Source organism: Massilia sp. KIM, assembly GCF_002007115.1.
Lineage (GTDB): Bacteria > Pseudomonadota > Gammaproteobacteria > Burkholderiales > Burkholderiaceae_D > Telluria.
In genome coordinates this window covers 1-455,821 of sequence record NZ_MVAD01000002.1, presented here as the reverse complement: position 1 = coordinate 455,821, position 455,821 = coordinate 1, and the positions used below count along the sequence as shown (strand labels likewise).

At 66.7% G+C, this 455,821-nt stretch carries 401 protein-coding genes, 2 tRNA genes, 1 rRNA gene, 4 pseudogenes and 1 riboswitch (1 of these 409 cut by a window edge); of the genes and pseudogenes, 159 read left to right on the top strand and 249 right to left on the bottom strand.

Going from position 1 to position 455,821, the window contains the following annotated elements:
• On the top strand, positions 1-545 hold the 3' portion of the coding sequence (locus B0920_RS16765; RefSeq protein ID WP_078033801.1) for a carbohydrate kinase family protein. It extends 397 nt beyond the left edge of the window; only the last 545 of its 942 coding nucleotides appear in the window; the start codon falls outside the window, past its left edge; the stop codon is at positions 543-545.
• A 218-nt stretch (positions 546-763) separates the two neighbouring features.
• Here B0920_RS16765 and B0920_RS16760 read toward each other — a convergent pair whose 3' ends face one another.
• The 3 genes from B0920_RS16760 to B0920_RS16750 form a co-directional block, all read right to left on the bottom strand.
• On the bottom strand, positions 764-1,288 hold the full coding sequence (locus B0920_RS16760; RefSeq protein WP_078034448.1) for a YggT family protein: 525 nt from the start codon (positions 1,286-1,288) through the stop codon (positions 764-766).
• A gap of 115 nt (positions 1,289-1,403) precedes the next feature.
• Complete coding sequence (locus B0920_RS26460; RefSeq protein WP_078033800.1) at positions 1,404-2,651, bottom strand: hypothetical protein; 1,248 nt, start codon at positions 2,649-2,651, stop codon at positions 1,404-1,406.
• A gap of 489 nt (positions 2,652-3,140) precedes the next feature.
• The gene (locus B0920_RS16750) at positions 3,141-4,037 is read right to left on the bottom strand and encodes a LysR family transcriptional regulator (protein WP_078033799.1); all 897 of its coding nucleotides are present in this window, start codon (positions 4,035-4,037) and stop codon (positions 3,141-3,143) included.
• A gap of 120 nt (positions 4,038-4,157) precedes the next feature.
• Between B0920_RS16750 and B0920_RS16745 the strand changes: the two genes are divergently transcribed.
• Entirely contained in the window at positions 4,158-5,012 is an 855-nt protein-coding gene (locus B0920_RS16745; protein WP_078033798.1) for a pirin family protein, read from the top strand.
• 48 nt (positions 5,013-5,060) lie between these two features.
• Positions 5,061-5,477: a DoxX family protein gene (locus B0920_RS16740; RefSeq protein WP_078033797.1), complete on the top strand. Its 417-nt coding sequence runs from the start codon at positions 5,061-5,063 to the stop codon at positions 5,475-5,477.
• Positions 5,478-5,523: 46 nt separating this feature from the next.
• Here B0920_RS16740 and B0920_RS16735 read toward each other — a convergent pair whose 3' ends face one another.
• Entirely contained in the window at positions 5,524-7,173 is a 1,650-nt protein-coding gene (locus tag B0920_RS16735) for a glycosyltransferase family 4 protein (RefSeq protein WP_179119203.1), read from the bottom strand.
• Between the two features lie 321 nt (positions 7,174-7,494).
• On the opposite strand from B0920_RS16735, the gene B0920_RS16730 reads away from it, so the two are divergent.
• Both B0920_RS16730 and B0920_RS16725 read left to right on the top strand, forming a co-directional pair.
• Complete coding sequence (locus tag B0920_RS16730) at positions 7,495-12,258, top strand: Calx-beta domain-containing protein (protein WP_078033795.1); 4,764 nt, start codon at positions 7,495-7,497, stop codon at positions 12,256-12,258.
• A gap of 10 nt (positions 12,259-12,268) precedes the next feature.
• Complete coding sequence (locus B0920_RS16725) at positions 12,269-12,919, top strand: outer membrane protein (RefSeq protein ID WP_179119202.1); 651 nt, start codon at positions 12,269-12,271, stop codon at positions 12,917-12,919.
• A 200-nt stretch (positions 12,920-13,119) separates the two neighbouring features.
• Here the strand turns inward: B0920_RS16725 and B0920_RS16720 are convergent, their stop codons facing one another.
• The 15 genes from B0920_RS16720 to B0920_RS16650 form a co-directional block, all read right to left on the bottom strand.
• A complete protein-coding gene (locus tag B0920_RS16720; protein ID WP_078033793.1) occupies positions 13,120-14,808 on the bottom strand; it encodes a PQQ-dependent sugar dehydrogenase in 1,689 nt (562 codons plus the stop codon).
• 44 nt (positions 14,809-14,852) lie between these two features.
• A complete protein-coding gene (locus B0920_RS16715; RefSeq protein WP_143745813.1) occupies positions 14,853-16,268 on the bottom strand; it encodes a glycoside hydrolase family 5 protein in 1,416 nt (471 codons plus the stop codon).
• A gap of 84 nt (positions 16,269-16,352) precedes the next feature.
• Positions 16,353-17,378 (bottom strand): NADP-dependent oxidoreductase, encoded by a 1,026-nt coding sequence (locus tag B0920_RS16710; protein ID WP_078033792.1) that lies wholly within the window; start codon positions 17,376-17,378, stop codon positions 16,353-16,355.
• 135 nt (positions 17,379-17,513) lie between these two features.
• Positions 17,514-18,056, bottom strand: coding sequence for a DUF4256 domain-containing protein (locus B0920_RS16705; protein WP_078033791.1), 543 nt, complete (start codon positions 18,054-18,056; stop codon positions 17,514-17,516).
• A gap of 25 nt (positions 18,057-18,081) precedes the next feature.
• Positions 18,082-18,513 carry a VOC family protein gene (locus B0920_RS16700; protein ID WP_078033790.1) on the bottom strand — a complete coding sequence of 144 codons (432 nt, stop codon included), beginning with the start codon at positions 18,511-18,513 and terminating at the stop codon, positions 18,082-18,084.
• Entirely contained in the window at positions 18,510-18,986 is a 477-nt protein-coding gene (locus B0920_RS16695) for a helix-turn-helix domain-containing protein (protein WP_078033789.1), read from the bottom strand. Before B0920_RS16695 ends, B0920_RS16700 begins: the two co-directional genes overlap by 4 nt.
• Before the next feature lie 114 nt (positions 18,987-19,100).
• On the bottom strand, positions 19,101-20,207 hold the full coding sequence (locus B0920_RS16690; RefSeq protein ID WP_078033788.1) for a ribonucleotide-diphosphate reductase subunit beta: 1,107 nt from the start codon (positions 20,205-20,207) through the stop codon (positions 19,101-19,103).
• Between the two features lie 261 nt (positions 20,208-20,468).
• Positions 20,469-23,411, bottom strand: a complete 2,943-nt coding sequence (locus B0920_RS16685; protein WP_078033787.1) for a ribonucleoside-diphosphate reductase subunit alpha — start codon at positions 23,409-23,411, stop codon at positions 20,469-20,471.
• Positions 23,412-23,946: 535 nt separating this feature from the next.
• A complete protein-coding gene (locus tag B0920_RS16680) occupies positions 23,947-25,398 on the bottom strand; it encodes a sigma-54 dependent transcriptional regulator (RefSeq protein WP_078033786.1) in 1,452 nt (483 codons plus the stop codon).
• A 9-nt stretch (positions 25,399-25,407) separates the two neighbouring features.
• Positions 25,408-27,066 (bottom strand): PAS domain-containing sensor histidine kinase, encoded by a 1,659-nt coding sequence (locus B0920_RS16675; RefSeq protein ID WP_078033785.1) that lies wholly within the window; start codon positions 27,064-27,066, stop codon positions 25,408-25,410.
• 6 nt (positions 27,067-27,072) lie between these two features.
• The gene (locus tag B0920_RS16670) at positions 27,073-27,318 is read right to left on the bottom strand and encodes a PP0621 family protein (RefSeq protein ID WP_078033784.1); all 246 of its coding nucleotides are present in this window, start codon (positions 27,316-27,318) and stop codon (positions 27,073-27,075) included.
• Positions 27,315-28,118, bottom strand: a complete 804-nt coding sequence (locus tag B0920_RS16665) for an inner membrane protein YpjD (protein WP_078033783.1) — start codon at positions 28,116-28,118, stop codon at positions 27,315-27,317. The genes B0920_RS16670 and B0920_RS16665 overlap by 4 nt, the downstream gene beginning before the upstream one ends.
• A 292-nt stretch (positions 28,119-28,410) precedes the next feature.
• A complete protein-coding gene (locus B0920_RS16660; RefSeq protein WP_078033782.1) occupies positions 28,411-29,235 on the bottom strand; it encodes an ABC transporter ATP-binding protein in 825 nt (274 codons plus the stop codon).
• A 1-nt stretch (position 29,236) separates the two neighbouring features.
• Positions 29,237-30,085, bottom strand: coding sequence for an ABC transporter permease (locus B0920_RS16655; protein WP_078033781.1), 849 nt, complete (start codon positions 30,083-30,085; stop codon positions 29,237-29,239).
• Entirely contained in the window at positions 30,075-31,046 is a 972-nt protein-coding gene (locus B0920_RS16650) for an ABC transporter substrate-binding protein (RefSeq protein WP_078033780.1), read from the bottom strand. Before B0920_RS16650 ends, B0920_RS16655 begins: the two co-directional genes overlap by 11 nt.
• 218 nt (positions 31,047-31,264) lie before the next feature.
• Between B0920_RS16650 and ffh the strand changes: the two genes are divergently transcribed.
• Positions 31,265-32,632, top strand: a complete 1,368-nt coding sequence (gene ffh, locus B0920_RS16645; RefSeq protein ID WP_078033779.1) for a signal recognition particle protein — start codon at positions 31,265-31,267, stop codon at positions 32,630-32,632.
• A gap of 233 nt (positions 32,633-32,865) precedes the next feature.
• On the top strand, positions 32,866-33,255 hold the full coding sequence (locus B0920_RS16640; RefSeq protein WP_078033778.1) for an SWIB/MDM2 domain-containing protein: 390 nt from the start codon (positions 32,866-32,868) through the stop codon (positions 33,253-33,255).
• A gap of 304 nt (positions 33,256-33,559) precedes the next feature.
• On the opposite strand, the gene B0920_RS16635 is transcribed toward B0920_RS16640, so the two are convergent.
• The 4 genes from B0920_RS16635 to B0920_RS16620 form a co-directional block, all read right to left on the bottom strand.
• The gene (locus B0920_RS16635; protein WP_078033777.1) at positions 33,560-34,918 is read right to left on the bottom strand and encodes an alkaline phosphatase; all 1,359 of its coding nucleotides are present in this window, start codon (positions 34,916-34,918) and stop codon (positions 33,560-33,562) included.
• Between the two features lie 11 nt (positions 34,919-34,929).
• Positions 34,930-36,384 (bottom strand): alkaline phosphatase, encoded by a 1,455-nt coding sequence (locus B0920_RS16630; protein WP_078033776.1) that lies wholly within the window; start codon positions 36,382-36,384, stop codon positions 34,930-34,932.
• 242 nt (positions 36,385-36,626) lie between these two features.
• Positions 36,627-37,250, bottom strand: coding sequence for a lytic transglycosylase domain-containing protein (locus tag B0920_RS16625; RefSeq protein WP_078033775.1), 624 nt, complete (start codon positions 37,248-37,250; stop codon positions 36,627-36,629).
• Entirely contained in the window at positions 37,250-38,968 is a 1,719-nt protein-coding gene (locus B0920_RS16620; RefSeq protein ID WP_078033774.1) for a proline--tRNA ligase, read from the bottom strand. The genes B0920_RS16625 and B0920_RS16620 overlap by 1 nt, the downstream gene beginning before the upstream one ends.
• Before the next feature lie 205 nt (positions 38,969-39,173).
• Between B0920_RS16620 and B0920_RS16615 the strand changes: the two genes are divergently transcribed.
• Positions 39,174-39,809 (top strand): RNA pyrophosphohydrolase, encoded by a 636-nt coding sequence (locus tag B0920_RS16615; RefSeq protein WP_078033773.1) that lies wholly within the window; start codon positions 39,174-39,176, stop codon positions 39,807-39,809.
• Between the two features lie 422 nt (positions 39,810-40,231).
• On the opposite strand, the gene B0920_RS16610 is transcribed toward B0920_RS16615, so the two are convergent.
• Positions 40,232-43,765 (bottom strand): indolepyruvate ferredoxin oxidoreductase family protein, encoded by a 3,534-nt coding sequence (locus tag B0920_RS16610; RefSeq protein WP_078034446.1) that lies wholly within the window; start codon positions 43,763-43,765, stop codon positions 40,232-40,234.
• Positions 43,766-43,898: 133 nt separating this feature from the next.
• Here B0920_RS16610 and B0920_RS16605 point away from each other — a divergent pair, with 133 nt between their 5' ends.
• Positions 43,899-44,366: an Lrp/AsnC family transcriptional regulator gene (locus B0920_RS16605; RefSeq protein WP_078033772.1), complete on the top strand. Its 468-nt coding sequence runs from the start codon at positions 43,899-43,901 to the stop codon at positions 44,364-44,366.
• Positions 44,367-44,438: 72 nt separating this feature from the next.
• On the top strand, positions 44,439-44,867 hold the full coding sequence (locus tag B0920_RS16600) for a DUF1841 family protein (RefSeq protein ID WP_078033771.1): 429 nt from the start codon (positions 44,439-44,441) through the stop codon (positions 44,865-44,867).
• Positions 44,868-44,951: 84 nt separating this feature from the next.
• Here the strand turns inward: B0920_RS16600 and B0920_RS16595 are convergent, their stop codons facing one another.
• Positions 44,952-45,290, bottom strand: a complete 339-nt coding sequence (locus B0920_RS16595; RefSeq protein WP_078033770.1) for a cytochrome c — start codon at positions 45,288-45,290, stop codon at positions 44,952-44,954.
• 8 nt (positions 45,291-45,298) lie between these two features.
• Entirely contained in the window at positions 45,299-45,640 is a 342-nt protein-coding gene (locus B0920_RS16590; protein WP_078033769.1) for a cytochrome c, read from the bottom strand.
• A gap of 189 nt (positions 45,641-45,829) precedes the next feature.
• Here B0920_RS16590 and B0920_RS16585 point away from each other — a divergent pair, with 189 nt between their 5' ends.
• The 5 genes from B0920_RS16585 (at position 45,830) to B0920_RS16565 (ending at position 50,948) form a co-directional block, all read left to right on the top strand.
• Entirely contained in the window at positions 45,830-46,684 is an 855-nt protein-coding gene (locus tag B0920_RS16585; protein ID WP_078033768.1) for a MoxR family ATPase, read from the top strand.
• A complete protein-coding gene (locus B0920_RS16580) occupies positions 46,681-47,271 on the top strand; it encodes a GNAT family N-acetyltransferase (RefSeq protein ID WP_078033767.1) in 591 nt (196 codons plus the stop codon). Before B0920_RS16585 ends, B0920_RS16580 begins: the two co-directional genes overlap by 4 nt.
• A gap of 6 nt (positions 47,272-47,277) precedes the next feature.
• The gene (locus B0920_RS16575) at positions 47,278-48,447 is read left to right on the top strand and encodes a VWA domain-containing protein (protein ID WP_078033766.1); all 1,170 of its coding nucleotides are present in this window, start codon (positions 47,278-47,280) and stop codon (positions 48,445-48,447) included.
• 181 nt (positions 48,448-48,628) lie between these two features.
• Positions 48,629-49,819 carry a cation:proton antiporter gene (locus B0920_RS16570; RefSeq protein WP_078033765.1) on the top strand — a complete coding sequence of 397 codons (1,191 nt, stop codon included), beginning with the start codon at positions 48,629-48,631 and terminating at the stop codon, positions 49,817-49,819.
• Complete coding sequence (locus B0920_RS16565; protein WP_078033764.1) at positions 49,809-50,948, top strand: YbdK family carboxylate-amine ligase; 1,140 nt, start codon at positions 49,809-49,811, stop codon at positions 50,946-50,948. The genes B0920_RS16570 and B0920_RS16565 overlap by 11 nt, the downstream gene beginning before the upstream one ends.
• On the opposite strand, the gene B0920_RS16560 is transcribed toward B0920_RS16565, so the two are convergent.
• Both B0920_RS16560 and B0920_RS16555 read right to left on the bottom strand, forming a co-directional pair.
• Positions 50,932-52,599, bottom strand: a complete 1,668-nt coding sequence (locus B0920_RS16560) for a methyl-accepting chemotaxis protein (RefSeq protein WP_078033763.1) — start codon at positions 52,597-52,599, stop codon at positions 50,932-50,934. The two genes, B0920_RS16565 and B0920_RS16560, sit on opposite strands and share 17 nt — an antisense overlap.
• 257 nt (positions 52,600-52,856) lie before the next feature.
• Positions 52,857-53,237, bottom strand: coding sequence for a GFA family protein (locus B0920_RS16555; RefSeq protein ID WP_078033762.1), 381 nt, complete (start codon positions 53,235-53,237; stop codon positions 52,857-52,859).
• 169 nt (positions 53,238-53,406) lie between these two features.
• Between B0920_RS16555 and B0920_RS16550 the strand changes: the two genes are divergently transcribed.
• Positions 53,407-54,144, top strand: a complete 738-nt coding sequence (locus B0920_RS16550; RefSeq protein WP_078033761.1) for a hypothetical protein — start codon at positions 53,407-53,409, stop codon at positions 54,142-54,144.
• Here B0920_RS16550 and B0920_RS16545 read toward each other — a convergent pair.
• Complete coding sequence (locus tag B0920_RS16545; protein WP_078033760.1) at positions 54,081-54,431, bottom strand: antibiotic biosynthesis monooxygenase; 351 nt, start codon at positions 54,429-54,431, stop codon at positions 54,081-54,083. The two genes, B0920_RS16550 and B0920_RS16545, sit on opposite strands and share 64 nt — an antisense overlap.
• Complete coding sequence (locus B0920_RS16540) at positions 54,412-54,759, bottom strand: NIPSNAP family protein (protein ID WP_078033759.1); 348 nt, start codon at positions 54,757-54,759, stop codon at positions 54,412-54,414. The genes B0920_RS16545 and B0920_RS16540 overlap by 20 nt, the downstream gene beginning before the upstream one ends.
• A 72-nt stretch (positions 54,760-54,831) precedes the next feature.
• On the opposite strand from B0920_RS16540, the gene B0920_RS16535 reads away from it, so the two are divergent.
• A complete protein-coding gene (locus B0920_RS16535) occupies positions 54,832-55,506 on the top strand; it encodes a helix-turn-helix transcriptional regulator (protein WP_078033758.1) in 675 nt (224 codons plus the stop codon).
• A 28-nt stretch (positions 55,507-55,534) separates the two neighbouring features.
• Here B0920_RS16535 and B0920_RS16530 read toward each other — a convergent pair whose 3' ends face one another.
• The 3 genes from B0920_RS16530 to B0920_RS16520 form a co-directional block, all read right to left on the bottom strand.
• A complete protein-coding gene (locus B0920_RS16530; RefSeq protein ID WP_078033757.1) occupies positions 55,535-55,870 on the bottom strand; it encodes a hypothetical protein in 336 nt (111 codons plus the stop codon).
• Between the two features lie 109 nt (positions 55,871-55,979).
• Entirely contained in the window at positions 55,980-56,993 is a 1,014-nt protein-coding gene (locus B0920_RS16525) for a gamma-glutamyl-gamma-aminobutyrate hydrolase family protein (protein WP_078033756.1), read from the bottom strand.
• Between the two features lie 128 nt (positions 56,994-57,121).
• A complete protein-coding gene (locus B0920_RS16520; protein WP_229455680.1) occupies positions 57,122-57,856 on the bottom strand; it encodes a response regulator in 735 nt (244 codons plus the stop codon).
• A gap of 287 nt (positions 57,857-58,143) precedes the next feature.
• Here B0920_RS16520 and B0920_RS16515 point away from each other — a divergent pair, with 287 nt between their 5' ends.
• Positions 58,144-60,141 (top strand): DNA topoisomerase IV subunit B, encoded by a 1,998-nt coding sequence (locus tag B0920_RS16515; RefSeq protein ID WP_078033755.1) that lies wholly within the window; start codon positions 58,144-58,146, stop codon positions 60,139-60,141.
• 184 nt (positions 60,142-60,325) lie between these two features.
• Positions 60,326-62,668, top strand: a complete 2,343-nt coding sequence (gene parC / locus B0920_RS16510; RefSeq protein ID WP_078033754.1) for a DNA topoisomerase IV subunit A — start codon at positions 60,326-60,328, stop codon at positions 62,666-62,668.
• A 298-nt stretch (positions 62,669-62,966) separates the two neighbouring features.
• On the opposite strand, the gene B0920_RS16505 is transcribed toward parC, so the two are convergent.
• From B0920_RS16505 to B0920_RS16485, 6 genes are all read right to left on the bottom strand, one after another.
• Complete coding sequence (locus B0920_RS16505; protein ID WP_078033753.1) at positions 62,967-63,449, bottom strand: hypothetical protein; 483 nt, start codon at positions 63,447-63,449, stop codon at positions 62,967-62,969.
• A gap of 143 nt (positions 63,450-63,592) precedes the next feature.
• Positions 63,593-65,005 (bottom strand): IgA Peptidase M64, encoded by a 1,413-nt coding sequence (locus B0920_RS16500; RefSeq protein WP_078033752.1) that lies wholly within the window; start codon positions 65,003-65,005, stop codon positions 63,593-63,595.
• Between the two features lie 69 nt (positions 65,006-65,074).
• A complete protein-coding gene (locus tag B0920_RS26010; protein ID WP_179119201.1) occupies positions 65,075-65,245 on the bottom strand; it encodes a hypothetical protein in 171 nt (56 codons plus the stop codon).
• Between the two features lie 109 nt (positions 65,246-65,354).
• On the bottom strand, positions 65,355-66,569 hold the full coding sequence (locus B0920_RS16495) for a cyanophycinase (protein ID WP_078033751.1): 1,215 nt from the start codon (positions 66,567-66,569) through the stop codon (positions 65,355-65,357).
• Between the two features lie 67 nt (positions 66,570-66,636).
• Positions 66,637-67,074 (bottom strand): GNAT family N-acetyltransferase, encoded by a 438-nt coding sequence (locus B0920_RS16490; RefSeq protein WP_078033750.1) that lies wholly within the window; start codon positions 67,072-67,074, stop codon positions 66,637-66,639.
• A gap of 17 nt (positions 67,075-67,091) precedes the next feature.
• The gene (locus B0920_RS16485) at positions 67,092-67,793 is read right to left on the bottom strand and encodes a hypothetical protein (protein WP_229455676.1); all 702 of its coding nucleotides are present in this window, start codon (positions 67,791-67,793) and stop codon (positions 67,092-67,094) included.
• A gap of 135 nt (positions 67,794-67,928) precedes the next feature.
• On the opposite strand from B0920_RS16485, the gene argH reads away from it, so the two are divergent.
• The 3 genes from argH to B0920_RS16470 all read left to right on the top strand — a co-directional run bounded on the left by argH (position 67,929) and on the right by B0920_RS16470 (position 70,494).
• Positions 67,929-69,326, top strand: coding sequence for an argininosuccinate lyase (gene argH / locus B0920_RS16480; RefSeq protein ID WP_078033749.1), 1,398 nt, complete (start codon positions 67,929-67,931; stop codon positions 69,324-69,326).
• Positions 69,327-69,503: 177 nt separating this feature from the next.
• On the top strand, positions 69,504-70,187 hold the full coding sequence (locus tag B0920_RS16475; protein WP_229455675.1) for an HAD-IA family hydrolase: 684 nt from the start codon (positions 69,504-69,506) through the stop codon (positions 70,185-70,187).
• Positions 70,188-70,266: 79 nt separating this feature from the next.
• Complete coding sequence (locus B0920_RS16470; RefSeq protein ID WP_078033747.1) at positions 70,267-70,494, top strand: hypothetical protein; 228 nt, start codon at positions 70,267-70,269, stop codon at positions 70,492-70,494.
• A 22-nt stretch (positions 70,495-70,516) separates the two neighbouring features.
• Here the strand turns inward: B0920_RS16470 and B0920_RS16465 are convergent, their stop codons facing one another.
• The 13 genes from B0920_RS16465 to paaA form a co-directional block, all read right to left on the bottom strand.
• Entirely contained in the window at positions 70,517-70,981 is a 465-nt protein-coding gene (locus B0920_RS16465) for a cupin domain-containing protein (protein WP_078033746.1), read from the bottom strand.
• 54 nt (positions 70,982-71,035) lie between these two features.
• Positions 71,036-73,087, bottom strand: coding sequence for a phenylacetic acid degradation bifunctional protein PaaZ (paaZ, locus tag B0920_RS16460; RefSeq protein ID WP_078034443.1), 2,052 nt, complete (start codon positions 73,085-73,087; stop codon positions 71,036-71,038).
• Positions 73,088-73,350: 263 nt separating this feature from the next.
• Positions 73,351-73,950: a phenylacetic acid degradation protein PaaY gene (gene paaY, locus B0920_RS16455; RefSeq protein ID WP_078033745.1), complete on the bottom strand. Its 600-nt coding sequence runs from the start codon at positions 73,948-73,950 to the stop codon at positions 73,351-73,353.
• Position 73,951: 1 nt separating this feature from the next.
• Positions 73,952-75,157, bottom strand: coding sequence for a 3-oxoadipyl-CoA thiolase (gene pcaF, locus B0920_RS16450; protein ID WP_078033744.1), 1,206 nt, complete (start codon positions 75,155-75,157; stop codon positions 73,952-73,954).
• A 12-nt stretch (positions 75,158-75,169) separates the two neighbouring features.
• Complete coding sequence (gene paaK / locus B0920_RS16445; RefSeq protein WP_078033743.1) at positions 75,170-76,483, bottom strand: phenylacetate--CoA ligase PaaK; 1,314 nt, start codon at positions 76,481-76,483, stop codon at positions 75,170-75,172.
• Between the two features lie 23 nt (positions 76,484-76,506).
• Positions 76,507-76,956 (bottom strand): hydroxyphenylacetyl-CoA thioesterase PaaI, encoded by a 450-nt coding sequence (gene paaI, locus B0920_RS16440; RefSeq protein ID WP_078033742.1) that lies wholly within the window; start codon positions 76,954-76,956, stop codon positions 76,507-76,509.
• Positions 76,949-78,487, bottom strand: coding sequence for a 3-hydroxyacyl-CoA dehydrogenase PaaH (paaH, locus tag B0920_RS16435; RefSeq protein WP_078033741.1), 1,539 nt, complete (start codon positions 78,485-78,487; stop codon positions 76,949-76,951). Before paaH ends, paaI begins: the two co-directional genes overlap by 8 nt.
• A 2-nt stretch (positions 78,488-78,489) precedes the next feature.
• Positions 78,490-79,281, bottom strand: coding sequence for a 2-(1,2-epoxy-1,2-dihydrophenyl)acetyl-CoA isomerase PaaG (gene paaG, locus B0920_RS16430; protein WP_078033740.1), 792 nt, complete (start codon positions 79,279-79,281; stop codon positions 78,490-78,492).
• 494 nt (positions 79,282-79,775) lie between these two features.
• A complete protein-coding gene (gene paaE / locus B0920_RS16425; RefSeq protein WP_078033739.1) occupies positions 79,776-80,852 on the bottom strand; it encodes a 1,2-phenylacetyl-CoA epoxidase subunit PaaE in 1,077 nt (358 codons plus the stop codon).
• A 34-nt stretch (positions 80,853-80,886) separates the two neighbouring features.
• Positions 80,887-81,399 (bottom strand): 1,2-phenylacetyl-CoA epoxidase subunit PaaD, encoded by a 513-nt coding sequence (gene paaD / locus B0920_RS16420; RefSeq protein WP_078033738.1) that lies wholly within the window; start codon positions 81,397-81,399, stop codon positions 80,887-80,889.
• Entirely contained in the window at positions 81,399-82,151 is a 753-nt protein-coding gene (paaC, locus tag B0920_RS16415; protein WP_078033737.1) for a 1,2-phenylacetyl-CoA epoxidase subunit PaaC, read from the bottom strand. Before paaC ends, paaD begins: the two co-directional genes overlap by 1 nt.
• Before the next feature lie 8 nt (positions 82,152-82,159).
• Positions 82,160-82,444: a 1,2-phenylacetyl-CoA epoxidase subunit PaaB gene (gene paaB / locus B0920_RS16410; protein ID WP_078033736.1), complete on the bottom strand. Its 285-nt coding sequence runs from the start codon at positions 82,442-82,444 to the stop codon at positions 82,160-82,162.
• Positions 82,445-82,466: 22 nt separating this feature from the next.
• A complete protein-coding gene (paaA, locus tag B0920_RS16405; RefSeq protein ID WP_078033735.1) occupies positions 82,467-83,456 on the bottom strand; it encodes a 1,2-phenylacetyl-CoA epoxidase subunit PaaA in 990 nt (329 codons plus the stop codon).
• Positions 83,457-83,551: 95 nt separating this feature from the next.
• On the opposite strand from paaA, the gene paaX reads away from it, so the two are divergent.
• Genes paaX through B0920_RS16390 form a run of 3 tightly spaced genes read left to right on the top strand, consistent with a single transcriptional unit; the run spans position 83,552 to position 85,962 of the window.
• Positions 83,552-84,481 (top strand): phenylacetic acid degradation operon negative regulatory protein PaaX, encoded by a 930-nt coding sequence (paaX, locus tag B0920_RS16400; RefSeq protein ID WP_078033734.1) that lies wholly within the window; start codon positions 83,552-83,554, stop codon positions 84,479-84,481.
• Between the two features lie 55 nt (positions 84,482-84,536).
• Positions 84,537-85,670: a M14-type cytosolic carboxypeptidase gene (locus B0920_RS16395; RefSeq protein WP_078033733.1), complete on the top strand. Its 1,134-nt coding sequence runs from the start codon at positions 84,537-84,539 to the stop codon at positions 85,668-85,670.
• Between the two features lie 58 nt (positions 85,671-85,728).
• Positions 85,729-85,962 carry a hypothetical protein gene (locus B0920_RS16390; RefSeq protein WP_078033732.1) on the top strand — a complete coding sequence of 78 codons (234 nt, stop codon included), beginning with the start codon at positions 85,729-85,731 and terminating at the stop codon, positions 85,960-85,962.
• Position 85,963: 1 nt separating this feature from the next.
• Here B0920_RS16390 and B0920_RS16385 read toward each other — a convergent pair whose 3' ends face one another.
• Genes B0920_RS16385 through pmbA form a run of 3 tightly spaced genes read right to left on the bottom strand, consistent with a single transcriptional unit; the run spans position 85,964 to position 88,005 of the window.
• Positions 85,964-86,395 (bottom strand): DUF1801 domain-containing protein, encoded by a 432-nt coding sequence (locus B0920_RS16385; protein ID WP_078033731.1) that lies wholly within the window; start codon positions 86,393-86,395, stop codon positions 85,964-85,966.
• An 8-nt stretch (positions 86,396-86,403) separates the two neighbouring features.
• Positions 86,404-86,643, bottom strand: coding sequence for a hypothetical protein (locus B0920_RS16380; protein ID WP_078033730.1), 240 nt, complete (start codon positions 86,641-86,643; stop codon positions 86,404-86,406).
• Positions 86,644-86,652: 9 nt separating this feature from the next.
• Positions 86,653-88,005: a metalloprotease PmbA gene (gene pmbA / locus B0920_RS16375; protein WP_078033729.1), complete on the bottom strand. Its 1,353-nt coding sequence runs from the start codon at positions 88,003-88,005 to the stop codon at positions 86,653-86,655.
• Between the two features lie 94 nt (positions 88,006-88,099).
• Between pmbA and yjgA the strand changes: the two genes are divergently transcribed.
• The 3 genes from yjgA to B0920_RS16360 are packed head-to-tail and all read left to right on the top strand — an operon-like array spanning position 88,100 to position 90,018.
• Positions 88,100-88,696 carry a ribosome biogenesis factor YjgA gene (gene yjgA, locus B0920_RS16370; protein ID WP_078033728.1) on the top strand — a complete coding sequence of 199 codons (597 nt, stop codon included), beginning with the start codon at positions 88,100-88,102 and terminating at the stop codon, positions 88,694-88,696.
• Positions 88,677-89,291, top strand: a complete 615-nt coding sequence (gene mog / locus B0920_RS16365; protein ID WP_078033727.1) for a molybdopterin adenylyltransferase — start codon at positions 88,677-88,679, stop codon at positions 89,289-89,291. The genes yjgA and mog overlap by 20 nt, the downstream gene beginning before the upstream one ends.
• A 58-nt stretch (positions 89,292-89,349) precedes the next feature.
• Positions 89,350-90,018 carry an alpha/beta hydrolase gene (locus B0920_RS16360; RefSeq protein WP_078033726.1) on the top strand — a complete coding sequence of 223 codons (669 nt, stop codon included), beginning with the start codon at positions 89,350-89,352 and terminating at the stop codon, positions 90,016-90,018.
• 185 nt (positions 90,019-90,203) lie between these two features.
• Here the strand turns inward: B0920_RS16360 and B0920_RS16355 are convergent, their stop codons facing one another.
• Positions 90,204-91,529: an aspartate aminotransferase family protein gene (locus B0920_RS16355; protein ID WP_078033725.1), complete on the bottom strand. Its 1,326-nt coding sequence runs from the start codon at positions 91,527-91,529 to the stop codon at positions 90,204-90,206.
• A gap of 113 nt (positions 91,530-91,642) precedes the next feature.
• Here B0920_RS16355 and B0920_RS16350 point away from each other — a divergent pair, with 113 nt between their 5' ends.
• Positions 91,643-92,197, top strand: a complete 555-nt coding sequence (locus tag B0920_RS16350) for a carboxymuconolactone decarboxylase family protein (RefSeq protein WP_078033724.1) — start codon at positions 91,643-91,645, stop codon at positions 92,195-92,197.
• Positions 92,198-92,377: 180 nt separating this feature from the next.
• Here B0920_RS16350 and B0920_RS16345 read toward each other — a convergent pair whose 3' ends face one another.
• The 3 genes from B0920_RS16345 to B0920_RS16335 form a co-directional block, all read right to left on the bottom strand.
• A complete protein-coding gene (locus B0920_RS16345) occupies positions 92,378-93,232 on the bottom strand; it encodes a fumarylacetoacetate hydrolase family protein (protein WP_078033723.1) in 855 nt (284 codons plus the stop codon).
• A 90-nt stretch (positions 93,233-93,322) separates the two neighbouring features.
• Positions 93,323-93,679: a cytochrome c family protein gene (locus B0920_RS16340; protein WP_078033722.1), complete on the bottom strand. Its 357-nt coding sequence runs from the start codon at positions 93,677-93,679 to the stop codon at positions 93,323-93,325.
• Entirely contained in the window at positions 93,676-94,323 is a 648-nt protein-coding gene (locus B0920_RS16335) for a cytochrome c (RefSeq protein ID WP_078033721.1), read from the bottom strand. The genes B0920_RS16340 and B0920_RS16335 overlap by 4 nt, the downstream gene beginning before the upstream one ends.
• A gap of 80 nt (positions 94,324-94,403) precedes the next feature.
• Between B0920_RS16335 and B0920_RS16330 the strand changes: the two genes are divergently transcribed.
• Genes B0920_RS16330 through B0920_RS16315 form a run of 4 tightly spaced genes read left to right on the top strand, consistent with a single transcriptional unit; the run spans position 94,404 to position 98,570 of the window.
• Positions 94,404-94,814, top strand: coding sequence for a cytochrome c family protein (locus B0920_RS16330; RefSeq protein WP_229455674.1), 411 nt, complete (start codon positions 94,404-94,406; stop codon positions 94,812-94,814).
• Positions 94,811-95,740, top strand: a complete 930-nt coding sequence (locus B0920_RS16325; RefSeq protein ID WP_078033720.1) for a c-type cytochrome — start codon at positions 94,811-94,813, stop codon at positions 95,738-95,740. The genes B0920_RS16330 and B0920_RS16325 overlap by 4 nt, the downstream gene beginning before the upstream one ends.
• Positions 95,737-98,241, top strand: coding sequence for a cytochrome c oxidase subunit I (ctaD, locus tag B0920_RS16320; protein WP_078033719.1), 2,505 nt, complete (start codon positions 95,737-95,739; stop codon positions 98,239-98,241). Before B0920_RS16325 ends, ctaD begins: the two co-directional genes overlap by 4 nt.
• A 2-nt stretch (positions 98,242-98,243) precedes the next feature.
• Entirely contained in the window at positions 98,244-98,570 is a 327-nt protein-coding gene (locus B0920_RS16315; RefSeq protein WP_078033718.1) for a hypothetical protein, read from the top strand.
• A gap of 153 nt (positions 98,571-98,723) precedes the next feature.
• On the opposite strand, the gene B0920_RS16310 is transcribed toward B0920_RS16315, so the two are convergent.
• The 3 genes and pseudogenes from B0920_RS16310 to B0920_RS16300 form a co-directional block, all read right to left on the bottom strand.
• Entirely contained in the window at positions 98,724-100,040 is a 1,317-nt protein-coding gene (locus B0920_RS16310; protein ID WP_078033717.1) for a sorbosone dehydrogenase family protein, read from the bottom strand.
• Between the two features lie 93 nt (positions 100,041-100,133).
• Positions 100,134-101,381 carry an MFS transporter gene (locus tag B0920_RS16305; protein ID WP_078033716.1) on the bottom strand — a complete coding sequence of 416 codons (1,248 nt, stop codon included), beginning with the start codon at positions 101,379-101,381 and terminating at the stop codon, positions 100,134-100,136.
• Position 101,382: 1 nt separating this feature from the next.
• Positions 101,383-102,384: pseudogene (locus B0920_RS16300) on the bottom strand (KamA family radical SAM protein); the annotation flags it as partial.
• A 16-nt stretch (positions 102,385-102,400) separates the two neighbouring features.
• On the opposite strand from B0920_RS16300, the gene B0920_RS16295 reads away from it, so the two are divergent.
• Positions 102,401-104,080, top strand: coding sequence for a recombinase family protein (locus B0920_RS16295; protein ID WP_078033715.1), 1,680 nt, complete (start codon positions 102,401-102,403; stop codon positions 104,078-104,080).
• A gap of 208 nt (positions 104,081-104,288) precedes the next feature.
• Here B0920_RS16295 and B0920_RS16290 read toward each other — a convergent pair whose 3' ends face one another.
• On the bottom strand, positions 104,289-104,906 hold the full coding sequence (locus tag B0920_RS16290) for a recombinase family protein (protein ID WP_078033714.1): 618 nt from the start codon (positions 104,904-104,906) through the stop codon (positions 104,289-104,291).
• Between the two features lie 275 nt (positions 104,907-105,181).
• Between B0920_RS16290 and B0920_RS25680 the strand changes: the two genes are divergently transcribed.
• Positions 105,182-106,075, top strand: a complete 894-nt coding sequence (locus B0920_RS25680) for a nucleoside 2-deoxyribosyltransferase (RefSeq protein ID WP_179119200.1) — start codon at positions 105,182-105,184, stop codon at positions 106,073-106,075.
• A 103-nt stretch (positions 106,076-106,178) separates the two neighbouring features.
• Here B0920_RS25680 and B0920_RS25675 read toward each other — a convergent pair whose 3' ends face one another.
• Complete coding sequence (locus B0920_RS25675; RefSeq protein ID WP_143745809.1) at positions 106,179-106,952, bottom strand: hypothetical protein; 774 nt, start codon at positions 106,950-106,952, stop codon at positions 106,179-106,181.
• Positions 106,953-107,071: 119 nt separating this feature from the next.
• Positions 107,072-107,449, bottom strand: coding sequence for a helix-turn-helix domain-containing protein (locus tag B0920_RS16285; protein WP_078033713.1), 378 nt, complete (start codon positions 107,447-107,449; stop codon positions 107,072-107,074).
• Here B0920_RS16285 and B0920_RS26005 point away from each other — a divergent pair.
• Positions 107,405-107,899 (top strand): hypothetical protein, encoded by a 495-nt coding sequence (locus tag B0920_RS26005; protein ID WP_179119190.1) that lies wholly within the window; start codon positions 107,405-107,407, stop codon positions 107,897-107,899. The genes B0920_RS16285 and B0920_RS26005 overlap by 45 nt on opposite strands.
• A gap of 670 nt (positions 107,900-108,569) precedes the next feature.
• On the opposite strand, the gene B0920_RS25670 is transcribed toward B0920_RS26005, so the two are convergent.
• From B0920_RS25670 to B0920_RS16265, 6 genes and pseudogenes are all read right to left on the bottom strand, one after another.
• Complete coding sequence (locus tag B0920_RS25670) at positions 108,570-109,496, bottom strand: hypothetical protein (protein WP_143745807.1); 927 nt, start codon at positions 109,494-109,496, stop codon at positions 108,570-108,572.
• Positions 109,497-109,666: 170 nt separating this feature from the next.
• The gene (locus B0920_RS25665; protein ID WP_143745806.1) at positions 109,667-109,870 is read right to left on the bottom strand and encodes a hypothetical protein; all 204 of its coding nucleotides are present in this window, start codon (positions 109,868-109,870) and stop codon (positions 109,667-109,669) included.
• The gene (locus B0920_RS26000; RefSeq protein WP_179119199.1) at positions 109,867-110,019 is read right to left on the bottom strand and encodes a hypothetical protein; all 153 of its coding nucleotides are present in this window, start codon (positions 110,017-110,019) and stop codon (positions 109,867-109,869) included. Before B0920_RS26000 ends, B0920_RS25665 begins: the two co-directional genes overlap by 4 nt.
• Before the next feature lie 150 nt (positions 110,020-110,169).
• On the bottom strand, positions 110,170-110,574 hold the full coding sequence (locus B0920_RS25660; RefSeq protein ID WP_143745805.1) for a hypothetical protein: 405 nt from the start codon (positions 110,572-110,574) through the stop codon (positions 110,170-110,172).
• 8 nt (positions 110,575-110,582) lie between these two features.
• Positions 110,583-110,801, bottom strand: coding sequence for a recombinase family protein (locus B0920_RS26545; protein ID WP_143745804.1), 219 nt, complete (start codon positions 110,799-110,801; stop codon positions 110,583-110,585).
• A gap of 621 nt (positions 110,802-111,422) precedes the next feature.
• A pseudogene (locus tag B0920_RS16265) lies at positions 111,423-111,830 on the bottom strand (lysine 2,3-aminomutase); the annotation flags it as partial.
• Between the two features lie 368 nt (positions 111,831-112,198).
• On the opposite strand from B0920_RS16265, the pseudogene B0920_RS16260 reads away from it, so the two are divergent.
• Both B0920_RS16260 and B0920_RS16255 read left to right on the top strand, forming a co-directional pair.
• A pseudogene (locus B0920_RS16260) lies at positions 112,199-112,653 on the top strand (cache domain-containing protein).
• A 71-nt stretch (positions 112,654-112,724) separates the two neighbouring features.
• Positions 112,725-114,425, top strand: a complete 1,701-nt coding sequence (locus B0920_RS16255; RefSeq protein ID WP_078033708.1) for a methyl-accepting chemotaxis protein — start codon at positions 112,725-112,727, stop codon at positions 114,423-114,425.
• 52 nt (positions 114,426-114,477) lie between these two features.
• On the opposite strand, the gene B0920_RS16250 is transcribed toward B0920_RS16255, so the two are convergent.
• Positions 114,478-115,047 carry a DNA-3-methyladenine glycosylase gene (locus tag B0920_RS16250; protein WP_078033707.1) on the bottom strand — a complete coding sequence of 190 codons (570 nt, stop codon included), beginning with the start codon at positions 115,045-115,047 and terminating at the stop codon, positions 114,478-114,480.
• A gap of 145 nt (positions 115,048-115,192) precedes the next feature.
• Between B0920_RS16250 and B0920_RS16245 the strand changes: the two genes are divergently transcribed.
• From B0920_RS16245 to B0920_RS16235, 3 genes are all read left to right on the top strand, one after another.
• Entirely contained in the window at positions 115,193-116,050 is an 858-nt protein-coding gene (locus tag B0920_RS16245; protein ID WP_078033706.1) for an HDOD domain-containing protein, read from the top strand.
• A 68-nt stretch (positions 116,051-116,118) separates the two neighbouring features.
• Entirely contained in the window at positions 116,119-117,291 is a 1,173-nt protein-coding gene (locus B0920_RS16240; protein WP_078033705.1) for a tetratricopeptide repeat protein, read from the top strand.
• Between the two features lie 32 nt (positions 117,292-117,323).
• Positions 117,324-118,094: a ribonuclease gene (locus tag B0920_RS16235; RefSeq protein ID WP_078033704.1), complete on the top strand. Its 771-nt coding sequence runs from the start codon at positions 117,324-117,326 to the stop codon at positions 118,092-118,094.
• Between the two features lie 3 nt (positions 118,095-118,097).
• Here B0920_RS16235 and B0920_RS16230 read toward each other — a convergent pair whose 3' ends face one another.
• A complete protein-coding gene (locus tag B0920_RS16230; RefSeq protein WP_078033703.1) occupies positions 118,098-118,634 on the bottom strand; it encodes a DNA-deoxyinosine glycosylase in 537 nt (178 codons plus the stop codon).
• A 66-nt stretch (positions 118,635-118,700) separates the two neighbouring features.
• Complete coding sequence (locus tag B0920_RS16225; RefSeq protein WP_078033702.1) at positions 118,701-119,981, bottom strand: glucan 1,4-alpha-maltotetraohydrolase domain-containing protein; 1,281 nt, start codon at positions 119,979-119,981, stop codon at positions 118,701-118,703.
• A gap of 279 nt (positions 119,982-120,260) precedes the next feature.
• On the opposite strand from B0920_RS16225, the gene B0920_RS16220 reads away from it, so the two are divergent.
• Complete coding sequence (locus B0920_RS16220) at positions 120,261-120,947, top strand: hypothetical protein (RefSeq protein ID WP_078033701.1); 687 nt, start codon at positions 120,261-120,263, stop codon at positions 120,945-120,947.
• A 606-nt stretch (positions 120,948-121,553) separates the two neighbouring features.
• Here the strand turns inward: B0920_RS16220 and B0920_RS16215 are convergent.
• The 7 genes from B0920_RS16215 to B0920_RS16185 form a co-directional block, all read right to left on the bottom strand.
• Positions 121,554-123,842 (bottom strand): DEAD/DEAH box helicase, encoded by a 2,289-nt coding sequence (locus B0920_RS16215; protein WP_078033700.1) that lies wholly within the window; start codon positions 123,840-123,842, stop codon positions 121,554-121,556.
• Positions 123,836-124,570 carry a hypothetical protein gene (locus B0920_RS16210; protein WP_078033699.1) on the bottom strand — a complete coding sequence of 245 codons (735 nt, stop codon included), beginning with the start codon at positions 124,568-124,570 and terminating at the stop codon, positions 123,836-123,838. The genes B0920_RS16215 and B0920_RS16210 overlap by 7 nt, the downstream gene beginning before the upstream one ends.
• A gap of 372 nt (positions 124,571-124,942) precedes the next feature.
• Positions 124,943-126,436 carry an efflux transporter outer membrane subunit gene (locus B0920_RS16205; protein WP_078033698.1) on the bottom strand — a complete coding sequence of 498 codons (1,494 nt, stop codon included), beginning with the start codon at positions 126,434-126,436 and terminating at the stop codon, positions 124,943-124,945.
• 1 nt (position 126,437) lies between these two features.
• Positions 126,438-129,617, bottom strand: a complete 3,180-nt coding sequence (locus tag B0920_RS16200; protein ID WP_078033697.1) for an efflux RND transporter permease subunit — start codon at positions 129,615-129,617, stop codon at positions 126,438-126,440.
• Positions 129,618-129,620: 3 nt separating this feature from the next.
• Complete coding sequence (locus B0920_RS16195; RefSeq protein WP_078033696.1) at positions 129,621-130,823, bottom strand: efflux RND transporter periplasmic adaptor subunit; 1,203 nt, start codon at positions 130,821-130,823, stop codon at positions 129,621-129,623.
• A 403-nt stretch (positions 130,824-131,226) separates the two neighbouring features.
• Complete coding sequence (locus tag B0920_RS16190; RefSeq protein ID WP_078033695.1) at positions 131,227-132,063, bottom strand: alpha/beta hydrolase; 837 nt, start codon at positions 132,061-132,063, stop codon at positions 131,227-131,229.
• The gene (locus B0920_RS16185) at positions 132,060-132,275 is read right to left on the bottom strand and encodes a hypothetical protein (RefSeq protein WP_078033694.1); all 216 of its coding nucleotides are present in this window, start codon (positions 132,273-132,275) and stop codon (positions 132,060-132,062) included. Before B0920_RS16185 ends, B0920_RS16190 begins: the two co-directional genes overlap by 4 nt.
• A gap of 164 nt (positions 132,276-132,439) precedes the next feature.
• Between B0920_RS16185 and B0920_RS16180 the strand changes: the two genes are divergently transcribed.
• The 4 genes from B0920_RS16180 (at position 132,440) to B0920_RS16165 (ending at position 135,462) form a co-directional block, all read left to right on the top strand.
• Positions 132,440-133,417 (top strand): LysR family transcriptional regulator, encoded by a 978-nt coding sequence (locus B0920_RS16180; RefSeq protein ID WP_078033693.1) that lies wholly within the window; start codon positions 132,440-132,442, stop codon positions 133,415-133,417.
• 78 nt (positions 133,418-133,495) lie between these two features.
• Positions 133,496-133,942, top strand: a complete 447-nt coding sequence (locus tag B0920_RS16175; RefSeq protein WP_078033692.1) for a DUF962 domain-containing protein — start codon at positions 133,496-133,498, stop codon at positions 133,940-133,942.
• A 93-nt stretch (positions 133,943-134,035) separates the two neighbouring features.
• Positions 134,036-134,974: a DMT family transporter gene (locus B0920_RS16170; protein ID WP_078033691.1), complete on the top strand. Its 939-nt coding sequence runs from the start codon at positions 134,036-134,038 to the stop codon at positions 134,972-134,974.
• On the top strand, positions 134,971-135,462 hold the full coding sequence (locus B0920_RS16165) for a GNAT family N-acetyltransferase (protein ID WP_078033690.1): 492 nt from the start codon (positions 134,971-134,973) through the stop codon (positions 135,460-135,462). The genes B0920_RS16170 and B0920_RS16165 overlap by 4 nt, the downstream gene beginning before the upstream one ends.
• A 280-nt stretch (positions 135,463-135,742) precedes the next feature.
• Here the strand turns inward: B0920_RS16165 and hutI are convergent, their stop codons facing one another.
• The 9 genes from hutI to ada form a co-directional block, all read right to left on the bottom strand.
• Positions 135,743-136,945, bottom strand: coding sequence for an imidazolonepropionase (gene hutI, locus B0920_RS16160; RefSeq protein ID WP_078033689.1), 1,203 nt, complete (start codon positions 136,943-136,945; stop codon positions 135,743-135,745).
• A complete protein-coding gene (locus tag B0920_RS16155; protein ID WP_078033688.1) occupies positions 136,938-137,540 on the bottom strand; it encodes a HutD family protein in 603 nt (200 codons plus the stop codon). The genes hutI and B0920_RS16155 overlap by 8 nt, the downstream gene beginning before the upstream one ends.
• Positions 137,537-138,904: a formimidoylglutamate deiminase gene (locus B0920_RS16150; protein WP_078033687.1), complete on the bottom strand. Its 1,368-nt coding sequence runs from the start codon at positions 138,902-138,904 to the stop codon at positions 137,537-137,539. The genes B0920_RS16155 and B0920_RS16150 overlap by 4 nt, the downstream gene beginning before the upstream one ends.
• Positions 138,901-139,689 carry an N-formylglutamate deformylase gene (gene hutG / locus B0920_RS16145; RefSeq protein ID WP_078033686.1) on the bottom strand — a complete coding sequence of 263 codons (789 nt, stop codon included), beginning with the start codon at positions 139,687-139,689 and terminating at the stop codon, positions 138,901-138,903. The genes B0920_RS16150 and hutG overlap by 4 nt, the downstream gene beginning before the upstream one ends.
• A 24-nt stretch (positions 139,690-139,713) precedes the next feature.
• Positions 139,714-141,258, bottom strand: coding sequence for a histidine ammonia-lyase (gene hutH / locus B0920_RS16140; RefSeq protein ID WP_078033685.1), 1,545 nt, complete (start codon positions 141,256-141,258; stop codon positions 139,714-139,716).
• A 10-nt stretch (positions 141,259-141,268) separates the two neighbouring features.
• Entirely contained in the window at positions 141,269-142,978 is a 1,710-nt protein-coding gene (gene hutU, locus B0920_RS16135; RefSeq protein WP_078033684.1) for a urocanate hydratase, read from the bottom strand.
• 309 nt (positions 142,979-143,287) lie between these two features.
• Entirely contained in the window at positions 143,288-144,955 is a 1,668-nt protein-coding gene (locus B0920_RS16130; RefSeq protein ID WP_078033683.1) for an amidohydrolase, read from the bottom strand.
• A gap of 90 nt (positions 144,956-145,045) precedes the next feature.
• Positions 145,046-145,735 (bottom strand): 2OG-Fe(II) oxygenase, encoded by a 690-nt coding sequence (locus tag B0920_RS16125; protein ID WP_078033682.1) that lies wholly within the window; start codon positions 145,733-145,735, stop codon positions 145,046-145,048.
• Positions 145,732-146,808, bottom strand: a complete 1,077-nt coding sequence (gene ada / locus B0920_RS16120) for a bifunctional DNA-binding transcriptional regulator/O6-methylguanine-DNA methyltransferase Ada (RefSeq protein ID WP_078033681.1) — start codon at positions 146,806-146,808, stop codon at positions 145,732-145,734. Before ada ends, B0920_RS16125 begins: the two co-directional genes overlap by 4 nt.
• Before the next feature lie 142 nt (positions 146,809-146,950).
• On the opposite strand from ada, the gene hutC reads away from it, so the two are divergent.
• From hutC to B0920_RS16080, 8 genes are all read left to right on the top strand, one after another.
• On the top strand, positions 146,951-147,667 hold the full coding sequence (hutC, locus tag B0920_RS16115) for a histidine utilization repressor (protein ID WP_078033680.1): 717 nt from the start codon (positions 146,951-146,953) through the stop codon (positions 147,665-147,667).
• Between the two features lie 97 nt (positions 147,668-147,764).
• Positions 147,765-148,166 (top strand): response regulator, encoded by a 402-nt coding sequence (locus tag B0920_RS16110; protein WP_229455672.1) that lies wholly within the window; start codon positions 147,765-147,767, stop codon positions 148,164-148,166.
• Between the two features lie 220 nt (positions 148,167-148,386).
• Complete coding sequence (gene trxA, locus B0920_RS16105) at positions 148,387-148,713, top strand: thioredoxin TrxA (RefSeq protein ID WP_078033679.1); 327 nt, start codon at positions 148,387-148,389, stop codon at positions 148,711-148,713.
• Positions 148,714-148,847: 134 nt separating this feature from the next.
• Positions 148,848-150,110 (top strand): transcription termination factor Rho, encoded by a 1,263-nt coding sequence (gene rho / locus B0920_RS16100; protein WP_078033678.1) that lies wholly within the window; start codon positions 148,848-148,850, stop codon positions 150,108-150,110.
• A gap of 700 nt (positions 150,111-150,810) precedes the next feature.
• Complete coding sequence (locus B0920_RS16095) at positions 150,811-151,080, top strand: type B 50S ribosomal protein L31 (protein WP_078033677.1); 270 nt, start codon at positions 150,811-150,813, stop codon at positions 151,078-151,080.
• 113 nt (positions 151,081-151,193) lie between these two features.
• Complete coding sequence (locus B0920_RS16090; RefSeq protein ID WP_078033676.1) at positions 151,194-152,927, top strand: glycosyltransferase family 39 protein; 1,734 nt, start codon at positions 151,194-151,196, stop codon at positions 152,925-152,927.
• A 243-nt stretch (positions 152,928-153,170) separates the two neighbouring features.
• Positions 153,171-153,638 carry a hypothetical protein gene (locus B0920_RS16085; RefSeq protein WP_078033675.1) on the top strand — a complete coding sequence of 156 codons (468 nt, stop codon included), beginning with the start codon at positions 153,171-153,173 and terminating at the stop codon, positions 153,636-153,638.
• A gap of 98 nt (positions 153,639-153,736) precedes the next feature.
• Positions 153,737-153,821 (top strand) — tRNA-Leu (locus B0920_RS16080).
• A 304-nt stretch (positions 153,822-154,125) separates the two neighbouring features.
• Here B0920_RS16080 and B0920_RS16075 read toward each other — a convergent pair.
• Positions 154,126-155,118, bottom strand: a complete 993-nt coding sequence (locus B0920_RS16075) for an NAD-dependent epimerase/dehydratase family protein (protein ID WP_143745803.1) — start codon at positions 155,116-155,118, stop codon at positions 154,126-154,128.
• Entirely contained in the window at positions 155,115-156,482 is a 1,368-nt protein-coding gene (locus tag B0920_RS16070; RefSeq protein WP_078033674.1) for a UDP-glucose/GDP-mannose dehydrogenase family protein, read from the bottom strand. The genes B0920_RS16075 and B0920_RS16070 overlap by 4 nt, the downstream gene beginning before the upstream one ends.
• A gap of 450 nt (positions 156,483-156,932) precedes the next feature.
• Between B0920_RS16070 and B0920_RS16065 the strand changes: the two genes are divergently transcribed.
• From B0920_RS16065 to B0920_RS16055, 3 genes are read left to right on the top strand one after another with little or no spacing between them, the layout of a single operon-like run.
• On the top strand, positions 156,933-157,697 hold the full coding sequence (locus tag B0920_RS16065) for a glycosyltransferase family 2 protein (protein ID WP_078033673.1): 765 nt from the start codon (positions 156,933-156,935) through the stop codon (positions 157,695-157,697).
• Complete coding sequence (locus B0920_RS16060; protein WP_078033672.1) at positions 157,694-158,398, top strand: TVP38/TMEM64 family protein; 705 nt, start codon at positions 157,694-157,696, stop codon at positions 158,396-158,398. The genes B0920_RS16065 and B0920_RS16060 overlap by 4 nt, the downstream gene beginning before the upstream one ends.
• A gap of 34 nt (positions 158,399-158,432) precedes the next feature.
• Positions 158,433-160,097: a glycosyltransferase family 39 protein gene (locus tag B0920_RS16055; protein WP_179119198.1), complete on the top strand. Its 1,665-nt coding sequence runs from the start codon at positions 158,433-158,435 to the stop codon at positions 160,095-160,097.
• A 158-nt stretch (positions 160,098-160,255) separates the two neighbouring features.
• Here the strand turns inward: B0920_RS16055 and B0920_RS25995 are convergent, their stop codons facing one another.
• From B0920_RS25995 to B0920_RS16045, 3 genes are all read right to left on the bottom strand, one after another.
• Positions 160,256-160,405 (bottom strand): hypothetical protein, encoded by a 150-nt coding sequence (locus B0920_RS25995; RefSeq protein ID WP_179119197.1) that lies wholly within the window; start codon positions 160,403-160,405, stop codon positions 160,256-160,258.
• A gap of 52 nt (positions 160,406-160,457) precedes the next feature.
• On the bottom strand, positions 160,458-160,721 hold the full coding sequence (locus B0920_RS16050; RefSeq protein ID WP_143745802.1) for a hypothetical protein: 264 nt from the start codon (positions 160,719-160,721) through the stop codon (positions 160,458-160,460).
• A gap of 74 nt (positions 160,722-160,795) precedes the next feature.
• Positions 160,796-161,620: an ABC transporter substrate-binding protein gene (locus B0920_RS16045; protein ID WP_229455671.1), complete on the bottom strand. Its 825-nt coding sequence runs from the start codon at positions 161,618-161,620 to the stop codon at positions 160,796-160,798.
• A gap of 208 nt (positions 161,621-161,828) precedes the next feature.
• Here B0920_RS16045 and B0920_RS16040 point away from each other — a divergent pair, with 208 nt between their 5' ends.
• Both B0920_RS16040 and B0920_RS16035 read left to right on the top strand, forming a co-directional pair.
• Positions 161,829-165,146 (top strand): MHYT domain-containing protein, encoded by a 3,318-nt coding sequence (locus B0920_RS16040; RefSeq protein ID WP_078033668.1) that lies wholly within the window; start codon positions 161,829-161,831, stop codon positions 165,144-165,146.
• An 18-nt stretch (positions 165,147-165,164) separates the two neighbouring features.
• The gene (locus tag B0920_RS16035; protein ID WP_078033667.1) at positions 165,165-166,160 is read left to right on the top strand and encodes a two-component system response regulator; all 996 of its coding nucleotides are present in this window, start codon (positions 165,165-165,167) and stop codon (positions 166,158-166,160) included.
• Positions 166,161-166,556: 396 nt separating this feature from the next.
• Here B0920_RS16035 and B0920_RS16030 read toward each other — a convergent pair whose 3' ends face one another.
• The 5 genes from B0920_RS16030 to B0920_RS16010 all read right to left on the bottom strand — a co-directional run bounded on the left by B0920_RS16030 (position 166,557) and on the right by B0920_RS16010 (position 173,410).
• Positions 166,557-167,702 (bottom strand): glycosyltransferase family 4 protein, encoded by a 1,146-nt coding sequence (locus B0920_RS16030; RefSeq protein ID WP_078033666.1) that lies wholly within the window; start codon positions 167,700-167,702, stop codon positions 166,557-166,559.
• A 10-nt stretch (positions 167,703-167,712) separates the two neighbouring features.
• Complete coding sequence (locus B0920_RS16025) at positions 167,713-168,813, bottom strand: glycosyltransferase family 1 protein (RefSeq protein ID WP_078033665.1); 1,101 nt, start codon at positions 168,811-168,813, stop codon at positions 167,713-167,715.
• Positions 168,814-168,848: 35 nt separating this feature from the next.
• Complete coding sequence (locus B0920_RS16020) at positions 168,849-169,781, bottom strand: GDP-mannose 4,6-dehydratase (RefSeq protein WP_078034439.1); 933 nt, start codon at positions 169,779-169,781, stop codon at positions 168,849-168,851.
• A 10-nt stretch (positions 169,782-169,791) separates the two neighbouring features.
• Positions 169,792-170,835: a GDP-mannose 4,6-dehydratase gene (gene gmd / locus B0920_RS16015; RefSeq protein WP_078033664.1), complete on the bottom strand. Its 1,044-nt coding sequence runs from the start codon at positions 170,833-170,835 to the stop codon at positions 169,792-169,794.
• 262 nt (positions 170,836-171,097) lie between these two features.
• Positions 171,098-173,410 carry an NADP-dependent malic enzyme gene (locus tag B0920_RS16010; protein WP_078033663.1) on the bottom strand — a complete coding sequence of 771 codons (2,313 nt, stop codon included), beginning with the start codon at positions 173,408-173,410 and terminating at the stop codon, positions 171,098-171,100.
• Positions 173,411-173,641: 231 nt separating this feature from the next.
• Between B0920_RS16010 and thiL the strand changes: the two genes are divergently transcribed.
• Positions 173,642-174,610, top strand: coding sequence for a thiamine-phosphate kinase (gene thiL / locus B0920_RS16005; RefSeq protein WP_078033662.1), 969 nt, complete (start codon positions 173,642-173,644; stop codon positions 174,608-174,610).
• 6 nt (positions 174,611-174,616) lie between these two features.
• Here thiL and B0920_RS16000 read toward each other — a convergent pair whose 3' ends face one another.
• Positions 174,617-177,211 (bottom strand): EAL domain-containing protein, encoded by a 2,595-nt coding sequence (locus tag B0920_RS16000; protein ID WP_078033661.1) that lies wholly within the window; start codon positions 177,209-177,211, stop codon positions 174,617-174,619.
• On the bottom strand, positions 177,208-179,241 hold the full coding sequence (locus tag B0920_RS15995; RefSeq protein ID WP_078033660.1) for an ATP-binding protein: 2,034 nt from the start codon (positions 179,239-179,241) through the stop codon (positions 177,208-177,210). The genes B0920_RS16000 and B0920_RS15995 overlap by 4 nt, the downstream gene beginning before the upstream one ends.
• A gap of 357 nt (positions 179,242-179,598) precedes the next feature.
• On the opposite strand from B0920_RS15995, the gene B0920_RS15990 reads away from it, so the two are divergent.
• The 3 genes from B0920_RS15990 (at position 179,599) to B0920_RS15980 (ending at position 183,939) form a co-directional block, all read left to right on the top strand.
• On the top strand, positions 179,599-180,081 hold the full coding sequence (locus B0920_RS15990) for a CinA family protein (RefSeq protein WP_229455669.1): 483 nt from the start codon (positions 179,599-179,601) through the stop codon (positions 180,079-180,081).
• Between the two features lie 85 nt (positions 180,082-180,166).
• Entirely contained in the window at positions 180,167-181,072 is a 906-nt protein-coding gene (locus tag B0920_RS15985; RefSeq protein ID WP_078033658.1) for a metallophosphoesterase, read from the top strand.
• Positions 181,073-181,098: 26 nt separating this feature from the next.
• Positions 181,099-183,939, top strand: a complete 2,841-nt coding sequence (locus tag B0920_RS15980; RefSeq protein WP_078033657.1) for a pitrilysin family protein — start codon at positions 181,099-181,101, stop codon at positions 183,937-183,939.
• A 44-nt stretch (positions 183,940-183,983) separates the two neighbouring features.
• On the opposite strand, the gene senA is transcribed toward B0920_RS15980, so the two are convergent.
• On the bottom strand, positions 183,984-185,123 hold the full coding sequence (gene senA / locus B0920_RS15975) for a selenoneine synthase SenA (protein WP_179119196.1): 1,140 nt from the start codon (positions 185,121-185,123) through the stop codon (positions 183,984-183,986).
• A gap of 124 nt (positions 185,124-185,247) precedes the next feature.
• Between senA and B0920_RS15970 the strand changes: the two genes are divergently transcribed.
• Positions 185,248-185,589 (top strand): helix-turn-helix transcriptional regulator, encoded by a 342-nt coding sequence (locus B0920_RS15970; RefSeq protein WP_078033656.1) that lies wholly within the window; start codon positions 185,248-185,250, stop codon positions 185,587-185,589.
• Positions 185,586-186,608, top strand: a complete 1,023-nt coding sequence (locus B0920_RS15965) for a cation diffusion facilitator family transporter (protein ID WP_078033655.1) — start codon at positions 185,586-185,588, stop codon at positions 186,606-186,608. Before B0920_RS15970 ends, B0920_RS15965 begins: the two co-directional genes overlap by 4 nt.
• Before the next feature lie 206 nt (positions 186,609-186,814).
• On the opposite strand, the gene cysK is transcribed toward B0920_RS15965, so the two are convergent.
• From cysK to tcdA, 3 genes are read right to left on the bottom strand one after another with little or no spacing between them, the layout of a single operon-like run.
• Positions 186,815-187,747, bottom strand: coding sequence for a cysteine synthase A (cysK, locus tag B0920_RS15960; RefSeq protein ID WP_078033654.1), 933 nt, complete (start codon positions 187,745-187,747; stop codon positions 186,815-186,817).
• A gap of 31 nt (positions 187,748-187,778) precedes the next feature.
• Positions 187,779-188,330 (bottom strand): FKBP-type peptidyl-prolyl cis-trans isomerase, encoded by a 552-nt coding sequence (locus B0920_RS26150; protein WP_078033653.1) that lies wholly within the window; start codon positions 188,328-188,330, stop codon positions 187,779-187,781.
• A 30-nt stretch (positions 188,331-188,360) separates the two neighbouring features.
• Positions 188,361-189,248, bottom strand: coding sequence for a tRNA cyclic N6-threonylcarbamoyladenosine(37) synthase TcdA (gene tcdA, locus B0920_RS15950; RefSeq protein WP_078033652.1), 888 nt, complete (start codon positions 189,246-189,248; stop codon positions 188,361-188,363).
• Positions 189,249-189,335: 87 nt separating this feature from the next.
• Here tcdA and pdxH point away from each other — a divergent pair, with 87 nt between their 5' ends.
• Complete coding sequence (pdxH, locus tag B0920_RS15945) at positions 189,336-190,544, top strand: pyridoxamine 5'-phosphate oxidase (RefSeq protein WP_078033651.1); 1,209 nt, start codon at positions 189,336-189,338, stop codon at positions 190,542-190,544.
• Positions 190,545-190,780: 236 nt separating this feature from the next.
• A complete protein-coding gene (locus B0920_RS15940; protein ID WP_078033650.1) occupies positions 190,781-191,992 on the top strand; it encodes a cyclopropane-fatty-acyl-phospholipid synthase family protein in 1,212 nt (403 codons plus the stop codon).
• Positions 191,993-192,224: 232 nt separating this feature from the next.
• On the opposite strand, the gene msrA is transcribed toward B0920_RS15940, so the two are convergent.
• On the bottom strand, positions 192,225-192,767 hold the full coding sequence (msrA, locus tag B0920_RS15935) for a peptide-methionine (S)-S-oxide reductase MsrA (protein WP_078033649.1): 543 nt from the start codon (positions 192,765-192,767) through the stop codon (positions 192,225-192,227).
• A 192-nt stretch (positions 192,768-192,959) separates the two neighbouring features.
• On the opposite strand from msrA, the gene B0920_RS15930 reads away from it, so the two are divergent.
• Both B0920_RS15930 and B0920_RS15925 read left to right on the top strand, forming a co-directional pair.
• Positions 192,960-193,469, top strand: a complete 510-nt coding sequence (locus B0920_RS15930) for a flavin reductase family protein (protein ID WP_078033648.1) — start codon at positions 192,960-192,962, stop codon at positions 193,467-193,469.
• 147 nt (positions 193,470-193,616) lie between these two features.
• Entirely contained in the window at positions 193,617-194,819 is a 1,203-nt protein-coding gene (locus B0920_RS15925) for an acyl-CoA dehydrogenase (RefSeq protein ID WP_078033647.1), read from the top strand.
• Between the two features lie 40 nt (positions 194,820-194,859).
• On the opposite strand, the gene B0920_RS15920 is transcribed toward B0920_RS15925, so the two are convergent.
• Together B0920_RS15920 and B0920_RS15915 are read right to left on the bottom strand one after the other, a co-directional pair.
• On the bottom strand, positions 194,860-195,177 hold the full coding sequence (locus tag B0920_RS15920) for a multidrug efflux SMR transporter (RefSeq protein WP_078033646.1): 318 nt from the start codon (positions 195,175-195,177) through the stop codon (positions 194,860-194,862).
• Between the two features lie 150 nt (positions 195,178-195,327).
• Positions 195,328-197,634 carry a hypothetical protein gene (locus tag B0920_RS15915; protein ID WP_143745801.1) on the bottom strand — a complete coding sequence of 769 codons (2,307 nt, stop codon included), beginning with the start codon at positions 197,632-197,634 and terminating at the stop codon, positions 195,328-195,330.
• A 260-nt stretch (positions 197,635-197,894) separates the two neighbouring features.
• Here B0920_RS15915 and B0920_RS15910 point away from each other — a divergent pair, with 260 nt between their 5' ends.
• The gene (locus B0920_RS15910; protein ID WP_078033644.1) at positions 197,895-200,015 is read left to right on the top strand and encodes a bifunctional diguanylate cyclase/phosphodiesterase; all 2,121 of its coding nucleotides are present in this window, start codon (positions 197,895-197,897) and stop codon (positions 200,013-200,015) included.
• A 262-nt stretch (positions 200,016-200,277) separates the two neighbouring features.
• Here B0920_RS15910 and B0920_RS15905 read toward each other — a convergent pair whose 3' ends face one another.
• From B0920_RS15905 to B0920_RS15855, 11 genes are all read right to left on the bottom strand, one after another.
• The gene (locus B0920_RS15905; RefSeq protein WP_078033643.1) at positions 200,278-200,961 is read right to left on the bottom strand and encodes an OmpW family protein; all 684 of its coding nucleotides are present in this window, start codon (positions 200,959-200,961) and stop codon (positions 200,278-200,280) included.
• Positions 200,962-201,021: 60 nt separating this feature from the next.
• Positions 201,022-202,383, bottom strand: coding sequence for an SGNH/GDSL hydrolase family protein (locus tag B0920_RS15900; protein ID WP_078033642.1), 1,362 nt, complete (start codon positions 202,381-202,383; stop codon positions 201,022-201,024).
• Positions 202,384-202,644: 261 nt separating this feature from the next.
• On the bottom strand, positions 202,645-203,682 hold the full coding sequence (locus B0920_RS15895; protein ID WP_078033641.1) for an L-threonylcarbamoyladenylate synthase: 1,038 nt from the start codon (positions 203,680-203,682) through the stop codon (positions 202,645-202,647).
• The gene (locus tag B0920_RS15890; RefSeq protein WP_078033640.1) at positions 203,679-204,875 is read right to left on the bottom strand and encodes a 5-(carboxyamino)imidazole ribonucleotide synthase; all 1,197 of its coding nucleotides are present in this window, start codon (positions 204,873-204,875) and stop codon (positions 203,679-203,681) included. The genes B0920_RS15895 and B0920_RS15890 overlap by 4 nt, the downstream gene beginning before the upstream one ends.
• A gap of 4 nt (positions 204,876-204,879) precedes the next feature.
• Positions 204,880-205,377, bottom strand: coding sequence for a 5-(carboxyamino)imidazole ribonucleotide mutase (purE, locus tag B0920_RS15885; RefSeq protein WP_078033639.1), 498 nt, complete (start codon positions 205,375-205,377; stop codon positions 204,880-204,882).
• Between the two features lie 3 nt (positions 205,378-205,380).
• A complete protein-coding gene (locus B0920_RS15880) occupies positions 205,381-206,277 on the bottom strand; it encodes a phosphoribosylaminoimidazolesuccinocarboxamide synthase (RefSeq protein ID WP_078033638.1) in 897 nt (298 codons plus the stop codon).
• A 348-nt stretch (positions 206,278-206,625) separates the two neighbouring features.
• A complete protein-coding gene (fba, locus tag B0920_RS15875; RefSeq protein ID WP_078033637.1) occupies positions 206,626-207,690 on the bottom strand; it encodes a class II fructose-bisphosphate aldolase in 1,065 nt (354 codons plus the stop codon).
• An 18-nt stretch (positions 207,691-207,708) separates the two neighbouring features.
• Positions 207,709-209,169, bottom strand: a complete 1,461-nt coding sequence (gene pyk / locus B0920_RS15870; RefSeq protein WP_143745848.1) for a pyruvate kinase — start codon at positions 209,167-209,169, stop codon at positions 207,709-207,711.
• A gap of 76 nt (positions 209,170-209,245) precedes the next feature.
• Positions 209,246-210,451, bottom strand: a complete 1,206-nt coding sequence (locus B0920_RS15865; protein ID WP_078033635.1) for a phosphoglycerate kinase — start codon at positions 210,449-210,451, stop codon at positions 209,246-209,248.
• A gap of 38 nt (positions 210,452-210,489) precedes the next feature.
• Positions 210,490-210,834: an AzlD domain-containing protein gene (locus B0920_RS15860; protein ID WP_078033634.1), complete on the bottom strand. Its 345-nt coding sequence runs from the start codon at positions 210,832-210,834 to the stop codon at positions 210,490-210,492.
• Entirely contained in the window at positions 210,827-211,576 is a 750-nt protein-coding gene (locus B0920_RS15855; protein WP_229455812.1) for an AzlC family ABC transporter permease, read from the bottom strand. Before B0920_RS15855 ends, B0920_RS15860 begins: the two co-directional genes overlap by 8 nt.
• A 226-nt stretch (positions 211,577-211,802) precedes the next feature.
• Here B0920_RS15855 and B0920_RS15850 point away from each other — a divergent pair, with 226 nt between their 5' ends.
• The 3 genes from B0920_RS15850 to B0920_RS15840 are packed head-to-tail and all read left to right on the top strand — an operon-like array spanning position 211,803 to position 213,634.
• Positions 211,803-211,997, top strand: a complete 195-nt coding sequence (locus tag B0920_RS15850; RefSeq protein WP_078033632.1) for a zinc-finger domain-containing protein — start codon at positions 211,803-211,805, stop codon at positions 211,995-211,997.
• Between the two features lie 56 nt (positions 211,998-212,053).
• A complete protein-coding gene (locus tag B0920_RS15845) occupies positions 212,054-213,037 on the top strand; it encodes a YheT family hydrolase (protein ID WP_078033631.1) in 984 nt (327 codons plus the stop codon).
• Between the two features lie 3 nt (positions 213,038-213,040).
• Positions 213,041-213,634 (top strand): DUF2946 family protein, encoded by a 594-nt coding sequence (locus B0920_RS15840; RefSeq protein ID WP_078033630.1) that lies wholly within the window; start codon positions 213,041-213,043, stop codon positions 213,632-213,634.
• Position 213,635: 1 nt separating this feature from the next.
• On the opposite strand, the gene B0920_RS15835 is transcribed toward B0920_RS15840, so the two are convergent.
• Positions 213,636-215,189, bottom strand: a complete 1,554-nt coding sequence (locus tag B0920_RS15835) for a M48 family metalloprotease (RefSeq protein WP_078033629.1) — start codon at positions 215,187-215,189, stop codon at positions 213,636-213,638.
• 125 nt (positions 215,190-215,314) lie between these two features.
• On the opposite strand from B0920_RS15835, the gene moaC reads away from it, so the two are divergent.
• Positions 215,315-215,815, top strand: coding sequence for a cyclic pyranopterin monophosphate synthase MoaC (gene moaC / locus B0920_RS15830; protein WP_078033628.1), 501 nt, complete (start codon positions 215,315-215,317; stop codon positions 215,813-215,815).
• A gap of 89 nt (positions 215,816-215,904) precedes the next feature.
• Positions 215,905-216,348, top strand: a complete 444-nt coding sequence (locus B0920_RS15825) for a hypothetical protein (RefSeq protein WP_143745800.1) — start codon at positions 215,905-215,907, stop codon at positions 216,346-216,348.
• Positions 216,349-216,391: 43 nt separating this feature from the next.
• Here the strand turns inward: B0920_RS15825 and B0920_RS15820 are convergent, their stop codons facing one another.
• Both B0920_RS15820 and B0920_RS15815 read right to left on the bottom strand, forming a co-directional pair.
• On the bottom strand, positions 216,392-217,888 hold the full coding sequence (locus B0920_RS15820) for a DUF4214 domain-containing protein (RefSeq protein ID WP_078033626.1): 1,497 nt from the start codon (positions 217,886-217,888) through the stop codon (positions 216,392-216,394).
• Between the two features lie 101 nt (positions 217,889-217,989).
• Positions 217,990-218,895: a LysR family transcriptional regulator gene (locus tag B0920_RS15815; RefSeq protein ID WP_078033625.1), complete on the bottom strand. Its 906-nt coding sequence runs from the start codon at positions 218,893-218,895 to the stop codon at positions 217,990-217,992.
• A 129-nt stretch (positions 218,896-219,024) separates the two neighbouring features.
• Here B0920_RS15815 and B0920_RS15810 point away from each other — a divergent pair, with 129 nt between their 5' ends.
• A complete protein-coding gene (locus B0920_RS15810; protein ID WP_078033624.1) occupies positions 219,025-220,002 on the top strand; it encodes a cyclase family protein in 978 nt (325 codons plus the stop codon).
• A gap of 18 nt (positions 220,003-220,020) precedes the next feature.
• On the opposite strand, the gene B0920_RS15805 is transcribed toward B0920_RS15810, so the two are convergent.
• A complete protein-coding gene (locus tag B0920_RS15805; protein ID WP_078033623.1) occupies positions 220,021-220,947 on the bottom strand; it encodes a MerR family transcriptional regulator in 927 nt (308 codons plus the stop codon).
• Positions 220,948-221,117: 170 nt separating this feature from the next.
• On the opposite strand from B0920_RS15805, the gene B0920_RS15800 reads away from it, so the two are divergent.
• Both B0920_RS15800 and B0920_RS15795 read left to right on the top strand, forming a co-directional pair.
• Positions 221,118-221,573, top strand: coding sequence for a fasciclin domain-containing protein (locus B0920_RS15800; RefSeq protein ID WP_078033622.1), 456 nt, complete (start codon positions 221,118-221,120; stop codon positions 221,571-221,573).
• Positions 221,574-221,739: 166 nt separating this feature from the next.
• On the top strand, positions 221,740-223,794 hold the full coding sequence (locus tag B0920_RS15795) for a S9 family peptidase (protein WP_078033621.1): 2,055 nt from the start codon (positions 221,740-221,742) through the stop codon (positions 223,792-223,794).
• A gap of 60 nt (positions 223,795-223,854) precedes the next feature.
• Here the strand turns inward: B0920_RS15795 and B0920_RS15790 are convergent, their stop codons facing one another.
• The 6 genes from B0920_RS15790 to recA form a co-directional block, all read right to left on the bottom strand.
• Positions 223,855-224,325, bottom strand: a complete 471-nt coding sequence (locus B0920_RS15790; protein WP_078033620.1) for a pilin — start codon at positions 224,323-224,325, stop codon at positions 223,855-223,857.
• Positions 224,326-224,608: 283 nt separating this feature from the next.
• Entirely contained in the window at positions 224,609-225,490 is an 882-nt protein-coding gene (sucD, locus tag B0920_RS15785) for a succinate--CoA ligase subunit alpha (RefSeq protein ID WP_078033619.1), read from the bottom strand.
• Between the two features lie 18 nt (positions 225,491-225,508).
• Positions 225,509-226,678 (bottom strand): ADP-forming succinate--CoA ligase subunit beta, encoded by a 1,170-nt coding sequence (gene sucC, locus B0920_RS15780; protein ID WP_078033618.1) that lies wholly within the window; start codon positions 226,676-226,678, stop codon positions 225,509-225,511.
• A gap of 70 nt (positions 226,679-226,748) precedes the next feature.
• Entirely contained in the window at positions 226,749-227,312 is a 564-nt protein-coding gene (locus tag B0920_RS15775) for a DUF2889 domain-containing protein (RefSeq protein ID WP_078033617.1), read from the bottom strand.
• 970 nt (positions 227,313-228,282) lie between these two features.
• Entirely contained in the window at positions 228,283-228,741 is a 459-nt protein-coding gene (gene recX / locus B0920_RS15770; protein ID WP_078033616.1) for a recombination regulator RecX, read from the bottom strand.
• Between the two features lie 54 nt (positions 228,742-228,795).
• Positions 228,796-229,872, bottom strand: a complete 1,077-nt coding sequence (recA, locus tag B0920_RS15765; protein ID WP_078033615.1) for a recombinase RecA — start codon at positions 229,870-229,872, stop codon at positions 228,796-228,798.
• A 190-nt stretch (positions 229,873-230,062) separates the two neighbouring features.
• Between recA and B0920_RS15760 the strand changes: the two genes are divergently transcribed.
• Genes B0920_RS15760 through B0920_RS15745 form a run of 4 tightly spaced genes read left to right on the top strand, consistent with a single transcriptional unit; the run spans position 230,063 to position 234,741 of the window.
• Complete coding sequence (locus B0920_RS15760) at positions 230,063-230,785, top strand: response regulator transcription factor (protein ID WP_078033614.1); 723 nt, start codon at positions 230,063-230,065, stop codon at positions 230,783-230,785.
• Positions 230,782-232,347, top strand: a complete 1,566-nt coding sequence (locus B0920_RS15755; RefSeq protein WP_078033613.1) for a sensor histidine kinase — start codon at positions 230,782-230,784, stop codon at positions 232,345-232,347. Before B0920_RS15760 ends, B0920_RS15755 begins: the two co-directional genes overlap by 4 nt.
• Positions 232,337-232,663: a DUF4212 domain-containing protein gene (locus tag B0920_RS15750; protein WP_078033612.1), complete on the top strand. Its 327-nt coding sequence runs from the start codon at positions 232,337-232,339 to the stop codon at positions 232,661-232,663. Before B0920_RS15755 ends, B0920_RS15750 begins: the two co-directional genes overlap by 11 nt.
• Positions 232,660-234,741: a sodium:solute symporter family protein gene (locus B0920_RS15745; RefSeq protein WP_078033611.1), complete on the top strand. Its 2,082-nt coding sequence runs from the start codon at positions 232,660-232,662 to the stop codon at positions 234,739-234,741. The genes B0920_RS15750 and B0920_RS15745 overlap by 4 nt, the downstream gene beginning before the upstream one ends.
• Positions 234,742-234,762: 21 nt before the next feature.
• Here the strand turns inward: B0920_RS15745 and B0920_RS15740 are convergent, their stop codons facing one another.
• Positions 234,763-239,454, bottom strand: coding sequence for an Ig-like domain-containing protein (locus B0920_RS15740; RefSeq protein ID WP_078033610.1), 4,692 nt, complete (start codon positions 239,452-239,454; stop codon positions 234,763-234,765).
• A 252-nt stretch (positions 239,455-239,706) separates the two neighbouring features.
• Here B0920_RS15740 and B0920_RS15735 point away from each other — a divergent pair, with 252 nt between their 5' ends.
• Positions 239,707-240,381, top strand: a complete 675-nt coding sequence (locus B0920_RS15735) for a phage tail protein (protein ID WP_078033609.1) — start codon at positions 239,707-239,709, stop codon at positions 240,379-240,381.
• Positions 240,382-240,485: 104 nt separating this feature from the next.
• On the opposite strand, the gene purM is transcribed toward B0920_RS15735, so the two are convergent.
• The gene (gene purM, locus B0920_RS15730; RefSeq protein ID WP_078033608.1) at positions 240,486-241,529 is read right to left on the bottom strand and encodes a phosphoribosylformylglycinamidine cyclo-ligase; all 1,044 of its coding nucleotides are present in this window, start codon (positions 241,527-241,529) and stop codon (positions 240,486-240,488) included.
• A gap of 116 nt (positions 241,530-241,645) precedes the next feature.
• On the opposite strand from purM, the gene B0920_RS15725 reads away from it, so the two are divergent.
• The 8 genes from B0920_RS15725 (at position 241,646) to thpR (ending at position 247,750) form a co-directional block, all read left to right on the top strand.
• Positions 241,646-242,710 (top strand): AI-2E family transporter, encoded by a 1,065-nt coding sequence (locus B0920_RS15725; protein WP_078033607.1) that lies wholly within the window; start codon positions 241,646-241,648, stop codon positions 242,708-242,710.
• A 45-nt stretch (positions 242,711-242,755) separates the two neighbouring features.
• A complete protein-coding gene (hda, locus tag B0920_RS15720) occupies positions 242,756-243,439 on the top strand; it encodes a DnaA regulatory inactivator Hda (protein ID WP_078033606.1) in 684 nt (227 codons plus the stop codon).
• Between the two features lie 7 nt (positions 243,440-243,446).
• Entirely contained in the window at positions 243,447-244,121 is a 675-nt protein-coding gene (locus tag B0920_RS15715) for an HAD family phosphatase (protein ID WP_078033605.1), read from the top strand.
• Positions 244,114-245,490 carry a polynucleotide adenylyltransferase PcnB gene (pcnB, locus tag B0920_RS15710; RefSeq protein ID WP_078033604.1) on the top strand — a complete coding sequence of 459 codons (1,377 nt, stop codon included), beginning with the start codon at positions 244,114-244,116 and terminating at the stop codon, positions 245,488-245,490. The genes B0920_RS15715 and pcnB overlap by 8 nt, the downstream gene beginning before the upstream one ends.
• Positions 245,487-245,960, top strand: coding sequence for a 2-amino-4-hydroxy-6-hydroxymethyldihydropteridine diphosphokinase (gene folK / locus B0920_RS15705; protein ID WP_078033603.1), 474 nt, complete (start codon positions 245,487-245,489; stop codon positions 245,958-245,960). Before pcnB ends, folK begins: the two co-directional genes overlap by 4 nt.
• A gap of 1 nt (position 245,961) precedes the next feature.
• Positions 245,962-246,309 (top strand): DMT family protein, encoded by a 348-nt coding sequence (locus B0920_RS15700; protein ID WP_078033602.1) that lies wholly within the window; start codon positions 245,962-245,964, stop codon positions 246,307-246,309.
• 73 nt (positions 246,310-246,382) lie between these two features.
• Positions 246,383-247,231, top strand: a complete 849-nt coding sequence (gene panB / locus B0920_RS15695; RefSeq protein WP_078033601.1) for a 3-methyl-2-oxobutanoate hydroxymethyltransferase — start codon at positions 246,383-246,385, stop codon at positions 247,229-247,231.
• 9 nt (positions 247,232-247,240) lie between these two features.
• Positions 247,241-247,750, top strand: coding sequence for an RNA 2',3'-cyclic phosphodiesterase (thpR, locus tag B0920_RS15690; protein ID WP_078033600.1), 510 nt, complete (start codon positions 247,241-247,243; stop codon positions 247,748-247,750).
• Positions 247,751-247,892: 142 nt separating this feature from the next.
• Here the strand turns inward: thpR and B0920_RS15685 are convergent, their stop codons facing one another.
• Positions 247,893-249,050, bottom strand: coding sequence for an MFS transporter (locus tag B0920_RS15685; protein ID WP_078033599.1), 1,158 nt, complete (start codon positions 249,048-249,050; stop codon positions 247,893-247,895).
• On the bottom strand, positions 249,047-249,823 hold the full coding sequence (locus B0920_RS15680) for a DeoR/GlpR family DNA-binding transcription regulator (RefSeq protein ID WP_078033598.1): 777 nt from the start codon (positions 249,821-249,823) through the stop codon (positions 249,047-249,049). The genes B0920_RS15685 and B0920_RS15680 overlap by 4 nt, the downstream gene beginning before the upstream one ends.
• 182 nt (positions 249,824-250,005) lie before the next feature.
• Here B0920_RS15680 and B0920_RS15675 point away from each other — a divergent pair, with 182 nt between their 5' ends.
• A complete protein-coding gene (locus B0920_RS15675; protein WP_078033597.1) occupies positions 250,006-251,610 on the top strand; it encodes a response regulator in 1,605 nt (534 codons plus the stop codon).
• Between the two features lie 15 nt (positions 251,611-251,625).
• Here B0920_RS15675 and B0920_RS15670 read toward each other — a convergent pair whose 3' ends face one another.
• A complete protein-coding gene (locus tag B0920_RS15670) occupies positions 251,626-252,963 on the bottom strand; it encodes a glutamine synthetase family protein (protein WP_078033596.1) in 1,338 nt (445 codons plus the stop codon).
• Positions 252,964-253,095: 132 nt separating this feature from the next.
• Positions 253,096-254,580 (bottom strand): aldehyde dehydrogenase, encoded by a 1,485-nt coding sequence (locus tag B0920_RS15665; protein WP_078033595.1) that lies wholly within the window; start codon positions 254,578-254,580, stop codon positions 253,096-253,098.
• A 474-nt stretch (positions 254,581-255,054) separates the two neighbouring features.
• Between B0920_RS15665 and B0920_RS15660 the strand changes: the two genes are divergently transcribed.
• Positions 255,055-256,506, top strand: a complete 1,452-nt coding sequence (locus B0920_RS15660) for a sodium:solute symporter family protein (protein ID WP_078033594.1) — start codon at positions 255,055-255,057, stop codon at positions 256,504-256,506.
• A gap of 87 nt (positions 256,507-256,593) precedes the next feature.
• Here B0920_RS15660 and B0920_RS15655 read toward each other — a convergent pair whose 3' ends face one another.
• From B0920_RS15655 to B0920_RS15645, 3 genes are all read right to left on the bottom strand, one after another.
• Positions 256,594-258,027, bottom strand: a complete 1,434-nt coding sequence (locus B0920_RS15655) for an aspartate aminotransferase family protein (protein ID WP_078033593.1) — start codon at positions 258,025-258,027, stop codon at positions 256,594-256,596.
• Positions 258,028-258,059: 32 nt separating this feature from the next.
• Positions 258,060-259,430, bottom strand: coding sequence for a glutamine synthetase family protein (locus tag B0920_RS15650; RefSeq protein ID WP_078033592.1), 1,371 nt, complete (start codon positions 259,428-259,430; stop codon positions 258,060-258,062).
• Positions 259,431-259,545: 115 nt separating this feature from the next.
• Entirely contained in the window at positions 259,546-260,304 is a 759-nt protein-coding gene (locus B0920_RS15645) for a gamma-glutamyl-gamma-aminobutyrate hydrolase family protein (protein ID WP_078033591.1), read from the bottom strand.
• Positions 260,305-260,638: 334 nt separating this feature from the next.
• Between B0920_RS15645 and B0920_RS15640 the strand changes: the two genes are divergently transcribed.
• Both B0920_RS15640 and B0920_RS15635 read left to right on the top strand, forming a co-directional pair.
• Positions 260,639-261,961 carry an amidohydrolase gene (locus tag B0920_RS15640; RefSeq protein ID WP_078033590.1) on the top strand — a complete coding sequence of 441 codons (1,323 nt, stop codon included), beginning with the start codon at positions 260,639-260,641 and terminating at the stop codon, positions 261,959-261,961.
• A gap of 80 nt (positions 261,962-262,041) precedes the next feature.
• The gene (locus B0920_RS15635) at positions 262,042-263,496 is read left to right on the top strand and encodes an NAD-dependent succinate-semialdehyde dehydrogenase (RefSeq protein ID WP_078033589.1); all 1,455 of its coding nucleotides are present in this window, start codon (positions 262,042-262,044) and stop codon (positions 263,494-263,496) included.
• A gap of 541 nt (positions 263,497-264,037) precedes the next feature.
• On the opposite strand, the gene B0920_RS15630 is transcribed toward B0920_RS15635, so the two are convergent.
• From B0920_RS15630 to B0920_RS15580, 11 genes are all read right to left on the bottom strand, one after another.
• The gene (locus B0920_RS15630; RefSeq protein WP_078034437.1) at positions 264,038-264,421 is read right to left on the bottom strand and encodes a nucleotide pyrophosphohydrolase; all 384 of its coding nucleotides are present in this window, start codon (positions 264,419-264,421) and stop codon (positions 264,038-264,040) included.
• A gap of 26 nt (positions 264,422-264,447) precedes the next feature.
• Positions 264,448-265,137: a carbonate dehydratase gene (gene can, locus B0920_RS15625; RefSeq protein WP_078033588.1), complete on the bottom strand. Its 690-nt coding sequence runs from the start codon at positions 265,135-265,137 to the stop codon at positions 264,448-264,450.
• 130 nt (positions 265,138-265,267) lie between these two features.
• Complete coding sequence (locus B0920_RS15620) at positions 265,268-265,936, bottom strand: DNA alkylation repair protein (RefSeq protein ID WP_078033587.1); 669 nt, start codon at positions 265,934-265,936, stop codon at positions 265,268-265,270.
• 64 nt (positions 265,937-266,000) lie between these two features.
• Positions 266,001-267,122, bottom strand: coding sequence for a molecular chaperone DnaJ (gene dnaJ, locus B0920_RS15615; protein WP_078033586.1), 1,122 nt, complete (start codon positions 267,120-267,122; stop codon positions 266,001-266,003).
• A 123-nt stretch (positions 267,123-267,245) separates the two neighbouring features.
• The gene (gene dnaK, locus B0920_RS15610) at positions 267,246-269,189 is read right to left on the bottom strand and encodes a molecular chaperone DnaK (RefSeq protein ID WP_078033585.1); all 1,944 of its coding nucleotides are present in this window, start codon (positions 269,187-269,189) and stop codon (positions 267,246-267,248) included.
• Positions 269,190-269,286: 97 nt separating this feature from the next.
• Entirely contained in the window at positions 269,287-269,850 is a 564-nt protein-coding gene (gene grpE / locus B0920_RS15605) for a nucleotide exchange factor GrpE (protein ID WP_078033584.1), read from the bottom strand.
• A 390-nt stretch (positions 269,851-270,240) separates the two neighbouring features.
• Complete coding sequence (gene hemH, locus B0920_RS15600; protein WP_078033583.1) at positions 270,241-271,344, bottom strand: ferrochelatase; 1,104 nt, start codon at positions 271,342-271,344, stop codon at positions 270,241-270,243.
• Between the two features lie 66 nt (positions 271,345-271,410).
• A complete protein-coding gene (locus B0920_RS15595; RefSeq protein ID WP_078033582.1) occupies positions 271,411-271,839 on the bottom strand; it encodes an organic hydroperoxide resistance protein in 429 nt (142 codons plus the stop codon).
• Positions 271,840-272,359: 520 nt separating this feature from the next.
• Complete coding sequence (recN, locus tag B0920_RS15590; RefSeq protein ID WP_078033581.1) at positions 272,360-274,024, bottom strand: DNA repair protein RecN; 1,665 nt, start codon at positions 274,022-274,024, stop codon at positions 272,360-272,362.
• Positions 274,025-274,069: 45 nt separating this feature from the next.
• Positions 274,070-274,975, bottom strand: coding sequence for an NAD kinase (locus tag B0920_RS15585; protein ID WP_373887901.1), 906 nt, complete (start codon positions 274,973-274,975; stop codon positions 274,070-274,072).
• A gap of 163 nt (positions 274,976-275,138) precedes the next feature.
• Positions 275,139-276,056, bottom strand: coding sequence for a DUF3667 domain-containing protein (locus tag B0920_RS15580; protein WP_078033579.1), 918 nt, complete (start codon positions 276,054-276,056; stop codon positions 275,139-275,141).
• A 131-nt stretch (positions 276,057-276,187) separates the two neighbouring features.
• Here B0920_RS15580 and B0920_RS15575 point away from each other — a divergent pair, with 131 nt between their 5' ends.
• The 3 genes from B0920_RS15575 (at position 276,188) to ribB (ending at position 278,150) form a co-directional block, all read left to right on the top strand.
• Positions 276,188-276,505 carry a hypothetical protein gene (locus B0920_RS15575; RefSeq protein WP_078033578.1) on the top strand — a complete coding sequence of 106 codons (318 nt, stop codon included), beginning with the start codon at positions 276,188-276,190 and terminating at the stop codon, positions 276,503-276,505.
• A gap of 103 nt (positions 276,506-276,608) precedes the next feature.
• Complete coding sequence (gene gloA / locus B0920_RS15570) at positions 276,609-277,022, top strand: lactoylglutathione lyase (protein WP_078033577.1); 414 nt, start codon at positions 276,609-276,611, stop codon at positions 277,020-277,022.
• Positions 277,023-277,247: 225 nt separating this feature from the next.
• Positions 277,248-277,389, top strand: a riboswitch (FMN riboswitch).
• 104 nt (positions 277,390-277,493) lie between these two features.
• The gene (ribB, locus tag B0920_RS15565) at positions 277,494-278,150 is read left to right on the top strand and encodes a 3,4-dihydroxy-2-butanone-4-phosphate synthase (RefSeq protein ID WP_078033576.1); all 657 of its coding nucleotides are present in this window, start codon (positions 277,494-277,496) and stop codon (positions 278,148-278,150) included.
• Positions 278,151-278,450: 300 nt separating this feature from the next.
• Here the strand turns inward: ribB and B0920_RS15560 are convergent, their stop codons facing one another.
• The 5 genes from B0920_RS15560 to B0920_RS15540 all read right to left on the bottom strand — a co-directional run bounded on the left by B0920_RS15560 (position 278,451) and on the right by B0920_RS15540 (position 282,636).
• Positions 278,451-279,809 (bottom strand): TolC family outer membrane protein, encoded by a 1,359-nt coding sequence (locus B0920_RS15560; protein ID WP_078033575.1) that lies wholly within the window; start codon positions 279,807-279,809, stop codon positions 278,451-278,453.
• Positions 279,810-279,847: 38 nt separating this feature from the next.
• Positions 279,848-280,171 (bottom strand): rhodanese-like domain-containing protein, encoded by a 324-nt coding sequence (locus tag B0920_RS15555; protein ID WP_078033574.1) that lies wholly within the window; start codon positions 280,169-280,171, stop codon positions 279,848-279,850.
• A gap of 7 nt (positions 280,172-280,178) precedes the next feature.
• A complete protein-coding gene (locus B0920_RS15550) occupies positions 280,179-280,832 on the bottom strand; it encodes a protein-L-isoaspartate O-methyltransferase (RefSeq protein WP_078033573.1) in 654 nt (217 codons plus the stop codon).
• Positions 280,833-280,995: 163 nt separating this feature from the next.
• Positions 280,996-281,637: a TetR/AcrR family transcriptional regulator gene (locus B0920_RS15545; RefSeq protein ID WP_078033572.1), complete on the bottom strand. Its 642-nt coding sequence runs from the start codon at positions 281,635-281,637 to the stop codon at positions 280,996-280,998.
• 108 nt (positions 281,638-281,745) lie between these two features.
• Positions 281,746-282,636, bottom strand: a complete 891-nt coding sequence (locus tag B0920_RS15540) for an SDR family oxidoreductase (protein ID WP_078033571.1) — start codon at positions 282,634-282,636, stop codon at positions 281,746-281,748.
• A gap of 126 nt (positions 282,637-282,762) precedes the next feature.
• Here B0920_RS15540 and B0920_RS15535 point away from each other — a divergent pair, with 126 nt between their 5' ends.
• Complete coding sequence (locus B0920_RS15535; RefSeq protein ID WP_078033570.1) at positions 282,763-283,035, top strand: YkgJ family cysteine cluster protein; 273 nt, start codon at positions 282,763-282,765, stop codon at positions 283,033-283,035.
• Between the two features lie 387 nt (positions 283,036-283,422).
• Here B0920_RS15535 and B0920_RS15530 read toward each other — a convergent pair whose 3' ends face one another.
• Positions 283,423-283,635 carry a hypothetical protein gene (locus B0920_RS15530; protein WP_078033569.1) on the bottom strand — a complete coding sequence of 71 codons (213 nt, stop codon included), beginning with the start codon at positions 283,633-283,635 and terminating at the stop codon, positions 283,423-283,425.
• An 84-nt stretch (positions 283,636-283,719) separates the two neighbouring features.
• Positions 283,720-284,118: a hypothetical protein gene (locus B0920_RS15525; protein WP_179119195.1), complete on the bottom strand. Its 399-nt coding sequence runs from the start codon at positions 284,116-284,118 to the stop codon at positions 283,720-283,722.
• 211 nt (positions 284,119-284,329) lie between these two features.
• Here B0920_RS15525 and B0920_RS15520 point away from each other — a divergent pair, with 211 nt between their 5' ends.
• Genes B0920_RS15520 through B0920_RS15510 form a run of 3 tightly spaced genes read left to right on the top strand, consistent with a single transcriptional unit; the run spans position 284,330 to position 288,347 of the window.
• Positions 284,330-285,163 (top strand): undecaprenyl-diphosphate phosphatase, encoded by an 834-nt coding sequence (locus tag B0920_RS15520; RefSeq protein WP_078033567.1) that lies wholly within the window; start codon positions 284,330-284,332, stop codon positions 285,161-285,163.
• A 14-nt stretch (positions 285,164-285,177) separates the two neighbouring features.
• Positions 285,178-287,010 (top strand): DNA helicase RecQ, encoded by a 1,833-nt coding sequence (recQ, locus tag B0920_RS15515; RefSeq protein WP_078033566.1) that lies wholly within the window; start codon positions 285,178-285,180, stop codon positions 287,008-287,010.
• Positions 287,011-287,048: 38 nt separating this feature from the next.
• Entirely contained in the window at positions 287,049-288,347 is a 1,299-nt protein-coding gene (locus B0920_RS15510; RefSeq protein ID WP_078033565.1) for a sugar MFS transporter, read from the top strand.
• Between the two features lie 231 nt (positions 288,348-288,578).
• Here the strand turns inward: B0920_RS15510 and B0920_RS15505 are convergent, their stop codons facing one another.
• The 3 genes from B0920_RS15505 to trmB form a co-directional block, all read right to left on the bottom strand.
• Positions 288,579-289,328, bottom strand: a complete 750-nt coding sequence (locus B0920_RS15505) for a LytTR family DNA-binding domain-containing protein (RefSeq protein WP_078033564.1) — start codon at positions 289,326-289,328, stop codon at positions 288,579-288,581.
• Positions 289,325-290,569 carry a sensor histidine kinase gene (locus tag B0920_RS15500; protein WP_078033563.1) on the bottom strand — a complete coding sequence of 415 codons (1,245 nt, stop codon included), beginning with the start codon at positions 290,567-290,569 and terminating at the stop codon, positions 289,325-289,327. Before B0920_RS15500 ends, B0920_RS15505 begins: the two co-directional genes overlap by 4 nt.
• A 130-nt stretch (positions 290,570-290,699) precedes the next feature.
• Positions 290,700-291,380, bottom strand: a complete 681-nt coding sequence (trmB, locus tag B0920_RS15495) for a tRNA (guanosine(46)-N7)-methyltransferase TrmB (RefSeq protein ID WP_078033562.1) — start codon at positions 291,378-291,380, stop codon at positions 290,700-290,702.
• A gap of 179 nt (positions 291,381-291,559) precedes the next feature.
• On the opposite strand from trmB, the gene B0920_RS15490 reads away from it, so the two are divergent.
• The gene (locus B0920_RS15490) at positions 291,560-292,675 is read left to right on the top strand and encodes a succinylglutamate desuccinylase/aspartoacylase family protein (protein ID WP_078033561.1); all 1,116 of its coding nucleotides are present in this window, start codon (positions 291,560-291,562) and stop codon (positions 292,673-292,675) included.
• Positions 292,676-292,830: 155 nt separating this feature from the next.
• A complete protein-coding gene (locus B0920_RS15485; protein WP_229455650.1) occupies positions 292,831-293,337 on the top strand; it encodes a DUF3828 domain-containing protein in 507 nt (168 codons plus the stop codon).
• Positions 293,338-293,340: 3 nt separating this feature from the next.
• On the opposite strand, the gene B0920_RS15480 is transcribed toward B0920_RS15485, so the two are convergent.
• Together B0920_RS15480 and B0920_RS15475 are read right to left on the bottom strand one after the other, a co-directional pair.
• Positions 293,341-294,012, bottom strand: coding sequence for a DUF6064 family protein (locus B0920_RS15480; protein WP_078033559.1), 672 nt, complete (start codon positions 294,010-294,012; stop codon positions 293,341-293,343).
• On the bottom strand, positions 294,009-294,932 hold the full coding sequence (locus B0920_RS15475; protein ID WP_078033558.1) for an aldo/keto reductase: 924 nt from the start codon (positions 294,930-294,932) through the stop codon (positions 294,009-294,011). Before B0920_RS15475 ends, B0920_RS15480 begins: the two co-directional genes overlap by 4 nt.
• Positions 294,933-295,044: 112 nt before the next feature.
• Between B0920_RS15475 and B0920_RS15470 the strand changes: the two genes are divergently transcribed.
• Complete coding sequence (locus tag B0920_RS15470; protein ID WP_078033557.1) at positions 295,045-296,331, top strand: sialidase family protein; 1,287 nt, start codon at positions 295,045-295,047, stop codon at positions 296,329-296,331.
• A gap of 99 nt (positions 296,332-296,430) precedes the next feature.
• On the opposite strand, the gene B0920_RS15465 is transcribed toward B0920_RS15470, so the two are convergent.
• A tRNA-Gly gene (locus tag B0920_RS15465) sits at positions 296,431-296,504 on the bottom strand.
• A gap of 102 nt (positions 296,505-296,606) precedes the next feature.
• Here B0920_RS15465 and B0920_RS15460 point away from each other — a divergent pair.
• Positions 296,607-297,569, top strand: coding sequence for a DUF4268 domain-containing protein (locus tag B0920_RS15460; protein ID WP_078034436.1), 963 nt, complete (start codon positions 296,607-296,609; stop codon positions 297,567-297,569).
• A 122-nt stretch (positions 297,570-297,691) separates the two neighbouring features.
• Here the strand turns inward: B0920_RS15460 and B0920_RS15455 are convergent, their stop codons facing one another.
• The 7 genes from B0920_RS15455 to prsT all read right to left on the bottom strand — a co-directional run bounded on the left by B0920_RS15455 (position 297,692) and on the right by prsT (position 310,900).
• On the bottom strand, positions 297,692-298,744 hold the full coding sequence (locus B0920_RS15455; RefSeq protein WP_078034435.1) for a TraB/GumN family protein: 1,053 nt from the start codon (positions 298,742-298,744) through the stop codon (positions 297,692-297,694).
• 131 nt (positions 298,745-298,875) lie between these two features.
• The gene (locus B0920_RS15450; RefSeq protein WP_078033556.1) at positions 298,876-300,390 is read right to left on the bottom strand and encodes a UdgX family uracil-DNA binding protein; all 1,515 of its coding nucleotides are present in this window, start codon (positions 300,388-300,390) and stop codon (positions 298,876-298,878) included.
• The gene (locus tag B0920_RS15445; protein ID WP_078033555.1) at positions 300,387-301,616 is read right to left on the bottom strand and encodes a putative DNA modification/repair radical SAM protein; all 1,230 of its coding nucleotides are present in this window, start codon (positions 301,614-301,616) and stop codon (positions 300,387-300,389) included. Before B0920_RS15445 ends, B0920_RS15450 begins: the two co-directional genes overlap by 4 nt.
• 130 nt (positions 301,617-301,746) lie before the next feature.
• A complete protein-coding gene (locus B0920_RS15440) occupies positions 301,747-303,315 on the bottom strand; it encodes a tetratricopeptide repeat protein (protein WP_078033554.1) in 1,569 nt (522 codons plus the stop codon).
• A 3-nt stretch (positions 303,316-303,318) separates the two neighbouring features.
• Complete coding sequence (locus B0920_RS15435; RefSeq protein WP_078033553.1) at positions 303,319-305,532, bottom strand: bifunctional diguanylate cyclase/phosphodiesterase; 2,214 nt, start codon at positions 305,530-305,532, stop codon at positions 303,319-303,321.
• Between the two features lie 21 nt (positions 305,533-305,553).
• Positions 305,554-307,704: an HDOD domain-containing protein gene (locus B0920_RS15430; RefSeq protein WP_078034434.1), complete on the bottom strand. Its 2,151-nt coding sequence runs from the start codon at positions 307,702-307,704 to the stop codon at positions 305,554-305,556.
• A 394-nt stretch (positions 307,705-308,098) separates the two neighbouring features.
• On the bottom strand, positions 308,099-310,900 hold the full coding sequence (gene prsT, locus B0920_RS15425) for an XrtA/PEP-CTERM system TPR-repeat protein PrsT (protein ID WP_179119194.1): 2,802 nt from the start codon (positions 310,898-310,900) through the stop codon (positions 308,099-308,101).
• A gap of 190 nt (positions 310,901-311,090) precedes the next feature.
• On the opposite strand from prsT, the gene B0920_RS15420 reads away from it, so the two are divergent.
• Entirely contained in the window at positions 311,091-311,894 is an 804-nt protein-coding gene (locus B0920_RS15420) for a VPLPA-CTERM sorting domain-containing protein (protein ID WP_143745798.1), read from the top strand.
• A 7-nt stretch (positions 311,895-311,901) separates the two neighbouring features.
• On the opposite strand, the gene B0920_RS15415 is transcribed toward B0920_RS15420, so the two are convergent.
• The 10 genes from B0920_RS15415 to B0920_RS15370 form a co-directional block, all read right to left on the bottom strand.
• On the bottom strand, positions 311,902-313,194 hold the full coding sequence (locus tag B0920_RS15415) for a multidrug effflux MFS transporter (RefSeq protein ID WP_078033550.1): 1,293 nt from the start codon (positions 313,192-313,194) through the stop codon (positions 311,902-311,904).
• 1 nt (position 313,195) lies between these two features.
• Positions 313,196-314,395, bottom strand: coding sequence for a class I SAM-dependent RNA methyltransferase (locus tag B0920_RS15410; RefSeq protein WP_373887900.1), 1,200 nt, complete (start codon positions 314,393-314,395; stop codon positions 313,196-313,198).
• A gap of 443 nt (positions 314,396-314,838) precedes the next feature.
• Positions 314,839-315,252 carry a CopD family protein gene (locus tag B0920_RS15405; RefSeq protein ID WP_078033548.1) on the bottom strand — a complete coding sequence of 138 codons (414 nt, stop codon included), beginning with the start codon at positions 315,250-315,252 and terminating at the stop codon, positions 314,839-314,841.
• A 17-nt stretch (positions 315,253-315,269) separates the two neighbouring features.
• Entirely contained in the window at positions 315,270-316,535 is a 1,266-nt protein-coding gene (locus B0920_RS15400; RefSeq protein ID WP_078034433.1) for a glutamate-5-semialdehyde dehydrogenase, read from the bottom strand.
• Between the two features lie 61 nt (positions 316,536-316,596).
• Positions 316,597-317,610 (bottom strand): DNA polymerase III subunit delta, encoded by a 1,014-nt coding sequence (holA, locus tag B0920_RS15395; protein ID WP_078033547.1) that lies wholly within the window; start codon positions 317,608-317,610, stop codon positions 316,597-316,599.
• Between the two features lie 13 nt (positions 317,611-317,623).
• Entirely contained in the window at positions 317,624-318,130 is a 507-nt protein-coding gene (lptE, locus tag B0920_RS15390; protein WP_078033546.1) for an LPS assembly lipoprotein LptE, read from the bottom strand.
• A gap of 3 nt (positions 318,131-318,133) precedes the next feature.
• Complete coding sequence (leuS, locus tag B0920_RS15385; protein ID WP_078033545.1) at positions 318,134-320,776, bottom strand: leucine--tRNA ligase; 2,643 nt, start codon at positions 320,774-320,776, stop codon at positions 318,134-318,136.
• A 513-nt stretch (positions 320,777-321,289) separates the two neighbouring features.
• Positions 321,290-321,616, bottom strand: coding sequence for a barstar family protein (locus B0920_RS15380; RefSeq protein WP_078033544.1), 327 nt, complete (start codon positions 321,614-321,616; stop codon positions 321,290-321,292).
• Between the two features lies 1 nt (position 321,617).
• Positions 321,618-322,427 (bottom strand): 4-hydroxy-tetrahydrodipicolinate reductase, encoded by an 810-nt coding sequence (gene dapB / locus B0920_RS15375; RefSeq protein ID WP_078033543.1) that lies wholly within the window; start codon positions 322,425-322,427, stop codon positions 321,618-321,620.
• Between the two features lie 10 nt (positions 322,428-322,437).
• Positions 322,438-323,046 (bottom strand): outer membrane protein assembly factor BamE, encoded by a 609-nt coding sequence (locus B0920_RS15370; protein WP_179119193.1) that lies wholly within the window; start codon positions 323,044-323,046, stop codon positions 322,438-322,440.
• Between the two features lie 79 nt (positions 323,047-323,125).
• Between B0920_RS15370 and fur the strand changes: the two genes are divergently transcribed.
• Positions 323,126-323,554: a ferric iron uptake transcriptional regulator gene (gene fur / locus B0920_RS15365; protein WP_078033541.1), complete on the top strand. Its 429-nt coding sequence runs from the start codon at positions 323,126-323,128 to the stop codon at positions 323,552-323,554.
• A gap of 64 nt (positions 323,555-323,618) precedes the next feature.
• Here the strand turns inward: fur and hrcA are convergent, their stop codons facing one another.
• Together hrcA and B0920_RS15355 are read right to left on the bottom strand one after the other, a co-directional pair.
• Positions 323,619-324,635, bottom strand: a complete 1,017-nt coding sequence (gene hrcA / locus B0920_RS15360) for a heat-inducible transcriptional repressor HrcA (protein ID WP_078033540.1) — start codon at positions 324,633-324,635, stop codon at positions 323,619-323,621.
• A gap of 113 nt (positions 324,636-324,748) precedes the next feature.
• Positions 324,749-325,453, bottom strand: coding sequence for an HAD family hydrolase (locus B0920_RS15355; RefSeq protein ID WP_078033539.1), 705 nt, complete (start codon positions 325,451-325,453; stop codon positions 324,749-324,751).
• Positions 325,454-325,643: 190 nt separating this feature from the next.
• Here B0920_RS15355 and B0920_RS15350 point away from each other — a divergent pair, with 190 nt between their 5' ends.
• Positions 325,644-326,231, top strand: a complete 588-nt coding sequence (locus B0920_RS15350; protein WP_078033538.1) for a hypothetical protein — start codon at positions 325,644-325,646, stop codon at positions 326,229-326,231.
• Between the two features lie 20 nt (positions 326,232-326,251).
• On the top strand, positions 326,252-326,875 hold the full coding sequence (locus B0920_RS15345; protein WP_078033537.1) for a hypothetical protein: 624 nt from the start codon (positions 326,252-326,254) through the stop codon (positions 326,873-326,875).
• A gap of 175 nt (positions 326,876-327,050) precedes the next feature.
• Here B0920_RS15345 and B0920_RS25985 read toward each other — a convergent pair whose 3' ends face one another.
• The 5 genes from B0920_RS25985 to B0920_RS15325 all read right to left on the bottom strand — a co-directional run bounded on the left by B0920_RS25985 (position 327,051) and on the right by B0920_RS15325 (position 333,148).
• The gene (locus tag B0920_RS25985; RefSeq protein ID WP_179119192.1) at positions 327,051-327,218 is read right to left on the bottom strand and encodes a hypothetical protein; all 168 of its coding nucleotides are present in this window, start codon (positions 327,216-327,218) and stop codon (positions 327,051-327,053) included.
• Positions 327,219-327,564: 346 nt separating this feature from the next.
• Positions 327,565-328,332, bottom strand: a complete 768-nt coding sequence (gene rsmA, locus B0920_RS15340; protein ID WP_078033536.1) for a 16S rRNA (adenine(1518)-N(6)/adenine(1519)-N(6))-dimethyltransferase RsmA — start codon at positions 328,330-328,332, stop codon at positions 327,565-327,567.
• A 34-nt stretch (positions 328,333-328,366) separates the two neighbouring features.
• Positions 328,367-329,419 carry a 4-hydroxythreonine-4-phosphate dehydrogenase PdxA gene (gene pdxA / locus B0920_RS15335; protein WP_078033535.1) on the bottom strand — a complete coding sequence of 351 codons (1,053 nt, stop codon included), beginning with the start codon at positions 329,417-329,419 and terminating at the stop codon, positions 328,367-328,369.
• Positions 329,420-329,423: 4 nt separating this feature from the next.
• Positions 329,424-330,866 (bottom strand): peptidylprolyl isomerase, encoded by a 1,443-nt coding sequence (locus B0920_RS15330; protein ID WP_078033534.1) that lies wholly within the window; start codon positions 330,864-330,866, stop codon positions 329,424-329,426.
• Between the two features lie 29 nt (positions 330,867-330,895).
• Complete coding sequence (locus B0920_RS15325) at positions 330,896-333,148, bottom strand: LPS-assembly protein LptD (RefSeq protein ID WP_078033533.1); 2,253 nt, start codon at positions 333,146-333,148, stop codon at positions 330,896-330,898.
• A 96-nt stretch (positions 333,149-333,244) separates the two neighbouring features.
• Between B0920_RS15325 and B0920_RS15320 the strand changes: the two genes are divergently transcribed.
• From B0920_RS15320 to B0920_RS15305, 4 genes and pseudogenes are all read left to right on the top strand, one after another.
• Entirely contained in the window at positions 333,245-334,303 is a 1,059-nt protein-coding gene (locus B0920_RS15320; RefSeq protein ID WP_078033532.1) for an aminoglycoside phosphotransferase family protein, read from the top strand.
• 9 nt (positions 334,304-334,312) lie between these two features.
• Positions 334,313-335,035 (top strand): N-acetylmuramate alpha-1-phosphate uridylyltransferase MurU, encoded by a 723-nt coding sequence (gene murU / locus B0920_RS15315; protein WP_078033531.1) that lies wholly within the window; start codon positions 334,313-334,315, stop codon positions 335,033-335,035.
• Positions 335,032-336,309 (top strand): annotated as a pseudogene (locus B0920_RS15310) (aminopeptidase P N-terminal domain-containing protein); the annotation flags it as partial. The gene murU and the pseudogene B0920_RS15310, both read left to right, overlap by 4 nt.
• Before the next feature lie 65 nt (positions 336,310-336,374).
• Positions 336,375-337,523 (top strand): UbiH/UbiF/VisC/COQ6 family ubiquinone biosynthesis hydroxylase, encoded by a 1,149-nt coding sequence (locus B0920_RS15305; RefSeq protein ID WP_078033529.1) that lies wholly within the window; start codon positions 336,375-336,377, stop codon positions 337,521-337,523.
• Between the two features lie 279 nt (positions 337,524-337,802).
• On the opposite strand, the gene B0920_RS15300 is transcribed toward B0920_RS15305, so the two are convergent.
• From B0920_RS15300 to B0920_RS15285, 4 genes are read right to left on the bottom strand one after another with little or no spacing between them, the layout of a single operon-like run.
• A complete protein-coding gene (locus B0920_RS15300) occupies positions 337,803-338,027 on the bottom strand; it encodes a hypothetical protein (RefSeq protein ID WP_078033528.1) in 225 nt (74 codons plus the stop codon).
• Positions 338,024-339,481 carry an NAD(P)(+) transhydrogenase (Re/Si-specific) subunit beta gene (locus B0920_RS15295; protein WP_078033527.1) on the bottom strand — a complete coding sequence of 486 codons (1,458 nt, stop codon included), beginning with the start codon at positions 339,479-339,481 and terminating at the stop codon, positions 338,024-338,026. The genes B0920_RS15300 and B0920_RS15295 overlap by 4 nt, the downstream gene beginning before the upstream one ends.
• Positions 339,478-339,792, bottom strand: coding sequence for an NAD(P) transhydrogenase subunit alpha (locus B0920_RS15290; protein WP_078033526.1), 315 nt, complete (start codon positions 339,790-339,792; stop codon positions 339,478-339,480). The genes B0920_RS15295 and B0920_RS15290 overlap by 4 nt, the downstream gene beginning before the upstream one ends.
• A 21-nt stretch (positions 339,793-339,813) precedes the next feature.
• Positions 339,814-340,926, bottom strand: a complete 1,113-nt coding sequence (locus B0920_RS15285) for a Re/Si-specific NAD(P)(+) transhydrogenase subunit alpha (protein ID WP_078033525.1) — start codon at positions 340,924-340,926, stop codon at positions 339,814-339,816.
• Between the two features lie 247 nt (positions 340,927-341,173).
• Here B0920_RS15285 and B0920_RS15280 point away from each other — a divergent pair, with 247 nt between their 5' ends.
• Both B0920_RS15280 and mnmA read left to right on the top strand, forming a co-directional pair.
• On the top strand, positions 341,174-341,656 hold the full coding sequence (locus B0920_RS15280; protein WP_078033524.1) for an NUDIX hydrolase: 483 nt from the start codon (positions 341,174-341,176) through the stop codon (positions 341,654-341,656).
• A gap of 17 nt (positions 341,657-341,673) precedes the next feature.
• Positions 341,674-342,777 (top strand): tRNA 2-thiouridine(34) synthase MnmA, encoded by a 1,104-nt coding sequence (gene mnmA / locus B0920_RS15275; protein WP_078033523.1) that lies wholly within the window; start codon positions 341,674-341,676, stop codon positions 342,775-342,777.
• A gap of 77 nt (positions 342,778-342,854) precedes the next feature.
• Here mnmA and B0920_RS26280 read toward each other — a convergent pair whose 3' ends face one another.
• Together B0920_RS26280 and B0920_RS15265 are read right to left on the bottom strand one after the other, a co-directional pair.
• Positions 342,855-343,559 carry a PEP-CTERM sorting domain-containing protein gene (locus B0920_RS26280; protein WP_078033522.1) on the bottom strand — a complete coding sequence of 235 codons (705 nt, stop codon included), beginning with the start codon at positions 343,557-343,559 and terminating at the stop codon, positions 342,855-342,857.
• Between the two features lie 333 nt (positions 343,560-343,892).
• Positions 343,893-345,677 carry an EAL domain-containing protein gene (locus tag B0920_RS15265; RefSeq protein WP_078033521.1) on the bottom strand — a complete coding sequence of 595 codons (1,785 nt, stop codon included), beginning with the start codon at positions 345,675-345,677 and terminating at the stop codon, positions 343,893-343,895.
• 172 nt (positions 345,678-345,849) lie between these two features.
• On the opposite strand from B0920_RS15265, the gene B0920_RS15260 reads away from it, so the two are divergent.
• Positions 345,850-346,599, top strand: coding sequence for a GAF domain-containing protein (locus B0920_RS15260; protein WP_078033520.1), 750 nt, complete (start codon positions 345,850-345,852; stop codon positions 346,597-346,599).
• A 7-nt stretch (positions 346,600-346,606) separates the two neighbouring features.
• Here the strand turns inward: B0920_RS15260 and B0920_RS15255 are convergent, their stop codons facing one another.
• Genes B0920_RS15255 through B0920_RS15245 form a run of 3 tightly spaced genes read right to left on the bottom strand, consistent with a single transcriptional unit; the run spans position 346,607 to position 348,505 of the window.
• The gene (locus B0920_RS15255; RefSeq protein WP_078033519.1) at positions 346,607-347,008 is read right to left on the bottom strand and encodes an ANTAR domain-containing response regulator; all 402 of its coding nucleotides are present in this window, start codon (positions 347,006-347,008) and stop codon (positions 346,607-346,609) included.
• A gap of 14 nt (positions 347,009-347,022) precedes the next feature.
• The gene (locus B0920_RS15250) at positions 347,023-347,808 is read right to left on the bottom strand and encodes a 5'-3' exonuclease H3TH domain-containing protein (RefSeq protein ID WP_078033518.1); all 786 of its coding nucleotides are present in this window, start codon (positions 347,806-347,808) and stop codon (positions 347,023-347,025) included.
• A 25-nt stretch (positions 347,809-347,833) separates the two neighbouring features.
• Complete coding sequence (locus B0920_RS15245) at positions 347,834-348,505, bottom strand: glutathione S-transferase (RefSeq protein ID WP_078033517.1); 672 nt, start codon at positions 348,503-348,505, stop codon at positions 347,834-347,836.
• Between the two features lie 121 nt (positions 348,506-348,626).
• On the opposite strand from B0920_RS15245, the gene B0920_RS15240 reads away from it, so the two are divergent.
• Positions 348,627-349,502, top strand: coding sequence for a DUF72 domain-containing protein (locus B0920_RS15240; RefSeq protein WP_078033516.1), 876 nt, complete (start codon positions 348,627-348,629; stop codon positions 349,500-349,502).
• 72 nt (positions 349,503-349,574) lie between these two features.
• The gene (locus B0920_RS15235) at positions 349,575-349,961 is read left to right on the top strand and encodes a hypothetical protein (RefSeq protein WP_229455645.1); all 387 of its coding nucleotides are present in this window, start codon (positions 349,575-349,577) and stop codon (positions 349,959-349,961) included.
• A gap of 27 nt (positions 349,962-349,988) precedes the next feature.
• On the opposite strand, the gene B0920_RS15230 is transcribed toward B0920_RS15235, so the two are convergent.
• From B0920_RS15230 to B0920_RS15220, 3 genes are read right to left on the bottom strand one after another with little or no spacing between them, the layout of a single operon-like run.
• Entirely contained in the window at positions 349,989-350,246 is a 258-nt protein-coding gene (locus B0920_RS15230) for a DUF6587 family protein (protein WP_078033515.1), read from the bottom strand.
• 1 nt (position 350,247) lies between these two features.
• Positions 350,248-352,125, bottom strand: a complete 1,878-nt coding sequence (locus B0920_RS15225; RefSeq protein ID WP_078033514.1) for a ferrous iron transporter B — start codon at positions 352,123-352,125, stop codon at positions 350,248-350,250.
• A 3-nt stretch (positions 352,126-352,128) separates the two neighbouring features.
• Positions 352,129-352,389, bottom strand: coding sequence for a FeoA family protein (locus B0920_RS15220; RefSeq protein ID WP_078033513.1), 261 nt, complete (start codon positions 352,387-352,389; stop codon positions 352,129-352,131).
• Between the two features lie 302 nt (positions 352,390-352,691).
• Here B0920_RS15220 and B0920_RS15215 point away from each other — a divergent pair, with 302 nt between their 5' ends.
• Together B0920_RS15215 and bfr are read left to right on the top strand one after the other, a co-directional pair.
• Positions 352,692-352,901: a (2Fe-2S)-binding protein gene (locus B0920_RS15215; RefSeq protein ID WP_078033512.1), complete on the top strand. Its 210-nt coding sequence runs from the start codon at positions 352,692-352,694 to the stop codon at positions 352,899-352,901.
• Between the two features lie 303 nt (positions 352,902-353,204).
• Positions 353,205-353,675 (top strand): bacterioferritin, encoded by a 471-nt coding sequence (gene bfr, locus B0920_RS15210; protein ID WP_078033511.1) that lies wholly within the window; start codon positions 353,205-353,207, stop codon positions 353,673-353,675.
• 45 nt (positions 353,676-353,720) lie between these two features.
• On the opposite strand, the gene B0920_RS15205 is transcribed toward bfr, so the two are convergent.
• Both B0920_RS15205 and B0920_RS15200 read right to left on the bottom strand, forming a co-directional pair.
• Positions 353,721-354,662 carry a PfkB family carbohydrate kinase gene (locus B0920_RS15205; RefSeq protein WP_078033510.1) on the bottom strand — a complete coding sequence of 314 codons (942 nt, stop codon included), beginning with the start codon at positions 354,660-354,662 and terminating at the stop codon, positions 353,721-353,723.
• 8 nt (positions 354,663-354,670) lie between these two features.
• Entirely contained in the window at positions 354,671-355,285 is a 615-nt protein-coding gene (locus B0920_RS15200; protein WP_078033509.1) for a glutathione S-transferase N-terminal domain-containing protein, read from the bottom strand.
• Positions 355,286-355,445: 160 nt separating this feature from the next.
• On the opposite strand from B0920_RS15200, the gene purB reads away from it, so the two are divergent.
• Complete coding sequence (gene purB, locus B0920_RS15195) at positions 355,446-356,825, top strand: adenylosuccinate lyase (protein ID WP_078033508.1); 1,380 nt, start codon at positions 355,446-355,448, stop codon at positions 356,823-356,825.
• Between the two features lie 34 nt (positions 356,826-356,859).
• On the opposite strand, the gene B0920_RS15190 is transcribed toward purB, so the two are convergent.
• The gene (locus B0920_RS15190) at positions 356,860-358,809 is read right to left on the bottom strand and encodes a TonB-dependent siderophore receptor (protein WP_078033507.1); all 1,950 of its coding nucleotides are present in this window, start codon (positions 358,807-358,809) and stop codon (positions 356,860-356,862) included.
• 189 nt (positions 358,810-358,998) lie between these two features.
• On the opposite strand from B0920_RS15190, the gene B0920_RS15185 reads away from it, so the two are divergent.
• From B0920_RS15185 to B0920_RS15175, 3 genes are read left to right on the top strand one after another with little or no spacing between them, the layout of a single operon-like run.
• Positions 358,999-359,550 (top strand): cytochrome b, encoded by a 552-nt coding sequence (locus tag B0920_RS15185; protein ID WP_078033506.1) that lies wholly within the window; start codon positions 358,999-359,001, stop codon positions 359,548-359,550.
• Complete coding sequence (locus B0920_RS15180; RefSeq protein WP_078033505.1) at positions 359,547-360,098, top strand: YceI family protein; 552 nt, start codon at positions 359,547-359,549, stop codon at positions 360,096-360,098. The genes B0920_RS15185 and B0920_RS15180 overlap by 4 nt, the downstream gene beginning before the upstream one ends.
• Before the next feature lie 24 nt (positions 360,099-360,122).
• A complete protein-coding gene (locus tag B0920_RS15175; RefSeq protein WP_078033504.1) occupies positions 360,123-360,689 on the top strand; it encodes a YceI family protein in 567 nt (188 codons plus the stop codon).
• 91 nt (positions 360,690-360,780) lie between these two features.
• On the opposite strand, the gene B0920_RS26140 is transcribed toward B0920_RS15175, so the two are convergent.
• On the bottom strand, positions 360,781-362,286 hold the full coding sequence (locus B0920_RS26140) for a hypothetical protein (RefSeq protein ID WP_229455640.1): 1,506 nt from the start codon (positions 362,284-362,286) through the stop codon (positions 360,781-360,783).
• A 286-nt stretch (positions 362,287-362,572) separates the two neighbouring features.
• Here B0920_RS26140 and B0920_RS15165 point away from each other — a divergent pair, with 286 nt between their 5' ends.
• The 3 genes from B0920_RS15165 (at position 362,573) to B0920_RS15155 (ending at position 366,478) form a co-directional block, all read left to right on the top strand.
• Positions 362,573-362,842, top strand: a complete 270-nt coding sequence (locus B0920_RS15165) for a GlsB/YeaQ/YmgE family stress response membrane protein (protein ID WP_078033503.1) — start codon at positions 362,573-362,575, stop codon at positions 362,840-362,842.
• Positions 362,843-362,914: 72 nt separating this feature from the next.
• Entirely contained in the window at positions 362,915-364,192 is a 1,278-nt protein-coding gene (gene cls / locus B0920_RS15160) for a cardiolipin synthase (RefSeq protein ID WP_078033502.1), read from the top strand.
• 126 nt (positions 364,193-364,318) lie between these two features.
• Positions 364,319-366,478, top strand: coding sequence for a S46 family peptidase (locus tag B0920_RS15155; RefSeq protein WP_078033501.1), 2,160 nt, complete (start codon positions 364,319-364,321; stop codon positions 366,476-366,478).
• A 399-nt stretch (positions 366,479-366,877) separates the two neighbouring features.
• On the opposite strand, the gene B0920_RS15150 is transcribed toward B0920_RS15155, so the two are convergent.
• The 4 genes from B0920_RS15150 to B0920_RS15135 all read right to left on the bottom strand — a co-directional run bounded on the left by B0920_RS15150 (position 366,878) and on the right by B0920_RS15135 (position 371,100).
• Entirely contained in the window at positions 366,878-368,494 is a 1,617-nt protein-coding gene (locus B0920_RS15150; protein ID WP_078033500.1) for a hypothetical protein, read from the bottom strand.
• A 102-nt stretch (positions 368,495-368,596) separates the two neighbouring features.
• On the bottom strand, positions 368,597-368,887 hold the full coding sequence (locus tag B0920_RS15145) for a hypothetical protein (protein WP_143745796.1): 291 nt from the start codon (positions 368,885-368,887) through the stop codon (positions 368,597-368,599).
• Between the two features lie 79 nt (positions 368,888-368,966).
• Positions 368,967-369,605, bottom strand: a complete 639-nt coding sequence (locus B0920_RS15140; protein WP_078033498.1) for a CatA-like O-acetyltransferase — start codon at positions 369,603-369,605, stop codon at positions 368,967-368,969.
• 16 nt (positions 369,606-369,621) lie between these two features.
• Positions 369,622-371,100, bottom strand: coding sequence for an APC family permease (locus tag B0920_RS15135; RefSeq protein WP_078033497.1), 1,479 nt, complete (start codon positions 371,098-371,100; stop codon positions 369,622-369,624).
• 229 nt (positions 371,101-371,329) lie between these two features.
• Here B0920_RS15135 and B0920_RS15130 point away from each other — a divergent pair, with 229 nt between their 5' ends.
• Positions 371,330-372,520, top strand: a complete 1,191-nt coding sequence (locus tag B0920_RS15130) for a globin domain-containing protein (protein ID WP_078033496.1) — start codon at positions 371,330-371,332, stop codon at positions 372,518-372,520.
• Positions 372,521-372,593: 73 nt separating this feature from the next.
• Here the strand turns inward: B0920_RS15130 and B0920_RS15125 are convergent, their stop codons facing one another.
• From B0920_RS15125 to B0920_RS15080, 10 genes are all read right to left on the bottom strand, one after another.
• Positions 372,594-373,460, bottom strand: a complete 867-nt coding sequence (locus tag B0920_RS15125) for a head GIN domain-containing protein (protein ID WP_078033495.1) — start codon at positions 373,458-373,460, stop codon at positions 372,594-372,596.
• Positions 373,461-373,600: 140 nt separating this feature from the next.
• On the bottom strand, positions 373,601-374,716 hold the full coding sequence (locus B0920_RS15120; RefSeq protein WP_078033494.1) for an NADH:flavin oxidoreductase/NADH oxidase: 1,116 nt from the start codon (positions 374,714-374,716) through the stop codon (positions 373,601-373,603).
• Positions 374,717-374,999: 283 nt separating this feature from the next.
• Positions 375,000-376,001 (bottom strand): succinylglutamate desuccinylase, encoded by a 1,002-nt coding sequence (locus B0920_RS15115; protein ID WP_078033493.1) that lies wholly within the window; start codon positions 375,999-376,001, stop codon positions 375,000-375,002.
• Between the two features lie 4 nt (positions 376,002-376,005).
• Entirely contained in the window at positions 376,006-380,712 is a 4,707-nt protein-coding gene (locus B0920_RS15110; protein ID WP_078033492.1) for an NAD-glutamate dehydrogenase domain-containing protein, read from the bottom strand.
• A gap of 179 nt (positions 380,713-380,891) precedes the next feature.
• Positions 380,892-382,232, bottom strand: coding sequence for an N-succinylarginine dihydrolase (gene astB / locus B0920_RS15105; protein ID WP_218669394.1), 1,341 nt, complete (start codon positions 382,230-382,232; stop codon positions 380,892-380,894).
• Positions 382,233-382,239: 7 nt separating this feature from the next.
• The gene (gene astD, locus B0920_RS15100) at positions 382,240-383,721 is read right to left on the bottom strand and encodes a succinylglutamate-semialdehyde dehydrogenase (RefSeq protein WP_078033490.1); all 1,482 of its coding nucleotides are present in this window, start codon (positions 383,719-383,721) and stop codon (positions 382,240-382,242) included.
• Positions 383,714-384,748 (bottom strand): arginine N-succinyltransferase, encoded by a 1,035-nt coding sequence (gene astA, locus B0920_RS15095; protein WP_078033489.1) that lies wholly within the window; start codon positions 384,746-384,748, stop codon positions 383,714-383,716. The genes astD and astA overlap by 8 nt, the downstream gene beginning before the upstream one ends.
• Positions 384,749-384,759: 11 nt before the next feature.
• The gene (locus B0920_RS15090) at positions 384,760-385,788 is read right to left on the bottom strand and encodes an arginine N-succinyltransferase (RefSeq protein WP_078033488.1); all 1,029 of its coding nucleotides are present in this window, start codon (positions 385,786-385,788) and stop codon (positions 384,760-384,762) included.
• Between the two features lie 80 nt (positions 385,789-385,868).
• Entirely contained in the window at positions 385,869-387,110 is a 1,242-nt protein-coding gene (locus tag B0920_RS15085; protein WP_078033487.1) for an acetylornithine/succinyldiaminopimelate transaminase, read from the bottom strand.
• A 590-nt stretch (positions 387,111-387,700) separates the two neighbouring features.
• On the bottom strand, positions 387,701-388,642 hold the full coding sequence (locus B0920_RS15080; protein WP_078033486.1) for a GlxA family transcriptional regulator: 942 nt from the start codon (positions 388,640-388,642) through the stop codon (positions 387,701-387,703).
• Between the two features lie 159 nt (positions 388,643-388,801).
• On the opposite strand from B0920_RS15080, the gene B0920_RS15075 reads away from it, so the two are divergent.
• The 4 genes from B0920_RS15075 (at position 388,802) to B0920_RS15060 (ending at position 392,422) form a co-directional block, all read left to right on the top strand.
• Positions 388,802-389,281 carry a MarR family winged helix-turn-helix transcriptional regulator gene (locus B0920_RS15075; RefSeq protein WP_078033485.1) on the top strand — a complete coding sequence of 160 codons (480 nt, stop codon included), beginning with the start codon at positions 388,802-388,804 and terminating at the stop codon, positions 389,279-389,281.
• Positions 389,278-389,559, top strand: a complete 282-nt coding sequence (locus B0920_RS15070; RefSeq protein ID WP_078033484.1) for a hypothetical protein — start codon at positions 389,278-389,280, stop codon at positions 389,557-389,559. The genes B0920_RS15075 and B0920_RS15070 overlap by 4 nt, the downstream gene beginning before the upstream one ends.
• 105 nt (positions 389,560-389,664) lie before the next feature.
• The gene (locus B0920_RS15065; protein WP_078033483.1) at positions 389,665-390,498 is read left to right on the top strand and encodes an HDOD domain-containing protein; all 834 of its coding nucleotides are present in this window, start codon (positions 389,665-389,667) and stop codon (positions 390,496-390,498) included.
• A 136-nt stretch (positions 390,499-390,634) separates the two neighbouring features.
• Positions 390,635-392,422, top strand: a complete 1,788-nt coding sequence (locus tag B0920_RS15060; RefSeq protein WP_078033482.1) for a DUF4214 domain-containing protein — start codon at positions 390,635-390,637, stop codon at positions 392,420-392,422.
• Between the two features lie 585 nt (positions 392,423-393,007).
• Here B0920_RS15060 and secF read toward each other — a convergent pair.
• The 5 genes from secF to queA all read right to left on the bottom strand — a co-directional run bounded on the left by secF (position 393,008) and on the right by queA (position 398,854).
• Positions 393,008-394,030 carry a protein translocase subunit SecF gene (gene secF, locus B0920_RS15055; protein ID WP_078033481.1) on the bottom strand — a complete coding sequence of 341 codons (1,023 nt, stop codon included), beginning with the start codon at positions 394,028-394,030 and terminating at the stop codon, positions 393,008-393,010.
• Between the two features lie 2 nt (positions 394,031-394,032).
• Positions 394,033-395,925, bottom strand: coding sequence for a protein translocase subunit SecD (gene secD, locus B0920_RS15050; RefSeq protein WP_078033480.1), 1,893 nt, complete (start codon positions 395,923-395,925; stop codon positions 394,033-394,035).
• 53 nt (positions 395,926-395,978) lie between these two features.
• Positions 395,979-396,311, bottom strand: coding sequence for a preprotein translocase subunit YajC (yajC, locus tag B0920_RS15045; protein ID WP_078033479.1), 333 nt, complete (start codon positions 396,309-396,311; stop codon positions 395,979-395,981).
• A 372-nt stretch (positions 396,312-396,683) separates the two neighbouring features.
• Entirely contained in the window at positions 396,684-397,823 is a 1,140-nt protein-coding gene (gene tgt / locus B0920_RS15040; protein ID WP_078033478.1) for a tRNA guanosine(34) transglycosylase Tgt, read from the bottom strand.
• Positions 397,824-397,831: 8 nt separating this feature from the next.
• Positions 397,832-398,854, bottom strand: coding sequence for a tRNA preQ1(34) S-adenosylmethionine ribosyltransferase-isomerase QueA (queA, locus tag B0920_RS15035; protein ID WP_078033477.1), 1,023 nt, complete (start codon positions 398,852-398,854; stop codon positions 397,832-397,834).
• Positions 398,855-398,959: 105 nt separating this feature from the next.
• Here queA and recG point away from each other — a divergent pair, with 105 nt between their 5' ends.
• A complete protein-coding gene (gene recG / locus B0920_RS15030) occupies positions 398,960-401,020 on the top strand; it encodes an ATP-dependent DNA helicase RecG (RefSeq protein ID WP_078033476.1) in 2,061 nt (686 codons plus the stop codon).
• Between the two features lie 131 nt (positions 401,021-401,151).
• Positions 401,152-401,898 (top strand): tetratricopeptide repeat protein, encoded by a 747-nt coding sequence (locus tag B0920_RS15025; protein ID WP_078033475.1) that lies wholly within the window; start codon positions 401,152-401,154, stop codon positions 401,896-401,898.
• 44 nt (positions 401,899-401,942) lie between these two features.
• Here B0920_RS15025 and B0920_RS15020 read toward each other — a convergent pair whose 3' ends face one another.
• On the bottom strand, positions 401,943-402,944 hold the full coding sequence (locus B0920_RS15020; RefSeq protein ID WP_078033474.1) for a sodium-dependent bicarbonate transport family permease: 1,002 nt from the start codon (positions 402,942-402,944) through the stop codon (positions 401,943-401,945).
• A 93-nt stretch (positions 402,945-403,037) separates the two neighbouring features.
• On the opposite strand from B0920_RS15020, the gene B0920_RS15015 reads away from it, so the two are divergent.
• Positions 403,038-403,940 carry a LysR family transcriptional regulator gene (locus tag B0920_RS15015; protein WP_078033473.1) on the top strand — a complete coding sequence of 301 codons (903 nt, stop codon included), beginning with the start codon at positions 403,038-403,040 and terminating at the stop codon, positions 403,938-403,940.
• A gap of 10 nt (positions 403,941-403,950) precedes the next feature.
• Here B0920_RS15015 and B0920_RS15010 read toward each other — a convergent pair whose 3' ends face one another.
• The 4 genes from B0920_RS15010 to B0920_RS14995 all read right to left on the bottom strand — a co-directional run bounded on the left by B0920_RS15010 (position 403,951) and on the right by B0920_RS14995 (position 410,284).
• Entirely contained in the window at positions 403,951-405,441 is a 1,491-nt protein-coding gene (locus tag B0920_RS15010) for an efflux transporter outer membrane subunit (protein ID WP_078033472.1), read from the bottom strand.
• Complete coding sequence (locus B0920_RS15005; RefSeq protein WP_078033471.1) at positions 405,438-408,617, bottom strand: efflux RND transporter permease subunit; 3,180 nt, start codon at positions 408,615-408,617, stop codon at positions 405,438-405,440. The genes B0920_RS15010 and B0920_RS15005 overlap by 4 nt, the downstream gene beginning before the upstream one ends.
• A gap of 4 nt (positions 408,618-408,621) precedes the next feature.
• Positions 408,622-409,761, bottom strand: coding sequence for an efflux RND transporter periplasmic adaptor subunit (locus B0920_RS15000; RefSeq protein WP_078033470.1), 1,140 nt, complete (start codon positions 409,759-409,761; stop codon positions 408,622-408,624).
• A gap of 103 nt (positions 409,762-409,864) precedes the next feature.
• Positions 409,865-410,284 carry an Ohr family peroxiredoxin gene (locus tag B0920_RS14995; RefSeq protein ID WP_078033469.1) on the bottom strand — a complete coding sequence of 140 codons (420 nt, stop codon included), beginning with the start codon at positions 410,282-410,284 and terminating at the stop codon, positions 409,865-409,867.
• 317 nt (positions 410,285-410,601) lie between these two features.
• Here B0920_RS14995 and B0920_RS14990 point away from each other — a divergent pair, with 317 nt between their 5' ends.
• From B0920_RS14990 to B0920_RS14935, 12 genes are all read left to right on the top strand, one after another.
• The gene (locus B0920_RS14990) at positions 410,602-411,780 is read left to right on the top strand and encodes an MFS transporter (protein WP_078033468.1); all 1,179 of its coding nucleotides are present in this window, start codon (positions 410,602-410,604) and stop codon (positions 411,778-411,780) included.
• A gap of 91 nt (positions 411,781-411,871) precedes the next feature.
• Positions 411,872-412,351, top strand: coding sequence for a MarR family winged helix-turn-helix transcriptional regulator (locus B0920_RS14985; protein ID WP_078033467.1), 480 nt, complete (start codon positions 411,872-411,874; stop codon positions 412,349-412,351).
• Between the two features lie 147 nt (positions 412,352-412,498).
• Entirely contained in the window at positions 412,499-412,795 is a 297-nt protein-coding gene (locus B0920_RS14980) for a CzcE family metal-binding protein (RefSeq protein ID WP_078033466.1), read from the top strand.
• Positions 412,796-412,988: 193 nt separating this feature from the next.
• On the top strand, positions 412,989-413,753 hold the full coding sequence (locus B0920_RS14975; RefSeq protein WP_078033465.1) for an alpha/beta fold hydrolase: 765 nt from the start codon (positions 412,989-412,991) through the stop codon (positions 413,751-413,753).
• 183 nt (positions 413,754-413,936) lie between these two features.
• Positions 413,937-414,212, top strand: coding sequence for a DUF2282 domain-containing protein (locus B0920_RS14970; protein WP_078033464.1), 276 nt, complete (start codon positions 413,937-413,939; stop codon positions 414,210-414,212).
• A gap of 77 nt (positions 414,213-414,289) precedes the next feature.
• A complete protein-coding gene (locus B0920_RS14965; RefSeq protein WP_078033463.1) occupies positions 414,290-414,559 on the top strand; it encodes a hypothetical protein in 270 nt (89 codons plus the stop codon).
• 60 nt (positions 414,560-414,619) lie between these two features.
• Positions 414,620-415,456 (top strand): DUF692 domain-containing protein, encoded by an 837-nt coding sequence (locus B0920_RS14960; protein ID WP_078033462.1) that lies wholly within the window; start codon positions 414,620-414,622, stop codon positions 415,454-415,456.
• Positions 415,453-416,214: a DNA-binding domain-containing protein gene (locus B0920_RS14955; protein ID WP_078033461.1), complete on the top strand. Its 762-nt coding sequence runs from the start codon at positions 415,453-415,455 to the stop codon at positions 416,212-416,214. The genes B0920_RS14960 and B0920_RS14955 overlap by 4 nt, the downstream gene beginning before the upstream one ends.
• A 9-nt stretch (positions 416,215-416,223) precedes the next feature.
• Complete coding sequence (locus tag B0920_RS14950; protein WP_078033460.1) at positions 416,224-417,210, top strand: alpha/beta fold hydrolase; 987 nt, start codon at positions 416,224-416,226, stop codon at positions 417,208-417,210.
• Between the two features lie 29 nt (positions 417,211-417,239).
• The gene (locus B0920_RS14945; protein WP_078034431.1) at positions 417,240-418,559 is read left to right on the top strand and encodes an acetamidase/formamidase family protein; all 1,320 of its coding nucleotides are present in this window, start codon (positions 417,240-417,242) and stop codon (positions 418,557-418,559) included.
• 10 nt (positions 418,560-418,569) lie between these two features.
• A complete protein-coding gene (locus B0920_RS14940) occupies positions 418,570-419,031 on the top strand; it encodes a DoxX family protein (protein ID WP_078033459.1) in 462 nt (153 codons plus the stop codon).
• Positions 419,032-419,059: 28 nt separating this feature from the next.
• On the top strand, positions 419,060-419,452 hold the full coding sequence (locus tag B0920_RS14935) for a hypothetical protein (RefSeq protein WP_078033458.1): 393 nt from the start codon (positions 419,060-419,062) through the stop codon (positions 419,450-419,452).
• 12 nt (positions 419,453-419,464) lie between these two features.
• On the opposite strand, the gene B0920_RS14930 is transcribed toward B0920_RS14935, so the two are convergent.
• The 5 genes from B0920_RS14930 to B0920_RS14910 form a co-directional block, all read right to left on the bottom strand.
• Positions 419,465-419,833 (bottom strand): glyoxalase superfamily protein, encoded by a 369-nt coding sequence (locus B0920_RS14930; protein WP_078033457.1) that lies wholly within the window; start codon positions 419,831-419,833, stop codon positions 419,465-419,467.
• An 11-nt stretch (positions 419,834-419,844) separates the two neighbouring features.
• On the bottom strand, positions 419,845-420,837 hold the full coding sequence (locus tag B0920_RS14925; RefSeq protein WP_078033456.1) for a Gfo/Idh/MocA family protein: 993 nt from the start codon (positions 420,835-420,837) through the stop codon (positions 419,845-419,847).
• Complete coding sequence (locus B0920_RS14920) at positions 420,830-421,642, bottom strand: DUF3025 domain-containing protein (protein WP_078033455.1); 813 nt, start codon at positions 421,640-421,642, stop codon at positions 420,830-420,832. Before B0920_RS14920 ends, B0920_RS14925 begins: the two co-directional genes overlap by 8 nt.
• Before the next feature lie 7 nt (positions 421,643-421,649).
• Positions 421,650-422,699, bottom strand: coding sequence for a dihydroorotase (gene pyrC, locus B0920_RS14915; protein ID WP_078033454.1), 1,050 nt, complete (start codon positions 422,697-422,699; stop codon positions 421,650-421,652).
• A gap of 85 nt (positions 422,700-422,784) precedes the next feature.
• Positions 422,785-423,510 (bottom strand): amino acid ABC transporter ATP-binding protein, encoded by a 726-nt coding sequence (locus tag B0920_RS14910; RefSeq protein WP_078033453.1) that lies wholly within the window; start codon positions 423,508-423,510, stop codon positions 422,785-422,787.
• 199 nt (positions 423,511-423,709) lie between these two features.
• Here B0920_RS14910 and B0920_RS14905 point away from each other — a divergent pair, with 199 nt between their 5' ends.
• The 3 genes from B0920_RS14905 to B0920_RS14895 all read left to right on the top strand — a co-directional run bounded on the left by B0920_RS14905 (position 423,710) and on the right by B0920_RS14895 (position 427,604).
• Positions 423,710-424,978, top strand: coding sequence for a dicarboxylate/amino acid:cation symporter (locus B0920_RS14905; protein WP_078033452.1), 1,269 nt, complete (start codon positions 423,710-423,712; stop codon positions 424,976-424,978).
• An 80-nt stretch (positions 424,979-425,058) separates the two neighbouring features.
• Positions 425,059-426,345: an amidohydrolase family protein gene (locus tag B0920_RS14900; protein WP_078033451.1), complete on the top strand. Its 1,287-nt coding sequence runs from the start codon at positions 425,059-425,061 to the stop codon at positions 426,343-426,345.
• 179 nt (positions 426,346-426,524) lie between these two features.
• Positions 426,525-427,604, top strand: a complete 1,080-nt coding sequence (locus B0920_RS14895) for a type II asparaginase (protein ID WP_078033450.1) — start codon at positions 426,525-426,527, stop codon at positions 427,602-427,604.
• Between the two features lie 13 nt (positions 427,605-427,617).
• Here the strand turns inward: B0920_RS14895 and B0920_RS14890 are convergent, their stop codons facing one another.
• Positions 427,618-429,480: an ABC transporter ATP-binding protein/permease gene (locus B0920_RS14890; protein WP_078033449.1), complete on the bottom strand. Its 1,863-nt coding sequence runs from the start codon at positions 429,478-429,480 to the stop codon at positions 427,618-427,620.
• Between the two features lie 62 nt (positions 429,481-429,542).
• Between B0920_RS14890 and B0920_RS14885 the strand changes: the two genes are divergently transcribed.
• Together B0920_RS14885 and B0920_RS14880 are read left to right on the top strand one after the other, a co-directional pair.
• A complete protein-coding gene (locus B0920_RS14885) occupies positions 429,543-429,983 on the top strand; it encodes an acyl-CoA thioesterase (protein ID WP_078033448.1) in 441 nt (146 codons plus the stop codon).
• Between the two features lie 4 nt (positions 429,984-429,987).
• Positions 429,988-431,565, top strand: a complete 1,578-nt coding sequence (locus B0920_RS14880) for an alkaline phosphatase (RefSeq protein WP_078033447.1) — start codon at positions 429,988-429,990, stop codon at positions 431,563-431,565.
• Positions 431,566-431,738: 173 nt separating this feature from the next.
• On the opposite strand, the gene B0920_RS14875 is transcribed toward B0920_RS14880, so the two are convergent.
• The 4 genes from B0920_RS14875 to B0920_RS14860 form a co-directional block, all read right to left on the bottom strand.
• Positions 431,739-433,424 (bottom strand): long-chain-fatty-acid--CoA ligase, encoded by a 1,686-nt coding sequence (locus tag B0920_RS14875; protein WP_078033446.1) that lies wholly within the window; start codon positions 433,422-433,424, stop codon positions 431,739-431,741.
• 79 nt (positions 433,425-433,503) lie between these two features.
• A complete protein-coding gene (locus B0920_RS14870) occupies positions 433,504-435,186 on the bottom strand; it encodes a long-chain fatty acid--CoA ligase (RefSeq protein ID WP_078033445.1) in 1,683 nt (560 codons plus the stop codon).
• Between the two features lie 164 nt (positions 435,187-435,350).
• Positions 435,351-436,427, bottom strand: a complete 1,077-nt coding sequence (locus B0920_RS14865; RefSeq protein WP_078033444.1) for an aminopeptidase — start codon at positions 436,425-436,427, stop codon at positions 435,351-435,353.
• 25 nt (positions 436,428-436,452) lie between these two features.
• Positions 436,453-438,555: a molybdopterin-dependent oxidoreductase gene (locus B0920_RS14860; RefSeq protein WP_078033443.1), complete on the bottom strand. Its 2,103-nt coding sequence runs from the start codon at positions 438,553-438,555 to the stop codon at positions 436,453-436,455.
• A 146-nt stretch (positions 438,556-438,701) separates the two neighbouring features.
• On the opposite strand from B0920_RS14860, the gene B0920_RS14855 reads away from it, so the two are divergent.
• The gene (locus B0920_RS14855) at positions 438,702-439,895 is read left to right on the top strand and encodes a M20 aminoacylase family protein (RefSeq protein ID WP_078033442.1); all 1,194 of its coding nucleotides are present in this window, start codon (positions 438,702-438,704) and stop codon (positions 439,893-439,895) included.
• Between the two features lie 794 nt (positions 439,896-440,689).
• On the opposite strand, the gene B0920_RS14850 is transcribed toward B0920_RS14855, so the two are convergent.
• Together B0920_RS14850 and B0920_RS14845 are read right to left on the bottom strand one after the other, a co-directional pair.
• The gene (locus tag B0920_RS14850; RefSeq protein ID WP_078033441.1) at positions 440,690-441,586 is read right to left on the bottom strand and encodes an NAD(P)-dependent oxidoreductase; all 897 of its coding nucleotides are present in this window, start codon (positions 441,584-441,586) and stop codon (positions 440,690-440,692) included.
• Positions 441,586-442,287 carry a suppressor of fused domain protein gene (locus B0920_RS14845; protein WP_078033440.1) on the bottom strand — a complete coding sequence of 234 codons (702 nt, stop codon included), beginning with the start codon at positions 442,285-442,287 and terminating at the stop codon, positions 441,586-441,588. The genes B0920_RS14850 and B0920_RS14845 overlap by 1 nt, the downstream gene beginning before the upstream one ends.
• A 137-nt stretch (positions 442,288-442,424) precedes the next feature.
• Here B0920_RS14845 and B0920_RS14840 point away from each other — a divergent pair, with 137 nt between their 5' ends.
• Entirely contained in the window at positions 442,425-442,979 is a 555-nt protein-coding gene (locus B0920_RS14840; RefSeq protein WP_078033439.1) for an acyloxyacyl hydrolase, read from the top strand.
• 109 nt (positions 442,980-443,088) lie between these two features.
• Positions 443,089-444,531: a DHA2 family efflux MFS transporter permease subunit gene (locus B0920_RS14835; protein ID WP_078033438.1), complete on the top strand. Its 1,443-nt coding sequence runs from the start codon at positions 443,089-443,091 to the stop codon at positions 444,529-444,531.
• A 7-nt stretch (positions 444,532-444,538) separates the two neighbouring features.
• Here B0920_RS14835 and B0920_RS14830 read toward each other — a convergent pair whose 3' ends face one another.
• The 7 genes from B0920_RS14830 to B0920_RS14800 all read right to left on the bottom strand — a co-directional run bounded on the left by B0920_RS14830 (position 444,539) and on the right by B0920_RS14800 (position 450,827).
• Positions 444,539-444,820 (bottom strand): hypothetical protein, encoded by a 282-nt coding sequence (locus B0920_RS14830; protein WP_078033437.1) that lies wholly within the window; start codon positions 444,818-444,820, stop codon positions 444,539-444,541.
• An 88-nt stretch (positions 444,821-444,908) separates the two neighbouring features.
• Positions 444,909-445,412 (bottom strand): hypothetical protein, encoded by a 504-nt coding sequence (locus B0920_RS14825; protein WP_078033436.1) that lies wholly within the window; start codon positions 445,410-445,412, stop codon positions 444,909-444,911.
• A gap of 9 nt (positions 445,413-445,421) precedes the next feature.
• Positions 445,422-446,180: a phosphatase PAP2 family protein gene (locus B0920_RS14820; RefSeq protein WP_078033435.1), complete on the bottom strand. Its 759-nt coding sequence runs from the start codon at positions 446,178-446,180 to the stop codon at positions 445,422-445,424.
• Position 446,181: 1 nt separating this feature from the next.
• Positions 446,182-447,822 carry a phosphoethanolamine transferase gene (locus tag B0920_RS14815; RefSeq protein WP_267873376.1) on the bottom strand — a complete coding sequence of 547 codons (1,641 nt, stop codon included), beginning with the start codon at positions 447,820-447,822 and terminating at the stop codon, positions 446,182-446,184.
• 115 nt (positions 447,823-447,937) lie between these two features.
• Entirely contained in the window at positions 447,938-449,200 is a 1,263-nt protein-coding gene (locus B0920_RS14810) for a HAMP domain-containing sensor histidine kinase (protein ID WP_078033433.1), read from the bottom strand.
• Entirely contained in the window at positions 449,187-449,876 is a 690-nt protein-coding gene (locus B0920_RS14805) for a response regulator transcription factor (RefSeq protein ID WP_078033432.1), read from the bottom strand. The genes B0920_RS14810 and B0920_RS14805 overlap by 14 nt, the downstream gene beginning before the upstream one ends.
• A gap of 21 nt (positions 449,877-449,897) precedes the next feature.
• Positions 449,898-450,827 carry a LysR family transcriptional regulator gene (locus B0920_RS14800; RefSeq protein WP_078033431.1) on the bottom strand — a complete coding sequence of 310 codons (930 nt, stop codon included), beginning with the start codon at positions 450,825-450,827 and terminating at the stop codon, positions 449,898-449,900.
• Positions 450,828-450,945: 118 nt separating this feature from the next.
• Here B0920_RS14800 and B0920_RS14795 point away from each other — a divergent pair, with 118 nt between their 5' ends.
• Positions 450,946-451,818 carry an aldo/keto reductase family oxidoreductase gene (locus tag B0920_RS14795; RefSeq protein WP_078033430.1) on the top strand — a complete coding sequence of 291 codons (873 nt, stop codon included), beginning with the start codon at positions 450,946-450,948 and terminating at the stop codon, positions 451,816-451,818.
• Between the two features lie 6 nt (positions 451,819-451,824).
• Here B0920_RS14795 and B0920_RS14790 read toward each other — a convergent pair whose 3' ends face one another.
• Positions 451,825-452,571, bottom strand: a complete 747-nt coding sequence (locus B0920_RS14790; protein WP_078033429.1) for a LytTR family DNA-binding domain-containing protein — start codon at positions 452,569-452,571, stop codon at positions 451,825-451,827.
• 3 nt (positions 452,572-452,574) lie between these two features.
• Positions 452,575-453,690 (bottom strand): sensor histidine kinase, encoded by a 1,116-nt coding sequence (locus B0920_RS14785; protein WP_078033428.1) that lies wholly within the window; start codon positions 453,688-453,690, stop codon positions 452,575-452,577.
• A gap of 148 nt (positions 453,691-453,838) precedes the next feature.
• Between B0920_RS14785 and bla the strand changes: the two genes are divergently transcribed.
• Positions 453,839-454,702, top strand: coding sequence for a subclass B3 metallo-beta-lactamase (bla, locus tag B0920_RS14780; protein ID WP_078033427.1), 864 nt, complete (start codon positions 453,839-453,841; stop codon positions 454,700-454,702).
• Positions 454,699-455,583 carry an alpha/beta hydrolase gene (locus B0920_RS14775; protein ID WP_078033426.1) on the top strand — a complete coding sequence of 295 codons (885 nt, stop codon included), beginning with the start codon at positions 454,699-454,701 and terminating at the stop codon, positions 455,581-455,583. The genes bla and B0920_RS14775 overlap by 4 nt, the downstream gene beginning before the upstream one ends.
• An 84-nt stretch (positions 455,584-455,667) precedes the next feature.
• On the opposite strand, the gene rrf is transcribed toward B0920_RS14775, so the two are convergent.
• Positions 455,668-455,780, bottom strand: a 5S ribosomal RNA gene (gene rrf, locus B0920_RS14770).
• Positions 455,781-455,821 lie beyond the last annotated feature (41 nt).

The following is a 455,821-nucleotide window of genomic DNA, read 5'->3' as shown; positions in this document are numbered from 1 at the left end:
AGCAGGGGCAGCTGCGGGTGGCGATCATCTCGCCGGACGGCCGCGACGGCATGATCCAGCACGCCAGGGACTGCGCCGAGCTGGGCCTGCCCTTCATGTTCGACCCGGGCCAGCAGCTGCCGATGTTCTCGGGCGAGGAACTGATCCGCTTCATCGACCAGGCCACCTACCTGGCTTGCAACGACTACGAATTCGAGATGGTGATGGACCGCACGGGCTTGAGCCTGGCCGACATCGCCGGACGCCTGGAGGCGCTGATCGTGACCCGCGGCGGCGAGGGCTCGGACATCTACGCAGGCGGCGAGCACCACCGCATCCCGGCCGTGCCGGCCACCGAGGTGCTGGACCCGACCGGCTGCGGCGACGCCTACCGCGCGGGTCTGCTGTACGGCATCGTGAACGGCCTGGACTGGCCGACCAGCGGACGCATCGCCAGCCTGCTGGGGGCGATCAAGATCGCGCGCCAGGGGGCGCAGAACCATGCGTTCACGAAGGAAGAGTTCGACGCGAAGTTTGAAGCGGCGTTTGGCTTCAAGTTCCGCTGAGTTGGAGGGCGCGCGCTGCGTTTGCGGTGGGCGCTAACGCTGAGCAGATAAAACTTGGGTTACCGCGGGGCCGCCGAGGCCTTCGCGGGAACGACGCTCTTGGGCTGCAGGCCGATGATTCACCGGTAGCACGCGCCCTCAGCACGTCGTTCCCGCGCAGGCGGGAACCCAAGTTTATTTAAGGCACCCGGGAAGCCGCAGCGCAGCTCCCCCACCCATCACATGAATATCTGCCGCAGCACGAACTGGATGATCTGGATGAGCACCAGCGCCACCAGCACCGACAGATCGATCCCCCCGATCGGCGGCACCACCCGGCGGATCGGCCGCAGGATCGGCGTGTTCAGCGCATGCACGAAGGGCGCCAGTGGCGCGTTCGGATTCACCCAGCTGAAGATCGCATCGATGATCAGGAGCGCCATGAAGCCGTACAGGATCCAGTTCAGGAACCGGTACAAGGCCCCCAGCAGCACCATCTCCCCGCTCGCCCCGGCCAGCAGCGTCACCGAACTGGCCAGCAGCACCACCAGGAAGGCGCCGATCAGGCTCGCCCAATCGTAGCCGCCCATTCCCGGCACCAAGCGCCGCAGGGGCAGCACCAGCCAGTCGGTCAGGGTGAAGGTGAACTGGCCGATCTGCACCGGCGGACGCACGCGGATCGCCTGCATCCAGAAGCGCAGCAGCAGCAGTCCGCCAAGCAGACTGGCGGCGGTATCGACGAGAAACTGAAGAATAGGCAGCACGAACACTCCTCAAAAAAAAACCGCTGTGCGAACAGATCACACAGCGGCATTTTGCCTTAACCAGGCAAGACTGGCTATGACGCGCGCTTGAGACGCGCGTCAGCCGGCGCCTCGGTTACGGACGGCTGCTGGTCGGGAACGGCCATGCGGCCGGAGCCAGCACGGTCTTGGCGGCCGGAGCGGCAGGCGCCGGCTTGTTCTCGGCCTTGCCGTCAGCCTTGTTGTCGGCCTTGGCTTCCGGCTTGGCTTCCGCTTTCGCTTCCTGCTTGGCTTCGGCCTTGGTTTCCGGCTTGGCTTCAGCCTTCACTTCCGGCTTGGCTGCAGGCTTGGCTGCAGGCTTGGCTGCCGACTTGGTCGCTGCGGTCTTGGCCGGAGCAGCGGCCTTGGTGGCGGCGGTCTTGGCCGGAGCGGCTTTCTTGGCCGGAGCAGCTGCCTTGGTGGCGGCGGCCTTGGCCGGAGCAGCGGCTTTTTTCGCTGCCGGCTTGGCGGCGGCTTTGGTGGCGGTCGCTTTTTTAGCTGCCGGTTTGGCGGCGGCCTTGGTGGCGGTCGCTTTCTTGGCTGCCGGCTTGGCGGCGGCTTTGGTGGCGGTCGCTTTTTTGGCGGCCGGTTTGGCGGCGGCTTTGGTGGCGGTCGCTTTCTTGGCGGCCGGTTTGGCGGCGGCTTTGGTGGCGGTCGCTTTTTTAGCTGCCGGTTTTGCGGCGGCTTTGGAAGCGGTCGCTTTCTTGGCGGCCGGCTTAGCAGCGGCTTTCTTGGCAGCCGGCTTAGCAGCGGCTTTCTTGGCAGCCGGTTTAGCTACCGCCTTGGAAGCGGTTTTCTTGGCAGCCGGTTTAGCGGCGGCTTTCTTGGCGGCTGGTTTTGCGGCGGCTTTCTTGGCTGCTGGTTTGGCGGCTGCCTTGGTAGCGGTCGCTTTCTTCGCTACCGGCTTGGCTGCTGCCTTGCTGGCGGTTTTCTTGGCTGCCGGTTTTGCTGCCGACTTGGTAGCGGTTTTTGCTGCCGACTTGGCTGCCGGTTTAGCGGCTGCTTTCTTTGCTGCAGGTTTTGCTGCGGCTTTGGTTGCGGTCGCTTTTTTCGCCGCCGGCTTTGCTGCCGGTTTTGCAGCTGCTTTCTTCACTGCCGGTTTAGCAGCCGGTTTTGCTGCCGACTTGGTGGCGGTGGTCTTGGTTGCTGCGGCCTTCTTGGCTGCCGGCTTGGCTGCCGATTTAGCTGCGGGTTTGGCTGCCGGCTTGGTGGCGGCCTTGGCAGCCGGCTTGGCGGCTGCCTTCTTCGCGACTGGTTTCTCGGCGGCGGTTTTCGCACTTGCCTTCGTCGACGACGAAGGCGCTTTTGCTGCTGCCTTTGCTGCTGGTTTCTTAGCGGTTGCCATTTTCTTTCTCCTTCATCTGCGATGAGATATAACGCTCAAGGTTGAAACCCGCCTGGTCATTTGCATGTCCCGGCGAATTATTCATCGGCCCAAACCAAACACGTTAAGGCCAATGAATCCGGCACCGGCTGAACTGCTGCAACTCCTCACCATTGCAGCACTTCAGCCAACGTCGTAGGCCACCGATTCGATCGCGTTTCACATCGCTACCCTTGCGGGCGCGAAAAGAAAAAGCCGCCTTGCCTGAGCAGTGGGTCAGGCAGTGCGGCTTGTTCTTTTCGCTTCGCTTCCGTGCATACTGTTTGAATCAGCGTCCTATTATTCGATCGATTATTTGTCCGGATGCCCGCGACAATAACACATGTTCTCGTTTTGACAAATTCAATCACGTAAAGTACACGAAAACTTTGTGAGTTCGCAACCGAGTGAGCGCAAAAAAGGACATCGCAGGCCCACTTCGTGAGACCACGCGACGCAAAAAAATCTCCGTCACACCGATTCGCTTTTCAAACGATCGACGAACCAGCGTCCCGCGGGTCCCGGCGGCTGGTCCTTCAGGAAGATCGCGTGCATCGAGAAGCCGCCGCCATGCAGCGGATGCGCTTCGAGCTGGATGCGCACCAGCGCGCCGCGCGCCAGATCGTCCTCCACCATGTGCAGCGGCATGTGGCCCCAACCGAGGCCCGCGCGCAGGAAGGCGTGCTTGGCGCCCAGGTCGGCGAGGCGCCACACCTGCGGCGAGTAGACGCCATAATCGCGTCCCGACGTCAGGGTCGAGCGGTCGGTGAGCACGAGCTGCACTTCCTTCGCGGCCGCGGCGCGCTTGACCATGCCCTTCACCCTGGCCAGCGGATGGCCGGGAGCGACCACGGTCACCGCCGGCACGCCGAGCAGGTACTCGGACGCGCAGTTCTTCGGCACCTCGGGCAGCGAACCGATCACCGCGATGCGGCACTGGCCGTCGAGCAGCGGCTGCACCACCGCACCCAGCGCCTCGACATACAGGCGCAGCGGCGTCGACGGAAAGCGGCGGTGGAAGTCCTGCACCGCTTCGGTCAGGGTCGCGATCGGGAACATCACGTCGACCGCCACCGCGAGCTCGGGCTCGAGACCCTCGGCCAGGGTGCGTGCGCGCGCCTTGAACGCGTCCATGCAACTGGCCGCGGCGCGCGCTTCTTCGAGCAGCGCGCGGCCGGCCTCGGTGAGCTGCGGGTAGCGGCCGCTGCGATCGAACAGCGCGAAACCCACCTGCATCTCGAGGTTGGCGAGCGTATGGCTGACCACCGATTGCGCGCGCCGCAGCTTGCGGCCCGCGGCCGAGAAACTGCCTTCGTCGGCTGCGGCAATAAAGGTGCGCAGCTGGTCCATGGACATCCCGTCGAGCATCTATCGTCTCCATCGATACTTATCATCGAATTATATGGGCTTCACCGATCGGCTTCCTCTACCTAAGATGGCACCCATGCACCAGACACGCCGCTGCCGCGGCATCACAGGAGACCCGACATGAGCACCGTCCTCGACACCACCACCGTCCCCACGACCGTCCCCACTACGCGCGCCATCGCCTTACGCACCGCCGGCCACACGCGCGGCGGCATCACCCGCCTGGTGAGTCCCGGCGACCTGGGCGAGATGATCAAGCCCTTCGTCTTCCTCGACCGCTTCCAGCTGCGCGCCGGCGGCGCCCCGATGGGCATGCATCCGCACTCCGGCATCGCCACCGTGACCGTGGTGATGGACGGCGCGGTGAGCTACCGCGAGACCACCGGCAGCGCCGGCGTGCTCGGCGCCGGCGGCGTGGAATGGATGAACGCGGGCGGCGGGGTCTGGCATGGCGGCGGCGTGGCCGGCGACGGGACCGCGCTCGGCTTCCAGCTCTGGCTCGCCCTGCCGCCGGAAGACGAGAACGGCCCGGCCCACAGCCACTACCTGGCCCCGCACCAGGTGCCGGTCAGCGGCCCCGTGCGCGTCGTGATCGGCGCCTACGGCGGCGTCGCCAGCCCGATCGTGACCCGCGCCCCGATCACCTACCTGCACGTCAAGCTGAAGGATGGCGAGCGCTGGACCTTCACCCCGCCCGCCGGGCACGAGGTGGCCTGGATCGCGGTCGGGCGCGGCGCCCTGCAGGCGGGCGAGGCGCGCATCGCCGGCGACGTCACGGTGTTCGCCGACGGCGACGCCCCGATCACGGTCGAGGCCAAGGCCGACACCGAATTCGTGCTCGGCTCGGCAGCCCGTCACCCGCACGAGCTGGTGACCGGCTACTACTCGGTGCACACCAGCCTGGAGGCCCTGGAGCGCGGCGAACGCGAGATCGACCGCATCGGCGCCCACCTGCGCACCACCGGACAGCTGTAATCGCGGCCGCGACCCGACCGCCACCTACCCAGGAAGAAAGGAAGCAGCATGAACACCAGCACCAAGGACTCCCTGATCCCGGCCATCGGCCGCATCCTGATGGCCACCATCTTCGTGGTGAGCGGGGTCGGCAAGCTGATGGCGCCGGCGGCGACCATCGGCTACATCGCCTCCTCGGGCCTGCCCTTCGCCACCCTCGGGCTGGCGGTGGCGGTGGCGATCGAGGTGGGCGGCGGCGCGATGCTGGCGCTCGGGCTCAAGACGCGCCTGGTGGCCGGCGTGCTGGCGGCCTTCTCGGTGGTCACGGCCTTCGCCTTCCACCACGCGATCGCCGACCAGAACCAGCTCATCCATCTGCTGAAGAACATCACCATGGCCGGCGGCCTGCTGCAGGTGGTGGCCTTCGGGGCCGGGGCCTGGAGCCTGGACAACGCCCGACGCGGCGACCTGGCGCGCGCCGCCTGAACCACGGCGTCAGCGCATCCCGCGGCCGGCGCGCGCCGGCCGTTTCTCATCCTTCGGTAATCCTCAGCATGTCCATCTTGCACAGCCAGGCCAGACCGCGCAGCAGCGTCGGCCGGTCCCAGGGCCCGAGGGTATCGATCAGCTCCTCGACCTGCATCGGGCGCGGCCCGATCGCCCCGAAGATCAGCCCGAACTCCTCCAGGGTCGGCAGCGAGGCCTGCGCGTAGCGGTTGACCGCCAGCTCGCGGTAACTGCGCACCAGGGCCAGCGAGGCGTCGGGCTTGAGCTCGACCAGTGCGCCCGTGCCCAGCAGCCGGGTCGGATAGCTGGCGAACAGCCGGAACGGATCCGGCCGGTCCGGCGCCTGCCCCGGCAGCGGGGGCCCGAGGGCCGGATCGGCGCGGCGGCGCTCGGCCAGCTCGGCGAACAGCTCGCGGTAGCGCCCCAGCACCGCGCTCCAGTCGAATTCGCGGCGCGCCCGGGCGCGCCCGCTCTCCCCCATGCGCCGGCGCAGCTCGGGATCGCGGATCAGGGCCCCATAGGCCTGGCACAGGCTGGCGCCGTCCAGCGCCACCGCCTGGCTCACGTGGCCGCAGTACATGTCGAGGCTGTCCACCCCGTCGTCGTAGCGCGTGGCGAGGTCCTGCCCGGCGCCGGGGCCCGGCATGATGCTCGGGATGCGGTATCCGTCGACGCCGTCGCGCACCGTGTCGCGGTAGCCGTTCCAGTCCGAGACCACGCAAGGCAGCCCTGCCGCCATCGCCTCGGCCGGGGTCAGGCCGAAGGTTTCCTGCACGTTGTCCGAGAGCGAAGTGAAGATGTCGGCGGCGGCCCAGGCGTCGCGCTTGCGCTCGGGCTCCCGTCCGTCCAGCTCGACCAGGCGCACCGAAGGGCAGAGCAGCGCCGCCGCCTCGCGGAAGGCGGCGGCCATCCCCTCGCCCGCGAACCAGCCGCACAGCACCAGGTGCACCTGCCTGCCGCCCTTGTCGGCGCGCTCGAGCGCGGCGAACATCTGCTGCGGGTGCGACTTGGCGTGCAGCGACATGCGTCCCAGGCACAGCACCGCTACGTCCCCCTCCCCGATGCCCAGGCGCGCGCGCGCCTCGTGGCGCCGGTCCTGGTCCGGCTCCAGCTCGTCGCAGTGCACGCCGAGCGGGATCAGCGGCAGCTGGGGCAGCTCGAAGCGGGTCGCGCCCAGGCGCGCGCGCAGGTAGGCCGCCTGCTCCTCGACCAGCACGCGCACGCTGTCGCGCACCACGCGCGAGGTGCACACGATGGCGTCCCAGCCGCGCACCGGCGCCACCAGCAGCCCGGCGACGGTGCCCATCATCTCGTGGCCGGCGGTGCTGTGCACGATGCCGCACAGGCTGTACTGGCGGTCGCCCGCGCGCAGCCGGCGCCAGGCCAGGGGCGCGATCTCCGGCCCAGGGTGATACAGGCTGCCGAACCAGGCCAGCTCCTCGGGCGCGGAGGGCGCGAGCGCGCGCAGGCCGCCGCGGTAGCCTTCGGCGCGCAAAACGGCCTCGAAGGCTTCGGCGTGGCTGCGCTCGGCCGCGAAGCAGCCCAGCTCCGACAGCGCCGGGTCGCGCGCCATGGCGCGCAGCAGGCCGACCCCGGCCGACTGGCGGCCCATCAGCTTTTGCCCGGCCACGGAAAAGGCTTCGGGCAGGTAGTGCACGGCAAAACGGTCGGTCATGCGGTCTCCTGGTCGGCTGCGGAACAGCTTGTCCCGATGATAACGGCGGCGTGAAGCGGGCGGCGCGAGCATCGGCGCGGCCCGCTTGCCGCATCGGCATGTACAGGGACCTCGTGTAGCCAGTGGACAACGAATTGCCGTCCTGGCAGCGCAAAACATCATGAACAAGTGCCTCGCTCTTGCCTGCACGAAATCCTAACCACTACACTCTTGGTTACGGCCCCATCCCTGCCGCCACGCCGCATCACGTAGTACGAGTCCCCTCCCCGCCTCGCCCTTTTCCGCCGTACCCCATTCATCCACTTTTACGCTGGGCTATCCATGGCCGTACCTACCGTTTCCGTTTCCTTTGCCAATGGCTTCATTGGCGACGCCAACAAGAGCAACCAGGCTTCGGCCGCGTCCTACCTGAAGGATATGGGTTGGTCCAACTTCCAGTTCCGCCAGGCCAGCACCACGGGCCAGTTCGGCGGCTCCCAGGGCAACGACAAGTCGGGCACCATCCTGATCACCGACGCGGCCGGCGTGCAGCACGAGATCACCGGCGTGATCAACTGGCGCGCGCCCAGCAGCCCGGTGACGACCATGGTGTTCTATGCCACCGGCGCCCCGACGACCCTGAAGACCACCACCGGCTTCTACACGGTCGACCCGAACACGGAGCAGAATGGCGACCCGCACACCTTCATCGGCCTGACCTTCAACGGCAAGACGCTGGCCATCGACAGCGACCGCACCGTCAGCGGCAGCGCGGCCACCGTCGGCCTGCTGCAGGAACTGAACACCTACCTGGCGAGCCAGCCGCAACTGCGCGTGGGCGACCTCACGGTCAACGAGGGCGACGGCACCGCGACCGTCACGGTCACGCTCAGCAAGGCCACTTCGGACACCGTCAAGGTCAACTTCGCCACCCAGAACGGCAGCGCCAGCGCCGGCGCCGACTATGGCAGCACCAGCGGAGAACTGGTGTTCACGCCAGGCCAATCCAGCAAGACCATCACCATCGCGCTGGTCGACAATGCGAGCGTGGACGGCGCCCGCGCCCTGAACGTGGTGCTGAGCGACAGCTCGTTCGCGGCGATCGTCGACAACAGTGGCGTCGTCACCATCAACGACAACGACGCCCAGCCCGCGGCGAGCGTCGCCGGCGTGGTCGCCGAGGACGCTGCCAACCCTGGCGCCAATCCGCTCGACGGCAGCGTGGTCGAAGGCGGAAGCCTGGTCTACAGCGTCACCCTGAACGGCACCGGCGGCGAGCACACCCTGGCGATCGGCGGCAGCGCGCTTGCGGGAGATCGTGGCGCCATCGGTTTCAGCAACGGCGTCACTTGGAAAAACGGCAACGCGGCGAGCGGCGTGGTGGTGGTTCCGTCCGGGGTCGGCAGTTTCAAGATCACGGTCGCCACGGTCGACGACAGCGCCATCGAAAGCAGCGAGACGGTGGTGCTCACCGTGGGCGGCAAGGCCGCCACCGGCACCATCACCGACAACGACACCCAGAGCGTGAGTGCGGTGAAAGCCGAGGACGCGGGCAATACCGGCGCCAATCCGGCCGACAGCACGGTCACGGAAGGCGCGAGCCTGCGCTATACCGTCGCGCTGAGCGCGGCCAGCCCGGCCAGCACCGAATACGCGCTCGTCCTGGGCGGCAGCGCCAGCGGCGCCGACCTTGGCCAGCTGGCCTTCAGCGCCGGCGTCGCCTGGAAGAACGGCACCCCATCCAGCGGCGTGGTGGTGGTTCCGGCCAACGTCACCAGCTTCAGCGTCACCCTGCCGACCCTGGACGACACCCTGATCGAGAACCCGGAAACGGCGATCCTGTCGGTCGGCGGCGTGAGCGCCACCGGCAACATCGAGGACAACGACACCCAGAGCGTGAGCGGCGTGCTGGCCGAAGACGCGGCCAACAGCGGCGCCAATCCGGTCGACGCCACGGTGACCGAGGGCGGCGACCTGTTATATACAGTCACGCTGAGCGGCGCCGGCCTGGCTCCGGCCGAGTACAGCCTGGCGATCGGCGGCAGCGCCGACGCCCAGGACCGCGGCAGCTTCGTGTTCAGCGGCGGCGTCGCCTGGAAGAACAACGACCCGGCCAGCGGCGCCGTGGTGGTGCCGGCCGGCATCGCCTCCTTCACCATCACCGTGCCGACCGTGGACGACAGCGCCGTCGAAGGCGCCGAACAGCTCGTGCTGACCGTGGGCGGCAAGGCCGCCACCGGCGTCATCGCCGACAACGACGGCGTAAGCGTGTCCGCCGTGATCGCCGAGGACGCGGCCAACACCGGCCTGACGCCGGCCGACGCCAGCGTCGCCGAAGGTTCGATCCTGCACTATACCGTGCAGCTTAACGCCGCCCCGCTGGCCACCAGCGAGTTCGCCCTCATCCTGGGCGGCAGCGCTTCCCTGGCCGACCGCGCCGGCATCGTCTTCAGCGACAACGTCACCTGGAAGAACGGCGACCCGGCCAGCGGCGCGATCCTGGTGCCGGCCGGCGTGGCCAGTTTCAAGGTCACCGTCGGCACCGTGGACGACGGCGAGATCGAAAGCACCGAAACCCTGGTCCTGACCGTGGGCGGCGTGGACGCCACCGGCAGCATCACCGACAACGACAGCCAGAGCGTCAGCACGGTGGTCGCCGAGGACGCCGCGAATACCGGCGCCACCCCGGTCGACAGCAGCGTGGTCGAAGGCGTCTCGCTGCGCTACGCCGTCACCCTGAACGGCGCCAGCCCGGCCGCGACCGAGTATGCCCTCACGCTGGGCGGCAGCGCCGACGTGACCGACCTGGGCGCGCTGTCCTTCAGCGACGGCGTGCACTGGAAGAACGGCAATGCGGCAGGCGGCGTGATCGTCGTCCCGGCCGGCGTGAGCGCCTTCACGGCCAGCTTGCCGACCGTGGATGACAGCCTGGTCGAGCTGACCGAGAACGCCATCCTCACCGTCGGCGGCGTCTGGGCCAGCGGCAGCATCGCTGACAACGACAGCCTGAACGTGGTGTCGGTGGTGGCCGAGGACGCGGCCAACCTCGGCCAGACGCCCTTCGACGCGACGGTGACCGAAGGGGCCGGCCTGGTGTACACGGTCGGCCTCAACGCCGCCACCGTGGCGCCGGCCGAGTTCTCGCTGGTGCTCGGCGGCACCGCCACCAGCGCCGACCTCGGGACGCTGGCCTTCAGCCATGGCGTGAGCTGGAAGAACGGCGATCCGGCCAGCGGCAAGATCGTGATTCCGGCCGGCGTGAGCAGCTTCAGCCTGAGCATCGCCACGGTCGACGACAGCCTCGTGGAATCCTCGGAGAGCGTGGTGGTGTCGGTCAATGGCGTGCATGGCACCGGCACCGTGGTCGACAACGACGTTCCGCCGCAACCGCAACCGCAACCACAGCCACAACCACTACCACAGCCTGAGCCTCAGCCTCAGCCGCAGCCGCAGCCGCAGCCGCAGCCTCAACCTCAGCCGCAGCCGGGCCCGAATCCGCAACCCGAGCCGGTGCTCGAAACCGGCCTCGATCCCGCCACCGACGACGGCGCCAGCGACCACGACACCGTGACCAGCGTGCGGACACCGGCGTTCACGGTCCAGGGCAGCGGCCTGCTGAGCGCGGGCGGCAGCGTGCGCCTGCTGGACCCGAACGGCCAGGTGGTCGGCACCCAGGCCGTCAGCGCCGAGGACGCCGCCGCCGGCCGTATCAAGGTGGCGCCGGGCGCCCTGGATGACGGCGTGTATACATATACCGTCGAAATCCGGGACGCCAGCGGCAAGGTGGTCGGTTCGGCGCCGGTGAGCGTCACCATCGTCACCGACCGCGACGGCGTCACGCCCTCGATCGAGCTGGCCGCCTATGGCGGCGACTACAACCAGGACGGCGTCCTCGACTGGCAGCAGAACGCTGTCGCCCTGCTTCCCCTGGGCTCCCTGGCCGACTTCGCCAAGGGCGTGAATGCTCCGGTGTCCTCGTTCGGCGCGGTGATCGCGGGTTCGCTCGGCGACGGCCTGGCGCCGGTCCAGCTGACCAGCGGCGCCCAGCTGCGCGACCTGAGCCTGACCGACCTGCCGGCCGCGCTGCCGCAGGAGCAGCGCGCGGCCTCGCCGGTGTTCAACTTCACCGTCACCTCGGCCGAGGGCGTGGCCGCCCTGCCCGACCTGGACCCGGGCCGCGCGGGCCTGCAGACGCGCGTCGTGATCGAGCTGGGCCAGACCGGCGTGGCCGCCAACGACTTCGTCAAGTTCGACAGCGCCAGCGGCACCTGGTACAGCTTCCTGGACGACCAGAACCTCGCCACCATCGACGACGGCGCCACCCTGGTCGACCTCGACCAGGATGGCCGCGTCGACCGCATCGTCATCACCCTGACCGACGGCGCGCGCGGCGACGAAGACGGCCTGGTCAACGGCGTGATCGTCGACCCCGGCCTGCTGTCCTTCGACCGCAGCCTGCCGGACCAGGTCTACGGCGTGCGCCTGGCCAATGGGGATCTGTACTACACCGACGACGTCAAGGACGCCGCCATCCAGGCCGCCGGCGTGGGCAACCTGTTCCAGGGCGTGGTGTGGGACTCGATGACCGGCCTGCCGGGCACCCTGGAGGTCTCCACCTGGTACCAGCCCTTCACCCAGGACGGCACCTACGCCGTCGACGGCCAGCCGCTGCCCTACGCCTGCTACGAGAAAGTGGCCGGCGGGCCGGGCTTCAAGGCGCTGGCTGCCGGCAGCGCGGGCACGGTGGGCGTGCACCTGTTCCAGGACGCCCAGGGCCGCACCGAGCTGGCCACCCTGGCCCAGGCTCAGCAGCTGGGCCTGACGAGCCAGGGCTACAGCGACCGTGGCGCCAAGTTCGGCGTCACTATGGATAATGCCTTCAAGTTCGACGCCGAAGGCTATCTGCTCGCCAACCACGACAGCGCCTCGGTGCAGGCGCTGGTCCAGCAACTGGCCGCCAGCTACCAGTCGACCAGCGCGGCCGGCTTCGTCGAAGCCGTCGAGCAGCACTATTTCGAGCAGGTCCAGCTGGTGGGTGTGGCCCACGGCGCCCAGGCGACGGCGGCGGACCTGAATGCGGTGTTCGGCACCGGATTCGGCAACTGAGGAGGATGCGATGAAGAGATGGAAACCGCTCGGCATGGCGGGCGCACTGCTGGCGCTGGGCGCGCTGCAGGCGCAGGCCGCCGAGCCTGTGAAATTCTGGGGCGTGCACGCGGGCGCCAACACCCTCGACGAGATGCGCGCGCGGGTCGATTTCGGCGCGGGGACGCCCCTCACCGGGACCGCCGACCTCGAACGCGGCCTGCACGGCGGCCTGATGATGGGGCGCCAGGGCGAGCACTGGCGCTACGAGCTGGAATACGAGACCGGGCGCTTCAAGGTCGAGCACCTGCGCCTGGGCCAGGTGAGCCAGACGGCCGACGCGCGCGGGCGCTACCACGCGCTGTTCGCCAACGGCTACCGGACCGACCGGCTGACCCAGTCGCTGGACAGCTTCGTCGGCGGCGGCATCGGCTGGGGCAGGATCAAGCTGCCGCGCCTGGGCCTGGGCGCGAACTGCGACTGCTTCGGACCGGCCTCCAAGAGCGGCTTCGTCTGGCAACTGCGGGCGGGTCTCGGCTACCGGGTGTCGCCCCAGGCCAGCCTGACCCTCCAGTACACCTGGCTCAGCCTGCCGCGACCGGAAGCCGGCGGGCCGCCGGCGATCCGCTATGAGCGCGAGCGTTTCGGGGCGCTGTCGCTGGGGTATGCGCGGCAGTTTTAACCGCCGCCCATAGCGTAAGCGTCAACCTTTGCCTTAGCGTTAGCCTCAGCACGTCGTTCCCGCGAAGGCGGGAACCCAAGTTTGCTCGCATGGCCACGAAAAGAGCGGCAGCTGTGCGAAGGAACTCGGGTTCCCCGCCGAGGTCACGCTGCGGCGGGGAACACCGGAGATACGTCCGCCGTAAGCTGAGCTTCAGCGCTTCAGCGCTTCGGCGCCACGCGCCACACCACGCCGCCGGCGTCGTCCACCACCAGCAGCGCACCGTCCTGCGCCACCTCCACCCCCGACGGCCGTCCCCACACGTCGCGGTCGCTCAGCACCATCCCGGTCATGAAGTCCTGGTACTGCCCGGTCGGCACGCCGTTCTTCATGAACACCCGCACCACCTTGTAGCCGGTGCGCACGCCACGGTTCCAGGAACCGTGCAGGGCCACGAACACGTCTCCCTCGTACTCCTTCGGGAAGGCGTTCTTCGCGCCCTTCGGCGCGTGGTACACCGCCATGCCCAGCGGCGCCGAGTGCGACTGGATCAGCACGTCCGGCACGATGCTCTTGCCCTTCAGGTCGGGCCGCTGGCCCTTCAGGCGCGGGTCTTCGTTGTCGCCGATGTAGTACCACGGCCAGCCGTAGAAGCCACCCTGCTTCACCCGCGTCAGGTAGTCCGGCGGCAGGTTGTCGCCCAGCGCGTCGCGCTCGTTCACGGTGCACATCAGATCGCCGGTAGACGGGTAGACCAGCATGCCGACGCAGTTGCGCAGGCCGGTGGCGTAGGTGCGGCGGTTACGCCCATCCACGTCGAAGGCCATGACGGTGGCGCGGTCGGTCTCCACGCCCCAGGCCGCGCCGACGCCATGGCGCGCTTCCCACTTGGCCAGCGGCTCAGGCGGGGCGGCGCCGATCTCGGTGGCGACGTTGGTCGCCGAGCCGATCGACAGCAGCATGGTCTTGCCGTCCTTCGAGAACGCCAGGGTGCGGGTGGTGTGGCCGCCGCTGGTGTCCGACAAATGCGGCACCACCACCTGGGCCGCGCCGCGCGCCTTCAGGTCGCCGTTGCGGTAAGGGATGCGCACGATAGAGTTGATGTTGGCGACATACAGGTATTGCGGATTCGCGCCCGAGGGCCAGAAGGCCATGCCGTAAGGGCGCTCCAGGCCGCTGGCGAACACCCCGGCGGTGTCGGCCGCCTGGCCGTTCTTCGAGCGCAGCACCTTGATCTCGCCCTTGCTGGTGGCGGCCAGGAACAGGTCGCCGTTCGGCGCGCGCAGCGCCAGACGTGGCTTGTCCTCGTCCTGGGCGTAGACCGAGACGGCGAAACCCTCGGGCACCGCCGGGATGCTGCCGTTCGGACGCGCTTCGACGCGCGGGCCGTTGCCGGCGCTGTCGGTGGCGAAGGGCGGCGGCAAGTCGCTGGCCTTGATGTGGTGGATCTTGCCGGGCTGGTTCTCGTCCCAGCCGCCGCTGCGCTCGGCGGCGGCGGCCGCGGGCGCCTGGGCGGCGGCCGCCGGGCCTTGCAGGCTGGCCAGGTAATCGATCAGCGCGGCGCGCGCGGCCTTGTCGGGCACGCCCACGGGCATCGTGGTGCCCGGCACGTTCCGGGCCGGATCGGCCAGGAAGAGATCCAGCTCCTCGCGGGTCCAGGTCTTGCCGGTGGCGCCGGCCTTGGCCAGCGCGTTCGAGTAGTTGTAGCCGGGGACCGCCGCGGCCTTGCGGCCCAGGAGCCCGAACAGGCCCGGGCCGGCGCGCGAGGACAGTTGGGCATCCACGCTGTGGCAGCTCGCGCAGTTGTTCTCGTAGACGGTGCGGCCGGCCTGCGGCGCGGCGTGGGCGCTGGACAGCGCGGTGAAGCTGGCGAGCATGAGGGCATGCAGCGTCAGGGTCTTGGCTTGCAAGGGCGTCTCCTGGTCAGTCTGGAAAAAACCACATCATAGGCCAATCATGGACCGGCGCGGTCTTTACGGCGCGCTGTGGCGAAGGGGTCCGGCGCCTGGGGGCTGGTCATCCAGCGCAGCAAGGGACCGTGCGGCTCGTAGCGCAGGCTGCCGAACTGCCGGAACAGGGCTTCGATCTGCTCCAGCGACGCGGTGTTGAAGTCCAGCGCCGGCACCTGCTCGCCTGCGGCATTGGTCACCATGCCCCAGGTGCCCTTGCCGTGGCCGCCCTTGTTACTCACGTATTTATATGACCATGCGGTGGCGGCCCAGCCCAGTTTCGCATACGTGTCGAAGCTCGCGCGGGCGATCTGGCCGCCCAGTTCCTGGCCCAGGCCGGCCCAGGGCTGGATCTCGCCCAGGTAGAAAGGCGTGTCGAGGGCGCGGATGCGGCGGTCCCAGGCGCACACGGTGCTGGCGCCGTTGCCGGACCCTTTGCCAGTGCAGCGCAGCCAGTCGCGGTGCACTGCGCGCGTCGGCTTGCCCCAGCCGAAATGGCCCGGGTAGGGATGCATCTCGAATGCCACGTTGCGCATGCCCCGTTCGCGCGGGTTCCCATAGGCCTGGATGTCGTCCTTGACGTGGCCGGGCAGGATGAGCACGTGATTCGGATCGACCTTGCGCACCGCCGCGTAGAGGGTCTCGATGGCGGCCGCCATCGTTTTCGAATCGGCGCCCCAGGGTTCGTTGAGCAGGCTGTAGCCGGCCACGGACGGACGGTCGCGGTAGCGGCCGGCGACCTGCTGCCACAGCCACGCGGTGCGCTCCTGGTAGGCCGGCACGCTCCAGAACTGGTTGCGGCCGGCGCAGCCGCTATGGTGCTCCCAGCCCTGGCTGCCGGCCGCGCCGTGCAGGTCGAGGATCACGTAGATGCCGCGCTTCTCGGCCTGGGCGATGGCCCAGTCCAGGTAATGCCAGGCGTCGGGGCGCAACTGGCCGGGATTCTTTTCGTCCTCGACCACGGTATGGATGAAGGGGACCCGCACCAGGTTGACGCCGAAGGCGGCCAGCCGGTCCCAGTCCTGTTCCCTCATCCAGTTGTCGCGGAACAGCTTCATCAGGCGTTCGCGTTCGGGGTAGCCGAAGCGGCGGTCCAGCACCGCCTCCAGCTTGCACTGGTCGTCGACGCCCTTGCTGCCCTGCCCCATCATCCAGAATTCGTTGATCAGCCAGCTGCCAAGGTTGGCGCCGCGCAGCGTGAGCGGCTTGCCGTCGGCGCTGACCCAGCGCGCGCCTTCTGCGCGCACCATCTGGCTGGCGTCGGTGATCGGTACAGGCGCTGGCGCCGCTGCCGCATTCGGGGCGGCGGTCGCGTGCGACACGGCCGCCGCCATTATCGCCGCCGACATCGCCGCCGACATCGCCGTCCACAAGGCGCGTGACACGCGCCGGCTCATCTCCGCACCGGTCTCGGTTTGCATCGCCGTCTCCTGTCGTGTTCTGGTCGCGCCCGGGATTGGAAACGTTCCCAGACACCTCGGGAGACTATAGCATTTCCGGCCTACTCAGTCCGCGAGCTTGACCACCAGCTTGCCGAAATTGCGGCCCTGGAGCAGGTCGATGAAGGCGGCCGGCGCATTCTCCAGGCCTTCGACGATGTCTTCACGGTAGCGCAGCCGGCCCTCGCGCACCCACTGGCCCGCTTCTTCAAGGAAGGCCGGGCGCAGCGCCAGGAATTCGCGCTGGATGAAGCCGCGCACGGTCAGGCTTTTCTTGAGCACGTCGCGCATCACCAGGGCCAGCCGGTCCGGGCCCGGTTCGGCCTGCGGGAGCGCGTTGTACTGCGAGATCAGGCCGCACACGGGCACGCGGGCGAAGTCGTTCAACAGCGGGAACACGGCGTCCCACACCTTGCCGCCCACGTTCTCGAAGTAGACGTCGACGCCGTCCGGGCAGGCTTCGGCCAGCCGGGCGGCGAAGTCCGGGGCGCGGTGGTCGATCACGGCGTCGAAGCCCAGTTCCTCGCGCACATAAGCGCACTTGTCGGCCCCGCCGGCGATGCCGACCGCGCGTGCGCCCTTGATGCGGGCGATCTGTCCGACCGCCGAGCCGACTGCGCCGCTGGCGGCGGCCACCACCACCGTCTGTCCCGGCGCCGGGCGGCCGATCTGCAGCAGTCCGGCCCAGGCGGTGAAGCCCGGCATGCCCAGCACGCCGAGCGCGGTGCTCAGCGGGGCGGCCTGCGGATCGAGCTTGCGCAGGTTGTCGCCGTCCGAGAGCGCGTGGCTTTGCCAGCCCGAGTGCGACAGCACCAGGTCGCCGACGGCGTAGTCGGGATGCCTGGAGGCGATCACGCGCGCCACCGTGCCGCCTTCCATCACGCCGCCGATGTCGACCGGCTTGGCATAGGATTTGGCGTCGTCCATCCTGCCGCGCATGTAGGGGTCGAGCGAGAGGTAGAGGATTTGCAGCAGCAGCTGGCCTTCGCCGGGAACCGGCAGCGGCTCATGGGCGATACGGAAATTCTCCGGCGTCGGCAGACCGCTGGGGCGGGAAGCGAGCAGGACCCGCTGGTTGAGGGTGTCGGTCATCTGGTCGTCCTTATGGTGAAACGGGACCGCCCATACTACGACGGATTGCACTTTCGTTCAGGGCATCCCTTATTCCGGGGCCTGGCGACATGCCCTCGCCTTGACCGGCGAGGGCCTTCGTCGATCTCGGATCCGCTAGACGGTCAGCACCGCGCGGAAGCCCCGCACCGCATAGTACGACTGCACGCCGTTGTGGTAGGTGAACACCTTGCCGTAGCGGCGATCGCAGAACAGCGCCCCGCCCAGCTTGCGCACCTCGGGCGGCGTCGCGATCCAGCTCGAGGTCTTCAGGTCGAATTCGCCCAGCTGCTGCAAGGCGCGGTACTGCTCTTCGGTGAGCAGCTCGACGCCCATTGCGGCGGCCATGCCGAGCGCGCTGCCCTGCGGCTTATTCTCCTTGCGCGCCGCCAGCGCGGCCTCGTCGTAGCACAGGCTGCGCCGGCCCAGCGGAGTCTCGGGGGAGCAGTCGCAGAAGGCGATGCGCCCGTTCTCATCCTTGCCGATCACGTCGGGTTCGCCGCCACTCTCTTCCATCGCATGAAGCGCCCGCAGGGCCTCGGGCTTGCTCTTCAGGCGCTCCCGAACCTCGGTCCAGGAAAGGCTTTCGTGGCGATGCATGTGCGTTTCGAAGCGGGCGCGTAAGGTGTCGAGCAGGATGTCGTGTTCTTTCGAGTTCATCGTCCTGGTGTTCCTTTCCTGAGCTTCAGTGGGCGGCCTGCGCCTGCGCTCGTGCGGCGCTCTCGATCATCTTCCAGCCGTTGCCGGAAGGGTCGCGAAAGCCCGCATCGACGTTGCCGTAACGTTCCACCGGCTCCTGGGTGAACTCGACGCCGCGCTCCTTCAGGCTTGCATAAGTGGCGCGGCAGTCGTCGACCGACAGCACCAGGGGCGGCATGGCGCCCTTGGCGACCATCGCGTGCAGGGTCTGGGCGGTGGCGGCGTCGTGCACGGGCGGGCCGGGACGGAACAGGCCGAGCTGGAAGCCCGGCTGGTCCGGATGCTGCACCGTCAGCCAGCGGTAATCGCCGTTGCGCACGTCCGTGTGGACCTTGAAACCGAGTTTGGCGACGTAGAAGTCGAGCGCTTCGTCCTGGTCGCGCACGTACAGGCCGACGACATTGATACCTGAAATCATGATGTCTCCTTTGAATGGAGCTCCAGTGTGCCAGCGGCCTCCCGGCGCCGCTTCTCCAAAACTGCGATGTTGAGGTCGGGACGGTGGGCGCCGCGCGCCACGCATTCGGGCACCTGCCGGCCGAGGTCGGGAACCGAGCGCGCCCGCAGGCGCAGGTCGCCCGGGCTCTCGCCGGTAATGTCGCGGAAGATGCGCCCGAAGGTGCCGATGCTGTTCCAGCCGGTGCGCAGGGCGACTTCGGTGACCGGCAGGTCGGTGTCGCGCAACAGCGCGCTGGCGCGCTCGATGCGGCGGGTGAGCAGGTAGCGGTGCGGCGGCAGGCCAAAGGCCTTCTTGAATTCGCGCGCGAAGTGGGCGCTCGAGACGGCGCTGACCTCGGCCAGTCGCACTATCGGCCACTCCTCGTGCGGGGCGCCGTCCATGCGGTCCTTGGCGCGCAGCAGGCGGCGCAGCAAATGTGGGTTCTGGCTCATCCTGTCCTGAAACGCTGGCGTCGGTCCTTACCGGATTAGCAACGCCGTTCAGTATAGCCAAAAAAAACCGGCGGAGCGAAGCCGCCGGTTTGCAGGAAGTCTGCGATCGCTCTATCAGTCCCAGCTCAGGGTGCCGCCGGTCTGGTACTCGGTCACGCGGGTCTCGAAGAAGTTGCGCTCCTTCTTCAGGTCGATCATCTCGCTCATCCACGGGAAGGGGTTTTCTTCGTTCGGGAACAGCGGGTCCAGGCCGATCTGCACGGCGCGGCGGTTGGCGATGAAGCGCAGGTAGCTCTTGAACATCGGCGCGTTCAGGCCCAGCACGCCGCGCGGCATGGTGTCCTCGGCGTAGCGGTATTCCAGCTCGACCGCCTTCAGGAACAGTTCCTTGATCTCGTCACGGAAAGCCGGGGTCCACAGCATCGGGTTTTCCATCTTGATCGTGTTGATCAGGTCGATGCCGAAGTTCACGTGCATCGACTCGTCACGCAGGATGTACTGGTACTGCTCGGCGGCGCCGGTCATCTTGTTCTGGCGGCCGAGCGCCAGGATCTGGGTGAAGCCGACGTAGAAGAACAGGCCTTCCATCATGCAGGCGAAGACGATGATCGACTTCAGCAGCTTCTGGTCGTTCTCGACGGTGCCGGTCTTGAAGTCCGGGTCGGTCAGGACCTCGATGAAGGGAATCAGGAACTGGTCCTTGTCGTGGATCGATTCGATCTCGTTGTAGGCATTGAAGATCTCGCGCTCGTCCAGGCCCAGCGACTCGACGATGTACTGGTAGGCGTGGGTGTGGATCGCCTCTTCGAAGGCCTGGCGCAGCAGGTACTGGCGGCATTCCGGCGCGGTGATGTGGCGGTAGGTGCCCAGCACGATGTTGTTGGCGGCCAGCGAGTCGGCGGTGACGAAGAAGCCCAGGTTGCGCTTGACCAGGCGGCGCTCGTCTTCCGACAGGCCGTTCGGGTTCTTCCACAGCTCGATGTCGCGCTGCATGTTCACTTCCTGCGGCATCCAGTGGTTGGCGCAGCCGGCCAGGTACTTGTCCCACGCCCACTTGTACTTGAACGGGACCAGCTGGTTCACGTCGGTCTGGCCGTTGATGATGCGCTTGTCGTCGGCGTTGACGCGCTTCGCCACTTCGGAGGCGGGGGCGCCTTCCGGGTTGGCTGCGGTTTGCGGGGCGCGCGGGGCGCTGGTCGGTTCGTCGTCCCAAGAGAGCATGTTTGTTGATCCTTCTGTCGTGGCCGGATCGCGGGGAAGCGCGGTTCCGGCCTCGGTTGTGTTGAAAAATGGTCGTTCCGGTGGGGATCAAGCGCTGGCGGTTGGCTGGCGAACTTGGGTTCCGGCCTTCGCCGGAACGACGGTCTTTAGGCTAAGGGCATTGTTCAGGTCGCGGTATTCCGGGTCACGCTGGTGTTCAAACCCACGGCGACTTGACGGCGTGTTGGTGCAAGCCATCGCTGGCTTGCACCATTCACGCGCTTACTGGCAAGCCTCGCACTCGTCGAAGCCGGCATCGCCCGGACGCAGGTAGCAGGCGGCGCCTTCCACCACTTCCGCGCTGGCGGCCGGAGCCGACGCCTGCGGCGCATTCGCCGCCGCGGGAGCGCCCGCCGGAGCCGCGTGGCCGGCCGACAGGCCGCCCGAGACCGGCACCGCGTTCAGGGCGCCGGTGCGGGTGGTCGACTTCTCCATGTGGGTCGCGGCGATCGTGCGCAGGTAGTAGGTGGTCTTCAGGCCGCGCAGCCATGCCAGCTTGTAGGTCTCGTCCAGCTTCTTGCCCGAGGCGCCGGCCATGTAGATGTTCAGCGACTGGGCCTGGTCGATCCACTTCTGGCGGCGCGAGGCGGCTTCCACCAGCCACTTCGGCTCGACTTCGAACGCGGTGGCGTAGATGTCGCGCAGGTCCTGCGGCACGCGGTCGATCTTGCTCAGCGAACCGTCGAAGTACTTCAGGTCGGCGATCATCACCTCGTCCCACAGGTCGCGCGCCTTCAGGTCGCGCACCAGGTAGGCGTTGATCTCGGTGAATTCGCCCGACAGGTTCGACTTCACGTACAGGTTCTGGAAGGTCGGCTCGATGCAGGCCGACACGCCGATGATGTTCGAGATGGTCGCGGTCGGGGCGATCGCCACGCAGTTCGAGTTACGCATGCCGAACTGCTTGATGCGGTTGCGCACCACGCTCCAGTCCATGCTCTCGCTGGCGTCCTGCTCCAGGTAACCGCCGCGCTCTTCCGCCAGCAGCTTGATCGAGTCCTGCGGCAGGATGCCGCGGTCCCACAGCGAGCCGGTGTAGGACTCGTAGCGGCCGCGCTCCTCGGCCAGCTCGGTCGAGGCCAGGTAGGCGTAGTAGCAGACGGCTTCCATCGACTTGTCCGCGAACTCGACGGCCTTGTCCGAGGCAAACGGCACGCGCATCATGTGCAGGCAGTCCTGGTGACCCATGATGCCCAGGCCGACCGGGCGGTGGCGCAGGTTCGAGTTGCGCGCCTTGTCGACGGCGTAGTAGTTGATGTCGATGACGTTGTCCAGCATGCGCATCGCGGTGCGGATGGTCTTCTGCAGCTTGACGTGGTCCAGGCCATCGCCCTTCATGTGCTGCGGCAGGTTCACCGAGCCCAGGTTGCAGACGGCGATCTCGTCCTCGCTGGTGTTCAGGGTGATCTCGGTGCACAGGTTCGACGAGTGCACCACGCCCACGTGCTGCTGCGGCGAACGGATGTTGCACGGATCCTTGAAGGTGATCCACGGGTGGCCGGTCTCGAACAGCATCGACAGCATCTTGCGCCACAGATCGAGCGCCTCGATCTTCTTGAAGACGCCCATCTCGCCGCGCTCGGCCTTGGCTTCGTAGGCGACGTAGGCTTTCTCGAAGGCCTTGCCGGTCAGGTCGTGCAGGTCCGGGGTCTCGGACGGCGAGAACAGGGTCCAGGTGCCCTTCTCCATCACGCGCTTCATGAACAGGTCCGGGATCCAGTTCGCGGTGTTCATGTCGTGGGTGCGGCGGCGGTCGTCGCCGGTGTTCTTGCGCAGGTCGAGGAATTCCTCGATGTCCAGGTGCCAGGTTTCCAGGTAGGCGCAGACCGCGCCCTTGCGCTTGCCGCCCTGGTTGACCGCCACGGCGGTGTCGTTGACCACCTTCAGGAAGGGCACGACGCCCTGCGAGCGGCCGTTGGTGCCCTTGATGCGCGAGCCGAGCGCGCGCACCGGGGTCCAGTCGTTGCCCAGGCCGCCGGCGAACTTCGACAGCAACGCGTTTTCCTTGATCGCGTCGTAGATGCCTTCCAGGTCGTCGCTGACGGTGGTCAGGTAGCACGAGGACAGCTGCGAACGGCGGGTGCCCGAGTTGAACAGGGTCGGGGTCGAGCTCATGAAGTCGAAGGACGACAGCAGGTTGTAGAACTCGATGGCGCGCGCTTCGCGGTCGGCTTCGCGCAGGGCCAGGCCCATCGCGACGCGCATGTAGAAGGCCTGCGGCATCTCGATGCGCACGTCGCGCACGTGCAGGAAGTAGCGGTCGTACAGGGTCTGCAGGCCGATGTAGCCGAACTGCAGGTCGCGGTCGGCGACGATGGCCTTGGCCAGGCGCTCGAGGTCGAACTTGCCCAACTCTTCATCCAGCAGCTCGTGCTGGATGCCCTTGGCGATGTACTGCGGGAAGTAGGTGATGTACTCGGCGGCGGCGCCGGCTTGCGGCACTTCCTTGCCGAAGACTTCCTTGCGGATGGTGTGCAGCAGGATGCGGGCGGTCACCTGGCTGTAGGCCGGGTCCTTTTCCATCAGCGCGCGGGCGGCCAGGATGGCGGACTTGTGCAGCTCTTCCAGCGGCACGCCGTCGTACAGGTTCTTCAGGGTCTCGGAGACGATGGCGTCGGCGTCGACATGCTTTTCCAGGCCGGCGCAGGCGGCGTTGATCAGGCCGGCGACCACGTTCATGTCCAGCGGACGGCGCTCGCCGCCGTCGACCACGTGGATCTGCGGCGCCTGGACGGCGTTGCCGCCGGCGGCTTCCTTGGCCGCGCGGCGCTCTTCCATGCGCTTGGCGCGGTACAGCACGTATTCGCGGGCGACGTCATGCTCGCCCGAACGCATCAGCGACAACTCGACCTGGTCCTGCACGTCTTCGATGTGGAAGGTGCCGCCGTTCGGCTGGCGGCGCACCAGCGCGGCCACCACGTTGTTGGTCAGCTGTTCCACCAGTTCGCGGATGCGCGCCGACACCGCGCCCTGCCCGCCGGCGACGGCGAGGAAGGCCTTGGTCATCGCGACCGAGATCTTGTTCGGCTCGAACGCGACCACCGCGCCGTTACGGCGGATGACGCGGTAATCACCACGCGCAACGATCTCGGCAGGGGTGGCGCCGGTCGCCGTCGTTCCTGGGGTGACGTGCGGGTTGATCGAGATGTCTTGTGCTGTTTGCATTGAGCCTCCAGGATGGCAGCCGCAGCCGCCGTTTTGTTATCACTGAGACCGTTACCGGCCGTTGACAAATTTAAAAGCAAAGCGATACCCCGCCAGCCGGTGGCCTAAGCTGGCAAACCAGATATGCAGGGTAAGAATCTTTCGTTGAATCGTGTCGGAAGCTGAGCTTGCCGACTACCGGTGGATCTAGCAGGTGAGCTAGCAGATGAGCTAGCGGATGAGCTAGTTGCTTCTTGTTCACTACCACTAGATCTAGTGTCCGGCGTTGAGATGAGACTAATTGTAGTACCTCGTTTGCGATAGAGGCAAGAAAATAAATTCGCAATTTTTGAGGCGATTCGTGGTGCCGAGGCTTGACTTTTGTAGTCTCCCGAACGATGCGGAGCTCGCGGTGAGCGAGCACTAACATCGGAATTTTCGGCTGCCTATTGGGTAATCAAGAAGAGGCATTGTTGCACTGAGGAAGTGCATTTTGCACCATATTAATTTCCGCAAAATTACACCGACGACGAACCCGCAACACTAGATCTAGGGTTCAGTCGTCCGGGGCGCTGATCTCGAGCTTCTGCATCTGGTAGCGCAGCTGGCGCACGCTGATGCCGAGCAGGCTCGCCGCCTGGGTGCGGTTGAACTGGGTCTGCTGGAGGGCGCGCTGGATGATGTCGCGCTCGACCTGGGCCAGGTATTCGGGCAGGTTGCTGGGCAGCTCGGCCGGCCCCAGTGCCACCGGGGCCGGCGTCGGCAGCGGCGCCGCGGCCGGCAGCGGGGGCGGCGGCTCGGGGCTGAGCGGCATGGCCGGGGCGACCGGCGGCGGCAAGGGTTCTCGCACGCCGGCGTCCACCGGCCGCGCCGCCTTGAGCGACAGGTCGCCAACCTCGATCACGCCCTCGTTGGCGAAGGCCAGCGCGCGCTCCAGCACGTTCTCCAGCTCGCGCACGTTGCCCGGGAAGGAGTAGGCGCGCAGGGCCTCGAGCACGCCGGGGCCGAGCGCGGCCTTGCCCGGCCCGGCCAGGCGCGCCAGGATCGCGTCGCACAGGAGCGGCAGGTCGTCCAGGCGCTCGCGCAGGGGCGGCAGGGCCAGCTCGATCACGTTCAGGCGGTAGAACAGGTCTTGCCTGAACTTGCCGTTCTCGACGCAGCGCGCCAGGTCCTGGTGGGTGGCGCTGACGATGCGCACGTCGACCGGCTCCTCCACCGTGGCGCCGATCTTGCGCACGCGCCGCTCCTGGATCGCGCGCAGCAGCTTCACCTGCATCGCCAGCGGCAGGTCGGCCACTTCGTCCAGCATCAGGGTGCCGCCGTCGGCGGCCTGGAAGAAGCCTTCGCGCTCGTCGGCGGCGCCGGTGAAGGCGCCCTTGCGGTAGCCGAAGAACTCGGCCTCCATCAGGGTCTCGGGGATGGCGCCGCAGTTCACGGCGACGAAGGGCTTGGCGGCGCGCGAACTCTGGGCGTGGATCTCGCGCGCGGCCAGCTCCTTGCCGGCGCCGGATTCGCCGGTGATCGAGACCGGGGCGTTGGAGCGCGCCAGGCGCGCGATCTGGGCGCGCAGCGACTGCATGGCGGTCGAATTGCCGATCAGGCGCGAGCCGGCGGCGTCCTCCCCGGCCTGGCCGTCCTTCTCCGTCACCTTCAGCGCCGAGCGCACCATCACGCGCAGCGCATCCAGCGCCACCGGCTTGGCGATGTAGTCGAAGGCGCCGGCCTTGAGGGCCACCACCGCGTTCTCGGCGCTGCCGAAGGCGGTGATCACGGCCACCGGCGTGCCCTTGCCGGACGCGCTGATCTCCCGCACCAGCTCGATCCCCAGCCCGTCCGGCAGGCGCATGTCGGTGAGCACCAGGGCGTAGTCGTGTTCGTCGAACAGGCTGCGCGCCTGGCGCAGGGTGGCGGCGCTGTCGACGTCCAGGCCCATCTTGAGCAGGGTGATCTCGAGCAGTTCGCGCAGGTCGGCTTCGTCGTCGACCACCAGGATGCGGGGGGCGCTCATGGCCGCTCCTTATTTGGCGTTAAGGAAGCTGATGACGAAGCGGCCCGTGGCTTTGCGCGGGCCCAGCGCGGTCTGGTCGAACCGGTATTCATAGTCGAGTTTCGCATCGTTGTTCAGGCACAGCTCGCGCGCCAGGTAGAGTCCAAGGCCGGTGCCCTTGCTCGAGGTGGTGTAAAAGGGTTCGAACAGGTGGGCGCGCACTTCGGGCGTGATGCCGGGTCCGTCGTCCTGCACGTGCAGTTCCGCGCGTCCGGTGGCGTCGCTGGACGGGAAGATGCGGATGCTGCCCGGCTTGCGGCTGGCGTAGCGCACCGCGTTGTTCAGCAGGTTGAGCAGCACTTCGTGCAGGTGCAGCGGATCGAAGCGCACGGTGGCGTCGCCGGCCTCGCCCAGCCAGACTATATCACCCTCGAGACCATGGATTTCGCAGAATTCGGCCTTGAGCTCGGCCAGGAAGTGGGCCAACGGCACCGGCTCGCCGTTGGGCTGGGCCTTGCGCGAGAGCTGCAGGATGTCCTCGACCATGCGGTTCACGCGCGCCACGTTGTCGCCCACGATCTTCAGCAGGCGCACCTCGGCCGGACCATGCAGGTCCTCGGCCAGCAGGGCCGTCGCGTGGCCGATCGCGGACAGCGGGTTGCGCACCTCGTGCGCGATGCTGGCGGTCAGGCGTCCCATCGAGGCCAGCTTGAGCTGCTGCGCCTGGTTTTCGATGGCGCTCACGTCCTGCATGAAGATCACGCTGCGCCCGCCCGCCTGGCCTTCGGTGTCGACCCGCGCGAAACGCAGCTTGAGGTGGACCGGCTGGTCGCGCCGGCCGCGCACGCCGCCGGCGCCCTCCCCCTCCTGCCAGGGCTTGATGGTCTCGAACCAGGCGCCCTCGCCCGGCGCCGACAGCCAGGCCATGTAGGCCGCGGCCACCGGCTCGAAGGCCGGCACGTCCTGCAGGCGGAAGCCCTCGGCCTTGCCCTCCAGGCCAAGCATGCGCCGCGCCGCCGGGTTGCCGGTATGGATACGGCCCTCGTCGTCGGCGACCAGGATGCCGTCGCCGACGTCGGCGATCACGATCTGGTTGATCGACTGCTGGACGCGCAGGTCGGTGCCGCGCCGGCTCGCCAGTTCTTCCTGGCCGAGCAGGCGCGCGGCCAGCCGGTTCACCAGCAGCACGCAGGCGAAGAAGGCGGCGCCGTACATGCCGGCCTGCACCAGCGGCGGCTCGCGCTCGTGCAGCACCAGCTGCCAGACGCTTTCGAGCAGCAGGAATAGGGTCGCGACCGAGGCCGAGAACAAGGCCAGCACCAGCGGCGCCAGGATGGCGGCGCCCGCCAGCGGGAACAGGTAGAGGATGCCCAGGCCGCTGCGCATGCCACCCGAGGCCAGGTACAGCAGCGAGATCGCGGCCAGGTCGGTGGCGATTTGCACGCCCAGCTGCACCAGGTAGCGGCGCTGCCAGCGCGCCGCCACCAGGGCGAACAGGATGGCGGCGGCCGCGTAGGCGATGCAGGTTTCGGCGTTGACCGGGTCGATGCGGAGACGGCCGCTGTCGAGATCGAGGCCGAGGTAGAGCAGCAGCACCAGCGCGATGACGACGCGGGTGACGGTGAAGGTTTGCAGCGAGCGCCACAGGGTGACGCGCGCCTCGGCGGACAGCGGCCGGGATCCCGCCACGTGCGCTTACCGGGGCGGCAGGCGCACGTGGCCTGGCGAGCAGTAGTCCAGCCCATCGGCGCGCACCGCCTCCGAGGCCGGGAAGTAGACGCCGCAATGGGCGCATTGCGCCATGGCCTCGATCTCGCCGCCCTGGGCGGGCGGGCGCGGCGGCGGGGGCGGCGTATTGCGGCGCTGGATGGCGCGCAGCTTGCTGCGCACCGCGAACACGACCAGGGCGATCAGGGCGATCCAGAACAGGATGCGGCTCATGCGACGCTCCTGTGCAGCACCACTTCGAGCACGAAGCGGCTGCCGACATAGGCCAGCGCCAGGGTGGCGAAGCCGGCCAGGGTGAAGCGCAGCGCGGTCTTGCCGCGCCAGCCCTGCCACCTGCGCCCGGCCAGCAGCGCGGCGAACAGGGCCCAGGACAGGAGCGCGAACACGGTCTTGTGGTCGAACACCAGCGGACGGCCGAACAGCTCTTCCGAGAACACCAGGCCGGACAGCACGGTGAGGCTGAGCAGGACGAAGCCGATCCAGATCACGCGGAACAGCAGCCTTTCCATGGTCAGCAGGGCCGGCAGCTGGTCGAGGGCCGCGCCGAACCAGCCGGCGTTGGCGCTGCGGGTGTGCAGCCGCGCTTCCTGCAGCGCCATCAGGACGGCGTGGAAGGCGGCGATGGTCAGGGTGCTGTAGGCCAGCACGGCCACGGCGATGTGCCAGCCGAAGGCGGCCGACTTGCCGGCCAGCGGCAGCAGGCTGCCGGGGAACAGCACCGGCAGCAGGGCCGCGCCGAAGGCGAAGGGCATCACCAGGCGGCGCAGTCCGTCGAGGGCGAAATTACGGTTTTCAAACCAGTAGGCGGCGACCGAGACCCACAGTGCGGACGATAGCATGATGGCAAACCCCACCCGCAGGCGGCCCGGCATCACCACATCGAGGCCGAGCGCCACGCCGTGGGCGGCCCAGGCCAGCGCGGTGACGGCGGAAATGGCAGCGCCCTGGCGCGACGGCAGCAGGGCGCAGACCGCGTACAGGAGTGCCGCGGCGAAAAATAGGGTGTTCTGCATACTGGAAGTCTACACCATCGGGAAAGGCCGGGGGCAAGGCCGAGCGGTTTGCCGGGGGGAGGATAGACCTGCGTATGGACGGGTACAACCATGCATACGTCAACGTAAACGTCGTTCCGGCGAAGGCCTCGGCGGCCCCGCCGGAACCCAAGTTTGCATGCGTTACCACAACGCTACGAACTTGGATTCCGGCCTTCGCCGGAATGACGGTTTTGCGGCTAACGGTGTAAGGAGGTCTGTGGGCTGGACAGTCGGGCCGGTAATAACACGGCCGATCCGAATACGCCGCCCGCTAATCCACCGCCGCCATCCTCAACTCATCATGATGATGCCGCTGCTGCTCTTCCATCACCAATTCCCCCAGCTCGCGCATGAGCGCGTTGAATTCCGGCGCCGCCGGATCGCGCACCCGCGGCAATCCGACCAGCAGGTCGCGCTTGACCGTCCCCGGCCGGTAGGTCATCACCACAATCCGGTCGGCCAGGTAGATCGCCTCCTCGATGCTGTGGGTGACGAACAGGATGGTCTTGCCCAGCTCCGCCCAGATGCGCAGCAGCTCGTCCTGCAGATTGCGCCGGGTGAGCGCGTCGAGCGCCCCGAAGGGCTCGTCCATCAGCATGATCGGCGAGTCCAGCGCCAGCACCCGCGCGATCGCCACCCGCTGGCGCATGCCGCCCGACAGGTCCTTCGGATAGCGCTGGCGGAAGTCGGTCAGCGACAGCATCCGCAGCAGGCGCGCCACCGTCTCCTCGCGCTCAAGCTTGGGCACGCCCTTGATCTCGAGCCCGAAGCCGATGTTCTGCGCCACCGTCATCCAGGGGAATAGCGCGTACTCCTGGAACACCATGCCGCGCTCGGGCCCGGGCGCCCTCACCTCGCGGCCGTCGACCACGATGCTGCCGCTGCTCGGCAGGGCGAAGCCGGCGACGGCGTTCAGCAGCGTCGACTTGCCGCAGCCCGAAGGACCCAGCAGGCAGGTGAACTGGCCCTGCGGGATGGCGAGGTCGATGTCGCGCAGCGCCACCACCTCGCGGCCGCCGCTCTGGAACACCTTGCCCACGCGCTCGACGCGAATCTGCGCCAGGTCGGGAATGACGGGGGTATGCGGTGCGTCCATGTCAGTGCTCCAGGCCGCGGTGCCAGCGCAGCAGATGGCGGTTCAGGCGGTCCATGCCGAGGTCGATGGCCAGGCCCAGCATGCCGATGGTGATCATCCCGGCGATGATCTTGTCGGACCAGAAGTACTCGCGCGCTTCCAGGATGCGGTAGCCCAGCCCGTTGTTCACGGCGATCATCTCGGACACGATCACCACGATGAAGGCCGTGCCCACGCCGATGCGCATGCCCGACAGGATGTAGGGCACGGCCGCCGGCAGGATCACGCGCAGGAACAGGGTGCCGCCGCCGGCGCCCAGGTTGCGCGCCGCGCGCAGGTAGATGCCGTCCACCTGGCGCACGCCGGCAATGGTGTTCATCAGCACCGGGAAGAAGGCGCCGATCGCGATCAGGAACACGGCCGGCGGGTTGCCCAGCCCGAACCACAGGATCGCCAGCGGGATGTAGGCGATCGGCGGGATCGGCCGCAGGATCTGCAACAGGGGATTCAGCCAGGCGTAGACGGCGCTGCTGGCGCCCATCGCCAGCCCGAGCGGCAGGGCCAGGCCGGCGCCGATGCCGAAACCCACCACCACCCGGTACAGGCTGCTGGCGGTGTCGACCGCCAGTTCGCCCGACAGCGCCCAGGCCAGCCAGCTCCCCTGGCCGCCGTAGGGTTCCAGCGGCAGCAGGTAGGCCAGCCATTTGCGCGCCACGTCCAGCGGCGCCGGCAGGATCTGCGGGTTCACCAGCCCCGCCTGGGCCACCGCGTGCCAGAGCGCGACGGCCAGCACCGGCGCCACCGCCCCGACCACGATGGCGCCCCAGTTGCGCGCGGCCGCGCGCGCGCCGATGCGGCGTTCACTGGACATGCAGGCTCCTCTTGGCGGCGGCCAGCAGGTCGAGCTTCACCCAGTCGGCGGCCCGGGGCGGACGCGCCATGCGGCCGACGCCGGTCTTGACCATGATGTCGGTGGTGACCTGGATGTGCTCGGGCGTGATGTCGAACGAAAAGGGCGAGTTGGCGATGGCGTCGCGGAAGTCATCGGCCGAGATCTGGTTCTTGAACATCGCTTCGCGCACGTACTGCTCGGCCTTCTGGGGCTGGTCGATGAAGGTCTTGGTGGCGGTGACGAAGCAGCGCATGAACTTCTCGGCCAGGGCGCGCCGCTCGCGGTAGAACTTCTCGGTCATGACCATGGTGCGCACCGGTTCGCCGATCGGCGTGCCGTAGGGCTTGAGCACCTCGCGCCCGAAGCCCTTGTTGATGGCCTGCGAGGACTGGGGCTCGGACTGCATCATGGCGTCGATCTGCTTGCCCATCAGGGCCTGGTTGAGGTCGGGATAGGAGAGGTAGACCAGCTGCACGTCCTTGCCGGGAGCGACGTCGGCCTTCAGGTTATGGCGGCTGAGTTCCGCCATCAGCAGCACCTCCTGGATCGCGCCGCGCGTCACCCCCACCCGCTTGCCCTTGAGCTGGGCCACGCTGCGGATGTCGAGCTCGGGCCGGGCGACCAGGCGCGCGCCGCCACGGGCGAACCCGGCCACCACATAGACCGGAGCGCCGCCCGCCCTGCCCTGGATCGCGGCCTCGGAGGCGGCGGCGCCGACATCGAGTTCGCCGGCGATGATGGCCTGCATGACGTCCAGGCCCTTGGGGAAAACCCGCTCCTCGACCTGGATGCCGCAGCTCGGCGCGATTTCCTTGATATAGGAGACGGCGCCGAAGTGCGCCAGCTTGAGGTTCCCGAGCCTGACCACGTCCTGGGCCTGGGCGCTGGCGGCGGCCAGCAGGGAAAGTGTCGCAAGAATCTTGCACAGTGCGTTTGCCATACCTGTTTCTCCGTTCCGCTGACTTCTGGTAATGCATAAAGGAAAAGACTAGGCTGCAATACCACCACGCGGCCGCACCGCCTAGTTTGCGTTATGACAAGAAAATGTGGGTTTGCCGAAAATCCGGCCGAATGCCGTGGTCAGCACGAACGGTGGAGGCTTGCGCGGGGTAAAATGGAGGTTTGTCGAATTCCCGCCTTATATATATTAGATAAACCATGCTAGATAACCTGACACAACGCCTTGCCAAGGTCGTCAAGACCATGCGCGGCGAGGCTCGCCTGACCGAGACCAATACCGCCGAGATGCTGCGCGAAGTGCGCATGGCCCTGCTCGAGGCGGACGTGGCGCTGCCGGCGGTGCGCGAATTCATCGCCAAGGTGAAGGAAAAGGCGCTGGGCGAAGAAGTGATCGGCTCGCTGAGCCCCGGCCAGGCCCTGGTCGGCGTGGTGCAGCGCGAGCTGGCCGCCCTGATGGGCGCCGACCTCGGTCCGGACGCGGCCCAGCTCTCCTTCGCCCAGCAGCCGCCGGCGATCATCCTGATGGCCGGCCTGCAGGGCGTGGGTAAGACCACCACCGTCGGCAAGCTGGCCAAGTACCTGAAAGAGCAGAAAAAGAAGAAGGTGCTGACCGTCTCGGCCGACGTTTACCGTCCGGCCGCGATCGCGCAGCTGGAGTCGGTGACCAAGCAGGTCGGCGCCGACTTCTTCCCGACCACCGCCAGCGACAAGCCGGTCGACATCGCCCGCAATGCGCTGGACTGGGCCAAGAAGCACTACCACGACGTCCTGATCATCGACACCGCCGGCCGCCTGGGCATCGACGAGGCGATGATGCAGGAGATCGCCGCGGTGCACGCCGCCGTCAAGCCGGTGGAGACCCTGTTCGTGGTCGACGCCATGCTGGGCCAGGATGCGATCAACACCGCCAAGGCCTTCAACGACGCCCTGCCCCTGACCGGCATCGTGCTGACCAAGCTCGATGGCGACTCGCGCGGCGGCGCGGCGCTGTCGGTGCGCCACGTGACCGGCAAGCCGATCAAGTTCGCCGGCGTGTCCGAGAAGCTGGACGGCCTGGAAGCCTTCGATCCGGCGCGCATGGCCAACCGCGTGCTGGGCATGGGCGACATCCTGGCCCTGGTCGAGGAAGCGCGCAAGGGCGTGGACGAGAAGGCCGCGGCCGACCTGGCCAACAAGATCAAGGTCGGCGGCCGCTTCGACATGAACGACTTCAAGGCGCAGCTGACCCAGATGAAGAAAATGGGCGGCATGGCCGGCCTGCTCGACAAGCTGCCGGCCCAGTTCCAGCAGGCCGCGTCGGGCGCCAACATGGACCAGGCCGAGAAGCAGGTGCGGCGCATGGTCGGCATCATCGACTCGATGACCCCTGCCGAACGCGCCAAGCCGGAGCTGATCAAGGCCAACCGCAAGCGCCGCATCGCGGCCGGCGCGGGGGTGCAGGTGCAGGAAGTGAACCGCATGCTGACGCAGTACGACCAGATGCAGACCATGATGAAGAAGCTCAAAGGCGGCGGCCTGATGAAGATGATGCGCGGGATGAAGGGCATGATGCCCGGTATGCGCTAAGCCTTTCTAGGCCTGATGGAACCGCGTGCGGCCTCGCGCCCACGCGGTTTTTTTGCGCCTTTTGTCGGCGTATTTCACCTTTGGGGCGTTGAAGGACCCAATGGCAGGCGTTTTGAGGCTTCTCAGAGTGAAAAAATGTCGAAAAAGACTTGCACGAACAGTAAAACGCCACCAATATAAGCCGTGCGATAAATTGCGCAATTTTCCATGTGTTCGTTTTAGGAGGCTCGAAGATGGCAACAGCCAAAAAATCCACCGCAGCGCCAGCTAAGAAAGCCGCTGCCAAGCCGGCTGCGGCGGCCAAGCCCGCAGCAAAGAAGGCAGCTCCAGCAAAAGCAGCACCGAAAGCAGCCGCCAAGCCGGCAGCAGCACGCAAGCCGAACGCCGCTTTCATGAAAGCGATGACCCCGTCGTCTTCGCTGGCCGCCGTCGTGGGCGACAAGCCACTGCCACGCACCGAAGTGACCAAGAAAGTCTGGGACTACATCAAGGGCAAGAACCTGCAGGACGCCGAGAACCGCCGCATGATCAACGCGGACGACAAGCTGAAAGCTGTCTTCGGTGGCAAGAGCCAGGTCTCGATGTTCGAGATGACCAAGCTGATTTCGGATCACCTGAAGTAATCGCCGGCTGGCTGTCCGGCGAAGTACGAGCAGAAAGGCCCTGGGTAATACCGGGGCCTTTTGCTTTTGATGGTGGGTTTTGTGGTTGCGGCTGCGCGCAGGAACTTGGATCCCGGCCTTCGCCGGGATGACGTTCATAGTTACGTGGCCGAGGTTATGCGTGGCCGAAGTTATGCGTGACCGAAGCCATACGTAAGCTGCGTTATAGGTACCGAAGTCGGAGCTTTTGAATCACTGTCATACCCAACCAACGTCATCCCGGCGAAGGCCGGGATCCAAGTTTGCATAACGCCCCGCGGCCTGTTTAAAGCCCCGCCGCCGCCCTCATCAAGTGAAACACCTGCGTATTCTCGATGGTCCCCTTGAACGGCGCCGACCCCGCCCCCACCGCATACAGCTTCACATCCCCTCCCCCGTGCGTCTCCCAGTCCGAACGCACGCCCGCCTCATACAGGTAGCCCGGCCCCATCACGGTCTTGCTGTCCACGTCCGCCCGCACGTCCGGCCGGTTCGGCCCATTCCCGAACAGCAGCGTGGTGAAGGTCTTGCCGTCCGCATCCTTGCGCGGCTCGCCGCTCGCATAGTCGCGCAAGACGTCCAGCACCGGATTGCCGCGCTTCGGATAGCCGCCCAGGATCATGGTGTGGTCGTGGTCCGCCGTCACCACGATCAGGGTGTTCTCCAGCCCTGGATCGATGGCGCGCATGCGCTCCAGCGCCGTCTGGATCGCCTCGTCGAAGGCCACCGTCTCCGCCAGCGCATCCTTGGCGCGGGTGTCGTGCAGCGCGTGGTCGATCTTGCCGCCTTCGACCATCAGGAAGAAGCCGTCCGGATCCTTGGACAGCAGATCGATCGACTTGGCCGTCATCTCGGCCAGGCTCGGCTGCTCCGGACGGCGCGCCAGCGAATAATCGAGGTGGCTGGTGGCGCTGTAGATGCCGACGAACTTGCGGCCCGGCCGCGCGGACAGCATGTCGGCCTTGGTGTTGGCCACGAAATAGCCTTGGGCAGCGAACTCCTTCATCAGGTCGCGCCCGTCCGGCCGCCCCTGGGGATTGCCGGCGCCGCGCGGCGTGAAGTGGTTGCGCCCGCCGCCCATCAGCACATCCACGCCGTCGCCCAGGGCCGGGTTGTAGCCGGCGCCGCCCGGCACGATCTGCTGGGCGATGGTGTACACGGCGTCGCGGTGGCAGACGTGCGAGAAGGTCGACGCCGGCGTCGCGTGGGTCAGTTCGGTGGTGGTCACCGCGCCCACCGCCTTGCCGCGCGCCTTGGCCAATTCCAGGATGGTCGGCGCGACGGCGCCGTTGGCGCTGCCGCAGCGGTCGACGCCATCCGGGCTCGGGTCGATCGCGCGCGCGTCCTTCATCGAGATCACGTCGTTGTTGATCTTGATGCCGGTCATGTAGGCGCCCATCGATGGCGCGCTGTCGGTGGTCTGGAAGTCGTTCGAATAGGTCTTGATGCGCGCGGTGCGCTCGAGCCGCTCGAAGTTGAGCAGGCTGTCCTCGCCGCCCTTGTAGATGCGGGCGGCGGTGATCGTGGTCGGGCCCATGCCGTCGCCGAGGAAGAAGATGATGTTCTTGGCCTGCGGGGCGGCGGAGGCGTTGGCGGCCAGCAGTGCGCAGGCGGCCAGCAGCGGAGAAATGCGTCGGAAGTTCATGGTGGCTCCTCTTACAGGCCGGCGGCGGTCTTGATCAGGCTGAACACGCGGGTGTTGTCGATGGTCCCGCGGAACAGCTCGGACCCGGCGCCGATGGCGCCCAGGTAGACGTCGGCCCCGCCATGGGTCTCGGCGCCGGGCCGGGTGCGCACCGCGGCTTCCTGGTGGTAGTCGTCGGCGCTCACGATCTCGTCGGTGAGCATACGCTGTTTGGAGCGGTTGCCGGCGTAGCGATTCTCTCCGGTGCCGAAGCCGATGATGGTGTAGGGCATGCCGTCCTTGTCCAGCTTGGGCTTGCCGTCCAGTCCTCGCACCAGGCCCAGCACGCCCGGGTTGCCCGGGGTGGTCTTGCCGGTGCGCGCGGTGTAGCCGTTCAGGAGCAGCGTGTGGTCATGGTCGGCGGTGGCGACGATCAGGGTGTGCTTCAGGCCCGGGTCGATCGCCTGCATGCGGTCGATGGCGGCCTGCAGCGCGGCGTTGTAGGCCACGGTCTCCTGCAGCGCGCGCTTGCCCAGGGTGGCATGCAGCGCGTGGTCGATCAAGCCGCCCTCGACGATCAGCACGAAGCCGTTCGGGTTGGGGGCCAGCATGTCGATGGCCTTGCGCGCCATCGCGGCCAGCTCCGGCTGCTGGGCCGGGTTGCGCACGGCGTCGTAGGCCATGTGGTTCGGTGCGAACAGGCCGATGGCCGGCCGGCCCGGCTTCAAGGCCTCGAACTGCGCGGTGTCGCGCGCCACCGTGAAGCCCTGTGCCTCCAGCTCCGCAAGCAGGTCGCGGTTGTCGGCGCGCTTGCCGCCCTTGGCAAATGGGGTGAAGAACTGGGCGCCGCCGCCGAACACCACGTCCAGGCCGCGCGCGCCCAGCTCCTTGTTGTAGCCGGCGCCGTTCGGCACCAGCGAAGCGGCGATGTCGTTCTCCAGCTTGCGGTGGCAGAAGTGGGAATAGGTGGTGGCCGGGGTGGCGTCGGTGACGCTGGTGTTGGTGACCACGCCGAGCGCCATGCCGCGGCGCCGGGCCAGCTCCAGCAGGGTCGGCACCGGCTGGCCGTTGGCGCAGCGGCTGACCAGGTTGTTGCCATTGGCGTCGGGGCCGGGGGAGACCGAGCGCGTGTCGGAGGACATCGAGACCACGCCGTTGTTCTGCTTCACGCCGGTCATGTAGGCGGCCATCGAGGCCGCGCTGTCGGTGACCTGGGCGTCGTTGGAGAAGGTCTTGACGAAGGCCGATTCGGGGAGCTTGTCGATGGCCAGTTCGCCGTCTTCGCCGACCGCGTAGATGCGCGCGGCGGTGAGCGTGTTCATGCCCATGCCGTCACCGAGGAAGAAGATGATGTTCTTGGCGCGGGGTTCGAGGGCCTGGCTGGCGGTGGCGCCAGCAGTCTGGCGTTCGGGCGCGGCGGGCGGGGTGGCCGCGCAGCCGGCGAGAGCCGCCAGCAGCGTGGCGGCGGCGAAGGGGGTCGGTCGCATGCATACCTCACGGGGGAAAGCGGTGAGTCTACACTGTGCGAGACAAGAATGGCGGCTCATGAACGTCATTCCCGCGAAGGCGGGAATCCAAGTTTGCGCGCGTGCCACTAGCATCAAACGTCAGCGGCGGCACGACGAACTTGGATTCCGGCCTTCGCCGGAATGACGGTCTTGAGGCCGATGGGGAAAGGGTACGGTAGTGGATTACGCGCCGAGAAGGCGCCAATCAATCGATCAATCCCTCAAGCGCTCGGCTTGAATTCCCACTTTTTCCACGCCGCGAACACGGCGTTCGGATATTGCGGCTTGCCCCGGCTGCCGTTGTAGCGGCCGAGCGCCAGGTAGAGGTCGCCCTTTTCCATGTCGATGTACATGCGCAGGATCGAGCACCCGTAGCGCAGGTTGGTCTGCATGTGGAACAGCCTGCGCCTGTCGCCATCCCCGATCACCTTGGTCCAGAACGGCATCACCTGCATGTAGCCGCGCGCCCCGGCGATCGAGATCGCGTACTTGCGGTAGGCCGACTCCACCTGGATCAAGCCCAGCACCATGGCCGGATCGAGCCCGGCGCGGGTCGACTCGTACCACACGGTCTCGAGGAGTTCGGTGCGCGAGAATTCATCCGGGATGCGCTTGGCCAGCCGGCGCGACATCTCGTCGAACCATTGCTGGTAGCGCTGGCGCGCCTGCTCGGTGCGCAGGATCGGCTTGGGCGGGCGGGCGTCGGCGATCGCGTTGGCCAGCGCCAGCCGCACCGAGTCGGCCATCGCTTCTTCCTTCTGGTTGCCGGCGTAGGCCGCCCCGCCGAGCAGCAACCCGGCGGTCAGCAGCATGCCCCCGATCAGGGGGGCAAGTTGGAGAGGCATCACTTGGCCAGCTTGTCCTTGACGAAGCCGACCATCTCGGCGACCGGAACGCTGGTCGCCTCGGCATCGCGGCGGCCCTGGTATTCCAGGTTGCCTTCCTTAAGGCCACGCTCGCCGATCACGATGCGGTGCGGGACGCCGATCAGTTCCCAGTCGGCGAACATCGCGCCCGGACGCAGGCCGCGGTCGTCCACGACCACGTCCACGCCGGCCGCCTGCAGTTCCGCGTACAGCTTCTCGGTCTGCTCCTTGACCATCTCGCTGCGGTCCAGGCCCATCGGGCACAGCACCAGCTCGAAGGGCGCGATGGCGTCCGGCCAGACGATGCCCTTGTCGTCGAAGTTTTGCTCGATCGCCGCGCCCAGGATGCGGGTCACGCCGATGCCGTAGCAGCCCATCTGCAGCGCCACCGGCTTGCCGCCTTCGTCCAGGTAGGTCGCGCCCATCGCTTCCGAGTAGGCGGTGCCGAGCTGGAACACGTGGCCCACTTCGATGCCGCGCTCGATCGCCAGCACGCCCTTGCCGTCCGGCGAGGCGTCGCCCTCGACCACGTTGCGCAGGTCGGCCACGATCGGCTCGGCCACGTCGCGGCCCCAGTTGGCGCCGGTGTAGTGGAAGTCGGCCTCGTTGGCGCCGCACACGAAATCGGCCATGTTGGCGACGGTGCGGTCGGCCACCACCTTGACCGGCAGTTTGGTGTTGATCGGACCCAGGTAGCCCGGCACGGTGCCGTAGGCTTCCTCGATCTCGGCTTCGGTCGAGAAGCGGAAGTCCTTCAGGCCTTCCACTTTCGAGACCTTGATCTCGTTGAGTTCATGGTCGGCGCGCAGCAGCAGCAGCCAGTATTCCTTCTTGCCCTCTTTTTCGACGGTCAGGGCGATGCTCTTGACGTGCTGGGTCAGCGGGATGCCGAGCAGCTCGGACACCGCTTCGCACTTGGTCTTGCCCGGGGTCGAGGTCTTGGCCAGGGCCTGGGTGGCGGCGCCGCGGCTGCCGATGGCCAGCGCTTCCGCCGCTTCGATGTTGGCCGCGTAATCCGAGGTCGGGCAGTACACCAGCGCGTCCTCGCCGGTGCTGGCGATGACGTGGAATTCGTGCGAGCCGGTGCCGCCGATGGCGCCGTTGTCGGCCGCCACCGCGCGGAACTTCAGGCCGAAGCGGTTGAAGATGCGCGTGTACGCATCGAACATCGTCTGGTAGGACACGCGCATGCCTTCGACGTCGCGGTCGAAGGAATAGGCGTCCTTCATGGTGAACTCGCGGCCGCGCATCAGGCCGAAGCGTGGACGGCGCTCGTCGCGGAACTTGGTCTGGATGTGGTAGAAGTTGATCGGCAGCTGGCGGTAGGATTTCAGCTCGCTGCGCACCACGTCGGTGACCACTTCCTCGGAAGTCGGCTGGATGGCGAACTCACGGCCATGACGGTCTTTGACACGCATCAATTCCGGGCCCATCTTGTCCCAGCGGCCCGTTTCCTGCCACAACTCGGCCGGTTGCACGACTGGCATCAGGAGCTCGATGGCGCCCGCGCGGTTCATTTCCTCGCGAATGATGTTCTCGACCTTGCGGATGATACGCAGGCCCATGGGCATATAGGTGTAGATGCCCGAGCCCAGGCGCTTGATCATCCCGGCGCGCATCATCAGCTGGTGGCTGACGATCTCCGCGTCGGAAGGCGCTTCTTTAAGAGTTGAAATAAAAAATCGTGAGGCGCGCATATCCGTGAATTCTTTTTAAAAAGAGAGAGTTATAATCGACCTTAATTTTAAAGGATTAGCCGGCTGATGCGTCCAAACTTTCTACAAACGGGTCCGGAACAAGGCAGCGCTTGCCGTGGGAGCGGCACGGGTCCTCGAAGGGCGCAGTATTTGTAAGTAAAAATATAAGGAACATTCGGCCGGCAGAAAGTTTCGAGGTGCACTTATGCTCGATCGTGAAGGGTTCCGCCCCAACGTCGGCATCATCCTGCTGAACGCCAACAACGAGGTGTGGTGGGGCAAGCGGGTGCGCGAGCACTCGTGGCAATTCCCGCAAGGGGGTATCAAGTACGGCGAAACGCCGGAACAGGCGATGTACCGCGAGCTGGAGGAGGAAATCGGCCTGCGCCAGGAACACGTGAAGATCATCGGTCGCACGCGGGACTGGCTGCGCTACGAAGTGCCCGATCACTTCATCAAGCGCGAAATTCGCGGGCATTACCGCGGCCAGAAGCAGATCTGGTTCCTGTTGCGCATGATTGCGCGCGACAACGACGTGAACCTGCGCCTGACCGACCATCCGGAGTTCGACGCCTGGCGTTGGCATGACTACTGGGTGCCGCTGGACGTGGTGATCGAATTCAAGCGCGATGTCTACCAGCGCGCGCTGCAGGAATTGTCGCGTTTCATCACCTGGCCGAAGAATGGCCACGGCGAGCGCCGCCACACGGCGCGCTACCTGCGCCAGCCGCGCTCCCAGCAGGGCGGCAAGCCGGCGCAGCAGGCCGCCGCGGCGCCGCTGGCGACGGCAACGGCAGTGCCGGGGGCGCCGGACACCCTGGTGCTGGCGCCGAACAAGTAGTCGGTCACGGGAGGAGCGCCGCGCGCTTCTCCCTTTTTTCCTTCCGCGCACGTGAGGCGCAGGTGCAATACTGCGCCAAGCATTGTCGATTTAACAATCGTCGGCGCTCCGATGCGCCACTTCCCCTCCCGGCATTCCTTTGTCATCCTGACATTGATTTTCCTCCCCGCTGCCTCGGCCGACGAGCACAAGCGAAAACATTGTCAATATGTCCATGCCGTAGATATCGCCGAGCGGCCGGGGCGTGCAAATCCGCATTCGTCTGCTTCATTCGCTGACCATAAAACCGTCGCACCGGCGAAGGCCGGTGCCCAAGTTTGCATGCGCTGCCACTGCGCTTCCAACTTGGGCACCGGCCTTCGCCGGTGCGACGTTCATGCGTGACGGGAGGGGCATGACGCCCTGACCGGATAGGCCCAGCCTCAGGCCTGGCGCTTGATCTCGATGGTCTTCTTCGGCGCCTCGAACTCCGCCATGCCTTCCTCCCAGGCCGCATCGAAGGCATCCATCGCCTTCAGCTTGATGTGCCCATAGCCGCGCACGCCGTCCGGCAACTGGGCCAGCTTCAGCGCCACCGGCTTGTTGGCCGCCGTCAGGCGCTGCGGCAGGCTGCGCACGAAGTCCAGGTAGCGGTCGCGCAGCGCGCGTTCGCGGCGGCGCTCGGCCGTGTAGCCGAACACGTCGAAGGCTGTGCCCCGCAGGCCCTTCAGCCGCGCCAGCACGCCGAAGGCGCTCAGCATCCAGCCGCCGAAAGCGATTTTTGCCGGCGCCTCCGACCCCGGCTTCCGGCGCGCCAACAAGGGCGGCGCCAGATGGAAAGCCAGCTTGTAGTCACCGTCGAACTGCCCCGCGATCTGCTCGCGGAAGGCGGGATCGGCGTGCAGGCGCGCCACCTCGTACTCGTCCTTGTAGGCCATCAGCTTGAACAGGTTGCGCGCCACCGCCTTGCTCAGCGAGCGCTTGCTGCCCTCGCCTTCCAGCGCCACTTCGGCGTGCTCCAGCGCCGCCACCGCGTCCTCGTACAGGCGCGCATAGCCGGCGTCCTGGTAAGCCCTCAGCCAGTCCTTGCGGAAGGCGACGATCTCGGGCAGCGTCTTCGGCATCGCGAACTGCACCACGGCCGGACGCGGACCATTGAGGCGCTCGAGCGCCTCGCGGTCGGCCGCCGCCAGGCGGCCCAGCGTGAAGGCGCGCTTGTTCATGTCCACCGCCACGCCGTTCAGTTCGATCGCGCGATGCAAGGCCGTCAAGCCCACCGGCACCAGGCCGAGCTGCCAGGCATAGCCCATCAGCAGGATGTTGCCGCCGATCGGGTCGCCCAGGAAGCGCGCCGCGATGCCTTGCGGGTCGAGCATCAGGAGCTGGTCCTTGCCGGCCGCCGCCGCGATTTTCTCCAGCAGGCCTTCCTTGTTGATCGAGGCGTCGCGCTCGCGGGTGAAGTCCGCGGTCGGGATCTCGCGTTCGTTCGCCACTACGCGGGTGTGACCGCGCCGCATCACCGCCAGGCTGTCCGGCATCGCCGCCACCACCAGGTCGCAGGCGAACACCGCGTCGGCCTGCTGCACGTCGATGCGCACCTGGTTCAGGTGGGCGGGCGAGGCCGCCACGCGCACGTGCGACAGCACCGCCCCGCCCTTCTGGGCGAAGCCCATGAAGTCCAGGGTCGAGGCGCCCTTGCCTTCGAGGTGGGCCGCCATCGTGATCAGGGCGCCGACGGTGACCACGCCGGTGCCGCCCACGCCCGCCACAAGGATCTCGAAGGGTTCGGCCAGCGCATGCGGCCGTGGCGAGGGATAGCGCGACAGCGCGCCTTCCAGCTCGGCCAGCGACAGGCTGACCGCCGCCGGCTTGCGCAGCGCGCCGCCCAGCACCGAGACGAAGCTCGGGCAGAAGCCTTCGACGCAGGAATAGTCCTTGTTGCAGGAAGCCTGCTCGATCTGGCGCTTGCGGCCCAGCTCCGTTTCGAGCGGCAGGATCGACAGGCAGTTGGACTGCACGCCGCAGTCGCCGCAGCCTTCGCACACCGCCGGGTTGATCACCATGCGCCGCGCCGGATCGGGGAAGACCACCTTCTCCGGCTTGTTCTTCCTACGGCGGCGGCGCTTCTCGGCGGCGCAGGTCTGGTCGTACACCAGCACCGTCACGCCGGGGATCTCGCGCAGCTCGCGCTGCACAACATCGAGTTCGGAGCGGTGGTGCACGCTGACGCCGGCCGGCAGCGCCACGCCCCGGTAGTTCTCCGGCTGGTCGGTGACCACCACCGTCTTGCGCGCGCCCTCGCTCACCACCTGCTGCACGATCTGCGGCACCGACAGCTTGCCGTCCACCGGCTGGCCGCCGGTCATCGCCACCGCGTCGTTGTACAGGATCTTGTAGGTGATGTTGGCGCGCGCCGCGATCGCCTGGCGGATCGCCAGCGAGCCGGAATGGTAGAAGGTGCCGTCGCCCAGGTTCTGGAACACGTGCTTCTCGCCCACGAAGCGCGAGGACGCCACCCAGTTGACGCCTTCGCCGCCCATCTGCGCGAGGTAGTTGGTGTCGCGCTTCATCCAGGTGGCCATGAAGTGGCAGCCGATGCCGGCCAGGGCGCGGCTGCCCTCGGGCACGCGGGTCGAGGTGTTGTGCGGGCAGCCGGAGCAGAAATACGGGGTGCGCTTGACACCGTCCGCGCCGTTGGACAGCAGCTCGGCCGCGCAGAAGTCCGGCAGCCTGGCATGCAGCTCGAGGGCCGGGAAGCGCGGCGCCAGCCACTGCACCAGGCTGGGCGCGATGCGCGAGGGGCGCAGCTCGCCCAGCGCCGACAGCATCGGGCGGCCCTCGCGGTCGGTCTTGCCGATCACGACCGGGCGGCGCTCGTGCGGCAGGTTGTAGAACAGGTTCTTGACCTGCTGCTCGACCACGGCGCCCTTCTCTTCCACCACCAGGATCTCGTCCAGGCCCTCGGCGAAGGCGTCCAGGCGGGTGCGCTCGAGCGGGAAGCTCAGGCCCGGCTTGTACAGGCGGATGCCCAGCTGCGCCAGGCGCTCCAGGCCCAGGCCGAGGCGCTGCAGCGCTTCCAGCAGGTCGAGGTAGGCCTTGCCGACGGCGATGATGCCGATGCGCGCGCCGGGCGCCGGCACCACCAGGCGGTCGATCGAATTGGCGCGGGCGAAGGCCTGCACCGCTTCCAGCTTGGCGTGCACGCGCTCTTCCAGCGCCAGGCTGGGGAAGTCGGGCCAGCGGTTGTGCAGGCCGCCTTCCGGCGGCGTGTAGTCGGTGGGCGTGGCGTAGCGCGGCATGGGCGGCAGCTCGACCACCGCGCCGCCCTCGACTGTTTCCGAGATCGCCTTGAAGCCGGTCCAGGCGCCGGAATAGCGCGACAGCGCCCAGCCGTACAGCCCGAACTCGAGGTATTCCTGGATGTTGGCCGGGTTCAGCACCGGCATGCCCCAGGCCATCAGGGCCTGTTCGCTCTGGTGCGGCATGGAGGACGACACGCAGCCGTGGTCGTCGCCCAGGATCACCAGCACGCCGCCGTGGGGCGAGGAACCGTAGGCGTTGCCATGCCTGAGCGCGTCGCCGGCGCGGTCCACGCCCGGGCCTTTGCCGTACCACATGCCGAACACGCCCTCGACCTTGCGCGTGGGGTCGGCCTCGACCTGCTGGGAGCCGAGGACGGCGGTGGCGCCCAGTTCCTCGTTGATCGCGGGGAGGAAGTCGATCTTGTGCCGGGCCAGCAGCGTGGACGCGCGCCACAGTTCCTGGTCCACCGCGCCCAGCGGCGAGCCGCGGTAGCCGCTGACGAAGCCGGCCGTATCCAGCCCGGCCGCCTCGTCGCACAGCTTCTGCATGCACAGCAGGCGGACCAGGGCCTGGGTCCCAGTCAGGAAGACCCGGCCCTGGGTGCGGGTGAGGTTGTCGTCCAGCGCATAGTCCGGGTCGGCCAGGGTATCGGCCAGCTTGCCCGGCAGGGTCATCGTGTTCATGTCTCCAATTGCTCCAGCTTGTTCTTATGGCGAAATGATATGATCGGCGGGCGGGCAAATTATTTCGATTTACCCTCCAGTGCCGCCTTGTGCAGGCAAAATATTTCTCAAAACGGCTCAGAACATGAAAAACACGTCGCTCGACCCGGCATCAATGAAGATTCTGGCGGAACTGCAGAAGAACGCCCGGATTTCGGCCAATGAACTGGCGGAGAAAATCGGCATGTCGGCCAGCCCCTGCTGGCGCCGGCAAAAGGAGCTGGAGGACAACGGCTACATCATCCGCTACACCGCGCTGGTGGACCGCAAGAAGCTGGGCCTGGCGGTGTGCTGCCTGGCCCACATCACCCTGGCGCGGCACGAGGAAGGGGCGGTGAAGAACTTCGAGGAGGCGATGCGGCTGCGGCCCGAGGTGGTGGAGTGCTACGAGACGACCGGCAATGCCGACTACCTGGTCAAGATCGTGGTGGCGGACATGGAGGCGTACCACAACTTCCTGCACAACGTGCTGGTGAAGCTGAACGGCGTCTCCCAGGTGAACACCAGCGTGGCGCTGCGCGAGGTGAAGTACGAGACGGCGCTGCCGCTCTAGGCGCCGGCGAGCGGCGCCGGCGGCATCGCGCTACAATGCCGCCTTCCCTCCCTTTTCTGCCCATCCCCAGCCATGTTTACACCGTCTTCGCACGACGTGCGCCGCTTTTTCTGCGAAGCCTACCGCAAGCACCGCCACGGCGAGATCCTGACCCCGATGGACGCCATCGCGGCCGACTGGATCGCCCAGCATCCCGAATACCACGGCGAGCTGGAAGACATCGAGGAAGCCATCGCGCGCGACTATTCGGTCGAAGGCGGCAAGCCGAATCCCTTCCTGCACCTGTCGATGCACCTGTCGATCGTCGAGCAAGTGTCGATCGACCAGCCGCGCGGCATCAAGGCGGCCCACGACGCGCTGGTGGCCAGGCGCGGCGAGCACGAGGCCCATCACGAGATCATGGAATGCCTGGGCGAGATGATCTGGGCCTCGCAGCGCAACGGCGTGCCGCCCGACACCGAGGCCTATATCGAGTGCGTGCGGCGCCGGGCCTACGCCTGAGCGCGCGCCGCAAAACAAAATCCCCTCGCCGCGTCGCGGTCGAGGGGATTTTTTTCGGGCCTGCCGGTCGGGCTTATTTGCCCGTCACTTGCTCGTCACCAGCTGGGTCGGCAGGCTGGCCAGGTAGGCGCCGATGTCGGCCATGTCCTGGTTCGACAGCGGCTGCACCTGGCCCGCCATGATCGGGTTCACGCGGCCGTTGGCGCCCGGGCCGCGCTTGTAGGCGCGCAGCGCATGGGTCAGGTAGTCGGCGTGCTGGCCGGCCAGCTTGGGATAGGTCGGGTCGATCGGCTTGTTGTAGTCGGCGCCATGGCAGGCGGCGCAGTTGTATTTCTTGGCCAGGGCCTCGCCCTTGGCGACGTCGGCCGCCGAGGCGTTCAGCGAGAACAGGCCCAGGGCGAGCAGGGAAATCAGTTTTTTCATGGCGCTCCTCATCGCTTGACGGTGGCTGGGGTCTGCTGGGCGTAGTAGGCCGCCACGTCGGCGATGTCCTGGTCGCTCATGGACTTGGCGATGCCGGTCATCGAGGGATGCTTGCGGTCGCCCTTGCGGTAGGCCTTGAGGGCGGATTCGATGTACTTGGCGGACTGGCCGCCGATCTTCGGAACCTGGTAGACCTCGGGGAAGGCGGTCTTGTAGCCGCCGGGGATGCCATGGCAGCCGATGCACATTTCGATCTTGCTGCGTGCGGACTTCGGGTCTCCTACGACGTCCTGTGCTGCCGCGGCGCTGGCGCACGCGGCCAGTACCAATACTGCTAAAGTGTTTTTCATGGGTGTGGCTCGTTAGTTGTAATTCGAATACCGCAAACGCACAAAAAGTTAGCAAATGGTCCACCAACCAGTCGATTCTATATGAAGTGTTGGCACCAGTCTACAAAGCGCGTGCCAGCCGGCGCGCCCGATCGGCACCCGCGTTCTGGCATATACTCGTCGGCATTCCATCCCGATTCCTGACCGCGTATGCAAGCTCCCCACCGCTTCGAAGGCAGCGACAACTATGTCGCCACCCCCGACCTGAAACTGGCCGTCAACGCCGCCCTCACCCTGGGCCGACCGCTGCTCATCAAGGGCGAGCCGGGCACCGGCAAGACCATGCTGGCCGAGGAAGTGGCCGCCGCCCTCAACATGCCGCTGCTGCAGTGGCACGTGAAATCGACCACCAAGGCCCAGCAGGGCCTGTACGAGTACGACGCCGTCTCGCGCCTGCGTGACTCCCAGCTGGGCGACGAGCGCGTGCGCGACATCCACAACTACATCGTCAAGGGCGTGCTGTGGCAGGCCTTCACCTCGCCCGAACCGGTGGTCCTGCTCATCGACGAGATCGACAAGGCCGACATCGAATTCCCGAACGACCTGCTGCGTGAGCTGGACCGCATGGAGTTCTACGTCTACGAGACGCGCGAGATGGTCGTCGCCCGTCATCGCCCACTGGTCATCATCACCTCCAACAACGAGAAGGAACTGCCGGACGCCTTCCTGCGCCGCTGCTTCTTCCACTACATTAAGTTCCCGGACCGCGACACGATGGCTGAGATCGTGAAGGTGCACTTCCCGACCCTCAAGCAGGACCTGCTGGCCGCCGCCCTGCAGAGCTTCTACGAGCTGCGCGACGTGGCCGGCATCAAGAAGAAGCCCTCGACCTCGGAATTCCTCGACTGGCTCAAGCTGCTGCTGGCCGAGGACATCCCGGCCGCGGCCCTGCGCAGCCAGGACGCCAAGGCCGTGGTGCCGCCGCTGGCCGGCGCCCTGCTCAAGAACGAGCAGGACGTGCACCTGTTCGAGCGCCTGGTGTTCATGTCGAGGACCAACCGATGATCAAGGTGGCGCCCGTCACGCTGGAGTTCAACGGCATCCGCCTGGAGCCGCTGGCGATGCACCACGCCGACGCGCTGCGCGCGGCCGCCAGCGACGGCGAGTTGTGGAAGCTGCGCGTGACCAGCGTGCCCGAGCCGCACGACGCGGAAAGCTACATCGGCACGGCGCTCGACATGCGCGACCGCCTTCCCTTCGCCGTGATCGACGCCACCTCCGGCGCCCTGGTCGGGACCACCAGCTACCACGACATCCTGCCGGCCGTGGGCCGGGTCGAGATCGGCTACACCTGGTATGCGAAGCGGGTACAGCGCAGCCACGTGAACACCAGCTGCAAGCTGCTGCTGCTCTCGCACGCCTTCGACACCCTGGGCTGCGGCGTGGTCGGGCTGCGCACCGATTGCGAGAACTTCGCCTCCCAGGCCGCGATCGAGCGCCTGGGCGCGCACAAGGACGGCGTGATCCGCCACCACGCGCTGCGGCGCGACGGCACGGTGCGCGACACCGTCATGTACAGCATCCTGCGCGCCGAATGGCCGGCCATCAAGTCGGCCCTGCACGAACGGCTGGCGCGCCACGCGCGGCACTGAGCCATCATGCTGATCGATTTCTTCTACGCGCTGCGCGACGCCAAGGTTCCGGTCACGATCAAGGAATTCCTGACCCTGCTGGAGGCCATGCAGGAAAAGGTGATCGCGCCTTCGCTGGACGAGTTCTACTACCTGTCGCGCCTGACCCTGGTGAAGGACGAGGCCCACTTCGACAAGTTCGACCGCGCCTTCGGCGCCTACTTCAAGGGCATCGAGGCGGTCTTCGACGAGAAGGCCGAGATTCCGCTCGAGTGGCTGCTCAAGCGCTTCGAGCGCGAGCTCACGCCGGAACAGAAGGCCCAGCTGGAAAAGCTCGGCTACGACAAGCTCCAGCAGCGCCTGCAGGAACTGCTCAAGGAACAGAAGGGCCGCCACGAAGGCGGCAACAAGTGGATCGGCACCGGTGGCACCTCCCCCTTCGGCAATGGCGGCACCAATCCGGAGGGCATCCGTATCGGCGGCCAGGGCCGCAACCGCACGGCGGTGAAGGTGTGGGACCAGCGCAGCTACCGCGACTACGACGACGAGCGCGAGCTCGGCACCCGCAACATCAAGGTGGCGCTGCGCCGCCTGCGCCGCTTCGCGCGCACCGGCGCGGCCGACGAGCTGGCCCTGGACGACACCATCCGCGCCACCGCCAGCAATGCCGGCTGGCTCGACATCCGCATGCAGCCGGAGCGCCGCAACCGCATCAAGGTGGTGATGCTGCTCGACGTCGGCGGCACCATGGACGACCACATCGAACGCACCGAGGAGCTGTTCTCGGCGGCCAGGTCCGAGTTCAAGAACATGGAGTTCTATTACTTCCACAATTGTGTCTACGACTACCTGTGGAAGAACAACCGGCGCCGCCACAGCGAACGCTTCCCGACCTGGGACGTGCTGCGCAAGTACCCGCCCGACACCCGGGTCATCTTCGTCGGCGACGCCACCATGAGCCCCTATGAAGTGCTGGCGCCCGGCGGCTCGGTCGAGTACAACAACGAAGAAGCGGGCGCGGCCTGGCTGGCGCGCTTCACCTCGGCCTTCCCCAAGTTCGCCTGGCTCAACCCCGAGCCCGAGCACCTGTGGCAGTACCGGCAATCGATCGCGGTGATACGCCAGATCATGAACAACCGCATGTTCCCGATTACCCTCGAGGGATTGGAACGGGCAATGCGCCTACTCAGCAAATAGGACCAATCCTACGCGGCGTGCGCGACCCTCGCCGCCGCGCGCTTCCTTGTAAAATCGGCAAATAAATACGGGCGCGCCAAGACGCCTCAAGCGTCCCGGTTCGCATTCGCGTTCGCGTTCACCATGGCGCTCGCGTGCGCTTTCGCGCCCAGCTGTCCCGTCCCCTTTGCAAGGAGCATCCATGCCCGACCTGTTGTCCGTGTTGACCAGTCTTGCCTGGCCCTTCGCCATCGCGATCGCCTGGCTGGCCGGCGAGTTCGGCCAGCGCTGGACCGGCCTGCCGCGCATCAGCTTCTACGGCGTGGCCGGCTTTGTGCTGGGCAGCTCGCAGATCGGCGTGCTGCCGGCGCCCGGCGCCGGCCCCATCGCGCTGCTGGCCGACATCGCCTTCGGCCTGATCCTGTTCGAGCTCGGCTACCGCATCAACCTGCGCTGGCTGCGCACCAATCCCTGGATCGGCGTCGCCGGCCTGGTCGAGGCAGGCCTGACCTTCGTCGCCGTCTACCTGATCGCGATCGCCTTCGGCACCAGCCGCATGACGGCCCTGATGATGGCCGCGCTGGCGATGGGCACCTCGCCCGCCACCGTGGTCCGGGTGATCAACGAGCAGCGCAGCTCGGGCCAGGTGACCGAGCGCGTGCTGCACCTCTCGGCCCAGAACTGCGTGCTGGCGGTGTTCGCCTTCAACGCCACCATCGGCCTGTGGATCTTCCGCACCTTCGAGGACGTGGGCGACGCGATCTGGCACAGCCTGGTCATGCTGTCCGGTTCCTTCCTGGCCGGCGCCGTGTTCGGCGTGGCCGTGCCCTTGCTGCTGCGCGCCATCGGCAACCCGCGCCAGGACGCCACGGTGGCCTATGCGCTGGCGGTGGTGCTGCTGGTGGCGGTGTGCGACACCAGCGGCCTGTCGCCGGTGGTGTCCACCCTCGCCTTCGGCCTTACCGCGCGCCACCGCCGGGTCGCCTTCAGCCAGGCGCAGCGCAACTTCGGCACGCTCGGCGAAGTGCTCACCGTGCTCCTGTTCCTGTATGCCGCCTCGACCCTGAACTGGCGCATCGTGCTGGCCGGCGGCGCGCTCGCGATTTCCGTGGTCTTGGTACGCATGCTCACCAAGACCGCCGGGGTGGCGGCGTTCTCGCACCTGTCGGGTATCTCCTGGCGCAAGGGCACGCTGACCGGGCTGGGCCTGGCCCCGCTGTCGGTGTTCGTGATCCTGCTGCTGGAGCATGCGCGCCGCGCCGGCGTGCCGGTAGTCGAGGAACTGCGCTCGATGGCGGCGGTGACCATGCTGCTCGAAGTCTTCGGCCCCATCATCATCCAGCGCGCGCTGATCTGGGCGCGCGAAGCACCGGAGCCCCGCCATGCCGCTTGAAGCCTTTGCCGCCTCCCAGCCGCTCACCTTCGGCGTCGAACTCGAGCTGCAACTGGTCAGCCTGTCCGACTTCGACCTGACCGCGGCCAGTCCCGACCTGCTGCACCTGCTGAACCGCAAGCCCTTCCCTGGCAACGTGACGCCCGAGATCACCGAGAGCATGATCGAGATTAACTCGAGCGTGCAGACCGCCTACGGCCCGCTGCTGGCCGAGCTGATCGAGATCCGCGACACCCTGGTGGCGGGCGGCGACACCCTCAACATCGGCATCGCCGGCGGCGGCACCCACCCCTTCCAGCACTGGTCGGAACAGAAGATCTCGGCCAAGCCGCGCTACGAATACCTGTCCCAGCTCTACGGCTACCTGGCCAAGCAGTTCACGGTGTTCGGCCAGCACGTGCACATCGGCTGCGCCAACGGCGACGACGCCCTGTTCCTGCTGCACGCGCTGAGCCGCTACATCCCGCACTTCATCGCGCTGTCGGCCTCCTCGCCCTTCGTGCAGGGCCACGACAGCGGCTTCGACTCGGCGCGCCTGAATTCGGTGTTCGCCTTCCCGATGAGCGGGCGCGCCCCCTTCATGCTGTCCTGGCAGGAGTTCAACGAGGTGTTCTTCGCCAAGATGGAGCGCACCAAGATCATCAAGAGCATGAAGGACTTCTACTGGGACCTGCGGCCCAAGCCGGAATTCGGCACCATCGAGCTGCGCGTGTGCGACACGCCGCTGACGGTGGAGCGCGCGGCCGCGCTGGCGGCCTATCTGCAAGCCCTGTGCCGCCACCTGCTGGAGCGGCGCGAGGCGGCGCCGGAGGAGGATGACTACCTGGTCTACAACTACAACCGCTTCCAGGCCTGCCGCTTCGGGCTGGACGGGGTGATCACCCTGCCCAAGACCTACGACAACGTGCCGCTGCGCGAGGACATCGCGGACACGCTGGAGAAGATGGCGCCGCATGCCGAGGCGCTGGGCAGCACGGACGCCCTGCGGCATCTGGCCACGGCGCTCAAGGAGGGCAGCGACGCCAGCCTGCTGCGGCGTTACTTCGAGCGCGACGGCAGCGTCGAGGCCATGGTCGACGCGGCGATCGCGCGGTTCCGCGGCGAGCGGCGCTTCAGCTGGCGGGGCTGAGCGCCCCGTGTCCGATCAGGGCCGCCGGCCGAGGACCTGGCGTGCGTCCTTCGCGCTGGGCTGGCGGGACGGCCGCGAGCTTGAACACGCTGACCAGTTCGTCCAGCTTGAGCGCCTGGTGCTGCAGCGCGTCCGAGGCAGCTGCGGCCTCTTCGACCAGGCTGGCGTTCTCCTGGGTCGCCTGATCGATCTGCGCCATTGCGGTATTGACCTGCTGCAGGCCGGCTGACTGCTCTTCGCTCGCCACGGTCATGTCGGCGACGATGTCGGCGACGCGCTGGACGCTGGCGACCACCTCCTGCATCGTCGCGCCGGCCTGGTCGGCAAGCTGGGCGCCGTTGGCGACCCGCTCGACCGAATCGCCGATCAGCGCCTTGATTTCCTTGGCGGCCCCTGCGGAGCGATGCGCCAGGTTGCGCACCTCGCTGGCGACGACGGCGAATCCGCGTCCCTGTTCCCCGGCGCGCGCCGCCTCGACCGCCGCGTTCAATGCCAGGATATTGGTCTGGAAGGCGATGCCGTCGATGACGCCGATGATGTCGACGATCTTCTTCGCCGACTCCTCGATCGATCCCATGGTCCGGACCACGTCCGACACGGCCTCCCCGCCACGGCTCGCGATGGACGACGCGGACAGCGCGACACCGCTGACCTGGCGCGCATTGGAAGCGTTCTGCCTGACGGTCGTCGCCAGCTCTTCCATCGAGGATGCCGCTTCCTCGAGGGTGCCGGCCTGCTCCTCGGTGCGCGAGGACAGTTCGGCGTTGCCGACCGCGATCTGGCTGGCGGCGGAGGCGATCGCCCCCGTCCCCTGGCGCACCTCGGCCACGATGCGCGCCAGGCTTTCCTGCATCGCGCGCATCGCGGACATCATGCTCGAGCGGTCGCCCGGACGCAGCACCACTTCCACCGACAGGTCGCCTGCGGCGATCTGGTCCGCAAGGCGGGCCGCCTCGGCCGGTTCCCCGCCCACCTGGACCAGCACGCTGCGGGCCACCGCCACGCCCGCGCCCACCATGCACAGGAGCGCGACGGCGACCATGCCCGCCATCAGCATATACGCTTGCCTGGCTTCGTCACGCTTGTCCTGGACCGCCGCGTTGGCAACCCCGACGTTCAGTTCGATCAGCTCGCGCAGCGTCTTCTCCGACATGGCGAACAAGGGCAGGTCGGCAGCCATCGCCTGGTGGTAGTCGCGGTAGGCGCCGGCGCGCGCTTCCTCGGAGGCCGCCGCGCCGATCGCGCCGATCATCTCACCGATCCTGCGGTCGTTTTCCTTCCAGCTGTTCCACTCGCCCAGGAAGCGCTCCCACAAGACCTTCTCGTCCGCCGTCTGCGGCAGCGGCTCGTAGATCTTCCAGCCGCGCTCGATCCTGTCCCACACCTTGCCGCGCTCGCTGCCCAGCTCCTTGAAGGCGGATGGCGCGACGTCCTTGCCTTCATAGGTCAGCGTCGTCAGGTTCGCCGCCTTGATGGCGGTCTGCCCCTCGTTCATCATTTCGAGGCCGACAACCGAGGGAAGCCGTACGACGCCGATTTCATCGATGGCTTCCGCCTGGTCCACCAGTCCCTTGACGGCGACCATTCCGATGGCCAGCAAGAAAAACAGGGCAATGCCGATCAGCAGCGAGATTTTGTATTGGAGTTTCATGGCGGGCCTCGGAAAGGAGGAAACAGGTGCGGAACGACTGGGGACGAGAGTGCGAACGCGGGGTCGGGGCGGCGCCGATGGCCCGCTCGCTTTGGTGAACACGAGAGGCCGGTAGGAATATTCCTACACCTGTTCAACATTATCCAGAGAATTCTCGACCTCGTTGCCGAGTGACAACAACCTTTCCGTGCGGCCCGGCGGCGACCGAGGCCGCTCTGGCGAGGGTCGGCCCGTTCCGCGCGCCGCGCCTGGCCGTGCTACACGCCGGCCGGATCGCGCGCCGGCAGCCACCCGGGCTTGGTCTCTGCGAACAGCTCGATCTCGACCGGCTCGGTGAAGGGCGTGTCCAGGGTGCCGAGCGTGACCGCGATGCGTTCCGGCGTGTCCTCGCTGCGCCAGAACAGCGAGGAGCCGCAAACGCGGCAGAAGGCGCGCCGGCCGTGATCGGACGAGACGTATTCGGCGATGCTGTCCTCGCCGCGCTCGATGCGCAGGTCGGCGCGGGCGACATTGGCATAGGTGCCCGATCCGGCGCCGTGCTGCTTCTGGCACATCGTGCAGAAGCAGTGGCTGGCGCTTTCGACAGGACCATCGACGCGGTAGGCGACGGCCCCGCACAGGCAGCTTCCTTTCAACATGCTCGGCTCCTTTTGAACTCGTGACTGCCCATTGTAGGCCAGAGCGGCGGCGCGCCGCCTGTGGCAGCCTGCAGACAAATGTTGGCCCCGCTATCGTGCGCGCCGGACGCCTGGGTTACTGTCGGTTCACGCGCCCCCACAACGGCGCGCCCACTATCAGGAGAGCGGCATGATGAGAGCGCGTACGGGTGGTCTGTGTCTGCTGCTTGCTGGTTCCGCCTGGCTGGCCACGCCGGCTGGGGCCCAGGTCAGCATCGAGGCGAGCGCCTCCAACCTGCGCTTCGTGCTGACCGACCTGGCGCCCGATGACGGCGAGGCGCCGTGGTTCCGGTTCATGGAAGCCGGCATGGACCCGCTCACGCAATCGCTCTTCCTGATGCCAAAGCCGGGCGAAGAACTACGGGTGGCGGACTTCGCCGAGCGGCGCGGCCTGTTCGAGTTCTCTTCGAATACCCGGGTTTCCCTCGGCCTGGACGTCGACCTCGCCATGCAAACCCAGCCTTTTCCCGGCGCGCAGCAGTCTGGAACCACCTCGATCGCCTTCGTCGCCATCGCGGAATGGGGTCATCCCAAGAACCGCCAGTGGATGCGCGACAGCGACGATGTCTACGGCGATGTGGGACAGTATGTCGGCGAGCTCCGCCCCAGCTACGAACGCAGCGGCACGCTGTGGCTGGAGTTCGTGAACGGATCCGGCTACACGGCCAGCGGCGAATATTTCTACCAGATCGAGTCGATCGCGCAGGCGGTGACCTCGCCCGTTCCGGAGGCGCCTGCCCCCTTGATGCTGATCCTCGGCGCCACCCTGCTTGGACTGTGGCGCCGCCCCTTCCCGGGGAAGCATCAAGCTGCGGGATGCGCCGCGCGCGAATCCGGCGGCGCTTCATCCCGCTGGTGCAGGCCGTAGTCGCGCACCACCGTCGCCACCCGCAGGCGATAGTCGCGGAAGATGCCGGCCCTGCCGGCGGTCTGCGCCGCGCGGTGCGACTCGAGGGTGCGCCAGCGCTGCACCGCCTCCTCGTCGCGCCAGAACGAAAGCGACAGGATGCGCCCTGGACGCGACAGCGACTCGAAGCGCTCGATCGACAGGAAGCCGTCGATGGCTTCGAGCTCGGTGCGCAGGCGCGCGGCGATGTCGAGATAGGTCTGCCGCTGGGCGGGCTCGGGTTCGACTTCAAAGATCACGGCGATCATGCCAGCCTCCTGGACGCATGGTGGTGGCGACATTCTCGAGGAAGGTCCGCTCTTCGCGCAAGATGAAGCGCTGCTGCTGGGCCAGCGCGAAGTTGGCGCGCGCCTCCTCGTCCTGCCTGAGGCGCTGGCGGTAGGCCTCGTAGGCGGCCAGGCTGTCGAAGGCGATCAGGCCCCAGGCCACGTCGTTGCTGCCCTCGTGCGGCAGGAAATAGCCGAGCAGGTCGCCGCCGCAGCGGGGAATGATGCGGCCCCAGTTGTCGGCGTAGCGGCGGAATTCCTCGCGCTGGAAGGGATCGATCTGGTAGCGGATGAAGCAGGTGATGGTCATGGAAGCTCCTCATAATTGGAGCCGCCACTGTAGTCCTTGGACCCTGCCGGATGCTTCGGCTAAGATCGAAGCATGAAGGACGGACCCAACATCACCGCCATCGCCGCGCTGATCGGCGATCATGCACGCGCCCAGGTGCTGAACCTGCTGATGGCCGGGCGCGCGCTCACGGCCACCGAGCTGGCCGACGCGGCCGGCGTCACGCGCCAGACCATCAGCGCCCACCTGGCCAAGCTGCAGGCCGCCGGCCTGCTGAGCGTCGAGTCTCAGGGACGGCACCGCTACTTCCGCATCGCCGACCCTGAGGTCGCGCACATGCTGGAGTCGCTGATGGGCGTGGCCTTCGGCCTGAACGCCCTGCCACTGCTGCCCGGTCCGCGCGAACCGGCGCTGCGCAAGGCGCGGGTCTGCTACGACCACCTGGCGGGGGAACTCGGGGTGCTGGTCTACGAACTTATGCTGGCGCAAGGCGCCTTCGCGCTCGGCGCAGAAGGGATGGGCTTGACCGCGGCGGGACGGGCGCTGGTGGCGCGCCTGGACATCGACGCGGATGCGCCGGCGGGCCGGCGCCCGCTGTGCCGCAGTTGCCTGGACTGGAGTGAGCGGCGCCACCATCTGGCCGGCCGGCTCGGCGCCGCGCTCCTGGCGCGCTGCGAACAACTGGGCTGGGCGCAGCGCGAGCCGGATTCGCGGGTAATGCGCTTCAGCGCCGCGGGCGAAGCGGCGCTGCGCGACTGGCTGGGCTGAGCTGGCGCGCGCTATCGGTGCGCGACGATCAGCCGGCGACGGCGGCAGCCTTGCCCGACCAGGCCCCGCGCATGAAACGCGCCAGCAAGGGCGGCCGCGCGGGCGCGGGCAGCTTGGCGTCGACCAGCGTCGCCCACTGTTCGGTCAGTTGCTCGCAGGTGGCGCGCAGCACCGGGTCGACTTCCGGCATGCGCGACAGCGCCGCCAGGTGGCGCTCGATCACCGAGGCCAGCTTGACGCAGGGCGGTTCGTCCGCGCCGCGCGCCGTGTAGTGCGACATCAGGTGCAACAGGGATGCGACCAGCAGCGCGTCCTGGCTGCGTCCGGCCGGGGCTGCTGCGTCGCCTTCAAAAGAAATAGTCATGCCGCCTCTCTCCTGGAAACCTTGCTCGATTCACGAATGAGAATGATTCTCATTCCAATTATTGTCCGGGTGTCGGACGAAAGCAAGCGTTTTCAGCGACAGGTCGGGGTCAGAGCCGGGTCTCGCGGGCGGCGCGCAGGAATTCGTCCAGCACCGGGGTGCAGTCGAGCAGGTCGACCCCGCCGGCGCGGTGGAATTCCGGATGCCATTGCAGGCCCATCACGAAATCGGCGCGGCGGTAGCGGATCGCCTCGACGATGCCGTCCGGCTCGGAATAGGCCTCGACCACGATGTCGCGCCCGAGCTCCTTCACCGCCTGGTGGTGGATCGAATTGACCACCGCCTTGCGCGTGTTGGGGAACATGCGGCTCAGGGTTGAACCCTGGGGGAAGACGATCTCGTGGCGGTGGGCGTCGTACAGGTCGTGCACGTGAGCCAGCGCCTCGGGGACATTGGTGGCCACATCCTGGTAGAGCGTGCCGCCGAAAGCCACGTTGATGAGCTGGCAGCCGCGGCAAACGCCCAGCACCGGCTTGCCGGCGTCGACGAATTCGTGCAGCAGTTCCAGCTCGTAGACGTCGCGCGCACGGTCGCCCGCCCATTCCGGCCTGGTCGGGGTTTCGGAATAGGTCTGGGGCGCCACATCCGCCCCGCCCTGCAGCACTAGGCCGTCGAGATGGCGGGCATAGTGGCGCAAGGTGATGTTACTGGGGTGAAGCAGGCCGTTGGTATTGACCGTCGGGATCATGAACACCAGCACGTCGCGCGACATCACCCACTGGGCGATCGATTCCTCGAGATACTGGAGATTCTTGCTGAGCAGCCCGCGCGCGCCGGGTTCGGGGTGGAAGATCCGCGCCGAGACCCCGATGTGCAGGGTGCGCTGCATGAAATCGCGGTTGAAGCGCTCGCGCATCGCGCGAAAACGCGAGGTCAGCACCCGCCCGGCCAGGGCCAGCGGGGTGTCGCCGTCGCGCTGGTAGCGGGCGCGCCCGCCGCGTCCCGGCGGCTCGGTGGCGCGCCGGTCGGGGACGCGCACCGGCGTGTCCGGATCTTTTTCGATCGGCGGCCCGGGTTCCTCGCCGGGGCCTTCCTCGGGCAGCTTGTGATTGTGTTCAACCATAATGCAAATATAACGTCGCCACGGCCGCGCACAATATGGACTTGTTACAAAAATCTCATCGTTTGTGGGTGTGGCGTTGCAAAACGGCAGCTTGCACGAAACCCAATTTGGGACGATACTGTATGCAATTACAGTAGTTTTGGCGCCGGCAAGGCCAGCAATTTCTGGAAAGTCGCCACCAGATGGCGGTCCGCCACCGGTTTGTCGAGCAAGCCGCGCACGCCGGCATCGCGGGCGCGCAGGCTGTCGTACTTGAAGGATTGCCCGACCAGGAACAGCACGGCGGTGCGCCCCGCGCCCTCCTGCGACTTGATGGCGCTGCTCAGGCTGTAGGGCTCGATGCCCGGTGTGCAGGTGTTGATCATCACCAGCGAGACGGGGGTTTCGTCGCACAGGCGCACGGCGGCGCGCGAACTGTCGGTCCACTCGACCGGTCTGCCGCAACGGGCTTCCCTGCCCTCCGCGGCCAGCTTGCTGCCGACCACCTGCGCCACGTGGTCGCGGAAGGCCCCGCCCTTGTCGATGATCAGGACGGCGCCGTCCGGCGGACCGTGGCGCAGCCGCACGTAATGTTCGGGCGGCTCGCGATCGGGCGTCAGGCGCGGCTTGCGGCGGCGCTCGGGCAGGCTGCACTCGCCGCGCGCGGTGAGCGCGGCCAGGGCCTGCACCCGGGCGTCAAGCAGCTCGGCCAGGGTGTCGCACAGGCGCCCGGGGTCGAGCGGACGCTGCAGGGTGCGCCAGGCGCGGCTGCCGTCGCCGCCGATCAGGAGGATGGGTTGCAGGGCGCCGGGCGGCAGGCAGGACAGGCGCGCGAGCGCCTCCGGGTTGCTGCCGTCGGCGATATAGATGTCGGGTTCTTGCAAACTGTCGTCGTGCAGGCAAAAATACGACGCCCCCGGTGGTGGGCATTGCGCGAGCAAAAGGTCGAGCTGCGCGCACTCCCTTGGCGCGAACCCGACCAGGCGGATGGTGAATGGATATCTGGGTGCGTGCATCGCTTTTCCAGCCTTTCCTCGGCATCTCGCGAGTGACATCGTTTTAATCTAGCACAATGGTGCGGACTAACAAGCACGTTTGGCGTGGCGGTAAAAGCTAACTATTCCCCCGCGACAAGATAGAATGCGCAAGCATTGATTTTAAGAACATCAGCATGGCCACTAAGAAACCCGCATCCGATTACAGCGAATCATCCATCCGCGTCCTCAAGGGACTCGAACCTGTGAAGCAGCGTCCGGGCATGTACACCCGGACCGAGAATCCGCTCCACATCATCCAGGAAGTGATCGACAACGCCTCGGACGAGGCGCTCGGCGGGCACTGCAAGAACATCGACGTGACCCTGAACGCGGACGGTTCGGTCACGGTCGAGGACGACGGCCGCGGCATTCCGGTCGGCCTGCACCCCGACGAAGGCGTGTCCACGGTCGAGATCGTGTTCACCCGCCTGCACGCGGGCGGCAAGTTCGACAAGGGCTCGGGCGGCGCCTATGCCTTCTCGGGCGGCCTGCACGGCGTCGGCGTGTCGGTGACCAATGCGCTTTCCAAGCGCCTGGAAATCACGGTCTGGCGCAAGGACGACCAGGGCAATGGCGTGCACCGCTTGGCCTTCGAGGCCGGCGACGTGGTCGAGCCCTTGAGCTCCGCCCCGCTGGAACGCGGCGGCAAGAAGAACGGCACCCGCGTCACTGCCTGGCCGGACGGCAAGTATTTCGATTCGCCGAACATCCCCATGGCCGAGCTGCAGCGCCTGCTGCGCTCCAAGGCCGTGCTGCTGCCGGGCGTTACCGTCACCCTCAAGATCGAGAAGACCGGCGACGTCCAGACCTGGCGCTACGACGAGGGCCTGCGCGGCTACCTGACCGAGGCCCTGAACCAGACCTCCAGCGGCCAGACCCTGATCCCGCTGTTCGAGGGCGCCCAGTTCGCGGCCGCCGGCGACGAGGGCTTCGCCGAGGGTGAAGGCGCGGCCTGGGTGGTGGCCTGGACCGAGGAAGGCGGCGTGGTGCGCGAATCCTACGTCAACCTGATCCCGACCCCGAGCGGCGGCACCCACGAAGCCGGCCTGCGCGACGGCCTGTTCGGCGCGGTGAAGAACTTCGTCGAGCTGCACTCGCTGCTGCCCAAGGGCGTCAAGCTGCTGCCGGAAGACGTGTTCGCCCGCGTCTCCTTCGTGCTCTCGGCCAAGGTGCTGGACCCGCAGTTCCAGGGCCAGACCAAGGAGCGCCTGAACTCGCGCGACGCCGTGAAGCTGGTGTCGACCTTCACCAAGCCGCCGCTCGAGCTGTGGCTGAACCAGCACGTCGAATACGGCAAGAAGCTGGCCGAGCTGGTGATCAAGCAGGCCCAGTCGCGCCTGCGTTCGCTGCAGAAGGTCGAGAAGAAGAAATCCTCGGGCGTGGCCGTGCTGCCGGGCAAGCTCACCGATTGCGAGTCGAGCGACATCACCCGCAACGAGCTGTTCCTGGTCGAGGGCGACTCGGCGGGCGGTTCGGCCAAGATGGGCCGCGACAAGGAATTCCAGGCCATCCTGCCGCTGCGCGGCAAGGTGCTGAACTCCTGGGAAACCGACCGCGACCGCCTGTTCGCCAACAACGAGATCCACGACATCGCGGTGGCGATCGGGGTCGACCCGCACGGTCCGGACGACCAGCCCGACCTGTCGGGCCTGCGCTACGGCAAGATCTGCATCCTCTCGGATGCGGACGTGGACGGCTCGCACATCCAGGTCCTGCTGCTGACCCTGTTCTTCAAGCACTTCCCTGCCCTGTTCAGGAATGGCCACATCTGCATCGCCCGTCCGCCGCTCTACCGCGTGGACGTGCCGGCGCGCGGCAAGAAGCCGATCCAGAAGCTGTATGCGCTGGACGACGGCGAACTGCTGGCCATCGAGGACAAGCTCAAGAAGGAAGGCCTGAAGGAAGGCTCGTGGAGCATTTCCCGCTTCAAGGGCCTGGGCGAGATGAACGCCGAGCAGTTGTGGGAAACCACCATGAATCCGGACACCCGGCGCCTGCTGCCGGTGGCCTTCGGCGAATACAACCTGGCCGAGTCCTCGGCGCGCTTCAATATGCTGATGGGCAAAGGCGAAGCGGCGGCGCGCAGGGCGTGGATCGAGGAACATGGGAATGAGACCGAGGCGGATATTTGATGGGCTAACGGTTTGCTAGCCAAACTTGGATCCCGACCTGCGCCTGGATGACGTTGTTTCAAAGCGGCGAAAGGGACGCTTCCATAGATCCTGTCGTTTGCCTTGAAAACCGTCGTTCCCGCGGAGGCGGGAACCCAAGTTTCCCAACATACCCGCAGCTCCCGCCACAAACCGAACAAACAACATGACGCAAGCAAGCCTCTTCGAACAACAACACGAGCCCGCCGACGACGTCGAAACGCTCACCCTTTCCACCTTCGCCGAGCGCGCCTACCTGGACTACGCGGTCTCGGTCGTGAAAGGCCGCGCCCTGCCGGACGTCACCGACGGCCAGAAGCCGGTCCAGCGCCGCATCCTGTACGCGATGAACGAGCTGGGCCTGGGCCCGACCGCCAAGCCGCGCAAGTCCGCCGCCGTGGTCGGCGACGTGCTGGGTAAGCTCCACCCGCACGGCGACCAGTCGGTGTACGACGCCCTGGTGCGCATGGCCCAGGACTTCTCGCTGCGCTACCCGCTCATCGACGGCCAGGGCAACTTCGGCTCGCGCGACGGCGACGGCGCCGCGGCGATGCGTTACACCGAAGCGCGCCTGACCCCGATCTCGCGCCTGCTGCTGGACGAGATCGACATGGGCACGGTGGACTTCCAGCCCAACTACGACGGCTCGACCACCGAACCGCGTTCGCTGCCGGCCCGCCTGCCGATGGTGCTGCTCAACGGCGCCTCGGGCATCGCGGTCGGCCTGGCCACCGAGATCCCCTCGCACAACTTGCGCGAGGTGGCGCAGGCGGCGGTGGCCATGATCCGCAATCCGAAGATTACCCACGCCGAGCTGATGGCCACCATCCCCGGCCCGGACTTCCCGGGCGGCGGCCAGATCATCACTCCGGCCTCGCAGATCGCCGACATGTACGCCGGCGGGCGCGGCTCGCTCAAGGTGCGCGCACGCTGGAAGATCGAAGAGCTGGCGCGCGGCCAGTGGCAGGCCGTGGTCTATGAGCTGCCGCCGGGCTGCTCGGCCCAGCGCGTGCTGGAAGAGATCGAAGAACTGACCAATCCGAAGGTCAAGCTGGGCAAGAAGGCCCTGCTGCCCGAGCAGCTGGCGCTCAAGCAGACCATCCTCGGCGCGCTCGACACCGTGCGCGACGAATCGGGCCGCGAGGCGCCGGTGCGCCTGGTGTTCGAGCCGAAGTCGAAGAACCAGGACCAGAACGAGTTCATGCTGATGCTGCTCGCGCACACCTCGCTCGAGACTTCCAGCCCGATCAACCTGGTGATGATCGGCGGCGACGGCCGCCCGCGCCAGAAGGGCCTGACGGCGATCCTGCAGGAGTGGATCGACTACCGCTTCGTCACGGTGCGCCGCCGCACCGAGTTCAGGCTGGGCAAGGTCAACGACCGCATCCACATCCTGGAAGGCCGCGAGACCGTCCTGCTGAACATCGACAAGGTGATCGCCATCATCCGCAACTCGGACGAGCCAAAGCAGGCCCTGATCGACGAGTTCCGCCTGACCGACCGCCAGGCCGAGGACATCCTCGAGATCCGCCTGCGCCAGCTGGCGCGCCTGGAAGCGATCAAGATCCAGCAGGAGCTGGCCGAGCTGCGTTCGGAAAAGGAAAAGCTGCAGGACATCCTGGACAACCCGTCCTCGATGAAGCGCCTGGTGATCCGCGAGATCGAAGCGGACGCCAAGCAGTTCGGCGACGAGCGCCGCACCCTGATCGAAGAAGCGCAGAAGGCGGTGGCCGAGCAGAAGGTCATCGACGAGCCGGTGACGGTGATCGTGTCCGAGAAGGGCTGGGTGCGCGCGCGCACCGGCATCGGCCACGATCCGGCGCAGTTCACCTTCAAGGCCGGCGACTCGCTGTACAAGGCCTTCGAATGCCGCACCGTCGACCACCTGCTGGGCGTGGGCGACAACGGCAAGGTGTATTCGGTGCCGGTGGGTGCCCTGCCGGGCGCGCGCGGCGACGGCGTGCCGATCACGACCCTGGTCGACCTGTCGGGCGGCGTGCGCATTCTGCACTACTTCGCCGGCAATCCGGACACCCGCCTGCTGCTGTCGAGCTCGAACGGTTTCGGCTTCATCGCCAAGGCGGGCGACATGGTCAGCCGCCTGAAGGGCGGCAAGTCCTTCATCACCCTGGACGAGGGCGCCGTCCCGCTGCCGCCGCGCGTGGTGGCCGATACCGCCGGGGCGATCGCCTGCCTGTCCGAAAAGGGCCGGGTGCTGGTGTTCGGCATCGACGAGATGAAGGTGCTGACCAATGGCGGCCGGGGCGTCACGCTGATGGAGCTGGAGCCCAAGGAGACGCTGCTGGCGGCTCAGCCGATCAGCCCGAAGGGCGTGAACGTGATCGGCACCTGGGCCGGCGCCAAGGCGCGGGTGGTCGAGCTGTTCGCATCCGGTCTGGAGCCGCACTTCGGCAAGCGGGCGCGCAAGGGCAAGCCGCTGTCGGCGAGGCTCAAGGCCCAGGATCTCGCGATGCGGGTGACGGAAGGTGAGGCGGCGAAGTCTGCCTGAGTGTGAGCGCCGGCTTAATGCCGGCGTTTTTTTTGCTCATCAAGCTTGGGTTAGTGGCTGCGCGACGAACTGGGGTTAGTGGCTGCGCGGCGAACTTGAGTAAGTGGCTGCGCGGCGAACTTGGGTTCCCGCCTTCGCGGGAACGACGGTTTTAGTGTGCCGACCCAATCTGATGTCGAAGGCCCGCAGCCCATTGAACGTCGTTCCCGCGAAGGCGGGAACCCAAGTTCAGCGCACACCACCACCGCAAAAACAAACGCCGGCATCAAGCCGGCGTTTCTCCATCAGCAGAACACGATTACTGCTTCGCCGCAGCCTTGTGCACATCAGCCGCCGCTTCCGCGCGCACCTGCTCGGTCTTCGCCGCAGCCTGGGCCTTGTCGGCCGCCGCATCGACCTGGGTTTTGAGCAGCTTCTCGTCCGCCTTGATCATCTTCTTCTCGGCCTTGTGGTTGGCGTCGGCGATTTTCTCCTCCGCCTTGGCCACGGCCTTCGCGCGGTCTTCCGGATCGGCCTTGGCCACCTTCTCGGCCGCGTTGGCGTGGTCCTTCACGAGCTCCGAGTGCGCCTTGGCCTTCTTCTCGTTGGCGTTGGCGGCTGCCTTGCTCACCTTCTCGTCCGCCTTGGCGGCGGCCTTGATTTCCTTCGACTCCGCCTTGGCGATGTCTTTCTCGGCCTTGGCTTCGGCCTTGACGACCGTGCTGTCGGCCGCAGTGGTGGTCTGGGCGTGGGCGGCGGTGGCCAGCAGGCCGGCGATGAGGGTAGCGATCAGTTTGTTCATGATGTTTCCTTTCTGGTGGTCGATGAGCGGGGGCTTCGGCCCGCGCCCTGTTTCTTGTTTAAGCTGGACTCCAGAATAGGCACTACGCTCGAGCAGGTCTGTTAGTCAGCCCACGTAGACCTGGTGACATTTGTAAGCAAAGATTACCGCTTGGCAGCGCCCGCATACAGGTCGATGATCTCGGCGATGCCGTCCTGGCACACCGGACAGAACTTCTCGCTGCGGTCGAACATCAGGCACTGCATCGCCGGCCGGTAGTAGCCGCTGGCCTCGTAGTTCGCGCCCTCGAAGGCGCCGATCACATGGCGGTGCGGGTGCTTGTCGAACAGCGCCCGGGTGCGCGCGAGGTCGTCGTGGAACAGGGCGTCCATCTCGGATTCCGGACGGTTCGCCGCGCGCAGCGCCGCGCGCTGTTTCTGGTAGGCGCGCGAGGCTTCCTCGTACTCCGCCTTGGGCCAGGCGGTGGGCAGCGGCGTGCCGGCCTTCACGTGGCGCTTCCACTTCAGCTGCGCCGGATCGCGCAGCGCGGTCACGTTCGGCTCCCAGGGTTCCGGACGCCCGCTCGCGGACTGGTAGGCCACCGGCGAGGTGTAGTACTCGTCGGCGAGCCCGGCGAAGTGGTGGCCGAATTCGTGCACGAACAGGTAGTTGGCCCAGGCGTTGCCAGCTGCCGCGGTGCTGAACTGGCCGAAAATGCCGCCGCCGCCATAAGTCTCGTTGTTGACCAGGATCTCGATGAATTCGTAAGGCGCATGCTGGGCGATGTCGCGCAGCGCGCGGTTATCCAGCGTGAGCACGTAGCGCTCGCTGCCGAAGATGTCGTAGCGCGTGCCCAGCGTGGACGGGTTGTGCAGGCCGGTCGAGGGACGCGAGACGCCCGATTTCGGCGTCGGCACCGCCATTGCCCACACGTTGAAATCCTTCGCCCGCTCGCGGAAGGGCGAGACCGAGAACAGGTATTGCGACAAGCGCCGCGCGTCGCTCTCGAATTTCTTCATCTCGGCCTGGGTGTAGCCGTCGCCCAGGATCAGGAGGTCGACCTTGTCGGGCGAAGGGCCGCTGACCTGGATCGCCACCGGTTTCGCCGGCGCGGGCGGCTGCTGCTTGAGCACGTCCTGGGCGTCGGTGTCCACGTCGACGCTCCAGGCCACCGAGAACTGGTTGCGCTCGTCGCGCTTGAGAATGCGCACCCGCACCGGGCGGTCCGGCTTGGGAAAGCGCACCGACTCCTGGAAGGCGCGGCTGATCTTCGTGGCTTCCTCGGTGCTGCGCCATTCGCCGAAGATGGTCGAGAAGCCGCGCGAGTACAGCAGGTCGCCGGTCCTGGCGTCGACCACCTCGACCCGGTTCTGGCCGCGGTTGGTGTCGTCGAGGTTCTTCGCCAGGTTGCCCGGCCAGGGCAAGGGCTCGACTACCACGCGCTCGAGCGCATAGCCATCCTGCAGCGCATTGCCGCTGTGGGTGTAGTCGACGCGGATGGTGGCCGGCTGGGCGGCGTGGACGGAGGCGGCGCCGAGCAGCAGCGCGGCGGACAAGGCAAGCAGGAGATGGCGCATCGCGATTCCCATGGTGACGAGATCGCGCCATTGTAATCCTGCCGGCCCGGCAGGCGGCTCAAGGAGGACTCAGAGGGCGACGCCGGAGAGCGTCCCGCGGCGCAGGCGCAGGCGCGTCCTGGGCGTGCGGATGCCCGCCGCCATGCCCCAGGCGGCGGCCCAGCGCAGGCCGCGGTCGGTCTCCGGACCGAAGGGCCGGGCCGCCGAGGCGCGCCGCAGCGCGATCGACATGCGCTGCATGGCATACAGTTTTCGCGATGAGAGCCCTTTCGTCATGGCTCAACCTTAACGGGCGCGCGCCGGCGCCACCGTGCACCAGCTAACCGATGCGCGCGATGCCGCCAGCTGCCTACTTGTACTGGTAGAGCGGCCGCTGCACCACGATCGGGCGGATGTCGAGCCGCACGTTGTAGACCGAATAGCCTTCGCTCAGGGGCGAGAGATAACCGACACTGTCGTTGGTGCGGGTGAGCTTGAACTCGAAGCCGACCTCCGGCTGCACGCCGTTGGGGCTGTCGAGGGAGAGGCCGATGGCTTCCATCTGGTCGCTGTCGATCAGCCTGGACATCAGGTCGACCACGGTGGTGTTGCCGAGGATGTCGGCGGTGAACAGGGGTTCGCGGTAATAAGGCTTGCCCGGGTCGATCTTGCCGTCCATTTTGTCCGGCGCCGGAATGAAGGCGCGTGTCGCGAGGTTGAACCGGTCGCCATTGTCCAGGTAGCTCAGGCGCGCGTTGCTGACGTTGAACAGGCCGTCCTTCGACTGCGCCTGGTTCAGGTCGACCAGCAGCGCCCCGCGGTAGCCCACCACCTCCACTTCGCGCGTCGGACCGACCACCATGGCGGTGTTCTCGTCGATGCCCAGGCCGATCTTGTAGCCCTTCTTGAGCATGGCCGGCAGCATGCGCGCGAAGCGCCCGCGCACCAACAGGTGCTGGTCGACGAAGACGTCGTCGCCGATGAAGCCCAGGCCGGGCGCGATCTCATCCTCGTCCTGCAGGCCGAGCTTGAGGGTGGTCAGGATGGGCTTGGGGTAGCCGAACATGGTGCTGCTCATGATGGCGGCGCCGGCGCTGGAGCCGGCGATCACCCCGCCACGCCGGTACATGTCCCACAGGGCGTCGAGGATCAGGGTATTGCTGCCGTCCGGGCGACGCAGCGCGCGCGTGATGCGGCCCTGGTCGCCGCCGGCGAAATAGGCGCCGCCGGCCGAGCGCACGGCGGCCGCCAGCGCCGGGTCTTCGGCGGCGAGGGCGTAGTCGACCCCGCCCAGGCGCACCGCGACCGGCACGAAGAAGGCCTTGGCGCCGTATTGGTTGAATCGTTCGACCAGGTATTTACCGGCGCGCTCAGGGCTGGCCGAGGCCGAGGCGAACACCGCGATGCGCGCCCCCTTGCCGCCCGCCAGCTGGACGATGCGCTCCCAGACCGCGGCGTTGTCGGCCCTCAGCGCGCCGCCGATGATGACGAGCGAGCCCTTGGGCTGCGGCGTCTCGGCAGCGGCACTGAAATTACTCGCCAGCAATGCCCAGGCGAGTAAGGCACGGACAACGAAGTGGAGCATACGGCTTCCTCTGGGTTACCACCATCGTAAGCCTGATTCGAGAAGCTTGTCGCCGTGTTGAGTATGCTCAGGACAAATAAATGTTGGGAAAGTAGCGTTCCATGAGGGTCTCCGGACGCTGGGGCGCGGTGAAGCCGAAGCGTTCGTAGAGGCCATGCGCATCGCTGGTCGCGAGCGTGAAACGGCGCAGCTTTTGCAGGCTCGGGTGGCGCAGCACCACACCGATCAGCTGCTTGCCGTAGCCATGCCCGCGGTATTCGGGCACGACGAACACGTCCACCAGGTTGGCGAACGTGGCGAAGTCGGTGATCACGCGTGCGAACGCGATCTGGCGGCCGTCCAGGTAGCCGCCGAAGCACAGCGAGTTTTCGATGGCGCGCTCGACCACCGGCCGCGAGATGCCGACCGCCCAGGTACTCTGCTCGCTCAGGAAGCGGTAGATCATCGGGATGTCGAGCTTGCTCTGGTCGGTGCTGACCTGGAAGCTGGAGTCGTTGGTAATCATGGAACCCATGGTTCTGGCTAAAAAGTCATTCTAGCGTTGTTTGGAAGCGCTTCAAGTTCGATTGCCACGGCGCCTGGGCGGCTCTGCAGGTAGCGATCCGGCAGGGGCAGCTTCGGATCCTCGGCGCGCCAGGCCAGGCTGAGGACATGCCAGCGATTGCCGTCGTTGACCAGCTGGATGCTGTTGATCCCCCGCATGAAGGGCTTGGCGTCCCCGGGAGCGTGACGCGCCTCGTAGGTGCTGAAGACGTGGACCAGCTGGCCGAAGGCGTCCGTGGTGCGCGCCAGTTCGGTTTCAAAGAAACCCGTGGTGGCGAAGACCTTGCTGTTGGCGGCGATGTAGTCGTCCGGGGTCATGGCGCGCATGCCGATGCTGCCGTCCTTGCGCACGCCGATCGCCATCATGCGCGCGCCGGGCGCGAACAGCGAGCGCATGCGGTCCCAGTCGCGCGGCGCGCCGGCCGGGCCGGAGATCACCTCGTACAAGGCCTTGACGATGGCGTCGACCGAGGCGACGTCGGCGGGGCGGGCTGCCGGCGCCGCTGCAGGGATGGATGCCGACGCGGCGGCTGCGGGTGCCGGTCCCGGTCCCGGTCCCGGGGCCGCTGCCGGTGCCGGTCCCGAAGCGGCGGCTGGCGCCGACTGCGCCATCCCGGTGGCCGGCGTCCATGCCCATGCCAATGCCGCCCCCGCCAGGGCCGCCTTTGCCCACTGCCGCATATGTCCCCCTTGTTGTCATTTGATGAAGTTTATAGCGCCATCTTCACCCATTTCGGGTGACTTGTCACCGGGCCTGCCGAAAACCGCCTGCGCCCGGAGAGTTATAATCGTCGGATACCTAACAGGGATCCCACCATGACTGCACAACTCTCCAAAAAAGCCGAAGCCTGGTCGGCGCGCTTCTCCGAACCGGTTTCCGATCTCGTCAAACGCTATACCGCCTCGGTCTTCTTCGACAAGCGCCTGGCCATGTTCGACATCCAGGGTTCGCTGGCCCACGCCGAGATGCTGGCGGCCCAGGGCATCATCAGCGCCCAGGACCGCGCCGAGATCGAGCGCGGGATGGCCCAGATCCGTTCCGAGATCGAGGCCGGGAGCTTCGAGTGGCTGCTGGACCTGGAAGACGTGCACCTGAATATCGAGAAGCGCCTGACCGAGCTGGTGGGCGACGCTGGCAAGCGCCTGCACACCGGCCGTTCGCGCAACGACCAGGTGGCGACCGACATCCGCCTGTATGTCCGCGCCGCGATCGACGACATCCTGGGCCTGCTGAACGGCCTGCGCGGTGCCCTGACCGACCTCGCCGAGCGCCACGCCGACACCATCCTGCCGGGCTTCACCCACCTGCAGGTGGCGCAGCCGATCACCTTCGGCCACCACATGCTGGCTTATGTGGAGATGTTCGGCCGCGACGCCGAGCGCATGCAGGACGCGCGCCGCCGCGTGAACCGCCTGCCGCTGGGCGCGGCCGCCCTGGCCGGCACCACCTTCCCGATCGACCGCCTGCGCGTGGCCAAGACCTTGGGCTTCGAGGACGTCTGCCACAACTCGCTGGACGCCGTCTCGGACCGCGACTTTGCGATCGAATTCACGGCCGCCGCCTCGCTGATCATGATGCACGTGTCGCGCTTCTCGGAAGAGCTGGTGATGTGGATGAGCCCCCGCATCGGCTTCATCGACATCGCCGACCGTTTCTGCACCGGCTCGTCGATCATGCCGCAGAAGAAAAACCCGGACGTGCCGGAACTCGCGCGCGGCAAGACCGGCCGCGTCTACGGCCACCTGAACGGCCTGCTGACCCTTATGAAGGGCCAGCCGCTGGCCTACAACAAGGACAACCAGGAAGACAAGGAACCGCTGTTCGACACCATCGACACGCTGACCGACACCCTGCGCATCTTCACCGACATGGCGGCCGGCATCACGGTCAAGGCCGAGAACATGCGCGCCGCGGCGCTGCAGGGCTACGCCACCGCGACCGACCTGGCGGACTACCTGGTCAAGAAGGGCCTGCCCTTCCGCGACGCGCACGAGGCGGTGGCGCACGCGGTGCGCGCATGCGACGACCTGAAATGCGACCTGTCCGAGATGCCGCTCGAGAAGCTGCGCGAGTTCTCGCCGCTGATCGAACAGGACGTGTTTGCCGTGCTGACCCTGGAAGGTTCGGTGGCGGCGCGCGACCACGTGGGCGGCACCGCGCCGAAGCAGGTGCGCGCGGCCATCGCACGCGTGCGCAAGCAGCTGGCCGAGTAAGGCGCTGCTGTGTGGACGGTCCGGCCGTCCACGCCTCGCCCGTCCGGACTTGCCGCCTGCCTTCCCGGCCAGGCGCCTGCGCCATGGCCGGATGAGCGGCGAGGCGGATCGGGCGTTTTTGTCTTTTGCGCTATGCTGGACCTCCTCCCAGCGCCAGACCACTACGAGAGTTCGCCCGTGACACCGACCAACCCATCGATTCTGCCCTCCCGCGATTACGCCGCCTTCCTGTTCGACATGGACGGCACCATTCTCACCTCGATCAAGTCCGCCGAGCGCGTCTGGAGCGCCTGGGCGCGCCGCCATGGGCTCGACCCGGACAGCTTCGTGCCCACCGTGCACGGCCAGCGCACCGAGGACACCATCCGCAAACTCGGCCTGCCGGGCGTGGATCCGGTCGCCGAGGCGCTGGGCATTGCACTGGCGGAGATCGAGGACGTGGCCGACATCGAGGAAATCGCCGGCGTGGGGAGGTTCCTGGCCAGCCTGCCGACCGACCGCTGGGCCATCGTCACCTCGGCTTCGCGCCCGCTTGCGACGGCCCGCATCGCCGCCGCCGGCCTGCCCATGCCGCCGCTGCTGGTGACGGCCGAGGATGTGAAGCACGGCAAGCCCGCGCCCGATCCCTTCCTGCTGGGCGCGAAGAAACTGGGCGTGGCGCCGGCGGATTGCCTGGTGTTCGAGGACACGCCGATCGGCCTGCAGGCGGCGGAATCGGCCGGCATGGACAGTATCGTGGTCACCGCCACCCACACCCACCATGTCCCCTTCACCTCGCCCGGGGTGCCGGATTACGCCGACCTCGTTGCCGTGCAGACAGCCGACGGCCGCCTGCGCGTGCAGCGCAAGGCCACGCGCTGAGGAAAGCCTGACGCCAAGCCTTGCAAGAACGCCGCGCGCGCCCACATAAGCGACATCGAGGCATTCCAAGGAGGCCTGTATGCATCGCTACAGGAACCGCAGCGGCGAGTCGGGCGTCGTCGCTTACGACATCGGCAAGGATTCAATCACCATCCAGTTCAGCGGCGGCGACCGCTACCTCTACACCGAGCGCAGCGCGGGGGCGGACAACATCGCCCGCATGCGCGCGCTGGCCGAGGACGGCCGCGGCCTGTCGACCTTCATCAGCCAGCACATCCGCCAGCGCTATGCGCGCAAGCTGAACTAGGAGTCCGCGCTGCGCGGGACGCCTAGGCCTTGGGCGGGTAAGGCGTGCCGTCCTTGCGGGTGTAGGTCTTGCTGGCGCCGTCGTAGCGCAGGTCGATGTCGGGATAGGTCGCGACGTCGGCCGGGTTGCGCGAGCCGACCACCAGGAAGACTCCGGGTCCCCAGCTGCGGTTGACCAGGTGGTGGCCATTCGGCTTGCCCGCCGGAAACGCCGCGCAGTCGCCGGCCCGCATCAGGGTTTCCCCTTCGTCCGTGACGAGTACCAGCTCCCCGGACACCATCATGACGAATTCATCCTCGTGCGAGTGCCAATGGCGCTGCGAGGAGGCCGCGCCCGGCTGCAGCTCGACCAGGTTGACGCCGAACTGGGTCAGGCCGCCGGCGTCGCCCAGGGTTTGCCTGGTGCGTCCGTCCACGACCTCGGCGAATTGTTCGGGGTAGCCGGTGCCACCCTTCACGGGAATGCTGCTCAGGTCCAGTCTCGACATCTAGATCCCTCCGGTTGGTTGGACGGGCGGTGTAGCCGCCCGCCTGCATGGCACTCAGCCGCGCTTTTGTACCAGCGTCAGGATATCGTAACTCGCGACCAGTTCGTCGTTTTGATTGGTGACTTGTACGTCCCACGCCACCACGCCCTGGCCGCGCCCCTGCTCGTCCGTGCGGTTGCGGTCCACCTTGCGCTTGCAGGTCAGGCGCGCGCGGATGGTGTCGCCGATGGCTACCGGGGCCACGAAACGCAGGTTGTCCAGGCCATAGTTGGCCAGCACCGGCCCCGGGGCCGGCGACACGAACAGGCCGGCCGCCGCCGACAGCACGAAGTAGCCGTGGGCGATGCGCTTGCCGAACTGGGTGTCCTTGGCCGCGATCTCGTCGAAGTGCATGTAGAAGTAGTCGCCCGAGACGCCGCCGAAATTGACGATGTCGGCCTCGCTCACGGTGCGGCGATGGGTCAGCAGCGAGTGGCCGATCTCCAGGTCCTCGAAGTAGCGGCGGAAGGGGTGGATGTCGCTTTCCTTGACCGCGCCGCCGCGCACGTATTCGCCGGTGACGGCGCCGAGCATGGTCGGCGAGCCCTGCACCGCGGCGCGCTGCAGGAAGTGCTTGACGGCGCGGATGCCGCCCAGTTCCTCACCGCCGCCGGCGCGGCCCGGCCCCCCGTGCTTGAGCTGCGGCAGGGGCGAGCCGTGGCCGGTGTTGTCGACCGAGGCTTCGCGGTCCAGGATCAGCACGCGGCCGTGCGAGGCGGCGGCCACCGGAACCGCGTGGGCGGCGATGGCCGGGTCCTTGGTGGCCAGCGTGGTGACCAGGCTGCCCTTGCCGCGTGCGGCCAGGTGCAGGGCTTCGTCGATGTCGCCATAGGTCATGATGGTGCTGACCGGGCCGAAGGCTTCGATGTCGTGGACGGCGTCGTTGACCAGGGCGTTACGGCACAGCAGCAGGGTGGGCGCGAAGAAGGCGCCGTTGGCGCAGCCCTCGCCCACCGGGGCGAAGCCGTCGCGCGCCGAGAACAGCACTTCGTTGCCGCGCGCGAGCATCTCGACCCGCTCCGAAACATCGCGGTGCTGGTCCATCGAGGCCAATGCGCCCATGCGCACGCCCTCGATCTTCGGATTGCCAATGGTGATCTTGGCCAGGCGCTCGCGCAGGCGCTCACCCACGGCCTGGGCCTGGGATTCCGGCACGATGATGCGGCGGATCGCGGTGCACTTCTGGCCGGCCTTGCCGGTCATCTCGCGCGCGACTTCCTTCACGAACAGGTCGAACTCGGGGTCGTCCGGGGTGACGTCCGGCGCCAGGATGGCGGCGTTGAGCGAGTCGGCTTCGGCCGTGAAGGGGACCGATTCGCGGGTCAGGTTGGGGTTGCCGCGCAGCTTGGCGGCGGTGTCGGCCGAGCCGGTGAAGGTGACGGCGTCGAAGCCGCCCAGGCGGTCGAGCAGGTCGCCGGTGGAACCGATGACGAGCTGCAGGGCGCCCTCGGGCACCAGGTTTGACTCCATCATCATCCTGACCGTGGCGTGGGTCAGGTAGCTGGTGGCGGTGGCCGGCTTGACGATGCAGGGCATCGCGGCCAGGAAGCTCGGCGCGAATTTCTCGAGCATGCCCCAGATGGGGAAGTTGAAGGCATTGATGTGCACCGCCACGCCGCCGCGCGGGACCAGGATGTGGGTGCCCGAGAAGCCGCCGCGCTTGCCCAGCGGGATGGCGGGGCCTTCATGCAGCACGTTGGAGGACGGCAGCTCGCGCGAGCCCATGCTGGCGTAGGCGAACAGGGTGCCGATGCCGCCTTCGACGTCGACCCAGCTGTCGGCGCGGGTGGCGCCGGTCAGGTGGGAGATCTCGTACAGCTCTTCCTTGCGCTCCATGAGGTAGAGGGCCAGGGCCTTCAGGCGCTGGGCGCGCTTCTGGAAGTCGAGCTGCATCAGCTGGGGGATGCCGGTCTTGCGCGCATAGCCAAGCGCTTCGTCGAAGTCGATCTTTTCGGCGTGGGTGTGGAAGATCAGTTGGTTGTCCAGCGCGCTGTGCAGCGGCATGTGCGCTTCCTGGCCCAGCCAGCGGCCGGCGATCAGGCTTTGCAGGGTGGCGATGTTGCTCATGTTGCCCATGTTCTTGTCTCCGTTCGTTATCTCTTCAGAAGTCGTGCTGTGCTTCGAAATCGTGCTGCGTTTCAGGGATCGCGCTGCTCTATATGCGCCACCTTGTACCAACGTCATCCCGGCGAAGGCCGGGATCCAAGTTTGCGCGCGCAGCGCCAAGCTCGTCGCGTCAGCGCTGAAAACTTGGATTCCGGCCTTCGCCGGAATGACGCTGCTTTGGACCGCGTACATTGCATGCTGCGCAGGTGCAGCGGACGTCCTGATTATCCTTTCGGCTTGTGCATCCCGGCCGGATCGAATTCGATCCGCTGGCGCCCCGGCTCCACCTCGGTATAGGCCTCCACCTCGCGCATGGTCTGCATCGAGCGCACAGCCAGCTCGTGATACTGCCGCGTGCCAAAGCTCTTCCACCGCACGTCTTCATCGGTGAGCTCGCGCATCACCCTGGCCGGCGTGCCCATCACCATGGAACGCGGAGGAATGATCATGCCCGCCTTCACGAAGCTCATGGCCGCGACGATCGATTCCTCGCCCACCACCGCGCGGTCCATCACGACCGCGTTCATGCCCACCATGGCGTTGCGCTTGATGCGGCAGCCGTGCAGCACCGCGCCGTGGCCGATGTGGCCGTCGACCTCGACCACGGTGTCCTCGCCCGGAAAGCCATGCATCACGCAGGTGTCCTGCAGGTTGGCGCCCTCTTCCAGGATCAGTCGTCCGAAGTCGCCGCGCATCGAAGCCGCCGGCCCCACGTAGCAGCGCGGCCCGACGATCACGTCACCGATCAGCACCGCGCTCGGATGCACGTAGGCGCTGGGATGCACCACCGGCCGCACGCCGTTGATCTCGTACACCTTGACCATCTCAGACCCGCTCGACGATCAGCGCGATCCCCTGCCCCACGCCGATGCACATGGTGCACAGGGCATAGCGGCCGCCCGTGCGGTGCAGCTGGTTGACCGCGGTGGTCACCAGGCGCGCGCCCGAGGCGCCGAGGGGGTGGCCGAGGGCGATCGCGCCGCCGTTCGGGTTCACGTGGGCGGCGTCGTCCGGCAGGCCCAGGTCGCGGGTCACCGCCAGGCCTTGCGCGGCGAAGGCTTCGTTCAGTTCGATCACGTCCATCTGGCCGAGCGTGAGGCCGGTCTGGGCCAGCAGCTTCCTGACCGCCGGCGCGGGGCCGTAGCCCATGATGCGCGGCGCCAGCCCGACGGTCGCCATGCCGACCACGCGCGCGCGCGGTGTCAAGCCGTGGCGCCTGGCGGCGTCGCTAGATGCCAGCAGGAGCGCGCAGGCGCCGTCGTTCAGGCTCGAGGCATTGCCGGCGCTGACCGTGCCGTCCGGCGTCACCACGCCCTTGAGCTTCGCGAGCGCTTCCAGGCTGGTGTCGGGACGCGGCTGCTCGTCGGTGTCGATCACGCGCGACTCGCCTTTCTTTCCATGGATCGTGACCGGCACGATCTCGTCCTTGAAGAAGCCCTCGGCATGGGCGCGCGCCCAGCGCTGCTGGCTGCGCAGGGCGAAGGCATCCTGGTCGGCGCGATTGATGTTGAACTCCATCGCCACGTTTTCGGCGGTCTCCGGCATCGAGTCGATGCCGTATTTCGCCTTCATCAAGGGATTCACGAAACGCCAGCCGAGGGTGGTGTCCTCGATCTTGGCGGCGCGCGAGAAGGCGCTGTCGGCCTTGCCCATCACGAAGGGCGCGCGGGTCATGCTCTCGACGCCACCGGCGATCAGCAGCTGGGCTTCGCCGGCCTTGATGGCGCGCGCGGCGGTGCCGACGGCGTCCATGCCGGAACCGCACAGGCGGTTGATGGTATTGGCGGGCACGTCCTGCGGCAAGCCGGCCAGCAGCGCGGCCATGCGGCCCACGTTGCGGTTGTCCTCGCCCGCCTGGTTGGCACAGCCGTAGAACAGGTCGTCCACGGCGGCCCAGTCCACGTCCTTGTTGCGGCTGATGAGGGCGGCGATCGGCAGCGCCGCCAGGTCGTCGGCGCGCACGCCGGCCAGGGCGCCGCCATAGCGGCCGAAGGGGGTGCGGATGGCGTCGCAGATGTATGCGTCGTTCATGGATTCTCCTCGTTAGTGTTTGGGGCGGCGGTCGACCACGCGCCTGGCCTTGCCGGTCAGGGTGCGCTCGATGCCTTGCGGCGGCAGCAGGCTCACCCGCGTCGTCACGCCCACATAGGTCTTGATACTGTGCTGGAGCTCGCGGCACAGGGCGTCGACGCTGTCCTGAGGCAGGCCGGGGTGGCGCAGCTCGCCCAGCACTTCCAGCGTGTCCAGGTGGCCTTCGCGCGCCAGCACCAGCTGGTACTGGGGCGCCAGCAGCGGCATCTTCAGGATCAGTTCTTCGATCTGGCTCGGGAACACGTTCACGCCGCGGATGATCAGCATGTCGTCCGAGCGGCCGGTGATGCGGCCCATGCGGCGCATCGAGCGCGAGGTCGGCGGCAGCAGGCGGGTCAGGTCGCGCGTGCGGTAGCGGATGATGGGCAGCGCCTCCTTGGTCAGGGAGGTGAACACCAGTTCGCCCTCGGCGCCGTCGGGCAGCACCTCGCCGGTGTCCGGGTCGATGATCTCGGGATAGAAATGGTCTTCCCAGATCACCGGGCCGTCCTTGCTCTCGATGCATTCGCTGGCCACGCCCGGCCCCATCACTTCCGACAGGCCGTAGATGTCGACCGCGTCGATGCCGGCGCGCTGTTCGATCTCGCGGCGCATGGCGTCGGTCCAGGGCTCGGCGCCGAAGATGCCGACCTTGAGCGAGGACGCGGCCGGGTCCAGGCCCTGGCGCTGGAATTCCTCGATGATGTTCAGCATGTAGGACGGGGTGACCATGATGATCGAGGGCTGGAAGTCGCAGATCAACTGCACCTGCTTCTCGGTCTGGCCGCCCGACATCGGCACCACGGTGCAGCCCAGGCGCTCGGCGCCATAGTGGGCGCCCAGGCCGCCGGTGAACAGGCCGTAGCCATAGGCCACGTGCACCATATCGCCCGGGCGGCCGCCGGCGGCGCGGATGGAGCGCGCCACCACGCCGGCCCAGGTGTCGATGTCCTTCTGGGTGTAGCCGACCACGGTCGGCTTGCCGGTCGTGCCCGAGGACGCATGCACCCGCACCACCTGTTCGCGCGGCACGGCGAACAGGCCGAAGGGGTAGTTGTCGCGCAGGGTCTTCTTCTCGGTGAAGGGGAACCTGGCCAGGTCGGCCAGCGACTCCAGGTCTTCCGGGTGGACGCCGGCCGCGTCGAAGGCGGCGCGGTAGTGCGGCACGTTCTCGTAGGCGTGCCGCAGCGTCCAGCGCAGGCGTTCCAGCTGGAGCGCCTGCACCTCGTCGCGGCTGGCGCGTTCGATCGGCTCCAGATCGGCTGGGGATGGATGACGTTGGACCATCTCGACCTCCTTTGCTGACGGGTTCAGGCGGCGGTGCTGGTGGGGACTTCGGCCACCATGCCGCTCACGCGGTGCGACTTGCCGCGAAACAGGGCGACGGTGCGCCCTTCTTCATTGGTCACGGTGACGTCGTAGACGCCGGTCTTGCCCTGCAGCGCCTGCTCCACGGCCTGCGCAATCAACAGGTCGCCTTCGCGGCCGGGCGACAGGTAGTCGATCGTGCAGCCGGCGCCGACGGTGTTGAAGTTGTGCGAATTGCAGGCGAAGGCGAAGGCGCTGTCCGCCAGCATGAAGATATAGCCGCCGTGGCAGGTGGAGTGGCCGTTGAGCATGTCGGCGCGCACCCGCATCGACATGCGCGCGTAGCCCGGGCGGATCTCGTCCAGGCGCATGCCCAGGGCCTGGCTGGCGGGATCGCGCTCGTACATGGTCTTGCCGGCCAGTTCGGCCAGCGCCTGTGGGTCGCTATGCATGGACGCGCGCTCCGTTCGGGTCGAGTGCCAGCTTGCGGCGCAGCAGGGGCGAGACGCGGTAGCGGTCTTCGCCATACACGGCGGCCAGGTTGCCGAGCACGGTGGCGACGTGGCGCAGGCCGACGGCGTCCGCCCAGGCCAGCGGGCCGCGCGGGTAGTTGACGCCCTTCTGCATCGCGACGTCGACGGCGCGCGCGCTGCACACGCCCTGGTTGACGGCGTCCAGCGCCTCGTTGGCGAGCATGGCGACGGTGCGCATCACGGCCAGGCCGGGCACGTCGTCCAGGCGGGTGACCTCGAAGCCTGCGGCCTGGAACAGGCCGACCACGGCGTGGTAGGAGGCTTCGCTGCAGCCGTCCGCGCGCGCCAGGGCGATGCGGGTGGCGCCGGCGGCGTCCAGCAGCAGGTCGTAGACCACGGTATCCTGGTGGCCTTCGTCCAGCGCGCGCTGGGTGGCGCTGCGGCCGTCGGTCAGGTAGACGGCGGCGCCGCCGCACAGGAAGCCGGGCGAGGGGTTGAAGGAGATGTGATGGGTCAGGTCGAAGCCGGCGCCCTTCAGGCGCGTGGTCAGCGGTTCCAGCGCGCTGATGTCGCCGCCGATGGTGGAGACCGTGCCGGGGCGCTCCTGCGGCCCCTCGGTGTGGGGCGCGGGCTTCTCAAGGCCTGCGCCGTAGTGATAGAAGCCGCGGCCGGTCTTGCGGCCCAGGAAGCCGGCGTTGACCAGCTCCTGCTGCAGGATCGAGGGCGTGAAGCGCGGGTCGCCGAAATAGGCCTTGAACACCGAGTTCGTGACCGAGAAATTGACGTCGTGGCCGATCAGGTCCATCAGCTCGAAAGGACCCATGCGGAAACCGCCGCAGTCGCGCATCACCGCGTCGAGCGTGGCCGGGTCGGCGGCCTGTTCGAGCAGCAGGCGTAGGGCTTCGGCATAGTAGGGACGGGCCACGCGGTTGACGATGAAGCCGGGCGTGGACTTGGCGTGCACCGGGTTCTTGCCCCAGCTTTCGGCGGTGGCATAAACGGTGTCGGCGACAGCGCGCTCGGTCGCCAGGCCGCTGATCACCTCGACCAGGGCCATCAGCGGCACCGGGTTGAAGAAGTGCATGCCGACCAGGCGCTGCGGACGGCGCAGCGGCGCGCCGATCGCGGTGACCGAGATCGAGGAGGTGTTGGTGGCCAGGATGCAGTCCTCGCCGACGATGCCTTCGAGCTCGAGGAAGAGCGCGCGCTTGGCCTCGAGGTCTTCGACGATGGCTTCGACCACCAGGGCGGCGCCCGCGGCTTCCGGCAGGCCGGCGATGCAGCGGATGCGCGCGCAGGCCTGATCGGCGGCCTCGCCTTCGAGCTTGCCCTTCTCGACCAGCTTGGAATAGGCGATGCGGATGCTGTCGACCGCCTTGCCGGCCGCGTCAGGGCGATTATCGTAGAGCAGCACCTGGTGGCCGGCCATCGCCGCGACCTGGGCGATGCCCGAGCCCATGGCGCCGCTGCCGATGACCGCGACCGTCGAACCCTGGGGCAGTGGCTGCATACTCATTCTCCTTTGAAGTGGGCCGGGCGTTTGGCGATGAAGGCGGCGACGCCTTCGCGGTAGTCGTGGCTGTAGCCGAGTTCGCGCATCATGTCGGCTTCGAGCTGGAGCTGGTCTTCGAGCGTGTTGGCGTAGCTGGCCTGGAAGGCCTTCTTGGTGAAGGCCAGGCCCTTGGTCGGGGCGGCGGCGAAGTGCTCGGCCATGGCCATGGCTTCGTCCATCAGCGCTTCGTCGGGGACGCAGCGCCAGATCAGGCCCCATTGCTCGGCCTTCTCGGCGCTCAGCTTTTCGCCCAGCATGGCCAGGCCGGTGGCGCGCGCCGGGCCGATCAGGCGCGGCAGGTGCCAGGTGCCGCCGGTGTCGGGAATCAGGCCCAGCTTGCAGAAGGCTTCGATGAAGCTGGCCGATTTGGCCGCCAGCACGATGTCGCAGGCCAGGGCCAGGTTGGCGCCGGCGCCGGCGGCCACGCCGTTGACGGCGCAGATCACGGGCATGGGCAGGTTCTTCAGGGTGAGCACCAGCGGGGCGTAGAACTTTTCCACCGACTCGCCGAGGTCGACGCCGGGCGCGCCCGGTTCGACCGCGCGGTCGTTCAGGTCCTGACCTGCGCAAAAACCCCGGCCGGCGCCGGTGAGGACCAGCACGCGCACGCTCTTGTCGGCCTGCAGGGTGGCGAGGGCGTCGCGCACTTCGAGGTGCATGGCCTGGGTGAAGCTGTTCAGGCGATCGGGGCGGTTCAGGGTGAGGACGGCGATGCCGTTCTCGATCTTGAACTGGATGGATTCGTAGCTCATGGTGTCTCCTAAATTGTTATTGCCCTTTGCCTTCCCATCGGAGCGCAGCCCCGCCATCCCCGCGAAGGCGGGGTCCAAGTCCTTGCGTCGCCACGAAGGACAACTTGGGTCCCCGCCTACGCGGGAACGACGGGCCGCGGACTAATCCCAACACCGTCATCCCGCCTGTCCGGTAACGACTGGCTGCGGATTGAGCTCAACCCCGTCATCCCCGCGAAGGCCGGGATCCAAGTTCCTTGCATCGCCACGAAGCCCAACTTGGGTCCCCGCCTGCGCGGGGACGACGGGCCGCGGACTGATCCCAACACAGTCATCCCGCCTGCGCGGGGACGACGGGCTGAGAAGTAAGCCCAACACCGTCATCCCCGCGAAGGCGGGGATCCAAGTTCCTTGCATCGCCACGACGCCCAACTTGGGTCCCCGATTGCGCGGGGACGACGGGCTGCGGATGCGAAGTAAGCAACATACGATGGCTCCGATGGAAGGGCTTGCGTTTATTCAGCGATATCGAAGTCGATGACGAGTTTATCGGTGACCGGGAAGCTCTGGCAGCTCAGCACGAAGCCGCGCCTCACCTCGTAATCCTCGAGCGCGTAATTCACGTCCATCTCGACTTCGCCCTCCAGCACCTTGCAGCGGCAGGTCGAGCACACCCCGCCTTTGCATGAATAGCGCATCTCGATTCCGGCCTTCAGCCCCGCGTCGAGTACCGACTCCTTGTCCTTGTCCATGCTAAAGCTCGCGGCGACACCGTCCATGATCACGGTCACTTCCGTGTGATGCCGCGCGCCCGCCTCGATCTTGCGCGGCTTGTGCTCGTGCTTCGGAATGCTGGCCGCGAACAGCTCGATGCGGATCTTTTCCTTCTCCAGCCCCGCCTCCTGCAGCGCGCGCGAGACGCCGTGCATCATGTCCTCGGGGCCGCAGATGAAGGCGACGTCGATGTCGCGCACGTCGATCCAGTGCTTGAGGAACTGGCCGCACTTCTCTTCCGTGATGCGGCCGTTGAACAGCTCGATGTCCTGCTGCTCGCGGCTCATCACGTAGACCAGGCGCAGGCGGTCCATGTACTGGTCCTTCAGGTCGGTCAGCTCGTCGCGGAAGATCACGGTCGAGGAAGCGCGGTTGCCGTACACCAGGGTGAAGCGGCTGTGCGGCTCGGCCTGCAGGGTGGTCTTGATGATCGACAGGATGGGCGTGATGCCGCTGCCGGCCGCGAAGGCCAGGTAGTGGCGGCTGCTGGCCGGGTCGAGCGGCACGTTGAAGTGGCCCATCGGCGGCATCACTTCGAGGGTCGCGCCGGGCTGCAGGCGCTCGTTGGCCCAGTTGGAGAACAGGCCGCCGGCGCAGCGCTTGATCGCCACCCGCAGCTGGCGGTCCTGCACCGCCGAACAGATCGAATAGGAACGGCGCACGTCCTCGCCGTCGATCATGGCGCGCAGGGTCAGGTGCTGGCCCGGCTGGTAGGCGAAGGCGTCCTTCAGCTCAGCCGGCACCTCGAAGGTCACGGCGATGGCGTCACGCGTCTCGTGCTTCACCTGCGAAACGGTCAATGGATAGAATTTGCTCATGGTCCCTCAGGCCTTAGTGCAGCTCAATGGCGCCTCAGTGGCATTTGAAGTAGTCGAAGGGCTCGCGGCAGTCCAGGCACTTGTACAGGGCCTTGCACGGCGTCGAGCCGAATTCACTGGTCAATTGGGTGTGCGGGGAACCGCAGTGCGGGCAGCTGACCTCGGGCGCGGCGCGGCGGCGGATGCCGGCATGCAGGCCGCTGATGTCGATCGCCTGCTGAACCGGAGGGGCGATGCCGTAGCCCTTCAGGGCGGCCTTGCCGGCCTCGCTCATCCAGTCGGTGGTCCAGGCTGGCGACAGGCGGCTCACGATGCGCACGCGCTCCAGGCCGTGGGCCTGCAGCGCCTCCTTCACCGCGTCCGCGATCACCTGCATCGCCGGGCAGCCGGAATAGGTCGGCGTGATCGTGACCACGCACTCGCCGTCCTGCAGCGCCACGTCGCGCACGATGCCCAGGTCGACCACCGAGATGACCGGGATTTCCGGATCGGCGACCTCGCCGAGCCAGGCCCAGATCTGGTCGGTGTCGAGCGCCAGCGCCGTCATTACCACTCCGCTCCCGGGTAGGCGCGCTGCAGGAACTGCATCTCGGCCAGGATGTAGCCGAGGCGTTCCGTGTGCCTGCCCTGCTTGCCGCCGCGTTGCATGTAGGCCTCCACCGGCGGCAGCGCCAGGGTGGCGTCGGCGAACACTTCGGCCACGTGGTCGAGGAACTGCTTGCGCAGGCCTTCGGCCGCGGGCGCGACGCCCTGCTCGACCATGGCCTGGTCGACCTCGTCGTAGATGAAGGCCTCGCCGGTGTACATCCACAGCTCCTCGGCGGCGGCCTGCATCCTGGCGTGGCTCTCCGCGGTGCCGTCGCCCAGGCGCACCACCAGGTCGCCGGAACGGCGCAGGTGGTAGGTCACTTCCTTGATCGACTTCTCGGCGATCTCGCGGATGCGCTGGTCGCTCGAGCGGGTCAGGCCGTCCATCAGGAAGTAGTGCCAGCTATCGAAGAAGAACTGGCGCATCATGGTCTCGGCATAGCTGCCGTTGGGCTGCTCCACCAACAGGCAGTTGCGGAACTCGCCAGCGTCGCGGTGGAAAGCCAGGCGGTCTTCGTCGCGGCCCTTGCCTTCCAGCTCGCCGGCGTAGGTGAGCCACATGCGGGTCTGGCCCAGCAGGTCGAGCGCCACGTTCGACAGCGCCATGTCTTCTTCCAGCGCCGGGCCCTTGCCGCACAGCTGGCACAGCTGCTGGGCCAGGATCAGCGCGTTGTCGCCCTGGCGCAGCAGGTATTGGATCTTCGCGTCCACGGCAGCGCTCACAGGTTCTTGACTTCTTCCGGCATCGGGAAGAAGGTCGGGTGGCGGTAGACCTTGCTGTTGGCCGGCTCGAACAGGGCTTCCTTGTCCGCCGGGCTGCTGGCCACGATGTCGGCGGCGCGCACCACCCAGATCGAGACGCCTTCGTTGCGGCGGGTGTAGACGTCGCGCGCGTTATTGATCGCCATCTCGGCGTCGGGCGCGTGCAGGCTGCCCACGTGCTTGTGGGCCAGGCCGTGCTGGCTGCGGATGAAGACTTCCCACAGCGGCCATTCTTTGCTCATTCTTGTCTCCGTGTTCTGGTTGTCAGGCCGCTGCCTTGCGGGCTGCCTGCTTGTCGGCGTGGGCCACCAGGGCGTCGCGGAACCACTGGCCGTCCTCGTAGGCCTTGACGCGGGTGCGCAGGCGCTCGCGGTTGCAGGGGCCGTTGCCCTTCAGGACGTTGTGGAACTCGTCCCAGTCGATCTTGCCGAAGTCGTAGTGGCCGCGCTCCTCGTTCCACTTGAGGTCCGGATCGGGGATGGTCAGGCCCAGGTATTCGGCCTGGGGCACGGTCTGGTCGACCATGCGCTGACGCAGCTCGTCGTTGGAGAACAGCTTGATGCGCCAGCGGGTGGATTGCGCGCTGTTGACCGACTCGGCGTCCGACGGGCCGAACATCATCAAGGACGGCCACCACCAGCGGTTGAGCGCGTCCTGGGCCATCGCCTTCTGCTCGGGCGTGCCGCGCGCGAGGCTCATCATGATGTCGTAGCCCTGGCGCGCATGGAAGGACTCTTCCTTGCAGACCCGGATCATGGCGCGCGCATACGGGCCGTAGGAGCAGCGGCAGAGCGGGATCTGGTTGATGATGGCCGAGCCGTCCACCAGCCAGCCGATGGCGCCCATGTCGGCCCAGCTCAGGGTCGGGTAGTTGAAGATGCTCGAATACTTGGCCTTGCCCGAGTGCAGGGCTTCGAGCAGCTCGTCGCGCGAGACGCCCAGGGTCTCGGCGGCGCTGTACAGGTAGAGGCCGTGGCCGGCTTCGTCCTGGATCTTGGCCAGCAGCACGGACTTGCGCTTGAGCGTGGGCGCGCGCGTCACCCAGTTTCCTTCCGGCAGCTGACCGACGATTTCCGAGTGGGCGTGCTGCGAGATCTGGCGTACCAGGGTTTTGCGGTAGGCTTCGGGCATCCAGTCCTTGGGCTCGATCTTGATGCCGGCGTCGATACGCGCCTGGAAAGCCTGTTCTTCGGCGCTCATGTCTTCGGCCGTCTGCACCTTCTTGAGGCCGGTCTCCACCATTTGTGCGTACATGCTTGTCTCCGTTGCAAACCTCTTCAATCCATAATACGATACAAAAAATTGGATGTACACAAAAATTTTGAATCATATTGCGGCCGATTAGCTTGATGAAACGACTCTCCAGCAGCGAGTGGATCGCCGCTTTCCTGGCCCTCGAGCCGCCCCGCCACAAGTCGCTGGTGATGACCCTATGCGGGGACGCGATGGCGCCCCATGGCGGGGGTTTCTGGCTGGGCAGCATGATCGAACTGCTGGCCCCTCTGGGCGTGAACGACCGGCTGGTGCGCACCAGCGTGTTCCGCCTGGTGCAGGAAGGATGGCTGGTAGCCAGCCGCGAGGGAAGGCGCAGCCGCTACACGCTGGAGCCACGCGCCCTGCCACGTTTCGAGCGCGCCAACCGGCGCATCTACGCGCCGCCGGGCCTGGACTGGAACGGCCGCTGGACCCTGGTGCTGGCGCCCAACGGCAGCATCGACGCCGAGCTGCGCGGCCTGCTGCGCAAGGAGCTGCAATGGGAAGGCTATGCGATGCTGGCCCCGGGCATGATGGCCCACCCCGCGCCCGACCGCGACAGCCTGCGTGAAATCCTGCAGCGCTGCGAAGCCCGGGACAAGGTCTTCGTATGCGAAGCCGACGAGCTGCCGGGCGTCGGCTCCCGTCCCCTGCCCCAGCTGGTGGGCGACGGCTGGGACCTGTCTGGCGTGGTGGCGGACTACCGCCATTTCATCGAGGGCTTCGCGCCCCTGGCGGCGCTGCTGGAGCACAAGGGCGAACTCACGCCCCAGGATGCGTTCGCGATCCGCAGCCTGCTGATCCACGCCTACCGCCGCGTGCAGTTGCACGACCCGATGCTGCCGGTGGCCCTGCTGCCCCAGCCCTGGCCCGGATCTGAAGCCTATGCGCTGGCGAAAACCATCTACCTCCAGACCTGGGCGCTGGCCGAAGAACACGTGCTGGCCATGCTGCGCCGCGAGGACGAGGCCACGCCGGACGCCGACGCCGCCTTCTACGAGCGCTTCGGCGGGCTGCGGCGCTAAGGCCAAACGCGGTATCATCTCGCCTTCTACCGCTCTTCCCAACACAGGACTTACCATGTCTATCAAGATCAGCAGCCAGTTCGACGCTGGCGCCATCGATGTCGTGAACGCCACGAGCGCCAGCGCCATCGACCTGAACATCCGCAAGGATTCGCACGCCGACATCATCCAGTGGTTCTACTTCCGCCTCCAGGGCGCGCAGGGCGAGCCCTGCACCATCCGCTTCCTGAACGCGGCCCAGGCGGCCTATCCGGCGGGCTGGGAAGGCTACCAGGCGATGGCGAGCTATGACCGGGTGAACTGGTTCCGCGTGCCGACCTCCTACGACGGCAAGGTCTTGACCATCGAGCACACCCCGGCCATGGACAGCGTCTACTACGCCTACTTCGAGCCGTATTCGTGGGAGCGCCACCTGGAGCTGCTGGACCGCGCCCAGATGTCGGAGCAGGTGCGCATGGTGGACCTGGGCTCGACCGTCGACGGCCGCGACCTCAACATGCTGATCATCGGCGAGCCCGCCGAGGGCAAGAAGAAGGTCTGGGTGATCGCCCGCCAGCACCCGGGCGAGACGATGGCCGAGTGGTTCGTCGAGGGCATGCTGGACGCCCTGCTCGACCCGGCCCATCCCTTTGGCCGCCAGCTGCTGAAGGAGAGCGTGTTCTACGTGGTCCCGAACATGAACCCGGACGGCTCGGTGCGCGGCAACCTGCGCACCAACGCGGCCGGCGCCAACCTGAACCGCGAGTGGCTGAACCCGAGCATGGAGCGCAGCCCGGAAGTCTTCCTGGTCAAGCAGAAGATGCACGAAACCGGCGTCGACCTGTGCCTGGACGTGCACGGCGACGAGGGCCTGCCCTACGTGTTCGTGGCCGGCAGCGAGTCGCTGCCGAACTTCACGGCCGAGCAGGCGGCGCGCCAGAAGGCCTTCATCGAAGACTTCAAGATCGCCAGCCCGGACTTCCAGGACGTGCACGGCTATGGCGAGACGCCCTACACCGAAGAGACCCTGACCATGGGTTCGCCGCACATCACCCATGCCTTCGGCTGCCTGTCGCTGACCCTGGAGATGCCCTTCAAGGACAACGCCAACGACCCCGACCCGCAGGTGGGCTGGGACGGCGCGCGCAGCGCGCGCCTGGGCGCGGCGGTGCTGCAGCCGGTGCTGAAGGCGATCCGCGCGGACAAGTAATCGGGCAACCCGTCATGCGGCGCCGGCCTCCCGGCGCCGTTTTTCATTGGAGGATCAGATGAGCGTATTTGCTGCACCCGTGTTCGACGCCACCGTCGTCTACGAAGGCCAGGAGCTGTTCAAGGGCCGTGGCGCCGCCCAGGGATGGGCGGACAAGGTGGCGAAGGAACTGGAGACCGAGGTGACCGTCGAGAAGATCGGCACCGGCTGGGCGCTGCGCGCCACGGTCGACGGCGAAGCCCGCAGCTGGGGCATCTTCGGCCAGCGGCTGAGCCGCATCGATCAGGCCTGAGTTACTTCTTCGCGGAAACGTCAAATTGCCGGCGCGTCGCCGCGATGGATTCGACGATTAATTTCTCCAGCACTGAGCGGTCCACCTCGGCGAGCGCACGCAGCTGCAGGCAGGCCTTGCCCATCTTGTGCCGGCCCAGCTGCGCCAGCAGCTCTTCTTGTCGCTCAGCATTTGAGCTCAAGTAGATGCTGATGTCACTCTTGCGCGCCGAAAAGCTGACCAGGGCGGCGTCACCCTCGCGCCCGCTCTCATAGCGGTAATGGTAGCTGCCGAAGCCGACGATGGACGCGCCCCACATCCTGGGCGGCTCGCCGGTCAGTTGGCGCATCAGGCCCACCAATGTCTCGCAATCGGTCCGGCGCGTGGGGTCGGGGATGGCATCCAGGTAGGCCTGGACGTCGGCGTCGGTGGCAACCGTCTTGTTGCTTGCCACCGCCAGCCTCAGAGTTCGACGCCCAGGTGGGTCTTGACCCAGGCATTGGCATCCTGGGCACTGTCGAAGTGCAGGGTCGCGATGCTGGTCTTGTCCGGCGCCAGGAAGGTGGCGTAGACCTTGCGGCTGTCGTTGCCCGAGCTGAGCAGGTCGGACTGCTGGGACAGCTCGACGGTGGCGATCAGGTCGAGGTTGAGCAGCACGGTCTTCGGACTGCTCTCCTTGTCGATACGGATGAATCGGCTCATGCTGCCTCCTCAGTTGCCGGCGACGACCATCTTCTCGATCAGGATCGAGCCGACGGACTTGTTTCCGCGCGCCAGCACGTCGGCGCCGACGGCGACGATTTGCTGGAACATCTCGCGCATGTTGCCGGCGATGGTGATTTCTTCGACCGGGTACTGGATCACGCCGTTCTCGACCCAATAGCCGGAAGCGCCGCGCGAGTAGTCGCCGGTCACGTAGTTGACGCCCTGGCCCATCAGTTCGGTCACCAGCAGGCCGGTGCCCATCTTGCGCAGCATGCCTTCGAAGTCGTCGCCGCGCTTCGTTTTGGTGGACACGAACTGGAGGTTGTGCGAACCGCCGGCATTGCCGGTGGTCTGCATGCCCAGCTTGCGTGCCGAATACGAAGACAGGAAGTAGCCCTGCAGCACGCCATCCTTGACCACCTTGCGGCGCACGGTCTTGACGCCCTCCTCGTCGAAGGGGGCCGAACCGACGGCGCCGATCAGGTGCGGGTCTTCGATGACCTGGATGTGGTCCGGGAACACCTGCTTGCCCAGGGTGTCGAGCAGGAAGCTCGACTTGCGGTAGAGCGAGCCGCCCGACACGGCCTGGACGAAGGCGCCGATCAGGCCGGCGGCCAGCGGGGCCTCGAACAGCACCGGGCAGGTGCGGGTGTCGAGCTTGCGCGCGTTCAGGCGCGCCAGCGCGCGCTCGGCGGCGTAGCGGCCGATGGCTTCCGGCTGGGCCAGCTGGGACGGGTCGCGCGAGGACGAGTACCAGTCGTCGCGCTGCATCTGGTTGCCCTTGCCGGCGATCGGCGCCACCGAGATGGTGTGGCGCGAGAACGGATAGCCGCCGATGAAGCCGCGGCTGTTGGCACCCACGAAGTGCGACTGCTGCACGTAGACGCTCGCCCCTTCGCTGTTGCTGATGCGCGGGTCGACTTCGAAGGCGGCGTTCTCGCAGCGCTTCGCGAGCTCGACCGCTTCCTCGGTGGAGATCTGCCAGGGGTAGAACAGGCGCAGGTCGCGCGGCTTGGTCTCGAGCAGCTCGGCGTCGGGCAGGCCGGCGCAGTCGTCCTCGGCGGTGAAGCGGGCGATGTTCCAGGCCGCTTCGACGGTGGCGCGCAGCGAGCTGGGCGAGAAGTCCGAGGTGTTGGCGTTGCCGCGGCGCTGGCCGTAGTAGACGGTGACGCCCAGGCCCTTGTCCTTGTTCTGCTCGATGGTCTCGATATTGCCTTTACGAACAGAAACCGACAGCCCACTGCCCTCGCTGATTTCGACCGAGGCGTCGGTCGCGCCCTGTTTGCGGGCGATCGCCAGTACATCGCGGGCGAGCTGCTTCAGCTGATCCTGGGAGTGGGTAAAAAAGGAATCGTTCATGTGGTGTTTTTCGTAGCGAGCCCTAAAACAGTTATCATAGCAGCCGTTTACAGTTTTCACCGTTGGCCGTCTTGCCAATCGGATCATCCATATCATGCCTAATGCAAACCGCGGCTCCGTGGGCTTCCAGTCCAACGAGTTCGAGCAGGAATACGAACGTCCATCCAAGTCTGAGCTCAAGCGCCAGTCCAACGAGCTGCAGAAGCTCGGCGAACTCCTGATCGCCGAGCCGCGCGACCGCGTCAAGCGCGTCCCGATGCCGGACGAGGTCAAGGACGCGATCCTGATGTGCCAGACCATCACCAATCACGAAGGCCGCCGCCGCCAGCTGCAGTACGTGGGCAAGATGATGCGCACCCTGAACGAGGAAGAAGTCGACATCATCAAGCGCACCATCGACAGCTGGAAGGGCGCCTCGAAGGCCGAGACCGCGGCCCTGCACGCGCTGGAGCGCCGCCGCGAGAAGCTGCTGGCCGACGACAAGGCCCTGACCCAGCTACTGTCCGAGCACCCGCAACTGGACGCCCAGCACATGCGCACCCTGATCCGCAACGCGCGCAAGGAGCAGGCCGAGAACAAGCCGCCCAAGGCCTACCGCGAGATCTTCCAGATCCTGAAGGACCTGGCCAAGCAGCCCAAGACGCAGGACGCCGACGACGAGGAAGTTGCGGATGAATCCGACGACGAATGACGAACTCGTGATTGGCCTGGTGTCGGTCTCCGACCGCGCCAGCGGCGGCGTCTACGAGGACAAGGGCATCCCCGCCCTGCGCGACTGGCTGGCCCAGGCCATCACCACGCCCTACCGCATCGAGACCCGCCTGATCCCCGACGAGCGCGCCGGGATCGAGCGCACCCTGGTCGAGCTGGTGGACGAGGCGCGCTGCCACCTGGTGCTGACCACCGGCGGCACCGGCCCGGCGCGCCGCGACGTGACGCCCGAGGCCACCCTGGCCGTCGGCACGAAGGAGATGCCGGGCTTCGGCGAGCAGATGCGCCAGATCAGCCTGAAGTTCGTGCCGACCGCGATCCTGTCGCGCCAGACCGCGGTCATCCGCGAGACGGCGGACCACGCCGCCCTGATCATGAACCTTCCGGGCCAGCCGAAGTCGATCAAGGAAACCCTCGAGGGCCTGAAGGACAACGATGGCAAGGTGGTGGTGGGCGGCATCTTCGCCGCCGTCCCCTACTGCATCGACCTGATCGGCGGCCCCTACATGGAAACCGACCCGGCCGTGAGCAAGACCTTCCGTCCCAAGTCGGCGCTGCGTCCGCCGGCGGCTTGAACACCCTCCTCCTGAACAACGCGCAGGATCACGCGCAGGCTTACCCATAGGATTACGCATGAGCGAACTGTTGGAAAACATCGAGATCGAGACCGCGCCCAACCCGCGAGCCGCGATCATCTGGCTGCACGGCCTGGGCGCCGACGGCAACGACTTCGTGCCCATCGTGCGCGAACTGGACCTGGCCGGGCTGCCGGGCATCCGCTTCGTGTTCCCGCATGCGAAGACCATGCCGGTGACCATCAACGGCGGCTACGTGATGCGCGCCTGGTACGACATCATCGGCACCGACCTGACCCGCCGCGAGGACGAAGCCGGCCTGCGCGCCTCGCAGCGCGAAGTCGAGGCCCTGATCGCGCGCGAGAAGGCGCGCGGCATCCCGGCCTCGCGCATCATCCTGGCCGGCTTCTCGCAGGGCTGCGCCATGACCCTGCAGACCGGCATGCGCCATCCCGAGAAGCTGGCCGGCATGCTGTGCCTGTCCGGCTACCTGCCGCTGGCGGCGGTGGCCGGAACGGAACGCAGCGAAGCCAGCCTGCAGACGCCGGTGTTCATGGCGCATGGCCGCCAGGACCCGGTGGTGCCCTTCCAGCGCGCCGAGCAGTCGCGCGAGGTGCTGGAGGCGCTGGGCTATCAGGTGGAGTGGCATGCTTATCAGATGCAGCATTCGCTGTGCCTGGAAGAGGTGCAGGATATCGGGAAGTGGATCAGGAAGGTGTTGGCCTGATTCTGCGTTAGCGGTTTGCTTGCAAACTTGGGTTCCCGCCTACGCGGGAACGACGTGCTTACGTAGGTGGCCTGGAGTCGGCTCGGTCGACCTTTTCGCCGCCCCCTCCAACGTCGTTCCCGCGAAGGCGGGAACCCAAGTTTCTCACCCCACCACGACCGCCGCCCTGTCGCCACAGGAAGCGCTCACTGCCTCAACGCCTCCTCCACCGCATCCTCCAGCCGCGACACGATTTCCGACAAATCCGCCGCCGTCGCAATGAAAGGCGGCGCCAGCAGCACGTGGTCGCCGCGCTGCCCATCGATGGTCCCGCCCATCGGATACACCATCAAACCCTTCTCCATCGCCTTCTGCTTGAGCACCGCATGCAGCCTGCGCTCCGGCGCGAACGGCTCCTTGGTCTCGCGGTCCTGCACGAACTCCAGCGCCAGGAACATGCCGCGTCCGCGAATATCCCCCACGTGCTCGTGCACCCCGAACACGTCGCCCAGCATGCGCCGCAAGGTGGCCCCACGGCTGCGCACCCGCCCCAGCAGGTCGTCGCGCTCGATCACCTTCTGCACCGCCAGCGCGGCCGCCGCCGCGACCGGATGCCCGATGTAGGTGTGCCCGTGCTGGAAGGCCCCGCTGCCGTGGCGGATGCAGTCCACGATCGCCTTGTGCGCCAGCACCGCGCCGATCGGCTGGTAGCCGCCCGCCAGGCCCTTGGCCACCGCCACGATGTCCGGCGCCACACCCTCCTGCTCGATCGCGTACATGGTGCCGGTGCGCCCCATCCCGCACATCACCTCGTCGGCGATGAAGAGGATGCGGTGGCGGTCGCAGATCTCGCGCACGCCCTTGAAGTAGCCGGGCGTGGGCGGGATGGCGCCGCCGGTGGCGCCCACCACCGGCTCGGCGCAGAAGGCGAGGATGTTCTCGGGACCGGTTTTCAGGATGGTGGTTTCCAGCTCGTCGAGCAGGCTGGCGGTGTATTCGTCCACGCTCTGGTGCCCGGGGCGGTTACGGTATTCGTAGCAGGCGGACACGCGCACCGTGTCCATCAGCAGCGGCGCGAAGGCCTTGCGCCGCCATTCGTTGCCGCCCACCGCCAGCGCACCCAGGGTGTTGCCGTGGTAGCTCTGGCGGCGCGCCAGGAACAGGTGGCGCTGCGGTTCGTTCATCTCCACCCAGTACTGGCGCGCGAGCTTGAGCGCCGTCTCCATCGCTTCCGAGCCGCCCGAGACCAGGTAGACCCCGCTCAGGTCCTGGGGCGCGCCGGCTACCAGGCGGTCGGCCAGCTCCTCGGCCACCTCGGTGGTGAAGAAGCTGGTGTGGGCGTAGGCGCAGCGCTCGATCTGGCGGTGCATGGCGGCGATGACGTCCGGGTGGCCGTGCCCCAGCGAGGACACGGCTGCCCCGCCGCTGGCGTCGAGATAGGTCTTGCCGTCGGCGGCGCGGATGGTGATGCCGTCGGCGCCGACAGCGACCGGCGGGACCTGGCGCAGGTTGCGGTGGATGATGTGACTCATGGCGGATCTCCGGGAGAAGTCAAGGATTGACAATAATCGTGGTCGAGCCCTCTTCTTTTGATTTTTACCGCACGGCATGCAAATATTTTGCCGGACCCACCTGGACACCACACATGAGCGACCGACTCGGCCCGATTCCCGACGCAGACCTGACCCCGGCCCAGCGCGCCGCCGCCCAGGAGATCATCAACGGCCCGCGCGGCGCGGTGTACGGGCCCTTCGTGCCGCTGTTGCGCAGTCCCGAGCTGATGGGGCTGGCGCAGCGCATGGGGGAATACCTGCGCTACCGCAGCGCGGTCGGGATCCGCCTGTCGGAGCTGGCCATCCTCGTCACCGCGCGCCAGTGGGACCAGCAGGTGGAGTGGACGATCCACGCGCCGATCGCGGAGAAGGTCGGGATTCCGACGAACGTGATTTTGGCGATCTCGGAGCGCCGGCGGCCGGAGGGCATGCTGGTGGACGAGGCGGTGGTGCACGACTTCTGCGTCGAGCTGCACGAGCACAAGGCGGTGTCGGACCGGACCTATGCGGATGCGCTGGCCTTGTTCGGGGAGCAGGGGGTGGTCGATCTCATGGGGATCAACGGGTATTACACGTTTCTGGCGATGGTGATGAACACGGCCAGGACGGCGGTGCCGGAGGGGGATGGGTGGGTGTTGCCGGAGTGAGGGGGGGGTGAAAGCGAGCGTGTCCGGGGTGCATGCAAACTTGGGTCCCGGCCTTCGCCGGGACGACGTTGATAGGGTCAGCTGCGAAACTTACGGCCCTCGACTTCGGACACGCACGCTTTTACGTCGTTCCCGCGTAGGCGGGAACCCAAGTTCGTAGCGCAGATACTACGCTCAAACTCACTTCACCTTGGCAAACCCCACCACCTCCTGCTGCTGCTCCCCCAGCCCCGCGATCCCGAGCCTGAGCTTGTCGCCCTTCTTCAGGAAGCGCTGGGGCGATCTGCCCATCCCCACGCCCGGCGGCGTGCCGGTGGTGATGATGTCGCCCGGCTCCAGGGTCATGAAGCGGGACACGTAGCTCACGATCTGCGCCACCGTGAAGATCATGTTCGAGGTATTCCCGGTCTGCATGCGCTTGCCGTTCAGCTCCAGGTAGAGATCCAGGTCCTGCACGTCGAACACCTCGTCGCGCGTCACCAGGAAGGGCCCCACCGGGCCGAAGGTGTCGCAGCCCTTGCCCTTGTCCCACTGAGATCCCAGCTCGAACTGAAAGGCGCGCTCCGACACGTCGTTGACCACGCAGTAGCCCGCCACGTACTTGAGCGCCTCGTCTTCCTCGACGTATTGCGCGCGCGTGCCGATCACCACGCCCAGCTCGACCTCCCAGTCGGTCTTCTTCGAGCCCTTGGGCAGCTGGATCGGATCGTCCGGGCCGTTCAGGCAGCTGATCGCCTTGGTGAAGAAGATCGGCTCAGTCGGCACCGCCGAGCCGGTTTCGGCCGCGTGGTCCGCATAGTTCATGCCAATGCCGATGAACTTGCCCACGCCCTTGACCGGCACCCCGAGGCGCGGATTGCCGCGCACCAGCGGCAGGGTCTTCCAGTCGATCTTCGCCAGCTTGCGCAAGGCCTTGTCCGACAGGACCGACGCATCGATGTCGTCGATGATCCCGGACAGGTCGCGCAGGCGGCCCTCTTCGTCGAACAGGCCCGGCTTCTCTTTGCCCGGGCGGCCATAGCGCACCAATCTCATGTTGTTTTCCTTGTGAATGCGAGGGTCCGCGCGCCATGCGCGGACGAGCTGGCGATGATAGCAAGGATCGGCACGCAGCGTGCCGGCGGCCTACTGGGTCAGAAGATAGGCGCTGATGTCGAGCGCGTCGCGCTCGCTCACGCCCATCGCCGGCATGGCGGTCTCGGGATCGATGGATTGCGGATCGCGGATCCAGCGCACCAGGTTGGCCTGGCTGTTGGGCAGCTGCCCGGCGATGTACTTGCGCTTGGACAGGTCTTCGAGCGGCCGCCCGACGTAGACCTCGGAACCGGTCACGCCCGGCACCACGTGGCAGGCGTGGCAGGCATACTGGGTCAGGGCGATGCGCCCGCGTTCCGGGTCGCCCTGCACGCCGGCGGGCGGCGGCTTGTCCTTGCAGCCGGCCAGCAGCAGGACCGTGACCGTGACGAACAACAGGCTCCTCATGGCCGCCCCTCCTCTTGGGTTGCCGCCTGCGCTTGGAATTGAGACTGCGGGGACTGCGGGGACTGCAGGGACTGCGGGGACTGCAGGGACTGCGGAGACTGCGGAGACTGCGGCGACTGCGCGGTGACGCGCCGGTATTCGGCCGCCGACATCGTGGGCATGCTGGACACGAAAGCCACCACCGCCCACAGGTCGCTCTCGCTCATGTGATATTCCCAGGCCGGCATGCCGCTCATCTTGATGCCGTTACGGGTGATCCAGTACAGCTCCCGCGTTTCCCAGCGCTGGTGGGCGTCCGACAGCGGCCCCGGCGCTGGCTGCATGCTCATGCCGATGGTGGACTGGGCCACGCCCGGCCCGCCGTGGCACTGCGCGCAGTTGTCGCGGTAGACGGCGGCGCCGCGCAGCACCTGCTGCGGCGCGCCCAGCCTGGGCGCCACGATGTCCTGCGCGTGATGCTGGACCGAGTAACGCATGCCCTGCTCCAGCACCGCGTACACATAGGGGAAGTGCTGCTTGGTCGCGCCGATGTTGTACCAGCCGCCAAACAGCACCATCAGCCCCGCGGCCCCACCCACGAGCGCACCCAGCAGCAGCGTGCCGATCACGGTCTTGATGACGAGTCGCGTACGATTCGATAGCATGCAGATGAGCGTTCTGTTAAAAAAATTGCATCGTTTTTTGGGTATTATAAGAGCCAACTGTAAACCGCGAAAAACGATAGGTGCGCTACCTCAGCTACCCCACCCGCAGCATCGGATCGGCGTCCCCTGGCGGTCGCGCGGTCCTGTTCGCCGCGCTCGCGCTGCTCGCTGCCGGCTGCGCCAAGGAGGAACCCGGCGTGCGCGTCGCGGGTGGCGATCCGGAACAGGGCCTGCGCCTGGTGCGGCAGTACCAGTGCGGCGCCTGCCACGCGATTCCCGGCGTGCCGGGCGCGGGCGGCGACGCCGGCCCGCCGCTCGACCACACCGGACGCCTCGGCTACATCGCCGGCGGCATCCCCAACCAGCCCGCCAACATGGTGCGCTGGCTGCAGAACCCGCCCGCGCTCAAGCCCGACACCGCCATGCCCTCGCAAGGCGTGTCGGAGGAAGAAGCGCGCCACATGGCCGCCTACCTCTACACCCTGCGATGAACGGCACGCTGCAATCGGTCCTGCACCCGGCCGGCCTGGACGCGGCCATCATCAGCCAGTTCGCCTGGGTGCTGTTCGGCACCGGCACCCTGATCTTCATCGCCGTGATGGCCCTGCTGCTCCTGAGCATGCGGCGCCAGGCGCGTCCGGTGCGTCCAGCCCTGTGGATCGCGGGCGCGGGCGTGGCCTTTCCGGTCACCGTCCTCACCGCCCTGCTGGTCTGGAGCACCTGGCGCAGCGCCCAGCTGGCGCCCCAGACCTCGCGCAACGCCTTCACGATCTCGGTCACCGCCAAGATGTGGTGGTGGGAAGTGCGCTACCGCGACCCGGCCAGCGGGCGCGAGATCGTCACCGCCAACGAGATCCACATCCCGGTCGGCAAATCGGTCTACCTCGGCCTGAACGCGGCCGACGTGATCCACTCGCTGTGGGTGCCCAACCTGGCCGGCAAGCGCGACATGATTCCCGGCCGCGTCACCGGCCTGAACCTGCGCGCCGACAAGCCGGGGATCTACCGTGGCCAGTGCGCCGAATACTGCGGCGAACAGCATGCGCGCATGGCCCTGCACGTGGTGGCGGTGCCGCAGGCGCAGTTCGACGCCTGGCTCGCGGCCCAAGCGCGGCCGGCCCGTCCCGCCGACACCCGCGAGCTGCAACTGGGCCGCGCGGCCTTCCTCGAGCAGCGCTGCCAGTCCTGCCACACCATCCGCGGCGTGGCCGAAGGCTCGCGCCTGGGGCCGGACCTGACCCACGTCGGCAGCCGTATGCAGATCGGGGCCGGCACCCTGCGCACCCATCGCGGCGCCCTGGCCGGCTGGATCGCCGATCCCCAGGCCATCAAGCCGGGCGTCTTCATGCCCGCCTCGCAAGACCTCGACGGCGCCTCGCTGCGCGCCCTGGCCGCCTACCTCGAACACCTGAAATGACGCGCGACGACACCCTGCCCAACTCCCTGCCCCGCCCGCCCGGCGAGCTCGAACAGCTCGAGGAGGTCTGGCGCACGCCCAAGGGGTGGCGCTTCTTCAAGTCGGTCAACAACACCAACATCGGCCTGCTCTACATCGGCACCGCGCTGCTGTTCTTCGTCCTGGCCGGCATCCTGGCCCTCCTGATGCGGATCCAGCTGGCGGTGCCGGACAACACCTTCCTGAGCGCGTCCACCTACAACCAGGTGTTCACCATGCACGGCACGGTGATGATGTTCCTGTTCGCGATCCCGGTGGTGGAAGCGATCGCGGTCTACCTGCTGCCCAACATGCTGGGCGCGCGCGACCTGCCCTTCCCGCGCCTGTCGGCCTATGCCTTCTGGGCCTACGCCTTCGGCGGGCTGGCCTTCTTCTGCACCCTGTTCGTGGGCCTGGCCCCGGACGGCGGCTGGTTCATGTACCCGCCCCTCACCGGCAGCAAGTATTCGCCCGGCCTGAATGCCGATTTCTGGCTGCTGGGGATTGGCTTCATCGAGATCTCGGCCATCGCCGGCGCGATCGAACTGATCGTCGGCATCCTGTTCACGCGCGCGCCCGGCATGACCTTGTTGCGCATGCCGGTCTATGCCTGGTCGATGCTGGTGGTGGGCGTGATGATCGTGTTCGCCTTCCCCGCCGTGATCGCCGGCACCGCCCTGCTGGAGCTGGAGCGCGCCTTCGACTGGCCGCTGTTCGACGCCGAGCGCGGCGGCGACCCGCTGCTGTGGCAGCACCTGTTCTGGTTCTTCGGCCATCCCGAGGTCTACATCATCTTCCTGCCGGCGGCCGGCATGGTCTCGACCATGATCCCGACCATCGCCGGGCGCCCGCTGGTGGGCCGGCGCGCCATCATCGTAGCCCTGGTGGGCGTGGGCTTCTTCAGCTTCGGCCTGTGGGCCCACCACATGTTCACCAGCGGCCTGGGCGTGATGGAGATGAGCTTCGTCTCGGCCGCCAGCATGGCGGTGGCGGTGCCGACCGCGATCCAGGTGTTCGCCTGGATCGCCACGCTGTGGAGCGGCAAGGTGAAGATGAGCGCGCCAGCCCTGTTCCTGCTCGGCTTCATGTTCATCTTCGTGCTGGGCGGCCTGACCGGCGTCATGGTGGCCGTGATCCCCTTCGACTGGCAGGTGCACGACACCTATTTCATCGTCGCCCACCTGCACTACGTGCTGATCGGCGGCATGGTGTTCCCGGTGTTCGCGGGCATCTACTACTGGCTGCCGCTAATCAACGGCAACCAGCTGTCCGAGCGCCTCTCGCGCTGGATCTTCGGCCTGCTGTTCGGCGGCTTCAACCTCGCCTTCTTCCCGATGCACATCACCGGCCTGTACGGCATGCCGCGCCGGGTCTACACCTATCTGCCGGAAATGGGCTGGGACTTCCTGAACATGCTCTCGACCGTGGGCGCCTTCGTGTTCGCGCTCGGCGTGCTGGTGTTCATCGTCGACGTCGTGCGCACCCTGCGCAAACCCGAGCGCGAGGTCGGCAACCCGTGGAACGCGGCCACCCTCGAATGGCTGCCGTCCGAGGACTACGGCAACCGCAGCATCGCGCGCGTCCATTCGACCAACCCGCTGTGGGACCAGCCGACCCTGTCCGCGGAAGTGGCGGCGGGCGCGCATTACCTGCCCAACACCGTCACCGGCCGGCGCGAGACCATCGCCACCAGCCCGGTGGCGGGCGAGCCGCGCTATGTGATGGTGCTGCCGGGCGACAGCTGGCTGACCGTGCTGGCGGCGCTCGGCACGGCCGGCTTCTTCCTGCTGTTGACGGTCAAGCTGATGTGGCTGGCCTGGGCCTTCGGCATCGTGGCCGTGGGCGCGACCATCGCCTGGCTGTGGCAGTCCGACCGCGCGCCCGGCCTGAAGGAGGCGCGGATCGGGCGCGACCTGGTGCTGCCGGTGAACGCGCGCGGCACGGCCTCGCAATCGTGGTGGGGCACCTTCATCATGCTGGTGGTGGACGCCTTCATCTTCGGCTCCTTCGGCTTCGCCTACATCCACATCTCGATGCGGCTGGAGATCTGCCCGCCGCCGGGGGCCTCGCTGCCGGACGCGGTCTGGCCGATGGCCTCGGTGGCCCTGCTGCTGGCCGGCTCCGCGCTGATCTGGCTGGGCAGCCGCCTGGACCGCAAGTTCCTGCCCTGGCTGGCGCTGGCGGCGCTCGGCTGCGCAATCGCTTCCTTCTGCGCCGAGTGGCAGGGATGGCAGCTGGTGCGGCTGGACGGCAGCGCCAACGCATGGAGCGCCACCATCGCCACCCTGCTCGGCTACCAGGGCATGCACATCGTGCTGCTCATGCTCCTCGCCCCCTACCTGGCGCTGCGCGTGTGGCGAGGACACCTGACGGAGCACAGCCTGGCGACCTTCGACAACATCGCCCTGATGTGGCACTACACGACCCTGCAGGGCATCGCCGCGATCGCCCTGATCCGCGGGCTGCCCTTGCTGATGGAGTGAACATGCAGGACCAATTCTTCGTGCGGCTGTTGCGTGGGACCGGGTCCCTGCTGGTGTGGGCGCTGCACTTCACGCTGTGCTACGGGGTGGCGGCGGCGCAGTGCACGCCGGGCGGCTTGCGGACTGGCGGGCCGGACCGGGTGCTGCTGGGCGTGGCGACGGTCATCGCGCTGGGGCTGTGCGTGTGGCTGGGGTGGCGGGCGCAGATGCGCGTGCGCTCGGCGGATGCGACCCTGACCGACTGGTCCGCGCTGGTGGGGGCGGTGCTGGCGGTGGTAGCGATCGCGTGGAACGGGATCCCATTGCTGCTGGTCGCGGGCTGCGCTTGAGCCACCTCTGTCCTTTCAATTTCCCACAGCCTCAGCACGTCGTTCCCGCGCAGGCGGGAACCTAAGTTTTACGCGCAGTCGCGACGCATGCAAACTTGGGTTCCCGCCTTCGCGGGAACGACGTTCGAGGGCCAACGATCCATGAAGAGTGGCCTACTGCGCATTCGGCGTCACCCGCCAGATCGCATTACCCACATCGTCCACCACCAGCAGCGCCCCTTTCCCGTCCACCGCCACGCCCACCGGCCGGCCCATCGCATTGCCCTCCTTGTCGACGAAGCCATTCAGGATCTCCACCGGCTTCCCGTTCGGCATCCCATCCTTGAAGGGAACGAACACCACGTTATACCCCGACAGCGGCTTGCGGTTCCACGACCCGTGCTGCCCCACCACCGCGCCCCCCTCGAACTGCGGCATGAGCTGACCTTCGTAGAAGACCAGCCCCAGCGGCGCCACGTGGGCGCCGAGCGCGTAATCCGGCACGATGGCCTTCGCCACCAGGTCCGGCCGCGGCGGCTTGACGCGCTCGTCGACGTGCTTGCCGTACCAGCTATACGGCCAGCCGTAGAAGCCGCCGTCCTTCACCGAGGTCAGGTAATCCGGCACCAGGTCGCTGCCGATCTCGTCGCGCTCGTTCACCACCGTCCACAGCGCCCCGCTGTGCGGGTTCCAGGCCAGCCCGTTGGGATTGCGCAGCCCGGAGGCGAACAGGCGCGTCTTGCCGGTGGCGATGTCCACCTCGAGGATGGCGGCGCGGTCGACTTCCTTGTCCATGCCGTTCTCGGCGACGTTGCTGTTCGAGCCCGAGGTGGCGTACAGCTTGCTGCCGTCCTTGCTGGCGATGATGTTCTTGGTCCAGTGGTGGTTCAGCGGGCCGCCCGGCAGCGGGGCCAGGGTCTGCGGCTGCTCGGTGATCTCGGTCATGCCCTCGACGTACTTGAAGCGCACGATGCCATCGGTGTTCGCCACGTACAGGTTGTCGCCCACCAGCGCCATGCCGAAGGGCGAATTCAGGTTCTTCAGGAACACGCGCTTGAACTCGGCCACGCCGTCGCCATCGGCGTCGCGCAGCAGCGAGATCCGGTTGGCGCTCGGCACCGCCGCGCCGGCCCTGGTCATCACCTTCTTCATCACGTAGCCGCGCAGGCCCTTGCCGCTCTCCGGGCGCTCGGGCGCGTTGGTCTCGGCTACCAGGACGTCCCCGTTGGGCAGCACGTAGATCCAGCGCGGATGGTCGAGCGCGGTGGCGAAGGCGTTCACGGCCAGGCCGGGCGCTGCTGCCGGCGTGGCGCCCGAGGGCCAGCCCTTGGCCGGGGCGATGTCGACGGTCGGGAGAATCGACCTGACCGGCTCGGCGAGGACTGGTCGGGGACCGACATCGGCCCCCGCCGGCAAGGTCGACCTGTCGCCGCAGGCGGCGAGCAGCAACAGCAATGCGCCTGCACCCAGGCGCGGCAGAACAAAAGGCATGGTCGTTTCCTCAAGCGCTAACGAAATAGTGCAATTTTATATATACAAATAATTACACATCGTACGTTACCGCTGAGAAAACGCAAGCATTCCTCAGGCCACCGCCGGCGATTCCTGCGGCCGGCGCCGCGCGAAGGCCCACAGGCCGGGCAACTGGATCAGCACCAGCAGTCCGAAGGCGGCCTGGTAGGCGGCTGCCGGCGCGCGGCCCAGGGCGTCCGGCTTCCACAGGCCGACCACCAGCCCGAACCCGGCCTGCACCAGGAAGGCCCCGATGAAGATCAGGAGGTTGAGGAAGGTTGCCGCCCGCCCGGTGAGTTCGCGCGGCATGGCCTGCGCCACGATCGCGTACTCGATGCCGGTGACGGTGCCCACCAGGGTGAACATCACCGACAGCATGGGGAAGCTGGGCGGATGGTTGAACACGAAGGCCGCCTGCACCAGGACGAACATCGTCACCCCCGCCGCCGCCACGTCCAGGGGCGGCATGCCGCGCCGTCCCGCCCATTCGGTGATCATGCCCACCGCGATGGCCCCGAAGATCACCGCCGCCATGCCCAGGTAGAGCAGATAGGCCACGCCGTCCTCGGAGTAGCGCCCCACGTCCGACAGCCAGCGTCCGATCCACAGGCCCTGCACGCCGAAGAACACCGCGTGCGGGATGAGCACCAGCGAGCTCACCTTGCGAAAGGCCGGCGTGCGCCACACCTCGCGCAGCGCGCCCAGGAGCGGCGCGCGGCTCGCCCCCTGCCCTTCCATGCGCGGCGTGAGCAGGGCCACCAGCAGGCCGGTGCAGGCCACCAGAGCGGCCAGGATGACGAACAGGCCGCGCCAGTCGGTGTACTCGAGCGCCGCGCGCACCGGCATGGTGGCGGTGGCCGCCCCCAGGCCGCCCGCGGCGATCAGGTAGCCGTGCACCGAGGGCAGCCGGGAAGGCGCGATCCAGGTCGACAGCGCCTTGACCGCCGCCATGAAGCAGCCGCCCAGCCCGCAGCCCATCACCGCGCGCGCGAACAGCAGCTGGCCGAAGCCCGTGCCGTTGGCGAACAGCAGCGCCCCGCTCGACGCGGCCAGCATCATCGCCAGCTGCACCCGGCGCGGCCCGTAGCGGTCGAGCGCGATCCCCACCGGCAGCTGCGCCAGCGCGAAGGCGAAGAAAAAGGCGCTGGTGAGCAGCCCCAGTTGCCCGGGGCTGAGCGCCAGCTCGCCCACCAGGTGCGAGGCCAGCACCGCGTTCACGTTGCGCAGCAGCGAGGACAGGTAGTGCCCGAGCGCGAACGGCAGGAACACGGTGAAGAACACCGCCACGCCGGACAGGCGCGGCGTGCGGGGGGCCGTCATGTCAGGCCGCGTCTGCGTGGGGTTCGGCGCCGCGCTGGCCGGCCGGCACCAGCGGGATCACGCGCCCGCCGGGGCCGCGCAGCGGGCCGCCGCTTTCCATCTCGAAGAAGAAGCGGTCGCGCCCGAAGGCCGGCTTGAGGTGGTCGAGCCAGGTCGCCTCGGCGTCGTACTTGGCGAAGAAGGGCCGGCGCACCCATTCGGGGTTGCGGGCCTGGAGGAACTGCAGCGCGAACAGCTTTTCGCCGTTGATGGTCACCACGCCGTCGATCACGACCTTGCCCGGGAAGGCGCTCATCGACGGCCCGCGCACCGTGCGCGACAGGCCCGAGACCATCGAATAGGCTTCCTGGAAGATCTCGTGGGCGCGCGCCAGCGGCAGCGCGAAGTAGTCGCGCGGGCCGGTGTCGCGCTCGACGAACATGTAGTAAGGAATCGCGCCCAGGCGCACGCCGGTGGTCCACAGCTCGGCCCAGCTCTTCGGGTCTTCGTTGATGTGGCGGATCAGCGGCCCTTGCATGCGCAGGGTCGCGCCGGTGCCGACGATACGCTTGACCGCCTGCTGGGCGATGGGGTGGCGCAGCTCGACCGCGTGGCTGTAGTGGCCCATGATGGCCAGGTTCTTCCCCGAGCGGACCACCTTTTCGAACAGGCGCAGCAGGTCGTCGCTGTCCTTGTCGGAGACGAAGCGCTGCGGCCAGTAGGCCACCGACTTGGTGCCGATGCGGATGTTCTGGATGTGCTCGAGCTCCGGCGCCAGCAGCGGCTCGAGGAACTCGGCCAGCGAGCGCGTGTTCATGATCATCGGATCGCCGCCGGTGATCAACACGTCGGTGACGTCGGGATGGGTCTTCAGGTAGGACACCAGCTCGCTGCACTCGCGGGCGTCGAACTTCATGTCGTCCATGCCCACGAACTGCGGCCAGCGGAAGCAGAAGGTGCAGTAGGCGTGGCAGGTCTGGCCCGAGCTCGGGAAGAACAGCACGGTCTCCTTGTACATGTACTGATACAATACGCTCATTATGAAAGCTTACTCATACGCACGATTTTCAAGTGACGCTCAGCGGCACAACTCATCCATTGATCGCCAGCAGACCTTGGCTCGTAAGTGGTGCGAGAAGAATAAGGTTGAGTTATCGGAACGCGTGTTCGCGGACGAGGCGGTATCGGGCTTTGACGGGTCAAATGTCAATACAGGCGCGTTAGGTGAGTTCATTGCTGCTCGTGAGTCGGGTGAAATCGCGCCTGGGAGCATTCTGATCCTAGAACACTTTGACCGGCTTACTCGTATGGAGCCATGGGACGCCGTAGGGCTTCTCCAACGGCTGCTCAAGCTTGAAGTTACCGTTGTCACTGTTCAGCCGGAAATGAAGCTCGAGCCGGAGAAACGGGACTCGATGCAACTGCTTCAAGCTGTTCTCTATTTGGACAACGCGCACAAGGAGAGCGCTCGTAAGAGCGTCCTAGGTATTCGTGAGTGGGCAGATAGGTTTGCTGCCGCAAGAGCCACAGGCCATCACATAGGCCGACGCGTTAGCAACTGGCTCACACTCGGAGAGGACAAGCAGTACCACCTGAACGATCATGCTGATACCGTCCGTGCAATCTTCCGGCTCTGTCTTGAAGGATTGGGGAGCACAGCAATCGCTCAAGCCCTGAATGCAGAGCCGGAACGGTTTAAGACGTTCAACAAAGGCAGGCGATGGGGTACAACCGCAGTTCTTTCGATCCTTCAAAACCGTGCTGCAATCGGTGAGCTAAGGCCCAAGGACGGGGGAGAGGCTATCGCAGATTACTTCCCGGCTGCTGTAGACGTTGACACGTTTAATGAGGCTCAGAGGCACATCGAAAGGCGGCGGACAGGGAAGATCACGAAGCAGTCCGCAGACTTCAACGTCTTTCAAAAGCTGGTGTTCTGTGGGGCGTGCGGGAGTCCAATGAACATCATCCATCGTACTAAGTTCCGCTACCTGATGTGCGCGAATCGTCGTTACGGTGCATGCGAAGGCTCAAGAAATGTTCGTCTTGACGAGAGTGAAGACGTGCTGATGGCAATGCTCATGCACCTTGACGCCGTGAGCTTGGTCATGCCAGACCCGGAGAAGCTCGATAGGGAGCTAGGCGCAGCAGAGGGGCGGTTGTTAGCTGAGCAGCAGAAGTTGGCAATCTGGAAGGAGAAGTTGGAGGCTCACCCGGAGGTTGACGCTTACCATGACTATTTAATTAAGAGTGATGGCCGGGTAAAGGGACTAAAGGCGGAGATAGAGAGGTTGAAAGCTCAGTTGACAGGTGGCAATAAACTTACTCTGCAAGAGATACGTGCAAAGCTCGACTTTACAGACAAGCCTACACGCAGGCGGGTTAATGCTTTTCTGCACCGACTTGGCGTAAAGGTTCGCATCGCAGAGGGCTACTTGTTGACTCAGCATGACGTAGCTTTAGCGATGTTCGCTGTAGCTAAGAATAGGATTGGTTTCATAGCTCTCGATAACGATATGAGCGAACTTCCAGAGTCGGACGATGTTGTGCTGACAGGCGGGAAAGGCGAGTTGCCGAATCTTGAGCAGGCCAACACTATCGCCCAAGGCGTTAAGGAGCGTCTGCTTAAAGGTGGGATAGGTGGTGGAATTGTGGGATGGGTAACGAATCCGAATGGTAGAGGAACCCGGAGACGGAACAACACTACAGCTAAAATTTCCTAGAAGAAATTTTCAAGAATGACCCTTCCGTTTAGAAGGGTCAACAGGGCTGGAAATATATCGGGTAGCGAACAGGTTGCTTAACTGCTCCAGGCATCGATGAACATGGCCTCGTCAAACACCTAAAATATCGACAAGAGGCCCGGAGTAAGCTAGGAAGAACAATCGACGGGTCAGATGATGGGACCGCCTAAACGGCCGTAGACAGGTTTTACCCGACTATTTCAGTTCTTGCTTTTTTCAGGATCAGCTTCACTTGAGATTCGCTGACATTCAAAGTATCAGCGATCTTAGCAATGGTGTAGCCGATGGCGCGGAGCTCAACAATCTTGGCATTAGCAACTATGTCGGGCTTACGACCTTTATAGACCCCCTTGGACTTCGCCACTTCAATTCCTTGACGCTGTCGTTCGCGGCGAGTCTCGTAATCGGCACGGCACTGGTATAGGGCCATCTTCAGTAGCATCGCCTGCATAGCGTCAATCACAATCCCTGTCATGCCTTCCTCTGCCTTAGGAAGATCGATCAGACCAGGGACGGACACCTTCGCACCCTTCGCCTCGATCTGGGCCATCAGCGCCTCTGCCTTGTCCATTGGAAGACGAGTGATTCGGTCCAAGTGCTCTGCGATGATAATGTCCCCCTTGTTCAGGTCGGCCAGCATACGCTGAAGCTCTGGGCGCTGCTCAGATGTGCCAGACGCTTTCTCTGAGTAAGTTGCAACCACCTGATACCCTTTCGCCTCCGCTTCGGCACGGAGGGAGTGCTGACGGGTTAGGTCTTGCGACTCTGTACTTACACGTTGGTAGATTCGGGCGATGGGTTTCATGTAGATCCTTTCCGGTATAGCGTAGTATATTTTGAGTATACTCTATTTGACTTCTGGGTGCTATTCCGGCCCTGGGGTATAAAGCGTAAAAAATGCTGAGTTTTTGACCGCTTCTGCGATGACCACCCTATCTGACCGTTACAAGATGATTGCCAACCTGTATGGGAGGTTGCATACTGCTCAACAATTGTTCATTTTAGTTGCTTAGCATGGAGGTCTGCTTGTCTCATCGACTCACACCACTCTACGGAACGTTTTCCTTCCCAGAGAAAAATATGGCGGTGTTCCACGGCAAAATGGTCCCATTCAATGATCCAAATGACCCTTCGACGATGCATAACGACGGCGCTGACTCGGGCGTCCTTCTAGCTGATACAGCTATTTCTAGCGGCCTACTCTCGGCAAATATCACTTTCGACGAGGTAACTGATAAAACCCAAGCTGGATTGATTCTATGGTCCGATCCGTCGACTAGCGAAATTATTGTTGCTGTTCTCAGTCGCCAACCTTGGACGGGACCGATGTTTGTAATTCGACGTTTCGACGGGAAGACGTGGCATGATTTGCCGGGTTCCTCGGGTGATGGATCGATTTTGCGTGCAAAACATTCTTATGAGGTGCAGGTGCGGGTTGAGGGCTCTACCGCAACTATGACCGTGGACGGTGTTCAGGTGACGAAAAGTTTTATCCCAGCTGGCTTACGCCAGTCGTCGGCTGGGATTTATTGCTTTTCACGCACTAAAGTAACAATTGCTGACTTCAAGGTTGAGCCAGAACGCCCGAAAGCATTTGTGGTTATGCAGTTCACCCAACCATTCAACGAGCTTTGGACAGGCGTGGTGGAGCCAATTTGTAGAAACAAGGGGGTGGATGCGAAGAGGGCTGATGATGACTATGGCCCAGGGATGATAATTTCTGACGTAGTAGCAAGTATCCGTGAATCAGCGGTCGTAATCGCAGAAATCACGCCAACAAATGCTAATGTGTACTACGAGGTCGGCTACGCCCACGCCCTAGGAAAGCCTACTATACTAATCGCAGAAAAAGGGACTAAGCTACCATTCGATATCTCAGGATTTAGAGTGCTTATGTATGAGAATTCAATAGATGGGAAAGCCAAGTTTGAACAGGGCTTAATAAAACATTTGGATGCTGTGCTCTCACAATAGTCGCTGCAACTTCTGGCTTAGACAATAGGATAAGGCGCGCGTCAGCAATCTTGGGATGCATCTTGCACGAATTACAACAGGGCACTCACTTGATTTGTTAGCCTTATCCTGCGCCAAATGTCAAGCCAATCAATTTAGCACCATTACTGAGTAGGGTGTATCCTCCGTCGATCTTGGTCGCTTTGTCACATACCTCCGCAACAGCCGTGATAACGCCAGTTGCTCTATTCCATAGGCCGCGCTTTTCTTCGGGGAGGTCCTCTACAGCTTGCCGTAACTCTTCAATCTGCTGCTCACTTGTCCCGCGAACAGTTTGAATGCTCGACCGTAATGGCTCAAGTCCGGTTACCTTGTAACGCCATATTCCTTCCTTAATTGACCTAAAGCTGCGTAGAAGAAAGGAGCGTAAAACCTGCGGTAAGGCTCCATTTTCAATCTCTTTGATGAGATTGTCCACCTCAGTAGTTAATCTCTCGATCTCTGAATCTATTTCAGCAGAATCTACATTGCCGAAACCTAAATAAAAAGAGGCCCAGTCGAGCGCTACGAAATGTTCCGGCTTAACAGACTTTGATATGTTCGCCCAAGCGTCGTGCAGATGTCGGGCCGAGGCAATCACGCGCAAACTTTGCAGATGCGGATTATAAAGCTCTGCCGGGACATCCCTTTCTTTCAACAAGCTTGCCAAGTGCTGAAGTTCCTGCCGTACAGCGTAAGCGCACTCTTCTCCAATCTGCTCGACATCTCCGCTTCCGTCATGACGATTGAATAAGTTTGCCCAAGCATCGTATGCGTAGGGAGGGTGGCCACTCATGGCGGGCGGAGTGATAGCCTGGAAGTCAGTATAGATTTTTCTTATTCTTTGTGCCGAATTCATCTTAGGAGACTTTCTTAATCAGGGCTGACCTAACTCAGCGCGAGCACTTACCAGTGCATCGAGCAATTCAACCGCGTAAAAATCCTTAAATCCGCTAATCATTAAGTATAGCTGAAGCGTTAGACAAGCGGATCATCGGGTCTGAGCATCTGCCATAACTCCTTTCCCACCGCCCGAGCTAGACGCTCCATGTTATCAACCGCAACGTTGCGCTTCCCAGCCTCAACTTGACTAACATAGGTTCGATGAATTCCAGCTTGTTCCGCCAATGCTTCTTGGGAAAGGTTCAGGGCTTCCCTCGCGGCGCGTAAGCGCTGACCAAATAGGACGCGGGCTGGCGGGAGTAAGGTAGGAGGTGTCACCCACCAAGGGTGCTGCGATGAAGAAAGAGAGTCTACAGAATCCGAGTAACATCTGATAGACTTGTGGTCATCATAATAACGAGGGATGCCATGAAGAAGCTCGATACCACTTGTCCAAAATGTGGAGCGCCCCATGCTCGCAAGCTGTCGGTAATTCATGCTGAAGGACTGTCAACCGTAGAGACTGAAATCAACACAGTCGGCACGTTCAATACGATTGGGGGCCAACAGATCACAACCGAGGGCAACTCATCCAGTGTCCAGCAGACACGCGCTTCTCGGGAGGCTGCTCCGCCTGAAATGCCGAGGATCGTGACGAAGGGTATGCACAACCGGAAGATGCTGATTCTTGCTGGGATTGCAACCTGTCTGGTGGGACTGTGGCTCTTCTCCATGCTCGTGGTCTTGTGCGGCGTTGCAATGATCGTCGGTGCATTCATGCTCGACACCGACCCTTCAATTGCGGAGCAGAGCGATTATGACGAGCAGACGAGAGACATTCGGGAGGCTATCGAAGCTTGGGAGCAAACCTTTCAGTGTGTCTCTTGCGGGAATCGCTTCGTGCCGCTTGAGATAGCAGCATGAACATGGTGCCAGTGCGATCCGATGTCGCTGATCGCTACTACATGTATCGGTAGGCCGATCTATCCCACTCCCGTACACTGACTACGGGCTTTGGTTGGTGAGCTTTGACATACCCGTAGAAGCAGAACACATTATCTAGCTCATGCTCTACTTGCTTTCTGGTGCGCTTGATACCACGATTGAAAAGGAATTGCCTGATTTCTTCAGTTTCAAGCTGAGCGTCTACGCATTCCTCGTATTGCCGAGCTAGGTAATTCTGTGCTGAGGTTAGTTTCAAATTTGTTCCTCTCTAAGTGGAGTGCTCCAAAACACGTTTAAAGGGCTTCTGAGGGCTTTTCTGTTTGGGATGAGGGTTGGCTCATCCAGCTTGTCAGAATGGTCTCCTGGGCCCCTCATATCGCTTCCTAATTGATTTACAGGCGCTTGCGCTTCTGCATTGCTGTAATCCTGAGCATTTCCTTTACCACTGCGTCACCGTTTGTCTTTGGTTTCGCTGGAGTTGGCTTATTGGCTACTGTCGTTTGCCTGGGTGGTACATCTGGTGCTGACCAGCTACGAGATGGCTGGGAGGCTGTAGGAGCCGGTTTAGCGGCTTCCTGAGCCTTCTGAGCTTTCCTAGCTGCTGCTTTCTCTTGCTTCTCTACCGCTTTAACGTAGTGCTGAAGAATCGTCATATAGTTCCTTGTATATTTATTGTTCCCCTTCCAGTCGTCAGCCGACCAGAAGGAAGGGGAAGTCTCCTAGGTCGTTTGCTTTCGGTTCTCGCATGGATGACCTGGGCTTGAGTTCGCTGTACGCTCTGGTTCCAGACCGGAACAGCCGTAACGTCTAGCTGCTGGTCTATTGCTTGCTCACACTTCGATGCAACGTGCTCGCCTGCTGATTCCACCACTTCCTCTTCGATCCTTTCCTCTTGGTGTGCTGGAGAGCCAGCAAGGGACGGAGATTGCTTAGACTTTCGATTAGGACGAGAGGCTGGGAAGATTTGTCCGCTCTTGTCGTCCTCAGGCTTGCTACGTGCTTTTCCAAGGTAGGAGCACCAGCCCAGGGCATCAGCCAGACGCTTGCGGCCTCGCTCTGTCTCCCTGTTACCTGGGCCTTGGTATGGAAGCGCCATGTAGGTGTTCCGTCCGTGGAGGCCCTTGTAGTCCTTCGGGTTGAAGATGGCGAACTTCACGCCATGAGCCTTACAATGCTGTTGGACTCGTCCGTCTTCAAACTGATTGAACAGCTTGGCTACCTTGATGCCGTAGGCGTCGATGACCATGAAGGTGTGAAGGTGATCCTTCTTCGTGCTGTCTGCTACCTCACGAGCTGCCCACCACTCGCATCGAATGCCGTCACGCTCAGCCATCTGTCGGAGAGCATGGAGCATTGCCATATTTGCTTTGTACATCTCAGCACTTGTCTTGCTGCTGGTGTCGTCATCCAGGGGCTCAAAGCACAGGTGGTAGAGTCGGGCTTCTTTAGCAGTCTGGAGGAACCGAAGGATTCCCTGTACAGCCTTCCGGTAGGCTCTCTTTCCGTTACGGTGCCAACCACCGTTGTTATTTCCATCAACGATGGTCGATGGATAGTCGATTGATGCTTTAGGCATTCTTTCATTCCTTGTTTATGTACGTTCTTTATTTAATCAATAGTCTATGTTCTCTTTACGGATATACACTATTGTAACGGTGAGCGATTAATCCTTTAGAATCAAGTCCTTGGCGAGATTTCTCTATTGGTCGCGATAGAGCTTTGATTGTAAAGTGTTCAGGCTGATATTTATTTCTGACGAAGCTTAAAAGCCAGCTCGATCAGGTGAGCGACGATATGTGAGCCGGAGGTACGCCTGTCATTTGCAAGCCGCTTGAGCGCTTCCCATTGATGCGGCTCCATATAGATGAATTGACGTTCCAGGGTGCTGCCATCATCGCTAATCACACGCTGGCGACTTGTACCTGGGACTGGTTCAGTACGCAGGATCATGCGAATTCCTTGTTATCTGCGTGCCATGCGATGACTAGTGCTTTTTCGATGAGTTCTGCCACGGTGAAATCCGGGAATTCTTCCAGAATGTCGTCGATTCGGTTCCACCCGTCCTCAGACAGTTGGATGTTGAGAGTTGTCGTTTTCATTGTCTTTCCTTCAATAGTTTGCGAACGCACATGACGTAGCGATGGCTCCAGGTGGAGGCCGGATTACGGTCTGCGGGTTCAGGTTGTCGTGCTACTGGTGCCGTAGGTCGGCTGACGCGCACCCCATGCCGGGTGGCGTAGGGAGGGGTGTTACTTGCTGCTGTCGAGCTTGGCGAGAGCGGCTGCTGCTTGCTTTTGAATCTCAGCGATTTTTTTCTGGTGCTCAGCAACCTCGGCGGCTACTTTCTTCGCCAGCTCCTCACGCTGCTGGTGCTCAACTAGGCGCTTTGCTTCCTCCTTAATGCGGCGTTCGTAATCAGCAAGTTCTCGGGCTGCGCTTTCTTCGCTGGATGTCTTGGCTTGAGCCAGGGCTGTATCATCAGGAGAGCCAAGGATGAGCATGAGCGAGAGGTTCCCATTCGGGAAGAACTCAATCGGATGGTCAGTATTTACGATGTATCCTGCCCTTACGTGAGCGCAAAGCTCGTTGAAGATGGAGACGGCTGGGCCGATCAGCGAGATTGAGAATGGTTTGCTTGCAACTGGTGCTGTCATATATGTCCTTATTTAGCTGGTGGTTGGTAGCTCGGGGAGCGTAGAAAATTAGCAAGTCGGTACTTCGTCCACGGTTTGCCAGATGGCGACAGATAGCCTTGCTGAGCTAGATGTCCAGCAATCGTGGAAAGCGAACTGTAATCGCGCAAAACAAAAATGATGCTCGATACAGCCGTGTAGTAGGCCGGTGACTGCTTACGGCCACCGAACTCAGGTCTTACAGGCATGGAATGCCCTCCTTCAAATCAGGATTGTTTAATTTGTATGGGGTGTGACCCTAAGCGGATCGGTGGAAGGATGGCGCGCTTACCACAACTTGGCACCATATGCAATATCTTAGCATACCCACCCCCAATCTGTCAACTTTTTGCAACACTTGTTGACGTAAGTGATTGATTTCAATAAGAAAAATCAATTTTACCGAGTGAGGGTAATAACGGTAGCAACCATCTAGTGACAGATGGTTACTTCGCTATCTCTGGAGCGTCATTCCTGCGGACGAAATGAAGAGATGAAGGGGGATTGGCTAAGCACTGAGAGGGTCGAAAGACCAAGCCACCCTGCATCTTACACTACAGTTAACATGTTGTCAACAGTAGTGGTGTGAGCATCTTCCTCTTCGAGCAACTCCGAAATCACTTCGGGAGCAATCCCAGCCTCTTCCAGCAGCGCAATAGCGTAGCCTCTACCGTGTGTTCGGCACAGGCTAACGGCCGATAGTAGCAAGGTTGGTCTGTATGTGTGGGGCGTCTTATTCGGCATTTTTCTATTGTGCTACCTCCGCAGAGCTTGATGATTGATCGCGGTCAATGATTGTCGGATTGCTAGGGCGTTTTACAGCAATACAAGTACTTGTGCTGCAGGCCCTTGGGCGGGGCGTCGTTCACGCGCGGGACGTTGTGGGTCATCTGGCCGGCCGGGTGCGGGTTCATGCGCATGCGGATGCCGTGCACCAGGCGCGCGGTGGCCTCCTCGTCCTTCTTGAACAGCACGAGCTCGCGCAACTGCTCGTACTCGTGGGCGGGGAGCATGTCGCGGTGCGGGAAGGTCAGGCGGTAGATCGGATCGTCGGGCACCTTGTTCCAGTCGATCAGCTCCTCCAGCACGTAGGCGTTGACGCGGAAAGGGAGCACATGGGACACCACCTGCACCGCTTCCTGCAAATCCGGCGTCAGCCATTGCCACTGGCGCGCCAGGTGGATCGTCTGCCGGGTATAAGGCTTGAACTTGGAGGGCGTCGATTCGGTCGTGATCACGGGAATTCTCCAGGAAACGAAGGTGAAGGAACCGGCTGAGGGAAACACAAATTGCCGGGAAGAATTCATATTACGTTCCGGAAATCCCTGCGGAATTGCCCTCCATCAATCGGATTGGTCCTACAGGTGGGGCTAGCACAAACATGCGGAGCGCATGGCCGCGGCGCCCATGGGGCCGCAGGCTCGCCGGCTCCCTCTCGCATTTCCCTGAGCGATCGCTCGGCATCGGCTGACACCAATGTGCAACGTTCCTAAGGCGCTGCGCAGTGCCGTTGCGCTACCACAACCCTCCCCGCGCTCACCCCGGTACATTTGCCAATGCACTTCAAAAATATTGGCCCCAGAACATTCACCAAAGGAGTTAGACCATGAAGCTGCTCGCCACCACCGCCGTCCTGAGCCTGGCCATCGCCTGCGCCCCTGCCCTGGCCAATGGCCCGACGGAGAAAGACGCCATCGCCATGGTCGAGCGCGGCGTTGCGCTCGTGAAGTCGAAGGGCAAGGACGAGATGATGAAGCGCATCAACGCCAAGGACGGAGAGTTCGTCCAGGGCGAGCTGTACATCGACATGCGCGACCTCAAGACCGGCATCGTGCTGGCCCACCCCTACAATCCCTCGATCGTCGGCAAGGACTTGACCGACGTGCCGGACGCGAACGGCAAGAAGTACCGGCGCGAGATCATCGAGCTGGCGGCGGCCAAGGGCAAGGGCTGGGTCGATTACCAGTACAAGAACCCTACCAGCGGCAAGATCGAGCCGAAGACCACGTACATCCAGCGGATCGAGACGTGGTGCTGGAGGCGGGGATCTACAAGAAGTGATCCGGGGCGCGTAGACACTTGGGCTGTTGCGCGGCCACCGGGGACCGCGCAACGGCGACGGAGGCGACATCATGCTGAACAAATTGCGGATCGGGCCCAAGCTGCTGCTGGCGCCGGGGCTGGTGCTGGTGCTGCTGACCCTGTTGTCGGGGGCGGCCTATTACGGCATGGCGCGCCAGAACGCCTCGCTCGAGAACATGGTGCAGGTGCGTGCGGCGCGGCTGCAGGCGGTGGCCGACGTGGCCGGCCATGCGCGCTTCGCCCACGCCAACATCTACCAGCTGCTGGCCTGGGTGAACGGCAGCTTCGCCCAGAACCGCCTGGCGGCGCTGACCGGCGAGATCCACCGCCGCCACGCCGACATCAAGAAGGAGCTCGACAGGCTGGCCCAGCTCGCGGAAGCCGCCGAGCGCGCCCCGGTGGACGCTTCCATCGCCGCCCTCGCCGCCTACCGCAAGGCGGTGCTCGAAACCATCGAGCTGGCCCAGGTCGACCAGTCGATCGCCACCAATTCGATGCAGAAGGCCGAGAAGCAGTTCGTCGCCCTCGACACCGAGCTGGGGCGGCTGGCGGCCCTGGAAAAGAAGCTCAGCGAGGATGCGCACGCGGCCGCCAAGGCCGAGTTCCGCACTCTGGGGCTGAGCATGGCCGGCCTGGTGCTGCTGTCGATCGCGCTGTCGCTGCTGGTGACCATGCTGGTGCGGCGCTCGATGCTGGCCGGGATCCGCTCGATCGCACGCACCGTCGGAGAACTGGCCGAAGGCCGGCTCGACGCCCCACCGGGCGCGAGCACCGGGCGCGACGAGATCGCCGACACCGCGCGCGCCCTCGACCACACCATCGAGCGCCTCAACGCCGCCCTGCACAGCATCCTGAAGGCGGTGCACTCGATCGACACCGCCTCCAAGGAAATCGCCAGCGGCAACCTGGATCTGTCGACCCGCACCGAAATGCAGGCCGGCTCGCTGGAGCAGACCGCCAGCGCGATGGAAGCCCTGACCACGGCGGTGAAGGAAAACGCCAATAACGCCCGCCTGGCCTCGGAACTGTCGGCCGAAGCGGCGCAGCTGGCCTCCAGCGGCGGCCAGGCCGTGCAGCAGGCCGTGAGCACCATGGAATCGATCAAGGCCAGCTCGCGCAAGATCGTCGAGATCATCGGCGTCATCGACGGCATCTCCTTCCAGACCAATCTGCTGGCCCTGAACGCGGCGGTGGAAGCGGCGCGCGCCGGCGAGCAGGGACGCGGCTTCGCGGTGGTCGCCGCCGAGGTGCGCACCCTGGCCCAGCGCTCGGCGGCGGCGGCCAAGGAAATCAAGGCCCTGATCGCCGACTCGGTGAAGATCATCGAAGGCGGCAACGCCTCGGTGAGCGTAGCCGGCGCCAGCATGGGCGACATCGTCAGCTCGGTGCAGCAGGTGAACGACATCATCAAGCGCATCAGCGTGGCCAGCACCGAGCAGGCGGACGGCATCGCGGAGGTCAACCGCGCGGTCGGCCAGATGGACGGCATGACCCAGCAGAACGCAGCCCTGGTCGAGCAGGCCGCCGCGGCCGCCGAGAGCCTGCACGAGCAGACCGTCAACCTGGCCAAGGCGGTGGCGATCTTCCGGGTGGCGCAGGATGGCGAAGCGGGCGCGCCGCCCCTCATCGAGGAAGAACAGGACGAAGCCGGCTTCCAGGGCGTGGGCGAGCGGCGCGCGGCGGACAGCCCGATGCGGCGCAAAGCGGTGCAGGCGCTGCCGCCGGCGCCACGGCGGCGCACCGGCACCTAGGAGTCTGGGCGGCGGAAGGAAATCCTGCCATCCAGACTCCTGGCAATCGCTCCTACTTGAACGGCCGGCTGACGAAGCGCGAGCCGGCCAGCCCAAAGCGCCAGGGCACGTCCACCGCCTTGGAAATGCCGATGCGCGGCCCGGCGACGATCGGCATTTCGCCCGGCGCCGGCAGCAGCGCGAACGGGGGCAGCGACAGCGGCAGGCCGTTATGGGCGCGGGTGACGCCCAGCGCCTGGCACAGCTTGCCCGGCCCCGAACACAGCAGCCATTCGTCGTCGGCGTCGCGCCGCGCCCGCATCGCCTCCAGTCCCTCGACCGGCTCCAGCGCCCGGATCAGCACCCCCGCCCCGTGCCCGGCCTCGCGGCACACGAAATTCAGGCACCAGTGGATGCCGTAGGAACGGTAGACATAGGCGTGGCCCGGCGGCCCGAACATCGAGGCATTGCGCTCGGTCGGCCCGGAATAGGCATGCGAGGCCGGATCCTCGCGGTCATAGGCCTCGGTCTCGACGATGCGCCCGCCGACCCCGTCGACCAGCACGGTGACGCCGATCAACTGGCGCGCCACGATCTCGGATGGCGCCGAAAAGTCAATTCCAGCAATTATCGAAATAGCCATGGCCGGATTCTATCGCGGGTCAATTTGACCCGCCGTTTTGGTGAAATTGACACACAGATCGAATTGCTTAAGTGCAAGTTAGCGTTCCCTGGAGTATAGTTGCAGCTATCTCCCGCATATCCCCCTGAGCATTATTTCCCCGACAATGAACACCGTCGCCGATCCGCTGCCGCCGCTCGACCAGGTCGATGCCCTGATCAAGTCGATCCGGATTCCGCCGCGTCCGAGCCTGCTGGCCGACCTGCAGCGCGAACTGGCGTCCGAGGATCCGTCGCCCGAGGCGATCGGCAAGATCGTCGCCAGCGACGTCGGCATGTCGGGCGCCCTGCTCAAGCTCGCCAATTCCGCGATCTACGGCGGCCGGCGCAAGGCCAAGTCGATCGAGCAGGCCATTCTGTTCCTTGGCATCAACCAGGTTGCAGCCCTGATGACAGGGCTGCTGGCGCGCCAGGCGATTCCCGCCAACAGCGCCGCCCTGGCCAGCTTCTGGGACATCTCCTCGCGCCGCGCCCAGGCCATGGTGTTCCTGTCGCGCCGCCTGCGCATCGGCGAGCCGGACGTGGCCCACACCTTCGGCCTGTTCTGCGACACCGGGGTGCCGCTCCTGATGGACCGTTTCCCCGACTACGCCGCCACCTACGCCAGCGCCTCGCTGGAGGCGGAGCGCCCCTTCACCGCGCTCGAGGACGAACGCCACAGCACCAGCCACGCGGCGATCGGTTGCCTGCTGGCGCGCAACTGGGGCCTGTCGAGCGAGGTCGGCTGGGCCATCCTGCACCACCACGATTTCGCCGTCCTCGACGACGGCGCGACCGCGCCGGCGGTGCGCTCGCTGGTGGCGCTCTCGGTGCTGGCGGAAAGCGCGATCTGCAGCTACCAGGGCCACGGCGAATCGCTGGAATGGGGCAAGGGCGGCGCTTCCGCCTGCGCCTATCTCGGCCTGTCGGAAGAAGAAACCGCCGAGTTGCTCGACGAGCTGCTCGAAGCCTTCCACGAAGAGTAAATACATATCTTTGACAGCCGGCTCCTCCGGGCAGATACTGAGGTAAAACCCGCAGCGCAGGAGGAGACATGAAGCGCCTGATCATCGTGCTGCTGGCCGCCGCTTTGGGCGGGTGCGCCAGCCTCGAGCCTACCCCAACCACCCCACCCGCCGTCTTCGCCGACGCGCGCTTCGCGCCGCCGTCCGAGCCGGTCACCGCCGAGGGCCTGTTCGCCCTCAGCCCGGCAATGCGCGAGTATCTCAACAGCCCGCACTTCAACGCTGTCCTGCGCGCCCGTGGCGCGCGCCACGGCCTGGTCGAAGCGCTGTACAGCAAGACCGACCTCAAGCTCGAATACGAGTCCAGCAGGACGCGCACCGCCGCCGAGACCTATGCGGACCGCGCCGGCAACTGCCTGTCGCTGGTGATCATGACGGCGGCCTTCGCCAAGGAACTCGGCATGCCGGTGCATTACCAGAGCGTGGACGCGGAAAGCAGCTGGAGCCGCACCGCCGGCCTCTACCTGTCCAGCGCCCACATCAACATCACGCTGGGCCAGCGCGTCTCGGACATCCAGCGCGGCTTCGATCCGGACCGGCTGCTGGTGGTGGACTTCCTGCCGCGCGAGGACGCGGCCAAGCTGCGCACCCGCCAGCTCGAAGAAGAAGACATCATCGCGCTCTACATGAACAACCGCGCCGCCGAGGCCCTGGTGCAGGACCGGCTGAACGACGCCTACTGGTGGGCCAGGGGCGCGGTCAAGGCGCGCCCGGGCGCGGTCTCGCCGCTCAACACCCTGGGCGTGGTCTACCACCGCCACGGCGACCTGGCACAGGCCGAATCCGCCTTCCGCGCGGCCCTGGAGCGCGAGCCGGAAAACCTCGCGGTGATGCAGAACATGCGCCCGCTCCTGATCACCCAGGGCCGCCATGCCGAGGCCGAGGCCCTCGCCAAGCGCATCGCCAGCATCGAGCCCTTCCCGCCCTACCACTACTTCGACAAGGGCATGGAGGCGCTCAAGGCCGGCGACTACGACGAGGCCCGCGACCAGTTCGCGCGTGAAGTGGCGCGCGCGCCGTACAATGACGAATTCCGCTTCTGGCTCGGGGTCGCCTACCTGCGCCTGGGACAGGTGGGCAGCGCGAAGGAGAACATCGCGCTGGCCGTGAACCACAGCACCCGCCGCGACAACCGTGAACTCTACTCGGCCAAGCTGGCGCACCTGCGCCGCATGACGATGACGGGCACGCACATCCGCTGAGCACGAAGCGCCATTCTTTCGATGAGGAGTCCATGGGAGTAAGACTGTCGGTGTGCTGGAAACGGGTGGTAGTGGCATTGATGCTGGCGCAGGCCGCCGGCGTGGGCGTGGCGCAGGAAGTCTGCGCCCTGCCTTCACGGGTCGAGGCGCCGGAACCGCGAAGGCCCGACTACGTCAACGACGACCTGCCGACCGACTACATGGCCCTGGTGCTGTCCTGGTCGCCCCAGCATTGCGAAGGGCAGCGGAACCGCCGCAACGGCCGCGACAAGCACGCCTTCCAGTGCTTCTCGGACAACCGCTTCGAGTGGGTGGTGCACGGCCTGTGGCCGCAGAACGGGCAGGCGTCCTCCAACAAGGACCATCCGCGCCACTGCCAGCGCTCCGGCGCGCTGCCGGTGGCGCTGGTCAGGCAGCACCTGTGCATGATGCCGGGCGCGGACCTGATGCAAAACGAGTGGCAGGCCCACGGCACCTGCGGCTGGAAGACGCCTGAGCGCTACTTCGGCGACATCGCCAAGGTGTATGCAAGCCTGCGCCGGCCGACCACCGCCGATATGCTTGGCTCCGGCGCCGACGCGGGGCCGAACCGCCTGGTCGAGACTACGCCGGCCCAGGTCAAGCAGGCCTTCTACCGGCTCAACCCCAAGCTACCCAAGGACAGCCTGCGCGTGAACGTCGCCGGCGGCAACCGGCTCAAGGAAATCTGGGTGTGCCTCGACAAGGGGCTCAAGCCGACCGCCTGCCCGAAGGGCGGAACTACGGATAATCAGCGCATCAGGGTCAGGACGCCGCACCGCTGAAGCTCAGAACAGGCGCTGCTGGGGAAGAACATCCTCGCCGCCATCCGCTTCGGCGAGCTGCCGCCAGACCGCCAGCTTCTGCTCGAAGCTCAGCGCCATATGCGCCGGCGAACTCGATGGCAACACCACCGTGCGGTAGCCGTGCGCGGCGAACTGCGGGGCGAACTTGCCCGAGGCCTGGCCGTTGAAACCGACCGTCTCCAGCCGGGGGCACAGCGCGCGCAGGCGCTCGAAGTCATTGGCGGCCGGCTTGCGGATCGCCGAATCGAGGCTGCCTTCGCGCTCGCAGGCGGCCAGCACGTCCCACAGGCCGACGTGGTGGGCCAGCAGGCGCGGCAGCCGTTCTGGATACGAAAGCGACGTCAGGTCTTCGCCAAGCACGGCGGAGATCAGGCGCCAGAACTGGTTGCGCGGATGGGCGTAGTACTGCTGCGCGGCGAGCGAGGCCGCTCCGGGAAAGCTGCCCAGCACGAGGATGCGCACTTCGGCATCGATGATGGGCGCCAGCCCGGTCAGGGTGGGAGACGTAGCGGTCGGCATGGCCGCATTGTAGCGGCGTCCGGCGCGGCCCGCGTTTCCGCCCGCGCCTCCCTCCCCTGTCCTGCCTTACTTGATCCAGACCGCGTAATTGCTGCCCGAGGTCTGCAAGGTCCAGCCGGCTCCCGGGCTCCAGCTGTTCGGCCCGATCTTCATGGCGAGCTGGCGCGTGTTGCCGCTGATGATGGCCGCGTACAGGCCCTGGGTCGCCTGCTGGATCGCCACCGGGGAGGTCGAATGCACGCCCGCCGCCCGGCGCGCAGCCATCAGCGCGCTGATCGATGCCTTCAGGTTCCAGTTGTAGATGTGCGGGTAATACACGGTCGGCACGCCGGGGTGGCTGAGGATGTAGGCATAGCCCTGCATCACCGCGCCGCAGGGCACTGGCCAGTGGTTCTGGCCCGAGCCGCAGCTTTCCGAGGGGCCGGTGTCGTGGTTGTCGACGAAGGTCACCGACATCGCCGGCCACCAGCCGACCGCGCCCTGGGGCTTGCCGTCGGAGCCGCGCAGGCGCCAGTAATTGCCGTTGGCGAGGGCGTCGTTGAGCAGGCCCTTGGTGGTGAAGTCGAACGCGCCGCAGCTGTTCCCGGTGCCGTTAATCCAGTTCATGATGGCCTGGCGGTGCGGGTTGACGTCGTTCAGGTTCAGGTCCGTCCACAGCTCGCCCACGCAAAACTCGGCGCCGAAGGCGTTCGCGTACTGGCCCGCATAGCCGGCGCCGAAACCCTTCACGTAATCGAAGCGCAGGCCGCTGAAGCCGACCGGTTTCAGGGTGGAGTTGAGCCAGGTGGTGATGCCGTTCTGGACCTCGCCCACGTTGCGGTGGTCGATGTCGCGCGCTGCGCTGAAGCCGTCGCCGGTGTCCGGATTGCCCAGTCCGCAGTTGCACTCGTCGTTGTTGACGATGGCCCAGGTGGTCCAGTTCGGATTGGTCAGGTCGGACCAGCCGGTGGTGCCCACGCGGTGGTTGACGACGATGTCGGCCACCGCCTTGATGCCGTTGTTGGTGAAGGCGCGCACCACGTTGGTCAGCTCGGCCGAGCTGCCGTAGCGCGAGTTCAGGTTGTTCAGCTGGCGCGGCAGATAGCCTTCCGCCGCCGCCGAGTCGGAAGGCGGCGGGAACCAGACGTGGGTGAAGCCCATGCTCTTCAGGTCGGCGACGTTGCCGAGCAGGGTGTTGTACCAGTTGGGATTGCTGTAGTTCGCAGAATTCCAGTGGAAGCCCTGCAGCAGGACCGCCTGGCTGTTGCCCGCCTGGGCGGCGGGGGTGGCGGCGCTGGCCGGGGTGGCCTGGGCCAGGGCCAGGGTAGTTGCGGCAAGCATGGCGACGATGCCTGTTTTTTTCTTCATGTCTCCTCCGATTGTTGCGCGTTGATTGAAAAATCGACCGACAAATCAGCAGAACAGCATGGCGTTGCCTTCAGTCCACTTGGATAGGAAAGGTAATTTGACTACCAATCACACCAGAGACCGCGACTGCAACGGATGGATTCTGTTCAGTTAACAATTTTGTGTCAACAGAATTCAACAAACAATATGTAGTTTTGCTACCAAGGCGAAAAGCTGGCGGCGAAGTACGGATGAGCGCGGCGCACTATAATTTCTGCACCGATATCTGCGAGGAGACCCATGAAGATTCTTGCCGCCGCCCTGTCCCTGCTGTGCTGCGCCCCCGCCTTGGCCCAGCCGGCGCCGTCCTACGCCCGCATGGTCGTGATCCAGCCCAAGCCCGGCCAGGTCGAGAACTTTGAAAAAGGTTATGAGCGCCACCTGCGCTGGCATCAGGAAGCCAAGGACCCGTGGACCTGGTACGGCTGGACCTTCGTGCTGGGCAACCGCCTCAACCAGTTCATGGACGGCACCTTCGGCCACCCGGCCGCGGCCTTCGACAAGGCCGTCCAGCCGGCGGCGGACGCGGCGGACAACAACCATAACGTGGCGCCCTACGCCGACTTCCTCAGCCACGGGATGTTTCAACGGATGGACGGCATGAGCAGCGGCGCGCCCCTGCCCGACGCCTCGCCCTTCCTCGCCCTGAGCACCTACCACATCCGCCCGGGCAAGGAGCAGGCCTTCGAGCAGGCCGTGACGCGCCAGCGCGACCGCTCCGCGCGCCACACCTGGTACCGCCTGCAGGCCGGCGGCCAGGCGCCGCAATACCTGCTGATGCGCGCCCTCCCCAGCTTCGGCGCCGCCGCCACCCTGGGCACGCCCTTCACCCTGCACGGCGTGGTCGACAAGGTCGATAACGAAGTGCTACGTCTGCGCCCCAATTTGAGCTACCGCCTACCCGAGGCCAAGTCCGCTGCGCAATAAAAAACGGGGTGGAATAGCATTGATGCCGGTACAGGTTGCCGGCACTGGCATGGGGGCTCTGCTGCACGTCGTCAGGATTGGCGGCGTCACGACCGGGCCGGCTCAACCGTCAACGACATGACCGTTGACAGTGCGGTACCCATGCATCTCGACTCAGCCGTCAACTTGTCGAATGCCTAGCCATTTAAGCGATCGTTTTCAGTGACCGGAGCAGCTTGCGCATTCGCTTGAAGAAGTCGAATGCTAGCTCGCGCTCGTCGGGTTGAGGCGGCCTTACGATCGAAGACCAAGGGTTCCCACAATGCAATATGTTGAAGCAGTAGACAACAAGCGTTCAATTTGGGACACGACTCAAATCCTGCTTAATATAACGGCGGGGGCAAGCCAGGATTGGTCTGCTAAGTGGACGAAGTACCCCTACGCAACATATGACGCAGTGTCGAGAAAATGCAGTATGAATGCGCACCGTGGAGCCATGCGGCCCGACCCGTATCAACATAAACAGGCGAGAACCAGCACAATCAGTTTCTGAAGCGGATTCGTGTATTGCCGCGTGATCACGCAAATCAGAAGAGGAGTTCTAAAGCGTTTCCGCGGCTCTACCGTTCAAGGCAAATACCAAGCCACCATCTTTCGAATATGTTCAGGCGCTGACTCTATTGAGTCTTTGAAGACTATATCCTTCTCGTTCACAAACTGAATGTACTCGGTAATTTGCGAAATTACCTCAGGAGAGAAGCCGTATCTCATCAATAACATATGCATTACGTTATTTGTGCCGAATCTGAGGAGCTCAATCATTTTTTCGAACCTGTGGTCTGCGGACACCAGACCATACAATTTAAAGGATGCCGCAAATACATCGGACAATGAAAAAGAGATAACCTGATCAATATAATCATATGTATCAAACACTACAGCATCATAACTTACGTCTTTCGCTAACACATCTCTAAAAAGCGGGTAAGGTTTAGTTAACGTACTATCGGGCAACTTGCTTGCCGGCTGAGAGAAGGCAGCTTGCCCTCTCCTCCCGCCATCACGCCTGGAAATATAACTATATCTAATGCCTGCAATCTCGCGAAACGCTCGCCCGCCGATCGCCAACAGGAAGATCATTATGGCATTATTAAAAACCGCATCCTCCCCCAACAGGAGAGGTCGATTTATTGAAGCCTCAAATATCCGCTTAAACAAAATGTGCAGTTCATCCCGCACAACTTTGTTTTCTTCGCCGGACAAATTCTCACGAAGACTACCGTCTCGATACATGAGATCGAGGATTCTCTTGCATGCACTCAATATTTCCGGACTTGATAGTCTTTTCACCTTGCTGGTTGGCAGATTTAAATCCTCGTTAAAATCATCATTCTTTATAGCGTCGATCAACTCCTCCGTGTCCGGCGAGGTCCCATCTGTATGCGGCGAGTCGATAATAGAAGAGTTGCTAAGGGCATATGGATCATTTACGCGTTTGCTGTACAGGTCAGGATTTCGCGTATAGACGTAACCGTAATCGAACTTCAGGTCACCTGACAATCGTCCAGCACGGCCAATGAGATTTTTAAAAGACAGAGAACGATCCTTTTCCGTCTCACCAACAATTCGCATACTTTGTAACCACACAACATCAAAAGGCATGTTGATTCCCTGAGCGAGGGTACTTGTCGCAAAGCAAATTCGAGCGAATTTTTTGCGTATAAAATCTTCAAGCAGGAATCTAACTTCTAAGGGCACCGAGCCGTGGTGAACCACAACTCCCTTTCGCAAAAGCCCAACTAATCTCGATCTGTGCTCAGCCTCGTCCGCGCCCAGTATCCCTCCAACGGCATCGATAATTTCTATCGCTTCTGGACTCTCCAAATTAGGAAATTGCGAGATATGACTATCGAAACTCGCTATAAAACTATCATCGTAAATAGAGGCCTTAGAGACGAAAACCAAAACCGAATTCTGCCCGCTGAAAGCAAAGGTCTCGAAGTTCCCGGGGAATTCTAGACATTTCTTTAACAAATGGCCCTTTTCGATATGTGGAGTGAAATAGTAATCACGTCCATTGTTATGACGAAAGACACTAATTTTCCCGACAGCACCATGTGTGTACGAGCGCGCGTAACTTCCCTTGTCCGGGATTCCATGTTTTTTAAACTGCGCGTCGGGGTTATCCACAAATGGATGAGCAAAAATCAGCTTCGCATGTGGAAAGTTTTTCTTAATCCTCCTTACTAACACGTCAAATATCAGTCCCCTGGCCTTCTCCTCGGATACTTGAGCTTCGTCGAAGAAAAATACCTGTATATCCAGCTGCGAATTTAAATGAAAAAGTTCTCTCGCCCTTTCAGGGGTCAAAATAAATATACGGCGTAAGCTTCGACTTGTGAAAATCCTATCAACAAATGGCGAAATCATAACATTTTTTTCGCCAGCAAAACGGAGCTTGATTGAGTTTATATACTCGGCAATTAAAGCTCGAGACGGAACAATAATAACAGCGTCGCCGGTTTGCTCGGCGATAAAGTCGCGAATCGAATATGATTTTCCCGCACTAGTAGGTGCAGAAATAGAAATAAACTGATTCTCGTCAACTGCTCTTCTCACACTCGCTTGCACTGGCGTTAGGTATTGTCCATAAACCCGCTTGTTTTGCTCCCCAATTGCAGACATGAATAGCGAATACAGTGTAGCTGGATGCTTAATTTTGTAAAACAGTCCGACGGCAGAAACGATTTCCTCTTCGAGCTCACTAAACTCTGCAGGATGAAATTCCTTATACAACGCCAGATTCTCAAGAATACTGGGATGCGCAGGACCGTCACGGTGTAGAACCTGAAGTATGCGCGAAAGATCTTCGTAGGGCGTTTCCGAAATTGCAATGGAAGGGATGTCACTCAACATTCGTCAGCGACTCCAACAAGATAAAGACCACTCAGCTTTTTATTTTTCATAAGATTTTCAGCCGATTGAGCCGCATTCTTCAGAATTTGGATCGGATTACTTGAATTCACCGAAAAGGCCGCGACAACACCAAAGCGATCCTGATCGAGATTATCAATCGAAACAGGATTTACTAAGTTGACCAAATGAGCTCGGTCGCGCAAGTGCTTTTCCGCTGCGAGAAACTCTCCCACCTGTGTTATAGCTAAACCATGCGGATTGCTTTTTGCCGAGTACTTTGCCTCACCAAAATTGATCAGATCCCCTGTACACGTCGTATGAAAATCAAATCCTTCATTCTGTTTTGCTTGTGGCTTCCAGAGCTCTGCGAGTGGCACCTTAATGTGGCCTAGCACCTTCTCCAGTGCACGTGCCGAACCAACCGATACCATAAGCTCGCCAAAGTCAGCCGCAATTTTTCCGACCCCCACCGTATGTCGAAAAATATCGATCAAAATAGCTGCAGTTTCTTTGACCGTGAAGTCGTACTGTCTCTGTACACCCTTATCTAACTTCGCCATCCACGAGTTGTCATGGACAAGATGAATCAGCTCATTTGCAAAGGCAACTAGATCACTCACCCTCACAAAGCAAATTTTTATCTGCGGGTGAGTCGTGGCTACATCTAGTTCGGAAAACGAACATCCCCAATTTGTATCAGCTATTTCGGCAGAGAACAAAAAACTCATTTGATGTGCATGAGGGTCGCGAAAGTTAGTTTAATTAACATCTAGATTCGGGCGGTTTGCGCAGGGCACTGAAATAATCGACGCTTATCTAAGCTAGCACAATTCTTGCGCGATGGAAAGGAGGGGCGCTGACAAGATTGGAATATTTACTTCCATCTCACGGTTTCGGCGATGCAAGAGGCTTTCGCATTCATGCTTCGAGGAGATAATGCGTAGGTGATACAAGGTAGGGCGGACCGATTAGATTAACCAAACGCCCTATGCCCTAACTGACGACACAACGATGTTGGCTGCACTCAAAAAAAGGCGGCGGGCGCTTGCGCGCTCCGCCGCCAAGGGCAAACTAATGCCACGGGGAGATAATCGTTCCGATCAGTTCTGGGCCACGGTCCTGCCTTCCGGCGCGGCGGCATCCCAGCCGCCGCCGAGGGCGCGGATCAGCGCCACGGTGGTGACGGCGCGGTTGCCGCGCAGTTGCACCGCGGTGCGCTCGACCGCCGCCAGATTGCGCTGGGCGTCCAGCAGCTCCAGGTAGCTGGAACGGCCGGCGTCGTAGAGCTTCTGCGCAAGGTCGGCCGAGCGGCGCGCCGACACCAGGGCGGCGTCGATCTGCTCGCCCTGCCCCGCCAGGATGCGCAGGCCGGCCAGGTTGTCTTCCACTTCGGCGAAGGCGTTCAGCACGCTCTGGCGATAAATGCCCACCGATTCCTCGAGCGCGGCTTCGCTGCGGATCACGTTGTTGCGGTTGCGGCCACCGTCGATCAGGGGCATCGACAGCAGCGCGCCGGCCACCCACGAACGGCTGCTCCACTTGAACACGTCGGCGAAGCTGCCGGCCACGCCGCCGCCGGCGGCGTTCAGGGTCAGGGCCGGGAACATGGCGCCGCGCGCCACGCCGATGCGGGCGTTCGAGGCTTCCATCGTGCGCTGGGCCGCCACGATGTCGGGACGACGCTCCAGCAGCGAGGACGGCATGCCGGCCGGGATGGTCGGCATCAGGGCGCCGTCCAGCAGCGGGCTGGGGCCGGCCACGTAATTGGCCGCCGGTTTACCCAGCAGCACCGCGAGCTGGTGCTCGGTGGTGGCGCGCTGGCGCTGCAGGCCGATGGCTTCGGCGCGCGCGGTCGACAGTTCGGTGCGGGCACGGGACAGGTCGAACTCGCCGATGTCGCCCAGGTCGAAGCGGCGCTGTGTGACCTTCACGCTTTCCTCGCGCAGGCGCACGGTCTGGCCTACGGTATCCAGCTCGGCATCGAGGGCGCGCAGGCGGAAGTAGGTCTGCGCGACGTCGGCCTGGAGCGAGAGCAGCACCGAGCGGTAGTTGGCCTCGGTGGCCGCCGCGTCGCCGCGGGCGGCCGACACGCCGGCCGACAGGCGGCCGAACAGGTCGATCTCCCAGCTCGCCGTGAGGCTGGCGTTGTAGCTGGTCTGGCCCTGGGTCGGCGTGCCCGGCGGCAGGTTCGCTTCGAGCGCCGAAGGCCGTGCGCGCTGGGCGCCGACGCCCACGCCCACCTGGGGCAGGCGGTCGGCGTTGGCGATACCCGCGATGGCGCGGGCCTGCTTGACGCGGGCCGCGGCCACCGACAGGTTGGCGTTATTGGCGGTCGCTTCCTCGATCAGGGCGGTCAGCGCCGGATCGTTAAAGGCCAACCACCACTGGCCGCGCGGCTGCTGCTCGGCCGGCTGGGCCGGCTTCCAGCGCGAGCCTTCCGGCCCCGCGACTTCCGAGGTCGCGCTCGGGGCCTGCGACTCGCGAAAGGCGGTCGGGGTCTCGATCTTGGGCTGCTTGAATTCCGGGGTGGCGCAGGCCGTCAGCAGCAGGGCCGCCAGCAGCGGGGCCACGCCCCTTGCAATCATGGTCTTCATCTCAATGCACTCCTTCCGTGCCATGCGCCGCCACGTGGGTGGTGGCCGGTTTTTCGAAACGCTTCGCCAGCAGGCGCAGCAGCACGTAGAACAGCGGGGTCAGGAACAGGCCGAAGAAGGTCACCCCCAGCATGCCCGAGAACACGGCGATACCGATGGCGTGGCGCATCTCCGAACCCGCGCCGCTCGAGAACACCAGCGGGATCACGCCGGCGATGAAGGCGATCGAGGTCATCAGGATCGGACGCAGACGCAGGCGGGAAGCTTCCAGCGCGGCGTCGATCACGCCACGTCCGTGGTCTTCCAGCTCGCGGGCGAATTCCACGATCAGGATCGCATTCTTCGAGGCCAAACCGACCAGCACGAACAGGGCGATCTGGGTGAAGATGTTGTTGTCGCCACCCGAGAGCTTCACGCCGATCAGGGCGCACAGGATCGACATCGGCACGATCAGGATCACCGACAGCGGCAGGGTCCAGCTTTCGTACTGGGCGGCCAGCACCAGGAACACCAGCAGCACGCACAGCGGGAACACGTAGAGCATGGTGTTGCCGGCGATGATGTCCTGGTAGGTCAGCTCGGTCCACTCATAGCTCACGCCCTTCGGCAGGATTTCCTTGGCCAGCTTCTCCATCGCGGCCTGGGCCTGGCCCGAGGACACGCCCGGGGCCGGACCGCCGTTGATCTCGGCGGCGACGTAGCCGTTGTAGCGCTGCACGCGGTCAGGACCATAGGTGTCCTTGATGCGCATGAGCGAGGACAGCGGGATCATCTCGCCCTTGTCGTTGCGGACCTTGAGCTGCTCGATCTGCTCGCGGTGCGAGCGGAACGGCGCGTCGGCCTGCACGCGCACCTGGTAGGTGCGGCCGAACTGGTTGAAGTCGTTCACGTACAGCGAACCCAGGTTGATCTGCAGGGTCTGGTTGATCGCGGCCAGCGGCACGCCCAGCTGCTTGGCTTTCACGCGGTCGATGTCGGCGAACAGCTGCGGCACGTTGATCTGGTAGCTCGAGAACACGCCCGCCAGTTCCGGGGTCTGCCAGGCCTTCTGCTGGAGCGCCTGCACCGCCTTGTACAGCTCGTCGTAGCCGACGTTGCCGCGGTCTTCGATCATCATCTTGAAGCCGCCGGTGGTGCCCAGGCCGTTGACCGGCGGGGGCGACAGCACCAGCACGAAGGCGTCTTCGATGGCGCCCATGCGCTTGTTGATCTCGGCCGCGATGGCCTCGGCGCTGGTTTCCTTGCCGGTGCGCTCGTCGAAGGGCTTCAGGCTGGTGAACACGATGCCGGCGTTCGGCGCGTTGGTGAAGCCGTTGATCGACAGGCCAGGGAAGGCGATCGAGGATTCCACGCCCGGGATTTCCTTGGCGATGTCCGACATCTTGCGGATCACGGCCTCGGTGCGGTCGAGCGAGGCGGCGTCGGGCAGCTGGGCGAAGCCGATCAGGTAGGCCTTGTCCTGCTGCGGCACGAAGCCCGGCGGCACGGCCTTGAACATGAAGATGCCGGCCACGGCGAGCACCAGGTAGACGCCGACCGAGGCGGTCTTGCGGCGCAGGACGCTCTTCACGCCGCCTTCGTATTTTTCCGACGAGCGGCCGAAGAAGCGGTTGAAGGCGGCGAAGAAGCGGCCGAACACGGCGTCGATCATGCGGGTCAGGCGATCCTTGGGCGCGCCGTGCGGCTGCAGGATCGAGGCCGACAGGGCCGGAGCCAGGGTCAGCGAGGCGAAGGCCGAGATCACGGTCGAGATCGCGATGGTCAGGGCGAACTGGCGGTAGAACTGGCCGGTCAGGCCCGAGACGAAGGCGATCGGCACGAACACGGCGCACAGCACCAAGGCGATCGCGATGATCGGGCCCGAGACTTCCTTCATCGCCTGGATGGTCGCTTCACGCGGGGCCAGGCCGTTGCTGATGTTGCGCTCGACGTTCTCCACCACCACGATGGCGTCGTCGACCACGATGCCGATCGCCAGCACCAGTCCGAACAGCGACAGGGTGTTGATCGAGAAGCCGAAGGCCAGCATCACGGCGAAGGTGCCCACCACCGAGACCGGGACGGCCAGCAGCGGGATGATCGAGGCGCGCCAGGTCTGGAGGAAGACGATCACCACAAGAGCCACCAGCACCACCGCTTCGAGCAGGGTGTGGATCACGGAGTCGATCGACTCACGCACGAATTGGGTCGGGTCGTACACAATGCTGTATTCGACGCCTTCCGGGAAATCTTTCGCCAGCTCGACCATCTTGGCGCGCACGTCCGAGGACAGTTGCAGCTCGTTGGCGCCGGGCGAGGCGAACACAGGGATGGCCACCGCCGACTTGTTGTTCAGCAGCGAGCGCAGGGCGTAGGAGCTCGAGCCCAGCTCGAGGCGCGCCACGTCCTTCAGCAGGGTGACGCCGCCATCCTCGTTGGTCTTGAGGACGATGTCGCCGAACTGCTCGACGCTCTGCAGGCGGCCCTGGGTGTTCAGGGTCAGCTGGAAGTCGGCGTCCTTGGCCGGGCCCTGCCCGACCACGCCGGCCGCCACCTGGACGTTCTGCTCGCGGATCGCGGCCACCACGTCGCCGGCGGTCAGGTTGCGCGCAGCCACCTTCTGCGGGTCGAGCCAGACGCGCATCGCGTAGTCGCCCGAGCCGAACAGCTGGACTTCGCCCATGCCCTTCAGGCGGGCCAGCTGGTCCTTCACGTTCAGCACCGCGTAGTTGCGCAGGTACAGGTCGTCATAGCGGCCGTCCGGCGAATTCAGGTGCACCACCATGGTCAGGTTGGGCGAAGCCTTCACCGTGGTCACGCCGATCTGACGCACCTCTTCCGGCAGGCGCGGCAGGGCGCGCTGGACGCGGTTCTGCACCGCGGTCTCGGCCTGCTCGACGTCGGTGCCGATCTTGAAGGTCACGGTCAGGGCCAGCGCGCCGTCCGAGGTGTTTTGCGAGGACATGTAGAGCATGTTCTCGACGCCGTTGATCTGCTCTTCGAGCGGCGTGGCCACGGTCTCGGCGATCACTTTCGGGTTCGCGCCCGGATACTGGGCGCGCACGACCACCGACGGCGGCACCACTTCCGGATACTCCGACACCGGCAGCAGGAAGATCGAGATCAGGCCGCCGACGAAGATGAGCACCGATAGCACCGCCGCGAAGATCGGCTTGTCGACAAAGAATTTAGGGAAGTTCATGGATTACTCCTTGGCGCCCGCGTCGGCCATGGCCAGCTTGGTGTCCTTGGCGGCGCTTGCGGTCGAGGTCATCGGGACCACCTGCGGGGCGATCGGGGCGCCCGGGCGCACGCGCTGCAGGCCGTTGACGACGATCTTCTCGCCCGGTTTCAGGCCTTCGCGCACGATGCGCAGGCCGTCGATGGTCGGGCCGAGCTTGACCGGACGGTATTCGGCCTTGTTGTCCTTGCCGACCACGAACACGAACTTGCGGTCCTGGTCGGTGCCGACGGCGCGGTCGTTCACCAGGATCTGCGGACGCGGCTCGCCGCCGGCGATCTGCACGCGGGCGAACAGGCCGGGGGCCAGGGAACGGTCGCTGTTGGCGAAGGTGGCGCGCATGCGCACGCTGCCGCTGCGGCTGTCGAGCTGGTTGTCGACGAATTCGAGCTTGCCGGCGTGCGGGAAGCCTTCTTCGTTGGCCAGGCCGACCTTCACTTCGACCGGCTGGCCGGCGTGGGCGCGGCGGCTGACGCGCAGGTAGGTGTCTTCGTCGCCGTCGAAGCTGGCGTAGATGCGGTCCAGCGAGACGACCGAGGTCAGCACCGCCGAGGCGTCGACCAGGTTGCCGAGGGTGATCTCGGCCTTCGACACGCGGCCGTCGATCGGCGACAGCACGCGGGTGTAGGAGAGATTGAGTTTGGCGGCTTCGTACTGGGCCTGGGCGGCGCGGGCGCTGGCGTCCAGTTCCTTCTGGCTGGCCGCGCGCTCGTCGAATTCGCGCTGGGCGATGGCCTTGTCGGCCAGCAGGCGCTCGGCGCGCTGCAGTTCCAGGCGCGCCAGGTCGGCGCGGGCGCGCGCCGCGTTGGCGGCGGCGCCGGCGCGGTCGGCTTCGGCCTGGTAAGGACGCGGGTCGATCACGAACAGCACGTCGCCCTTCTTCACTTCGGCGCCCGGCTTGAAGTTGACGGCGGTGATGTACCCCGACACGCGCGGGCGGATCTCGACCACCTCGATCGCCTCCAGGCGGCCCGAGAATTCCTGGGTTTCCAGCACCGGCTTTTCCAGCACCACCGCGGCCGACACCGGAGGCGCCGGGGGCGCCGCCGGCGCGTCATTGCTGTTGGCGTCGGCGCAGCCGGTGAGTGCGGCGCCCGCCAGACCGGCGACCGCCAGCGCGGCCACCATCATTCGAACCTTGCCCGTCCATCGTTGTTGGCTATTCATGATTAACCTTTCTTATTGAAGACAAAAAGCCTGCCGCGTTTCTGCGCGCGAGCTGCGTTCGCAAAAACGCAGGCAAAAAGAAGCCCCTCCGTGCCCACGGCACGGTCGAAACATTCATTGGTTGGAGTCAGGAGGGATCGGCGGCCAGTCTAGGGCCCTGGACCAGGGCTGCCTATCATACGAGGGTATATTTCCCTCATACCGGCGCCGTTCCCGGTGGTCCCGTCAGGACCCGCGCCGGCGGCGTGCTGCGTGCTTGTTCATGGCGTCTCTCCCTTCAGTGATACTTCCGCTTCCGCGCTACTGCGGGTAAAGCGGTCCCCCTGCCCGACTCTCGGTAAGGCAGCCCGATACAACAATCTGGATTGCGGGCCCCTGGCCCGCCGGATGTGCGCCCCTGGCGCTACTCCCCCTGGCCTTCCAGGCCGGACAGGAACACGTCGATTTCGGACATCGCGTGCAGCCGGCACGCGCACTCGTTGCGCGCGTTGGGGTCGGTCAGTTGAGCCGGAGGCAGGCGGCGCACCGTGGTGCGCACACCTGCGTTGATCAGTTTTGCGCCGTATTGCTCGGCTTCGTCACGCAGCGGGTCGTCCTCGGCCGAGAGGATCAGCGCCGGCGGCAGGTTCTTCAGGCGGCTCGACTGCAGCGGCGACGCGTACGGGTGGGCACGGTCGGCGGCGTTCGGCAGGTAGCCGCGGTAGGCCTGGGCGCAGACGGCCGTGACCTTCTCGCGCTCCAGGCAGTGGGTCATCTGGCGCATCGAGCCGGTGCTGAGCCCCGGGTCGAGCATGGGCATGATCAAGAGCTGCCCTGCCAGCGTCGGGCCGCCGCGATCGCGCGACATCAGCCCGCACACCGCGGCCAGGTTGGCGCCGGCTTCGATGCCGGACACCACGAGCAGCTTGCCGGTCCAGCCAAGCTTGGTCTTGTTCTTCTTGGACCACTTCAGCACCGCATGGGCGTCCTCGACCGCCGCCGGGAAGGGCTTCACGGTCGCCAGCGTGTAGCGCGAGGCCAGCACCAGCGGCTGGTGGTCGCTCTCGGCCAGGCCGCGCAGGAAGTCGTCCGCTTCCTCCAGGTCGCCGCCGGTGAAGCCGCCGCCGTGGAAGAACACCACCAGCATGTCGCGCTTGGCGGCCGGGCCGGCGGCGTACAGGCGGGCGCTGAGCGGTCCGCCGGCGCCGCCGACTTCCAGCTCGCGCACCTTCACATCCGGGGAGGCCGGCGCTGCGTTCATTGGCCGGCCTCTTGAGCGTCAAGCCGGGCGAGGCCATCCTTGGCCTCCTCGCATTCGCCGCAGACCATCTTCACCTGCGCAGCCAGCGCATGGAAGCCGCGCGCCTCGGCGCCCGCGGCGCTCGAATAGGCGTCGGTGCCCAGCAGGCCCGCCAGCGCGACGCCGCTGATGGCGACTGCGACCGTGGTAAAGATTCCGTCCCGAATGCTCATGTCCAGCTCCGTTGTCCTGTGGTCTTGCAAGAATTTATTTGTTGCGATGCACACACTATAGACTTCATCTACAATCGGATAAAGATGGCAATGTCGAATTGATTGTTCGGATTGTTGAACAATGACGCGAAACCGTCATATCCGGGTCTTGGAAGGAGGGAAACATGAACAAGCTGCAGGCGATGGAAGTCTTCGTGCAGGTGGTCGATTGCGGCAGCTTCACCAAGGCCGCCGACGCCCTGCAACTGCCCAAGGCCACGGTGTCGACCCTGATCCAGTCGCTGGAAACCACGCTCTCGGCCAAGCTGCTGCACCGCACGACGCGCCAGGTCACCGTCACCTCCGACGGCGCCGCCTATTATGAGCGCTGCGTGCGTATCCTGTCGGACGTGCGCGACGCCGAGGAATCGCTGTCGCGCCACCGCCTGAGCCCGAGCGGCCGCCTGCGGGTCGATGCGCCCACCGGCCTGTCGTCGGAGATCTTGCTGCCGGCCCTGCCCCAGTTCTTCGAGCGCTACCCCGACATCACGATGGAACTGGGCAGCACCGACCGCCCGGTCGACCTGGTCGAGGAAGGCGTGGACTGCGCCGTGCGCGGGGGCGAGCTTTACGATCCCAACCTGATCGCGCGCCGGGTCGGCGTGGTGAACTTCGTCACCTGCGCCTCGCCCGCCTACGTCGAGCGCTACGGCCTGCCCCAGCATCCGCACGAGCTGGAACGCCACCGCTGCGTGAATTACTTCTCTTCTAAGACGGGCAAGGTCTACAACTGGGAATTCAACCGCAACGGCGAGCGCATCGAGCTGGCCCTGCCGGGCGTGATCGCGCTCAACGATTCCAACGCCTACGTGCAGGCCGGGCTGTCGGGCCTGGGCATCATCAACATGACCGACTACCTGCTGACCCAGTACCTGGCCACCGGGCGCCTGGTGCGCCTGCTGCCGGACTGGCGTTCCGACCCGCTGCCGATCCACGTGGTGTATCCGCAGAACCGCCACTTGTCGGCCAAGGTGCGGGTGTTCGTGGAATGGGTGTCCGAGCTGTTCGCGAACAATCCCCACCTGCGCCTGCAGCCGGCCGACAGCGCCCTGAACCCGCCGCCGCTGCCGCCGGACGCCTTCAGGCTGGGCGAACAGGCCTGAACGAAGCAGGCCGATCGAACAAGGCGCGCATGCGCGGGTGTAGAATCGGGCGCATAACAATACCTACCGGAGACGTCCATGGAACATGCCTCGCGCCCGCGCGACATCGACATCCTGCTGGCCAAGTATGCGGAGAGCCACCAGAACCAGACCAACGAGCTGATCCACTTCGTGTGCATCCCGGCGATCGTGTTCAGCCTGCTCGGCATCCTGTGGGCCATCCACCCGGTGGTGGCCCTGCTGGTGGTGCTGGGCTCGCTCTACTATTACCTCAAGCTGTCGCGCCCCTTCGCCCTCGGCATGGGGGCGATGAGCGTGCTCATGCTGGCAATATTGGCCGCGCTGCCGGAAATGACCGTGCTGCCGGTGTCGATCGCGGTCTTCGTGGTGGCCTGGATCGGCCAGTTCATCGGCCACAAGATCGAAGGCAAGAAGCCCTCCTTCTTCGACGACCTGCGCTTCCTGCTCATCGGGCCGCTGTTCGTGCTGAGCTTCCTGTACCGCCGCATGCGTCTCGCGTATTAACGCTTCAGAAATGTTGCGCGGTTGATACATCCGCGCAGCATATGCATCACATTGATGCGAGCGGGGCCGTCGCCCAGCACGTATACTCCCGCGATGCCTTCTTCCGTTCTCTTCACCGTCGCCTCGCTGATCTGGGGCTCGACCTTCTGGGCCATCACCTTGCAACTGGGCCATGCCGCCCCTTCGGTGTCGGTGGCCTACCGCTTCTTCCTCGCCGCCGCCGTGCTGTTCGCGATCTGCCTGGCGCGCCGCGAGCGCCTGCTGCTGCCCTGGCGCACCCAAAGCTGGATGGCCTTGCAAGGCTTCCTGACCTTCGGCATTTCCTATGTCTGCACCTACGAGGCCGAGCTGCACGTGGTCTCCGGCCTGGTGGCGGTGATGTTCGCCCTAATGGTGTTCTGGACCCCAATGTGGAGCCGCGTCTTCTTCGGCACCCCGATCAGCCGCCGCACCCTGGTGTGCGGCGTGGTCGCCACGGCCGGCGTGGCCCTGCTGTTCTGGCGCTCGATCGTGGACGCCTGGCAGGACCTGCAAACCGGCGGCGGCGGCGAATTCATCGCCGGCGTGGTGCTGGCCCTGGCCGCGACCCTCGCCAGCTCGGCCGGCAGCATCGTGGTCAACAAGGTCAAGGAACAAAGCGCCAACCTGCCGCTGACCATGGCCTGGTCGATGCTGTGGGGCGCCGCGATGGTGGCCCTGTGGTCGCTGCTCAACGGCGAAGCCTTCGTGCTGCCCACCGCGCCGAGCTACTGGATGGGACTCGTCTACCTGTCGGTGTTCGGTTCCGTGGTCGCCTTCTTCGCCTACTTCACCCTGATCAGCCGCATCGGCCCGTCCAAGGCCGTGTACATCGGCGTGATCACGCCGGTGCTGTCGGTGCTGCTCTCGATCCAGCTCGAAGGCTATCGTCCGGGCCCGATCGAATTTATCGGCATGGTCCTGTGCCTGGCCAGCGTGGCCTGGGCCCTGCGCGCACCCGCAGTCAAACCGGTGCAATCCGCAAACCTGAACAACGCACTCGAAACCCCATGAGCACTCCCGACTTCTCCATCCGTCCCGCCCAGCCCCAGGACGTCGCCCACATCCACGGCATGATCCTGGAACTGGCCGTGTTCGAGAAACTCGAACACTTGGTGGTCGCCACCGAAGCCCTGCTGCACGAGGGCCTGTTCGGCGCGCGTCCGGCCTGCGAAGCCATCGTCGGCGAGGAGAACGGCGAGGTGGTGGCCTTCGCCCTCTACTTCCATAACTTCTCGACCTTCCTGACGAAGAAAGGCCTCTACCTGGAAGACCTGTACGTGCGCCAGGTCCACCGCGGCAAGGGCTATGGCACCCGGATGCTCAAGCGCCTGGCCCAGATCGCCGTCGAGCGCGGGTGCGGCCGTTTCGAATGGTCGGTGCTGGACTGGAACGAGCCGGCGATCCAGTTCTACAAGGCGATGGGCGCGGACGTCATGCCCGACTGGCGCATCTGCCGCGTCACCGGCGACAGCTTGGCCGCGCTGGCCGAGCGCCGCTGAACGAGCATCGCGACAAGCACGCACAAAGAAAAACCCACGGGCCTTTGGCGCCGTGGGCGAACCCATTTTTGGCAAAATGGGGAGGGGAGATGGGAATCACATGAATGCACTATAGTCAGGCATTCTTAACGATCCATTAAACCTTACATTTGGTTACTGAAGTTACGACTACCGTTTAGGTAATCATTACCCACGCGGAAAACACCGCTTTGAGCATTGTCAATCAGTAAGCGCGGGTGTGGCAGGAGTGAAACGCGGCGCGCGTACGCCGCGCGTTTCCTTAAACGCCGGCCTTGAAGACCGCCTTGCAGGGATTGAAGCCGATGGCATAGGCCAGATCGGCCGGGCGCGCGATGTCCCACAGGGCCAGGTCGGCCTGCTTGCCTGCTTCCAGGGTGCCGATCTCGCCCTGCAGGCCGAGGGCGCGCGCCGCATGCTTGGTGGTTCCGAGCAGCGCCTCCTGTGGCGTCAGGCGCCACAGGGTGCAGGCCATGTTCATGGCCAGCAACAGGGAAGTCATGGGCGAGGTGCCCGGATTGCAATCGGTGGACACCGCCATCGGCACGCCCGCTTCGCGCAGCGCCGCCACCGGCGGCGGGGTGCTCTCGCGCAGGAAGTAGTAGGCTCCCGGCAGCAGCACCGCCACCGTGCCCGCCGCCGCCATCGCGGCCACGCCTTCCGGCGTCAGGTATTCGAGGTGGTCGGCCGACAGCCCGCCATGGCGCGCCACCAGGGCCGCGCCCTGCTGGTCCGAGAGCTGCTCGGCATGCAGCTTGACCGGCAGGCCGAGCGCGCGCGCCGCGGCGAACACGCGCCCGGTCTGGGCGTTGGTGAAGCCGATCCTTTCGCAGAAGGCGTCCACCGCGTCGACCAGGCCTTCGCGCGCCAGGGCCGGCAGCATGTGCTGGCACAGTTCGTCCACGTAGTCGTCGGCGCGGCCGGCGAATTCGGGCGGCAGCGCGTGCGCGCCCAGGAAGGTGGTCTTGACGCGCACGCCCAGCAGTTCGCCGATGCGGCGCGCGGCGCGCAGCATGCGCGCCTCGGCCTCCAGCTCCAGCCCGTAGCCGGACTTGATCTCGAGCGTGGACACGCCCTCGGCCAGCAACGCGCGCACGCGCGGCAGGCTGGCCTCGACCAGCTGCTCGACGCTGGCCGCGCGGGTCGCGCGCACGGTGGACATGATGCCCCCGCCCCGGCGCGCGATGTCCTCGTAGCTGGCGCCGTTCAGGCGCGCCTCCCATTCGTCGCTGCGGTTTCCCGCGTGGACGATGTGGGTGTGGCAGTCCACCAGGCCGGGCGTCATCCAGGCCCCGCCGCAATCGTGCTCGCGCGCCGCGCGCGGCGCCTGGGCGCGCGGACCGAGCCAGGCGATGCGCCCGTCCTTCACCGCCAGCGCGGCGTCCTGCAGCTCGCCGTAGCCTTCCGTCATGGTGGCCAGGCGCACGTTGGTGAACAGCAGGTCGGCCGGCGCCGCCTCACTCATAGTGTTCCTCGTCTTCGTCCGAGTGGTAGTAGATGTCGACGATGTAGATGGTGGCCTGCCCCGCCTCCAGCTCCCAGGTGGCGTCAGGGTCGAGCACCACGGCGTCGTAGCGCACCATGCCGATGCGCTCCTCGTCGTTGCTCAGCTCCAGGCTGTCGCCTTCGGCCAGGAACAGCACCGTCACGTCGGCGCGGGTGACGAAGCGCGACTGCCCGCTCAGGCGGCGGCGGCCGAACTGGTGGTAGCAGCGCTCGCTGCGCGTCATCACGTTGAAGTCGGTGGTCACGCCGCGGCTGAGTTTCGCGAAGACTTCCGAGCTGCCGTCGAACTGGGCGACCGGCTCGGCCTCGCTGATGAGGCTCGGTTCGCCGTCGATCTGCAGGGTCATGCCGTGGCCGTCGACCAGGGCCAGGGTGCGGTCTACGCCGGGGAACTGGGAAAAGGCGCCATCCTCGGCGATGGTAGCCAGGCTGACGCGCCAGTCGAAGTCCTCGAAGTCCGCGTCCGGCGGGCCGATCGCGATTTCGATGGTGCTGCCGCCGCCGTTCTTCCACGGCACCGGCGACAAACCTGCAAACGGAATCAAGACGGTCATTGGCTCCCCTCCCGCAACTGTTTGACTGCCTGGCGATAGCGCTGCGCGATCGCATCCTGGGCCATGTGGCGCCCGCCCTGGACCACCCAGCGCCCGCCGCACAGCACGTCGCGCACCAGATTGTCGTTACCGCAAAACAGGAAGCGCCCCAGCACTTCCGCATCCAGCACGCCGTCCAGGTTCGGATGGCTGCCGTCCAGCACCAGGAGATCGGCGCGGCGGCCGGCTTCGAGCGCGCCGACGCGCCGCCCGGCAGCCTGGGCGCCGCCGCGCAGCGCGGCCTGCCACAGGAAGTCACCGACCTCGCGCTGCGCGCCGCCGACCGCGATGTTGCGGCGCTGGTGCTGGAGGCGCTGGCCGTATTCCAGCCAGCGCAATTCCTCGACCGGGCTTTGCGAGACGTGGCTGTCGCTGCCCACGCCGAACACGCCGCCCGCCGCCAGGTAGGGCTCGAGCGGGAACAGCCCGTCGCCCAGGTTGGCCTCGGTGGTCGGGCACAGCCCGGCCACGGCGCCGCTGCCTGCCAGCGATTGTACTTCGCTCTCGACCAGGTGGGTTGCATGCACGAGACACCAGCGCGCACCGACGGCGATCTCGTCCATCAGGTATGCGACCGGACGCCGTCCGGTATGCGCCAGGCATTGCTCGACCTCGGCCTGCTGCTCGGCGATGTGGATGTGCAGCGGCCGCGCCTGCGGCAGGCCGGCGGCCAGCGCGCGGATCTGGTCGATGCCGGCCGCGCGCAGCGAATGCGGCGCGGCGCCGGCTTCAAACTGCCCGCCGCGCAGCGGCGCCAAGGCCTCGACGATGCCGAGGACCTCGTCGACGCCGGTGCGAAAGCGCTCCTGGCCGGGTTTCAGGGGCTGTGCGCCGAAGCCGGCGTGGCTGTAGAGCACCGGCAGCAGGCTCAAGCCCATGCCGGCTTCATGGGCGCCGGCGGCCACCCGCTCGGCCGTCTCGGCCACCCGGGCATAGGCCTGGCCGCCCGGGGCGCGCTGCAGGTAGTGGAATTCGCACACCGAGGTATAGCCGTGGCGCAGGCATTCCACGTAGAGCTGGGCGGCGATGGCCTCGATCTGTTCGGGCGTGATGCTGGCGGCGAAGCGGTACATCAGGTCGCGCCAGGTCCAGAAGCTGTCCGGGCCGTCGCCGGCGCGCTCGGTCAGCCCGCCCAGGGCGCGCTGGAAGGCGTGCGAATGCAGGTTGACCATCCCGGGCAGCACGTAGTCGGCGCGCGCCACGTTGAGCGGCGGGTGCGAATCGGGATGGACGCCGGTGAGGTCGCCGTGGATGTCCCACTCGATGACGACGTCGCGCCGCCAGCCTTCGGGCAGCAGCGCGTGGCGCGCGAACAGGGCCCTCATGCGCGCACCCAGTCGCTGGCGGCCCGGATCATGTCGCGCAGTAGGGGCTGGACCTCGGCCGCCACCTCGGGCCGGTAGTCGAAGGGCGGCTGCTCGTTCATGTACAGGCACTGGCACATCTCGAGCTGGATCGCATGCACGCCCTGCCCCGGCTGGCCGTAGTGGCGGGTGATGTGGCCGCCCTTGAAGCGGCCGTTGACGGCGATGCTGAAGCGGTCCTGGGCGCGCGCCACGCCCACCACCGCCTGCTCGAGGCCGGGGTCGCAGGACTTGCCGTCGGCGGTGCCGAAGTTCAGGTCGGGCAGCTTGCCCTCGAAGAAGCGCGGCACCACCGAGGCGATGGAATGCGCGTCCCACAGCACCACGCGGCCATGCTCGGCTTTCAGGCGCGCCAGTTCGGACTGGAGCTGTTCGTGGTAGGGGCGCCAGTAGCGCTCCAGGCGCTGCCGGACTTCCGCTTCGTCGGGCTCCATGCCCGGCTGGTAGAGCTTTTCGTCGCCGAAGGTGTCGACCGGGCACAGGCCGGTGGTGCTCATGCCCGGATACAGGTTGGTGTTCTCGGGCGGGCGGTTGAGGTCGATCAGGTAGCGCGACCAGCGCGCGCTCAGCACCGACACGCCCATCTCCTCGAGGAAGCCGTAGAGTTCGGGCAGGTGCCAGTCGGTGTCGGCGCGCGCCTGCGCGCAGGGCGCGAGCCGCGCCGCCACCTCGTCGGGAATGTCGGTGCCCACGTGGGGCATCGACACCAGCATGGGAAGCTTGCCTGCCTTGAAGCGGAACTCCATGAGCTCTCCTGGGTGCTAGGTGGATTACGGATGCAGCGCGGCGAACAGCTCCTTGCACGACGCCGACAGCGCGCCCTCGACGACCATCCTGCGCGCGGCCTCGATGTCGGGCGCGAAGAAGCGGTCGGCGTCGTAGGGCGCGACCTGGCGGCGCAGGGCGGCGTGCACCTGTTCCAGGGTCGCGGAGCTGGTCAGCGGGCGGTGGAACTCGATGCCCTGCCCGGCCGCCAGCAGCTCGATCGCCACGATCACAGCCGTATTGTGCGCCATCTGGTCGAGACGGCGCGCCGCGAAGGTGGCCATGCTCACGTGGTCTTCCTGGTTGGCCGAAGTCGGCAGGCTGTCAACGCTCGCCGGATGGGCCAGCGACTTGTTTTCCGACGCCAGGGCGGCGGCGGTGACGTGGGCGATCATGAAGCCCGAGTTCAGGCCCGGTTCCTTGACCAGGAAGGCCGGCAGGCCGGACAGGTTGGCGTCGATCAGCAGCGCGATGCGGCGCTCGGCCAGCGCGCCGATCTCGGCGATCGCCAGCGCCAGGGTGTCGGCCGCGAAGGCCACCGGCTCGGCGTGGAAGTTACCGCCCGAGATGATCTCGCCACCCTCGAACAGCAGCGGGTTGTCGGTGACGGCGTTGGCCTCAATCAGGAGGGTGCGGCCGGCGTTGGCGATCAGGTCCATCACCGCGCCCATCACCTGCGGCTGGCAGCGCAGGCTGTAGGGGTCCTGCACGCGCTCGTCGCCCACCAGGTGGGAAGCGCGGATGGCGCTGCCGGCAATCAGTTCGCGGTAGATCCTGGCGGCCTCGATCTGGCCCGGCTGGCCGCGCACCGCGTGGATGCGCGCATCAAACGGCGCGTCGCTGCCGCGCGCGGCGTCCACCGACAGCGCGCCGGTGACCATGCCCGCCTCCAGCAGGCGCTCGGCCATGAACAGGCCGTGCAGGGCCAGGGCGGTCGAGACCTGGGTGCCGTTGATCAGGGCCAGGCCCTCCTTCGCTTCCAGCTCGATCTTCTCGATGCCGGCGGCGCGCAGGGCTTCGCTCGCGTCCACCAGTTCGCCGTTCACGCGCACCTGGCCCACGCCCAGCATCGGCAGGGTCATGTGGGCCAGCGGCGCCAGGTCGCCCGAGGCGCCGACCGATCCCTGGGACGGGATGGCCGGCATGATGCCGGCGTTGTACAGCTTGATCAGGGTCTCGATGATCACCGGGCGCACGCCCGAGTAGCCGCGCGCCAGGCTGCCGATCTTGGTCAGCAGGATCAGGCGCACCACGGTGTCGGACAGCAGCTCGCCGGTGCCCACCGCGTGCGACAGGATCAGGTTGCGCTGCAGGGCGGCCAGCTGGTCGTGCGGGATGTGGGCCTTGGCCAGGATGCCGAAGCCGGTGTTGATGCCGTAGGCCGGGTCGCCCTTGGCGACGATGGCCTTGACCGTCTCGGCCGAGGCTTCGACGGCGGGCCAGGCGTCGGCGGAGAGGGTGAGCGGCAGGTGGCCGGCCCAGACGGCGCGCAGGTCGGCGAGGCTCAGCTGGCCGGGTTGCAGGGTGAGTGCGTGATGGTGGTGGTTCATGTCGTGCTCGTTATTTGATCATCGGGAGAATCAGGCCGTTGCGCTTGGCCGTGTCGATCGCGGTTTCATAGCCGGCGTCGGCGTGGCGCATCACGCCCGAGCCGCTGTCGTTGACCAGCACCCGCGCCAGGCGCTTGGCGGCGGCCTCGGTGCCGTCGGCGACGATCACCACGCCCGAATGCTGCGAGTAGCCCATGCCCACGCCGCCGCCGTGGTGCAGCGAGACCCAGGTCGCGCCGCCGGCGGTGTTGAGCATGGCGTTCAGCAGCGGCCAGTCGGAGACGGCGTCGGTGCCGTCGCGCATGGCTTCGGTCTCGCGGTTGGGGCTGGCCACCGAGCCGGTGTCGAGGTGGTCGCGGCCGATCACGATCGGGGCTTTCAGTTCGCCCGTGCGCACCATCTCGTTGAAGGCCAGTCCGGCCAGGTGGCGCTCGCCCAGTCCCAGCCAGCAGATGCGCGCCGGCAGGCCCTGGAAGGCGATGCGCTCGCGCGCCATGTCGAGCCAGCGGTGCACCCGCGCGTGCTGGGGGAACAGCTCCTTGATCTTGGCGTCAGTTTTGTAGATGTCCTCGGGATCGCCGGACAGGGCCACCCAGCGGAAGGGTCCACGGCCTTCGCAGAACTGCGGGCGGATATAGGCCGGCACGAAGCCGGGGAAGGAGAAGGCGTCCTCGACGCCCTCGTCCTTGGCCACCTGGCGGATGTTGTTGCCGTAGTCGACGGCGTAGGCCCCCATGGCCTTGAAGTCGAGGATGGCGCGCACGTGCACGGCGCAGGATTTGGCGGCAGCGTCCTTCAGGCGCGCGTGCTGGGACGGGTCCTGCTGGGCGGCCTTCCATTCCTCCACGGTCCAGCCGAGCGGCAGGTAGCCGTTGATCAGGTCGTGGGCCGAGGTCTGGTCGGTGACGAGATCCGGCACCAGGCCGCCGGCGCGGGCGCGTTTCACCAGCTCCGGCAGGATCTCGGCGGCGTTGCCGAGCAGGCCGATCGAGACGGCTTCGCGGCGCTCCTTGTGCTCGCGGATCATGGCCAGGGCCTCGTCGACGTCGCGCGCCTGCTTGTCGAGGTAGCGGGTGCGCAGGCGGAAGTCGATGCTGCTCTGCTGGCATTCGATGTTGAGCGAGACCGCGCCGGCGAAGGTGGCGGCCAGGGGCTGGGCGCCGCCCATGCCGCCCAGGCCCGCGGTCAGGATCCAGCGCCCGGCCATGTCGCCGCCGAAGTGCTGGCGGCCGGCTTCGGCGAAGGTCTCGTAGGTGCCCTGCACGATGCCCTGGGTGCCGATGTAGATCCAGCTGCCGGCGGTCATCTGGCCGTACATGAACAGGCCCTTGCGGTCGAGTTCATTGAAGTGTTCCCAGTTGGCCCATTTCGGCACCAGGTTGGAGTTCGCCAGCAGCACGCGCGGGGCGTCGGGGTGGGTCTGGAACACGCCGACCGGCTTGCCGGACTGGATCAGGAGGGTCTGGTCATCCTCGAGCGCGCGCAGGGAGGCCAGGATCTGGTCGTAGCACTCCCAGTTGCGGGCGGCGCGGCCGATGCCGCCGTAGACCACCAGGCTTTTCGGGTTCTCCGCGACCTCGGCGTCGAGGTTGTTCTGGATCATGCGGTAGGCGGCTTCGGTGAGCCAGCTCTTGCAGGAGAGTTCGGTACCGCGTGGGGCGCGGATCTCGCGCGAGGGGTCGAAGCGGGGGTCGTCGAGGCGGGACGATTCAGTGGTCATGGCGGCTCCTTCGGATGAGGTCGGGGCGTGCGCAAGGGGCACGCTGCGGTGCTGCACTGAAGTCTAGGTTGTCTATACAAGTAAGTCAAATCATTTTGGTGTGTGGTTTGTGGTGCAATCACGCCCTGTCAGCCTGCTGGCAAACTTGGATCCCGGCTTTCGCCGGGATGACGTTGATTAATGTCGCGATTAAGAAGAAGCTGCAGCGACTCCGTTCATCACCGGATTCGCACAGACTGCACTTACGAACTCTCAAACAACGTCGTCCCGGCGAAGGCCGGGACCCAAGTTCGTCAATCCGCCACCGACTTACTTCTTGAACACCTGCTTCCCGCCCACCCAGGTCTCTAACACCCCCGTCTTGTGGATGTCATAGGTCGGCATCTTGAACAAATCCTGATCGATCACGATGAAGTCCGCCTGCTTGCCCACCTCCAGCGAGCCGAGCGTATTCTCCTGATGCCCCGCATACGCCGCATCCAGGGTAAAGCACCTGAACGCCTCCTTGAGCGACATCGCCTGGTTCGGATACCACCCCGCCACCGGCTGACCCTGCGCATCCTGGCGCGTCACTGCCGCGTGGATGCCGTAGAAGGGATTCGGCGCCTCCACCGGGAAGTCAGAGCCGCAGGCGATGCGCGAGCCCTGGTGCAGGAAGCTGCGCCACGCATACGCGCCCTTGATGCGCTCCGGACCGACGCGGGTCTCGGCCATGTTCTTGTCCGAGGTGGCGTGGGTCGGCTGCATCGAGGGAATGATGCCCAGGGTCTTGAAGCGCGGGATGTCGTCCAGGGTCACCACCTGGGCGTGCTCGATGCGGTGGCGCTGCGCCCCGCTCTTCGTCACCGCGACCTCTTTCTGATAAATGTCCAACAGTTGGTGGTTGCCGGCGTCGCCGATCGCGTGCACGTTGACCTGGTAGCCCTTGCGCATGGCCTTGGACATCATCGCGTCCATCTGCTCCTTTTTGTAGAACAGCAGGCCGTGCGAATGCGGCTCGTCGCTGTAGGGCTTGATCAGGGCCGCGCCGCGGCTGCCCAGCGCGCCGTCCGAATACAGCTTGACGGAACGCAGCGCGTACATGCCCTTGCCGTAATCCTTGAGCGGACCGTTCTTGGCCAGCGCGTCGAAGTCCTTGTCGGTGCCGCCGATCATGGCGTACACGCGCGCAGTCAGCTTGCCCCCATCGGCATAGGCGCGGTATAGGCGGTCCTCGAACACGCCGATGCCCGCATCGTGCACGCTGGTGATGCCGACCCGTGCGATCTCCTGCAGCGCGCGGTCCAGCACCACGCGGCCTTCTGCCTCGGTCTGCTGCGGCAGCACCTTCACCACCAGGTCCTGGGCCGCGTCCACCAATACCCCGGTCGCCTCGCCATTGGCGTCGCGGATGATCTTGCCGCCCACCGGGTCCGGAGTCGACTTCGTGATGCCGGCCAGCTTCAGGGTCTGGCTGTTGGCCCAGCCGGCGTGGCCGTCGACCCGCTCCAGCCACACCGGGCGGTCGCTCACCACGGCGTCGAGTTCGGCGGCGGTCGGGAAGCGCCCCAGCTTCCAGTTCTCCTGGTTCCAGCCACGGCCGCGGATCCAGGCATGGCCGGGGTTGGCGCGCGCGTACTCGCCGATCGCCCGGGTGGCCTGTTCGAGCGAGGTGGTGCGGAACAGGTCGAGCTGGGTGAGCTGCTGGCCCAGGCCGAACACGTGGCCATGGGCGTCGATCAGGCCGGGCAGCACGGTGCGGCCCTGGGCGTCGATGCGGCGTGCGTTCTTCGCCTTCGCGGCCACGTCGGCGCTCGCGCCCACGGCGATGATCCGTCCGCTGTCGTCGAAGGCCAGCGCGCTGAACTGGACCAGTTCGCCCTTGGCGTTGAGGGTATAGCCGTTGGCGTTGTCGATCACCGTGTCGGCATGGGCCGACAGGCTGCCGAGGGCGGCGAGAACGAACAGGGAACACTGTGGAATCTGGCGCACGCGCATGCTTTCTCTTCTCCGTTGTGGTGGGGTCCCGCGCCTCGTGGGCACGGCACGGAGAAGTGTATAGAAGTTTGCGCGAGGGGCATAGCCAGGCTAGTCCGCGTCGTGGAAGATGATCCCCAGGGTATGGCGGCTGCCCGCCTTCAGGCGGCTCACGCCGTGGCGCATCGCCACCCGGTACACGCCGCGCGTGCCCTGCACCGGGCGCTGGTTGACCGCGAACACGACGGCGTCACCCTGCCCCAGCGCCACCACCTCGGCGCGCGACTGCATGCGCGGGCGCTGTTCCGTCAATACGAATTCGCCGCCCTCGAAGTCCTGGCCGGGACGCGAAAGCAGCACCGCCACCTGCAAGGGAAAGACCTGCTCGCCGTACAGGTCCTGGTGCAGGCAGTTGTAGTCGCCCTCGCGGTAGCGCAGCAGCAGCGGCGTGGGGCGCAGCTGGCCGGCGGCATGGCAGCGCGCCAGGAAGTCCTCGTGCGCTGCGGGAAAGCCCCCGTCCAGTCCGAGCGCGGCCTGCCAGCGGTTGGCGATGCGCGCCAGCGGCGGATACAGGTGGGCGCGCAGCCATGCCAGCGAGCCGGGGAGCGGATAGGCGAAGTACTGGTACTCGCCGCGCCCGAAGCCATGGCGCTCCATCACCACGCGGCTGCGGAATAGCCCGGGACTGTCGTACAGCCGCGCATACCACGCGCACTCGTCGGCCGACAGCAGGCCGGGGATCACGGCGCAGCCGAAACCGTCGAGCTGGTCGGCCACCGCATCCCAGTCCACTTCCTTCATTGCTGGGCCTCGCGCTCGAGCAGGGTGCGCTTGCGCTCGATGCCCCAGCGGTAGCCCGACAGCGCGCCGTCGGTGCGCACCACGCGGTGGCAGGGAATCGCCACCGCCACCGGATTGGCGGCGCAGGCCCCGGCCACCGCGCGCGCGCCGTCCTTCAGGCCGATGCGCTCGGCCAGCTCGGCATAGCTGACGGTCTGGCCGGCCGGGATCTCGCGCAGGGCCTGCCACACGCGCTGCTGGAAGGCGGTGCCGCGCACGTCGAGCGGCAGGTCCAGCCCCTGGCCGGGGGTTTCGATCAGGCCGATCACGCGCGCCACGGTGCGCTCGAAATCGGCCTCGGCGCCCTGCAGCTCGGCGCGCGGGAAGCGCTCCTGCAGGTCGCGCACCAGGGGCTCGGGCTGGTCGCCGATCAGCACGCAGCAGATGCCGCGTTCGGTGCTGGCGACCAGCACCGCGCCCAGCGAGCATTGGGCCACGGCGAAGCGGATGGTCTCGCCCTGCCCGCCGCTGCGGTAGCGGCGCGGACTCATTCCCAGCAGCCCGCCCGAGGCGGCGTAGAAGCGCCCGCTCGAATTGAAGCCGGCGTCGAAGATCGCCTCGGTGACCGTGGACGACTCCTGCAAGCTGCTGCGCACCCGCGCCGCGCGGCGCGCCGCCGCATAGGCCTTGGGCGTGATGCCGGTATGCGCCTTGAATACGCGGTGGAAGTGGAAGCGGCTCATGCCGGCCTCGCGGGCCAGGCTGTCGAGGTCGGGCTCGTCCTCGGACGCCTCGATCAGGCGGCAGGCGCGCGCCACCGCCTCGGCCTGGCGCTCGGCCAGGGCCGGCCCGTTCGGCTTGCAGCGCAGGCAGGCGCGAAAGCCCGCGCTTTCGGCCTCGGCGCAGCTGGCGTGGAAGGCGACGTTGGCGCGCAGCGCGCCGCGCGAGGGGCAGGACGGGCGGCAGTAGACCCCGGTGCTGCGCACCGAATAAACGAACTGGCCGTCGGCGGCGCGGTCGCGGCGCTGCACGGCGTCCCAGCGCGCGTCGTCGCTGTCGAAGGTGGTGGCGGTGCGTGGAATCGCGGCGTTCATGGTTACTTCTCGAATCGGTATGCCGTCAGCTTAAACCGCCGCCGGGACGGCCGCACTCCGGGTCTTGCTCTCGAATCCGAATGCTAGAATCCAGTTGAAGGATGGCCATCCGGCCAGCCCAACCGGCACCGTGGAGAGTAGTTTGGAAGAGCAGACCGCGCAAGACAGCACGCCCATTTTCCAGCGCATCAAGGATTACCTGGTGAGCGAGATCGCTTCCGGGCGCTGGAAGGAAGGCGACCTGGTGCCGTCCGAGCAGGCCCTGGTGCGCCAGTTCGGCGTCTCGCGCATGACCGTCAACCGCGCCGTGCGCGAGCTGACCGCCGAGCAGGTGCTGGTGCGCCGCCAGGGCTCGGGCACTTATGTGGCGCCGCAGAAGTACCAGGCCACCCTGGTCGAGATCCGCAACATCGCCGACGAGATCCGCGCACGCGGCAAGGCCCATCGCGCCGACGTGCGCCTGCTGCGCCAGGAGGAAGCAGGCGACGAGCTGGCCGCCGAGTTCGACCTCGATCCCGGCGCGCCGCTCTTCCATTCGCTGATCGTCCACTTCGAGAACGAGGTCCCGATCCAGCTGGAAGACCGCTGGGTCAATCCGGCCTGCGCCCCGGCCTACCTGGAGCAGGACTTCCGCCTGATCACGCCCAACGAGCACCTGATGCAGGCCGCGCCGCTGCAGGGCGCGGTGTATACCATCGAGGCCCAGCCGGCCCAGCCGGGCGTGGCCGCCATGCTGGGCGTGCCGCCGGACAGCTGCTGCCTGGTGCTGCACCGCCGCACCACCTCGGCAGGCCGCATCGCCTCGGTGGCCACCATGTGGCATCCGGGCCATCTGGCGCGCTTCACCGGCAGCGTGTGATACCGTTTGGCGCAAATAAACCTGTCGCCGCGCTGCACGCGGGCCCAAACTTCGCCATAATGACCGTCGTTCAACATCTCGCGCCCACGCCCAGCCCATGATGACCTACGCCACCGCCGCTTCGCCCACTGCCCCCCGGCGCGTGCTGGTGCTGGACGACGACGAGATCCTGCTAGAGGCCCTGGACGCGATGCTGACCAGGATGGGGGTCGGCCACGTGGCGCTGGAAGCCGACGCCCGCGGCGCCCTCGAGCGCCTGGACGAGCACCGGCCCGACCTCATGATCTGCGACCTGATGCTGCCCGAAATGGACGGCATCGAGTTCCTGCAGGCCGCCGCCGGCCAGGGCTACCGCGGCAAGGTGGTGCTGCTCTCGGCCCTGGACGACGGCCTGCGCGAAGCCGCCGGCGAGCTGGCGCGCGCCCTCGGGCTGGACGTGGCGGCCGGCCTGCGCAAGCCGATCAGCATGGAGCAATTGCGCAGCGCCGTGGAATGTTGAGATTTTGTACAAAGCAGCGAACACTTTTTAAAAAAATGGGGTATTATTCGCTGCATTCCCCGCCTGACACCCTCTAGCCGTTCTTCCATATTGAAATTTGCCCACAGTGCCTCCACCATTGTGAAGCAGCAATATATAAGCAATCTACGGCAGCCGGCTGAGACATCGTGCGCGATCGATCTCCAGGCGTTATTTGATCCTTACCTCATTTGAGGAAACCATGAGCGAAAACATCAAACATATCAGCGACGCATCCTTCGAAACCGACGTGCTCAAGTCCGAGCGCCCGGTCCTGGTCGACTTCTGGGCCGAGTGGTGCGGCCCGTGCAAGATGATTGCACCGATCCTGGAAGAAGTGGCCAAGGAATACGAAGGCAAGGTGACCATCGCCAAGCTGGACGTCGACTCGAACCAGGCCGTGCCGGCCAAGTTCGGCATCCGTGGCATCCCGACGCTGATCCTGTTCAAGAATGGTGTTCCTGCCGCTCAAAAGGTTGGCGCAATGGCCAAGGGCCAGCTGACTGCTTTCATCGACAGCAACATCTGATACGATAGCGATGGCAGCGCGCCCGCGCTGCCGTCATTCCCGGACGGTAGGGCCCCCTGGTCCTTCCGGCTTGTTTAAAAACCACGCAGTTCCCTCCCCTACCTTTACTTTCCCGTCACGGGACACCCACACACATGCATTTATCTGAACTGAAGGCGATGCACGTTTCCGCGCTGCTGGAGATGGCAATCGGCCTCGATATCGACAACGCAGCCCGCCTGCGCAAACAAGAACTGATGTTCGCGATCCTGAAGAAGCGCGCGAAACAAGGCGAACAGATTTTCGGCGATGGCGCGCTCGAGGTATTGCCCGACGGCTTCGGATTCCTGCGCTCGCCGGACGCGAGCTACATGGCGTCGACCGACGACATCTACATCTCGCCGTCGCAGATCCGCCGCTTCAATTTGCATACGGGTGACTCGATCGAAGGGGAAGTGCGTACGCCCAAGGATGGCGAGCGCTACTTCGCGCTGGTGAAGGTGGACAAGGTCAACGGCGAATCGCCGGAAGCCTCGAAGCACCGCATCCTGTTCGAGAACCTGACTCCGCTGCACCCCTCAGTGCCGCTGCGCCTGGAGCGCGACATGAACGGCGCCGAGAACATCACCGGCCGCATCGTCGACCTGATCGCGCCGATCGGCAAGGGCCAGCGCGGCCTGCTGGTGGCTTCGCCGAAGTCGGGCAAGTCGGTCATGCTGCAGCACATCGCCCACGCGATCACCGCCAACCATCCCGACGTGACCCTGATCGTGCTGCTGATCGACGAGCGTCCCGAGGAAGTGACCGAGATGCAGCGTTCGGTGCGCGGCGAAGTGGTCGCCTCGACCTTCGACGAACCGGCCACCCGCCACGTGCAGGTCGCCGAGATGGTGCTGGAGAAAGCCAAGCGCCTGGTCGAGATGAAGAAGGACGTCGTGATCCTGCTGGACTCGATCACCCGCCTGGCGCGCGCCTACAACACCGTGATCCCGGCTTCGGGCAAGGTGCTGACCGGTGGTGTGGACGCCAACGCGCTGCAGCGTCCGAAGCGCTTCTTCGGCGCCGCCCGTAACGTCGAGGAAGGCGGCTCGCTGACCATCGTCGCGACCGCGCTGATCGAGACCGGTTCGCGCATGGACGACGTGATCTATGAAGAATTCAAGGGCACCGGCAACATGGAAGTGCACCTGGAGCGCCGCCTGGCCGAGAAGCGCGTCTACCCGGCGATCAACCTGAACAAGTCGGGCACCCGCCGTGAAGAGCTGCTGATCAAGCCGGACCAACTGCAGAAGATCTGGATCCTGCGCAAGCTGCTGTACTCGATGGACGAGATCGAGGCGATGGAGTTCATCCTCGACAAGATGCGCGCGACCAAGAACAATGTCGAGTTCTTCGACATGATGCGCCGCGGGGGCTGATCGCTACCGTAGTGCGATCGCGTGAAGGGCGGCCTGGGGGTCGCCCTTTTTCATTGTTGGCGCTGCGTTCAAGGGAGGCGTGGGCGGCCTGCGGGCAAACTTGGATCCCGGCCTGCGCCGGGATGACGTTGTTATAAGGCGCAGGGAAGGGACTGGTGCGGATTCGGCAACGCTGCCGCGAGCGTCCACAAAACGCCCCATCAGCGTCCCCTTGGCCCGCTACTTCAGCACGTCATCCCGGCGAAGGCCGGGATCCAAGTCCCTCGCACAGCCGCAATCCCGAACCTTCACCCCCTTAGCCCGCTACTCCAGCACGTCATCCCGGCGAAGGCCGGCATCCAAGTCCCTCACACAGCCGCAATCCCGAACCTTCCCCCTTGGCCCGATGCTGGAGCACGTCATCCCGGCGAAGGCCGGGATCCAAGTTCCACGAACAGCCGCAATCCCCAACCTTCCCCCTTGGCCCGCTGCTCCAGCACGTCATCCCGGCGCAGGCCGGGATCCAAGTTCCACGAACAGCCGCGATCCCACGCCTTCCCCCACGCTGTTGCAAGCCCAAGCCCCCTCAGTTGCCACCCAGCCCAAACCACCTTATAATCTCCGGTTCAGTCAACCCCTGGCAAGTGATCGGCAATCGGGTCAAGAAGCAGCGCGACCGACGAAGTGCCTTTTGGCTACCAACCTAATCAGAGGCAATATTATGAAGACCGATATCCATCCGGATTACCGTGAAGTCGTGTTCCACGACCTGTCCTGCGATTTCAAATTCGTGACCCGTTCGACCATCGCCACCCGCGAAACGATCACCCACGAAGGCAAAGAATACCCGCTGGTCAAGATCGAGGTGTCGGCTGAGTCGCACCCGTTCTACACCGGTAAGCACAAGATCGTCGACACCGCTGGCCGCGTCGAGAAGTTCCGCCAGAAGTTCGGTTCGGTCGGCTCGAAGACCTCGGTCGCCAACGGCTAATCCCGTTCGCGTCCTGCCCGGCACTGTCCGGGTTGCCAGAAGAGAAGCCGGTTCGCCGGCTTCTTTTTTTTCGCGGCTATACTACGCGATTATTTCCTGCATCAGACTTATCGATGAAACCAGTCCGTCTTCCCGCCGCCGCCACCCTGGCGCTGCCCCGCTGGGCCCTGCTCGCGCTGGGCATGCTGTACATCCTGCCCGGGCTGATCGGCCGCGATCTGTGGAAGGAAGACGCCGGCAGCTTCGGCATCATGTGGACCATGGCGCACGGCGGCCTGGACGACTGGCTGTTCCCCAACATCTCCGGCCTGGCCGTCACCGAGGAAGGCCCGCTGGCCTTCTGGCTGGGCGCCCTGTGCATCAAGCTGTTCGGCTGGATCCTGGGCGACGTGCTGGCCGCGCGCGTCTCCACCATCTGCATCTTCGTGATGGGCGCCGTGTCCCTGTGGTACACCGCCTTCCACCTGGGCCGGCGCGCCGAGGCCCAGCCGCTGCGCCTGGCCTTCGGCGGCCAGCCCGAACCGGACGACTACGGCCGCACCCTGGGCGACACCGCGGTCCTGATCTACCTCGGCTGCCTCGGCCTGCTGCTGCAGAGCCACCTGACCCTCGCGCCCACCCTGCAGGGCGCCCTGCTCTCCTACTTCCTGTACCGCGCCGTGCGCTGGGTCGAGCACAGGAGCGACCGCAACGCGGTGCTGGTCGGCCTGGCCCTGGGTCTCCTGACCCTGACGCGCGGCTTCCTGGCCCCGCTGGCCCTGGTGCTGGCCCTGTTCGCCTGCACCCGCTTCCTGCTGCTGCCGGTTGGCCCCACCCTGCGCCAGCTGGCCATCGCCCTCGGCGTGGCCTTCGGCCTCACCCTGGTGTGGATCGTGCCCGCCCTCGTGGTCCAGCCCTATGGCGACTCGCCGGTGAGCGCCTGGCTGGCCTGGAACCTGCAGCAGTTCGGGCTGCCGAGCTGGACCTCGGTGAAGGCCTTCTTCCGCATCGGCATCTGGTTCTTCTGGCCGGCCTGGCCCTTCGCGCTGTGGGCCGTCTGGGCCTGGCGGCGCCAGGACAAGCTGCTGCACATCGTGCTGCCGGTGTTCTTCTTCGCCGCCCTCACCCTGCTGCTGCTGTGCGATCCGGTGCCGGAAAACGGCGACTTCCTCAAGATGCTGGCCCCGCTGGCCCTGATGGCGGCCTTCGGCCTGCCGACCATGAAGCGCGGCAGCATCAACGCCATCGACTGGTTCTCGGTGATGGTGCTGACCATCCTCGGCGCCGTGCTGTGGCTGTTCTGGATCGCCAAGCTGACCGGCTGGCCGGCCCAGCTGGCCAAGAACGCCCTCAAGCTGGTGCCGGGCTTCAAGCCCGAGCTCGGCATCGTCTCTTTCGTGGTGGCGGCCGCCGCCAGCATCGGTTGGATCATGCTGGTGCACTGGCGCCTGTCGCGCCAGCCCTCGGTGCTGTGGCGCGCGGTGGTGCTGTCCTCCGGCGGCCTGATCCTGCTGTGGGTGCTGCTGATGACCCTGTTCCTCCCGGAGCTCAACTACAGCAAGAGCTACGCCGGCGTCGCCCAGCAAATCGCCGCGCGCCTGCCAGCCGGCATGGGTGAAGGTACGGGCTGCATCGACACCAACGTCGGCCCGGCCCAGCGCGCCTCGCTGGCATTCTATGGCCGCCTGCCCTTCGTCACCCTGGCCGGCGGCAAGTGCGACTACGTGCTGCTGCAGGACAGCCTGAAGCGGCGCGACGACCGCGAGATGATGCGCAAGTATGGCGTGCGCAACCCGGTTCCCCTGTGGGAAGGCCGGCGCGCCTCGGACCGCGACGAGCGCTTCCGGCTGTTCCGGCGCGAGCGCTGAGCTCATCCGTATGAGAGAGCCGCACCTGGACAAGGTGCGGTTTTTTTTCGTCCGTTGTAAACGTATGCTTCTCTTGTGCGCGGCCCCTTGGCGCGATGTGAGAACCTATCTCCAAGAGTAGGCGCATTTGAGCGGAGTCAAACCCATCGCGGCCGTGATCGTCAGAATGATCCTGATCACATCCGTCGGGTGAACCAGACCGGACGTTGGGCGGTCCCTCAAGGGCGCAGCAAGGAGATGATCATGAAAAGTGTTACCTTTTCTGAAATTGTGCGCATCCACCAACGGCCGGGCTACCTGCGCCGCACCGCGACCTGGCGCCAGTCGCTGCCCTGGGCATTGACCATGCTGGCCGGCCTGCCCGTGCTGGTGATGGCGCTGCACCTCATCGACCCGGCCACGCCGCTGCCTTACGTGGTGCTGCCGGCCGTATTGGGTGCGCTGGTGCCTTTATGCATGCTGGGTCCGGGCCGCTTCGAGATGCGCACCCGCTTCGATGCGCATTACATGATCAGCACCCTGGACGAGGCATTGGCCGCGCTCGGCTACCGCAAGAGCGGCGATGCCGACGACAGCATCCGCTACACCCGCTCCCGCCCCTGGCTGCGCAGCCAGGACGGCGCGATCACGGTGGCGGTGCAGCCGCATGCGCTGGAGGTCATCGGGCCGGTCGGCAGCTTGCGACTGCTGCAGCATCGCATCGCGCGCTGAGGCCCGCGCCGCGGTCGCACCGTCGGCGCGCACCGGGTCGGCGCGCGGATACTGGTCAGCCGTGCAAGGCTTGTGCTAAGATGCGCGCCTGCTATTGGGCCTCTGTGGCGGAATTGGTAGACGCACTTGACTCAAAATCAAGCGCCGAAAGGCGTGCCGGTTCGATTCCGGCCGGAGGCACCACCCAACGCAGCACACCGCATCTCCCCTTCCTGAGCAAACAGGCGCGCAGGGAACTCGGGCCGACAGGCTCTCGACAGTTCCAACATTTCACTGCTTTATCCCGTCGCTCATCCGCGATTTATCGCCGATTGCCCACGTCTTGTGCGATCGTCGGGCACATAGTATCCAGCACGGATTGAACCCGGCGTCCTATATGGAACCGGCGACACTACCGGAACATCCTGAACCGGACCGGCGAGCGAGCAGCGCGGCGCCCCGCAACCAGGGTGTCAGGTGGGTCCGCACGAGGCAACCGGCGCGCCCATCAAGCGCGCCAGCCACGATACCAGTCACGAAACGACGCCAACCCGGTCTCCAGCGGCGTAGCCGGTTTGTAGCCCACCCATTCCTGCAGTCGGCTGGTATCGGCATGGGTAGCCGGCACGTCGCCCGGCTGCATGGGCTGGAAGTCCAGCACGGCCCGCACACCCAGCACGCGTTCGAGCGTGCGCACGAAGTCCAGCACCGTGACCGGCTGGCTGTTGCCGATGTTGAAGACCGCATGGCGCGCCTTGCTGGCCTTGTCATGCCCGGAAGGCGCCTGCGGCTTGAACAGCAGCCGCACCACGCCTTCGACGATGTCGTCGATGTAGGTGAAATCGCGCATCAGCTTGCCTTCGGCGAAGACGGGGATCTTCTCGCCGCGCATCATCTTCTCGGTGAAGCTGAAGTAAGCCATGTCCGGACGCCCCCAGGGACCATACACCGTGAAGAAGCGCAGGCCGGTTGCCGGAAAGCCGTACAGGTGGCTGTACGAGTACGCCATCAGTTCATTCGCCTTCTTGGTGGCGGCGTAGAGCGACACCGGTTCGTCGACCCGGTCGGCCTCGCTGAACGGCACCTTGGCATTGCTGCCATACACGCTGCTGCTGCTGGCGTAGAGAAGGTGCTCGATCTGGCGGTGGCGGCAGGCCTCCAGGATATTCCCGAAGCCCACCAGATTCGACTGGATATAGGCGGAGGGATTCTCGAGCGAATAGCGCACGCCGGCCTGGGCCGCGAGGTGCACCACGAGTTCAGGCTGCACCGCGTCGAAGAGCGCGCTCAAGGCGGCCTGGTCGGCGATGTCGACCCGCTCACAGGCGACTCCGGCGGGCGCCAGAAGCGCCTCGACACGGTCGTGCTTCAGTCGCGGAGCATAGTAGTCGTTGAAATTGTCGCAGCCGCTCACCTGGTGGCCCATCGCTGCCAGACGCGCGGCGACGAAACTGCCGACGAAGCCGGCGGCGCCGGTGACGAGAATGCGTTGGCCGCTCACGGGCTCACCGCCTGCATCCTGCGGCCGATGCCTTCATACGCCAGGCCGGCGGCGGCGACGGTGTGCGGATCGTAGATGTTGCGGCCGTCGAACACGGCGCGCTTGCGCAAGTGCTGCGCCAGGAACTTCCAGTCCGGCGAGCGGAATTCCGTCCACTCGGTCACCAGCATCAGCACGTCGGCGTCGCGCACGGCGTCCTTGGCCGATCTGGCGATGGTCAAGAGTTCCGCACACTTGTCGCTGCCATGCCGGGCGACGAGTATGCGCTGCGCTTGCCTGGATGCCACCGGGTCGTAGGCCGCCACGCGCGCGCCGGCCCCGAACAGGGCGTCGATCAGCACCAGGCTGGGCGCTTCGCGCATGTCGTCGGTATTCGGCTTGAAGGACAGGCCCCACAGGGCGATGGTCTTGCCGCGCAGCTCGGTTTCGCCGCCCAAGAAACGACACAGCTTGCGGTACAACACGTACTTCTGCTGTTCGTTGACCCGCTCCGTCGCCTTCATGATGAGCAGTTGCTGGTCATAATCCCTGGCGGTCTTGATCAGGGCCTTGACGTCCTTCGGGAAGCACGAGCCGCCGTAGCCCATGCCGGCGTACAGGAATTGCGAACCGATGCGCGGGTCCATGCCGATGCCCTGGCGCACCGCTTCGATGTCGGCGCCCAGTTGCTCGGCCAGATTGGCCAGCTCGTTCATGAAGCTGATGCGGGTAGCCAGCATGGCGTTCGCGGCATACTTGGTCAACTCGGCCGAGCGCACATCCATCACCACCATCTTTTCGTGGTTGCGGCTGAACGGCGCATAGAGCTGGCGCATGCGCGCGGTCGCCTGGGCATCGTCGCTGCCGATCACGATGCGGTCCGGCCGCGTGAAGTCCTTGATGGCGGCGCCTTCCCGCAGGAATTCGGGGTTGCTGACCACGGTGAAGGCGAGCTCCAGGCCGCGCTTGTCGACTTCCTCCTTGACTGCCTGGCGAACCAGTTCCGCAGTACCGACCGGCACGGTGGATTTATCGACAAGGATGATCGGCCTGCCGATCCGCTGGCCGATCTGGCGCGCGGCATTGAGGATGTGGGTCAAGTCCGCGCTGCCGTCCTCGCCTGGCGGGGTGCCGACGGCCAGGAAGACGACATCGGCATGCGCCACCGCCTCGTCGTAGCTGGTCGAAAACTGCAGGCGCCCCGCATCGACATTGGCCTTGACCATGGCGCCCAGTCCCGGCTCGTGAATCGGAAGCCGGCCTTCCCTGAGCATCTGTACCTTGCTTTCGTCGATGTCCAGGCAAAGGACATGATTGCCGACGTCTGCAAAGCAGGCGCCCGTCACAAGACCGACATAACCGCTACCAATCACTGAAATGTTCATCAGTATTCCTGTCCAGGGGAGAGGGCAACCGTAAGTGCATTCATGAAACGCAAGTTTGACGTAAATTATACGGACAGTCTCTCCGACTCCCTTTTCTCATGCATTGGTGCCCTTGGGAGAGGAAACATCAGCTTCTTTCCGGTATTACATGGACGGAACTAATTGAAATGGAGCAGGAAAAGTGGCCGCTGCAGCACCCGAAGTTGCATCGAATGCAACACCTGAGTACACTGGGCCGTCAGGGCGGTCCGCAATCGACAGACGGTAAATGCATCTCGAAAACGACGCATCGCCGCCCTACGCTGTGCTGACTCCAGGCAACTTTGTGGCCGATCAAGGCTTACCGCAAGCCCTGCCGACATTCACGGCGGGGGGAGTCGAAGTGAACATTGATGAACCAGCGCCGGGCATGCAGACGGTAGACCGGCGACCTCTATGCGATCGAACAACATGGCTGACGAACCTAGCGACAAGCAAGCATTCCTCGTCTCGGTGCTGATTCCGGCAAAGGACGAGGCCGAGAACATCGGGCATCTGGTTGACGAGATTCATCGCGCCCTGGGCGGCCATTTTTCCCACGAGGTGGTGCTGGTCGACGACGGCAGCAGCGACGACACCGCCGCTGTATTCCTGCGGCATTGCCAGCAAACGGGCACGGCGGCGCGGCTGATCCGCCACGAGCGCAGTGCCGGACAAAGCACTGCCCTGTGGACCGCCGCGCGCCACGCCGCCGGGCGTTTCCTGGTCACCATCGACGGCGACCGCCAGAACGACCCGGCCGACATCCCGGCCCTGGTGGAACAGGGACTGGCCATGGAAGCGCAGCACCGGCATTTCTGCATCGCCGGCTTCCGCAAGAACCGGCGCGACACGCGCTGGAAGAAAATCCAGTCGCGCATCGCCAATGCGGTACGCCGCCGCATCCTGGACGACGGCGTGCCGGATACCGGCTGCGGCCTCAAGCTGCTGCCGCGCGAGACCTGGCTGTGTCTGCCTTACTTCGACCACATGCACCGCTTCGTGCCCGCCCTGGTCAAGCGCCTCGGGGGCGTGATCGCGGTCGTGCCGGTGCACCATCGGCACCGTCCCGCCGGCGTCTCGAAATACACGGCCTGGAACCGGCTGTGGGTCGGGATCGTCGACATGTGGGGGGTCAGCTGGCTGATCCGGCGCACCAAACTGCCGCAGATCGAACGGATGGAAGTGCGGCATTGAAAACCGAACTGAAACTGCTCGTCAAGCCGCTGCTGCTGACTACCCTGCTGGCCTTGGGCTTCGCTTCCCTGCATTTCAAATGGTGGGGATCCTATACCGAACTGGATCTGCTGAATCGCCTGTTCGAACAGCATTGGGCGATTGCCTGGCCCGTCTTCTTCATCGTCGGCGTCGTCTATACCGCCCTCGGCGGCCCGCGCCAGCTGCTCGCCTTCGCTTGCGGCTACCTGATGGGCGGCTTGGCGGGTGCATTGCTGAGCACCCTCCTCACCGGAGTCGGCGCCCTGCTGGTGATCTACTGCGTGCGCAATATCGCGACAGACTGGATGCTCAGGCGTCACGCCGAGCGCGTCGACTTCATCCGCCAATTGCTGGCGGACGACACCTGGCTGTGGATCTGCACGGTGCGGCTGATGCCGGTCGGCAGCAACCTGGCGACCAATATCGCTGTGGCGCTGGGCAGGCTGAACATCCCGGCCGTGTTCTGGGGCAGCCTGCTGGGCTACCTGCCGCAAATGCTGCTGTTCAGCTTTGCCGGCGCAGGCCTGGCCCTGCAGGACGAGCAGCAGATCTGGATCAGCCTGCTGATGCTGGCGCTGTCCACAGCGCTGGTGCTCTATCTCTACCATCACGGCTTCAAGCAGCGCCTGCAGAAAATCCGAGGACACATGCATGCAAACCCTGCACACCACGAGTCTTAGGCAGAACACGAACTGGTGGCCGTGGATCGCCGGCTTGATCGTCCTTACCCTGTTTTCCGGCATCGGACTGCGCGACCCCTGGCCCGCCGACGAACCACGCTTCGCCCAGGTCGCACGCGAAATGGTGGAATCCGGCCAATGGCTGTTCCCCACGCGGGGCGGCGAGTTCTATCCGGACAAGCCGCCGGTCTTCATGTGGCTGATCGCCCTCTTCTACCAGATCACCGGACACCTGCGGATCGCCTTCCTGCTGCCCAGTGCCCTGGCCGGGCTGGGCACGCTATGGCTGGTGTTCGACCTGGGCCGCCGCCTGTGGGGAGAGCAGACCGCGCGCGCGGCCGTGCTTGCCCTCGCGTTCACGCCGCAGTTCCTGCTGCAGGCCAAGGCCGCGCAAATCGATGCGGTAGTCTGCTTCTGGATCACGCTCGGCTGCTACGGATTCATCCGTCACTTCCTGCTCGGTCCGGCCTGGGGCTGGTATGCCGCGAGCTGGGTGGCGATGGCCGTGGGGGTGGTGACCAAGGGCGTCGGTTTTCTTCCCGTGCTGATGCTGATACCGCTGGCGATCTGGCGTCGCCAGACCGGCGCATCGGGGCAGCCGGTCTGGGGCAAGCGCGCATGGTGGGGACCGGCGCTGATGCTGGGCGCCCTGGCGCTCTGGCTGGTGCCGATGTGGGTGACGGTCGAACGGATCCACAGTCCGGAACTGCTGGCCTACCGCGACAACATCCTGCTCAGGCAAACCGCGGAACGCTATGCGAATGCCTGGCATCACATCAAGCCCTGGCACTACTACCTGACGACGGCGCTGCCCACCATGTGGTTTCCGCTGGTCCTGCTGTTCCTGCTCCAGCTGCGCAACATCAGGACGCTGTGGCGGTCCAGCCTGGCCTTGCGCGTACTGCTGAGCTGGGTTGTGCTGGTGCTGGTCTTCTTTTCGATCAGCCCCGGCAAGCGCGAGGTGTACATCTTCCCGGCGCTGCCGATGTTCGCGCTGGCGCTGGCCTATGTGTGGGAACAGGCGCCGGCGGAGGCGCGCCGCACCGCGTCGCGCCTGCTGCGCGCAGTGCTCGTGCTGATCGGCCTGGTGCTGGTCGCGCTGGCGGCGCTCACAATGCTGGCGCCGGATCGGCTGCCGTCCCGGGCCGACGACTACGCCGACGCCATCATGACACTGGCTCCGGGCGTGCTGGTGCTCGGGTTGACGCTGTGCGGCATCGTCCTGCTGCTGCGCAAACGCGCCTTGTTCGAGCAGCTCGCCCTGGCCGGCGTGCTGGCCTGGCTGTTCGTCTCGATCTGGATGTGGCCCATCCTCAACCTCCATCGGACGCCGCGTGCAATCATGCAGGAGCTCGAACACAGCATCGCCCCGGACGCGCAAGTCGGCATGCTCGAGTTCAAGGAACAGTTCCTGCTGTTCTCGGACCGTCCCCTGGTCCATTTCAGCTACCTGGCGCCGCTGGCCCAGCAGGAATGGAATGCCTGGCGCTGGATGCGCGCGGACCGGTCGCGCGTGCTGCTGTTGCCCGATGGCCTGGCGCTGCGCTGCTTCGATCTGTCGCGCAAACGGCTGCTTGGCAACGCTCACCGCCGCGACTGGATCCTGCTCGATGCCTCGGCCGTGCGTGACAGCTGCGAAGGATCTGCCGACCGTGCCCCCTACCGCTACCTGCCCGTCAAGAAGGATATCCTGTCGTGATCGGCACGTGGCGACCGGGGCGACATGCCGGTCGCGACCCCGGTCCCGGTTACGGTCACGGTCCCGGCTACGGTTCCGGTCACGGTCCTGGCGCCGGCGGTCCTGGATCGCGCGCATGAAAAAAGGGCGGCTCGCGCCGCCCTTTTCGCTAGCTGCGCTTAGCAGCAGTCGGCCAGCATCCTGAGGCAGCAGTCGATGCCGGTGCAGCAGTCGATGCCGGTGCAGCAGTCGCTGCTTGCGGCAAATGCGGCGAAGGAAGTGACCGCCAGTGCGGCGGCGATGGCGGTTTTGACGAGTTTGGATTTCATTGGATGCTCCGTATTAAGTTCAAAGAAAGTGGGATGTAGAAAGCGGCATCCCTCAATCGGGCGGAGTCCAGATGTCGTCGACGATCTCGGGCAAGAGAAACGCCGGCGCAGCGGCGAAGGCGTCCGCCGCAGGCAGGGCCCCGACGAGCACCTGCGCCGCTGGCGGCGCGAGCGGCGGCACCGCGCTGGCGCAGCCCATGTCCACGCACTGCACGATGCAGTCCTGTCCCGGGCAGCAGGCGTGCGCGCTGCGCTGGGCAGCGGCGGCCTGCGCCATCAGCGCAATGCTCAGTAACAGGACAAGAATGATTCGCATGCGACGATCATAGTGCATGTCAAAAGATGAAGGCTTAGGCCGGGCTGAATCTCCGTCCGGCATCGGCTTCGACCTTAGCGGCTCGCCGCCACCTTGCCCGCCCCCGCGCTGCGGTTCACGTAGGCGCGCTCGATGCGCCGCCCGGTGCCGTCGCGCGCGATCTCGGCGAAGGCTGCATTCAGGCGGTTCACCACCTCGTCCGGCACGCCCCGGTTGCAGGCGAGGTAGACCTCGATCCTGTTGAAGACGTAGACCGGCACGATCTGCTTGTCCCAGCCATGCTGTTCCAGCACCTTGCTGCCGCTGCGCAGGCTGGCGGCCCACAGGTCGATGCGGCCCAGCAGCAGCTTGCGCGGGTTGATCAGGTCGTTGGGAGCGGCGTCCACCTGGAGCCCGCGCTCGCGCAGGAAGTGGTCGCGCGCGTCGCCGTTGTAGGTGCCGATGCGCAGGCCGCGCGCCTCGTCCAGGCTGCCGATGCGCCACTGGCGGTCGGCGCGGCCCATCAGCACCCACTGGGCGCCGTCGGTCGGGCCCACCCACTTGAACAGCGGCTCGCGCTCGGGAGTGCGGGTGGTGGAGTAGACGCAGGTGTCGGAGCGCTGCAGCGCCGCCGTATAGGCGCGCTTCCAGGGCAGCAGCTCGATGCTGTAGGTGACGCCGGCGCGCAGCATGGCTTCGCGCACCTTGTCGGTGGCGATGCCGACCACGCGCCCCTTGTCGAGCATGCTGGACGGGGCCGAGGTTTCGGTGGTGATGTACAGGCGCGTTCCGGCATGGGCCGGTGCCGCAGCCGCAGCCTGCCGCGCGGTCTCTGGCGCAGCCTGCGGCGCCGCCTGGGCGATCGCCGCCATGACGCCAAAACTTGCCAGACAGACAGCAATGAAGTTCTTGTTCAGCATGCAATCCTGTCCGCTCGCCGCCCCTGCGGCGCTGAAACTAGCATAACAGCAAGGTGAAATTTCCCGCAACGCAGGCAGAAACGGTGGCGCGCCTGCGACAGTCCCGCCTTTGTAACGCACAGATTCCCAGTTTCAACAACAATTTCTGAAACGAAAATGCGATACTGCCGAGACCTCCCCCTGGACGGCGCAGCCGTCATTGCGCCCCATGTTGCAACTATTCTCAGTTCCCGCAGATCCTTCGCTGCTGACCTACGGCATGTACGAACCCAGTTTGGTCGTGCTGTCCGTGCTGGTCGCCATCTTTTCGTCCTGGATGGGCCTGCAGATCGCCGGCCAGGCTTCCAGCAGCCGGACCCACCGCACCATCGTGCTGGGCACCGGCAGCCTGGCGCTCGGCGCCGGGGTCTGGGCCATGCACTTCATCGGCATGCTGGCATTTAACCTGTGCACGCCGGTCGATTACGACGAACTGACCACCATCCTGTCCGCCCTGCCCAGTGTGGCGGCCTCCTTCGTCGCCCTGTCGCTGATCTCGCGCAAGCGCATCGGCCGCGGCACCCTGCTGGCCGGCGGCGTGCTGGTGGGCGCCGGCATCGGCGCCATGCATTATTCCGGCATGGCCGGCATGCGCATGAGCCTGAGCCTGCACTACGACCCGCTGATGTTCGGCCTGTCGATCGTGGTGGCGGTGGTGCTGGCCACGCTCGCCCTCGGGGTGCGCTTCGGCCTGTCGCGCTTCCAGTCGATGACGCAGGCGCGCCGCCTCCTGATCGCGGCCGTGGTGATGGGCTGCGCCATCGCCGGCATGCACTACACCGGCATGGCGGCGGCGCGCTTCGTCGGCAACGTCGATCCGAACGGCCAAGGCGGCAGCAACAGCACCTTCCTGGCACTGGCGATCTCGGTGATCACCGTCGCCTTCACCCTGTTCGTGCTGGCCGCCAACGGCCTGCTGCGCTACCGCCAGATGTTCCTCGACCTGTCGCGCAGCGAAGCCTGGATGCGCGCCCTGCTCACCACCACCGTCGACGGCGTGGTCACCATCGAGCGCGACGGCACCATCACCGAATTCAACGCCTCGGCCGAGCGCATCTTCGGCTGGCGCCGCGAAGAGATCGTGGGCCGCAACATCACCGCCCTGATCGCCGACACCGAGGCATCGGCCAGCGACGGCCTGCTCGGCATCCTGCGCCAGGGCAGCCTCGACAACTTCGAGCGCAGCAGCGAGGTGCTCGGGGTGCGCAAGGACGGCTCCCAGGTGCCGCTGCGGCGCGCGCTCGGCCACGCGCGCCTGGGCCATCAGGAGCTGTTCGTCTGCTTCATCACCGACATCAGCGAGCGCCGCGCGATGGAGCAGGCGCTGCGCGCCAGCGAGCAGCAGTTCCGCTCCCTGATCGGCAACATCCCGGGCATCTCCTTCCGCTGCACCGTCGAGGAAGGCTGGCCCATGGTCTTCATCAGCGACGCGGTCGAGCGCATCGTCGGCTATCCGGCGCGCGACTTCACGGGCGAGTCCCCGCGCCGCACCTTCGGACAGCTGATCCATGCGGCCGACCGCCTGCGCGTGAGCCAGGAGATCGACAGCGCGCTGGCCAGCAACCTGCACTACCTGATCGAATACCGCGTGCTGCACGCCGACGGCAGCGTGCGCTGGCTGTGGGAAAACGGCACCGCGGTGCGCGACGACGACGGCGTGATCCGCTGGCTGGACGGCGTGATCCTGGACATCACCGAGCGCCGCCAGATGGAAGAGGCGCTGCGCGAAGCCAAGGAGAAGGCCGAGCAGGCCGCCGCCGCGCGCGCCACCTTCGTGGCCAACATGAGCCACGAGATCCGCACCCCGATGAACTCGATCCTGGGCTTCACCGACGTGCTGCTGGACGGCCAGCTGAACGTCGAGCAGCGGCGTCACCTCGACACCATCCGCAGCGCCGGCAAGGCCCTGCTGCGCCTGCTGAACGAGATCCTCGACACCGCCAAGCTGGAGAAAGGCGCGGTCGAGCTGGAACAGAACGACTACAACCTGCTGTCGCTGATCGACGAGCTGTCCTCGACCCTGGCGGCGAACGCGCGCGCCAAGGGCCTGCACCTGGACATCCAGTACGACCCAGCCCTGCCGACCGGCCTGCGCGGCGACGAGCTGCGCATGCGCCAGGTGCTCACCAACCTGCTCGACAACGCGATCAAGTTCACCACCGAAGGCACGGTGGGCCTGAGCGTGCGCGCCGAGGGCGACCAGTTGTGCATCGCCGTGAGCGACACCGGCATCGGCATCGCCCCCGAGCGCCTGGACGCGATCTTCGATCCCTTCACCCAGGCCGACGCTTCGATGACGCGGCGCTTTGGCGGCACCGGCCTGGGCACCACCATCTGCAAGCAGCTGGTCGAGCTGATGGGCGGGCGCATCTGGGCGGAGAGCGAAGTCGGCAAGGGCACCACCTTCCACGTGCGGGTGCCGCTGGTGCTGGCGCGCTTTGCCCAGCAGGCGCCGCGCGTGCGCAGCGCCGCCGTGCTGCCGCCGCTGCGCGTGCTGGTGGCCGACGACGTGCCCCAGAACCTGGAGCTGATGCAGCTCCTGATGGCGCGCCGCGGCCACACCATGACGGCGGTCGGCGACGGCGCCGCCGTGGTCGAGCTGGCCAAGACCCACGACTTCGACCTGATCCTGATGGACTTCCAGATGCCCCAGATGGACGGCCTCTCGGCCACGCGCGCGATCCGCGCCCACGAGGCCGAGACCGGCCGGGCGCGGGTGCCGGTGATCGCGATGACGGCCAGCGTGCTGGCCGAGCACCGCAAGGCCAGCGTCGAGGCCGGGATGGATGGTTTCGCCAGCAAGCCGGTGGACTGGTTCGCGCTGTCGCACGAGATAGCGCGCGTGCTGGGCCTGGCCGCCCAGGCGCCCGACTCGCCCGCCGCCGGCATCCCGGTGCCGGCGCGCGAGGTGCTGAACCGGCGCTCCGGCCTGCATCGCTGGGGCGGCCAGGAAGACGCCTATCTCGAGGCGCTCGAACACTTCGCACGCCAGTACGCCCAGCTCGACCAGGCGCTGCGCCTGCACGCGGCTGGCGGCGAACACCCGGAGCTGCGCATGCTGGCGCACAAGGCGCGCGGCGTGGCCGCCAACGTCGGCCTGGAGCAGCTGGCCGACGCCCTCGGCCTGCTGGAGGGAGCGGCGAACGCGGTGCCGACCGACGAACGCAAGGCCGCCGAGGCACTCGAGGCCTCGGGCCAGGCCTTGCTGGCGGCGCTCGACGCGATCCGCGCCAGCGGCGTCCAGCCGGCCGCGCCGGCGCAGGCGCCGGCGGTGGACCTGGCGCGCGCGCGCCGCGCCGGCGGCGTGCTGCTGGCGGCCCTGCGCCGCGGCGCCCTCGACGACGGCGCCCTGGCCAGCCTGGCGTCGGCCCTGGCCGGCCACCCCCTCGCACCGCGCGTGGCCCAGGTGCGCACCGCCATCGGCGACTTCGATTTCGACCTCGCCCTCGAGCAGCTGGAAGCCGTGCTGGCCGCGCTCGGGGAATAGCCCTTCAGGACTACAGGCATGACCCAACCCAACACCCGGCCACTGATCCTGGCCGTCGACGACGAAGCCAGCAACCTGGCGCTGCTGCGCCAGATCCTGCAGGACCACTACCGCCTGCTGTTCGCCAAGGATGGCGCGCGCGCGCTCGAGCTGGCGCGCCAGGAGCAGCCCGACCTGATCCTGCTGGACGTGATGATGCCCGGGATGTCGGGCTACGAGACCTGCGCCGCGCTCAAGGCGCATCCGGCCACGGCCATGATTCCGGTGATCTTCGTGACCGCGCTGACCGAGACCGAGGACGAGCTGGAGGGCTTCGAAGCTGGCGCCGTGGACTACATCACCAAGCCGGTCAGCCCGCCGATCGTGCGCGCGCGGGTGCGCACCCATTTGTCGCTGGTGCGCACCGAGGAGCTGCGCGCCAGCCGCCTGGAGATCGTGCAGCGCCTCGGCCTGGCGGCAGAGTACAAGGACAACGAGACCGGCCTGCACGTGATCCGCATGAGCCACTTCTCTCGCGTGCTGGGCATCGCGGCAGGCATGACGGAAGATGAGGCGGACGACCTGCTGCACGCCGCGCCCATGCACGACGTGGGCAAGATCGGCATCCCCGACCGCGTGCTGCAGAAGCCGGGGCCGCTCGATCCGGACGAGTGGAAGATCATGCAGAGCCACGTGACGATCGGCGCCGAGATCATCGGCGAGCACGTCGGCGGCATGCTCGGGCTGGCGCGCAACATCGCCCTGACCCACCACGAGAAGTTCGACGGCAGCGGCTATCCGAACGGCCTGAAAGGGGAAGCGATCCCGCTCGAAGGCCGGATCTGCGCGATCGCCGACGTGTTCGACGCCCTGACCTCGGTGCGTCCCTACAAGAAGGCCTGGACCGAGAGCGACGCCATCGGTTTCCTGCGCGAGCAGCGCGGCAAGCACTTCGATCCGGTGCTGGTGGACCTGTTCATCGAGCAGATGCCGGCAATCCGGGAGATCCGTACGCGCTGGGCGGAGCAGGAATAAGCCCTCATGCCATTGCGTTAGCCGAAAGACCGTCGTTCCGGCGAAGGCCGGAACCTAAGTTCCTTTGCGCTGCCACGCACGCAAACTTGGGTTCCGGCCTTCGCCGGAACGACGTTGTTTGATGTCGCCGAGCGTTTCAGCATCTACGTTCCTGCTTCGCCGCCGCACACCAAACGTACTTCCCGAACGTTCTTCCTCAAACGTTCTTCTTAAACGTTCTTCCTCAAACGTTTTATTCCCAAACGTTCTTCTCAACGTTCGTCTCAAACGTCCGTCTCAAACGTTTGTCGCAAACGTTCTTCCCAAACGTTCTTCCCAATCGTTCTTCCCAAACGTTCTTCCCGAACGTTGTTCCCAAACGTAGTTCGCAACCCGGCACCCCTCGGCGCCGAGGCCTCAAGCCTGGGCGCGCGCCAGCTTCGGCGCGGCCGCCTGCGGCGCGAGTTCCTCGTACAGCGACAGATAGCTCGCCGCCATGGTCTCGGAGGTGAACAGCTCCTGATAGCGCATCTCGGCGCGCCGTCCCATCTGGCGCGCCAGCTCGGGGTTCTCCCACAGCGTGCGCATCGCGCCGCGCAGGGCCACCGGGTCGGACGGCGGCACCACCAGCCCGGTCTCGCCGTCGACGTTGATGTAGGTGGTGCCGGTGCCGATCTCGCAGGAGATCATGGGCTTGCCGTACATCGCCCCTTCCAGCAGCGAAATGCCGAAGGCTTCCGAGCGCAGGTGCGAGGGGAAGGCCAGCGCATAGCTGAGGGTGAGCAGGGCCACCTTGTCGGCGTCGTCCAGCGCGCCCAGGAACACCACGTTGTTCAGGCCCAGGCGCTGGGCCTGCTGCTTGAGCTCGGTCTCGATCGGGCCGGCGCCCACCACCACCACCGGATAGTCGGTGCCGGCCGCGGCTTCGAGCAGCACGTGCAGGCCCTTGTAGTAGCGCAGCACGCCCACGAACAGGAAGAAGCGCGGCCCGAGACGCGCGCGCCAGTGCGCGAGCCGTGCGGGCTCGGGCTGGGGATAGGTGCTCTTGTCCAGGCCGTAGGTGATGACGCGGGTCTTGTCCGGGTAGCGCGCCAGCACCGGCGACGAGGCCAGGTAGTTGGGCGAGGCGGCGACGATGGCGTCCACGCTGCGCAGGAAGCGGTGCTTGAGCGGCTGGTACAGGCGCAGCAGGTGGCGCTGGCGCACGATGTCGGAGTGGTAGCTGACCACGGTCGGCTTGTCCACGCGCGCCACGAAATGCGCCAGGTCCATGAAGGGCCAGGGGAAGTGGTAGTGCACCACGTCGGCCTCGCGCGCCATGCGCGTGAGCGCCCCCAGCGATTGCAGCGAGATGGCGTTGGAGGCGATCTCGGCGTTGAGCGGCACGCGGTGCACCATGTGGCCTTCGAACTCGAACGGCACCAGCTTGTCATGACGCGACAGCGACAGCACGGTGTTGGACACGCCCAGGCGGCCCGTGCCGACGCACAGCTGGCGGATCACCTGTTCGATGCCCCCCATCGAGTCGGGGTAGTACGTTTTGTAGAAGTGAAGGACACGCATGTTCAAAAGCTTACTGCGAAAGGACCGCACGGTACACCTGAGCGGTCAAGCGTGCGGTGGCTTGCCAGGTCAGTTGCCTGGCGCGCGCGCGGCCGAGGGCGATGCGGCGCGCACGTTCCTGGCCATCCTGGGCCAGGGTGCGCATCGCTTCCATGATCTGCCCGGCGTCGAGCGGGTCGGTTTCCAGCGCCGCCCCGCCCGCCACTTCGGGCAGGGAGCTGGCGTTCGAGGCCACCACCGGCACGCCGGCTGCGAAGGCTTCCACCACCGGGATTCCGAAGCCCTCGTACAGGGACGGAAAGACGAACACGCCGGCCCCGGCGTACACGTGGCGCAGGTCTTCCGGGTCGGCCAGGCCGTGCAGCCAGACGAGGTTCTCGCCGGCCGCCCGGGCCGCCTCGATGCGCGCCACCAGTTCCTCGCAGCGCCAGCCGGGGGCGCCCACGATCACCAGGGCGCGCTCGGCGCGCAGGTCGGCGGGCAGCATCAGCCAGGCGTCCAGCAGGCGCGCGATGTTCTTACGCGGCTGCAAGGTGCCGACGGTCAGGAAGTAGCCGGGCGCGAGGCCGTGGCGCGCCAGCGTCGCCGCCACCGCCTGGGCGTCGGGCGCCTCCAGCCACTCCTCGTCGACGCCGTTGGGCACCACCGAGATGCGGCGCGGGTCGACCCCGAAATGCTGCACCAGTTCGTCGATCGCGAAGTGCGAGACCGCGATCACGTGGTCGGCCTTGGCGATGGCCTTGCGCTGCAGCCAGTTCTTGGTGCGGCGCAGGCGCGGGCTGCACCACTCGGGATACTTGACCGGCAGCGCGTCGTGCAGGGTCGCCACCACCGGGCAGTCCATGCGCACGATGCGGTAGTCGGTCACGTGGAACAGGTCGGCCGGCATGTGGACCCGGTGCTGGACGGGCGTGAGCAGGTCGACCAGCGAGGCGTGTTCGAAGGATTGCGGCAGCGGCGTGCCGATGCTGATGCCGTCCGCGCCCTTGCGCGGGCGCGGCCAGGCGTAGGGTTGCACCTGGCAGCCGGCCTGCGGCAGGCGCCGCAGCAGTGCGCGGGTGTAGACGCCGATGCCGTCGAGGCGGCCGCCGGTCAGGCCGGGTTCGATCATGTTCGTTCCCAGTCCGACGGTGAGACCGCCCGCGTTCACGCCTCGTACATCCAGCGCAGCGTGTCGGACAGCGGCGTCGGATCGAGCTGGCCGATGGCGGCGGTCAGCTTGCTGTTGCTGCCGGAGAGCTGGAGCACGTCGTTGGCGCGCACGAAGGCCGGATTGACCTGCACGTCGATGTGGTAGCCGGCGATCTCGCTCATCATGTCGATCAGGTTGGCCAGCGAGTGCGAGGTGCCCGAGCAGACGTTGAAGGCTTCGCCGGCCGGCGCCACCGCCAGCAGGCGTCGGTAGCTGCGCGCCACCATGCGCACGTCGGAGAAGTCGCGCGCGATCGCCAGGTTGCCCAGCTCGATGCGCTTTTCGTGGCGGCGGAAGTGGGAGACGATCTTGGGCAGCAGAAAGTTCTCGGCCTGGCCCACGCCGCTGTAGTTGAACGGGCGCGCGATGGTGATCGGCAGCTTGTCCATCCAGAGGCGCGCCATGTATTCCATGGCCAGCTTGCTGACGGCGTAGTCGTTGGCCGGCGCCGGCGCCACGTTCTCGTCGATGACGGGCACGCTGGCGTTGCCGTAGATGTTGGCCGAGGACGCCAGCAGCACGCTGGTGGGACGGTGGCCGCCCGCGCTGAGCGCTTCGAGCAGGTTGCGGGTGCCGACCACGTTGACGCGGTAGATCATCTCGGCGTTGGCATGCGCCACGAAGGCGATGCCGGCCAGGTGGGCCACCACGTCGGGACGCACGCGCTCGACCATCTCGGCCACGGCGGCGCGGTCGAGCAGGTCGACCGCGTGGATGTCCGGGCCGAGCGGCTCGCCCGGCATCACGGTGCCGAACACACGGTAGCCGGCGGCGCTCAGCTCCTGCGCCAGGTAGTGGCCGGTGAAGCCGCGCAGGCCCGTGATGAGCGCGCGCCGGCCTTCGCCTTCCCGTCCCCCGATGAATGCGGGGATGTCGTCCGTGGCCATGCGTTCCATGTCAGAACGAGAAGCCCAGCTCGTTGCGACGCAGGTCGGCGTCGACCATCATCTGGCACAGCTCTTCGAGCGTGGTGGTCGGTTCCCAGCCCAGGTCGGCCTTGGCCTTGGACGGGTCGCCGATCAGCAGGTCGACTTCGGCCGGACGGTAGAACTTGGGCGAGATGCGCACCAGCTGCTTGCCGCTGCGGGCGCAGTGGCCGACTTCGTTTTCGCCGGTGCCGCTCCACTCGATCGCGATGTTGGCGCCCTTGAAGGCCATGGTCACGAAATCGCGCACGGTCTCGGTGCGGTTGGTCGCCAGCACGTAGGTGTCGGGATTGTCGGCCTGCAGGATGCGCCACATGCCTTCGACGTATTCCTTGGCATAGCCCCAGTCGCGCTTGGCGTCCAGGTTGCCCAGTTCCAGCACGTCCAGCTTGTTCAGCACGATCTTGGCCACCGAATCGGTGATCTTGCGGGTGACGAACTCGCGGCCGCGCAGCGGCGACTCGTGGTTGAACAGGATGCCCGAGGAGCCGAAGATGCCGTAGGACTCGCGGTAGTTGACCGTCATCCAGTGGGCGTAGAGCTTGGCCACGCCATACGGGCTGCGCGGGTAGAAGGGGGTGTCTTCCTTCTGCGGAATGGCCTGCACCTTGCCGAACATCTCGGAGGTCGAGGCCTGGTAGAAGCGGATCTTCGGGTTGACGATGCGGATGGCTTCCAGCAGGTTCACCGCGCCGATGCCGGTGATCGACGCGGTCGTCACCGGTTGTTCGAAGGAGACGCCGACGAAGCTCTGGGCGGCCAGGTTGTAGACCTCGTCCGGGCGCGCGCTCTCGATCAGGCGCAGGCTCGAGGACAGGTCGGTAAGGTCATATTCGACCAGCGCCAGGTTCGGGTGCGCGGCGATGCCGAGCTCCTCGATGCGCCAGAAGTTGACGGAGCTGGAACGGCGGAAGGTACCGGTGACGTGATAGCCTTTTTCCAGCAGCAGCTGGGCGAGGTAGGCGCCGTCCTGACCGGTAATGCCGGTGATCAGAGCTCGTTTGTTTGTCTGCATAGTGGTGGATTCTTAATGGCAATCTTGCGGACGCAAGATTTTGTGACAAGAGCGGATTGTAACAGAGCAGGCAGCGTGTTCCCTTTGCACGGTAGAAAATCGTGCAATAAAAGCAACACTCGAACGTCGAATTATGCCTTGAAAACGCTAGGGTAACCCATGCGCTTACCGTTTGTTACGCGTGTATTTGTAATATGACAAACGGTGACGAGTGGTGACAAATTCGCCTGACGCCACGCAATACGGCGTCAGGCGGAATGTGTTAGCGCTGCGAAACGGCGTCGACCACGGCCAGCGCGGTCATGTTGACCACGCGGCGGACGGTCGCCGAGGGGGTCAGGATGTGCACCGGTCGGGCGCAGCCGAGCAGCACCGGGCCGATCGCGATGCCGTTACCGGCGGCGCTCTTGACCAGGTTGTACGAGATGTTGGCGGCGTCGATGTTCGGCATCACCAGCAGGTTGGCGTCGCCCTTGAGGTTCGAGTGCGGCATGATCTTGGCGCGCACCTTGGCTTCGATGGCGGTGTCGCCGTGCATCTCGCCGTCGATTTCCAGGCCGGGCTTCTTCTGCTGCACCAGCGGCAGGACGGCGCGCATCTTCTGGGCCGACTCGCTGTTGGCGGTGCCGAAGTTCGAGTGCGACAGCAGGGCCGCGCGCGGGTACATGCCGAAGCGCTCCATCTCCTCGGCCGCCATGACCGTGATCTCGGCCAGTTCGGCCGCGCTCGGGTTCTCGTTGACGTGGGTGTCGACGATGGCCAGCTGGCGCTCCGGGGTGATCAGGAAGTTCATCGCCGCGTACACATTGCTGCCGGCGCGCTTGCCCAGCACCTGGTCGATGTAGTGCAGGTGCATCTGGGTGGTGCCGTAGGTGCCGCAGATCAGGCCGTCGGCATCGCCCTTGTGCACCATCATCGCGCCGATCAGGGTGTGGCGGCGGCGCATCTCGAGCTTGGCCATGTCGATGGTCACGCCCTTGCGCATGCCCATCTCGTAATAGGTCTGCCAGTAGTCGCGGTAGCGCTCGTCGAAGTCGGGGTTGATGACGTCGACGTTCTGGCCCAGCTTCAGGCGCAGGCCGAATTTCTCGATGCGCTTTTCCAGCACCGCCGGGCGGCCGACCAGGATCGGGTGGGCCAGCTTCTCGTCGATCACCACCTGCACCGCGCGCAGCACGCGCTCGTCCTCGCCCTCGGCGTAGACGATGCGCTTGAGTTCCGGCGGGGCGCTCTTGGCGATCTGGAACAGCGGCTTCATGAAGGTGCCGCTGCGGTAGACGAACTGCTGCAGGCTCTCGGCGTAGGCGGACAGGTCCTCGATCGGACGGCTGGCGACGCCGCCGTCCATCGCGGCCTTGGCCACGGCCGGGGCGATGTGGGTCAGCAGGCGCGGATCGAAAGGCATCGGGATCAGGTATTCCGGGCCGAAGGACAGGTTGCTGATGCCGTAGGCCGAGGCCACGATGTCCGACTGCTCGGCGTGGGCCAGGTCGGCGATCGCGTGCACCACCGCGATTTCCATTTCACGGGTGATGGTGGTCGCGCCGCAGTCCAGGGCGCCGCGGAACATGTAGGGGAAGCACAGGACGTTGTTGACCTGGTTCGGATAATCCGAACGACCGGTGGCGATGATGGCGTCGCTGCGCACCGCCTTGACCTCTTCCGGCAGGATCTCCGGGGTCGGGTTGGCCAGGGCCAGGATCAGCGGGTTCTTGGCCATCCTGGCCACCATGTCGGGCTTCAGGACGCCGCCGGCCGACAGGCCGAGGAAGATGTCGGCGTCGGGAATCACCTCGGCCAGCGAGCGGTGCGGGGTGTCCTGGGCGAAGCGCTCCTTGTCCGGATCCATCAGCTCGACGCGGCCCTTGTAGACCACGCCGGCCAGGTCGGTGACGTAGATGTTCTCGATCGGGAAGCCGAGGTCGACGATCAGGTCGAGGCAGGCCAGGGCGGCGGCGCCGGCGCCCGAGACCACCAGCTTGCACTCCTTGATGCTCTTGCCCACCACCTTGAGGCCGTTCAGGATGGCGGCGCCGACGATGATGGCGGTGCCGTGCTGGTCGTCGTGGAAGACCGGGATCTTCATGCGCTCGCGCAGCTTGCGCTCGATATAGAAGCACTCGGGAGCCTTGATGTCCTCGAGGTTCACGCCGCCGAAGGTCGGCTCGAGCGAGGCGATGATGTCGACCAGCTTGTCCGGGTCATTCTCGTTGATCTCGATGTCGAAGACGTCGATCGCGGCGAACTTCTTGAAGAGCACGCCCTTGCCTTCCATCACCGGCTTGGATGCCAGCGGGCCGATGTTGCCCAGGCCGAGCACGGCGGTGCCGTTCGAGATCACGGCGACCAGGTTGCCGCGCGCCGTGTATTTGAAGGAGTTGTTCGGGTCCTTGACGATTTCCTCGCAGGGAGCGGCGACGCCCGGCGAATACGCCAGGGCCAGGTCGCGCTGGTTCAGCAGGCCCTTGGTCGGGGTCACGCTGATCTTGCCGGGGCGGGGAATCTGGTGATATTCGAGCGCTGCAGCACGCAGTTGTTGACGCAATTCTTCTTTCTTGTCCGATGACGAGTCCATGCTGGGCAGCCTTCCTGATACTAGAGGGGAACCTCGAATTTTAGCAGACGAGATGTTGTCAAGGGCTACGTATTTTCAACAAGCCAATGCCTCATTTATAAGCAAGGCGAATAACTGTTGAGTATTTATTAGCAAAAGCGATTGAACGATCCTGTTTTGTGGATCGTTCGGTATCACATCAAGGATCGCAGCCCATCCCTTGGTCCAGGGTGCGGCTGTACAATCCGGGCCATGCTTTCCGAATTCGACCTCATCAAGCAGTACTTCCGGCGCGCCCGGCCCGGCCGCGCGGTGCTCGGCATCGGCGACGACTGCGCCCTGCTGGCGCCCACCCCGGGCATGCAGCTCGCGGTGTCGACCGACATGCTGGTCGAAGACCGCCATTTCTTCGCTGGCGCCGACCCGCGCATGCTGGGGCACAAGAGCCTGGCCGTGAACCTGTCCGACCTGGCGGCCATGGGCGCGCGGCCGCTCGGCTTCACCCTGGCGCTGGCCCTGCCTCAGGCCGATCCGGCCTGGCTGGAAGGCTTTTCCAGCGGCCTGTTCGCGCTGGCCGACGCCTGGGACTGCGAGCTGATCGGCGGGGACACGACCAAGGGCCCGCTCAACATCTGCATCACCGTGTTCGGCGAGCTGGCGCCGGGGCGCGCGCTGCGGCGCGACGCGGCGCGCGCCGGCGACGACATCTGGATCTCGGGCACGCTGGGCGATGCGCGGCTGGCCCTGGCCGGCTACTGGAAGGAAGTCGAACTCGACGCCGAGGCGCATGCGCAGGCGGCGCAGCGCATGCACCTGCCCTCCCCGCGCGTGGCGCTGGGGCTGGCCCTGGCGAAGCTGCCGGTGGCGCCCGCCGCGCTCGACATCTCGGACGGACTGGTGGGGGACCTGGGCCACATCCTGGCCGCTTCAAACGTGGGGGCGAGGCTGGACGTGGACGCGCTGCCGGCCGGGCCGGTGCTGGCGCGCCAGCCGCTCGCACTGCGGCGCCGCTTCACGGCGGCGGGCGGCGACGATTACGAGCTGTGCTTCACGGCGCCCGCGCTGTTGCGCGAGGCGGTGCTGGCGGCCGGGCGCGAGAGCGGGACGCCGGTCACGCGGGTCGGCAGGATCGAGGCCGAACCCGGCCTGCGCCTGGTGGACGCCGACGGCGCCGCGCTCGAGCTCGGGCTGCAGGGGTGGGACCACTTCGCCGGCGCGTAGAAGCTCCTAGGCCTGTTTCGCGTCGTCTTCGCGCGGCAGCTTGCGGTCGTCGTAGGGCCCATAGGTCAGCCAGTAATGGCGGAAGGCCTGCCGGATATTGTCGCGCAACTGGGCGTCGTTCCAGGGCTTGGTATAGAAACGGTAGATCGCCCCGCGGTTGATCGAATCGAGCACCGAATCCACCCCGGTGTAGCCCGACAGCATGATGCGCACCGTCTCGGGATACATCTCCTTCACCCGGCTCAGGAATTCCGTCCCGCTCATCACCGGCATGCGCTGGTCGCACACGATCACCTGCACCCGGTACAGGGCCAGCAGCTCGAAGCCCTCGGTCGGCGAAGCCGCCGTCAGCACCCGGTAGCCGTCGCGCCGGAACAGGCGGTGCAGCGCGGTCAGCACGTTGACGTCGTCGTCCACCACCAGCAGGGTCTGGACATTGTCCTCGGCCGCCGTCGGCTGCCCGCCGGGCTGGGCGCGGTTGTCGGTCACCAGCTCGGCCAGCTGCTCCGGCGGCAGCGCGCGCGAGAAGTGGAAGCCCTGGATCTCGTCGCAATGGTGACGCCGCAGGTAGGCCATCTGGGCCCGCGTCTCGACCCCTTCGGCGATCACCTGCATGTGCAGGCTGTGCGCCATGCTGATGATGGCCAGCGCGATCGCCGCGTCGTCGGGGCTGTGGATGATGTCGCGCACGAAGGCGATGTCGATCTTGAGCTTGTCGATCGGGAAGCGCTTCAGGTAGGCCAGCGAGGAATAGCCGGTGCCGAAATCGTCGATCGCGACCCGGATCCCGAGCTGCTTGAGGCGGGTCAGCACTTCGGTGGTGTGCTCGGCGTTGACCATCAGCGCGCTCTCGGTCAGCTCCAGCTCGAGCTGGCTCGGCTCCACCCCGTGGCGCTCCAGCGCGGCGCGCACCACGCCCTCCAGGTCGCCCTCGGCGAACTGGCGGCTCGACACGTTCACGCCCACCCGCACGTCGCGCACCCCGGCCGCGTTCCAGGCCGCCATCTGGCGGCAGGCCTCGTCGATGATCCACTCGCCCACCCGCACCACCAGCCCGGTCTCTTCCATCACCGGCACGAACTCGGCCGGGTAGACCAGGCCATAGCCCGGCCGGTGCCAGCGCAGCAGCGCCTCCACGCCCGAGATGCGGCCGGTGTTCAGCTCCAGCTTGGGCTGGTAATGCAGCACGAACTGCCGGCCTTCGAGGGCGCCGCGCAGCGCCAGCTCGAGGTCGAGGCGCGCCAGCACCTGGACGTTCATGCCGGCGGTGAAGAAGCGGTAGCCATCGCGTCCCGCCTCCTTGGCGCGCACCATGGCGGCGTCGGCGTACTTGACCAGCGCGCCGGGATCGGTGGTGTCGTCCGGGTACATGGCGATGCCGATACTGGCCGTGAGCGCCGCCTGCTGGCCGTGCAGGTCGAAGGGCGCGCGCAGGGTCTCGCGGATCTCGTTGGCCACGTTCACCGCTTCCTGCTGGTCGCGCTGCATGGTCAGGATCAGCGCGAACTCGTCGCCGCCCAGGCGCCCCACCAGCTCGCGCATCTTGACGCTGCGCACCAGGCGGGTCGAGAACTGGCGCAGCAGCTCGTCGCCGCGCGCCGTGCCGAGCGAATCGTTGATTACCTTGAAGCGGTCGAGCGTGATGCACATGACCGCCACCCGCCAGTTCTTGTCCTGGGCCAGCTCGATCGCCGAGCGCAGGTTCTCGAAGAACAGGGTGCGGTTCGGCAGGCCGGTCAGGGCGTCGTAGCTGGCCGCGTGACGCAGGCGCTCGGCCGCGTGCACGCGCTCGGTGATGTCGCGCACCACCGCGATCAGGAAGCGGCTGTTGCCCAGCTCCTGCAGCTTCCAGCTGATCTCGACCGGCACCGAGCCTTCGCCGCCGGCGCGCAGCAGTTCGGTCTCGACGATGTCGCCCTCGCGCCCGCCGTGCTCGCCCTTGCCCTCGCCCTCCCCCAGCATGCGCTCGAGCTGCTCGCGGCTGGCCAGGCCCAGCGCCACCGGATCGATCCGCATCAGGGCGTCGCGCGAGAAGCCCAGCATGCGGCAGGCGCCGTCCGAGACGTCGACCATCGCCATGCCGGCGGTGTCGATCAGGAAGATCGCGTCCGGCGTGGCGTCCATCGCGCCGCGAAAGCGCGCCAGCTCGGCGGTGCGCTCGCGCACCTCGCGCTCGAGCTGCGTGCCGTAGTCGCGCGACTCGCGGTGCAGCAGGCGCACTTCCAGCAGGTTGCGGATGCGGGTCATCACCTCCACGGTGTCGAAGGGCTTGCCGATGAAGTCGCGCGCCCCCGCTTCCAGCGCCGCCAGCTTCTTGTCCGGCTCGGCCGTCACCACCAGCACCGGCAGCCAGGAGTCGCTCTCCAGCGGCTTGAGCGCTTCCATCACGTCGAAGCCGTCCATGCCGGGCATGTGCAGGTCGAGGATGATGAGGTCGAAGCGGTGCTTCAGGTGCAGCGACACCACCTGGCGCGGGTCGTTGGTGCTGAACACGTTTTCGTAGCCGGTGGTCTTGAGCAGGTACTCGAGCAGCTGCACGTTCACCGGCTCGTCGTCGACGACCAGGATGCGCGCGCGCCGGATATCAAGCAGGGAGATCATCCATCTTTCCTTTCGGCCGCCGCCCCGCTTCTCTGCAGGCGCGCCAGCGTACTGTCGATCGCTTCGGTGAACTTGTCGATCTCGATCGGTTTGGTGAGATAGCGGTGGAAGCCCGCGGCCCGCCCGCGCTCGATGTCGCGCGGCATGGCGTTGGCGGTCAGGGCGATGACGGGGATGGCCGCGGTTTCGGGGTCGGCGCGCAGCTGGCGCAGGACTTCGATCCCGCTCATGCCGGGCAGGTTCAGGTCCATCAGGATGACCTCGGGGCGGTGCGCGCGCGCCAGCTGCAGGCCGAGGTGGCCGTCGGGCGCCGACAGCATGCGCAGGTCGGGCCGGAAGCGCACGATCTCTTCCACCAGGCGCAGGTTGGCCGGGTTGTCCTCGACGTAGAGCAGCAGGTGGGGCTCGCCCTCGCGCGCGGCGGGCGGGGCGGCGTGCGGCTGGTCCTCGACGCGCTCGGGCAGGGCCGACGCCAGCGGCGAGGTGGTGGCCAGCTCGATCCAGAACACGCTGCCCACGCCCGGGCTGCTGCTGACCCCGATGTCGCCGCCCATCAGCTCGACCAGGCGCTTGGTCACCACCAGGCCGATCCCGGTGCCCTCCTGGGCGCCGGCCTCCTGGCCCAGGCGGTTGAAGGGCTGAAACAGGCTGCCGACCTGCTCCGGGGTCAGGCCGTGCCCGGTGTCCTGCACCGACAGGCGCACCCGCGAGGGCGCGGTCTGCTCGCAGGTGACCACCACGGCGCCGGCCTCGCGGTTGTACTTGACGGCGTTGGACAGGAGGTTGAGCAGCACCTGCTTGAGGCGGGTGCGGTCGGCCAGCACCACCGCCCCGTCCACGTCAGGGAACAGCACCCTCACCCCGCGGCTGGCGGCGATCGGCTCGACCATCGAGCGGCACTCGGCCAGGGTGTCCCTGAGCGCCACCGGCTCCATCGACAGGGTCAGGGTGCCGGATTCCACCTTGGCCAGGTCGAGGATCTCGTTGATCAGGGTGAGCAGGTGGCGGCCGGCCTTGAGGATGTGGTTGGCGAATTCCTTCTTCTGCTCCAGGGTCGAAGGCAGGTTGTCGGAGGTCAGGATCTGGGCGAAGCCCAGGATCGCGTTGAGCGGGGTGCGCAGCTCGTGGCTCATCGACGACAGGAAGGCCGACTTGGCCTGGTTGGCGTTGCGCGCCGCTTCGATCGCGTTGGCCAGTTCGGCGTTGGCCAGGGCCAGCTGCAGGGTGCGCTCGTCGACACGGTGTTCGAGCTGCTCGTTCAGGCGCATCACTTCCTGCTGGGCGCGCGAGCGCTCCTGGGCTTCGCGCACGATGGCGCTGTTGGAATTCTCCAGCTCGCGGGTGCGCTGCTCGATCTCGGTCAGCATGGCGTTGAAGGAGTCGACCAGCTCGCCCGCCTCGTCCTCCGAGATGCGCGGCGCGCGGCGCGAATAGTCGCGCGTCTGGACCACTTCGTGGGCGGTCTCGGTGAGGGCCACCAGCGGCGCCGTCACCACCCGCCCGATGCGCTGCATCAGCAGCCAGACCACGGCCATGGCCAGCAGGGTCACCCCGACCCCGATCGCCAGGTAGTCGACGAAGCGGGTCAGCATGCCGCTCTCGGCGCGCAGCACCACGGTGCCCAGGGTGTCGCCGTTCTCGACGATGCGATGCTGGACCACCAGGTCGCCGTCGCCGCTGCGCACCGCGTCGAGGCTGAGACGGGTCGGGATCTGGCGCCCCTCCCCGGCCGCCGCGTAGGAGGCGAACAACTGGCCGCCGGCGTCGTAGATGGCGGCCGCGCGCACCAGCGGACGGGTGCGCAGCAGGGCCAGGTTCTCGTTGGCCAGGCGCGGGTCGTCGAAGGTCAGGGCGGCCGAGGTCATGTGCCCCACCAGCTCGGCCTGGGTGCTCATGTCGTTCACCAGCGTGCGGTGGTAGCTGCGCAGGTCATAGCCGATCACGATGGCGATCGAGACCAGGAGCGCGGCGAGGGTCGTCGCCATCACCACCGCCACCAGCTTTTTTCGGATCGAGCGCTGGCGGCTCATGCGTCCTCCACGGGGCGGCAAGGCACCGGCGCGTGCGGGCGGACGGCAGACGGCATCACGGCCGTGCCGGCCCCGGGTGGCGACGCGCGATCGATGCGTGCGGCATGTTCAGGTCCTACGGAAACGAAAAAAAGCGCCTTCCCAGGCACTCCAGGCAGGCGTTCCAGCATAGCAGCAGATTTAACAAACATGTCGCACGGAATATTTCTTCTATCTCAAGGGGCGCTGCACTGTAAACCGTCCAGCCCGCTTTGAGTAGCATATTATGAAATGTTGCCGTACCAAGAAGCCGCGGAGCGCGCTAGAATGAACCAACAGCGGACGCCCGTCCGCCGCCAGCACGCAAAGGAGCCTCACGTGACGAACGACATCATCGAACTTGCTACCCAGGTTGGACGCTCCCTCGAGGCCAAGCGGCTGCTGCTGGCCACGGCCGAATCGTGTACCGGCGGCGGGATCTCCTATGCCATCACCGAGATTCCCGGCTCGACCGGCTGGTTCGACTGCGGCTTCGTCACCTATTCCAACGCCTCCAAGACCGAGCTGCTGGAGGTGCCGGCGGCCCTGATCGCCCAGTTCGGCTCGGTCAGCGAGGAAGTGGCGGCGGCCATGGCCCAGGGCGCGGTCGCCAACAGCAATGCCGACGTGGCGGTGTCGACCACCGGCATCGCCGGCCCCACCGGCGCGGTGCCGGGCAAGCCGGTCGGCACGGTCTGCTTCGGCTGGTCGCGCGGCGCCACCACCTATACGGAGCGGCTGGTGTTCTCGGGCGACCGCCAGGCGGTGCGCGAACAGACCGTCGCGCACGCGCTGCGGGGGCTGCTGCGCTTCATCGAGTAATCCCAGACGGCGGATGGCGACGGCTACCCGGCCCCTGCCGCCCCTGCGGCGGCTCCGGCGCGCACTGGCCGCCCTGCCGCCTGTCATGACGCTCGCCCGGACGCCCGTCCCGGCTCTCGCGCTGGCGCTGATCCTGGTCTGTCTGGCGCCCGCCGCCACGGCGGCGGACCGCGGCCACACCGTCTATGCGGCCGGCGACATCGCCCGCTGCGCCCACCCCGACCCGCGCTGGTCGGGCGCGGCCGCCACCGCCGAGCTGGTCGAATGGGCGCTGCGCGCCGATCCCCGGGCCGTGGTGCTGACCCTGGGCGACCACACCTACCCGGTCGGCGCGGCGCGCGAGTTCGCGGAATGCTATGACCCCACCTGGGGCCGCTTTCGCGAGCGCACCTGGCCCAGCCCCGGCAACCACGAGTACGCCACGCCAGGGGCTGCCCCCTACTTCGCCTATTTCGGCGCGCGCGCCGGGCGCGGCTACTACAGCGTGCGCCTGGGCGGCTGGCTGCTGCTGTCCCTGAACAGCAACCTGCGCGGCGCCGAACACGCCGCCCAGCTGGACTGGCTGCGCGCCGAGCTGGCGGCCCAGCCGGCGCGCTGCACCCTGGCCTTCTGGCACCACCCGCTGTACACCTCCGGCGGCCACCGCGGGCCCGGGCGCATGCAGGATGCGTGGCGGATCCTGTATGATGCGGGCGCCGAACTGGTGCTGTCCGGGCACGACCACGACTACGAGCGCTTCGCGCCCCAGGACGCCGACGGCAGGCGCGATCCCGCGCGCGGCATCCGCCAGTTCGTGGTCGGCACCGGCGGCGCTTTCGCGACACCCTTCCTGAAACGGACCCCGCACAGCGAAGTACGCGACGCCAGCCATGACGGCGTGCTCGAGCTGCGCCTGCTCGACAACGGCTACGCCTGGCGCTTCCTGCCGGCCGACCCAGGCAAGCTGGCGCCCGGCGCGACGCCGGACCACGGACGCGCCGACTGCCATTAGAATCGATGCTTCACCCCGGAGAATTCATGAAATTGAGCAAGCTGCTGGCCCCCCTGCTGTGCGCCGGCCTGCACGCCGCCGCGCCCGATGGCGCCTGGGCCCAGCCGAGCAGCCCGGCCCCGCTGCCCGTGATCCAGTACGACAAATACACCCTGCCAAACGGCCTGCAGGTGATCCTGGTCGAGGACAAGCGCCTGCCGATCGCCGCGGTCAACCTGTGGTACCACGTCGGGCCGGCCAACGAGGCGCCCGGCCTGACCGGCTTCGCCCACCTGTTCGAGCACATGATGTTCGCGGCCACCCGGCACATTCCGCGCGGCCTGGCCGACCGCCTGCTGGAAGGCGCCGGCGCCACCGACAGCAACGGCAGCACCGACTACGACGCCACCAACTACTACGACACGGTGCCCTCCAACCAGCTCGAGCTGGCGCTGTGGGTGCATGCGGACCGCATGGGCTACCTGCTCGACGTGCTCGACCAGAAGGCCCTCAGCAACCAGCAGGACGTGGTGCGCAACGAGCGCCGCGAAAGCGTCGAGAACGAGCCCTATGGCGTGGTCGAGGAAGCCCTGGCCCACGCCCTCTTCCCCAAGGGCCACCCCTACTACGCCTCGATCATCGGTTCGCACGCCGACATCCAGAGCGCGCGCCTGGAAGACGTGCGCCAGTTCTTCATGCGCTACTACGGCCCGAACAACGCCAGCCTGGTGATCGCCGGCGACATCGACAAGGCGAAGACGCGGGCCCTGGTGGAGCGCTACTTCGGCAGCTTGCGCCCCAGCGAGCCGGTGGCGCGCCCGAAGGTGGTCACGCCGCCGATCACCAGCGAACGCCGGGTCGAGGTGGCAGACCGCATCGAGCTGCCGCGCGTGTACATGGGCTGGCTCACGCCCCCGGCCTACCAGGACGGCGACATCGAACTGGCGGTGGCGGCCCAGATCCTTGCGGGCGGCAAGTCGAGCCGCCTGTACAAGACCCTGGTCTACGAGCGCCAGATCGCCCAGGACGTGGACGCGGCCCAGAATTCCTACGCCCTCACCTCGACCTTCGAGATCGACGTCACCGCGCGCGCCGGCCACAGCGCGCGCGAGCTGGAGCAGGCGGTCGACGCCGAGCTGGCCCAGCTGCGCGAGCACGGCCCCTCTGAGCGCGAGGTGGAGCGCGCCCGCAACAGCATCGAGACCGCCCTGCTGTCTTCGATCGAAAAACTGGGCGGCGACGGACTGGCCGACCAGATCAACCACTACAACCAGTACACCGGCGACCCCGGCTACCTGCCCAAGGACATCGCGCGCCTGCGCCGGGTCGACGCGGCGGCCGTGCAGCGCGCGGTGCGCACCTGGCTGCAGCCGAACGCGCGCGCGGTGGTGACGGCGGTGCCGGGCGAGCCGGTCATCCAGGACCCGCCCGCGCCCAAGGCGTCCAAGGCGCCGAAGACCGCGAGCGCCAAGGCCGGCGCCGGCATCAATCCGGACGAAGCCTGGCGCGCGACGCCGCCCAAGGCCGGGCCGGCGCCCAGCTTCACCCTGCCGCAAGGGAAAAGCTTCAAGCTCGCGAACGGCCTCACCGTGATCCACCACTACAACCCGGCCCTGCCCATGGTCTCGGCCCAGCTGGTGGTGAAAAGCGGCAGCGCGGCCAACCCCGACCAGCTTCCCGGCCTGGCCGGATTCACCGCCCAGATGCTGGAAGAAGGCACCAGCACGCGCAGCTCCCTCCAGATCGCCGACGAACTGGCGCAACTGGGCGCCTACCTGGACGCCGGCAGCTATGCCGACGCCTCCAGCGTCTCGCTGGTGGCCCTGCGCTCGACCTTCGCGCAGGCGCTCGAGATCATGGCCGACGTAGTGCAGCGCCCTTCCTTCCCGGCCGCCGAGGTCGAGCGCCAGCGCGCCGACCGGCTGGGTGAATTGATCCAGCAGCGCGACGATCCCGAGACCGTGGCCGCTGTGGCCGCCGCCGGGGCCCTGTATGGCGCGCGCCATGCGAAAGGCTACGGCCAGCTCGGCACGGAGGCGGCGATCCGCGCCACCACGCGCGCCGACCTGGAGGCGTTCTGGCGCCGCCACTACCTGCCCGCAAACGCGGCGCTGGTGGTGACGGGCCATATCACCGAAGATGAGCTCAAGGCGCTGGCCGAAGCGCGCTTCGGCGCCTGGCAGGGCGGCCTGGCCCCGGCGCCCGCCGACCAGGCGCCGGCCGGCACGGGGGCGCGCCTGGTGCTGGTCGACCAGCCCGGCGCGGTGCAGACGGCGCTGCGCGTGACCCGCCTCGCGGTCGATCGCGCCACGCCCGACTATGCGGCCCTGCAGGTGCTGAACGGCGCGCTGGGCGGCATGTTCTCCAGCCGCCTCAACACCAACCTGCGCGAGACCAAGGGCTACACCTATGGCGTGTATTCGGGCTTCCGCTACGACCGCACGCCGGGTCCTTTCATCGTCGCCGGCAGCTTCCGGCGCGACGCCACCGGCGCCTCGGTGCGCGAGATCCTGCGCGAGCTCGAAGCGCTGCGCGCCCAGCCCCTGCCGCCGGACGAACTGGCGGCGGCGCGCGACGCCCAGGTGCTGTCCCTGCCCGGCCAGTTCGACACCAATGCCGACATCGGCGCCAGCCTGGCCGACCTGTTCGTCTATGGCCTGCCGCTCGACTGGTATGCCGGACTGCCGCAGCGCTTCGCCCAGGTGGACGCGGCCAGGGTGCAGGCGCTGGCCGGCAGCCTGCTCGACCCCGCGCGGATGCTGGTGGTGGCGGTGGGCGACAGGAAGCGCATCCTGCCCCAGCTCAAGCCGCTCGGGCTGGGCGAGCCGGAAGTGCGCGACAGCGACGGCCAGCTCAAGGCCAAGGCGGCTCCGCGCAAGCGGCGCTGAAGGCCGCTTCCGCGTCCACGTTCGCGTTCGCGTCCGCGTCCGCGTCAGGCGCAGGTGCGAAAGCCGACGAAGATGTCGCTGCGCTGCGGCGCGTAGAAGTTGCGGAAGGCCGGCGAGCGCAGGCGCGCCGGGGTGGCGAAGGACGCGCCCTTGAGGGTCTGGTGGCTGCCGAAGTAAGGCGCCGAATACTCGCGGTAAGGGTCGGCCATGAAACCCTCGAAGGGCAGGAAGGGCGAGGCGGTCCACTCCCACAACTGGCCCCAGCGGAAGTCCGGGTTGCCGGACTGCGCGGCCATCACCCATTCGGCTTCCAGCGGCAGCCGCCGGCCGGCCCAGGCGCAATAGGCCTGGGCCTGGGGCAGGCTGACGTGGCGCACCGGTTCGTCCGGGTCCAGCGCTTCCATCCGGCCGAAGCGCGGCGCCTGCCAGCCATGCGGGCCGCGCTCCCAGCCCTGCGGCGCCATGCCGCCTGACTCCACGAAGCGCAGGTACTGCGCATTCGTCACCAGCCCGGCGTCGATGCTGAAGGGCGCCAGCTTGCGCGCATGCGCCCATTTTTCGTTATCGAACACGAAACCGGCCTCCGGCCGGCTGCCCAGGATCACGCTGCAGCCGGAGAAGTGCAACTCGCCGCCAGGCGGCCGCGCTGGCGCGCGCGGACGGTTGGGCCAGTCGAGCCCCAGGGTTTGCAGGGTGTAGGCGAAAGCTTCGCCGTGCATGTCCTCGTGGGCCAGGCACAGGCGGTAGAAATACAGCGCCCCGTCCCCGGCCGGCTCGCGCGCCAGCCTGGCCAGCACGCCGTCCAGCACCGCCCTGGCGTAGGCCTTCACTTCCTGGGTGGGCGGCAGCGGCAGGCTCCAGCGCGTGTCGTGGTGAACCTGGTTGGAATCGAACCAGGCGTCGCTGCCTGCCAGCATGGAAGGCTGCTGCGCCGCGCCGGGCTCGCTCGAACGTGCGCCGCGCAGCAGGTACCACTCGGCGAACCAGGCAAGATGCCCCAGCTCCCACAGCGGCGGGTTCACGATCGGCAGCAGGGGCACGCGCGCAATGTCGTCCAGGCCGGCGGCCATGTAAAGATCGAACAGCGCCAGCGTGCGGGCGCGCGCATCTTCCAGCGCCGCCGCCAGGGCTTGCGGGCCGGCGCTGCGGAAGGACGCTTCGGTGGTGGCATCAATGGGATTCATACGGGGATTATCGAACCGCACCGGCGAAAAACCAACACGCTCTTCCTTTTGCCAGAGCCGGCGCTTGCCGAGCTCGCGTCTTTGATCTAACATGTGAACAAATCTTCATATGTTGAATACGACCATGCACCCCGAACCCGACAGCACCGGCCTGGCGGAAGCACCGTCTGCCGAAGCGATCGACCAGTTGGCCGACCTGTTCCACCTGCTGGGCGACCCGACCCGCCTGCGCATCGTGCTGGCTTGCCTCGCGCAGCCGACGGCGGTGGGCGACATCGCGGCTCTGCTCGACCTGTCCAGTTCCCTGGTCAGCCACCACCTGCGCCTGCTGCGCGCCGCCCGCATCGTGAAAGCCGAGCGCCAGGGCAAGCAGGTTTTCTATGCCGCCGCCGACGCCCACATCAGCGGCCTGCTCATCAATATGTTCGAGCACATCGCCGAACCCGCCACCGGACTCGAAGCATGACCCATCACCATCACGGGCACTCCCACCAGCACGGCCACGACCATCAGCACGATCATCATCACGATCACGGGCACGGGCATGGGCATGGGCATGGGCACGGACATCATCACGGCCTCGGCCATCACCACCACCACCTCCCGGCGCCGGGGACGAATGGCCGCGCCTTCGCGCTGGCGATCGCGGTCAACATCCTGTTCGTGGCGATCGAATTCGTCTACGGCTTCATCGCCCACTCGACCGCGCTGATGGCCGACGCCGGCCATAACCTGTCGGACGTGCTCGGCCTGATGCTGGCCTGGGGCGCGGCGGTACTGACCAAGAGCGCGCCCAAGGGCCGCTACACCTACGGCCTGCGCGGCTCGACCATCCTGGCGGCCCTGGGCAACGCCGTGCTGCTGCTGGTGGCCTGCGGCGCCATCGCCTGGGAGGCGGTGCAGCGCTTCACCGAGCCGGCCCCGGTGGTGGGCGCGACGGTGTCGATCGTCGCGGCGATCGGGGTGCTGATCAACGGCTTCTCGGCCTGGCTGTTCATGAAAGGCGCGAAGGACGACCTCAACGTGCGCGGGGCCTACCTGCACATGGCGGCCGACGCGGCGCTGTCGCTGGGCGTGGTGGTGTCGGGACTGGCGATCCTGGCCACCGGCTGGACCTGGATCGACCCGGCGGTGAGCCTGGTGATCGTGGTGGTCATCGTGGCGGGCACCTGGTCGCTGCTGCGCGAATCGGTGCAGCTGTCGATGGCGGCGGTGCCGCCGTCGGTGGACGCGGGCAAGGTGTCGGCCTTCCTGTCGGAGTGGGCCGGTGTGAACGAGGTGCATGACCTGCACATCTGGGCGCTGAGCACGACCGAGACGGCGCTGACCGCCCACCTGGTGATGCCGGAAGGGTATCCGGGGGATGCGGTGCTCGACGATATCGTGGCGCGATTGCGCGAGGACTTCGGGATCCATCACTGCACGCTGCAGGTGGAGGAAGGGACGACGCATCACCATTGCGCTTTGAAGGCGCATGCGCATTGAGGGTTGCGGGGTGAGGTGATGCTCTGGTGGTAGGTTGAGGCACTTGGGTCCCGGCCTGCGCCGGGACGACGTTGTTTCGATGTGCGGGTCAGGTAGCGGCCACTACTTCGGCCACGTCTCATGCATTTCGCCCTTGGCCTCGGCAACCGCATTGGCCCGGTTGGCTCGTTGGCCAGGGGCCAAAATCGCACGCGGAAGCTCGGCGCCTACCCTGCCAGGTTCGCGTACAGGGCCGTGCTCAAATACCGCTCGCCGAACGACGGGATGATCGTCACGATCATCTTCCCGGCATTCTCCGGCCGCCTGGCCACCTGCACCGCGGCCCATAGCGCCGCCCCCGACGAAATCCCGACCAGGAGCCCCTCCTCGCGCGCGGCCGCGCGCGCGGTCTCGAAGGCGTCCTCGTTCTTCACCGTGAGCACCTCGTCATAGGCCGAGGTATTGAGCACCTGCGGCACGAAGCCCGCGCCGATGCCCTGGATCGGGTGCGGCCCCTTGGTTCCTTTCGAGAGCATGGGCGAAGCCTCCGGCTCCACCGCGATGGCCTGGAAGGAGGGCTTGCGCGCCTGGATCACTTCGGTCACCCCGGTGATGGTGCCGCCGGTGCCCACGCCGGCCACCAGGATGTCGACCTTGCCGTCGGTGTCGCGCCAGATCTCCTCGGCGGTGGTGCGGCGGTGCACCTCGGGGTTGGCGGGATTGTTGAACTGCTGGGGCATGAAGCAGCGCGGGTCGGAGGCCACCAGCTCCTCGGCGCGGCGGATCGCGCCCAGCATGCCCTCGGCACCGGGCGTGAGCACCAGCTCGGCGCCATAGGCGCGCAGCAGCATGCGCCGCTCGTTGCTCATGGTCTCGGGCATCACCAGCTTGCAGCGGTAGCCGCGCGCGGCGCACACCATCGCGAGCGCGATGCCCGTGTTGCCGCTGGTGGGTTCGACGATGATGGTGTCAGGCTTGACCAGCCCGGCCGCCTCGGCGGCCTCGATCATGGCCAGGCCGATGCGGTCCTTGACGCTGTGCGCCGGATTGTGGAACTCGAGCTTGCCGAGGATCTCGGCCCCGCTCCCGGCGCCCAGCTTGCGGATCCTGACCAGGGGTGTGTTGCCGATCAGCTCAGTGACATCGTTCGCGATTCTCATGCCCGTCCTCCGCTTGTCGAGTCTATGGGATTTACTTCACTTCCATCAGTTCCACGTCGAAGATCAGGTCGGCGTCGGGCGGGATCACGCCACCGGCGCCGCGCTTGCCGTAGGCCAGCGCGCTGGGGATGATCAGGGTGCGCTTGCCGCCCACCTTCATGCCCGCCACGCCCTGCTCCCAGCCCTTGATGACGCGGCCGGCGCCGAGCTGGAAATCGATCGGGGTGCGCCCCGCGTCGAGCGAGGAATCGAACTTGCGGCCGCGCTGCTTGGGCGCGAGCGGCTTGTGCAGCCAGCCGGTGTAGTTGACGTAGACGTGGCTGCCGAGGGTCGCTTCCTTGCCCTTGCCCACCACGCGGTCGATGATCTCGACCTGGGGCGCCGGCGCGGCCGGCGGCTCAGGCTGGACCGGCGGGGCCTCGACCGGCGGCGTGGCCGGCGGGGTCGCGGGCGGCGTGGCGCTCTGCTGCGTCTCGGGCGGCGGCTGGGTGGTAGGCTTGCTGGCGTCCTGCTGGGTGCTGTCCTGCGCATGCACGCTCGCGGCGGCCAGCAGCAGGGCGAGGAAGGCGGATCGACGTATCATGGGGGTTCCGTGTGAAGGATTCAACGGAGCCTATGATAGCAAGGCCTCTACTCCTTGCACAGTTTGCACTGCCGCGTCCTCGCGCTCCTGGGTGGCGGCCGCGTTGGCGGCCTCGGCCAGCTTGCGCAGCACCTGGCCGGCCGCGACCATGCCGAAGGTGGCGGTCACCACCATGCTGGAGCCGAAGCCCGCGCAGTTCAGGCCGGTGACGCTGTTGGGATCGACCGCGCAGGCGTCGCCGCTCTCCGGATAGCGCAGCGGCTCCATCGAGAACACCGCGTCGATGTGGTACTTGTTCTTTTCGCCACGCGCGAAACCGTATTGGGCGCGCAGGATCTTGCGCACCTTCTTGAGCAGCGGTTCCTGCTCGGTGCGCGCGAGGTCGCGGATCTCGACCTTGGTCGGATCGGTCTGCCCGCCGGCCCCGCCCACCGTCACCAGCGGTATGCCGTTGGCGCGGCACCAGGCGATCAGGGCCGCCTTGGGCTTGACGCTGTCGATGGCGTCGATCACGTAGTCGAAGCCCTTGTCCGCCACCATCGCCGGGATGTTGTCCACGTCGATGAAGTCTTCGACCAGGGTGACCTTACAGAAGGGATTGATCTCGGCGATACGACGCTGCAGGGCTTCGATCTTCGGCAGGCCGATGGTCGAGCTGAGCGCCTGGATCTGGCGGTTGACGTTCGATTCGGCCACGTTGTCGAGGTCGATCAGGGTCAGGTGGCCGATGGCGCTGCGCGCCAGCGCCTCGACGACCCACGAGCCGACGCCGCCCACGCCGATGACGCAAACGTGCGCCGCGCGGAAACGTTCCAGTGCACGCTCGCCATACAGGCGAGCGATGCCCCCGAAGCGGCGCGCGAAGTCGACTTCCTCTTCCAATGCTGCCGCGAAGATATGCGTGTTGATGGTGTTCATCCCTATATTTTACCGGACGGAATTTTCGTGACTGCACTAAAATAACACCTAGTCAATCAAAAATTTTCGCGTGTCAACAATACGACAATGAACCAGGTCCTGCACGACGCCGCCCCCGATTTCGACCAGCCGATCGCCGTGCTCAAGCACTGCCACGGCCGGATCCGCAAGCAGCTTGGCACGCTGGAAAGATTGCTGTCCCACCTGCCCGAGCATGGCGCGGACGAGCAGGCGCGCCAGGCGGCCGAGGCCATCCTGCGCTACTTCGACAAGGCCGCCCACCTGCACCACGAGGACGAGGAGCAGGATCTGATACCGATGCTGCGCGCGGTCGCCCAGGGCGAGGACGCCGCCACCCTGCAGGCCCTGGTTCCGGTGATCCTGCAGGACCACAAGGACATGGACGCGCTGTGGCAAGACCTGCACGAGCAGCTCAGCCTGATCAAGGAAGGCGGCGCAGCCACGCTCTCGGCCAGCGCCGTGCAGCGCTTCGTGCAGCGCTACACCTCCCACATGGAACGCGAGGAAAGCGTGGTCGCGCCGATGGCGCTGCGCCTGTTCTCGCCGGAACAGATGGCCAGGCTGGGCGCCGCCATGCAGGCGCGCCGCGGCATCGGGGCCGCGCCCCAGGCCCAGTCCAAGGACACCTCGGCCATCGGCCAGGCGGTGGCCGACCTGCGCAAGGACTATGGCCAGGCCAGCCTGAGCGAGGACGACGTGCTGGACGACCCGATGCTCCAGTTCACCAAGTGGTTCGAGCAGGCGCTCAAGGCCGAGGTCAACGAGCCGAACGCGATGTCGCTGGCCACGGTCGCCCCGGACGGCCGCCCCAGCTCGCGCATCGTGCTGGTCAAGCAGTTCGACGAGCGCGGCTTCACCTGGTACACCAATTACGAGAGCAAGAAGTCGCAGGACCTGGCGGCCAACCCCCAGGCCGCCCTGCTCTTCTTCTGGAGCGAGCTGGAGCGCCAGGTGCGCATCGAGGGCCGGGTCGAGCGCACCTCGGCCGAGGAAAGCGACCGCTATTTCCGCAGCCGTCCGCTCAAGAGCCGCCTGTCGGCGATCGCCTCGCGCCAGAGCGCGCCGATCGAGAACCGCGCCGCCCTCGAAAGCAACTACGAGGCGGTGGCCCAGCAGGCCGGCGAGGATCCGGCGCGCCCCGACAACTGGGGCGGCTGGCGCCTGGTGCCGGAACGCCTCGAGTTCTGGCAGGGCCGCCGCTCGCGTTTCCACGACCGCATCGTCTACGAGCGCCAGGCCGACGGCAGCTGGACGCGCCAGCGCCTGCAGCCTTGACACCGCTTGAGCTCCCTCAAAATGGAGTGAGCTCAGCACGGCTTTGCGCAGCCTGCTATGCTTGATAGTGAACTGTTAAGCCAGATACTGGTCTCAGCTATTTCCCACTCTGGCTAGATGGCGCCCGGCCCCTGACGCGCAGCCCCCGACCGCAGGCAGGCGGCGACGGACGCCCCACCGTTGGCAATCGCAAGGCCGGCTGGCAGCCTCGGCCGGCCACCACTTCGGAGGTGACCGTGTTCGACCAGATCAAGCTCTCTGCTTGGAGCGCAGGCTTGCGCAAACAGTTGTCCATCCCGCTGCGCGTGGAACTCTGGAACGGAGAGCAGATCGAGCTCTCCTCCGAAACCCCGCGCGTCACCATCCGCGTGCCCGACAAATCCGCCTTGCGCTACCTGAAGGACCCGTCGCTGTACAACCTGGGCCGTGCCTACGTGGAGGGGGCGATCGAGGTCAAGGGCCGGGCGGCCGACATCATCGACGTCGGCAACGCGCTGGCCGCCTCCGGGGTCATGGACGACAAGCCGCGCGGCCTGCTCTCCGGGTTGCGGCTTGGTTCGGCGCACACGCGCGAGAAGGACGCCGAGGCGATCCGCTACCACTACGACGTCTCGAACGAGTTCTACGCCGCCTGGCTCGATCCGAACATGGTGTATTCCTGCGCCTATTTCGAGAACGGCGACGAAGACCTGGCCACGGCCCAGGTCAAGAAGATCGACCACATCCTCAAGAAAATCGACCTGCGGCCCGGCCAGACCCTGCTCGATATCGGCTGCGGCTGGGGCGCCCTGGTGCTGCGCGCGGCCGAACGCTTCGGCGCGCGCTGCGTGGGCGTCACCCTGTCGGAAAACCAGTTCCGGCTGGCGCGCGAGCGGGTCCTGATGGCTGGCCTGCAAGACCAGGTCGAGATCCGCCTGCAGGACTACCGCGACGTCGAGGGCAGCTTCGACCGCATCACCAGCGTGGGCATGTTCGAGCACGTGGGCGTGCAGCACCTGCCCGAGTATTTCTCGCGCGTGAACCAGCTGCTGGCGCCGGACGGGGTGGCCATGAACCACGGGATCACCACGACCGACGTCAACAACGGCTCGACGCCCTATGGCGGCGGGCAGTTCATCGACGAATACGTGTTCCCGGACGGCGAGCTGGCCCACCTGGCGACGGTGGTGCGGGCGATGCAGGAAGGCGGGCTGGAAGTGCGCGACGTGGAGAACCTGCGCAAGCACTACGCCCGCACCTGCGCGATCTGGACCGAGAACTTCGAGAGCAATGCGGAGCACATCCGCACCCTGACCGACGCCAAGCGCTTCCGCATCTGGCATGTCTACCTGGCCGGCTGCGCCTATGCCTTCGCACATGACCGGATCAGCCTGTATCAAATCGTGTGCGGGAAGGCGGGAGGCGACCCGGCTTCGATGCCGTGGTCGAGGAAGTACATGTACGGCTGAGTGCAGGGCCGGCGGCCTAGCTTCGGCCGCCGACCCTCGAGTCGTCATTCTCGGCACTGCCGAGAATGACTTCCCGCGCAGGCGGGAATCCAAGTTCGTCGAGCAGCCGATACGCACGCCTAAATTGAGTACCCGCGTCAGCAGTAAGCCATTTCGAGCAGTGCCGAAATGACGATCCGCAGCTGTCACTGCAAGGCTACACGGTGGCACGCCAGCGCCACCGAATCAGCCTTTACGCCTTCAAACGCTCCGCAAAAGTCTTCCGGAACTTCTGCACCTTTGGCGCCACCACGAATGCGCAATACCCCTGCAGCGGATGCTGCGCGAAATAGTTCTGGTGATAATCCTCCGCCTTGTACCAGGTCTCTTCCGGCACGATCTGGGTCACGATCGGCGCATCCCAGACCGCCGCCATCTCGGCCATCACCTTGTGCGCCGTCGCATCCTGTTCCGGCGAGGTAGTAAAGATCACCGAGCGGTACTGCGGCCCCACGTCGTTGCCCTGGCGGTCGGGCGTGGTCGGATCGTGGATCGTGAAGAAGATCTCGAGGATGTCGCGGTAGCTGATCACCGAAGGATCGAACTCCAGGCGCACCACCTCGGCATGGCCGGTGGTACCGGTGCAGACCTGCTCGTAGCTGGGATTCACCACCTGTCCGCCCATATAGCCCGATTCCACTTTCGTCACGCCCCTTGCCTCGAGGTACACCGCCTCGACGCACCAGAAGCAGCCGCCACCCAGGATGGCGACTTCGGTTCTCGCTTGCTCACTCATATTGACCCCGACATCTGTTTTCTATATTGACTAATGTAGCGCAAACGAGTCGTCCCTGCAGGATACCGGCCGCCCGGCCTCCGTTCTGTTGGCAGGATGGCACGCCATTTGGCATTTTGTTGTCTGGAAACGGGCGAGCCCGGCAAGGAATCGCGCGTCGGTGGCATAATGGCGCCAACATCCAGGGTCCCAATGAACACACGCTCTCCCCGCGCCACCGCGCGCGGTTTCGATTCGACGCATTTCCGCCTCGCGCTGTCGCAGTTCGCCACCGGCGTCACCGTCATCACGACGCGCCTGGAGGACGGCAGCTTCCGCGGCCTGACCGCCAGCTCCTTCAATTCGGTGTCGCTGGAGCCGCCGCTCGTCCTGTGGAGCCTGGGCGTGGGCGCCAACAGCCTGCCCATCTTCAGCGGCAATTCCCACTACGTGATCAACGTGCTGGCCGCCGGCCAGGAAGAACTGGCCCTGCGCTTCTCGCGCCGCCGCGACAATCCCTTCCAGGGCGTCGACTACGAACTGTCGCGCACCGGCCAGCCCATCCTGAAGGGCGTCTCGGCCTGGTTCGAGTGCCACAACCGCAGCCGCTACCCTGAAGGCGACCACGTCATCTTCGTGGGCGAAGTCGAGGATTGCCAGGTGCATCCCCAGCCTTCGCTGATCTTCCATAACGGCAAGTTCGGCAGCACCCCGACGCCCTGATCCCGCCGGGGGCCGGTCTTGCCCTCACACCAAATCTGAAAAATCCTGTCGCTGTTTCAAAAGATGCAGCCGGGCCGGCTTCCTATAATGATCAGGCTAGGCTGGCTGCGCCCGCCGTCTTACAAGAACCCAGAGACAGGATTTCCGATGACCCCTTCCGATTCGCCCCGCAAGACCAGCCGCACACAATTTCACTGGGATGACCCGCTGCTCCTGAACAGCCAGCTGAGCGACGACGAGCGCATGGTGCGCGACGCCGCCGCCGCGTATTGCCAGGACAAGCTGCAGCCGCGCATCCTGGAAGCCTTCCGCCACGAGCAGATGGACAATTCGATCTTCCGCGAGATGGGCGAACTGGGCCTGCTGGGCCCGACCATTCCCGAGGAATACGGCGGCCCGGGCCTGAACTACGTGGCCTACGGCCTGATCGCGCGCGAAGTCGAGCGCGTCGACTCCGGCTACCGCTCGATGATGAGCGTGCAGTCCTCGCTGGTCATGGTCCCGATCTATGAGTTCGGCAACGAGGCGACCAAGCAGAAATACCTGCCCAAGCTGGCCACCGGCGAATGGATCGGCTGCTTCGGCCTGACCGAGCCGAACCACGGTTCCGACCCGGCCTCGATGGTCACCCGCGCCCGCAAGGTCGAGGGCGGCTACTCGCTGACCGGTTCCAAGATGTGGATCACCAACTCGCCGGTCGCCGACGTGTTCGTGGTCTGGGCAAAGGACGACGAAGGCGCGATCCGCGGCTTCGTGCTGGAAAAAGGCTGGAAAGGCCTGTCGGCCCCGGCCATCCACGGCAAATTCGGCCTGCGCGCCTCGATCACCGGCGAAATCGTCATGGACAATGTGTTCGTGCCTGAAGAAAACGCCTTCCCGGAAGTGCGCGGCCTCAAGGGTCCGTTCACCTGCCTGAACTCGGCGCGCTACGGCATCGCCTGGGGCGCACTGGGCGCGGCCGAAGCCTGCTGGCACACCGCGCGCCAGTACGTGATGGACCGCCAGCAGTTCGGCAAGCCGCTCGCGGCCAACCAGCTGGTGCAGAAGAAGCTGGCCGACATGCAGACCGAGATCACCCTCGGCCTGCAGGGCTGCCTGCGCCTGGGCCGCATGAAGGACGAAGGCACGGCCGCCGTCGAGATCACCTCGATCATGAAGCGCAACTCCTGCGGCAAGGCGCTGGACATCGCCCGCGTCGCGCGCGACATGCTGGGCGGTAACGGCATCTCCGACGAGTTCGGCATCATCCGTCACATGGTCAACCTCGAGGTGGTCAACACCTACGAAGGCACCCACGACATCCACGCGCTGATCCTGGGTCGCGCGCAGACCGGCATCGCCGCGTTCTGATGCTTCCAGCGCGGGCGGCCTACGCCGCCCGCCGCTTCCTTCAGCTCGACGAGAGCTTCATCAAGACCAGCCCCGCCACGATCAGCACCGCGGCCAGCACGCGCAATGGCGTCAAGACCTCGCCCAGCACCGCCACCCCGACCACGAAGGCCCCGACCGCGCCGATGCCGGTCCAGATGGTATAGGCGGTGCCGAGCGGGATGCTGCGCATCGCCAGGGACAGCAATACGAAACTGGCCACCATCGTGACCGCCATGACGAGCGTGGGAATGACTTGCGTGAAGCCGTCCGAGCGCTTCATGGCGAAGGCCCACACGACTTCGAAGACACCGGCGACGAACAACATGATCCAGGCCATGACCGGCCCTCCTCACAGGAAAGCCGGGCCGTCCCGGAACGGATACCCTCGACGAGGGGAAGGTCGTCCTTCTGCAGAAGGGGCGCAGCGCCCCGATGCCGGAATTCTACCCTGTCCGCGCCATCCTGGCAGCGGCCCGCCTTCCCCGGCTCAGACTTCCCACTGCATCTGCACGGTCAGCGCGCGCCGCTTGCTGCCTTGCACGGGCTGGCGGTCGTCGACATAGCCGGTCGAGACCGAGCGCCCGTGGCGCCAGCGGTAGCGATACAGCAGGGAGCGGTGGATCTGGCGTTCGTTCCAGGCCGGCAGCTGGGTGATGCCGTCGTCGCGCCGCGCGGCCCAGGTGTTCTGGGCCAGCAGGCGCAATGAATCGCGCGGACTGAAATGCAGCATGGCCAGCCAGCGCCAGGCATTGTCGGCGAAGGCCGGATGGCCCAGCGTACCCTGGACCCAGGCCCGGTTGACATGGTGGTCGGCTTCCAGCGCCCAGCCGCGCGGCAGCTTGAAACGCAGGTTGGCGTCGATGGTGACGTTGCCGCCGGGTCCCACGCGGTCGGCGTCGACGTCGAGCTGGCGGCCGAGCGTGACCTCGGCCGCGATCTTGGCCACCCAGGGCGCGGGCACCGTCTCCAGGCCGAAGTGCAGGGCCGGCGTATGGTGCAGCTTGCCGAACTGGCGCGCGCGCTGGCGGTCAAAGCCGAGCTGGGTCCACATGCGGGTCTGGTAAGGCGCCGAGAACCAGAAGCCGGGCCGGATCTTGCGCTCCACCACCTCGTTGCCGCGCTGCTCGCCGTGGCGGTCGCGCAGGGTGCGGATCTCGTGCAGCCCCAGGTGGGCCTCGAACTCGTAGAAGTTCACCGGCAGCGGCCCCAGGCGGCTCTGCTGGCCGAGGATGCGGTTGATGTCAAGATTGAGCTTGACCACGCCGGCTTGGGGCACGAAGCCGTTGTCGTTCACGAAGCCGGGCGCGATCGCCTCCACCTCGGCCTCGTTCCACCAGGCGCTCGAACTGTGGATGGCCTTGGCGCGCAGGTAGCCGCCGCCGCGGCGCGCCGTGCGCACCAGGGCCAGCGCCTGGTCGAAGCCGGCGTCGGTGCGCGCATGCATCGCGCTCAGCACGAACTGGCGCTGCACGCCGTCGGCGCCGGTCGCGCGCCACTGGCCGTCCAGGCCCAGCACCTGGTTGGCGCCGAAGGCGCCGTAGTCGCGCCGCGAGGCGAAGGCGCCCAGCAGCAGGCCGTCGCCATGCCAGCGGGTACGCACCAGGGTGGCGGTGGATTGCCGCGCCTGCTGGTATTCCTGGGTCTCGTAGGGCCGCCCGCGCAGCACCAGCCCGCCCGGGTCGTCGCCCAGGCGCATCGCGGTGGCGTCCATCTGCGCGGAGCGCCAAGTGGCGCGCGCGCCCCACTGCGGGTCGAACACGGTGCGCGAATAGAAGGCGGGAAGGCCCAGGCCCAGCACGTCGGAACTCTCGAGGAAGAAGCCGCGCTTCTCGGGCAGGCTGAGGGCGATGTTGCTGGCCCCGCTCGAGACCGGCTGGTCAACCTCGATCTGCGAATAGTCGGGATTCAGGATGCCGTTGAAGACCCAGTCGGCGCGCGGCCGGACATTGACTTCGAGGCCGGCCTCGACGGCCGAATCGCGCCCGCGCAGCCCCTCGTGGCGGTTGCGTTCGGCGCGCAGGGTGAGTTCGGGACGCAGCTCGATGAAGCGGCGGTCGCGCACCGTTTCCACGGTCGTGCCCATGCCCTCGATCCCGCGCAGGAAGACCAGGTAGTTCAGGGCGTCGGTCTCGAGCGGCGCGCTGACCAGGAGCATGCCGTCGGCGTGCGGCACGCTGCGCTCGACCATGACCTGCCAGTTGCGTCCGCCCGCATAGGGGAAGCGCAGGCTGGCCAGCGGCCAGCGCACTTCCATGCTGTAGCCGTCGGGGAGGATCTTGACGGCGGCGTCGATCGGGAAGTCGGGGCCGAGGTCGGATTCGTCGTCGTCGGCGCGGTGCACGCCGTCGCTCACCACGCCGGCGGTGTTGATGCGCACGAACTGGGCGGCGCGGCCATGGCCCACCGGGTCGACCCACAGGCCGATGAAGTCCTGGTCGAGGTCGACCTTGTCGCGCCGCGCCAGGGTGCCGCGCAAGGCGCCGGGCAGCGTGTCCCAGGCACGGATCGCGAACACCAGCGCCTGGCCGTCGACCAGCAGCTGCACGCTGGTGCGCAGCGCCGCCGGCACCGCGACGCCGTCGCGTGGATCGTGCTTGTGGAAGTCCTCGTAGACCGGCACGTTGCGCCATGCCGGGTCGTCCAGCACGCCGTCGATGCGCGGCGTCTCGGCGTCGGCGATGCGGGTGGCGTGCAGGCCGCGGCGGGTCTCCGACTCGCCTGGACGCGGTTCGGCGCCGGCTTCGCCGGCCAGCAGGGCCGTGGACAGGAACAGGTGGTGAAGAGGTCGCAACACGGGCAGGAAGGCAAAGGGTCGGGTCTTCGGCAACGACGAATCGAGGTCGGCGGCAGACGAAAAGTGTATCACGGCAATTGTATTTTATGAAACCTTTTTGCCCGAAGTGATGCTGCGTGCATCGGCGTGAAAACTGATGCATTCCGTACACATACTTGCCCTTTTTTCAATCGAGCGACCCTGCATCGAACCGCTTTTGCGCTACCATCGGTTATCCTTGCTGCCTAAGCTGGCCGTCTCACTTACCAACCGTCCGCGAGATGCATACCCCGCCCTCCGCTCAGGATACCCCCTCATCGGAACCCGCTTCCGACGATAGCGTGCGCTCACTATCACTTGAGCTACTGCTGAGCAATTTACCGGGCGCGGCCTACCGCTGTCTCAACGATCGCGAGTGGACCATGGAGTTCGTCAGCGACGGCATCGAACAGCTCACCGGCTATACCGCTTCCGCCTTCGTTGCCCAGCCTGGGCTGTCCTACGCCAGCCTGGTCCATCCCGACGACCGCGCCCTGGTCTCGCGCGCGATCACCGCCGCACTGGAGGAAGGGCGCCAGTTCCAGGTGACCTACCGCATCCGCTGCGCCTACGGCAAGGAAAAATGGATCTACGAACAGGGCGCGGCGCGCGAGGACGTCGACGGCACGACGGTGGTGGAGGGCTTCCTGTCCGACTACACCCGCATCCGCCAGGCCGACCTGCTGGTGCTGGAGCAGGCCTCCTTCCTGCAGCGGGCGCGCGACGCCATCGTCGCCATGGACATGCAGTCGCGCATCACCTACTGGAACCTGGGCGCGGAACGCATGTACGGCTGGAGCGCCCAGGAGGCGCGCGGAAAGAAGTTCAGCGAGCTGCTGTGTGACGATCTGGCGGCCTACCAGTCGGCCTTCGAGACCACGCTGTCCGATGGCGAATGGACGGGCGAAGTGATCCATGTGCGGCGCGACGGCACGGCGGTCGAGATCGATACCCGCTGGACCCTCTTGCAGCCCGACCAGACGCTCGGGGCCTGCCAGAAGATACTGATGATCGGCACCGACATCAGCGAGCGCAAGCACAACGAAGCCAAGATCTTCCGCCTCGCCTTCTTCGACCCGCTGACCGACCTGCCCAACCGCGCCAACCTGCTCGACCACCTGCGCCGCGCCCTCCTCGGCAGCGCGCGCACGCGCAAGTGCGGGGCCCTGATGTTCTGCGACCTCGACAACTTCAAGTTCCTCAACGACAGCCAGGGCCATGCGGCCGGCGACATGCTGCTGCAGGCCGTGGCCCGGCGCCTCGAGCATTGCGTGCGCGAGGCCGACATGGTGGCGCGCTTGGGCGGGGACGAGTTCGTGATCCTGATCCACCCGGTCGAGGACACGCGCGAGTCCGCCGCGGCACAGGCCGAGACCGTGGCGGCCAAGGTGGTGGCGGCGATGACCGCGCCCTTCCAGCTCGGGCAGATCAGCTACACGCTCTCGGTCAGCGTGGGCGTGGCGACCCTGTGCGGCACCAGCGACACGGTGGAATCGACGCTGCGCCAGGCCGACGCGGCGATGTACCAGGCCAAGGCGGCGGGGCGCAACACCTTCCGCTTCCACGATCCGGCCGCGCAGGCGGCGTGGTCGGCGCGGGCCGAGCTGGAAAACGGCCTGCGGCGCGCGTTGCGCCACGACGAGTTCATGCTGCACTACCAGCCCCAGCTCGACCGCGGCGGCCACGTGATCGGGGCCGAGGCCCTGCTGCGCTGGCGCCTGCCGAACGGGCGGGTGCTCTACCCGGCCGAATTCATCCGCGCCGCCGAGGAAAGCGGCCTGATCGTCGATATCGGCAACTGGGTGCTGGGCACCGCCTGCGCCGAGCTGGCGCGCTGGCAGGCCCATCCGGATACGGCCGGCCTGACCCTGTCGGTCAACGTCAGCGCGCGCCAGTTCACCGAACCGCATTTCGTGGCCACGCTGCAGCGCATCTTCGAGCACACCGGGGTCGACCCCAGCGGCCTGAAGCTGGAGCTGACCGAGAGCCTGGTGGTGACGGATTTCAGCCAGACGGCGCACACCATGGCCATGCTCAAGCGACGCGGGCTGTCGTTCTCGCTGGACGACTTCGGGACGGGGTATTCCTCGCTGGCCTACCTGCGCAAGCTGCCGCTGGACCAGCTCAAGATCGACCACAGCTTCATGCGCGACGTGCTGACCGACCAGAACGACGCTTCGATCGTGCGGTCCATCATCGCGCTGGGGGACAGCCTGGGGTTGCAGGTGATTGCGGAAGGGGTGGAGACGCCCGGGCAGCGACAGTTCCTGCTGGATGCGGGGTGTCACATCTACCAGGGCTTCCTGTACCAGCGGGCGCTGAGTGCGGAGCATTTCACGCAGTATGCGCGGGCTTTGCATTGAGTGCTTTCTCAGTGCGGAGCATTTCACGCAGCATGCGCGGGCGTTGCAGTGAGTGCGTGGCGAGCGCGGGCGATGGCGGTGTGCTGGCAAACTTGGATTCCCGCCTGCGCGGGAATGACGTGCTGAGAGAGTTGGCCGGAAAGTTGGTAGTGGCCTGCTGCCCTTGAACGTCGTTCCGGCGAAGGCCGGAACCCAAGTTTGCGTGCAGACCACGAAATAAAAAGGCCCGCCAAAGCGGGCCTCCAACAGCGCTAACTCACGCTCAGAACTTATACCCCACCGCCAGCACCACCGACACCGGATCCAGCTTCATGTGCTGACGCTGACCAGTCGAGAAGTTGACGTCGGTACGCAGACGGGTCTTGTTGACGGTCAGGTCGCCGAACCAGCGCTGGTTGAAGTTCACCGCCATGCCGGCCTGCACCGTGTAGGTGAACTTGTTGTCGATGCTGAAGGTCGTCGGCACGTTGCTGCCCGGGTTGGTCACCGCGGTCATCTTGAACGAACCACGCTCCTTCATGAAGTAGGCGTAGGTCGCGCCCAGGCCCACGAAGGGACGGAAGGTCGCGGTCGGCTCGAAGAAGCGGTACTGCAGGAAGGCGGTCGGCGGCAGGGCCTCGACGGTGCCCAGCTGGCCGGTGCCCTCGATCGCGCCGGCGCCGTAGATCTTGTGCTTGTACGGGGTGCCCAGCGCCACCTCGGTCGAGATGTTGTCGGTCAGGCCGTAGGCGAAGATCAGCACCGGCTGGATGTCGCGGCCCACCGAGGCCTTGGTGCCCGGCAGGGCCGGCGCGCTGATGTCGCCGCTCTCGACCTTCGGGGTCAGCTGGTTGAGGCCGAACTTGGCGGTCAGCTGGCCTTTCGACTGGGCCGACGCGGTCGACGCGCAGGCCAGCGCCGCGGCCACACCCAGCATCTTGACGACGCTATTGAAACGAACTTTCATGTTTTCTCCTGATTCTCGTGTGATGGGCCCGCCCTCTCGCGGGGCGGGCCTGCCGCAGCCTTACAGCCAGCCCTTGATCGCCATGTCCTTCAGGACGTAGCGGGCGATGAGGTTGTTCTCGAACGGGGTCGGGTGGACGTCGTCGGCGAACATGTAATGGCTCACGTCACCTGCCACCGTGTTGCTGTTGGTGCAGATCAGGGAGGTGGTGCCCAGCGGGTTCGGGCCGCAGGCCGGGGTGCTGGTGTTGGTCAGGCCGTAAGGCGCCGGATTCTTCACCTGGTCATTGCTGACGCTGTACAGGTCGACGTACAGGATGCGCGCATCGTTGACGTCGATGTTGGCTTTCAGCTGGGTGTTGAAGGCGTTGACCATGGCGGTGACCAGCTGCTGGATGGCGGCCGGACGCGACTTGGCGGCCGGGGTGCTGGCCACGTCGGGCAGGTTGGCGACCACCACGTACCTGGCGCCGCGGCCCACCAGTTCATTGCGCACCAGGGCGGCCATTTGCGCGCCGGCCTGGCCGACTTCGGTCACCATGCGGGTGGCGTTGGCGGTGGCGTAATCACCGGCGGCCTTCAGGCCCGCGGCGCTGCCGTCGGCCTGGGCCTTGGTCACCATCGGACCGTACACGGCCGGCGAAGCGACGGCCTGGTTGCCCGGCTGGGTGGCGGCGGCGGTCACGGCCGCCTGCACCACGCTGGCGTCGGTCTTGCCCGGACGCGCGTTCTCGGTGGCGATCGCCAGGCCGATGGCTTGCGCCGCGGCTTGCGGGTTGGTGGCGCCGGCCGCCAGCTGCATGGTCAGCGAGGTGGCGAAGGCCTGGGCGCCGGCGGCGGTGCCGGCGGCCTGGATCGCGGCCATCTGCATCAGCACGTCGTTGCCGCCCGACAGGACGGTCACCAGCTCGGTGCCGGTGAACTTGCCGTTCACCTTGGCCACGTGGTTCGCGATCTGCGACACCAGCGGCAGGGTCATCTCGCCGATCGGCGAGCCGGTGGCCTTGTTGCCCGGGCCGACAGGGTTGGTCACGCGCGAACCGCCCTGGGCGTAGTTGAAGCAGTTCGGATGGTTGGTGATCGGAACGTTCAGGCCGCGCGATGCGTCGCCTTCCAGGCCGGTCTGGGCGGCGCACGGCGCCGGCAGGCCCAGCTGGGCAGCCATGAAATCGAGCCAGATCTTGCCGTTCAGTTCAGGATTCTTTGCGGTACCGTCACCGTTGATGGTGAACTTGCCGCCGCCTGCGGCCTTCACCGCGCCCACCGAATACGTGCCGACGTCCGAGAGGCTGTCACCGAAGGACACCTGATTGGTGAATTTGGTCTTGGGGGTCTGGTCGCCGCCTTTCGGGCTGGTGCCGCCGCCGCACGCCGCCAGGACCGCTGCCGTCAACAGGGCAAGCGCGAGTTTGGTTTGACGCATTGTGTCTCCTAACATGAATATTTTGTGAAACGAACGCCCGTGCTATTCGTATCCTGATTAATATGCCAGTGTTCAATTCGCTTGTATAGCGAATTCGGTTGCTCGGCCGTACTTTTCATGCCACATGAGTAACACTGGCGAATCGGCCAAAAGGTGGGGGATTATAGCGCCGGGCTTGTTTGCCCAGAAGGACTATTTGGCTTGTGCGCAACACAAAGACGGGGCGCTTTGCGCCCCGTCAATATCAGGTGCGGAGAATGCTCAAGCCGCCGGCTGCTGGTTCAGCAAGCCGTGCACGATGCCGGTCGAACCGTGGGCTGCGCGCCGCAGGCGGTCGTTGACGCCGAGCCAGGGGCCGTCCTTCGGCGGTGCCTCGACCAGGATCAGGTCGGCGCCCTGCCCGTCCATCGCGCGCAGCGCCGCATACAGGGCGTGGGCGAAGCCGTCGGGGGTGGCCGGCAGGCGCAGGGCCGCGTGGGTGGGCGGCATGTCGGTGTAATGGATCAGCGCCACCTTGCGGCCGGCCTTGGCCATCGCGGCCAGGGTGGCGGACAGCATCGCGCTGTCCTGCATCGCCACCGGGGTGTGGGGCGCGTAATGCGATTCCAGGGTGCCGGAAGCGCGCGGCGCGGCGGCGTCGGGTGCGGCCGGCATGCGGTCGATCACGGCGGCGATCGCCTCGGCGCTGATGTGCCCGGGGCGCAGCAGCACCGGGCCGTGGCTGGCCAGGCGCGACAGGTCGACGATGGTCGATTCGATGCCCACCTGCGAGGCGCCGCCGTCCAGCACCATGGCCACCGAAGCGTCGGCGCCGAACTCGTCGCGCACATGCTGGGCCAGGGTTGGGCTGACGTGGCCGAACTTGTTGGCCGAGGGCGCGGCCACGCCGCCGCGGCCGTCCTTGAAGGCGCGCAGCAGCGCGATCGCCACCGGGTGCGAGGGGCAGCGCAGGCCCACCGTGTCCTGGCCGCCGCTGACGGCGTCCGGAATGTTGGCGGCGCGCTTGAGGATCATGGTGAGCGGGCCGGGCCAGAAGGCTTCGGCCAGCGCGTGGGCTTCCTGCGGGATGTCGGCGGCCCAGTAGTCGAGCGGCGCCTCGGGCGCCAGGTGCACGATCACCGGGTGGTCCTGGGGACGGCCCTTGGCGGCGTAGATGGCCGCCACCGCCGCCGGGTTCTCGGCGTCGGCGCCGAGGCCGTATACGGTCTCGGTCGGGAAGGCGACCAGCTGGCCCGCCTCGAGGGCGCGCGCGGCCGCCGCGATGGCGGCCGCATCCAGTTCCTGCGCCGCGCTGGTCACGGCGCGATCCCCAGGATGGCGCAGGCCTGGGCCAGGCTGGCCTGGGCCTGCTCCAGGGTCGGCGCGACGAAAGTCACGTGGCCCATCTTGCGGCCGCGGCGCGGATCGTCCTTGCCGTACAGGTGCAGGTTGGCGCCCGGCAGGGCCAGCACGCGGTCCCAGGCCGGCTCGCGCGGGGTGTCGCTGCCCGCCTCGAACCAGACGTCGCCCAGGATGTTGAGCATCACGGCCGGTGAATGCTGGCGCACCTCGCCCAGCGGCAGGCGCGCCATCGCCCTCACCTGCTGGGCGAACTGGCTGGTGACGCAGGCGTCGATGGTGTAGTGGCCGCTGTTGTGCGGACGCGGGGCCATCTCGTTGACCACCAGGCTGCCGTCCTGCAGCACGAAGAACTCGATGCATAGCACCCCCACGTAGCCGAGTTCGGCGACGATGGCGCGCGCCGCGTCCTGGGCCTGCCTGGCGCAGGCCTCGGAGACGTTGGGGCCGGGCACGGTGGTGGTGAACAGGATGCCGTCGCGGTGCACGTTCTCGGCGATCGGGTAGACCACGGAGGCGCCGTCGGCGCCGCGGGCGGTGAGCACCGACACCTCGTAGGCCAGCGGCAGCATCTTCTCGAGCAGGCAGGTGACCCCTTTCAGCTCGTCGAAGGCCGCGCGCACGTCCTCGCGCGAGCGCACCCGCACCTGGCCCTTGCCGTCGTAGCCCATGCGCACGGTCTTGAGGATGCCGGGCAGCAGCTCGTCGCCGATGGCGTCGATGTCGGCATGCGAGGCGATGGTCTTGTGCGGGGCCGGCATCACGCCCGAGCGCGGCGCGCACTCGACGAAGAAACGTTTCTCGGCGATGCGGTCCTGGGCGATCGACACGCAGGCGGCGTTGGGCGCCACGAAACTGCGCTCGCCCAGCCAGGCCATGCTGTCGGCCGGGACGTTCTCGAACTCGGTGGTGATGGCGCCGCACAGCTTGGCCAGCTGCTCGAGTCCTTGCGGGTCGTCGTAGCCGGCCGTGATCAGGCGCTCGGCGACCTGTCCTGCCGGGCAGTCGGCGCTCGGTTCCAGCACGGCCACCTTGTAGCCCATGGCCTGGGCGGCGTGGGCGAACATGCGGCCGAGCTGGCCGCCGCCCATCACGCCCAGCCAGGTCGAGGGCGACGCGGCGGGCAACAGGGGAGTTTGCGGATTGCTGCTCATCGGATTACAGGGGGAGGGTCATGGCCTGGGCGGCGGCGGTCTGCTCGCTGCGGAACTGCTGCAGCTTGACGGCCAGCGCATCGTCCGTGGCGGCCAGCATGGCCACCGCGGTCAGGGCCGCGTTGGCGGCGCCGGCTTCGCCGATGGCGAAGGTCGACACCGGCACGCCTTTCGGCATCTGCACGATCGACAGCAGCGAATCCTCGCCGCGCAGGTATTTCGAGGGCACGGGCACGCCCAGCACCGGCACGATGGTCTTGGCGGCCACCATGCCCGGCAGGTGGGCCGCGCCGCCGGCGCCGGCGATGATGGCGCGCAGGCCGCGCTCGCGCGCGGTTTCGGCGTAGGTGAACATCTCGTCCGGCATGCGGTGGGCCGAGATCACCTGCGCCTCGAAAGGCACCCCGAACTGCTTCAGGACCGCCACCGCGTGCTGCATCACGTCCCAGTCGGACGAGGAACCCATGATCACGCCGACCAGCGGCTTGTTCTGCTCGCTCATCGTTCAGGCCTTCAGCTTCTCGCCGGTGAGGCGCTCGATGGCTTCGAAATACTTGGCCTGGGTTTTCTCGATCACTTCCGGCGGCAGGCTAGGCGCGGGCGCGGTCTTGTTCCAGTCCTTCAGGGTTTCCAGGTAGTCGCGCACGAATTGCTTGTCGAAGGACGGCGGCGACATGTCCGGGGCGTAGGAGTCGGCCGGCCAGAAGCGCGAGGAATCGGCGGTCAGCACTTCGTCCATCAGGTGCAGCACGCCATTGTCGTCGAGGCCGAACTCGAACTTGGTGTCGGCGATGATGATGCCCTTGGTCGCGGCGTACTCGGCGGCGGCGGTGTAGAGCTGGATGCTGACGTCGCGCATCTTGGCGGCCAGTTCCTTGCCGATGCGGTTTTCCATCTCTTCGAAGGAGATGTTCTCGTCGTGTTCGCCGATGTCGGCCTTGGCGGCCGGGGTGAACAGCGGCTGGGGCAGCTTGTCGGCCTGGCGCAGGCCGGCCGGCAGCTGGATGCCGCAGATGGCGCCGCTTGCCTGATAGTCCTTCCAGCCCGAACCGATGATGTAGCCGCGCACGACGGCCTCGACCAGGATCGGCTTGAGGCGCTTGGCCACGACGGCGCGGCCGCGCACCTGCTCCACTTCGTTCGGTGCGACCACGGATTCCGGCGCCACGCCGGTCAGGTGGTTGGGGACGATGTGGCCGAGCTTCTCGAACCAGAAGTCGCTCATCTGGTTCAGCACCATGCCCTTGCCGGGGATCGGCTCGTTCATGACCACGTCGAACGCCGACAGGCGGTCGGTGGTGACGATCAGGATCTTGTCGTCGCCGACAGCATAGTTGTCGCGCACCTTGCCGCGGCCCAGCAGTGGCAGGGACTGGATAGTGGATTGGTAGAGGCTGTTCATAGAAGGGATATCAGGAAAGCGGAACCGGCGGCTAGGGCCGCCGGTTGGGAAAGTCAGGCCTTGGGGGCCTGTCCAATGCATCATTTTACGTCAATTTGTATGCCGCTACCGGTGTTGAGGGCTGCGGCTGCCGCCTTCCGCCGGCCTTGGGGCCCGCGGCAGGCGCCTCTCGCCGTCATCCCGGCGAAGGCCGGGATCCAAGTTTGCTGGCGCTGCGACGACGCTTGAAGTTGTCGACTGCGGTGAGAAACTTGGATCCCGGCCTGCGCCGGGATGACGTTGGCGGGCGGTAGCGTGACGATCACTGCGCGGTTTCTGCAAAGTGATCGTCGCACCTGTTTGCTGGGCTTACTGCACGATCTGCGCCAGCTCGCCGGCCTTGTAGCGCTCGGCCATCTTGTCCAGCGGGATCGGCTTGATCTTGGACGCCTGGCCTTCGCAGCCGAACGCCAGGTAGCGCGCCTTGCACACTTCCATCGCCGCTTCGCGCGCCGGCTTCAGGTAGTCGCGCGGGTCGAACTTGGACGGGTTCTGGAACAGGTACTTGCGGATCGCGGCCGTCATCGCCAGGCGGATGTCGGTGTCGATGTTGATCTTGCGGACACCGTGCTTGATGCCCTCCTGGATCTCCTCGACCGGCACGCCATAGGTTTCCTTCATGTCGCCGCCGAACTCGCGGATGATGGCCAGCAGCTCCTGCGGCACCGAGGATGAACCGTGCATCACCAGGTGGGTATTGGGGATGCGTGCGTGGATTTCCTTGATGCGGTCGATCGCCAGGATGTCGCCGGTCGGCTTGCGGGTGAACTTGTAGGCGCCGTGCGAGGTGCCGATGGCGATCGCCAGAGCGTCGCACTGGGTACGCGCCACGAAGTCGGCAGCCTGCGCCACGTCGGTCAGCAGTTGTTCGCGGGTCATGGTGCCGTCCGCGCCGTGGCCGTCTTCCTTGTCGCCCTTCATGGTCTCGAGCGAGCCCAGCACGCCCAGCTCGGCTTCGACGGTGACGCCGATCGAGTGCGAGAACTTGACCACTTCCTTCGAGACTTCCACGTTGTACTCGTAGCTGGCGACGGACTTGCCGTCGGCTTCGAGCGAACCGTCCATCATCACCGAGGTGAAGCCGGAACGGATCGCGGCCATGCACACCGCCGGCGACTGCCCGTGATCCTGGTGCATGACCACCGGGATGTGCGGGTAGGCTTCGACGGCGGCGTCGATCAGGTGGCGCAGGAAAGCTTCGCCGGCGTACTTGCGCGCGCCTGCGGAGGCCTGCATGATCACCGGCGCGTTGACCGCGTCGGCGGCAGCCATGATGGCCTGCACCTGCTCCAGGTTGTTGACGTTAAATGCGGGAAGGCCATAACCGTTTTCGGCGGCATGGTCCAGCAGTTGACGCATTGATACGAGTGCCATGGGTTGTCTCCCAAACAATTAAGAAACTATTTCATCCAGCTCGCCCACGCGTACGATCTTCATGGCGTTGGTGCCGCCGGCCTGGCCCATCGGGGAACCCCAGGTCACGACGATCAGGTCGCCCTTGCGCACCATGCCTTCGCGGATCAGGACTTCTTCGGCCTTGCGCAGCACCGCGTGCGAACCCCCTTCTTGGAGCAGGTGGAATGCTCGCACGTTCCGGTAGAGCGAGGCCTTGCGTTGCGTCGTCTGCAGCGGGGTGAGAGCAAAGATCGGCGTGTCGATCGAGTGGCGGCTCATCCACAGTGCGGTCGAGCCCGACTCGGTCAGCGCCACGATGGCCTTCACGCGCAGGTGGTGCGCGGTGAACAGGGTGCCGTAGGCGATCGACTGGTCGATGCGGGTGAACTGGACGTTGAGGAAATCAGCGTCGCGCTTGTTGTATTCGGATTGTTCGGCTTCGAGGCAGATGGCGGCCATCATCTCGACGGTCTCGACCGGGTACTTGCCCGATGCGGTCTCGGCCGAGGTCATCACGGCGTCGGTGCCGTCCAGCACGGCGTTGGCCACGTCGGACACTTCGGCGCGGGTCGGGACGGCGTTGAAGATCATCGATTCCATCATCTGGGTCGCGGTGATCGCCAGCTTGTTGGAGGCGCGCGCCATCTGGATCATGCGCTTTTGCAGCGCCGGCACGGCGGCGTTGCCGACTTCGACCGCCAGGTCGCCGCGCGCCACCATGATGCCGTCCGAGGCGTCCAGGATCTCCTGCAGCACCGGAATCGCTTCGGCGCGCTCGATCTTGGCGATCATCATCGGCTTGTGGCCATAGGGCTCGCCGGCGATGTTGGCCAGCTGGCGCGCCATTTCCATGTCGGTCGCGTTCTTGGGGAAGGAAATCGCCAGGTAGTCGGCCTGGAAGCTCATCGCGGTCTTGATGTCTTCCATGTCCTTCGAGGTCAGGGCCGGCGCGGTCAGGCCGCCGCCCATGCGGTTGATGCCCTTGTTGTTGGACAGCTCGCCGCCGACCTTGGTGGTGGTATAGATCTCGTGGCCGATCACCTTGTCGACCACCAGCACGATCAGGCCGTCGTTGAGCAGCAGCTTGTCGCCCGGCTTGACGTCGCGCGGCAGGGCCTTGTAGTCGAGGCCCACGCGCTCCTGGTTGCCCAGCTCGCCGTTCTCGCCCCAGCGCGCGTCGAGGATGAAGGGATCGCCGTTGTTCAGGAAGATCTTGCCTTCTTCAAACTTACCCACGCGAATTTTCGGACCCTGCATGTCCGCCATGATCGCCACCTCGACGCCGCATTCGGCGGCGGCGCGGCGCACCAGCGCTGCGCGGTCGATGTGGTCCTGGGCCTTGCCATGCGAGAAGTTCAGGCGCACGACGTCGACGCCGGCCCGAATCATTTTGACGAGGGTATCGAAGTCGCTCGATGCAGGGCCGATGGTGGAAACGATCTTGGTGGCGTTGTACAGGGGTCGCGCAGCTTGCATGGGTTTGGAATCCTTGGTTCTGAAAAGAGAAGCGCAGCCTTGGGGCTGCGCTGGGGTATCACTTGTCCTTACGCTGGAGCAGGATCTCGACTGCCGGCAGGGTCTTCCCTTCGAGGAACTCGAGGAAGGCGCCGCCGCCGGTCGAGATATAGCCGATCTGGTCGGCAATCTGGTACTTGGCGATCGCCGCCAGGGTATCGCCGCCGCCGGCGATCGAGAAGCCCCGGGACTTGGCGATGGCCAGGGCCAGGGTCTTGGTGCCTTCGGCGAACTGGTCGAACTCGAACACGCCGACCGGACCGTTCCAGACGATGGTGCCGGCGGTGGCCACCTGTTCGGCCAGCTGGGCCGCGGTCCTGGGGCCGATGTCGAGGATCATGTCGTCGTCCGCCACGTCGGCCACGTCCTTGACGGTGGCGGCGGCGGTCGGCGCGAACTCCTTGGCGCACACCACGTCCACGGGGATCGGCACCTGGGCGCCGCGCGCGGCCATCATGTCGATGATGGCCTTGGCTTCGTTCACCAGGTCGTTCTCGGCGAGTGACTTGCCGATGTTCAGGCCGACGGCCTTCATGAAGGTGTTGGCGATGCCGCCGCCGACGATCAGGTTATCGACCTTGCCCGCCAGGCTTTGCAGGATCGAGAGCTTGGTCGAGACCTTGGAGCCGGCCACGATGGCCAGCAGCGGACGCTGGGGCTGGCCCAGGGCCTTGCCCAGGGCGTCCAGCTCGGCGGCCAGCAGCGGGCCGGCGGCCACCACGGGCGCGAACTTGGCGATGCCGTGGGTGGTGGCTTCGGCGCGGTGGGCGGTGCCGAAGGCGTCGTTCACGTACACGTCGCACAGCCTGGCCATCTTCTGGGCCAGTTCGTCGCTGTTCTTCTTCTCGCCCTTGTTGACGCGGCAGTTCTCCAGCAGCACCACCTGGCCCGGCGCGACATCCACGCCGTCGACCCAGTCCTGCTTCAGTTCCACCGGCTGGCCGAGCAGCTCGGACAGGCGCGCGGCGACCGGCGCCAGGCTGTCCTCGGGCTTGAACTCGCCTTCGGTCGGGCGGCCCAGGTGGGAAGTCACCATCACTGCCGCGCCCGCCTTCAGGGCGTCGCGGATCGCCGGCACCGAGGCGCGGATGCGCGTGTCTTCGGTGATGTTGCCGGCGTCATCCTGCGGCACGTTCAGGTCGGCGCGGATGAAGACGCGCTTGTTCTTGAGCGCGTCGCTGTCGATCAGGTCTTGCAGACGGGTGAAACGGAGTACGGCGTCCATTGGTCAGCAGTGAAATAGTGAAAAAACGTCATTGTACATTAGGCAGTGCCGCCAAAAACGTGCAGTACGCGCAACAGCGTAAAGACGAGCATGCCGAACACGATGGTGAGCAGCATGTTTCGTTTCCACAGGTAGAAACCGAGCGCGGCCAGCCCGGCCAAGAGCTTCGGATTGGTCAGCATCAGTTGGGTCTGGCCTTGCCCGTCGATCAGGATGTCGGGCGCGATGATGGCGGCCAGCGCGCAGGCCGGCGCATAGCGCAGCACTTCCTGCACCCGCGGCGGGATGCTGACGCGGTGGCCGATCAGCCAGAAGGAGCTGCGGGTGGCGGCGGTGGCCACGCATAGGACGCCGATCACGGCCCAGATTTCCCAGTCAGCCATGGAGCGCCTTTCTCTTGGCGAAGGTTTCTTCGATAAACATGGAGACCAGCATGCCGACCACGACCGCCAGCAGCAGCCCCAGCTTGTAAGGCAGTTCGTAGGCCAGCACGGCGATGGCGCCGGCCACGATCACCCCGCACAGCGCGGCCTTGTTGATGATCAGCGGCACCATGATGCAGAGGATGGCCAGGGTGCCGGCGAAGCCCAGCCCCCATTCGGTGGGCACGGCGCTGCCGAGGAAGATGCCGACCAGCGAACCGATCTGCCAGGCGAACCAGTTCGGATACATCAGCCCCTTCAAATAGGCCAGCTTGCCCGGCACCGGCTCGGCGGTCGGGTAGCGCTGCAGGAACATGGCCACCGTCAGGTCGCCCGAGATATAGCCGAGATAGAAACGCTGGTGCCAGGGCAGGTGAGAAAAGTGCGGGCCCAGCAGGGCCGCGAAGATCACGAAGCGCAGGTTGACCACCAGCGCGGTGGCGAAGATCACCCAGATCGGCGCCTGGGCCACGATCAGGGGCAAGGAAGCGAGCTGGGCGGAACCGGCGAAGACCAGCACGGTCATGCCGATGGCCTGGGCGACGCTCAGGCCGCTCTTGACCATGGCCACCCCGACCACCATGCCCCAGGCGCCGATGCCGAACAGGGTCGGCAGGCCGGCCTTGACGCCCTCGCGCCAGGCGGCGCGCTCGGCCTCCGGATCGCTGCTCAGGGGACCGCCGCCCGGCGGCTGTCCCGGCATATTGCCGGCATTCATGTGGTAATCCTGCAACGGCCCGCGCTCAACACAGCGGCAACAAGCATGAAACGGTCGGGCATGAAACGCATCTGGAGGTTGGCGCCGGGCAAGGAACACCGTGTACCCGGATTGGATAGTGATCAGATTGGTATTTTACCGATCATTTCGGCAAGCAGGGCGAATCCGTTAGAATCCTGTCTTTGTCCCAATCCCTAACGGAGAGAACCAGATGAACCAAAAGACGATGCCTGTGGTGGAGCTGGAGGCCAAAGACCTGCCGGCCTATTGCCCGAACCCGGCAATGCCGCTGTGGTCCTCGCACCCGCGCGTCTTCCTCGACTTCGACCACCACGGCGACGCCAAATGCCCTTACTGCGGCACCCAATACCGCCTGGCGCCGGGCACCGTGCTGAAGCACCACTGATCCTGCCGGCGGCGCGTACCGCTCCCCCTGCGCCGCTGCCCCCTGCACGCCCCGCCATGCACTACCGCGCCCCCGCCTGGCTTCCGGGCGGACACCTGCAGACCATCTACCCGGCCACCTGCGTGGCCAAGCCGCCGGTCGCCTACCGGCGCGAGCGCTGGCACAGCGCCGATGGCGACTTCATCGACATCGACCTGGTCGACGGCGAAGCCGGCAAGCCGCTGGTGGTGCTGTTCCACGGCCTCGAAGGTTCCTCGCACAGCCATTACGCGCGTGCGCTGATGGCGGCGCTGGCGGCGCGCGGCTGGTCGGGCGCGGTGCCGCACTTCCGCGGCTGCTCGGGCGAGCCGAACCTCGCGCCGCGCTTCTACCACTCGGGCGACGCCCAGGAAGTCGACTGGATCGTCCGCACCCTGCGCGCGCGCCACCAGGGACGCTTCTACGCGGCCGGCGTGTCGCTGGGCGGGAACGCCCTGCTGCGCTGGCTGGGCGAATCCGGCCACGGCGCCGGGATCGTCGACGCCGCCTGCGCCATCTCGGCCCCGCTCGACCTGGCGCGCGGCGGCGCGGCCCTGTCCTCGGGCTTCAATATGCTCTATACCCGGATGTTCCTGCAGACGCTCAAGCCCAAGTGCCTGGCAAAGCTGGAGCAGTTCCCCGGCCTGTTCGACCGCGAGGCCCTGCTGCGGGCGCGCGACCTGTACGCCTTCGACAACGTGGTCACCGCGCCCCTGCACGGCTACAAGGACACCGACGACTACTGGCACCGCGCCAGCGCGCGCCACGTGCTGGATGCGATCACGGTGCCGACCCTGGTGCTGAACGCGCGCAACGACCCTTTCCTGCCGGGCGAGCACTTGCCGGACCGCGCCGCGGCGGCGGTGACGCTCGAGTATCCCGAGGAAGGCGGGCACGTCGGCTTCGCCACCAGGCCCTTCCCGGGCCGCATCGACTGGCTGCCGCACCGCATCCTGCATTTCTTCGACGGCAGGGCCTCGACGCGCGCGCCGGGGGCCTGCGAACTGTGCGATGCTGGATAAGCCATGGACGACATCGTAAGACAGGCAATGGCCAAGTGGCCGAACGTGCCGCACTGCTACGGCTGGCTGGCGCTCGACGCGCGCGGCGGCTGGCGCATGCGCGACGAGGCGGCCCAGCGCGCCAATGCGCCGGGCGACCGGCTGACCAATCCTGCCCTGGTGGGCTTCATCAACCGCAATTACCTGCACGACGAGCGCGGCAACTGGTATTTCCAGAACGGGCCGCAGCGCGTCTACGTGAACCTCGAGGCGACGCCCTTCATCGCGCGCACCGATCCGGCGCAGGGACTGGTGCTCCAGACCGGTCAGGCCCTGGCGCGCATCGAGCAGGTGTTCATGAGCGAGACCGGCGCCCTGGTGTTCAGGGACGGCGAGGTGGTGGCGCAGCTGGACGACCGCGATGTGGCCCAGGTGCTGGGCCTGCTGGAGCTGGACGGCTCCCCCGCCACGGACGAGGCGGTGATGGGCTGGCTGGAGGGCGGCGCGGGCGAGCTGGTGCTGCCCTGGCAAGGGCAGGCATTGCGGGTCGAGCGCCTGGGCGCGGACGAAGCGCCGCGCCGCTTCGGCTTCCAGCGCGTGCCCAACCCCGCGCCCTGAATCAGCGTTCCTTCTCTTCTTCCAGTTCCGCCTTCTGGCGCGCCTGCAGCTCGCGTTCGCGCGCATCGATCACGGCCTGGTCGTAGAAGGACACGTCGCCGGCCTTGCGCGCCAGGTTGAGCTGGGCCACGGCGGCCGGCAGCGCGCCGGCCAGCACATAGGATTCGGCCAGCGCCATGTGCTGCAGCGCGATCTTGCCCTGCTTGGCATAGGCCTTGGCCAGCAGGTCGTGCAGCTTGGGCTCTTCGCGGTACTGCTGCACCTGGTCGCGCAGGTAGCGCGCGGCCTCGTCCAGCTTGTTGTTGGCGATCAGGACCTCGGCATATTGGAGCGCGATGGCGCGCGACAGCGGGAAGCGCTGGCGCGCCTGCTCGGCCTCGGCGATCGCCGCCTGCAGCACCGCGGGCGGCTGGCCGGCGGCCATCTTGATCTCGAGCGACAGGCCGGTGAACATGACTTCGCCGTCGCCGCCGCTGGCGGCGGTGGAGAACACGCCTTCGCGCGGCTTCATGGTGGCGCGCGCCTTGTCCAGCCAGCTCTGGGCGCCGGCCAGGTCGCCTCCCTTGAGCGCCAGGTAGGCCAGGCCGTACTGGGCGCCGGCCTGCTGGTGGCGGTGGGGTTCCTTGAGCTGGGTCTGGAACGCGGTCCGGGTGTCGCGCCGTCCCTGCTCGCTCTGGTCCTGCAGCACGCGGGTACGCGCTCGCACCAGCTGGAAGTCGACGTTGTCGACCCGCTGCTTCTTGGGCATTTCGCGGATGCGCGCCTGCATGTCGGTGATGCGCTCCTGGGTCAGCGGGTGGCTGCTCAAGTTGCTCAGGCCGGCCGGCAGCTCGCCATACAGCTTGCTGGCGCTTTGCAGGCGGCGGAAGAAGGCGACGATGCCGGTGGTGTCGTAGCCGCCCGCCTCCATGATCTGGAAGCCGACCCGGTCGGCCTCGCGCTCGGCCTCGCGGCTGAAGTTCAGCTGGCGCTGGATGGCCAGGCCCTGCCCGCCCATCAGCACGCCCATCGCGGCGTCCGAGCTCGACTTGGCGGCCAGCGCCGCCAGGATCATCGCCGCCAGCGGCAGCAGCACGTCCTGCTTCTGCTGCCCGATCATGCGCGCGATGTGGCGCTGCGACACGTGGCCGATCTCGTGCGACATCACGCCGGCCAGTTCGGACTCGGTCTGGGCGGCGATGATCAGGCCCGAGTGGGCGCCGATGAAACCGCCGGGCAGCGCGAAGGCGTTCAGGGCCGGGTCGCGCACGGCGAAGAAATAAAAGTCGGCATTGGTTTCGCCGCGCGAACCGGGAGCGGCGCTGACCAGGGCGTTGCCGAAGTTGTTCAGGTATTCGGCGATCGGTTCGTCGTCGAGGAAATCGCGGTCGCGCCGGATGTCGCGCATGATCTCCTCGCCCAGCTTGCGCTCGACCACGGGCGAGAGGTCGCCGCGCGCGGTGTCGCCGAGCGTGGGCAGGCGCGTGCTGTCGGGTTTCGAGAGCGGCTTCTGGAGCGGGTCGCTGGGCGCGGCAAAGGCGAACGCGGCCGACGTCAGGAAGGCCAGGACAGTCAATGCGGGGCGCCAGCGGCGCGCCTTGGCTGGACAGGAGCGTAGTTTCACGGTGCTATGATACCTCCATCCACGCGCATCCTGCTGCTGGGCGCAACACTTTGTTACCTCACATTATCGACCTTGCAATGACCACCGAGACCCCGACTTCCGACCAGCTCACCCACTTCGACGCCACCGGCCAGGCCCACATGGTGGACGTCGGCGCCAAGCAGGACACCCACCGCGTGGCGGTGGCGGCCGGCACCATCCGGATGAAGCCGGAAACCCTGGCCCTGGTCACCTCGGGCACGGCCAAGAAGGGTGACGTGATCGGCATCGCGCGCATCGCCGCCATCATGGCGTCCAAGCGCACCAGCGACCTGGTGCCGCTGTGCCATCCGCTGCCGATCACGCGGGTGGCGGTGGACTTCGAGATCGACACGGCTGCCAGCAGCGTGCATTGCCGGGCGCAGGTGGAGACCATCGGCAAGACCGGGGTCGAGATGGAGGCCCTGACCGCCGTGCAGGTGGGACTGCTGACGGTCTACGACATGTGCAAGGCGGTCGATCGCGGGATGGTGATGACCAATGTGCGCGTGCTGGAAAAGCACGGCGGCAAGAGCGGGGACTGGACGGCGGACCTGTAAAAAGCCCAGGTTTTTTTGGGAAGCGGATATCCGGATCAGGTGAAGTATTGATCCGTGCCTCGTGTGAACCGACGACAAGCTACCAATCCATGAGCGACATGCATACCGTGGGAGCAAGCTTCTGGGATGAGTCGAGAGGCTGTTGCGATTGCTGTGGCAATCAAACCGTAACGATCTGGGGCGACCTCTCCGACGCAAGCGGTGCGAAAGCTGTGTATTACGTACATTGGACATACGACAAGCCTGAACACTTTCCCAACTTCGACCTGATCATCGGCCCCTGGGGCGACGGAACGCTCCCGGAAGGGCGCGTGCTCGTCTCCCTGGTGTACCGGCCGCAAGCCGGCGGGGGATCGTTCATGGTCATCAATGCACATGGCAGGCGCGCCAGCGGCAGCCTGTATGGCCGGGCGCTCGATCGAGCGGAGGTCATCGGCACCCCGCTGGCTGGCGACGTCTTCGCGCTGCTCGACGCGCTTTGGCTGACCGAGCCTCGCCTCGGAGAAGTGCGCGCCCTGGACAATCTCGCCTAACTGGGGCCTCCGAACCGGGATGCGCCCCCCCTGACTACAAATATCAGCCTTCGATCGGCGTATAGGTGAATCCGTTCCCCATCACCCCGATCAGTCCGACCTTGTTCTCGCCGCTCTCGCTGATTCCCGCCAGCACGGCGGCCCTCGCCACGCCTTTGTCGAGCTGCTCCACCCAGTACGACAGGCCCGCCGCTTCCGGCGCGCGGTGCAGGATGTTTTCGTAGAAGCGCGTCACCAGCTCCTGGTTACTCGGATTGACGCCGTATGCATCGCGGAACTCCTTGGAGTCCATGACGCTGGCGGCCACGCTGGTCAGGCTCGTGCCCTTGTCCATCGCATTGATCCAGAACCCCAGGCCTCCCTGGTCCGGCGCGCGGTTCAAGGCGGCCTGGTACAAGCGATAGGCCTGGCCGGCCACGCCGTCGATGTCCAGCGCCACGGCGGCGTCCGACAGCAGCAGGCGCTCGACGCCGACCAGCTGGCTGACCGCGCCCGTGGCGTCCTTGACGCTGAAGCCGCCCTGCTGGCCGGTGGCGCTCACCGTCACGCCGGCGCGGGCGCCGCCGAACTTCACGACGTCGAAGCCGGCGCCGCCGTTGACCTGGTGGCCGCCGTCCTGCAGCACGACCACGTCGTTGCCCGCGCCGCCGTCCACGTGCAGCAGGCCGCCGCCGCCCTTCAGGCTCACCAGGTCGCTGCCTGCGCCAGCTTCCACCACGATCTCCTGGTACAGCCGCCCCGGCAGCTCGATGCCGATGTCGTCGTTGCCGCTGGACGCCACCATGCGGTTCTCGTCCAGCGGGTTGCTGGTCGATACCGCGACCGAGGCGTTGCTGACCCTGAAGTAGCTGCCGTCACGGAAGCTGGTGTCGAAAGCGTTGAGCGTGCCTTGCACGCTGCTCTGCGACCGGCCCGACGCCACGGCGTCGAGATTGCTCACCACGTCGAACATGCCGTCGATGGTGCTCGACGCGATATAGTTCTCGGCGGCCGCCTTCACCCGGGTCAGCGTGCCGCGCAGGTCGCCGTTGGCGCTGAACTTCATGGCGCCGTTCATCACCAGGTCGATGTTGCCGAAATCGGTTGGGTACTCCGGGCTGTTGCGCGGCAGGTGGGTGAGGATGCGGATGCCGTCGATCGAGTAGCCCAGCGCCGAGGGGGACAGCGACAGCGATGGACCGGTCGGCGTGGGAACCATCGCATACTCGTAGTTGAGCTGGCCGAAGACGCCCAGGGTGACCACGCCCGGCGCATAAAACTCGGTGCCGGTGGCGAAGGCCGCGCTCTGGGCCGACGCGGGATTCGCGATCTGGAAGCCCGTGTAGGTGCGCGTCGCATTCTCGTCGAAGTTCAGGCGCAGGGTGGAGCCGCTCAGATTGTAGGTGTTGTAGTAGGGGAAGTTCTCACCGATGGCCCCGCTCACCATCGCGAAGGCATCGATCACGGCGCCGAGGTCGCCGGCAACCTCGGTGAATGCGCGGTCGTTCCGGTATTCCTGATCGATGACGGCTTGGGAGAGTTTGATGCGGGTAGTGGTCACGGTGTTTCCTTGAGTGAGCGTGCGAGATGCACGATTCCGGCAGCGGGAGCGACGAACCCGAAAGTGTAATCAATTGTACCCACGGGAAATCTCGCACATAGTCACGGCCCCTGCCCTTCCTGCATGAGCCGCCCGCGCAGGAAGTCGACGAAGCACCTGACCTTGCGCGGCAGGTGCTGGCGCGAGGGATAGACGGCGTACAGTGTGCGCGGCTCGGGCCGAAAGCCGGGGAGCGCCGCTTCGAGCCTGCCCTCGCGCAGATAATCCGCAACCAGCACGCGGGGCACCAGGCCGACGCCGGCGCCGCGCAGCATGGCGTCCACCAGGAACAGGCTGTTGTTGGCGCGCAGGTCGCCGCGCACGACGACGGTGTGCACCTCGCCCTCGGCGTCGCTGAAGCTCCAGCGCGTCAGTTCGGCGCCCAGCAAATAGACCAGACAATTGTGCCGTGTCAGCTCGACGGGCGCGGCCGGCTTGCCGTGGCGCGCCCAATAGCCGGGCGCCGCGCACAGGCTGCGCTCGATGGTCGTGAGGGGCGTGGCGACCAGCGAGGAATCGTCGAGCTGGGCGCGCGAACGCAAGGCCACGTCCACGCCTTCGCGCACCAGGTCGACGGGAATGTCGCTCATCCACAGTTCGAGTTCGAGCTTGGGATACGCGGCGCGGAAAGCATGCAGGTGTTCGTTGAGCGAGGCCAGGGTCAGCGAGGCCGGCAGCGCGACCACGAGCCTCCCTGACAGTTCGCTGCCGTCGCCGCGGATCTCGCCGAGCGTCTGCTCGGTGTCGGCGGCGACCCGCTTGCAATAGGCGTAGAACCGTTCGCCCGGTTCGGTCGCGCGCACGCGGCGCGTGGTGCGCGCCAGCAGGCGGCTGCCGGTCCAGGCTTCGAGCTGCTGCACGTATTTGCTGACGACCGAGCGCGAGCAGTCGAGATCGCGCGCGGCGGCCGCCAGACTGCCGGTTTCGACGACGCGGCAAAAACAGCGCATGGCCAGGTAATGGTCCACTTCCTCACCTCATGCTCCGGACTTTGTCGCCGGATCGTGAACATTCTAATCGCAGCGCGACAGTTTCTCGCCGGGAAGGCCCGGACTAGCATGGCGCCGTCCCCAACGAAACAATTAGGAGCGTGAACAATGAATACAGCACACAAGCTAGTCGCAGGCCTGCTGGCAGGCGTGGCGCTGGCGGCGCAAGCCGCGGCGCCGGTGGTCGGTGTCAGCCCCTGGGGGCCGAACGACGAGATCGGCCGTTTGAACATGATGACGCCGGAGAGCCGCGCGGCGGTGCTGGCGCGGGTGGACGCGCGCCGCATCTACGACTTGGGCACCGACTATTTCATCGGCATGCCGAGCTGGCAGGGCGCGGGCGATCCGCACTACCAGATCTGGATGACCCACACGCCGCACGGCACCGTGGTCGACGATCCGATGAAGGTCGGCAAGGCCATGAACGAGCACGTGAGCTACAGCGGCGCGGCGGTGTCGATGTACACCCACATGGGCACGCATATCGACGCGCTCAACCATTTCGGCCTGGGCGGCAAGATCTGGAACGGCTTCGATGCGCGCGAGCACCTGGGCGACCGCGGCTGGCGCAAGGCCGGCGTCGAGAAGCTGCCGCCGATCGTGGCGCGCGGCGTGCTGATCGACGTCGCCCGCGCACGCGGTCTGGATGCGCTGCCGCCGGGCTACCGGGTGCGCAAGAAGGACTTGATGGACGCGCTCGCGGCCCAGAAGGTGGCGCTGCGCAAGGGCGACGTGGTGCTGGTGCGCACCGGACGCATGCAAATGTTCGAGAAGGCCAGGGACTACATGGACAATCCGCCGGGCCTCGCGATGGACGGCGCGCGCTACCTGATGGAAGCGGGGGCGATGTCGGTCGGCGCGGACAACCTGAGCCTGGAGACCTTCCCCTCCGAGGTGGAGGGCGACTACATACCGGTCCACACCTATCTGCTGGCCCAGCAGGGCGCGACCATCATCGAGCTGGTGAACCTGGAAGAGCTCGCCCGCGACCGGGTCTACGAGTTCGCCTTCATCAGCGCGCCGCTGAAGTTCCGCGGCGCGGATGCCTCGCCGATCCGCCCGATCGCGATTCCGCTGTCGAAGTAAGCACGCCGGCCGCGGCTTTTAGGGCCGGCGGCCAGGCAGGGGCAGCCCTTCCGCGATGGCCAGGCGCTCCATCGCATCCTCGAGCAGGACGCGCGCCTGGCCCGATGCGCGGCCCAGCAAGGCGTGCAGCTCGGCGTCCTCCGGGTTACGCGAGGCGCACTGCAAACTGTAGCGCTCGAAGCTGCCGATCATCATCAGGAGGTCCGAGAGGTGGCGCGGGCACTCGCACACCAGGCGATCGCTGGCGTTGGCGATCGTGACCAGCGTGTCCTCGTCGAAGCGGCGCGGCAGCACCGCGGTGTCCGGCTCGGGCAGCGGCAGGCGCTGCCCGGACAACGCCGAGCGGCACAGCACCGCCAGTTCGCTCAGGTCGGCCGGCACGCGCGCCACCAGGCAACCCTGGGCGCGCAGCGCGCGGATGGTGGCGCTGGGACAGAAGCGGTACAGCACCACCACGGCGCCGACTTCGACCCGCTCGCGCGCGGCGGCCACCCTGGGCAGCACGCCGTCGTCGAGTTCGGACATTTCGATGATGAGCACGTCGGCGCTGCTCTGCGGGGGCAGCTCGTCCACCTGCTCCAGGCTGGCGCAATGGGCGCGCACATCGATGCCGGTCGCCTCGCGCCCCATCGCCGCCAGCCGCCGCGTCAGGGTATTGCTGATCATGATCGCGCGCACCGGCGCCGCCGATTGCGTCTGCGCCTGTCCGCTCAGTCCAAGCATGGACTGCAGCTGCTCCCGCGTCAGCCCGGCCAGCACGCCGATCGCGTGACCCTGGTCGACCAGCTGCTTGAGCAGGCTGAGGCGGGCGACCTGTTCCGCCGAATACAGACGCTGTCCGCGCTCGGAGCGCTGGGCGTCCGACAGTCCGTAGCGCCTTTCCCACACGCGCAGGGTTTCGACCGGCAAGCCGGCCAGGCGGGCAGCTGCGCCCGTGCGATACATGATTCTGTCCTGTCCCGTTTTTAAAGGAGTGTCCATTTCCTATGTCCCGTTAATGAACCATAAAGTGGCCTAAGTATAGCGTCAAACGTTAGACAATGTCGCGCAATCTTCTTATATTGGCAATCAACCGGTTCACCGGCGTCTATCCACCCTTACCCCAGGAGTCAAGGATGAAAAAGTTTCTGATTGCCCTCCCCGTCGCCCTCGCCTTCGGCAGCGCCCAGGCGGCCGACATCGTCGACACCGCCAAGTCGGCCGGGTCGTTCAACACCCTCGTCACCGCCGTCCAGGCCGCCGGCCTGGTCGACACCCTGAAGGGCCCCGGCCCGTTCACGGTGTTCGCGCCGACCGATGCAGCCTTCGCCAAGATTCCCAAAGCCAAGCTCGACGCCCTGCTCAAGGACAAGGCCGCGCTCACCAAGGTCCTCACCTACCACGTGGTGCCGGGCTCGGTGAAGGCCGCCGACGTCAAGCCGGGCAACGTCAAGACCGTCGAAGGCAGCTCGGTCAAGGTCAGCGCCAGCGGCGGCAAGGTCATGGTCGACAATGCCAATGTCACCAAGACCGACATCGTCGCCGATAACGGGGTGATCCACGTCATCGACACCGTGATCATGCCGAAGTAAGTTTCTGCCGCTTGCCGCCGCCAGGCCCCCTCCTCAGCGGCCGCGCGGCGGTTTTTTATTGCCCATATTGCCATCCTGCCTTGCCGTGCGGATTTATGTCGCGTGGTACATTGATGGGCTACATATACGGCACAGTGCCGCGTATGGACATCATCAAGAGGATGGAATGAACTATCGTTTGCTGACGATGGCAGCCGCTATGCTGGCGGCCACCACCGCAATGGCCGCGCCGCGCGGCTTTACCGTCGAAGACCTGGTCAACATGGAACGGCTCGGCAGTCCGGCGCTGTCGCCGGACGCCTCGCGCGTGGTCTATACCGTGCGCAGCACGGACATGGCCAAGAACCGCGGCCACACCGAACTGTGGCTGGTCGACCTGCGCGCCGACAAGCCCACCCCGCAACGCCTGACACAGCACGCCTCGAGCAGCACGGATCCGGAGTGGTCGCCCTCGGGCGACGCCGTGTATTTCCTGTCGACCCGCTCGGGTTCCTCGCAGGTCTGGCGCCAGAGCGCCGCCGGCGGCGAGCCGGTGCAGGTGACCGACCTGCCGCTGGACGTGGACGCCTTCCGCGTGGCCCCGACGGGCGACCGCCTGGCTTTCAGCATGGCCGTGTTCCGCGATTGCGCCGACCTGACCTGCACCAAGGCGCGCCTCGAGGCGAAGGAAAAGGACAAGGCGACCGGCAAGGTCTACGACCGCCTGTTCGTGCGCCACTGGGACACCTGGTCGGACCACCGCAACGCGGTCCTGTTCTCGGCCCCGCTCGGCGCCAACGGCAAGCTCGGCGGCGCACCGGTCAGCCTCTCGGGCTCGCTCGACGGCGACGTGCCCTCCAAGCCCTTCGGCGACCGCGAGGAATTCCGCTTCAGCCCGGATGGCAAGACCATCGTGTTCGCGGCGCGCATCGCCGGCAAGACCGAGGCCTGGTCGACCAACTTCGACCTGTACACCGTGCCCGCAGCAGGTGGCGGCGCGCCTCGCAACCTGACCGCGGACAACCCGGCCTGGGACACCAAGGGCGTGTTCTCGCCGGACGGCCGCACCCTGGCCTACCTGGCGATGGCGCGTCCTGGCTTCGAGGCCGACCGCTTCCAGGTGATGCTGCTGGACCTGACCAGCGGCAAGAAGCGCGCGCTGGCGGCCGACTGGGACCGTTCGGTCGGCAGCATGCAGTGGCGCGCCGACGGCAAGGCCCTGATCGTGGACGCCGAGGACATCGGCCAGCACCGCCTCTTCTCGATCGATGTGGGCAGCGGAAAGGTGACGCCGCTGACCGACAAGGGGGCCATCGGCGCCTTCGACGTGCGCCGCGACACGGTGGCCTATACCCATGCCAACCTTGCCTCGGGTGCGCAGCTGTACAGCATGAAGCTGGGCGGCAAGGGAAAGCAGCTTACCGATCTGAACACCGAGCGCCTGAAGGACGTGCGCTGGGGCGAGTACGAGCAGTTCTCCTTCGCCGGCGCCAACGGCGAGACCGTGTACGGCCACGTGATGAAGCCGTGGAACGCGGAGCCCGGCAAGAAGTATCCGATCGCCTTCCTGGTTCACGGCGGCCCGCAGGGCAGTTTCGGAAATGGCTGGAGCTACCGCTGGAATCCGCAGGTGTATGCGGGCGCGGGCTATGCGACCGTGTTCATCGACTTCCACGGTTCGACCGGCTACGGCCAGAAGTTCACCGACTCGATCAGCAACGACTGGGGCGGCAAGCCGCTGGTCGACCTGCAGAAGGGCCTGGACGCGGCGGTGAAGAAGTTCCCCTGGCTGGACCGCGAGCGCAGCTGCGCGCTGGGCGCTTCCTACGGCGGCTACATGATGAACTGGATCGCGGGGAACTGGTCGGATGGCTTCCGCTGCATCGTCAACCACGACGGCGTGTTCGACACGCGCGGCATGGCGTATTCGACCGAGGAGCAGTGGTTCACGGACTGGGAGAACGGCGGGCCCTACTTCCAGGTGCCGGAGAATCATGAGCGCTTCAACCCGGTTCACCACGTGAACAAGTGGAAGACGCCGATGCTGGTGATTCAGGGGGACCTGGATTTCCGTATCCCGACGGCGCAGGCCTTGAGCACCTTCACGGCGCTGCAGCGCAAGGGGATCGAGAGCAAGCTGCTGGTGTTCCCGGATGAGAACCACTGGGTGCTGAAGCCGGCGAACTCGGTGCAGTGGCATCACACCGTGATCGGGTGGCTGGACCAGTACCTGAAAAAGTAAATGGCTGTAAACGACACAAGCCGCCCGAAGGCGGCTTGTGTCGAAGTCAATGCTGCCTAATTACGGTGCATTGTTCTTGGTGATGGCGTCAATCGCCGCGGTGTTGTCCGTGATGGAAGTGGTGTTTTCCCAAGCGACAGTCGCGTCGTTCACGGTCGGCGTCATGGTGATGGTCTGGCCATCGACGTCCGTCGCGATGCCGTCACCCAGAGTGACGGTCAGAACGCCGTTTTCCACGTTGATGCCCGCAACTTCCTTGGTGGCAACGAAATCCGCTGCTGCAACGATACCGCTGGCGCCGGCATCGCAGTTTTCCAGGCCACCGCCGTTCTCTTGAGCGCAAACGCCGACTGCGGTCTTGATCGAGGACACGGAACCCAGTGCCGCGCCGATCTTGGCCTTCACGGTGTAGCTCTGGTAAGCCGGGATCGCCACAGCAGCCAGGATGCCGATGATCGCAACGACGATCATCAGTTCGATCAGGGTGAAGCCGCCTTCGGCCTTCTTGGTTTGCATTTGTTTGAAGTTCATTTTCATCTCTCCGGTTGTGTGGTCAGGTGTCTTGTGCCGCTTTGTTGCCGCACTCATCTATATGCAACTGGTATGCCAGCCCAAAAAACGCTAATTTTATTAGCTCGGCTATAACAAAATCCTGTGCCAGAACAAAAATTGTCGGGTGGCGTGACAAAAATTGTCAGTTCCACAGGGCAATTTTTGTCAGTCGGACAGTTTTCGTCATGCCAAGCCGGAGAGATCAATAAAAAACGGGGAGCCGCAGCTCCCCGTTCTTATTGGCGATCAAAAGATCGTCGGATTACAGCATGGCCTTCAGCAGGCGAGCCATTTCCGACGGGTTCTTGGTGACCTTGATGCCGCAGGCTTCCATGATCTCCAGCTTGGCTTGCGCGGTGTCGGCGCCGCCCGAGATCAGCGCGCCGGCGTGGCCCATGCGCTTGCCCGGAGGCGCGGTGACGCCAGCGATGAAGCCGACGACCGGCTTCTTCATGTTGTCCTTGATCCAGTAAGCGGCGTTCGCCTCGTCCGGGCCGCCGATCTCGCCGATCATGATGACTGCGTCGGTGTCAGGATCGTCGTTGAACATGCGCATCACGTCGATGTGCTTCAGACCGTTGATCGGGTCGCCGCCGATGCCGACTGCCGACGACTGGCCCAGACCCAGGGCGGTCAGCTGGCCGACTGCTTCATAGGTCAGGGTGCCCGAACGCGACACGACGCCGATACGGCCCTTCTTGTGGATGTGACCCGGCATGATGCCGATCTTGATCTCGTCCGGGGTGATCAGGCCAGGGCAGTTCGGGCCCAGCAGCAGGGTCTTGGAACCGGCTTTGGCCATGCGATCCTTGACTTCCATCATGTCGCGGACAGGGATGCCTTCGGTGATGCAGATTGCCAGGTCCAGCTCGGCTTCCACTGCTTCCCAGATCGCGGCGGCAGCGCCTGCCGGCGGAACGTAGATCACCGACACGGTGGCGCCGGTTTCGGCCTTGGCTTCCTTGACCGATGCGTAGATCGGGATGCCTTCGAAGTCTTCGCCGGCTTTCTTCGGGTTCACGCCTGCCACGAAGGCTTCACGGCCGTTCGCGTAGTCGCGGCACATGCGGGTGTGGAACTGGCCGGTCTTGCCGGTGATACCTTGGGTAATGACTTTGGTGTCTTTGTTAATCAGAATCGACATTTTGTTTTCCTTCGCGAATTAGGCTTGGCCAGCGGCAGCGGCAACGACCTGCTTCGCTGCATCTTCCATGGTGTCTGCGGAAATGATCGGCAGGCCCGAATCAGCCAGCATCTTCTTGCCCAGGTCTTCGTTGGTGCCCTTCATGCGGACGACCAGCGGCACCTGCAGCGACACGGCCTTGGATGCGGTGATGACGCCTTCGGCGATCACGTCGCAGCGCATGATGCCGCCGAAGATGTTGACCAGGATGGCCTTCAGGCCAGGGTTCTTCAGCATGATCTTGAATGCTTCGGTCACTTTCTCGGCCGTCGCGCCACCGCCGACGTCGAGGAAGTTGGCCGGCTCGCCGCCGAACAGCTTGATGGTGTCCATGGTTGCCATGGCCAGGCCGGCGCCGTTCACGAGGCAGCCGATGTTACCGTCGAGCGAGATGTAAGCCAGGTCGAACTTCGATGCTTCGACTTCGGCCGGATCTTCTTCGTCCAGGTCGCGGTAGGCGACGATTTCCGGATGACGGAACAGGGCGTTGGAGTCGAAGTTGAACTTGGCGTCCAGGGCGATGACCTTGCCCGAGCCGGTCAGGATCAGCGGGTTGATTTCGGCCAGCGAGGCGTCGGTTTCCCAGTAGGCTTTGTACAGGCCTTGCAGGTTGGCGCGCGCGTCGGCGATCGAGCCTTCCGGCACGCCGATCTTGCGGGCGATGTCGTCGGCTTCAGCGTCGGTCAGGCCGATCTTCGGATCGATCACGACGTTGTGGATCTTTTCCGGGTTGCTGTGGGCGACTTCTTCGATGTCCATGCCGCCTTCCGACGAGGCCATCAGGACGACCTTCTGGCTCACGCGGTCGGTGACCAGCGAGACGTACAGTTCTTTCTTGATGTCGGCGCCTTCTTCGATCAGCAGGCGGCGGACTTTCTGGCCTTCCGGGCCGGTCTGGTGGGTCACCAGTTGCATGCCCATGATCTGGTCGGCGTATTCCTTGACCTGTTCCAGCGATTTGGCGACTTTCACGCCACCGCCTTTGCCGCGGCCGCCAGCGTGGATCTGGGCCTTGACGACCCAGACCGGGCCGCCCAGTTCCTCAGCAGCCTTGACCGCCTCTTCCACCGACATGCACGGAATGCCGCGCGGAACCGTCACTCCGAACTTTCGGAGGATCTCTTTGCCCTGATACTCATGGATTTTCATGCTGGCTTCCCTTCTTCTATTACTGATTGTGTAGAAATACGGTTGGAATTACGAAATTGAACAACGAATGCTAACCCGACACGGCTTTGATCGCCCAGCGTGGATAGTACTTGGCCACGGCCGGGCCGTCGCTGCGCAGGGCATGGCAACGGTCGAGCTCGAAGGGCCGTTCGGCCGAGTTGTCGTCGGCGCCGCCGCGGGTCGTAAAGACGTCGTCGGCGTAGGCCTGCAGCGCTGCGGTGGGCAGCACCTGGGCCAATTCGGTCAGATGGGTGCAACCGAGCACGCCAGCAAGGCGGTCTTTCAGGTGCAGCCGGAAGTGGTTCAGGAGCGACAGACCGACCAGCTTCTTGTAGGCGGGGCCGATGGTGTCGCAGAAACCGGGATAGGGGACCGCATCGGACGCGGCTTCGGCGTCGACGATGGTCAGGTCGCGGTCGATGGTGACGCGCAGCTTCAGGTCATGCACCGGGACGCCGCCGGGACGCTCGCCGGACGCGAGCGTGATGTCGCGCGTCTTGACGTCGCGGATGGTGGCGTCGAGATCCCACAGGCCATCGTCGCGCGCATAGGCTTCGACGGTGATGGCGCGCGTATGCCGGAGCGAGCGCGATACGGGAGGAGACAGGGGCATAAAAACCAATGCCGTCAGAGCGGCGGTTAGTGGTGCAGCAAGTGTGCTTCATGCACGTCGCCGCAGCTTCTACGGCAACAACCGCTCATGCGGCGCTGCTTAAACCACAAAAGTTTATCACACCAAGTTCAGCGTTGCACTGCAACAGGAGGCTTTTGGGGGAATGGGAGAGACGGCGGCGCGAGGTTATTGCTGAGTGGGCAATATTGCACTTGCGTGGTCGTCTGTGCGAAGGCGGGCAACGGGGTTTATGCGAGTGGCGACGGGCTAAGCTGACAAAATTGCAAGGAAACTTGGGTCCCCGCCTACGCGGGACGACGTGCTTGTGACCGTGGCCGGATGGTGCGTGGCGAGGGTGCCGTGGCCGGGATTGCGCGGTTTTTTGTGATCGGCTACGAAAGCCGCTGACGGGCGGTCGATGGAACTTGGGTCCCCGCCTTCGCGGGGACGACGTGCTTGTGACCGTGGCCGGATGGTGCGAGGCGAGCGTGCCGTGGCCGGGATTGCGCGGTTTCTTGTGATCGGCTACGAAGGTTGCTAACGGACAGTCGGTGAAACTTGGGTCCCCGCCTACGCGGGGACGACGTTCATGTGTCCGTGGCCGAGATGGTGCGAGGCGAGCGTGCCATGGCCGGGATTGCGCGGTTTTTTGTGATCGGCTACAAAGGCCTAGCGGACGGTCGATGGAACTTGGGTCCCCGCCTACGCGGGGACGACGTTCATGGGTCCGTGGCCGAGATGGTGCGAAGTGAGCGTGCCGGGACCGGGATCACGAGGGGGTTGGGTTGGCAAAGAAAAGCGCCAGCATGCAGCGCCATCACCCGTTGAGGAATATGCCGAAACATATCGGGGATGACGCTCCATGCTGGCGCCTCGTCGGTGCTCATTTCAGCCACAGGCTTCCAGCCAGCGCAGCCAGACGCTTCCAGTCAGCGCGGACCGGCAACCGGCAACCGGCAATCGCCAGGGCTCAGATCTCGTCCTCGTCCGGACTGCCCTGCATCGCTGCACGCGCCGCGCGCTGGGAAAAGCCGCGCTGCAGCAGGAAACGCATCTGCTTGGCCCGCTCCGCCGCATCTTCCGCGACCCGGCCGAACTTGCGCTGCCAGACCTCGCGCGCACGCGCGGTCTCGCTACCGGCCAGTTCGGCCTTGATCTCGGCAAGCGCTTCGCCGTTGACTCCGTGACTTTGTAGTTCGGCCATGACGCGACTATTGCCGAAGCGGCCCGCCTTCCGGTAAATCAGAGATTCGGCGAAACGCTCCTGCGACAGCCAGTTGTTCTTTTCTAGGAAATCGAGCAGGGCTTCGACATCGTCGCCCTCCTCGGCATAGCGGGCCAGCTTGCGGCCCAGCTCGAGCCGGCTATGCTCGCGCAGCGACAGGTAGCGCAGCGCGCGCGCTTTCAGGCTCAGTGGAGGTGCTGGCATAAGACCGTGGCGGCGCGGACCGGCGATGGACTGCCGGAGCGCGCCGCCAGCGCATTACTCGCCGACGGCCTTCAGGTTCGGACGAACGTCGTCCTCGCCGGCGACCGGCGGCAGCTCGCGCACGCCCAGGGCGGCGCGGACCTTGTTCTCGATTTCGCGTGCCAGTGCCGGACGCTCTTTCAGGAACAGGCGGGCATTGTCCTTGCCCTGGCCGATACGCTCGCCGTTGTAGCTGTACCAGGAACCCGACTTCTCGACGATCTTGTTGTCGGCGCCCAGGTCCAGGATCTCGCCTTCGCGCGAAGTGCCTTCTCCGTACAGGATGTCGAAGTGGGCTTCCTTGAACGGCGGCGCGATCTTGTTCTTGACGACCTTGACCTTGGTTTCGTTACCGATCACCTCGTCGCCCGACTTGATCGAACCGGTACGGCGGATGTCCATACGCACCGAGGCGTAGAACTTCAGCGCGTTACCGCCGGTGGTGGTTTCCGGGCTGCCGAACATCACGCCGATCTTCATGCGGATCTGGTTGATGAAGATGACCAGGGTGTTGGTGCGGTTGATCGAGGCGGTCAGCTTGCGCAGTGCCTGCGACATCAGTCGCGCCTGCAGGCCCGGCAGCGAATCGCCCATGTCGCCTTCGATCTCGGCGCGCGGAGTCAGCGCCGCCACCGAGTCGATGACCACCAGGTCGACCGAACCCGAACGCACCAGGGCGTCGGTGATTTCCAGAGCCTGTTCACCGGTGTCCGGCTGCGAGATCAGCAGTTCGCTCAGATTGATGCCCAGCTTTTGCGCGTAGGTCACGTCGAGCGCGTGCTCGGCGTCGATGAAGGCGCAAGTGCCACCCAGCTTTTGCATCTGGGCGATGGTTTGCAGGGTCAGGGTGGTTTTACCCGAGGATTCCGGACCGTAGATTTCGACGATACGGCCGCGCGGCAGGCCACCGACGCCGAGCGCGATATCCAGGCCCAGCGAGCCGGTGGAAACAGTCTGCACCTCCTCGACCGGCGTATTGGCGTCCATACGCATGACCGAGCCCTTGCCGAACTGCTTTTCGATTTGCGCCAGGGCGGCTGCCAGTGCTTTGCCCTTTTCAGCGGCGTTTACTGCAATTTTTTTGTCGTCCATGGTGTACTTTCAATCGTGGAGTAGGCAAGGTAGGGGCAGAACCGCCCGTATCAAGAGCTACTACTGTATAAAAATCCAGTGGTTTTGGCAAGCACAAAATGCGTGCTGTGGTGGTGGAGACTCGCATTGTTGCGGTAAATCAAACACAATACGAATCTGTATAGAATTGAACGGTTTTACGAGGTGTCCCATGCGAATTCTGCTCGCCGAAGATGATAGCGTACTTGCCGACGGGTTGACGCGTTCCCTGCGCCAGTCCGGCTACGCCATCGATTGTGTCAAAAATGGCCAGGACGCCGACACCGCCCTGTCGACCCAGGAGTTCGATCTCCTGATCCTCGACCTCGGCCTGCCCAAGATGTCCGGCCTCGAAGTCCTGCGCCGCCTGCGCGCGCGTTCGTCCCACCTGCCGGTCCTGATCCTCACCGCCGCCGACTCGGTCGAGCAGCGCGTCGAGGGCCTGGACCTGGGCGCCGACGACTACATGGCCAAGCCCTTCGCCCTGTCCGAGCTGGAGGCGCGGGTGCGCGCCCTGACCCGGCGCGGCGCCGGCGGCGGCCCGACCGTGGTGCGCCACGGCCCGCTGGTCTACGACCAGGTCGGCCGCAGCGCCTACATCAACGACCAGATGCTCGACCTGTCGGCGCGCGAGCTGGGCCTGCTCGAAGTGCTGCTGGCGCGCAGCGGCCGCCTGGTGTCGAAGGAACAGCTGGTCGACCACCTGTGCGAGTGGGGCGAGGAAGTCTCGAACAACGCGATCGAGGTCTACGTGCACCGCCTGCGCAAGAAGATCGAGGTCGGCGGGGTGCGCATCGCCACCGTGCGCGGGCTCGGCTACTGCCTCGAGAAGTTCAGCGAGGCGCCGAAGTCTGCTCCCTCTTCCGCTCCCTCCTCCACGCCCGACAGCAAGTGAACGACCGCGAAGCCGGGCTCGCGCCCGTGCCCGAGCCCGAGCCCCAGCCCTTCGTTCCGGGGCTGGCCGAGCCGCTCTACGTGCCGCCCAATCCGGAACCCGACGAGAACATCCGCCACTCGCTGTTCGGCGAGATCCTCGACTGGATGCTAGCCCCGCTGCTGCTGCTGTGGCCGATGAGCATCGCGATCACCTACCTGGTCGCCAAGTCGATCGCCAACGAGCCCTTCGACGATGCGCTCGAGGACCGGGTCACGGTGCTGAGCCAGCAGGTGCGCCCGATCGGCAGCGGCATCGCGGCCAGGCTGGCCCCGGGCGCGCGCGACATCCTGCGCGCCGACGACGTCGACAGCGTCTACTACCAGATCAGCGGCCCCGAGGGCGACCACCTGGACGGCGACCGCGACCTGCCGCGCCCGAAGGCCGGCAACGGCGACGACGAGGCGCGCGCCGGCAAGGTGGCCTTCCGCAACGACAGCCTGCACGGCACGCCCCTGCGCATCGCCTACACCTACGTCAGCCTCGACCCGCTGCGCCAGCGCGAGGACGCGCGCGACGCGCCCGGCCTGGCCCTGGTGCAGGTGGCCGAGACCCTGGACAAGCGCGCCCACCTGGCCAACGAGATCATCAAGGGCGTGATCCTGCCCCAGTTCATCATCCTGCCGGTGATCCTGGCCCTGGTCTGGTTCGCCCTGTCGCGCGGCCTGACCCCGCTGGCCGTGCTGCAGGAAAGGATCCGCGCGCGGCCCCAGGACGACCTGTCGCCGATCGACCCGCGCCAGGTGCCGGAAGAGATCTCGCCCCTGGTCGGCTCCTTCAACGACATGCTCGAGCGCCTGGCCCAGACCATCGAGATGCAGAAGCGCTTCATCGCCGACGCCGCGCACCAGATGAAGACCCCGCTGGCCGGCATGCGCATGCAGTCCGAGCTGGCCCTGCGCCAGGTCGACCCGGACGAGGTGCGCCGCTCGCTCGAGCAGGTGGCCAAGAGCTCGGAATCGGCCACCCGCCTGGTCAATCAGCTGCTGGCGCTGGCGCGCGCCGAGAACCAGCCGTCCGGCGGCCTCACCTTCGGCGCCCTCGACCTGTCGCGCCTGGCGCGCGAGACGGTGCAGGACTGGGTCCAGGCCTCGTTCGCGCACCAGATCGACCTCGGCTACGAGCCGCCCGACGAGCACGTGACCATCGCGGCCAATCCGATGATGCTGCGCGAGCTGCTCTCGAACCTGATCGACAACGCGCTGCGCTACACCCCCGCCGGCGGCAGCGTCACCGTGCGCGTGCGGCGCGACGGCGAGAACGCCCTGCTCGAAGTCGAGGACACCGGGCCCGGCATCGCGCCGGCCGAGCGCGCGCGCGTGTTCGAGCGCTTCTACCGCATCCTGGGCAGCAATACCCAGGGCAGCGGCCTGGGGCTGGCGATCGTGCGCGAGATCGCCCAGCAGCACGGGGCCGAGATCGACATCTTCAACAACCCGCGCAGCCACTCGACCAAATACCCGGGCAGCCTGTTCCGCCTGACCTTCCCGCCTCCCGTCCAGGACGCCGACGATGCCATCTGACCTGCCACCCTCTCCTGACGCCGAGCTGGCCGCGCGGCGCCGCCTGCTGGCCGCGCGCGAGGCCCACTGGCGCCGCACCCGGCGCCTGACGGCCTTCCTGCTGGCCCTGTGGATGGTGGCCGGCTTCGGCACCGTGTTCTTCGCGCGCGAGCTGGCGCGCGTCAGCCTGTTCGGCTGGCCGCTGTCCTTCTACATGGCGGCCCAGGGCGCTTCGCTGGTCTCGCTGGCCACCATCGCGCTGTACGCCTGGCGCATGCGGCGCCTGGAGCGCCGCTACTTCGACGAGGCCGTCCCCGGCGTGGAGCGCGGCGCATGAGCGCGAAGCCCACCTACTTCAGCAAGCTGTCGCGCTACTACCTCTGGTACAGCGGCTGCTTCGGGCTGTTCCTGGTGGCGGTCGCCCTGCTCGAGCAGGAAGGCATGCCGCGCCTGTGGATCGGCTACCTGTTCATGTTCGCCACCATCGCGCTGTACGCGATCATCGGCGTGATCTGCCGCACCTCCAACGTCACCGAGTACTACGTGGCGGGGCGGCGCGTGCCGGCCCTGTTCAACGGCATGGCCACCGCCGCCGACTGGATCTCGGCGGCCAGCTTCATCTCGCTGGCGGGCGGCCTCTATCTGCAAGGCTTCGACGGCCTGGCCTACATCATGGGCTGGACCGGCGGCTTCTGCCTGGTGGCGCTGCTGATCGCGCCCTACCTGCGGCGCTTCGGCCAATACACCATCCCCGACTTCCTGGCGGCGCGCTACGGCGGCGGCGCGGGCGGGCGCGGCGGGCCGGTGCGGGCGATGGCGGTGGGCGCCACCATCGTGGTCTCCTTCACCTACGTGGTGGCCCAGATCTACGCGGTGGGCCTGATCGCCTCGCGCTTCACCGGGGTCGACTTCTCGGTCGGCATCTTCCTCGGCCTGGCCAGCATCCTGGTGTGCTCCTTCCTGGGCGGCATGCGCGCCATCACCTGGACCCAGGTGGCCCAGTACATCATCCTGCTGGTGGCCTTCCTGATCCCGAGCATCTGGCTGTCGGCCAAGCACGCCGACAATCCGGTGCCGCAGCTGGCCTACGGTTCGGTCCTGCCCAAGCTCAGCGCGCGCGAGGAACAGCTGGCGCGCGACCCGCGCGAGGAGCAGGTGCGCGCCGAGTTCCGCCGCCGCGCCGACGAATACAGCGCGCGCCTGCGCGCCCTGCCGGAATCCTGGGAGGCGGGCAAGCTGGAAGCCCAGCGCCGCCTGGTGGCCACGCGCGCGCGCAACGCGTCGCTCAACGAGGTGCGCCAGGCCGAACGCGCGCTCAGCGCCTACCCGAATTCGGCGGACGAGGCGCGCGCGCTGTGGACCGAGCTGCGCGACGCTAACCTGGCGCGCGCCCGCCCGCCGGAGCCGCACGCCACGCCCTTCCCCGGCGCCACCGAGGAGGAATCGGACAAGCGCCGCAACAACTTCCTGGCGGTGGTGTTCTGCCTGGTATTTGGCACCGCGGCCCTGCCCCACATCCTGATGCGCGCCTACACCACGCCCTCGGTGCACGAGACCCGGGTGGGGGTGTTCTGGACCCTGTTCTTCATCCTGCTGGTCTACCTGACGATTCCCGCGCTGGCGGTGCTGGCCAAGTACGACATCTACACCTCGCTAGTGGGCAGCGACTTTTCCTCGCTGCCGACCTGGATCTCCTACTGGGCCAACGTGGACAAGACCAGCCCCCTGGTGGCGGTGGCCGACATCAACGGCGACGGCATCGTGCAGCTGGCGGAGTTCGCGATCGACGCCGACGTGCTGGTGCTGGCCACGCCCGAGATCGGCGGCCTGCCCTATGTGATCTCGGGCCTGGTGGCGGCCGGCGGCCTGGCGGCGGCCCTGTCGACCGCCGACGGCCTGCTGCTGGCGATCTCCAACGCGCTGTCGCACGACGTGTACTACAAGATCGTCGACCCGGGCGCCTCGACCCAGAAGCGGGTCACGATCTCCAAGCTGCTGCTGCTCGCGGTGGCCTTCATCGCGGCCTATGCGGCCTCGCAGAAGCCGGCCGACATCCTGTCGCTGGTGGGGGCGGCCTTCTCGCTGGCCGGCTCGACCCTGTTCCCGGTGCTGGTGCTGGGCGTGTTCTGGAAGCGCGCCAACCATACCGGGGCGATCGCCGGCATGGTGGTCGGCTTCGCGGTCTGCCTGTTCTACATGTTCCGCGCCAGTCCCTCGCTGGGCGGCAGCGTGGACGCGGCCTGGCTCGGCATCGCGCCGCTGGCGGCCGGGGTGTTCGGGGTGCCGGCCGGGCTGCTCACCATCGTCGCGGTCAGCCTGGCCACCGCGCCGCCCAGCCGCAGCAGCGAAGGCATGGTCGACTACATCCGCGCCCCCGAGGAGACGCGCGCGCCGCAGGAGACGCGCCGCCCCTGAGGCGCCGCCAGCGCGGCCGGGCTAGACGATGAAGTCCCAGTCCGGCGCCGCGATGCGCTGGCCGATCATCTCGGCCGATTCCACGAAGGCGGTCGCCACCTGCTCCAAGCTGGTGCCCTGGGCCAGCACGGCCTGCCAGTAGGCCAGGCCGCCGGCGTCGGCCTGGCGACCGAACAAGGCCGCATACAACAGCGCCAGGTCGTGGCCGGACTGGCCGTTGAAGCCGCCGTGGCTGGCCGCATGCTCCGACGAGCCCACCAGCTCCACCGCGATCGCGCCCCAGCTCATGCCCGCCTCGTGAGCTTGCGCCCAGTACTCGAAGCCGTACAGGTCGGCCTGGCGGTCCAGCACCGCGGCGTACATGCCGGCCAGGGCATCCAGGCCGGGGGCCTGCTCGATCGCGATGGCGGCGTCGGCGAACTTGAGCTGCTCGGCATTGACCACCAGCGCGCGCTGCTCCGGCGCCGCCTTGCTGGCGACCACCACGTAGCCCTTGTGCCATTCCACGCTGTATTCATCGTAGGCGCCGGCGAAGCTGGCCGTGTCATTGCCCTGGCCGCCGTGCAGGGTGGTCATGGCGGCCGTTTCGGACGCCGACAGCGCGCGCTGCTGGGCGGCGGGGACGGGCGCGGCGCCGAAGCCCAGGATGTCGTCGCCGCCGCCGGCGAACACCGCGCCGGCGCCGCCGGGCTGGATCGTGAACTGCTGGCTGGCGCCGTCGCCGCTCAGGATGGTGTCGCCGCTCGCGGCCACCACCTGGGCGCTGCCGATCACGGCGGCGAAACCGACTTCCCGCAGTTCGATCACGCCGCCGCCGGCCATGCGCGCGGTGTCGATCACCAGCGCCACCTGTTGCCCCGGCGCGGCGGACGGGCCGCTGAGCGTGAGGGACCCGGCGGGCGCCGCGTTGCTGACCGGCCGCAGGGTCTGCACCAGCAGCGCGTTGTCCGCTCCCAGCCCGGCCAGGAAGTCCTGGCCGTTGCCGGTCAGGTGGCCCTGGTCCTGGGGCGCGTGGCCGGGAGTGGCGGCGCGGATCGAGGCCAGCAGCAGCGCCAGCGCGTCGCGCGCTTGCACGTTGGCGCCGCTGGCCGACAGGCCGAAGCCGGCCGGCAGCTGCGCCAGCAGGACCGGACTGCCGCCCGCCGTCGCCAGCGGAATGTCGGCAACCTCCACGTTGCCGCTGGTTTCGGTGCGGCTGCCGGTGACGACCGGGATCGACACCGCGCTGCCCTGCACGCCGCCGGGCAGCACGACCGGCCGCACCGTGACCGGCACCCCATCCACCAGCGGGGCGGAGGGCGCGGAAGGCGCGTCGATGCGCAGATTGAAGGCAGCGCCCGTGGCCGACTCGTTGCCGGCGGCATCGAGCTGGGTGGCGCGCAGCACGTGGTTGCCGTCGCCCAGGCTGGTGGCGATGCTCCAGCTGCCGCTGCCGTCCGCGGTGGCGCTGCCGACCAGCGCCGTCCCGTCGTAGAGGCGCACCACGCTGTTGGGCGCGGCGTCGCCGACGATCAGCGGGTCCTCGCGGTTGGTGAGGCCGTCGCCCGGGGCGCCGCTGTCGCTCTCGGGCGCCAGGCGCGGCGCGGGCGGCGCGGAGGGCGCGAGGGTGTCGAACTGCAGGACCGGCGTCGCGCCGGCGCCGCCGTTGTTGCCGGCCGCATCCTGATAACTGCCGGCGGCGACGGTGATCGAGGCCAGGCCCGCGTCCACGCCCGCGGTCGGGGTGAAGGTGGCGCTGCGCACCGTGCCGCTGCCGCCGAGCGGCCCCAGGGTGCCGCCGCTGACCACGATGTCCGCGGCGGTGAAGCCGGCGCCCGGATCCTCGCTGAAGCTGAAGGTGATGACGGCGCTCTGGCCGGCCCGGAGCTGGGCCGCGCTGCTGGTGATGGCCAGGGTCGGCGCGGCGGTGTCGACGGTGATGCCGGCGGCCGCGCTGGGAGCGCTCAGGTTGCCGGCGGCGTCGCGGGTTCGCGCCGTGAAGGCGTGCACGCCGTCGGCCAGGGCGCCCAAGCTGATCGTCCACGCGCCGGCGCCGTCGGCGCTGCCGCTGCCGACCTGGTGGCCGCCGGCGTCGAACAGCAGCACCGTGGCGCCCGCTTGGGCCGTGCCGCCCAGCGTCGGGGTGCTGTCCTTGGTGATGCCGTCGCCGTGCAGGCCGCTGTCGCTGGCGCTGTCGAGCGCCGGCGCGGAAGGGACTGATGGCGCCAGCGTGTCGTAGGCCAAGGTGAGCGAGCCGGCGCCGCCGCCATTGCCGGCCAGGTCCTGCCAGGCGCCGGCGGCGAGCGTGATCGAGGCGCTGCCGGCGTCCACGCCAGGGTTCGGCGTGAAGACCGCCGTGCGCACCGTGCCGGCGCCGGACAGCGCGCCCAGGGTGCCGCCGCTGACGACCAGGTCGCCGCTGCTGCCGTCCCAGGCGAAGCTGGCGCCGGGGTCTTCGCTGAAGCTGAAGGTGATGGTGGCGGTCTGCCCGGCCTTGAGGGTGGCCTGGTCGCTGGCGATGGTGAGGGTCGGCGCGACGGTGTCGAGCACGTAGCCGCGCGACAGCAGGGGGCCGGTGTTGTCGACCGCGTTCGCCACCCGCACCTGGACCGTGTTCGCGCCCGGCGCCAGGGTGGCCGCATACGACCAGGCCTTGCTGCCGGTGCTGGCGGTCGCGTCGTGCCAGCTGGCGCCGCCGTCGATCGAGATCTCGACCCGTTCGCCGGCCGCCAGGCCCGCGTCCAGCTCGCCCGAGATGGTCTGGGCGGCGGCGTTCGTCACCAGGTCGGTGGCCGAAGCGCCGCTGTCGCTCGAGAACGCAAGGCTGACCGCCGCGTTGTCGGGCGCGCTGGTATCGATGGTCACCGTCAGGCCGGCCGAGGCGACGCTCTGGTTGCCGGCGGCGTCCTGGGCGACCGCCACCAGGGTGTGGTCGCCATGGGCCAGCGCGCTGCTGGTGATGCTCCATGCGCTGCCGGTGGCGGTCGCCGTACCGACCACGCTCGCGCCGTCGTAGAGCGTGACCGTGGCCCCGGCCTCGGCCGTGCCGCTGAAGGTCGGGGTGGTGTCGCCAGTGACGTTGTCGCTGTCCGAGTTGCCGCTGTCGGAAGCGCTAACCAGGTCGGGCGCGGAGGGAGCGGCCGGCGCCCGGGTGTCGAAACTGAGCGCGGGCGTGATGCCCGCGACGCTCTGGTTGCCGGCGTCGTCGAGGTAGGCGCCGGCGCTGACCGTGATACTGGCTGCGCCGCCATTGGTGTTGGCGGTCGGCGTGAACACCGCGCTGCGGGTCAGGCCGCTGCCGTCGAGGGCGCCCAGGCTGCCGCCGCTGACGACGATGTCGGCGGCGGTGAAGGCCGCGCCCGGGTCTTCGCTGAAGATGAAGGTGATCAAGGCGGTCTCGCCGGCCTTGAAGCTGGAGCGGTCGCTGACGATGGCCACGGTCGGCGCCTTGGTGTCGTAGTTGAGCGACAGCGGCGCGCCCGCGCCGCCGCTGTTGCCGGCGGCGTCGGCGTAGTCGCCGGCGGCGACCGAGATGCTGGCGCTGCCGCCGTCGCGGTTGGGCAGCGGCGTGAAGACGGCGGTGAGCACCGGCCCGGCGCCGCTGAGCGGACCCAGGGTGCCGCCGCTGACGACGATGTCGTCATGCGTGAAGCCGGCCGGGGTCTCGCTGAAGGTGAAGCTGATGGTGGCGGTCTCGCCCGCCTTCAGGTCGTCCTTGCTGCTGGAGATGGTGAGCGTGGGCGCGGTGGTGTCGATGACGATGTTCTTGATGCCGTCGAGCGCGGTGAGCGTGCCCGGCTGCGGCAGCGCGGCGTTGACGTTGGCGCCGTCGTCCAGGGCGCGGATCTGCGCCCCGTTCAGCAGCAGGGAGCTGCTGGCCTTGTAGGCCAGGTCGGCGCTGGTATCGCCCGCCTGCACCGTGTAGCGGAAAGTCAGCGTGTTGGCGCTGGCGCTATGGAACACCGCTTCGCGGTCGGTCGCGCCGGTCTCGAGCTGCAGCACCGGGGCGCCGCCGCTGGTGTCGACCGTGATCGCGCGGTCGAACTGGACCTTGATCTCGATGACCGTGCCGGCCGGGTAGCTGCCGCTCGTGGTCGGCGTCGAGACCGATATGACTTGCGGCGGCGGCATGTGGATGTCCGACATCGTGAGACTGTCGATCTGCAGGTACTGGATCTGGCCGCCCTGCGAGGTCGCCGTCACTTCCAGGCGCGTGATGCCGGTCATGCCGGTCAGCGATATCGTCTCCGGCAGGTAGTTGGGGTTGCCATCGGCCAGGAAATACGTCCTGGTGAGGCCAACCTGCTGGTTCCCGTTGAAGCCCCGGATTTCCAGCGTCTGGTTCTGGTCGGCGTAGTCCAGGTAGTTGTCGAAGTTGGCGACCGAGATCGCCGTGGGGGTGAACACTAGGCCACTCTGGAAGTAGAAGCTGAGCTTATCCTCCGGCGCGAAGGATCCCGCATACACGGCATTCAGGCCGTCGTCGTAGGTGATCGTGCCAGTGGTCTTGCCGTCGATGACCAGCGCGTACGCGGGGTCGTTGTTGACCCGGTAGATCGCATCGATGTTCGGATCGAGTTCGTGGCCTTCGCGGACGAAATTCGCATACTCGAAGTCGATCAGCACCGGACCGGCAATGGACTGCGCCTGTCCGCTCATGAGCGCGCTGTGCAGTTCGGACGCCGCGGCGCGGCTGCTGGATTGGCCGGACTCGGCGTTCGTGAATTGCGTCATGCCTGGTTTCCTTATGAATGTCGGACATCGCGGATGCAACAGCATGCACGCGAATTAGCCACCAGGCAATATTCAAAACCCGTTTTTGTTTGCGAAATATCAATACCAAGTCGCACTTCATGCCACAAGAATACGGCTTGCCGAGTTATTGATTCCGAGCAAGGGAAAACATCGGCGCGGGGCGGCTCGTCCGCTCCGGACACCGCCGGCGTCCCGGTTCACAGGACGCGCAACGAGACTGAGAGGGGTGGCATGGAAGCATTCATCGGAACGATTCTGCCTGTGGGATTCAACTTCGCGCCGCGCGGCTGGGCGCTGTGCCAGGGCCAGCTGCTGTCGATCGCCCAGAACACGCCGCTGTTCGCGCTGCTCGGCACGACCTATGGCGGCGACGGCCGCACCACCTTCGCCCTGCCCGACCTGCGCGGGCGCACCCTGGTCGGGATGGGCAACGGGCCGGGCCTGTCTCCGGTCGAGCAGGGCCAGCCGATGGGCAGCGACAGCAGCAGCTTCACCGCCAGCGGGACCGCCAGCGTCACCATCGACGCCGCCCACCTGCCCAAGCATGAACACCCGGTCAGCATCCAGGGCAGCCAGCTGAGCGCCACCTCGACTTTGCACGCCACCACCGCCAGCCCGGGCAGCGCGGTGCCATCCGAAGGCGCGGCCCTGGGCAGCAGCGGCGGCGGCCCGGGCCTGGCCAACATCTATGTCGGCAATGGCGCCGCGCCCACCGTGGTGCTGAACAGCGCCAGCGTCGCCACCAAGCTCTCGGGCCAGGCCGACGCCGTCACCGGCCCGAACAACGGCACCGGCGCGCCGATCGCGGTCCCGGTGAGCGTGAGCGCCAGCGTCAGCACCATGCAGCCTTCGCTGGGCATCAACTACATCATCTGCCTCGAAGGGATCTTCCCCTCGCGTGAGTAGCGAACGCTGGTAGCGAACGCTGGTAGCGAACGCTTCGCCCAAAGAAAAACGCCGCTCCCCGGTCCGCATGGCGGGCCGGGCGAGCGGCGTTCGCGCCGCAAACCTCAGACGACGACGGTCTGGGCCTGGCCTTCTTCGCGGGCGCGGATCTCGCCGATGCGGTACACGGTCTCGCCGGCGGCCTGGAGCTGGGCCATCGCGGCGTCGGCGTTTTCCTTGGCCACGATGACGGTCATGCCGATGCCGCAGTTGAACACGCGGTGCATCTCGGCGTCGGCCACGCCGCCATGCTGCTGCAGCCACTGGAACAGCGGCGGCATGGTCCAGGACTTGCCGTCCAGGACCGCGGTGAGGTTATCGGCCAGCACGCGCGGGATGTTCTCGACCAGGCCGCCGCCGGTGATGTGCACCAGGCCCTTCACCTCCATCGACTGCATCAGGGCCAGCAGCGGCTTGACGTAGATGCGGGTCGGCGCCATCAGCACGTCGGCCAGCTTGCGGCCGTGGAAGTCGGCTTCCAGGTCGGGCTTGGCCACCTCGATGATCTTGCGCACCAGCGAATAGCCGTTGGAGTGCGCACCCGAGGAGGCCAGGCCCAGCACCACGTCGCCCGGGGCGATCTTGCTGCCGTCGATGATCTGCGACTTTTCCACCGCGCCGACGGCGAAGCCGGCCAGGTCGTATTCGCCGTCCGGGTACATGCTCGGCATCTCGGCGGTCTCGCCGCCGATCAGGGCGCAGCCGGCCTGCTCGCAGCCCTGGGCGATGCCCTTGACCACGTCGGTGGCGGTCGGCACGTCCAGCTTGCCGCAGGCGAAGTAGTCGAGGAAGAACAGCGGCTCGGCGCCCTGCACCAGGATGTCGTTCACGCTCATGGCGACCAGGTCGATGCCGACCGTGTCGTGGCGATTCAGCTCGAAGGCCAGCTTGAGCTTGGTGCCCACGCCGTCGGTGCCCGAGACCAGCACCGGCTCCTTGTACTTCTTGCTGATCTCGAACAGCGCACCGAAACCTCCGATGCCGCCCAGGACGCCCTCGCGCATGGTGCGCTTGGCGAAAGGTTTGATCGCTTCGACCAGGGCGTCGCCGGCATCGATGTCGACACCCGCGTCGCGGTAGGAGAGAGAAACATTAGATGGTTGGCTCATGGTATTTGGCAGCGGAGGCGGTAAAATAGAAGGCGGTAGACCAGAAGCCTGGTCAATCCGCTATTTTAGCAAAACGGCCCTTTCGCAACCCGTTTAACGATCAAACAACCCATCGCATGCCATTTTTTCTCACTCCGGAGCAGAAACAATCGACATTCTGGTTGGCGCTCTGGCTGGCGGTGGCGCTGCTGTTGTACACCCTCGGGTCCATCCTGTCGCCCTTCATCGCCTCGGCGATCCTGGCCTACATGCTGGGCGGCGCGGTCGACCGCCTGAACCGCCGCATGCCGCGCCTGCTCGCGGTCTCGGTGGTGATCACCGCCTTCTTCCTGGCGGTGCTGGCCCTGGTGCTGATCGTGGTGCCGGTGCTGCGCGCCGAGATTCCGCTGCTGCAGGCGAAGATTCCGGCCTTCTTCACCAAGCTCGACACCATGTTCTCGCCCTGGCTGGCCCAGTACGGCATCAACGTCAAGCTCGACAGCGCCGGCCTGCGCGAGATCCTCACCCAGCAGGTGGCGGCCAGCGGCAGCGACGTCTGGACCACCATCCTGGCCAAGGTGCGGGTCGGCGGCAGCGCCCTGCTGGGCTGGATCGCCACCCTGACCCTGGTGCCGGTGGTGCTGTTCTACCTGCTGCTCGACTGGCACGCCCTGCTGGCGCGCATCGAGGGCGCGATCCCGCGCCGCTACGTCGGCCAGGTGGTGGGCATGGCGCGCGAGACCGACGAACTGCTGGCCCAGTACCTGCGCGGCCAGCTCCTCGTGATGATCGTGCTGGCCGTGTACTACTCGGCGGCCCTGGCCCTGATCGGCCTGGACGTGGCCCTGCCGGTGGGGGTGCTCACCGGCCTGCTCGGCTTCGTACCCTACCTGGGTTTCGGCCTGGGCATGCTGCTGGCGCTGGTGGCGGCGCTGCTACAGTTCGCCGGCTGGAGCGCGGTGATCTGGGTCGCCGTCATCTACACCGTCGGCCAGCTGCTGGAAAGCTTCATCCTGACGCCACGCCTGGTCGGCGAGCGCATCGGCTTGCATCCGCTGGCCGTGATCTTCGCCCTGATGGCCTTCGGCGAGCTGTTCGGCTTCGCCGGCGTGCTGCTGGCCCTGCCCGCGTCGGCGGTGCTGATGGTGGGATTCCGCCACGTCCGCAGCCACTATCTGCGCAGCAGCTTCTATAATGCCTGACGCTTATGATCTTTCTTGCATGGGTTTACCCACTCACCCGACACCATGAAACAGCTGGTGCTTGACCTGGGCGCCGAACCGGCGCATAGCCTGGACACCTTCCAGGTAGGAGAAAATGCCGAACTGGCGCACCTGATGCACCAGTTCGCGCAGCGCGCTTCGCGCGAGCATTTCGCCTACCTGTGGGGCGACAGCGGCGCCGGCAAGACCCATCTGCTGCAGGCCCTGGCCGCCAGCCAGGGCTCGCGCTACATCGCCTGCGACGCGCCGGAAGACCAGTTCACCTACCTGCCGGAGGTGAGCCTCTACCTGCTCGACGACTGCGACCGCCTCAGCCCCGAGCGCCAGATCGACGCCTTCGCCCTGTTCAACCAGATCCGCGAGCATGGCGCCTACATGGTCTGCACCGGCCCGGTGCCGCCCGCCCTGCTGCAGGTGCGCGAGGACCTGCGCACCCGCATGGGCTGGGGCCTGGTCTACCAGATCCACGGCCTGTCGGACGACGAGAAGATCGCCGCCCTCACCCAGGCGGCCGAGGCGCGCGGGTTGACGCTGTCGGCGAGCGTGTTACCCTATTTGTTGTCACATTTCAAACGCGACATGCGTTCCCTGGCGACCATGCTGGACGCCCTCGACCAGTATTCGCTCGAGACCCAGCGTCCGGTCACCCTGCCGCTGCTGCGCGATTTATTGCTGCAAGAACACCAGCAGCCGGAACAAAGAGACTAAGCACAGCATGAAACACCTTGCACTGTTCGACCTCGACCATACCCTGCTGCCGATCGATTCGGACTACGAATGGGGCGAGTTCCTGGTGCGCGTGGGCGCCGTCGACGAAGCGGCCTTCCGCCGCCGCAACGACGAATTCTTCGCCCAGTACCAGGCCGGGGTGCTCGACCCGGTCGAATACCTCGAGTTCGCGCTCGGCACCCTGGCGCGCTTCCCGCGCCGCGATCTGGACGCCCTGCACGCCCGGTACATGCGGGAAGTGATCGAACCGGCGATCCGCCCCCAGGCCCTGCGCCTGGTGCGCGAGCACCTCGACGCCGGCGACCTGGTGGCGATCATCACCGCCACCAACCATTACATCACGGCGCCGATCGCGGCCGCCTTCGGCGTCGAGCACCACATCGCCGCCATGCCCGAGCTGGACGCCGCGGGCAATCTCACGGGCAGGCTGGCCGGCACCCCGACCTCGGGGCCCGGCAAGATCACCCACATGCACGCCTGGCTGGAACGCCTCGGCCGCCCCTTCGCGAGCTTCGAGCGCAGCCATTTCTACAGCGATTCGCACAACGACATCCCGCTGCTGTCCGTCGTGTCCCACCCGGTCGCCACCAACCCCAGCAGCGCGCTGGAAGCCCATGCGGCGCAGCAGGGCTGGCCAACCATCCGTTTATTCAATGATTAAAAAATTCATCCGCAAAATCCTTGGCGTCAAAGACCAGCGAGATCCGAGCGAACCAGTGATCCTGGGGCCGGACGAGCACCGGATCGACCCGAAGAACGTGTCGCCCAATGCGGTCCGGGTGACCCAGACCCTGCAGGAAGCCGGCTTCAAGGCCTTCGTGGTGGGCGGCGCCGTGCGCGACCTGCTGCTGGGCGTCAAGCCCAAGGACTTCGACATCGCCACCGACGCCACGCCCGAAGAGGTCAAGCGCCTGTTCCGGCGCGCCTTCATCATCGGCCGCCGCTTCCAGATCGTGCACGTGATGTTCGGCCAGGAGCTGCTGGAGGTGACCACCTTCCGCGGCAACGGCAGCAACAACGCGCCCAAGGACGAGCATGGCCGGGTCCTGCGCGACAATAACTTCGGCCCCCAGCACGAGGATGCGGCGCGGCGCGACTTCACCATCAACGCCATGTACTACGATCCGGCCACCCAGAGCGTGCTGGACTACCACGGCGGCATCGAGGACATCCGCGCCAAGTGCCTGCGCATCATCGGCATGCCGGAAGCACGCTACCGCGAAGACCCGGTGCGCATGCTGCGCGTGGTGCGCTTCGCGGCCAAGCTGGGCTTCACCATCGAGCCCTCGACCCGCGCCCCGATCCCCGTGATGGCGCCCCTGATCGACAACGTGCCGGCGGCGCGCGTATTCGACGAGATGCTCAAGCTGCTGCTCTCGGGTCACGCCCTGGCCTGCCTGAAGGAGCTGCGCGCGGCCGGCCTGCACCATGGCCTGCTGCCGCTGCTGGACGTGGTGCTGGAGCAGCCGATCGGCATGAAGTTCGTGACCCTGGCGCTGGAGTCGACCGACAACCGGGTCAAGGCCGGCAAGGGCGTCTCGCCCGGCTTCCTGTTCGCGTCGCTCCTGTGGCACCAGGTGCTGGAAAAGTGGAACGCCTACCGCGCCGCGGGCGAGGCGCCGATCCCGGCCCTGCACCTGGCGGCCGACGACGTGCTCGAGACCCAGACCGACAACCTGGCCCTGCAGCGCCGCATCGCCACCGACATGCGCGACATCTGGGCCATGCAGCCGCGCTTCGAGCGCCGCGCCGGCCGCGCGCCCTACAAGCTGCTCGAGCACCCACGCTTCCGCGCCGGCTACGACTTCCTGCTGCTGCGCTGCGCCTCGGGCGAACTGCCGGCCGAGATCGGCGAATGGTGGACCGAGTTCTACGACGCCGAGGGCGGCGAGCGCGAACGCCTGGTGGCGGCCGCCAGCACCCGCGAGCGTGAAGGCGGGGCCGCGCCCAAGAAGCGCCGCCGCCGTTCCCGCAAGCCCAGCGGCGAAGGCGCGCCGGCCGCGGCGCCCGAGAGCGCCGGCGGCGAATGATCGCCTACGTAGGCATCGGCGCCAACCTGGGCGACGCGCGCGCCAACGTGCTCGATGCGATCGAGCGCCTGCGTGCGCTTCCCGGAGCGCGCCTGCTGGCCGCGTCCAGCCTGTACCGCAGCGCCCCGATCGATTCCGGCGGCGACGACTACGTCAACGCCGTGGCCGCGCTCGACACGGAACTCGCGCCCCAGGCCTTGCTGGAAGCCCTGCAGGGCATCGAACAGGCGCACGGGCGCGAGCGTCCCTACCGCAACGCCCCGCGCACGCTCGACCTCGACCTGCTGCTGTACGGCGAGCGCAGCATCGCCACCGCCACGCTGACCGTGCCCCACCCGCGCATGCACGAACGCGCCTTCGTGCTGGCGCCGCTGCTCGAGATCGCCCCCGACCTGGCCATCCCCGGACTCGGCCCGGCGGCCGGCTTCGTGCCGCAGGTGGCCGGACAATTCATTACCCGGACCGACTGACATGCCGATTCCCGTCTGGGCCCAGACCGCGGGCCTGCTCATCCTGTCGAACATCTTCATGACCTTCGCGTGGTACGGCCACCTGAAGAGCCTGAACTCGCGCGCCTGGTACGTGGCGGCCCTGGTGAGCTGGGGCATCGCCCTGTTCGAATACCTGCTGCAGGTGCCGGCCAACCGCATCGGCCACACCCAGTTCAGCCTGGCGCAACTGAAGATCATGCAGGAAGCGATCACGCTCTCGGTCTTCGTGCCCTTCGCGATGTTCTACATGAACGAGCCGTTCAAGCTCGACTACGTATGGGCGGCCCTCTGCCTGGTGGGCGCCGTCTACTTCATTTTCCGTTCCTAGTCCGCCACCAGCGGATTGGCGGCGACCGCATTACACTACGCGGTCTGGACGTTTGTTTTTCTAAAGGATTTATATGAGCGCTTATCTTGGGAGCAAGGACACGACCGGCAACGAGGCGCCGAAGCCGGCGCCGAAGGCCGTGACCGTTCCCGCGCTGCTGGCCATGCGCGCCGCCGGCGACAAGATCGCCATGCTGACCGCCTACGACGCCAGCTTCGCGGCCCTGATGGACCGCTGCGGCGTCGAAGTGCTGCTGATCGGCGATTCGCTCGGCATGGTCTGCGCCGGCCACGATTCGACCCTGCCGGTGACGGTGGCCGACATGGTGTATCACACCGCTTCGGTGGCGCGCGGCGCCCAGCGCGCCCTGGTGCTGGCCGACATGCCCTTCGGCAGCTACGGCACGCCCCAGCAGGCCTATGACAGCGCGGTGCAGCTGATGCGCGCCGGCGCCCAGATGGTCAAGATCGAAGGCGGCGCCTGGGTCGCCGACACCATCCGCTTCCTGGTCGAGCGCGGCATTCCGGTGTGCGCCCACATCGGCCTGACCCCGCAGTTCGTGCACGCCTTCGGCGGCTTCAAGGTGCAGGGCAAGACCGACGCCGCGGCCGAGCAGCTGAAGCTGGACGCGAAGGCGGTGCAGGCGGCGGGCGCCACCCTGGTGGTGCTGGAGGCGATTCCGGCCGCGCTGGGCAAGGAAGTCACCGAGCTGCTGGCCATTCCCACCATCGGCATCGGCGCCGGCCCGGACTGCTCGGGCCAGGTGCTGGTCATGCACGACCTGCTGGGCGTCTTCCCGGGCCGCAAGGCGCGCTTCGTGAAGAACTTCATGGAAGGCCAGACCAGCATCGAGGCCGCCGTCACCGCCTATGTGGCGGCGGTGAAGGACGGCAGCTTCCCCGGCCCCGAACACTGCTTCTGAGCCGCCGCCATGAGCGCCGACAAGACCACCCGTCTGTTCCTGGCGCTCTGGCCCGATCCCTTCATCCGCGAACAGCTGCGCGAGTGGCGCGACGCCTGGGGCTGGCCCCAGGACGCCGCGCCGGTCGCGGACGACAAGCTGCACCTTACCCTGCACTTCCTCGGCAACCTGCCGGACGAGCGCCTGCCCGAACTGCTGGACGGGCTGGCGCTGCCTTTCGACCCTTTCGCGGTCGAGATCGGGCGCGCGGTGCTGTGGCCGCGCGGGCTGGCGGTGCTGGAGCCGCATGGGGAACCGCCGGAACTGCTGGCGCTGCACGCGCGGTTGGGCGAGGCGCTGGTCTCGCTCGGCTTGCAGCCGGAGCAGCGGGCCTATCGGCCGCACGTGACCATGGCGCGGCGCGCTGTGGGCTGCAAGCTACCAGCGTCAGGACCAAGCGTATTGTGGCAAGCGCGAAGCTATGCCCTGGTCGAGTCGCGCGGCGGCTACCAGGTTTTGCGCGAGTATCCGACACGCTAGGTTTGATTGATTAGCTAGCCCGAAGACCGTCGTTCCGGCGAAGGCCGGAACCCAAGTTTGCATGCAGACCGGCTGCTCAACGAACTTAGGTTCCGGCCTTCGCCGGAACGACGTCTTAAAGCCAACTAAGCCGCAATGGGCTTCAGGCGTGCCCTTTGACCACACGCGCACTCAGCGCGATCACCAACCCCGACAGCGACAACACCCCCAAGGCCATCATCACGCTCGACTGGGTCGCAATCCACCCCAGCACCGGCGGTGCCAGCAACAGTCCGCCATAGCCCAGGGTCGCCACCGCCGCCACGCCAGCCCCGGCGCTCATCCCCGGAATACGCGAGGCCGCGCCGAACAGCAGCGGCACCACGTTGGCCGCCCCCAGCCCGATCAGCGCGAAGCCGCAGGCCGACAGCAGGAAGTGGGTGCTCAGCACGGCCGTCGCCAGCCCGGCGAACATCGCCACCCCGCCCGCCACCATGATGCGCAGCGCGCCGAAGCGTACGATCAGGCGGTCGCCGGCGAAACGGCAGGCCGCCATCGCCACCGAGAAGGCCGAGAACCCGAGCGCCGCCGTGGCCGGATCGGCGCCGGTGCGCTCCTGCATCAAGAGGCCGCTCCAGTCCACCAGCGCGCCCTCGACCGCGAAGCACAGCATGGCCAGCAGGCCCAGGCCGATGGCCGCGCCGCGCGGCAGGCTGAAATGGCTGCCGGCGCCATGGGTCGGCGCGAAGGCCATCACGCGCGGCGCCGCCAGCGCCAGCACCACGGCGGTGGCCACCGCCATCATGATCGCGCCCTCGCCGTGGCCCAGGCCCTGGCCGATGATGAGGCCGCCCAGCGCCGCGCCGATCAGGCCGCCCAGGCTGAAGAAGCCGTGGAACGACGACATGGTCGGCCGCCCGCGCGCGGTTTCGACTTCGCTGGCGTTGGCGTTCATCGCCACGTCCAGCGCGCCGTTGCAGACGCCGAACAGAAAGGCCGTCGCGAACAGCAGCGGCAGCTCGCCCACCTTCATGATGAGGCCCAGCAGCAACGCGAAGGCGAAGCCCGAGACCAGGGTGGTGCGGCGCGTGCCGAAGCGCGAGGTCAGGCCGCCCATCAGCGGCATCGCCAGCAGCGCGCCGGCGGCGATGGTCAGCAGCACCATGCTCAGGGTCGAGGTGTCGATGCCCATGCGCGCCTGCACCACCGGGACGTGGGCGGCCCACAGGCCGATGCCCATGCCGTTGAGCAGGAAGACGGTCGAGATGGCCCAGCGTCCCGCTTCGACGGTCTGCGTGCTGGTGGTGGAAATCCGGTTCATGCCTTTGCCTTTCCTGCGAATTGGATGTCGAGCGCCGGATGGGCCGTGCGCAAGCGTTGGACGGTGTCGGTGGCGGCGTCGCCCTCCAGCACCAGGTGGTCGATCTCGGCCAGGCTGCCGAACAGGAAGGGCGCGCTGCCGTCCAGGCGCTCGTTGAGCACCGCGACCGCGCGGCGCGCGCTGCCGGCCAGGATGGCGGCCTTGATCGCCGCCTCTTCCGGGTTGATGGCGGCCAGGCCGCGCTCGGAGTCCAGGCCGCACACGCCCACCAGGGCCAGGTCGGCGCGCAGGCGCTGCACCTCGGCCAGGGTCGAGGGACCGAGCACGGCGCCGGCGTCGGGATCGTAGGTCCCGCCCAGCAGCACGATGCGGGTGCGGCGCAGGCTCCCCAGCGCCAGGGCGATCGCCGGGCTGTCGGTGATGATGGCGGCGCAGCAGCCGTCCTCGAGCTGGCGCGCCAGCGCGAGGTGGGTCGAGCCGGCGTCCATGATGACGGTCTCGCCGGGACGGATCAGGGCGCGCAGGGCTTGCGCCAGCTGGCCCTTGCGCGCCAGGTCGACCTCGGCCCGCTCGTTGAAGCTGACCTCGCGCCGCAGGCGCATGGCCCCGCCGTGCACGCGGCGCAGCTGGCCCGAGGCGTCCAGCTCGCGCAGGTCGCGCCGGATCGTGTCTTCCGAGGTGTTCAGCCGGCGCGCCAGTTCGACGGCCAGCACGCGCCCTTCGCGCTCCACTGCCTCGACGATCGCCTGCCGCCGTTCTTCCGCCAGTTGCATGGGCTCTCCGATATGTTCAGTCCGCCCACTTTACCCAAACACGCGCAAACACGCAAGTAAACGCAAAAACAAGCACAACTCGACAATAAAACGGCCAGATCACGCGACAGTGGCGTTTTGGACACATAGGCGCAGCGAAAATTAGTTGTTACACTGCATTAAATTAAGTTGCCATAAACATCATGGACAAGTCCGCCGCCATCCTCATCGTCGACGATTACCTCCTGATCCGCACCCACGTGCGCCAGGTGCTGGCCGAACTCGGCTACCTGAACGTGTTCCAGGCCGATAACGGCAAGACCGCCCAGGACCTGATGCGCAAGCAGCAGATCGACATCGTCGTGGGCGACTGGGGCATGCCGGTGATGAGCGGCATCGACCTGCTCAAGTGGATGCGGGGCGACCACCGCTACGCGCACACGCCCTTCATGATGCTGACCGCCGAAGCCAATCCCGCTTCGGTGCGCACGGCGCTGCAGGCGGGCGTGAACGCCTACATGATCAAGCCTTTCACGGTGCACAGCTTCGCCAGCAAGTTCATGAACATGCTCGGGATCACCCTGGATGCGCCGCCTTCGCCCTTCTCGCGTCCGCCCCGTCCGGCGCCCGCGCCGGCTGCGGCGCCGGCTCCGGTGAGCGCCGCGCCGGCCCCCGCCCCTGCTCCGGCCTTGCCGCCCTCGAACGTGATCGGCCTGGACCAGCCCATCGTCGAACGGGTCAAGAAATGCACGGTGCTGATCGTGGACGACATCCCGACCAACATCGAGGTGCTGGCCGGGGTGCTGAAGGACGACTATGCGATCAAGGTCGCGATCAGCGGCAAGAAGGCGCTGGAGATCGCCGAGGCTTTCCACCTCGACCTGATCCTGCTCGACATCATGATGCCGGTGATGGACGGCTACGAAGTCTGCCGCCAGCTCAAGGCCAATCCGAAGACGGCCCACATCCCGATCATCTTCCTGTCGGCGCGCGACGGCACCGAGGACGTGGTGGCCGGCCTGCGACTGGGCGCGGTGGACTACGTGTCCAAGCCGGCCGATCCGACCATCCTCAAGGCGCGCCTGTCGGCCCACCTGATGCTGGCGACCGCGATGCAGGACCTCAAGCGCCAGAACGAGCTGCTGATCGAGAACGCGCGCCTGCGCGAGGACGTCGAACGCATGACCCGCCACGACCTCAAGAGCCCGATCGCCGTGGCCCTGCACGGCAGCCAGGCGCTCCTGAACGGCAGCCTGAGCGAGGCGCAGGAAGAACAGGCGCGCATGATCGAAGAAGCGGCCTGCAACGCGCTCGAGATGATCAACCGCACCCTCGACATCTACCGGATGGAACAGGGGAATTACCAGCCCGTGCTGCAGATGTTCGACCTGGGGGCCTTGCTGTCCAAGGTGAGCAAGCAGGTGCAGTTGTCCTGCGCCGGCAAGGACGTGGTGATCCGCTACGAGGCCCCGCAGGACGTGATGTGCCTGGGCGAGCCGCTGCTGTGCTATTCGCTGTTCAACAACGTCTTCAAGAATGCGGTGGAAGCCTCGCCCGAAGGGGGCGCGGTGCGGGTCTACATTGCGCCGGGCTACGGCAACCTGCACGTCATGATCGACAATCCGGGCGAGGTGCCGGCCGGGATGCGCGAGCGCTTCTTCGACAAGTATGCGACGGCGGACAAGGTCGGCGGGACAGGGCTGGGGACGTATTCGATCAAGCTGATGGCCGAGGTGCAGGGCGGAAGCGTGAGCATGGATACGGGCGCGGGGATGACCCGCTTGACGGTCACCTTGCCCTGCCCCTAGCAGCACGGCCGCGCGTCAGACCAGCAGCATCAGGTGCTCCCGCTCCCACGAGCTGATCACCCGGCTGAAGGTCGCGTACTCCAGCTCCTTGACCTCGCAATAGGCCTGCACGAACAACTCTCCCAGCATCGCTCCCAGTTGCGGACACTGGCGCATCCGCAGGATCGCGTCTTCCAGGTCGCGCGGCAGGTCGTCGTTGACCTGCTCGGCGCTGTCCGGCGTCGGCTCCGACGGCCTCAAGCCCTCGACCATCCCCAGCAGGCCGCAACTGAGCGTGGCCGCCATCGCCAGGTAGGGATTCACGTCCACGCCCGGCACCCGGTTCTCCACCCGCCTGGCCTGGGGCGAGGAGTTTGGCACCCGGATGCCGCAGGTGCGGTTGTCGTAGCCCCAGCGCACGTTGGTCGGCGCGTTCTGGAAGCGCGACAGGCGGCGGTAGGAATTCACGTGGGGCGCGAACATCAGGAGGGCGTCCGGCACGTAGCGCTCCAGCCCCGCGATGAAGTGGAAGAACAGCGCGCTCGGTCCGCCGTCCTCATTCGAGAAGACGTTGCGCCCGGTGGCGGCGTCCACCACGCTCTGGTGCACGTGCATGGCGCTGCCCGGCTCGGTCTCCATCGGCTTGGCCATGAAAGTGGCGAAGATGCCGTGCCGTAGCGCGGTCTCGCGCACCGCCCGCTTGAACAGGAAGACGCGGTCGGCCAGTTCCAGCGCGTCGCCGTGGGCGAAGTTGATTTCCATCTGCCCCGCCCCGGCTTCGTGGATCAGGGTCTCGACGCCCAGCTCGTGGCGCTTGCAGAAGTCCGACAACTCCAGGAAGAAGGGATCGAAGTCGTTCACCGCGTCGATCGAATAGGACTGGCGGCCCAGTTCCGTCATGCCGGTGCGGCCCGTGGGCGGGCTCAGGGGCTGGTGCGGATCGGTGTTGCGGGCGACCAGGTAGAACTCCATCTCCGGCGCAACCACCGGGCGCCAGCCGCGCGCCGCGTACTGCCGCAGCACCCGGCGCAGCACCGAGCGCGGCGCCAGCTCGACCGGCGTGCCGTCGAACTCCTGGCAATCGTGGATCACCAGGGCCACGCGCTCGGAGGCCCAGGGCACCACGCGCATCGTGGCCGGGTCGGGCACGCAGACCATGTCGGGATCGGTGCTGCCCACGTAGGGCGTATTGTTGGGCTGCTCGCCGTTGACCGTGTTGAGCAGCACGCTCTTGGGCAGCCGCATGTGGTCGCCGTCGAGGAAGAGGTCCTTCGGGAGGATTTTTCCACGCGCGATGCCCGTCATGTCGGTGATGACGCACTCGACCTCGTGGATACCGTGTTCGCGCAGGAACTCGCGCATGCCGTCGCTCATTGCTCTTCCCGCTGATGCTTCGGGAAGTCCACTATAGCACCGGCCCTTGCCCAGGCGGCGCGCCGCTCGCGCCGCCTTCCCGCGCCCCAGGAGTCCGCGCGGCACGAGGGTTTCCTACTGCCGCCCAGGCTCCTAGACCTGGATCCAGGTCGTCTTCAGCTCCGTGTACTTGTCGAAGGCGTGGAGCGACTTGTCCCTGCCGTTGCCCGACTGCTTGTAGCCGCCGAAGGGAACCGTGATGTCGTCGTTGTCGTACTGGTTCACATGCACCGTTCCCGCCCGCAGCGCCCTGGCGGTGCGGATCGCCTTGCTCATGTCGCGCGTCCAGACCGCCGCCGCCAGCCCGTAGGGCGTGCTGTTGGCCTGGCGCACCGCCTCGTCCAGGTCGGTGAAGGACAGCACCGACAGCACCGGCCCGAAGATCTCCTCGCGCGCGATGCGCATGCTCGCGTCCACCCCGTCGAACAGGGTCGGCTCGATGTACAGGCCGCCGCTGTCCTGGCGCGCCGCGCCGCCGCCGGCCAGCAGCCTGGCCCCGGCCGCCTTGCCGTCCTCGATATAGCCGAGCACCGTCTTCATCTGGATCTGGTCGACGATGGCGCCCATCACGGTCTGCTCGTCCAGCGGATCGCCCGGCGCGTGGCGCGGGACCAGGCGCAGCGCCTTCTCCAGGAAAGCCTCGCGGATCGACTCCTCCACGAACAGCCGCGAGGGCGCGTTGCAGCTCTCGCCCTGGTTGAAATAGATCGAGCCGACCGCGCTCGCCACCGCCGCGTCGAGGTCCGGACAGTCCGCGCACACGATGTTGGCCGACTTCCCGCCCAGCTCGGTCCAGGCGCGCTTGAGATTGGACTGCCCGGCCATCTGCAGGATCTGCTTGCCCACCCGGGTGGAGCCGGTGAAGGCGATGCAGTCCACGTCCATGTGCAGGGCCAGGGCCTTGCCGGCTTCGTCGCCGTAGCCCGGCAGGACGTTGAACACGCCCGGCGGCACGCCGGCCTCGAGCGCCAGCTCGGCCAGCCGCAGGGAGGACAACGGGGCCTTCTCGGAGGGCTTGAGCACCAGGCTGTTGCCCGCCGCCAGGGCCGGGCCGATCTTCCAGGCCGCCATCAGCATCGGATAGTTCCAGGGGATGATCGCCGCCACCACGCCGACCGGCTCGCGCGTGATCAGGGCCAGGCTGTCCTCGGGGCTGGGCGCGACCTGGTCGTAGATCTTGTCGGTGGCCTCGCCATACCAGCGGATGCAGTTCTGGGCCAGCTGCACGTCCACGCTCAGGCTGTAGCGGATCGGCTTGCCCATGTCCAGGGTCTCCAGCAGGGCCAGTTCCTCGCGGTGGGCCAGCATCAGTTCGGCGAAGCGGATCAGCACCCGCTTGCGCTCGGCCGGCGCCTTGCCGGCCCAGCGCCGGTCCTCGAAAGCGCGGCGCGCGGCCGCCACCGCCAGGTCGACGTCCTGCGCATCGCAGCGGGCCACCTCGGCCAGCTTGCGGCCGTCGACCGGCGACGTGCTGTCGAACCGCTGCCCGCTGCGGGCGTCCACCCGCCAGCCGTCGATGAATGCCCGCCCGTCCGCCGCCAGCGCCGCAGCGCGTTCATGCCAGTTAATCGCCGTCATGCTCGTCTCCCGTGCCGAAGATGTCCACCGATTCTACCGCGCCGCCCGGCGATGCAAGACCCTATCAGATCCATTAACAGGATCAATTTCACAACATCTGAGCTCGGCGATAAACTATCAACATTCAGAATTCAATAGCAAAATAACTATGAAACCGCTCTCCCTACCTTACGGAAAGATGGCCATGTGCGTGTTGACCTGCGTCTCCGGCGCAGTGGCCATCGTGCACGGCGCCTGCGCCGACGCCTTCCCGCTGTGGACCGGCAAAGGCGCCCTGCTCGGCCTCTGATCCCGCCCCTCTCCCAAAGCCCGCCATGGTCAGCCCACGGCGGGCTTTTTTGCGTCTGGATGTTGTTTCTATTCGTATACGATACCTAGACAAAAACCACACAGACCTGATCCAGGCGCCAGTTTCTGCCCTTATAATCGCGGATTTTCCGCCCGATAATTTTCGTCTCTCGGAGCACACACCGCATGAACACCACTTTGATCATTTTCGTCGTGCTCTACCTGCTGGGGACTCTCGGCCTCGGGATGTGGGCGGGCACGCGGATCAAGAACACCGCCGACTTCGCCGTGGCCGGCCGCAGCCTGCCGCTGATCATGGTGATCACCACCACCTTCGCCACCTGGTTCGGCGCCGAGACCGTGATGGGCGTGCCGGCCAAGTTCGTCCAGGGCGGCCTGAACGCGGTGATCGAAGACCCCTTCGGCGCGGGCACCTGCCTGATCCTGGTCGGCCTGTTCTTCGCCACCAAGCTCTATAAACTCAATCTGCTGACCATTGGCGACTATTACCGCCAGCGCTACGGCAAGGGCATCGAGATCTTCTGCTCGGTCGCCATCATCCTGAGCTACCTGGGCTGGGTGGCGGCGCAGATCACCGCCCTGGGCCTGGTGTTCTCGGTGCTGACCAATGGCGCGATGGCGCCGGCCACCGGCATGATCGTGGGCACCCTGGCGGTGCTGATCTACGTGGTGGTGGGCGGCTTCCTGGCGGTGGCGATCACCGACTTCATCCAGATGATCGTGCTGGTGGTGGGCATGAGCGTGATCGCCGTGTTCGCGGCCGACCTGGCCGGCGGCTCGGACAAGGTGCTGGCGATGGCCCAGCAGGCCGACCTGTGGCGCGTGCTGCCGGAGCCGAGCTTCACCGACATCATGTTCTTCATCGGCGCGGCCATCACCATGATGTTCGGCTCGATCCCCCAGCAGGACGTGTTCCAGCGCGTGATGTCGGCCAAGGACGCGCCGACCGCGCGCACCGGCGCCGTGATCGGCGGCGCCAGCTACATCCTGTTCGCCTTCGTGCCGATGTTCATCGTGGCCGCGGCCGTGGTGGTGATGGGCGGCTCGGCGATGGAACTGGCCAAGAACGACTACCAGCGCCTGCTGCCGACCTTCATCATGACCGAGATGCCGCTGATCATGCAGATCCTGTTCTTCGGCGCCCTGCTGTCGGCGATCAAGAGCACTTCCTCGGCCACCCTGCTGGCGCCCTCCACCAGCTTCGTCGAGAACATCCTCAAGCACCTCAGGCCGGGCATGAGCGACAAACAGCAACTGCTGGCGATGCGCGTGACGGTGGTGATCTTCGCGGCCCTGGTGCTGGCCTATGCGATCGCGATGGAAGGCACCTCGATCTACGAACTGGTGTCGAGCGCCTATCAGGTGACCCTGGTGGGCGCCTTCGTGCCGCTGGTGATGGGCCTGTACTGGAAGCGCGCGACCACCCAGGGCGCGATCCTGTCGATCGCGGCGGGCATCGTGACCTGGCTGCTGTTCTTCGAAGGCGTGACCACCTGGGGCGAGCATTTCCCGGGCCAGCTGGCGGGCCTGCTGGCAGCGTTCGCGGGGATGTTCATCGGCTCGCTGGCGCCGCAGGTGTTCAAGAATCACGGAGAACTGAAGATCGCGGCGGTCTGAGGAAGGCTAAGGCCGACGATTTTCCGGCCCTCACATTCGCTTGGGCTCCCGTCGAGGGGGCCCAAGTTTTTTGGGCAAGCGGCAAGGCTAGGCGAGCCATCCCCGCTTGTTCACCTCGTCCCAGGTCAGGTCCAGGCAGAAGCGGATCTTCTCCACCATCTCGTCGATCTCCGCCACCGTGATCGACAGCGGCGGCGCGACGATCATGCGATCCCCCACCGCCCGCATGATCACCCCGTTATCGAACATGAACTGACGGCACAGCATCCCCACCGCCTGCTCGGCCGGGAAGGCCTCGCATTCGTGCACCGTGGCGCCTTTGCGCCGCACCAGGTTCAGGCCGGCGGCCAGCCCGCAGGTCTCGGCATGGCCGACCAACGGATGCGCGGTCAAGCCGGCGAACCTGGCGCGCAGGTGCGGGCCCGTCTCCAGCGCGACCCGCTCCACCAGCTTTTCCTCGATCAGGATGCGCAGGTTTTCCAGCGCCGCCGCGCAGGCGACCGGATGCCCGGAATACGTGAAGCCGTGGTTGAAATCCCCGCCCTTCTCGATCAGGACATGCGCCACCCGGCTGCCCACCAGCACGCCGCCCAGCGGGACATAGCCCGAGGTGACGCCCTTGGCGAACACGATCAGGTCCGGCTTGGACTGCATCAGCTCGCAGCCGAACCAGGTGCCCAGGCGTCCGAAGCCGCAGATCACCTCGTCCGAGACCAGCAGGATGTCGTACTTCTCGCAGATGCGCTGGATCTCGGGCCAGTAGGTCGCCGGCGGGATGATCACTCCGCCCGCTCCCTGCACCGGTTCGCCGATGAAGGCCGCCACCTTGTCCGGACCCAGCTCGAGGATCTTGTCTTCCAGCCAGCTGGCCGCCACCAGCCCGAAGCCGGCCTCGCTCATGCCGCGGCCGTGCAGGCCGTAGTGCGGCTGCTCGATGTGCTCGATCCCGGGGATCGGCAGCCCGCCCTGCGCATGCATGGCCGCCATGCCGCCCAGCGAGGCCCCGGCCATGGTGCTGCCATGGTAGGCGTTGCGGCGGCTGATGATGACCTGGCGCTCGGGCTGGCCCTGCAGCTGCCAGTAGCGCCGCACCATGCGCACGATGGTGTCGTTGGCTTCCGAGCCGGAACTGGTGAAGAACACGTGCTGGAACTGCGGCGGCGCCAGGCTGGCCAGCAGGGCCGCCAGCTTCACGGCCGGCACGTTGGTGGTGTTGAAGAAGCTGTTGTAAAAGGGCAGCGCCAGCATCTGGGCGTGCACCGCCTCGGCGATGCTGGCGCGGCCGTAGCCGGCGTTCACGCACCACAGGCCGGCCATGCCGTCGATGATCTTGTTGCCCTCGGAATCCCAGACATAGACGCCGTCCCCGCGCACCATCACGCGCGCGCCGCGCTCACGCAGGGCGGCGTGGTCGGTGAAGGGATGCAGGTAGTGCGCCGCATCGAGCTGCTGCAGCGCCTGCGTGTCGTAGCTTTCCGGGGCCTGCGCGCGCAGCGGCGCGGCCGTGAGCTTGGCGTCCATGGTTTCCTCCCATCGTCGTGACCGTCCTCGCTTCAGACGTGCAGCAGCAGGTGCTCGCGCTCCCACGGGCTGATGACACGCATGAATTCCTGGTGCTCGAGGTCCTTCACCGCCGAATACACGTCGATGAAGCGCTCGCCCAGCGCGTCGCGCAGGCGGTCCTCGCGACGCAGCAGGGTGATGGCCTCGGACAGGCCCTGGGGCAGCTCGACCGGCATGTCGTAGGCGCTGCCTTCGACCATCGCCGAAGGCTCGACTTGCCCAGTCATGCCAAGGTAGCCGCAGGCCAGGGTCACTGCCAGGGCGAGATAGGGGTTGGCGTCGGCGCCGATGACTCGGTTCTCGACGCGCCGGTCCTGGGCCCCGGACACCGGCACCCGGAAGCCCACGGTGCGGTTGTCCATGCCCCACTGGAGGTTGATCGGCGCGGCCGTGTGGCGCACGATGCGGCGGTAGGAGTTGACGTAGGGAGCGACGATGGCCATCGCCGACGGCATGTAGCGCTGCAGGCCGCCGATGTACTGGTGGAACAGCTTCGATGGCGAACCGTCCTCGTTGCTGAAGATGTTGCGCCCGGTTTTGGCGTCGACCACGCTCTGGTGCACGTGCATCGCCGAGCCGGGCTCGCCTTCCATCGGCTTGGCCATGAAGGTGGCGTACATGTCGTGCTTGAGCGCGGCTTCGCGCAGGGTGCGCTTGAAGTAGAACACCTTGTCGGCCAGGCCGAGCGGGTCGCCATGCTGGAAGTTGATCTCCATTTGCCCGGCGCCGATCTCGTGGATCAGGGTGTCGACGTCGAGGTTCATGGTGTCGCAGTAGTCGTAGATATCCTCGAACAGCGGATCGAATTCGTTGACCGCGTCGATGCTGTAGACCTGGCGGCTGGTCTCGGCGCGCCCGCTGCGGCCGATGGGCGAGGCCAGCGGCAGGTCGGGGTCGATGTTCTTGGCGGTCAGGTAGAACTCGAGCTCGGGCGCGACCAGCGGCTTCCAGCCGCGCTCCGCATACAGCTTGAGCACGCGCCGCAGCACGCTGCGCGGGGCGAAGTCGACCGGGCTGCCGTCGGCGAAGAAGCAGTCGTGGATGACCTGGGCGGTCGGGTCCACCGCCCACGGCACCATGGTGATGGTGGTCGGGTCGGGCTTCAGGATCATGTCGCGGTCGGTGGCCGAGATGGCGCGGTTATAGGCGTCGTCGCGCTCCGGCGTGTTGCCGGTGACGGTCATGCCCAGCACCACCTCGGGCAGGCGCATGCCGCGATCCTCGGTGAATTTCACGCGCGGCAGGATCTTGCCGCGGGCGACGCCGGTCAGGTCGGGGACCAGGCATTCGATTTCGGTGACTCGCTTCGCATTGAGCCACTCTTCCATGTCGGTATAACTGAAATGTTCGCGGATAGCCATGATTGCCTCACTGTCTAGGTCAGGCGCGCGCAGGCGGCTCGCCATGGCGCGCGCGATGGGTACGGCAGGCAGGGAAGCTATGGGACTGGACGCGCAGCCCATGGTTCATAGGCTGTCATCCTCGGCTCCGGCGCTGTTCTCGATAGGCGCGGCAGGCTTGCCCGAACGCGCCGAACATCTTCATCGAATAGGGATTGTGCTGGATACGCCACTCGGGGTGCCACTGGACCGCCAGCGTGAAGCCGGGCGAGTCCTTCACCGTGAAGGCTTCGACCAGGCCGTCCTCGGCCACCGCCTCGACCGTCAGGCAGGGCGCGATCTCGTTCACGCCCTGGCCATGCAGCGAGTTCACGGGGATCTCGTCGGCTTCCAGGATGCCGCGCAGGAATCCGCCCTCGGTCAGCCTGACCCGGTGCGCGTCGCCGTACTGCTCGTCCATGCCCAGCTCGGGGTTCTCGCGGTGGTCGAACTTGCCCGGCACCGCCTGCACCGCCTGGTGCAGGCTGCCGCCCAGCGCCACGTTCATCTCCTGGAAGCCGCGGCAGATCGCGATGATCGGCACGCCGCGCTTGACCGCTTCGCGGATCAGCGGCAGCGTGGTCTGGTCGCGCGCGGGGTCTTGCGGCAGGCTGGGGTCGAGCACCTCTTCCGAGTAGTAGCTCGGATGGACGTTGGAAGCGGAACCGGTGAGCATGATGCCGTCGATCAGCCCGAACATGGTCTCCAGATCGAGCGACGCGCCAAGCGAAGGCAGGATCATGGGGGCGCAGTCGGCTCCGAGCACGACGGCGTCGACATACTTGTGCTGCGCCGCGTGGTACGGATGTTCGCCGAAATCACGCGTGCACGCGGGGACGATGACGAGGGGGCGCATGGTATCTACCTTGTGGTAAGGCGCACAGGTCCATCATACGAGCATTCGGACCGAAGCGCGAGAGGCGTTTAATCCAGATCAACAACAGCGCGGAGGCCTTCAGCTCCTTCTGCCGATCTGCCAGGGTTATTAAACCGATAGCAAAAGCTTAACGGACACTCCCGTGGCATGCCAACACGGTTACTGAAGGCAATAGAGTGAAATCTTCTTTCATGAAGAGCTCATCAATGAAATATTCTTTCAGCAGAGCCGCAGCCATGAATTTATGCCTGCCGGGAAGTTTTTCGCTGTCAAACCGTCTACACTCAAGCTTTCCACCACCACCCGCCTCCCCATGAAACGTCTGCTGACCGCCCTCCTTGCCGCGCCCCTGCTCGCCGCTCCCCAACTGCAGGCGTCCGAACTGTCCAAGGCTGTCGCCCGCGACTACGACGCCCACCTGGGCGCCCTGTTCGACCACTTCCACCGCAATCCCGAGCTGTCCTTCCTCGAAACGAAGACGGCGGCGCGGCTGGCGCAGGAATTGCGCGCCGCCGGCTTCGAGGTCACCGAGGGCGTGGGCGGCACCGGCGTGGTGGCGATCCTGAAGAATGGGCCTGGCCCGCTGGTCATGATGCGGGCCGACATGGACGGCCTGCCGATGCTGGAAAAGTCCGGCCTGCCGAACGCCTCCACCGCGACCCAGAAGGACATGGAAGGCAATGTGGTGCCGGTGGCCCACTCCTGCGGGCACGACGTGCACATCACCAGCCTGGTGGGCACGGCGCGCCGCATGGCCCAGGACCGCAAAGCCTGGTCGGGGACCCTGATGCTGGTCGGCCAGCCGGCCGAGGAGCGCATCGGCGGCGCGCTGGCGATGATGAAGGACGGCCTCTACCAGCGCTTCGGCAAGCCGGACTACGCGCTGGCCTTCCACGTGAAGGCCGACATGGCTGCCGGCAAGGTGCACGCCTCCGAGGTCTCGCCCTATTCGGGCGCGGACACGGTCGAGATCCTGATCAAGGGCGTGGGCGCGCACGGGGCCCAGCCGCATCGCAGCAAGGACCCGATCGTGCTTGGTTCGCTGATCGTGGTCGGCCTGCAGACCATCGTCAGCCGCGAACTCGGCCCGCGCGAGCCGGGCCTGATCACGGTCGGTTCTTTCCACGGCGGCACCAAGGCCAACATCATCGGCGACAACGCACGCCTGCAACTGACGGTGCGCAGCGAAAGCGCGGCCACCCGCAAGCTGCTGCTGGACGGGATCCGGCGCATGGCCGAGAACACCGCGCGCGCGGTCGGCATGCGCGAGGACGAGCTGCCCGAGGTGAAGCTGGTCGACAACCCGACCCCGCCGGTGCTCAACAACGTGGAGCTGGTGCGGCGCCTGCGCGCGGCCTGGACCCGCGACATGGGCCGCGAGGCGATCGGCGAGGAAGAGTTCCGCGAAGGCATGGGCTCGGAAGACTTCCCGCAGTTCGTCAGCGACCCGCTCATCCCGAGCGTGTATTTCACCGTGGGCGGCACGGCGCGCGAGGACATCGCGGCCAGCAAGGCGGGCAAGCTGACGCTCCCGACCCACCACAGCCCGCTCTTCAAGATCCTGCCGGCGCCGGCCGTCACCACCGGCGTGGAAGCGACCGTAGTCGCGCTGCAGGACTTGATGCGCAAGAAGTGAAACGTTCAGCCGTGGGCCGCGCGCCGCCGAAAAGGTCTACCATGACGGCCTGACATTCGAGCAACACGCACGAGGACATCATGCTGAACCTGAAAGACCCTTCCCTGCTGCGCCAGCAAGCCTATATCGATGGCGCCTGGTGCGACGCCGGCAACGGCGAGACCGTCCCGGTGGTGAACCCCGCCACCGGCGAACAGCTCGGCACTGTGCCGCACATGGGCGCGGCCGAGACCCGCCGCGCCATCGAGGCCGCCGACGCCGCCTGGCCGGCCTGGCGCAAGAAGACCGCCAAGGAGCGCGCCGCCATCCTGCGCGCCTGGAACGACCTGATGCTGGAGAACGCCGACGACCTGGCGCTCCTGATGACCGCCGAGCAGGGCAAGCCGCTGGCGGAATCCAAGGGCGAGATCAGCTACGCCGCCGCGTTTTTCGAGTGGTTCGGCGAGGAAGCCAAGCGCATCGCGGGCGAGACCCTGCAATCGCCATGGCCGGACCGCCGCATGGTCGTGACCAAGGAACCGGTGGGCGTGTGCGCCGCCATCACGCCCTGGAATTTCCCGGCCGCGATGATCACCCGCAAGGTGGCCCCTGCCCTGGCGGCCGGCTGCCCGATCGTGGTGAAACCCGCCGAGCTGACCCCCTTCTCGGCCCTGGCCCTGGCCGTGCTGGCCGAACGCGCCGGCGTGCCCAAGGGCGTGTTCAACATCGTCACCGGCGACTCCAAGGCGATCGGCGGCGAGATGTGCGCCAATCCGCTGGTGCGCAAGCTGAGCTTCACCGGCTCGACGCCGGTGGGCCGCCTGCTGATGGAGCAGTGCGCGCCGACCGTCAAGAAGATCTCGCTGGAGCTGGGCGGCAATGCGCCCTTCATCGTATTCGACGACGCCGACCTCGACGCCGCGGTCGAGGGTGCGATCGCCTCCAAGTACCGCAACATGGGGCAGACCTGCGTGTGCGCCAACCGCATCTACGTGCAGAGCGGCGTGTACGAGGAGTTCGCGCGCAAGCTGGCCGAGGCGGTGGGCAAGCTCAAGGTCGGCAACGGCGTGGAGCCGGGCGTGAACCAGGGGCCGCTGATCGAAGAAAAAGCGGTGCGCAAGGTCGAGCAGCACATCGAGGATGCCTTGTCCAAGGGCGCCCGGCTGGTCTACGGCGGCAAGCGCCACGAACTGGGGCACACCTTCTTCCAGCCCACCGTGCTGCTCGACGTGACGCCGGACATGCTGGTGGCCAAGGAAGAGACCTTCGGGCCGGTGGCGCCGCTGCTGCGCTTCGAGACCGAGGACGAGGTGATCGCGCTGGCGAATGCGAGCGAGTTCGGGCTGGCTTCCTACTTCTATTCGCGCGACATCGGGCGTGTGTGGCGCGTGGCCGAGGCGATCGAGAGCGGGATGGTGGGCGTGAACACTGGACTGATCTCGACCGAGGTGGCGCCCTTCGGCGGCGTGAAGCAATCGGGCATGGGGCGCGAAGGCTCGGTGCACGGGATGGACGATTATCTCGTCATGAAGTACCTGTGCATTGGGGGGATCTGAAGCTTGCGCTGGCCGGCGAGGTTGACGAGCCGGCCAGCAGCGCTGCCCCGTACCCGCTGCGCTAACACGCACCCGCAGCGCTAGCACTCACCCGCAGCGCTAGCACTCACCCGCAACGCTAGTACTCACCCGCAGCGCTAGCACGCACCCGCAGCGCGAAGACGCACCCGCAGCGCGAAGACGCACCCGCAGCGCGAAGACGCACCCGCAGCGCTAGTACGCACCCACAGCGCGAAGACGCACCCGCAGCGCTAGCACGTCGCCCCCGCGAAGGCGGGGGCCCAAGTTTGCATGCGTTGCCACGCGCTCCGAAGCTAGCGGCATGCGGCGAACTTGGGCCCCGGCCTTCGCCGGGGCGACGAGGTGTGGCTGCGTTGGGAGCTGAAGGGATGCGAAGAAACTTGGTCCCCCGCCTGCGCGGGGGCGACGAGGGGGCGGCTGCGTGCGGGGCTTGGGGGATGCGGAGAAACTTGGGCCCCCGCCTGCGCGGGGGCGACGTACTAAGGCCGCGGCGCGACGTGCAGGCAAGCGAGTCGACCCGCTACTTCTTGTACTCGTAATACTTGCGCGCGTCTCCCCGCACCTGATCGGCCGGATACTTCGCGCGGTTGAGCACCATCTTTTCCTGCACCGCCGCCATCAGGTCGACGTCGAGCTTGTCGGCCAGGCGCACCAGGTAGACCAGCACGTCGGCCATCTCGTGGCGCACCTGTTCCAGCTTGGCCTCGCCCAGCTCCTCGGGCCGCCCATGCTGCAGCCACTGGAAGTGCTCCAGCAGTTCCGCCGCTTCCACCGTCAGCGCGGAGGCGAGGTTCTTGGGCGTGTGGAACTGGTCCCAGTCGCGCTCGTCCACGAACTCGCGCACCAGGGCGCGCAGCTGGGCCAGCTCGCCCCTGGGCTCGCCCTCGGGCGCGTCCGTGCTCACGCTGCGTCCGCTCTCGCCGCCTCCGCTCACGCGGCGTCCGCTGACACGGCGTCCTTCGCCGCGTAACCTTCCAGCACGTGCTGCAGCTTGGGCTCGATCTCCTCGAAGCTCTTGACCGTGATGCCCAGGTCGCGCAGCAGGCCGTCGTGCACGCCATAGACCCAGCTGTGAATGGTCAGCGGCTGCCCGCGTTCCCACGCGTCGCGCACGATGGTGGTCTGGGCCACGTTGATCACCTGCTGGGCCACGTTCAGCTCCACCAGGCGGTTGGTCGCGGCGCGGCCGGTGACGGCGCCCAGGTACTTGCCGTGCTTCTCGCGCACGTCGCGCACGTGGCCCAGCCAGTTGTCGGCCAGGCCCACGCGGCCGTCCGTCAGCGCCGCGTGCACGCCCGAGCAGCCGTAGTGGCCGCAGATGATGATGTGCTTGACCTTCAGGACGTCGATCGCGAACTGCAGCACGCTCAGGCAGTTCAGGTCGGAGTGGACCACCACGTTGGCGATGTTACGGTGCACGAACAGCTCGCCCGGGGCCATGCCCAGCAGCTCGTTGGCCGGCACGCGGCTGTCCGAGCAGCCGATCCACAGGTATTCGGGAGCCTGCTGCTCCGACAGCGCCTTGAAGAAGTTGGGGTCCTTCTCCACCATCGAGGCAGCCCAGTTGCGATTGCGCTCGAACAGCTCGTCCGCAGTCAATCCCGTCGTCTTGTTGGTCATGTTCACTCCTTGTTCTGTGGTTGGCGTCCGTGCGGACGCGGCCGGCGTGCCCGTGCAGGCCGGCCTGGTAAGCTTGTCAATTCCGGAAATACTCGAAGTGTAACAGTGTTGACTGCCCCTCGTCCGGTATTTACAGGTGTTTCGCCGCTTCGCGGCGGGTCAGCGGCGACAGTGTTTCCCCCGCCTGGGCCAGGAAATCCGCGACGAAGGTCGGGTCCCAGCGCGCGTAGTCGCGCAGGGCCCAGCCGATCGCCTTGCGGATGAAGAATTCCTGCTCGCCCGCCAGGCGCAGCGCATGGTCCTCGAGGCGCGCCGTGTCGGTCTGCAGGCGCCAGCCCAGCTGGTGCAGCATGGCGGCGCGCCGCACCCAGAAGTCCGGATGCGCGATCCATTCGTCCATCAGCGCCCTGGCCTCGCGCCTGGCCAGCAAAATGCGCCCGATCACCGCCGTCAGGCCGTCCACCGTGTCCCACCAGCTGTCGCGCACCAGCCAGCCCTGCAAGGCCGGCAGCTGCGCGGGACCGAGCGCCCGGACGTGCTGGCGCAGCAGGTCGATGGCGGCGTAGCGCAGCTCGCGTTCCGGACGGCGCCACAAGGCCTCGGCCGTGTCCAGCAAGGCCTCGGCCTCCTGCGGATGCGCCGCGATCAGGTCCTTCACGGCGCCGCGCCGCGCCGGCGTGGGCACGCCGACGAAGGCGAACTTGCCCTGCATGTAGGCGCGCATGCCGGCCGCCCGGTTGGCGTCGGCCAGGGGCAGCAGGCGCTCGGCGAAGGCGAGGGAAAGGTCGGTGTCGGGCATGGTATTCGGGCGTAAAAAAACGCCGGGGGCATGCCGCCCGGCGTTTCATGGTAGCGCAGCGCGCTTACTCGAAGAAGTCCTTCACCTTGTCCATCCAGCCCTTGCTCTGCGGGCTGTGCTTGGAACCGCCCTCGTTGGTCAGGCGGTCGAACTCGCGCAGCAGGTCCTTCTGCTTGTCGGTGAGCTTGACCGGGGTCTCGACCACCACGTGGCAGAACAGGTCGCCCGTGTAGCCCGAGCGCACGCCCTTGATGCCCTTGCCCTTGAGGCGGAAGGTCTTGCCGGTCTGGGTGCCTTCGGGCACCGTGAACGAGACCTTGCCGGTCAGGGTCGGGACCTCGATCTCGCCGCCCAGGGCGGCCTTCGAGAACGAGATCGGCATCTCGCAGTGCAGGTCGTCGCCCTCGCGCTGGAAAACCGGATGCGGCTTGATGTGGATCTCCACGTACAGGTCGCCCGGCGGCCCGCCGTTGGTGCCCGGCTCGCCGTTGCCCGAGGAGCGGATCCGCATGCCGTTGTCGATGCCGGCCGGGATCTTCACTTCCAGGGTCTTGTTGCGCTTGATGCGGCCGGCGCCGGCGCAGGCCGCGCAGGGTTCCGGAATGATCTTGCCGCTGCCGTGGCACTTGGGGCAGGTCTGCTGGATGCTGAAGAAGCCCTGCTGCATGCGCACCTGGCCGTGGCCGGCGCAGGTGGTGCAGGTCACCGGCGAGGTGCCCGGCTTGGCGCCGCTGCCGTGGCAGGTGTCGCACTTGTCCCAGCTCGGCACCCGGATCGTGGTGTCGTAGCCGTGGGCCGCCTGCTCCAGCGTGATCTCGAGGTTGTAGCGCAGGTCGGCGCCACGGTAGACCTGGGGACCCGAGCTGCGGCCGCGGCCGCCTCCGAAGATGTCGCCGAAGATGTCGCCGAACGCGTCGCCGAAGCCGCCCGCGCCGAAGCCTCCGCCCATGCCGCTGTTCGGGTCCACGCCGGCGTGACCGAAGCGGTCGTAGGCCTCGCGTTTCTCCGGGTTGGTCAGCATCTCATAGGCTTCCTTCACCTCCTTGAACTTCTCCTCCGCTTCCTTGTTGTCAGGATTGCGGTCGGGGTGGTATTTCATCGCCAGCTTGCGATACGCCTTCTTGATGTCGTCTTCCGACGCGCCTTTGGCGACCCCGAGGATCTCGTAAAAATCACGCTTTGCCATGCTCGGCACCTTGCTCTTGTCTACAAACGAAACGGTCTATCACGCAAAAAAGACCGAGCCGGTAACCAGTGCGGTCTTCGGCTCGGTCGCGTACGGCGGGGCCCGATGCCCCAGCCGCAGGTATTACTTGGCGTCCTTGACTTCCTTGAAGTCGGCGTCGACCACGTCGTCGTCCTGCTTGGGCGCTTCCGCGCCACCAGCCTGCTGGCCGCCTGCCGCGCCCGCGGCGCCTGCCTGCTGCGCCTGCATGTCGGCGTACATCTTCTCGCCGAGCTTCTGGGCGGCGGTCGAGAGGGCGGCGACCTTGGCGTCGATGTCGGCCTTGTCGCCGGCCTTCAGCGAGCCTTCCAGGTCGGCGATCGCGGCTTCGATCTTTTCCTTCTCGCCGGCGTCCAGCTTGTCGCCGTACTCGGTCAGGGACTTGCGGGTCGAGTGTACCAGCGCGTCGCCCTGGTTGCGGGCTTCGGCCAGTTCCTTGACCTTCTTGTCCTCTTCCGCGTTCAGCTCGGCGTCCTTCACCATCTTCTGGATTTCTTCTTCCGACAGGCCCGAGTTGGCCTTGATGGTGATCTTGTTTTCCTTGCCGGTGGCCTTGTCCTTCGCGCTCACGTGCAGGATGCCGTTGGCGTCGATGTCGAAGGTCACTTCGATCTGCGGGGTGCCACGCGGAGCCGGCGGGATGCCTTCGAGGTTGAACTCGCCCAGCGCCTTGTTGCCCGCGGCGATCTCACGCTCGCCCTGGTAGACCTTGATGGTCACGGCCGGCTGGTTGTCGTCGGCGGTCGAGAACACCTGCGAGAACTTGGTCGGGATCGTGGTGTTCTTGTGGATCATCTTGGTCATCACGCCACCCAGGGTCTCGATGCCCAGCGACAGCGGGGTCACGTCCAGCAGCAGCAGGTCCTTGCGCTCGCCCGACAGCACCGAACCCTGGATCGCAGCGCCCACGGCCACGGCTTCGTCCGGGTTCACGTCCTTGCGCGGCTCCTTGCCGAAGAACTCCTTGACCTTCTCCTGCACCTTCGGCATGCGGGTCATGCCGCCGACCAGGATGATGTCGTCGATGTCCGAGACCTTGACGCCAGCGTCCTTGATCGCCACGCGGCAGGGTTCGATGGTCTTGGCGATCAGTTCCTCGACCAGGGCTTCCAGCTTGGCGCGGGTGATCTTCAGGTTCAGGTGGACCGGCGCGCCGTTCGCCATCGCGATGTAGGGCTCGTTGATCTCGGTCTGCTGCGAGGACGACAGCTCGATCTTGGCGCGCTCGGCCGAGGCCTTGATGCGCTGCAGGGCGATCGGGTCCTTCGACAGGTCGAGGCCGTTGATCTTCTTGAACTCGTCGATGATGTAGTCGATCACGCGCTGGTCGAAGTCTTCGCCGCCCAGGAAGGTGTCGCCGTTGGTGGCCAGCACTTCGAACTGCTTCTCGCCTTCGACGTCGGCGATCTCGATGATCGAGACGTCGAAGGTGCCGCCGCCCAGGTCATACACGGCGATCTTGCGGTCGCCCTTGTCGGTCTTGTCCAGGCCGAAGGCCAGCGCGGCCGCGGTCGGCTCGTTGATGATGCGTTTGACGTCCAGGCCCGCGATGCGGCCGGCGTCCTTGGTCGCCTGGCGCTGCGAGTCGTTGAAGTAGGCCGGCACGGTGATCACGGCTTCGGTCACGGCTTCGCCCAGGTAGTCCTCGGCGGTCTTCTTCATCTTGCGCAGGATCTCGGCCGAGATCTGCGGCGGAGCCAGCTTCTTGTCGCGCACGCCGACCCAGGCGTCGCCGTTGTCGGCTTGCAGGATCTGGTAGGGCATCAGGCCGATGTCCTTCTGCACTTCCTTCTCGGTGAATTTGCGGCCGATCAGGCGCTTCACCGCGAACAGGGTGTTCTTCGGATTAGTCACGGCCTGGCGTTTCGCCGGGGCGCCAACGAGGATCTCACCGTCTTCCTGATAAGCGATGATCGAAGGAGTGGTACGCGCGCCTTCGGCATTCTCGATCACCTTCGGCTGGCCGTTTTCCATGATCGCGACGCAGGAGTTAGTGGTTCCCAGGTCGATACCAATGATTCTGCCCATGATTATTTTCCTTTTAAATGCTTAAAGTTTCGGATGGATCCAATATTGGGAAATACTGCGTGCTTTCAAGTGTTTAACTCGACGCAGCATGCATTTTTTACTTCGGCGCTGCGGCGGTGACGATGGCCGGACGCAGCAGGCGGTCGGCGATCATATAGCCCTTCTGGAGGACGGTCACGACCGTATTGGGGTCCTGCTCGGACGGCACCACGGCCACGGCCTGGTGCTTGTTCGGGTCGAGTTTCTCGCCCGGCTGGGGCATCACTTCGATCAGGCGGTTCTTCTCGAAGGCGGAAGTGAGCTGCTTGAGGGTCATTTCCACGCCTTCGCGGATGGCTTCCACGGTCTGGCTTTCGACCTTCAGGGCCATTTCCAGGCTGTCGCGCACCGGCACCATGGCCTCGGCGAAGCTTTCGATGGCGAACTTGTGGGCCTTGCTCACATCTTCCTGGGCGCGGCGGCGGATGTTCTCGGCGTCGGCCTTGGCACGCATGAAGGCGTCGTGCATCTCGGCCAGCTTGGCTTCGGTAGCGCTCAGCTGTTCTTCGAGATTCGGGCCACCGGTGCTGATGGTTTCAGCAGCAGGGGCTTCAGCGGCGGCGGCGCCGGGCTGCTCGGCCTCCGGCTGGTTCGTCACCTCTTTGCTTTCTTGGTCTTGCATCGAAAAAACTCCTAGAATCAAGGACTTGGCTGATGGGACGGTATGTCCTGCCCGATGTATAGGCCCCCCAGATGGGGCGATCTCCTACAATTTCAAGGGGAATTGTAGAAATGTCATGGCTGTGGCCGCCGATAACAATTGTTACAGACTTTACTGTTTCCCTGATTCATTTCCTAAGCAGAAGATTTAAGCTGCTGAGCAAGCTTGCACAACAGGCAAGCGATGGGAGGCGAATCATGAGACTACAACTGATCAGCAGTGCCGTCGTGCTGTACACCCTGGGCGTGATGGCCTGGCTGTGCTACGTCGGCATCGGCGCGACGCCCTGACAAACCGCGCATTTTAGCAGGTTGGTAACGCCGGCCACGATTTCGCGGCCGCGAGGGATGTTCAGGCCCCGAGCTGGGCCGCGTGCTGGGCGCCGACCTGGGCGTCGCGGCGCTGGGCGGCGCGCTGGGCCGGGGTGAGGATGGTGGGCCAGCCGATCAGGTGCTGTTCGGCGATCTCGGCCATGCCGAGGATCCAGGCCGGCGAGGCGTTCAGGCAGGGAATGTAATGGTAGTCCTTGCCGCCCGCCGCCTCGAAATCATGGCGCACTTCCATATTGATCTCTTCCAGGGTTTCCAGGCAGTCGCTGGTGAAACCGGGGCAGATCAGGTCGATGCGCTCCACGCCCTGCCGGGCCAGCTCCTGAACGGTCGGCGCGGTATAGGGCTGGAGCCACTCGGCCTTGCCGAAGCGCGACTGGAAGGTCACCAGGTAGTCTTCCGGGCCGATGCCCAGGGCCTCGGCCAGCAGGCGCGCGGTTTTCTGGCATTCGCAGAAATACGGGTCGCCCAGCATCAGGGTGCGCTTGGGCACGCCGTGGAAACTCATCACCAGCTTCTGGCCGCGGCCGTGGGTGTCCCAATAGGTCTGGACGCTCTCGGCCAGCGCATTGATATAGCCTTCGTGGTCGTGGTAGTTCCTGACCAGGCGCAGCTCGGGCACGTTGCGCACCTGGGCGTAATGACGGAACACGGCGTCCCAGATCGAGGCGGTGGTGGTGCCGGAATACTGCGGGTAGGCCGGCAGCACCACGATGCGCCCGTAGCCCTCTTCCTTCAGGCGGTCCAGCACTTCCTCGATGGACGGGGAGCCGTAGCGCATCGCCATCGCCACCTTCACGCCTTCGTGGCCGCGCTCGCGCAGCAGGTCTTCCAGCAGCTCGGCCTGCTTCGCCGTGTACACCTTCAGGGGCGAGCCGTCACGTGTCCAGATGGTCCGGTACTTGGCGGCCGACTGGCCGGAGCGGAAAGGCAGGATGAAGAGGTTCAGGATGAACCACCAGATCTTGCTCGGGATTTCGACCACGCGCGGATCGGACAGGAACTGCTTCAGGTAACGGCGCACCGCCTTGCGGGTGGGCTCGTCCGGAGTACCGAGGTTGACCAGGACGATGGCGTGCTGGGACACATTGCCGTGGGTGTGAGGCGGTTCTTTGCGAAATGGCATACGAAAAGTGATGGACGGGACGCCCTCTATTATATGTAGCGGGGTCCCGCGTGACGACTACTATCGTCAGGTATTCACGTGCAAACGTACGTCAATGTTGTTACGCGTGGCGTTCGAGTAGGGGCAGACGATGTGGGCCTTGTCGACCAGTTGCTGGAGTTGGGCCTGGTCCATGCCGGGCGCCTTGATGGTGAGGTCGACTTCGATGCCGAAGCCGGTGGGGATCTGGCCGATGCCGACGTCGCCGGTAACGGTGAGGTCTTGCGGCAGGGCGACCTTCTGCTGGCCGGCGACGAACTTCAGGGCGCCGAGGAAGCAGGCCGAGTAGCCGGCCGCGAACAGCTGCTCCGGATTGGTGCCGGGGCCGCCGCCGCCGCCGAGCTCCTTCGGGGTCGACAGTTTGAGGCCCAGCACGCCGTCGGAACTCTTGGAGTTGCCTTCGCGGCCGCCTTGCGAGGTGGCTTGGGCGCGGTACAGGACTTTTTCGATGCTCATTCGGGTTCCCTCCTTCGTTGTGGGTGGTGGTTGGCCAGAGCCGCGCGAGCGCGGTTGAGATGCAACTGTGCCACAGAATGATGAAGGGGGGATGACGCTTGGCTCTATGGGAGAGAAGGTCTACTGCCAATGGGGGAGTGGGTGGGTGGTAGGGATGGCGGGGCGTATTGCAGAGCGCCGGGCGAGGCTCATCGAGCGTCGCACGACGATTGCCGCTCGCTGCGCGCTGCCCATCGGCCGCTGTCCGTCGCCCGTCGCCCGTCGCCCGTCGCCCGTCGCCCGTCGCCCGTCGCCCGTCGCCCACTGCCGCCCATTCCGGCCTGCTGCCTTAAAACGTCATTCCGGCGAAGGCCGGAATCCAAGTTGTACGCGCAGCCACTGACGTTTGAAGCTGGCGCGACGCGGAGAAACTTGGATTCCGGCCTTCGCCGGAATGACGTGCGAGGGCAGCCGGACTGACGTGTTGGGTTGAGGGACCGGCGTGTTGGGCTGAGGGGCTGGCGTATTGCGCGAGGACCGCTCAAGACGCCAGCAACTCCCGCGCATGCTTGCGCGTAGTCTCGGTGATCTCGATCCCGCCCAGCATGCGCGCCACCTCTTCCACCCGCGCCCGGGTGTCGAGCACATCGATGCGCGAGACCGTGCGCCCCGCGTCGGTCGTGCCCTTGGCCACCTGGAAATGCTGGTTCGCCTGGCTCGCCACCTGCGGCAGGTGGGTCACGCACAGCACCTGGCGCTGCTGCCCCAGGCGCTTGAGCAGGCGCCCCACCACCTCGGCCACGCCGCCGCCGATGCCGGTGTCGACCTCGTCGAAGATCAGGGTCGGCACCACCGTCGCATTCGAGGTGATCACCGAGATCGCCAGCGAGATGCGCGCCAGTTCGCCGCCCGAGGCCACCTTGGCCAGTGGGCGCGGCGCCACGCCGGCGTGGCCGGCCACCAGGAACTCGACCTGCTCCAGCCCGTGCGCGCCCGGCTCGGCCGTATTCAGGGCCACGGCGAAGCTGCCGCCGCCCATGCTCAGCTCCTGCATCGCCTGGGTCACCTGCGCGCCCAGCTCCTGTGCCGCCTTGACGCGCCGGCCGGAGAGTTTCTGGGCCACTTCCAGATAGGCCGCATAGGCCTTCTCTTCCTGCTTGCGCAAGCCCTCGATGTCGCTCGCGTCGGCCAGCTGGCGCAGCTTGGCGCCCAGGGCGGCGTGCTCATCCGGCAGCTCCTCGGGCGTGACGCGGTACTTGCGCGCCGCGCTGTGCAGGGCGTCCATGCGGGCGTCCACCTCGCGCAGGCGGTCCGGGTCGAGCTCGACCTTGTCGATATAGTTGTTGAGCGCGTACACCGCCTCCTGCAACTGGATGCGGGCCGGCTCCATGCAGTCCAGCACCGGCTGCAACTGGGTGTCGACGTCGACCAGCTTGCCCAGCTTCTGGGTCAGCGACGAGAGCTGCGACAGGATCGGATGGTCGGCCTCCGAGATCGCGTTGAGCGCCTCCTGCGCGCCTTCGAGCAGGCTGGCGGCGTGCGACAGGCGGCTGTGCTCGTTGCTGATCTCGGCCCACTCGCCGGGCTTGGGCGCCAGCTTGTCGAGCTCGCTCACCTGCCACTCGAGGCGCTCGCGCTCGATCAGCACGTTCTTGGCATTGGTCTCGTATTCCTCGCGCTGGCGCACGAGTGCCTTCCAGGCGCGGTACAGCGACGCGACCTCGACCACCTCGGCGCGCGCGGCCGGATCGCGCACCGCGATCTGGTTGTCGAGCAGTTCGCGCTGGGCGTCCGGCTTGAGCAGGGACTGGTGCGCGTGCTGGCCGTGGATATCGACCAGCATCTCGCCCAGCTCGCGCAACTGGGCCGCGGTGGCGGCCACGCCGTTGATGTAGGCCTTGGAGCGGCCGGCGTTGTCGATCACGCGGCGCAGCAGCGCGGCGCCTTCGTCGCCCGGCAGTTCGTTCTCGGCCAGCCAGTCGCTCGCCGCCTCGGTCAGCGCGAACTCGGCCGTGATGTCGGCCTTGGCCGCACCCTCGCGCACCATGCTGGCGTCGCCGCGCCCGCCGAGCGCCAGTTGCAGCGCGTCGATCAGGATCGACTTGCCGGCGCCGGTCTCGCCGGTGAATACCGTGAAGCCGTTCGAGAACTCGAGCTCGATGGCGTCGACAATGACGAAGTCACGGATGGATAGTGTGCGCAGCATGAAAAATCGGGTCTCCGTTTGCGATGCGTGTGGCGGTTCGGTGGGTTACTTCAGCTTGCCTTCGTTGTTCGGGTATTCGTTCCAGTGCAGCTTCTCGCGCAGCGTGTGGTAGTAGCTCCAGTCGTGCGGATGCAGGAAGATGATGGTGTCGGGCGAGCGCGAGATGACGATGCGGTCGCCCAGTTGCAGGCTGGTGAAGGTTTGCATGTCGAAGTTGACGCTGATGTCGCGCCCGGCCACCAGCTCGATCACGATCTCGCTGGTGTCGGGCAGCACGATCGGCCGGTTCGACAGCGCATGCGGCGCGATCGGCACCAGCACGATGCCCTGCAGGGTCGGGTGCAGCAGCGGACCGCCGGCCGACAGCGCATAGGCGGTGGAACCGGTGGGGGTCGAGATGATCAGGCCGTCCGAGCGCTGGTTGTACATGAACTCGCCGTCCACGATGAGCTTGAGCTCGACCATGCCGGCGCCGGTGCCGCGCGCCACCACCACGTCGTTGACGGCGACGCTGCAAAAGATCTGCTCGCCGCCGCGCATCACGCGCGCTTCCAGCAGGCTGCGCTCCTCGGCGCGCGCCCTGCCCTGCAGCACCTCGCCCAGGGCCGGCAGCATGTTTTCCATCGGGATGTCGGTGATGAAGCCGAGCCGTCCCTGGTTGATGCCGACCAGCGGAATGTCGTACTTGGCCAGCTGGCGCGCGATGCCGATCATGGTGCCGTCGCCGCCGACCACCACCGCGGCCTTGGCCGAGCTGCCGATGTCGGCCACGCTCATGGCCTCGATGCCGGCCAGGACCGGATGGGCCGCCAGGTGGGCGGCCGTGTCTTCCTCGAACACGACGCGGTAGCCGGCGCCGCGCAGGAACTCGACGATGCGCGCGACCGGCTCCTCGACCCCGGCCGTGTTCTGCCGGACCACGAGCGCGACGATGGGTTGTGTTGCAGGCATGGCAGCGGTCATATCGGTCCCGGTGAATGGCTGGGTGGTGGAAAAATCGACACGCTGGAGATTAACCGATAATCCCCCTGCCTGCCAGTTGAGCGCCCCGCCCCACCCCATCAAATACTGTACAGATGAACAGTATAACGGCCCGCCCCCGCCAGCCGCAAGATCAGGCCACCAGAACCACGCCGACCGCCGCCGCGACCGCCAGCACGATGCTCACCACATGCAGCACCATCAGGAGGAACCAGCGCAGGCCGGTCACGATGCGTCCGCCGCCGTAGACGTGGCGCATGGCGGTCGGCAGGTAGAACAGCAGCCACAGGATGAGCAGCAGGCGCACGAAGTCCCAGTCGCCCGGCACCAGCAGCATCACGCTCAGCATCAGGAAGGCGAAGGCGTTGCTGTGCAGGGCGAACAGGAAATGCTCGCCATACAGGCGACCGGTGCCCAGATACAGCAGCTTGAGGTAGAAGGCGAACACCGGCATCAGGGCGAAGATGGCGTAGGGTGTGTAGCTGAAGAAGGCGCGCTTGATCTGCTCCTGCTGGACCGGGACCGGCTGGTTCAGGAAGCGCGCGGTCTTTTGTCCGAAGCCGGCGCCGATCATGGTCGTCCAGCCGACCACCTTCTGCTTGAAGCGTTCGAACTCGGCCGCCTGGGCGGCGGTGGCCGGCCCGACCACGGTGTCGCGCGTACGGCTGTCGCTGGCGATGGCGCTGACGCTGGCCTGGCCGGCGTTCCCCATCACCACGATCTCGGTGCCGCCCAGCTTGAACAGGGCAAAGAAGATGATGCTGAAGGTGAGGTAGAGGCGCAGCGGCTCGATGTAGCGCACGCGCCGGCCCTCGATGTACTCGCGGCTCAGGAAGCCCGGCTTGAACAGCAGGCGCATCAACGACTTCCACAGCTTGCCCTCGAGGGCCACGTAGTGCCCGAGGAACTCGTGCAGGAACTCGCGCGCGCTGGGCACGTGCACGTGGCTGGGCTGGCCGCACTCGTGGCAGTACTTGCCGCGCGGGACAGTGCCGCAGTTCTTGCAGGCCTCGCCCTCGTGGGCGGAATAAGGCAGGGCTTCGGGTTTCAAGGCTAGGTTCCCGCGAAAACGCTCAAGCTTCCATGGTAGCTATTTAATTGCAAAAATGCATCATCCAATTGCGCGACCGTGTCTGTTGCACACGGTTAGGATGGAAGAAACGACATGCACAGGAGGACATCATGGTTACCGAAACCAAGGACCGTTTCGTCAACACCAAGGCGCCGATCGAAAACGACGGCGTCAAGCGCCAGCCGCACGAGCGCGACGAGTCGCCCGATGGGCAGGACCAGGAACCGCGCGGCATCATGAAGCAGGCGGCCGAAGACCTGGCCCAGGGCCTGAAGGACACCGACCGCTACGGCACCTGCGGCCAGGGCCTGGAACAGGCGGTCGAGCCGGCGCCCGACGCCACCGGACAAGCCAATCCGCAGCCGGACCGCCATCGCTCGATGCGCGACCACGATTCGGTGGAGCCGGTTCCCGGCAAGAACCGCTGAGCCCACGGCCAGGGCCTGCGTGCGGGGCCCTCCGGCACGCAAGTCCACGAACGCATAGAATGGCTGTTTTCCGTTTTTTGAATCAAGAAGAGGACACCACCCCATGCGCATTCTGCACACGATGTTCCGCGTCGGTAACCTGGAACGCTCGATCGAGTTCTACACCAAGGTGCTGGGCATGAAGCTGCTGCGTACCAGCGACAATCCCGAGTACAAGTACACCCTGGCCTTCCTGGGCTACGGCAGCAACCCGGACCACGCCGAGATCGAACTGACCTACAACTACGGCGTCGACAAGTACGAGATGGGCACGGCCTACGGCCACATCGCGATCTCGACCGAGGACATCTACGCCACCTGCGAGCAGGTGCGCGCGGCCGGCGGCAACATCACGCGCGAACCCGGCCCGGTCAAGGGCGGCAGCACCGTGATCGCCTTCATCACCGATCCGGACGGCTACAAGGTCGAGCTGATCGAGCGCGCCGACAACGCCGGCGGCGCGGGCCTGACGAGCTGAGGCCTGTCAGGCCGGGTTTTACTGGCCGAGCCTGTCGGCCGAGCCTGTCTGGCCGAGCCTATCTGGCCGAGCCTGTCTGGCCGAGCCTGTCTGGCCGAGCCTGTCCGGCCGAGCCTCCCGGCCGGCCCCGGTCCAGCCGAACCTACCCGGTCGGACCTCTCCTGCAGAGTTGGCGCGGCGCTGCTACAATCGCCGCGCCTGACCGGTTCAGGCATTTAATCAATCATACGTCTTCGGGGCGGGGTGAAATTCCCCACCGGCGGTATGGCCCGCAAGGGCCGAGCCCGCGAGCGCCTGCGTGAGCAGGGTCAGCAGACCTGGTGAGAGGCCAGGGCCGACGGTATAGTCCGGATGAAAGAAGATGTGCGCTGCCACGCGCCTTGCCTGCCGCCACGCCCTGTGGCCGGGCCGGGCGCGCGTATCCGCTTGCCCTGATGCGTTTTTCGCCCATTATTGCGAGGAGCGTTTCACATGTTGTTATCCACCCGTTTTTCCCACACTCTCCATAGCCAGGACCTGGAAGGCCGCATCCAGGGCGCGCTCGAGGCCATGCGCGCCGGCGTGCCGGTGATCCTGCTCGACGATTTCGACCGCGAGAACGAGGCCGACCTGATCGTGGCGGCCGAGAAGATCACGGTCGAGAGCATGGCCCTGATGATCCGCGAGTGCAGCGGCATCGTCTGCCTCTGCCTGTCCGACGACAAGGTGCGCGCGCTCGAGCTGCCGCCGATGGCGGCCGAGAACGGCAGCCGCTACGGCACGCCGTTCACGGTCTCGATCGAGGCGCGCCATGGCGTCACGACCGGCGTGTCGGCGGCCGACCGCGTCACCACCATCCGCACCGCGATCGCGCGCAACGCCCAGCCGGACGACCTGGTGCGCCCGGGCCACGTGTTCCCGCTGCGCGCGACGCCGGGCGGGGTGCTCAATCGTGCCGGGCATACCGAAGGCTCGGTCGACCTGGCGCGCATGGCGGGGCTGCAGCCGGCGGCCGTGCTGTGCGAGCTGATGAACGAGGATGGCAGCATGATGCGGGGGGATGCGATCGAGCGGTTTGCCGATCAGCGCGGGTTCCCGATTCTGACTATCGCCGAGCTGATTCAGTGGCGTAGGACGCGGGCTGTTTGAGCGTTTCGGTACTGCTGGGGAACTTGGATTCCGGCCTTCGCCGGAATGACGGTCTTAGGGCTAGTGGCTAAAGTTGACTGCAAGGGAGGGCAGCCGGTAGGCGATAGACGATACCCGAAAAACGATAGACGATAGGCGAACGGTCGACAGTACCGCTAACCTAAAGACCGTCGTCCCGGCGAAGGCCGGGACCCAATTCCCAAGCGCAGTGACGAAAAAAGAAAAACCCCGATCAGCCAGCAAACCGGCCCCGAGGTTTTTTAACATCAGGCACGCCCCGCCGAGCGCGCCGCTACAACATCACTTATCCAGCAAGGCATTCACCGGCACCAGATCCGCCTCGCGCAGCGAACCGGCCGCCGCCTTCAGGCGCAGGCCGTTGACGATGGTGTCGTAACGGGCGCGCGACAGGTCGGTGCGGGTCTGGTACAGCTGGCGCTGCGCGTTCAGCACGTCGATGTTAATACGCACGCCCACCTGGTAACCCAGCTTGTTCGATTCCAGCGCCGAGTTGCTCGACACTTCCGCCGCTTCCAGCGCCTTGACCTGGGCCAGGCCGCTGTTCACGCCGAGGAAGGATTGGCGCGCCTGCAGGGCCGCGTTGCGGCGGGTCGCCTCCAGGTCGTTGCGGGCCTTGTCTTCCAGGGCGATCGATTCGCGCACGCGGCTGGTCACGCCAAAGCCGTTGAACAGCGGGATCGAGTAGCTCACGCCGATCGCATTGTTCTTGGTCACGCCCGAGCTGTTGGTCGAGCCGTTGACGTCGCGGCGGCTCGAGCTCGCGACCAGGTCCAGGGTCGGCAGGTGGCCGGCGCGCTGGCGCGAGATCTCGCGCTTGGCGACTTCGACCTGCAACTGCTGCACGGTCACGCCATAGTTCTGGTTCTCGGCCGCCGACACCCACTGGTCGACCGTGGCCGGCTGCGGCGGCGCCAGGGTCACGCCGCTCTTGAGCGGGGCCAGCGCGCCCGGCTCGGTGCCGATGATGGCCTGCAGCGCGTTGCGCTTGTTGTCCAGGTCGTTCACCGCGGCGAATTCCTGGGCCAGCACCAGGTCGTAGGCGGCCTGGGCTTCATGGGTGTCGGTGATGGTCTGGGTGCCCACCTCGAAGTTGCGCTTGGCCGACGCCAGCTGCTCGGTCACCGCGGTCTTCTGGGCGCGGGTCGATTCCAGCTTGTCCTGGGCCGCCAGCACGTCGAAGTAGGCGGCCGCCACGCGGGTGATCAGGTCCTGCTGGGCCTGGGCGAACTGGGCCTCGGCGATCGCCTGCTGCAGCTTGCTCTGCTGGTAGCCCTGCCAGCGGTCCCAGCGGAACAGCGGCTGCTGCAGCAGCAGGGTGTACTCGTTGGTGCGCAGGTTGGAGCCGCTTTCGCCGATGACGCCGCGGGTGCCGTCCGGACGGGTGCCGATCTGGCCTTCGTTCCAGGGCGAGAAGTCCTGGTCGTTCTTGGTGATGGAACCATTGATGCCCACGGTGGGGAGCAGGTTGGCACGCCCCTGCGCGATCCGTTCCTGGCCGGCGGACAGCGCGGCGCGTGCGCTGGCGTAAGTCGCGTCGTTGGCCAGCGCCTGCTGGTACACCTGGATCAGGTCTGCCGCGCTGGCGCTGAGCGAATAGAACGCGCTGGCCAGCAGCACGGCGATAAGGGGTTTCTGCATTGCTCTCTCCACAGGAGTCATCAAGATTAGGAACCAGGTCAGTACTTCGGCATCGAAGGATCGACCTGTACGGCCCAGGCGTGTACCCCGCCCGTCAGATTCGTTACGTTCTCAAAACCATTCCGCTCGAGGAAGGCGGCAACCTGCATGCTGCGCGCGCCGTGGTGGCAGATGCACACGACCTCGCGCTCGCCGTCGATCTCGCCGACCCGGATCGGAATCAGGTGCATCGGGATCTGGGTCGAGCCCGCGATGTGGCAGGTCTCGAACTCCCAGTTCTCGCGCACGTCCAGCAGCAGCGGCTGCTCGCGCGCCGGATCGGCCAGCCAGGCGGCCAACTCGGGGGCGGTCATCTGTTTCATCGCGTCCTCAGAACGTGAAGCGCGACGGCGCCGGGGCGCCGGTCAGCGGCTTGACATTGGTCTCGAACACCTTCACCGAGTCGTAGCCCGTTTCCGAGGTACGGGTGATGATGTTGCAAGTCATGGCCGGGGCCTCGCCCAGGATCACCGCCATGCGGCCGCCCACCTTCACGCACTTGAGCAGCGCTTCCGGCAGCACCGGCAGCGCGCCCGACACCACCACCACATCGTAGGGCGCGCCCGCAGCCCAGCCTTCGGCGCCATTGCCCTGCTCGACGCTCACGTTGGTGACGCCGGCCTTGGCCAGGTTCTGCTCGGCCAGGGCCTTGGTTTCCGGCAGGATCTCAACGGTGGTCACATGGCGCGCCTTGTGCGCCAGCAGCGCCGCCATATAGCCCGAACCGCTGCCGATCTCGAGGACGTTCTCGTGCTTCTTCACCGCGAGTTCCTGCATGATGCGGGCCTCGACCTTCGGATTGAACATGGCTTCGCCACCCGGCAGCGGGATCTCGACGTCCGCGAAGGCCAGGTTCTGGTAGGCCTGGGGCACGAACTGTTCGCGCTTGACCACGTGCAGCATGTCCAGCACGTCCTGGTCCAGCACGTTCCACGGACGGATCTGCTGTTCGATCATGTTGAAGCGGGCTTGTTCGATATTCATCTGAGTTCTCGGTGGAAAAATAAATAATCCGATATTTTATCGTTGAACGGCCTCAGGACGCACATCTTAACGATGGGCAGCCCCAGCGGCGGGAAATTGCGACAGTCTGCAGTTTGGAGGGGATGAACGCCGGTTTTCCCGACGTTTTATAGTCCGGGCAACTTTATTGCGGCGTAGGCAGCAATCCACGCAGGGTAATGTCGAGGAAAGCGTCGAGGAAGGCCTGGGGCTGGAGGTCGCAGCGCTCGCAGGGGCCGATCGAGTGCTTCCAGGCCGAGAGCATCAGCATGGGAGCGATCAGGACCTGGGTCACCTGGGGGATGTCGATCTGGCGGAACTCGCCGCGGCGCACGCCGCGCTCGAGCATGCTGGAGATCATGCGGGTGCCGCGCATGACCACTTCTTCCTGGTAGAAGCGCGCAAGTTCGGGGAAGTTGTCGGCTTCGGCCATGATCAGCTTGCTGATCCCCGAGGCCTTGGTATTGCCGATGCGGCGCCACCAGTTGAGGATCACGTCGCGCAGCAGGTCGGCGCTGTGGCCCTCGAACTCGGCCACCGAGATCTCGGCCTCGCCGATCACCGGCACGATGCTCTCGCGCACCACGGCCTTGAACAGGTCTTCCTTGTTCGCGTAGTAGAGGTAGAGGGTGCCCTTGGACACGCCGGCGCGGCGCGCCACGTCCTCCAGGCGGGTGGCGGCGAAGCCGCGCTCGACGAACAGGTCGATGGCGGCGGCCAGCAGCTCCTGCGGACGAGCGTCCTTGCGGCGCTCCCAGCGCGGCTTGCTGTCGAATTGGCAGTGCATCGTTTCCGCCTAGAAACTATTTTAAAAGAACATCAACTATAGAGTGCACTCGCCGCGACCGTCAAGCCGGCGTTGCGCGAATGAAACCGGTCGGTCGGAAAGAGCGTGTCAGCCGGCGCCGGGTCCATAAATACGGCCATTGGAACCCGACCGGTACAGACTACCATCCGGATTGTGCGGTGCGCAATCACGCTGCTGGCGCGGCACCTGGAACACGGCCAGGCGGTCGGCCACGCCGGGCATCAGCCTTTCCATCATGACGTCCAGGCCGGCCATCAGGCCCACGCGCATGGTGCGCATCGGCATCACGGCCGCGTGCAGGATGGCGGCCGCCACCTGGTGCGGATCGACCTGGGGCGCGGGCAGCTTGGGCTCGCGGTCCATGTAGTTGCGCGCGTGCTGGGGCAAGGGGGTGTCGACCGCGGTCGGCTCGATCAGGGTGACCGAGACCGGGGCGTCGTCGATCTGTTCGACTTCGATGCGCAGAGCGTCGGTGAAGCCTTTCACCGCGTGCTTGCTGGCCGAGTACATGCCCTGCATGGGAATCGCCACCTCGGAGGCTTCGCTGCCGAGGTTGATGAGGGCGCCGCCCTGGCGCTTGAGATGGGGCAGCGCCACCAGGGAGCCGTTCACCATGCCCCAGAAATTGATGTCGAACAGGCGGCGGGAATCGTCTTCGGCCACTTCGTCGACGCGGCCGTAGATGGTGCAGCCGGCGTTGTTGACCCAGGTGTCGATGCGGCCGAAGCGCTCGATGGCGGCCTGGGCGATGCGCTCGACCTGGGCGCGGTCGGCGACGTCGGCTACCACGCCGATGGCTTCCTGGCCGAGGGCGTTGAAGCGTTCGACCACGGCGTCGAGCACGTCGCCGCCGCGCGCGGCCAGCACCAGTTTGGCGCCCTGCTTGGCCGCCTCCTGGGCGGTGGCCAGGCCGATGCCGCTGGTGGCTCCGGTAATCACGATCACCTGGCGATCCAGGGGTTTGAGTGGACTCGACATCGACGCCTCCGCTTGATGGTGGTTCCCGGGTGTTCTTGGCAACAAGTTAGCAGGAATTCCTACGTGGAAGCGCCCGGTTAGCTCCCCTTCGCCTGTATACTGGCCGCCTGCTTTTTAATTCGATCCATGAGCACTTCCACCTTCGCCTGCCGTCCGCACTGCGGCGCCTGCTGCACGGCCCCGTCGATCACCAGCCCCATCCCGGGCATGCCAAATGGCAAACCTGCGGGCGTGCGCTGCGTGCAGCTCGGCGAGGACGAGCGTTGCCGTATTTTCGGAAAACCGGAGAGACCCGCGTTTTGTGGCGGGTTGCAGCCGTCCGCGGAGATGTGCGGGGGAGATCGCGAACAGGCGATCCGGTGGCTGGGAGAACTGGAGCGGATGACGGCGCCAGGGTGAAGTGCTGCTTGGTGAGGCTAGTATAAACCGATGAGCTGAATCAAAACTTACATGGTTGCGTTTCTGCTACGCAATTTTTGATTGCTCGGCCTTTTGGAATACCGTCCCTTTCGACAATCGCCCGCTGCTCTCGACGGTCGCCCGCGGCTCTCGCACGTCGTTCCGGCGAAGGCCGGAACCCAAGTTCGTTCCGCAGCCACCAGCTTCGAGCGTCAGGCCGTTCATGCAAACTTAGGTTCCGGCCTTCGCCGGAACGACGTGCTGAGACAGCAGGTGGCTAGTGAATGACGTGGTCAGCTCAGCGTGCAGGGGTAGCAGGTGGTTAGTAAATGACGTGGTCAGCTAAGCGTGCAAGGGCAGCAGGCGAAGAGTGAATGAAGCGGTGAGCTAGGCCCCATCCGGCTTGCCTGCCTGATCCTCAGGCATGACCAGTCCAATCTTTTTCTTCTTTTTCTTGATGACGGCCGCCTGCTCCTGGGCAGGCTTGGTGGCCGGCGGCGGCGCGACCGGCAAAGGAAAGCCGAGAAAGGCCATCACGAAGAAAATCGGCAGCAGGACGTAGAACAGCGGTCGGCGCCAGTTGAGTTTCTCTTTTAGCATTGCCAACACGTAAAGCCGTATCAGCAAAAAACAAGCCCCCCGGTCACCCTCGCAGGGTAACTTTTGGATGCATACGCATCAGGCTCAGGCCGCGGCCCGCTGGCTGCGCATGGCCTGGATGTCGCGGAACAGCTCGCCTACGGTCAGACCCTCGTGCCACACGTCGGCCAGCCTAACCCCATAACGCGCGCGCAAGGCCTTGACCAGCGCCTCGACCCCGCCCGGTTCCTGCGGCTGGGCGGCGCGCACGATGCCGAGCAGTTCGTCGTCGGGACGGATGCGCAGCCGGTCGCTGTCGCTGAAGGAAAAGCTGGAGACCACCAGCGACAGGAAATCGCGGATGTCCTTGCGGGAAGCCGAAGGGAAGGCGCGCCGCCAGAGACGCGACTGGCAGCTGCGGTAGCGCAGTGGGTTGTGAAACTGCCCACCCTGGAGGGCCGCGATGGCGGCCGCGACAAGCAAAAGAACGATGAGAACACTCATGCGAACCAGTCTAGCACGCTGCGCGCCGGCGTGCGCACGGCTGCCTGACAGGAATTTTTGCTCGCGCACGATTGAGCTACGCGTGAATCGTGCGGTCATTTTCCGTCTATAAAATGTCGTTTCCGGTGCATCAGGACCACGGGCAATACCTTGCCCGTGGTAAGCTTCCACCCCGCATATACTTCCCTAGAACACAGACAAAAAGCGATTCATGGATATCGTTCTCGCCATCAAGGCGATCATCATGGGCCTGGTCGAGGGCTTCACGGAGTTTCTCCCGATCTCTTCCACCGGCCACCTGATCCTGGCGGGCAGCCTCCTCCACTTCACCGGCGAGAAAGTCAAAGTCTTCGAGATCGCGATCCAGGCCGGCGCCATGCTGGCCGTGATCTGGGAATACCGTGAACGCATCCGGACTGTCCTGGCCGGCCTCGGTTCCGACCCGCGCCAGCAGAAATTCGCCCTCAACGTGCTGATCGCCTTCCTGCCGGCCGCCATCCTGGGCTTCCTGTTCAACGCCGCGATCACCGAGCGCCTGTTCGCGCCGGTGCCGGTGGCGACCGCCTTCATCGTCGGCGGCCTGATCATTCTCTGGGTCGAGCGCCGCAACAATGCGCGCACCGTGCCCGCGCGGGTCGAGTCGGTGGACGACATGAGCTTCGCCGACGCGCTCAAGGTTGGCTTGGCCCAGTCCTTCGCCCTGATTCCCGGCACCAGCCGCTCGGGCGCGACCATCATCGGCGGCATGCTGTTCGGCCTGTCGCGCAAGGCGGCCACCGAATTCTCCTTCTTCCTGGCGATCCCGACCCTGCTGGGTGCCACCGCCTATTCGGTGCTCAAGAAGCGCGAGCTGCTGTCGCTGGCCGACCTGCCCCTGTTCGGCCTCGGCGGCCTGGCGGCTTTCGCCTCGGCCTTCCTGTGCGTGCGCTGGCTGCTGCGCTACATCAGCACGCACGACTTCACGATCTTCGCCTGGTACCGTATCGTATTCGGTATCCTGGTCCTCGTGACCGCCCACTTCGACCTGGTGACCTGGGCCGAATAAAACTGACTTACGTAATGAATCCGGATAACCGCGCCGACATCGGCGCCCGTGCGCTCCACATCCTGCAGACCGTCTTCGGCTACCCCGCCTTCCGCGGGCAGCAGGCCGACATCGTCGAGCACGTGGCCAGCGGCGGCGACGCCCTGGTCCTGATGCCCACCGGCGGCGGCAAATCGCTGTGCTACCAGATCCCGGCCCTGCTGCGCGACGGCGTGGGCGTGGTGATCTCGCCCCTGATCGCGCTGATGCAGGACCAGGTGGACGCCCTGGCCGAGGTCGGCGTGCGCGCCGCCTTCCTGAACTCCACCCAGACCTTCGAGGAAACCCTGCGCATCGAGCGCCTGGTGCGCAGCGGCGAGATCGACCTGGTCTACGTGGCGCCCGAGCGCCTGATGACGCCGCGCTGCCTGGAGCTGTTCGAGGCCGCGCGCATCTCGCTGTTCGCCATCGACGAGGCCCACTGCGTCTCGCAATGGGGCCACGACTTCCGGCCGGAATACATCCGCCTGTCGATCCTGCACGAGCGTTTCCCGAACGTGCCGCGCATCGCGCTCACCGCGACCGCCGACGGGCAGACCCGGGCCGAGATCGCGCACCGCCTGCAGCTGGAGGAAGCGCGCCAGTTCGTGTCCTCCTTCGACCGCCCGAACATCCGCTACTCCATTGTAGAAAAGACCAATGGCCGCAAGCAGCTGCTCGACTTCATCACCAGCGAGCACGCCCAGGATTCCGGCATCGTCTACTGCCTGTCGCGCAAGAAGGTCGAGGAAACCGCCGACTTCCTGGTGGAAAACGGCCTGCGCGCCCTGCCCTACCACGCCGGCATGGAGCACGGCGTGCGCGCCGCCAACCAGGCGCGCTTCCTGCGAGAAGACAACATCATCATGGTGGCCACCATCGCCTTCGGCATGGGGATCGACAAGCCGGACGTGCGCTTCGTCTGCCACCTCGACCTGCCCAAGAGCATCGAAGGCTATTACCAGGAAACCGGGCGCGGCGGCCGCGACGGCCTGCCCGCCAGCGCCTGGATGGCCTATGGCCTGCAGGACGTGGTCCTGCAGCGCCGCATGATCGACGAGTCCGAGGCCGACGATGGCTTCAAGCGCGTGCTGTCGATGAAGCTCGACGCCATGCTGGGCCTGTGCGAAACGCTCAGCTGCCGCCGCATGCGCCTGCTCGACTATTTCGGCGAGCGCTCCGGGCCCTGCGGCAATTGTGACACCTGCCTGATCCCGCCGGTGTCCTTCGACGGCACGGTGCCGATGCAAAAGCTGCTCTCTTGCATCTACCGGGTCGACCAGCGCTTCGCCGCCGGCCACGTGATCGACGTGCTGCGCGGCGTGCAGTCCGAGCGCATCAGCCAGTGGCACCACGACAAGCTCACCGTCTATGGCGTCGGCGCCGACCGCACCGAGCAGGAATGGCGCGCCATCCTGCGCCAGGGCATCGCCCTCGGTCTGGTGACGGTCGACCACGACGCCTTCAGTTCGCTCAAGCTCACCGACCTAGCGCGTCCGGTGCTCAAGGGCGAGCAGAAGGTGCAGTTGCGCCAGTACCAGAAGCCGGTCAAACCCAAGCGCCAGAGCAGCTCGCGCGTCAGCTACGAGGAAGTGGAGCTGTCGCGTTCGGAGCAGCAGATCTTCGACCGCCTGCGTTCCTGGCGCATGGGCGCTGCGCGCGAGCACGGCGTGCCGGCCTATGTCGTGTTCCAGGACGCCACCCTGCGCGAGATTGCCAAGGTCAAGCCGACCTCGCTCGACCAGCTGCGCGGCGTGAGCGGTGTTGGCGAGAAGAAACTCGTCTCTTACGGCGATGAAATTGTCGCCATCATTGGCGAGATGATGTAAGGTCATGGGTTGATTCAGTTCAACCCATCGACTTTCTCATGGCCATCCCGACTCCCACCAGCACCACCGCTGCGCCCAAAACTGATACCGCTCCCAACGCGCTGCCCGCCAACACCGGCAGCCTGCAGACCTTCGTCTTCGCCCTGTTCTTCGTCTTCGGCGGCATCACCAGCCTGAACGACGTCATCATCCCGAAGCTCAAGGACCTGTTCACGCTCAATTACTTCCAGGCGATGCTGGTGCAGTCGGCCTTCTTCGCCGCCTACTTCTTCGTCTCGATCCCGGCCGCCGCGATCGTGCAGAAGATCGGCTACATGCGAAGCGCGGTGGTGGGCCTGCTGACCATGGCCCTGGGCTGCCTGCTGTTCATCCCGGCCTCGTGGTCGGGCATGTTCGCGACCTTCCTGCTGGCGCTGTTCGTGCTGGCCTCGGGCATCACCATCGTGCAGGTGGTGGCCAATCCGCTGATCTCGATGCTGGGCGCGCCCCAGACCGCGTCCAGCCGCCTGACTTTCGCCCAGGCCTTCAACTCGCTGGGCACCACCGTCTTCCCCTACGTAGGCGCGATCCTGATCCTGGGCTCGCTGGCCACGATCGATCCGAGCACCCTGAGCGGCGCGGCGCTGGACGCCTACCGCGAAGAGGAAACCCGGGTCGTGGTGCACACCTACATCGGCCTGGCGATCGCCCTGGCCATCCTGGCCGGCGCGGTCTGGATCAACCGCCGCAAGCTGGTCGAGAGCCCGGCGCCGGACGCCAGCATCCTGGGCGCCTTCGACCTGCTCAAGCAGCCGCGCTTCGCCTTCGGCGCGCTGTGCATCTTCCTGTACGTGGGCGCGGAAGTGGCGATCGGCTCGATCATCGTCAACTACCTGATGGAAGCCAACGTGCTCGGCATGAGCGCCGAGGAAGCCGGCAAGCACGTGCCGCTGTACTGGGGCGGCGCGATGGTCGGCCGTTTCATCGGTGCCGGCCTGCTGCGCCTGTTCTCGCCGGGTAAAGTGCTGGCTTTCGCCGCCGCCGGCACCATCGGCCTGCTGGTCCTGTCGGGCACCAGCACCGGCGTGGTGTCGGGCTGGTCGCTGCTGGCCATCGGCCTGTTCAACTCGATCATGTTCCCGACCATCTTCTCGCTGGCCTGCGAGGGGCTGGGCAAGCGCGCCGCGGAAGGCTCGGGACTGATCTGCGTGGCCATCGTCGGCGGCGCCATCGTGCCGCTCCTGATGGGCCACACCGCCGACATCGCCGGCCTCAAGATGTCGCTGGTGGTGCCGGCCGTGTGCTACGCCGCGATCCTGCTGTTCGGCGTCTACGCACGCCGTCCGCGCGGCGTGTAAGCCTATCCCTCGCCGCAACGTAATTTAGTTAGCCTCAGCACGTCATTCCGGCGAAGGCCGGAATCCAACTCCGCTGTGCAGCCACTGGCGCACAGTTGGATTCCGGCCTTCGCCGGAATGACGTAGGTGCCGGTGGCGCGTATGACGGGTTAAGGCCAGCTCGACAGGATGAGCGCCTGGCTGCTACCGGTCCGAAGGACAGGGCTTCGCCGCCCTTGCGACATCCGCCCTTCATTCCCGAAACAGGTGGGTAAAGCTGCGGCTCACCGGCAGCTTTTCGCTGCTGCCGCGCAGCAGCACCTGCATACGCTCCGCATCGATCCGCTCCGCCGCCGCGATGGCGTTCACGTTCACCAGGGTGCCTCGGTGGATCTGCCAGAAGCGGTCCCGATCCAGCCCACTCAGCAAGTCCTTCAGGGGAATCCGCACCAGCGCCTCCGAGCCCGCCAGCACCACCCGCGTGTACTTGCTGTCGGCCTGGAAGAACAGCACCTCGTCGACGTCGATCAGGCGGATCTGCTTGCCCACGCTGGCCTTGAGCCACTTGAGCTTTTCCTGCCTCGGCTCGGGCGAATGCGCGCGCAGCTGGCGCAGCACCTCGCCCAGGTCGGCCGGGCCGCTCGCCAGCTTCTCGCGCAGGCGCGCCACGGCGCGGTCGAGCCGTCCCGGCTGCACCGGCTTGAGCAGGTAGTCGATGGCGCCGGCGTCGAAGGCGTCGACCGCGTACTGGTCGTAGGCGGTGACGAATACCACGTGGGCCAGCTTGCCGATCCGGTCCGCCACCTCCAGCCCCGACATGCCGGGCATGCGGATGTCGAGGAAGACCACCTGCGGCTCGTGTTCGAGGAAGGCGTCCCAGGCGTCGTTGCCGTTCTCGGCCACCGCCACCACGCTGGCTTCCGGCCAGGCCTGGGGCAGCATGTCCAGCAGGCGCTCGCGCATCAGCGGTTCGTCTTCGGCGATCAACACGGTCGTGCTCATGCTTGCACCTCTTTCGCGCTCGACTGCCTCGGATTCGGCATCTTCGGAATGGTGATGGTGGCGGCCAGCCCCGGCTCGGCCTCTTCCAGCGCCAGGGACGCCGCCTCGCCATAGGCCAGGCGCAGGCGGTGGCGGATGTTCTCCAGGCCCAGTCCGACGCCCGGCGTGTCGCTCATGCCCACGCCGCTGTCGCGCACCCGGATGTGGATGGCCTGGCCTGCGTCCTCGGCCGTCAGCACGACCTCGCCGCCGCGCAGCGCCGGCTCGATGCCATGCTTGATCGCGTTCTCGGCCAGGGTCAGCACCAGCATGCTGGGGAGGCTGACCTCGGCAAGGCTTCCGGGCAGCTCGACCGCAAAGCGCAGGCGGCTGCCCAGGCGCGCCTGCATCACCTTGAGATAGGACTCGGCCAGCCGGAACTCGGTCCGCAGGCAGGACTGGTCGCTGCGCATTTCGCTCAGGCTGGCGCGCAGGAAGTCGATCAGGTCGGCCGTCAGGGCGGCGGCGCGCGGCGCGCCCTGCTCCGCCAGTTGCTGCACCGCGCCCAGGGTGTTGAACAGGAAATGCGGCTCGATCTGGGCGCGCAGCAGGCGCAACTGCGATTCGCTCAGCTCGCGCGCCAGGCGTTCGCGTTCGGCTTCCACCTGAAGGCGCGCGGTCAGGTCTTCGTAGCGCTGGTTGCGGTGCATCGCGATCGCCACCAGCGGCAAGCCGATCAGCAGGGTGGGCACGGCCGTCACGCCGATCAGCACCTTGGGCAGCTTTTCGAGCACCTCGGCCATGGTGTCGCCGCGCAGCACCATCCCGATCAGCAAGGCGCTCAGGCCGCCAGCCAGTCCGTAGGCGGCCAGCTTGATGATCCAGCGATACTTGCCGGCCACGATCTTGCGGTGGTTGAACCACACGCCGACCAGCGCCACCACGGTCAGGTAGCCGAACAGGTTGGCGTACAGGGCGGCCGCCCACCAGCTCAGGCTCGGCAGGATGGAAAGCTTGAGCAGCAGGCCGACGATGGTGAACACGGCGAACATCTTGAGCGCCGCCCAGGTCAGGGTGGTGCCCCGGTAACGCATGCAGAAATCGTAGAGTTCCTGGCGCTCGATGGGCGGCATGACCGCGATGCGCTGCGCCATGACACGGCGGTAGCCGGGCGGCACCTCCTCAGCCAGTTCCGGCTGCCTCAGTACTTCCAGCAACTCCTCGTCCCACTCGCGGTACCACTTCGTGATCCCTGCCCACATGGCAATCCTCCTGACCTCGTTAATGTATAGCAACAAGGCCAGTCTAGGGAACTCTTGCGGGCGGCGACAGCGGGAAGGGACGAACGACGAAGGCGGACGCCTGAACGACGATCCGCCTTGGAGGAGAGGATTACTTGCGGGTGAACACCAGGTCCCAGACGCCGTGGCCGAGCTTCAGGCCGCGGTTCTCGAACTTGGTCAGCGGGCGGTAGGCCGGCTGCGGCGCATAGCCGTCGGCGGTGTTCTGCAGTTGCGGCTCGGCGCTCAGCACCTCCAGCATCTGCACCGCGTAGTCTTCCCAGTCGGTGGCCAGGTGCAGGTAGCCGCCCGGCGCCAGCTTCTGGCACAGCAGCTTGACGAAGGCCGGCTGGATCAGGCGGCGCTTGTTGTGGCGCGCCTTGTGCCAGGGATCGGGGAAGAACACGTGCACGCCGTGCAGTGCGCCGTCCGCGATCATGTGGTTCAGCACCTCGACCACGTCGTGCTGGATCAGGCGCAGGTTGGCGATGTCCTGCTCGCCGATCTGCTTGAGCAGGCTGCCCACGCCCGGGGTGTGCACCTCGACGCCGAGGAAGTCCTTTTCCGGCATCAGGCGCGCGATGTGGGCGGTGGTGTCGCCCATGCCGAAGCCGATCTCCAGCACCACCGGGGCGTTGCGGCCGAAGGCGGCGGCGAGGTCGAGCGTCTCTTTCTTGTACTCGATCAGGAACTTCGGCCCCAGCTCTTCCAGCGCACGCGCTTGCGCGGTCGACAGCCGGCCGGCACGCGTCACGAAGCTGCGGATGCGGTGTTCGGTGGGATCGTACAGCATGGGCCGCGCCGGGCCGTTGTTGGGCGTATCAGAGGACATGGGGGATGCGAATGAGGAAAAAACGGCAGCCATTATAGCCCAGGCTTCCCGTCCGTCCGCGCCTTCGGGGCCGGGCGTCCGCGCCCGCGCCGGCATTTCGGCCATAATCCGCCATCAACCAGCATTCCGCAGGAGCAGTCATGCACAAGCGCACCCACCCGATCGCGACCGACGACAGCGTCGCCACCATCCACCTGACCTCCTACCACTACGGGTCGCCGGGCAGCGGCAAGAAGGTCTACCTGCAAGCCTCGCTGCACGCGGACGAGGTGCCGGCCATGCTGGTGGCCCACTTTCTGCGGCAGGAACTGGAGCGGCTCTACGCCGAGGGGCGCGTCAAGGGCGAAGTGATCCTGGTCCCGGCGGCCAATCCGCTCGGGCTGTCGCAGGTCATCCACGGCGCGCCCTTCGGCCGCTATGACCTGAGCACGGGCGTGAACTTCAACCGCGCCTACCGCCATGTGGCGGAGGACTTGAAGGAAGCGCTGGACGGCCGGCTGGGCGAGGACGCGGCGGCCAACGTGGCGCTGATCCGCGAGCATGCGCGCCGCCTGGTGGACGAGTGGGAGGTCAAGGACGCCGCCGACACGCTCAAGAAGACCCTGCTCGGCATGGCGATCGATGCCGACATCATGCTCGACCTGCACTGCGATAACGAAGCGGTGCTGCACATGTATTGCGGCACGCCGCTGGCGGACCAGGTGCAGCCGCTGGCATCCCTGATGGGCGCGCGCGCCCTGCTGCTGGCGACCGAATCCGGGGGCGAGCCCTTCGACGAAGCCTGCGGCAAGGTCTGGTGGGACCTGGCCGAGCACTTTCCGCAAGCCGCGATTCCGCCGGCTTGCGTGGCCGTCACCGTCGAGCTGCGCGGCGAGATGGACGTGCGCTACGACTATGCGCGCCAGGATGCGGAGGCGCTGCTCCAGTACCTCGGGCATTGTGGCGTGCTCGATATTCCGCTGCGCGCGCTGCCGGAGCCTGGGTGCGCGCCGACGCCGCTGGATGCGGTCGAGCCGCTGGAAGCGCCGCATGCGGGGGTGCTGGTGTTTCGCAAGGCCTTGGGAGAACGGGTCGAGGCCGGGGAGCCGATTGCGGACGTGGTCAATCCGGTGAGCGGTCAGGTGACGAGCGTGTCGGCTACGCGGCCGGGGCTGCTGTTCGCCAGCACGGCGCACCGGCATCTGCTCCGCGGGATGCACATCTGCAAGGTGGCGGGGATGGAATCGTTCAGGTCTGGGAATTTGCTGTCGAGTTGACGATCCGGCGATGACGCGGGGGGGCGGTGATTGCGGCATTCGGTCTCGCGAATGATTCAGGGGTCCGGGGTTGAATTTGAACAAAATCGGTTTGGGCCTGAGGTCCAATAATCGGCGGTATTTTCAACAACGTCACCGATACGATGCCGCCCACTATGCAACACGGCGTTGCCGTCGTCGGCTTCGCCTTACTCTCCATCAGCCCCGTCCAGGCGGCGCAGCGATCGTCTACCTCGCTTGTCAGGGATCTCTACAGGACGTACGCCTGGCAGGCGATCTCCGCGTCCGATGCGCCCTTCGGCAAGCCGCTGTTACAGGAAAAAGAAACCGTACTGCGTCGCTACTTCACTCCCGAGCTCACCTCTCTGCTGCTGGCGGACCAGCGCTGTGTCGCCAGCACGCGCGAAGTCTGCAATCTCGGGTTCGATCCCATGTTTGCATCCCAGGACCCCGCCGCATCCGACCTTGCGATTCGTCCGACCGGCTCTCAGACAGTGATGGTGGAGTTCACCTATCCCTCGAACGGCGAAAAAGTCACGCTGGAATACCGGATGGTGAGGCGTGGCGATCAATGGCGAATCGACGACATCAAGTATCACAACTGGCAGAAGGCGTCGCTCAAGCAGATGTTGTCCCACAAGCCTGCTCGCGGACAACCATAGCGCCTAGCGACCGTTCCACCTGCGCTTCGCAATCCAGGCGGCAGCAAGCATGACGACGGCCACCATCACAGGCAGCCAGGCCAACGGCGCGCGCAGTTCCATCAGCGTGGCGCCGCTGACAGCGCACCATCCCAAGGGGATCAGCCACAGTGGCCAGCGCGCGCAGGTCAGGAACAGAACGCCGAGCGTGGCCACCGCCGTCGGATCGGGCGCCACGCCGAACACTTCGGCATGGCTCAGGCTCCGCCCCTGGAGCAGCGGCAGCGCCGGGTAGGCCAGCACCGCCAGCGCGACGATGGCCAGGCCGAGCGAGGAGACCGGACCGCCGTCGAAGCGCGCCAGCCTCGGCGTCGGCTTGGCCGCAAGCCAGAACAGCATCAGTCCCTGCAGCGCGAAGGCGGCGGCGAACCAGGGCGCGGCCGTGTTGATGGTGGCGTAGTGCTGCAGGTGGAATCCCCATGCGATCCACAACCATGCCACTCCAAGAAGCAGGGCCGCAAGGCGCGAGGGCGCACGGCCACCAATGGCGAGGCTCCCTACCAGCGCCAGCCCGGCCAACAGCGCCACCAACTGGGCCGGCCAGATCGCCAGGTTGTACAGCTCGAACAGGCGCTGGTAAGTCCGCGCCGAGAACATCAAGAGGTCCGACAGGCGATAAGTCCACCACTCGCTCATGCCAGCCTTTCGACGTCCTGGATGATGCGCTTGCGCAGCGCTTCGTCCGGCAGGCGGCCGGCCCCGGCCAGCAGGTTTTCGCGCACGTGGGCCACGCTCGAGGTGGCGGGAATCGCGCAGGTGACGGCCGGATGCGCGACGATGAACTTGAGCAGCGCCTGCGCCCAGCTGGTGCAGCCGATGTCCGCCGCCCAGCCGGGCAGCGGCTTGCCGGCCAGCGCCTGGGTCAGGTCGCCCTGGCGGAATGGGCGGTTGACGATCACGCCGATGCGCTGCTCGCGCGCCAGCGGCAGGATGCGCCTTTCCACCTCGCGATCCAGCACGTTGTAGGAAATCTGCACGAAGTCGATCGGCTGGCTGGCCATGATCTTCTCGATCTCGGCGTGCCGGCGGCCCTCGGAGGTGGTGATGCCGAAGTAGCGCAGGCGGCCTTCCTTCTTCATGCGGAACAGGGTCGGCAGGTGTTCGTCCCAGGCCAGCAGGTTGTGCACCTGGAGCAGGTCGAAGCGCGGCACCCCCCAGCGCCGGCGCGAGGTCTCGATCTGCTCGGGTCCTTGCGCGCCAGAGCCGATCCAGACCTTGTCGGCCGCGAACAGGGATGCGGGCTTCAATGCGCGCAGCGCCTCGCCGATCACTTCCTGGGCCGATCCGTACATGGGCGAGGAATCGATCATCCTGCCGCCGCCGGCGAAGAAGGCGCGCATCACGGCGGCGCTGTCCGCCCTCCCCTGCGGATCGCGGCCGACGTTGAAGGTGATCCAGCTGCCCAGGCCAATGACGGGAAGCTGCTCGCCGGAGGACGGCGCGGAGCGGGTCAGGAGCGGCGCGGGAGCGGCCTGCGCGGAGGGCAGCGCCAGACTTGCAGGCAAGGCGACGAGGGAGCCGAGCAGGCGGCGGCGGGAAGGCGATCGTGGGGTCATTCGGGCGCTCCTTGGATGACGCGACGCGTAGCATGTGCTGTACCAGATGCGAGCATACCGCGACCGCGCATCGCGGCGCATCCCGATTGACGATACTGCCGGGAAACCAAGCATGCCTTCCGCCCTTCTGTCCCTGCTGCTGGCGCTTGTCCTGTGGCTGGCCGCGTCGCCGGCCCGGCCAGCGCCGGCCATGGCCTGGGAAGCGCCGATCACGCTCGCCACTGGTGGCGGGACCAAGGGGCCGTGGCGCCAGAACGATTCAGACTACGACTACGTGGACGACGGGACGGTTGCCTTCCTGGCCGATGGTCGGCTGGCGGTGGCCTGGGTCGATCAGCGGCGCAAGGACGTGCTGTTCCAGACGCTCGACGCGGACGGCAAGCCTGGCGACGCGCCGCTGAACGTCTCGCGCAGCGGCGCGAGCTTTTCCTGGCATCCGCGCATCGCTTCCGGTCGGGGCAAGCAGGAGGTCTACCTGATCTGGCAGGAGATCATCTTCTCGGGCGGCTCGCATGGCGGCGAGATCCTGTTCGCGGCATCGAGCGACGGCGGGCGCAGCTTCGGCGCGCCGCGCAACCTGTCCAATTCGCGCGGCGGCGACGGCAAGGGTCGGGTCGACCGCGACACCTGGTCCAACGGCAGCGCCGACATCGCCGTCGCCAGCGACGGCACGATCCACGTGGCCTGGACCGAGTACGACGGTGCGCTGTGGCATGCGCGATCGCGCGACGGCGGCGCCGGTTTTTCACCCGCGCGCCGGATTGCAGGCGACGACAGGCTACCGGCCCGCGCTCCGGCGCTGGCGACCGGGCCGAGCGACCGGGTCTATCTGGCGTGGACGGTGGGCGAGGATCTCGACGAAGGCATTCGCGTTGCGCAGTCGGACGATGCGGGTGCTTCCTTCGGGCGGCCGGCGGTGCTGGGTCGTGGGGCTGGCTTCGCGGACGCGCCGCGCATCGCCGTGGACGGCGGCGGCGTGCTGCATGTGGTGTTCGCACGCCAGTCCAGCGGCGCACCGTCTACGGTGTGGCACGCGCGCTCGGCCGATGGCGTGACCGGCTTCGCCGCGCCGGCCCTGATTCCGGCAGCCAGCAAAAGCGTCGCCTATCCGGCGCTGGCGCTCGATGCCAGGGGGATGCCGCTGGTCTTGGCCGAAGCGATGGACGTTGGCGGCCGCGCGCGCGGCCTGCTGATAGCGAGCTGGGATGGCAAGGGCTACTCGGCGTTCGCGCCGGTTCCCGGCAGCCGCGACGCGGCCGGCGTTAATGGCAGTCAGCAGGGACTGCTCGGGCGCAAGCTGGCGCTTGGACCAGAAGGGGGCGTGGTGGTGGTCAACAGCGCATTGGCGCCGGTTGCGGCGAGTCGCGTGTGGATGGTGCGCGGACGGTTGCGGCGCTAGTCTTCGGCAGCCGACGGGACATTTCAACGATACTCAACAGCGGCAGCCCACGCATCATGGCCGGCCATATCGTCGTTTGGGAAAGAGGGAAGGAAGGGATGGAGCGGGTGAAGGGAATCGAACCCTCGTCTTAAGCTTGGGAAGCTCCTGCTCTACCATTGAGCTACACCCGCGTTGCCAGTATTCTACGCGTGATTGTGAGTTGTTGACAACAACGCATGCATCGTCATTGATATGACGCTAGCTGCTCGACGATGAAGGGACGGGATGTAGAGATGGAATTAGGGATCATTCAGAATGTTGCACTTAGAAGTCTTTGGGCAGGCGAAGCGACACATTTCACTCCGTGGCTGGCACAGAATCTGGACATCCTGGCGCAAAAACTGGGAATGGATCTCGAACTTGAGGCGACAGAAGCCTCAGCTGGAGATTTTTCCGCAGACATCATTGCGCGCGATTTGTCCACCAACAAATTGGTAGTGATTGAAAATCAGTTTGGCGGCACGGACCACAAACACCTCGGACAGCTGCTCACCTACTCTTCAGTACTCGGGGCAGGTGCGGTAGTGTGGATTGCAGAAACCATCCGTCCAGAGCATAAAGCAGCCATCGATTTTCTGAATCAAAATCTGAAGGAGTCGCTGAGCCTTTATGCCATCGAGGCATCGGCCATTCGCATCGACGACTCACGGCCCGCCTTCGTTCTGAACCTCGTCTCACTCCCGAGCGAAGCAGCGGTGGCCACATCCGGGGTGGGACAACAGCTGTCGGAGACCCAGGAACGTTACCGCAGCTACTTCCAGGAATTAATCGACGAACTCCGGAACAAGCATCGGTTTACGAACGCACGCACCGGCCAGCCACAAAACTGGTACACGTTCGCATCAGAGAATTCAAAGCTCTACAAGTACTCCGCAAGTTTCGCTCAAGGCGGCAAAGTACGTGTTGAGCTCTACATCGACTGTGGCGAAAAGAAGAAGAACGAGGAACTCTTCGATTACCTTCACGAACGGCGAAGCGAAATCGAATCGAAACTTGGGACCGCGCTCGGGTGGGAACGTCTGGACAATCGTCGCGCGTGCCGCATTGCCGTGTACCGCGATGGCGACATCGATATGGATTCCGAAACGCTGGCGGAAATCAGATCGTGGAGTGTCCAGTATTTGCTGAGTTTTAAGTCCGTCTTCCCGGCCTATATCAGCGGGTTCCTTAAAGAACTTTCCTCGTACGACGCCTGACCCAGGTTTTCAGCCTGTCTGCGTGACCACACGGCCATTCAACACTGGCTTGACATCGGCAAAGGCTCTGCAGCGCACGCGTGGTGTGCTACAGAGCCTTCTCCGATGACGCGACCAGCAATTCAGTCCGGTTGCTCCACCGTGTAGCCCTTGGCGGCCAGCGCCGCGATCACGCCTTTCGGGTCAAGTATGTCCTTGATCTGCAGCATCGCGAAAGTCGACGCATTGGTGGCCAGCGCGTTCTCCGCCGAGGCCAGCCACTTCTCGCGCATCAGGCTGCGCATGTTCTTGTAGGCCGGGTCCCCGTCGAAGATGGCGCTGTCGAACACGCTCTTGAAGCAGGCTTCGTCGCGCTCGACGAAATCGAGCTTGCGGATCTCGTCCAGATTGCCGCGCGCCCAGGCGTTGGCGCGCGCGCTCGCCTCGGCGATGTCGGTTTCGAGCCTGGCCATGGTGGTCGACAGGCAGGCGACGTCCTTCAGCGCGGTCTTCTTGAAATCCTTGATCAGCGTGCGCGCGTTATCGGTGGGCAGCTCCACCGTGGACGAGGTGTACTTGAGCCTGTTCTTCTTGACCAGCTCCCCCACGCGCTTGCGCACCGCGTCGTCGCCCTCCAGGCCGGCCTGCTTGCGCGCGCTGCGCATCAGGGCTTCGGCCGCGAAGATCGGACGCTCGCGCTCGGCGGCCTCGTTGTCCGGCATGTACTTGGCCTTGAGCTCGGTCCAGCGCGCGTAGTCGGCGGGCGGCATCAGGTCGCGCAGGGTGGCCCCGTCCGGATTCTTGCGGATGCCGATCAGGGAGGGCAGCAGGGTCACGCCCCTGAAGAAGCCCGGATTGGCCCGCGCCCCCGGCGGCGCCAGGTATTCCTGGGCGCCGGCGATCGCGGCCTCGACCCGGTGCGCGCGCCACTCCATGTTCTTCGGCAGCGGCGCGTAGGTGCCGAACACCCACAGCACGTGCTCGCCCTTGGACACCTTCCACAGGCCCGACCCCGGGCGCTGGGCGACGACGTGGATCTGCTCGGGAGCGGGCTGCGCGTCCGCAGCCGGGGCGTCAAGTGGTGTCGACGAAGGCGCCGAAGCGCCAGGCGAGGCAGCGACATCGGCGGCGCTCTGGCCGAAGGACGGCGCGGCGCACAGGAACAGGCACAGGGCAGGAATAGCGAGCTTGCTCATCAGGGTCATCCTGTTGTTGTGATTGTCCGGCAAGCTTAACCGCAATGGATCGCAGGCGTCCGCTTCCGGTAACAGGATGATGCAACTTGATGAAGGGCGCATGAAGTATGCATGCGCCGCCCGGGAGCTGCTCAGCGCGCCGTATCGGGCTCCGTGATCTCGGGCCGTTCGAGCAGTTCCTGGGCCAGGCGCAGGCCGGCGACCATGACCTTGAAGGCCTCCTGCTTGGCCGCTTCGTCCGGCACCCGCAGCACGTAGGACGGGTGGTAGATGGTCACCACCCAGCTGTCGCCGTGGCGCACCGGCCTTCCGAGCTTGTCCTTGAGCGTGACGTTCCCCTGCTGCAGGACGGACTTGAGCGCCGTCGCGCCCATGGCCACGATCACCTTCGGCTTGGTGGCCGCCAGCTCCTTCTCGAGCCAGTAGTGGCAGGCCTCGATCTCGCGCTGGGCCGGGGTCTTGTGCAGGCGGCGCTTGCCGCGCGGCTCCCACTTGAAGTGCTTGACGGCGTTGGTGAGATAGACGCTCTTGCGGTCCAGGCCAGCCTCCTCGAAGACGCGGTCGAGCAGCTTGCCGGCCGGGCCGACGAAGGGCGCGCCGGCCAGGTCTTCCTGGTCGCCCGGCTGCTCGCCGACGACCATGATCCTGGCCTTCTTCGGCCCTTCCCCGCCCACCGCCTGGGTCGCGGACTGCCACAGCTCGCAGCGCCGGCATTCGTCCAGCTTCGAGGGCTGCTCGCGCTCGGGCTGGGCGGCTTCCGGGGCGATCGGGATGGTGGCGCCGCTGCGCCTGCCCACCGTCTGCACCTGGCCGATGCGGCGCGCGCCGAGGCCGGCCTGGCTGACCATGGACGGCACCAGCGCGCCCTCGGGCAGGTTCTTCCAGAAACGCGAGGGTATATGGCTTTGCAGCAGGGACGCGTTGACGCGCGCCGGGTTGAAGATGCTGCGGTAGTAGGTGAGCCAGAGCGCTTCGCCGCTATCGTCCAGGTCCGCCGCGCTCGACATCAGCGGGCCGCAGTTGTGCAGGGTCGCGCCGTCCCACAGCACGCTGGCCTCGGGGGTGGCGATCATCCAGCTGAGCTTGCCCATGCGGCTGACGAAATGCTCGGCCACCTGCGGCAGCACGTCGTGGCGCGGCTCGAACCAGGCCACGAAGCGCGGCGGCCCGGCCTCCGGTGGGCGTTCGCGAAAACGGATATAGGCGTGCATGTCGTGCTCCTCGCGGCGCACCGCCTTCACCATCGCCTGCAGGCGCGCGCCGTCGGGGTCGGCGGGCGATTGCACGTCGTGCTCGCCCTGCTGCCAGCGCCAGATGACGCGGTACAGAAAGGCCCAGCGGTCCGGCTCGCGGTAGCAGGCGGCGGCCTGCAGCATGTCGAGCAAAGACCGTGGCACATGCGGCGGCACATGCGGTGGCTGATGCGGTGCCGGTTTCGGTTGCTGCAACCGGACAGGCGCATTATGCGGGGCCGCGGCCGGCGCCGGCGCACCCGAGAACAGGTCGCCGCCGTCGCCCGGGCTGCCCCAGGTGACCGCCTCCGGCGGAATGCCGGCCTGCAGGAGTTCGCGCGCCGCTTCCCGCCATTCCGCGAAAGTGGCCACCTGCAAGGCCTGGCCCTGAAGGACGGCGTCGGCGGGGTTCATGCCGCCTGCAGTTCCGGCCACAGATTCATCTGCTGCGGCGCATCGGCCAGGTGGCGCCGCAGGATGCTCGAATCGGTCGCGCCCTGGGCCGGCTTGTAGTCGGCCGTGACGACGAAGGGCGCCAGCTTCTTCAGGCTGCAGCGCAGGCGCGACAGGTCTTCCCAACGGATGCGGCGCAGGCGGCGCAGCTCCACCAGGCGCTTGGCGTTGCGCAGGCCGATGCCGGGAATGCGCGCGATCATGCTGGCGTCGGCCCGGTTCAGGTCCATCGGGAAGTGCTCGCGATTGGCGAGCGCCCAGGCCAGCTTGGGGTCGACGTCGAGGGCCAGGTTGCCGCTTGCGGGCATCAGTTCGCTCGCCGTGAAGCCGTAGCCGCGCAGCAGGAAATCGGCCTGGTAGAGCCGGTGCTCGCGCAGCAGGGGCGGCGGCGCGGCCGGCACGCTGCGCGGGCTCTGCGGGATCGGGCTGAAGGCCGAGTAGTAGACGCGCTTGAGCTTGTAGCTGCCGTAGAGGGTCTCGGCGGTGTTGAGAATGGTGTGGTCGTCGCTGGCGTCGGCGCCGACGATCATCTGGGTGCTCTGGCCGGCCGGGGCGAAGCTGGGCGCCTTCGGTTCCTCGGCCTTTTCGTCGAGCTTGCGGCGGATCGAGCCCATGGCGAGCTTGATCGTGTGCACGTTCTTTTCGGGCGCCAGGCGGGTCACGCTGTCGTGGGTGGGCAGCTCGATGTTGACGGACAGGCGGTCGGCCCAGCGCCCGGCTTCCTCGATCAGGAGCGGGTCGGCGTCGGGGATGGTCTTGAGGTGGATGTAGCCGCGGAACTGGTGCACCTCGCGCAACTGGCGCGCCACCGCCACCAGCTGCTCCATGGTGTAGTCGGCCGAGCGGATGATGCCCGAGCTCAGGAACAGGCCGTCGATGTAGTTGCGGACGTAGAAGTCGTGGGTCAGCTTGACCACTTCCTCAACCGAGAAGCGGGCGCGCGGCACGTTCGAACTGCGGCGGTTGATGCAGTACTGGCAGTCGTAGATGCAGAAATTGGTCAGCAGGATCTTGAGCAGAGAGACGCAGCGGCCGTCGGGGGTGTAGCTGTGGCAGATGCCCATGCCATTGGTCGCGCCCAGCCCGTCCTTGCCCTCGGAGCCGCGCTTGGGCGCGCCGCTGCTGGCGCAGGAGGCGTCGTACTTGGCCGCGTCGGCCAGGATTTCGAGCTTGTCGGAGAGTTCCATGGGACTGGCGGGACTGTATGGGCATACAGTATAACGCACCATCCCCCGCGATGGCGGCGCCGGACCTGGCGTGCGCGGGTTTTAAGGGGACAAATGCGGGACATCAAAGCCGCGGCAGGCGGCAAGCGGCTTACAGCAAGCTTTGCGCCTGCTCCAGCAGCTGCGGCTCCATCCTGGCCGCGATTTTCTTCAGATACGTCGCCGCCGGTCCCACGCCGGCCCCGCCGGCCCGGTGCAGCCAGGCATAGGCCTCCACCAGGTCGCGCTGCGCGCCCTGCCCCGCCGCATACATCACGCCCAGGTTGTACTGCGCCCGCGCGTGCCCCTGGCGCGCCGCGCACAGGTACCAGAAATGCGCGGCTTCGTAATCCCGCTCCACGCCCTTGCCGCAATCGTAGTGCAGCCCGAGCTCGAACTGGGCCAGGGCATGCCCCTGGTCGGCCGCCTTGTGCAGCCAGTCGGCCGCCTCGCGCGGGTCGCCGTCTTCCAGGCGGTCGAGCAGCGCGCCGACCATGTACTGGGCCGGCGCATAGCCCTGGGCCGCCGCGCGCCGGTACCAGGCCAGCGCCTGGGCGCTGTCCTGGGCCACGCCGACTCCGCCCTCGTAGCGCAGGCCGAGGTCGAACTGGGCGCGCAGGTGCCCCTGCTCGGCGGCCTTGCGGTACCACTCCACGGCCTGGGCGGGATCCTGGGGCAGGCCCTGGCCGCCGTCGTGGAGCTGGCCGAGATGGTACTGGGCCGAGGGCAGGCCCTGCTCGGCCGCCTTGCGGTACCAGTGCAGGGCCTGGGCCAGGTCGCGCTCCACGCCCTGCCCGTGCTCGTAGCGCATGCCCAGGTTGTCCTGGGCGCCCGCATGGCCCTGTTCCGCCGCGCGCAGGTACCAGCTCAGCGCCAGCGCCTCGTTGCGCGGCACGCCGTGGCCGCTGTCGTAGATCAGGGCGAGGTTGAACTGCGAGCTGGCGTGCCCCTGCTCGCCGGCGCGGCCGTACCACAGGATCGCCTGCTGGCTGTCCTGGTCGATGTCCTGGCCCTTGTCGTAGCGCAGGCCGAGGTTGAACTGGGCCGGCGCATAGCCCTGGCCTGCCGCCTTGCGCAGCCAGTCCAGCGCCAGGCGCGGGTCGCGCGCCACGCCCTGGCCGCTGTCGTAGCGCAGCGCCAGGTTGAACTGCGAGCGCGCATAGCCCTGCTCGGCGGCGCGACGGTACCAGCCGAGCGCCGCGTCCAGGTCCTGGGGCACGCCCCTGCCGGTCTCGTACATCATGCCCAGGTTGTGCTGGGCGCCCGGCTCGCCCTGTTCGGCGGCCTGGCCGAACCAGTGCAGCGCCTGCTGCACGTCGTTCGGCACGCCCTGCCCCTTCGCGTACAGCCAGCCGAGGTTGTACTGGGCCGGGGCATAGCCCTGCTCGGCCGCGCGCCGGTACCAGTAGGCGGCCTGGCCGAAGTCCTGGTCCACGCCCTGGCCCTTCTGGTACATCACGCCGAGGTTGTACTGGGCCTGCTCCAGGCCCGCCGAGGCGGCCATGCGGTACCAGGCCACGGCCAGCTCGTAGTTGCGTGGCACGCCCTGGCCGTTCACGTACATGAAGCCCAGGCTGTGCTGGGCCTGCGGCACGCCGCGCTCGGCCAGGCCCTTCACGCGCAGGAATTCGGCGGTGTGCCGCTCCTGCGGATCCTGGGGCTGGGCCGGGAGGTCGAGCATGACTTAGGCCTGGACGGCGCGCAGGTTCGGGCTGGATTGCGCGCGCAACGCGGCGATGAAGTCCTGCAGCGAGATCGGACGGTAGTAGAGGTAGCCCTGCATGGTCAGGCAGCCGTTGGAGCGCAGGTAGCGCGCCTGCTCCTCGGTCTCGACACCTTCGGCGATCAGGTTCAGGCCCAGGCCGCGCGCGATCGAGATGATCGCCAGGATCACCGGGTAGTGTCCGTTCTCCTCGTGGATCTCCTTCACGAAGGACTGGTCGATCTTGACCGTGTGGATCGGGAAGCGATGCAGGTAAGAGAGCGAGGAGTAGCCGGTGCCGAAGTCGTCGATCGCGACCGAGACGCCGAGCTGGCACAGCTTGTTGAGCTGCTCGATCGCGTATTGCGGATTGCGGATCGCGATGTTCTCGGTGATCTCGACCTCGATCTGGCCCGGCGCGATCCCGTAGCGCACCAGGGCGCCGCGCATCTTCTCGAAGAAGTCGCCGCGGTCGAGGTACTGGGGCGAGAGGTTGAGCGACAGGCGCACGTTGCCGCCGCCGACCGTCTTCCAGTGCAGCATGTCGCGGCACAGGGCGCCGATCATCCAGTCCGAGATCGGCAGCATCAGGCCGTTCTCTTCGGCGAAGGGCAGGAACTCGCCGGCCGACAGCAGGCCGCGGGTCGGGTGGTTCCAGCGCATCAGGGCCTCGGCGCCGACGATGCGGCCGGTAATGGCGTCGATCTGGGGCTGGTAGTACATCTCCAGCTCGTCCTGCTCGAGCGCGCGGCGCAGCGCCTGCTCGAGCGCGATCTTCTGGTGCGACACGTCCAGCATCGAGGTGTGGTAGAAGCTGTGGCCGTTCTTGCCCAGGGCCTTGACCTGGTACATGGCGATGTCGGCGTGGCGCAGCAGCTCGTCGATGGATTCGCCGTCGCTGGGGTAGATCGCAATGCCGATCGAGGCCGAGATGTGGACTTCGTGGCCGTCCAGGTCGAAGGGCTTCTGCAGGGTCTCGAGGAACTTGTCGGCGATGACGCGGGCGTCGTCGCGGTCGCGCAGCTCGGGCAGCACGATGGTGAATTCGTCGCCGCCCTGGCGCGCCAGGGTGTCGCCCTTGCGCAGGCAATCCTTGAGGCGGCGCGCGGCCTGCTGCAGCAGCTCGTCGCCCTTGACGTGGCCGAGGGTGTCGTTGACCAGCTTGAAGCGGTCGAGGTCGATGAACATCACCGCGAGCTCGGTCTGCTTGCGCTTGGCCTGGATGACGGCCAGGCCGAGGCGGTCCTTGAACAGGATGCGGTTCGGCAGGTCGGTCAGGATGTCGTGGTAGGCCTGGTAGGAGATGACTTCCTCGGCGCGCTTGCGGTCGGTGATGTCGCGCGCCACGCCGTAGGTGCCGAAGAACTCGAGCTTCTTCACCTCCTGGTCGGGCACGTGCATGCCGATCGCGTTGAGCGAGATCGTCATCAGGGTGTTGTTGAAGGTGCGGTCGTGGCCATTGCCGCCGCGGCACTTCAGGCGCAGTTCGACGTTGCGCGAGGCGCGCTCGTCGACCCGGCGCTCGTTGAACACGTAGCGCGCACGCTCCAGGTCTTCCTCGTGCACCAGGATCGAATAGTGCTGGCCGAGCAGCTCTTCGCGCGTGTAGCCCAGCAGCTGGTAGGCGCGGTCGTTCACGAAGGTGAAGCGGCCTTCGTGGTTGAGGGTGTAGATGATGTCGGGCGAAGAGTCCACCAGGTAGCGGTACATCTTCTCCGAGTTTTCGAGCTGGGTCGCGATGCGCTCGTTGTCGGCCGCCAGGCGGCGCCGCTGCAGCGCGTTCGAGACCGTGGTCAGGAGCTCTTCGCGGCTGTAGGGCTTGCGCAGGTAGTCGTAGGCGCCGCGCTTGAGGGCGCCGATCGCCGCCTCGATGCCGACCTCGCCGCTCATCACGATCACGTCGGCGTCGATGCCCTTCTCGTTGATGAAGTCCATGATGTCGTGGCCGCCGATGTCCGGCAGGCGCAGGTCGAGCAGGACCAGGTCGAAGCGCTGGCGCGAGAGCTGGGCAAGGGCTTCGCTGCCCGAGGACGCGGTGACCAGGCGGTAGCCGCGTCCTTGCAGCAGTTCGTGGAGGGAGGACAGCAGGCGCGGTTCGTCGTCGACCAGCAGCAGGCGCGGCAGGCTGTCCTGTTCGAGGGTGCCGGATATCGGAGCGGGTTCGCCGGGCAGCAGGGTGGCGGGTTTCGCGTTCATCGTGAGTCTTGGGGGCCGGGCTTATGCGGAGCCGAGCGCGCGCGCCGGCAGGGCGACCGCCGTGCCGGCGCCGGACCACGCCGGCAGGAGGATTTCGAATGCGGTGCCGGTGCGTCCGCTGCGGCAGGCGATGTGCCCCCCCAGCTTCTTGACCAGGCTGTGCACGATCGACAGGCCGAGGCCGTGATGCGCGCCGTCCTTGGTGCTGCGCACCGGCGAAAACAGGTTGGCCAGCACTTCGCGCGACAGGCCGGGGCCGTCGTCGCTGACCACCAGCTCGACGTAGAGCTGGCGCTCGCGGTTGACGTGGCCGCGGTTCTGGATCTCGATGCGGCCGCCGCCTGGGGTCAAGGCTTCGACCGCGTTCTTGACCAAGTTCACCAGGATCTGCTTGAGGACGTCGGCGTCGCCGTCGATGCGCCCGGCCTCCTCGTGCATCTGGGCGTCGATCTGCACCGTGGCCGGCACGAAGCCGCTGGAGCGGAACAGGCGCAGCACGTCGTCGACCACCTTGGCCACGTCGGTCGCGCGCGGGCCGGCGTCCATCGGCTTGAGCTCGGCCAGGCTGCCGATCAGCTGGCCGACGCGGTCGATCTCTTCGTTCAGGATCGAGAGTTCGCCGCTGACCGGCTCCTGGCGCGCCAGCTTGCTGTCCAACACGCTCAGGTAGTTCTTGATGATCGAGAGCGGGTTGTTCACCTCGTGCACCACGCGGCGCGAGGCTTCGCGGTAATCCTCGGCCACGCTGGCCAGCTGGCGGCGCGCGTGGCCGCGTTCGGACAGCAGGTTCTCGAGCGCGGTCGCGGCCTGGGCGCCGAAGGCCTGCATGAAGCGCTCGCGGCGCTGGCAGAGCGGCAGCTGCCAGGCGGCGACGCCGCCGATCAGCACCCCGAGGCAGCGCGCGCCGGCCACCAGGGGCAGGCAGACCAGGCTGTCGGTGCCGAGCATGCGCAGCAGCTGCTCCTCGGCCATGCCGATCGGTTGGCGCTCGCGCTGGACGAAGGCCGGGCGGCGTTCGAGCGCGCTCTTGGCCACCGGGCCGCCCTTGGCCAGGGGCACGGCGAATTCGGCGATGCGCTGGCTGCCGGCGGTGGGCGCGCCCACCAGGGCGTGGCCGGTCGGATTCTCCAGCAGGACCACGGCGTTCTCGAAATCGAAGAGGATGCGCGCGGTGCGCGTCATCGCTTCCAGCAGGCCCGATTCGCCCTGCTGGCGCGCCAGGGCCTGGCCGACCTCGGACACCAGCACCATGTTGCGCACTTCCTCGGACAGGCGCTGCTGCACGGGGTCCACGGGCGGCGGCGCGAAGGCCGGCGGCGCGGGAATGTCGTCGGCCCCGGCCAGCTCGATGCCCAGGTGGGCGGCGGCCTTCTCGACCTGGCGCGCGGCCCCTTCTAGCAGTTGCAGGGCCTGCTGCGCATCGAGGCCGCACAGTGCCGCCGCCTCGTGTACGGCGGCGGCGTCGCCGGCGTGGCTGGCCAGCACGTGGGCCAGGCGCACACTGCGGATCAGGGGGTGGGCCGATTCCAGGCGGTCGCTCGCTTCGTGGTGGTAGAGCACCGCGTCGGCCAGGAAGGAATCGAGCTGCCAGCGTTCGATCAGCCAGGCGCCGGCTTCGGCGTGGGTGATCTGCAGGGTGCGCTGCTCGACCGCGCACAGGTCTTCGTCGTCGCGCGCGGTGAAGTTGAAGCCGTATTCCTTGGGCGCGGTGGCCAGCAGGGCCAAGCGGCCGACGTTGTGCAGCAGGCCGGCCAGGTAGGCCTCTTCCAGGTGCGGATAGTCGAGGGCGCGCGCGATCTCGCGCGCCAGCATGGCGGCGGTGAGCGAATTCTTCCAGAAGGCGCGCAGGTCGGTGCTGCCCGAATGCGGGAAGGAATTGAAGGTCTGGAACACCGAGTCGCTGATCACCAGCGTCTTGATCATGTCGGTCCCGAGCGAGACCAGGGACTGTTCGAGATTCGGGGTGCGGCCGTTGCGGTGGTAGGCGGAGCTGTTGGCGACCGCCAGCAGCTTGCCGGTCATGCCGGCGTCCTTCGAGATCAGGGCGGCGAGTTCCGGCATCCCCAGGTCGTCCGCCTGCAGGTGCTCGATCAGCCTGACGAGGATCTGCGGCATCGCCGGCAGACGGGCAATCAGCAATCGATTGCGGATATCCTGGTCTGATTGGTGCATGTTGTTAAACACGGCCGCCACTTGTCGAAGGTTGGAAGGTGGCTGCCCGGTGCACGCGGATTGCCACAAGATCTGGTTTTTTCATCCATCGAACAAGCGGGGATTGGGCCTGTTGTTCCGGATGTAAAAAACTTATCTTAGCATATATACATTTCTGATCGGGAACAATAGTTTCGGGAAAAACTGTTGCCGAGATGTTCCTCTAATGGTAACGAAGCAACATGTTGAATTTACAGTCTTGAAATAATATTACGTTCAACATGCATATGTGAAATATTATTTCAACAGTATCTATAAACTGTTGCGTCCGAACCCACGCGTTCGGAAAGCTTTCCATCCGCGCCCATGATGCCGAGGAAAACGGGTCGATCCGGGGACAGTGGCGATCCGGCGGCTAGCGCAAGGACGCCAGCAAGCGCTTCGCGTTCTCCGCTTCGGGGAAGCCGCTCCTGGCCGCGAGCAGTCCTTCGAGATGCTGGCGCGCCGCCGCCCGGTCGCCGGAACGCGACAGGGCCACCGCCAGGTGGTAGCGGATGTCGCGCGCCTGCGGCGCCTTCGCATGCGCCTCCTTCAGCATCGCCAGCCCGCGCGCCACCTCGCCCTCCTCCACCAGGATCCAGGCCAGCGTGTCCACCACGCCCGGCTGCCCGCCGGCCGCCGCCACCGCCTTTTCGGCGACGCCGCGCGCCCGCTTGTCCCCCATGCGCTGGTAGGTCAGCGCCAGGTTGTTGAGCGCCGCCACCTGCTGCGGATGCCTGGCCAGGATCGCTTCCAGCTGGGCCGCCGCCTGCGCGTGCTTCGCCTCGCGCATCAGGCTCTCGGCCCGGAACAGCTGCACCCGCAGGTCGTCCGGATGCGCGCGCAGCCATTGCGCCAGGCGCGCGGTGGCCTGGTCCGGCTTGCCGGCCAGGCGCAGCGCATGGCTGATCTTGATGGTCAGCTCGGCGTTCGGCGTGAGGGCGAAGGCGCGCCCGTAAGCCTCGAGCGCGCGCGCCGGCTGCTGGCGCGCCATCAGGATGTCGCCCTCGAGCTGGTGGCCGGCCGAGGCCTTGGGATGGCGGCGCTGCAGTTGGCTCGCCATCATCAGGGCCAGCTCGTGCCTGCCCTTGCGCACGTGGAGTTCGGCCAGGGCCAGTTGCGCGGCCGGGAAGTCGGGCTGGATCGCCAGCACTTCCTTGAAGCTGCTCTCGGCCGCGATCTCCTGCTTGAGCAGCACTTCCAGCGCGCCCACCTGCATGCGCGCCTGCGCCGAGCGCGGCAGGGCGACCGCCAGCTTGCGGTAGGTGGCCAGGGCTTCTTCCATCTGTCCGTTGGCCAGCTGGCCTTTGCCGAGCAGGTCGAGCAGATCCGGGTTGGACGGATGGCTCACCTGCAGCCCGCCGGCCAGGTCGAGCGCTTTCTGGGTCTGCCCGGTGCGCAGGTATTGCCCGATCAGGTTCACGGACGGCCCCGGCGCGCTGGTGGCGGCGGCGGCCCGCTCCAGCCATTGGGTCGCCTCCTGCGGCTTGCCCGCGCGCTCGGCCACGGTGGCGAGCGCGCTCAGGGCTTCGACGTGGTCCTTGTTCTTGTCCAGGAAAGCCGTCAGGCGGGCGCGCGCGGCGCCGAAGTCCTGCCTGGCCAGCGCCATCTCGCCCAGGTGGGCGGCCGCCGGGTAGTAGTCGGCGCGCAGCGCCAGCGCTTTCTCGAAATGGTCGCGCGCCTTGTCCTGCTCGCCCATGGCCAGGTGCACGCTGCCTTTCAGGTCGGTCACCACGGCGCTGCGCGGATGCGCCGCCGCCAGGCTCTCGGCCGCGGCCAGCGCGCGGTCCAGGCGCTGCAGGCGCATCTCGGTGCGCACCAGGGCCACGCCGGCGTCGACCGCGCCGCGATCCAGCTCCGTGGCGGCGCGCAGGTCGCCCAGCGCGCTCTCCAGTTCTCCCGCGCCCAGCTTGCTCAAGCCCAGCGAAGCGCGCAGCTCCGCCACCTCGGGCGCCAGCGCGCTGGCCTGCTGGAACAGTTCGACCGCCTTGCCGAAGCTGTGGGCCTGCAGGTGGGTCTCGGCCGCCAGCGCCATCAGCTGGACGTCCTTGCCGCCCGCTTCGAGCAGCGGCGCCAGCACCGCCATCGCCTCCTTGGTCTGGCCGCTCCTGAGCAGGGCGGCGGCCAGCATCTTGCGGGCATAGAGGTTGTCCGGGTCGTACTTCAGGTAATGGCGCAGGTGGTTCTCGGCCTGATAGGGCTCGTTCAGGTTCAGGCTCAGGGCGCCGGCCAGCAGCACGCTGGGCATGTGGTCGGGCGCGACCCGCAGCAGGCGCCGCAGGGCTTCCTGGGCCGGCTCGTGGCGCCCCTGCGAGAAGTTCAGCAGGGCCTCGGTATAGGCCAGCAGGATGCTGTTGGGGGTCAGCCTGCGCGCCGCGTCCAGGTCCTTGCGCGCCTGCTCGTACTGGCCGAGCGTGATCGCGAGGTCGGCCTTGAGGATGTGGGCGGAGCGGTGACCCGGGTTGAGCGCCAGGATGCGCTCGTACACGCGCATCGCGTCCGCGCCGCGCCCGGCGCTGCGGTGCAGGTCGGCCTGGAACAGCAGGGCCGTGGCGTCGTCGGGCCGGGCCGCCAGGGCGCGCGCGCACAGGGTCGCCGCTTCGTCGGCGCGGCCGCTGCGCAGGGCCAGCCGGCCGAGGCCGACCATGGCGGAGACCGTGCCCGGCGCCTCGGCGAGCACGGCTTCGTAGAGCTGGCGCGCTTCGTCCAGCCGGCCCAGGCCGCGCAGGGCGTCGGCGCGCGCGGTGCGCAGCACGGGGTCGCCGCCGGCGGCCACGCCCTCGCTTTCTTCCAGGGCCTTGTCGTAGCGGGCCTGCAGCAGCAGGGACTGGAGCAGCACCGGCCTGGCTTCGGCGGAGGGAATGCCGAGACGCATCGCCTCGCGCGCTTCCTTTTCGGCGAACTCGGAATCGCCGCTGTCGAGATAGACCCGCGCCAGTTGCAGGCGCAGCGCAGGGTCGCCGCGCTGCGCCTCGATCGCGTTCTTGAGCTGGATGATGGCCGCGTCGTAGTCGCCGCGCTGCTGGCGCAGCGTCGCGTCGCGCCGCAGTTCGGCCACCGGCGCCTGCCGGGCCTGCAGGTAAAGCGCGCTTCCCAGCGCCGCCCCACCGACGAGGACGGCGCCGCCGAGTATCCACCGTGTGGACCAGATGCGACGTTTTACTTGCTGTTCGGACATCATTATTCTCGACGAGGTGTTTATGATCGATTATGATTTGTTGCTTTAACGCCAGTCAATCTCGTCGGAAATTTTTACACCGGGCACTGTTGTTTTTGCGGGTAAAAAAGCAAGCGCTTGATTTTGCTAGAAATTTCCAATTGGCATGATTTATGCATCGCCCTGCCTACCATTCCTTGACACCTCGACCATGATGAAACCCTTGCTCACCAGTGCCCTGGCCGCCCTGTCGCTGCTCGCCGCCCAGGCTGCGCACGCCGGAGACATCAGCGATTCCGCCGTCGACGGTTATTGGGGCGGCAACGACCACGGTTCGGGCGACGTGATCGGCGGCAGCGTGTACGACATCAAGGGCGCGAACATCACCCGGGTCGGCGACGTGCTGACCATCGTGATCTCGACCAACTTCGCCGGTCACGCAGGCGTCGCGCCCAACATGGCCTCGGGCGGCATCGGGTATGGCGACCTGTTCCTGGCGGAGAAATGGAATCCCTTCGGCACCGACGTGCACCACGCCAAGGACAATGCCTCCAACGGCACCCTGTGGGAATACGGCTTCGCCCTGGACAACCGTTTCAGCAACACCGGCGGCACCTTCAAGCTGTACGAGCTGAACGGCGCTACGAATGCGCAGAACATCCGCAACACCGAATCCTTCATGAGCTGCAAGCTGGGGGTGGACTGCACCTACCGCGAGGGCCAGGCGACGGGAGTCAAGACTAGTTCCTCGACGGTGAGCAACACCGGCCTGGTGGGAACCTGGAAGGTGCTGGCCGACCAGTCGCTGACCTTCAGCATCAACATCGCCAACAGCGGCCTGGCGAACTATTCGACCCTGGCCATGCACTGGGGCGAAACCTGCCAGAACGACGTGATCGAGGGCATGACCTCGCTCGGCAAGGGCGTGCCCCTGCCAGGCTCGCTGCCGCTGCTGGCCGCCGGCCTGGGCGGCATGCTGCTGGTCCGCCGCCGCATGGCGGCGGCGCCGCGCTGAATCCTGCTCAGCGGCCCGCCGCGTCCCTTCCCATCCTCAGCATCCGCCGGCGGTAGCGCCGCGCGGTCACCCAGAACGCCAGCGACAGCAGCGCGAACCCGGCCTGGCCCAGGGCCAGCGCCAGCACCGAATGCGAGAGCAGCGGCGCGACCACGCCCGCCACGATCGCGCCCAGCAGGGTCGACACGAAGGACTGGCAGGAGGCCACGGTGCCGCGGATGTGCGGGAACAGGTCCAGCGCCAGCAGGGTGGCGCCCGGCGCGATGATCGAGCTGCCGAAGGTGAAGAAGAACATCGGCGCCACCGACCACGGCAGCGAAGGCGGCAGGAACAGGTGGAAGCTCACGTTGAACACCACCGCGCCCAGCATGAAGAAGAAGCCCATGCGGATCTGGCGCGCGAAGTCCATCTTGCCGGCCAGGCGGTTGGCCGCCAGCGCGCCAAGGAAGATCCCGCTCACGGTCGGCACGAACAGCCAGGCGAACTGCGAGGGACCCAGGCCCAGGCTTTCGGGCAGCATCACGGGCGCGGCGGCGATGTAGAGGAACAGGCCGGCGAAGTTCAGCGCCGTCACCCCCGCCTTCATGTGGAACAGGAAGGACGAGAAGATCGCCCCGTAGCTCTCGGCCAGGAAGCGCGGGTTGAAGGGCTGGCGCTTTTCCTTGGGGATGGTCTCGGGCAGGTGCTTCCACGAGAACCAGCCCAGCAGCAGCGTATAGGCGCACAGCGCCAGGAAGATCGCGCGCCAGTCGAAGAAAGTGACGATCCAGCCGCCCAGCACCGGGGCGATGGCGGGCGCGATCGAGAAGATCATGGTCACCATCGACAGCAGGCGCGCGGCGGCGGTGTCGGAATACAGGTCGCGGATGATGGCCCGGCCCACCACCACCCCGGCCCCGGCCGATACCCCCTGCATGATGCGGAACACCCACAGGTAGTGCACCGAGGACGCGGCGGCGCAGCCGAAGGTGCCGATCCCGAACACCCCCAGCGCCACCAGGATCACGTTGCGGCGCCCGAACGCGTCCGACAGCGCGCCATGCCACAGCACCATGCCGGCGAAGGCCAGCATGTAGGCGGTCAGGGTCTGCTGGACCTCGATGCTGGTGGCCTGCAAATCGGCGCGGATCTGCGGGAAGGCCGGCAGGTAGGCGTCGATCGAGAACGGCCCCAGCATCGACAGCGCCGCCAGCAGGGTCGCCAGGCCGCCGGCCGAGAGCATCGCGATCTTGACTGGCGGTGGTAGCGGTACCGGCGTGACCGGGTCCTTGGGCAGATCGGGGGGATCGGTGGGGAGCATGTCAGGCCTTGGGCTTTGCTTCCTCGCGGCGGTTGAAGCCCGCCACCATGTCGAAGCGGAACAGGCGGCATTCGAGCGCGCCGTTGAAGAACGGGGTCTTGCGCGCTTCCTTCAGGCGCAGCAGCTTGGGCAGGCTCAGGTCGGCCGTGAACAGGAAGACGGTCCAGCCGGCGAAGCGCTGCTTGAGGGTGGTGCCCAGGGCCGAGTAGAAACCGGCGGCCATCTCGTCCTGGGGCACGGTGGAGTCGCCGCGCACGCCGATCCGTTCGCCGTAGGGCGGGTTGGTCAGCAGGATGCCGGGCTGCTCGGTCGGCGGCGAGACGTGCTGGGCCTCGATCTGCTTGAGCGGCACCTCGAACAGGATGCCGGCCACCTTCAGGTTGTGGCGGGTCATGGCCACCATGTCGCCCGAGATGTCGGAGCCGAAGATGCTCGGCTGGTCCGGCAGCGGGTTGGGCTTGATGGCGGCCTTCATGTCCTGCCAGGCCTGGCGCTCGAAGCCGCGGAACTTCTCGAAGGCGAAGCGCCGGCGCGCGCCGGGCGGGATGCCCTGCACCATCTGGGCCGCCTCGATCAGGATGGTGCCGGAGCCGCACATCGGGTCGAACAGGGGGACGCCCGGCTTCCAGCCGGCCACGCGCAGCATGCCGGCGGCCAGGTTCTCGCGCAGGGGCGCGTCGCCGGTCTCTTCGCGCCAGCCGCGCTTGAACAGGGCTTCGCCCGAGGTGTCGAGGTAGACGATGAAGTTGCGCTGGTCGAGGAAGCCGACGATGCGCATGTCGGGCTCGCGGGTATTGACCGAAGGGCGGCGGTTGAACTTGTCGCGGAAGCGGTCGCAGACGGCGTCCTTGATCTTGAGCGTGGTGAATTCCAGGCTCTTGAGCGGCGACTTGACCGCGGTGACGTCGACCCGGATGGTGTGCTCGGTGCCGAACCAGTCTTCCCAGGGCTGCTCGAGGACCAGGTCGTAGATGTCGTTCTCGTTGTTGTAGCTGCGCTGGCCCATGCGCATCAGGACGCGCGAGGCGATGCGCGAGTGCAGGTTGATGCGGTAGGCGTCGACCAGGGAGCCGGAGCAGTGCACGCCGCCGGGGACCTGGTTGTGCACCTTGAGGGTGCCGCTGTCTTGGGCGATTTCAGCGAGTTCTTCGGCAAGCGCCGCTTCCATGCCGCGCGGGCATGGGCAAAAGTAGGAGGCCATTCAGGGGTACCCTTTGTCCGTTGATGAAACTTGTTGAGATAACGCGCCAGCCACTCGGGTGGATGACGATAAATACAGCAGCCGTTGGCGCAAACCGTCGCTTTCGCGAATGCAGGAACCGTCGCTCCCGCGAAGGCGGGAGCCCAAGTTTGCTTGAACGGCCACGAAAAACAAAACCAAAACCAAAAAACAAAAACCGGAAAACAAAAAACCGGAAAACAAAAAACAAGAGAACCGGAAAGCCAGAAAACCAGAACACCAAACCCAGGGCCGTTAGCCCAAAAACGTCATTCCGGCGAAGGCCGGAATCCAAGTGTGTATGCACGTCTGCGCGGCGAAACTTGGATTCCGGCCTTCGCCGGAATGACGGTCTTTGGGCCGCGGGCCGGAGAGAGGCTGCGCCGACAGGCACGCAACACAGTCACCCGACGCCGCACCACTCCTCAGAACGGCTTCACCGTCGCCAGAATCACGATCGCCAGCAGCAGCAGCACCGGCACCTCATTGAAATAGCGATACCAGGTATGGCTGCGCCGGTTCTCCCCGCGCTCGAAGCGGCGCAGCATGGCCTTGCACATGTGATGGTAGCCGATCGTCACCACCACCAGCGCCAGTTTGGCGTGCAGCCAGCCGCCCTTGATCCCGTAGCCCAGCATCAGCCAGACCCCCAGCGCCAGGGCCACCAGCATCAGGATGCTGCTGAAACGGTAGAGCCGTTGCGCCATCCCAAGCAGGCGCTCGGTAGCGGCCGGATTGGTTTCCTGGGCCAGGTTGACGAAGATACGCGGCAGGTAGAACAGCCCCGCGAACCACGAAGCGATGAAAACGATGTGCAGTGCCTTGATCCAGAGATACATGCGTGCCTTGTGGTGGATTATTGACGTACTTCGCCGTGACCGAACACGACGTACTTGAGCGAGGTGAGCCCCTCCAGCCCGACCGGGCCGCGCGCGTGCAGCTTGTCGTTCGAGATGCCGATCTCCGCGCCCAGTCCATACTCGAAACCATCGGCGAAACGGGTCGAGGCATTCACCATCACCGAGGCCGAATCGACCTCGCGCAGGAAGCGCATGGCGCCGCTGAAGTCCTCGGTGACGATGGCGTCGGTGTGCTTGGACGAATAGGTGTTGATGTGATCGATGGCCTCGTCGAGCCCCGCCACCACCTTCACCGCCAGGATCGGCGCCAGGTATTCGGTGCTCCAGTCTTCATCACGCGCCGGCGTCAGCTGCGGATAGCCGGCCAGGATCGCCAGCGCTTCCGGATCGGCGCGCAGCTCCACGTCCTTGGCCTGGTAGAGCTGCGCCAGGCGCGGCAGCACGGCCGGCGCGATCTCGCGCGCCACCAGCAGGGTCTCCATGGTGTTGCAGGTGCCGTAGCGGTGGCACTTGGCGTTGAAGGCCACCGGCACCGCTTTCTCCAGGTCGGCCCTGGCGTCGATGTAGACGTGGCAGATGCCGTCCAGGTGCTTGATCATCGGCACCGTCGACTCTTCCATCAGGCGCGCGATCAAGCCCTTGCCGCCGCGCGGGACGATCACGTCCACGTACTGCGGCATGGTGATCAGGGCGCCCACGGCGGCGCGGTCGGTGGTGTCGACCACCTGCACCGCGTCCAGCGGCAGGCCGGCCTTCTCCAGGCCCTCGGCCACGAGGGTGGCCAGCGCACGGTTGCAGTGGATGGCTTCGGAACCGCCGCGCAGGATGGCGGCGTTGCCGCTCTTGATGCACAGGCCGGCCGCGTCCACCGTCACGTTCGGACGCGCTTCGTAGATGATGCCGATCACGCCCAGCGGCACGCGCATCTGGCCGACCTGGATGCCGGTCGGGCGCACCTTCATGTTCGAGATCTCGCCGATCGGGTCCGGCAGTTCGGCGATCTGGCGCAGGCCGGTCACCATGGTGGCGATGGCCGCCTCGGACAGGGCCAGGCGGTCCAGCAGGGCCGGGGCGAGGCCGGCGGCGCGCGCCGCGTCCATGTCGGCGGCGTTGGCGCGGCGCAGGGTGTCGGCTTCGCGCTCGATCGCCTCGGCGATCAGGAGCAGCGCGCGGTTGCGGGTGGCGCCGTCGGCGCGCGCCATCGCGCGCGAAGCCGCGCGGGCGCGGCGGCCGAGGGAGTGCATGTGTGCGGTGATGTCCATCATGTCGTCCATTGCGTTGTGTGTGCGGCGGGCGCCGGCGCCGGGCGACGGGGCGGGAAGCTTACCGCGCCACCTTCAGGGCCAGTTGCAGCATGGCGTCCCAGGCGTCGCCCGCGAACTGCTTCGCGCGCAGGCCCTTGACCATCCGGTCCACCTGCGCCGCCTCCTGCAGCGCCAGCTCCAGCGTCCCGAGGGAGACGCGGCGCAGCGCCGGTTCCATCATCCGCTCGCGCGGTCCCCAGATCCGGTGTTCCTTGAGCAGCGCGCCCAGCGGCCGCCCCTGGCTCATCCCGGTCTTCAATTTTAGCAGCGTGCGGATTTCTTCACTGACCGCCCACAGCACCAGCGGCAGGGCCTCGCCCTCCCCCTTCAGGCCTTCCAGCATACGCGCCAGGCGCGCCGGGTCGCCCGTCAGCATCGCCTCGGACAGCTTGAACACGTCGTAGCGCGCCACGTTCAGCACCGCGTCCTGGACCTGCTCGAAACTCAGCTTGCCCGGCTCGTACAAGAGGCCCAGCTTCTGGATCTCCTGGTGCGCCGCCAGCAGGTTGCCCTCGACCCGGTCGGCGATGAAGTCAAGGCTCTGGCGCTCGGCGCTCTGCCCCTGGTTCGACAGGCGCATGCCGATCCAGCCCGGCAGCTGGGCGCGTTCCACGTTCGGGATCTCGATGTAGACCGCGGCCTGCTGCAGCGCCGTCACCCACGAGGACTTGGCGGTCTGCCAGTCCAGCTTGGGCAATGTGATCAGGGTGAGATTGTCCGGGCTGAGGTCCTTGGCATAGCTCTGCAGGGCGGCGCTGCCGTCCTTGCCCGGCTTGCCGCCCGGGATGCGCAGCTCGATCAGCTTCTTGTCGCCGAACAGCGAGAGCGCCTGGTTGGCGGCCAGCAGTTCGCCCCACTTGAAGCTGCGCTCGACCGTGAGGACGTCGCGCTCGGTATAACCCTGGGCGCGCGCGGCCTTGCGGATACGGTCGGCCGCTTCCAGCGCGAGCAGGTGCTCGTCGCTGGTGATCACGTACAGGGGCGCCAGGCCCTTGGCCAGCTGTCCGTCGAGCGCTTCGAGCCGCAACTGCATCGTCTAGCCCACCTCAGGCGGCCGGCTTGATCGCGACCAGGCGGCGCAGGATCTGCTGCACCAGGTCGGTCTGCATGTCGCGGTAGAGAAGCTGCTCTTCCGATTCCTTGGCCAGCACCTGCGATTCGTCGAAGGCGATGTTGCGGCGCAGGGTGATCTCGGTCGGCGCCAGCAGCTCGCGGTTGTTGGCGTCGCGCACGCGGAACACCAGGGTGTAGCTGAGCGTGTACTCGCGCACCCGGCCCAGGCTGTTCAGCGAGAGGATGGTCTTGCCGCGCGATTCAGACAGCACGTCGAACAGCGCCTGCGCCTGCGAGGCGTCGCTCTCCACGCGCACCGAGTCGCCGGCGCGCAGGTTGCGCTTGAGCTCAGTGCCCAGCGGCGAGGCTTCGGGGAAGGACAGCCAGATGCTCTGGAAGGGCATGTTGTACTGGCCGCCCGAGCCGCGCAGCTGGAAGCCGCAGCCCGCGAGGACCGCGGCCGCCAGCACGGCGCACACCAGTTTTCCGAATGCGCGCATGGCTTACACCACGATGTTGATGAGTTTGCCCGGCACGACGATGACCTTCTTCGGCGTACCCTCGACAAACTTCTGGGCCGCTTCCGAGGCCAGCGCGGCGGCTTCGATGGCGGCCTTGTCGGCGTCCTTGGCCACCTTGACCGAACCGCGCAGCTTGCCGTTCACCTGGATCATCAGCTCGATCTCGGCCTGCTCCAGCGCCGCCGGATCGACCTGCGGCCACTGCACGTCGAGGATGTCGCCGTAGGCCTTGGCATAGCCGAGGTCCTGCCAGAGCTGGTGGGTGATGTGCGGCGACACCGGGTTCAGCAGGCGCAGGAAGATCGAGAAGCCTTCGGCCACCACGGCGTCGCTGCCCGGGCCCTCGGCCAGCTTGGCCGACTCCAGGGTGTTGAGCATCTTCATGCAGGCCGACACCACGGTGTTGTACTGGATGCGCTTGAGGTCGTAGTCGGCCTGCTGCAGAAGCTTGTGCACTTCGCGGCGCAGGGTCTTCTGGCCTTCGTCCAGGGTGCCCTGCTGCTGGCCCGCCAGGGCTTGGGCGATGCGCTCACGCTGCGCGTAGCCGTAGGCCCACACGCGGCGCAGGAAGCGGCTGGCGCCTTCGACGCCGCTGTTGGACCACTCCAGGGTCTGCTCGGGCGGCGAGGCGAACATGGTGAACAGGCGCGCGGTGTCGGCGCCGTACTGCTCGATCTGGGCCTGCGGGTCGATGCCGTTGTTCTTCGACTTCGACATCTTCTCGGTGCCGCCCAGCTGGACCGGCTGGCCGTCGGCCTTCAGCACGGCGCTTTGCGGGCGTCCCTTGTCGTCGAAGGTGAGCTCGACGTCGGCCGGGTTGAACCAGGTCTTCTTGCTAGATGCGTCCTCGCGGTAGTAGGTCTCGTTCAGCACCATGCCCTGGGTCAGCAGGTTCAGGAAGGGCTCGTCGAACTTCACCAGGCCGAAGTCGCGCATCACCTTGGTCCACAGGCGGGCGTACAGCAGGTGCAGCACGGCGTGTTCGATGCCGCCGATGTACTGGTCCATCGGCATCCAGTAATCGTTGCGGGCGTCGACCATGGACTCGTTCGAGCCCGGCGAGGTATAGCGCATGTAGTACCAGGACGAGTCGATGAAGGTGTCCATGGTGTCGGTCTCGCGGCGCGCCGGCTTGCCGCATTTCGGGCAGTCGCAGCGCAGGAAGTCTTCATCCTTGTTGAGCGGATTGCCGCTGCCGTCCGGGACCAGGTGCTCGGGCAGCTTGACCGGCAGGTCCTCGTAGGGGACAGGCACCACGCCGCACTCGCCGCAGTGGATCATCGGGATCGGGGTGCCCCAGTAGCGCTGGCGCGAGATGCCCCAGTCGCGCAGGCGGAAGGTGACCTTCTTGTCGCCCAGGCCTTGCGCGGCCAGGTCGCCCGCGACCGCGTTGACGGCGGAGGTGTAATCCAGGCCATCGTACTTGCCGGAGTTGATGGTCTTGCCCTGCTCCTTGTCGCCATACCATTCCTGCCAGGCGTCGAGCGAGAATTCCTTGCCTTCGACCGCCACCACCTGCTTGATCGGCAGCTCGTATTTCTTGGCGAAGGCGAAGTCGCGCTCGTCGTGGCCCGGCACGCCCATCACGGCGCCATCGCCGTAGGTGATGAGGACGTAGTTGCCGACCCAGACCGGGATCTGTTCGCCCGAGATCGGGTGGGTGACGGTCAGGCCGGTCGGCATGCCCTTCTTTTCCATCGTCGCCATGTCGGCTTCGATGACGGAACCCAGCTTGCACTCGGCGATGAACTCGGCCAGTTGCGGGTTGGTCTTGGCGGCGTGCTGGGCCAGCGGGTGTTCCGGCGCCACGGCGCAGAAGGTCACGCCCATGATGGTGTCGGCGCGGGTGGTGAAGACGTAGAGCTTGCCGTCGTCGATCAGCTCACCGGCGTCGTTCATGATCACGTGCGGGAAGGCGAAGCGCACGCCGGTCGACTTGCCGATCCAGTTGGCCTGCATCACGCGCACGCGCTCGGGCCAGCCCGGCAGCTTGTGCTCGACGTAGTCGAGCAGCTCGTCGGCGTACTGGGTGATGCGCACGTAGTACATCGGGATTTCGCGCTTTTCGATCAGCGCGCCCGAACGCCAGCCGCGGCCGTCGACCACCTGTTCGTTGGCCAGCACGGTCTGGTCCACCGGGTCCCAGTTCACGGTGCCGGTTTTCTGGTAGATGATGCCCTTCTCGAGCATCTTGAGGAACATCCACTGGTTCCACTTGTAGTAGTCGGGGCTGCAGGCCGCCATTTCGCGCGACCAGTCGATCGCCAGGCCCATCGACTCCATCTGCTTCTTCATGTGGGCGATGTTGGAGTAGGTCCACTCCGCCGGCGGCACGTTGTTGGCCATGGCCGCGTTCTCGGCCGGCATGCCGAAGGCGTCCCAACCCATCGGCATCAGCACGTTGTAGCCGTTCATCCGCAGGTAGCGGTACATCACGTCGTTGATCGTATAGTTGCGCACGTGACCCATGTGCAGCTTGCCCGAGGGGTAAGGCAGCATCGAGCAGGCGTAGTACTTGCCCTTCGGGAAACGCGGGTCGTTTTCCACCGCTTTATAGGCGTCGATCGACTTCCAGTAGCCCTGGGCGGCCTGTTCGACTTCGGCTGGACTATATTTTTCTTGCATCATTTCTGCAGACGTAATGGAGGGGTTGAACCGGACATTATACTGGTTCATTTTGCGCTGCGGCGAAAGTGAGGGATAGCGGGAGCAGCGGCGCGGCTGACGCCGATCTGCAGCCTGTCGACGTCATTCCCGGCGCTTTCGGAATCGGCGTCCGGAGGCCTGAATACCTCGTCCAGAGCCTCAAAACGTCATCCCGCGGCCGCACAGCGTCGTCCCGGGCCGCAAAACGTCGTCCCGCTGCCCCAAAACGTCATCCCGGCGAAGGCCGGGATCCAAGTTTCTGCGCTGGTACGCGGCTTATGTGTAGGCCAACATGACGCGACGAACTTGGATCCCGGCCTTCGCCGGGATGACGGTTTTGAAGCTGGCGGTGATGGTTAAGGTGCTGGCTCTCGCACTGGCGCTGTTCGCGCAATGGTGCTGGTTCTCGCACTTGTGCTGTTTGCGCAATGACGCTGGTCTTTGCACTGGTGCGGGTGCTGTGCCTTGTACCCTGCCAAGTGCAACGCGCGATCAGCGCAGCACCAGCTTGAGCGCCGGCTTCTCGCCATAATCCTCGTAGCGCTCGTTGATGCCGCCCACGCAGTAAGCGAGCTCTTCCAGCAGGTCGGGAACCTGCGCCTTCATCTTCCCGGCATCCTTGACCACGATCTCCAGCACCTCGTTCTCCCCGAGGCGAAAGCGCGTCATGTTTTCCTCGTCGCGCAGGTAGCTCATGCAGTCCACCCAGGCGTCGATGCTGTCGCCGTAGGTCTCGGGAAAACCGAAGACGCGCCGGCTTTCGGCGTGAAAGGCCGCCTCGTCGACGATGGCGGCGCCGTTCAGTTCCACGCTCGCCATGTCAGCCCTTCAGGCCCAGCACGTCGTGCATGTCGAACAGGCCGGCCGGCTTGTCGGCCAGGAAGCGCGCCGCGCGCAGCGAGCCGTGGGCGTAGGTCACGCGGCTGCTCGACTTGTGGCTGATCTCGATGCGCTCGCCGGTGCCCAGGAACATCACGGTGTGGTCGCCCACCACGTCGCCGCCGCGCACGGTGGCGAAGCCGATGGTCGACGGGTCGCGCTCACCGGTCACGCCTTCGCGGCCGTACACCGCGCACTCCTTCAGGTCGCGTCCCAGCGCATCGGCGATCACCTCGCCCATCTTCAGCGCCGTGCCCGAAGGCGCGTCGACCTTGTGGCGATGGTGGGCCTCGACGATCTCGATGTCGTAGCCTTCCGAGAAGCTCTTGGCCGCCATTTCCAGCAGCTTGAGGGTGACGTTCACGCCCACGCTCATGTTGGGGGCGAACACCACCGCGGTCTTTCCAGCGGCGGCGCGGATCGCGGCCTTGCCGGCCTCGTCGAAGCCGGTGGTGCCGATCACGATCTTCTTGCCGTGGGCGGCGCAGTAGTCCAGGTGCTTCAGGGTGCCTTCCGGACGGGTGAAGTCGATCAGGATGTCGGCCCTGGCCAGCCCGGCGTCGAGGTCGGACTGGATGACCACGCCGGTCAGCTGGCCCGAGAAGGCGCCGGCGTCGTTGCCGATTTCCGGCGCGCCGGGCACGCCCAGGGCGCCCACCAGCTCGCAGTCGGGCGCGGACTGGATGGCCTCGATCAGCATGCGGCCCATGCGGCCATTGGCGCCGGCGACGGCGATCTTCAATGTGCTCATGCCGGGCTCCTTACGGCGTCACCGGCGCGGGCGCGCCCGGACGGACCGGCTCGACCGGACGCGATTCGGCTTTCTTCTTCGGCACCTTGGCCGGACCGGCGATGCGGTCGATGTAGTCGCGCTCGCTCGGCAGGTTGCCGCCTTCGAAGCGCTCGACCTTGTCGTCCTTGAAGAACACGGTGACGCGGCTGGTGGTCAGCTCGCCATTGCCGCGCGCCAGGTAGAACGGGTAGTCCCAGCGGTCGGCGTGGAAGGCGTCGGTCAGGAGCGGCGAACCGAGCAGGAAGCGCACCTGGTCGCGGGTCTGGCCGACCTTCAGCTGGCTCAGCATCTCCTGGGAGACGAAGTTGCCCTGCTGGATGTCCGGACGGTAGGGCGAGAACAGCCACAGGAACTTCTGCAGCTTGGTGACCTGGGTGGTCTGCGCGCCGGCGTTGGCGATGGCGGCGGATTTCTCCGCGTCGGCGGCCGTTGCCGCCGGGTCCGTGCTCACCGGCGCCGCCGGACGCGTCTGGTTGCGCCAGCTCGCGCAGCCCGACAGGGTCAGGACGCAGACGAGACCTGCCGCGAGCGCAGCCCTGGCGGGAAATCGATGGAGAACGGCTTGTTTGACGCGCATAAGTAACCTCAAAACGTTTGAGCGGGAGCTCCAAAACGCTATATCATAAAGCACTCCGCCAATATACGAGTAACAAAACATGAGCAACAACCCGACCGACCTGAAGGCCAGCGGCCTGAAGGCTACTCTCCCGCGCATCAAAATCCTGGAAATCTTCCAGAACAGCGCGGTACGGCACCTCACGGCGGAAGATGTGTACAAGATCCTTCTGGCCGACAACATGGACGTGGGTCTGGCGACCGTCTACCGGGTGCTGACCCAGTTCGAGCAGGCCGGCCTGCTGAACCGCAATCACTTTGAAACCGGCAAGGCGATCTACGAGCTCAACGCCGGCTCGCACCACGACCACCTCGTGTGTCTGGACTGCGGCCACGTCGAAGAGTTCTACGACGACGAGATCGAGTCGCGCCAGCACAAGATCGCGACCGAGCGCGGCTACAAGATCGCCGAGCATGCGCTTGCGATTTACGGCAATTGTGTCAAAGTGAATTGCCCGCGGAAACAATAAGCGGGATGTTGCGGTTTCGTTAGCAAAAAAGCACGCCTGCGGCGTGCTTTTTTATTAGGGGTAGTTAGGGATTACTCAGCGCGTTCGACAGCAGCTTGGCCGTGATGTCCACGATCGGGATCACCCGCTCGTAGGCCATGCGGGTCGGCCCGATCACCCCCAGGGTGCCGACGATGCGCCCATTCACCTCGTAGGGCGCGGTCACCACGCTCATCTCGTCCATCGGCACCAGCTTCGACTCCCCGCCGATGAAGATCTGCACTCCGCCCGCCTTGCTGGACACATCCAGCAACTGCATCAGCCCGGTCTTCTGCTCGAACATCTCGAACATCTGGCGCAGCGAACTCATGTTGGACGACAGGTCGGCCACCGAGAGCAGGTTGCGTTCGCCGGCGATCACCATCTCGTCGCCCTCGGCCATGGCTTCGCTGCCGGCCTCCACCGCCGCCTGCATCAGGCGTCCCATGTCGTCGCGCAACTGGCGCAGCTCGCCCGTCAGGCGGTCGCGCACCTCGTCGAAGGTCAGCCCGGCATAGTTCTGATTCAGGTAATTGGCCGATTGCGTGAGCTGGCCGGGGGTGTAGTCCACGTCGGTCAGCAGCAGGCGGTTCTGGACGTCGCCGCGCGGGTCGACGATGACCAGCAGGATGCGCTTTTCCGACAGGCGCAGGAATTCGATCTGCTGGAACACCGATTCGCGGCGCGGGCTCTGCACGACGCCGGCGAACTGGGACAACGAGGACAGCATCTGGGCCGCGTTGGCGATGAGCTTCTGCGGCTGCTGCACCGGCAGGCGCATGCGCTCGGCTTCCACCGCCGTCTCGTCGATGTGCTGCACGGTGAGCAGGGTGTCGACGAACAGGCGGTAGCCGCGCGGCGTCGGGATCCGGCCGGCCGAGGTATGCGGGCTGGCCACGTAGCCCATTTCCTCGAGGTCGGCCATGATGTTGCGGATCGTGGCCGGAGACAGGTCGAGGCCGGAAATCTTCGACAGCGCGCGCGAGCCTACCGGCTGGCCGTCGGCGATATAGCGTTCGACGAGCGCTTTGAGCAGGGTTTGGGCACGGTTATCGAGTTGCATGATTCATGGAAGCAAAGCTTTGCTGCCTAATATTATATGTAGATGAGGGCGCATGGCCCGGAGCGCAAGCCCGGCTCTGCGCCGGCTCAAGCCGCGCCAGCCATGCCCGTGCTTCAGTCGTATTCGCGTTTCAGCCAGTCCACCAGTTCGTCCAGGCTGCTCACTTCGGCATCCGGCCGCACTTCGTGCGCCAGGTCGTTGGTCTTACCCATGCGGTTCATCCACACCGCGCGCAGGCCGGCGCGCTGGGCTCCCTGCACGTCCAGCAGCAGGTCGTCGCCGACGTAGACCGCCTCATGCGGCGCCACGCCGAGCGCCTCGCAGCCGGCCAGGAAAATCGCGGCCTCCGGCTTGGCCACGCCGAGCTGGTGGGCCGCGACCGAGCCCTGGAAATGGTGGGCCAGGCCGATGGTCTGCAGGTCGGCGTTGCCGTTGGTAATCGAACCGATGCGCACCCTTCCCTTCAGGCGCAGCAGGCCGGGCAGCACGTCGTCATAGGGAATCACGGCGTTGCGCGCGGCAAAGAATTCCACCATGGCCAGTTCCACCTTGGCCACATCCTCACCCGCCTGCTCGAAGGCGGCGGTAAGGCCGGCGCGGCGCAGGGCGCCCAGGTCGAGCTGGAACTCGGGCCGGCTGGCCAGCAGTTCGAGGCGCGCCTGGCGCAGGGTGTCGATGGTATATTGCTCGGCCACCCGGGGCGCGTGCCGGCGCAGCCATTCGTACAGAATTTTTTCCGCTTCCAGGATGACAGGCGCAATAGGCCACAGGGTATCGTCGAGATCGAACAGGACGGCTTTGGGCCAGGGTGTCGTCATAGGTGAACCGGTAATGGGAATGCTCGCCCCAAGCATAGCGAGCCGTTGGCTGAAAAGCAATCGCGTGCACCGGTTACACCAGGATACAAAGGCAAATGGACCAGTTGCTTGCCAAATGCACTAAAATGTTGGGCGATTTGTCTATCCGACCGCGCAGCTGCGCTATCCCCCGAACAATTGGAGTGAGTAAATGAAGAGTTCCTACCTGCGTGCCGGCGCCGTGCTGGCATGCACGCTCGCGCTGTCTGCCTGCGGTGGCAGCGATGGCGACCTGCTGCTCGGCGGCAGCTTCTCCGGCGTGACCAAGCCCGGCCTGGTGCTGACCAACAACGGCGGCTCCGATTACGCAGTCCCCGTGCCGGCCAACGGCACCGGCACGGATCGCTTCTATTTCCCGAACCTGGTCTCCACCGACGACCAGTACAACGTCGAGGTCAAGGCGCGCCCGGACAATACCGAGAAGTGCGACGTGATCAACGGCCGCGGCCGCGCCGCCTTCAACATCACCACCGTGCAGATCGTCTGCACCATCAAGACCCACAAGCTGACCGGCACGATCAGCAACCTGAAAGGCCAGCTGGAGCTCGTCAACGGCGCCGACAAGGTCGTGGTCCCGGCCGGCGCCACCAGCTTCGCGATGACCCCGGTGTTCGAGGATGCGGTGTACGGCGTGACCGTGCTGAAGAATCCCGAAGGCCAGACCTGCACCATCGCCAATGGCAGCGGCGTCATGCGCAATACCGACGTGACCAACCTGGCCGTCACCTGCACCCCGTAATCTATCCGGAGTTTATGCGAATGAAGTCTTCCCTGATCCGTCCGGCGCTCGCGCTGGCCCTGGTTGCGGGCCTGTCCGCCTGCGGCGGCGGCGGCAAAGCCACCTTCACCATCGGCGGCACCATTGGCGGCCTCGAGTACACCGGCCTGAAGCTGACCAGCAATGGCCAGGAAATCAGCGTCAATCCGCCCGCCAAGGCCGGCGAGAACGTGAGCTTCAACTTCCCGCGCCAGATCGAGTACGGCGACGTCTACAACGTCCAGGTCAGCCAGCAGCCGCTGCACCAGCGCTGCGCCCCGGCCGGCCAGTTCCCGAACAACAGCGACACCGCCGGCCGGCTGGCGGCCATCAACGTCCTGATTTCCTGCTCGGTCAACCAGTACACCGTCGGCGGCAAGATCACCGGCCTGACCGCGGACGGCCTGGTGCTGGCCAACGGCAGCGGCGGCGGCAACCTGCTCGTTCCCAAGGACGCCAAGGAATACGTCATGCCCCTGCCCGTGGCCTATAACGTGACCTACGGCATCGCCATCATCGAACAGCCGGCCGGCCTGATCTGCACCGTGGCCAACCCGGCGGGCACCATGGGCGACGCCAACGTGACCAACGTGGACATCACCTGCCGCCCGCGCATCCTGGCGTAAGATATATCAAAAACTTATGTCGAGTATTTGAAAGAGAAATTGGACGTATATGCTGTCACGCAGCATACTAGCTCCTGTCTCCTCCAACTCTCCTCAGAAAAGAATTGGATTTCAAGCCCGCTCCACACAGCGGGCTTTTTTTCGCCCGCGCTTTCCTGAGGCTGAACTGCAGGGCTCAGCGGGCGGCGCTGACCTTCACGACGGCGATCTTGTCCATGCCGACCGAGACCTGGGCGTGGTAGGCGTCGGAGGCTTTTTCGGTGGCGGCCACGGCGTAGCTGCTGCCGCCGGCGACGATCAGGGCGGCCAGGAAGATGGTTTCCATGTGCTTGAGGACGTTCATGATGTGCTCCTTCGGGTGAGTGGGTAGGCCTGAATGGCCTGTCGATGGAAGCACTATAGGAAAACGCCGCCTGGGGCTCCAGCGGCGTGCGACGGACTGCGGAAAAGGTGGGGTGGAAAGGCCCGGGAGGACGCTGGAATGCGTTTGTGCGGTGCAAAAACTGAACGCTTCAGCTTCGCTCCGGCGGCAGTAAAACGTCATTCCGGCGAAGGCCGGAATCCAAGTTTGCGCGTGCGGCTTCGGCAGACGAACTTGGATTCCGGCCTTCGCCGGAATGACGGTTTTATGGCTGACTCAGAGAATGAAGGTGCGGGGCGAGCTTGCTAGACCGCCTTATGGCACGGCCCTAGAGCAGATTGGCCAAGGCCACATACTGCTCCAGCCCCACCGCCTCCGGCCTCGCCCCCGGATCGATCCCCGCCTCCACCAGCTGCGCCTCGGTAAACATCCCCGCCACGCAATTGCGGATCACCTTGCGCCTCTGCGAAAACGCCTTGGCCACCACCCGCTCCAGCTTCACCGGATCGCAGGCCAGCCGCTCGCGCTTGGGGATCATGCGCACGATCGCCGAATCCACCTGGGGCGGCGGGTCGAAGGCGGTCGGCGGCACCACGAACAGCAGTTCCATGTCGTAGCGCCACTGCAGCATCACCGTCAGCCGGCTGTAGGCCTTGGTGCCCGGCTCGGCCACCATGCGCTCCACCACCTCCTTCTGCAGCATGAAATGCTGGTCCTCGACCAGGTGGGCGAATTCGGCCAGGTGGAACAGCAGGGGGCTGGAGATGTTGTACGGCAAATTGCCGACAACGCGCAGCTTCTGCCCTTCCGGCACCGGCAGGCTGGAGAAATCGAACTTGAGAGCGTCGCCCGAGTGCACGCTGAGCCGTTCGCGCGGATAGGCCTTTTCCAGGCGCGCCACCAGGTCGCGGTCGAGCTCGACCACATGCATGTGGTCGAGCTCCTTGAGCAGCAGCGCCGTCATGGCCGCCAGGCCCGGACCGATCTCCACCATCGCCTGCCCGCGGCGCGGCGCGATGGCGTCGATGATGTTGTTCAGGACGTGGTCGTCGGTCAGGAAGTTCTGGCCGAAGCGCTTGCGTGCGACGTGTTTCATGAATGCTTTCGTGATGCCGGCGTGATGCCGTTGTTTAATGCGATGAGGCCGCGCGGCTGGCCTGGACCATGTGCATGGCGGCGCGGATCGCCTCTTCCATGCTGCCGCAGTCGGCCAGCCCCAGGCCCTGGGCCGCGAGGTCGAGCGCGGTGCCGTGGTCGACCGAGGTGCGGATGATGGGCAGGCCGAGGGTGACGTTGATGCCGCGCCCGAAGGTGGCGTACTTGAGCACCGGCAGGCCCTGGTCGTGGTACATGGCCAGCACGCAGTCGGCGTCGCGCAGGTACTTGGGCTGGAACAGGGTGTCGGCCGGGTAAGGCCCGCGGGCGTCGATGCCGCGCGCCCGCGCCCCTTCCAGCACCGGGCTGATGAGCTCGATCTCCTCGCGTCCCAGGTAGCCGTTCTCGCCCGCGTGCGGGTTCAGGCCGGTGACCAGGATGCGCGGCGCGGCGATCCCGAACTTGGTCTTCAGGTCGAGGTGCAGGATGTCGATCACCTGGGCCAGGCCCTCGCGCGTGAGCGCGCCCGAGACCTCCTTGAGCGGCAAATGGGTGGTGGCCAGCGCCACCCGCAGGTAAGGCTGACCAGGGCCGGGCGAACCGGCCAGCATCATCACCACCTTGGGCGTGCCGGTCTTCTCGGCCAGGTATTCGGTGTGGCCGGAGAAGGCCACGCCGGCGTCGTTGATGGTGCTCTTCTGAAGCGGCGCGGTGACGATGGCGTCGAACCAGCCGGCGCGCGCGCCCTCGATCGCCAGGTCGAGGGTGGCCAGCACCGCGCGTCCGTTCTCTGGGTCGAGGGTGCCGGGCCGCACATGGGCCGCCAGCGGCACGTCGATCACGGCCAGGCGATCCGGCCCGAAGTGCGGCAAGCCGCTGTTGCGCAGCGCCTGGGTCGAGAGCGCCGACAGGCGGATCGCCGGGTCGATCAGGCTGGCGGTGAGCGCCAGGAAGGCGGCGTCGCCGACCAGCACGCAATTGGCCTGCTCGCGCAGCGCCCAGGCGGCGCGGATCGCGATCTCGGGTCCGATGCCGGCCGGCTCGCCGACCGTCACGGCCAGCACCGGCCTCGCCTGGGGCGCCGCCATGGGTTTACTGCTCCTCGCGGAACTCGACGTAGGCGCGGTCACGCACCTCGCGCAGCCAGTTCTCCATCGCTTCCTGCATCTTGCGCTCGCGGATGACCTGGCGCGCGACGTTGCGTTCCTTCTGCTGGGTCACGTCCTGGCTCTTGCGCTCGACCACCTGGATCAGGTGGAAGCCGAAGGGCGATTCGATCGGGTCGGACAGCTCGCCCGGCTTGAGCTCGTTCATCGCGGTCTCGAATTCCGGCACGGTGTCGCCCGGCTCCAGGAAGCCCAGGTCGCCGCCCTTGCTGGCCGAACCGTCCTGCGAGTGCAGGCGCGCCAGTTCCTCGAAGGTGGCGGCGTTGTTGGCCATCTTTTCCTTCAGCTCGAGCAGCTTGCGCTTGACCTCGGCCGCGGTCATGGTCGGCGTCGGCTTGATCAGGATGTGGCGCGCGCGGGTCTGCTGCACCACCGCCTTCTCGTTGTTCTCGGCCAGCGAACGCTTGTTCGTCATCTTGAGGATGTGGAAGCCGACGTTGGTCTTGATGATCGGGGTGATCTGGCCCGGCTGCAGCTTACGCAGCTCGCCCGCGAACACCGGCGGCAGGCGGTCCGGATCGCGCCAGCCGATCTCGCCGCCCTTGAGGGCGTCGGGCGCGTCGGAATAGGTGGCGGCGGACTTGGCGAAGTCGGCGCCGGTGCGCAGCTGGCGCGCCACTTCCTCGGCGCGCGCGCGGCGCGCGTTGATCTGCTCGGGCGAGGCGTTCTCGGGCACGCGCACCAGGATCTGCGACAGTTCCAGCTCGACACGGTCGGCGGCGGCCACCTTGGCGGCGGTCATGTAGGTGTCGATCTCGGCCTCCGAGACCTGGATCTTGCTGTCCACCTCGTGCTCGCGCAGCCGCTGCATCAGGATCTCGTTGCGGATGTCTTCACGGAACTGGGCGAAGGGCAGGCCCTCCTTTTCCATCTGGTTGCGCAGTTCCTGCACCGACATCTTCTGGCCTTCGGCGATGCGGCCGATGGTCGCGTCCAGGGTGCGGTCGTCGACGCGCACGCCCATTTCCTTGGCCAGCTGGAGCTGGGCGCGTTCGACGATCATCGACTCGACCACCTGGCGTTCCAGGGTCGCCTGGTCGGGCAGCTGGGCGTTGCGCGCCTTCAGGTTCTGCGACACCTGGGTCACGCGGCCCGCGACTTCGTTCTTGGTGATCACTTCGTCATTGACGACCACGTGGATCGAATCGATCACCTTGGCGCTGGCGGAGGCGGGCGGCAGGAAGCCGCTGCCCGGCTTGGCGGCAGCCGCGGCCGGCGCCTGTGCTGCCGGCGCCTGGGCTGCCGGCGCTGCCGGCGTGGTGGTGGCGGCGGCCTGGGCGAAGACCTGGCCGGTGGCGAGCGCGCACAGCAGCGCCGTTGCGAGCGAGACAGCTCGCGTGTTCTTGTGCAAACGGGTAGTACGCATCATCTGGGAAGCACTCATTTCAGGATGGTCAATCAGGGTCGGCCGACGTTGGAATTCAGCCGCGTGTAGCCCGGGATGCTCTTGTTGAACGTCTCGAGCGGGTTGCTGCCCAAGCCCAGGCGCGACAGGCCGTTGAGCTCGAGCTGGAAGAAGATCGGCGTCGAGGTGGTCTGGGCCGCGGTCACGAAACGCTGCGCACCGAAGCGGAACACCCAGCAGTCGGCCTTGTATTCGAGACCTACGAGGCTCTCGATCAGCCTGCCGCCGCCGGACGGATTGTTCAGCAGGCCCACGCCGTAGGACCGCAAGGCATAACTGACGCGTCCCACGCCGTACCAGCGCTTCGACAGCGGCCACTGGGCCGACAGGTCGAGGTTGCGGAAGCTGTCACGTTGATAACGGTATTCCGCATTCACCACCTTCATCTGGCCAGGCGACCATTGTACCCCCGCGTTCGAGCTGTACAGGTTGCTGCCGTTGGCGTCGTATTGTACGCCGCTATCGAAGGTCCAGGTCTCGGAAATGCGGCCCGAGGCGGCCACCAGGATGTCGGAGCGGCTCTGGTGGGCCGGCTCGCCCGGCAGGCGCACGCGCGGCGCCTCCAGGTAGTAGCGCTGGCCGAAGGCCAGGCGCAGGCGCTCGGCGCCGTCCGGCTGGATGAAGCGCGACACCAGGGCCGCGGTCAGCTGGTTGGCGTCCGAGATGCGGTCCGCGCCCACGTAGCGGTTCTCGCTGAACAGCTGGGCGTAGTTGAAGCCGGCGCGGCCGGTGTCGAACAGCGGGATGTCGTCCTGGTCCTTGTACGGGGTGTGCACGTAGAACAGGCGCGGCTCCAGGGTCTGGGTGATGGCGCGGCCGAACAGGGTGGTGTCGCGCTCGAACACCAGGCCGCTGTCGAGCGAGAAGGTGGACAGGGTGCGCGACAGCTTGGTCGGGCGGCCGTTGCGGCGCTCGGCGTCGAGGTCGTACTTGGCGCTGTTGACGATCACCTTGGGCGTGATGAACCAGCCCGGGCGCACGATCGGGTAGCTCAGCTGGCCGCTGACGATGGCGCGGTTGCCGCGCTCCAGGTCGGGGTGCCAGAAGCGGGTCATCTCGGCGTCCACCGCCCAGTCGAAGCCGGCGACGTCGTAGCGGCCGGCGTGGAAGTTAATCTGGGGCAGGCGGTCGTAGGGGCGCGGCACCGTCAGGCTCGGATTCGTGGCCGAGGCCGGGTCCTGCAGCACCTGGTAGTTCTGGGCGCGCGCCGACAGGCTCCAGTACTGGCCCACGTAGTCGGTGCGCAGCTCGCGCAGCAGCTGGCGCTCGGCCGAGGCCGAGACCGTGCGCGAGAAGTCGGACGGGTATTCGTCGTCCGAGGCGCCGTGCAGGTTCCAGCCGAAGGACCAGTTGGGACGGATCGCCTGGAAGTGCTGGGAGTCGGCGCGCCAGCGCGTGGTCTTGGTCTCGCGGTCGTCCGGCAGCACCTCGACGTGGGTCTCGCCGTTGTAGGTGGCGCCCAGGTAGCGGCCGGTGGCCCCGAGCTGCAGGCCGCGGTCGAACATCAGGCGCGGGAACAGGGTCAGGTCGCGGTTGGGCGCGATGTTGACGTAGTAAGGCACCATGATCTCGGCCTTGCCCTTGGAGCCGAAGCCCACCGAGGGCGGCAGCCAGCCGGAACGGCGCTCGCCCGAGAGCGAGAACGAGATAGCGGGCGTGCCGAGGATGGGCACGTCCTTGAAATAGATGACGGTCTTGCCGGCGATGCCGACGTCGCGCCCGGTGTCCAGGCGCAGGGTGCTGGACTTCAGGTACCAGTCCGGATCGGTGCCTTCGCAGGTGCTGTAGGTGCCGTCGCGCACCACGGCCTGCTGCTCGCCCAGGAAGTCGATGCGGTCGGCGCGGCCCTGGCCGTTGTTGGCCTGGATCCGGTACTCCGGATGCAGGACCCAGCCCTTGCCGGTCTCGAGGTTCATCTGCAGGGCGTCGCCCTTGTAGCGGTCGCCGAAGCGCCACATGTTGACGTTGCCGCTGGCGGTGACTTCATCCTCGACCCTCATGTAGCAGGCGGTGTCGGCGGTCAGGCCGGTCTGGCCGCGGGTGATCTCGACATTGCGTTCGAGGTTCAGCTGGCGGTCGGGACGGCCATTGATTTCCTCCGCACGGATGGTGATCGGCAGTTCGTCTTCGGATTGTGGCGCGGCGGGAACAGTCTGTGCGCAGGCCGGGCCGGCTGCGGCGCAGGCCAGTGCATAGAGCGCCAGCGCCTGGCGGGGCGGAAAAGGTTGGGCCGTAAACCAGCTCATGGAAACTCAGCTCGCTCCATAAAGGGCGGTATTTTTTAAATGAATCCCTTATTATAGGGGAATTACCTCAACCAACCCGATTCACCAGGCCGCTTCATGTCTTCTTTGTATCAAAATTCCCCCACTTCCGCCGAACGCGATGCACGCCTGACGCAGCTGAACGCCTGGCTGGCGTCGACCGGCCTGGTGGACGTGGAAACGGGCCGTCCCGCCTCCTCGGACGCCAGCTTCCGCCGCTACTTCCGCTATGACGTGAAGCCCGAGCTGCACGAGAAACTGGGCGCGACCCTGGTCGCCATGGACGCCCCGCCGGAGCGCGAGAACGTGCCGGCCTTCATCCACGTGCAGGGCCTGCTCCAGGGCGCCGGGGTGACCGTGCCCGCCATCGTCGCGCGCAAGGTCGAAGACGGCTACCTGCTGCTCTCGGACCTGGGCAACACCACCTACCTGGCGCGCCTGGACGCCGACAACGCGGCCTTCATGTATTCGGACGCGGTCGACGCCCTGATCAAATTCCAGCTGGCCAGCCAGCCGGGCGTGCTGCCCGAGTTCGACCGCGCCTTCGTGCTGCGCGAGATGAATCTGTTCCCGGAGTGGTACATCGGGCGCCACCTGAACGTTACGCTGGACGACAAGCAGCAGGCCCAGCTCGACAAGGTGTTCGAGGCGATCACGGCCAACGTGCTGGCCCAGCAGCAGGTCTACATGCACCGCGATTTCCATTCGCGTAACCTGATGTTCCTCGACCAGGGCAACCCGGGCGTGCTGGATTTCCAGGACGCGGTCTACGGCCCGGTCACCTACGATCTGGCTTCGCTTTTGCGCGACGCCTACATCCAGTGGGACGAAGAGATCGTGCTGGACTGGGTGGTGCGCTACTGGCAGAGCGCCAAGCAGGTCGGCCTGCCGGTCAGCCCCGACATCGACGCCTTCTACCGCGACTTCGAGTTCATGGCCCTGCAGCGCCATCTGAAAATCCTCGGCATCTTCTGCCGCCTGAACTACCGCGACAACAAGCCGATCTACATGGGCGACCTGCCCACCGTGATGGATTACGTGCGCAAGACAGCCAACCGCTACACCGAACTCAAGCCCCTGCTGCGCCTGCTCGATTCGCTCGAGGACAAGGCTCCGCAGGTCGGCTACACCTTCTGACGGATTTCCATGAAAGCGATGATTTTCGCCGCCGGCCGCGGCGAGCGCATGCGGCCGCTCACCGACGCCTGTCCCAAGCCCCTGCTCAAGGTGCGCGGGCGCCCGATGATCACGACCCATGTGCTGAACCTGGTGCGCGCCGGGATCACCGAGATCGTGATCAACCACTCCTTCCTCGGCCACATGATCGAGGAAGAGCTGGGCGACGGCAGCCGCTTCGGCGCGCGCATCCAGTACTCGCACGAGCCGACCCCGCTCGAGACCGCGGGCGGGATCGCCAACGCCCTACACCTGCTGGGCGACGAGCCTTTCCTGGCGGTGTCGGGCGACATCTATGCGCCCTATTTCGACTTCTCGCAGGCGCTCGACGCGCTCAAGGACGCCGACGCGCTGGGCAAGCCCTACCCCCACGACCAGCGCGACATCGCCTGGCTCTGGCTCACCCCCAACCCCTGGCACAACCCGGAGGGCGACTTCGCCCTCGACATGTACACGCTGAAGAACGAGGGTGAGGTCAAGTGGAACTTCGCGGGCATCGGCGTCTACCGGCCCGAGATGTTCGACGGGATCAAGCCGGGCGACTTCGTCAAGTTCGGCCCCCTGATGCGCAAGTACATCGAACTCGGGCGCGTGGGCGGCGAGATCTACGAAGGCCCCTGGGTCAACGTCGGCACCGTGCGCCAGCTGGAAGAACTCAATGCGCCGCTGGGGGCGGCCAGGGCGGCGCCATGAGGCCCGGGCTGCTTGCCTGCCGTGAGCGGCGCGCCCGCCTGGCGGCGCGCATGCAGCCGGGCGCGGTCGCGGTGCTGGCCACCGCGCCGGAAGTGCTGCGCAACGGCGACAGCCACTACCCCTACCGCCACGACAGCTATTTCTACTATCTGACCGGCTTCGCCGAACCCGAGAGCGTGCTGGTGCTGGTCGCCGCCCAGGGCGAACAGGCGGCGCGCGCCATCCTGTTCTGCCGCGAGAAGCACCCCGAACGTGAGATCTGGGAAGGCTTTCGCTTCGGCCCCGAGGCGGCGCGCGAGGCCTTCGGCGTCGACGAGGCCTATCCGATCGGCGAGCTGGATGCGAAGATGGCCGCCCTGCTGTCGGACGCGCCGGCCCTGTACCACGCGCTCGGCCACAGCGCCGCGCTGGACGCCCAGGTGCGCGGCTGGCTCGCGGCCGTGCGGGCGAAAAGCCGCAGCGGCGTCGCCGCGCCGGGCAGCGCCCACGACCTGCTCGGCATCCTCGACGAGATGCGCCTGCTAAAGGACGCCCACGAAATCGAGGTGATGGCGCGCGCCGCCGCGATCTCGGCCGGCGCCCACGCGCGCGCCATGCGCGTCACCCGGCCCGGCATGTTCGAGTACGAGCTCGAGGCCGAGCTGCTGCACGAATTCCGCCGCCACGGCGCCCAGTTCCCGGCCTACACGCCGATCGTCGCCTCGGGACCGAACGCCTGCGTGCTGCACTACAACGCCAACGACAGGCGCATGGCGGACGGCGAGCTGGTCCTGATCGACGCCGGCTGCGAGCTCGATGGCTACGCTTCCGACATCACCCGCACCTGGCCGGTGAACGGCCGCTTCAGCGGCCCGCAGCGCGTGCTGTATGAACTGGTGCTGGCGGCCCAGGCCGCGGCCTTCGCCGCCATCGTGCCGGGCCGGCCCTACAGCGGCATGCACGACGCCGCCGTGCGCGTGCTGGTCCAGGGCATGCTCGAGCTCGGGCTGCTGGACCGCAAGGTCCACGCCAGCGTCGACGACGCGATCCAGGCGCGCGCCCACCAGCAGTTCTACATGCACGGCACCGGCCACTGGCTGGGCATGGACGTGCACGACACCGGCGCCTACCGCGACCTGCACGCCGCCGGCAAGCCCTCGCGGCCGCTGCTGGCGGGCATGGCGCTCACCGTGGAGCCGGGCATCTACGTGCGGCCGGCCGAGGGCGTGCCCGAGCAGTTCTGGCACATCGGCATCCGCATCGAAGACGACGTCGTGGTCACCGGCGATGGCTACCGGGTGCTGAGCGGCGCCGCGCCCAAGGGCGTGGACGAGATCGAAGCCTGGATGCGGGAGGCCGGATGAACCAGGAAGCGCTCGACTTCGACGTGGCCGTGTGCGGCGCCGGCCCGGTGGGCCTGGCGCTGGCGGCCTTCCTGGTGCGGCGCGGCTTGCCGGGCCCGCGCATCGTCCTGATCGACGGCAAGGCCCTGGGCCAGGCGATCTCGGACCCGCGTTCGATCGCCCTGTCCTGGGGCAGCGTGCAGTTGCTGGAGGAAGTGCGCGCCTGGCCGCTGCCGGCCACGCCGATCCACGAGATCCACGTCTCGCGCCGCGGCCAGCTCGGGCGCAGCCTGATGGACCGCGGCGAGCACGGCCTGCCGGCGCTGGGCTACGTGACCCGTTACGGCCAGGTGGTCGACGCCCTGGCGCGCGCCTGCGAGCGCGATGGCGTGGCGGTGCTGCGTCCCGCGCGTGTGGAATCCTTCGACGAAGGGGCCGAGGGCGTCAACCTGCGCCTGGACGACGGCCGTGAAGTGAGGGCCCAGGTGGCGGTCCAGGCCGAGGGCGGCGTGTTCGGCCAGCAGGAAGACAAGGCGCAGCGCCGCGACTACGCGCAGACCGCCATCATCGCGCGCGTGACGGCCAGCCAGCCCCTGCCCCACCGCGCCTTCGAGCGCTTCACCGACGAAGGTCCGCTGGCCCTGCTTCCCCAGGACGACGGCGACGGCCACCAGTACGCGCTGGTCTGGTGCATGCGTCCCGAGCGCGCCAACGCCGTGCTGGCCCTGGGCGACGAGCAATTTTTGCATGCGCTGGGCGAGGCCTTCGGCCTGCGCCTGGGCCGCTTCACGGCCGCATCCGGCCGGGTCGCCTTCCCCCTGGGCCTGAACGCCGAGGCGCGCGCGAGCACGCGCACGGTCGCCATCGGCAATGCCGCCCAGACCCTGCATCCGGTGGCGGGCCAGGGCCTGAACCTGGGCTTGCGCGACGCCGCCGTCCTGGCGCGCGCGCTGGGCCGCGGCGCCAAGCCGAGCGCGATCCAGGCCTTCATGGACGAGCGCGCCCGCGACCGCCGGCTGACCATCGGCCTGACCGACGCGATGGCGCGCGCCTTCGTCGGCGCCGGCCCCCTGCAGCCCCTGCTGGGCCTGGGCCTGGGCGCCCTCGACATCGTCAAGCCGGCGCGCATGCTGCTCGCCGAACTCATGATGTTCGGCCGCCGCTAAACCCCAAAATAGGGTCGGAGTCGAGTTGTTTGACAACTTTGGGGAATTGCCCAAAAAGTCGACTCCGACCCTATTTATTTTTCTCCCGCCGAGCTCGTCGGAGCACAACATCCCGCGAAAGCAAGGAAACCGCGTTTGAACCCGCGCAAACGCATGCGCTCAATTCTTTCTAGGAAGACACGAAAAAACTAGGGTCGGAGTCGAATTTTTTGACAACTTTGAGGAATTGCCCAAAAAATCGACTCTGACCCTAGTTTGAGGGGCCTGGTTTGAGAGACCCTAGTTCGAGAGCGGGGTGACGGCGGGGTGCCTGGGGGTGGCGTCCTCGTGGAAGAGGTCGGCCAGGTACTCGCCCAGGTTGTGGGCGGTGATGTCGGAGGGGATGATGAAGTCGGCCGGGCGGCGCTTGCCTTCGGCGCCGAGGTAGAAGGCTTGCCAGCCCCCTTCCCCGGCGCGCACCGCGACCGGCGTGCCGAACACGTCGAAGCGGTACTCCCGGCTCATTCCACGGCTTTGACCATCGATTCGATCACCTTCTTGGCGTCGCCGAAGACCATCATCGTGTTGGGCTGGTAGAACAGGTCGTTGTCCAGGCCCGCGTAGCCGGAAGCCATCGAGCGCTTGTTGACGATGATGCTCTTGGCCTTGTAGGCCTCGAGGATGGGCATGCCGGCGATCGGCGACTTCGGATCCTTGGCCGCCGGGTTCACCACGTCGTTCGCGCCCAGCACCAGCACCACGTCGGTCTGGCCAAACTCGCCGTTGATGTCTTCCATCTCGGCCACCTGGTCGTAGGGCACCTCGGCCTCGGCCAGCAGCACGTTCATGTGGCCAGGCATGCGCCCCGCCACCGGGTGGATCGCGTAGCGCACCTGGACGCCGTGCTCGGTCAGCTTGTCGGCCAGCTCCTTCACCGAATGCTGGGCGCGCGCCACCGCCAGGCCGTAGCCCGGGACGATGATCACCGACTCGGCGTTCTGCAGGATGAAGGCCGCGTCCTCCGCCGATCCCGATTTCACCGGACGCTGCTCCTTGGCTTCGCCGCCGCCCGTCTCCGCCTCGCCGCCGAAGCCGCCCAGGATCACGTTGAAGAAGGAGCGGTTCATCGCCTTGCACATGATGTAAGACAGGATCGCGCCGCTCGAGCCCACCAGCGAGCCGGCGATGATCAGCATCGAGTTGTTGAGCGAGAAGCCGATGCCGGCCGCCGCCCAACCCGAATACGAGTTCAGCATCGACACCACCACCGGCATGTCGGCGCCGCCGATCGGGATGATGATCAGGACGCCCAGGATGAAGGACAGCAGCGCCATCAGGATGAAGGGATTCCAGGCCGGCGCCACGCCCTCGGCGAAGCAGAACACCAGGCCCAGCGCGATGATGGCGATCGCCAGCGCCAGGTTGAGCAGGTGCTGCCCGGCGAAGCGCACCGGCGCGCCCTGGAACAGGCGGAACTTGTACTTGCCCGACAGCTTGCCGAAGGCGATCACCGAGCCCGAGAAGGTGACCGCGCCCACGAAGGTGCCGATGAAGAGCTCGAGCCGGTTGCCGAAGGGCAGCGCGGTCTCGCGGGTGGCGATGTTGAAGGCCCAGGGCTCGGACACCGCGGCGATCGCGATGCACACCGCGGCCAGGCCGATCAGCGAGTGCATGGCGGCGACCAGTTCCGGCATCTTGGTCATCTCGACCTTCTTGGCGGCGTAGGCGCCGATCGCGCCGCCCACCACCACGCCCAGCAGCACCAGCGGGAAGCCCATGCCGTGGCCGGTCTGCAGCTCGGCCTGGAGCTTGAAGATGAGGGCCACCGTGGTCAGCACGGCGATCGCCATGCCGGTCATGCCGAAGGCGTTGCCCATGCGCGCCGAGGACGGCGAGGACAGGCCCTTGAGGGCCTGGATGAAGCACACCGAGGCGACCAGGTAGAGCAGGGTGACGACGTTCATGCTGATGAAGTTCATGCCTGCTCCCCCTTCTTCTCGCCCTTGTCCTTCTTCTTGAACATCTCCAGCATGCGCTGGGTGACCAGGAAGCCGCCGAACACGTTCACGGCCGCCAGGGCCACGGCGAGGGTGCCGGCCACCTGGCCGGTCAGTCCTTCGGTGAGGCCGGCGGCCAGCATGGCGCCGACGATGATGATGGCCGAGACGGCGTTGGTGACCGCCATCAGCGGCGTGTGCAGGGCCGGCGTGACGGTCCAGACCACGTGGTAGCCGACGTAGATGGCCAGCACGAAGATGATCAGGTTGATGATGGTGTGGCTGATGTCCATGCGTTGCTCCCGTCCCGTTCTTTATTTACGCAGCAGCTCGCCGTTCGCGCACATCAGGGTGGCGCGCACGATCTCGTCTTCCATGTCGATGTGGAACTTGTCGTCCTTGTCGATCACGAGCTTGAGGAAGTCCAGCACGTTGCGCGCGTACAGGGCCGAGGCGTCGGCCGCGACCAGGGCCGCCAGGTTCGGCTCGCCGATGATGTGCACGCCGTGCTTGACCACGGTCTTGCCGAGTTCCGTGAGCGGGCAGTTGCCGCCCTGCTCGATCGCCATGTCGACGATCACCGAGCCGGGCTTCATGGCGCGCACCGTGTCCTCGGCGATCAGCACCGGGGCCTTGCGTCCCGGGATCAGGGCGGTGGTGATGACGATGTCGGCCAGCTTGGCGCGCTCGTGCACCAGCTCGGCCTGGCGTCGCATCCAGTCGGGTGGCATCGGGCGCGCGTAGCCGCCCTCGCCCTTGGCGATCTCGCGCTCCTCGTCGGTAAGGAAAGGCACGTCGATGAACTTGGCGCCCAGCGACTCGACCTGTTCCTTGACCGGCGGACGCACGTCCGAAGCTTCGATCACCGCTCCCAGGCGCTTGGCGGTGGCGATCGCCTGCAGGCCGGCCACGCCCACGCCCATGATCAGCACGCGCGCCGCCTTGACGGTGCCGGCCGCGGTCATCAGCATCGGCATGAAGCGCTGGTAGGTATTAGCGGCCAGCATCACCGCCTTGTAGCCGGCGATGTTGGCCTGGGACGAGAGCACGTCCATCGACTGGGCGCGGGTGATGCGCGGCGCCGCCTCCAGCGCGAAGGCGACCAGGCCGGCGCTGGCCAGGGCCGCCAGGTTGTCGGCGTCGAAGGGATTGAGCATGCCGACCAGCACCGCGCCCCGCTGCATCTGGGCGCGCTCGGCGGCGTCCGGACTGCGCACCTTGAGCACCAGTTCGGCGCCCAGGGCGGTGGGCGCATCGACAATGGCGGCGCCGGCGGCTTCGAAGGCCGCGTCCGGGATGGAAGCCTGGACGCCGGCGCCGGACTGCACCAGCACCTGGTGCTTGCCTGCCAGCTTCTTGACGGTTTCGGGGGTCGCTGCGACGCGGGTCTCGCCCGGCCTGGTCTCGGCCGGTATGCCTATCCTCATGAAGCCCTCCACTTGTGGAATGAACCGGCTAACAATCTAACACGTATTTATATTAATTGCCTAAACATAAATATTCTTTGGATAACAAGGAATTGTGGCGAGAAAGCCGCAGGCAGAACAGGGAATTTCCCGTAATTTTTGTGGCAAATCAAAGCAAATTAACGACAAGCAAGCACACGAGACAGGGCATGGCTGAGCGACGCCGCCCCGCTCAAGGTAGAATACCGGCTCATTTTCAAGGACAGGCATGACCGATATCTTCAAACCATCAGTTACCGTGGCCGCGATCATCGAACGCGATGGCCGTTTCCTGCTGATCGAGGAGGAGACCAGCGAAGGCATCAAGCTGAACCAGCCGGCCGGCCACCTCGACCCGCACGAATCGCTCGAGCAGGCCGTGGTGCGCGAGGCGCTGGAGGAAACCGCGCACGAATTCATTCCGCGCGCGCTGGTGGGCATGTACATGTCGCGCTACCACTCGAAGTCGCGCGGCGTCGACGTCACCTACCTGCGCTTCACCTTCTGCGGCGAGGCCGGGCGCAAGCTCGAACAGCCGCTGGACGAGGGCATCCTGCGCACCCTGTGGATGACGCGCGACGAGATCGCCGCCACCGTCGATCGCCACCGCAGTCCGATCGTGCTGCAGTGCGTGGACGACTACCTGGCCGGCCATCGCACCCCGCTGCACCTGCTGTACACCCACCCTTCGGTGTTCGAAGGCGGGATCTGAACCAAGACGGAAAGACCATGAGCAAGAAAAAAGTCGTGATCGGGATGTCGGGCGGCGTCGACTCCTCGGTCGCGGCCTGGATGCTGAAGGAACAGGGTTACGAGGTGATCGGCCTGTTCATGAAGAACTGGGAAGACGACGACGATTCCGAATACTGCTCCACCCGCCAGGACTGGATCGACGCGGCCAGCGTGGCCGACGTGGTCGGGGTGGACATCGAGGCGGTCAACTTCGCCGCCGAATACAAGGACCGCGTGTTCGCGGAATTCCTGCGCGAGTACCAGGCGGGCCGCACCCCCAACCCGGACGTGCTGTGCAACGCCGAGATCAAGTTCAAGGCCTTCCTCGACCACGCGATGAAGCTGGGCGCGGACCTGATCGCGACCGGCCACTACGCGCGCGTGCGCCAGAACGGCGAGCGCTTCGAGCTGCTCAAGGCCCTCGACCACACCAAGGACCAGAGCTACTTCCTGCACCGCCTGAACCAGGCGCAGCTCTCGAAGTCGCTGTTCCCGCTGGGCGAGATCGCCAAGACCGAGGTGCGCAAGATCGCCGAGAAGCTCAAGCTGCCCAACGCCGCCAAGAAGGACTCGACCGGCATCTGCTTCATCGGCGAGCGCCCTTTCCGCGACTTCCTGAACCGCTACCTGTCCTATAAGCCGGGTCCGATCAGGCTGGACGACGGCAGCGTGGTCGGCGAGCACGTCGGCCTGTCCTTCTACACCCTGGGCCAGCGCAAGGGCATCGGCATCGGCGGCCTGAAGTCGCGCAAGAACCCGGACGGCACCAGCGAACCCTGGTTCGTGGCGCGCAAGGACATCGCCGAGAACGCCCTCTACATCGTGCAGGGCCACGACCATCCGTGGCTGCTCTCGAACCGCCTCGAGGCCGGCCAGGCCAGCTGGATCGCGGGCGAGGCGCCGGATGCGCGACCGCTCTCGGCCAAGACCCGCTACCGCCAGGCCGACGTGGCCTGCACGGTCAGCCCGCAGGGGCTGGAGCGCTTCGCGCTCGACTTCCTCGACCCGCAGTGGGCGGTCACCCCGGGCCAGTCGGCCGTGCTGTACGACGGCGACGTCTGCCTCGGCGGCGGCATCATCGACGCCAGGTCGGCGGCCTGAGAGGCCGCCCATCTTGCCGGCCCACCCGGGCGGGCATGCCATGCCTGCCCGCGCGCGCCCTTCTTCCTTCCCTTCCCTCAGCCTTTGACGGCCTTGCGGCGGCGCGCCAGGCCGGCTGCGGCCAGGCCCAGGCCGACCAGCGCCATCGACGCCGGTTCCGGCACCTCGAGGCTGCCCTCGTCGATCAGCGCGTAGTGCACGGTGCCGCCGAACAGCAGGTATTCGCCGAAGCCGTCGCCCCAGAACTGCACGGTGGTGAAGGAGCCGGCGTCGTCGAAGGCGCCCACGAAGACTTCGTCCTTGCCGTCGAACTCGACATCGCCTGGCTGCTCGGACAGGCCGACGCGGATTGCCTGGCCGCCGTCGAAGGAGATGTAGAGGGCCGACGGGAGGCAGCAGGTGCCCCAGTCGCCGACCTCGAAACCGATCGCGTTGACCGCCGACTTGAAGCTCAGGGTCACGCCGCTGCCCTTGCCGCCGTCGCCATCGTCCACGGGATCGATGCTGACCACCTGGCCCGACAGGTCGCCGTAGGTCTCCGGCGCCAGGTAGCCGCCATTGTTGCGGGTGACGGTGTAGTTGCCGCGGTCGAAGCTGTAGCCGCCGGACAGGTTCTCCCACTTGTCATGGGTAGCGCTGCCGTTGGCGGCGGCGACCGTGTCGTTGAAGTTCTTCAGGCCGTTGGCCGGGGAGCCGAACACGGCGATCTGGGTGGCGTGGGCCGAGATGGCGCTGGCGCACAGCAGGATGGGCAGCAGGACGGTACGCAGGATGCGTGGCATTACGGGTTCTCCTTTAAGCATGGTGAATGAGTCGCGGATCCCTCGGATCGCGCCCATGCCTCTAAGCAAGTCGTGTGCCACGGTTACATTTGCTTTTAAATCAAAAGTTTAAATTCATATATGTACGAACTGTTAAACTCTTGTGTAAAGTTTTGCGACAGTCTTTCTATTTCTCAACAATAACAGGCTTATCCCGGCCAGAACATGGCTGAATATGCGGGAATCCTCATTGCGCGGCGGATTCTAAAAATACTTCACAGCAACAAAATTCATGTCTGCATGAGCAATTCCCCGATCGCCCGGCCCGGCCGGCTCCGGTAACCGGAACGCGGCTCACGCCGGCTGCGCGAGCGCGGCCAGCTCGCGCTCCCCCAGCCAGCCTCCGAGAGCCAGGGCCTCCATCGGCCGCGCATACAGGAAGCCCTGGGCCTGGTCGCAACGGGCGGCGCGCAGCACCCGGGCTTCGTCCTCGGTTTCCACGCCCTCGGCCACCACGTCGTGCCCGAGGTCGTGGGCCAGCTTGATCATGGTTTCCACCAGGGCGCGCTTGCGTCCATCGTGGCCGATGCCGCGCACGAAGGACTGGTCGATCTTGACCACCTTGGCCGGCAGGCTTTGCAGGTAGGCCAGGCTGCTGTAGCCGGTGCCGAAATCGTCGATCGCGAGCTGCACGCCGGCGCCCGCCAGGCGCTCCAGCGCCGCGTGGGCGGCCTGGGGATTGCGCATCAGTGCGCTCTCGGTCAGTTCCAGCGCCAGGCTGGCCGGGTCCAGGCCGCGCGCCGCCAGGCCATCCAGGATGCGCTCGCAGAAATCCGGCTCCTCCAGGTTGACCGCCGAGACGTTGACCGCGACCTGCAGGCGCAGGCCCTCGGCGCGCCAGGCGGCGAGCTGGTCCAGCGCCGCCTCCAGCACCCAGGCGGTGGTGGCGCGCGCCAGCGAGGTCCCCTCGACCACCGGCATGAACTCGGCCGGGGACACCGGGCCGTGCTCCGGGTGGGTCCAGCGCAGCAGGGCCTCGACCGAGGCGCAGGCGCCGTCGCCAAGGCCGACCTTGGGCTGGAACACCAGGCGCAGCTGCTGCGGGCGCTCGAGCGCGGCCCCGAATTCGCTCACCAGCCAGAAGCGGCGCCGGTAGACCGCGTCCTGCTCCGACGAGAACACGCGCACGCCGCGTTCGGCGCCCAGGGCGTCGTGGGCGGCGCTATGCATGTTGCGCAGCACGTCCAGGCCTTTGCTGAAGCCGACCGTGAAGGGCGCCACGCCGATCGTGGTGGTGGTGATGAAGCGCGCCTGGCCGGCCGCTTGGCGCGTGGCGAGCCACTCGAGCATGTGCGCGCACAAGTCGTCGAGCTGCGCGTCCTGCGCGGCGACGAAAGCGAATTGCGTGCTGCCTACCTGGTACAGCTTGGCGCCGCCGGCCAGCTGGCGCAGCTGTGGCTGGGCCTCGCGCACGATCTCGTCGAGATAGGCCGCGCCCATCACGCGCAGCGCCTCGCTCAACTGCTCGGGACTGGCCAGGCTGACCAGGGCCGCCAGGCGCTGCGCGCCGGGCTCCTCGGCCAGGCGCAGGTCGCGCACGTCGCTGATGAACTGCTGGCGGTTGGGCAGGCCGCTGGTGGGATCGATCCGTCCCAGCGCGTGCTGCAGCTCGATCTGGGCCATGACCATCGCCGCCAGGTCCTGCAGCGCGGCGCACTCGGCCTCGCTGGCCTGGCGCGGCGCGAGGCCGAGCACGCACAGCGCGCCCAGGCAGTAGCCATCGCTGGTCATCAGGGGCGCGCCCGCGTAGAAGCGCACGCCCTGTCCGGCCAGGGTGCTGTCGCGGAAATGCGCGTCCTCGAGCAGGTCGGGAATCACCAGCATCCTGCCCTCGTCCGCCACCGCCGCGCAGGGAGCGCGCAAGCGCGGAATCTCGCAGTGCCCGACCCCGACCTTGGACTTGAACCACTGGCGCTCGCTGTCGGTCAGCGACACCGCGGCCACCGGCAGGTGGAACAGGGCCGCGGCCATGCGCGTGATGCGGTCGAAGGATTCGCTCGGCGGCGTGTCCAGCAGCTCCAGGCGGCGCAGGGCTTCGAGGCGCGCCGTTTCGCGCGGCGGGTGATGCAATGAAGGCATGGGGATCCGATGTCGCAGACGATTTGCGCAAATTGATGAAATTGATGATTCAGGAAAGCATTGTTTCCTGATTTGACGGTGCCGGTCAACAAATTTCTGTACAGAACCAGTAAATTCGTCAAATTTAGTTGTTTGGTGTAGAATCGCCAGCATTTAGAAGACAGGCCTTTCCATGCGCGCCCATCCCGACAACGATCCGATCCTGACCACCCGCGAGGCGGCGCGCCTGCTCGGGGTGGCGGTCAGCACCGCCCAGCTGTGGATGGAGAGCGGCGCCCTGCCGACCTGGAAGACGCCCGGCGGCCACCGGCGCGTGCGCATGAGCGCCGTGCTGCACCTGCTGCAGGAACGCGGGGTGGAGCCGCCCGCGCCGACGCCGCAGCGCCCGCGCGCGGCGGTCGACGCCGACGGCGAATTCCTGCCCGATCCCGCGCCCGGCTATCCGGTGCCGGACAACGAAGCCGAGCGCCTGGCCGCGCTGGCGGCCAGCGGGCTGGTGGACAGCCCGGCGGAGGAAGTGTTCGACCGCCTGACCTGGCTGGCGACCCAGGTCACGGAATGCCCGATGGCCCTGCTCACGCTGCTGTCCTCGCGCCGCCAGTGGTTCAAGTCGCGCGTCGGCGTGGCCCTGCCTGAGACGCCGCGCGAGTGGGCCTTCTGCAGCCATGCGATCGTGCAGGAGCCGGGGCCCTTCGTGGTGGAGGATGCGGCGGACGACGCGCGTTTCCGCGACAACCCGCTGGTGACCGGGGAGCCGCACATCCGCTTCTATGCGGGGTACACGCTGCTGGATGCGAACGGGCTGCCGTTCGGGACGCTGTGCGTGCTGGACCGCGAGGCGCGCCGGCTGCGCGAGCGCGAACTGCGGGCCTTGCGCGAGCTGGCGGCGATCGCCGCGGACGAGATCAGGCGGCGCGCCTAACCCTCTGCTAGGACTCCTGGGCCCCGCCCTGCCCCTGCTGCTTCTTGACCCAGGCGATCACCGTGTTGCGGATGGTCTTGAGCACGGTGTCGGCCTTGAACGGCTTGACGATGAAGCCATGCACCCCGCGCGCCAGCGCCTCCTGCACCGCCTGGGCGTCGAGGGTGCCCGAGACGATGAAGATCAGGGTCTTGGGCAGCTCGGCGCGCAGCTGCTCCACCACCTGGTTGCCGTCCTCGACCTGCTCGCGCGCGATGCAGATGAAGTGCGGCTGGTGCTTGAGCGCGAGCAGGTAGGCCGCGCTGCTGGTGTGGGTCTGGCCGACCACGTTGTAGCCGCCGTCGGTCAGCACGGTGTTGAGCAGTCCGCGCGACACCGCGCTCGCATCCACGATCAAAGCCTTCAGCATCCCGCTTGTCCCTTCTAGAACGATTCGTAGGCCAGCATGTTCCAGCTGACGCCCAGCCGCACGTCGAGCTTGAGCCGCACCAGCTCGCGCGACACCGCGAGTATCTCACGCTCGGCGCGCAGCCTCTCCCCCAGCGGGGTCTTGAGGATGCCGGCGCCGGCCACCACGGCGTCCAGGCTGCCGTAGGCGTTGAGCAGGCGGGCCGCGGTCTTCATGCCGATCTTGGACACCCCCGGCACGCCGTCGGTGGGGTCGCCCATCAGCGCCAGCAGGTCGTGCAGCAGCTCGGGCGCGACCCCGAAGCGCTGGCGCACCCAGGCGTCGTCGTGCCACTCGCCCTTGAAATGGTCCCACACCAGGGCGCCGTGCGCGATCAGGGGGTGCAGGTCCTTGTCGGTGGTGGCGACGATGGCGCTGCCGCGCCCTTCCGCCAGCCAGCGCATCACGCCGGTGGCGATCACGTCGTCGGCCTCGACCTCGGGCACCATCACCACCTGCAGGCCGGCGCCGCGCAGGCGCTCGTGGAACTCGGGCAGGGCCGCGCGCAGCTCGGCCGGCATGGCGGCGCGGCCCTCGCGGTAGCGCGGATAGAGCGCGTGGCGCCAGGTCTGGCCGCCGTAGTCGAAGGCGGCCAGCACGTGGGTCGGCTCGTGCGCCTCCAGCAGCTTGCGGAAGGACGAGAAGGCGTGGCGCAGCGCGATGCCGGCCTTCAGGTCCGAGTCCGGCTCGGGGCTGGCCTCGTAGACGCGGCGCACGATGTTCAGGCCGTCGATCGCGAGCAGCTTTGCCTGTTTATCCATGTCGTGAATGGCGTGCGCGCCCCGCTTACTTGACCATGTCGTACTTGCCGCCGCGCTCGAGCGCGCGCTGGTAGGCCGGGCGCGCGTGGATCGCGTCGAGGAAGGCAGCCAGGCGTGGATACTGGCTGCCCAGGCCCGCGCGCGAAGCCGCCGCCTCGAGCGGGAAACTCATCTGGATGTCGGCGGCGCTGAACGCGGCGCCGGCGAACCAGCCGGTCTTGCCCAGCTCCGCCTCGAGGAAGTCGAACTGCTTGCGGATGTTGGGCTGGATGAAGCTCTCCTTCACCTTGCGCGCGATCGAGCGCGCGATCGGCCTGGCGAAGAAGGGCATGGGGCCGTTCTCGATGCGGTCGAACACCAGCTTCATGAGCAGGGGCGGCATGGCCGAGCCTTCGGCGAAGTGCAGGAAATAGGTGTAGCGCAGGCGCTCGGGCGTGCCCGCGGGCGGCACCAGGCGCCCGTCGCCGTAGCGGCCGGTGAGGTATTCGATGATGGCGCCCGACTCGGCCACCACGGTGTCGCCGTCGCTGATCACCGGCGACTTGCCGAGCGGGTGGACGGCGCGCAGTTCGGGCGGGGCCAGCATGGTCTTCGGATCGCGCTGGTACTTTTTGATCTCGTAGTCCAGCCCCAGTTCCTCCAGCAGCCACAGGATGCGCTGCGAGCGCGAATTGTTCAGGTGATGGACGACGATCATGAGGTACCTGGCGAAGTGATAGAGGCGGCAAGCTTAGCACTGTTGCGCGCCCGCCAACAACTGTCTCGGCTGGGTGCGCCAGCGCACGATGCGCTAGCGGGCCCGGCGCTATCGTGGCCGGATGAGCGGCGCAACCTACATCGGCATTTCCGGCTGGCGCTACGCGCCCTGGCGCGGCAGCTTCTATCCGCCCGGGCTGGCCCAGCGGCTCGAGCTGGAATACGCGGCCAGCCGGCTGGCTAGCATCGAGATCAACGGCTCCTTCTATGCCCTGCAGCGGCCGGCCAGCTATGCCGCCTGGTACGCCGCCACCCCGCCCGGCTTCGTGTTCGCGGTCAAGGGCAACCGCTTCCTGACCCACATGCTGCGCCTGCGCGAGGTCGAGGCGCCGCTGGCCAACGTGCTGGCCTCGGGCGTGTTCGCGCTGCGCGAGAAGCTCGGCCCCTTCCTGTGGCAGTTTCCGCCCAATTTCGCCTTCGAGCCGGAACGCTTCGAACACTTCCTGTCGCTGCTGCCGCGCGACACCGATGCGGCGCTGGAGCGCGCCCTGCGCCACGAGCCGCGCATGGAAGGCAGGGTCATGCTCGACCCCGGCCCCAGGCGGCCGCTGCGGCACGCGGTCGAGATCCGCCACGAGAGCTTCGTGGATCCGGCCTTCGTGGCCCTGCTGCGCCGCTACAAGGTGGCCCTGGTGGTGGCCGACACGGCCGGGCGCTGGCCGCAGTTCGAGGACCTCACCGCCGATTTCGTCTACCTGCGCCTGCATGGCGACAAGGAGCTCTACGCCAGCGGCTACGACGACGCGGCGATCGCGCACTGGGCCGCCCGCATCCGCGCCTGGCGCGACGGCGGCCAGCCGCCGGACGCGCGCCTGATCGCGCAGCGGGCGCCGCCGCGGCGCGCCGCGCGCGACGTCTACTGCTACTTCGACAACGACATCAAGGTGCATGCGCCCTACGACGCCCAGCGCCTGATCGCGGCGCTGCAGGGCCCATGATGCATTGCGGCGTGCACTTCGGCGCCGCGGGGCTAGAATGGACGGGCTACCCTTTCACATCAGGAGGTCGCCATGAAGCCTATGCAAGTTGGAATTTTCTCCCTGGCATTGCTGCTGGCCGGGCCCGCGCTCGCGGCGGACGGCACGCCGCTGCGCAGCGCGAACGGCGTGCTGGTCGACGCCAACGGCAAGACCGTCTACACCTTCGACAAGGATGAAGCGGGGGGTGGGCGCAGCGCCTGCAGCGGGACCTGCGCAAAGAACTGGCCGCCGGTGAACGCGGCCGGGATGCGGCTCAATCCGCCCTACTCGAGCATCACGCGCGAGGACGGCAGCAAGCAGCTGGTGCACAGGGGCAAACCGCTCTACACCTTCATCAAGGACCAGAAGGAAGGGGACAAGACCGGGGATGGGGTCGGCGGGGTCTGGCACGTGGTGACCGAGGCCGGCAAGGAGTAGCCGCCGCAGGCGGCCGCGGCGGCCAGCTCAGCGCTTCTCGTGCAGCTTGATCACCCGGTGCTTGCCCCCGGCCGGCGGCTGGGGCGCGGCCGGCTCGCAGGTGTTGCAGCTGTCGCAGCCGCTGCCGCAGCTGGCCGAGGTGTCCAGCCAGCGCACCAGCGCCGAGCGCTCCCCGCCCTGCGACAGGCGATGCACCAGCTTGCGGCGCCAGGCGGCCGGCAGGTATTTCGCGCCCAGGTAGAGCGCGGCCAGCACGACGATGATCCCGACCGCCAGTTCCTGCATCTCAGCCTCCGAGCGCGAGCGCCACGCGGTAGGTGATGAAGGCGGCCACATAGGCCAGCGCGAACATGTAGCCGGCCATGGCGAAGGCGTAGCGGCGGCTGCCGGTCTCGCGGCGCACCGTGGCCAGGGTGGCGATGCACTGGGGCGCGTAGACGTACCAGGCCAGCAGCGCCAGGCCGGTGGCCAGCGACCAGCTCTGGGCGATCATCGGCGCCAGGGTGTCGCCCACTTCGTCGCCGCCCGACAGCGCGTATACGGTGCCCAGGGCGGCCACCGCCACTTCGCGCGCGGCCATGCCTGGGATCAGGGCGATCGCGATCTCCCAGCCGAAGCCGATCGGCGCCAGCAGCACCGACAGCGCGCGGCCCAGCATGCCGGCCACGCTGTAGTAGATCGGCGGATGGGTCGCGTTCTCGGGCGCGCCCGGGAAGCTCGACAGGAACCAGAGCAGCACCATCATGGTCAGGATCACGGTGCCGACCCGCATCAGGAAGATCTTGGCGCGTTCCCACAGCCCGATCGCCAGGGTGCCCAGGTGCGGCCAGTGGTAGGCCGGCAGCTCCATCATCAGGGGCTGCTGGGTGTAGCTGGCGCGGCGCTTGAGGAACCAGGCCACCGCCATCGCGCTGACGATGCCGGCGAAGTAGAGGACGAACAGCACCAGGCCCTGCAGGTTCATGAAGCCGGCCACCTGGCGGTCCGGGATGAAGGCGGCGATCAGCAGCGCATACACCGGCAGGCGCGCCGAGCAGGTCATCAGGGGCGCGATCATGATGGTGGTCAGGCGGTCGCGCGGGTTCTGGATGGTACGCGCCGCCATCACGCCGGGAATCGCGCAGGCGAAGGAGGACAGCAGCGGGATGAAGGCGCGGCCCGACAGGCCGACGCTGCCCATCAGGCGGTCGAGCAGGAAGGCCGCGCGCGGCAGGTAGCCGCAGTCTTCCAGGATCAGGATGAAGAAGAACAGGATCAGGATCTGCGGCAGGAACACCAGCACGCTGCCCACGCCGGCGATGATGCCGTCCACGATCAGGCTGCGCAGCGGGCCTTCGCTCATCAGGGCGCCCACCTGCTCGCCCAGCGCGGCGACGCCGGCGTCGATCATGTCCATCGGCGTGGCGGCCCAGGTGAACACCGCCTGGAACACCAGGAACATCAGGAGCGCCAGGATGGCGGGGCCGGCCACCGGGTGCAGCACCACGTGGTCGATCTGCTCGCTCAGGTTGCCCTTGTCGTTGGCTTCCGAGACCGCCAGCGCGAGGATGCGCCGCACTTCCTTCTGGGTCTGCTCGACCGGCACCTCGTCGATGGCGGACAGGGGATTGGGCGCGACCGGGGCGCCGAAGCCCATCTGGTCGAGGGCGGCCAGGAGCTTCTGCTCGCCGCCGGCCTGCACCGCCACGGTCTCGACCACCGGCATGCCCAGTTCGCGCGACAGGACCGCGGTGTCGATCACGATGCCGCGCTTCTTGGCGACGTCGACCATGTTCAGGGCCAGCAGCATCGGCAGGCCGAGGCGCTTGAGCTCCAGCACCAGGCGCAGGTTGAGGCGCAGGTTGGTGGCGTTGACCACGCAGACGATGGCGTCGGGCGCCTGTTCGCCGGCGCGCAGGCCGCCGACCACGTCGCGGGTAATGACTTCGTCCGGGGTCTGGGCGTTGAGGCTGTAGGCGCCCGGCAGGTCGAGCACGCGGAACGGCCGACCGCCCGGCGAGGTGAAGCTGCCTTCCTTGCGTTCGATGGTCACGCCGGCGTAGTTCGCGACTTTCTGGCGTGCGCCGGTAAGGCGGTTGAACAGCGCGGTCTTGCCGCAGTTGGGATTGCCGAGCAATGCGACCAGGGGCGTGCGCGACGCCACCTGTTGTTCCATGACACCCATTGTTTATTCCGGCTGGATCGACACCAGGGCCGCTTCGAAGCGGCGCAGCGCGAAGGTGGACTGCCCGACCTTGACCGCCAGCGGCCCGCCCAGCACGCGCTTGAGCACGCGGATGCGCTCGCCGGGCACGAAGCCGAGTTCCATCAGGCGGCGCTGGACGTCGGTGCCGCCCTGCTGCGTGGTGTGCGGAGCCAGGTGGATCACGGTGGCGCTCTGTCCGGCCTTGAGCGAGTCGAGCGTGGTGAGGGAAGGAGCAAGGGTCATGGTCGCGTCCGTGCGTAGGTGCTGCGGGATGAAAAGCGTACAAGCACCGTCGTCCTCGCCGGGGCGGGGAACCAGGTGATGTAGCGCGGATGAAACAGATACCAGCATCATAAACCTAAATGCGAATTATTTCTATTTGCAGGCTGATATCGCTTAAAAAATTGGCGCTCGGATCGCAAAATTCGCTTGCGTTCGCCGCAGAAATTCTGGAGAATGGCAACGCAAATGAGAATGATTCGCATTTTATAGATCAACTGGCAACTGCCGAACCGACAAGCCAAACCGGCAAGGAAAAGATTCACATGATCGTCTGCGTCTGCAACAACATCTCCGACCGTGAAATCCGCCAGGCGGCCGACCTGGGCATCTCTTCGATGGCCGAACTGCGCAAGGAACTCGGCGTCGGCACCATGTGCGGCAAATGCGTCAGCTATGCGCGCGAAGTCCTGCACGAGCACATCGACAGCAAGACCACCATCACCGAAGTGCGCCGCGTCCCGCAAGCGGCCTGATCCACTCGCTGAACCCGCCTCCAGCCCCGTTCCGCGACGGGGCTTCGTCGTTGACATCCCGCCCATTCTCCCGAACATCCGACTCGCGCATTGGGCGCGCCTCCAGCCCCGTTCGGGGCCGCTTCGCGCGGTAGCGAGAAGCGTTCTCAAGATGGAGTGAGAACGCTTTCCATTACGCCCTGTTTTGTGGATTTTGCTGCGATTTTTCGCGGTTTCTTCGCAAGATTTCGCCCTTTGGAGGGCGACCGGGGCCTGCCGGTTTGCTATCATGGAGCCCATTCAAAAACACCAAGGGCAAGCACCATGAAAGGCGATCAAAACGTCATCCGTCTGCTGAACGCGCAGCTGACCAACGAGCTCACCGCGATCAACCAGTACTTCCTGCACGCGCGCATGTACCGCCACTGGGGCTTCGAGCGCCTCGGCAAGAAGGAGTACGAGGAGTCGATCGGCGAGATGAAGCATGCGGACAAGCTGATCGACCGCATCCTGATGCTGGACGGCCTGCCCAACCTGCAGGCGCTGCACAAGCTCCTGATCGGCGAATCGACCCAGGAAATGCTGGAATGCGACCTCAAGCTCGAGCGCGCGGCCCAGGTGACGGTCAAGGAAGGCATTGCGGCGGCCGAGGTGGCGCACGACTACGTCTCGCGCGACCTGCTGCTGGAAATCCTGGAAGACACCGAGGAGCACATCGAGTGGCTGGAGACCCAGCTCGACCTGATCGTCAAGATCGGCATCCAGAACTACCTGCAGAGCCAGATGGCCGAGTAAGGTCTCACCGGCGGCGCCGCGCGCCGCCGGCCCGCGCCTGGCGCCCTAGCGCCAGCGCGCCATCCACCTGTCGTAGAAACCCAGGTCGCGCGGCACCGCCCCGGGAATCGCGCACACCGCCCCCGCGAATTCGTTGGCCCGCGCCAGCGTCTGCTCCAGCGCCCAGCCGCGCACCTTCCCGAGCAGGAAGATCGCCGCGAAAGCATCCCCCGCCCCCACCGTGTCGATGATGAAGGGCGGCGCCGGATTGTCGCGGTGGTGCAGCACCTGCCCGTCCGCGCCGAAATAGGCCGAACCCCGGCTGCCCAGGGTGACGATCAGGGCGTCCAGCGAGAACATGCGCAGCAAGGCCTGGCAGGAGGCGTGCACTTCCTCGGCCGACAGCGGCGGATCCTCGGGCTTCATCTGGAAATACCAGCCGAACAGCGCCTGCAACTCCTCCTCGTTGACCTTGACCACGTTGGCCGCATGCAGCGAGCGGGTGACGCAGCGCTCGTCGAACTGGCCTTCGCGCAGGTTGAGGTCGAGGAAGCGCAGCGCGTGGGTGGCCTCGAGCACGCCGGCCAGGGCCGCGCGCGAGCGCTCGTGGCGCTGGGCCAGGGTGCCGAAGTAGACGATCCCCGCCTGCGCCCGGCCAGCCGCGGCGGCCGCGGCCTCGCGGTCGATGAAGTCGTAGGCCTGGTTGGGCAGGATGGTGAAGCGGTGCCCGCCGCGCGCGCCGCGCTCGACCAGCACCCGGCCGGTCTCCTCGATCGGGTCGGTCTGCAGCCCGGCCTCGCTCATGGCGAAGCGCTCGAATTCGGCGCGCACCAGCTGGCCCAGGCGGTCGTTGCCGATGCGGGTGATCATCAGCTGCGGCGCCATGAAGGCCGCCAGGTGGCGCGCCACGTTGAAGGGCGCGCCGCCGACCACCTGCTCGGTGCTGAAGTCGTCGACCAGGGCTTCGCCGAAGACGGCCGTGCTGAGCAGCGTGGCGGGGAGGTTCATGCGCCGCCTCAGGCGAGGAAGGGAACGGTGTCGCGGAAGGAGGGGCGCTCGGACAGCTTGTCGAACAGGCGCGCCAGGTTCGGATAGTCCTCGCGCCAGGCGATGTCGGGGAAGCGGAAGGAGATCCAGCCCAGCGCGCAGCCGACCGCGACGTCGGCCAGGGTGTAGTGGATGCCCATGCAGAAAGCGTCGTCGCCCAGGTCCTCGGACATGGTGCGCAGGCCGGCGTGCACCTTGCCCCACTGGCGATCGATCCAGTCCTGGCTCTGCTGCTGCTCGGGGCGCAGGACCTTCTCGAGCCGCACCAGCACGGCGGCGTCGAGCACGCCGTCGGCCAGCGCCTCCCACACCTTGACCGAGGCGCGCTCGCGGCCGTTGGGCGGCAGCAGCTTGCAGACCGGGGTGAGGGTGTCGAGGTATTCGGCGATCACGCGCGAATCGTAGAGCGTGCTGCCGTCTTCCATCACCAGGCAGGGCACCTTGCCCAGCGGGTTGGTCTGCTGGATGGTGGTCGCGGGGGCCCAGACATCCTCCTGGATGAAGCTATAGTCGAGCTTTTTCTCCGCCATCACGACACGGACTTTGCGGACGTAGGGACTGGTCACGGAACCGATGAGTTTCATACATGCTCAGAGAGGAAGATTGGATGACAGTATAGCATCGCCCCTTGGCGCACAGTCCGCCCCGGACGCGGCGCAATCCGGGCCGGGCGCAAGGACCGCGCTGGCCGGCCGGCGCGCCGCCAGTGGTAGAATCGGCGTTTTTGCACTCTCCCCGCCCGCCATGACCTCTACCGCTCCCTCCCCTACCCTGTCGGCCCTGTCCCCCCTGGACGGGCGCTACGCCGCCAAAACCGACAAGCTGCGCCCGATCCTGTCGGAAGCCGGCTTCATGCACCACCGCGTGAAGGTCGAGATCGCGTGGCTGCAGGCCCTGTCGCAGGCCGGCTTCGCCGAGATCAAGCCCTTCTCGGCCCAGGCCAACGCCCACCTCGACAAGCTGGCGGCCGAGTTCAGCGAAGCGGACGCCGCGCGCATCAAGGAAATCGAGGCGGTCACCAACCATGACGTCAAGGCGGTCGAGTACTGGCTCAAGGAGCAGGTCAAGGACGTGCCGGAACTGGTGGCGGCCAGCGAATTCATCCACTTCGGCTGCACCTCGGAAGACATCAACAACACCTCGCACGGCATGATGCTCAAGGCCGCGCGCGACGGCGTGCTGCTGCCGGCCCTGAACGCCATCATCGCCAAGCTGACCGAGATCGCGCACGTCAACGCGGCCCTGCCGATGCTCTCGCGCACCCACGGCCAGACCGCCAGCCCGACCACCCTGGGCAAGGAATTCGCCAACGTGGTCGCGCGCCTGCAGCGCGCCGTGCAGCGCATCGCCGGGGTCGAGATCCTGGGCAAGATGAACGGCGCGGTCGGCAACTACAACGCCCACCTGTCGGCCTATCCGGGCTTCGACTGGCCGGCCTTCTCGAAGGAAGTGATCGAACAGCGCCTGGGCCTGGTGTTCAACCCCTACACCATCCAGATCGAGCCGCACGACTACATGGCCGAACTGTTCGACGCGGTCGCGCGCGCCAACACCATCCTGCTCGACCTGAACCGCGACATCTGGACCTATGTCTCGCTCGGCTACTTCAAGCAGAAGCTGAAGGCCGGCGAGATCGGTTCCTCGACCATGCCGCACAAGGTCAACCCGATCGACTTCGAGAACTCGGAAGGCAACCTGGGCCTGGCCAACGCGGTGCTGCGCCACATGGCGGACAAGCTGCCGGTCTCGCGCATGCAGCGCGACCTGACCGACTCCACCGTCCTGCGCAACATCGGCGTCGGCTTCGGCTACGCCCTGCTGGCCTACGACAGCTGCCTGCGCGGCCTGAACAAGCTGGAAGTGAACGCCGCCCGCCTGGAGCAGGACCTGGACGCGAGCTGGGAAGTGCTGGCCGAGCCGGTGCAGACCGTGATGCGCCGCTACGGCATCGAGAACCCCTACGAGCAGCTCAAGGAACTCACGCGCGGCAAGGGCATCACCCGCGAAGCGCTGCAGGAGTTCATCCAGGGACTGGCGATTCCGCAGGACGCCAAGGACCTGCTGCTGGCGATGACGCCGTCGAACTACATCGGCCTGGCCGCCAAGCTGGCGGCTGCGATCTGAGGCGCAAGGTGGACGGCGCCGCCGTCCACCGCCTTCAATACTCCCACACCGCCTTCACGCCGATCCGGCGTTCGATCTCGGTCCGGTAAGCCACCGGACCGTATTCCGCATGGCTGCCGGTGAGGTTCTCGCCGAACACCGACAGCGTCATTCCCGGGCGCAGGCGCCAGCCGAAGCGCGCATCCAGCGCCGTGTACGACTCCACCCCGAAGGTCGCACCCACCCGGCGCAGCATCAGGTCGAGCTCGCGGCTGTCGTCGATGGCATGGCTCGAGCGCAGCTGCCAGGTATGGCGCGGATCGCGCTCGGCCATGCGCGGGCCGTTGATGTCGTTGCTGCCCGGCTTGAGGCGCAGGCTCTGGTGCATGGCGGTGAAGCCGGCCGACAGGCGCCAGTTGCGCGCCGCCTGCCATCCGCCCCAGGCCTCGACGCCGGTCGAGCGGCCTTCCATCAGGCTGGCGAAGGTGATGAAGGTGCCGCTGGGGTCGATCTCCTGGGTGCGCAGGTCGTCGTAGTCGTGGTGGAACAGGGTCAGCGACCAGGACAGCTCCGGCAGCGGCTGGCCGCGGTAGCCCAGTTCGAACACCTTGGCCACTTCGCCGCGCACCTGGGGGCCGCCGCGCAGCAGGTAGGGCGGACGCGCCGGGATGAAGGTGTCGACGTCCAGGCGCGAGGGCGCGCGCACGGTGCGCGAGGCGGCGCTCCAGAAGGCGTGGTGGGGCGACAGGCGCCACGAGAGGCGCAGGCTGGGCAGCCATTCGGCGCCCGTGTATTCGTTGTACTCGACCCGGTTGCCCAGGGTCAGGCGCCAGTCCTCGCGCAGCGCGATCTCGTCCTGCACGAACAGGCTGGCCCAGCGCTGGCTGCTGCGCGCCGGCAGGAAGGCCACGATCTCGCCGTTGTCGATGCGGTCGCGGCTGTGGCGGACGTTGGCGCCCCACACCACGCTATGCGCGCCCCAGGGCGCCAGGGTGTGCTGGAACTGCAGGTCGGCCGTGGTGCGGCGCTCCGAGAACAGCGGCGGCACCTTGCGCGAGGTGTGGTCGACATAGGCCTGCACGCTCAGGCCGGCGCCGCCGTCGAGGCTGCGGTCCCAGCGCGCAGTCAGGTTGGCGCCGTCGGATTCGATGCGGTCGAGCTGGGGATCGAAGCCGGTGACCGTCAGCGCGCCCGGCTCCGGCTGCTCGAGCCGGCCGCGGATCAGGTTGGCGTTCACGGTTACCCGGTCGCGCCCGCGCGCCCAGTCGGCGCGCATGCCGGCCAGCCAGCGCCGGTAGCTGTCGTTGACCGGCGCGCCGCTGGCCAGTTCGGTGTTGTCGTGCTTGCTCACCTGGGCGAAGGCGCGCCAGGCCAGTTCACCCTCGGCGCGGCCGTGGCGAACCACCGCGCTGCCGCCATCGGTATCGACCCGGGCGGCGGCCAGGGTGCTGGCGGTATCGCGCGCCGAGCGGGTGCTGATGTTGATCACCGCATTGACCGCGTTCAGGCCCCACAGCACCCCGCCCGGCCCGCTCACCACTTCGATGCGCTCGATGTCCTCCAGCACCAGGTCCTGGGCGTCCCAGAACACGCCGGCGAACAGCGGCGTATACACGCTGCGGCCGTCGACCAGCACCAGCAGCTTGTTCGAGACCGAATTGCCGCTGGTGTTCATGCCGCGCGCGCTGATCGAATAGCCGTGGCTGCTGGAGCGCGCCACATAGAGGTTGGGCGCCAGGCGCAGCACCTCGGGCAGGGTGGCGGCGCCGGAGCGGCGGATGTCGTCGTTGGTGATCACGAACACCGAGGCGGCAGCATCCTGCAGGCGCTCGGGGCGCTTGGACACCGAGGTCACCTGGATGTTGGCCAGTTCCTCGATCGAGAGGTCGGCCAGGTCGTCGGCCTGCACCTCACCCCGCTCCGCCAGCGCCGGCAGCGCCAGCGTCAGTCCGAGGCAGGACGCCAGCAGGCGGGAAAGGGTGGTGACTCGCAGAGGCTTTCTCATGGTTTAGTTGCGCCCGGTAATTTGTAATTCTTCGCGTTGTAGCCGATTTTACATTCTGAGTGGCCGAATCGTGCACACTGTGCAATACCGTGCTAGTGTGTTTCAGCAAAAAAATGGGCTCGTCAGCACGTCAAGACGTTTTTTGCTATAGTTGGTTCTAACACGAACGAATTTCCTGTAAGAAACATCATGCCTCGTTACACCAACACCGCCATCGCCCTGCACTGGCTGATCGCCATCCTGATCATCGGCGCCTTCACGCTCGGCCTGGTCATGACCGAGATCCCCGGCCTGACGCCGACCAAGCTGAAGTACTATTCCTGGCACAAATGGGCCGGCGTGACCGTGCTGGCCCTGGCCGCCCTGCGCCTGCTGTGGCGCCTGTTCAAGCACCCGCCCGAATACGCCGACGAGATGCCGGCCTGGCAGCGCGGCGCCGCCCACGGCCTGCACTGGCTGCTCTACATCCTGATGTTCGCCGTGCCGCTGTCGGGCTATTTCTACAGCCTCGCCGCCAACGTGCCGGTGGTCTATTTCGGGATGATCCCCCTGCCCGTGCTGATCGATCCCGATCCCGCCCTCAAGGACCTCCTGAAGGGCGTCCACTACTGGCTCAACATGCTGCTCGCCGGCTTGGTCGGCGTGCACGTGGCGGCCGCCTTCAAGCACCTGCTGGTCGACCGCGACGGCGTGATGGCGCGCATGCTTCCCTTTTCCTCTTCCACTCAGGAGAAACGATGAAACCCATGAAGGCCCTGTTGCTGGGCACCCTCTTGGCCAGCGCCCTCGCCGGCGCCGCCCCGCTCAAGACCGATCCCGCCAGGAGCAGCGTGTCGGCCGTGTTCAAGCAGATGAACGTGCCGGTCGAAGCGAAGTTCAAGAACTTCAGCGCCCAGATCGACTATGACGCCGCCAAGCCGGCCGCGTCCAAGGCCAGCGTCGAGATCCAGACCGCCAGCCTGGACCTGGGCGACGCGGACATGAACAAGGAAGTCGCCAAGAAGGAGTGGTTCAATTCGGCCCAGTTCCCGAAAGCGAGCTTCGTGTCGACCTCGATCACCCCGGCCGGCGCCGGCAAGCTCACGGTCGCAGGCACCCTCACCATCAAGGGCAAGGCCGCCAACGTGAGCTTCCCGCTCAGCACCAAGACCGAAGGCGGCAAGCAAGTGTTTGAGGGCCAGTTGCCAATCCGGCGCCTGGCCTTCAATATTGGCGAAGGCGAGTGGAAGGACACCAGCATGGTCGCCGATGAAGTCGTCATCAAATTCCGCGTCAGCGCGGCTCCGTAATCACCTCAACAAGGGATTTTGCAGATGAAAATCAAGCACATCGTCGCAGCACTGGCTGCACTTGCCGCCACCACCGCATTCGCGGCCGATACCTACAAGATCGAAAAGAACCACACGTATCCGAGCTTCGAAGCCGATCACATGGGCATCTCGGTATGGCGCGGCAAGTTCAACAGCAGCGACGGCACGATCGTCCTGGACCGCGCCAAGAAGACCGGCTCGCTCGACATCACGGTCGACATCAACAGCATCGATTTCGGTCACGACAAGATGAACGAGCACGCCAAGGCGGATGACATCTTCGACGCGGCCAAGTTCCCGACCGCGACCTTCAAGTCGAAGTCGATCAAGTTCAACGGCGATGTGCCGGCCTCGGTCGATGGCGAATTCACCCTCAAGGGCGTGACCAAGCCGCTGACCCTGACCATCAACAAGTTCAAGTGCATCCAGCACCCGATGCTCAAGCGCGAAGTCTGCGGCGCCGACGTGACCGGCCAGTTCAACCGCGCCGACTTCGGCATCACCAAGGGCCTGCCGATGTTCTCGCCGGAAGTGAAGCTGGCGATCCAGGTGGAAGCGATCAAGCAGTAAGCTTCCGCTCCAAGGAAAAAGCCCCACGGCTTGCGCCGTGGGGCTTTTGTTTTTTTGAAGGCGCCGCGGGCGCCCTCTTCCACTCTCGCGATCAGCGGCCGTCGCCGTCGGCGTCGCCCGGAATGGCGCGCTCGACCTTGTGCCAGGCGGCGCGGGTGGCCTGCTTGGCCTGCTCCCAGCTCAGGCGCGAATTGCCCTTAACGCGGTCCCATTCGCCCGACAGGTGGCTTTCGTTGGCGTCGTAGTTGCCCGGGTACTTGCCATAGCTGTTGTAGCCCAGCGCATAGGCCGGCGCATAGTCGTCATAGGTGTAGCCCGGGGTGTAGTACGGCTGGGTCTGGTACGAGTTGCGCCAGTGGACGTCCTCGTCGTGCGGGTTGACCATGTGGCCCACGCCCTTGCCCAAGGCGCCGCCCACGGCCGCGCCGATGCCGGCCCCGGCCACCATGCCCACCGGGCCGCCGACCGCCGCGCCGATGGTCGCGCCGCCGGCCACTGCGCCGCCCGCCGCGCCCACGCCCTTGGCCAGGTTATGGTCGTGCAGCTCGTCGCCCGACTTCGGGTTGGCCACTTCGCCCACGCCCTTGCCGGCAGCGCCACCGGCCAGGCCGCCGATCACGGCGCCGGCCGCCGCGCCCACCGGGCCGGCCACCGAACCCGCTGCCGCGCCGGCTGCCGCGCCGCCGCCCGCGCCCACGCCCTGGGCCAGGTTATGGTCGCGCAGTTCGTCGTCGGACTTCGGGTTCACCACTTCGCCCGCGCCGCGGCCGGCAGCGCCGCCCGCCAGGCCACCCACCACGGCGCCCGCCGCCATGCCGATCGGACCGGCCGCGGTGCCGGCCGCCGCGCCAAGGGCGGCGCCGGTGCCGGCGCCCACGCCCTTGGCCAGGTGGTGCTCGGCCAGGTCGTCGCCCGACTTCGGATTCACGACTTCGGCCGCGCCCTTGCCGGCGATGCCGCCGGCGATGCCGCCGATCGCGGCGCCGGCCGCCATGCCGACCGGACCGGCAGCCGCGCCGATGCCGGCGCCCAGCACCGCGCCGCCGGCGGCGCCCAGGCCGGTACCGATCACGTGCGAGCCGCCGTGTTCCTTGAAGGAGCGCTCGAAGTGGGCGGCGTCCTCGTCCGAACGGGCGCGCACGCCCATCAGGATGCCGCCCTGCTTGATGCCTTCCTCGTAATGGGCGGCGCGGTCTTCCGGGATGCCGGCGCCGATCAGCGCGCCGATCAGGCCACCGGTGATGCCGCCCGCGCCGGCGCCCGCCAGTGCGGCCGCCAGGGGACCTGCGACCACGATGCCCAGGCCCGGCAGGACCAGGGTGGTGCCGACTGCGGCGATGCCGGCCAGCACCGCGCCGATGGTGCCGCCGATGCCGGCGCCGATGCCCGCGCCTTCGGCGGCCTTGCTGCCCAGTTCGGTGTCGGTGTCGCCGAAGTGGGTCTTGCGGGTGCTGTCCGTCATCATCAGGTTGACGTCGTCGCGGCCGTAGCCGCGGTCGGCGACCGAGCCATAGGCGCGCTCGGCGCTGGCGCGGTCAGGGAACAGGCCGGTGACCATGCGCGAATTCTTGTCCTGGTTGTTATCGTAGCTGCTCATGATGAATCCTTTCTCAGTCTGGAATCGGAAGCCGAAGCCTTGCTCAAAGATGGTCTTGCTGAACGGTGTTGCAAGTAGTGGAACCTTATGCCGCGCACCCCTATGCTTCTGTTCGCTGACGCACCCTGCCGCAGGCTTTTTGAGCAGGGCCGAACAGCCTTGCGAAAACGCCATCTAACGTTCGTTGCCGCACCGACCCGACGGGCTCGGATCATTAGACTTTTTCCCATGGCCACGGCAATCAATTGGCCTGGGGTATGTTTTTCCACTAAGAGGAGGAATCACCATGTTATTCATCATCTGGATCGTCGTCGGTGGTATCTTGGGCTGGCTTGCCAGCATGGTCATGAAGACCGACGCAGAGCAGGGCATCATTCTCAACGTGGTCGTTGGTATCGTTGGCGCCTTCCTGGGTGGCTGGCTGCTCTCGCCGCTGTTTGGCTCGGGCACCATCAACTCGGATGACTTCAGCGTGTCGTCGCTCCTGGTTTCGTTCCTGGGCGCCGTCATCCTGCTGGCCATCGTGAACCTGCTGCGCCGCGGCCGTGTACGCTAATAAGACTAGTGAGTAGCCCCTTATAAAACCAACGCCGTGCGCGTTGGTTTTTTTGTCCCTGAGCACTGACTGATGAGTTCGAAAATGTTCTGGACGGCTTTGATCACCTGCGTCGTGACGCTGATCGTCGGCTTCCTCGCATTGAATTTCATGCCGAGCGAAAAGCAGATCGAACGCCAGCTCACGCGCCAATACGATACCCACGACCCGCAGTTCCGCCGCTCGCTCGGCGTCCTGCTCGGGCCCCCTATCCTCGAAGGCAACAAGGTCGAGGTCCTGGTCAATGGCGACCAGATCTTCCCCGCCATGCTGGAGGCGATCCGCGCGGCCCGCGAGACGATCACCTTCGAAACCTATATCTACTGGTCCGAATCGATCGGCAAGGAATTCTCCAAGGCCTTGTCGGAACGCGCCCGTGCCGGAGTGAAGGTCCACCTGATGCTCGACTTCATGGGCAGCATCAAGATGGACAACGAATTGCTGCAGGAAATGAAGGACGCCGGCGTGCAGGTGCAGCGCTACCACAAGCCGGTGTGGTGGAAGCTGGCGCGCCTGAACAACCGCACCCACCGCAAGCTGCTCGTGATCGACGGCAAGATCGGCTTCACGGGCGGGGTCGGCATCGCCGACCAGTGGCGCGGCAACGCCCAGGACGAGGAGCACTGGCGCGACAACCACTATCGCGTCGAGGGCCCGGTGGTGGGCCAGATCCAGGCCGTGTTCATCGACAACTGGACCAAGGCCACCGGCATGGTGCTCGACGGTCCCGAATACTTCCCGGCCCTCGCGCCAGCAGGCGACAAGCCCGCCCAGATGTTCTCCAGCTCGCCGACCGGCGGCAGCGAATCGATGCACCTGATGTACCTGATGGCGATCACGGCGGCGCGCAAGACCATCGACCTCTCGGCCTCCTACTTCGTGCCGGACGACCTCACCATCAAGACCCTGATCGCGGCCGCCAAGCGCGGCGTGCGCGTGCGCCTCATTACGCCGGGCAAGATCATCGACTCCGACCTGGTCAAGGCCGCTTCGCGCGAGCGCTGGCCGGAACTGCTGGCGGCCGGGGTCCAGATCTCGGAATACGATCCGACCATGTACCACGTTAAATGCCTGGTCGTCGATTCGCTGCTGGTCTCGGTGGGCTCGACCAATTTCGACAACCGCTCCTTCAGCATCAACGACGAGGCCAACCTCAACGTGATGGACGAGGAGTTCGCGCGCCGCCACGTCGAACTGTTCGAGGCCGACTGGGTGCGCGCCACCCCGGTGACGCCACAGAAGTTCGCCAAGCGGCCCTGGTGGCAGCGCCTCAGCACCTGGCTGGTGTCCCTGGTCGGCAAGCAGCTGTAAAGACGTGTTTCCACAGGAAAAGCCCGGCGTGCGCAGCAGAAATATCGGTTGACGACGCGTCCTTGGATTACGGATACTCTCGGATGCTCGAGCCCGAGTGTTCCCTTCCACCCAAGACAGACGCGCATGAAAAAGACCCTTCTCTCGCTCGCCATCCTGACCAGCTTCGCCGCACAAGCGGACGAAGGCATGTGGATGCCGCAGCAGCTGCCACAAGTAGCCAAGCAACTCAAGGCCGCCGGCCTGAAGCTCGACCCGAACACCCTGACCAAGCTGACTGAGTTCCCGATGGGCGCGGTCGTCAGCCTGGGCGGCTGCTCGGCGTCCTTCGTGTCGCCGCAAGGCCTGGTGGTCACCAACCACCACTGCGTGTACAACAGCATCGCCGTCAACTCGACGCCGGAACGCGACCTGCTGGCCAACGGCTTCCTGGCCAAGAGCCTGGACGAGGAACTGCCGGCCGCCCCGGGCAGCCGCATCTACGTGACCGAGGAAGTGGCGAACGTCAGCAACCAGGTCATCACCCCCGAAGTCGCCAAGCTGAGCGGCAAGGCGCGCATCGACGCCATCGAGCGCAACCAGAAGCAGCTGACCGCCGAGTGCGAGAAGGACGCCGGTTACCGCTGCACCGTGGCCAGCTACTACGGCGGCCTGGAGTTCTACCGCCTGAAGCAGCTCGAGATCCGCGACGTGCGCCTGGTGCACGCGCCGCCTTCGGGCGTGGGCAAGTTCGGCGGCGACACCGACAACTGGATGTGGCCGCGCCACACCGGCGACTACGGTTTCTACCGCGGCTACGTGAGCAAGGACGGCAAGTCGGCCGAGTTCTCCAAGGACAACGTGCCCTACCGCCCCAAGCACCACCTGAAGATCGCCAAGGAAGGCTCGAAGGAAGGCGATTTCATCATGGTCATGGGCTATCCGGGCCGCACCAACCGCCACCGCCTGCCCTCGGAAGTGGCCTTCACCTTCGACTGGAACTACCCGGCCTTCGTGCAGGCCTCGGGCGAAGTGCTGGCGATCATCGAGCGCGAGACCAAGAACGATCCGGCCGCCAAGCTCAAGTACGCCGGCCAGGTCGCGGGCGTGAACAACTACTACAAGAACCGCAAGGGCATGCTGACCTCCTACGCGAACAGCGACTTCCTGCAGCGTAAGACCGCCGAGCACAATGCGCTCAAGACCTGGGTCAACGCCAATGCCCAGCGCAAGGCACAGTACGCCGCCGACATCGAAGCGGCCGAGAAGCTGATCGCCGAGCGCGACGCCGGCGTCAAGAAGAGCTTCTTCCTGAGCTATGCCCAGCCGCGCTTCCTGACTTCGGCGCGCACCCTGTACCGCCTGGCCAACGAGCGCGCCAAGCCGGACGCCGAGCGCAAGACCGGCTACCAGGAACGCGACCTGCCGCGCCTGACCTCGGTCATCACCGGCCAGGACCGCACCTACGACGAGAAGGTCGACAAGGCGCTGGTGCTGAACTTCCTGAGCAAGTACCTGGCCCAGCCGGCGAACGAGCATGACGCCGCCTTCAACGCCGCCCTGGGCATCCGCGCAGGCATGAGCGAAGCCGAGCTGAAGGCCGCGCTGGACCGCATCTACGCCGGTTCCAAGCTGGCCAACAAGGACGAGCGCCTGGCCTGGATGAAGAAGTCGCCGCAGGAATTCCAGGCCTCGAACGACAGCTTCATCAAGGCGGCGGTCGCGATGTACGACGCCAGCATGAAGGAAGAAGCACAGGAAGAAGAACTGGCCGGCAAGATCCAGCAAGCCTACGGCAACTACATGAAGGCCAAGATCGCCTACATGAACAGCCGCGGCCAGGCGGTCTACCCGGACGCCAACGGCACCCTTCGCGTCACCTTCGGCAAGATCGCCGGCCGTCCGGTGGGCGCCGACGGCACCACCGGCTGGACCGCCTTCACCACCGTGAACGGCATCGTGGCCAAGCACACCGGCGAGGGCGAGTTCAATGCCCCGGCGGCCCAGCTGGCGGCGATCCGCAACAAGGACTTCGGCAAGTACGTCGATCCGAAGCTGAAGACGGTGCCGGTCAACTACCTGGCGACCCTCGACATCACCGGCGGCAACTCGGGTTCGGCCGCGCTCAACGCCAAGGGCGAGCTGATCGGCCTGGCCTTCGACGGCACCCTGGACTCGATCATTTCGGACTGGGACTTCAACGCCGCGATGACCCGCGACATCCAGGTCGACGTGCGCTACATGCTGTGGAACATGCAGCACGTGGACAAGGCCGACGCGCTGCTGAAGGAAATGAACGCGCTCTAAGCGCGCCCCGGGGCGCCCACGGCGCCCGCCATCCCGAGCCACGCCGTCCTCCCGGACCGCGTGGCTTTCTTACTTCTCCACACCAGCACCTGCGCCCCCACAAAATAGGGTCGGAGTCGAATTCTTTGACAACTTTGAGGAATTGCCCAAAAAGTCGACTCCGACCCTATTTATTTTTGGCCCCTCGAGCTCGCCAATGCACAACGGGCCGTCAGTGCAAGTAAACCCAGGTTGAGGGAGCTCACATCCAAGCGCTGCCAATTTTTCTGTAAAGAAGAAAAAAACTAGGGTCGGAGTCGACTTTTTGGGCAATTCCTCAAAGTTGTCAAAGAATTCGACTCCGACCCTGGTTTTACGTCCGTCCCTTGCCGGCCCGGCGGTGCGCCGGCGGCATCGGCCTCAGCGCGCCTCCAGCTTGAGCAGCGCGTCGGCCGCCGCGCCCGAGCTGGGCGCGAGCCGCAAGGCGCGCCGGTAGGCGGCAATGGCGCGCTCGCGCTCACCGATGGCCAGCCAGGCCGCGCCCTGCCCTTCGTAGCCCCAGCCCACCTCGGGATGCGCTTGCGTCCACAGCTCGAATACCGCCAGCGCCGCCTCCGCACGGCCCTGCCCGAGCAGGCGGTGGCCGGCCTGGTGGAAGGCGTCCTGGGCGTCGGCGTAGCGGTTGAGCGCCTGACCGCGCCAGCCTGCATAGGCCGCGCGCACCGCGGCCGGCGTGTCCGCCTGCGCCAGCAGCTCGGCCAGCGGCGGCGCCGGACGGTAGGCGGCGATCGCCGCCAGCGCCGGGTCGATTCCGCGCCGGTAATCGTCGAAGCGGTAGGCGACCGAGACGGCGGGCGCCGACCACTCGCGCCGGTCGCGCTCGTCCACCTGCCACCACACGGTGGAGACCCTCACCGTGATGCCGCTGTGGGGCAGCATGATCTTGCGCGAATCGCTGTACGAATTGGCCTTGCCGCCGGTCGGCTCGCCCACCAGCACCGCACCGGTATAGCGTTCCAGGTCGTTGACCACGAATTGCGCGGCCGAAAAGGTGGCGCGGCCGGTGATGGCGAACAGGGCCGGTCCGCCGGGCGGGGTGGCGCGCACCAGGCTCGCGATCAGCGGCGGCACCAGGGCGCCGTTGCCGCCGCGGTCGAGGCGCAGGTCGAGCACCAGCTTGTCCGGCTTGCGCGCCTCCACCGCGGCTTCGATGCGGCGCGCGAACCCGGCCAGGGTCTCGTCCTTCTCGTCGCCCACCTGGTTGAGCTGGACGTACAAGGTCTTGCCGCCCTCCAGGTGCTCCAGGCGGAACTTGCTGTGGGCGTCACGCAGCCACAGGGGCGTGGCCGCGCGCGCGTCGACCCAGCCGGGACGCGGCATGAAACTCAGGTCGGTATCGGGCGGCATCATCGGGGCCGGCAGCGCCTGGTCGAGTTCGACCGTGCGGCGCCGGCCATCCTGTTCGAACACGAAGCGCGCCTTGCCCGGCCCCGCGCCCATGCCGAGGGCGTCCAGCACCTCGGGCATCACCAGCAGGTGAGGCGCGAAGAACAGCGCGTTCTGTTCGTTGTCGCGGCCGACGATCTCGCGCACCGCCGCGTAGGCCTGGGCGGTCGACAGCGGACCGATGCCGACCACCTTGGCCCCCACCAGCGCGCGGTGGCGCTCGGCCGCCGCGCGCACGTACAAGCCGTCCTCGAAGAAGTAGAGCGCCAGCGGAAAGGCGTGAAAGCCGATGCGCGGGTCGCGCGTCGGCGCGATGTTGGTATGGCCGTCGCCGACCATGGCGGCGATGCGCGCCATCTCGACGATGACATGGTGGCGCGGCAGCGTGCCGATGCGGGCGTCGAGCCGCGCCACCGCGTCGGCGAACTGTTCGCGCGTGATCGTGTGATACAGGTTGCGATGGCGCGCCGGCATCTGCTCGGCCAGCACCCGCAAGTCCTCGCGCCACTGCTGCGCGCTGGGCTCGACCGGCTGCGCCGCCGCCGCGGTCGCGGCGGCCAGCAGGGCCGCCGCCAGGATCCGTTTCCACATGGCTTCCCCTCCCTTTTCTGATGTAAAGGGATGCTAGCCCGGCGGGCGCGCCTTGCCGCGTGCCGGGCGACAGACTGCAGGAAAGGGGGGACGAGCGGTGGCTCAGCCCAGCGCGTGCGCGAGGTGGTACAAGCCGAAGAGGCCAAACACCGCGACGCTGGACGCCGCCAGGCGCAGGAAGAAGGCGCGCGAATACAGTGTCTCCGGCTCACCCCCGCGGCCGGGAACCAGGTGGTTGCACACCGTGGAGACGGCGGCGGCGCCGAACAGCAGCATGGGCGAGACGCTCAGGCGTTCGCCCAGCACGCCGGGCAGCAGGACGAGCGCGATGCCGAGGATGGCCGCGAACAGGATGGCGCCGCCCGCGCGGCCGGTGGAAGCAGAAGCAGTCATGGTGAACCCGTGCATGTCGATGACAGGAGTGTAGCCCGGCGCCGCGCGTCCGGGTATGCCGCCGGCATCGAATGCGCCGTCAGCGCATGAAACCTGCGATCTCGGTCTCGATGGCCTGGGCCAGCTGGTGGATGTGGAAGCCGTCCACGAAGCCGTGGTGGGCCTGGACCGCGAAGGGCAGCTGCAGGCGGCCGGGGCCCGCATCGCGGAAGCGCCCCCAGGCCAGCGAGGGAATGTCGGGTTCGGCCAGCTTCGCGATCGGGTGCTGGATGGCGGTGAAGTCCAGCCAGGGGATGCAGGTCACGAACACCTGCTCCTTGGCCGCGCGCGGCGCCATGCCGCGATATTTTTCGTGCAAGGCCGTCATGCTGCTGGCCTCCTCGCGCGCCGCCACCCCGCGCGCCACGAATTCGCGCAGGTCGTCGCTCCAGTCGAACTGGGCGAAGTTCAGGTCATTGTGCTGGTTGATCGCCGTGAAGGAGGGCCTCAGCCGGTCGATGCGGATCACCTCGCCGTCCAGGATCCGGTAGCGGAAGTTCTCCACCGCCAGGATCGAACGCAGCACGGCGCACAGCAGCACGTGGAAGGGCGCCAGGCCCTGCTCCCTGCACCAGGGCCGGAAGTCCGGCAGCTCGAGCGTGAAGCAGATGTTCACCGCCGGGCTGTCCATGGCGTCGAAGAGCGCGAAGCGGTCGCGCCTCAGCGCGAACTTGTCCATCCCGGCCGCTCCCGCATCAAGCCTTGTTCAGGCGGCTGTGGCGCACGCTGTACAGGAAGTAGGTGGCCACCGCCACCGCCATCCAGATCGCGAACACGCGGAAGGTGGTGCCCGACAAGTCCTTCATGATGTACAGGCAGGCGAAGATCGACAGGCCGGGGATCAGGTAGGGGCCGAAGGGCACGCGAAAGCCGCGCCGCGAACCGTCCTCCGGCGGGGCGTCGCCCTGCTTGGCGCGGATCACCGGCACCGCCACCGAGACCACGATGAAGGCGGTCAGGGTGCCCATGCTCACCATGTCCCACAGGAAGGTGGCGTCCACCAGGCCCGCCACCAGGCCCACCGCGATCGAGACGATCACGGTATTGCTGACCGGCGCCTGGGTGCGCGCGCTCACCTTCTGGAAGGTCTTGGGGATCAGGCCGTCGCGGCTGATGGCGTACAGGATGCGGGTCTGGCCATAGATGGTCACCAGGGTCACCGAGAACACCGAGACCACGGCGCCGGCCGACAGCACCAGCGCCGGCCAGGCCTGCCCGGTCACGTTCTGCAGGATCACCGACAGGCCGGCGTGCTGGCCCTCGAACAGGTGGGCCGGCTGGGCGCCCATGGCGGCGAAAGCCACCATCAGGTAGAAGGCGGTGACGATCAGGAGCGCGGCCAGGATGCCGATCGGGACGTTGCGGCGCGGGTCGCGCACTTCCTCGCCGGCGGTGGCGATGGTGTCCAGGCCGATGAAGGAGAAGAACACGGTGCCGGCGGCGGCGGTCACGCCGGCCATGCCGGCGAAGCCCTTGCTGTTGTCCTCGTTGAAGAAGGGCTGGAAGTTGGCGGCGTCGAAGCCGCTGAAGGCGATCACCGCAAAGAACACCAGGATCGCCAGCTTCACCAGCACCATGATGGCGTTGGTGGTGGCCGATTCCTTGGTGCCGCGCACCAGCAGGATGCAGCACATGATCACCAGGAGCACCGGCGGCAGGTTGAAGTTGCCTGGGTTGATCGAGATGGTGTTGTGGTCCGAGACGAACATCGGCGACCGCAGGTGGGCCGGGATCTCCCAGCCGAAGGCATTCTGCAGGAAGTTGTTCAGGTAGTCGGACCAGCCGATCGCCGTGGCGCTGGCCGCCAGGCCGTATTCGAGCAGCAGGCAGGCCGCCACCACGAAGGCGGCGAACTCGCCCACGGTGGCGTAGGCGAAGGAATAGGAGGAGCCGGCGGCCGGCACCCGCCCCGCCAGCTCGGCGTAGCACAGCGCGGTCAGGCCGGCGGTGACCGCCGCGATCAGGAAGGACAGCACCACGGCCGGTCCGGCCTTGGGCACCGCCTCGACCATGGTGAAGAAGATGCCGGTGCCGATGGTGGCGCCGACGCCGATCATGGTCAGCGAAAACAGACCCAGCGAACGCTGCAGGCCGACTTCCGTGCTGCTGTGGCTTTCTTGATGGCGCTCGGCCGGTTTGGTACGGAACAGCTTTTGGCCCAGGGTCAGATTCACGGCAAGTCCTTCGGTGCGCGGTTGATTGGCTGTGCGGCGGCTCGGCAGCCGCGGGCGTAAAAGCTGCGATTATAGGGGCAAAGCCTTCGTGCTAAAAAAATAGTTTTCTACAATCATGCAAACAATCTGCATCTTTGCTAGAATTGTCTCGTCCGCTTGGCCCAGCCTGTCCCCCAGGCGTTTTTTTTGAACTTAAACATGCATAATTTATGCATCAATTGAGGAAATCATGATCTCTGCCGCTTCCCGCCCCTACATCGACGCCTCGGTCCCCGTCCTGCGCGAGCATGGCGTCACCATCACCAAGACCTTCTATCGCAACATGTTCGACGCCCATCCGGAGCTGACCAACCTGTTCAACATGGGTAACCAGGCCAACGGGGTGCAGCAGCAGTCGCTGGCGTCGGCGGTGTTCGCCTATGCCGCGAACATCGGCAACGCCGACGCGCTCGGCCCGGTCGTGAGCCGTATCGTGCACAAGCACGCTTCGGTCGGCCTGCGCGCCGACCACTACCCGATCGTCGGCTTCCACCTGCTGGGCGCGATCAAGTCGACCCTGGGCGAGGCCGCGACCGAGCCCCTGATGGCGGCCTGGGAAGAGGCTTACGGTTCGCTGGCGCGCCTGCTGATGGACGCGGAAGCCAGGATGTATGCGGAGGCCGGCATCCAGCCGGGCGAACTGCGCCCGATGCGCGTGACCGAGGTGAAGCGCGAAAGCGACAACGTGCTGGCGATCCGCCTCGAACCCCAGGACGGCGGCGCGCCGCCCGCCTTCAAGGCCGGCCAGTACGTGAGCGTGGAAGTGACTTTCGACGATGGGCACCGCCAGCTGCGCCAGTACAGCCTGTCGGACGCCCCGGACGGCCGCAGCCTGCGCATCTCGGTCAAGCGCGAGGACGGCAATGCCAAGCTCCCGGCCGGCGCGGTGTCGAGCTGGCTGCACGAGAACGTGAAGCCGGGCGAGGTGCTGAACGTGGGCCATCCCTTCGGCGACTTCCTGCCCGACACGGAGTCCGACGAGCCGGTGGTGCTGCTCTCGGCCGGCGTGGGCATCACCCCGATGATCGGCGCCTTGAACCGCATCGCCCAGGTCAACCCGAACCGCCGCGTGATCTTTGCGCACGCCGCGCGCAATGCCGCCCACCATGCGCACCGGGACGACATCGCCGCCGCCAAGGCGCGCATGCCGCATCTGCACGTGGTCACCTTCTACGAGGACGGCGCCGCCGACGGCGCGCTGGCGGGCCAGATGGAGGTCGCGCGCCTGCCGCACTGGCCGCTGGGCGAGACCAATGTCTACATGTGCGGCCCGCTGCCCTTCATGCAGGCGCAATGGAACGCGCTCAAGGACAAGGGCGCCCCGCTGGCGCGCCTGCACCGCGAGGTGTTCGGTCCCGACCTGCTGGACCACCTGCTGTAATCACACACGCCGGGTAGCGGGCGATGTAGGGCTCCATCGAGCGGTCCGCGTTGCGCCCCGCCCTGGCGCCGCCTCAGTCGAGCAGGTGCACGCGCTCGCCGCTGATGTTGCGCTGGGCCGGCTGTCCGTACACGCGGATGCCGCCCGAACCGCTGGTGCGGGCGATCAGCGACTGCTTGACGGTGGCGCGGATGCCGCCCGAGCCGCTGGTGCCGAGGTCGGCGTCCTGGGTGCTCAGGCCGCCCAGGTCCACGCTGCCCGAGCCGCTCACGCGCGCATTCAGCGAGCGCACCACGCCGCTCGCTTCCAGCCTGCCGGAACCGCTCACGTGCACGCGCGCATAGTCGCCGCGCACGTCGCCCACGGTCATGCGGCCCGAGCCCGCCAGTTCCAGGTCGGCGCTCGCGCTGTGCAGCTGGGCGGCGTCGATCACGCCCGATCCGCTGGCGCGGGCGTTCAGGCTTTCCACCCTGCCCGCCAGGCGCACCTCGCCCGAACCGCTCTTGCGCACGTCGAGCGGCGCGCCATTCAGTTCGCTCACCTCGACGCGGCTGGAGCCGGAGGCGCGCACCTCGCTCAGGCGCGGGGTGGTGTAGACGATGCGGATCGGGGTGCGGCTGCTCAGTTCCTGCTCGCTCCATACGCGCAGGGCATTGCCGCTGGCCTCGGTGCGGATGTAGGGCAGCAGGTTGCCGTCCGCTTCCACCACCAGCGAAGGCGCCGGGCCGACGCGCACCTCGACCGGCAGCGCGCCGCTGACGTCCAGGCCCGGAAGGGCCGGCACGTTGCGCTGGTCGCGCGCCGCCACGCCATTGCCCTGTTCGACGCTCTTGCTCCACATGGTCTGGACGTGGGCGCCTTCGTTCGGGTTCACGATGATGGCGCAGCCGCCGAGTGCAGCGAGGCTGGCGAGGGCGGCGAGGGCAGTAAGCGTACGCATGGCTATCCTTTATGGGTATGGTGGTCGTTCGTCGGCGCGCAAGGCGCCAATGTTGCCACTCTACCCATCCCTCCCCTGCCCGGCAGCCGCCATGCGACAGGCTGCAGGATTCGCGTCCTGAGCTGCGGATCGGCGCCGCGCTAGCGCTGGCCCAGGTGGGTCTCGCCGAACAGGTGCTTGTGCTCGCGCGGCTGCGAGCGCCAGTACTGGGGCGGCGCGAACACCTGCTCGCCCAGCTCGGCCGCCGCATGCCAGGGCCAGCGCGGGTCGTACAGCATGGCGCGCGCCAGGGCGATCACGTCGGCCTGGCCCTGCTGGAGGATGTTCTCGGCTTGGGTAGCCTCGGTGATCAGGCCCACGCCGATGGTCGGCAGGCCCGTCTCGTGCCGGATGCGTTCGGCGAACTCGATCTGGTAGCCCGGGCCCAGCGGGATCTGCTGGCTCGGGTGCAGGCCGCCGGTGGAGACGTGGATGAAGTCGCAGCCGCGCTTCTTGAGCGCCTGGGCCAGGACCGCGCTCTGCTCCAGGTCCCAGCCGCCCTCGACCCAGTCGGTGGCCGAGATGCGCATGCCGACCGCCATGCCGGGCGGCACCGCGGCGCGCACGGCGTCGTAGATCTCGAGCGGAAACCGCATGCGGTTCTCGAGCGAGCCGCCATAGGCGTCCTCGCGCCGGTTCGACAGCGGCGACAGGAACTCGTGCAGCAGGTAGCCGTGGGCGGCGTGCAGCTCGATGCCGTCCAGGCCGAGGGCATGGGCGCGCCGGGCGGCGCTCACGAAGCCCTCGCGCACCCTTTCGAGGCCAGCTTCGTCGAGCGCCAGCGGCACGGTTTCGCCTTCGGCGTGGGGGATGGGAGACGGCGCCACGGTCTGCCAGCCGCGCTCTTCGGTTGGCGGGATGTTGGCGCCGCCCAGCCAGGGCACTTCGCTCGAGGCCTTGCGGCCGGCGTGGGCGAGCTGGATCGCGATCTTGATCGGGGAGTAGCGGCGGATCGCGGCGACGATGGGTTCCAGGGCTTGCGCATGGGCGTCGGACCACAGGCCGAGGTCGGCGGGCGAGATGCGGCCTTCGGGGACCACGGCGGTGGCTTCGATGATCAGGAGGGCCGCGCCGGACAGGGCCAGGTTGCCGAGGTGGATCATGTGCCAGTCGGTGGCGATGCCTTCGATGGCCGAGTACTGGCACATCGGTGCGATGGCGATGCGGTTGGACAGCTGCATCGGACCCAGCGCAAAGGGGGAAAAGAGCATGCTCATGGTGCCTCCGGAGAGCAAAGACACCAGTCTAGCAGCATACAAACATCGTCCGCGCGGCCCACAAGATCATTCTTGCGGCTCAAACCGTCATCCGCGCTGCCCAAACCGCCATGCCCACGCCCCAAAAAACGTCATCCCCGCGCAGGCGGGGATCCAAGTTTGCATGCCCACCCGCTACGTTTGAGGTTTACGGGACGCATCGAACTTAGATCCCCGCCTGCGCGGGGATGACGTTGCTTAAGGTGCGTGGTTTTGGGGGACGCTGCTTCGCTGTGCGCGCCGGTCAATCCACCTGGACGACCATCAGGCCCGCACGCAAGCCAACCCGGACGTCGGGATTGGGAAACACCACCAGCTCTTCCTCGTGCTGGACGGTGTAAACCGTTGCGCCGTCCTGGGCGATCAGCTCGCCCTTCTTGAGCGGCGTGAAGTTCCAGGTTTCGCGCCCGACGTGCATGCGGAAGTCCTCGGACAGCTTGAGCACTTCCTGCACCTGCCTGAACACCAGCGGCCGCGGCTGCTGCGCGGGGTCGGGCTCGCCGCGCAGCAGGCGCGTCAGCGCCCGGGATGCGGCGGCGAACTGCGACAGGTCGTTCTGCCCCAGCGTCCCCACCCTCCCCAGCTCGACCGTGCTGCCGGCCGCGCCATGGTGCTCGCAACTGTAGTAGCTGTAGGTGCCGGCCGACTTCGGGTTCATGATCACGGCCTGGATGCCCGCCTCCCCCAGCCAGCCAATCAGCCGCTCGCGCGGCTGCTGCGCGATCAGCTCAGGCACGATCGCGAACATCGGATAGTGCGAGGGCCTGATCGCCGTGTGCAGGTCCAGGTGCCAGCGCTGCGGACCCGCGCCCTCGAAGAAGGCGCGGGTGGCCGCGATGATCACGTCGGCACGGCCGGCCTCGAAGCTGGCGGCCAGCGCGCCGCGCTCGGCGCGGAACATGCGGTTCAGGTCGGCGTCGATGAAACGCTTGCCGGCCGCGATCGCATCGATGTTCCCGACGCACAGCATCAGGTCCACCGCCAGCGCTTGCGGCTCGCGCGACAAGGCCTCGACCACGTGGGCCGTCATTTCGATCGGCCCGGTCTCGTCGCCGTGCACGCCGACCGACACCAGCACGCTCGGGCGCGCCGCATCGCGTGCGGCGCTCCTCACCGTGAAGATGCCGGGCGCCGGCAGGGCGACCTCGAATCCCGCCTGCGCGAAGCGCTGCGCGACCGTGCCGAAGTCGCCTTCGGCCAGGGCGCGCACCGCCTCGGGCAGGGGCGCAGCGGGAGCGGCGCTCATCGCCTTACGCCGCCAGGCGCTCGGGGCTGGCGCCTTCCGACAGCGACCAGACGTCCAGCATGGCCTGCTCGAGGTCGACCGGCTGCTCGAAGCCGCTCAGGCCGCGCGCACGCACCACTTCGTCCACGGCCGCCAGCGGATCGCCTGCCTGGGCCGAGCGCTCGATCACCTGCATCAGGAGGCGCTGCTGGGCGCGGCGCAGCGACTGCATCGCGTAGTTGCGCAGCTGTTCCTGCGACTTGCCCTGGGCCGGCAGCTTCAGGCCGCGCTCGAGCGTATCGATGCCGGCGCGCTGGCGCAGGGTCATGCCGACCTGCAGGAACTGGGCCAGGGTCATGCCGCTCGGACGCTGGACCGACACCGCCGCGAACAGGAAGGTGGCCAGCGACTCGATGGTCTCGACCGCCTTCCAGGCGCCGGTGAAGGAAGCCGGCAGGCCGGTGTGGCCATCGGCTTCGGAACGGGCCGGGGTCAGGCTGCGCAGCTGGTCGGCCTGGCCGAACAGGGTCGACAGCTCGGCCATGCCGTCCGCGCCTTGCGGCAGCGAGAGCACGCCTTCGATCACCGCGCGCAGCAGGCCGCGGGTGCGGCTGTCGACCGCCATCGAGACCTCGCGCGGCACCTTCAGGGCGTCGGCGTCGAGGGCGTCGAAGACCGGCGCCAGGTGCAGCGCCGACCAGGCGCGGGCCCAGGCCTTGACCACTTCGGTCTCGTCCACGCGGTGCTCGGCCGCCAGGTCGCGCAGCATCAGCGGACCGCAGCGGTTGACCGCCTCATTGGCCAGCACGGTGGCCAGGATGGCGTTGGCCAGCGGGTGGTCGAGCGGGTCGCGGGTGGCGACCAGCTGCGCCGGGAAGTAAGGACGCAGCAGCGACTGGGCCCAGGATTCCGAGGTCAGGTCGAGCGCCGACAGGGTGCGCTTGAAGCGGTTCTTGACGTTGGCGATCACTACCGCCAGTTCCGGAGCGGTCAGGCCCAGGCCCAGCGACTTGCGGCGCGCCAGCTCGGCGTCGCTCGGCAGCTGTTCCAGCTCGCGCGAGACCGCGCCTTCCGATTCCAGGTTGGCGATCAGGGCGGTGTAGCCGTCGACCACCGAGGCGTTGGCCTGGGCCTGGGCCTCGCGGGTCAGCAGGTGGGTCTGCAGGGTGTTGTCGCGCAGGACCAGGTCTTCCACCGCGCCGGTCATCTCGTTCAGGATGCGGTTACGGTCGGCTTCGCCCAGCTTGCCCATGTTGACTTCGGTGTCCAGCCAGATCTTGATGTTGACCTCGTGGTCCGAGCAGTCCACGCCGGCCGAGTTGTCGATCGCATCGGTGAAGATGCGGCCGCCCGCCAGCGCGAACTCGATGCGGCCGGCCTGGGTCGCGCCCAGGTTGCCGCCTTCGGCCACCACCTTGCAGCGCAGTTCGTTGCCGTTGACGCGGATGCGGTCGTTGGCGCGGTCCTTCACCTGGGCGTGGGTCTCGTTCGAGGACTTGATGTAGGTGCCGATGCCGCCGTTGTAGAACAGGTCGACCGGCGCCTTCAGGATGCGGTGCATCAGCTCTTCCGGCGCGAGCACGGTTTCTTCGATGTCGAGGGCGGCGCGCACCTGCGGGCTCAGCTCGATCGAGCGGGCGGAACGCGGGAACACGCCGCCGCCCTGCGAGATCAGGCTCTTGTCGTAGTCTTCCCAGGACGAACGCGGCAGGGCGAACATGCGCTGGCGCTCCTTGAACGAGACTTCGACGTCCGGGGTCGGGTCGAGGAAGATGTGGCGGTGGTCGAAGGCCGCCACCAGCTTGAGCTGGCGCGACAGCAGCACGCCGTTGCCGAACACGTCGCCCGACATGTCGCCCACGCCGACCACGGTGATCGGGGTGGTGTTCAGGTCGTGGCCCAGTTCGTAGAAGTGGCGCTTGACCGCCTCGAAGGCGCCCTTGGCGGTGATGCCCATCTTCTTGTGGTCGTAGCCGTTCGAGCCGCCCGAGGCGAAGGCGTCGCCCAGCCAGAAGCCGCGCTTGACGGCGATGCTGTTGGCGATGTCGGAGAAGGTCGCGGTGCCCTTGTCGGCCGCCACCACCAGGTAGGGGTCGTCCTGGTCGTAGCGCACGGTCGCTTCCGGCGGCACGACGGCGCCGCGCACGCGGTTGTCGGTCACTTCCAGCAGGCTGGCGATGAACAGGCGGTAGACTGCTTCGCCCTCGGCCGCCACCACTTCACGCGCGGCGTCCTTCGGCATCTGCTTGCACACGAAGCCGCCCTTGGAGCCGGCCGGCACGATGACCGCATTCTTGACCATCTGCGCCTTCACCAGGCCCAGCACCTCGGTGCGGTAGTCTTCCATGCGGTCCGACCAGCGCAGGCCGCCGCGCGCCACCGGGCCGCCGCGCAGGTGCACGCCCTCGAAGCGGCGCGAGAACACGTAGATCTCGCGGTAGGGACGCGGTTCCGGAGCCAGCGCCAGGTTGCTGGTGTCGACCTTGAAAATCATCTTTTCGCCGTCGTTCTGGAAGTAGTTGGTGCGCACGGTGGCCAGGGCCAGGTCGACCAGGGCCGCCATGATTTCCTCGGTGTCGGCGTGGTTCACGCTCGACAGGCCGGCCTTCAGGGAGGCCAGCTTGGCGGTGCCGGCGGCGCGCTCGGATTCGCCCAGGCTCGGGTCGAAGCGCAGCAGGAAGCCGGTCACGAAATCCTTCACCAGGGCCGGCTGGGTGCGCAGGGTCTCGGCCATGTAGCGCACCGAGAACTTCGAGCCCAGCTGGCGCCAGTAGCTGATGTAGGCGCGCACCAGCTGCACCTCACGCAGCGACAGGCCGCCTTCGATGGTCAGGCCGTTCATGCGGCCGTCTTCGGCTTCGTTGTTGAACAGCGCGGTGAACAGCTCTTCGGCCACGCTCACGATGCCCGGCTTGATCAGCTTGGCGCCGCTCTCGTCGTCCACGGCCAGCGCGGTCACGTTGTGGCGCACGCCGTCGGCGGTCTTGATGGTCCAGGTCTGTTCGCGGTCGACCGCGATGCCGGCGTTCTGCAAGGCCGGCAGGATGCGCGACAGCGAAGGCACGGTCTCGCCCGAATACAGGCGGATCGAGGCGTCCTCGCCGTTGCCGCCGCCGGTCTCGATGCGCACGGTGACGTGGTTCGGCTGGCCGTTCCTGAGCACGGCCTGGAGGTCGCGGAAGGCGGTTTCCGGCGAGGTGGCGGTGACGAAGCTGACCGGCAGGGTCGCGCCCAGCTTGCGCAGGGCGCTGCGCTCGGCGCCGTCCTCGACGCCATTGGTCAGCAGCGAGAAGCGGTCGTGCCAGCCGTCCAGCACCGACAGCAGCGGTTGCTGGATGTCGGTTTCCAGGTCGAGCGGGTAGCGCGCGGCGTGGGCGATCAGGTAGACGCGGGCCAGCGGGCCGTCGGCCACCAGCGGCTGCACGCGCACTTCACGCGCGCCCGAGCTGTCCTGCAGGGCCTGGGCCAGGGCGGAGCCGACCGCGGCGCTGTAGCGCTCGCGCGGCAGGTAGACCAGCACGTTCAGGTGGCGGCGGTAGACGTCGCGGCGCGCGAACACTTTCGGGCGCGGCTGCTTGTACAGCGAGACCACCGCGCTGCACACCTGGGCCAGCCATTCCGGCTCGGCTTCCAGGGCTTCGGTGCGCGGCAGCGATTCGAGGATCTCGACGAACTTCTCGGCGCGGAAGCCTTCCTGGCGCACGCCGGCGATCGACAGCACCTTGGCCACGCGGCCGCGCGCGAAGGGCAGGCGCGCCAGCGGGGTCAGGGTGGCGGCGCGGGTGAACAGGCCGATGAAGCAGTGCTCGCCCAGGATCTTGCCCTGGGCGTCGGTGTCGCGCACGCCGATGAAGTCGAGCGGCTGGTCGCGGTGCAGGGTGCCTTCGACGTCGGCCTTGACGATCGACAGGGTGTCGGCGCGGCGCGACAGGGTCTCGAAGTCGCCCGGGATGTTGGCCAGGCAGGTGCCGTAGACCGGGTGGGTGGTGTCCTTCAGCACGCCGATGCGGCTCGGGATGTCGCGCTCGAGTTCACGCGCGCCCGGCTTGACCACGTAGTAGGCGTAGCCGAAGGGCTCGAAGCCTTCGTTCTTGGCCCATTCGAGGAAGGCGGCCGCTTCCTGGCCTTCCGGGGTGCCGGCGGCGGCGGCGGCCGCGGCCACGGCGGTCATGCGGTCGCCCATGGCGACGGCGTCGCGATGCACGGTGGCGGCGTCGCTGGCGACCATGCGGATGCGCGCGGTCAGGGAGTCGAGTTCGCCGAAATCGAGCTCGTCGCTCATCAGGATCAGCACGATCGATTCCAGCGGCGCGCCGGCTTCGCCGACGGCGGTGACGACGCCGCCGGCGTCGCGGCGCACCGGCACCACGGCGTTCATCACGCCGGCGGCGACCTGGCGCTCCTTGCGCAGGGCGATCACGAAGGAATCGACCAGGTAGGGCATGTCGTCATTCAGGATCAGCAGGGCGGTCGCCATGCAGCCGCGGCCGTCCGAATAGCGCATCTTCGCGATCTGGCAGCCCGGACCCTGGCGCTGGGCCAGTTGCGTGAAGCCTTCCCACAGCACCGGGGCCAGGCTTTCCGGCGCGGTGCCGGCGAGGTCTTCGTCGTCGAGCGATCCGAGCCAGGCGCCGATCAGGGCGCTCACTTGTCCGGAACCGCCGCCGGCGGCGGGGTTTGCGTTGACCAGCGCGAGCGTCTGGTTGCGCAGATCTTGAGGCATGTCTTTCATTTGCTTCTCCAAAGTTTGTATGCGGGGCGCGCTCCGGCTTGTGGCCTGGCGCAGCCCTGCTTTATGGGGACGGGGGTGTCCCGTCCGAATTCCGTGGGCCGGCCTTCAGCGCGGCCCCAATCCGTTATTAGATCACGCCGCGCGGGCCGGGTCATCCCGTCCGCAAGGCGGATCCGTCCTCACGACAGGTCGTACAGGCCGGGCAGCTCGAGGATACGGGTCAGCTCTTCGAGCGCCGCCGCGCATTCGATCGCCAGCTGCGGGTCGGCCAGGTCCTTCGGCTCGATGCGGTCGCGGTAATGCTTCTCGACCCAGGCCACCAGCCGGGCGTACAGGGTCTCGGTCATGATCACGCCGCCGTGCATGGCGGCCGCTTCCTCCTCGGTCAGCACCACGCGCAGGCGCAGGCAGGCCGGGCCGCCGCCATTGCGCATGCTCTGGCGCAGGTCGAACTCGACCAGCTCCTCGATCGGGCCGCCACTGCCGACCATGCCGTTCAGGTAGGACGACACCGCCGCGTTCTCGCGGCACTCGTGCGGCACCACCAGGGCCATGCGGCCGTCGGCGCGGGTCAGGAGCTGGCTGTTGAACAGGTAGCTGGCGACGGCGTCGGCGACCGGCACCTGGCTGCCCGCCACGCGCACCGGGACCAGGTCGGCCTCGACCCCGGCCAGGGCGCGGCGCAGCGCGTCCACGGTGCCGGCTTCATCGGCGAAGGCCTGCTCGTGGTAGAACAGGACGTTGCCGTTGCCGACCGCGATCACGTCGTTGTGGAACACGCCCTGGTCGATCACGTCCGGGTTCTGCGAGGCGAACACGGTGCGCGCCGGGTCCAGGCCGTGCAGGCGCGCGATGGCCTGCGAGGCTTCCAGGGTCTGGCGCGCCGGGTATTTCTTCGGCGCCGGGGCCGACGGGTCGAACTCGACGCGGCCGTAGACGAAGAACTCGACCCCGGCGGCGCCGTGGCCGGCGGCGAAGCGGGTGTGGTTGGCCGCGCCCTCGTCGCCGAAGGCAGGCACCGGCGGCAGCGCGTCGTGCACCACGAAGCGGTCGCCGTTGCCGAAGATGGCGCGCAGGGTGCGCGTCGCCTGCACGTACTCTTCCGAGCGGTGCAGCTTGTTGTTCAGGTTGGCGGCGGTGAAGTGCACGCGGCCGTCCAGGGTGTCGGCCGAGGGGCTGACAGTGGCGGCGTTGGCGGTCCACATCGGCGCGGCCGAGTAGGCGCAGGCCAGGATCACCGGCGCTTCGCGCCAGGCGCGCGCCAGCACGTCGGCGTCGGTGCCCGAGAAGCCCAGGCGGCGCAGCAGGCGGAAGTTGGGCCGGCCCTGGGGCGGCATCACCGCCTGCGCGTAGCCACGCGCGGCCAGTTCGCGCATCTTGGCCAGGCCCTGGAGGGCGGCCTGGCGCGGATTCGAGGCGCTGCGCACATTGTTAAAGGAGGCCACGTTACCGAAGGACAGGCCGGCGTAGTTGTGCGACGGCCCCACCAGGCCGTCGAAGTTGTATTCGCGTGCGTTCAGCATAGGTTCAGAACATCAGGCCGGGCGACAGCTTGGCCGGCATTTCAAGGTCGGCGGTCTCGATCGAGGCCACGGGATAGGCGCAGTAATCGGCAGCGTAATAGGCGCTCGGGCGATGGTTGCCCGACTTGCCCACGCCGCCGAAGGGCGCCGAGCTGGCCGCGCCGGTGGTCGGCCGGTTCCAGTTGACGATGCCGGCGCGCGCCATCACGGCGAAGCGCTTCCACAGCGCTTCGGAGGGCGAGAGCAGCGCCGCGGCCAGGCCGTATTCGGTGGCGTTGGCCACCCGCAGGGCGGCGTCGAAGTCCTTCACGCGGATCACCTGGAGCAGCGGGCCGAACCACTCTTCGTCCGGGATGCCCTGGGCGTCGGTGGTGTCGACGATGCCGGCGCTGACGAAACCGGCGTTCGGGTCGGGCTGGCGCATCTGCAGCAGGATCTTGCCGCCCTTGGCCGCCATGTCGGCCTGGGCCTGGACCAGGCGCGCGGCCACGGCGCTCGAGACCACCGGGCCCATGAAGGGCTGCGGGTCGGCGTTCGAGGGGCCGACCTGGAGTTTGGACGCCACCTCGACCAGGCGGTCGAGGAAGGCCTGGCCCTGGGGGCCGTCCTGGACGATCAGGCGGCGCGCGCAGGTGCAGCGCTGGCCGGCCGAGATGAAGGCCGACATCACGGCGTGGTGCACCGCGGCGTCGATGTCCTTGGGCGTGTCCTTAAGGTCCCAGACCACCAGGGGATTGTTGCCGCCCATTTCCAGCGCCAGCATCTTGCCCGGCTGGCCGCCGAACTGCCGGTGCAGGGCGGCGCCGGTCTGGCTGCTGCCGGTGAACAGCACGCCGTCGATCAGCGGGTTCTGGCCCAGGGCCACGCCGGTGTCGCGGCCGCCGTTGACCAGGTTCAGCACGCCGGCCGGCAGGCCGGCCTGCTGCCACAGCTGCACGGTCTTGACCGCGGTGCGCGGCGCGTATTCGCTGGGCTTGAACACCACGGTGTTACCGGCGATCAGGGCCGGCACGATGTGGCCGTTGGGCAGGTGGCCAGGGAAGTTGTAGGGGCCGAACACGGCGAACACGCCGTGCGGGCGGTGGCGCAGCACGGCGTTGCCGTCGGCGACCTTGGCGGCGCTCTCGCCAGTGCGCGCGTGGTAGGACTGGACCGAGATGTCGATCTTGTTGGCCATGGTCGCCACCTCGGTGCGCGCTTCCCACAGCGGCTTGCCGACTTCCTCGGCGATGATGGCGGCCAGCTCCTCGCCGTGCTCCTTCAGCAGGTCGCGAAAGCGCGCGCAGATGGCGATGCGCTCTTCCAGCGGGGTCAGCGCCCATGCCTCGAATCGGTCGCGGGCGGCCTGGGCGGCGCGCTGCACGTCCTGCGCCGTGGATTCCTTGCTGGTCCAGGTCTGGCGGCCGGTCGAGGGATCGATGGTGGCGAGCTCCGCGCCGCTGCCGGCGAGCCACTCGCCGTTGATGTAATTCGAGAGGTTAGCCATGGACGTTCTTCCTTGGGTTGAGTGTCAGGGTACGCACTTCGTCGCCGGCGCGCAGCTGCAGCTGCGACAGCTCCTGGGCCGTCAGGTGCACGCGGCCGGCGCCGGGCACGGCGCGGGTCAGGATCATCCGGAAGTGTTCGAGACTGGTGTTCGAGACCAGCATGTGCTCGGTGTCGCCTTGCGGCTGGCCCTCGTCGGCCACCGCCAGCACGCTGTCGCGCACCGCGCGCAGCTCGGACACGCGGCCCTGCAGCACCGGGCCGGCGTCGAAGATGTCGACGTAGCCTTCGTAGTGCATGCCTTCCTGCTCCAGCAGGCGGCGCGCCGGCTGGGTCGAGGTGTGGACCTTGCCGATCACCTCGCGCGCGGACTCCGGCAGGTAGTCGACGTACAGCGGCTGGCGCGGCATCAGCTCGGCGATGAAGGACTTCTTGCCGATCGCGGTCAGGCCGTCGACGTGGTCGAAGTCCATCTTGAAGAAATGGCGGCCCAGGCCCTCGTAGAAAGGCGAGTCGCCGTTCTCGTCCTGGTAGCCGCGCATCTCGGCGATGATCTTCTCGGTGAACAGGTGCTGGAACTGGGCGATGAACAGGAAGCGGCTCTTGGACAGCCACTTGCCGTTGAAGCCGGCGCGGTACTGGGGCAGCAGGAACAGCGAGCACAGTTCGCTCGACCCGGTCAGGTCGTTCGAGAGGTAGAGCGTCTCCATGCGGGTGAAGACGTTCAGCTCGCGGCTGCAGTGCACCAGGGTGCCGATGCGGTAGTTGTAGAAGGGTTCGGTGAGGCCGACCGCGCCCTTGATGGCGCACACGCCGGCGATGCTCTTGTCCACGGTGTGCTCGAGCACGAACATGTAGTCGCGTTTTTCCGGCGCGATGGTCTGGGCGAAGGAGGCTTCGGCGGTGGCCAGGCGCGCGCCCAGCATCTCCGGGTCGGGCTTGAGCGTGGTCATGCCGCTGCCGGCCAGGCGCGCCATCTCGATCAGGGCATCCAGGTCCGACTTTCTGGCAGAACGGATTACGAGCATGTGTTTCCTCTCTAGATGCGCACGCAGATGACGTTGTCGCCGGCCGCCACGCCCAGCGCCTGCTGGGCTTCGCGCGGCAGGCACAGGGCCTGGCTGGTTTCGCAGGGCGGGCAGGCCGCGATCACGGCGCGGAAATTCCGTTCGGTGCTGGCGACGGCGTAGTTGACCAGGGATTCCGGCGCCGCGGCCAGGCCGGCGTTCTCGACGCGCCGCAGCTGCGAGCCGCAGAAGGAGCGCAGCGAATTGCGGTGGGCCTGCAGGATCGGGCCGCCGTCGAAGATGTCGATGTACTGGTCGGCCTCGAAGCCTTCCTGGGTCAGCAGGTTGAAGGCCAGCTCGCCGCTCGGGTGGATCTGGCCCATCGCGGCCTGGGCGTCGCCCGGCAGCAGCGGCACGTAGACCGGATAGTGCGGCATCAGCTCGACGATCAGGGTGCGGTTGCGGGCGCCGCCGATGACGCGCTCGGCGTCGAGGAAGTCCATCTTGAAGAACTTGCGGCCGAGGGCGTTCCAGAACGCCGACTGGCCGTCCGCATCCAGCCGGCCGGCCAGCGGCACGAAGAAGCGGTCGCCGAAGCGGTGCGGGGCCTGCACCGCGTACAGCAGGCGCGCGCGCGACAGCAGGGCCGCTTCCAGGCCGGCGCGCTCGCGGTGGCGCAGGTAGAAGCCGGACAGCTGCGAGCAGGCGGTGAGTTCCGAGCACAGGGTCAGGGCATGCACGCTGTGGCTGATGTTCAGGTCGCGCGAGACCTGCTGGATGACGTCGTTGCGGAACGCGAAATAGGTGCCGTTCGAGCCGGCCGAGGCGTGGATGGCGGCGGTGCCGACCACCTCGCGCGAGGCCAGGTCTTCGAGCACGAACAGGTAGGACTCTTCGCTCGGGATGTCGACGTGGGCGGCGAACGAGGCCAGCGAGCGTTCGACGAAGGCGACGATTCCTTCGCGCGTGCGCGGCAGCGTGTGCACGCCGGGCATCGAGAGCGCGGCCATCGCCTCGAGGGCGCCGATATCCGCGACGTCGACCGGACGGACTACATACATGTGAACTCCCTCAAACAGACCAGTGCGTGCAACGGCCGGCCGCGCCCTCGCGGGCGGGCCGGCCGTATCCGTGCGCGGCGTCAGCCGGCGATGAACGCCTCGACGGCCTGGCGCATCAGGCGATCCGCTTCGGCGATCTGCTCGTCCGACACCACCAGGGCCGGGGCCAGGCGCACCACGTCGGGGCCGGCGATCAGGAGCATCAGGCCGAGCTTTTCGGCGACCTTGGTGTAGTCCTTGGAGCGGCCCTTGTAGGCTTCCGCCATCGGCAGGCCGAGCAGGAGACCCATGCCGCGCGGCTGGCCGAACACCTGCGGGTAGTCGGCGGCCAGCTTCTCGAGGTTGGCCATGACTTTCGCCGAGGCCTGCTTGACGCGTTCCATGAAGCCCGGACGAGTCATGATGTCGATCACCTTCAGGCCGACGGTCGCGGCCAGCGGGTTGCCGCCATAGGTGGTGCCGTGGGTGCCGACCGCCAGGTGCGACGCGATCTCGTGGGTGGTCAGCATGGCGCCGATCGGGTAGCCGTTGCCCAGGGCCTTGGCCGAGGTCAGGATGTCCGGGGTCACGCCCATCTGGGTGTAGGCGAACAGCGAGCCGGTGCGGCCCATGCCCGACTGCACTTCGTCGAACACCAGCAGGGCGCCGGTCTGGTCGCAGAACTCGCGCAGGGCTTTCAGGTAATCGGGGTTGCCCGGGATGACGCCGCCCTCGCCCTGGATCGGCTCGACGATCACGGCCGCCACGTCATCGGTGATGGCGGCGCGCGCGGCTTCGATGTCGTTGTAGGGGATGTGGTTCAGTTCCTGGGGCAGCGGCTCGAAGCCTTCGGTGTACTTCGGCTGGCCGCCCACCGAGACGGTGAACAGGGTGCGGCCGTGGAAGGACGACAGGCAGGACACGATGCGCGACTTGTGCGGGCCGAACTTGTTGTGCGCATACTTGCGCGCCAGCTTGAGGGCCGCTTCGTTGGCTTCGGCGCCGGAGTTGCAGAAGAAGGCGCGGTCGGCGAAGGTGGCTTCGGTGATGGCCGTGGCCAGGCGCAGGACAGGCTCGTTGGTGTAGCCGTTGCCGAGGTGCCAGAGGGTGTTCAGTTGCTGGGTCAGGGCGTCGGCCACTTCCTTGTTGGCGTGGCCCAGGCTGGTGACGGCGATGCCGGAGGTGAAGTCCAGATAGTGCTTGCCTTCCTGGTCCCACACGTCCAGGCCCGATGCGCGCACCGGCACCATCGCGGCCGGGGCATAGGTCGGGACGAGGACTTCGTCGAAGGTCTGCCGTGTGACAGGCCGCGTGGTGACACCCGAATCAAGCTTTGCGTTCATGGTTCCTCATCCAGTTCAGAGTAATGGTTGTGCGGGCGGAGCGCCGCAGGTTCGGGCCATTATAGGAACGCCACCCGGGAACTTCTTGCAGAAGTGCGACGGGGATTTTCATTTTTGGTCGGATGGCAACTTGCCTGCGCGCCTGGTGGCTGCGCCCGAGGGCGTGCATGCTGAACTCTGAACGCCTGCACGCTGAGCGCTGAAGGCTGAAGGCCTGCACGCTGAACGCCGGAAGCATGTTGCCGTATTAACCACACGCAGCGTGTAAACGTCATCCCGGCGAAGGCCGGGATCCAAGTTCTCGCCGCGAACCGATGCTGCCGGCGTTCCCACTAACCTGCGGAATTGGATCCCGGCCTTCGCCGGGATGACGTGCTAAGGATTGCGGCCAAAGGGGCTTGCATTCCGGCCTTCGCAGGGATGACGTGCTAAGGATTGCGGCCAAAGGGGCTTGCGTTACGGCTTTCGCCGGGATGACGTGCCAGGGATTGCTGCCAAAGGGGCTTGCATCCCGGTCTTCGCCGGGATGAGGTGCAGCTTAGGGAAAGAGAATAGGCGGACGCGCTGCGGGATCGCAGGTGTGCAAGCGCTTACTGACCGAGCTTCCTCTGCCGCTCTTCCCGCGGCGTGTTGCCGAACAGCGCGCCGAACGCCGTCGAAAAGTGAGACCCGGACGAAAAACCGCACATCAACCCCACCTGCACGATCGAATGATTGGTATCCAGCAACAACTGCCTCGCCCGCTTCAACCTCAGCTCCAGGTAGTAGCGCGAAGGCAGGCTCCCCAGGTATTGCTTGAACAGCCGCTCCAGCTGGCGCCGCGACACTCCCGCCAGCTGCGCGATCTCGTCGGTCGACAAGGGTTCCTCGATGTTCGCCTCCATCAGCGCCACCGCCTCGCTCAGCTTGGGCTGCAGGGCCCCGAAGCGCGCCTGCAGGGCCACGCGCTGGCGCTCGTCCGGGCCGCGCACCCGGTCCACGCACAGGATTTCCTTGACCTGGGCCTGCACCGCCGGCCCGCCCAGGTGCTCGACCAGGGTCAGGGCGAAGTCCAGGCTGGCGGCGCCGCCGCAGCAGGTCAGGCGGTTGGCGTCGAATTCGTAGAGGTGGGGCGTGAGCAGCGCGCCTTCGGCGGCCGCGCCGACGTCCGGATAGAGCGACCACGGCAGGGCCGTGCGCACGCCCTGCAGCACGCCGGCGTCGGCCAGCCACAGCACGCCCGCTCCCACCCCGCCCCAGAAGGGCGCGGCGCGGCAGCGCTCGACCAGCGCGCGGCAGTTGGCGGGTTTCAGCGCCGCCTCGGACTCGTCCGCCACCAGCAGCACCAGGTGCCAGTGGCGCTGGGCGTCGCCCACGAACTTGTCGGGGCCGCGCACGTCGACGTGCAGGCGCTCCGGCCCCATCAGCTTGGCGGCCAGGCGCAGCGGCTGGACCAAGGCCGACCAGGTCAGCGCGTCCGGCTCGCCGGCATTCACCAGCAGCACGCGCAGCGGCCGCTCCTGCGCCAGGCGGGACAGGTCAACTGGCTGCATGGGGGTGAATCGGCGGTGTCATGGAGGGGAAAGCGCGGTCCGCATCAAGGCGTAGTCCTTTATGATACTGGATAACAACGCAGGGTGAGGAAACCCGGCGGACCCGGCAGTGACGTGGCGAAACAGCAAAGCGTTGGCGGACGGCTATAATTCCTCTCCATGGGGGAACGTTACTTAAAGAGTGTCCGGCTGCTGGCCGAATGCATGCAGGGCTTCGAGCGCTTCTCGGGCGAATCGGTACGCCGCCACGGGCTGACGCACGCCCAGTTCGACATCATCGCCACGCTGGGCAATACCGCCGGCATGAGTTACAAGGAGCTGGGCGAGCGCACCCTGATCACCAAGGGCACCTTGACCGGCGTCATCGAGCGATTGGAACAGAAAGGTCTGGTCATGCGCGAACGCAGCAGCGACGACAAACGCTCTTTCTTCGTCCGCCTGAGCCCGGCAGGAGACCAGGTATTCTGCGAAGTCTTCCCCCAAGTGGTCGCCCGTGGAAAACAATTATTCTCCGGCTATGGCGAAGCCGACTTCGAGGCCCTGGACGCCGCCCTGACCCGGCTGCGCAATGCCGTCGCCCGGGGCGCCGCCACCGATTTCCCCTCCCCTTCATCCTCCCTGACTAAGGACTCCCCTTGAAAACCTCCCTGATCGAAGGCAAGAAGCCTGCCCATTTCGACAAGCACATCATCGGCAACCTGCTGCTCGATGTGGCGCCGCTGGACGAAGTCAAACAGGAAAAGATGCTGATCGGCGTGCGCAACGAGGCGGGCGAGATCTACCGCCTGATCGGCGCGACCAAGCTGAACAGTTTCATGAACGCGGTGGAGGAACTCTTCGACCTCGGCCTGGTCGACGAACTGCAGGATACCGAAGAGCCCAAGGACGGCTGCGACGCCATCTTCAGCGAGCCCTGACCACCCGCACGGCAGGCGCCCGGGTGTCACACCCTGGTCACAAAAAGATGCCGTAGAGCAAAATTTTTCGGCGGTTTGCCGGTGCGATGGGGGTATAATTTTTTGATGGACAGACTCTCCGCACTCAAGAGCATCGCCGCCGAGGCCAGCCGCGGCGAGCTGAGCTTCCCGACCAGCGTCGCCGCGACGCTCAAGCTCCAGCGTTCGCTGGCCGAGCCCGACTGCCACGTCGACGCGGCCGCGCGCCTGGTCCAGGCCGAACCGCTGCTGGCCGCGCGCACCGTGGCGATCGCCAATTCGGTGGCCTACAACCGTTCCGGCAACGACGTCACCAACGTCCGCGCGGCGGTCCAGCGCGTGGGCTTCCGCACCCTCGGCGCGCTGGCGGCGGCCGTCATCGTGCGCCAGCTGGCGAGCGAGATCCAGGACCCGGCGCTGCGCGCCAAGGCCGACCAGCTGTGGGCGCACTCGGCCCACGTGGCCGCCTTGGCCCAGGTGATCGCGCGCCGTGTCTCCTTCGTCGACCCCGAAACCGCCATGTTCGCGGGCATCGTGCACGAAGTTGGCGGCTTCTACGCGCTGTCGCAGGCGGAGCGCTACCCGGGACTGCTGGACGGCGGCGCCGAAGACTGGATCGAGCACGGCGAAGTGCCGATCGGCCGCGGCGTGCTGCTCAAGCTGGGCGTGCCGGTGGCGGTGATGGGCGCCATCGAAGCGCTGTGGAACGGCATGCGCGCCCTGCCTCCGGAAACCCTGGGCGACACCCTGCTGCTGGCCAAGGACCTGGCGGCCCTGCCCTCGCCCCTGCTGGTCCGCCCCGGCGCCACCAGCCACGAGAGCGCGGCCACCATCGACTTCGCCACCGGGGCCGGCACCCTGGTCCAGATCCTGGAAGAATCGGCCGCCGAAGTCCAGAGCCTGACCACGGCGCTGATGTAAGCAGCGCCAAGGCTGCGGCTGTATGCCGCTATTGTTGCCGTAGCGCAACTGCAAACGCATATCGTGCGCCCCGTTGATTCCATGTGGATATAATAGTTTCCACAAGTCAACTACGAGCGCCCAGCGCCTTCCCGAAATGAGCCAGCCCGCGATCTACTACTCCACCGTCAACGCCTTCTACCTCGCCTTCTATGGCCGCCCCGCGGATCCCGCCGGCATGAAGTACTGGGCCGAGCAGCTCGCCAAGGCGAACGGCGACCTGAACGCGATCAAGGCGGCTTTCGCCGCGTCCACCGAAGCCCAGGTGCGCTTCGGCGACGACAGCGCCGCCGAACGCATCACCCAGATCTACGAGCAGCTGTTCGACCGCGCGCCGGAAGCCGGCGGCCTGGCCTATTGGGTCGAGGTGATCAGCAAGGGCCATGCCTCGGTGGCCGACGTCGCCATCGAAGTGCTGCGCGGCGCCCAGGGCGGGGACCTGAAGCTGTCCAGCCTGCGCCAGGAAGCGGTCGAGAAGTTCACGGCCGCCGTGGAAGCCTCTGGCGCCGGCTACGACGGCATCGCCGCGGTCGAGGCGGCGCGCGTCCTGGTGCGCGCCGTCACCCCGGCCTCCTCCAAGGCGGACCTGGACGCCCTGGTCAAGTCGACCACCACCCTGACCGACGTCGCCACCACCTCGCCCGAGGCGGTCGCCGCCCTCGGTTCGGGCGAGGACATGCTGGCGCTGTTCGAGACCGGCGCCGGCGCCGCCGATCCGGTGGCCCTGGTCGAAAGCCTGGCCGAAACCGCGCGCGGCGCCTCGGCCGACGCCCACGCGATGGCCTCGCTCAAGCGCGGCGGCGGCATGAAGAAGCTGCTGGAAGCCCTGCCCGAGGGCATGACCCTCAAGGACCTGATCGCCACCCTGGGCAAGGGCGGCCTGCCGGCCGCGATCAAGGCCCTGAACCTGGACATCGAGCCGGGCAAGCCCGGCAAACCCGGCAAGCCCGGTAGTGGCGACGGCGGCGCGACCGGCTTCGAGTTCCATCTGGCCGACAACCCGAGCAAGCTGGTCGTCAAGGCGGCCACCGGCCTGGCCGTTGCCGACGGCCTGACGCTGGAGGACGCGGGCAGCGGCACGCCGCAGCCGACCAGCACCGACTACACCGGCGCCGGCATGACGGCGAGCGGCAACGCCCTGTCCTTCGACGGCCAGCTGGACGCCGGCCTGTACCGCATGAGCTGGACCGCCGGCACCTTCGCCAGCGCCGACGGCCACCTGGCGGCCGGCTCGGCCCTGTTCGCGGGCGGCCGCGACGGCCTGTTCGTGCAGGAAGGCTTCGCGGTGGCCGCCAGCACCACCCTGGGCGGCGACCTGATCCGCTCGTCCACCGAGCAGAAAAACGAGGCCTTCATCGGCGTCGACAAGCTCGCGGCGCGCGTCGCCACCGGCGGCGGACAGGATGTGGTGGTCGACAACGGCGCCACCTTGACCATCGTGGTCGACAAGATCGACGCCGGCGCGGCCGACCTGATCCTCGGCTTCGACAGCGGCAACGACAAGCTCGCCCTGGAAGGGGCGGCGGCCAGCGCGATCGACGACAACGCCGACGGCAAGCTGGCCTGGTCGGCCTCGGCGACCGTGGACGCGGCGGCGGAAGCGGTGGCGGTGAACGTGACCGGGCAGATCGTGCTGGGCGCCGCGGCCGGCCTGAACCAGACCCTGGCCAGCCTCAACGCGGCGCTCGAGGTCGGCGCGCTGGCCTCCGGCCAGGACCTCCTGATCCTGGCCACCGAGAACGCGGGCAGCGGCGCCGCCCTGTTCCTGTACGTGAACAAGGACGACGACGACCAGATCGAGGCCGACGAACTGACCCAGCTGGCGACTTTCGCCGACGGCGCTCCTGGCCAGGACGACATCGTGCTGGTCGGCCTCACCGCCTGAGCCTTCGCGGCGCACCCCGCGCCCAGGCCCCTCCGCCCGCGTGGCCGAGGGGCCTTTTTCATGAAAAAAAAATGCCCGCTCCTGGGAGCGGGCAAAGTCCAAAACTAGGGATGTCCTGAAAGAGACAGGTCCATTGTGGGGCCGGTTGCGGGGCAACTCCGTGCGCTGCTTCACACTGGACGCCGCATGTGGCGTTTTTATCCGGGCGCGCTCGATGGCGGCAAAAAAAAACCCGCTCCTTGCGGGAGCGGGTGAAGTCCAAAACTAGGGATGTCCTGAAAGAGACGAGCTCAGTATAGGTCCGCCTCCCACCCCGCTCCGTGCGCTGTTTCACACTATGGAAGGATTGTCGCTTTTCGCCACATCGGCGAACCAAGTGTCTGAGCTCGCGCAAAAAAATGCCCGCTTCGTGAGCGGGCAAAGTCCAAAACTAGGGATGTCCTGAAAGAGACGGGTCCACTATAGACGGTTGGGCTCCAGACACTCTGTACGCTGGCGCACATAAATGCAAGGATGTCATTATGCTGGACGAAAAAAATGCCGCCGCGGCTGGGCCGGGCGGCATCCTGAGGCCAGGCGCCGTGCTTACACGACCGCGCCGTCGGTCTCGTCCTTTTCCTTGACCGGCTTGATCAGGTCTTCACGCTTGATGCCCAGGTACATGGCGATCGCCGCCGCCACGAACACCGAGGAGTAAATACCGAACAGGATGCCGATGGTCAGGGCGATGGCGAAGTAATGCAGGGCATGGCCGCCGAAGAGCAGCATCGCCAGCACCATCATCTGGGTCGAACCGTGGGTGATGATGGTGCGCGAGATGGTGCTGGTGATCGCATGGTCGATCACCTGGGTGACGGTCATCTTGCGCTGCTTGCGGAACATCTCGCGGATCCGGTCGAAGATGACGACCGACTCGTTGACCGAATAGCCCAACACCGCCAGGATCGCCGCCAGCACCGTGAGCGAGAACTCCCACTGGAAGAAGGCGAAGAAGCCGAGGATGATGACCACGTCGTGCAGGTTGGCGATGATCGCCGCGACCGCGAACTTCCACTCGAAGCGGATGGCCAGGTAGGCGACCACGCCCACCACCACCATCAGCAGCGCGTTCAGGCCGTTCTGGGCCAGCTCGTCGCCGACCTGCGGGCCGACGAATTCGACGCGCTGCAGGCTGACCATTTCCTGGCCGGCGGCGTTCAGGCAGCTGGTGCGGCTGACCTGCTCGCCCTTGTCGGTGGTGGTCTGGAACTGCTTCGGCGTGCCCTGCTCCGAGGCGCAGATCGCGTTGAACACGCGGGTCGAGGTCTCGGCCGCCGGCTTTCCCTGCTGGATGGGCAGGCGCAGCATGACGTTCTGTGCGGTGCCGAAGCTCTGCACCTCGGGCGCCTCGTAGCCGATGCTGCGCAGGGTGGCGCGGATCTTTTCCTGGTCGGCCGCATGCGGATAGCGCAGCTCCATCACGGTGCCGCCGGTGAACTCCACCGAATAGTGCAGGCCCTTGGTCGCCAGGAAGAACACGGCCGCCAGGAAGGTCAGCGCCGAGATCACGTTGAGGATCAACGCGTGGCGCATGAACGGGATGTCCCGCTTAATCTTGAAAAATTCCATCGTTAGTCCTGAGTAGCTTGTTTCTTGCTGGGCGAGGCGATGCCTTCCGCCCACACGGTGCCGATCGAGATCTTGGTCAGCTTCTTCTTGCGTCCGTACCAGGCGTTGACGAAGCCGCGCGCCACGAACACCGCCGAGAACATCGAGGTCAGGATGCCCAGGCAGTGCACCACGGCGAAGCCGCGCACCGGGCCCGAACCGAAGATCAGCAGCGCCAGGCCGACGATCAGGGTGGTCACGTTGGAGTCGAAGATGGTGTCCCAGGCGTGCTTGAAGCCGGCCGAGATGGCCGCCTGCGGCGCCGCGCCGGCGCGCAGTTCCTCACGGATGCGCTCGTTGATCAGCACGTTGGCGTCGATCGCCATGCCCAGCGCCAGCGCGATCGCGGCGATGCCCGGCAGGGTCAGGGTGATCTGCATCATCGACAGGATGGCCAGCAGGAACAGCACGTTGGCCGCCAGCGCCAGCGCGCTGAAGAAGCCCATCAGGTGGTAGTAGACGATCATGAAGATCGCGATCGCCACGAAGCCCCAGATGGTGGAGTACAGGCCGCGCTCGATGTTCTCGGCGCCCAGCTGCGGGCCGATCACGCGCTCTTCGATGAATTCCATCGGCGCCGACAGCGCGCCCGAGCGCAGCAGCAGCGCCAGCTCGTTGGCGTCTTCCGAGGTGCCCATGTTGGTGATCTGGAAGGTCGAGCCCAGTTCGCTCTGGATGGTCGGCGCCGACAGCACGCTGTACTTGCCCTTTTCCTTGAGCAGGATCGCCATGCGCTTGCCGACGTTGTCGCGGGTGGCCTGGCGGATGCGGCGGCCGCCGTCGCCGTTCAGGTCGAGCGAGACGGCCGGCTGCTGGTTCTGGTCGAAGCTGGCGACGGCGCTCGAGATGTAGTCGCCGGTCAGGATGACGTCCTTCGAGACCACCACCGGGGCGCCGCGGCCTTCGGTGAACAGTTCCGAGTTGAGCGGGATGGCGGCCGACAGTTCGGTGCCCGGGGTCACGGTCGAATCGACCATGCGCAGTTCGAGGGTGGCGGTGCGGCCGATGATGTCCTTGGCGCGCGCCACGTCCTGCACGCCCGGCAGCTGGACCACGATGCGGTCGGCGCCCTGCTGCTGGATGATCGGCTCGGTGGTGCCCAGTTCGTTGATGCGCTTGGACAGGGTGACGATGTTCTGCTTCACGCCGTCTTCGACGGTGCGCTTGAGGGCGTCCGGCTTGAGGGTGATCACCAGCTTCTGGTCGGCGCCGTCGGCGGCGTCGGCGAAAGCCAGTTCGTTCGACTGCGCGGCCAGGGCGTTGCGGGCGGCTGCGCGGGTCTCGGCGTCGCGGAAGCGCACTTCGACGGTGTCGCCGACGCGTTCGATGCCGGCATGGCGCACGTTCTTGTCGCGCAGGTTGCTGCGCACGCTGGCCTGGATGCCCTTGACCTTGGTGTCGAGGACGGCCTTGGTGTCGACCTGCAGCAGGAAGTGGACGCCGCCGCGCAGGTCCAGGCCCAGGTTCATCGGCAGCGCGCCGATCGCCTGCATCCAGGCCGGGGTGTTCTTCACCAGGTTGACGGTGACGATGAAATCGGGGTTTTCCTGGTCGCGGTTCAGGTCGCGCTCGAGCGCGAGCTTGGCGCGGAACTGCTCGTCGGTGCCGGCGAAGCGGGCCCGCACCGAGGTGCTGTGGCCGCTGCCTTCGAGGCTGACGGCGGTGGTGGGAATGCCGGCGCGCTTGAGCGCATCCTCGACCAGGGGCACGGTCGCGCTGGTGACATTGACCGTCGAGCGGCCGGAAGTCACCTGCAGGGCCGGCGACTCGCCGAAGTAGTTAGGCGCCGTGTACAGCGCGCCGAGCAGCAGCGCGATGACGATCAGTAAGTATTTCCAGACGGGATAGCGATTCATAGTGTTCCGGCGTTCGGTTGGGCGCTGCGGCCCCGAGGGGCCGCAAGGCTTGCTTACAGGGCTTTCAGGGTGCCTTTCGGCAGCAGGGTGGTCACGGCGTTCTTCTGGACCGTGATTTCGGTGCCGGGCGCCACCTCGAGGGTGACGTAGCTGTCGGTGACCTTGCTGACGCGTCCGACGATGCCGCCGGCGGTCACCACTTCATCGCCCTTGGTGAGCGCGTCCATCATCGCCTTCAGTTCACGCTGGCGCTTCTGCTGAGGGCGGATCATGAGGAAGTACATGACCACGAACATCAGGATCAGCGGCAGGAAGGTCGTCAGGCTGCCCATCAGGCCGGGGTCGGCGGCAGTGGCAGTTTGAGCGTACGCGTTGGAAATGAACACAAGAACTCCGATTGTGAAGTTAAAAAAATAAGCGGTGTATTCTAGCACCGGCTTACTGGCGCGGGACAATCTGGAGGTATGTAGGTCTTGCTAAATGGAATGCAAGATGTTGAAGGAAAAATAATTCCGGTTCGTGTCAATACGCATTCGCTGTCCAAATCCTGCGTGCAGATGGCCCTGCCACCTTTGACTACGTGCCCAAAAACGTCATCCCGGCGAAGGCCGGGATCCAAGTTCGTCGCGTCGCCACTACCTTTTACACGAAGCTGGGATGCGGGCAAAACTTGGATCCCGGCCTTCGCCGGGATGACGTGCGCAGGCCAAGGGCCGAAATAGTCGCCGCGAGCTGTCGGCTTCCTTGCTCTCCCCTGCTTACACACCCCGCGCCCGGTCCGCGTTGAACTTCAGCCTGAACGCATGGAACCCGTCGGCGTCGATCGCATCGCGCACCTCCTGCATCAGCTTCAGGTAGTAATGCAGGTTGTGGATGGTATTCAGGCGCGCCCCCAGGATCTCGTTCGAGCGGTGCAGGTGGTGCAAATAGGCGCGCGAGAAGTTCTTGCAGCAGTAGCAGTCGCAGCTCTCGTCCAGCGGCGCCGGGTCGTCCTTGTAGCGTGCGTTCTTGATCTTGACGTCGCCGAAGCGGGTGAACAGCCAGCCGTTGCGCGCGTTCCGGGTCGGCATCACGCAGTCGAACATGTCGACGCCATTGGCCACCCCTTCCACCAGGTCTTCCGGCGTGCCCACGCCCATCAGGTAGTGCGGCTTGTTCTCCGGCAGGCGCGGGCCGACGTGGGCCAGGATGCGCCGCATGTCTTCCTTCGGCTCGCCCACCGACAGGCCGCCGATCGCCAGGCCCGGGAAGTCGATGTCCTCCAGCCCCGCCAGCGACTCGTCGCGCAGGTGCTCGTACATGCCGCCCTGGACGATGCCGAACAGCGCGTTCGGGTTCCCGCCCGCATTGAACTCGTTCATCGAACGCTGGGCCCAGCGCAGCGACATGCGCATCGACTTCGCCGCTTCGTCCGCGGTGGCCGGGCGGCCGTCGATCTCGTAGGGCGTGCACTCGTCGAACTGCATCACGATGTCCGAGTTCAGCGCACGCTGGATCTGCATCGACACCTCGGGCGACAGGAACTGGCGCGAGCCGTCGATCGGCGAGGCGAACTTCACGCCCTCCTCGGTGATCTTGCGCATCGCGCCCAGCGAAAACACCTGGAAGCCGCCCGAGTCGGTCAGGATCGGCTTGTCCCAGCCCATGAACTGGTGCAGGCCGCCGAACTTGTTCAGCACGTCCACGCCCGGGCGCAGCCACAGGTGGAAGGTATTGCCGAGGATGATCTGGGAGCCGACTTCCTTCAGCTCGACCGGCGACATCGCCTTGACCGAGCCATAGGTCCCGACCGGCATGAAGATCGGGGTTTCGATGGTGCCGTGGTTGAGCTTCAGACGGCCGCGGCGCGCATGCGACAGGCCGCTGGTGTCTTTCTTCAGGAGGGTAAATTCGAGCATCGTGTTGGTCAGCGGGATTGCGTGGTCAGCAGCATGGCGTCGCCATAGCTGAAGAAGCGGTATTCGTGGGCGATCGCGTGGGCATAGGCCTTGCGGATCTCGTGGTAGCCGGCGAAGGCCGACACCAGCATCATCAGGGTCGACTTGGGCAGGTGGAAGTTGGTGATCAGGCGCGTCACCGTCTTGAACACATAGCCCGGCGTGATGAACAGGGCGGTGTCGCCGCTGCCCGCGGCCAGCGCGCCCGACTGCGAGGCCGATTCCAGCGCGCGCAACGAGGTGGTGCCGACGGCGACCACGTCGCGGCCGGCTGCCCTGGCGGCGCGCACCGCGTCCACGGTCTCCTGCGGGATGGTGTACCACTCGGTGTGCATCTTGTGTTCGGACAGGTTCTCGACCCGCACCGGCTGGAAGGTGCCGGCGCCCACGTGCAGGGTCACGTAGGCCAGCTTGACGCCCTTGGCCGCCAGGCGGTCCAGCAGCGGCTGGTCGAAGTGCAGGCCGGCAGTCGGCGCGGCCACCGCGCCCGGCTCCTTCGAGTACACGGTCTGGTAGCGCTGCTCGTCGAATTCGTCGGCGTCGTGCTCGATGTAGGGCGGCAGGGGCAGGCGGCCGTGGGCCTCGATCAGCTCGAACACGTCGCCCTCGAAGTGCAGGGTGAAGAATTCGCCGGCGCGCTCGCCGGTGACGACCTCGAAGGCGTCCGCCAGGCGGATCCGGTTGCCCGGCTTGGGCGACTTGGAAGCGCGTACCTGGGCCAGCACGGTGCGGCTGTCGAGCACGCGCTCGACCAGCACTTCTACCTGGCCGCCGGTTTCCTTGACGCCGAAGAAGCGCGCCTTGAGCACGCGGGTATTGTTCATCACCAGCAGGTCGCCCGGCTGGAGCAGGTCGACGATGTCGGAAAACTGGCGGTCGGTAATCTGGTCGCCGTCGAGCTGCAGCAGGCGCGAAGCGCTGCGGTCAGGCAGCGGCACCTGGGCGATGCGCTCTGGAGGCAGGTCGAAGTCGAAATCGGAAAGCGAGTACATTGTTCTCAATTCTGGGAAAATGGGCGCTGCCAGCTTTACAATATAGGCTCCAGCGCGTGCGGCGAACCCTCTATTTTACGCCAGCAAGCGCCAATTTGCCGCACTATGCCCGCTTCCAACACCACATCCGCGCCCAAAACCATCGAAAGCAAGCTCGCCCGGCTGGGACTGCGCACCGACATGGACCTGGTGCTGCACCTGCCGATGCGCTACGAGGACGAGACGAAAATCGTCCCGATTCGCGAAGCCTGCATGCGCGGCGGCCAGACCTGGCAGGTCGAAGGCCTCGTGGTCAAAAATGAAATCACCTACAAGCCGCGCCGCCAGCTCCTGGTGAGCATCCAGGACGACACGGGCGAGCTGCTGCTGCGCTTCATGAACTTCTACGGCAGCCAGGTCAAGCAATTGTCCGAGGGCGTAAGGATGCGCGCGCGGGGCGAGCTCAAGCACGGATTCTTCGGCGCCGAGATGGTCCACCCGACCTACAAGGTGGTCAACGAGGGCGCGCCGCTGCCCACTTCCCTCACCCCGGTCTATCCGGCCGGCGAAGGGCTGTCGCAAACCATTTTGCGGCGCGCGATCGCGGACGCGATGCGCCGCATCGACTGGAGCGACACCGTGCCCGAGGCGGTGCGCGCGCGCATGCGCCTGATGGACTTCGCGCCGGCGGTCAAGCTGCTGCACTATCCGCCCAAGGACGTCGATGAGCATGCGCTCGTCGAACGCTCGCACCCGGCCTGGGAGCGCATGAAGTTCGACGAGCTGCTTGCCCAGCAGCTCTCGCTCAAGCGCGCGCAGCAGGCGCGGCGCGAAAAGGGCGCGCCCCACCTGCGCGCGGTGGGCGCGCTGTCGGAAGCCTTTCTGCAGGCCCTGCCCTTCAGGCTCACCAATGCCCAGCAGCGCGTGGTCAAGGAGATCCGCGCCGACCTGCGCGAAGGCTATCCGATGCAGCGCCTGCTGCAGGGCGACGTCGGCAGCGGCAAGACCGTGGTGTCGGCGCTGGCCGCCGCCCAGGCCATCGACAGCGGCTACCAGGCGGCGCTGATGGCGCCGACCGAAATCCTGGCCGAGCAGCATTTCCGCAAGATCGCGGCCTGGATGGAGCCGCTGGGCGTGAAAGTGGCCTGGCTGACCGGGAGCCTCAAGAAGAAGGAAAAGACCGCGGCCTACGAGCTGATCGAGTCCGGCGAGGCGCAGCTGGTGATCGGCACCCACGCCCTGATCCAGGACACGGTGCAGTTCGCGAAGCTGGGACTGGTGATCGTGGACGAGCAGCACCGCTTCGGCGTCGGCCAGCGCCTCACCCTGCGCAACAAGGGCAGCGACGGGCTGGTGCCGCACCAGCTCATGATGTCGGCCACGCCGATTCCGCGCACCCTGGCCATGACCTATTACGCCGACCTGGAGGTCTCGGTGATCGACGAGCTGCCGCCGGGGCGCAGCCCGATCGTCACCCGCGCCATCGACCAGAACCGGCGCGACGAGGTGATCGACCGCGTGCACGCGGCCGCGCTCGAGGGGCGCCAGGTCTATTGGGTCTGTCCGCTGATCGAGGAATCGGAGGCGCTGCAACTGCAGACCGCGACCGAGACCTATGAAACCCTGGCGGCGGCCCTGCCCGACCTGCAGGTGGGGCTGGTGCACGGCCGACTGAAGCCGGCCGAGAAGCAGATGGTGATGGACGCCTTCGCGGCGGGCGAGGTGCACGTACTGGTGGCCACCACCGTGATCGAGGTGGGGGTGGACGTGCCGAACGCCTCGCTGATGGTGATCGAGCACGCCGAGCGCTTCGGCCTGTCGCAGCTGCACCAGCTGCGCGGGCGCGTGGGCCGCGGCTCGGCGGCCAGCGTCTGCCTGCTGCTGTATCAGAGCCCTCTTGGGCAGGTGGCCAAGCAGCGCCTGATGACGATGCGCGAGACCACCGACGGCTTCGAGATCGCGCGCCGCGACCTGGAGATCCGCGGCCCCGGCGAATTCCTGGGCGCGCGCCAGTCGGGCCAGGCCATGCTGCGCTTCGCCGACCTGGAGACCGACCAATGGCTGGTGGAGCGGGCGCGCGACGTGGCCCAGCACCTGCTGCAGCACGAAACGCCGGACAACATGGCGGTGGTCGACGCCCACCTGGCGCGCTGGCTGGGCGGGCGCGAGGAATTCCTCAAGGTCTGAGCCGCGACGGTGAATTGACGCCGGCCGTGACAATTCGATAGCAAGCGCGACGCCATTCGGCGCTACATTGGCGGTCCAGTGGCGCGGCCAAGCGGCTGCGCCTTCCGCGACCACCAGCCCAGGACCGCGCCATGCCCTTCATAGGACTCGCACTTCACTTCCTCGTCGCCATCTTCTTCGCGATCCATGCCATGCGCACGGGACGGCCCATGTACTGGCTGCTGATCCTGTTTTCCTTCCCTATCCTTGGCAGCATCGTGTATTTCGCGGTGGTGTTCCTGCCGCACTCGCGCATCGAGCGCCAGGCGCGCATGGCCGGGCGCTCGATCCAGAAAAGCCTGGACCCGGGCCGGGAAGTGCGCGAGGCGCAGCGCGCCTTCGACCTGACGCCGACCGCGCACAACCAGATGCGACTTGCTGCAGCCCTGCTCGAAGCCGGCCAGACAGCCGAGGCGATGGCCCAGTATGACGCCTGCTTGCAGGGTCCGTTCGCCAGCGACCCGGAGGTGATCCTGGGCGCCGCACGCGCCCGGGCGGCCAACGGCCAGCCGGAAGCGGCAGCCACGCTGCTGGCGCCGCTGCAGGCAAGACATCCGTCCTTTCGTCCGGAAGAGGTCGGCCTGGCGCTTGGACGCGCCTATGCGGCGGCCGGCCGCGAGGCCGACGCCGGTCCCCAGCTTGAACAGACGGTGGAGCGCTTCGGCGGCATCGAGGCGCGGATCGAACTGGCGCTGTGGGCGCACCGCAACGGCGACGCCGTCCTGCTCGAGCGGGAGATGAAGGAAATCGCGCATGCCCGCCGCCACATGAACGCCCACAGCCGCGACCTGCACCGCGCGCTGTTCCAGCAATTGGATGCCGCGCTGGCCCAGCGCTGAGAAAACGGGCGCCGGCGCGCGGAAGCTGGCGACCGGGCGCCCGCTCAGCCGAGGAAGGCCAGGGCGAGCGCCACGTAGGCCGGAATCCCGACCAGGATGTTGATCGGGAAGGTAACGCCCAGCGACATGCCGAAGTAGACCGAAGGGCTGGCCTCGGGGATCGCATAACGCACCACGGCGGGCGCGGCGATGTAGGATGCGCTGGCGGCAAGGATCATCAGGAGCGCCCCGTTGCCGGCCGAGAGGCCGAACAGCAGGGCCAGGCCCAGGGCCAGCGCCGCATGCACCACCGGGGCGCCCACCGCATAGGCCATCAGCCAGGGCGACTGGCCGCGCAGCTTGCCGAGGTTGCGCGCGGTGAGCAGGCCCATGTCGAGCAGGAAGAAGGCCAGCATGCCCTTGAACAGGTCGACGGTGAAGGGAGCCATCGCTGCCTTGCCGGCGTCGCCGCTCAGGAAGCCCACCAGCATCGCGCCCAGCAGCAAGAGCTGGGTGCCGTCCGTGAAGGACTCGTGCAGGATCTTCCCGAGGCGCGCGGGGGCGGGCTGGGGACCGCCCGCCAGCGCCAGCGCGCCGCCGCCCTGCACGGACGCCACCGCCGGCTGGCGCAGGGTGTTCGCCAACAGCACCGCGACCACGATCGCAGGCGACTCCATCAGCGCCATCGCGGCCGCCATGTGGCCGCCGTAGGCGATCTGCTGGTTGTCCAGGTACTGGCTGGCGGTGATGAAGGTGACCGCGCTGACCGAGCCATAGGTGGCCGCCACCGCCGCGGCGTCGAAGGGCGACACCACACGACGCAGCAGCTGGTAGCCGGCCAGCGGGATGCACAGGGCGACCAGCATGGCGCAGCCCAGGCTGGCCACGACCTCGGCGCTGAAACCCGAGTGCGCGAGGGCGAAGCCGCCCTTCAGGCCCAGGGCCATCAAGAGGTAGAGCGAGAGGAAACGCGAGATCTGCTGCGGGATGTCGAGATTGGACTTGAGGCAGCCGGCCAGGATGCCGACCGCGAAGAACAGGATGGCGGGATCGAGAAAATTCTGCATGAGATGACGGTGTGCAATAAGAGCCCGCATCCTAGCCGCATTTGACGATCAAGAAAAATCGATTATTCTGATGGTGTCTATAGAGGTTTATCTATGAATGCCACTTTTCGCCAACTGCGCCTGTTCCTCTCCTTCACCGAGCACATGAGCGTGACCGCGACCGCGCGCGCCTGCCACGTCACCCAGCCGACCGTGTCCATGCAGCTCAGGGAACTGGCGGAAGCGGTGGGGATGCCGCTGTACGAGCAGATCGGCAAGCGCATGCATCTCACCGCCGCCGGCGAAGCGCTGGCGCGCACAGCGCGCGCCATGGTGGACGAATGGAGCGCCTTCGAGCAGGAAATGGACGCCATGAAGGGCCTGGCGCGCGGACGCCTGCGCCTGGCGGTGGTGAGCACCGCGAAGTACTTCGTGCCGCGCCTGCTGGGCAGCTTCTGCGCCAGCCATCCCGACATCGAGATCGCGCTGGAGGTCCTGAACCGCGACGGCGTGGTGGGCCGGCTGCGTGAAAACCGCGACGACCTGTACATCATGTCCATCCCTCCGGACGACCTGGAGCTGGAGCGCCACGCCTTCCTGCCCAATCCACTGGAAGTGGTGGCCGCCGCCTCGCACCCGCTGGCGCGCGAAAAGCGCATCGCGCTCGAGCGGCTGGCGCCGCTGCGCTTCATCCTGCGCGAGCGTGGCTCGGGCACGCGCCTGGCCTGCGACCGCCACTTCCGCGAGCTCGGTTTCACCCCAGACGTGCGGCTCGAGCTGGGCAGCACCGAAGCGATCAAGCAGGCGGTGGCGGCGGGCATGGGCCTGTCGGTGGTGTCGCGCCACGCGCTGCCCGCCCATCCCGAGGACGAGCAGCTCGCGGTGCTGGATGTCGAAGGCTTCCCGGTGCAATCGAGCTGGTGGACGCTGTACCCCAAGGGCAAGCGCCTGTCGCCGATCGCCGCGGTGTTCCTCGAACACCTGCAAAGCACGGCGCGCGAATGGCAGCGCGCCTGAGCGGATCGCCTTAGCGTGCGGCGACCGCCTGCCCTGCTCCCGGCGCGTCCCAGCCGCCGCCCAGGGCGCGGATCAGGGCCACGGTGGTGACGGCGCGGTTGCCGCGCAACTGCACCGCGCTGCGCTCCACCAGGGCCAGGTTGCGCTGGGCGTCCAGCAGCTCCAGGTAGCTGGAACGGCCGGCGTCGTAGAGCTTCTGCGCCAGGTCGGCCGAGCGGCGCGCCGACACCAGGGCGGCGTCGATCTGCTCGCCCTGCCCCGCCAGGATGCGCAGGCCGGCCAGGTTGTCCTCGACTTCGGCGAAGGCGTTCAGCACGCTCTGGCGATAGATGCCCACCGATTCCTCGAGCGCGGCTTCGCTGCGGATCACGTTGTTGCGGTTGCGGCCACCGTCGATCAAGGGCATCGACAGCAAGGCGCCGGCCACCCACGAGCGGCTGCTCCACTTGAATACCTCGGCGAAGCTGCCGGCCACGCCGCCGCCGGCAGCGTTCAGGCTCAAGGCCGGGAACATGGCGCCGCGCGCCACGCCGATGCGGGCGTTGGAGGCTTCCATCGTGCGCTGGGCCGCGACGATGTCGGGACGGCGCTCCAGCAGCGAGGACGGCATGCCGGCCGGGATGGTCGGCATCAGGGCGCCGTCCAGCAGCGGGCTCGGGCCGGCCACGTAGTTGGCCGCCGGCTTACCCAGCAGCACCGCGAGCTGGTGCTCGGTGGTGGCGCGCTGGCGCTGCAGGCCGATGGCTTCGGCGCGCGCGTTCGACAGCTCCGTGCGGGCACGGGACAGGTCGAACTCGCCGATGTCGCCCAGGTCGAAGCGGCGCTGGGTAAGCTTCACGCTTTCCTCGCGCAGGCGCACGGTCTCGCCTACGGTATCCAGCTCGGCATCGAGGGCGCGCAGGCGGAAGTAGGTCTGCGCGACGTCGGCCTGGAGCGAGAGCAGCACCGAGCGGTAATTCGCTTCGGTGGCCGCCGCGTCGCCGCGGGCGGCCGAGACGCCGGCCGACAGGCGGCCGAACAGGTCGATCTCCCAGCTCGCCGTGAGGCTGGCGTTGTAGCTGGTCTGGCCAGGGGTCGGCGTGCCTTCCGGCAGCTTCGCTTCCAGCGGCGAAGGGCGCGCACGCTGGGCGTCGACGCCCACGCCCACCTGGGGCAGGCGGTCGGCGTTGGCGATGCCGGCGATCGCCCGGGCCTGCTTGACGCGGGCGGCGGCCACCGACAGGTTGGCGTTGTTGGCAGTCGCTTCCTCGATCAGGGCGGTCAGCGCCTGATCGTTAAAGGCCAGCCACCATTGGCCGCGCGGCTGCTGCTCGGCCGGCTGGGCCGGCTTCCAGCGCGAGCCCTCCGGACCGGCGACTTCCGAGGTCGCGCTTGGGGCCTGCGACTCGCGGAAGGCGGTCGGGGTCTCGATCTGCGGCTGCTTGAAGGCCGGCGTCACGCAGCCGGCGAGCAGCAGCGCGGCCAGTACGGGAGAGAGGTGCGAGATCAGCTTCGGTGTCATTTCATGGCTCCATGCAGGTCGTGCGCCAGCTGGCCGCGCCCCGGTTTTTCAAAGCGCTTGGCCAGCATGCGCAGCAGCACGTAGAACAGCGGGGTCAGGAACAGGCCGAAGAAGGTCACCCCCAGCATGCCCGAGAACACCGCGATACCGATGGCGTGGCGCATTTCGGCGCCGGCGCCGCTCGAGAACACCAGCGGGACCACGCCGGCGATGAAGGCGATCGAGGTCATCAGGATCGGACGCAGACGCAGACGGCAGGCCTCCAGCGCCGCGTCGATCACGCTGCGGCCGTGGTCTTCGAGCTCGCGCGCGAATTCCACGATCAGGATCGCGTTCTTCGAGGCCAGGCCGACCAGCACGAACAGGGCGATCTGGGTGAAGATGTTGTTGTCGCCACCCGAGAGCTTCACGCCGATCAGGGCGCACAGGATGGACATCGGCACGATCAGAATCACCGACAGCGGTAGGGTCCAGCTTTCGTACTGGGCGGCCAGCACCAGGAACACCAGCAGCACGCACAGCGGGAACACGTAGATCATGGTGTTACCGGCCAGGATGTCCTGGTAGGTCAGCTCGGTCCATTCGTAGCTGATCCCCTTGGGCAGCACTTCGGCGGCGATGCGCTCCATCGCGGCCTGGGCCTGGCCCGAGGACACGCCGGGGGCGGCGTTGCCGTTCAGCTCAGCAGCCACGTAGTTGTTGTAGCGCTGCACGCGGTCCGGCCCGTAGCTGTCGCCGATCTTCATGATGCTCGAGAGCGGGATCATCTCGCCCTTGTCGTTGCGCACCTTGAGCTGCTCGATCTGCTCGCGCTGCGAACGGAAGGGAGCGTCGGCCTGCACGCGCACCTGGTAGGTGCGGCCGAACTGGTTGAAGTCGTTCACGTAGACCGAACCCAGGTTGATCTGCAAGGTCTGGTTGATCTCGGCCAGCGGAATGCCGAGCTGCTTGGCCTTCACGCGGTCGATGTCGGCGAACAGCTGCGGCACGTTGATCTGGTAGCCGCTGAACACCCCGCGCAGCTCGGGCGTCTTGGACGCCTTCTCCTGCATCGCCTTGACCGCGTGGTAGAGCTCATCGTAGCCGAGGTTGGCGCGGTCCTCGATCATCATCTTGAAGCCGCCGGTGGTGCCCAGGCCGCTCACCGGGGGCGGCGGCAGCACCAGGATGAAGGCGTCCTGCACCGACTTCATGCGCTTGTTCAGCTCCGCCGCGATCGCCTCTGCGCTCTGCTCCTTGCCCGTGCGCTTGTCGAAGGACTCGAGCGAGGCGAACACGATGCCGGCGTTGGGCGCGTTGGTGAAGCCGTTAATCGACAGGCCTGGGAAGGCGACCGCCGACTTCACGCCCGGCACGGTGCGCGCGATCTCGGACATCTTGCGGACCACCTCGGTGGTGCGGTCGAGCGAGGCGGCGTCGGGCAGCTGGGCGAAGCCGATCAGGTAGCTCTTGTCCTGGGGCGGCACGAAGCCGGCCGGCACCGCCTTGAACATGAACACGCTCGCCAGCGCCAGCAGCGCATAGACCACCAGCGCCGCGCTCTTGCGGCGTAGGACGGTGGTCACGCCGCCCTCGTACTTGCGCGAGGCGCGGCCGAAGAAGCGGTTGAAGGCAGCGAAGAAGCCGCCGAACACGCGGTCGATGGCGCGCGTCAGGCGGTCCTTGGGCGCGCCATGCGGCTTGAGCAGGGCCGCCGACAGGGCCGGGGCCAGGGTCAGCGAGGCGAAGGCCGAGATCACGGTCGAGATCGCGATGGTGAGCGCGAACTGGCGGTAGAACTGGCCGGTCAGACCGGAGACGAAGGCGATCGGCACGAACACCGCGCACAGCACCAGGGCGATGGCGATGATCGGTCCCGAGACTTCCTTCATGGCCTGGATGGTCGCGTCATGCGGCGACAGCCCGCCCTCGATGTTGCGCTCGACGTTCTCGACCACGACGATGGCGTCGTCGACCACGATGCCGATCGCCAGCACCAGTCCGAACAGCGACAGGGTGTTGATCGAGAAGCCGAAGGCCAGCATGACGGCGAAGGTGCCCACCACCGAGACCGGCACCGCCAGCAGCGGAATGATGGAGGCGCGCCAGTTCTGCAGGAACAGGATGACCACGATCGCCACCAGCACCACCGCTTCGAGCAGGGTGTGGATCACGGAATTGATCGACTCGCGCACGAACTGGGTGGGGTCGTACTCGATGCGGTACTCCACGCCCTCGGGGAAGTCCTTGGCCACGTCTTCCATGGTGGCGCGCACGTCGGCCGCCAGTTGCAGGGCATTGGCGTTGGGCGCCTCCTTGATCGGCAGGCCCACCGCCGGGCGGTTGTCCAGCAGGGCGTTCAGCGCGTAGGAGCTGGAGCCCAGCTCGATGCGCGCCACGTCTTTGAGCAGGGTGACCGCGCCGTCGGCGCCTGACTTGACGACGATGTTGCCGAAGTCTTCCTCGGTCTTGAGGCGCCCCTGGCTGTTGACGCTGAGCTGGAAGTCGGCGCCCTTGGCCGGGCCCTGCCCGACCACGCCGGCCGCCACCTGCACGTTCTGCTCGCGGATGGCGCGCACGATGTCGCTGGCGTTGAGCTGGCGCGCCGCGACCTTTTGCGGATCGAGCCAGACCCGCATGGCGTAGTCGCCCGAGCCGAACAGCACGACTTCACCCATGCCCGGCAGACGCGCCAGGCGGTCCTTGACGTTCAGCACCGCGTAGTTGCGAAGGTAGAGGTCGTCGTAGCGGCCGTCCGGGGAGATCAGGTGCACCACCATGGTCAGGGTTGGCGAGGTCTTGAGGGTGGTGACGCCGATCTGGCGCACTTCCTCCGGCAGGCGCGGCAGGGCGCGCTGGACCCGGTTCTGCACCGCGGTCTCGGCCTGCTCGACATTGGTGCCGATCTTGAAGGTGGCGGTCAGCAGCAGCGCCCCGTCCGAGGTGTTCTGCGAGGTCATGTAGAGCAGGTTCTCGACGCCGTTGATCTCCTGCTCCAGGGGAGTGGCCACGGTTTCGGCGATCACCTTGGGATTGGCGCCGGGGTACTGGGCGCGCACGACCACCGAAGGCGGCTGCACGTTCGGGTATTCGGACACCGGCAGGGCGAAGATCGCCACCACGCCGGCCACGAACACCAGCACCGAGAGCACGGCGGCGAAGATCGGCTTGTCGACAAAGAAGCGCGGGAAGTTCATGGCTTCACCCCTTCTCGCCGGTGGCCGTCATCGGCACCACGGTGGGGGCGACGTTCACGCCGGGGCGGATGCGCTGCAGGCCGCTGACGACCACCATGTCGCCGGCGCGGAGGCCTTCGCGCACCACGCGCAGGCCGTCCACCGCCGGGCCGAGCACCACCGGGCGGCGCTCGGGCGCGCCATCCTTCTTGACCACGTAAACGAACTTGTGGCTCTGGTCGGTGCCGACCGCGCGGTCGCTCACCAGCAGCGTGGCCCGGGCCTGGCCGCCGCCCACGCGCACGCGGGCGAACAGGCCGGGGGCCAGGCTGCCGTCGCGGTTGGCCAGCAGGGCGCGCAGGCGCACGCTGCCGCTGCGGGTGTCGAGCTGATTGTCGACGAATTCGAGCTTGCCCTCGTGCGGGAAGCCGTCCTCGCCCGCCAGGCCGACCTGCACCGTCACCGGATCCTTGCCGGCACGGCGCGCCACCCGCAGGTAGGTCGCCTCGTCGCCTTCGAAGCTGGCGTAGATGCGCTCCAGCGAAACCACCGAAGTGAGCACGTTGGAGGCGTCGACCAGGTTGCCCACCGTGAGTTCGTCCTTGCCCACGCGGCCGTCGATCGGCGAGCGCACCTCGGTGAAGGAGAGGTTCAGGCGCGCCGCTTCGGCCTGGGCGGCGGCCGCGCGGGCGCTGGCGTCCAGCTCCTTCCAGGAGGCGCTGCGCTCGTCGAATTCGCGCTGGGCGATGGCCTTGTCGGCCAACAGCTTGCCGGCGCGCTCGAGCTCGAGTTTGGCCAGGTCGGCGCGGGCGCGCGCGGCCGCCGCCAGGGCGCCGCTGCGGTCGGCCTCGGCCCGGAAGGGGCGCGGGTCGATCTGGACCAGCAACTGGCCCTTGCGCACCAGCGCGCCGGGCTTGAAGTGGACCGCGGCGATGTAGCCGGCGACGCGCGCGCGGATCTGCACGCGCTCGATGGCTTCCAGGCGTCCGGAGAATTCCTGGGTCTCGGCGACCGGGCGTTCGAGCACGGCGGCGACCGAGACCTGGGGCGCTGCCGGCGCCGCCGGAGTCTGGGCGCCGTTGGCCGAGCAGGCCGACAGCACGGCGGCCACGGCGGCCGCGAGGGCGGACGCGCGCAGCGCCGCGGTATAGGGAGGAGAAATCATGTTGGTACTCGCTTTCTGTGACACCGGGCCTCGCGCGAGGCGTCCGGCTGGCCTGCCTGACAGGGGCGACGGAGCCGGCGCAGGCGAACCGGCCCCGCCGCCTTCAGGCCAGGCTGGTGTGGATATCGATGTTTCCGTGCAGCGCCTTCGAGTACGCGCACATCGTGTGCGCCTCGTCGGCCAGCATGTGGGCGACGTCGGCGTCGAGGCCCGGCAGCGCGACCCGGAAACGCGCCTGCAGGCGGTAACCGGCGCTGGCGGTGAGGCCGAGGTCGATCTCGACGTCGACCGCGGCCTCGCGCGGCAGGGCCAGGTGCGCCCTGCGCGCAAGGGTTCCCATCACGCCGAGATAGCAGGCGCCCCAGCCGGCCGCCAGCAGTTGCTCGGGGTTGGTGCCGGGTCCGGCGGAGGCGAAATGCGCCAGCGGGACGTCGAGGCGGCCGTCGTCGCTGCGCGCCGCACCGTCGCGGCCTCCGGTGATGCGGGCCTTGCCCGTGTAGAGCACTTGTTCGATCCGGCTCATGGTCTTTCCTTCAAGTGGTTCAATCGGCGATTTAACTCCGCACCGATTAGATCGGATCCGATATAGATTACCTGAACCACCGTCCGCGTCAACCGATTTTTTTGCGGGCGGGACAGCCAACCCTGCTGATAGCCACTTGAAATCCCTTTGAAAACAGCATGATACGCATCATCGTCAAGAATTTCGTTTGGCTTTCGTGGACGCCGCATCAAAAGAAATTAGATCGCATCCGCTTGACTTTGCAGCGCTTCCTGCCTAGACTTCGGGCAAATTAGATCGCATCCGCTTTAATATCCACCCATCTTCAAGGAGCCGTCATGGACCGCCGTTTGTACATCCTGGCCGCTGGCATGTTCGCCATCGGGACCGATAGTTTCGTCGTGGCGGGGATCCTGCCGCAGGTCGCCGATTCGCTCGGCGTGTCGATCGCGCTGGCCGGCCAGATGGTCACCCTGTTCGCGCTCAGCTACGCCCTGCTCTCCCCCACCTTCGCCGCCCTGCTTGCGCACTGGCCGCGCAAGCGCCTGCTGCTGACCGGCATGGCGATTTTCATCGCCGGCAACGTCATGACGGCCCTGGCCCCCGACATCGGCTGGGTACTGGCCAGCCGCGTGATCGCGGGCATCGGCGCCGCCATGTTCAGCCCGACCGCGACCGCCACCGCCGCTTCCCTGGTTGCCCCGGAACGGCGCGCCGCGGCGCTGGCGATCGTGGTCGCCGGCCTGTCCGGCGCCACCGCGCTCGGCGCGCCGCTCGGCACCCTGATCGGCGGACTGGGCGACTGGCGCGCCACCATGTGGTTCGTCAGCGCGCTGGGCGTGCTGGCCAGCCTGGCGGTCTCGATCACCCTGCCGGAAATCGCGCCGCCGCCCGCCGCCACCCTGCGCCAGCGCCTGGCGCCGTTGAATGACGGCCGCATCGCGCTGACCCTGCTCACCACCCTGGCGGCCTACGCCGGCGCCTTCTCGGTGTACACCTACATCGGCGTGGTATTCGACCGCGCCACCGCCGGCAATCCCCAGCTGCTGGCCGCCCTGCTGCTGGCCTGGGGCGTCGCTGCCTTCCTCGGCAACCTGATCGCGGGCAAGCTGACCGACCGCTACGGCAGCCGCCGCATCATCCATGCGGCCCTGCTGGTCGGCGCCGTAAACTTCGCGCTCATGCCCTGGACCTCGGCCAGCGCCTGGACCGCGCTGCCCGCGGCCGTGCTGTGGGCACTGTGCGGCTGGGGCCTGCTGGTGCCCCAGCAGCACCGCCTGATCTCGCTGGCGCCGGCGTCCGCACCGCTGCTGATGGGCCTGAACTCGGCCGCGCTGTATGTCGGCGTGTCGGCGGCGGGCGTGCTCGGGGCGGCCGGCGTGGCGCTGATCGGCGCGCACTACATCGGCCTGCTGGCCGGCGCGCTGTTCCTGCTCGCCTTCGGCATCGCCCGCCTTGCCGACCAGCGCATCGCGGCGGCGGCGGCGGCCGCGGCCCCGGTCGCCCAGCGGGCTTGAGGAATCTTGTAAGCAAGGAAAATCGGAATGGATGCAATCGCGTTCGATATATAATCGTTTGCACCCTTCCGCGCACCCAAGGAGAACCCAGATGAAGGCGAACAAGCGCGCCCCGCAGGACGCTCCCGGAACCAAGAAACTGGCCGACTACCTGTGTTTTTCGATCTACTCGGCCAACCTGGCGCTCAACAAGGCCTACAAGCCCATCCTCGACAAGCTCGGCCTGACCTACACCCAGTACCTGGTGGTCATCGCGCTGTCGGAGGAAGACGACCAGACCGTCAGCAGCCTGGGCGAGAAGCTGTTCCTCGAGTCCAATACGCTGACGCCCATCCTCAAGAAGCTCGAAACCATGGGTTATGTGCGGCGCCGCCGCGATCCCGAGGACGAGCGCCAGGTGCGTATCGGCCTGACCGAGGCCGGCCGCCGACTACGCCAGGAGGCCAGTCCCAAGAGCGTGCTCGCCGACACCAAGCTGACCCCGGAAGAACTGCCGGTGGTGCAGCAGGCCATCGCCCGGGTCCGCGACAACGTGCTCGCGGCCGTGCGCGAGCGCGCCAAGGACGACTAAGCCTTCCACTTCCTTGTTTCCTATTGTGTCCGGCGCCCCTGCCGGACACATTCCTCCTCTGCGCCGACACCAGGCGCGCATCTTCCGGATACATGAGACTGGCCTGATACGGGAACCGGCCTTCGCGCCCGTTTCCGGAGTCTCGCCATGTCCTTCGTTCGCCTCGCCCTTGCGCTCGTCGCCGGCCTGCCGGCCGCCGTCGCCCATGCCGCCGACCACGCCGCGCCGGCGCGGCTGCTGCACGTCACGCCGCACACCCGCCATCTCAGCGTCACCGAGGGCGAGACCGTCAGCATCCGTGTCGGCGGCGCCACCTACACCCGCCTGATCGCCGCCCCGCGAGGGGTGCGCGCCTTCAGCCTCTCTGAGCTGGTGCCGGCCGCCATCGCGCTGGGCGAGATCCGGGTGCTGGTCGCGCCCGCGCGCCGCCAGGCCGGCGCATGACGCCTTCTTCCCCGCGCACGGCGGCTTTGTTTCCGCATGTTGCGGGCCGGGGCGACGGATACAAAAGCGAGCGTCCCGCCGGGTGTACCGGAAATAAGGGGGATATACGCGCTTCCTAGACTGCTCCCATCACGCCACTCGTGATGCAGGGCCAACCTGCCACAACAAACACACGCCACTTCAAAGGACAAGCATGAACCTCATCAAGAGCGCCGCCCTGATCGCGGCCCTGGCCGCCCCGGCCCTCGCCTCGGCACTGCCGTACACCGTCACCAAGGGCGCGAAGAACGTCGTGCTGGTGCACGGCGCCTACGTGGACGCCTCGTCGACCTGGCGCCAGATCCACGACCGCCTGTGGATCGAAGGCTACAACGTGACCGTGGTCCAGCAGACCAACGACACCCTGGACGAGAACGTCGCCGCCACCCGCGCCGCGATCGAAGCCCAGGACGGCCCGGTGGTGCTGGTCGGCCACGACATCGGCGGCGTAGTGGTCTCGATCGCCGGCACCGCTGAGAAGGTCAAGTCGCTGGTCTACGTGGCGGCCCTGCAGCCGGCGACCGGCGAAAGCGCGGCCCAGCTGCTGGCCTCCAAGCCCGCGCTGCACAACGACCTGCGCGTCACCGCCGACGGCCGCCAGTCGATCGTCCCGGCCAAGTTCCCCGAGGTGTATGCCGGCGACATCCCGCCGAACCGCACCAACTTCCTGAAGGTCGCGCAGAACGGCGTGTCGCCGGCCAGCCTGAACACCCCGGCCTGGGATTCGGCATGGCGCAGCAAGCCGAGCTACGCCATCGTCGCCACCCAGGACAAGGTGATCAATCCGGAACTGCAGCGCTGGATGTACCAGCGCGCCGGCTCCAAGATCGTCGAGATCCAGTCCAGCCACGCGCTGAACCTGGCCAAGCCCGAGGAAGTCGCGGCCGTGATCGTGAAGGCCGCGCAGGAAGTGAAGTAAACGGCGCCGGCATGTGTCGCCATGTGTCCGCAGCGCCGGATGACACGAAGTACGCGCTTTGACGCCGCAAGCCGACATCGGCCCGATACATGCCCTGCCTAGACTGAAGTACAAGGTGCCGGATGACCGGCACCCGGCGCCGGCCGAGACCGGCATTCATCCCCTGTTTGGAAGGAGTCACCCATGAAGCAAACCACCGCCTGCCTGGCAGCCGCACTGGCCCTGGCCACCGTGTTCGCCGGCACCGCGACCGCGGCGCCCGCCAAGAAGGCAATGGAGAAATGCTACGGCGTTTCGAAGGCCGGCCAGAACGACTGCGCCGCCGGTCCGGGCACCTCGTGCGCCGGCAGTTCGACCAAGGACTACCAGGGCAATGCCTGGACCCTGGTCGAAAAAGGCACCTGCACCAGCATCAAGACCCCGAAGGGCTTCGGCTCGCTGACGGAAAAGAAGGCCTGATCCACCCGCCAGCGCCGCGTTTCACCCGGCGTCCCTGAACGCCGGTTTCATTCACCGCAATCCAAGGAAGATTACTCATGAACCTCTCGCTGACTTCGCGCGCCGGACTGGCCGGCGCCGCCGCCCTGCTCGCCCTTTCGACCATCGGCATGCAGGCGACCGCCCACGCCGCCGCAAAGGAACAGCCGACCCGCTGCTACGGCGCCAACACCTGCAAGGGCACCAGCGTCTGCGCCACCTCCAAGCATGACTGCAAGGGCCTGAACGAATGCAAGGGCCAGGGCGTCATCGTCAAGACCCCGACCGAGTGCAAGAAGCTCGGCGGCTCGCTGACCGAAAAGGCCTAAGCCCCTGCGCCCGCCGCCATCGCGCGGCGGGCCTCGTCCAGACCCACGCGAAGGACCACCATGCCACTCCTGCCTCCACCTGCTCCGTTCCAGGGCTACGGCCTCGGACTGCGCCGCGAGCACTACCGGGATTTCCTCGAGACCGAGGTCGACGTCGATTTCGTCGAGGTCATCTCCGAGAACTTCATGGTCGACGGCGGGCGCCCGCGCGACACCCTGCGCCGCGTGCGCGAGCGCTACCCGGTGGTGCTGCACGGCGTGTCCATGTCGATCGGATCGGCGAGCGGCCTGCGCCAGGACTACCTGCGCCGCCTCAAGGCCCTGGTTGACGAGATCGAACCGCTGTTCGTGTCCGACCACCTGAGCTGGTCGCGCATCGACGGCTTCAACTCCCACGATCTGCTGCCCCTTCCCTACACCGAGGAAGCGCTGGCCATCGTGTGCGCCAACATCCACGCAGCCCAGGAAGCCCTCGGCCGCAGCATGCTGTTCGAGAACCCCTCGAGCTACCTGAGCTTCGCCGGCGCCGACATGACCGAATGGGAATTCATCGCCGAAATGGCGCGCCGCACCGGCTGCGGCCTGCTGCTGGACGTGAACAACGTCTACGTCAGCGCGGTCAACCACGGCTTCGATCCCGCGGACTTCCTGGCCGGCATTCCGGCGCAGCAGGTGCGCCAGATCCACCTGGCCGGCCACAGCCAGGGCGACGGCCTGCTGGTCGACACCCACGACAGCTCGGTGATCGACGGCGTCTGGGACCTGTACGCCCAGGCCCGCGTGCTGTGCGGGCCGGTCGCCACCATGATCGAGCGCGACGACCACATCCCCGCCCTGCCGGAACTGCTGGCCGAACTCGATACCGCGCGCCACATCGGCGCGGGAGTGCTGGCATGAAGCTCGCCGAACTCCAGCAGGACTTCCGCCTCTGGCTGGTGAGCGGCGAAGAGCAGCTCGGCCTGCGCCTGCCCGGCGCCCACGCGGCCGGCCTGGCGGTCTACCAGAACAACTACCGCGCCCAGCTGGTCGGCTGCCTGGAAGTCAGCTATCCGCACCTGCACAGCTTCCTCGGCGCGGAGGCCTTCCTGCACGCGGCAGTGGCCCACATCAAACGCCATCCGCCCCATGCCTGGACCCTGGACGCCTATGCCGACGGCTTCGAAGCCACCCTGGTCGAGGTCTTCCCCGCCAACCCCGACGTCCACGAGCTGGCCTGGATCGAACATGCGCTGGGCGCCGCCTTCATCGCGCCCGACGCCCCGCCCCTCTCGGTGGCGGACTTCGCCAACGTGGACTGGGACACGGCGCGCCTGCATTTCACGCCCAGCCTGATGCTGCGCCGGGTCAGCACCAACGCCGCGGAAGTCTGGCGCTCGCTCGACGCCGGCGTGCCCTGCGACGGCGCCATGCTGCCCGAAGCGGCCGCCGTGATGGTCTGGCGGCGCGATCTTGAATCGTCCCTGCGCGTGCTCGAGCCGCTCGAACAGGAGGCGCTCGAGGACATGCGCCGGCACGGCAGCTTCGCCGCCCTGTGCGCCTGGCTGGTGGCGCGCCTGGGCGACGAGCAGGGCATCGCCACCGCCGGCGCACTGCTGGCCGGCTGGATCGACGCCGGGCTGGTCACCGGCCTGGACACCGTTCCCGACATTTACTGAAAGATCACCATGCGCTTCCCGTTCTCGCGCCGCCGCTTCTTCGGCGGCGCCGCCACCCTGCTCGCCAGCCCGCTGCTGGGCAGCATCCCTGCTTCCGCCGCCCCGACCGCCAAGTCCGCGCGCCGCCCCGCCACGGGCGCGCTGGCGCTGCGCCAGGTCGCCACCGAGGTCCTCGATATCGGCTACTACGCCACCGGACCGCAAACCGGCCGGCCGGTGGTGCTAGTCCACGACCTGAACTACGACATCCACAGCTATGCCGAGCTGGCGAAGCTGTTGGCGAGGAAGGGCCACCACGTCATGGTGCCCTTCCTGCGCGGCCACGGCAGCACCCGGTTCAAGGAAGAAGCCACCCCGCGCTCGGCCCAGCTGGGCGCGCTCGGCAAGGACCTGATCGACTTCATCGACGCCCTGCACTTCCCGGAAGCCGTATTCGTCGGCTTCGGCTGGGGCGCCCAGGCCGCCTACGCCGCCAGCGTCGCGCGCCCGACCCGGGTAATCGGCGTGGTCATGGCCGGCAATGGCCGCGTCGACGAGGCCAGCCTGTGGCACCAGTTCTACTTCCACACCGAGGATGGCAGGGCCGAGCTGGAAGCCAACCGCGGCGACATCGCGCGCACCATCTGGAAGAAGAATTCGCCCAAGGCCAGGTTCGACGAAGCCAGGTTCGCGCGCGTGCTGCCCAGCTTCGCCAATCCCGACCATGTCGCCATCCTTACCCACGCCTACCGCCACCGCAAGGACGGCCAGGGGGGCGATCCGCGCTACGACGCCATCGAGCAGCGCCTGGCGGCCGGCGCGCCGGTGGCCGTGCCGGCCATCACCCTGCAGGGCGGCGCCAGCGGTGTGATGCCGCTGGCCAAGGCCCTGAACTTCAGCGCCGCCCACAGCCACCGCGAACTGCCCGGCGTCGGCCACGATCTGGCGGTCGAAGCCCCGGCCGCGCTGGCGGCGGCGGCGGAAGAACTGGTCGCGAAGGGCAAATGGCGCACCTGACCAACACCAACCAAGAAGGAGACCACACCATGACCGACAAGACCAACAGCAGCGGCGCGCTCGACGTGCTGCACGTCTCGACCTACACCCACGGCATCATCGGCCCCAGCCAGCCCATGGTCGGGCCGCTCGCCGACGGCGGCCGCATCGTCGCAGGCACCCCGCCCGGCTGCTGGGGCCCGATGATCACGCCCGCCTTCCAGGGCGGCCACGAAGTGACCCAGCCGATCGCCATCGAAGGCGCCGAGGTGGGCGACGCGGTCGCGATCCGGATCGAGCGCATGCGCGTGACCTCGATCGCCACTTCGTCCGGCGTGATGCAGTTCGTCGACGGCCGCTACAAGGGCGATCCCTTCGTCGCCAAGTTTTGCAACGCCTGCGGGACCGAACACCCGGTCAGCCACATCGAGGGCATCGGCGAGCACGCGGTACGCTGCAGCCATTGCGGCGCCGAGGTCAACGCCTTCCGCTTCAGCCACGGCTATGTGATCGTGTTCGACCAGGACAGCCAGATGAGCCTGACAGTGAACCAGGAAGTCGCGGACCGCCTGGCCGGCAAGGCCGGGCTGATGTCCGCCCTGCCCGAGGCGGCCCAGCAGCACTCGATCCTGGCGCTGGCGCGGGCCGACATCCCCGGCGTGGCCGCGCCCATGCGTCCCTTCCTCGGCAATATCGGCACCACGCCCGCGCGCGACCTGCCGGACTCGCACAACTGCGCCGACTTCGGCCAGCACCTGGTGGGCGCGCCGCACCGCTACGGCATGAGCAAGGAGGAGCTGGACGCGGCCCGCACCGACGGCCACATGGACACCAACTCCGTGCGCGAAGGCGCGATCCTGATCTGCCCGGTGAAGGTGCCCGGCGCCGGCGTCTACCTGGGCGACATGCATGCCCAGCAGGGCAATGGCGAGATCGCCGGCCATGCCACCGACGTCAGCGGCGAGACCGAACTGAGCGTGGAGGTGATCAAGGGCCTGGCCATCGACGGCCCGATCCTGCTGCAGAACCTGGACGACCTGCCGCCGCTGGCGCGCCCGCTCACCCCCGAACAGCGCCGCCAGGTGCAGGCGCTGGGCGAGCGCTGGGGCCAGCGCGAGATCGAGGAAACCGGCCCGATCACCTTCATCGGCAGCGGCCCGGACCTGAACGCCGCCGTGCGCAACGGCCTGGCGCGCGCCGCCGCCGTGACCGGCCTGCCCTACGACGAAGTGCTCAACCGCGCCACCATCAACGGCTCGATCGACATCAGCCGCCTGCCCGGCACCGTGCGCGTCACCTTCCTGTGTCCCATGCCCGTGCTCGACCGCATCGGCATCGGCCACCTGGTGCGCCAGAAATACCAACTCTGAGGAACCCACCATGCAGTTCAATTACCAAGCGCTGACCACCTCCGCCCAGCGCGCCCTGCCTCCCGCGCTGCTGCTGCTGCTGGCCCGCCTGTCGGTGGCCACCGTCTTCTGGCGCTCGGGCCGCACCAAGGTCGAGGGCCTGTTGACCCTGAAGGACTCGACCTACCAGCTGTTCGAGTACGAGTACAACCTGCCCCTGCTGCCGCCCGACCTGGCGGCCCAGTTGGCGACCCTGGGCGAGCACCTGTTCCCGGTGCTGCTGGTGGCGGGCCTGGCGACCCGGCTGTCGGCCCTGGGCCTGCTGGGGATGACCGCCGTGATCCAGTTCTTCGTCTACCCGGACGCCTGGCCGGTCCACCTGGGCTGGGTCGCCCTGCTGCTGCCGCTGGTGGCGCGCGGCGGGGGCGCGCTCTCGCTCGACCATCTGCTGCACGCCGGCGCCACCCAGCCGGTCAACGCGCGCCGCGCCTGAGCGGCGCCTTCAAGAAAGGAAGGACAGCATGAACAAGAGCGGACTGTGGATGGCCGGCTGGATCGCCGCCGCCTGCATCGTCCTGCCGGCGCAGGCCGCCGGCCAGGACGTGTGCGCGGACGGCGCCTGCAGCCGGGCAGGCGTATCGCGCAACGCCATCGTCGATGCCCTGCGCTCGCTGCCGGCGCCCGCCCAGGCCCAGGTGTCGCGGGTGCCTGCGCAGCGGCCCGCCGGAGAGCAGCGCCTGGCGCGCGACCCGTGGGCCGAGCACCTCGCGGGGCCGGCCGGACAGGAAGACTATTCCTGCTTCCTGAGCGTGGGCGTGGGCGGCGAGTTCGCGCGCAACGGCTTCTTCGCCACCCGGGTGCTGGGCCAGACCCTGGTCCTGGGCGGCAAGGAGAAGGAAGAGAAGCGGCCTTGAGCCGCCCGGCGCCTAGCCGCCGGGCGCGCTGGTGAAGGTCAGGCGATTCCCGAAAGGGTCCTTGACCGACATCTCGCGCGCGCCCCAGGGCGTATCGTCGACCTGGGGCCGCGCGTAGCCGTAATTTTTGCCCGCCAGCTCGGCCTGCAGGGCGTCGACGTCGGCGCTGTCGATGCGGATCGCCGCCCCGGGGCAGCAGTCGCCATGATGCTCGCTCAGGTGCAGCACGCACCCGCCGCGCGCGACCTGCAGGTAGAGCGGCAGGCCGGGCTCGAAGCGGTGCTCCCATTCGACCGCGAAGCCCAGGAAATCGACGTAGAATTCGCGCGCCTTGCGTTCGTCGAAGATGCGCAGGATCGGTACCACCGGGCCAAGCTTCATCGCGGGTCTCCTCAACGCGGCGCGTCGGCCTGGTAGCTCAGGCCGATCTGGCGCCGGATTTCGTCCATCACGCCCATCAGGGCGAGCGTTTCTTCCAGGGTCATGGCCGGGCTCTCGGTCAGGCCGGCGCGCCAGCAGCGCTGGGCCTCGATCACCTCGTGCACGTAGCCGTTGCCGAGATAGGGCGTGTCGATGGTGCGGGTGCCGCCATCCTCGAGCGTGACGGTGACCGAACGGGCGCGGTGGAACATGGTGTTCATGCGCACGTGCCCGCGCTCGCCCGACACGGTCAGCTCACAGGGCGTGCGCGCCTGGAAGGAGCAGCTGCACACCGAGATGCCGCCGCCCGCGTGCTTGAGCGTGAAGCCGGTCTGCACATCCACGCCAGTAGGGCCCATCTCGGCCTGGGCCTTGATCTCGGCCACCGGGCCCAGCAGGGCCGCCGCGATCGAGAGCGGGTAGATGCCGAGGTCGAGCAGCGCGCCGCCGCCCAGCTCGGGGTTGAACACGCGGTGCTCGGGGCCGAAGCTGGCCGTGAAACCGAAGTCGGCCACCACCTGGTGCACCTTGCCGATCTCGCCCGAGTCGACGATGCGCTTGGTCTCGAGGAAGGCCGGCAGGTAGCGCGTCCACATCGCCTCCATCATGAACAGCTTGCGCGAGCGCGCCAGCGTGATCATCTGCTCGGCTTCGCGCAGGTTCATCGCGAAGGGCTTCTCGCACAGCACGCCCTTGCCGGCGCGCAGGGCCATCAGGGCGTTCTCGGCGTGCTGGGGGTGGGGCGTGCCCACGTAGACCAGGTCGATGCCCTCGGCCTGGGCCAGGGCTTCATAGGAGCCGTAGGCGGCGTCGGCGCCGAACTCCTGGCCAAAGGCCTGGGCCTTGTCGAGGCTGCGCGAGGCGACGGCGGCCAGCCGCGCGTCCGGCACGTCCTTCAGTGCGTTGGCGAAGGCGCGGGCGATCTTGCCCGTGCCGAGGATGCCCCAGCGTACTGGTTCAGGCATGGCTTGCTCCTTGTCGGTCCGCCCGCCGGGGGCGGAATACGGTGGTGTCGAGATAAAAACCGGCGTCCTGTTCCGGCCACCAGCCGGGCAGGCCCAGCACGGGCAGCGGGGTGAAGGCGGAGGTGTTCAGGCCTTCGCGCTCGAGGCGCTCGGCCACGTGGCCGTCCAGCCAGGCGCGCTGGGCGCCGGGCTCCAGCGCCAGCACCTCGGCGTCCGCGAAGACCACCAGGGTGTGGGCGGTGATCGCCTTGCGCGGCGCGACCAGCTTTTCCATCAGCGCGTGGCCGAACAGCCATGCTTGCGCATCCCGGCCGAACATGGCGCGCCGCTCGAACAGGGCTTCCAGCCAGCGATGGCCGCGCAGGGCCTCCACCAGCGCCCGCCCCTGCTCATGGTCGCGCACCAGCAGCAGGGCCGCGTTCTCGTCGAAGATGGTGGCGGCGTCGCGCGCCGGACCGCGCGACTTGCCGATGCCGGCCTGGGCGATCTGGGCCGCCTGCAGGGCGTTCAGGGCGCGCTTGATGCGCGGAAAGGTCTGCCACACCAAGCCGTTGAAGAAGTCGTGCAGGTTGTCGCGCGTGGGCACCTGGCCGGTGGCGCCGATGAACTCCTCGTAGGCGCGGCCCTCGGGCAGCGCGGCCTGGGGCACGAAGCGGAGCAGCAGGCCCGCATCGTTGCGCAGCGCGAGCGCGGCGGCGTTGCGGTTGAAGGCCTCGAGGAAGCTGTCTCCCTCGATCTCCAGCCGCTCGAAGGCCGGGCGCACCGCGTCGTACCACGGACGCGCCCAGTCGATCTGCGCCAGCATGGCGCGCTTAGACCATCTTCCAGGAGATGGTTTCGCCCGCGTTCAGCGGCACCAGATCGTGCTCGCCGAAGGGCACGGACTCGGGCAGGGTCCAGGACTCGCGCTTGAGCGTGATCGTGCCCTCGTTGCGCGGCAGACCGTAGAAGGCCGGGCCGTTCAGGCTCGCGAAGGCTTCCAGCTTGTCCAGCGCGCCGGCCTGGGCGAAGGCTTCGGTGTACATCTCCATCGCATGCAAGGCGGTGTAGCAGCCGGCGCAGCCGCAGGCCGCGTACTTGGTGTGGACCGCGTGCGGGGCCGAGTCGGTGCCGAGGAAGAAACGCTCGTCGCCGCTGGTGGCCGCGGTCACCAGGGCCAGTCGGTGTTCCTCGCGCTTGAGCACCGGCAGGCAGTAGAAGTGCGGGCGGATGCCGCCGCGGAAGATCTCGTTGCGGTTGTACAGCAGGTGGTGGGCGGTGATGGTGGCGGCGATCGGGCCTTCGGCCTCGGCCACGTACTGGGCCGCGTCCTTGGTGGTGATGTGCTCGAACACGACGTTCAGGGCCGGCAGGTCGCGGCGCAGCGGGCGCATCACGCGCTCGATGAACACCGCCTCGCGGTCGAACAGGTCGATCTCGTTGTCGGTCACTTCGCCGTGCACCAGCAGGGGCATGCCCACTTCCTGCATCACTTCCAGGGTCTTGTAGCACTTCTTGAGATTGGTGACGCCGGCCGCCGAGTTGGTGGTGGCGCCCGCCGGGTAGAGCTTGACCGCGTGGATGAAGCCGGTGTCCTGGGCGCGGCGGATCTCGTCCGGATCGGTGTTGTCGGTCAGGTAGAGGGTCATCAAGGGCTCGAAGGCCACCCCGTCCGGCAGCGCGGCCAGGATGCGCTCGCGGTAGGCCAGGGCCGCGGCCGCGGTGGTGACCGGCGGCTTCAGGTTGGGCATGACGATCGCGCGGGCGAACTGGCGCGCGCTGTGCGGCAGGACGGCGGCCATGGCGGCGCCGTCGCGCAGGTGCAGGTGCCAGTCGTCGGGGCGGGTGATGGTGATGGTGTCAGGGGTGGCGATGGTGGACATGGCGGCTCTCGGATTGCGAATGCCGACATTTTACCTGCTGCGCGCCCCCGGCAGCGCGCCGGCGGCCCCTGCCAGGGCGGGTTGACTAATGAATAATACGGGCCAGGAAGTCGCGCGCCCTGTCGGAGCGCGGCGCGCCGAAGAACGCGTCCTTGGGACTGTCCTCGACGATGCGCCCGCCGTCCATGAACACGATGCGGTCGGCGACCTTGCGCGCGAAGCCCATCTCGTGGGTGACCACCATCATGGTCATGCCCTCCTGGGCCAGGCCAACCATCACATCCAGCACCTCGCCGATCATCTCCGGGTCGAGGGCGGAGGTCGGCTCGTCGAACAGCATGGCCACCGGGTCCATGGCAAGGGCGCGCGCGATCGCCACCCGCTGCTGCTGGCCGCCCGAGAGCTGGCCCGGGTATTTATCCTGGTGGGCCAGCAGGCCCACGCGCTCGAGGTAGCCAAGCCCGCGCCGGGTGGCCTCGTCCTTGCCGCGGCCGAGTACCTTGACCTGGGCCAGCGTCAGGTTGTCGCGTACCGACAGGTGGGGGAAGAGCTCGAAATTCTGGAACACCATGCCGATCCGCGCCCGCAGCTTGGGCAGGTCGGTCTTCGGATCGCCCACCGAAATCCCGTCCACGCGCACCGCGCCGCGCTGGAAGGGTTCCAGTCCGTTGACGGTCTTGATCAGGGTGGATTTACCCGATCCGGATGGCCCGCACACGACCACCACGTCCCCGCGCGCCACCCGGGTGCTGCAATCGTTCAGCACCTGGAAGTCGCCATACCACTTGCTGACATTCTCGATTTCGATCATTTCTTCTACCTGTTGTGCGCTTGGTAAGCATGCTTGACAGCATTTCCGGTGCCTAGGATACTGCGGAACTTGCCATAACCACCAGAACGAGCTGGCCGTTTCGCTCCCCGAAAGCCAGCATCATGCCCGAACATCCTGCCAGCGACAGCGTCATCCGTTGCCGCTGGCTTTGCACAGGTCCACAAGACAGGAAGCAGTTATGAACAATCGAAACCGTCTGACCACCTACATCCTGATCGCGCTGGTGCTCGGGATCGTCGTGGGTTATCTGGTCAACGCCAACGTCACCGAGGAACAGGCGAAGTCCTTCTCCGAAGCGATGTCGCTGATCACGACCCTGTTCCTCCGCCTGATCAAGATGATCATCGCGCCGCTGGTGTTCTCGACCCTGGTGGTCGGCATCGCCAAGATGGGCGATGCCAAGGAAGTGGGCCGCATCGGCGTCAAGGCGCTGGGCTGGTTCATCATCGCCTCGGTGATCTCGCTCTCGCTGGGCCTGATCCTGGTGAACATCTTCCGTCCGGGCGACGCCATGCACGCGATGGGCGGCCTGCCGGACGTCGGCGCCTCCTCGGGCATCGCGACCTCCAGCCTGACCCTGAAGGAATTCGTCACCCACCTGGTGCCGTCCTCGATCTTCGACGGCATGGCCAAGAACGAGATCCTGCAGATCGTGGTCTTCTCGCTGTTCTTCGGCACCGCCGCCGCCGCGGTCGGCGCGCGCGCCACGCCGCTGATCGACGCCGTCGACGGCATCGCCCACATCATGCTGAAGGTCACCGGCTACGTGATGAACTTCGCGCCGATCGCCGTGTTCGCGGCGGTGGCCGGCATCATCGCCAAGAGCGGCCTGGGCGTGCTCTCGACCTACGGCATCTTCATGGCCGAGTTCTACTTCGGCATCGCGCTGCTGTGGGTGGTGCTGATCCTGATCGGCATGGTCTTCCTCGGCCCGCGCGTGCTGCGCCTGATCGCCGAGCTGCGCAGCCCGACCCTGCTGGCCTTCTCGACCGCCTCGTCGGAAGCCGCCTTCCCCAAGACCCTCGAAGGCCTGGAGCGCTTCGGCGTCAAGAACCGCCTGGCCGCCTTCGTGCTGCCGATCGGCTATTCGTTCAACCTCGACGGCTCGATGATGTACTGCACCTTCGCCGCCGTGTTCATCGCCCAGGCCTACGGCATCGAGCTGTCGCTGTCGACCCAGCTGACCATGATGCTGGTGCTGATGCTGACCTCCAAGGGCATGGCGGGCGTGCCGCGCGCTTCGCTGGTGGTGATCGCCGCTACGCTGGCCCAGTTCGACATTCCGGAAGCCGGCCTGCTGCTCCTGCTGGGCATCGACCACTTCCTGGACATGGCCCGTTCGGCCACCAACGTGATCGGCAACGGCATCGCCACCGCCGTGGTCGCGAAATGGGAAGGCGAGCTCGGAGACCCGAGCAAGGACCCGGCCGTGGCGCCGCTGCGCTGAGCGGCGCTCGCATCGATTGCACCACCCGAAGGCCTTCCAGCGATGGAGGGCCTTTTTTATAACACCATGAGGAGCGAGACATGAAACAGCTGTATGCGGCGGCGGGATTGCTGCTTGTTGCCACCGGCGCCAGCGCCGCCACCCAGACGGTCAACTGCGGCCGCCTGCTCGACGCCAAGAACGGGACCTGGCGCCAGAACGTGAGCATCGTGATCGACAACGGCACCATCACCTCGGTCGGCCCGATGACCCAGGCGGCCGGCGCCATCGACCTGTCGCGCCATGCCTGCCTGCCGGGCCTGATCGACATGCACGTGCACCTGACCAGCGAAACCCAGCCTGTGGTCGATTCCTACCGCGACCGCCTCACCGCCGATCCGGCCGACATGGCCTTCCGCTCGGTGAAGTACGCGGAGCGCACCCTGATGGCGGGCTTCACCACCGTGCGCGACCTGGGCGCGGCCGACGGCCTGAACGTCGCGCTCAAGCGCGCCATCCAGGCCGGCGCGATCCCCGGCCCGCGCATGTTCACGGCCGGCAAATCGATCGCCACCACCGGCGGCCACGCCGACCCGACCAACAACCTGTCGCACTTCCTGAGCGAGAAGATCGGCACGCCCGGCCCCGAACAGGGCGTGGTCGACAGCCCCGAGGAAGCCCGCCAGGCCGTGCGCGCCCGCTACAAGGAAGGCGCGGACCTGATCAAGATCACCGCCACCGGCGGGGTGCTGAGCCAGGCCGCCAGCGGCCAGAACTCGCAGTACACCGAGGACGAGCTCAAGGCCGTGGTCAGCACCGCCAAGGACTATGGCTTCCGCGTCGCCGCCCACGCCCACGGCGCCGAGGGCATGAAGCGCGCGCTGCGCGCCGGGGTCGACTCGATCGAGCACGGCACCTTGATGGACGACGAGGTGATCGGCCTGTTCAAGAAGAGCGGCGGCTGGTACGTGCCGACCATCTCGGCCGGCCGCTACGTGGCGGACAAGGCCAAGGACCCGAACTACTACTCGGCCCTGGTGCGCCCGAAGGCGGCGGCCATCGGCCCGCAGCTGCAGAACACCTTCGCCCGCGCGCACAAGGCAGGCGTGAAGATCGCCTTCGGCACCGACGCCGGCGTGTTCCCGCACGGCGAGAACGCCAAGGAGTTCGGCTACATGGTGGAAGCGGGCATGACGCCGGTCGAGGCGATCCGCGCAGCCACCGTGCACGCCGCCGCCCTGCTCGACCAGGGCAAGCGCCTGGGTGCGATCGAACCGGGCTACGCGGCCGACATCATCGCGGTGGAGGGCGACCCGCTGCGCGACGTGAAGCTGCTCGAGCAGGTCAAGTTCGTGATGAAGGATGGCGTCATTTACAAGAGGCTGTAATTACAGGCTGCTTCAGGCCTAGCCTCGCAGCCCCACCCGTCGTTCCCGCGCAGGCGGGAACCCAAGTTTCTCGATGTAGCTGAAGAACTTGGGTTCCCGCCTGCGCGGGAACGACGTGTTTTTTTTGAGCGTGCGTCCCCATTGGCGTGCGCAGTGTTTTGCGTTTCAGGAGAAGTCCCATGCTGTTCCACCCCACCCGCCGCGCCACCCTGGCTCTGTTCGGCTCCCTGTTCCTGCTCGCCGGCGGCGTCCAGGCCCAGGCCGGCAAACTGCCGAACGTGCGCATCCTCGCGACCGGCGGCACCATCGCCGGCACCGGCGCCACCAGCACCACCACGGTCGGCTACACCGCCGCCACGGTCGGGGTGCAGGCCCTGATCCAGGCCGTGCCTGAACTGGCCAAGGTGGCCAATGTCACCGGCGAGCAGGTGTTCCAGATCGCCAGCGAGAACATGGGCAACGAACACTGGCTGCAACTGGCCAAGCGCGTCAACCAGCTGCTGGCCCAGCCGGACGTGGACGGCATCGTGATCACCCACGGCACCGACACGCTGGAAGAAACCGCGTATTTCCTCAACCTGGTCGTCAAGAGCAGGAAGCCGGTGGTGCTGGTGGGCTCGATGCGTCCGTCCACCGCGCTGTCGGCCGACGGTCCGATCAACCTGTACAACGCGGTGCAACTGGCGGGCAACCCGGCCGCCGCGGGTAAGGGCGTGCTGGTGGCGATGAACGACCAGATCCACACGGCGCGTGACGTAACCAAGGCCAACACCACCACCGCCGACACCTTCCGCGCGGCGGAACTGGGCATGATCGGCTATATCCAGAGCGGCAAGCCTTACTTCTACCGCGAGCCGACGCGCAAGCACACGGTCGATACCGAGTTCGACGTGAGCAAACTGGCGTCGCTGCCGCAGGTGGACGTCGCCTATGCCTACGCGAACGTGGGCGCGGTGGCAGTCAACGCCCTGGTGGCGGCCGGCGCCAAGGGCCTGGTGCACGCGGGCGTGGGCAACGGCAGCCTGCCGGCGAACACCAAGCCGGCGCTGGTGGCGGCGCGCGCGAAAGGCGTGGTCATCGTGCGCTCCAGCCGCGTGGGCCAGGGCATCGTGGCGCGCAACGGCGAGGCCAACGACGACCAGCTGGACTTCGTGGCGGGCGACAACCTCAGCCCGCAGAAGGCGCGCATCCTCCTGATGCTGGCGCTGACCAAGACCGGCGACACCAGGGAAATCCAGCGGATGTTCAACACCTACTGAGGTGTAGCAGCGCTTACTTGAGGGCTTCGTCGCGCTGGGCTTCCAGCGGCGGCGAGGCCACATCCTCGTCGGGGCGCGCCAGCTGCCGCTCCCACATCTGCGCGTACAGGCCGCGCGCCGCCAGCAGCGAGGCGTGGGTGCCGCGCTCCACGATCCGGCCGTGGTCCAGCACGATGATCTGCTGCGCATCCGCGATGGTCGACAGGCGGTGCGCGATCACCAGGGTCGTGCGGTTCTTCGCGATCTCCTTGAGCTGGGCCTGGATCGCCTGCTCCGACTTGGAATCCAGCGCCGAAGTCGCCTCGTCGAAGATCAGGATCGCCGGGTCCTTGAGCAGGGTGCGCGCGATCGCCACCCGCTGCTTCTCGCCGCCCGACAGCTTCAGCCCGCGCTCGCCCACCATGGTCTGGTAGCCGTCCGGCAGGCTCTCGATGAAATCGTGGATCGAGGCCGCGCGCGCCGCCGCCACAATGTCCTCGCGGCCCGCACCCGGGCGTCCGTAGGCGATGTTGTATTCGATGGTGTCGTTGAACAGCACCGTGTCCTGGGGCACGATGCCGATCGCCGCGCGCAGCGACTGCTGGGTCACCTCGCGCAGGTCCTGGCCGTCGATGCGGATCGATCCGCCGTTCACGTCGTAGAAGCGGAACAGCAGCCGCGACAGGGTCGACTTGCCCGAGCCGCTGTGCCCGACCACGGCGGTGGTGGTCCCGGCAGGAATGCTGAAGTCGACGTCGAACAGGATCTGGCGCTTGGATTCGTAGCTGAACTCCACGTGCAAGAACTCGACCCGGGCGCCGCGCGTCACCAGGGGCTGGGCCTTCGGCGAATCGGCCACCTCGCGGTTCTGGTCGAGCAGCGCGAACAGGCGCTCCATATCGGCCAGGCTCTGCTTGATCTCGCGATAGATCACGCCCAGGAAGTTGAGCGGGATGTACAGCTGGATCATGAAGGCGTTCACCAGCACCAGGTCGCCCAGGGTCATGGTCCCGGCGATCACGCCCTCGGTGGCGCGCCACAGGATCAGGGTGACGGCGGTGGCGATGATCAGGGACTGGCCGGTGTTGAGCACCGACAGCGAAGTCTGCGAGCGCACCGCGGCGTTCTCGTAGTTCTGCAGGCCCTGGTCGTAGCGCCTGGCTTCCCAGTCCTCGTTGCCGAAGTACTTCACGGTCTCGTAGTTGAGCAGCGAGTCGATGGCCTTGGTGTTGGCTTTCGAGTCGAGGTCGTTCATGGTGCGGCGGAAATGCGTGCGCCATTCGGTGACGATGACGGTGAAGGCGATGTAGGTCACCAGCGCCACGCCCGTGATCACGCTGAACCAGACGTCGTAGTGGATGATCAGGTAACCCAGCACCAGGGTGATCTCGACCAGGGTCGGCAGCACGTTGAACAGCGAATACGAGATCAGCGAGTTCACGCCGCGGGTGCCGCGCTCGATGTCGCGCGTCATGCCGCCGGTCTGGCGGTTCAGGTGGAAGCGCAGCGACAGCGCGTGCAGGTGACGGAACACCTTGAGCGCGATGGTGCGCACTGCGCGCTGGGTCACGCGCGCGAACAGGAATTCGCGCAACTCGGTGAACACCGTGGTCGACAGGCGCAGCAGGCCGTAGGCGACGAGCGCGCCGACCGGCAGCACCAGCAGGGCTTGCGGATCGGCCGGGTCGATGCTGAGCTGGTCGATCAGGCGCTTGAGCACCACCGGCACGCCGACGTTGGCGAGCTTGGCGCCGATCAGCGCGGCGAGCGCGGCCAGCACGCGCCACTTGTAGACCCACAAGTAGGGGAACAGTGTGCGCAGGGTGGCCCAATCGTTGCGGGGCGCGCCTTTGGCGTCGGGAGGGGCTGGCAGGCTGGAGGCGGTGTTGCGTCGCATGGCGGGGCTTCGTGATTTATGGTTCAATTCGGGACGATTGTAGCTTTTACCGGAATTTCAAGATGACCACGCCAGAAAACACCACCGCCAACCACGCCACCCGACTGCCGGCAGGAAAAATGCCGGAGCTGCGCGTCATGCCCGCCCCGGCCGACGCCAATGTCTATGGCGACGTGTTCGGCGGCTGGATCATGGCCCAGGTCGACATCGCCGGCTCGCTGCCGGCCACCCGCCGCGCCAACGGCCGCGTGGCGACCATCGCCGTGAACTCCTTCCTGTTCAAGCACCCGGTGTTCGTGGGCGACCTGTTGTCGTTCTACGCCGATATCGTCAAGGTTGGCAACACCTCGATCACCGTGTGCGTCGAAGTCTATGCCGAGCGCAACCGCCTGCAGGCCGAGGTGGTGAAGGTGACCGAGGCGACCCTGACCTATGTCGCCACCGGCCCGGACCGCAAGCCGCGCCAGTTGCCGCCGCTCGATTCGCTGATCGCCGAACGCTGAGCCGATGCGGGGCGGGCGCCGGCTGTTCCTGTTGCAGGGCGCGCGCTGGTCGGCCGCGCTGGCCGGGGCTTCGCTCGCGAGCCCGGCCTCGTCCGCCGGCCCCGCCTACCCTTTCAGCCTGGGCGTCGCCTCCGGCTCACCCCTGCCCGATTCGGTGATCCTGTGGACGCGCATCCTCGCCAATCCGCTCGACGCCGCGCCGCCCTCCGCCCTCGCCTTCGCGGTGCGCTGGGAAGTGGCGGAAGACGAAGCCTTCCGCCGCATCGTCGCGCGCGGCAGCGCCAGCGCGGCGCCGGAACTCGCCCACAGCGTCCACGTCGACGTGAAGGGCTTGCGGCCGGACCGCTGGTACTGGTACCGCTTCATGCTGGGCGAGGCCGTCAGCCCGGTCGGCCGCACACGCACCGCGCCCGCGCCAGGGACCATGCCGGCGATGCTGAAGCTGGCGGTGGCGTCCTGCCAGCACTGGGAGTTCGGCAGCTATGCGGCGCACCGCCACATCGCCGCCGGCGCGCCGGACCTCGTGGCCTTCCTCGGCGACTACATCTACGAATGGGGCGCCTACCAGCTCAAGCATCCGCAGCGCGCCGTGCGCCGCGACGAGTCTTTCACGCTGGCCGATTATCGCCGCCGCTATGCGCAGTACAAGAGCGACCCCGACCTGCAGGCGGCCCACCTGGCCGCGCCCTGGATCGTGACCTGGGACGACCACGAGGTGGCCAACGACTATGCGGGCCTGCGCGACGAGCGCCTGGCCGCCGACTTCGCGGCGCGGCGGGCGGCGGCCTACCAGGCCTTCTACGAGCACATGCCCTTGCGCCTGCCGCAGGTCCGGCCTGGCGGTTTCGATGAAGTCCGGCTTTACCAGCGCTACGACTGGGGACGACTGGCGCGCATCCACGTGCTGGACGACCGGCAGTACCGCGCGGTGCAGGCCTGCACGCCCAGGAACCGCGGCGGCTCGAGCGCCATGTTCGCGCGCGATTGCCGGGCCTTGCAGGATCCGGGGCGCAGCATGCTCGGCAAGGAGCAGGAGGCGTGGCTGGCTTCAGGCCTGCAATCCTCGCGCGCGCATTGGAACATCCTGGCCCAGCAGACCCTGATGGCGCAGTCGAGCAGCTATCCGGTGGCCAAGCCGGGGGACAACCGGGTGTGGAGCGATGGGTGGGACGGGTATCCGCTGGCGAGGAAGCGGCTGCTGGAATCGGTGCTGAAGGCGCGCGCCAGGAATCCCGTGGTGCTGGGCGGAGATGTGCACACGTTCTATGCCTGCGAGTTGAGGCCGGATTTTTCGCGGCCGGTGTCGAAGGGGAATCCGCTGGTGGCGACGGAGTTTTGCGGGACCTCGGTGACCTCGAGTTCGCGGCCCCAGGCGCGCACGCTCGCGCATGTGGAGAACAATCCGCACATGAAGTATGGGCGCAGCGACAAGCGGGGGTTCATGATGATGGAGGTCACGCCCAAGGGGACGGTGACGCATTGCATGGGGCTGGACGATGTGCGCGATGCCGGGTCGGGGGTGAGGGTGCTGGCGTCGTTCGGGGTGGGGGATGGGAAGGTGGGGGTGGAGAGGATAGGTTAGGGGCTGTTCTTGCAAACTTGGGTTCCGGCCTTCGCCGGAACGACGTTGTTTCATTTTGCAGAATCAGTAGCGGTACAGGCGTCGCCGAAGCCGCGCAACAGCCATTCTTGCGCCCTCTAACAACGTCATCCCGGCGAAGGCCGGGATCCAAGTTTGCCCGAGCAGCGTTAGCCTCAAGCCGGCTGCTTCGCCTTCTCGTCCCTCAACTCGCGCCGCAGGATCTTGCCCACATTGGTCTTGGGCAGGGTCTCGCGGAACTCGATGAACTTGGGCCGCTTGTACCCGGTCAGCTGCTCCTTGCAGAAGGCCATCAGCTCTTCCACGCTCAGCTTCGGATCCTTGCGCACGACGTAGAGCTTGACCGCTTCGCCCGAGTGCTGGTCCGGCACGCCCACGCAGGCCACTTCCAGCACGCCCGGATGGGCCGCCACCACGCCTTCGATCTCGTTCGGATACACGTTGAAGCCCGACACCAGGATCATGTCCTTCTTGCGGTCGACGATGCGGGTATAGCCCTGCTCGTCCATGATGCCCACGTCGCCGGTCTTGAAGAAGCCGTCGGCGGTCATGACCTTGGCCGTCTCGTCGTCGCGCTGCCAGTAGCCGGCCATCACCTGCGGACCACGCACCGCGATCTCGCCGGCGGTGCCGAAGGGCGCTTCGCGGTCCTGCTCGTCCAGGATGCGGATCTCGGTCGAGGGCAGCGGCAGGCCGATGGTGCCGGTGAAGTCGGTGATGTCGCAGCGGTTGGCAGTCACCACCGGCGAGGTCTCCGACAGGCCATAGCCTTCCACGATGGGCGTGCCGGTGATCTTCAGCCACTTGTCGGCCACGGCCTTCTGCACCGCCATGCCGCCGCCCGGGCATACCATCAGGCCCGAGAAATCGAGCCTGGCGAAGTCGGGGTTGTTCACCAGGCCGTTGTACAGGGTGTTCACGGCCGGGAAAATGTTGATGCGGTAGCCGCCCAGCTCCTTGATGAAGCCGCCGATGTCGCGCGGGTTCGGGATCAGGAGGTTCATGCCGCCGGTGCGCAGGCCCAGCAGCGCGCACACGGTCAGCGCATAGATGTGGTACAGGGGCAGCGCGCACACGAACTGCGGCTGCTCGCCGGCCTTCATGCGCGCCAGGGTCGGGCCGAACCAGGCCTCGTTCTGCAGCACGTTGGCGATCACGTGGCGGTGCAGCAGCACCGCGCCCTTCGACACGCCGGTGGTGCCGCCGGTGTACTGCAGGAAGGCGATGTCGTCATGGCCGATGGTGACCGGCTTCAGGCTCAGGCGGGTGCCCTCGGACAGCACCTTGTTGAAGGCAACCGCGCCCGGCAGCGAAAAGCCCGGCACCATCTTCTTGACCTTGCGAACCACCAGGTTGACCAGCAGGCCCTTCAGGCCCAGCAGGTCGCCCATGGTCGCCACCACCACGTGCTTGACGGCGGTGTTCGCCACCACCTGCTCCACGGTGTGGGCGAAGTTCTCCAGCACCACGATGGCCTCGGCGCCCGAGTCGCTCAGCTGGTGCTGCAGCTCACGCGGGGTGTACAGCGGATTGACGTTGACCACCACGTAGCCGGCGCGCAGCACGGCCGCCAGCGCCACCGGGTATTGCAGCACGTTCGGCATCATCAGCGCCACGCGCGCGCCGGGCTTGAGGCCGCGGTCCTGCAGCCAGGCGCCCATGCGCGCCGACATCGCATCCAGTTCGGCGAACGTGATGGACTTGCCCATGCAGGCGTAGGCCTTGCGGTCGGCGTACTTGCGGAACGCCTCCTCCAGCAAATGCGTCAGGGAGCGGTACTGCGTCGGATCGATCTCCGCAGGCACGCCTTCCTCATACGACTTGAGCCAAAACTTGTCCATCTGTCCTACCCTTCTTTATTGGTTCCATTAAAACGCGAAAGCCGCCCGGAGGCGGCTTGCGCCTATGCGAACGCCGCTTCTATGCCGCCTGCTTTTCATCCCTCAGCGCGCGCCTCAGGATCTTGCCGACGTTGGTCTTCGGCAGCTCATCGCGGAATTCGATGTACTTCGGTTTCTTGTAGCCGGTGAACTGCTGCTTGCAGTAGTCCATCAGCTGCTCGGCGGTCAGGTTCGGGTCCTTGCGCACCACGAACACCTTCACCGCCTCGCCCGAGTGCTCGTCGGGCACGCCGATCACGGCGCACTCCAGCACGCCCGGATGCGCGGCGATCACGCCTTCCAGCTCGTTCGGGTAGACGTTGAAGCCCGACACCAGGATCATGTCCTTCTTGCGGTCGACGATCTTCACGTAGCCGTTCTCGTCCATGATGCCGACGTCGCCCGACTTGAAGAAGCCGTCCGGCGTCATCACCTTGGCCGTTTCATCGGGCCGGTTCCAGTAGCCCGCCATCACCTGCGGGCCGCGGATCGCGATCTCGCCGATCTGGCCCGGCGCCAGCACCTTGCCCTCGTCGTCCAGGATCGCGATGTCGGTCGAGGGCACCGGCAGGCCGATGGTGCCGGTGAACTCGGTGACGTCGGCGCGGTTGCAGGTGGCCACCGGCGAAGTCTCGGACAGGCCGTAACCCTCGATGATGCTGGTGCCCGTCACCTGGCGCCACTTGTCGTTCACCGCCTTCTGCACCGCCATGCCGCCGCCGTTCGACACCTTCAGGCCCGAGAAATCGAGCTTGGCGAACTCCGGATTGTTCACCAGGGCGTTGTACAGCGTATTGACGGCCGGCAGCATATTGAACTTGTACTTGCCCAGCTCCTTCACGAAACCCGGGATGTCGCGCGGGTTCACGATCAGCACGTTCAGCGCGCCGGTGCGCATGCCCCACATCGCGCAGGCCGTCAGCGCGAAGATGTGGTACAGCGGCAGCGCGCACACGATCACGATCTGCTCGTCCGCGCCCATGTCCTTCATGGCCGGCTTGGACCAGGCCTCGGACTGCAGCACGTTGGCGATCACGTTGCGATGGGTCAGGGTCGCGCCCTTCGATACGCCGGTGGTGCCGCCGGTGTACTGCAGGAAGGCGACGTCGTCCGACTTGATGCTGGCCGGCTTGAACGGCATGCGGCTGCCCTGGGACAGGGCTTCCTTGAAGCGCACCATGTTGGGGATCGTATATTCCGGCACCATCTTCTTGACGCTGCGGACCACGAAGTTGACCAGCATGCCCTTGGCGCCGCCCAGCATCTCGCCCATGCTCGCCACCACCACGTGGCGCAGCGGGGTCTTGCCCAGCACCTGCTGCACCGTGTGCGCGAAGTTCTCGAGCACGATGATGGCCTCGGCGCCCGAATCGCTGATCTGGTGTTCCAGCTCGCGCGCCGTGTACAGCGGGTTGACGTTGACCACGGTGTAGCCGGCGCGCAGCACGGCCGCGATCGCGACCGGGTATTGCAGCACGTTCGGCATCATGATCGCCACCCGCGCCCCCGGCGCCATGCCGCGGCTCTGCAGCCAGGCGGCCAGGCGGGTCGAATAGGCATCCAGCTCGCTGTAGCTCAGGTGCTTGTCCATGCACACATAGGCGCTGCGACTCGCGTACTTACTGAACGACTCTTCCAACAAATGCACCAGTGATCGGTATTGATCTGGATCAATCTCCGTGGGTACGCCAGGGGGATACGACTTCAGCCAAGTTTTGTCCATCGGATGCCTTTTGTCTCGAGATAGTTATCGTTCTGATCGAGCGCCCGGGCTGGTGCTCCCGGCGCACGCGCGCGCGAAGCTTATGCCTTTGTTATCGCTGATGATGATGCTATCGGGCAGTGCTTCGCGGCGCAAGCGCTTTCGGCGCGATTGGAACGGGTCCTCTACCTCGCGCCGACCATGCTGCGCTGCACCACCAGCGGCGCCGGCGTGACGGTCGCGCCCAGGCTCTTGAGCACGCGGTGGCGGTCGGCCTTGTCGAGCTTGGCAAGCTGGTTGACCGACTTGTAGAAGGCGCCCCAGCTCTTATCGCGCCGCAACATCGCGCGGAAAGCGGGCACGAAATCGTTATAAGTCGCGATCGACGCCAGGTGGGCGTTCGACAGCGGCTCCTCGAAGAACCTGTCGTAGCCCGCGTAGCCGCCCCAGTTCGCCTTGAGCACCTGGTAGTCGTCCTTCAGCGCCAGGAACAGGCGCGCCTTGGTGGCGCGCTTCTCGCTGTCCGGGACCATGCTCTTGTAGGTACGGTCCAGCTCGCCGCGATACTTCACCAGCAGGGCCAGGAAATCCTTCTTGCGCGCCGCGTAGCGCTGGTAGGCCTCGCGCATCATGGGGTTGCCGAAGCGCTCGAGCCAGCCTTCCACGCCGGCCTCTTCGACCGCGCTGGCGAAGGACTCGTTGAACTGCGAGTCGCCCGCCACGTAGACCACCTGGTGGGCCAGCTCGTGGAACAGCATGCGCGCCAGCTGGGCGTCGGGGTAATTGATGAAGGTCGAGATCAGGGGGTCGCTGAACCAGCCCAGGGTCGAGTAGGCCGGCACGCCGCCGACCTCGACGTCGTGGCCCTTGGCGCGCAACTGTTTGGCGAAGGCCTGGGCCTCGTCCTTGCTGTAGTAGCCGCGGTAGTTCACGCAGCCGGCCACCGGGAAACACCACTGCACGGGCTTGAGCGACAGCTCGGGCGTGGCCACCACGTTCCACAGCACGTAGGGGCGCTTGAGGTGGGTGTAATTGGTATAGCTGCCGTTATCGGGCAGTTTCATTTCCTCGATCGCGTAGCGGCGGATCTGGCGCGCGGTCTCGAGGCGGTGACGCAGCTTGATGCTGGTGTTGGGATCGGCGATCCAGTCGTCGATCGGCCGCGAGTCGCTCAGCAATTCGAGCTGGCCTTGCGCGGCCTGGGTGTAGTAGGAGAGGGATGAGCAGCTTGACAACATCATGGCCGCGCAAGCGGCGGCCATCAATGGCCGGAAGGCCTGGGTGTACCTAGAGGGTTTCATCTCGCGTTGATGGTGCGGCTTTTTCGACCTGCACCAGGGTGTCGTAGAAAGTGGGCGCCCTGCCCATGTCGGTCAGACGCTGGCTGGTGACTTCATTGGCATTCTTGCCGTCGGTGGACAACTTCTTCCACCAGATGGACAAGCCTACCACCAGCCCCGGACGCGCCTTGTCGGTCACGCGTGCGCGGGCGACGAACGAGCCGCGATCGTTGAAAATGCGCGCCATATCCCCATGCTCGAGGCCGCGCGCGGCGGCATCGACCGGGTGGATATCGAGGTGCGGCTCGCCCTCGGTGGCGCGCAGGCTTTGCACGTTGACAAACGTTGAGTTGAGGAAGTTCCTCGCCGGTGGAGAGATCATCGCCAGCGGATATTTTTCGGCCAGCTCCGGGTTGGAAGCCACCGATTCGTAAGGCGGGATATAGGTCGGGACCGGGTCCAGGCCATCCTTCGCCATGGTGCTCGAATAAAACTCGCACTTGCCCGACGGGGTCGGGAAGCCGCCCTGCGCGAAAGGCGCGGCCGGCATGTTCAGTTTCTGCCAGCCCTTGCGCTTGAGCGATTCCCAGTCGAAGTGGATCGCGCGCGTGTCCTTGGCGTTGAAGGCCTGGGCGGCGAGCTCGTCGTCGGTCTCGCTGAAGCAGGGGTCGTCGAAGCCCATGCGCGCCGCCAGCAGGCGGAAGAATTCGGTGTTGGGCTTGGCTTCGCCCATGGGGGCGATGGCCGCGTTGTTGGCCATCATGTACAGGTGGCCGTAGGCCAGGTGGGCGTCGACGTGCTCGAGCTGGGTGGTGGCCGGGATCAGGATGTCGGCGTAGTCCGCGCTGTCGGTGCGGAAGTGTTCCAGTACCACGGTGAACAGGTCTTCGCGCTCGAAGCCGCGCTGCACCTTGGCCGAATCGGGCGCGATCGCCAGCGGGTTGGCGTTGTAGACGATCACGGCTTCGATCTTCGGACCGAACCAGGGCGAGGCGTCCTTGAGCAGGTCGTCGCCGATGGTCGTCATGTTGATGGTGCGCGGGCTGCGCCCATCCAGCAGGTCGGGGCGCTGCAGGGCCGCGCGGTTGGTCGGGAAGGAACCCGAGGTCGAGAGCTGCACGCCGCCCGCCGCATGGCGCCAGGCGCCGACCAGGGCCGGCAGGCAGGTGATGTTGCGCACCGCCATGCCGCCGCCGCGCACGCGCTGCAGGCCATAGTTGACGCGGATCGCGGCCGCCTCGCCGCGCCTGGCGGTCTGGCCGTAGACGCGCGCCAGCGCCACCACCTCGTCCACCGTGATGCCGCAGGTTTCCGCGGTGCGCTCCGGCGTCCATTCCAGCGCGCGCGCCTTGAGTTCCTCGAAGCCGAGGGTGTGGTCGGCCACGTAGTCGTGGTCGATCAGGTCTTCCTTGATCAGCACGTGCATCATGCCCAGCGCCAGCGCGGCGTCGGTGCCGGGCAGCAGGGCAATGTGCTGGTGACATTTCTCCGCCGTCAGCGAGCGGTAGGGATCGATGGCGATGAGGGTGGCGCCGCGGCGCTTGGCTTCCTGCACGCGCATCCAGAAGTGCAGGTTGGAGGCGATCGGGTTGCCGCCCCAGATCAGGATCAGCCTGGCGTTCTGGAATTCTTCCATGTCGGTGCCGATCGAGCCGCCGATGGTGTACTTGTAGCCAGTGGCGCCGGCGGTGGCGCAGATGGTGCGGTCCAGCAGCGAGGCGCCGAGCTTGTTGAAGAAGCGCAGCGACATCGAATCGCCCTGCACCAGGCCCATGGTGCCCGCGTAGCTGTAGGGCAGGATGGCTTGCGGGTCGCGCGCGGCGATGTCCTTCAGGCGGCCGGCGATTTCGTCCAGCGCCTCGTCCCAGCTGATGCGCTCGAACTTGCCTTCGCCCTTGCGGCCCACGCGGCGCATCGGGTACAGCAGGCGCTCGGCGTGGTAGGTGCGCTCGACGTAGCGCGAGACCTTGGTGCACAGCACACCGGCCGTGGTCGGATGCTCGGGATCGCCCCGCACCTCGGTCGCCACGCCGTTCTCGACGGTAACGAGCAGGGCGCAGGTATCGGGGCAATCGTGAGGGCAAGCGGCACGGACGACGGTGGCGGTCATGTTCTTTTCTTATTAAAAAACTGCGTAAAACCAATACTTTATACGATTCTCGCGGCCTCTGTGCCCTCCTCTGTCAAGACTGTTTGAGGCAGGCTACAATAGTTCAAGGCATGCAATGCAAGCATGGCAAGACAACGGAGATTCTGATGAAGTTAGTGGACAACATCCTCGCTTTCCAGACCGAGTTGCAGGCTATCCGCCGCGACTTGCACGCCCATCCGGAGCTGTGCTACGAAGAGGTGCGCACCGCCGACCTGGTGGCCGAGCGCCTGACGGCCTGGGGCATTCCCATCGTGCGCGGCCTGGGCGTCACCGGCGTGGTCGGCATCATCAAGAACGGCAGTTCGAATCGCGCCATCGGCCTGCGTGCCGACATGGACGCGCTGCCGATGCAGGAGCTGAACGGCTTCCCCCATGCCTCGCGCCATCCGGGCAAGATGCACGCCTGCGGGCACGACGGCCACACCGCCATGCTGCTGGGCGCGGCGCACCATCTTTCGCAGCACCGCAATTTCGACGGCACGGTCTACCTGATCTTCCAGCCGGCCGAGGAAGGCGGCGGCGGGGCCAAGCGCATGATGGACGACGGGCTGTTCGAACAGTTCCCGATGGAAGCGGTGTACGGCATGCACAACTGGCCCGGCATTCCCGAGGGCAGCTTCGGCGTGGTGGCGGGGCCGATGATGGCCTCCAGTAACGAGTTCCGCGTCGTGGTGCGCGGCAAGGGCGCGCATGCGGCCCAGCCGCACCGCGGCATCGACCCGGTGATGGTGGCGGTGCAGATCGCCCAGGCCTGGCAGACCATCATCTCGCGCGAAAAGAACCCGCTGGATACGGCGGTGCTGTCGATCACCCAGATCCATGCGGGCAGCGCCACCAATGTGATTCCGGACGAAGCGGTGCTGATCGGCACGGTGCGCACCTTCACCACCGGGGTGCTGGACCTGATCGAGCGGCGCATGAACGAGATCGCGGCCGGCGTGGCGGCGGGCTTCGGGGCCAGCGTGGAGTTCAACTTCAAGCGCAACTATCCTCCGCTGGTGAACCATGCGGAGCAGACGGCCTTCGCGGTCGAGGCGATGCGCGCGGTGGTCGGCGCGGATCGGGTCGACACGGATGTCGAGCCGACCATGGGGGCGGAGGATTTCGCTTTCATGCTGCAGGCGAAGCCAGGGTGCTATGTGTTCATCGGGAATGGCGAGGGCGAACACCGGGCCGGCGGGCATGGGCTGGGGCCCTGCCAGCTGCATAACGGCAGTTATGACTTCAACGACAATCTCTTGCCGATCGGGGCCAGTTATTGGGTCAGGTTGGTGGAGATGAGTTTGCCGGCGGCGTAGTCTCGGGTCAGCAGCCAACGCAATACCCTTACGCTGCAAGGAAGCGCGTACCGTCGAGACGTCGCCCCCGCGCAGGCGGGGGCCCAAATTGCTCACTGAGCGATAACGCGCGTTTTCTTCGCCAACCCCAAGACCGTCGCACCCGCGAAGGCCGGTGCCCAAGTTCGTAGCGTTGAGGTAGTGCTTGCACACTTGGATTCCGGCCTTCGCCGGAATGACGTGCTGGGGCTGCCGGACTGACGTGCTGAGCAGCCGGACTGACGTGCTGATGCTGCGGGACTGACGTTCTGATGCTGCGGGACTGACGTGCTGATGTTGCGGGACTCACGTGTTACTTTCGCGGCTTAGCGATAACGCGTGCTTTCTTCGCTAACCTCAAGACCGTCGCACCGGCGAAGGCCGGTGCCCAAGTTCGTAGCGTTGAGGTCGTGCTTGCAAACTTGGATTCCGGCCTTCGCCGGAATGACGTGCTGGGGCTGCGGGACTGACGTTTTGATGCTACGGGACTGACGTGCTGATGTTGCGAGACTCACGTGTTATTTTCACGGCTCAGCGATAACGCACGCTTTCTTCGCTAGGCTCAAGACCGTCGCACCGGCGAAGGCCGGTGCCCAAGTTCGTAGCGTTGAGGTCGTGCTTGCAAACTTGGATTCCGGCCTTCGCCGGAATGACGTGCTGGGGCTGCCGGACTGACGTGCTGAAGCTGCCGGACTGACGTGCTGATGCTGCGGGACTGAGGTGCTGATGCTGCAGCACTGCGGTGCAAAGGCTTGATGAGCCGTGACAAATGCGTCTCACATCTGATCAGGCCCATCCCCCAAGCGCAAGCCCCGATTTATCCTCTCCAACGCAATCAACGCCGCCGCGTGATCTGCCTGCGACAAATCTCCGGCGATCGATGCGTACTGCCTAGTCACCAGCTCGGTCACCGGCAAGCTCAGGTCCGCCGCGCCCGCCGCCGCCAGCACGTTGTGAAGGTCCTTGAGCTGGCTTTTCACCTGCCCGCCCGCTACGAAGTTCCTATCCAGCATGCGCTGGCCATGCACTTCGAGAATCCGGCTTCCGGCAAACCCGCCGCGAATCGCCTCGCGCACCTGCACCGGATCGGCCCCGGCGGCCTGCGCCAGCAACAAGGCCTCAGCCACCACGTTCAGGGTCGCCCCGACGATCAGCTGGTTGCATAGCTTGGCCACCTGTCCGCTGCCCACCGGCCCGACCAGGCGCGGCGTGCCCATCGCTTGCAGCAGGGGAAGCGCTTCGTCGAAGTCGCCCTGCGCGCCGCCAGCCATGATCGCCAGCTGCCCGCTCTGTGCCCCACCCACGCCGCCGGAGACCGGCGCATCGAGGAAGCGGCAGCCCGCCGCCGACAGCTTCGCATGGAAGCTTGCCGCCTCGTCCTGCCGCGTCGAACTCATGTCGATCCACAGCAGGCCTGGCGCCAGCGACGGCAGCGCGGCCTCGATCACCTCCCCCACCACCGGCCCCGCCTCCAGCATCGAGATCACGACCCCGGCCCCGCGCACCGCGCTGGAGAGATCGGCATGCGGCTCGGCGCCCTGTGCGCGCAGGGCCTCGGCCTTGGCATGGGTCCGGTTCCACACCCGCACCGAATACCCGGCCGCCACCAGACGCGCAGCCATCGGCGCGCCCATCAGGCCGATGCCGAGGAAAGCGATGAGGGGCTTGTCCATCAGAACAAACCGAGGAACTTCTTCTTGGCCGTGTTGACGCGGTCAGGCACCACCACGTCGGTCACGTTCTTGTCGTTGAACCTGTCCAACAGCTCGGGGAAGCCGCGGCGGCGCGCGAGGTCGAGTTCTTCCTGGTACAGCGGCACCACGCAATGGAAATACACATCCTTGCCCTCCACCGTCACCGATTGGAAGGGCTCGGGCGCCGAGACCGGCGGCAGCAGGATGGCGCCGGTGAACTTGACGCCGGAGGCATAGGGCTTGGCCGGGCTGCCGTTCGGCACCGAGTGGCCCAGGCCCAGCCAGGTCGCCTGCTGGTGCGGATAGTGGGCCAGGTGGCGCAGCAGCGCGACCGGCCAGTACCAGCGCTCGTCCTTGACCGATTCCTCGTCCAGCTTCCAGTCCGCCGGCAGCGACATCATCAGCTCGGCATAGGGCGGCGCACCTTCCGGCACGGTCATGGCGCGCTGGCTCATGCCCGAGGTGACCAGGCGCAGGTAGGGATACTGCGGCCCGGCCGGAATTACATGGATGTCGACCTGGACCGGATCAGCCACCGTGTCATGGAAGAACATGGCCGGCGCCCCCAGGTGGGCGGCAATGTGCTCGCCGACAGGGTCATGCGGCAGCGCGACGGGTTCTTGCTGGCGCTGCATGGGGGCGGCGAGGGGGTACAGAGGAGTGATGGTGGGTTCGGCCATGTTGGATAAAAGTTCAGTTTCGGCGGGTCCCTATCATACCTTCGTCGCATAACAAGGTGGCCGCCAGCACGGTATTGTTCTCACTTGTACAATAGCGCACTGCACAATATTTACGCTCCCCTTTCGAAAGAAACAACATGATTAACAAGAAACATATCGGCGCAACGCTGGCGGCCCTGACCGCCGCCCTGTTCGCCCAGGCGGGCCATGCCGCCGACGGCCTGATCGATTCCGTCTCCTTCGAGTACGGCACCAACCCGCAGCAGAAATTCGCCCGCGTCGCCGTCCAGTCCGACTGGGACAAGCGCTGGTTCTCCTCCAACGGCCGCCACCTGTCGGGCTACTGGGACGCCAACGTCGCCGTGTGGCGCCTCGAGGCCTACCGCAACGTGCCGGGCCAGAACAAGAACATCGGCGTGATCGGCTTCACCCCGGTGTTCCGCTACCAGGCGGACGACAAGCTGGGCTGGTATGGCGAGGCCGGCATCGGCATCAGCGTGTTCTCGAAGCTGTACAAGAACGAGGATAAGGAACTGTCGACCGCCTTCCAGTTCGCCGACCACGTGGGCGTGGGCTACACCACCCAGAAGTGGGACATGAGCCTGCGCTTCCAGCACTACTCGAACGGCAGCATCAAGAGCCCGAACGCCGGCGCCAACTGGGTGATCGCGCGCGCCGCTTACCGTTTCTGAGCGTTCCCGCTCCTTCCGCGGCGGCTCGCGCGTGGCGCGGGCCTGCCGCGATTTATGACACAATCGTCCTGACCCGCCCGCAGCGGCGCGCATTGTTGCCGAGGCACGATTGACCCCATCCGACACCCTGAAGCGCTATCTTCCCTGGCTCGTCGCCACTGCCCTGTTCATGGAGCAGCTCGACGCCACCATCGTCAATACGGCGATTCCCAGCATCGCGTCCAGCCTCGGCGTCACGCCGCTCAGCCTCAAGTCGGTCGTCACCAGCTACATCCTCGGCCTGGCCGTGGGCATTCCGGTGAGCGGCTGGATGGCCGACCGCTTCGGCACCAGGCGGGTGTTCTTCATCGCCATCGCCATCTTCACCCTGTCCTCGGTGCTGTGCGGCCTGTCGGTGAACGCCGGCATGATGACGGCGGCGCGCCTGCTGCAGGGCCTGGGCGGGGCGATGATGATGCCGGTCGGGCGCCTGGCCATCGTGCGCACCTTCCCCAAGAACGAACTGCTGGGGGCGATGAACTTCGTGATCATCCCGGCCCTCATCGGCCCCCTGCTCGGCCCGACGGTGGGCGGGCTGATCGTGCACTGGACCTCGTGGCGCGTGATCTTCTTCGTCAACGTGCCGGTCGGCCTGCTGGCCCTGTACTTCGTGTGGCGCCACATGCCCGACTACCAGGGCGAGGAGCGCCGTCCGCTCGACGTGCCCGGCCTGATCCTGTTCAGCAGCGGCACCGCGATCCTGTCCTGGCTGCTGGAGGTGTTCGGCGAGCACACGCTGGCGCCGCTGACGGCCGGACTGCTGTTCGCGCTGTCGGCGGCCCTGCTGGCGGCCTACGCCTGGCACGCGAGCCGCACCGAGCACCCGCTGCTGCGCCTGGCCCTGCTCAAGGTGCGCACCTTCCGCATCGCGGTGCTGGGCGGTTTCATCACCCGGCTCGGCGTGGGCGGCCTGCCCTTCCTGCTGCCCCTGCTCTACCAGCTCGGACTGGGCCTGCCGGCCTGGCAGTCGGGCCTGTTGATGATGCCGGCGGCGCTGGCGGCGATGGGCATGAAGCTGTTCGCCTCCAGGCTGCTGGGGCGCTTCGGCTACCGCCAGGTGCTGGTGGTGAACACGATCTGCATCGGCATCACCATCGCCCTGTTCACGCTGGTCGGCCCGGGCACGCCGGTGCCGCTCATCGTGGCCATCGGGCTGATGCAGGGCTTCTTCAATTCGCTGCAGTTTTCCAGCATGAACACCCTGGCCTACGCCGACATCGACCAGAAGGATTCGAGCATGGCGAGCACCATCTCGAGTTCCTTCCAGCAGTTGTCGATGAGCTTCGGCCTGGCGGCCGGGTCGATCGTGACGGCCTGGTTCCTGGGCGGCGTGCCCCAGACCGACCAGGCGCAGGTGACGCGCGCCCTGCACCACGGTTTCGCCACGCTGGCGGTGCTGACCGTGCTGTCGGCCTTCATCTTCCGCCGCCTGCGCCGCGACGACGGCGACAGCATCAGCCGTGGCCAGGCCCAGGCGGTGCACAGCGCGCCGGTGGCCGCGACCACGGAGTAAAGGGCGCTCAGGCCGGGGCGGCCAGGCGCGCGAGCAGCTTCTCGCGGTTGTTCAGGACGAAGTCGACGAAGGTCGGTTCCTTGACCGCCAGGCGCACCAGGCCGGGCAGCAGCGGATAGCAGAACTGCGCCACCTTGCGCACGCATTCGTCGTTGCGCAAGGCCGCCTGTGCGCCTCCGGCGCCGCCCTGCAGCAGCGGCATCAACTCGGCGCGCTTGCGCTCGACGATCGCCTGCATCGGCTCCATCAGCTTGTCGCGCATCCCTGCCTTCTCGACGGTGTCTTCCATGGCGGTCCTCCGGTGGTTGGTCACCACGGCATGGTGCCGCAAGGCGCATCGCCGCGCGCTGATGCGGGGCAAGCCCGCGCGCCGGGACTTATGCGCCGAGGCAGACGCCCATCTTGCCGCCTTCGAGCGGGATCGGCAGCCCGGGCTTTTCGACATGGTAGTAGAGCGAGACGATCTTCCAGCCATCGGCGCCGCGATACAGCTGGATGCTGTTCACGCCGGTGAAATCGGCCTTGGCGGCCTTGGGATCGCGCCGGCTCTCGACCACGCTGTAAACGCTGGCGAAGCGGTCGTACTGGCGCACTTCGCGCGCCACCTCGCATTCATGGAAGCCGTCCGGACGCGGGGCGCGCTGGGCGTCAATGAAGCTGGCCGCCTTCATGCTGGAGAAGCTGGGCTGGTCCTGGCGATAGACGCCGCCGGCGACGATGGCGTCCGGCCGGAACAGGGCCTCGAGCCGCGCCACGTCGGCCGCCGCGCCGGGCGCATGGCTCAGGCTCTTCCACAGGGCCGCGACGGCGGCGGTGGGCGATTCCGCGGCGACGGCAAGGAGCGGCGCCGTGGCAAGGACGATGGCAGTTGCGGTGCGCATGGATGATCCTCATGGTGGCGATCCGTCCAGTATAGCGTCGCAGTGCCCGGCGCCCGCCTGCCGGCAGCGCGCCCTTCCCTGCACCAGCAGCACCAGGGCGAGGACGATGGCGCAGGCGATCCACATCGACCACAGGGTATGGGTCAGGAAGTGGGCCCCGCGCAGCTGCTGCAGCCAGCCGACGCCCAGGCCGAAGGCCAGCGCTGCGCCTCCTGCCAGCGAGGCCTTGCGCGGCGAGGCCGGCAGCCATAGGACCGCCAGCGCCACCAGCCACAGGGCGCTGGACGCATGGCCGGCCGGAAGGCAGTGGCCGGGCGACACGCCGGGCGGCAGCGCCTCGAAGATGCGCAGGTAGGGCGCGTCGCCGCCATAGCGCGCCAGGTCCCAGGGGCAGTGGGAGCTGCTGTGCTGCTTGAGCAGGCTGATGGCCAGCGGCACGCAGGCGGCGGACAGCGCGATCACGCGCAGGCGCAGTCGGCCCGCCATGCCGAGCCTGCGCAGCGGCCGGACCGCGTCCACCAGGGCGGCGCCGATCAGCGCCACCGCCGCCGCCGTCAGCGCGGCCTTGAGGATGCGGTGGTTGAAGGTCTCGGCCAGCCAGGCGTGACGCCAGGGGAAGACGCCGCGCGCGTGGTCGAACATGGCGTCCGCCAGCCACAGGTCGACCCCGGTGCAGGCGCCCAGCCAGTAGATGAGCGGCGCGCTGGCGCACAGCAGGGCGATGGTCCAGGTCGCGGCCTGGGCGTTCAGCAAGCGTGGCGTGCGCATCTCAGGAACCGCGGATGCAGGCGTGGAACAGGTCCAGCTTCGGATTGAGCACGGCGGTGTCGACGTCCAGCATGCCGAGCACGGAATGGAACACGTTGTCGTGCGAGAGCGGCTGCTGGCGGCGCGCCGCCAGGCAGGTGCGGTCGATGCCGAAGCGTTCGCTGAAACCTTCCGACATCCACAGCATCATCGGCACCTGGGTCTGCTCCTTCGGCGCGAACAGCCAGGGCGCGCCGTGCAGGTACATGTTGCCTTCGCCGAGCGATTCGCCATGGTCGGAGAAGTACAGCATCGCGGTGTCCCGCCCTTCGCTCTCGGCGGTCGTGCGCAGCAGGGAAATCGTGCCAGCCAGGAAGCTGTCGGTATAGAGAATCGTGTTGTCGTAGGCGTCACGGATGGACTCGCGCGAGCACTTCTCGAAGTCGTTGGAGTCGCACACCGGCCCGAAGCGTCCGAAGCCGGCCGGGTAGCGCTTCGCATAGGCCGGTCCGTGGCTGCCCTTCTGGTGCAGCACCACCACCAGGTCGCGGTCGCTGGAGCGGATCAACTCGGGCAGGCCGTCGAGCAGGTGCTCGTCATAGCATTCGTCGCCGGCGCAGTGCGGCGCGCCCGGGGACGGCGTGGAGACGTCGAGGAACTCGACGCGCTTGCAGGTGTCCTTGCAGCCCGAGTTGTTGTCGATCCAGACCACGCGAAAGCCGGCGTGCTTGAGCACGTCGAGCAGGCCCTCCTGGTGATGCGCCTTGTCGCTGTCGTAGCGTTCACGCCCCATGGCCGAGAACACGCAGGGCACCGACACTGCCGTCGCGGTGCCGCAGGACTGCACGTTGGTGAAGTTGACCAGGCCCGGCACGCGCGCCAGCATCGGATTGGTCTCGCGGGCATAGCCGTTGAGCGAGAAATTCTGGGCGCGCGCGGTTTCGCCGACCACGATCACGGTCACGGTCTTGCGCGCCTGGCCGGCCCACGCCTTGCCCTTGACCGCGTCGCGCCCGAGCGGGGCGATGGCGGCCGGCTTGCTCCACTTGCTGCGCAGGTAGCCGTGCAGGGCCTGGATGTAGTTGGTCGGCGTGAGCAGGTAGCGCAGTTCGCGGTGCTCGCGCAGGGTCGGCGCCAGGCTCTTGAACAGCAGAACCAGCAGCAGGGCCGCCAGCGCCAGCGAGCCGGCGGCGATGCCGGAGCGGCGCAGGATGCCCCGCAGGCCTTGCGGGAAGCTGATGCGGGCGCGCGCCACGTAGAGGGAAGGCAGCACGCCGAGCGCGCCGACCCAGAGCGCCAGCTTCCCGCTCAGCAGCTCGCCCGCTTCGCGCGTATCGGTCTCGAACAGGTTCTGGATCATGGCCTTGTCGATCACGATGCCGTATTTGAGGATGAAATAGCTGGCGAAGGAAGCGCTCAGCAGCAAGGCGATCAGGAGGGGCTTGGCGATCCAGCGAAAGCTCGCCAGCGTGAGCAGCGCGTTGAAGAACAGGAGCACGATCAGGAAGGCGCCCGCCAGCAGCGGCAACTGCGCCGGCGAGACGCCGCCCGCCGCATGCAGGAAGGTCGACCAGAACTTGATGTTGCCGGTCGTCGCGAGCAGCAGCGAGACCGTGAGGATGAGCATGGGAGCGCTGATGCGCGGGGAGATGATTCTGTCCAACTGTGTCCACCATCGTGAGGGGCAGCCAGGCGCGGCTGCCTTAGCTGCTCACGATAGCGGTGGGGGTGTCATCGGCGCGTCAACGCCGCGTTAAGACAGCGTTAAGCGGACCGCGTCACACGGCGAGCGCGGGCGTCGCCGCGGGCGAGGCGGCGGACGAGGGGAAGGTGATGGTGAATCGGCTGCCGCCGCCGGGCCGCGCTTCGTACTCGAAGCCGGCGTGCAGGTAGTCGCAGATGCGGCGCGCCAGCGCCAGGCCCAGGCCGGTGCCCGAGGAGCCTGTCGAGCGCACCGCCCCGCCCTGCCCCAGCGTGGCCTGGACCGCCGGCGGCAGTCCGGGGCCGGTGTCTTCGACCACCACGCGCCCGCGCGCCACCGTCACCGCGACCTCGCCTTGTTCGGTGTACTGGCAGGCGTTGCGCACCAGGTTGCCGATCGCCGCCGCGCACAGCTCGCGCGGGGCCTGCACCGTGAAGCCTTCGCACTCGAGGTAGCGCATGGCCACCGGCTTGTGTTCGACCAGGTGGCGGTAGCGCTCCACTTCCTCGCTGGCGATGTCGTCGACGGCGACCAGGGGCTGGGCCTTGAGCTCGGGCGCCCGCGCCAGCATCAGGAGCACGGTCACGCACTCGGCCGCCTCGCGCGCCGCGCGGTAGATGCGTTCGGCCGGGGCGCGCACGGCGGCGGGATGGGCCGGGTCCATCAGGATCTCGGCCGCGCCCATGATCACGGTCAGCGGACTGCGCAGCTCGTGGCTGACGTCGCCCGTGAAATAGCGTTCGCGGTCCAGCACGGCGCGCAGCTCGCGGGTATGGGTTTCCAGGGCGCGCGCCAGCACGCCCAGCTCATCGGGGCGCTCGGTCAGTTCCAGCGGCTGGCGCTCGGCGCCGACCGAGTCGGCCAGCGCCCGCACCGGGTTGGCGACGCGCTTGCCGAGGAAGCGGCCGAGCACGGCGGCGAACAGCAGGAAGCCGCCGAAGCTGAGCGCGTACATCGAATACACCACCACCTCGATCTTGTCGTAATCGCTCTCGTGGTCGACCACCACCCAGCGGCCGAGGGCGTCGTGGCCGGCCAGCACGTGCAGGCGCGTGTCTTCGACGTCGACCTTGTGCACGCCGTCCTCCAGGCCCCTGAGCGGCGCCGGAATGTCGGCATTGCGGTGGAAGCGCAGGCCGGCCGGCATGTCGACGCCCAGACCGGCGGCCTGGCGCGGCACGGCCCAGGCCGCGGCGGCGCTCAGGCGGTTGTCGACCAGGTGCACCTCGATCCCCTCCACCGCCACCGCAAAGATCACGGCAAAGAACACCGAGGACACGAATCCGAACAGCAGGAAGGCGCCGAGGATGCGCCGTTTCAGGGATTCAGCGCGGCGCATCGGGCTGCACCAGCTTGTAGCCGACGCCCGCGACCGTATGCAGCATCGGGGCGGCGAAGGGTTTGTCGATTGCCTGGCGCAGCGCGTGAATATGGGTGCGCAGGGCGTCGCTGTCCGGACGGTCATCGCCCCAGACGGCATGTTCGAGGGTTTCGCGGGTGACGATGCGGGGCGCGGCCGCGATCAGGGTGCGCAGCAGGATGTAGCCGGTCTTGGTGAGCGTGACCGGCACCCCGGCGCGCGATGCCTCCTGGGTCTCGGGGTCGTAGCTGAGTTCACCGAAGCGCAGGGTGCTGCTGGCGCCGTGCGCGCCGGCGGAGCGGCGCACCAGGGCTTTCAGGCGCACCTCCAGCTCGACCAGCGAGAAGGGCTTGACCAGGTAATCGTCGGCGCCGCTGTCGAAGCCGGCCACCTTGTCCGGCAGGCTGTCGCGCGCGGTGAGCATCAGGACCGGCGTGTGCTTTCCGAGCTCGTTGCGCAGCTTGTGGCACAGCTCCAGGCCGTTCAGGCCGGGGAGCATGACGTCCAGGATGATGACGTCATAGTCGTTTTCCGACGCCAGGGCCAGGCCGCCATAGCCATTGCGGGCGGAATCGAGGACGTGGCCCTTGGGCTCGAAGAAGCCGTAGAGATTGGCCAGGATGTCGGGGTGGTCTTCAACGATCAGGATGCGCATCGGGCTATTGTAAAGCGGTCTTTACGCGCCTGCTGCGGGCGCCGCTTCCGGCCAGGGGTTGTTCTTGATGAAATCGACGAAGGCCCGCAGCGGGGCAGGAAGCAGCCGGCGTCCGGGGTAGTACAGGAAAGGACCGGAAAAGCTGGGCCACCACTCTTCCAGCACCGGTTCGAGCTGGCCGCGCGCCATGTAGGGGCGCAGCCAGTCCTCGAATAGGAAGACGATGCCGGCGCCGCCGGCGGCGCAATCGATCATCAGGTCGAGTGCGCTCCCGACCTGCACCTGGAGGGGGCCGGAAGGCTCGATGGTGACGGTCTCACCCTCGCGCTCGAAGAACCAGTCGATCGGCTTGCCGCTCGCGAAGCGCGCCTTCAGGCAGGCGTGGCCGAGCAGCTCGCGCGGATGCCGGGGCCTGCCGTGGCGCGCCAGATAGGCGGGCGACGCGGCGGCGGCAAGGCGTTGCGATCGTGGTCCGATGGGCACCGCGATCATGTCCTGTTCGAGGCGCTCGTCGTAGCGGATGCCGGCGTCGCAACCTGCGGCCAGGACGTCGACGAAGCTCTCCTCGCCCACCACTTCGACACGTATTTCCGGATAGGCGGCAAAAAAGGGCGGCAGAATCCTCGGAAGCACCAGCTTGGCGGCGCTCATCGGGACGTTCAGGCGGAGCGTCCCGGTCGGGGTGTCGCGAAAGCCATTCACGACGTCAAGGGCGCTGTCGACCTCCGAGAGCACAGGATCGAGCCGGGCCAGAAGGCTGCTCCCAGCCTCGGTCGGCACGACGCTGCGTGTGGTGCGGTTGAGCAGGCGGACGCCGAGCCGCGTTTCGAGGCGGCGGACGGCGTCACTCAGTCCCGAGGCACTGCCGTTCGTCACGCGCGCCGCTTCCCTGAAGCCACCTGCCCGCGCGACGGCGACGAAGGCGGACAGATCGCCGAGATCGACTTTCATGCTGATGAGCCTCCGATGAATTGTTCGGGAAAACGTACAACCCGTCCGAACTATACCGGATTGTCTTACGCCCCGTGCCGGCCGATCATGAGCTCACTGTTCAACAAGGAGAAACATCATGGCAAACATCGACAAGGCAGGCAAATATCAACTCGGCGGGCGCCTCGTGCGCCGCATCGGCTACGGCGCCATGCAATTGGCCGGCCCAGGGGTCTTCGGACCGCCCAGGAACCCGGAAGCGGCGCGCGCCGTGCTGCGCGAGGCGGTCGCGCTGGGCGTGGATCACATCGACACCTCGGACTTCTACGGTCCCCACGTCACCAACCAGCTGATCCGCGAGGCCCTGCACCCCTACCCGGACGAACTGCTGATCGTCACCAAGATCGGCGCGCGGCGCAACGCGCAGGGCGCCTGGCTGCCGGCGATGTCGGGGGCGGAGCTGGAGCGGGCGGTGCACGACAACCTGCGCAACCTCAGGCTGGATTCGCTGGAAGTGGTCAACTTCCGCAGCATGCTCGACGTGTTCAAGCCGGCGGAAGGCTCGATCGAGGAACAGCTCACGGCGCTCGCCGAATTGCGCGAGCGAGGCCTGATCCGCCACGTGGGGCTGAGCAATGTGACCGCGCGCCAGGTCGAGGAAGCGCAGCGCATCCTGCCGATCGCCTGCGTTCAGAACATGTACAACCTGGTGCACCGCCATGATGATCCGCTGATCGACACCTTGGCCGCTGCCGGCCTTCCCTACGTTCCGTTCCTTCCCTTGGGCGGCTTCAATCCGCTGCAGTCGGAAGTGCTGTCGGGGGTTGCGGCCCGGCTGGAAGCGACACCGATGCAGGTGGCGATCGCCTGGCTGATCCAGCGCTCGCCGAACATCCTGCTGATTCCCGGGACTTCGTCGGTGGAGCACCTGCGCGAGAACCTGCAGGCGGTTGAGCTGACGCTGGACGCGGAAGCGCTGGACGCGCTGGAGCGCATCGCTGGCCAGGCCTGACGGACCTTACATCGCCGCCTTCAGCGCGGTCAGGTAGCGCTCGCTGACGGCCACCGTCGCGCCGCAGCGCAGGGTGAGCTGGTAGGTGCCGTCGCCGGTTACGGCCACGCTGCCGATCTGGCTGGTCCTGACGATGGCGCCACGGTGGACGCGCAGGAAGTCGCCGGGGGGCAGCATGGCTTCGAAGCGGTTCAGGGCGATGCGGTGCAGGACGCTGCGCCCCGCCAGGTGCAGCTCGACGTAGTTGCCCGCCGATTCGATCCACAGGATGTCGCCGACGCGCACCTGCTCGATGCGGCCCACGGAACGCACGCTGATGCGCTCCACCGGCTGGGCGGCGCCGACGTAATCGCGCAGGGCCGCCCCATAGGCTTCGCGCTGGCGCTGTGCCAGCATCGCCCCGATGCGCTCGACCGTCTGCGCCAGGCGGGCGTCGCTCAGGGGCTTGAGCAGGTAGTCCAGCGCATGCACTTCAAACGCGTCGACCGCGTGCTCGCTGTAGGCGGTGACGAACACGATCAACGGCGGCTCGCGCAGGCGGCTGATCTCGCGCGCCAGGACCAGGCCCGATTCGCCCGGCATCTGGATGTCGAGGAAGATCACGTCGGCCTCGCGCTGCGCCAGCACGGCGCGCGCGCTGGCCGTGCTCTCGCATTCCGCCACCAGCTGCCAGTGGGGATGCTCGGCCAGCGCGAGGCGCAGGTTGGTCCTGCCGGGAGCCTCGTCGTCGACGATCAGGTAGCGCACCGTCATGGCCTACTCCGCCTCCATGGGCAGGCGCACCTCAGCGACGAAGCGCTCGCCCTCGCGGCCGGCGGCAAGGCTGGCGCCGGGGCTCGTCAGGCGCAGCCGCTCGCGCGTGTTGGCCAGGCCCAGCCCCGCGCCAGGATTGGGGCTGGCATGCAGGCCGACCGGGTTGGTGACGCGCACCACGACCGTGTCGCCTTCCTGGGCAAAGGACAAGAGGATGTCGCTTGGGCCTGCGCGGCAATCGAGGTCGTGGCGCAAGGCGTTTTCGATCAGCGGTTGCAGCAGCAGGGGCGGACACGCTGTGTCGTACAGGTAGCCGCCTTCGCCTTCGATTCTCACCTGCAGGCGGTCGCCGTAGCGCAGGCGCTGCAGGTCGAGGTAGTCGCGCACGAACTGGAGCTCGGCGGCCAGGGTGACGGTATTGCGCATGCTGGCGCTGAGGGCGTAGCGCAACAGGTCGCTCAGGCGGCCGATGCCCGCCAGGGCCAGCGGCCGGTCGCCGTCGCGCACCAGGGCGCTGATCGCGTTCAAGGCATTGAACAGGAAGTGCGGCTCGAACTGGGCGCGCAGGGCGAGCATGCGCTGCTCTTCCAAAGCCAGGCGCAGGTTGAGCATGTCGGTCTGGCTGCGCTGCCAGGCCAGCTCGCGCTCCCTGCCCTGGCGCCAGTAATGGATGGCGAGGATCGCGGCGAAGGTGCCGGTGGTCGAGAACCAGCCGACCAGCAGCATCTTGAGCAGCAACTGGCGCACGTCTTCCAGGCTGTCGATGGCGAGGTAGCCGCGCAGCCAGGCCATGTAAGTCCATTGCGCCGGCTGGAAGACCAGGACGAGGGCGATGAAGAGGAGGAGGACGTGGCGCGGACGGGCGATCAGGCCGGGCCAGCGCACCAGTGCCAGGTGCAGGCCGGCGCTGAGGACGATCAGCGGCGCGGCGTATTCGACGAACCAGGTCACGAGCAGCGCCGGATAGTGGCTGTCGATGCCCACGCGCAGGTTGTCGCTGTAGGTCTGCAGGGCGCCCAGGGCGCTGATGGCGGCCCACAGCAGCACTGTCCAGGCCACGGTGTGCGCCACGGCGGGAAGTGGACGGGCCGTGGATGCGATGTCGACGCGTGGATTCATCGGAAAAGTATAGCAGCGGCTACATGGGCCAATCCTTCAGGGAGGGCGTCTTCGTCACGCCGAACCGGGGTTTCGTCCCCCGGCTGCATCGGCGCCGCGCGAGGGGTTGCAGAATCGTCCTGTCTCAACTTCAGGACGACCATCCATCATGAACGACATCACCCGTCTCGCCGTCGCCATCGCGCTCGGCGCCGCCAGCGCCGCCGCCGACGCCAACGACTGGAGCGCTCCCCAGGAACCCTTCGCCCTGTACGGCAATAGCTGGTACGTGGGCACGCGCGGCATTTCCTCCGTGCTGATCACTTCCCCCGCAGGTCATATCCTGATCGACGGCGGACCGACAGGCTCCGGCAAGCAGATCGCGGAGCACGTCCGCAAGCTGGGCTTCAAGGTCGAGGACATCCGCTACATCCTCAACACGCATGAGCACTTCGACCATGCGGGCGGTATCGCCGAGCTGCAGAAATTGAGTGGCGCCACGGTGCTGGGCAGCCCGGAGAACGTGAGAGTCGTCGGCAGCGGACAGCCAGACCAGGGCGATCCGCAGTTCCCCTCCCTCGATCCCATGACGCCGATTCGCAAGACCCGTGCGGTGGTGGACGGCGAAGTGATCAAGCTTGGGCCGCTGGCCGTCACGGCGCGCTTTACGCCGGGGCATGCAAAGGGTTCGACCAGCTGGACCTGGCAATCGACGGAAGGCGGGCGCACGGCGAGCCTGGTGTTCGCCGACAGCCTGAACGGAATCGCCGCCGATGGCCGGCGCTTCAGCAGGAATCCCGGCTATCCGGACGCGGTGGCGGATCTGCAGAAGTCGATCGGCATCGTGGCAGCGCTCCCCTGCGACATTCTGGTGACAGGGCATCCCGAGGCCAGCAGCCTGTGGGAGCGCAAGGCCGAGCAGGCGCGCCTGGGCAATGCGGCCTTCATCGATCGCCAGGCGTGCACGAACTATGCCGCGAAAGGGCGGGAACGACTGGCCCGGACATTGCGGGCCGAGGAGGCGCAGCCGTGAAGCGCATCGCCATGCTGGCCCTGGTGTGCGGCCTGGCCGGCTGCGCTGGAGCGGCGACGCCCTATGTGCTCGAGGGCACGGAGGTGCGCGCCGTGCATGCACGGGAGCTTAAGCGGGACTACGAAGTCTATGTCGCTCTTCCGGAATCTTATGGCGTCTCGGACCGACGCTACCCGGTGCTCTTCGTCACCGATGCCAATTACGGCTTTCCGATTGCGCGAAGCATCGCGCAGCGGCTGACGAAGCACGCCGGGTTCGAGGAGGCGATCGTCGTCGGGCTGTCGTACGCCAAGGGCGATACCGGTGTCTACAGCCGGCGTCGCGACTATACGCCGAGCGTGCCCCGCGTGAACGACTATAAGTCCGACATGCGGGGGCGTCCGGTGGCCTTCGGAGAAGCCGATGCCTACGGGCGGTTCATCGCGGCCGAGGTCTTCCCCTTGATCGCATCGACCTACCGCGCCGACATGCGGCGCAAGATCTTTGTCGGTCATTCGTACGGAAGCCTGTTGGGGCTGCAACTCCTGCTGAGCCGTCCGGAGACCTTCGAGCACTACATTCTGGGCAGTCCCTCGCTCTGGTTCGACGGTGGAGTGCTGTTCGATCGCGAGAAGGAGTATGCGCAGCGGCGGCGCGATATGCCGGCCTCGGTCTTCTTCGGGATCGGCGGCCTGGAGACCCTGGCGCCTGGAGAGAAGCGTTCACGCGCGGAAGAGACGGCCGATATGGTGGCCGACCTGCGCGAGTTCGATGCGAACCTCAGGGCACGGAAATACCGCGGCTTGTCGACGCGGCTCAGCGTATTCCAGGGCGAAGATCACGCGAGCGTCTTTCCGCTAGTGCTGACCCACGGGCTGCGGGGCTATCTCAAGAAGCGTTGATGGCGCCCGGGCCGCACATTGCGTTCCGGCCGCACAAAGCAAAGAGCCCGCTCAGATCACTGAGCGGGCTTTTTCTTATAACTAGCCTGACGATAACCTACTTTCACACTGGTTGCAGCACTATCATCGGCGCAAAGTCGTTTCACGGTCCTGTTCGGGATGGGAAGGGGTGGGACCGACTTGCTATGGTCATCAGGCATAACTTGTACGAGTCGCAGCGGTTTTCGCTACGGCTCTG

Bases quoted from the DNA above. Each gene is read 5' to 3' on its own strand.
- B0920_RS26460 (WP_078033800.1), bottom strand. From the start codon at position 2,651: ATGGCAACCGCTAAGAAACCAGCAGCAAAGGCAGCAGCAAAAGCGCCT.
- B0920_RS16750 (WP_078033799.1), bottom strand. From the start codon at position 4,037: ATGCTCGACGGGATGTCCATGGACCAGCTGCGCACCTTTATTGCCGCA.
- B0920_RS16745 (WP_078033798.1), top strand. From the start codon at position 4,158: ATGAGCACCGTCCTCGACACCACCACCGTCCCCACGACCGTCCCCACT.
- B0920_RS16740 (WP_078033797.1), top strand. From the start codon at position 5,061: ATGAACACCAGCACCAAGGACTCCCTGATCCCGGCCATCGGCCGCATC.
- B0920_RS16735 (WP_179119203.1), bottom strand. From the start codon at position 7,173: ATGACCGACCGTTTTGCCGTGCACTACCTGCCCGAAGCCTTTTCCGTG.
- B0920_RS16730 (WP_078033795.1), top strand. From the start codon at position 7,495: ATGGCCGTACCTACCGTTTCCGTTTCCTTTGCCAATGGCTTCATTGGC.
- B0920_RS16725 (WP_179119202.1), top strand. From the start codon at position 12,269: ATGAAGAGATGGAAACCGCTCGGCATGGCGGGCGCACTGCTGGCGCTG.
- B0920_RS16715 (WP_143745813.1), bottom strand. From the start codon at position 16,268: ATGCAAACCGAGACCGGTGCGGAGATGAGCCGGCGCGTGTCACGCGCC.
- B0920_RS16710 (WP_078033792.1), bottom strand. From the start codon at position 17,378: ATGACCGACACCCTCAACCAGCGGGTCCTGCTCGCTTCCCGCCCCAGC.
- B0920_RS16705 (WP_078033791.1), bottom strand. From the start codon at position 18,056: ATGAACTCGAAAGAACACGACATCCTGCTCGACACCTTACGCGCCCGC.
- B0920_RS16700 (WP_078033790.1), bottom strand. From the start codon at position 18,513: ATGATTTCAGGTATCAATGTCGTCGGCCTGTACGTGCGCGACCAGGAC.
- B0920_RS16695 (WP_078033789.1), bottom strand. From the start codon at position 18,986: ATGAGCCAGAACCCACATTTGCTGCGCCGCCTGCTGCGCGCCAAGGAC.
- B0920_RS16690 (WP_078033788.1), bottom strand. From the start codon at position 20,207: ATGCTCTCTTGGGACGACGAACCGACCAGCGCCCCGCGCGCCCCGCAA.
- B0920_RS16685 (WP_078033787.1), bottom strand. From the start codon at position 23,411: ATGCAAACAGCACAAGACATCTCGATCAACCCGCACGTCACCCCAGGA.
- B0920_RS16680 (WP_078033786.1), bottom strand. From the start codon at position 25,398: ATGAGCGCCCCCCGCATCCTGGTGGTCGACGACGAAGCCGACCTGCGC.
- B0920_RS16670 (WP_078033784.1), bottom strand. From the start codon at position 27,318: ATGAGCCGCATCCTGTTCTGGATCGCCCTGATCGCCCTGGTCGTGTTC.
- B0920_RS16665 (WP_078033783.1), bottom strand. From the start codon at position 28,118: ATGCAGAACACCCTATTTTTCGCCGCGGCACTCCTGTACGCGGTCTGC.
- B0920_RS16660 (WP_078033782.1), bottom strand. From the start codon at position 29,235: ATGGACGCACCGCATACCCCCGTCATTCCCGACCTGGCGCAGATTCGC.
- B0920_RS16655 (WP_078033781.1), bottom strand. From the start codon at position 30,085: ATGTCCAGTGAACGCCGCATCGGCGCGCGCGCGGCCGCGCGCAACTGG.
- B0920_RS16650 (WP_078033780.1), bottom strand. From the start codon at position 31,046: ATGGCAAACGCACTGTGCAAGATTCTTGCGACACTTTCCCTGCTGGCC.
- ffh (WP_078033779.1), top strand. From the start codon at position 31,265: ATGCTAGATAACCTGACACAACGCCTTGCCAAGGTCGTCAAGACCATG.
- B0920_RS16640 (WP_078033778.1), top strand. From the start codon at position 32,866: ATGGCAACAGCCAAAAAATCCACCGCAGCGCCAGCTAAGAAAGCCGCT.
- B0920_RS16635 (WP_078033777.1), bottom strand. From the start codon at position 34,918: ATGAACTTCCGACGCATTTCTCCGCTGCTGGCCGCCTGCGCACTGCTG.
- B0920_RS16630 (WP_078033776.1), bottom strand. From the start codon at position 36,384: ATGCGACCGACCCCCTTCGCCGCCGCCACGCTGCTGGCGGCTCTCGCC.
- B0920_RS16625 (WP_078033775.1), bottom strand. From the start codon at position 37,250: ATGCCTCTCCAACTTGCCCCCCTGATCGGGGGCATGCTGCTGACCGCC.
- B0920_RS16620 (WP_078033774.1), bottom strand. From the start codon at position 38,968: ATGCGCGCCTCACGATTTTTTATTTCAACTCTTAAAGAAGCGCCTTCC.
- B0920_RS16615 (WP_078033773.1), top strand. From the start codon at position 39,174: ATGCTCGATCGTGAAGGGTTCCGCCCCAACGTCGGCATCATCCTGCTG.
- B0920_RS16610 (WP_078034446.1), bottom strand. From the start codon at position 43,765: ATGACCCTGCCGGGCAAGCTGGCCGATACCCTGGCCGACCCGGACTAT.
- B0920_RS16605 (WP_078033772.1), top strand. From the start codon at position 43,899: ATGAAAAACACGTCGCTCGACCCGGCATCAATGAAGATTCTGGCGGAA.
- B0920_RS16600 (WP_078033771.1), top strand. From the start codon at position 44,439: ATGTTTACACCGTCTTCGCACGACGTGCGCCGCTTTTTCTGCGAAGCC.
- B0920_RS16595 (WP_078033770.1), bottom strand. From the start codon at position 45,290: ATGAAAAAACTGATTTCCCTGCTCGCCCTGGGCCTGTTCTCGCTGAAC.
- B0920_RS16590 (WP_078033769.1), bottom strand. From the start codon at position 45,640: ATGAAAAACACTTTAGCAGTATTGGTACTGGCCGCGTGCGCCAGCGCC.
- B0920_RS16585 (WP_078033768.1), top strand. From the start codon at position 45,830: ATGCAAGCTCCCCACCGCTTCGAAGGCAGCGACAACTATGTCGCCACC.
- B0920_RS16580 (WP_078033767.1), top strand. From the start codon at position 46,681: ATGATCAAGGTGGCGCCCGTCACGCTGGAGTTCAACGGCATCCGCCTG.
- B0920_RS16575 (WP_078033766.1), top strand. From the start codon at position 47,278: ATGCTGATCGATTTCTTCTACGCGCTGCGCGACGCCAAGGTTCCGGTC.
- B0920_RS16570 (WP_078033765.1), top strand. From the start codon at position 48,629: ATGCCCGACCTGTTGTCCGTGTTGACCAGTCTTGCCTGGCCCTTCGCC.
- B0920_RS16565 (WP_078033764.1), top strand. From the start codon at position 49,809: ATGCCGCTTGAAGCCTTTGCCGCCTCCCAGCCGCTCACCTTCGGCGTC.
- B0920_RS16560 (WP_078033763.1), bottom strand. From the start codon at position 52,599: ATGAAACTCCAATACAAAATCTCGCTGCTGATCGGCATTGCCCTGTTT.
- B0920_RS16555 (WP_078033762.1), bottom strand. From the start codon at position 53,237: ATGTTGAAAGGAAGCTGCCTGTGCGGGGCCGTCGCCTACCGCGTCGAT.
- B0920_RS16550 (WP_078033761.1), top strand. From the start codon at position 53,407: ATGATGAGAGCGCGTACGGGTGGTCTGTGTCTGCTGCTTGCTGGTTCC.
- B0920_RS16545 (WP_078033760.1), bottom strand. From the start codon at position 54,431: ATGATCGCCGTGATCTTTGAAGTCGAACCCGAGCCCGCCCAGCGGCAG.
- B0920_RS16540 (WP_078033759.1), bottom strand. From the start codon at position 54,759: ATGACCATCACCTGCTTCATCCGCTACCAGATCGATCCCTTCCAGCGC.
- B0920_RS16535 (WP_078033758.1), top strand. From the start codon at position 54,832: ATGAAGGACGGACCCAACATCACCGCCATCGCCGCGCTGATCGGCGAT.
- B0920_RS16530 (WP_078033757.1), bottom strand. From the start codon at position 55,870: ATGACTATTTCTTTTGAAGGCGACGCAGCAGCCCCGGCCGGACGCAGC.
- B0920_RS16525 (WP_078033756.1), bottom strand. From the start codon at position 56,993: ATGGTTGAACACAATCACAAGCTGCCCGAGGAAGGCCCCGGCGAGGAA.
- B0920_RS16515 (WP_078033755.1), top strand. From the start codon at position 58,144: ATGGCCACTAAGAAACCCGCATCCGATTACAGCGAATCATCCATCCGC.
- parC (WP_078033754.1), top strand. From the start codon at position 60,326: ATGACGCAAGCAAGCCTCTTCGAACAACAACACGAGCCCGCCGACGAC.
- B0920_RS16505 (WP_078033753.1), bottom strand. From the start codon at position 63,449: ATGAACAAACTGATCGCTACCCTCATCGCCGGCCTGCTGGCCACCGCC.
- B0920_RS16500 (WP_078033752.1), bottom strand. From the start codon at position 65,005: ATGCGCCATCTCCTGCTTGCCTTGTCCGCCGCGCTGCTGCTCGGCGCC.
- B0920_RS26010 (WP_179119201.1), bottom strand. From the start codon at position 65,245: ATGCAGCGCATGTCGATCGCGCTGCGGCGCGCCTCGGCGGCCCGGCCC.
- B0920_RS16495 (WP_078033751.1), bottom strand. From the start codon at position 66,569: ATGCTCCACTTCGTTGTCCGTGCCTTACTCGCCTGGGCATTGCTGGCG.
- B0920_RS16490 (WP_078033750.1), bottom strand. From the start codon at position 67,074: ATGATTACCAACGACTCCAGCTTCCAGGTCAGCACCGACCAGAGCAAG.
- B0920_RS16485 (WP_229455676.1), bottom strand. From the start codon at position 67,793: ATGCGGCAGTGGGCAAAGGCGGCCCTGGCGGGGGCGGCATTGGCATGG.
- argH (WP_078033749.1), top strand. From the start codon at position 67,929: ATGACTGCACAACTCTCCAAAAAAGCCGAAGCCTGGTCGGCGCGCTTC.
- B0920_RS16470 (WP_078033747.1), top strand. From the start codon at position 70,267: ATGCATCGCTACAGGAACCGCAGCGGCGAGTCGGGCGTCGTCGCTTAC.
- B0920_RS16465 (WP_078033746.1), bottom strand. From the start codon at position 70,981: ATGTCGAGACTGGACCTGAGCAGCATTCCCGTGAAGGGTGGCACCGGC.
- paaZ (WP_078034443.1), bottom strand. From the start codon at position 73,087: ATGAGCAACATCGCCACCCTGCAAAGCCTGATCGCCGGCCGCTGGCTG.
- paaY (WP_078033745.1), bottom strand. From the start codon at position 73,950: ATGGTCAAGGTGTACGAGATCAACGGCGTGCGGCCGGTGGTGCATCCC.
- pcaF (WP_078033744.1), bottom strand. From the start codon at position 75,157: ATGAACGACGCATACATCTGCGACGCCATCCGCACCCCCTTCGGCCGC.
- paaK (WP_078033743.1), bottom strand. From the start codon at position 76,483: ATGGTCCAACGTCATCCATCCCCAGCCGATCTGGAGCCGATCGAACGC.
- paaI (WP_078033742.1), bottom strand. From the start codon at position 76,956: ATGCATAGCGACCCACAGGCGCTGGCCGAACTGGCCGGCAAGACCATG.
- paaH (WP_078033741.1), bottom strand. From the start codon at position 78,487: ATGCAGCCACTGCCCCAGGGTTCGACGGTCGCGGTCATCGGCAGCGGC.
- paaG (WP_078033740.1), bottom strand. From the start codon at position 79,281: ATGAGCTACGAATCCATCCAGTTCAAGATCGAGAACGGCATCGCCGTC.
- paaE (WP_078033739.1), bottom strand. From the start codon at position 80,852: ATGAGCAAATTCTATCCATTGACCGTTTCGCAGGTGAAGCACGAGACG.
- paaD (WP_078033738.1), bottom strand. From the start codon at position 81,399: ATGACGGCGCTGGCGCTCGACACCGACCAGATCTGGGCCTGGCTCGGC.
- paaB (WP_078033736.1), bottom strand. From the start codon at position 82,444: ATGAGCAAAGAATGGCCGCTGTGGGAAGTCTTCATCCGCAGCCAGCAC.
- paaA (WP_078033735.1), bottom strand. From the start codon at position 83,456: ATGTACGCACAAATGGTGGAGACCGGCCTCAAGAAGGTGCAGACGGCC.
- paaX (WP_078033734.1), top strand. From the start codon at position 83,552: ATGAAACGACTCTCCAGCAGCGAGTGGATCGCCGCTTTCCTGGCCCTC.
- B0920_RS16395 (WP_078033733.1), top strand. From the start codon at position 84,537: ATGTCTATCAAGATCAGCAGCCAGTTCGACGCTGGCGCCATCGATGTC.
- B0920_RS16390 (WP_078033732.1), top strand. From the start codon at position 85,729: ATGAGCGTATTTGCTGCACCCGTGTTCGACGCCACCGTCGTCTACGAA.
- B0920_RS16380 (WP_078033730.1), bottom strand. From the start codon at position 86,643: ATGAGCCGATTCATCCGTATCGACAAGGAGAGCAGTCCGAAGACCGTG.
- pmbA (WP_078033729.1), bottom strand. From the start codon at position 88,005: ATGAACGATTCCTTTTTTACCCACTCCCAGGATCAGCTGAAGCAGCTC.
- yjgA (WP_078033728.1), top strand. From the start codon at position 88,100: ATGCCTAATGCAAACCGCGGCTCCGTGGGCTTCCAGTCCAACGAGTTC.
- mog (WP_078033727.1), top strand. From the start codon at position 88,677: ATGAATCCGACGACGAATGACGAACTCGTGATTGGCCTGGTGTCGGTC.
- B0920_RS16360 (WP_078033726.1), top strand. From the start codon at position 89,350: ATGAGCGAACTGTTGGAAAACATCGAGATCGAGACCGCGCCCAACCCG.
- B0920_RS16355 (WP_078033725.1), bottom strand. From the start codon at position 91,529: ATGAGTCACATCATCCACCGCAACCTGCGCCAGGTCCCGCCGGTCGCT.
- B0920_RS16350 (WP_078033724.1), top strand. From the start codon at position 91,643: ATGAGCGACCGACTCGGCCCGATTCCCGACGCAGACCTGACCCCGGCC.
- B0920_RS16345 (WP_078033723.1), bottom strand. From the start codon at position 93,232: ATGAGATTGGTGCGCTATGGCCGCCCGGGCAAAGAGAAGCCGGGCCTG.
- B0920_RS16340 (WP_078033722.1), bottom strand. From the start codon at position 93,679: ATGAGGAGCCTGTTGTTCGTCACGGTCACGGTCCTGCTGCTGGCCGGC.
- B0920_RS16335 (WP_078033721.1), bottom strand. From the start codon at position 94,323: ATGCTATCGAATCGTACGCGACTCGTCATCAAGACCGTGATCGGCACG.
- B0920_RS16325 (WP_078033720.1), top strand. From the start codon at position 94,811: ATGAACGGCACGCTGCAATCGGTCCTGCACCCGGCCGGCCTGGACGCG.
- ctaD (WP_078033719.1), top strand. From the start codon at position 95,737: ATGACGCGCGACGACACCCTGCCCAACTCCCTGCCCCGCCCGCCCGGC.
- B0920_RS16315 (WP_078033718.1), top strand. From the start codon at position 98,244: ATGCAGGACCAATTCTTCGTGCGGCTGTTGCGTGGGACCGGGTCCCTG.
- B0920_RS16310 (WP_078033717.1), bottom strand. From the start codon at position 100,040: ATGCCTTTTGTTCTGCCGCGCCTGGGTGCAGGCGCATTGCTGTTGCTG.
- B0920_RS16305 (WP_078033716.1), bottom strand. From the start codon at position 101,381: ATGACGGCCCCCCGCACGCCGCGCCTGTCCGGCGTGGCGGTGTTCTTC.
- B0920_RS16295 (WP_078033715.1), top strand. From the start codon at position 102,401: ATGAAAGCTTACTCATACGCACGATTTTCAAGTGACGCTCAGCGGCAC.
- B0920_RS16290 (WP_078033714.1), bottom strand. From the start codon at position 104,906: ATGAAACCCATCGCCCGAATCTACCAACGTGTAAGTACAGAGTCGCAA.
- B0920_RS25680 (WP_179119200.1), top strand. From the start codon at position 105,182: ATGGCGGTGTTCCACGGCAAAATGGTCCCATTCAATGATCCAAATGAC.
- B0920_RS25675 (WP_143745809.1), bottom strand. From the start codon at position 106,952: ATGAATTCGGCACAAAGAATAAGAAAAATCTATACTGACTTCCAGGCT.
- B0920_RS26005 (WP_179119190.1), top strand. From the start codon at position 107,405: ATGAAGAAGCTCGATACCACTTGTCCAAAATGTGGAGCGCCCCATGCT.
- B0920_RS16285 (WP_078033713.1), bottom strand. From the start codon at position 107,449: ATGGGGCGCTCCACATTTTGGACAAGTGGTATCGAGCTTCTTCATGGC.
- B0920_RS25670 (WP_143745807.1), bottom strand. From the start codon at position 109,496: ATGCCTAAAGCATCAATCGACTATCCATCGACCATCGTTGATGGAAAT.
- B0920_RS25665 (WP_143745806.1), bottom strand. From the start codon at position 109,870: ATGATCCTGCGTACTGAACCAGTCCCAGGTACAAGTCGCCAGCGTGTG.
- B0920_RS26000 (WP_179119199.1), bottom strand. From the start codon at position 110,019: ATGAAAACGACAACTCTCAACATCCAACTGTCTGAGGACGGGTGGAAC.
- B0920_RS25660 (WP_143745805.1), bottom strand. From the start codon at position 110,574: ATGACAGCACCAGTTGCAAGCAAACCATTCTCAATCTCGCTGATCGGC.
- B0920_RS26545 (WP_143745804.1), bottom strand. From the start codon at position 110,801: ATGCCTGTAAGACCTGAGTTCGGTGGCCGTAAGCAGTCACCGGCCTAC.
- B0920_RS16255 (WP_078033708.1), top strand. From the start codon at position 112,725: ATGCTGAACAAATTGCGGATCGGGCCCAAGCTGCTGCTGGCGCCGGGG.
- B0920_RS16250 (WP_078033707.1), bottom strand. From the start codon at position 115,047: ATGGCTATTTCGATAATTGCTGGAATTGACTTTTCGGCGCCATCCGAG.
- B0920_RS16245 (WP_078033706.1), top strand. From the start codon at position 115,193: ATGAACACCGTCGCCGATCCGCTGCCGCCGCTCGACCAGGTCGATGCC.
- B0920_RS16240 (WP_078033705.1), top strand. From the start codon at position 116,119: ATGAAGCGCCTGATCATCGTGCTGCTGGCCGCCGCTTTGGGCGGGTGC.
- B0920_RS16235 (WP_078033704.1), top strand. From the start codon at position 117,324: ATGGGAGTAAGACTGTCGGTGTGCTGGAAACGGGTGGTAGTGGCATTG.
- B0920_RS16230 (WP_078033703.1), bottom strand. From the start codon at position 118,634: ATGCCGACCGCTACGTCTCCCACCCTGACCGGGCTGGCGCCCATCATC.
- B0920_RS16225 (WP_078033702.1), bottom strand. From the start codon at position 119,981: ATGAAGAAAAAAACAGGCATCGTCGCCATGCTTGCCGCAACTACCCTG.
- B0920_RS16220 (WP_078033701.1), top strand. From the start codon at position 120,261: ATGAAGATTCTTGCCGCCGCCCTGTCCCTGCTGTGCTGCGCCCCCGCC.
- B0920_RS16215 (WP_078033700.1), bottom strand. From the start codon at position 123,842: ATGTTGAGTGACATCCCTTCCATTGCAATTTCGGAAACGCCCTACGAA.
- B0920_RS16210 (WP_078033699.1), bottom strand. From the start codon at position 124,570: ATGAGTTTTTTGTTCTCTGCCGAAATAGCTGATACAAATTGGGGATGT.
- B0920_RS16205 (WP_078033698.1), bottom strand. From the start codon at position 126,436: ATGAAGACCATGATTGCAAGGGGCGTGGCCCCGCTGCTGGCGGCCCTG.
- B0920_RS16200 (WP_078033697.1), bottom strand. From the start codon at position 129,617: ATGAACTTCCCTAAATTCTTTGTCGACAAGCCGATCTTCGCGGCGGTG.
- B0920_RS16195 (WP_078033696.1), bottom strand. From the start codon at position 130,823: ATGAATAGCCAACAACGATGGACGGGCAAGGTTCGAATGATGGTGGCC.
- B0920_RS16190 (WP_078033695.1), bottom strand. From the start codon at position 132,063: ATGAACGCAGCGCCGGCCTCCCCGGATGTGAAGGTGCGCGAGCTGGAA.
- B0920_RS16185 (WP_078033694.1), bottom strand. From the start codon at position 132,275: ATGAGCATTCGGGACGGAATCTTTACCACGGTCGCAGTCGCCATCAGC.
- B0920_RS16180 (WP_078033693.1), top strand. From the start codon at position 132,440: ATGAACAAGCTGCAGGCGATGGAAGTCTTCGTGCAGGTGGTCGATTGC.
- B0920_RS16175 (WP_078033692.1), top strand. From the start codon at position 133,496: ATGGAACATGCCTCGCGCCCGCGCGACATCGACATCCTGCTGGCCAAG.
- B0920_RS16170 (WP_078033691.1), top strand. From the start codon at position 134,036: ATGCCTTCTTCCGTTCTCTTCACCGTCGCCTCGCTGATCTGGGGCTCG.
- B0920_RS16165 (WP_078033690.1), top strand. From the start codon at position 134,971: ATGAGCACTCCCGACTTCTCCATCCGTCCCGCCCAGCCCCAGGACGTC.
- hutI (WP_078033689.1), bottom strand. From the start codon at position 136,945: ATGAGTGAGGCGGCGCCGGCCGACCTGCTGTTCACCAACGTGCGCCTG.
- B0920_RS16155 (WP_078033688.1), bottom strand. From the start codon at position 137,540: ATGACCGTCTTGATTCCGTTTGCAGGTTTGTCGCCGGTGCCGTGGAAG.
- B0920_RS16150 (WP_078033687.1), bottom strand. From the start codon at position 138,904: ATGAGGGCCCTGTTCGCGCGCCACGCGCTGCTGCCCGAAGGCTGGCGG.
- hutG (WP_078033686.1), bottom strand. From the start codon at position 139,689: ATGGAGTTCCGCTTCAAGGCAGGCAAGCTTCCCATGCTGGTGTCGATG.
- hutH (WP_078033685.1), bottom strand. From the start codon at position 141,258: ATGAACCACCACCATCACGCACTCACCCTGCAACCCGGCCAGCTGAGC.
- hutU (WP_078033684.1), bottom strand. From the start codon at position 142,978: ATGACCACTGAATCGTCCCGCCTCGACGACCCCCGCTTCGACCCCTCG.
- B0920_RS16130 (WP_078033683.1), bottom strand. From the start codon at position 144,955: ATGCGCGTGCGCCAGATTCCACAGTGTTCCCTGTTCGTTCTCGCCGCC.
- B0920_RS16125 (WP_078033682.1), bottom strand. From the start codon at position 145,735: ATGAAGGAAGTGGACTGGGATGCGGTGGCCGACCAGCTCGACGGTTTC.
- ada (WP_078033681.1), bottom strand. From the start codon at position 146,808: ATGAACGCCGCGATTCCACGCACCGCCACCACCTTCGACAGCGACGAC.
- B0920_RS16110 (WP_229455672.1), top strand. From the start codon at position 147,765: ATGATGACCTACGCCACCGCCGCTTCGCCCACTGCCCCCCGGCGCGTG.
- trxA (WP_078033679.1), top strand. From the start codon at position 148,387: ATGAGCGAAAACATCAAACATATCAGCGACGCATCCTTCGAAACCGAC.
- rho (WP_078033678.1), top strand. From the start codon at position 148,848: ATGCATTTATCTGAACTGAAGGCGATGCACGTTTCCGCGCTGCTGGAG.
- B0920_RS16095 (WP_078033677.1), top strand. From the start codon at position 150,811: ATGAAGACCGATATCCATCCGGATTACCGTGAAGTCGTGTTCCACGAC.
- B0920_RS16090 (WP_078033676.1), top strand. From the start codon at position 151,194: ATGAAACCAGTCCGTCTTCCCGCCGCCGCCACCCTGGCGCTGCCCCGC.
- B0920_RS16085 (WP_078033675.1), top strand. From the start codon at position 153,171: ATGAAAAGTGTTACCTTTTCTGAAATTGTGCGCATCCACCAACGGCCG.
- B0920_RS16070 (WP_078033674.1), bottom strand. From the start codon at position 156,482: ATGAACATTTCAGTGATTGGTAGCGGTTATGTCGGTCTTGTGACGGGC.
- B0920_RS16065 (WP_078033673.1), top strand. From the start codon at position 156,933: ATGGCTGACGAACCTAGCGACAAGCAAGCATTCCTCGTCTCGGTGCTG.
- B0920_RS25995 (WP_179119197.1), bottom strand. From the start codon at position 160,405: ATGAAATCCAAACTCGTCAAAACCGCCATCGCCGCCGCACTGGCGGTC.
- B0920_RS16050 (WP_143745802.1), bottom strand. From the start codon at position 160,721: ATGCGAATCATTCTTGTCCTGTTACTGAGCATTGCGCTGATGGCGCAG.
- B0920_RS16045 (WP_229455671.1), bottom strand. From the start codon at position 161,620: ATGCTGAACAAGAACTTCATTGCTGTCTGTCTGGCAAGTTTTGGCGTC.
- B0920_RS16040 (WP_078033668.1), top strand. From the start codon at position 161,829: ATGTTGCAACTATTCTCAGTTCCCGCAGATCCTTCGCTGCTGACCTAC.
- B0920_RS16035 (WP_078033667.1), top strand. From the start codon at position 165,165: ATGACCCAACCCAACACCCGGCCACTGATCCTGGCCGTCGACGACGAA.
- B0920_RS16030 (WP_078033666.1), bottom strand. From the start codon at position 167,702: ATGCGTGTCCTTCACTTCTACAAAACGTACTACCCCGACTCGATGGGG.
- B0920_RS16025 (WP_078033665.1), bottom strand. From the start codon at position 168,813: ATGATCGAACCCGGCCTGACCGGCGGCCGCCTCGACGGCATCGGCGTC.
- B0920_RS16020 (WP_078034439.1), bottom strand. From the start codon at position 169,781: ATGGCCACGGACGACATCCCCGCATTCATCGGGGGACGGGAAGGCGAA.
- gmd (WP_078033664.1), bottom strand. From the start codon at position 170,835: ATGCAGACAAACAAACGAGCTCTGATCACCGGCATTACCGGTCAGGAC.
- B0920_RS16010 (WP_078033663.1), bottom strand. From the start codon at position 173,410: ATGGACTCGTCATCGGACAAGAAAGAAGAATTGCGTCAACAACTGCGT.
- thiL (WP_078033662.1), top strand. From the start codon at position 173,642: ATGCTTTCCGAATTCGACCTCATCAAGCAGTACTTCCGGCGCGCCCGG.
- B0920_RS16000 (WP_078033661.1), bottom strand. From the start codon at position 177,211: ATGATCTCCCTGCTTGATATCCGGCGCGCGCGCATCCTGGTCGTCGAC.
- B0920_RS15995 (WP_078033660.1), bottom strand. From the start codon at position 179,241: ATGAGCCGCCAGCGCTCGATCCGAAAAAAGCTGGTGGCGGTGGTGATG.
- B0920_RS15985 (WP_078033658.1), top strand. From the start codon at position 180,167: ATGACGCTCGCCCGGACGCCCGTCCCGGCTCTCGCGCTGGCGCTGATC.
- B0920_RS15980 (WP_078033657.1), top strand. From the start codon at position 181,099: ATGAAATTGAGCAAGCTGCTGGCCCCCCTGCTGTGCGCCGGCCTGCAC.
- senA (WP_179119196.1), bottom strand. From the start codon at position 185,123: ATGAATCCCATTGATGCCACCACCGAAGCGTCCTTCCGCAGCGCCGGC.
- B0920_RS15970 (WP_078033656.1), top strand. From the start codon at position 185,248: ATGCACCCCGAACCCGACAGCACCGGCCTGGCGGAAGCACCGTCTGCC.
- B0920_RS15965 (WP_078033655.1), top strand. From the start codon at position 185,586: ATGACCCATCACCATCACGGGCACTCCCACCAGCACGGCCACGACCAT.
- cysK (WP_078033654.1), bottom strand. From the start codon at position 187,747: ATGAGAATCGCGAACGATGTCACTGAGCTGATCGGCAACACACCCCTG.
- B0920_RS26150 (WP_078033653.1), bottom strand. From the start codon at position 188,330: ATGATACGTCGATCCGCCTTCCTCGCCCTGCTGCTGGCCGCCGCGAGC.
- tcdA (WP_078033652.1), bottom strand. From the start codon at position 189,248: ATGAACACCATCAACACGCATATCTTCGCGGCAGCATTGGAAGAGGAA.
- pdxH (WP_078033651.1), top strand. From the start codon at position 189,336: ATGAACCAGGTCCTGCACGACGCCGCCCCCGATTTCGACCAGCCGATC.
- msrA (WP_078033649.1), bottom strand. From the start codon at position 192,767: ATGAGTGAGCAAGCGAGAACCGAAGTCGCCATCCTGGGTGGCGGCTGC.
- B0920_RS15930 (WP_078033648.1), top strand. From the start codon at position 192,960: ATGAACACACGCTCTCCCCGCGCCACCGCGCGCGGTTTCGATTCGACG.
- B0920_RS15925 (WP_078033647.1), top strand. From the start codon at position 193,617: ATGACCCCTTCCGATTCGCCCCGCAAGACCAGCCGCACACAATTTCAC.
- B0920_RS15920 (WP_078033646.1), bottom strand. From the start codon at position 195,177: ATGGCCTGGATCATGTTGTTCGTCGCCGGTGTCTTCGAAGTCGTGTGG.
- B0920_RS15910 (WP_078033644.1), top strand. From the start codon at position 197,895: ATGCATACCCCGCCCTCCGCTCAGGATACCCCCTCATCGGAACCCGCT.
- B0920_RS15905 (WP_078033643.1), bottom strand. From the start codon at position 200,961: ATGAAAGTTCGTTTCAATAGCGTCGTCAAGATGCTGGGTGTGGCCGCG.
- B0920_RS15900 (WP_078033642.1), bottom strand. From the start codon at position 202,383: ATGCGTCAAACCAAACTCGCGCTTGCCCTGTTGACGGCAGCGGTCCTG.
- B0920_RS15890 (WP_078033640.1), bottom strand. From the start codon at position 204,875: ATGAGCAGCAATCCGCAAACTCCCCTGTTGCCCGCCGCGTCGCCCTCG.
- purE (WP_078033639.1), bottom strand. From the start codon at position 205,377: ATGAGCGAGCAGAACAAGCCGCTGGTCGGCGTGATCATGGGTTCCTCG.
- B0920_RS15880 (WP_078033638.1), bottom strand. From the start codon at position 206,277: ATGAACAGCCTCTACCAATCCACTATCCAGTCCCTGCCACTGCTGGGC.
- fba (WP_078033637.1), bottom strand. From the start codon at position 207,690: ATGGCACTCGTATCAATGCGTCAACTGCTGGACCATGCCGCCGAAAAC.
- B0920_RS15865 (WP_078033635.1), bottom strand. From the start codon at position 210,451: ATGGACGCCGTACTCCGTTTCACCCGTCTGCAAGACCTGATCGACAGC.
- B0920_RS15860 (WP_078033634.1), bottom strand. From the start codon at position 210,834: ATGGCTGACTGGGAAATCTGGGCCGTGATCGGCGTCCTATGCGTGGCC.
- B0920_RS15855 (WP_229455812.1), bottom strand. From the start codon at position 211,576: ATGCCGGGACAGCCGCCGGGCGGCGGTCCCCTGAGCAGCGATCCGGAG.
- B0920_RS15850 (WP_078033632.1), top strand. From the start codon at position 211,803: ATGAACCAAAAGACGATGCCTGTGGTGGAGCTGGAGGCCAAAGACCTG.
- B0920_RS15845 (WP_078033631.1), top strand. From the start codon at position 212,054: ATGCACTACCGCGCCCCCGCCTGGCTTCCGGGCGGACACCTGCAGACC.
- B0920_RS15840 (WP_078033630.1), top strand. From the start codon at position 213,041: ATGGACGACATCGTAAGACAGGCAATGGCCAAGTGGCCGAACGTGCCG.
- moaC (WP_078033628.1), top strand. From the start codon at position 215,315: ATGACCACCGAGACCCCGACTTCCGACCAGCTCACCCACTTCGACGCC.
- B0920_RS15825 (WP_143745800.1), top strand. From the start codon at position 215,905: ATGAGCGACATGCATACCGTGGGAGCAAGCTTCTGGGATGAGTCGAGA.
- B0920_RS15810 (WP_078033624.1), top strand. From the start codon at position 219,025: ATGAATACAGCACACAAGCTAGTCGCAGGCCTGCTGGCAGGCGTGGCG.
- B0920_RS15805 (WP_078033623.1), bottom strand. From the start codon at position 220,947: ATGTATCGCACGGGCGCAGCTGCCCGCCTGGCCGGCTTGCCGGTCGAA.
- B0920_RS15800 (WP_078033622.1), top strand. From the start codon at position 221,118: ATGAAAAAGTTTCTGATTGCCCTCCCCGTCGCCCTCGCCTTCGGCAGC.
- B0920_RS15795 (WP_078033621.1), top strand. From the start codon at position 221,740: ATGAACTATCGTTTGCTGACGATGGCAGCCGCTATGCTGGCGGCCACC.
- B0920_RS15790 (WP_078033620.1), bottom strand. From the start codon at position 224,325: ATGAACTTCAAACAAATGCAAACCAAGAAGGCCGAAGGCGGCTTCACC.
- sucD (WP_078033619.1), bottom strand. From the start codon at position 225,490: ATGTCGATTCTGATTAACAAAGACACCAAAGTCATTACCCAAGGTATC.
- sucC (WP_078033618.1), bottom strand. From the start codon at position 226,678: ATGAAAATCCATGAGTATCAGGGCAAAGAGATCCTCCGAAAGTTCGGA.
- B0920_RS15775 (WP_078033617.1), bottom strand. From the start codon at position 227,312: ATGCCCCTGTCTCCTCCCGTATCGCGCTCGCTCCGGCATACGCGCGCC.
- recX (WP_078033616.1), bottom strand. From the start codon at position 228,741: ATGCCAGCACCTCCACTGAGCCTGAAAGCGCGCGCGCTGCGCTACCTG.
- recA (WP_078033615.1), bottom strand. From the start codon at position 229,872: ATGGACGACAAAAAAATTGCAGTAAACGCCGCTGAAAAGGGCAAAGCA.
- B0920_RS15760 (WP_078033614.1), top strand. From the start codon at position 230,063: ATGCGAATTCTGCTCGCCGAAGATGATAGCGTACTTGCCGACGGGTTG.
- B0920_RS15750 (WP_078033612.1), top strand. From the start codon at position 232,337: ATGCCATCTGACCTGCCACCCTCTCCTGACGCCGAGCTGGCCGCGCGG.
- B0920_RS15745 (WP_078033611.1), top strand. From the start codon at position 232,660: ATGAGCGCGAAGCCCACCTACTTCAGCAAGCTGTCGCGCTACTACCTC.
- B0920_RS15740 (WP_078033610.1), bottom strand. From the start codon at position 239,454: ATGACGCAATTCACGAACGCCGAGTCCGGCCAATCCAGCAGCCGCGCC.
- B0920_RS15735 (WP_078033609.1), top strand. From the start codon at position 239,707: ATGGAAGCATTCATCGGAACGATTCTGCCTGTGGGATTCAACTTCGCG.
- purM (WP_078033608.1), bottom strand. From the start codon at position 241,529: ATGAGCCAACCATCTAATGTTTCTCTCTCCTACCGCGACGCGGGTGTC.
- B0920_RS15725 (WP_078033607.1), top strand. From the start codon at position 241,646: ATGCCATTTTTTCTCACTCCGGAGCAGAAACAATCGACATTCTGGTTG.
- hda (WP_078033606.1), top strand. From the start codon at position 242,756: ATGAAACAGCTGGTGCTTGACCTGGGCGCCGAACCGGCGCATAGCCTG.
- B0920_RS15715 (WP_078033605.1), top strand. From the start codon at position 243,447: ATGAAACACCTTGCACTGTTCGACCTCGACCATACCCTGCTGCCGATC.
- pcnB (WP_078033604.1), top strand. From the start codon at position 244,114: ATGATTAAAAAATTCATCCGCAAAATCCTTGGCGTCAAAGACCAGCGA.
- folK (WP_078033603.1), top strand. From the start codon at position 245,487: ATGATCGCCTACGTAGGCATCGGCGCCAACCTGGGCGACGCGCGCGCC.
- B0920_RS15700 (WP_078033602.1), top strand. From the start codon at position 245,962: ATGCCGATTCCCGTCTGGGCCCAGACCGCGGGCCTGCTCATCCTGTCG.
- panB (WP_078033601.1), top strand. From the start codon at position 246,383: ATGAGCGCTTATCTTGGGAGCAAGGACACGACCGGCAACGAGGCGCCG.
- thpR (WP_078033600.1), top strand. From the start codon at position 247,241: ATGAGCGCCGACAAGACCACCCGTCTGTTCCTGGCGCTCTGGCCCGAT.
- B0920_RS15685 (WP_078033599.1), bottom strand. From the start codon at position 249,050: ATGAACCGGATTTCCACCACCAGCACGCAGACCGTCGAAGCGGGACGC.
- B0920_RS15680 (WP_078033598.1), bottom strand. From the start codon at position 249,823: ATGCAACTGGCGGAAGAACGGCGGCAGGCGATCGTCGAGGCAGTGGAG.
- B0920_RS15675 (WP_078033597.1), top strand. From the start codon at position 250,006: ATGGACAAGTCCGCCGCCATCCTCATCGTCGACGATTACCTCCTGATC.
- B0920_RS15670 (WP_078033596.1), bottom strand. From the start codon at position 252,963: ATGAGCGACGGCATGCGCGAGTTCCTGCGCGAACACGGTATCCACGAG.
- B0920_RS15665 (WP_078033595.1), bottom strand. From the start codon at position 254,580: ATGACGGCGATTAACTGGCATGAACGCGCTGCGGCGCTGGCGGCGGAC.
- B0920_RS15660 (WP_078033594.1), top strand. From the start codon at position 255,055: ATGAACACCACTTTGATCATTTTCGTCGTGCTCTACCTGCTGGGGACT.
- B0920_RS15655 (WP_078033593.1), bottom strand. From the start codon at position 258,027: ATGGACGCCAAGCTCACGGCCGCGCCGCTGCGCGCGCAGGCCCCGGAA.
- B0920_RS15650 (WP_078033592.1), bottom strand. From the start codon at position 259,430: ATGGCTATCCGCGAACATTTCAGTTATACCGACATGGAAGAGTGGCTC.
- B0920_RS15645 (WP_078033591.1), bottom strand. From the start codon at position 260,304: ATGCGCCCCCTCGTCATCGTCCCCGCGTGCACGCGTGATTTCGGCGAA.
- B0920_RS15640 (WP_078033590.1), top strand. From the start codon at position 260,639: ATGAAACGTCTGCTGACCGCCCTCCTTGCCGCGCCCCTGCTCGCCGCT.
- B0920_RS15635 (WP_078033589.1), top strand. From the start codon at position 262,042: ATGCTGAACCTGAAAGACCCTTCCCTGCTGCGCCAGCAAGCCTATATC.
- can (WP_078033588.1), bottom strand. From the start codon at position 265,137: ATGACCAACAAGACGACGGGATTGACTGCGGACGAGCTGTTCGAGCGC.
- B0920_RS15620 (WP_078033587.1), bottom strand. From the start codon at position 265,936: ATGCCCGACACCGACCTTTCCCTCGCCTTCGCCGAGCGCCTGCTGCCC.
- dnaJ (WP_078033586.1), bottom strand. From the start codon at position 267,122: ATGGCAAAGCGTGATTTTTACGAGATCCTCGGGGTCGCCAAAGGCGCG.
- dnaK (WP_078033585.1), bottom strand. From the start codon at position 269,189: ATGGGCAGAATCATTGGTATCGACCTGGGAACCACTAACTCCTGCGTC.
- grpE (WP_078033584.1), bottom strand. From the start codon at position 269,850: ATGCAAGACCAAGAAAGCAAAGAGGTGACGAACCAGCCGGAGGCCGAG.
- hemH (WP_078033583.1), bottom strand. From the start codon at position 271,344: ATGCCATTTCGCAAAGAACCGCCTCACACCCACGGCAATGTGTCCCAG.
- B0920_RS15595 (WP_078033582.1), bottom strand. From the start codon at position 271,839: ATGAGCATCGAAAAAGTCCTGTACCGCGCCCAAGCCACCTCGCAAGGC.
- recN (WP_078033581.1), bottom strand. From the start codon at position 274,024: ATGCTGCGCACACTATCCATCCGTGACTTCGTCATTGTCGACGCCATC.
- B0920_RS15585 (WP_373887901.1), bottom strand. From the start codon at position 274,975: ATGCCTGCAACACAACCCATCGTCGCGCTCGTGGTCCGGCAGAACACG.
- B0920_RS15575 (WP_078033578.1), top strand. From the start codon at position 276,188: ATGGTTACCGAAACCAAGGACCGTTTCGTCAACACCAAGGCGCCGATC.
- gloA (WP_078033577.1), top strand. From the start codon at position 276,609: ATGCGCATTCTGCACACGATGTTCCGCGTCGGTAACCTGGAACGCTCG.
- ribB (WP_078033576.1), top strand. From the start codon at position 277,494: ATGTTGTTATCCACCCGTTTTTCCCACACTCTCCATAGCCAGGACCTG.
- B0920_RS15560 (WP_078033575.1), bottom strand. From the start codon at position 279,809: ATGCAGAAACCCCTTATCGCCGTGCTGCTGGCCAGCGCGTTCTATTCG.
- B0920_RS15555 (WP_078033574.1), bottom strand. From the start codon at position 280,171: ATGAAACAGATGACCGCCCCCGAGTTGGCCGCCTGGCTGGCCGATCCG.
- B0920_RS15550 (WP_078033573.1), bottom strand. From the start codon at position 280,832: ATGAATATCGAACAAGCCCGCTTCAACATGATCGAACAGCAGATCCGT.
- B0920_RS15545 (WP_078033572.1), bottom strand. From the start codon at position 281,637: ATGCACTGCCAATTCGACAGCAAGCCGCGCTGGGAGCGCCGCAAGGAC.
- B0920_RS15540 (WP_078033571.1), bottom strand. From the start codon at position 282,636: ATGTCGAGTCCACTCAAACCCCTGGATCGCCAGGTGATCGTGATTACC.
- B0920_RS15535 (WP_078033570.1), top strand. From the start codon at position 282,763: ATGAGCACTTCCACCTTCGCCTGCCGTCCGCACTGCGGCGCCTGCTGC.
- B0920_RS15530 (WP_078033569.1), bottom strand. From the start codon at position 283,635: ATGCTAAAAGAGAAACTCAACTGGCGCCGACCGCTGTTCTACGTCCTG.
- B0920_RS15525 (WP_179119195.1), bottom strand. From the start codon at position 284,118: ATGAGTGTTCTCATCGTTCTTTTGCTTGTCGCGGCCGCCATCGCGGCC.
- B0920_RS15520 (WP_078033567.1), top strand. From the start codon at position 284,330: ATGGATATCGTTCTCGCCATCAAGGCGATCATCATGGGCCTGGTCGAG.
- recQ (WP_078033566.1), top strand. From the start codon at position 285,178: ATGAATCCGGATAACCGCGCCGACATCGGCGCCCGTGCGCTCCACATC.
- B0920_RS15510 (WP_078033565.1), top strand. From the start codon at position 287,049: ATGGCCATCCCGACTCCCACCAGCACCACCGCTGCGCCCAAAACTGAT.
- B0920_RS15505 (WP_078033564.1), bottom strand. From the start codon at position 289,328: ATGAGCACGACCGTGTTGATCGCCGAAGACGAACCGCTGATGCGCGAG.
- B0920_RS15500 (WP_078033563.1), bottom strand. From the start codon at position 290,569: ATGTGGGCAGGGATCACGAAGTGGTACCGCGAGTGGGACGAGGAGTTG.
- trmB (WP_078033562.1), bottom strand. From the start codon at position 291,380: ATGCTGTACGATCCCACCGAACACCGCATCCGCAGCTTCGTGACGCGT.
- B0920_RS15490 (WP_078033561.1), top strand. From the start codon at position 291,560: ATGCACAAGCGCACCCACCCGATCGCGACCGACGACAGCGTCGCCACC.
- B0920_RS15485 (WP_229455650.1), top strand. From the start codon at position 292,831: ATGCAACACGGCGTTGCCGTCGTCGGCTTCGCCTTACTCTCCATCAGC.
- B0920_RS15480 (WP_078033559.1), bottom strand. From the start codon at position 294,012: ATGAGCGAGTGGTGGACTTATCGCCTGTCGGACCTCTTGATGTTCTCG.
- B0920_RS15475 (WP_078033558.1), bottom strand. From the start codon at position 294,932: ATGACCCCACGATCGCCTTCCCGCCGCCGCCTGCTCGGCTCCCTCGTC.
- B0920_RS15470 (WP_078033557.1), top strand. From the start codon at position 295,045: ATGCCTTCCGCCCTTCTGTCCCTGCTGCTGGCGCTTGTCCTGTGGCTG.
- B0920_RS15460 (WP_078034436.1), top strand. From the start codon at position 296,607: ATGGAATTAGGGATCATTCAGAATGTTGCACTTAGAAGTCTTTGGGCA.
- B0920_RS15455 (WP_078034435.1), bottom strand. From the start codon at position 298,744: ATGAGCAAGCTCGCTATTCCTGCCCTGTGCCTGTTCCTGTGCGCCGCG.
- B0920_RS15450 (WP_078033556.1), bottom strand. From the start codon at position 300,390: ATGAACCCCGCCGACGCCGTCCTTCAGGGCCAGGCCTTGCAGGTGGCC.
- B0920_RS15445 (WP_078033555.1), bottom strand. From the start codon at position 301,616: ATGGAACTCTCCGACAAGCTCGAAATCCTGGCCGACGCGGCCAAGTAC.
- B0920_RS15440 (WP_078033554.1), bottom strand. From the start codon at position 303,315: ATGCTCGACCTCCCGGCCCAGCCCCAGGATCCGCAGGAGCGGCACACC.
- B0920_RS15435 (WP_078033553.1), bottom strand. From the start codon at position 305,532: ATGAACGCGAAACCCGCCACCCTGCTGCCCGGCGAACCCGCTCCGATA.
- B0920_RS15430 (WP_078034434.1), bottom strand. From the start codon at position 307,704: ATGCACCAATCAGACCAGGATATCCGCAATCGATTGCTGATTGCCCGT.
- prsT (WP_179119194.1), bottom strand. From the start codon at position 310,900: ATGTCCGAACAGCAAGTAAAACGTCGCATCTGGTCCACACGGTGGATA.
- B0920_RS15420 (WP_143745798.1), top strand. From the start codon at position 311,091: ATGATGAAACCCTTGCTCACCAGTGCCCTGGCCGCCCTGTCGCTGCTC.
- B0920_RS15415 (WP_078033550.1), bottom strand. From the start codon at position 313,194: ATGCTCCCCACCGATCCCCCCGATCTGCCCAAGGACCCGGTCACGCCG.
- B0920_RS15410 (WP_373887900.1), bottom strand. From the start codon at position 314,395: ATGGCCTCCTACTTTTGCCCATGCCCGCGCGGCATGGAAGCGGCGCTT.
- B0920_RS15405 (WP_078033548.1), bottom strand. From the start codon at position 315,252: ATGTATCTCTGGATCAAGGCACTGCACATCGTTTTCATCGCTTCGTGG.
- B0920_RS15400 (WP_078034433.1), bottom strand. From the start codon at position 316,535: ATGGACATCACCGCACACATGCACTCCCTCGGCCGCCGCGCCCGCGCG.
- holA (WP_078033547.1), bottom strand. From the start codon at position 317,610: ATGCAGTTGCGGCTCGAAGCGCTCGACGGACAGCTGGCCAAGGGCCTG.
- lptE (WP_078033546.1), bottom strand. From the start codon at position 318,130: ATGCGCGCATTCGGAAAACTGGTGTGCGCCGTGCTGGCGGCCGCGGTC.
- leuS (WP_078033545.1), bottom strand. From the start codon at position 320,776: ATGCAAGAAAAATATAGTCCAGCCGAAGTCGAACAGGCCGCCCAGGGC.
- B0920_RS15380 (WP_078033544.1), bottom strand. From the start codon at position 321,616: ATGGCGAGCGTGGAACTGAACGGCGCCGCCATCGTCGACGAGGCGGCC.
- dapB (WP_078033543.1), bottom strand. From the start codon at position 322,427: ATGAGCACATTGAAGATCGCCGTCGCCGGCGCCAATGGCCGCATGGGC.
- B0920_RS15370 (WP_179119193.1), bottom strand. From the start codon at position 323,046: ATGCGCGTCAAACAAGCCGTTCTCCATCGATTTCCCGCCAGGGCTGCG.
- fur (WP_078033541.1), top strand. From the start codon at position 323,126: ATGAGCAACAACCCGACCGACCTGAAGGCCAGCGGCCTGAAGGCTACT.
- hrcA (WP_078033540.1), bottom strand. From the start codon at position 324,635: ATGCAACTCGATAACCGTGCCCAAACCCTGCTCAAAGCGCTCGTCGAA.
- B0920_RS15355 (WP_078033539.1), bottom strand. From the start codon at position 325,453: ATGACGACACCCTGGCCCAAAGCCGTCCTGTTCGATCTCGACGATACC.
- B0920_RS15350 (WP_078033538.1), top strand. From the start codon at position 325,644: ATGAAGAGTTCCTACCTGCGTGCCGGCGCCGTGCTGGCATGCACGCTC.
- B0920_RS15345 (WP_078033537.1), top strand. From the start codon at position 326,252: ATGAAGTCTTCCCTGATCCGTCCGGCGCTCGCGCTGGCCCTGGTTGCG.
- B0920_RS25985 (WP_179119192.1), bottom strand. From the start codon at position 327,218: ATGAACGTCCTCAAGCACATGGAAACCATCTTCCTGGCCGCCCTGATC.
- rsmA (WP_078033536.1), bottom strand. From the start codon at position 328,332: ATGAAACACGTCGCACGCAAGCGCTTCGGCCAGAACTTCCTGACCGAC.
- pdxA (WP_078033535.1), bottom strand. From the start codon at position 329,419: ATGGCGGCGCCCCAGGCGAGGCCGGTGCTGGCCGTGACGGTCGGCGAG.
- B0920_RS15330 (WP_078033534.1), bottom strand. From the start codon at position 330,866: ATGATGCGTACTACCCGTTTGCACAAGAACACGCGAGCTGTCTCGCTC.
- B0920_RS15325 (WP_078033533.1), bottom strand. From the start codon at position 333,148: ATGAGCTGGTTTACGGCCCAACCTTTTCCGCCCCGCCAGGCGCTGGCG.
- B0920_RS15320 (WP_078033532.1), top strand. From the start codon at position 333,245: ATGTCTTCTTTGTATCAAAATTCCCCCACTTCCGCCGAACGCGATGCA.
- murU (WP_078033531.1), top strand. From the start codon at position 334,313: ATGAAAGCGATGATTTTCGCCGCCGGCCGCGGCGAGCGCATGCGGCCG.
- B0920_RS15305 (WP_078033529.1), top strand. From the start codon at position 336,375: ATGAACCAGGAAGCGCTCGACTTCGACGTGGCCGTGTGCGGCGCCGGC.
- B0920_RS15300 (WP_078033528.1), bottom strand. From the start codon at position 338,027: ATGAGCCGGGAGTACCGCTTCGACGTGTTCGGCACGCCGGTCGCGGTG.
- B0920_RS15295 (WP_078033527.1), bottom strand. From the start codon at position 339,481: ATGAACTTCATCAGCATGAACGTCGTCACCCTGCTCTACCTGGTCGCC.
- B0920_RS15290 (WP_078033526.1), bottom strand. From the start codon at position 339,792: ATGGACATCAGCCACACCATCATCAACCTGATCATCTTCGTGCTGGCC.
- B0920_RS15285 (WP_078033525.1), bottom strand. From the start codon at position 340,926: ATGAGGATAGGCATACCGGCCGAGACCAGGCCGGGCGAGACCCGCGTC.
- B0920_RS15280 (WP_078033524.1), top strand. From the start codon at position 341,174: ATGACCGATATCTTCAAACCATCAGTTACCGTGGCCGCGATCATCGAA.
- mnmA (WP_078033523.1), top strand. From the start codon at position 341,674: ATGAGCAAGAAAAAAGTCGTGATCGGGATGTCGGGCGGCGTCGACTCC.
- B0920_RS26280 (WP_078033522.1), bottom strand. From the start codon at position 343,559: ATGCCACGCATCCTGCGTACCGTCCTGCTGCCCATCCTGCTGTGCGCC.
- B0920_RS15265 (WP_078033521.1), bottom strand. From the start codon at position 345,677: ATGCCTTCATTGCATCACCCGCCGCGCGAAACGGCGCGCCTCGAAGCC.
- B0920_RS15260 (WP_078033520.1), top strand. From the start codon at position 345,850: ATGCGCGCCCATCCCGACAACGATCCGATCCTGACCACCCGCGAGGCG.
- B0920_RS15255 (WP_078033519.1), bottom strand. From the start codon at position 347,008: ATGCTGAAGGCTTTGATCGTGGATGCGAGCGCGGTGTCGCGCGGACTG.
- B0920_RS15250 (WP_078033518.1), bottom strand. From the start codon at position 347,808: ATGGATAAACAGGCAAAGCTGCTCGCGATCGACGGCCTGAACATCGTG.
- B0920_RS15245 (WP_078033517.1), bottom strand. From the start codon at position 348,505: ATGATCGTCGTCCATCACCTGAACAATTCGCGCTCGCAGCGCATCCTG.
- B0920_RS15240 (WP_078033516.1), top strand. From the start codon at position 348,627: ATGAGCGGCGCAACCTACATCGGCATTTCCGGCTGGCGCTACGCGCCC.
- B0920_RS15235 (WP_229455645.1), top strand. From the start codon at position 349,575: ATGAAGCCTATGCAAGTTGGAATTTTCTCCCTGGCATTGCTGCTGGCC.
- B0920_RS15230 (WP_078033515.1), bottom strand. From the start codon at position 350,246: ATGCAGGAACTGGCGGTCGGGATCATCGTCGTGCTGGCCGCGCTCTAC.
- B0920_RS15225 (WP_078033514.1), bottom strand. From the start codon at position 352,125: ATGGGTGTCATGGAACAACAGGTGGCGTCGCGCACGCCCCTGGTCGCA.
- B0920_RS15220 (WP_078033513.1), bottom strand. From the start codon at position 352,389: ATGACCCTTGCTCCTTCCCTCACCACGCTCGACTCGCTCAAGGCCGGA.
- B0920_RS15215 (WP_078033512.1), top strand. From the start codon at position 352,692: ATGATCGTCTGCGTCTGCAACAACATCTCCGACCGTGAAATCCGCCAG.
- bfr (WP_078033511.1), top strand. From the start codon at position 353,205: ATGAAAGGCGATCAAAACGTCATCCGTCTGCTGAACGCGCAGCTGACC.
- B0920_RS15205 (WP_078033510.1), bottom strand. From the start codon at position 354,662: ATGAACCTCCCCGCCACGCTGCTCAGCACGGCCGTCTTCGGCGAAGCC.
- B0920_RS15200 (WP_078033509.1), bottom strand. From the start codon at position 355,285: ATGAAACTCATCGGTTCCGTGACCAGTCCCTACGTCCGCAAAGTCCGT.
- purB (WP_078033508.1), top strand. From the start codon at position 355,446: ATGACCTCTACCGCTCCCTCCCCTACCCTGTCGGCCCTGTCCCCCCTG.
- B0920_RS15190 (WP_078033507.1), bottom strand. From the start codon at position 358,809: ATGAGAAAGCCTCTGCGAGTCACCACCCTTTCCCGCCTGCTGGCGTCC.
- B0920_RS15185 (WP_078033506.1), top strand. From the start codon at position 358,999: ATGCCTCGTTACACCAACACCGCCATCGCCCTGCACTGGCTGATCGCC.
- B0920_RS15180 (WP_078033505.1), top strand. From the start codon at position 359,547: ATGAAACCCATGAAGGCCCTGTTGCTGGGCACCCTCTTGGCCAGCGCC.
- B0920_RS15175 (WP_078033504.1), top strand. From the start codon at position 360,123: ATGAAAATCAAGCACATCGTCGCAGCACTGGCTGCACTTGCCGCCACC.
- B0920_RS26140 (WP_229455640.1), bottom strand. From the start codon at position 362,286: ATGAGCAGCTACGATAACAACCAGGACAAGAATTCGCGCATGGTCACC.
- B0920_RS15165 (WP_078033503.1), top strand. From the start codon at position 362,573: ATGTTATTCATCATCTGGATCGTCGTCGGTGGTATCTTGGGCTGGCTT.
- cls (WP_078033502.1), top strand. From the start codon at position 362,915: ATGAGTTCGAAAATGTTCTGGACGGCTTTGATCACCTGCGTCGTGACG.
- B0920_RS15155 (WP_078033501.1), top strand. From the start codon at position 364,319: ATGAAAAAGACCCTTCTCTCGCTCGCCATCCTGACCAGCTTCGCCGCA.
- B0920_RS15150 (WP_078033500.1), bottom strand. From the start codon at position 368,494: ATGTGGAAACGGATCCTGGCGGCGGCCCTGCTGGCCGCCGCGACCGCG.
- B0920_RS15145 (WP_143745796.1), bottom strand. From the start codon at position 368,887: ATGACTGCTTCTGCTTCCACCGGCCGCGCGGGCGGCGCCATCCTGTTC.
- B0920_RS15140 (WP_078033498.1), bottom strand. From the start codon at position 369,605: ATGGACAAGTTCGCGCTGAGGCGCGACCGCTTCGCGCTCTTCGACGCC.
- B0920_RS15130 (WP_078033496.1), top strand. From the start codon at position 371,330: ATGATCTCTGCCGCTTCCCGCCCCTACATCGACGCCTCGGTCCCCGTC.
- B0920_RS15125 (WP_078033495.1), bottom strand. From the start codon at position 373,460: ATGCGTACGCTTACTGCCCTCGCCGCCCTCGCCAGCCTCGCTGCACTC.
- B0920_RS15120 (WP_078033494.1), bottom strand. From the start codon at position 374,716: ATGAGCATGCTCTTTTCCCCCTTTGCGCTGGGTCCGATGCAGCTGTCC.
- B0920_RS15115 (WP_078033493.1), bottom strand. From the start codon at position 376,001: ATGAGCGCCGCTCCCGCTGCGCCCCTGCCCGAGGCGGTGCGCGCCCTG.
- B0920_RS15110 (WP_078033492.1), bottom strand. From the start codon at position 380,712: ATGAAAGACATGCCTCAAGATCTGCGCAACCAGACGCTCGCGCTGGTC.
- astD (WP_078033490.1), bottom strand. From the start codon at position 383,721: ATGGCTAACCTCTCGAATTACATCAACGGCGAGTGGCTCGCCGGCAGC.
- astA (WP_078033489.1), bottom strand. From the start codon at position 384,748: ATGCTCGTAATCCGTTCTGCCAGAAAGTCGGACCTGGATGCCCTGATC.
- B0920_RS15090 (WP_078033488.1), bottom strand. From the start codon at position 385,788: ATGTATGTAGTCCGTCCGGTCGACGTCGCGGATATCGGCGCCCTCGAG.
- B0920_RS15085 (WP_078033487.1), bottom strand. From the start codon at position 387,110: ATGAACGCAAAGCTTGATTCGGGTGTCACCACGCGGCCTGTCACACGG.
- B0920_RS15080 (WP_078033486.1), bottom strand. From the start codon at position 388,642: ATGCAGCCAGTTGACCTGTCCCGCCTGGCGCAGGAGCGGCCGCTGCGC.
- B0920_RS15075 (WP_078033485.1), top strand. From the start codon at position 388,802: ATGGGGGAACGTTACTTAAAGAGTGTCCGGCTGCTGGCCGAATGCATG.
- B0920_RS15065 (WP_078033483.1), top strand. From the start codon at position 389,665: ATGGACAGACTCTCCGCACTCAAGAGCATCGCCGCCGAGGCCAGCCGC.
- B0920_RS15060 (WP_078033482.1), top strand. From the start codon at position 390,635: ATGAGCCAGCCCGCGATCTACTACTCCACCGTCAACGCCTTCTACCTC.
- secF (WP_078033481.1), bottom strand. From the start codon at position 394,030: ATGGAATTTTTCAAGATTAAGCGGGACATCCCGTTCATGCGCCACGCG.
- secD (WP_078033480.1), bottom strand. From the start codon at position 395,925: ATGAATCGCTATCCCGTCTGGAAATACTTACTGATCGTCATCGCGCTG.
- tgt (WP_078033478.1), bottom strand. From the start codon at position 397,823: ATGCTCGAATTTACCCTCCTGAAGAAAGACACCAGCGGCCTGTCGCAT.
- queA (WP_078033477.1), bottom strand. From the start codon at position 398,854: ATGTACTCGCTTTCCGATTTCGACTTCGACCTGCCTCCAGAGCGCATC.
- recG (WP_078033476.1), top strand. From the start codon at position 398,960: ATGCCCGCTTCCAACACCACATCCGCGCCCAAAACCATCGAAAGCAAG.
- B0920_RS15025 (WP_078033475.1), top strand. From the start codon at position 401,152: ATGCCCTTCATAGGACTCGCACTTCACTTCCTCGTCGCCATCTTCTTC.
- B0920_RS15020 (WP_078033474.1), bottom strand. From the start codon at position 402,944: ATGCAGAATTTTCTCGATCCCGCCATCCTGTTCTTCGCGGTCGGCATC.
- B0920_RS15015 (WP_078033473.1), top strand. From the start codon at position 403,038: ATGAATGCCACTTTTCGCCAACTGCGCCTGTTCCTCTCCTTCACCGAG.
- B0920_RS15010 (WP_078033472.1), bottom strand. From the start codon at position 405,441: ATGACACCGAAGCTGATCTCGCACCTCTCTCCCGTACTGGCCGCGCTG.
- B0920_RS15005 (WP_078033471.1), bottom strand. From the start codon at position 408,617: ATGAACTTCCCGCGCTTCTTTGTCGACAAGCCGATCTTCGCCGCCGTG.
- B0920_RS15000 (WP_078033470.1), bottom strand. From the start codon at position 409,761: ATGATTTCTCCTCCCTATACCGCGGCGCTGCGCGCGTCCGCCCTCGCG.
- B0920_RS14995 (WP_078033469.1), bottom strand. From the start codon at position 410,284: ATGAGCCGGATCGAACAAGTGCTCTACACGGGCAAGGCCCGCATCACC.
- B0920_RS14990 (WP_078033468.1), top strand. From the start codon at position 410,602: ATGGACCGCCGTTTGTACATCCTGGCCGCTGGCATGTTCGCCATCGGG.
- B0920_RS14985 (WP_078033467.1), top strand. From the start codon at position 411,872: ATGAAGGCGAACAAGCGCGCCCCGCAGGACGCTCCCGGAACCAAGAAA.
- B0920_RS14980 (WP_078033466.1), top strand. From the start codon at position 412,499: ATGTCCTTCGTTCGCCTCGCCCTTGCGCTCGTCGCCGGCCTGCCGGCC.
- B0920_RS14975 (WP_078033465.1), top strand. From the start codon at position 412,989: ATGAACCTCATCAAGAGCGCCGCCCTGATCGCGGCCCTGGCCGCCCCG.
- B0920_RS14970 (WP_078033464.1), top strand. From the start codon at position 413,937: ATGAAGCAAACCACCGCCTGCCTGGCAGCCGCACTGGCCCTGGCCACC.
- B0920_RS14965 (WP_078033463.1), top strand. From the start codon at position 414,290: ATGAACCTCTCGCTGACTTCGCGCGCCGGACTGGCCGGCGCCGCCGCC.
- B0920_RS14960 (WP_078033462.1), top strand. From the start codon at position 414,620: ATGCCACTCCTGCCTCCACCTGCTCCGTTCCAGGGCTACGGCCTCGGA.
- B0920_RS14955 (WP_078033461.1), top strand. From the start codon at position 415,453: ATGAAGCTCGCCGAACTCCAGCAGGACTTCCGCCTCTGGCTGGTGAGC.
- B0920_RS14950 (WP_078033460.1), top strand. From the start codon at position 416,224: ATGCGCTTCCCGTTCTCGCGCCGCCGCTTCTTCGGCGGCGCCGCCACC.
- B0920_RS14945 (WP_078034431.1), top strand. From the start codon at position 417,240: ATGACCGACAAGACCAACAGCAGCGGCGCGCTCGACGTGCTGCACGTC.
- B0920_RS14940 (WP_078033459.1), top strand. From the start codon at position 418,570: ATGCAGTTCAATTACCAAGCGCTGACCACCTCCGCCCAGCGCGCCCTG.
- B0920_RS14935 (WP_078033458.1), top strand. From the start codon at position 419,060: ATGAACAAGAGCGGACTGTGGATGGCCGGCTGGATCGCCGCCGCCTGC.
- B0920_RS14930 (WP_078033457.1), bottom strand. From the start codon at position 419,833: ATGAAGCTTGGCCCGGTGGTACCGATCCTGCGCATCTTCGACGAACGC.
- B0920_RS14925 (WP_078033456.1), bottom strand. From the start codon at position 420,837: ATGCCTGAACCAGTACGCTGGGGCATCCTCGGCACGGGCAAGATCGCC.
- B0920_RS14920 (WP_078033455.1), bottom strand. From the start codon at position 421,642: ATGCTGGCGCAGATCGACTGGGCGCGTCCGTGGTACGACGCGGTGCGC.
- pyrC (WP_078033454.1), bottom strand. From the start codon at position 422,699: ATGTCCACCATCGCCACCCCTGACACCATCACCATCACCCGCCCCGAC.
- B0920_RS14910 (WP_078033453.1), bottom strand. From the start codon at position 423,510: ATGATCGAAATCGAGAATGTCAGCAAGTGGTATGGCGACTTCCAGGTG.
- B0920_RS14905 (WP_078033452.1), top strand. From the start codon at position 423,710: ATGAACAATCGAAACCGTCTGACCACCTACATCCTGATCGCGCTGGTG.
- B0920_RS14900 (WP_078033451.1), top strand. From the start codon at position 425,059: ATGAAACAGCTGTATGCGGCGGCGGGATTGCTGCTTGTTGCCACCGGC.
- B0920_RS14895 (WP_078033450.1), top strand. From the start codon at position 426,525: ATGCTGTTCCACCCCACCCGCCGCGCCACCCTGGCTCTGTTCGGCTCC.
- B0920_RS14890 (WP_078033449.1), bottom strand. From the start codon at position 429,480: ATGCGACGCAACACCGCCTCCAGCCTGCCAGCCCCTCCCGACGCCAAA.
- B0920_RS14885 (WP_078033448.1), top strand. From the start codon at position 429,543: ATGACCACGCCAGAAAACACCACCGCCAACCACGCCACCCGACTGCCG.
- B0920_RS14880 (WP_078033447.1), top strand. From the start codon at position 429,988: ATGCGGGGCGGGCGCCGGCTGTTCCTGTTGCAGGGCGCGCGCTGGTCG.
- B0920_RS14875 (WP_078033446.1), bottom strand. From the start codon at position 433,424: ATGGACAAGTTTTGGCTCAAGTCGTATGAGGAAGGCGTGCCTGCGGAG.
- B0920_RS14870 (WP_078033445.1), bottom strand. From the start codon at position 435,186: ATGGACAAAACTTGGCTGAAGTCGTATCCCCCTGGCGTACCCACGGAG.
- B0920_RS14865 (WP_078033444.1), bottom strand. From the start codon at position 436,427: ATGGCCGCCGCTTGCGCGGCCATGATGTTGTCAAGCTGCTCATCCCTC.
- B0920_RS14860 (WP_078033443.1), bottom strand. From the start codon at position 438,555: ATGACCGCCACCGTCGTCCGTGCCGCTTGCCCTCACGATTGCCCCGAT.
- B0920_RS14855 (WP_078033442.1), top strand. From the start codon at position 438,702: ATGAAGTTAGTGGACAACATCCTCGCTTTCCAGACCGAGTTGCAGGCT.
- B0920_RS14850 (WP_078033441.1), bottom strand. From the start codon at position 441,586: ATGGACAAGCCCCTCATCGCTTTCCTCGGCATCGGCCTGATGGGCGCG.
- B0920_RS14845 (WP_078033440.1), bottom strand. From the start codon at position 442,287: ATGGCCGAACCCACCATCACTCCTCTGTACCCCCTCGCCGCCCCCATG.
- B0920_RS14840 (WP_078033439.1), top strand. From the start codon at position 442,425: ATGATTAACAAGAAACATATCGGCGCAACGCTGGCGGCCCTGACCGCC.
- B0920_RS14830 (WP_078033437.1), bottom strand. From the start codon at position 444,820: ATGGAAGACACCGTCGAGAAGGCAGGGATGCGCGACAAGCTGATGGAG.
- B0920_RS14825 (WP_078033436.1), bottom strand. From the start codon at position 445,412: ATGCGCACCGCAACTGCCATCGTCCTTGCCACGGCGCCGCTCCTTGCC.
- B0920_RS14820 (WP_078033435.1), bottom strand. From the start codon at position 446,180: ATGCGCACGCCACGCTTGCTGAACGCCCAGGCCGCGACCTGGACCATC.
- B0920_RS14810 (WP_078033433.1), bottom strand. From the start codon at position 449,200: ATGCGCCGCGCTGAATCCCTGAAACGGCGCATCCTCGGCGCCTTCCTG.
- B0920_RS14805 (WP_078033432.1), bottom strand. From the start codon at position 449,876: ATGCGCATCCTGATCGTTGAAGACCACCCCGACATCCTGGCCAATCTC.
- B0920_RS14800 (WP_078033431.1), bottom strand. From the start codon at position 450,827: ATGAAAGTCGATCTCGGCGATCTGTCCGCCTTCGTCGCCGTCGCGCGG.
- B0920_RS14795 (WP_078033430.1), top strand. From the start codon at position 450,946: ATGGCAAACATCGACAAGGCAGGCAAATATCAACTCGGCGGGCGCCTC.
- B0920_RS14790 (WP_078033429.1), bottom strand. From the start codon at position 452,571: ATGACGGTGCGCTACCTGATCGTCGACGACGAGGCTCCCGGCAGGACC.
- B0920_RS14785 (WP_078033428.1), bottom strand. From the start codon at position 453,690: ATGAATCCACGCGTCGACATCGCATCCACGGCCCGTCCACTTCCCGCC.
- bla (WP_078033427.1), top strand. From the start codon at position 453,839: ATGAACGACATCACCCGTCTCGCCGTCGCCATCGCGCTCGGCGCCGCC.